This window comes from Neobacillus sp. plas4 (genome assembly GCF_057221695.1).
In genome coordinates this window covers 2250118-2711490 of sequence record NZ_CM170152.1, presented here as the reverse complement: position 1 = coordinate 2711490, position 461373 = coordinate 2250118, and the positions used below count along the sequence as shown (strand labels likewise).

The 461373-nt window shown below is 38.1% G+C and carries 446 protein-coding genes, 2 other RNA genes, 12 pseudogenes, 8 riboswitches and 1 other annotated feature (2 of these 469 cut by a window edge); of the genes and pseudogenes, 111 read left to right on the top strand and 349 right to left on the bottom strand.

Annotation, left to right across the window (positions count from 1 at the left end; genetic code table 11):
- The 6 genes and pseudogenes from AC2TFD_RS13480 to AC2TFD_RS13455 form a co-directional block, all read right to left on the bottom strand.
- On the bottom strand, window positions 1-282 hold the beginning of the coding sequence (locus AC2TFD_RS13480; RefSeq protein WP_484675958.1) for an ATP-binding protein. 306 nt of this gene lie to the left of the window's left edge; 282 of the gene's 588 nt are visible here — the first part of the coding sequence; its start codon is at window positions 280-282; its stop codon lies off the left edge, out of view.
- A 180-nt stretch (window positions 283-462) separates the two neighbouring features.
- Window positions 463-1236, bottom strand: a pseudogene (locus AC2TFD_RS13475) (aldo/keto reductase).
- A gap of 155 nt (window positions 1237-1391) precedes the next feature.
- Complete coding sequence (locus tag AC2TFD_RS13470; protein ID WP_484675957.1) at window positions 1392-1625, bottom strand: hypothetical protein; 234 nt, start codon at window positions 1623-1625, stop codon at window positions 1392-1394.
- A gap of 157 nt (window positions 1626-1782) precedes the next feature.
- Complete coding sequence (locus AC2TFD_RS13465) at window positions 1783-1959, bottom strand: hypothetical protein (protein WP_484675956.1); 177 nt, start codon at window positions 1957-1959, stop codon at window positions 1783-1785.
- A 211-nt stretch (window positions 1960-2170) separates the two neighbouring features.
- Entirely contained in the window at window positions 2171-2593 is a 423-nt protein-coding gene (gene fosM, locus AC2TFD_RS13460) for a FosM family fosfomycin resistance protein (protein WP_484675955.1), read from the bottom strand.
- A 228-nt stretch (window positions 2594-2821) separates the two neighbouring features.
- Window positions 2822-3070 (bottom strand): GNAT family N-acetyltransferase, encoded by a 249-nt coding sequence (locus AC2TFD_RS13455; protein WP_484675954.1) that lies wholly within the window; start codon window positions 3068-3070, stop codon window positions 2822-2824.
- Window positions 3071-4662: 1592 nt separating this feature from the next.
- On the opposite strand from AC2TFD_RS13455, the gene AC2TFD_RS13450 reads away from it, so the two are divergent.
- The gene (locus AC2TFD_RS13450) at window positions 4663-5115 is read left to right on the top strand and encodes a C40 family peptidase (protein ID WP_484675953.1); all 453 of its coding nucleotides are present in this window, start codon (window positions 4663-4665) and stop codon (window positions 5113-5115) included.
- Window positions 5116-5444: 329 nt separating this feature from the next.
- On the opposite strand, the gene AC2TFD_RS13445 is transcribed toward AC2TFD_RS13450, so the two are convergent.
- The 11 genes and pseudogenes from AC2TFD_RS13445 to AC2TFD_RS13395 form a co-directional block, all read right to left on the bottom strand.
- Window positions 5445-5705, bottom strand: a complete 261-nt coding sequence (locus AC2TFD_RS13445; protein WP_484675952.1) for a hypothetical protein — start codon at window positions 5703-5705, stop codon at window positions 5445-5447.
- A gap of 286 nt (window positions 5706-5991) precedes the next feature.
- Complete coding sequence (locus tag AC2TFD_RS13440; protein WP_484675951.1) at window positions 5992-7101, bottom strand: glycosyl hydrolase family 18 protein; 1110 nt, start codon at window positions 7099-7101, stop codon at window positions 5992-5994.
- Window positions 7102-7514: 413 nt separating this feature from the next.
- Window positions 7515-8258 (bottom strand): SDR family NAD(P)-dependent oxidoreductase, encoded by a 744-nt coding sequence (locus tag AC2TFD_RS13435; protein ID WP_484675950.1) that lies wholly within the window; start codon window positions 8256-8258, stop codon window positions 7515-7517.
- Between the two features lie 619 nt (window positions 8259-8877).
- Window positions 8878-9078 carry a cold-shock protein gene (locus AC2TFD_RS13430; RefSeq protein ID WP_027322891.1) on the bottom strand — a complete coding sequence of 67 codons (201 nt, stop codon included), beginning with the start codon at window positions 9076-9078 and terminating at the stop codon, window positions 8878-8880.
- A 412-nt stretch (window positions 9079-9490) separates the two neighbouring features.
- A complete protein-coding gene (locus AC2TFD_RS13425; protein ID WP_484675949.1) occupies window positions 9491-9853 on the bottom strand; it encodes a YciI family protein in 363 nt (120 codons plus the stop codon).
- Between the two features lie 460 nt (window positions 9854-10313).
- Window positions 10314-10598, bottom strand: a complete 285-nt coding sequence (locus AC2TFD_RS13420) for a hypothetical protein (RefSeq protein WP_484675948.1) — start codon at window positions 10596-10598, stop codon at window positions 10314-10316.
- Between the two features lie 551 nt (window positions 10599-11149).
- Window positions 11150-11899, bottom strand: coding sequence for an ABC transporter permease (locus AC2TFD_RS13415; protein ID WP_484675947.1), 750 nt, complete (start codon window positions 11897-11899; stop codon window positions 11150-11152).
- A complete protein-coding gene (locus AC2TFD_RS13410; RefSeq protein ID WP_484675946.1) occupies window positions 11900-12661 on the bottom strand; it encodes an ABC transporter ATP-binding protein in 762 nt (253 codons plus the stop codon).
- A 336-nt stretch (window positions 12662-12997) separates the two neighbouring features.
- The gene (locus AC2TFD_RS13405) at window positions 12998-13339 is read right to left on the bottom strand and encodes a DUF1048 domain-containing protein (protein WP_484675945.1); all 342 of its coding nucleotides are present in this window, start codon (window positions 13337-13339) and stop codon (window positions 12998-13000) included.
- Window positions 13336-13680: a PadR family transcriptional regulator gene (locus tag AC2TFD_RS13400; RefSeq protein ID WP_484675944.1), complete on the bottom strand. Its 345-nt coding sequence runs from the start codon at window positions 13678-13680 to the stop codon at window positions 13336-13338. The genes AC2TFD_RS13405 and AC2TFD_RS13400 overlap by 4 nt, the downstream gene beginning before the upstream one ends.
- 825 nt (window positions 13681-14505) lie before the next feature.
- Window positions 14506-14752, bottom strand: a pseudogene (locus tag AC2TFD_RS13395) (tyrosine-type recombinase/integrase); the annotation flags it as partial.
- Window positions 14753-14940: 188 nt separating this feature from the next.
- On the opposite strand from AC2TFD_RS13395, the gene AC2TFD_RS13390 reads away from it, so the two are divergent.
- On the top strand, window positions 14941-16101 hold the full coding sequence (locus AC2TFD_RS13390; protein ID WP_484675943.1) for a YsnF/AvaK domain-containing protein: 1161 nt from the start codon (window positions 14941-14943) through the stop codon (window positions 16099-16101).
- A 308-nt stretch (window positions 16102-16409) separates the two neighbouring features.
- On the opposite strand, the pseudogene AC2TFD_RS13385 reads toward AC2TFD_RS13390, so the two are convergent.
- The 3 genes and pseudogenes from AC2TFD_RS13385 to AC2TFD_RS13375 all read right to left on the bottom strand — a co-directional run bounded on the left by AC2TFD_RS13385 (window position 16410) and on the right by AC2TFD_RS13375 (window position 19222).
- A pseudogene (locus AC2TFD_RS13385) lies at window positions 16410-16972 on the bottom strand (recombinase family protein).
- A 135-nt stretch (window positions 16973-17107) separates the two neighbouring features.
- Window positions 17108-17857: a GNAT family N-acetyltransferase gene (locus AC2TFD_RS13380; RefSeq protein WP_484675942.1), complete on the bottom strand. Its 750-nt coding sequence runs from the start codon at window positions 17855-17857 to the stop codon at window positions 17108-17110.
- A gap of 279 nt (window positions 17858-18136) precedes the next feature.
- The gene (locus AC2TFD_RS13375) at window positions 18137-19222 is read right to left on the bottom strand and encodes a DUF3626 domain-containing protein (protein WP_484676309.1); all 1086 of its coding nucleotides are present in this window, start codon (window positions 19220-19222) and stop codon (window positions 18137-18139) included.
- Between the two features lie 348 nt (window positions 19223-19570).
- On the opposite strand from AC2TFD_RS13375, the gene AC2TFD_RS13370 reads away from it, so the two are divergent.
- Window positions 19571-20806, top strand: coding sequence for an IS110 family RNA-guided transposase (locus AC2TFD_RS13370; protein WP_335517079.1), 1236 nt, complete (start codon window positions 19571-19573; stop codon window positions 20804-20806).
- A gap of 439 nt (window positions 20807-21245) precedes the next feature.
- Here the strand turns inward: AC2TFD_RS13370 and AC2TFD_RS13365 are convergent, their stop codons facing one another.
- On the bottom strand, window positions 21246-21584 hold the full coding sequence (locus tag AC2TFD_RS13365) for a winged helix-turn-helix transcriptional regulator (protein WP_484675941.1): 339 nt from the start codon (window positions 21582-21584) through the stop codon (window positions 21246-21248).
- Window positions 21585-21689: 105 nt separating this feature from the next.
- On the opposite strand from AC2TFD_RS13365, the gene AC2TFD_RS13360 reads away from it, so the two are divergent.
- Window positions 21690-22547 carry a pirin family protein gene (locus AC2TFD_RS13360; RefSeq protein ID WP_484675940.1) on the top strand — a complete coding sequence of 286 codons (858 nt, stop codon included), beginning with the start codon at window positions 21690-21692 and terminating at the stop codon, window positions 22545-22547.
- A gap of 373 nt (window positions 22548-22920) precedes the next feature.
- On the opposite strand, the gene fabZ is transcribed toward AC2TFD_RS13360, so the two are convergent.
- Window positions 22921-23346 (bottom strand): 3-hydroxyacyl-ACP dehydratase FabZ, encoded by a 426-nt coding sequence (gene fabZ / locus AC2TFD_RS13355; protein WP_484675939.1) that lies wholly within the window; start codon window positions 23344-23346, stop codon window positions 22921-22923.
- 300 nt (window positions 23347-23646) lie between these two features.
- Between fabZ and AC2TFD_RS13350 the strand changes: the two genes are divergently transcribed.
- Entirely contained in the window at window positions 23647-23898 is a 252-nt protein-coding gene (locus AC2TFD_RS13350; protein WP_484675938.1) for a hypothetical protein, read from the top strand.
- A 375-nt stretch (window positions 23899-24273) separates the two neighbouring features.
- Window positions 24274-24912, top strand: coding sequence for a DUF2935 domain-containing protein (locus tag AC2TFD_RS13345; RefSeq protein ID WP_484675937.1), 639 nt, complete (start codon window positions 24274-24276; stop codon window positions 24910-24912).
- Window positions 24913-25374: 462 nt separating this feature from the next.
- Here the strand turns inward: AC2TFD_RS13345 and AC2TFD_RS13340 are convergent, their stop codons facing one another.
- The 5 genes from AC2TFD_RS13340 to AC2TFD_RS13320 form a co-directional block, all read right to left on the bottom strand.
- Complete coding sequence (locus AC2TFD_RS13340; RefSeq protein ID WP_484675936.1) at window positions 25375-26247, bottom strand: polysaccharide deacetylase family protein; 873 nt, start codon at window positions 26245-26247, stop codon at window positions 25375-25377.
- 236 nt (window positions 26248-26483) lie between these two features.
- Entirely contained in the window at window positions 26484-27176 is a 693-nt protein-coding gene (locus AC2TFD_RS13335) for a Type 1 glutamine amidotransferase-like domain-containing protein (protein WP_484675935.1), read from the bottom strand.
- A 98-nt stretch (window positions 27177-27274) separates the two neighbouring features.
- Window positions 27275-27547, bottom strand: coding sequence for a DUF2277 domain-containing protein (locus AC2TFD_RS13330; RefSeq protein ID WP_484675934.1), 273 nt, complete (start codon window positions 27545-27547; stop codon window positions 27275-27277).
- A 347-nt stretch (window positions 27548-27894) separates the two neighbouring features.
- On the bottom strand, window positions 27895-28791 hold the full coding sequence (locus AC2TFD_RS13325; protein WP_484675933.1) for an RCC1 domain-containing protein: 897 nt from the start codon (window positions 28789-28791) through the stop codon (window positions 27895-27897).
- A 170-nt stretch (window positions 28792-28961) separates the two neighbouring features.
- A complete protein-coding gene (locus tag AC2TFD_RS13320; protein WP_484675932.1) occupies window positions 28962-30374 on the bottom strand; it encodes an RNA-guided endonuclease InsQ/TnpB family protein in 1413 nt (470 codons plus the stop codon).
- 447 nt (window positions 30375-30821) lie between these two features.
- Here AC2TFD_RS13320 and AC2TFD_RS13315 point away from each other — a divergent pair, with 447 nt between their 5' ends.
- The gene (locus AC2TFD_RS13315; protein ID WP_484675931.1) at window positions 30822-32210 is read left to right on the top strand and encodes a M28 family peptidase; all 1389 of its coding nucleotides are present in this window, start codon (window positions 30822-30824) and stop codon (window positions 32208-32210) included.
- 720 nt (window positions 32211-32930) lie between these two features.
- Here AC2TFD_RS13315 and AC2TFD_RS13310 read toward each other — a convergent pair.
- The 8 genes and pseudogenes from AC2TFD_RS13310 to AC2TFD_RS13275 all read right to left on the bottom strand — a co-directional run bounded on the left by AC2TFD_RS13310 (window position 32931) and on the right by AC2TFD_RS13275 (window position 38791).
- Window positions 32931-33440 carry a hypothetical protein gene (locus AC2TFD_RS13310; protein WP_484675930.1) on the bottom strand — a complete coding sequence of 170 codons (510 nt, stop codon included), beginning with the start codon at window positions 33438-33440 and terminating at the stop codon, window positions 32931-32933.
- Window positions 33441-33454: 14 nt separating this feature from the next.
- Entirely contained in the window at window positions 33455-33961 is a 507-nt protein-coding gene (locus AC2TFD_RS13305) for a hypothetical protein (RefSeq protein ID WP_484675929.1), read from the bottom strand.
- Between the two features lie 154 nt (window positions 33962-34115).
- A pseudogene (locus AC2TFD_RS13300) lies at window positions 34116-34379 on the bottom strand (DUF2935 domain-containing protein); the annotation flags it as partial.
- 611 nt (window positions 34380-34990) lie between these two features.
- Window positions 34991-35305, bottom strand: coding sequence for a YrdB family protein (locus AC2TFD_RS13295; RefSeq protein ID WP_484675928.1), 315 nt, complete (start codon window positions 35303-35305; stop codon window positions 34991-34993).
- Between the two features lie 1163 nt (window positions 35306-36468).
- On the bottom strand, window positions 36469-36558 hold the full coding sequence (locus tag AC2TFD_RS13290) for a hypothetical protein (RefSeq protein WP_484676308.1): 90 nt from the start codon (window positions 36556-36558) through the stop codon (window positions 36469-36471).
- Between the two features lie 221 nt (window positions 36559-36779).
- A complete protein-coding gene (locus AC2TFD_RS13285) occupies window positions 36780-37301 on the bottom strand; it encodes a hypothetical protein (protein ID WP_484675927.1) in 522 nt (173 codons plus the stop codon).
- A gap of 243 nt (window positions 37302-37544) precedes the next feature.
- Entirely contained in the window at window positions 37545-37712 is a 168-nt protein-coding gene (locus tag AC2TFD_RS13280; protein ID WP_484675926.1) for a hypothetical protein, read from the bottom strand.
- A gap of 176 nt (window positions 37713-37888) precedes the next feature.
- Window positions 37889-38791 carry a LysR family transcriptional regulator gene (locus AC2TFD_RS13275; protein WP_484675925.1) on the bottom strand — a complete coding sequence of 301 codons (903 nt, stop codon included), beginning with the start codon at window positions 38789-38791 and terminating at the stop codon, window positions 37889-37891.
- 132 nt (window positions 38792-38923) lie between these two features.
- On the opposite strand from AC2TFD_RS13275, the gene AC2TFD_RS13270 reads away from it, so the two are divergent.
- The gene (locus AC2TFD_RS13270; protein ID WP_484675924.1) at window positions 38924-39988 is read left to right on the top strand and encodes a YeiH family protein; all 1065 of its coding nucleotides are present in this window, start codon (window positions 38924-38926) and stop codon (window positions 39986-39988) included.
- A gap of 316 nt (window positions 39989-40304) precedes the next feature.
- On the opposite strand, the gene AC2TFD_RS13265 is transcribed toward AC2TFD_RS13270, so the two are convergent.
- The 7 genes from AC2TFD_RS13265 to AC2TFD_RS13235 all read right to left on the bottom strand — a co-directional run bounded on the left by AC2TFD_RS13265 (window position 40305) and on the right by AC2TFD_RS13235 (window position 45391).
- Window positions 40305-40592, bottom strand: a complete 288-nt coding sequence (locus AC2TFD_RS13265; RefSeq protein WP_484675923.1) for a hypothetical protein — start codon at window positions 40590-40592, stop codon at window positions 40305-40307.
- Window positions 40593-40603: 11 nt separating this feature from the next.
- Window positions 40604-42352 (bottom strand): beta-N-acetylhexosaminidase, encoded by a 1749-nt coding sequence (gene nagZ, locus AC2TFD_RS13260; protein WP_484675922.1) that lies wholly within the window; start codon window positions 42350-42352, stop codon window positions 40604-40606.
- Window positions 42353-42438: 86 nt separating this feature from the next.
- Window positions 42439-42603: a hypothetical protein gene (locus tag AC2TFD_RS13255; protein WP_484675921.1), complete on the bottom strand. Its 165-nt coding sequence runs from the start codon at window positions 42601-42603 to the stop codon at window positions 42439-42441.
- Between the two features lie 165 nt (window positions 42604-42768).
- Complete coding sequence (locus tag AC2TFD_RS13250; RefSeq protein WP_484675920.1) at window positions 42769-43020, bottom strand: hypothetical protein; 252 nt, start codon at window positions 43018-43020, stop codon at window positions 42769-42771.
- Between the two features lie 665 nt (window positions 43021-43685).
- Window positions 43686-44162, bottom strand: coding sequence for a CarD family transcriptional regulator (locus AC2TFD_RS13245; protein WP_484675919.1), 477 nt, complete (start codon window positions 44160-44162; stop codon window positions 43686-43688).
- Between the two features lie 268 nt (window positions 44163-44430).
- Window positions 44431-44634 (bottom strand): cold-shock protein, encoded by a 204-nt coding sequence (locus AC2TFD_RS13240; RefSeq protein ID WP_406583809.1) that lies wholly within the window; start codon window positions 44632-44634, stop codon window positions 44431-44433.
- 436 nt (window positions 44635-45070) lie between these two features.
- Window positions 45071-45391, bottom strand: a complete 321-nt coding sequence (locus AC2TFD_RS13235) for a hypothetical protein (RefSeq protein ID WP_484675918.1) — start codon at window positions 45389-45391, stop codon at window positions 45071-45073.
- A 635-nt stretch (window positions 45392-46026) separates the two neighbouring features.
- A riboswitch (cobalamin riboswitch) is annotated at window positions 46027-46203 on the top strand.
- 95 nt (window positions 46204-46298) lie between these two features.
- Between AC2TFD_RS13235 and cobT the strand changes: the two genes are divergently transcribed.
- The gene (cobT, locus tag AC2TFD_RS13230; protein WP_484675917.1) at window positions 46299-47348 is read left to right on the top strand and encodes a nicotinate-nucleotide--dimethylbenzimidazole phosphoribosyltransferase; all 1050 of its coding nucleotides are present in this window, start codon (window positions 46299-46301) and stop codon (window positions 47346-47348) included.
- A 204-nt stretch (window positions 47349-47552) separates the two neighbouring features.
- On the opposite strand, the gene AC2TFD_RS13225 is transcribed toward cobT, so the two are convergent.
- The 8 genes and pseudogenes from AC2TFD_RS13225 to AC2TFD_RS13190 form a co-directional block, all read right to left on the bottom strand.
- Window positions 47553-48914, bottom strand: a complete 1362-nt coding sequence (locus AC2TFD_RS13225) for a dipeptidase (RefSeq protein WP_484675916.1) — start codon at window positions 48912-48914, stop codon at window positions 47553-47555.
- A 102-nt stretch (window positions 48915-49016) separates the two neighbouring features.
- Window positions 49017-49130, bottom strand: a pseudogene (locus AC2TFD_RS13220) (winged helix-turn-helix transcriptional regulator); the annotation flags it as partial.
- Window positions 49131-49251: 121 nt separating this feature from the next.
- Window positions 49252-49674: a hypothetical protein gene (locus AC2TFD_RS13215; RefSeq protein ID WP_484675915.1), complete on the bottom strand. Its 423-nt coding sequence runs from the start codon at window positions 49672-49674 to the stop codon at window positions 49252-49254.
- 267 nt (window positions 49675-49941) lie between these two features.
- The gene (locus AC2TFD_RS13210) at window positions 49942-50439 is read right to left on the bottom strand and encodes a DinB family protein (protein ID WP_484675914.1); all 498 of its coding nucleotides are present in this window, start codon (window positions 50437-50439) and stop codon (window positions 49942-49944) included.
- A 248-nt stretch (window positions 50440-50687) separates the two neighbouring features.
- Window positions 50688-51200: pseudogene (locus AC2TFD_RS13205) on the bottom strand (M20/M25/M40 family metallo-hydrolase); the annotation flags it as partial.
- 268 nt (window positions 51201-51468) lie between these two features.
- A complete protein-coding gene (locus AC2TFD_RS13200) occupies window positions 51469-52338 on the bottom strand; it encodes an SDR family oxidoreductase (protein ID WP_484675913.1) in 870 nt (289 codons plus the stop codon).
- A gap of 103 nt (window positions 52339-52441) precedes the next feature.
- On the bottom strand, window positions 52442-52789 hold the full coding sequence (locus AC2TFD_RS13195; RefSeq protein ID WP_484675912.1) for a hydrolase: 348 nt from the start codon (window positions 52787-52789) through the stop codon (window positions 52442-52444).
- A gap of 150 nt (window positions 52790-52939) precedes the next feature.
- Window positions 52940-53530: a hypothetical protein gene (locus tag AC2TFD_RS13190; protein ID WP_484675911.1), complete on the bottom strand. Its 591-nt coding sequence runs from the start codon at window positions 53528-53530 to the stop codon at window positions 52940-52942.
- A 553-nt stretch (window positions 53531-54083) separates the two neighbouring features.
- On the opposite strand from AC2TFD_RS13190, the gene AC2TFD_RS13185 reads away from it, so the two are divergent.
- Window positions 54084-54212 (top strand): hypothetical protein, encoded by a 129-nt coding sequence (locus AC2TFD_RS13185; RefSeq protein ID WP_484675910.1) that lies wholly within the window; start codon window positions 54084-54086, stop codon window positions 54210-54212.
- A 318-nt stretch (window positions 54213-54530) separates the two neighbouring features.
- On the opposite strand, the gene AC2TFD_RS13180 is transcribed toward AC2TFD_RS13185, so the two are convergent.
- Window positions 54531-54863 carry a hypothetical protein gene (locus AC2TFD_RS13180; RefSeq protein WP_484675909.1) on the bottom strand — a complete coding sequence of 111 codons (333 nt, stop codon included), beginning with the start codon at window positions 54861-54863 and terminating at the stop codon, window positions 54531-54533.
- Window positions 54864-54988: 125 nt separating this feature from the next.
- On the opposite strand from AC2TFD_RS13180, the gene AC2TFD_RS13175 reads away from it, so the two are divergent.
- The gene (locus AC2TFD_RS13175; protein ID WP_484675908.1) at window positions 54989-55288 is read left to right on the top strand and encodes a TIGR04104 family putative zinc finger protein; all 300 of its coding nucleotides are present in this window, start codon (window positions 54989-54991) and stop codon (window positions 55286-55288) included.
- Between the two features lie 231 nt (window positions 55289-55519).
- On the opposite strand, the gene AC2TFD_RS13170 is transcribed toward AC2TFD_RS13175, so the two are convergent.
- From AC2TFD_RS13170 to AC2TFD_RS13135, 8 genes are all read right to left on the bottom strand, one after another.
- Window positions 55520-56788 carry an MFS transporter gene (locus AC2TFD_RS13170; RefSeq protein ID WP_484675907.1) on the bottom strand — a complete coding sequence of 423 codons (1269 nt, stop codon included), beginning with the start codon at window positions 56786-56788 and terminating at the stop codon, window positions 55520-55522.
- A 311-nt stretch (window positions 56789-57099) separates the two neighbouring features.
- On the bottom strand, window positions 57100-57945 hold the full coding sequence (locus AC2TFD_RS13165) for an MBL fold metallo-hydrolase (protein WP_484675906.1): 846 nt from the start codon (window positions 57943-57945) through the stop codon (window positions 57100-57102).
- A 159-nt stretch (window positions 57946-58104) separates the two neighbouring features.
- On the bottom strand, window positions 58105-59304 hold the full coding sequence (locus AC2TFD_RS13160) for an ROK family transcriptional regulator (RefSeq protein WP_484675905.1): 1200 nt from the start codon (window positions 59302-59304) through the stop codon (window positions 58105-58107).
- Between the two features lie 348 nt (window positions 59305-59652).
- Complete coding sequence (locus tag AC2TFD_RS13155; protein WP_484675904.1) at window positions 59653-60750, bottom strand: GerAB/ArcD/ProY family transporter; 1098 nt, start codon at window positions 60748-60750, stop codon at window positions 59653-59655.
- A 32-nt stretch (window positions 60751-60782) separates the two neighbouring features.
- Window positions 60783-61004: a hypothetical protein gene (locus AC2TFD_RS13150; protein WP_484675903.1), complete on the bottom strand. Its 222-nt coding sequence runs from the start codon at window positions 61002-61004 to the stop codon at window positions 60783-60785.
- Window positions 61001-62185, bottom strand: coding sequence for a Ger(x)C family spore germination protein (locus tag AC2TFD_RS13145; RefSeq protein ID WP_484675902.1), 1185 nt, complete (start codon window positions 62183-62185; stop codon window positions 61001-61003). Before AC2TFD_RS13145 ends, AC2TFD_RS13150 begins: the two co-directional genes overlap by 4 nt.
- Window positions 62185-63756: a spore germination protein gene (locus AC2TFD_RS13140; RefSeq protein WP_484675901.1), complete on the bottom strand. Its 1572-nt coding sequence runs from the start codon at window positions 63754-63756 to the stop codon at window positions 62185-62187. The genes AC2TFD_RS13145 and AC2TFD_RS13140 overlap by 1 nt, the downstream gene beginning before the upstream one ends.
- A 350-nt stretch (window positions 63757-64106) precedes the next feature.
- A complete protein-coding gene (locus tag AC2TFD_RS13135) occupies window positions 64107-64289 on the bottom strand; it encodes a hypothetical protein (protein WP_484675900.1) in 183 nt (60 codons plus the stop codon).
- Window positions 64290-64577: 288 nt separating this feature from the next.
- Between AC2TFD_RS13135 and AC2TFD_RS13130 the strand changes: the two genes are divergently transcribed.
- On the top strand, window positions 64578-65054 hold the full coding sequence (locus tag AC2TFD_RS13130; protein ID WP_484675899.1) for a LysM peptidoglycan-binding domain-containing protein: 477 nt from the start codon (window positions 64578-64580) through the stop codon (window positions 65052-65054).
- 96 nt (window positions 65055-65150) lie between these two features.
- On the opposite strand, the gene AC2TFD_RS13125 is transcribed toward AC2TFD_RS13130, so the two are convergent.
- From AC2TFD_RS13125 to AC2TFD_RS13115, 3 genes are all read right to left on the bottom strand, one after another.
- Window positions 65151-65933 (bottom strand): glucose 1-dehydrogenase, encoded by a 783-nt coding sequence (locus AC2TFD_RS13125; protein WP_484675898.1) that lies wholly within the window; start codon window positions 65931-65933, stop codon window positions 65151-65153.
- Between the two features lie 316 nt (window positions 65934-66249).
- On the bottom strand, window positions 66250-66378 hold the full coding sequence (locus tag AC2TFD_RS13120) for a hypothetical protein (RefSeq protein ID WP_484675897.1): 129 nt from the start codon (window positions 66376-66378) through the stop codon (window positions 66250-66252).
- Between the two features lie 136 nt (window positions 66379-66514).
- Window positions 66515-67252 (bottom strand): AAC(3) family N-acetyltransferase, encoded by a 738-nt coding sequence (locus tag AC2TFD_RS13115; protein WP_484675896.1) that lies wholly within the window; start codon window positions 67250-67252, stop codon window positions 66515-66517.
- Between the two features lie 386 nt (window positions 67253-67638).
- Here AC2TFD_RS13115 and AC2TFD_RS13110 point away from each other — a divergent pair, with 386 nt between their 5' ends.
- Both AC2TFD_RS13110 and AC2TFD_RS13105 read left to right on the top strand, forming a co-directional pair.
- The gene (locus AC2TFD_RS13110; protein ID WP_484675895.1) at window positions 67639-67863 is read left to right on the top strand and encodes a hypothetical protein; all 225 of its coding nucleotides are present in this window, start codon (window positions 67639-67641) and stop codon (window positions 67861-67863) included.
- A gap of 679 nt (window positions 67864-68542) precedes the next feature.
- Window positions 68543-69055, top strand: a complete 513-nt coding sequence (locus AC2TFD_RS13105) for a DUF3189 family protein (protein ID WP_484675894.1) — start codon at window positions 68543-68545, stop codon at window positions 69053-69055.
- Window positions 69056-69280: 225 nt separating this feature from the next.
- Here AC2TFD_RS13105 and AC2TFD_RS13100 read toward each other — a convergent pair whose 3' ends face one another.
- On the bottom strand, window positions 69281-69628 hold the full coding sequence (locus AC2TFD_RS13100) for a hypothetical protein (protein ID WP_484675893.1): 348 nt from the start codon (window positions 69626-69628) through the stop codon (window positions 69281-69283).
- 263 nt (window positions 69629-69891) lie between these two features.
- Between AC2TFD_RS13100 and AC2TFD_RS13095 the strand changes: the two genes are divergently transcribed.
- Window positions 69892-71243, top strand: a protein-coding gene (locus tag AC2TFD_RS13095) for an IS3 family transposase (protein WP_484675892.1) whose coding sequence is annotated in 2 segments (ribosomal slippage) — window positions 69892-70315 and window positions 70315-71243 — 1353 coding nt in all. Because the reading frame shifts where the segments join, the coding sequence is not laid out codon by codon here.
- 59 nt (window positions 71244-71302) lie between these two features.
- On the opposite strand, the gene AC2TFD_RS13090 is transcribed toward AC2TFD_RS13095, so the two are convergent.
- The 4 genes from AC2TFD_RS13090 to AC2TFD_RS13075 form a co-directional block, all read right to left on the bottom strand.
- A complete protein-coding gene (locus AC2TFD_RS13090) occupies window positions 71303-72763 on the bottom strand; it encodes an IS1182 family transposase (RefSeq protein ID WP_484674836.1) in 1461 nt (486 codons plus the stop codon).
- Between the two features lie 302 nt (window positions 72764-73065).
- Window positions 73066-73275, bottom strand: a complete 210-nt coding sequence (locus AC2TFD_RS13085) for a hypothetical protein (protein WP_484675891.1) — start codon at window positions 73273-73275, stop codon at window positions 73066-73068.
- Between the two features lie 231 nt (window positions 73276-73506).
- Window positions 73507-73983, bottom strand: a complete 477-nt coding sequence (locus AC2TFD_RS13080; RefSeq protein WP_484675890.1) for a GNAT family N-acetyltransferase — start codon at window positions 73981-73983, stop codon at window positions 73507-73509.
- A gap of 157 nt (window positions 73984-74140) precedes the next feature.
- Window positions 74141-75445 carry an MDR family MFS transporter gene (locus AC2TFD_RS13075; RefSeq protein ID WP_484675889.1) on the bottom strand — a complete coding sequence of 435 codons (1305 nt, stop codon included), beginning with the start codon at window positions 75443-75445 and terminating at the stop codon, window positions 74141-74143.
- A 426-nt stretch (window positions 75446-75871) separates the two neighbouring features.
- Here AC2TFD_RS13075 and AC2TFD_RS13070 point away from each other — a divergent pair, with 426 nt between their 5' ends.
- Both AC2TFD_RS13070 and AC2TFD_RS13065 read left to right on the top strand, forming a co-directional pair.
- Window positions 75872-76348: a hypothetical protein gene (locus AC2TFD_RS13070; RefSeq protein ID WP_484675888.1), complete on the top strand. Its 477-nt coding sequence runs from the start codon at window positions 75872-75874 to the stop codon at window positions 76346-76348.
- Window positions 76349-76423: 75 nt separating this feature from the next.
- Window positions 76424-76624, top strand: coding sequence for a hypothetical protein (locus AC2TFD_RS13065; RefSeq protein WP_484675887.1), 201 nt, complete (start codon window positions 76424-76426; stop codon window positions 76622-76624).
- A gap of 164 nt (window positions 76625-76788) precedes the next feature.
- Here the strand turns inward: AC2TFD_RS13065 and AC2TFD_RS13060 are convergent, their stop codons facing one another.
- The 10 genes and pseudogenes from AC2TFD_RS13060 to AC2TFD_RS13015 all read right to left on the bottom strand — a co-directional run.
- Window positions 76789-77775: a DMT family transporter gene (locus AC2TFD_RS13060; RefSeq protein WP_484675886.1), complete on the bottom strand. Its 987-nt coding sequence runs from the start codon at window positions 77773-77775 to the stop codon at window positions 76789-76791.
- Window positions 77776-77959: 184 nt separating this feature from the next.
- A complete protein-coding gene (locus tag AC2TFD_RS13055) occupies window positions 77960-78913 on the bottom strand; it encodes an SGNH/GDSL hydrolase family protein (RefSeq protein ID WP_484675885.1) in 954 nt (317 codons plus the stop codon).
- 368 nt (window positions 78914-79281) lie between these two features.
- On the bottom strand, window positions 79282-79785 hold the full coding sequence (locus AC2TFD_RS13050; RefSeq protein WP_484675884.1) for a hypothetical protein: 504 nt from the start codon (window positions 79783-79785) through the stop codon (window positions 79282-79284).
- A 217-nt stretch (window positions 79786-80002) separates the two neighbouring features.
- Complete coding sequence (locus AC2TFD_RS13045) at window positions 80003-80266, bottom strand: hypothetical protein (RefSeq protein WP_484675883.1); 264 nt, start codon at window positions 80264-80266, stop codon at window positions 80003-80005.
- 301 nt (window positions 80267-80567) lie between these two features.
- Window positions 80568-81140, bottom strand: a complete 573-nt coding sequence (purN, locus tag AC2TFD_RS13040; RefSeq protein WP_484675882.1) for a phosphoribosylglycinamide formyltransferase — start codon at window positions 81138-81140, stop codon at window positions 80568-80570.
- Window positions 81141-81318: 178 nt separating this feature from the next.
- Window positions 81319-82485: an RNA-guided endonuclease InsQ/TnpB family protein gene (locus AC2TFD_RS13035; protein WP_484675881.1), complete on the bottom strand. Its 1167-nt coding sequence runs from the start codon at window positions 82483-82485 to the stop codon at window positions 81319-81321.
- 191 nt (window positions 82486-82676) lie between these two features.
- A complete protein-coding gene (locus AC2TFD_RS13030) occupies window positions 82677-82853 on the bottom strand; it encodes a recombinase family protein (RefSeq protein WP_484675880.1) in 177 nt (58 codons plus the stop codon).
- 100 nt (window positions 82854-82953) lie between these two features.
- Window positions 82954-83061: a MerR family DNA-binding transcriptional regulator gene (locus AC2TFD_RS13025; RefSeq protein ID WP_484676307.1), complete on the bottom strand. Its 108-nt coding sequence runs from the start codon at window positions 83059-83061 to the stop codon at window positions 82954-82956.
- Window positions 83062-83118: 57 nt separating this feature from the next.
- Window positions 83119-84198 (bottom strand): phosphoribosylformylglycinamidine cyclo-ligase, encoded by a 1080-nt coding sequence (purM, locus tag AC2TFD_RS13020; RefSeq protein WP_484675879.1) that lies wholly within the window; start codon window positions 84196-84198, stop codon window positions 83119-83121.
- 13 nt (window positions 84199-84211) lie between these two features.
- A pseudogene (locus AC2TFD_RS13015) lies at window positions 84212-85198 on the bottom strand (AIR synthase related protein); the annotation flags it as partial.
- Between the two features lie 422 nt (window positions 85199-85620).
- On the opposite strand from AC2TFD_RS13015, the gene purF reads away from it, so the two are divergent.
- On the top strand, window positions 85621-87000 hold the full coding sequence (gene purF / locus AC2TFD_RS13010; RefSeq protein ID WP_484675878.1) for an amidophosphoribosyltransferase: 1380 nt from the start codon (window positions 85621-85623) through the stop codon (window positions 86998-87000).
- 137 nt (window positions 87001-87137) lie between these two features.
- Here the strand turns inward: purF and AC2TFD_RS13005 are convergent, their stop codons facing one another.
- Window positions 87138-88007, bottom strand: a complete 870-nt coding sequence (locus tag AC2TFD_RS13005; RefSeq protein WP_484675877.1) for a 50S ribosomal protein L11 methyltransferase — start codon at window positions 88005-88007, stop codon at window positions 87138-87140.
- Between the two features lie 274 nt (window positions 88008-88281).
- Here AC2TFD_RS13005 and AC2TFD_RS13000 point away from each other — a divergent pair, with 274 nt between their 5' ends.
- Complete coding sequence (locus AC2TFD_RS13000) at window positions 88282-88428, top strand: hypothetical protein (protein ID WP_484675876.1); 147 nt, start codon at window positions 88282-88284, stop codon at window positions 88426-88428.
- A 139-nt stretch (window positions 88429-88567) separates the two neighbouring features.
- Here AC2TFD_RS13000 and AC2TFD_RS12995 read toward each other — a convergent pair whose 3' ends face one another.
- The 6 genes from AC2TFD_RS12995 to AC2TFD_RS12970 form a co-directional block, all read right to left on the bottom strand.
- The gene (locus AC2TFD_RS12995; protein WP_484675875.1) at window positions 88568-89506 is read right to left on the bottom strand and encodes a sugar ABC transporter substrate-binding protein; all 939 of its coding nucleotides are present in this window, start codon (window positions 89504-89506) and stop codon (window positions 88568-88570) included.
- 38 nt (window positions 89507-89544) lie between these two features.
- Entirely contained in the window at window positions 89545-91587 is a 2043-nt protein-coding gene (locus AC2TFD_RS12990) for a PAS domain S-box protein (protein WP_484675874.1), read from the bottom strand.
- The gene (locus AC2TFD_RS12985; protein ID WP_484676306.1) at window positions 91553-92413 is read right to left on the bottom strand and encodes a CheR family methyltransferase; all 861 of its coding nucleotides are present in this window, start codon (window positions 92411-92413) and stop codon (window positions 91553-91555) included. Before AC2TFD_RS12985 ends, AC2TFD_RS12990 begins: the two co-directional genes overlap by 35 nt.
- Before the next feature lie 3 nt (window positions 92414-92416).
- Window positions 92417-95167 (bottom strand): response regulator, encoded by a 2751-nt coding sequence (locus tag AC2TFD_RS12980; RefSeq protein WP_484675873.1) that lies wholly within the window; start codon window positions 95165-95167, stop codon window positions 92417-92419.
- A gap of 257 nt (window positions 95168-95424) precedes the next feature.
- Window positions 95425-96687 (bottom strand): cation:dicarboxylate symporter family transporter, encoded by a 1263-nt coding sequence (locus AC2TFD_RS12975; RefSeq protein ID WP_484675872.1) that lies wholly within the window; start codon window positions 96685-96687, stop codon window positions 95425-95427.
- A 115-nt stretch (window positions 96688-96802) separates the two neighbouring features.
- Window positions 96803-96955, bottom strand: a riboswitch (cyclic di-AMP (ydaO/yuaA leader).
- A 316-nt stretch (window positions 96956-97271) separates the two neighbouring features.
- Complete coding sequence (locus AC2TFD_RS12970; protein WP_484675871.1) at window positions 97272-98054, bottom strand: IclR family transcriptional regulator domain-containing protein; 783 nt, start codon at window positions 98052-98054, stop codon at window positions 97272-97274.
- 195 nt (window positions 98055-98249) lie between these two features.
- Between AC2TFD_RS12970 and AC2TFD_RS12965 the strand changes: the two genes are divergently transcribed.
- Genes AC2TFD_RS12965 through AC2TFD_RS12955 form a run of 3 tightly spaced genes read left to right on the top strand, consistent with a single transcriptional unit; the run spans window position 98250 to window position 100760 of the window.
- A complete protein-coding gene (locus tag AC2TFD_RS12965; protein WP_484675870.1) occupies window positions 98250-98918 on the top strand; it encodes a CoA transferase subunit A in 669 nt (222 codons plus the stop codon).
- A complete protein-coding gene (locus AC2TFD_RS12960) occupies window positions 98908-99561 on the top strand; it encodes a 3-oxoacid CoA-transferase subunit B (protein WP_484675869.1) in 654 nt (217 codons plus the stop codon). Before AC2TFD_RS12965 ends, AC2TFD_RS12960 begins: the two co-directional genes overlap by 11 nt.
- Before the next feature lie 17 nt (window positions 99562-99578).
- Window positions 99579-100760, top strand: a complete 1182-nt coding sequence (locus AC2TFD_RS12955) for a thiolase family protein (protein WP_484675868.1) — start codon at window positions 99579-99581, stop codon at window positions 100758-100760.
- Between the two features lie 164 nt (window positions 100761-100924).
- On the opposite strand, the gene AC2TFD_RS12950 is transcribed toward AC2TFD_RS12955, so the two are convergent.
- The 20 genes from AC2TFD_RS12950 to AC2TFD_RS12855 all read right to left on the bottom strand — a co-directional run bounded on the left by AC2TFD_RS12950 (window position 100925) and on the right by AC2TFD_RS12855 (window position 121110).
- Window positions 100925-101389 carry a flavin reductase family protein gene (locus AC2TFD_RS12950; protein ID WP_484675867.1) on the bottom strand — a complete coding sequence of 155 codons (465 nt, stop codon included), beginning with the start codon at window positions 101387-101389 and terminating at the stop codon, window positions 100925-100927.
- 95 nt (window positions 101390-101484) lie between these two features.
- On the bottom strand, window positions 101485-102483 hold the full coding sequence (locus tag AC2TFD_RS12945) for a 3,4-dihydroxy-2-butanone-4-phosphate synthase (RefSeq protein WP_484675866.1): 999 nt from the start codon (window positions 102481-102483) through the stop codon (window positions 101485-101487).
- Between the two features lie 183 nt (window positions 102484-102666).
- Entirely contained in the window at window positions 102667-103758 is a 1092-nt protein-coding gene (locus tag AC2TFD_RS12940; protein ID WP_484675865.1) for a maleylacetate reductase, read from the bottom strand.
- Window positions 103759-104020: 262 nt separating this feature from the next.
- Entirely contained in the window at window positions 104021-104221 is a 201-nt protein-coding gene (locus AC2TFD_RS12935) for a gamma-glutamyl-gamma-aminobutyrate hydrolase family protein (protein ID WP_484675864.1), read from the bottom strand.
- Window positions 104222-104487: 266 nt separating this feature from the next.
- Window positions 104488-105276, bottom strand: coding sequence for a 2-keto-4-pentenoate hydratase (locus AC2TFD_RS12930; protein ID WP_484675863.1), 789 nt, complete (start codon window positions 105274-105276; stop codon window positions 104488-104490).
- A 168-nt stretch (window positions 105277-105444) separates the two neighbouring features.
- Complete coding sequence (locus tag AC2TFD_RS12925) at window positions 105445-105633, bottom strand: 2-hydroxymuconate tautomerase (RefSeq protein ID WP_484675862.1); 189 nt, start codon at window positions 105631-105633, stop codon at window positions 105445-105447.
- Window positions 105634-105723: 90 nt separating this feature from the next.
- Window positions 105724-106722: a catechol 2,3-dioxygenase gene (locus AC2TFD_RS12920; RefSeq protein WP_484675861.1), complete on the bottom strand. Its 999-nt coding sequence runs from the start codon at window positions 106720-106722 to the stop codon at window positions 105724-105726.
- 14 nt (window positions 106723-106736) lie between these two features.
- A complete protein-coding gene (locus tag AC2TFD_RS12915; protein ID WP_484675860.1) occupies window positions 106737-108230 on the bottom strand; it encodes a glutamine synthetase family protein in 1494 nt (497 codons plus the stop codon).
- Window positions 108231-108288: 58 nt separating this feature from the next.
- Window positions 108289-109017: a gamma-glutamyl-gamma-aminobutyrate hydrolase family protein gene (locus AC2TFD_RS12910; RefSeq protein ID WP_484675859.1), complete on the bottom strand. Its 729-nt coding sequence runs from the start codon at window positions 109015-109017 to the stop codon at window positions 108289-108291.
- Window positions 109014-109298, bottom strand: coding sequence for a hypothetical protein (locus AC2TFD_RS12905; RefSeq protein WP_484675858.1), 285 nt, complete (start codon window positions 109296-109298; stop codon window positions 109014-109016). Before AC2TFD_RS12905 ends, AC2TFD_RS12910 begins: the two co-directional genes overlap by 4 nt.
- Window positions 109299-109334: 36 nt before the next feature.
- Window positions 109335-109928 (bottom strand): aromatic-ring-hydroxylating dioxygenase subunit beta, encoded by a 594-nt coding sequence (locus AC2TFD_RS12900; protein ID WP_484675857.1) that lies wholly within the window; start codon window positions 109926-109928, stop codon window positions 109335-109337.
- Between the two features lie 18 nt (window positions 109929-109946).
- A complete protein-coding gene (locus AC2TFD_RS12895) occupies window positions 109947-111239 on the bottom strand; it encodes an aromatic ring-hydroxylating oxygenase subunit alpha (protein WP_484675856.1) in 1293 nt (430 codons plus the stop codon).
- A gap of 49 nt (window positions 111240-111288) precedes the next feature.
- A complete protein-coding gene (locus tag AC2TFD_RS12890) occupies window positions 111289-111501 on the bottom strand; it encodes a hypothetical protein (protein ID WP_484675855.1) in 213 nt (70 codons plus the stop codon).
- A 109-nt stretch (window positions 111502-111610) separates the two neighbouring features.
- Window positions 111611-112114, bottom strand: a complete 504-nt coding sequence (locus tag AC2TFD_RS12885) for a flavin reductase family protein (RefSeq protein WP_484675854.1) — start codon at window positions 112112-112114, stop codon at window positions 111611-111613.
- A 183-nt stretch (window positions 112115-112297) separates the two neighbouring features.
- Window positions 112298-113434, bottom strand: a complete 1137-nt coding sequence (locus AC2TFD_RS12880) for an LLM class flavin-dependent oxidoreductase (protein WP_484675853.1) — start codon at window positions 113432-113434, stop codon at window positions 112298-112300.
- 69 nt (window positions 113435-113503) lie between these two features.
- On the bottom strand, window positions 113504-114910 hold the full coding sequence (locus tag AC2TFD_RS12875; RefSeq protein WP_484675852.1) for a purine-cytosine permease family protein: 1407 nt from the start codon (window positions 114908-114910) through the stop codon (window positions 113504-113506).
- Between the two features lie 203 nt (window positions 114911-115113).
- Window positions 115114-115950, bottom strand: a complete 837-nt coding sequence (locus AC2TFD_RS12870; RefSeq protein WP_484675851.1) for a dioxygenase family protein — start codon at window positions 115948-115950, stop codon at window positions 115114-115116.
- Window positions 115951-116100: 150 nt separating this feature from the next.
- Window positions 116101-117804, bottom strand: coding sequence for a hydantoinase B/oxoprolinase family protein (locus AC2TFD_RS12865; RefSeq protein WP_484675850.1), 1704 nt, complete (start codon window positions 117802-117804; stop codon window positions 116101-116103).
- Window positions 117801-119921 (bottom strand): hydantoinase/oxoprolinase family protein, encoded by a 2121-nt coding sequence (locus AC2TFD_RS12860; RefSeq protein WP_484675849.1) that lies wholly within the window; start codon window positions 119919-119921, stop codon window positions 117801-117803. The genes AC2TFD_RS12865 and AC2TFD_RS12860 overlap by 4 nt, the downstream gene beginning before the upstream one ends.
- 4 nt (window positions 119922-119925) lie before the next feature.
- The gene (locus AC2TFD_RS12855) at window positions 119926-121110 is read right to left on the bottom strand and encodes a M24 family metallopeptidase (RefSeq protein WP_484675848.1); all 1185 of its coding nucleotides are present in this window, start codon (window positions 121108-121110) and stop codon (window positions 119926-119928) included.
- A gap of 304 nt (window positions 121111-121414) precedes the next feature.
- Between AC2TFD_RS12855 and AC2TFD_RS12850 the strand changes: the two genes are divergently transcribed.
- The gene (locus tag AC2TFD_RS12850; RefSeq protein WP_484675847.1) at window positions 121415-122143 is read left to right on the top strand and encodes a FadR/GntR family transcriptional regulator; all 729 of its coding nucleotides are present in this window, start codon (window positions 121415-121417) and stop codon (window positions 122141-122143) included.
- Window positions 122144-122216: 73 nt separating this feature from the next.
- Here the strand turns inward: AC2TFD_RS12850 and AC2TFD_RS12845 are convergent, their stop codons facing one another.
- The 4 genes from AC2TFD_RS12845 to AC2TFD_RS12830 all read right to left on the bottom strand — a co-directional run bounded on the left by AC2TFD_RS12845 (window position 122217) and on the right by AC2TFD_RS12830 (window position 127349).
- Window positions 122217-123002, bottom strand: coding sequence for an SDR family NAD(P)-dependent oxidoreductase (locus tag AC2TFD_RS12845; RefSeq protein WP_484675846.1), 786 nt, complete (start codon window positions 123000-123002; stop codon window positions 122217-122219).
- A 4-nt stretch (window positions 123003-123006) separates the two neighbouring features.
- Window positions 123007-124245, bottom strand: a complete 1239-nt coding sequence (locus AC2TFD_RS12840) for an acyl-CoA dehydrogenase family protein (protein ID WP_484675845.1) — start codon at window positions 124243-124245, stop codon at window positions 123007-123009.
- A 261-nt stretch (window positions 124246-124506) separates the two neighbouring features.
- Window positions 124507-125823, bottom strand: coding sequence for an MFS transporter (locus AC2TFD_RS12835; protein ID WP_484675844.1), 1317 nt, complete (start codon window positions 125821-125823; stop codon window positions 124507-124509).
- Between the two features lie 17 nt (window positions 125824-125840).
- Complete coding sequence (locus AC2TFD_RS12830) at window positions 125841-127349, bottom strand: sulfatase-like hydrolase/transferase (RefSeq protein WP_484675843.1); 1509 nt, start codon at window positions 127347-127349, stop codon at window positions 125841-125843.
- An 865-nt stretch (window positions 127350-128214) separates the two neighbouring features.
- Here AC2TFD_RS12830 and AC2TFD_RS12825 point away from each other — a divergent pair.
- Window positions 128215-129180, top strand: coding sequence for a formylglycine-generating enzyme family protein (locus tag AC2TFD_RS12825; RefSeq protein ID WP_484675842.1), 966 nt, complete (start codon window positions 128215-128217; stop codon window positions 129178-129180).
- 430 nt (window positions 129181-129610) lie between these two features.
- Here AC2TFD_RS12825 and AC2TFD_RS12820 read toward each other — a convergent pair whose 3' ends face one another.
- The gene (locus tag AC2TFD_RS12820) at window positions 129611-131050 is read right to left on the bottom strand and encodes a DHA2 family efflux MFS transporter permease subunit (protein ID WP_484675841.1); all 1440 of its coding nucleotides are present in this window, start codon (window positions 131048-131050) and stop codon (window positions 129611-129613) included.
- A gap of 323 nt (window positions 131051-131373) precedes the next feature.
- Window positions 131374-131452: riboswitch (ZMP/ZTP riboswitch) on the top strand.
- A gap of 61 nt (window positions 131453-131513) precedes the next feature.
- Here AC2TFD_RS12820 and AC2TFD_RS12815 point away from each other — a divergent pair.
- Window positions 131514-132713, top strand: coding sequence for a phosphoglycerate dehydrogenase (locus AC2TFD_RS12815; protein ID WP_484675840.1), 1200 nt, complete (start codon window positions 131514-131516; stop codon window positions 132711-132713).
- Window positions 132714-132783: 70 nt separating this feature from the next.
- Here AC2TFD_RS12815 and AC2TFD_RS12810 read toward each other — a convergent pair whose 3' ends face one another.
- From AC2TFD_RS12810 to AC2TFD_RS12795, 4 genes are all read right to left on the bottom strand, one after another.
- Window positions 132784-133527, bottom strand: a complete 744-nt coding sequence (locus AC2TFD_RS12810; protein ID WP_484675839.1) for an amino acid ABC transporter ATP-binding protein — start codon at window positions 133525-133527, stop codon at window positions 132784-132786.
- A 12-nt stretch (window positions 133528-133539) separates the two neighbouring features.
- A complete protein-coding gene (locus AC2TFD_RS12805; protein ID WP_484675838.1) occupies window positions 133540-134271 on the bottom strand; it encodes an amino acid ABC transporter permease in 732 nt (243 codons plus the stop codon).
- Window positions 134272-134333: 62 nt separating this feature from the next.
- Entirely contained in the window at window positions 134334-135170 is an 837-nt protein-coding gene (locus AC2TFD_RS12800; protein ID WP_484675837.1) for a transporter substrate-binding domain-containing protein, read from the bottom strand.
- Window positions 135171-135271: 101 nt separating this feature from the next.
- Window positions 135272-135453, bottom strand: a riboswitch (Lysine riboswitch).
- Window positions 135454-135651: 198 nt separating this feature from the next.
- Window positions 135652-136320 carry a nitroreductase family protein gene (locus AC2TFD_RS12795; RefSeq protein WP_335569410.1) on the bottom strand — a complete coding sequence of 223 codons (669 nt, stop codon included), beginning with the start codon at window positions 136318-136320 and terminating at the stop codon, window positions 135652-135654.
- 305 nt (window positions 136321-136625) lie between these two features.
- Between AC2TFD_RS12795 and AC2TFD_RS12790 the strand changes: the two genes are divergently transcribed.
- Window positions 136626-137243, top strand: a complete 618-nt coding sequence (locus AC2TFD_RS12790; RefSeq protein WP_335569411.1) for an NUDIX hydrolase — start codon at window positions 136626-136628, stop codon at window positions 137241-137243.
- 251 nt (window positions 137244-137494) lie between these two features.
- Here the strand turns inward: AC2TFD_RS12790 and AC2TFD_RS12785 are convergent, their stop codons facing one another.
- Window positions 137495-138307 (bottom strand): protein phosphatase 2C domain-containing protein, encoded by an 813-nt coding sequence (locus tag AC2TFD_RS12785; RefSeq protein ID WP_484675836.1) that lies wholly within the window; start codon window positions 138305-138307, stop codon window positions 137495-137497.
- 285 nt (window positions 138308-138592) lie between these two features.
- Here AC2TFD_RS12785 and AC2TFD_RS12780 point away from each other — a divergent pair, with 285 nt between their 5' ends.
- From AC2TFD_RS12780 to AC2TFD_RS12770, 3 genes are read left to right on the top strand one after another with little or no spacing between them, the layout of a single operon-like run.
- Window positions 138593-138958, top strand: coding sequence for a DUF2089 family protein (locus AC2TFD_RS12780; RefSeq protein ID WP_484675835.1), 366 nt, complete (start codon window positions 138593-138595; stop codon window positions 138956-138958).
- Window positions 138959-138971: 13 nt separating this feature from the next.
- Window positions 138972-139361, top strand: coding sequence for a hypothetical protein (locus AC2TFD_RS12775; RefSeq protein WP_484675834.1), 390 nt, complete (start codon window positions 138972-138974; stop codon window positions 139359-139361).
- Window positions 139362-139372: 11 nt separating this feature from the next.
- Window positions 139373-139654: a hypothetical protein gene (locus tag AC2TFD_RS12770; RefSeq protein ID WP_484675833.1), complete on the top strand. Its 282-nt coding sequence runs from the start codon at window positions 139373-139375 to the stop codon at window positions 139652-139654.
- Window positions 139655-139700: 46 nt separating this feature from the next.
- Here the strand turns inward: AC2TFD_RS12770 and AC2TFD_RS12765 are convergent.
- Window positions 139701-139805: pseudogene (locus tag AC2TFD_RS12765) on the bottom strand (ABC transporter permease); the annotation flags it as partial.
- Between the two features lie 338 nt (window positions 139806-140143).
- Here AC2TFD_RS12765 and AC2TFD_RS12760 point away from each other — a divergent pair.
- The gene (locus AC2TFD_RS12760) at window positions 140144-143176 is read left to right on the top strand and encodes an efflux RND transporter permease subunit (protein ID WP_484675832.1); all 3033 of its coding nucleotides are present in this window, start codon (window positions 140144-140146) and stop codon (window positions 143174-143176) included.
- A 192-nt stretch (window positions 143177-143368) separates the two neighbouring features.
- Here AC2TFD_RS12760 and AC2TFD_RS12755 read toward each other — a convergent pair whose 3' ends face one another.
- The 8 genes from AC2TFD_RS12755 to AC2TFD_RS12720 form a co-directional block, all read right to left on the bottom strand.
- On the bottom strand, window positions 143369-143866 hold the full coding sequence (locus AC2TFD_RS12755) for a hypothetical protein (protein ID WP_484675831.1): 498 nt from the start codon (window positions 143864-143866) through the stop codon (window positions 143369-143371).
- Window positions 143867-144287: 421 nt separating this feature from the next.
- On the bottom strand, window positions 144288-145760 hold the full coding sequence (locus AC2TFD_RS12750) for an aldehyde dehydrogenase (protein WP_484675830.1): 1473 nt from the start codon (window positions 145758-145760) through the stop codon (window positions 144288-144290).
- Window positions 145757-145957, bottom strand: a complete 201-nt coding sequence (locus tag AC2TFD_RS12745; RefSeq protein ID WP_335567582.1) for a 2-hydroxymuconate tautomerase — start codon at window positions 145955-145957, stop codon at window positions 145757-145759. Before AC2TFD_RS12745 ends, AC2TFD_RS12750 begins: the two co-directional genes overlap by 4 nt.
- 25 nt (window positions 145958-145982) lie before the next feature.
- Window positions 145983-146774, bottom strand: a complete 792-nt coding sequence (locus AC2TFD_RS12740) for a 2-keto-4-pentenoate hydratase (RefSeq protein WP_484675829.1) — start codon at window positions 146772-146774, stop codon at window positions 145983-145985.
- A gap of 64 nt (window positions 146775-146838) precedes the next feature.
- Window positions 146839-147618, bottom strand: a complete 780-nt coding sequence (locus AC2TFD_RS12735; protein WP_484675828.1) for a 2-keto-4-pentenoate hydratase — start codon at window positions 147616-147618, stop codon at window positions 146839-146841.
- 23 nt (window positions 147619-147641) lie between these two features.
- Window positions 147642-148655: a 4-hydroxy-2-oxovalerate aldolase gene (gene dmpG, locus AC2TFD_RS12730; RefSeq protein WP_484675827.1), complete on the bottom strand. Its 1014-nt coding sequence runs from the start codon at window positions 148653-148655 to the stop codon at window positions 147642-147644.
- The gene (locus AC2TFD_RS12725; protein WP_484675826.1) at window positions 148652-149563 is read right to left on the bottom strand and encodes an acetaldehyde dehydrogenase (acetylating); all 912 of its coding nucleotides are present in this window, start codon (window positions 149561-149563) and stop codon (window positions 148652-148654) included. Before AC2TFD_RS12725 ends, dmpG begins: the two co-directional genes overlap by 4 nt.
- A gap of 34 nt (window positions 149564-149597) precedes the next feature.
- Complete coding sequence (locus tag AC2TFD_RS12720; protein WP_484675825.1) at window positions 149598-150593, bottom strand: catechol 2,3-dioxygenase; 996 nt, start codon at window positions 150591-150593, stop codon at window positions 149598-149600.
- A 233-nt stretch (window positions 150594-150826) separates the two neighbouring features.
- Here AC2TFD_RS12720 and AC2TFD_RS12715 point away from each other — a divergent pair, with 233 nt between their 5' ends.
- Window positions 150827-151600 (top strand): IclR family transcriptional regulator, encoded by a 774-nt coding sequence (locus tag AC2TFD_RS12715; protein ID WP_484675824.1) that lies wholly within the window; start codon window positions 150827-150829, stop codon window positions 151598-151600.
- A gap of 7 nt (window positions 151601-151607) precedes the next feature.
- On the opposite strand, the gene AC2TFD_RS12710 is transcribed toward AC2TFD_RS12715, so the two are convergent.
- The 8 genes from AC2TFD_RS12710 to AC2TFD_RS12675 all read right to left on the bottom strand — a co-directional run bounded on the left by AC2TFD_RS12710 (window position 151608) and on the right by AC2TFD_RS12675 (window position 165120).
- Window positions 151608-152480: an FAD synthetase family protein gene (locus AC2TFD_RS12710; protein ID WP_484675823.1), complete on the bottom strand. Its 873-nt coding sequence runs from the start codon at window positions 152478-152480 to the stop codon at window positions 151608-151610.
- A gap of 77 nt (window positions 152481-152557) precedes the next feature.
- Entirely contained in the window at window positions 152558-153547 is a 990-nt protein-coding gene (locus AC2TFD_RS12705) for a catechol 2,3-dioxygenase (protein WP_484675822.1), read from the bottom strand.
- 104 nt (window positions 153548-153651) lie between these two features.
- The gene (locus AC2TFD_RS12700) at window positions 153652-155166 is read right to left on the bottom strand and encodes a 4-hydroxyphenylacetate 3-hydroxylase family protein (RefSeq protein ID WP_484675821.1); all 1515 of its coding nucleotides are present in this window, start codon (window positions 155164-155166) and stop codon (window positions 153652-153654) included.
- Between the two features lie 253 nt (window positions 155167-155419).
- Window positions 155420-157303, bottom strand: a complete 1884-nt coding sequence (locus AC2TFD_RS12695) for a XylR N-terminal domain-containing protein (protein WP_484675820.1) — start codon at window positions 157301-157303, stop codon at window positions 155420-155422.
- 242 nt (window positions 157304-157545) lie between these two features.
- Complete coding sequence (locus tag AC2TFD_RS12690) at window positions 157546-161715, bottom strand: 5'-nucleotidase C-terminal domain-containing protein (protein WP_484675819.1); 4170 nt, start codon at window positions 161713-161715, stop codon at window positions 157546-157548.
- A gap of 433 nt (window positions 161716-162148) precedes the next feature.
- Window positions 162149-162523 carry a DoxX family protein gene (locus AC2TFD_RS12685; protein WP_484675818.1) on the bottom strand — a complete coding sequence of 125 codons (375 nt, stop codon included), beginning with the start codon at window positions 162521-162523 and terminating at the stop codon, window positions 162149-162151.
- A gap of 377 nt (window positions 162524-162900) precedes the next feature.
- Window positions 162901-164118 carry a CaiB/BaiF CoA transferase family protein gene (locus AC2TFD_RS12680; RefSeq protein WP_484675817.1) on the bottom strand — a complete coding sequence of 406 codons (1218 nt, stop codon included), beginning with the start codon at window positions 164116-164118 and terminating at the stop codon, window positions 162901-162903.
- 48 nt (window positions 164119-164166) lie between these two features.
- A complete protein-coding gene (locus AC2TFD_RS12675; protein ID WP_484676305.1) occupies window positions 164167-165120 on the bottom strand; it encodes an MBL fold metallo-hydrolase in 954 nt (317 codons plus the stop codon).
- A gap of 357 nt (window positions 165121-165477) precedes the next feature.
- Between AC2TFD_RS12675 and AC2TFD_RS12670 the strand changes: the two genes are divergently transcribed.
- The 4 genes from AC2TFD_RS12670 to AC2TFD_RS12655 all read left to right on the top strand — a co-directional run bounded on the left by AC2TFD_RS12670 (window position 165478) and on the right by AC2TFD_RS12655 (window position 170162).
- Window positions 165478-166413: an FkbM family methyltransferase gene (locus AC2TFD_RS12670; protein ID WP_484675816.1), complete on the top strand. Its 936-nt coding sequence runs from the start codon at window positions 165478-165480 to the stop codon at window positions 166411-166413.
- A 137-nt stretch (window positions 166414-166550) separates the two neighbouring features.
- A complete protein-coding gene (locus tag AC2TFD_RS12665; protein WP_484675815.1) occupies window positions 166551-168146 on the top strand; it encodes an acetolactate synthase large subunit in 1596 nt (531 codons plus the stop codon).
- Between the two features lie 544 nt (window positions 168147-168690).
- Complete coding sequence (locus tag AC2TFD_RS12660; RefSeq protein WP_335567598.1) at window positions 168691-169068, top strand: GntR family transcriptional regulator; 378 nt, start codon at window positions 168691-168693, stop codon at window positions 169066-169068.
- Between the two features lie 2 nt (window positions 169069-169070).
- Window positions 169071-170162, top strand: a complete 1092-nt coding sequence (locus AC2TFD_RS12655) for a DUF1648 domain-containing protein (RefSeq protein ID WP_484675814.1) — start codon at window positions 169071-169073, stop codon at window positions 170160-170162.
- A gap of 87 nt (window positions 170163-170249) precedes the next feature.
- Here AC2TFD_RS12655 and AC2TFD_RS12650 read toward each other — a convergent pair whose 3' ends face one another.
- Window positions 170250-171452, bottom strand: coding sequence for an MFS transporter (locus AC2TFD_RS12650; protein ID WP_484675813.1), 1203 nt, complete (start codon window positions 171450-171452; stop codon window positions 170250-170252).
- A gap of 304 nt (window positions 171453-171756) precedes the next feature.
- Between AC2TFD_RS12650 and rnpB the strand changes: the two genes are divergently transcribed.
- Both rnpB and ffs read left to right on the top strand, forming a co-directional pair.
- An RNA gene (rnpB, locus tag AC2TFD_RS12645) (RNase P RNA component class B) lies at window positions 171757-172142 on the top strand.
- Window positions 172143-172235: 93 nt separating this feature from the next.
- An RNA gene (gene ffs, locus AC2TFD_RS12640) (signal recognition particle sRNA large type) lies at window positions 172236-172503 on the top strand.
- A 274-nt stretch (window positions 172504-172777) separates the two neighbouring features.
- On the opposite strand, the gene AC2TFD_RS12635 is transcribed toward ffs, so the two are convergent.
- The 13 genes from AC2TFD_RS12635 to AC2TFD_RS12575 all read right to left on the bottom strand — a co-directional run bounded on the left by AC2TFD_RS12635 (window position 172778) and on the right by AC2TFD_RS12575 (window position 189190).
- Window positions 172778-173314, bottom strand: a complete 537-nt coding sequence (locus tag AC2TFD_RS12635) for a VUT family protein (RefSeq protein WP_484675812.1) — start codon at window positions 173312-173314, stop codon at window positions 172778-172780.
- A gap of 371 nt (window positions 173315-173685) precedes the next feature.
- Window positions 173686-174942, bottom strand: coding sequence for an anaerobic sulfatase maturase (locus AC2TFD_RS12630; RefSeq protein ID WP_484675811.1), 1257 nt, complete (start codon window positions 174940-174942; stop codon window positions 173686-173688).
- An 80-nt stretch (window positions 174943-175022) separates the two neighbouring features.
- Window positions 175023-177344 carry an arylsulfatase gene (locus AC2TFD_RS12625; RefSeq protein ID WP_484675810.1) on the bottom strand — a complete coding sequence of 774 codons (2322 nt, stop codon included), beginning with the start codon at window positions 177342-177344 and terminating at the stop codon, window positions 175023-175025.
- A gap of 176 nt (window positions 177345-177520) precedes the next feature.
- Window positions 177521-179512, bottom strand: coding sequence for an acetoacetate--CoA ligase (locus AC2TFD_RS12620; RefSeq protein WP_484675809.1), 1992 nt, complete (start codon window positions 179510-179512; stop codon window positions 177521-177523).
- Window positions 179513-179554: 42 nt separating this feature from the next.
- The gene (locus tag AC2TFD_RS12615) at window positions 179555-180340 is read right to left on the bottom strand and encodes an enoyl-CoA hydratase/isomerase family protein (RefSeq protein ID WP_484675808.1); all 786 of its coding nucleotides are present in this window, start codon (window positions 180338-180340) and stop codon (window positions 179555-179557) included.
- A 54-nt stretch (window positions 180341-180394) separates the two neighbouring features.
- Window positions 180395-181573, bottom strand: a complete 1179-nt coding sequence (locus AC2TFD_RS12610; protein WP_335567614.1) for an acetyl-CoA C-acetyltransferase — start codon at window positions 181571-181573, stop codon at window positions 180395-180397.
- Between the two features lie 197 nt (window positions 181574-181770).
- The gene (locus tag AC2TFD_RS12605; protein ID WP_335567615.1) at window positions 181771-182655 is read right to left on the bottom strand and encodes a VOC family protein; all 885 of its coding nucleotides are present in this window, start codon (window positions 182653-182655) and stop codon (window positions 181771-181773) included.
- Window positions 182656-182875: 220 nt separating this feature from the next.
- Window positions 182876-184450 (bottom strand): bifunctional 3-(3-hydroxy-phenyl)propionate/3-hydroxycinnamic acid hydroxylase MhpA, encoded by a 1575-nt coding sequence (gene mhpA / locus AC2TFD_RS12600; protein WP_484675807.1) that lies wholly within the window; start codon window positions 184448-184450, stop codon window positions 182876-182878.
- Window positions 184451-184623: 173 nt separating this feature from the next.
- Window positions 184624-185601 (bottom strand): fumarylacetoacetate hydrolase family protein, encoded by a 978-nt coding sequence (locus tag AC2TFD_RS12595; protein ID WP_335567617.1) that lies wholly within the window; start codon window positions 185599-185601, stop codon window positions 184624-184626.
- Window positions 185602-185639: 38 nt separating this feature from the next.
- The gene (locus AC2TFD_RS12590) at window positions 185640-186377 is read right to left on the bottom strand and encodes a FadR/GntR family transcriptional regulator (protein ID WP_335567618.1); all 738 of its coding nucleotides are present in this window, start codon (window positions 186375-186377) and stop codon (window positions 185640-185642) included.
- 313 nt (window positions 186378-186690) lie between these two features.
- Window positions 186691-187710: a multifunctional transcriptional regulator/nicotinamide-nucleotide adenylyltransferase/ribosylnicotinamide kinase NadR gene (gene nadR / locus AC2TFD_RS12585; RefSeq protein ID WP_484675806.1), complete on the bottom strand. Its 1020-nt coding sequence runs from the start codon at window positions 187708-187710 to the stop codon at window positions 186691-186693.
- Window positions 187711-188406 carry a nicotinamide riboside transporter PnuC gene (gene pnuC, locus AC2TFD_RS12580; RefSeq protein ID WP_484675805.1) on the bottom strand — a complete coding sequence of 232 codons (696 nt, stop codon included), beginning with the start codon at window positions 188404-188406 and terminating at the stop codon, window positions 187711-187713.
- Between the two features lie 13 nt (window positions 188407-188419).
- Window positions 188420-189190 carry an NUDIX domain-containing protein gene (locus tag AC2TFD_RS12575; protein WP_484675804.1) on the bottom strand — a complete coding sequence of 257 codons (771 nt, stop codon included), beginning with the start codon at window positions 189188-189190 and terminating at the stop codon, window positions 188420-188422.
- 311 nt (window positions 189191-189501) lie between these two features.
- On the opposite strand from AC2TFD_RS12575, the gene AC2TFD_RS12570 reads away from it, so the two are divergent.
- From AC2TFD_RS12570 to AC2TFD_RS12560, 3 genes are all read left to right on the top strand, one after another.
- Window positions 189502-190590: a hypothetical protein gene (locus AC2TFD_RS12570; protein WP_484675803.1), complete on the top strand. Its 1089-nt coding sequence runs from the start codon at window positions 189502-189504 to the stop codon at window positions 190588-190590.
- A 6-nt stretch (window positions 190591-190596) separates the two neighbouring features.
- The gene (locus tag AC2TFD_RS12565) at window positions 190597-191811 is read left to right on the top strand and encodes an amidohydrolase family protein (protein WP_484675802.1); all 1215 of its coding nucleotides are present in this window, start codon (window positions 190597-190599) and stop codon (window positions 191809-191811) included.
- A gap of 230 nt (window positions 191812-192041) precedes the next feature.
- Window positions 192042-192623, top strand: coding sequence for a DUF4256 domain-containing protein (locus AC2TFD_RS12560; RefSeq protein WP_484675801.1), 582 nt, complete (start codon window positions 192042-192044; stop codon window positions 192621-192623).
- 146 nt (window positions 192624-192769) lie between these two features.
- Here the strand turns inward: AC2TFD_RS12560 and AC2TFD_RS12555 are convergent.
- The 10 genes and pseudogenes from AC2TFD_RS12555 to AC2TFD_RS12510 all read right to left on the bottom strand — a co-directional run bounded on the left by AC2TFD_RS12555 (window position 192770) and on the right by AC2TFD_RS12510 (window position 202523).
- Window positions 192770-193593, bottom strand: a pseudogene (locus AC2TFD_RS12555) (MBL fold metallo-hydrolase).
- A gap of 198 nt (window positions 193594-193791) precedes the next feature.
- Complete coding sequence (locus AC2TFD_RS12550; RefSeq protein ID WP_335567626.1) at window positions 193792-194475, bottom strand: HAD family hydrolase; 684 nt, start codon at window positions 194473-194475, stop codon at window positions 193792-193794.
- Window positions 194476-194514: 39 nt separating this feature from the next.
- Entirely contained in the window at window positions 194515-195366 is an 852-nt protein-coding gene (locus AC2TFD_RS12545) for a DegV family protein (protein WP_484675800.1), read from the bottom strand.
- A 198-nt stretch (window positions 195367-195564) separates the two neighbouring features.
- Window positions 195565-196401 (bottom strand): KPN_02809 family neutral zinc metallopeptidase, encoded by an 837-nt coding sequence (gene ypfJ, locus AC2TFD_RS12540; RefSeq protein ID WP_484675799.1) that lies wholly within the window; start codon window positions 196399-196401, stop codon window positions 195565-195567.
- 327 nt (window positions 196402-196728) lie between these two features.
- Window positions 196729-197460 (bottom strand): NAD(P)H-dependent oxidoreductase, encoded by a 732-nt coding sequence (locus AC2TFD_RS12535; RefSeq protein WP_484675798.1) that lies wholly within the window; start codon window positions 197458-197460, stop codon window positions 196729-196731.
- A 44-nt stretch (window positions 197461-197504) separates the two neighbouring features.
- The gene (locus AC2TFD_RS12530) at window positions 197505-198395 is read right to left on the bottom strand and encodes a DUF6282 family protein (RefSeq protein ID WP_484675797.1); all 891 of its coding nucleotides are present in this window, start codon (window positions 198393-198395) and stop codon (window positions 197505-197507) included.
- A gap of 39 nt (window positions 198396-198434) precedes the next feature.
- Entirely contained in the window at window positions 198435-199334 is a 900-nt protein-coding gene (locus tag AC2TFD_RS12525) for a cupin domain-containing protein (RefSeq protein WP_484675796.1), read from the bottom strand.
- A gap of 252 nt (window positions 199335-199586) precedes the next feature.
- Window positions 199587-200858 carry an MFS transporter gene (locus AC2TFD_RS12520; protein WP_484675795.1) on the bottom strand — a complete coding sequence of 424 codons (1272 nt, stop codon included), beginning with the start codon at window positions 200856-200858 and terminating at the stop codon, window positions 199587-199589.
- A gap of 21 nt (window positions 200859-200879) precedes the next feature.
- On the bottom strand, window positions 200880-201644 hold the full coding sequence (locus AC2TFD_RS12515) for an HpcH/HpaI aldolase family protein (RefSeq protein ID WP_484675794.1): 765 nt from the start codon (window positions 201642-201644) through the stop codon (window positions 200880-200882).
- A gap of 192 nt (window positions 201645-201836) precedes the next feature.
- Window positions 201837-202523 carry a GntR family transcriptional regulator gene (locus tag AC2TFD_RS12510; RefSeq protein ID WP_484675793.1) on the bottom strand — a complete coding sequence of 229 codons (687 nt, stop codon included), beginning with the start codon at window positions 202521-202523 and terminating at the stop codon, window positions 201837-201839.
- Between the two features lie 468 nt (window positions 202524-202991).
- Between AC2TFD_RS12510 and AC2TFD_RS12505 the strand changes: the two genes are divergently transcribed.
- Window positions 202992-203834: an EcsC family protein gene (locus AC2TFD_RS12505; protein ID WP_484675792.1), complete on the top strand. Its 843-nt coding sequence runs from the start codon at window positions 202992-202994 to the stop codon at window positions 203832-203834.
- Between the two features lie 324 nt (window positions 203835-204158).
- Here the strand turns inward: AC2TFD_RS12505 and helD are convergent, their stop codons facing one another.
- Complete coding sequence (gene helD / locus AC2TFD_RS12500; RefSeq protein ID WP_484675791.1) at window positions 204159-206465, bottom strand: RNA polymerase recycling motor HelD; 2307 nt, start codon at window positions 206463-206465, stop codon at window positions 204159-204161.
- Window positions 206466-207008: 543 nt separating this feature from the next.
- Between helD and AC2TFD_RS12495 the strand changes: the two genes are divergently transcribed.
- Entirely contained in the window at window positions 207009-207443 is a 435-nt protein-coding gene (locus tag AC2TFD_RS12495) for a GNAT family N-acetyltransferase (RefSeq protein WP_484675790.1), read from the top strand.
- A gap of 84 nt (window positions 207444-207527) precedes the next feature.
- Here the strand turns inward: AC2TFD_RS12495 and AC2TFD_RS12490 are convergent, their stop codons facing one another.
- Window positions 207528-207752, bottom strand: a complete 225-nt coding sequence (locus AC2TFD_RS12490; protein ID WP_484675789.1) for a hypothetical protein — start codon at window positions 207750-207752, stop codon at window positions 207528-207530.
- Between the two features lie 143 nt (window positions 207753-207895).
- Between AC2TFD_RS12490 and AC2TFD_RS12485 the strand changes: the two genes are divergently transcribed.
- On the top strand, window positions 207896-208198 hold the full coding sequence (locus AC2TFD_RS12485) for a hypothetical protein (protein WP_484675788.1): 303 nt from the start codon (window positions 207896-207898) through the stop codon (window positions 208196-208198).
- 106 nt (window positions 208199-208304) lie between these two features.
- On the top strand, window positions 208305-209714 hold the full coding sequence (locus AC2TFD_RS12480) for a PQQ-dependent sugar dehydrogenase (protein ID WP_484675787.1): 1410 nt from the start codon (window positions 208305-208307) through the stop codon (window positions 209712-209714).
- A 77-nt stretch (window positions 209715-209791) separates the two neighbouring features.
- Here AC2TFD_RS12480 and AC2TFD_RS12475 read toward each other — a convergent pair whose 3' ends face one another.
- The 10 genes from AC2TFD_RS12475 to AC2TFD_RS12430 all read right to left on the bottom strand — a co-directional run bounded on the left by AC2TFD_RS12475 (window position 209792) and on the right by AC2TFD_RS12430 (window position 224151).
- A complete protein-coding gene (locus tag AC2TFD_RS12475; RefSeq protein ID WP_484675786.1) occupies window positions 209792-210109 on the bottom strand; it encodes a cupin domain-containing protein in 318 nt (105 codons plus the stop codon).
- A gap of 17 nt (window positions 210110-210126) precedes the next feature.
- Window positions 210127-212406 carry a DUF4962 domain-containing protein gene (locus tag AC2TFD_RS12470; RefSeq protein WP_484675785.1) on the bottom strand — a complete coding sequence of 760 codons (2280 nt, stop codon included), beginning with the start codon at window positions 212404-212406 and terminating at the stop codon, window positions 210127-210129.
- Window positions 212407-212444: 38 nt separating this feature from the next.
- Window positions 212445-213209: an SDR family NAD(P)-dependent oxidoreductase gene (locus AC2TFD_RS12465; protein ID WP_484675784.1), complete on the bottom strand. Its 765-nt coding sequence runs from the start codon at window positions 213207-213209 to the stop codon at window positions 212445-212447.
- A gap of 216 nt (window positions 213210-213425) precedes the next feature.
- Entirely contained in the window at window positions 213426-215945 is a 2520-nt protein-coding gene (locus AC2TFD_RS12460; protein WP_484675783.1) for a DNRLRE domain-containing protein, read from the bottom strand.
- 201 nt (window positions 215946-216146) lie between these two features.
- A complete protein-coding gene (locus tag AC2TFD_RS12455; protein WP_484675782.1) occupies window positions 216147-217979 on the bottom strand; it encodes a sensor histidine kinase in 1833 nt (610 codons plus the stop codon).
- Complete coding sequence (locus AC2TFD_RS12450; protein ID WP_484675781.1) at window positions 217976-219016, bottom strand: response regulator transcription factor; 1041 nt, start codon at window positions 219014-219016, stop codon at window positions 217976-217978. The genes AC2TFD_RS12455 and AC2TFD_RS12450 overlap by 4 nt, the downstream gene beginning before the upstream one ends.
- Before the next feature lie 176 nt (window positions 219017-219192).
- Complete coding sequence (locus AC2TFD_RS12445) at window positions 219193-220794, bottom strand: extracellular solute-binding protein (protein ID WP_484675780.1); 1602 nt, start codon at window positions 220792-220794, stop codon at window positions 219193-219195.
- 119 nt (window positions 220795-220913) lie between these two features.
- Window positions 220914-221792, bottom strand: a complete 879-nt coding sequence (locus tag AC2TFD_RS12440; protein WP_484675779.1) for a carbohydrate ABC transporter permease — start codon at window positions 221790-221792, stop codon at window positions 220914-220916.
- Window positions 221793-221803: 11 nt separating this feature from the next.
- Window positions 221804-222772 (bottom strand): ABC transporter permease, encoded by a 969-nt coding sequence (locus AC2TFD_RS12435; protein WP_484675778.1) that lies wholly within the window; start codon window positions 222770-222772, stop codon window positions 221804-221806.
- Between the two features lie 170 nt (window positions 222773-222942).
- Entirely contained in the window at window positions 222943-224151 is a 1209-nt protein-coding gene (locus AC2TFD_RS12430; RefSeq protein ID WP_484675777.1) for an MFS transporter, read from the bottom strand.
- 211 nt (window positions 224152-224362) lie between these two features.
- Between AC2TFD_RS12430 and AC2TFD_RS12425 the strand changes: the two genes are divergently transcribed.
- Complete coding sequence (locus tag AC2TFD_RS12425; RefSeq protein WP_484675776.1) at window positions 224363-225049, top strand: Dph6-related ATP pyrophosphatase; 687 nt, start codon at window positions 224363-224365, stop codon at window positions 225047-225049.
- 144 nt (window positions 225050-225193) lie between these two features.
- On the opposite strand, the gene AC2TFD_RS12420 is transcribed toward AC2TFD_RS12425, so the two are convergent.
- Window positions 225194-225376: a hypothetical protein gene (locus tag AC2TFD_RS12420; RefSeq protein WP_484675775.1), complete on the bottom strand. Its 183-nt coding sequence runs from the start codon at window positions 225374-225376 to the stop codon at window positions 225194-225196.
- Window positions 225377-225442: 66 nt separating this feature from the next.
- Window positions 225443-226039 carry a hypothetical protein gene (locus AC2TFD_RS12415; protein ID WP_484675774.1) on the bottom strand — a complete coding sequence of 199 codons (597 nt, stop codon included), beginning with the start codon at window positions 226037-226039 and terminating at the stop codon, window positions 225443-225445.
- 434 nt (window positions 226040-226473) lie between these two features.
- On the opposite strand from AC2TFD_RS12415, the gene AC2TFD_RS12410 reads away from it, so the two are divergent.
- Window positions 226474-226656 (top strand): YolD-like family protein, encoded by a 183-nt coding sequence (locus tag AC2TFD_RS12410; protein WP_484675773.1) that lies wholly within the window; start codon window positions 226474-226476, stop codon window positions 226654-226656.
- A 345-nt stretch (window positions 226657-227001) separates the two neighbouring features.
- Window positions 227002-227106, top strand: a pseudogene (locus AC2TFD_RS12405) (YjcZ family sporulation protein); the annotation flags it as partial.
- A gap of 46 nt (window positions 227107-227152) precedes the next feature.
- On the opposite strand, the gene AC2TFD_RS12400 reads toward AC2TFD_RS12405, so the two are convergent.
- On the bottom strand, window positions 227153-227821 hold the full coding sequence (locus AC2TFD_RS12400) for a hypothetical protein (protein ID WP_484675772.1): 669 nt from the start codon (window positions 227819-227821) through the stop codon (window positions 227153-227155).
- Between the two features lie 406 nt (window positions 227822-228227).
- On the opposite strand from AC2TFD_RS12400, the gene AC2TFD_RS12395 reads away from it, so the two are divergent.
- On the top strand, window positions 228228-228383 hold the full coding sequence (locus AC2TFD_RS12395; protein ID WP_484675771.1) for a hypothetical protein: 156 nt from the start codon (window positions 228228-228230) through the stop codon (window positions 228381-228383).
- A gap of 92 nt (window positions 228384-228475) precedes the next feature.
- On the opposite strand, the gene AC2TFD_RS12390 is transcribed toward AC2TFD_RS12395, so the two are convergent.
- From AC2TFD_RS12390 to AC2TFD_RS12365, 6 genes are all read right to left on the bottom strand, one after another.
- Complete coding sequence (locus AC2TFD_RS12390; protein ID WP_484676304.1) at window positions 228476-229309, bottom strand: YitT family protein; 834 nt, start codon at window positions 229307-229309, stop codon at window positions 228476-228478.
- 208 nt (window positions 229310-229517) lie between these two features.
- On the bottom strand, window positions 229518-230666 hold the full coding sequence (locus AC2TFD_RS12385) for an FAD-dependent monooxygenase (RefSeq protein ID WP_484675770.1): 1149 nt from the start codon (window positions 230664-230666) through the stop codon (window positions 229518-229520).
- Between the two features lie 108 nt (window positions 230667-230774).
- Window positions 230775-232124, bottom strand: coding sequence for an ATP-binding protein (locus AC2TFD_RS12380; protein WP_484675769.1), 1350 nt, complete (start codon window positions 232122-232124; stop codon window positions 230775-230777).
- A 1-nt stretch (window position 232125) separates the two neighbouring features.
- Window positions 232126-232794 (bottom strand): response regulator transcription factor, encoded by a 669-nt coding sequence (locus AC2TFD_RS12375; protein WP_484675768.1) that lies wholly within the window; start codon window positions 232792-232794, stop codon window positions 232126-232128.
- A gap of 57 nt (window positions 232795-232851) precedes the next feature.
- The gene (locus AC2TFD_RS12370) at window positions 232852-234840 is read right to left on the bottom strand and encodes an ABC transporter ATP-binding protein/permease (protein WP_484675767.1); all 1989 of its coding nucleotides are present in this window, start codon (window positions 234838-234840) and stop codon (window positions 232852-232854) included.
- A 119-nt stretch (window positions 234841-234959) separates the two neighbouring features.
- Window positions 234960-235499, bottom strand: a complete 540-nt coding sequence (locus AC2TFD_RS12365) for a hypothetical protein (protein ID WP_484675766.1) — start codon at window positions 235497-235499, stop codon at window positions 234960-234962.
- Window positions 235500-235686: 187 nt separating this feature from the next.
- Between AC2TFD_RS12365 and AC2TFD_RS12360 the strand changes: the two genes are divergently transcribed.
- Both AC2TFD_RS12360 and pdxR read left to right on the top strand, forming a co-directional pair.
- Window positions 235687-235983 (top strand): RNA polymerase alpha subunit C-terminal domain-containing protein, encoded by a 297-nt coding sequence (locus AC2TFD_RS12360; protein WP_484675765.1) that lies wholly within the window; start codon window positions 235687-235689, stop codon window positions 235981-235983.
- A gap of 108 nt (window positions 235984-236091) precedes the next feature.
- Complete coding sequence (gene pdxR, locus AC2TFD_RS12355) at window positions 236092-237528, top strand: MocR-like pyridoxine biosynthesis transcription factor PdxR (protein WP_484675764.1); 1437 nt, start codon at window positions 236092-236094, stop codon at window positions 237526-237528.
- A 60-nt stretch (window positions 237529-237588) separates the two neighbouring features.
- Here the strand turns inward: pdxR and AC2TFD_RS12350 are convergent.
- The 8 genes and pseudogenes from AC2TFD_RS12350 to AC2TFD_RS12315 all read right to left on the bottom strand — a co-directional run bounded on the left by AC2TFD_RS12350 (window position 237589) and on the right by AC2TFD_RS12315 (window position 244001).
- Window positions 237589-238955 (bottom strand): annotated as a pseudogene (locus AC2TFD_RS12350) (IS3 family transposase).
- Window positions 238956-239149: 194 nt separating this feature from the next.
- Window positions 239150-239305 (bottom strand): hypothetical protein, encoded by a 156-nt coding sequence (locus AC2TFD_RS12345; protein WP_484675763.1) that lies wholly within the window; start codon window positions 239303-239305, stop codon window positions 239150-239152.
- 146 nt (window positions 239306-239451) lie between these two features.
- On the bottom strand, window positions 239452-239814 hold the full coding sequence (locus AC2TFD_RS12340; RefSeq protein ID WP_484675762.1) for a group I truncated hemoglobin: 363 nt from the start codon (window positions 239812-239814) through the stop codon (window positions 239452-239454).
- Between the two features lie 95 nt (window positions 239815-239909).
- The gene (locus AC2TFD_RS12335; RefSeq protein ID WP_484675761.1) at window positions 239910-240893 is read right to left on the bottom strand and encodes an alpha/beta hydrolase family protein; all 984 of its coding nucleotides are present in this window, start codon (window positions 240891-240893) and stop codon (window positions 239910-239912) included.
- Between the two features lie 212 nt (window positions 240894-241105).
- Window positions 241106-241234, bottom strand: a complete 129-nt coding sequence (locus AC2TFD_RS12330) for a hypothetical protein (protein ID WP_335567662.1) — start codon at window positions 241232-241234, stop codon at window positions 241106-241108.
- Window positions 241235-241380: 146 nt separating this feature from the next.
- On the bottom strand, window positions 241381-241665 hold the full coding sequence (locus tag AC2TFD_RS12325) for a HesB/YadR/YfhF family protein (protein WP_335567664.1): 285 nt from the start codon (window positions 241663-241665) through the stop codon (window positions 241381-241383).
- Window positions 241666-241762: 97 nt separating this feature from the next.
- Window positions 241763-242851: an MBL fold metallo-hydrolase gene (locus AC2TFD_RS12320; protein ID WP_484675760.1), complete on the bottom strand. Its 1089-nt coding sequence runs from the start codon at window positions 242849-242851 to the stop codon at window positions 241763-241765.
- 154 nt (window positions 242852-243005) lie between these two features.
- A complete protein-coding gene (locus AC2TFD_RS12315; RefSeq protein WP_484676303.1) occupies window positions 243006-244001 on the bottom strand; it encodes a Gfo/Idh/MocA family protein in 996 nt (331 codons plus the stop codon).
- 146 nt (window positions 244002-244147) lie between these two features.
- On the opposite strand from AC2TFD_RS12315, the gene AC2TFD_RS12310 reads away from it, so the two are divergent.
- Complete coding sequence (locus AC2TFD_RS12310; RefSeq protein WP_484675759.1) at window positions 244148-245374, top strand: MBL fold metallo-hydrolase; 1227 nt, start codon at window positions 244148-244150, stop codon at window positions 245372-245374.
- A 3-nt stretch (window positions 245375-245377) separates the two neighbouring features.
- Entirely contained in the window at window positions 245378-245641 is a 264-nt protein-coding gene (locus AC2TFD_RS12305) for a DUF3006 domain-containing protein (protein ID WP_484675758.1), read from the top strand.
- An 80-nt stretch (window positions 245642-245721) separates the two neighbouring features.
- Here AC2TFD_RS12305 and AC2TFD_RS12300 read toward each other — a convergent pair whose 3' ends face one another.
- Genes AC2TFD_RS12300 through AC2TFD_RS12290 form a run of 3 tightly spaced genes read right to left on the bottom strand, consistent with a single transcriptional unit; the run spans window position 245722 to window position 246777 of the window.
- Window positions 245722-246051, bottom strand: a complete 330-nt coding sequence (locus AC2TFD_RS12300; RefSeq protein ID WP_484675757.1) for a hypothetical protein — start codon at window positions 246049-246051, stop codon at window positions 245722-245724.
- The gene (locus AC2TFD_RS12295) at window positions 246044-246571 is read right to left on the bottom strand and encodes a hypothetical protein (RefSeq protein ID WP_484675756.1); all 528 of its coding nucleotides are present in this window, start codon (window positions 246569-246571) and stop codon (window positions 246044-246046) included. Before AC2TFD_RS12295 ends, AC2TFD_RS12300 begins: the two co-directional genes overlap by 8 nt.
- Window positions 246572-246573: 2 nt before the next feature.
- A complete protein-coding gene (locus AC2TFD_RS12290; RefSeq protein ID WP_484675755.1) occupies window positions 246574-246777 on the bottom strand; it encodes a helix-turn-helix transcriptional regulator in 204 nt (67 codons plus the stop codon).
- 142 nt (window positions 246778-246919) lie between these two features.
- On the opposite strand from AC2TFD_RS12290, the gene AC2TFD_RS12285 reads away from it, so the two are divergent.
- Both AC2TFD_RS12285 and AC2TFD_RS12280 read left to right on the top strand, forming a co-directional pair.
- A complete protein-coding gene (locus AC2TFD_RS12285) occupies window positions 246920-248185 on the top strand; it encodes an MFS transporter (protein ID WP_484675754.1) in 1266 nt (421 codons plus the stop codon).
- A gap of 102 nt (window positions 248186-248287) precedes the next feature.
- Window positions 248288-249043: a sulfite exporter TauE/SafE family protein gene (locus tag AC2TFD_RS12280; RefSeq protein ID WP_484675753.1), complete on the top strand. Its 756-nt coding sequence runs from the start codon at window positions 248288-248290 to the stop codon at window positions 249041-249043.
- A gap of 68 nt (window positions 249044-249111) precedes the next feature.
- Here the strand turns inward: AC2TFD_RS12280 and AC2TFD_RS12275 are convergent, their stop codons facing one another.
- The 19 genes from AC2TFD_RS12275 to AC2TFD_RS12185 all read right to left on the bottom strand — a co-directional run bounded on the left by AC2TFD_RS12275 (window position 249112) and on the right by AC2TFD_RS12185 (window position 267930).
- A complete protein-coding gene (locus AC2TFD_RS12275; protein WP_484675752.1) occupies window positions 249112-249651 on the bottom strand; it encodes a hypothetical protein in 540 nt (179 codons plus the stop codon).
- A 158-nt stretch (window positions 249652-249809) separates the two neighbouring features.
- Window positions 249810-250106, bottom strand: coding sequence for a hypothetical protein (locus AC2TFD_RS12270; protein WP_335567675.1), 297 nt, complete (start codon window positions 250104-250106; stop codon window positions 249810-249812).
- Window positions 250107-250234: 128 nt separating this feature from the next.
- Window positions 250235-250768: a GNAT family N-acetyltransferase gene (locus AC2TFD_RS12265; RefSeq protein ID WP_484675751.1), complete on the bottom strand. Its 534-nt coding sequence runs from the start codon at window positions 250766-250768 to the stop codon at window positions 250235-250237.
- A 16-nt stretch (window positions 250769-250784) separates the two neighbouring features.
- Complete coding sequence (locus AC2TFD_RS12260; protein ID WP_484675750.1) at window positions 250785-251354, bottom strand: TetR/AcrR family transcriptional regulator; 570 nt, start codon at window positions 251352-251354, stop codon at window positions 250785-250787.
- Between the two features lie 184 nt (window positions 251355-251538).
- Window positions 251539-252501 (bottom strand): MBL fold metallo-hydrolase, encoded by a 963-nt coding sequence (locus tag AC2TFD_RS12255; protein ID WP_484675749.1) that lies wholly within the window; start codon window positions 252499-252501, stop codon window positions 251539-251541.
- Window positions 252502-252590: 89 nt separating this feature from the next.
- Window positions 252591-253559, bottom strand: a complete 969-nt coding sequence (locus tag AC2TFD_RS12250; RefSeq protein ID WP_484675748.1) for an MBL fold metallo-hydrolase — start codon at window positions 253557-253559, stop codon at window positions 252591-252593.
- Window positions 253560-253587: 28 nt separating this feature from the next.
- Window positions 253588-254841, bottom strand: coding sequence for an MFS transporter (locus tag AC2TFD_RS12245; RefSeq protein ID WP_484675747.1), 1254 nt, complete (start codon window positions 254839-254841; stop codon window positions 253588-253590).
- A 464-nt stretch (window positions 254842-255305) separates the two neighbouring features.
- Complete coding sequence (locus tag AC2TFD_RS12240; protein WP_484675746.1) at window positions 255306-256232, bottom strand: alpha/beta hydrolase; 927 nt, start codon at window positions 256230-256232, stop codon at window positions 255306-255308.
- A 108-nt stretch (window positions 256233-256340) separates the two neighbouring features.
- Window positions 256341-257435 carry an FAD-dependent oxidoreductase gene (locus AC2TFD_RS12235; protein ID WP_335567681.1) on the bottom strand — a complete coding sequence of 365 codons (1095 nt, stop codon included), beginning with the start codon at window positions 257433-257435 and terminating at the stop codon, window positions 256341-256343.
- Between the two features lie 13 nt (window positions 257436-257448).
- Window positions 257449-258786 (bottom strand): MFS transporter, encoded by a 1338-nt coding sequence (locus AC2TFD_RS12230; protein WP_484675745.1) that lies wholly within the window; start codon window positions 258784-258786, stop codon window positions 257449-257451.
- A 55-nt stretch (window positions 258787-258841) separates the two neighbouring features.
- Complete coding sequence (locus AC2TFD_RS12225) at window positions 258842-259597, bottom strand: GntR family transcriptional regulator (protein ID WP_484675744.1); 756 nt, start codon at window positions 259595-259597, stop codon at window positions 258842-258844.
- A complete protein-coding gene (locus tag AC2TFD_RS12220) occupies window positions 259597-260280 on the bottom strand; it encodes a 3-oxoacid CoA-transferase subunit B (protein ID WP_484675743.1) in 684 nt (227 codons plus the stop codon). Before AC2TFD_RS12220 ends, AC2TFD_RS12225 begins: the two co-directional genes overlap by 1 nt.
- Window positions 260273-260968 (bottom strand): 3-oxoacid CoA-transferase subunit A, encoded by a 696-nt coding sequence (locus tag AC2TFD_RS12215; protein WP_484675742.1) that lies wholly within the window; start codon window positions 260966-260968, stop codon window positions 260273-260275. Before AC2TFD_RS12215 ends, AC2TFD_RS12220 begins: the two co-directional genes overlap by 8 nt.
- A 16-nt stretch (window positions 260969-260984) precedes the next feature.
- Window positions 260985-261935: an MBL fold metallo-hydrolase gene (locus AC2TFD_RS12210; RefSeq protein WP_484675741.1), complete on the bottom strand. Its 951-nt coding sequence runs from the start codon at window positions 261933-261935 to the stop codon at window positions 260985-260987.
- Between the two features lie 95 nt (window positions 261936-262030).
- A complete protein-coding gene (locus AC2TFD_RS12205) occupies window positions 262031-263728 on the bottom strand; it encodes a CocE/NonD family hydrolase (RefSeq protein WP_484675740.1) in 1698 nt (565 codons plus the stop codon).
- Window positions 263729-264255: 527 nt separating this feature from the next.
- Entirely contained in the window at window positions 264256-264669 is a 414-nt protein-coding gene (locus AC2TFD_RS12200) for a Zn-ribbon domain-containing OB-fold protein (protein ID WP_484675739.1), read from the bottom strand.
- A 3-nt stretch (window positions 264670-264672) separates the two neighbouring features.
- A complete protein-coding gene (locus tag AC2TFD_RS12195) occupies window positions 264673-265836 on the bottom strand; it encodes a thiolase domain-containing protein (protein ID WP_484675738.1) in 1164 nt (387 codons plus the stop codon).
- Between the two features lie 42 nt (window positions 265837-265878).
- A complete protein-coding gene (locus tag AC2TFD_RS12190; RefSeq protein WP_484675737.1) occupies window positions 265879-266880 on the bottom strand; it encodes a phosphotriesterase family protein in 1002 nt (333 codons plus the stop codon).
- A gap of 21 nt (window positions 266881-266901) precedes the next feature.
- Window positions 266902-267930, bottom strand: coding sequence for a phosphotriesterase family protein (locus AC2TFD_RS12185; RefSeq protein WP_484675736.1), 1029 nt, complete (start codon window positions 267928-267930; stop codon window positions 266902-266904).
- Between the two features lie 581 nt (window positions 267931-268511).
- Between AC2TFD_RS12185 and AC2TFD_RS12180 the strand changes: the two genes are divergently transcribed.
- Complete coding sequence (locus AC2TFD_RS12180; RefSeq protein ID WP_484675735.1) at window positions 268512-269285, top strand: IclR family transcriptional regulator; 774 nt, start codon at window positions 268512-268514, stop codon at window positions 269283-269285.
- A gap of 101 nt (window positions 269286-269386) precedes the next feature.
- Here the strand turns inward: AC2TFD_RS12180 and gyrB are convergent, their stop codons facing one another.
- Complete coding sequence (gyrB, locus tag AC2TFD_RS12175) at window positions 269387-271300, bottom strand: DNA topoisomerase (ATP-hydrolyzing) subunit B (RefSeq protein WP_484676302.1); 1914 nt, start codon at window positions 271298-271300, stop codon at window positions 269387-269389.
- Window positions 271301-271335: 35 nt separating this feature from the next.
- Window positions 271336-271836: a CarD family transcriptional regulator gene (locus tag AC2TFD_RS12170; protein WP_484675734.1), complete on the bottom strand. Its 501-nt coding sequence runs from the start codon at window positions 271834-271836 to the stop codon at window positions 271336-271338.
- A gap of 116 nt (window positions 271837-271952) precedes the next feature.
- Here AC2TFD_RS12170 and AC2TFD_RS12165 point away from each other — a divergent pair, with 116 nt between their 5' ends.
- Window positions 271953-272405 carry a MarR family transcriptional regulator gene (locus AC2TFD_RS12165; protein ID WP_484675733.1) on the top strand — a complete coding sequence of 151 codons (453 nt, stop codon included), beginning with the start codon at window positions 271953-271955 and terminating at the stop codon, window positions 272403-272405.
- Window positions 272406-272508: 103 nt separating this feature from the next.
- Here AC2TFD_RS12165 and AC2TFD_RS12160 read toward each other — a convergent pair whose 3' ends face one another.
- Window positions 272509-273198 carry an N-acetylmuramoyl-L-alanine amidase gene (locus AC2TFD_RS12160; protein WP_484675732.1) on the bottom strand — a complete coding sequence of 230 codons (690 nt, stop codon included), beginning with the start codon at window positions 273196-273198 and terminating at the stop codon, window positions 272509-272511.
- 316 nt (window positions 273199-273514) lie between these two features.
- Between AC2TFD_RS12160 and AC2TFD_RS12155 the strand changes: the two genes are divergently transcribed.
- Window positions 273515-273832: a hypothetical protein gene (locus tag AC2TFD_RS12155; RefSeq protein WP_484675731.1), complete on the top strand. Its 318-nt coding sequence runs from the start codon at window positions 273515-273517 to the stop codon at window positions 273830-273832.
- A gap of 76 nt (window positions 273833-273908) precedes the next feature.
- Here the strand turns inward: AC2TFD_RS12155 and AC2TFD_RS12150 are convergent, their stop codons facing one another.
- Together AC2TFD_RS12150 and pabB are read right to left on the bottom strand one after the other, a co-directional pair.
- Window positions 273909-274310 carry a cupredoxin domain-containing protein gene (locus tag AC2TFD_RS12150; RefSeq protein ID WP_484675730.1) on the bottom strand — a complete coding sequence of 134 codons (402 nt, stop codon included), beginning with the start codon at window positions 274308-274310 and terminating at the stop codon, window positions 273909-273911.
- A gap of 196 nt (window positions 274311-274506) precedes the next feature.
- Entirely contained in the window at window positions 274507-276246 is a 1740-nt protein-coding gene (pabB, locus tag AC2TFD_RS12145) for an aminodeoxychorismate synthase component I (RefSeq protein WP_484675729.1), read from the bottom strand.
- Window positions 276247-276427: 181 nt separating this feature from the next.
- Between pabB and AC2TFD_RS12140 the strand changes: the two genes are divergently transcribed.
- On the top strand, window positions 276428-276520 hold the full coding sequence (locus AC2TFD_RS12140) for a YjcZ family sporulation protein (RefSeq protein WP_484675728.1): 93 nt from the start codon (window positions 276428-276430) through the stop codon (window positions 276518-276520).
- 152 nt (window positions 276521-276672) lie between these two features.
- Window positions 276673-276909: an ABC transporter gene (locus AC2TFD_RS12135; protein WP_484675727.1), complete on the top strand. Its 237-nt coding sequence runs from the start codon at window positions 276673-276675 to the stop codon at window positions 276907-276909.
- Window positions 276910-277393: 484 nt separating this feature from the next.
- Here AC2TFD_RS12135 and AC2TFD_RS12130 read toward each other — a convergent pair whose 3' ends face one another.
- The 6 genes from AC2TFD_RS12130 to AC2TFD_RS12105 form a co-directional block, all read right to left on the bottom strand.
- Window positions 277394-277987 (bottom strand): NADPH-dependent FMN reductase, encoded by a 594-nt coding sequence (locus AC2TFD_RS12130; protein ID WP_335567701.1) that lies wholly within the window; start codon window positions 277985-277987, stop codon window positions 277394-277396.
- Window positions 277988-278214: 227 nt separating this feature from the next.
- Window positions 278215-279243: a threonine aldolase family protein gene (locus tag AC2TFD_RS12125; protein WP_484675726.1), complete on the bottom strand. Its 1029-nt coding sequence runs from the start codon at window positions 279241-279243 to the stop codon at window positions 278215-278217.
- A 634-nt stretch (window positions 279244-279877) separates the two neighbouring features.
- The gene (locus AC2TFD_RS12120; RefSeq protein WP_484676301.1) at window positions 279878-280549 is read right to left on the bottom strand and encodes an LbetaH domain-containing protein; all 672 of its coding nucleotides are present in this window, start codon (window positions 280547-280549) and stop codon (window positions 279878-279880) included.
- A gap of 162 nt (window positions 280550-280711) precedes the next feature.
- Entirely contained in the window at window positions 280712-281206 is a 495-nt protein-coding gene (locus AC2TFD_RS12115) for a hypothetical protein (RefSeq protein WP_484675725.1), read from the bottom strand.
- A gap of 116 nt (window positions 281207-281322) precedes the next feature.
- On the bottom strand, window positions 281323-282924 hold the full coding sequence (locus tag AC2TFD_RS12110) for a glucose PTS transporter subunit IIA (RefSeq protein ID WP_484675724.1): 1602 nt from the start codon (window positions 282922-282924) through the stop codon (window positions 281323-281325).
- A 214-nt stretch (window positions 282925-283138) separates the two neighbouring features.
- Window positions 283139-284140 (bottom strand): LLM class flavin-dependent oxidoreductase, encoded by a 1002-nt coding sequence (locus AC2TFD_RS12105; protein ID WP_335567706.1) that lies wholly within the window; start codon window positions 284138-284140, stop codon window positions 283139-283141.
- 461 nt (window positions 284141-284601) lie between these two features.
- On the opposite strand from AC2TFD_RS12105, the gene AC2TFD_RS12100 reads away from it, so the two are divergent.
- Window positions 284602-285213 (top strand): cell wall hydrolase, encoded by a 612-nt coding sequence (locus AC2TFD_RS12100; RefSeq protein WP_484675723.1) that lies wholly within the window; start codon window positions 284602-284604, stop codon window positions 285211-285213.
- Between the two features lie 85 nt (window positions 285214-285298).
- Here the strand turns inward: AC2TFD_RS12100 and AC2TFD_RS12095 are convergent, their stop codons facing one another.
- From AC2TFD_RS12095 to AC2TFD_RS12070, 6 genes are all read right to left on the bottom strand, one after another.
- Window positions 285299-286798, bottom strand: coding sequence for a malate:quinone oxidoreductase (locus AC2TFD_RS12095; RefSeq protein WP_484675722.1), 1500 nt, complete (start codon window positions 286796-286798; stop codon window positions 285299-285301).
- Between the two features lie 220 nt (window positions 286799-287018).
- Entirely contained in the window at window positions 287019-287927 is a 909-nt protein-coding gene (locus AC2TFD_RS12090) for an AEC family transporter (protein WP_484675721.1), read from the bottom strand.
- A gap of 460 nt (window positions 287928-288387) precedes the next feature.
- A complete protein-coding gene (locus AC2TFD_RS12085) occupies window positions 288388-289215 on the bottom strand; it encodes a GNAT family N-acetyltransferase (RefSeq protein ID WP_484675720.1) in 828 nt (275 codons plus the stop codon).
- 21 nt (window positions 289216-289236) lie between these two features.
- Window positions 289237-289401 (bottom strand): Spo0E family sporulation regulatory protein-aspartic acid phosphatase, encoded by a 165-nt coding sequence (locus tag AC2TFD_RS12080; protein ID WP_335567710.1) that lies wholly within the window; start codon window positions 289399-289401, stop codon window positions 289237-289239.
- 210 nt (window positions 289402-289611) lie between these two features.
- The gene (locus tag AC2TFD_RS12075; protein WP_484675719.1) at window positions 289612-290649 is read right to left on the bottom strand and encodes a DUF3231 family protein; all 1038 of its coding nucleotides are present in this window, start codon (window positions 290647-290649) and stop codon (window positions 289612-289614) included.
- Window positions 290650-290782: 133 nt separating this feature from the next.
- Window positions 290783-291442, bottom strand: a complete 660-nt coding sequence (locus tag AC2TFD_RS12070) for an AraC family transcriptional regulator (protein ID WP_484675718.1) — start codon at window positions 291440-291442, stop codon at window positions 290783-290785.
- Window positions 291443-291645: 203 nt separating this feature from the next.
- On the opposite strand from AC2TFD_RS12070, the gene AC2TFD_RS12065 reads away from it, so the two are divergent.
- The gene (locus AC2TFD_RS12065) at window positions 291646-292029 is read left to right on the top strand and encodes a hypothetical protein (protein WP_335567713.1); all 384 of its coding nucleotides are present in this window, start codon (window positions 291646-291648) and stop codon (window positions 292027-292029) included.
- A gap of 50 nt (window positions 292030-292079) precedes the next feature.
- On the opposite strand, the gene AC2TFD_RS12060 is transcribed toward AC2TFD_RS12065, so the two are convergent.
- The 4 genes from AC2TFD_RS12060 to AC2TFD_RS12045 form a co-directional block, all read right to left on the bottom strand.
- Entirely contained in the window at window positions 292080-292550 is a 471-nt protein-coding gene (locus AC2TFD_RS12060) for an SRPBCC family protein (RefSeq protein ID WP_484675717.1), read from the bottom strand.
- Window positions 292551-292703: 153 nt separating this feature from the next.
- The gene (locus tag AC2TFD_RS12055; protein WP_335567715.1) at window positions 292704-293069 is read right to left on the bottom strand and encodes a VOC family protein; all 366 of its coding nucleotides are present in this window, start codon (window positions 293067-293069) and stop codon (window positions 292704-292706) included.
- A gap of 120 nt (window positions 293070-293189) precedes the next feature.
- On the bottom strand, window positions 293190-295310 hold the full coding sequence (locus AC2TFD_RS12050) for a transglycosylase domain-containing protein (protein ID WP_484675716.1): 2121 nt from the start codon (window positions 295308-295310) through the stop codon (window positions 293190-293192).
- Between the two features lie 187 nt (window positions 295311-295497).
- On the bottom strand, window positions 295498-295701 hold the full coding sequence (locus tag AC2TFD_RS12045; protein ID WP_335567716.1) for a Fur-regulated basic protein FbpA: 204 nt from the start codon (window positions 295699-295701) through the stop codon (window positions 295498-295500).
- A 236-nt stretch (window positions 295702-295937) separates the two neighbouring features.
- On the opposite strand from AC2TFD_RS12045, the gene AC2TFD_RS12040 reads away from it, so the two are divergent.
- The 4 genes from AC2TFD_RS12040 (at window position 295938) to AC2TFD_RS12025 (ending at window position 298599) form a co-directional block, all read left to right on the top strand.
- Window positions 295938-297026, top strand: coding sequence for an AbrB family transcriptional regulator (locus AC2TFD_RS12040; protein WP_484676300.1), 1089 nt, complete (start codon window positions 295938-295940; stop codon window positions 297024-297026).
- Window positions 297027-297177: 151 nt separating this feature from the next.
- On the top strand, window positions 297178-297621 hold the full coding sequence (locus AC2TFD_RS12035; protein ID WP_484675715.1) for a hypothetical protein: 444 nt from the start codon (window positions 297178-297180) through the stop codon (window positions 297619-297621).
- 1 nt (window position 297622) lies between these two features.
- Complete coding sequence (locus AC2TFD_RS12030) at window positions 297623-297850, top strand: helix-turn-helix transcriptional regulator (protein ID WP_335518672.1); 228 nt, start codon at window positions 297623-297625, stop codon at window positions 297848-297850.
- Between the two features lie 44 nt (window positions 297851-297894).
- Entirely contained in the window at window positions 297895-298599 is a 705-nt protein-coding gene (locus tag AC2TFD_RS12025) for a DUF4386 domain-containing protein (RefSeq protein ID WP_484675714.1), read from the top strand.
- Window positions 298600-298675: 76 nt separating this feature from the next.
- On the opposite strand, the gene queE is transcribed toward AC2TFD_RS12025, so the two are convergent.
- From queE to queC, 3 genes are read right to left on the bottom strand one after another with little or no spacing between them, the layout of a single operon-like run.
- Window positions 298676-299407 (bottom strand): 7-carboxy-7-deazaguanine synthase QueE, encoded by a 732-nt coding sequence (gene queE / locus AC2TFD_RS12020; RefSeq protein ID WP_335518667.1) that lies wholly within the window; start codon window positions 299405-299407, stop codon window positions 298676-298678.
- The gene (queD, locus tag AC2TFD_RS12015) at window positions 299404-299883 is read right to left on the bottom strand and encodes a 6-carboxytetrahydropterin synthase QueD (protein WP_484675713.1); all 480 of its coding nucleotides are present in this window, start codon (window positions 299881-299883) and stop codon (window positions 299404-299406) included. Before queD ends, queE begins: the two co-directional genes overlap by 4 nt.
- Window positions 299884-299886: 3 nt before the next feature.
- Complete coding sequence (gene queC, locus AC2TFD_RS12010; protein WP_484675712.1) at window positions 299887-300543, bottom strand: 7-cyano-7-deazaguanine synthase QueC; 657 nt, start codon at window positions 300541-300543, stop codon at window positions 299887-299889.
- A 214-nt stretch (window positions 300544-300757) separates the two neighbouring features.
- Window positions 300758-300804, top strand: a riboswitch (PreQ1 riboswitch).
- Window positions 300805-300920: 116 nt separating this feature from the next.
- Here queC and queF point away from each other — a divergent pair.
- A complete protein-coding gene (gene queF, locus AC2TFD_RS12005; protein WP_310194520.1) occupies window positions 300921-301421 on the top strand; it encodes a preQ(1) synthase in 501 nt (166 codons plus the stop codon).
- A 137-nt stretch (window positions 301422-301558) separates the two neighbouring features.
- Window positions 301559-302089, top strand: coding sequence for a J domain-containing protein (locus AC2TFD_RS12000; RefSeq protein ID WP_335511224.1), 531 nt, complete (start codon window positions 301559-301561; stop codon window positions 302087-302089).
- A gap of 11 nt (window positions 302090-302100) precedes the next feature.
- Here AC2TFD_RS12000 and AC2TFD_RS11995 read toward each other — a convergent pair whose 3' ends face one another.
- The 4 genes from AC2TFD_RS11995 to AC2TFD_RS11980 all read right to left on the bottom strand — a co-directional run bounded on the left by AC2TFD_RS11995 (window position 302101) and on the right by AC2TFD_RS11980 (window position 305188).
- A complete protein-coding gene (locus AC2TFD_RS11995) occupies window positions 302101-302526 on the bottom strand; it encodes an OsmC family protein (RefSeq protein WP_335511222.1) in 426 nt (141 codons plus the stop codon).
- Window positions 302527-302615: 89 nt separating this feature from the next.
- Entirely contained in the window at window positions 302616-303623 is a 1008-nt protein-coding gene (locus AC2TFD_RS11990; RefSeq protein WP_484675711.1) for an aliphatic sulfonate ABC transporter substrate-binding protein, read from the bottom strand.
- A 28-nt stretch (window positions 303624-303651) separates the two neighbouring features.
- On the bottom strand, window positions 303652-304413 hold the full coding sequence (locus tag AC2TFD_RS11985) for an ABC transporter permease (RefSeq protein ID WP_335511218.1): 762 nt from the start codon (window positions 304411-304413) through the stop codon (window positions 303652-303654).
- Window positions 304346-305188, bottom strand: coding sequence for an ABC transporter ATP-binding protein (locus AC2TFD_RS11980; RefSeq protein ID WP_484675710.1), 843 nt, complete (start codon window positions 305186-305188; stop codon window positions 304346-304348). Before AC2TFD_RS11980 ends, AC2TFD_RS11985 begins: the two co-directional genes overlap by 68 nt.
- A 387-nt stretch (window positions 305189-305575) precedes the next feature.
- On the opposite strand from AC2TFD_RS11980, the gene AC2TFD_RS11975 reads away from it, so the two are divergent.
- A complete protein-coding gene (locus tag AC2TFD_RS11975) occupies window positions 305576-305761 on the top strand; it encodes a hypothetical protein (protein WP_335511214.1) in 186 nt (61 codons plus the stop codon).
- Window positions 305762-305837: 76 nt separating this feature from the next.
- On the opposite strand, the gene AC2TFD_RS11970 is transcribed toward AC2TFD_RS11975, so the two are convergent.
- The 16 genes from AC2TFD_RS11970 to AC2TFD_RS11895 form a co-directional block, all read right to left on the bottom strand.
- Complete coding sequence (locus AC2TFD_RS11970) at window positions 305838-306113, bottom strand: Spo0E family sporulation regulatory protein-aspartic acid phosphatase (protein WP_335511212.1); 276 nt, start codon at window positions 306111-306113, stop codon at window positions 305838-305840.
- 199 nt (window positions 306114-306312) lie between these two features.
- Window positions 306313-308028 (bottom strand): assimilatory sulfite reductase (NADPH) hemoprotein subunit, encoded by a 1716-nt coding sequence (gene cysI, locus AC2TFD_RS11965; protein ID WP_484675709.1) that lies wholly within the window; start codon window positions 308026-308028, stop codon window positions 306313-306315.
- 60 nt (window positions 308029-308088) lie between these two features.
- A complete protein-coding gene (locus AC2TFD_RS11960) occupies window positions 308089-309879 on the bottom strand; it encodes an assimilatory sulfite reductase (NADPH) flavoprotein subunit (RefSeq protein WP_484676299.1) in 1791 nt (596 codons plus the stop codon).
- 176 nt (window positions 309880-310055) lie between these two features.
- Window positions 310056-310781 carry a sirohydrochlorin chelatase gene (locus AC2TFD_RS11955; protein ID WP_484675708.1) on the bottom strand — a complete coding sequence of 242 codons (726 nt, stop codon included), beginning with the start codon at window positions 310779-310781 and terminating at the stop codon, window positions 310056-310058.
- A 21-nt stretch (window positions 310782-310802) separates the two neighbouring features.
- Complete coding sequence (gene cobA / locus AC2TFD_RS11950; protein WP_335567721.1) at window positions 310803-311579, bottom strand: uroporphyrinogen-III C-methyltransferase; 777 nt, start codon at window positions 311577-311579, stop codon at window positions 310803-310805.
- Window positions 311580-311609: 30 nt separating this feature from the next.
- A complete protein-coding gene (gene cysC, locus AC2TFD_RS11945) occupies window positions 311610-312209 on the bottom strand; it encodes an adenylyl-sulfate kinase (protein ID WP_484675707.1) in 600 nt (199 codons plus the stop codon).
- A 12-nt stretch (window positions 312210-312221) separates the two neighbouring features.
- Window positions 312222-313394 (bottom strand): sulfate adenylyltransferase, encoded by a 1173-nt coding sequence (gene sat / locus AC2TFD_RS11940; protein ID WP_484675706.1) that lies wholly within the window; start codon window positions 313392-313394, stop codon window positions 312222-312224.
- A 124-nt stretch (window positions 313395-313518) separates the two neighbouring features.
- Window positions 313519-314577 (bottom strand): sulfate permease, encoded by a 1059-nt coding sequence (cysP, locus tag AC2TFD_RS11935; RefSeq protein WP_484675705.1) that lies wholly within the window; start codon window positions 314575-314577, stop codon window positions 313519-313521.
- 15 nt (window positions 314578-314592) lie between these two features.
- On the bottom strand, window positions 314593-315309 hold the full coding sequence (locus AC2TFD_RS11930; protein ID WP_484675704.1) for a phosphoadenylyl-sulfate reductase: 717 nt from the start codon (window positions 315307-315309) through the stop codon (window positions 314593-314595).
- Window positions 315310-315608: 299 nt separating this feature from the next.
- Window positions 315609-316655, bottom strand: a complete 1047-nt coding sequence (locus AC2TFD_RS11925; RefSeq protein ID WP_484675703.1) for an anthranilate phosphoribosyltransferase — start codon at window positions 316653-316655, stop codon at window positions 315609-315611.
- On the bottom strand, window positions 316639-316857 hold the full coding sequence (locus tag AC2TFD_RS11920) for a hypothetical protein (protein WP_484676396.1): 219 nt from the start codon (window positions 316855-316857) through the stop codon (window positions 316639-316641). The genes AC2TFD_RS11925 and AC2TFD_RS11920 overlap by 17 nt, the downstream gene beginning before the upstream one ends.
- A complete protein-coding gene (locus tag AC2TFD_RS11915) occupies window positions 316788-316988 on the bottom strand; it encodes a CLC_0170 family protein (RefSeq protein ID WP_484675702.1) in 201 nt (66 codons plus the stop codon). The genes AC2TFD_RS11920 and AC2TFD_RS11915 overlap by 70 nt, the downstream gene beginning before the upstream one ends.
- Before the next feature lie 22 nt (window positions 316989-317010).
- Window positions 317011-318228, bottom strand: coding sequence for a Ger(x)C family spore germination protein (locus AC2TFD_RS11910; RefSeq protein ID WP_335567726.1), 1218 nt, complete (start codon window positions 318226-318228; stop codon window positions 317011-317013).
- On the bottom strand, window positions 318209-319321 hold the full coding sequence (locus AC2TFD_RS11905; RefSeq protein ID WP_335567727.1) for a GerAB/ArcD/ProY family transporter: 1113 nt from the start codon (window positions 319319-319321) through the stop codon (window positions 318209-318211). The genes AC2TFD_RS11910 and AC2TFD_RS11905 overlap by 20 nt, the downstream gene beginning before the upstream one ends.
- The gene (locus tag AC2TFD_RS11900) at window positions 319269-320936 is read right to left on the bottom strand and encodes a spore germination protein (RefSeq protein WP_420489168.1); all 1668 of its coding nucleotides are present in this window, start codon (window positions 320934-320936) and stop codon (window positions 319269-319271) included. Before AC2TFD_RS11900 ends, AC2TFD_RS11905 begins: the two co-directional genes overlap by 53 nt.
- A gap of 178 nt (window positions 320937-321114) precedes the next feature.
- Window positions 321115-322485, bottom strand: a complete 1371-nt coding sequence (locus AC2TFD_RS11895; RefSeq protein ID WP_335567728.1) for an MATE family efflux transporter — start codon at window positions 322483-322485, stop codon at window positions 321115-321117.
- A gap of 199 nt (window positions 322486-322684) precedes the next feature.
- Between AC2TFD_RS11895 and AC2TFD_RS11890 the strand changes: the two genes are divergently transcribed.
- Both AC2TFD_RS11890 and AC2TFD_RS11885 read left to right on the top strand, forming a co-directional pair.
- Window positions 322685-323899: an MFS transporter gene (locus AC2TFD_RS11890; protein WP_335567729.1), complete on the top strand. Its 1215-nt coding sequence runs from the start codon at window positions 322685-322687 to the stop codon at window positions 323897-323899.
- 70 nt (window positions 323900-323969) lie between these two features.
- A complete protein-coding gene (locus AC2TFD_RS11885; protein ID WP_484675701.1) occupies window positions 323970-324236 on the top strand; it encodes a hypothetical protein in 267 nt (88 codons plus the stop codon).
- Here AC2TFD_RS11885 and AC2TFD_RS11880 read toward each other — a convergent pair.
- Window positions 324226-325032 carry a histidinol-phosphatase gene (locus AC2TFD_RS11880; RefSeq protein ID WP_484675700.1) on the bottom strand — a complete coding sequence of 269 codons (807 nt, stop codon included), beginning with the start codon at window positions 325030-325032 and terminating at the stop codon, window positions 324226-324228. The two genes, AC2TFD_RS11885 and AC2TFD_RS11880, sit on opposite strands and share 11 nt — an antisense overlap.
- Window positions 325033-325202: 170 nt before the next feature.
- Between AC2TFD_RS11880 and AC2TFD_RS11875 the strand changes: the two genes are divergently transcribed.
- Window positions 325203-325628, top strand: coding sequence for a hypothetical protein (locus tag AC2TFD_RS11875; protein WP_335567731.1), 426 nt, complete (start codon window positions 325203-325205; stop codon window positions 325626-325628).
- Window positions 325629-325704: 76 nt separating this feature from the next.
- On the opposite strand, the gene AC2TFD_RS11870 is transcribed toward AC2TFD_RS11875, so the two are convergent.
- On the bottom strand, window positions 325705-327531 hold the full coding sequence (locus AC2TFD_RS11870; RefSeq protein WP_335567732.1) for an APC family permease: 1827 nt from the start codon (window positions 327529-327531) through the stop codon (window positions 325705-325707).
- Window positions 327532-327661: 130 nt separating this feature from the next.
- A riboswitch (cyclic di-AMP (ydaO/yuaA leader) is annotated at window positions 327662-327803 on the bottom strand.
- Between the two features lie 80 nt (window positions 327804-327883).
- Here AC2TFD_RS11870 and AC2TFD_RS11865 point away from each other — a divergent pair.
- Both AC2TFD_RS11865 and AC2TFD_RS11860 read left to right on the top strand, forming a co-directional pair.
- Window positions 327884-328006: a bacitracin ABC transporter ATP-binding protein gene (locus AC2TFD_RS11865; protein WP_335519797.1), complete on the top strand. Its 123-nt coding sequence runs from the start codon at window positions 327884-327886 to the stop codon at window positions 328004-328006.
- Window positions 328007-328142: 136 nt separating this feature from the next.
- A complete protein-coding gene (locus AC2TFD_RS11860) occupies window positions 328143-329462 on the top strand; it encodes a YheC/YheD family protein (RefSeq protein WP_484675699.1) in 1320 nt (439 codons plus the stop codon).
- A 22-nt stretch (window positions 329463-329484) separates the two neighbouring features.
- Here AC2TFD_RS11860 and AC2TFD_RS11855 read toward each other — a convergent pair whose 3' ends face one another.
- The 8 genes from AC2TFD_RS11855 to AC2TFD_RS11820 all read right to left on the bottom strand — a co-directional run bounded on the left by AC2TFD_RS11855 (window position 329485) and on the right by AC2TFD_RS11820 (window position 338890).
- Window positions 329485-329727 carry a glutaredoxin family protein gene (locus AC2TFD_RS11855; RefSeq protein ID WP_484675698.1) on the bottom strand — a complete coding sequence of 81 codons (243 nt, stop codon included), beginning with the start codon at window positions 329725-329727 and terminating at the stop codon, window positions 329485-329487.
- A gap of 24 nt (window positions 329728-329751) precedes the next feature.
- The gene (locus AC2TFD_RS11850; protein ID WP_484675697.1) at window positions 329752-330246 is read right to left on the bottom strand and encodes a metallophosphoesterase family protein; all 495 of its coding nucleotides are present in this window, start codon (window positions 330244-330246) and stop codon (window positions 329752-329754) included.
- 437 nt (window positions 330247-330683) lie between these two features.
- Window positions 330684-331466 (bottom strand): alpha/beta fold hydrolase, encoded by a 783-nt coding sequence (locus AC2TFD_RS11845; RefSeq protein WP_484675696.1) that lies wholly within the window; start codon window positions 331464-331466, stop codon window positions 330684-330686.
- Window positions 331467-331785: 319 nt separating this feature from the next.
- Window positions 331786-333123 carry a YjiH family protein gene (locus AC2TFD_RS11840; RefSeq protein ID WP_484675695.1) on the bottom strand — a complete coding sequence of 446 codons (1338 nt, stop codon included), beginning with the start codon at window positions 333121-333123 and terminating at the stop codon, window positions 331786-331788.
- 128 nt (window positions 333124-333251) lie between these two features.
- On the bottom strand, window positions 333252-334259 hold the full coding sequence (locus AC2TFD_RS11835) for an agmatinase family protein (protein ID WP_484675694.1): 1008 nt from the start codon (window positions 334257-334259) through the stop codon (window positions 333252-333254).
- Window positions 334231-335529, bottom strand: a complete 1299-nt coding sequence (hutI, locus tag AC2TFD_RS11830; RefSeq protein WP_484675693.1) for an imidazolonepropionase — start codon at window positions 335527-335529, stop codon at window positions 334231-334233. Before hutI ends, AC2TFD_RS11835 begins: the two co-directional genes overlap by 29 nt.
- Window positions 335530-335541: 12 nt before the next feature.
- A complete protein-coding gene (gene hutU, locus AC2TFD_RS11825) occupies window positions 335542-337215 on the bottom strand; it encodes a urocanate hydratase (protein ID WP_484675692.1) in 1674 nt (557 codons plus the stop codon).
- A 190-nt stretch (window positions 337216-337405) separates the two neighbouring features.
- The gene (locus AC2TFD_RS11820) at window positions 337406-338890 is read right to left on the bottom strand and encodes a helix-turn-helix domain-containing protein (protein ID WP_335567739.1); all 1485 of its coding nucleotides are present in this window, start codon (window positions 338888-338890) and stop codon (window positions 337406-337408) included.
- 185 nt (window positions 338891-339075) lie between these two features.
- On the opposite strand from AC2TFD_RS11820, the gene AC2TFD_RS11815 reads away from it, so the two are divergent.
- Window positions 339076-339486, top strand: a complete 411-nt coding sequence (locus tag AC2TFD_RS11815) for a VWA-like domain-containing protein (protein WP_335516317.1) — start codon at window positions 339076-339078, stop codon at window positions 339484-339486.
- A 40-nt stretch (window positions 339487-339526) separates the two neighbouring features.
- Here the strand turns inward: AC2TFD_RS11815 and AC2TFD_RS11810 are convergent, their stop codons facing one another.
- From AC2TFD_RS11810 to AC2TFD_RS11745, 14 genes are all read right to left on the bottom strand, one after another.
- Window positions 339527-339925 (bottom strand): gas vesicle protein, encoded by a 399-nt coding sequence (locus AC2TFD_RS11810; RefSeq protein ID WP_420489169.1) that lies wholly within the window; start codon window positions 339923-339925, stop codon window positions 339527-339529.
- Between the two features lie 24 nt (window positions 339926-339949).
- Complete coding sequence (locus AC2TFD_RS11805) at window positions 339950-340213, bottom strand: gas vesicle protein K (protein ID WP_335567740.1); 264 nt, start codon at window positions 340211-340213, stop codon at window positions 339950-339952.
- Window positions 340188-340424, bottom strand: coding sequence for a gas vesicle protein (locus AC2TFD_RS11800; RefSeq protein ID WP_335567741.1), 237 nt, complete (start codon window positions 340422-340424; stop codon window positions 340188-340190). Before AC2TFD_RS11800 ends, AC2TFD_RS11805 begins: the two co-directional genes overlap by 26 nt.
- Window position 340425: 1 nt before the next feature.
- On the bottom strand, window positions 340426-341253 hold the full coding sequence (locus tag AC2TFD_RS11795; RefSeq protein ID WP_335567742.1) for a GvpL/GvpF family gas vesicle protein: 828 nt from the start codon (window positions 341251-341253) through the stop codon (window positions 340426-340428).
- A gap of 24 nt (window positions 341254-341277) precedes the next feature.
- The gene (locus AC2TFD_RS11790; protein WP_335567743.1) at window positions 341278-341511 is read right to left on the bottom strand and encodes a gas vesicle protein GvpG; all 234 of its coding nucleotides are present in this window, start codon (window positions 341509-341511) and stop codon (window positions 341278-341280) included.
- The gene (locus AC2TFD_RS11785; protein WP_335567744.1) at window positions 341508-342266 is read right to left on the bottom strand and encodes a GvpL/GvpF family gas vesicle protein; all 759 of its coding nucleotides are present in this window, start codon (window positions 342264-342266) and stop codon (window positions 341508-341510) included. Before AC2TFD_RS11785 ends, AC2TFD_RS11790 begins: the two co-directional genes overlap by 4 nt.
- Window positions 342263-343165, bottom strand: coding sequence for a gas vesicle protein GvpN (gene gvpN, locus AC2TFD_RS11780; protein ID WP_335567745.1), 903 nt, complete (start codon window positions 343163-343165; stop codon window positions 342263-342265). Before gvpN ends, AC2TFD_RS11785 begins: the two co-directional genes overlap by 4 nt.
- 86 nt (window positions 343166-343251) lie before the next feature.
- A complete protein-coding gene (gvpJ, locus tag AC2TFD_RS11775) occupies window positions 343252-343491 on the bottom strand; it encodes a gas vesicle protein GvpJ (protein WP_335520460.1) in 240 nt (79 codons plus the stop codon).
- Between the two features lie 241 nt (window positions 343492-343732).
- Window positions 343733-344524: a hypothetical protein gene (locus tag AC2TFD_RS11770; protein WP_484675691.1), complete on the bottom strand. Its 792-nt coding sequence runs from the start codon at window positions 344522-344524 to the stop codon at window positions 343733-343735.
- A gap of 320 nt (window positions 344525-344844) precedes the next feature.
- Entirely contained in the window at window positions 344845-346188 is a 1344-nt protein-coding gene (locus AC2TFD_RS11765; protein WP_420489170.1) for a UDP-glucose dehydrogenase family protein, read from the bottom strand.
- Window positions 346151-347056, bottom strand: a complete 906-nt coding sequence (gene galU, locus AC2TFD_RS11760; RefSeq protein WP_335509089.1) for a UTP--glucose-1-phosphate uridylyltransferase GalU — start codon at window positions 347054-347056, stop codon at window positions 346151-346153. The genes AC2TFD_RS11765 and galU overlap by 38 nt, the downstream gene beginning before the upstream one ends.
- Window positions 347057-347196: 140 nt before the next feature.
- Window positions 347197-347973, bottom strand: a complete 777-nt coding sequence (locus AC2TFD_RS11755; protein WP_335509087.1) for a HipA family kinase — start codon at window positions 347971-347973, stop codon at window positions 347197-347199.
- Window positions 347970-349085 carry a glycosyltransferase family 4 protein gene (locus tag AC2TFD_RS11750; RefSeq protein ID WP_335509086.1) on the bottom strand — a complete coding sequence of 372 codons (1116 nt, stop codon included), beginning with the start codon at window positions 349083-349085 and terminating at the stop codon, window positions 347970-347972. Before AC2TFD_RS11750 ends, AC2TFD_RS11755 begins: the two co-directional genes overlap by 4 nt.
- Window positions 349086-349166: 81 nt before the next feature.
- Window positions 349167-350234, bottom strand: coding sequence for a serine/threonine-protein kinase (locus AC2TFD_RS11745; protein ID WP_335567747.1), 1068 nt, complete (start codon window positions 350232-350234; stop codon window positions 349167-349169).
- A gap of 319 nt (window positions 350235-350553) precedes the next feature.
- Between AC2TFD_RS11745 and AC2TFD_RS11740 the strand changes: the two genes are divergently transcribed.
- The 9 genes and pseudogenes from AC2TFD_RS11740 (at window position 350554) to AC2TFD_RS11700 (ending at window position 356368) form a co-directional block, all read left to right on the top strand.
- On the top strand, window positions 350554-351228 hold the full coding sequence (locus tag AC2TFD_RS11740; RefSeq protein WP_335509082.1) for a TorD/DmsD family molecular chaperone: 675 nt from the start codon (window positions 350554-350556) through the stop codon (window positions 351226-351228).
- Window positions 351221-351763, top strand: a complete 543-nt coding sequence (locus AC2TFD_RS11735) for a molybdopterin-dependent oxidoreductase (RefSeq protein ID WP_335567749.1) — start codon at window positions 351221-351223, stop codon at window positions 351761-351763. Before AC2TFD_RS11740 ends, AC2TFD_RS11735 begins: the two co-directional genes overlap by 8 nt.
- Before the next feature lie 31 nt (window positions 351764-351794).
- On the top strand, window positions 351795-352022 hold the full coding sequence (locus AC2TFD_RS11730) for a molybdopterin-dependent oxidoreductase (RefSeq protein ID WP_335509078.1): 228 nt from the start codon (window positions 351795-351797) through the stop codon (window positions 352020-352022).
- Window positions 352022-352762, top strand: coding sequence for a molybdopterin-dependent oxidoreductase (locus AC2TFD_RS11725; RefSeq protein WP_335567750.1), 741 nt, complete (start codon window positions 352022-352024; stop codon window positions 352760-352762). The genes AC2TFD_RS11730 and AC2TFD_RS11725 overlap by 1 nt, the downstream gene beginning before the upstream one ends.
- Window positions 352734-352820: pseudogene (locus tag AC2TFD_RS11720) on the top strand (hypothetical protein); the annotation flags it as partial. The gene AC2TFD_RS11725 and the pseudogene AC2TFD_RS11720, both read left to right, overlap by 29 nt.
- Before the next feature lie 3 nt (window positions 352821-352823).
- Window positions 352824-353123 (top strand): hypothetical protein, encoded by a 300-nt coding sequence (locus AC2TFD_RS11715; RefSeq protein ID WP_335567751.1) that lies wholly within the window; start codon window positions 352824-352826, stop codon window positions 353121-353123.
- 42 nt (window positions 353124-353165) lie between these two features.
- On the top strand, window positions 353166-353573 hold the full coding sequence (locus tag AC2TFD_RS11710) for a molybdopterin dinucleotide binding domain-containing protein (RefSeq protein ID WP_335509070.1): 408 nt from the start codon (window positions 353166-353168) through the stop codon (window positions 353571-353573).
- Window positions 353574-353766: 193 nt separating this feature from the next.
- Window positions 353767-355086, top strand: a complete 1320-nt coding sequence (locus AC2TFD_RS11705) for an alkaline phosphatase family protein (protein ID WP_335509068.1) — start codon at window positions 353767-353769, stop codon at window positions 355084-355086.
- A gap of 16 nt (window positions 355087-355102) precedes the next feature.
- A complete protein-coding gene (locus AC2TFD_RS11700) occupies window positions 355103-356368 on the top strand; it encodes an MFS transporter (RefSeq protein ID WP_335509066.1) in 1266 nt (421 codons plus the stop codon).
- 49 nt (window positions 356369-356417) lie between these two features.
- Here AC2TFD_RS11700 and AC2TFD_RS11695 read toward each other — a convergent pair whose 3' ends face one another.
- Window positions 356418-357458, bottom strand: a complete 1041-nt coding sequence (locus tag AC2TFD_RS11695) for an ATP-grasp domain-containing protein (protein WP_335509065.1) — start codon at window positions 357456-357458, stop codon at window positions 356418-356420.
- 165 nt (window positions 357459-357623) lie between these two features.
- Between AC2TFD_RS11695 and AC2TFD_RS11690 the strand changes: the two genes are divergently transcribed.
- Window positions 357624-358301, top strand: a complete 678-nt coding sequence (locus tag AC2TFD_RS11690; protein WP_484675690.1) for an SOS response-associated peptidase — start codon at window positions 357624-357626, stop codon at window positions 358299-358301.
- Between the two features lie 97 nt (window positions 358302-358398).
- On the opposite strand, the gene AC2TFD_RS11685 is transcribed toward AC2TFD_RS11690, so the two are convergent.
- Window positions 358399-358893 (bottom strand): flavodoxin domain-containing protein, encoded by a 495-nt coding sequence (locus tag AC2TFD_RS11685; RefSeq protein ID WP_484675689.1) that lies wholly within the window; start codon window positions 358891-358893, stop codon window positions 358399-358401.
- Window positions 358894-359127: 234 nt separating this feature from the next.
- On the opposite strand from AC2TFD_RS11685, the gene AC2TFD_RS11680 reads away from it, so the two are divergent.
- Complete coding sequence (locus tag AC2TFD_RS11680; protein ID WP_484675688.1) at window positions 359128-361218, top strand: metallophosphoesterase family protein; 2091 nt, start codon at window positions 359128-359130, stop codon at window positions 361216-361218.
- A gap of 28 nt (window positions 361219-361246) precedes the next feature.
- Here AC2TFD_RS11680 and AC2TFD_RS11675 read toward each other — a convergent pair whose 3' ends face one another.
- The 4 genes from AC2TFD_RS11675 to AC2TFD_RS11660 all read right to left on the bottom strand — a co-directional run bounded on the left by AC2TFD_RS11675 (window position 361247) and on the right by AC2TFD_RS11660 (window position 363930).
- A complete protein-coding gene (locus AC2TFD_RS11675) occupies window positions 361247-361915 on the bottom strand; it encodes a YfjL-like protein (protein ID WP_484675687.1) in 669 nt (222 codons plus the stop codon).
- Between the two features lie 119 nt (window positions 361916-362034).
- Window positions 362035-362382 (bottom strand): metal-sensitive transcriptional regulator, encoded by a 348-nt coding sequence (locus tag AC2TFD_RS11670; protein WP_335509053.1) that lies wholly within the window; start codon window positions 362380-362382, stop codon window positions 362035-362037.
- Between the two features lie 122 nt (window positions 362383-362504).
- Window positions 362505-363239, bottom strand: a complete 735-nt coding sequence (locus AC2TFD_RS11665; protein ID WP_484676298.1) for a GTP pyrophosphokinase — start codon at window positions 363237-363239, stop codon at window positions 362505-362507.
- Between the two features lie 28 nt (window positions 363240-363267).
- Entirely contained in the window at window positions 363268-363930 is a 663-nt protein-coding gene (locus AC2TFD_RS11660; RefSeq protein ID WP_335509051.1) for a TetR/AcrR family transcriptional regulator, read from the bottom strand.
- Between the two features lie 257 nt (window positions 363931-364187).
- On the opposite strand from AC2TFD_RS11660, the gene AC2TFD_RS11655 reads away from it, so the two are divergent.
- Together AC2TFD_RS11655 and AC2TFD_RS11650 are read left to right on the top strand one after the other, a co-directional pair.
- Complete coding sequence (locus tag AC2TFD_RS11655; protein WP_335509049.1) at window positions 364188-364349, top strand: hypothetical protein; 162 nt, start codon at window positions 364188-364190, stop codon at window positions 364347-364349.
- Between the two features lie 138 nt (window positions 364350-364487).
- Complete coding sequence (locus tag AC2TFD_RS11650) at window positions 364488-364796, top strand: YuzK family famiily protein (protein WP_484675686.1); 309 nt, start codon at window positions 364488-364490, stop codon at window positions 364794-364796.
- A gap of 48 nt (window positions 364797-364844) precedes the next feature.
- Here the strand turns inward: AC2TFD_RS11650 and AC2TFD_RS11645 are convergent, their stop codons facing one another.
- From AC2TFD_RS11645 to AC2TFD_RS11600, 10 genes are all read right to left on the bottom strand, one after another.
- Window positions 364845-365582 (bottom strand): protein-glutamine gamma-glutamyltransferase, encoded by a 738-nt coding sequence (locus AC2TFD_RS11645; protein WP_335509045.1) that lies wholly within the window; start codon window positions 365580-365582, stop codon window positions 364845-364847.
- Window positions 365583-365674: 92 nt separating this feature from the next.
- Window positions 365675-365929, bottom strand: a complete 255-nt coding sequence (locus AC2TFD_RS11640; protein ID WP_335509043.1) for a hypothetical protein — start codon at window positions 365927-365929, stop codon at window positions 365675-365677.
- A 150-nt stretch (window positions 365930-366079) separates the two neighbouring features.
- Window positions 366080-367996: a PKD domain-containing protein gene (locus tag AC2TFD_RS11635; protein WP_484675685.1), complete on the bottom strand. Its 1917-nt coding sequence runs from the start codon at window positions 367994-367996 to the stop codon at window positions 366080-366082.
- 218 nt (window positions 367997-368214) lie between these two features.
- A complete protein-coding gene (locus AC2TFD_RS11630) occupies window positions 368215-372516 on the bottom strand; it encodes a multicopper oxidase domain-containing protein (RefSeq protein ID WP_484675684.1) in 4302 nt (1433 codons plus the stop codon).
- Window positions 372517-372654: 138 nt separating this feature from the next.
- A complete protein-coding gene (locus AC2TFD_RS11625; protein WP_484675683.1) occupies window positions 372655-373746 on the bottom strand; it encodes a copper resistance D family protein in 1092 nt (363 codons plus the stop codon).
- A 2-nt stretch (window positions 373747-373748) separates the two neighbouring features.
- Window positions 373749-374333, bottom strand: coding sequence for a copper resistance CopC family protein (locus AC2TFD_RS11620; RefSeq protein WP_484675682.1), 585 nt, complete (start codon window positions 374331-374333; stop codon window positions 373749-373751).
- Between the two features lie 239 nt (window positions 374334-374572).
- On the bottom strand, window positions 374573-375352 hold the full coding sequence (locus AC2TFD_RS11615) for a 2-keto-4-pentenoate hydratase (protein ID WP_484675681.1): 780 nt from the start codon (window positions 375350-375352) through the stop codon (window positions 374573-374575).
- Window positions 375353-375529: 177 nt separating this feature from the next.
- Window positions 375530-376852 (bottom strand): hemolysin family protein, encoded by a 1323-nt coding sequence (locus AC2TFD_RS11610; protein WP_335518795.1) that lies wholly within the window; start codon window positions 376850-376852, stop codon window positions 375530-375532.
- 63 nt (window positions 376853-376915) lie between these two features.
- Entirely contained in the window at window positions 376916-377329 is a 414-nt protein-coding gene (locus tag AC2TFD_RS11605; protein ID WP_335518793.1) for a MerR family transcriptional regulator, read from the bottom strand.
- A 145-nt stretch (window positions 377330-377474) separates the two neighbouring features.
- Window positions 377475-378407, bottom strand: a complete 933-nt coding sequence (locus AC2TFD_RS11600; RefSeq protein ID WP_335518790.1) for a manganese-dependent inorganic pyrophosphatase — start codon at window positions 378405-378407, stop codon at window positions 377475-377477.
- A gap of 265 nt (window positions 378408-378672) precedes the next feature.
- On the opposite strand from AC2TFD_RS11600, the gene AC2TFD_RS11595 reads away from it, so the two are divergent.
- Window positions 378673-379965: an ATP-binding protein gene (locus AC2TFD_RS11595; protein WP_484675680.1), complete on the top strand. Its 1293-nt coding sequence runs from the start codon at window positions 378673-378675 to the stop codon at window positions 379963-379965.
- Between the two features lie 446 nt (window positions 379966-380411).
- Here AC2TFD_RS11595 and AC2TFD_RS11590 read toward each other — a convergent pair whose 3' ends face one another.
- The gene (locus AC2TFD_RS11590; protein WP_335518785.1) at window positions 380412-380678 is read right to left on the bottom strand and encodes a phage holin; all 267 of its coding nucleotides are present in this window, start codon (window positions 380676-380678) and stop codon (window positions 380412-380414) included.
- Between the two features lie 169 nt (window positions 380679-380847).
- Here AC2TFD_RS11590 and AC2TFD_RS11585 point away from each other — a divergent pair, with 169 nt between their 5' ends.
- Complete coding sequence (locus AC2TFD_RS11585; protein WP_484675679.1) at window positions 380848-382950, top strand: transglycosylase domain-containing protein; 2103 nt, start codon at window positions 380848-380850, stop codon at window positions 382948-382950.
- Window positions 382951-382976: 26 nt separating this feature from the next.
- Here AC2TFD_RS11585 and AC2TFD_RS11580 read toward each other — a convergent pair whose 3' ends face one another.
- The 18 genes from AC2TFD_RS11580 to AC2TFD_RS11495 all read right to left on the bottom strand — a co-directional run bounded on the left by AC2TFD_RS11580 (window position 382977) and on the right by AC2TFD_RS11495 (window position 398614).
- Window positions 382977-383693 (bottom strand): ATP-binding protein, encoded by a 717-nt coding sequence (locus tag AC2TFD_RS11580; protein ID WP_335568222.1) that lies wholly within the window; start codon window positions 383691-383693, stop codon window positions 382977-382979.
- Window positions 383690-384184, bottom strand: coding sequence for an ECF transporter S component (locus AC2TFD_RS11575; RefSeq protein WP_484675678.1), 495 nt, complete (start codon window positions 384182-384184; stop codon window positions 383690-383692). The genes AC2TFD_RS11580 and AC2TFD_RS11575 overlap by 4 nt, the downstream gene beginning before the upstream one ends.
- Window positions 384174-384758: a cob(I)yrinic acid a,c-diamide adenosyltransferase gene (locus AC2TFD_RS11570; protein ID WP_335518775.1), complete on the bottom strand. Its 585-nt coding sequence runs from the start codon at window positions 384756-384758 to the stop codon at window positions 384174-384176. Before AC2TFD_RS11570 ends, AC2TFD_RS11575 begins: the two co-directional genes overlap by 11 nt.
- A 4-nt stretch (window positions 384759-384762) precedes the next feature.
- The gene (locus AC2TFD_RS11565; RefSeq protein WP_484675677.1) at window positions 384763-385203 is read right to left on the bottom strand and encodes a bifunctional adenosylcobinamide kinase/adenosylcobinamide-phosphate guanylyltransferase; all 441 of its coding nucleotides are present in this window, start codon (window positions 385201-385203) and stop codon (window positions 384763-384765) included.
- Window positions 385155-385754 (bottom strand): histidine phosphatase family protein, encoded by a 600-nt coding sequence (locus tag AC2TFD_RS11560; protein ID WP_335514207.1) that lies wholly within the window; start codon window positions 385752-385754, stop codon window positions 385155-385157. The genes AC2TFD_RS11565 and AC2TFD_RS11560 overlap by 49 nt, the downstream gene beginning before the upstream one ends.
- A complete protein-coding gene (gene cobS / locus AC2TFD_RS11555) occupies window positions 385724-386512 on the bottom strand; it encodes an adenosylcobinamide-GDP ribazoletransferase (RefSeq protein WP_335514205.1) in 789 nt (262 codons plus the stop codon). Before cobS ends, AC2TFD_RS11560 begins: the two co-directional genes overlap by 31 nt.
- A complete protein-coding gene (locus tag AC2TFD_RS11550; protein ID WP_484675676.1) occupies window positions 386509-388014 on the bottom strand; it encodes a cobyric acid synthase in 1506 nt (501 codons plus the stop codon). The genes cobS and AC2TFD_RS11550 overlap by 4 nt, the downstream gene beginning before the upstream one ends.
- A complete protein-coding gene (locus AC2TFD_RS11545) occupies window positions 388011-388583 on the bottom strand; it encodes a bifunctional adenosylcobinamide kinase/adenosylcobinamide-phosphate guanylyltransferase (RefSeq protein WP_484675675.1) in 573 nt (190 codons plus the stop codon). Before AC2TFD_RS11545 ends, AC2TFD_RS11550 begins: the two co-directional genes overlap by 4 nt.
- The gene (cobD, locus tag AC2TFD_RS11540) at window positions 388544-389641 is read right to left on the bottom strand and encodes a threonine-phosphate decarboxylase CobD (RefSeq protein WP_484675674.1); all 1098 of its coding nucleotides are present in this window, start codon (window positions 389639-389641) and stop codon (window positions 388544-388546) included. Before cobD ends, AC2TFD_RS11545 begins: the two co-directional genes overlap by 40 nt.
- Entirely contained in the window at window positions 389598-390581 is a 984-nt protein-coding gene (gene cbiB / locus AC2TFD_RS11535; RefSeq protein ID WP_484675673.1) for an adenosylcobinamide-phosphate synthase CbiB, read from the bottom strand. The genes cobD and cbiB overlap by 44 nt, the downstream gene beginning before the upstream one ends.
- Window positions 390578-392044 (bottom strand): heme ABC transporter ATP-binding protein, encoded by a 1467-nt coding sequence (locus AC2TFD_RS11530; RefSeq protein WP_484675672.1) that lies wholly within the window; start codon window positions 392042-392044, stop codon window positions 390578-390580. Before AC2TFD_RS11530 ends, cbiB begins: the two co-directional genes overlap by 4 nt.
- A gap of 3 nt (window positions 392045-392047) precedes the next feature.
- The gene (locus AC2TFD_RS11525; RefSeq protein WP_484675671.1) at window positions 392048-393109 is read right to left on the bottom strand and encodes a FecCD family ABC transporter permease; all 1062 of its coding nucleotides are present in this window, start codon (window positions 393107-393109) and stop codon (window positions 392048-392050) included.
- Window positions 393075-394037 carry an ABC transporter substrate-binding protein gene (locus tag AC2TFD_RS11520; protein WP_484675670.1) on the bottom strand — a complete coding sequence of 321 codons (963 nt, stop codon included), beginning with the start codon at window positions 394035-394037 and terminating at the stop codon, window positions 393075-393077. The genes AC2TFD_RS11525 and AC2TFD_RS11520 overlap by 35 nt, the downstream gene beginning before the upstream one ends.
- Window positions 394038-394195: 158 nt before the next feature.
- Window positions 394196-394386, bottom strand: a riboswitch (cobalamin riboswitch).
- A 72-nt stretch (window positions 394387-394458) separates the two neighbouring features.
- Entirely contained in the window at window positions 394459-394926 is a 468-nt protein-coding gene (ribH, locus tag AC2TFD_RS11515) for a 6,7-dimethyl-8-ribityllumazine synthase (RefSeq protein ID WP_335514179.1), read from the bottom strand.
- 28 nt (window positions 394927-394954) lie between these two features.
- A complete protein-coding gene (gene ribB, locus AC2TFD_RS11510; RefSeq protein ID WP_335568232.1) occupies window positions 394955-396091 on the bottom strand; it encodes a 3,4-dihydroxy-2-butanone-4-phosphate synthase in 1137 nt (378 codons plus the stop codon).
- 47 nt (window positions 396092-396138) lie between these two features.
- Window positions 396139-396798 carry a riboflavin synthase gene (gene ribE / locus AC2TFD_RS11505; RefSeq protein WP_335514173.1) on the bottom strand — a complete coding sequence of 220 codons (660 nt, stop codon included), beginning with the start codon at window positions 396796-396798 and terminating at the stop codon, window positions 396139-396141.
- Window positions 396799-396970: 172 nt separating this feature from the next.
- Window positions 396971-397116, bottom strand: a riboswitch (FMN riboswitch).
- An 83-nt stretch (window positions 397117-397199) separates the two neighbouring features.
- Window positions 397200-397670: a GyrI-like domain-containing protein gene (locus AC2TFD_RS11500; protein WP_335514170.1), complete on the bottom strand. Its 471-nt coding sequence runs from the start codon at window positions 397668-397670 to the stop codon at window positions 397200-397202.
- A 95-nt stretch (window positions 397671-397765) separates the two neighbouring features.
- Window positions 397766-398614: an SDR family oxidoreductase gene (locus AC2TFD_RS11495; RefSeq protein WP_484675669.1), complete on the bottom strand. Its 849-nt coding sequence runs from the start codon at window positions 398612-398614 to the stop codon at window positions 397766-397768.
- Window positions 398615-399008: 394 nt separating this feature from the next.
- Here AC2TFD_RS11495 and AC2TFD_RS11490 point away from each other — a divergent pair, with 394 nt between their 5' ends.
- The gene (locus AC2TFD_RS11490) at window positions 399009-399212 is read left to right on the top strand and encodes a hypothetical protein (RefSeq protein ID WP_484675668.1); all 204 of its coding nucleotides are present in this window, start codon (window positions 399009-399011) and stop codon (window positions 399210-399212) included.
- Entirely contained in the window at window positions 399212-399409 is a 198-nt protein-coding gene (locus tag AC2TFD_RS11485) for a YwbE family protein (protein WP_335568233.1), read from the top strand. Before AC2TFD_RS11490 ends, AC2TFD_RS11485 begins: the two co-directional genes overlap by 1 nt.
- 177 nt (window positions 399410-399586) lie before the next feature.
- Here the strand turns inward: AC2TFD_RS11485 and AC2TFD_RS11480 are convergent, their stop codons facing one another.
- The 3 genes from AC2TFD_RS11480 to AC2TFD_RS11470 form a co-directional block, all read right to left on the bottom strand.
- A complete protein-coding gene (locus AC2TFD_RS11480) occupies window positions 399587-399787 on the bottom strand; it encodes a cold-shock protein (RefSeq protein WP_045515670.1) in 201 nt (66 codons plus the stop codon).
- A 193-nt stretch (window positions 399788-399980) separates the two neighbouring features.
- Window positions 399981-400730 carry a Cof-type HAD-IIB family hydrolase gene (locus tag AC2TFD_RS11475; RefSeq protein ID WP_335520494.1) on the bottom strand — a complete coding sequence of 250 codons (750 nt, stop codon included), beginning with the start codon at window positions 400728-400730 and terminating at the stop codon, window positions 399981-399983.
- Between the two features lie 417 nt (window positions 400731-401147).
- Window positions 401148-401453, bottom strand: coding sequence for an iron-sulfur cluster assembly accessory protein (locus AC2TFD_RS11470; protein WP_335519836.1), 306 nt, complete (start codon window positions 401451-401453; stop codon window positions 401148-401150).
- 304 nt (window positions 401454-401757) lie between these two features.
- On the opposite strand from AC2TFD_RS11470, the gene qoxA reads away from it, so the two are divergent.
- The 5 genes from qoxA (at window position 401758) to phaC (AC2TFD_RS11445) (ending at window position 406774) form a co-directional block, all read left to right on the top strand.
- Window positions 401758-402675, top strand: coding sequence for a cytochrome aa3 quinol oxidase subunit II (gene qoxA, locus AC2TFD_RS11465; RefSeq protein WP_335519839.1), 918 nt, complete (start codon window positions 401758-401760; stop codon window positions 402673-402675).
- A 39-nt stretch (window positions 402676-402714) separates the two neighbouring features.
- The gene (gene qoxB, locus AC2TFD_RS11460; protein WP_335519841.1) at window positions 402715-404658 is read left to right on the top strand and encodes a cytochrome aa3 quinol oxidase subunit I; all 1944 of its coding nucleotides are present in this window, start codon (window positions 402715-402717) and stop codon (window positions 404656-404658) included.
- 3 nt (window positions 404659-404661) lie between these two features.
- Window positions 404662-405258 (top strand): cytochrome aa3 quinol oxidase subunit III, encoded by a 597-nt coding sequence (qoxC, locus tag AC2TFD_RS11455; protein WP_335519843.1) that lies wholly within the window; start codon window positions 404662-404664, stop codon window positions 405256-405258.
- A gap of 1 nt (window position 405259) precedes the next feature.
- Window positions 405260-405541: a cytochrome aa3 quinol oxidase subunit IV gene (gene qoxD, locus AC2TFD_RS11450; protein ID WP_335519846.1), complete on the top strand. Its 282-nt coding sequence runs from the start codon at window positions 405260-405262 to the stop codon at window positions 405539-405541.
- Between the two features lie 144 nt (window positions 405542-405685).
- Window positions 405686-406774, top strand: a complete 1089-nt coding sequence (gene phaC / locus AC2TFD_RS11445) for a class III poly(R)-hydroxyalkanoic acid synthase subunit PhaC (protein ID WP_335568384.1) — start codon at window positions 405686-405688, stop codon at window positions 406772-406774.
- A 221-nt stretch (window positions 406775-406995) separates the two neighbouring features.
- Here phaC (AC2TFD_RS11445) and fabG read toward each other — a convergent pair whose 3' ends face one another.
- Window positions 406996-407730 carry a 3-oxoacyl-ACP reductase FabG gene (gene fabG, locus AC2TFD_RS11440; RefSeq protein WP_484675667.1) on the bottom strand — a complete coding sequence of 245 codons (735 nt, stop codon included), beginning with the start codon at window positions 407728-407730 and terminating at the stop codon, window positions 406996-406998.
- Window positions 407731-408087: 357 nt separating this feature from the next.
- Here fabG and AC2TFD_RS11435 point away from each other — a divergent pair, with 357 nt between their 5' ends.
- From AC2TFD_RS11435 to phaC (AC2TFD_RS11425), 3 genes are all read left to right on the top strand, one after another.
- Window positions 408088-408489 (top strand): polyhydroxyalkanoic acid synthase subunit PhaR, encoded by a 402-nt coding sequence (locus AC2TFD_RS11435; protein WP_335568236.1) that lies wholly within the window; start codon window positions 408088-408090, stop codon window positions 408487-408489.
- Window positions 408490-408577: 88 nt separating this feature from the next.
- A complete protein-coding gene (gene phbB / locus AC2TFD_RS11430; protein ID WP_335568237.1) occupies window positions 408578-409321 on the top strand; it encodes an acetoacetyl-CoA reductase in 744 nt (247 codons plus the stop codon).
- A gap of 46 nt (window positions 409322-409367) precedes the next feature.
- Entirely contained in the window at window positions 409368-410456 is a 1089-nt protein-coding gene (gene phaC, locus AC2TFD_RS11425) for a class III poly(R)-hydroxyalkanoic acid synthase subunit PhaC (RefSeq protein WP_335517820.1), read from the top strand.
- A gap of 79 nt (window positions 410457-410535) precedes the next feature.
- On the opposite strand, the gene AC2TFD_RS11420 is transcribed toward phaC (AC2TFD_RS11425), so the two are convergent.
- The 3 genes from AC2TFD_RS11420 to AC2TFD_RS11410 form a co-directional block, all read right to left on the bottom strand.
- Window positions 410536-410799, bottom strand: coding sequence for a hypothetical protein (locus tag AC2TFD_RS11420; protein ID WP_335568238.1), 264 nt, complete (start codon window positions 410797-410799; stop codon window positions 410536-410538).
- Window positions 410800-410991: 192 nt separating this feature from the next.
- Window positions 410992-412311, bottom strand: coding sequence for a hemolysin family protein (locus AC2TFD_RS11415; RefSeq protein ID WP_335568239.1), 1320 nt, complete (start codon window positions 412309-412311; stop codon window positions 410992-410994).
- A gap of 162 nt (window positions 412312-412473) precedes the next feature.
- Window positions 412474-413259, bottom strand: a complete 786-nt coding sequence (locus tag AC2TFD_RS11410; RefSeq protein WP_335568240.1) for a TerC family protein — start codon at window positions 413257-413259, stop codon at window positions 412474-412476.
- Between the two features lie 613 nt (window positions 413260-413872).
- On the opposite strand from AC2TFD_RS11410, the gene AC2TFD_RS11405 reads away from it, so the two are divergent.
- Entirely contained in the window at window positions 413873-415939 is a 2067-nt protein-coding gene (locus tag AC2TFD_RS11405; protein ID WP_484675666.1) for a peptidoglycan D,D-transpeptidase FtsI family protein, read from the top strand.
- A 93-nt stretch (window positions 415940-416032) separates the two neighbouring features.
- Here the strand turns inward: AC2TFD_RS11405 and trhA are convergent, their stop codons facing one another.
- The 3 genes from trhA to AC2TFD_RS11390 all read right to left on the bottom strand — a co-directional run bounded on the left by trhA (window position 416033) and on the right by AC2TFD_RS11390 (window position 417566).
- The gene (gene trhA / locus AC2TFD_RS11400) at window positions 416033-416680 is read right to left on the bottom strand and encodes a PAQR family membrane homeostasis protein TrhA (protein WP_335568242.1); all 648 of its coding nucleotides are present in this window, start codon (window positions 416678-416680) and stop codon (window positions 416033-416035) included.
- A 22-nt stretch (window positions 416681-416702) separates the two neighbouring features.
- Entirely contained in the window at window positions 416703-416879 is a 177-nt protein-coding gene (locus tag AC2TFD_RS11395) for a hypothetical protein (protein WP_335568243.1), read from the bottom strand.
- Between the two features lie 240 nt (window positions 416880-417119).
- Window positions 417120-417566 (bottom strand): GNAT family N-acetyltransferase, encoded by a 447-nt coding sequence (locus AC2TFD_RS11390; protein WP_335515653.1) that lies wholly within the window; start codon window positions 417564-417566, stop codon window positions 417120-417122.
- Between the two features lie 116 nt (window positions 417567-417682).
- Here AC2TFD_RS11390 and AC2TFD_RS11385 point away from each other — a divergent pair, with 116 nt between their 5' ends.
- Window positions 417683-418033: a hypothetical protein gene (locus tag AC2TFD_RS11385; protein ID WP_335515650.1), complete on the top strand. Its 351-nt coding sequence runs from the start codon at window positions 417683-417685 to the stop codon at window positions 418031-418033.
- Here AC2TFD_RS11385 and AC2TFD_RS11380 read toward each other — a convergent pair.
- Both AC2TFD_RS11380 and AC2TFD_RS11375 read right to left on the bottom strand, forming a co-directional pair.
- Window positions 418030-418659 (bottom strand): TVP38/TMEM64 family protein, encoded by a 630-nt coding sequence (locus AC2TFD_RS11380; protein WP_484675665.1) that lies wholly within the window; start codon window positions 418657-418659, stop codon window positions 418030-418032. The two genes, AC2TFD_RS11385 and AC2TFD_RS11380, sit on opposite strands and share 4 nt — an antisense overlap.
- A 310-nt stretch (window positions 418660-418969) precedes the next feature.
- Window positions 418970-419746 carry a C40 family peptidase gene (locus AC2TFD_RS11375; RefSeq protein ID WP_484675664.1) on the bottom strand — a complete coding sequence of 259 codons (777 nt, stop codon included), beginning with the start codon at window positions 419744-419746 and terminating at the stop codon, window positions 418970-418972.
- A 372-nt stretch (window positions 419747-420118) separates the two neighbouring features.
- On the opposite strand from AC2TFD_RS11375, the gene AC2TFD_RS11370 reads away from it, so the two are divergent.
- The gene (locus AC2TFD_RS11370) at window positions 420119-421297 is read left to right on the top strand and encodes a TIGR04053 family radical SAM/SPASM domain-containing protein (protein WP_484675663.1); all 1179 of its coding nucleotides are present in this window, start codon (window positions 420119-420121) and stop codon (window positions 421295-421297) included.
- A 38-nt stretch (window positions 421298-421335) separates the two neighbouring features.
- Here AC2TFD_RS11370 and AC2TFD_RS11365 read toward each other — a convergent pair whose 3' ends face one another.
- The gene (locus AC2TFD_RS11365; RefSeq protein WP_335515636.1) at window positions 421336-421479 is read right to left on the bottom strand and encodes a Ger(x)C family spore germination C-terminal domain-containing protein; all 144 of its coding nucleotides are present in this window, start codon (window positions 421477-421479) and stop codon (window positions 421336-421338) included.
- 112 nt (window positions 421480-421591) lie between these two features.
- Here AC2TFD_RS11365 and corA point away from each other — a divergent pair, with 112 nt between their 5' ends.
- Window positions 421592-422542 carry a magnesium/cobalt transporter CorA gene (gene corA / locus AC2TFD_RS11360; RefSeq protein WP_335515633.1) on the top strand — a complete coding sequence of 317 codons (951 nt, stop codon included), beginning with the start codon at window positions 421592-421594 and terminating at the stop codon, window positions 422540-422542.
- A 64-nt stretch (window positions 422543-422606) separates the two neighbouring features.
- On the opposite strand, the gene AC2TFD_RS11355 is transcribed toward corA, so the two are convergent.
- Window positions 422607-422921 (bottom strand): hypothetical protein, encoded by a 315-nt coding sequence (locus AC2TFD_RS11355; RefSeq protein WP_335515630.1) that lies wholly within the window; start codon window positions 422919-422921, stop codon window positions 422607-422609.
- 234 nt (window positions 422922-423155) lie between these two features.
- Here AC2TFD_RS11355 and AC2TFD_RS11350 point away from each other — a divergent pair, with 234 nt between their 5' ends.
- Window positions 423156-424178 (top strand): M42 family metallopeptidase, encoded by a 1023-nt coding sequence (locus AC2TFD_RS11350; protein ID WP_484676297.1) that lies wholly within the window; start codon window positions 423156-423158, stop codon window positions 424176-424178.
- A gap of 15 nt (window positions 424179-424193) precedes the next feature.
- Window positions 424194-424409 carry a twin-arginine translocase TatA/TatE family subunit gene (gene tatA, locus AC2TFD_RS11345; RefSeq protein ID WP_335515623.1) on the top strand — a complete coding sequence of 72 codons (216 nt, stop codon included), beginning with the start codon at window positions 424194-424196 and terminating at the stop codon, window positions 424407-424409.
- A 62-nt stretch (window positions 424410-424471) separates the two neighbouring features.
- Here tatA and AC2TFD_RS11340 read toward each other — a convergent pair whose 3' ends face one another.
- Window positions 424472-425059, bottom strand: coding sequence for a hypothetical protein (locus tag AC2TFD_RS11340; RefSeq protein WP_484675662.1), 588 nt, complete (start codon window positions 425057-425059; stop codon window positions 424472-424474).
- Between the two features lie 285 nt (window positions 425060-425344).
- Here AC2TFD_RS11340 and AC2TFD_RS11335 point away from each other — a divergent pair, with 285 nt between their 5' ends.
- Both AC2TFD_RS11335 and AC2TFD_RS11330 read left to right on the top strand, forming a co-directional pair.
- Window positions 425345-426568 (top strand): NAD(P)/FAD-dependent oxidoreductase, encoded by a 1224-nt coding sequence (locus AC2TFD_RS11335; protein WP_335515615.1) that lies wholly within the window; start codon window positions 425345-425347, stop codon window positions 426566-426568.
- A gap of 222 nt (window positions 426569-426790) precedes the next feature.
- Entirely contained in the window at window positions 426791-428182 is a 1392-nt protein-coding gene (locus tag AC2TFD_RS11330) for a YheC/YheD family protein (RefSeq protein ID WP_335516507.1), read from the top strand.
- A gap of 35 nt (window positions 428183-428217) precedes the next feature.
- Here the strand turns inward: AC2TFD_RS11330 and AC2TFD_RS11325 are convergent, their stop codons facing one another.
- The 7 genes from AC2TFD_RS11325 to proS all read right to left on the bottom strand — a co-directional run bounded on the left by AC2TFD_RS11325 (window position 428218) and on the right by proS (window position 435298).
- On the bottom strand, window positions 428218-429198 hold the full coding sequence (locus AC2TFD_RS11325) for an ABC transporter permease (RefSeq protein WP_335516504.1): 981 nt from the start codon (window positions 429196-429198) through the stop codon (window positions 428218-428220).
- On the bottom strand, window positions 429191-430102 hold the full coding sequence (locus tag AC2TFD_RS11320) for an ABC transporter ATP-binding protein (protein WP_484675661.1): 912 nt from the start codon (window positions 430100-430102) through the stop codon (window positions 429191-429193). The genes AC2TFD_RS11325 and AC2TFD_RS11320 overlap by 8 nt, the downstream gene beginning before the upstream one ends.
- A 13-nt stretch (window positions 430103-430115) precedes the next feature.
- Window positions 430116-430892: an SGNH/GDSL hydrolase family protein gene (locus AC2TFD_RS11315; RefSeq protein WP_335516498.1), complete on the bottom strand. Its 777-nt coding sequence runs from the start codon at window positions 430890-430892 to the stop codon at window positions 430116-430118.
- A 91-nt stretch (window positions 430893-430983) separates the two neighbouring features.
- Window positions 430984-432225 carry an NO-inducible flavohemoprotein gene (gene hmpA / locus AC2TFD_RS11310; RefSeq protein WP_484675660.1) on the bottom strand — a complete coding sequence of 414 codons (1242 nt, stop codon included), beginning with the start codon at window positions 432223-432225 and terminating at the stop codon, window positions 430984-430986.
- Between the two features lie 132 nt (window positions 432226-432357).
- Window positions 432358-433023: a vWA domain-containing protein gene (locus AC2TFD_RS11305; protein WP_335520588.1), complete on the bottom strand. Its 666-nt coding sequence runs from the start codon at window positions 433021-433023 to the stop codon at window positions 432358-432360.
- 157 nt (window positions 433024-433180) lie between these two features.
- Window positions 433181-433741 (bottom strand): GNAT family N-acetyltransferase, encoded by a 561-nt coding sequence (locus tag AC2TFD_RS11300; RefSeq protein WP_484675659.1) that lies wholly within the window; start codon window positions 433739-433741, stop codon window positions 433181-433183.
- Between the two features lie 126 nt (window positions 433742-433867).
- Window positions 433868-435298, bottom strand: coding sequence for a proline--tRNA ligase (gene proS / locus AC2TFD_RS11295; RefSeq protein ID WP_335568255.1), 1431 nt, complete (start codon window positions 435296-435298; stop codon window positions 433868-433870).
- 46 nt (window positions 435299-435344) lie between these two features.
- Window positions 435345-435565 (bottom strand) — a binding site (T-box leader).
- A gap of 161 nt (window positions 435566-435726) precedes the next feature.
- Between proS and AC2TFD_RS11290 the strand changes: the two genes are divergently transcribed.
- The gene (locus AC2TFD_RS11290) at window positions 435727-435861 is read left to right on the top strand and encodes a hypothetical protein (protein ID WP_335519905.1); all 135 of its coding nucleotides are present in this window, start codon (window positions 435727-435729) and stop codon (window positions 435859-435861) included.
- Between the two features lie 137 nt (window positions 435862-435998).
- A complete protein-coding gene (locus tag AC2TFD_RS11285) occupies window positions 435999-436877 on the top strand; it encodes a cupredoxin domain-containing protein (RefSeq protein WP_484675658.1) in 879 nt (292 codons plus the stop codon).
- A 37-nt stretch (window positions 436878-436914) separates the two neighbouring features.
- Here the strand turns inward: AC2TFD_RS11285 and AC2TFD_RS11280 are convergent, their stop codons facing one another.
- The 14 genes from AC2TFD_RS11280 to AC2TFD_RS11215 form a co-directional block, all read right to left on the bottom strand.
- Complete coding sequence (locus AC2TFD_RS11280) at window positions 436915-440067, bottom strand: MMPL family transporter (protein WP_484675657.1); 3153 nt, start codon at window positions 440065-440067, stop codon at window positions 436915-436917.
- Between the two features lie 3 nt (window positions 440068-440070).
- On the bottom strand, window positions 440071-440532 hold the full coding sequence (locus AC2TFD_RS11275) for a MarR family winged helix-turn-helix transcriptional regulator (RefSeq protein WP_335568258.1): 462 nt from the start codon (window positions 440530-440532) through the stop codon (window positions 440071-440073).
- 147 nt (window positions 440533-440679) lie between these two features.
- Window positions 440680-441294, bottom strand: a complete 615-nt coding sequence (gene clpP, locus AC2TFD_RS11270; RefSeq protein ID WP_335568386.1) for an ATP-dependent Clp endopeptidase proteolytic subunit ClpP — start codon at window positions 441292-441294, stop codon at window positions 440680-440682.
- A gap of 3 nt (window positions 441295-441297) precedes the next feature.
- A complete protein-coding gene (locus AC2TFD_RS11265; protein ID WP_335515499.1) occupies window positions 441298-442020 on the bottom strand; it encodes a sigma-70 family RNA polymerase sigma factor in 723 nt (240 codons plus the stop codon).
- Window positions 442021-442145: 125 nt separating this feature from the next.
- Window positions 442146-442937 carry a serine hydrolase gene (locus AC2TFD_RS11260; RefSeq protein WP_484675656.1) on the bottom strand — a complete coding sequence of 264 codons (792 nt, stop codon included), beginning with the start codon at window positions 442935-442937 and terminating at the stop codon, window positions 442146-442148.
- 17 nt (window positions 442938-442954) lie between these two features.
- On the bottom strand, window positions 442955-443959 hold the full coding sequence (locus tag AC2TFD_RS11255; RefSeq protein ID WP_335568261.1) for an ABC transporter ATP-binding protein: 1005 nt from the start codon (window positions 443957-443959) through the stop codon (window positions 442955-442957).
- 1 nt (window position 443960) lies between these two features.
- A complete protein-coding gene (locus AC2TFD_RS11250) occupies window positions 443961-444872 on the bottom strand; it encodes a C40 family peptidase (protein ID WP_484675655.1) in 912 nt (303 codons plus the stop codon).
- Window positions 444865-445965: a mandelate racemase/muconate lactonizing enzyme family protein gene (locus tag AC2TFD_RS11245; RefSeq protein ID WP_335568263.1), complete on the bottom strand. Its 1101-nt coding sequence runs from the start codon at window positions 445963-445965 to the stop codon at window positions 444865-444867. Before AC2TFD_RS11245 ends, AC2TFD_RS11250 begins: the two co-directional genes overlap by 8 nt.
- Window positions 445966-445977: 12 nt before the next feature.
- Complete coding sequence (locus AC2TFD_RS11240) at window positions 445978-446901, bottom strand: S66 peptidase family protein (protein WP_484675654.1); 924 nt, start codon at window positions 446899-446901, stop codon at window positions 445978-445980.
- A 79-nt stretch (window positions 446902-446980) separates the two neighbouring features.
- Window positions 446981-448612, bottom strand: a complete 1632-nt coding sequence (locus AC2TFD_RS11235; protein WP_484675653.1) for a peptide ABC transporter substrate-binding protein — start codon at window positions 448610-448612, stop codon at window positions 446981-446983.
- A gap of 28 nt (window positions 448613-448640) precedes the next feature.
- Window positions 448641-449639, bottom strand: a complete 999-nt coding sequence (locus AC2TFD_RS11230; protein WP_335515482.1) for an ABC transporter ATP-binding protein — start codon at window positions 449637-449639, stop codon at window positions 448641-448643.
- Between the two features lie 4 nt (window positions 449640-449643).
- Window positions 449644-450597, bottom strand: a complete 954-nt coding sequence (locus AC2TFD_RS11225; RefSeq protein WP_335515479.1) for an ABC transporter permease — start codon at window positions 450595-450597, stop codon at window positions 449644-449646.
- Window positions 450598-451530, bottom strand: coding sequence for an ABC transporter permease (locus AC2TFD_RS11220; RefSeq protein ID WP_484675652.1), 933 nt, complete (start codon window positions 451528-451530; stop codon window positions 450598-450600).
- Window positions 451531-451543: 13 nt separating this feature from the next.
- Window positions 451544-452368, bottom strand: coding sequence for a M55 family metallopeptidase (locus tag AC2TFD_RS11215; protein ID WP_484675651.1), 825 nt, complete (start codon window positions 452366-452368; stop codon window positions 451544-451546).
- A gap of 302 nt (window positions 452369-452670) precedes the next feature.
- Here AC2TFD_RS11215 and AC2TFD_RS11210 point away from each other — a divergent pair, with 302 nt between their 5' ends.
- Complete coding sequence (locus AC2TFD_RS11210) at window positions 452671-454089, top strand: TerD family protein (RefSeq protein ID WP_335568267.1); 1419 nt, start codon at window positions 452671-452673, stop codon at window positions 454087-454089.
- 40 nt (window positions 454090-454129) lie between these two features.
- Here the strand turns inward: AC2TFD_RS11210 and selB are convergent, their stop codons facing one another.
- Window positions 454130-456013 (bottom strand): selenocysteine-specific translation elongation factor, encoded by a 1884-nt coding sequence (selB, locus tag AC2TFD_RS11205; protein WP_335568268.1) that lies wholly within the window; start codon window positions 456011-456013, stop codon window positions 454130-454132.
- A gap of 71 nt (window positions 456014-456084) precedes the next feature.
- The gene (gene coaW / locus AC2TFD_RS11200; protein ID WP_484675650.1) at window positions 456085-456891 is read right to left on the bottom strand and encodes a type II pantothenate kinase; all 807 of its coding nucleotides are present in this window, start codon (window positions 456889-456891) and stop codon (window positions 456085-456087) included.
- Window positions 456892-457055: 164 nt separating this feature from the next.
- On the opposite strand from coaW, the gene AC2TFD_RS11195 reads away from it, so the two are divergent.
- The gene (locus tag AC2TFD_RS11195; RefSeq protein ID WP_484675649.1) at window positions 457056-457472 is read left to right on the top strand and encodes a hypothetical protein; all 417 of its coding nucleotides are present in this window, start codon (window positions 457056-457058) and stop codon (window positions 457470-457472) included.
- Window positions 457473-457517: 45 nt separating this feature from the next.
- On the opposite strand, the gene AC2TFD_RS11190 is transcribed toward AC2TFD_RS11195, so the two are convergent.
- The gene (locus AC2TFD_RS11190) at window positions 457518-460610 is read right to left on the bottom strand and encodes an AAA family ATPase (protein ID WP_484675648.1); all 3093 of its coding nucleotides are present in this window, start codon (window positions 460608-460610) and stop codon (window positions 457518-457520) included.
- Window positions 460611-460613: 3 nt separating this feature from the next.
- Window positions 460614-461373 carry the 3' portion of an exonuclease SbcCD subunit D gene (locus tag AC2TFD_RS11185; protein ID WP_484675647.1) on the bottom strand. It continues 446 nt past the right edge of the window, so the window shows 760 of its 1206 coding nt (coding positions 447-1206); the start codon falls outside the window, past its right edge — the gene reads right to left on this strand; the stop codon is at window positions 460614-460616.

Below are 461373 nucleotides of genomic sequence, written 5' to 3'. Positions count from 1 at the left end.
AAGCAAATACAATCGTCCTTTTCGACTTCGATTTGAGTTGCAAATAATAAAGTGAAAATCAGTGTTTTCTTTGGCATAATTGACAATTAGTTTTGAAAGAGAATGCTTAAGAGTATTAGGACCTTGTTTTGGTTGTAAGTTCTTATAGTAAATATTAATAAATTCAGCGTTGTTATCTTGGTCCATAACAAAAGAGTTATTTAACTGTTTTTCTAAAACCCTTGCAAATGTAGTTTTTCCAGAATGGGTTTTACCCACTGTCATAATTACTAACCTTTTCATAACTTCAACTCCTTCTAGCAAAAATTCTAGAAACAGCATAAAAATCCCTTTATTTGCGTTCTTGTTAAACTAAGCTGCTTCTTTAGTTCAATAAAAAACGGTACTACTCCAATCTCATTGTTTTGAAAAAATAAAATCCTAGCGATATTATTCATATTACTAGGATGAAGGACTAACTAATTATAAGTTTTCAATTTTTTCTATATCTTCTGCAGATAATACGAAATCGAAAAGATCTATATTAGATGCTTGATTTTCACGGTTGTGAGATTTAGGAATAACGATCACACCGCGTTGGATTTGGTATTTTAATAAGACTTGTGCGCCAGATTTTTTATAGGCTTTACCGATTTCATCCAAAACTTCTTTTAGATGTGCTTCGGCTTTCATAGGTCCCCATGCAACAGGTGTAATGCCCTCGTCTTTTAATACGGCAAGGAGATCATTGTTAGGTTCTTTTAAGTTAACTTGTATTTGATTAACAGCTGGCTTCACTTTAGCGAATTCTTTCAATTCATCTAGATGATTTTTTCCAAAGTTTGAAACGCCGATTGCTTTTAGTTTGCCCTCTTCGTAATATTCTTCAAAGACTTCCCAAGTGTTTTTAAGTTGTACTTTGTCTTCGATAGGGAAGTGAATAAGAAGCAGGTCGAGATAGTCTGTTTGGAAGTTTTTTAGACTGTTATCGATAGCTGCTCGAGTAGCTTCCTTTTAAGAAGTATATTCTTCGTTGCCTGGAACTTTTGTCGTAATGAATAACTCTTCTCGAGGCACTGTGCTTTCTGCTAAAACTCTTCCGACAAGTTCTTCGTTTCGATAAATGATGGCTGCGTCTATTGAACGGTAGCCCAACTCAAGTGCTGATACGAGTTCAGGAATTTCATTTGTTAACGCCCCGTTATACTCGTTATTTTCTTTTCCATAAGTATTTGTACCTGTACCTACAATTAGCATTTTTAACCCATTATTAAGTGTTATGTAATCCATATTTTTAAGCACTCCCTCTGTACTCTAATTACTTTACTTACAAAGTATATCATAATAAATAATAGAATTTTCAAAAAGCAATATGAGAGAGGGGATTAATCCTATTTAGATCAACGCCCCCGTTACTTGAAGAAGGATTTGCGTATAGAAAACCTTTTTGGTCTAATTGTAAAAATACTCAATTTCTTTCCTATTTTTTTAGATTCTTCTCTCCCAACGACTAATCCTAATACACCACCTGATAAAAAGATCAGAAGATTATTTAACTTTACTTCTCCTGTGAAAATAGTTGTTACAATTAAAGTAATTAAGCCAACAACAGTAATAAAAAGTACTTGTTTCGCTCTAGCCCACAAAATAGCACCTCTTTTATATTTATTAAATAATTCGGTAGTTAGTAACCTGACCGTTAGCATAAAAAGAAAATGAGCTGCCGCTGCAACTCAATATGCTCTTGAACTCTTGCATCCTTTTGTTTAACAAGAGACTTTTAAATAAAAATGTATATTTATTTTATTTTTGTTGTTGTTGCTTTAGTCTATATCCAACAATAACTTGATATGTACCAAAAAGTAGACTTAGAATCACTATAGCTTTCCAGTTGTATTCGTGTGGAACTAAAAAATATACGAAAGCTAAAGCAGATAGAAATACGATATAGCCAATATTAAATGCTTTTTTAAAACTCATAAAATCTCCTCCCACATCCTATAAATGTTCTCCCTGTTTTTTGTGTCAATAGCTTTGTCTAAAACACCCATCCTTACATTATATTCCATTAGTTAAATGGTTTTCAGCAATTTTGAAAATATAATTCTTATTCAAGTAACCTGCAACGTTACTTTAAGTGTAATTCTTCACAATCTTTTCGATAAACCTTTTTATCTGAACAGGGAAACGATTAATTGTAAAACTCCATATGTGTTTTTTCCTTTTTATAATAATCCAACCTGTCTTGTAAAGTACCTGTATGAAATTCAAACTTATGACCATCAAGGTCAGTAAAGTAAATGGATTTTTTATCTTGTTCGTCTCTTGGACGACCTGAAAGGATATGTACATTCAATTCCTCAAGTTTACGGTACATATCATCAAACTCAGCTTCTTCTATTGAAAATGCAATATGAGTGTATGACTGGCTGATTTCATTGCGGGCAATATCTTTTTCTTCATTAAGGGCAAGCCATATTCCATTCAAATCAAAATAGGCTGTGCTACTGCCCTTGACTAACAACTTTGCATCGAACACATTTTTATAAAACTCTATCGATTTCTCTAAATTAGACACAGAAAATAAAAAATGATTAAGATCTTTTATCGACATAATAACACCTCAAAAGTAGACTTTTTAATAATTCCATCATAACAAAGGAAACAATTGAAGTATTCTTCCACGTTAGATCAATAAGAAAATGGCTGCAGCAGCAAGCCCTCTTATTTAAGTAAAGCACCAATAAAAATATTTATTGGAGTACTACAAAGTATTGATATATAAATATGGAAAAAGTAGGTTCATCATATGTCAGTATATTATCTTCTGAAAAACCAAATTTCAAATAAATAATCTCCCTGATTCATTTTCTGGATGGACAGTTAAACGCAGACAGTTACAAGAAGGATTGTTACGTTTAATATATCTGATTAATTCATTTAATGCTTTTAACCCCAATCCGTTTCTTTGAAATCTTTTATCGATAAAAAAATGAAATAGCCAATAATCATCTTTACTATTAGGTGTATAATGCAGATTGAAAAAGCCCAACATCTCTATTTGATTGTAAATTCCAAATGGCTCAACCATTTTTCCACCAGGCCTTATGTATGCTTTAGCAAGAGCTATAGCGACAGGTGGATTAACCGAGGCAACAAATTTCTATTGTTCATCGTGTACGGATAGTTCAAGTGCTTCTCTTCAATTGTCTGAATTTATTATTTTTATTACTATATTTTACATACTAATTTGCACCTCATTATATTAGTTTTACTCAGTTTTTCCACTAGTCGAGTAGAAGAGAACCTCTCTACCTTACGGTAGATTGTGTACTCCCCCCTCCCAGAACCGTGCTTGCGCAATTAACGCACACGGCTCCTCCTAGTTACCATTCACAAAATACAGCTTATCTTCTAGGATCTGATTTGCTATTTCTGCTATCCTTACTAGTCTTGATTCCATTTATCATTCCTACCTCTGTGTGTAGTAAATGTGCCCCTAGTAAGGGTGATAACTGGTAGCTAGCCTTTCCTCCATCGGCATTACCCAACTTCATTGGTACTACGCTGCTATCCGACTCCCTAAATCGGCATTTGGCTTCCTTACTTTTTATCGCTTGTACACCATACTCTTCCAACAAGAAAAGACCGATAGGGTCTCCCGAGTTGCCGTATCATATCAATGTGTAACGTGCCAAGGTCTCTGACCCCAGAGAGGTTTCATTCTTCTTGCCATATACGAAGAATGAAATATTGCTTTCTGCTGCAGGTAAAGCATCAGCCCTCTCGAATTACTAACATTATGGGGCTCAATCCCTTCAACCATTTGGCTTTCGGCCCGCCACCTAACTGTCTACGCTTAAAGACTAAAGTTACCTTTAGCCCTCCAAGACTCGCTACGAGTGAATGGCTAGTTCTTACTCGACGGGAATTCCACCCGCTATATGATACGACCTAGGCTCGGCCGCACACCTGCTTCGTTAGTGGAAAAACTGAATCAAAGCTCTAATCCTATTAAAGTAAAGCCCCCATTTATTGAGATTCTTTTCTTTAATTTATATTGTGTAATTACCAAAATCTAACGATTGATATTAAGTCGTTTTCTCTGATATGTTGAATAATGGTTCCCATTCAGACAGCAGGGGGCATTTTTTGTTGGTAAAAGGAAGCAACGTTATATTTGAGCCATATATTTATTTAATTCATTGGATATACGACAGTGGTTACTACGAAATTAATAATGAATTTTTACCGTTTCTAATAATGGGTATCGCTTATACGTATTGACTACCGTATGGTTTTTACTTTATGTCTATTCAATTAATCATATTAGTGCATTTATGAAAAAACCTATAACACAAAATATTGTTGAAGGAATCACAAGTACTATACTGATAGGTTTTGGTATAAAACTAGCACTTGAAAAGACTCATAACTAGATTATTTTTAAATATTAGGTAAGACCCTTGATTTTCCTAAATCGAAGGGTCTTATTTTTTGCAGTAAACATCTGTTGTTTTTGGCTCTGTTAATGAATGCTGTCGATATTCTTATTGAACAATAGGAGGCAAACATAAAATTATATCAAAATAACTTTTAATGAATTTGTAATTTTGCTGTGATATTGCTGTTACACCTTTATAGTATATTTAAACTACCAAATCACACTAGGAGGTAACAAACATGCTTAAGAAATTCGTCGTAGCTTTTGTCATTATAGTTTCTTTCAGCTCTTTGTTTGCTAACATGGGTGATAAAGCGGAAGCGGCTTATTATCATACAAAAGCAGTTTCGGTGGCAAAGTCTAATATTGGAGTACCTTATCAATGGGGCGGGATGTCACCAAGTGGTTTTGATTGTTCAGGACTTATTAAGTATTCCTACGCAAGGGCTGGAAAAACTCTAAATCGCACAGCCGCCCAAATGTTCTACGGTAACGGATATCGTATCTATAATTATATTCAACCAGGTGATTTAATGTTTTATGCTCCAACCAAGGCAAGTAGCCCAACACATGTTGCCATGTATATAGGGAATGGTAAAATGATTATGGCTTCTTCATCAAAAGGAGTCATGATTACAAGCACAAACAACCCATATTGGCATCCAAGATATGTTGGAACAAAACGCGTTTAAAGACCATCCTTTCTAGATGGTCTTTTTCTTATCCATATATACTAGTTCATCTCAAAAAATGATACAAAAAGCGAATCCCTTTATTGAACAAACGCCCCTCTTACTTTAAGTAGAATACTTCTAATCTCCCATAAAAATCGAACAAGAAAAGGTATTGAAAGTTACAGGAAGCTTATGTCGCTAATCTCCCCCTTTAGCAGAACAAAAGTGTTTGAACCTTGTTAAAGCAGTACACACTTTACTTTAATTAAAAACTTTATAGAGCTATTTTTGGAGCAGGTAGGTAAAAACCTCAAGGCATAAAAAAGAGGAGAGTGTGTCTCTCCTTGTTACTGAAGTTCATATCCGTTCATCGGCGAACCAGTTGAAGTATGTTCATTTACCCAATCAAGAGATACCTTTGAAACGGCTGGCCAATTAGGGATTTGGTTGCTATGTTTCTCTACCCAACTCATACAATATTGCGGGTCTATACTCTTTTCTTGGCATTGTGCTAAGAAAGACTGAATGTTTTCCTCAGTACAGTTTTCCCATGAACCACACGTTTCTGTCCAAATGCGTTCCATTTCCTGTTTGATATTGTTTTCCATATTTGATTCCTCCTTGAATTGAATCTGACTAAATAAGTTTGTCCAAGGACAAGAAATATATAACGGAGTATTTTAGATTTAGAGTAAAACAGTTCGGATTTTTAAGGAGAGTAATTTCACAGCATGTTCAATATCAATTTATTGACGTAACCTCACCCGTTAGCTGAAAAAGAAAAGCCACCAATAATGTTTCGCAGCTGGATCTTCGTATCGTGCCCCCGTTAGTTCAAATTCAAGCTTGACACTTTCATCTGAAGAATTCCTTGTTTCTTGGTAGACGATTCCATCACTTTTTTACTTTTATTTTCTCGGGTATGGTCGTCCAGTACTTTGGGTCTTCTAAACCGAGCCGCCATATCCCGATTCCCTGTAAATTATATTTTTCCACGAGGTCTAGCTTAAACCGCAGACTATCGCTATTCTCAAACCAAACCTGGTGGCTATGCTGTTCTTCATCTACGTAATCGAAATGAGGTGTTTGTGAACGGGCGTCCCATAGAACTTTAGCTTTATATTTTGATTTCTGACTCATTAACTCTTTATAGGAGCTATACTTGGCTTTGCCTGTTGTCGTATCCCAGTCCCATCCATAACCAGCGATACCGAGTAAAATTTTTGATGGTGGTACTTTATGTTTCAAAGCATACCGAATCGTTGCTTCTGTCCAATCGACTGATGCTGATGACCCTGGTGTTGTTCTTGGGTTGTGTTCGTCGTATGTCATAATCATTAACCCATCTGAATATAGACCAAGCTTTTCGTAATCAAACCATGGTGACCAGGGATTAGCACGGGAATCACCCGTGTTTGCCGGGACTGAAACCGTAACTACTTTTCCATCACGATTTAGTGCATCAGCCAATTTTTTTATAAACAGGCTAAAGGAATCTCGGTCAGTTAAATATAAATTTTCCATGTCTATATTAATACCGTCATATTTAAACTGATTCATTTCATTGCGTAAGTTCTGAATAAAAACATTGCGATTTTTATCGTTATCGAGCACATTATTCGCTACCTGCTTGCCCATCTCCACGGTTTCATAAAAGAGATTATGTACAACCATATATACCTTTAGGTGTTTTTCATGAGCACTCTGAATAACCATTTTTTTATGATCTGCTGTAACCGAATCAATAAGATTACCTGGTCGCTTATCATCGAGCTTATACCAAAAGGGTGCAATGATACTTAAATTAGTGAAATGTGAATTAACTGTAGGTTGAGACCCTGCTAACGTTCCTTCCTGTTCTGTGTAAAAACCTAAAACCTCGCGAGGAATTTTATTCGTCCTGTAATTTTCATCTTTTCTTTGTGACTGACTGCAGGAAGACATTAAAATAAAGATCATGCTTAATGAAATGATGGTGAATGACCGATAACAATTTTTTGCCATACTACACCTTCTTCTAATCTGTATAGTTCTTAAGTTGATTAGAAAAGTTGCAAAATATACACGAATTGACTTTCCCCCTTACAGGTTCTCAGGAAATGACCTCTATTAGTTAATTTAAGTAGTTAGGTTTTGAAGTACAAAAACACATTTAGTAGGCAAAATCGAAACAGAATTAGCAACCGGTTTTTCATTGTTAATAACAATAAAATTGTCATAAAAAAACGCTCAGAACGAAATCCCTGAATGTTTTTTTATTATATTTATTCAATTAAAGCCCCCAGTTTGTTTAAGTACATTTCTTCACAAACTTTAATTTCATAATAAAAGAGGGTTAACTATATAATATTTATTTCTTAACTCAAGCTCTAATAATAAAGAACCATCCGAGAATGGTTCTTTAAAAATAAGGGTGATTATTGTGCGGTATATCCACCGTCAACAAGTATTGTCGCTCCTGTTGTAAATTCATTTTCAGCTAAGAAAACAAATGCATGAGCGATTTCTTCAGGCTTCCCAAGTCTTCCGATGGGGTGTCTCGCTACAAGTCCATCATAGAACTCGCCTAAGGCTTCTTTATTCACAAGAGCCGTCTCAATATAACCAGGAGCTACAGCGTTCACTCGGATGTTACGAGTAGCATATTGTAGAGCAGCGGCTTTTGTCATTTGAACCACTGCACCTTTTGATGCAGCATACGGAAATGCACCTGGCTCGCCTACAACTCCTAGAATAGAAGCTGTGTTCAGTACCACGCCACCGCCAGTTTTTAAAAACTCTTGAATAGCATATTTCGTGCCGAAAAAGACACCGTCCTGGTTCACTCTTATGATTTTATGGTAGTCATCATAAGACATCTCATGTACTTCCCCTAAACTGCCGATGCCTGCGTTGTTCACAATGATATCTAATTTTCCGTAATGTTCTACTGTTTTAGCCACTAGGTTTTTAACAGATTCTTCATTTCCTGCATCCAGTTTAACAAACAAAACATCTAATCCATTCGTTTTTAATTCAGATTCAACGGCTCTTCCTCCTTGTTCATTGAAATCACCGACAACGACTTTTGCACCTTTTTCTGCGAAAGCTTTTACTGTTGCTAAACCAATTCCACTTGCTCCACCTGTTACAATTGCTACTTTGCCATCTAATTTACCCATATTTTAAGCCCTCCTGAGAAATATTTTGTTAAAGTTAACAGTTTTATAAGATTACGATTAACGTTATTATTCTGTTCAAAATAATAATTATTATATAACCATCTAATGATGGTTCTTTATAATAAGATTGCATTCATATTCTAAATTTATTTATCTCAAATTCAAAATAAAAGCTTCAAATTACGAGTGGTACCAATTGTAATTCATAATTCTTTCCTTTTCAGTCAAAGAAGCAGAATCGTTACCTGGATACTCTTTCATTACCCTCTTTTCAATAGATGGAACCATAATATCTCTGATAATATCTTCTGAAGTACAATACCAGTCTTGTGCTTCTTTATTTTTTGGGGGTTCTGGAGCTTTAGCATTTGCTAAGTTGCCTGTGATAAACATTTATAAAATCGTAAGAATAACAATCATTTTATTCAAAATGCTCACTCCTATAATTTCTAAAGTTAGATGTCGCATTTTTCAATTAATATTAAAATTCAAGCACCCGCTTAATTGAATTACACCAAAAAAGATTGACAATTTTAGCCACTTTAAAATGTTTATTCAACTTTAAGGATAAATAAAAAAACAGACTCTATAAAGAGCCTGCTTGAGTTTGGTTTTATTTTTAAGCTTTACGCACGTTCGCTGCTTGAGCTCCACGTTGACCTTGCTCAACGTCAAAAGTAACTGCTTGACCTTCGTCTAAAGATTTGAAACCTTCGCCTTGGATAGCTGAGAAATGAACGAATACGTCTTCTCCGCCTTCACGCTCGATAAATCCGAAACCTTTTTCTGCGTTAAACCATTTTACTTTACCTTGTTCCATTTTGTTTCCTCCTGCTGTGTGCTTTGCACACAATGTGTTACTATCCTTGCACTCAGTGATCATCAAGACGAAAAGTTAATCTTAGACTATCCTTAACACCGAACAAAAATAATTATTCTGAATTTTAACATTTTTCAAAAGTATTTGCAAGAAGACATAAACACAACCATTTTTGCCACTCCTGAATTTTCATTTCTGGTTTTCGATTCGTATGTTGTTCTTATTCAAGTAAAGCACCCTTTAGTTTAAGTACACTACTTCACAAACATCAGTATTTTAAAATAAAAAATAAATCATTGCATCTATACCAAGCCATGATGGTTATTGATCCTATATCTTTAATTCCTAGCTTTATGATTGATTAGAACCACTTCAATAGAATCATTGTTAATCCGACGTTCAGCTTATTTGTCTATTCAAATACTTGGCGAAGCTCAATCTGTCCTTCTCCAAGACCATGCGGATCTGGCGCACGCCTCGCCCACTCGATGGCTTCCTCGCGAGATTTCACATCTATGAACCAGTATCCTGCAATCAACTCATTGACTTCGGCGAAAGGACCCTCTGTTATGGTCGGCGGTTCTCCCGGAACAGGGTAAGAAATACGAATGCCATTGGAGCTTGGATGGAGTCCACCAACTGATACCAGAACTCCTGCTTTCTTCAGTTCTTCATTGTATTTTTTCATCGCAGCAAACATCTTCTCCATCTGCTCCTTTGGCATTGTCCCTGCTTCAGAATCCTTCGAAGCCTTCACAACCATCATAAATTTCATTAGTCACTCCTCCTTTGTACTTGCTTGGTTATAGCTTTCTGCTGAAAATAGTAATTCGGATACAAGGTCTTACCTTTTTATGTTATTCAACATCTGAACAGAGAATCCTACTTCAACTAAACTGCCCGTTAGTACAAAAAGAAAAGGGGAACACCTCGGTATCGCATCATTAACTCTTGCCCCCTTTAGTTGAATAAGAAAAAGAGGCGCTTATTCCACAATCGCCCCGATTGTTGAAGATCAACTGTTCCTGCCCCGTCGGTAGTAAAAATAAGAAAAAGCGTCTCCGCTTATTGTAGAAACGCCACCGGTAGAGATTCCCATTAGCGGGGAATAGATAAAAAACTGATATATTTGATTGAATAGGTTCAATAATTTGTGTTTAATCGGTGTTTTGATTATGCTACTGGGACAACGAAATAATCTTTTAATCAAAAGGGGTATAGAAAAGCCGGACCCCTTAAATAGAGGATTCGGCTTTCACTTCTTGATATAAAGGCTCTAGATGCTCTTGGACACTTTGAAGTTCTCCCTTTCCGTTTGTTGTAATACTGTATTGAGAACCATTAGCAGTTAAATATCCTTCGTTAGCTAGGTGGGTTAATTCTTGTTGAATCTCGTGTGGGCTGACTTGATAACCATGACTGTTAATCTCTGGTTGTATTCCTTCTGGAGTAATTGCTTTTTGATTAGCATGATATAACAAATGGATACGAATAAATGGTTTTTCAAAGCCTGAATGCATAAATAAAAACCCCTTTCTGAATTTGTATTCTTCTCTTCTGTATCTTTGCTCTTTTTCCTCATCTTATTCTTGAAATTTCATAACTCTTTCTCCGATTGGTAGGGATTGGTCTCCAGTATTTTATCTAAATAAAGAAAGTAAAAACGGATATGTATTGGAGAAAAAACTAAGTGGGATAAATAATTTATACTTATTGTCATTTGATGATGAAAAGCAAAATTGGAAAATAACAAATAAGAGTAGTTAAGAAGGTACGGACTTAGTTGTTTTAGGGCTCTTAAAAAGTGCAAATTAGTTTAAAAAGGGGGAAGCAAGTTTATTAGGCTTACCCCTTCTTATTGCACTAAATGCCCCTTTAGCTCAATAAAGAAAAGCTGTCCAAGAAGGCAGCTGAATCATCAATGTGATTGAGCGTCACCAACCACACCAGATTTGTGGTTTTCCATGATTCTATGGATGGTTGCACCGGCATTTAAGCAGCCTTCCATGTGTAGTAAATACATTAAATGGAGCGGTTGGACTTTTGATTTGTCTACTCCCAAATGATGTAATTACCCTAACTTGCGTTTAAATGTTTTACTGGCAAAGAAGTAAGCGATGACCATGATACCGACGCACCAGGCAAGCGCGATCCAGATATCGTTACCAACAGACCCTTCATACAAGAGGGCTCGAATCGCATTCACGATTGAAGTCACGGGCTGGTTCTCAGCGAACGCACGGACAATTTTAGGCATGGTTTCGGTAGGGACAAAGGCCGAACTGATAAACGGCAGGAAAATCAGCGGGTACGAGTAGGCTGTCGCCCCTTCCATAGACCCCGCTGTCAATCCGGGAATGACCGCCAGCCATGTCAGTGCCAGCGTGAACAACCCGAGTATCCCAGCTACCGCGAGCCAATCCAGGATATCAGCGCTGGAACGGAAGCCCATCAAGAGCGCGACGAGGATAACCACCACGACAGTAAGCGCATTGGAAAAAAGCGAAGTCAACACGTGAGCCCACAAAACCGATGAGGGCTTGATGGGCATGCTAATGAAACGCGCCATCAGCCCGCTCTTTATATCCGTAAACAGTCTCAAGGAAGTGTAAGCGACACCGGATGCGATCGCCATCAGCAAGATTCCCGGCAATAAATAATTGACGTAGTTGTCCGTGCCTGTCTCTATGGCGCCGCCAAAAACGTAGGCAAACAGCAGCATCATCATAATCGGCGTAATCGCCACCGTGATAATCGTATCCGGGCTGCGTATGATGTTGCGCATTAAACGTCCAAGTAATACCCCTGTTTTGCTTTTCATTTACATCTCCTCCTTTTTGCCGATGATCGCAAGGAAAATTTCCTCCAATGTCGGCTGCTTCTCAATGTACTCCACTTTCGCTGGCGGGAACATCGCTTTGAGTTCGGTAAGGGTACCGGTCGTGATGATTTTTCCGCCATGCAGGATAGCGATACGGTCTGCCAGCTGTTCGGCTTCCTCCAGGTACTGGGTCGTCAGCAAGATGGTCGTACCGCCGCCGGCAAGTTCCTTGACGGTATCCCAGACTTCAATCCGCGCTTCGGGGTCAAGCCCTGTCGTCGGTTCGTCGAGAAAAATGACTGCTGGCGTCCCAATCAGGCTCATGGCGATGTCAAGCCTGCGCTTCATCCCGCCAGAATACTTATCTGCCCGGCGGTTGGCCGCATCAGTCAGGCTGAATCTTGCAAGCAGATTATCGTCGACTTGAGCGGGGTTGGAAACTCCCCGCAACTTGGCGATCATCATCAGGTTTTCCCTTCCTGTGAGCATGCCGTCTAAAGCTGCGAACTGCCCTGTCAGGCTGATGCTCTGTCGAACATGATCCGGTTGACGCTGGACGTCAAAGCCGCAAATACCTACTTCGCCGCCATCGGCCTTCATCAGCGTCGAGAGGATGTTTACCGTCGTCGTCTTGCCTGCTCCATTTGAGCCCAGCAGTGCGAAAATTTCGCCGCGCCGCACCTCAAAATCCACCCCCTTTAAGACTTCCTTGTCTTTAAAGGATTTTTTTAGCCCTTTTACAGAAATCGCTGCATTGCTCATACTTTTTTCCTCCTTAAATAGGCAGCATGGCGTTAGATTGTCTATACTCCCCTACTTAGTCATACTGATATTCTGTATTACTTACTACTTGATTAAAAATAAAACTGAATAGGAAGGTGACACATTACATTTGTAACCAGCTATTCAGTAGGAATGAATTATTGAATTTACTTTTTTCCCAATCGTTTCATGATTCTCTGATTCAAATATTCACGATACTTGTTGACATTGGTTTTAGCGTTTGCCACAATTTGTCGGCAAAGGAAGCCAAGTCGTACCAAGTGGCGGTTTGCGCCGTTAGTGATGCTAAGCTAAAATCCCACTAGGATTTCTCCGTTAGCCACGACCAATGTTATCGTTCAACTTCTTACGATACTTATCCTTCCAAGTTTGCTCATCCTTCACTAGTTCGTCGCAGAAAGCAGCCACGTCCTCGCCCGTAAGGTCAGTGACTTTCTTGCCTTCCGCTGCACCTTCCTCAAAAAGGTCAAGAATGCCATTAAAGATACGGCTGCTGTCCTTCCAGTCGGTGGGACCACCACCAGCAGTCCACATATATTTTTGCATAGCTTTGTAAGCGTTGCGGTACTCACTTGGAAGTGCCTTCGCACGTGCCTCCATCGCCCTCCATTCCCGCTTGTCATCCAGACTTCCGATAATTTTTTCAAAAATATTCATTTTACTTCTCTCCTTTTGATTTTATTAGTTTTGAGTTCGTTAATTTTACTTGAGACGAAATCCCATTTTCTCCAAAAAATTTCAAGTTGCTCTTGACCTGATGTGTTGAGTGTGTAAAATTTTCTCGGCGGTCCCATAGTGGATGGCTTTTTCTCGATCTCCACTAGATTGTTTTTCTCAAGCCGCATGGTAATCGTATAAACTGTGCCTTCAACCACATCAGTGAAGCCAAGTTCTCGCAGCTGATGCGTAATCTCATAGCCGTAAGTTTCGCCACGGCTGATGATTTCAAGCACACACCCCTCAAGCACCCCTTTCAGCATTTCCGTAATATTTTCCAATTTTTTACCTCCATTTATATTTTCCTTATATTTTTTTCAGTACTCTGTACACAGGTATTTTGTGTTACTGGTATTCAGCGTTACTGACTACTAGTATATAGTATTACCGAATAGCAGAACATGTCAATAAAACTTTTCTTAAAAAAAGCCCGTTTTACGGCTTCAAAGGAGTTTTCATCAAATCTTACAGCTTAGACTTTAGCTAGACACGTGATTATTCTCAAGAAGAGCTTAATAATTTAAAAATAATTGGTGAAGGGTTTGATAACCAATAACCCGCTCATTTTCGTGGATTTGATTTGCATGTTAACGTGACCAAAATGATGATTAGTAATACAAACGGTCTCGACTTCGCAAATAAAGCAGGCGACTAAACGCATCGAGTCAATTATTTTGTTTCGTTTGTTATTTTAGGGATCGAAATATCAATAAGTTTGTGAAGAAATGTACTTAAACTAAACTGCCCCGTTAGTTCAATTAGAAAACAGCCTAATCCCTTGCTATGTTCAAAAAAAATTTTCCGGGAGCATTGAGTAAATTGATTTCAATTGCAGGCGAGGTCCCCCCCAGGGGTCTTCCCCTCTGACATCGTATCCGAGGAGTCAACAAATATCCATTCCTTCAATTTATAAGCTCCTTTATGAAGACAACCTACAAACTATGAGATCAATCTATGATATATGGATTAATGATAGTAGCCCCAGCAACTCCTGTCATTAACAGTTATTCTTATTGTTTTTGTCATTGGTCAATTGACAATAACTTATTCACAAACAAATAGGAGCTGATTAGCTCCTATAGATCACCCCATACTATTGTTCCATTTTATAGCTTGAATGATTGTAAGCTATTTTCTATTTCTTCATCCGTGATACCTATATACCTTAAAGTGATTTCGGGGTGTGAGTGATTCAATATAGTTTGAAGTGTTGCTATATCTTTGCTTGTAATACCAGTAACCAAAGGTTTTTCGCATGGTATGCGTCCCGATACCCTCCACTATGTCGCACATACTATAAGTTGGTATTCGTGTTATGGGCTTATCGCCTTTTCTGCTTGGGAACAGCCATTCATATAAATGTCCGCATAATTAAATTTTGTGTAACTAGACTTCTTGCCGGTAAACTTTCAAGTTTTATAACAAACTTTATAATAAATTTAACTTCCAAATGTTTCAAGTAAAGAACTCTCGGGTAGACATACTATCAAGTGGATGCAATTTAATTTCCACATCTAGTAAAATTTAGGAGGGATAGTAGAATGAGTATTGGAAAAAAAATCGTCGGAACTTTTAATTCAGAGCATGAGGTCATGTATGCAATTGAAGGATTAAAACGTCAGGGCTATCGTGAAACAGATATGATGGTGGTGGCAGAAAATAGAAGTGACATTCCATTGGTTACTTCTCGTACTGGAGTCATGGTAGAAGCGGATATACAAGTGAATTCCTTAGCCGGTGTTATGATGGACAGCTTTTTTACCATGATGACGGCAGGAATGGGCGGAGGATCAGCAAATACAAACACTCTGTCCAACAGGCTTATTGAAAGAGGCTTACCTGAATTTGCAGCAAAACAGTGTGAAGTGGAAATAAATAAAGGGAAATTGATTTTGGTGGTCGATACGAACCGAGCTTATGACAATCCAGTTTATGATTATACAAAACAAGCAAAATATGATTATGATTATACAAAAGAAGTAAAATATGAGAATCAAGAATCAAGGGCAGTCCAGCTCCATGAAGAACAGCTTGATATTACAAAAGAGCGTGTCCAAGTCGGAGAATTACAGCTGCATAAAGAAGTAGTGGAAGAACAGCGAATAATTCATGTTCCTTACATGCGTGAAGAAGTATATGTAGAGCGCCGTCCTGTCATCGATGGAAAGTATGATGGCAGTCTGATTACAGAGGATGAAGTTATTCGCATTCCCATTACGGAAGAACGAATTGAAGTAACGAAAAGACCCGTAGTCGTTGAAGAAATCATTGTCGGCAAGCGGAGAATTCAAGAAACGAAGCAGGTGCAGGACATCGTTAGAAAAGAAGAAGCACGGATCGAGCGTTCTGTACCTTCAGTAAGGGAAGAAGTTTTTACGGAAAGCCCAAATATTTTGATCGTAGAAGGAAATTCTGAAATTGCAAGCGCAGTAACAGCGGTTGCGGATAAAAAGAAAGAAACCGGAGCAAAACGCACAGGATCTCTCGCTGTGCAAGGAGAGCAAAACAAAACAGAATCATCTGCGAGCAAACAGGACGAAGCGAGCGGGAAGCTAACAGATTCTCCTGATAAGGATGCAAGTGAAAGTAAAACTATTTTAGCGGCTTCTTCGAAAAACGAAGCAGCCATCAGCAACGAAAAATCTTCCAGCGCTGAGGAAAATAAAAATAATAATTCTCAAATGAGAAAACAGAAAAAATAATAATTCTAAAGCTATAAGATGGGGTAGACTGTGAAGTTCTTAGATGCTAAATAAAAAAGGCAGATTTCAAAGTTCACTAAATGTGAACTTTTGAAGTCAGTCTTTTTTTAGGTGTCTATGGATACTTAACTACTTAACTAGTAATTACAATATGCAACGGTATTACAGCCATTTATTGCTGCTGCTAAAATTGTGATTGTTATGGAACCAATGCCTTACATTCCAGATTTCAATTCTATATCCTTCTAAATAAAAAATCGACCACGAGGATGGTCGGTCAACTCAAATTTCTCTGTTCTCACCTTTCATTAATTAAGCTTCTCCTGACGTTTCTTAGCCCTTATTAACGTACTTTTACTGATACCTGTCATATACTCTCTACCTGATTATAAGAATTGGATTCAAGGAGCTTAATTGCATGCTCTATTTGTGCCTTTTTAAATTTCTTCGGTCTACCCTCTCTAAAATCCTAACGTTGCCTGGCTAATGCTTTCCCTTCCTGGGTTCGTTCTACAATCATATCTCGTTCAAACTCTGCGAAGCCGCTCATAATTGTTAGTATCAGTCTCCCTGTGGGTGTGTCTGCAACAAGCCCCATATTAAGAACGTGTACCTTTACGCCCCTTTCGAATAGTGCTTTTACTGTATTGATTGCGTCTACTGTCGAACGTGCGAAGCGATCTAGCTTTGTTACTGTCAATGTGTCGCCTACTTCCAGATTCGCCAGTACCTCCTTAAATTTTGGTCGGTCTGCTTTCGTCCCTGTGAACTTTTCTGAATAGATAACTTCACAGCCTTCATTCTTTAACGTCTGAAGCTGTGCTTCTAGATCTTGCTGTATGGTGCTTACTCTCGCATATCCATATTTCATAGTAATTAACCCCCTTTTTTTGCGCATGCACTTATGACACTAAGTTATGACACTTTTTTCATAAAAAAAGACCGTCTATAGACAGTCATTTCTTAAACTTTAGCCCCCGTTAGTTGATTAAGGATATTGCTATCCTTAACCAAAGATTTGTGCAGTAATAGCAAATAACTCTTTATTTCTATATGGCATATTAATAGAATTCTTTATCATTATCGGAGGATTACTAACTTTTATAAATCCACTTTTCTCCAAGAATAACATTAACTCGTCATTACTAGACGGCACATCAATCCTTAACTTTCCTTGATGATTAAGAACTAAGCCATCGATTATTAAAGCAGCTGTTTGTGAATCTGGTGCTACAATAGGTCCTATTAATAAATTTACTGGACCTAATATGGATAATCCAAATCCAATAATCTTCCCCTTTAGATTTTTAACAACTAAACCTTGTTTTGATTGATTTATCCTGTTAAGAAGTAATTTTCTTCTCTTATCACCAAATGCAGCCCAATCTAATTCAATAATTTCATTAATATCATTCTCACTGTATTTCTCTAAGGTAATTTTTCGATAATTATTAAACAATTTAGTTGGAATATAATTATCACTTAAATACTTATGTACAGAGTCGACAGTAATAAAACCCAAGTTTTCATATAAGGGTTTCCCATCTTCAGTTGAAATTAACATTATTGAGGTATTTTGAGAAACACTGTCTATACATTTCTGAGTAGCCTTTTTTCCTAAGCCTAAACCTCGATATTCTTCATTAACAATAACCATACCAATTGAAGCTAAATCAGTATCGTAAGGTATAAGTGCGGCACTCGAAACAATTTTCCCCACAGCATTTTTATGTCCGTATATTTTACCTGATGACATAACAGTTCTAATTTCATGTTCATCATAATCCCAGCCAACTGATGCAGAAAGTTCTATTAAACCTAAGACATCATATTTATCAAATTCAACTAACTCTAATACTGTTTTTATTGTCTATATGCATTAGAAATCTCCTGTTTTATTCCTATTCATATCATAATTTACTATCTAGCCCTGTTCAACTCAAGCCCTCAGATAGTTTAAGTACAATATTTCACAATATTTCTTTTTGAATCATAAAAAGGTGACCTTCATCTTGAAGAATCACCCCCCGTTCGTTCAACTTCGAAATGGTTTTCCATACCTTACTAAAACGTGCCACAATAGTTTTAATTCTTGAAGTACATCCTTATAAGTTCCCCGATCGCTCCAAGATGCTGAATCGTATTTCAAGTCTATTACAGCAGATCCAATTATGCTCGCATCGATAAAATTTTTTTGTGCAATCCGTTTTGCCAAGGAAGGCATTGATGGACCTCTAAAATCAGAAGGAACTTCGTCTACCATAAGAGTAAAGCCCTTATGCCAAAACAGGTCAATGTAATATTTAAGGCATATTTGTTCTAAGATACTCCCAATATGGGTGCCCTTAAATGAAGGATCTGCCACCAGCACTTCCACATCATCTTTTAGAGAAATATCCCCATGAATCTGAGCTTCAATATAGTGGATAAGATTACGGTTTGGCTGTTTTTTTGCAGGGTTCGTAAAGGGTTTTTCAATATTAACCAGCAAATGATTCACTAATTTTACTGGAGTCAGATTTCTTTCACCAATCGCAAAATCTCTTAAGAACGCCTCTTCTAAGAGTGCAGCCAAAATCATGTCAAACTCTTCATAAGTACCCTTTTCTTTTGGGTTTTGATGCGAATCTAAATACGTGTAGGTGGAACGATATGAGACCTTGGGGGATAGAAGAAAATAGCATGATCCAAACCTCGGTGAAGGTCCGTCTGGATGCAACATCAAATTTAGAGCACCATATTTAGGACGTTGGTTAATGGTTGTGCCCTCCAGTTGATAAGCACCTTCAAAACTTCTCTTCTCCCAAAGGTCTCGTTCACCACCAGGGTAAGCAGATACGCTGCCGTTAGATATACCTGTTTCAAACTGACTCTTATATATTCCATGCTCTAGTAGTGATTCAGCAACGCTTTTCATAGCTGAATCTGGTCTATCGGGATGAAAATGTAAACCTATCCTTGCATGAGCCTTTATTTTCCCAACAGCATTTTTAAATATTTCATCCGAAATATAAGACATTTTGAGTATGTGCTTTATTGTTTCTTTAGCTTCATGCCCATGGTTCCTCGCATACTTTGTAATATTTTCTAGAGCCGATAATTGGGACCTTGATAATTCCATGAATTGATGAATTTCTCCTTTCATCGGATTATAAACCTAATAATTCAGCAAAAGTTTCTTTTTTCCTTCTTCCACTAACCTGCCCCGTTCGTATTATAAGGTTAGCCAGAATGCTAAATATTTCTGGTTGACCTTTTTTAAATTGGTTTTATTATATCAGTAGCCAGGGTAGAACGTATCTGCTCGTGGGGCTTCGACCCCGTCAGCTAAACTGTTCGCCCCCTACTTGTAGAAACATGATTGAGGCTGGTTGGGACGTAGATCTCGTATAACAAGCGAAGCTGTGACACTGCATGGAGGAATTAGGGGTTACTGGCTAATTAATAGTTCAGGAGGAGGAGATTTAGAATGAATCCAGTCGTTGGTCTGGATATTTCAAAAGGGGAAAGTCAAGTTCAAGCATTTTTAGATAAAGGCAAACCTTATCGTAAGAGTTTTAAAGTTTCACATACTGTTGAAAGTCTTAGTTCACTTGTGTCGTTTCTTGAGGATGTGAAAAAAGAGTCTGGCAAGAAGCCTTCAATAATTTTAGAAGCTACGGGGCATTATCAAACACCAGTAGTCCATTACTTGGAGGAACGAGGTTATTTATTAATTATCATCAATCCATTGATTTCCTATAAGGCTAGATCATCAAGTTTAAGAAAAGTAAAGACAGATGTCATTGATGCTTATCTTCTCTGTGAGTTGTTTTATAAGGAGGAATTAGAGCCTTATAAAAAGCGTGGAGTCCAGTTATTAAACCTTCGCAACCTTACTAGACAACATGAAAATATAACTGGAGTAATGATTCAAACAAAGCTTCAATTTCAGGCAGTGCTTGAACAAGTATTTCCTGAATATAAAGGGGTTTTTGGAGATTTATATTCAGTGGTGTCACTTTTAACTCTTTCAGAGTTCCCTTCTTCTGAGGATATTTTGAATGCAAGCGAAGAAGTAATTACAGACAAAATAAATGGTCTTTGTAAGAGTCGATCAAGCAGGTGGGCAAAGGAAAAAGCAATTCAACTTAAAGCAGCGGCTGTACGTAATCCTTTTGAAAAGACAGTCTATCAGAGTCATATTTTAAGTCTTGGTATGTACATTAAAATGATTCTTCAATACAAAGAGCATCTAGCAAAGTTAGAGACCGAGATAGATGCCCTCGCTAAAGATATTGAAGATTATAATATTATCAAATCTATTCCTGGTATTGGAGAAAAAATCGCTGCAACGATTATTTCAGAGATTGGGGAGATAGATCGATTTAATGACCCTAAAAAGCTTGTAGCATTCGCTGGTGTTGATCCTAGTGTCTTTGAATCTGGTAAGTTTTCTGCCACAAAGAATCGAATCACGAAACGAGGGTCAAGTAGGCTTCGTCACGCCTTATATATGGCTGTTCGTTGTGCGATTCGTGATTGCCGTAAAAAGAAAACAACGGATGAAATTCTCCCTCGCAACAAGAAAATGCGAGAGTTTTACGACAAGAAACGTGGCGAAGGAAAACCCTTTAAAGTAGCTGTAATTGCATGTGTAAATAAACTCTTACATTGGATATTCGCCCTTTTAAAGAACGGAACTACTTTCCAAGATATAGCTTAGAACCAAAAATAAACCAAATAACACAAAACCTTCCAAGAGCAGAATAACGGAAGGTTATTTGGCATGCACATGTTTAGTATAGCATGAGATTTTTTATTTTTTTATTGAAAAATATTGACAAACTATTAGCTGGTTTAGTTCAATAAATTCAACAAAAAGGTTCGTAATCCTTCTTGGATCAACGCACCCGTTAGTTGAACAAAAATCAAAATCACACCGCTTTTTAGCCATTTTTCTCTTTAAAAAAGACTAGGTCAAGAAAACAAATGCAAAAGATAGACTTAGGGAGATAGAAACTATGTTATACAAATCAAAAAAGGCGCTAATCCTTCTTGGATCAACGCAACCGTTAACTAAAGTTCACTTCTTCACAAAATATCCACATAAAAAGAGCTACCGTCAGCAGCACCTATGACATCGCAAAAGAAGGAAGTAAATGTTAGTCTTTAGCATTTTCTAATTTCCTCCTTTTATGTTGCATACTCCATTCGTGCATTGAATCTAAAATTGGCTTCAATGTCATTCCATACTCAGTTATAGAATATTCCACCTTAGGTGGGACTTCAGGATATAACTTTCGATTTATAAGCTCCTCCTCCTCTAATTCCCGTAATTGATTTGTTAGCATTTTGGGGGTAATACCTACCAGTGCTTTTTTTAATTCTCCATACCTCATTGTGCCTTCTGACATTAGATACAATAAAATAATGGGCTTCCATTTCCCAACCAAGATGGAAAGTGCATCGTGTACGTTACAATATTCAGGTTTTATTTTCATCTTAACCTCCAATAGTATCTTTTTGGATACTATATATCCTCAAAGTACATACTTTCTAAATTAATTATAATAGTTTATTATGACTATGAAAAGGAGGCAAATAATATGAATCCCGAAAATATTAAACGTCGTGAAATAAAAAAAGTATGGACTGTAACCGAACAAAAAATAAGCAATATTCATACCGCAAGCCCTATCCTTGCACCTGGCAACTGGGTAGATTATGACCCGTTCTTATTACTAATGGAAGATAAATTTCAAAAAGGAGCATTCAGTGAGCATCCTCATCGTGGTATAGAGACCTTAACATTTATCATTGACGGAAGGCTTAATCATTATGACAATGCTACGGGGGCGGGTGGAATCCTAGAAAAAGGGGACCTTCAATTTATGACTGCTGGTAGAGGAGTAATCCATAATGAATTACCACTTGACGGTGAAACAGTTCATCTTCTTCAGCTTTGGGTTAATCTACCTCGAAAAAATAAAATGGTAAAACCCCGTTATCAAAATATGCACGCAAAAGACATGCCTGTTCGTGAGGAGAATGGTGCTTTAATTAGGGTATATTCAGGTTCGTCAGGAGATATTGTATCTAATACACTGAATTACGCTTCTTTCACATTTGTAGAAATGATTTTGGAAAAAGGTGCATCCGTTATTCAAGATCTTCCTGGTACCTATAATGGCTATATTTATATATTAGAAGGAAGTGGCACATTTGGAGAAAATCAAGTCGAAGCGAAAAAAGGGCAAGCGATGTGGCTAGGTTCCGCAGATGCTGAGAATATGAGTAGTATTCATGTTTCTGCAAACGAAAACTTACGACTTGTTCTGTTTGCAGGTGAACCTATTAAAGAGCCTGTAGTAGCATATGGACCTTTTGTAATGAATACAGAAGAAGAAATACGACAGGCTTATCGGGATTATCAAGAGGGAAAATTTGAAACTCCAGCAGATTAAAGGATTTAAGACATAGTTATATAAGTATTGGAGTAACTCAACAACGAACAAATTAAATAAAGATAATTAAGGAAGAGGAACAAAATTTGCTAGGTTATTCATATCCACCATTTGTAAGCCAGTATCCATTTGGTCCATGAACTTTTAAAATTGCTTTAAAAATTACGAATCAGACGCTCAGAAGCTAATTCTGAGCGTTTTTTGTAATCCGTATTAAGTGTTTTGGAAAGACAGTGACATTCCATCTTGTACTAACCTACTTCGTTTCTTCAATAAGAAAAGGGATCCTTCGTTAATGAAGCATCGTACCTGATAGTTGAGAAAGACACCCTTTTTCCAACAATTTGAATAGCATTTTAGAAATCAATAGCTTTTAATTACCAAATGCAAATATTAATTCTGTTTCGCAAACTAATTCTCCATCAACTGTAGCTGTACCTTTGCCTTTTCCAATTGGACCTTTTAAGCGAGTTATTTCAACCTCAAGACGAAGTTGGTCTCCTGGTTTTACTTGCTGTTTAAAACGGCATTTATCTATACCTGCTAAAAGCCCTAATCTTCCTTGATTTCCTTCTTTAGTTAACATCACAACTGCACTTACTTGAGCCAATGCTTCTACAATTAATACACCTGGCATAACAGGATAATCGGGGAAGTGTCCGTTAAAAAAATCCTCATTCACACTCACATTTTTTATACCAACTGCTCTTTTTCCTTCTTCTAATTCCAAAATTCTATCCACTAACAGAAATGGATAACGATGTCTAATAACTTCCTTAATTTTTTGAGTATCTAACATCATTAAAGCCCCCGTATCCATAATATTTAAAAAATCTATTTATTTTATTTTATCACTTGGTATTAATAGTTTGTACTAAAAGAAAGAGCTTCCTTTAACCCTACTGCTTATTTAGTTCAATAACACAAGCTACCTTTGATGGCAGATCGAACTTCCACTTTTACACCCTCGTTAATGAAGGAATACATAGTACCATAAAAACTGAAAATAATAGCATTGAGGTGATGTTTTTATTTTTGTTCTTTTCTTAAAGTAAGGAACGTTCAGGGCATATCTCTAAATGTAAAAGGAGTTGAAGTAATGGAAAACATCGCCAATACTATTCATATAGGTGAATTAATAGCTGTCTCTAAGGTTTTTCAACTAAATCCTTTTCGAATGATAACATTAATAGAAAATGATTTAATGGAAGTATTCGAAACTAAAGAGGCCTTTTTAGCAAAATATGGAATCAAGGAAACTTATGAAGAATTAGAAAATTGGTGTGAGTTAAACAATGGGAAGATTTTTACTAAACCGAAAGTTGGCAGTGAGTATAATAGCAGTCAATGACGCATGTCCTTCAACAATCACACCCCCATTTGTAAAGGAGATATTTTACAAACTTTTCCTCTGCAACTCAAATCCATTTTTTTAAGATACCGTGGGGATACCGTGGGGACGGTTCTCTTGGTCCATTTTTCTAACTTGTACCATAAGAACCGTCCCTCTGGAGTTCGCATTCAACCGCCGTAAACTGAACCGTTAGCCCCCCTACTCGTTTGGTTGATTATTGTCCCCAACAATTTTTTGCTAATCTTAACGCCAATTATAATTTTAGTAAAGAACGCACAATGCGAATATAATGCATTGATGAGATTTCAGCAAACCTTGAGAAGCTCTTTATTAGAAATATCAGGTTTTATCATCGGGAGTCGTGTGGGGGCTATGGGTTATACTGATAAGTATGAAAGAGACGCCTATGGGATTATTGCCTTTTGGTTGCGGAATGATTATGATCACGGTAGATTTTTCGACAGAGAAATTAGCCATTATGAAACTGAACTAGCTCGTGCAAACCAAAATGACATTCAGCGCTTGGGAGCTATATGGAAGAAGGCAGAAGCGAAACAAGGGGACCTTGGTACATTGATAAATGAGGCTCAACATGCTACACGGGAATTTCACAGTTTACTCGCCTATACAATGGATAAATCTTTGCGCTGTGAAGTAATTATTTCAACACCAGTATCACTTATCGACCATATGGTACGGGAGTCTGAGGAGTCCCAAAAAGTCTTTAAATTAATGGAAAGTGGCGGTCAAGTTACACCGGCAGATGCAACCATACATGAAACCGTTTTTTGGTTGAGACAAATGACAGATCATCTAGGCTATATACGTCATTATTCAGATGTATCGAATTATGAAGTGAACTTTCAAGTAACAAATATGATGCAAAAATTTGAGCGGCTATTAATGCAGGCAACCGCACTAAAAACAATGATACGAAAACCACGCAATGCAATGCTGCCAGTTTTAGATCATTTCAAACAAATGATTATTAAAGAAGCCCAGAGCCTATAGAAGTTTAAATTGGAACTAGATGACCTCATCAACAATGTGCACTCGCTACAACTTCGCCTCCAGATTTGTTAGAACATATTGCAAAGGAAGCTCATCACCTTTGGAGGAATCTAGAGGAGGGGATTATAACATAATATACCTAAGCCAGGGAAAATCACCCGGCTATTTAATTTGATTTATTTACAACCTTATGAAATAAAAGTACATAGGCGTAAATCCCTTCTAAATTCCGAAGACTCTAAATATGAGGGTCCGAAAAGGCTTTGTATATTGCAGTAATTACATGAAGATAAAACTTCTAATTAATTTGATTTTTAGTTGCAGTTTATTGTTAACAGGGTTTAGTAAGTCTGAGGAAATAGAGATATCCTCCCTTGTTAGGTTAAGGTTTTTTCACTCATATAGTTAGACCCCCCTTATTTGAACGGTTCTTCAATATCAGTTAGCCTTACAGCTAACTGATTAATTTATGCGCTTTTCACTCATAAGTTCACTAACCGTACCGAGTTTGTATCCCTTTGCTTTAATATCCGTTATCATGGTCTCCATTCCTTCAGCGGTAGGCTTTGTAGGATGCATTAGAACCATTGTGCCATTTTCCACCTTCGACACAACCCTATTAACCATTTCCGATGTTGCAGGCTTTCTCCAATCGACCGTATCGACTGTCCATAGAATCGTTTTCATAACAAGTCGGTTAGCTACTTGAATCGTTACCTGATTAAAACTTCCACTTGGTGGGGCAAACCACTTTGGTGTTATACCAAGGGTTTCCCTAATGACATCATTGGTCATTTTCAATTCTTTCATAGTTTCAGGCTCAGAACGCTGTTGAAGATTAGGATGACTATAAGCATGGTTGCCGATTTCATGACCAGCGTCCTTAATCGTCTTAGCTAGACCAGGGTTCTTTTTAACCCAACTTCCATCAAAGAAAAATGTTGCCTTAGTTTGATGGTCATTTAAAACCTTCAGAATTTTTAGGATGTATTCGTTACCCCAGGCGACATTGATTAGAAAAGCCACCATAGGTTTTTGCGGATTACCCCTATAAATCGGTTCGGGAGCTAAATCTTCCAAATGGACGCTAGGTGGTATTTCTTTATAGATAACCTTGTTTTTATCAAATTCACCACTGATCTTCATTTTTTTATAACTAGCTTTCATATTCACCCGCAACCCATTGTAACCCGGTATTGCTTTCCATACTCTATCGATCTTTGCATCAATCGGTTCAATTTTAATCTGTTCGTTGAATGCCTCAATTTTTTTGTATAGAACATCTTTATTAACTTCCGACGAAGTGACATCTTTATTATTTGGCTCTGCTGGCATAGATTTATGCGGGGGAATAGAGAACCCTGATGTTAACACTAGCATACTTGAAAGCAATAAAAGATGCTTTAGGTATTGTCTGATTTAAAATCCCTCATTTTTAAATTTTGATGATAGTAGGTTTCCCATTAGCTTAGGAAACTATGCTGCATGAAGTTTCAAGACAATAGCAAATCTCATACATCCCCTGACTTCATTACCAGATACCGTGGGGACGGTTCTCATGGTACAATTTCCTAACTTGTACCATGAGAACCGTCCCTCTGGAGAAACAGTTTCCAATGCCCTTCGGAGACAACTTCGACCTCTCCGTCGATCACTTTGATCGCGGTTTGATCATCCATTGCATACGCCGGCCCCTGCATCCCGGCGGCCCATCTCTCTGCATTAGCCATCGTGTTATGCGGCAGCATATCGTGATCCAAATGTGGGAACATTGCAAAATCAACAAGTCCCAGCGTTTCATCACCACCGTTGGGTGGAGTCCAACCAACGAAGAAGTTCCCAATGTTAGGTGCCATCACCATGCTCCCAGCACTCATTCCCACATAGACTGCGTGCAGCGACGGCAAGAGGTCTGCCAGCCCGGATTGACGCATCCAATGGCTCAAATAGAGCGCATCTCCGCCCGACACCAGCAGGACGTCCGTCTCCCGGACCAGCGGCACCCAGCGGTCTTCGTCGATGCTTGGCAGCGCTGTGAGCTCCAAAATGCCGACAGACTTCCAGCCCAGGTTGACCATGGGATTCTCTTCTTTCCCGGTGATGAACTCCCAGGCTTTGACGCCGGGTCCAACCCAAGGGTGTCCGTACATCGCGGTGGGGATGCAAAGGGCGTTGGAGTCGGAGATTGGCTTGCCCAGCATGTCAACCAGCGCGTCATGTATGCTTTTGTTATTGATGCCTGCAGATGTAAGTAGTAATTTCATAATCTCAACTCCTTGTCGTTACAAGCTACTATTTTTTAGTGATTTAAGCACTGGTTAAAGGCCTATCCATCAAACACTTTTTTCTATTTTTTAGTCCTCTAATTTGTTCCATACCTTTTAGCTGCTCTAGTACGAGCACGCTCAGCTTCGACCTCCCGATTCCGTGGCTCAGTACTCGTTACTAGTGTGTTTAATAGTTCTCTAGAAACCATTGCAATCTCATTGACTGCACTTATAAACGCCTCCTCATTTGCCATTGAGGGCTTGTTATAACCCGTTATCTTTCTGACGTACTGAAGAGATGCTGCATGAATCTCTTCTTCGGTAGCTGGTGGGTCGAAATTAAATAATGTTCGAATGTTTCGGCACATAACTTACTCTAACTCCTTTTTGTTTTCATAATTGTAGGTTTTAAAAAAAGATTGATTAAATTTAGGGAATATAAAAACTCATCTTTTCGAACAAAAATTGGTCAAAACAATGGCTCTTTTTATTTTTAGAATTACCATTGATGGAAAATTCCACTCCATACCTAACACCACTTTTAAATAAATGCTAAGGTATTTATTCTCCATTGTTTTTAACCGTACCTTCTTTCACTAATCTGAATCCGTTACTTTAATAAGAAATGCGATCCTTCGTTATTGAAGAAGCGCACCCTTTAAATTGAATAAGGAACTATTATTATTAGTGGTCACTGAATCCCTTTACAAAAAAACTAAATTCCGAGGACTTGGATGCCACACCACCCATTTACATCGCATTGGCCATATTCGTTACCACCTACGGACACCAACGTGCCGTCAGTTTTAAGTCCAATGGTATGAGTGCACCCTGCCGCAACTGCTACTATATCGCACCAGTCACTTACATTGCATTGACCATACTCATTCCAGCCAACAGCCACAACGGTTCCGTCAGATTTAAGTCCAACGGTATGTTTACTACCCGCCGCTATCGCCACAATCCCACGCCAGCAACTCATATCGCATTGTCCTACCTTATTTTGACCCACAGCAACCGTCGTACCATCCAATTTAAGACCAACAGTATGAAGATAGCCCGCCGCTACCGCTTCTATTTCGCACCAGTCGTTTACTTTGCATTGACAATACCTGTTATTTCCCACAGACGTAACTGTTCCATCCGATTTAAGCCCGATGGTATGCCAGTCACCCGCAGCGACTGCCACTATATCATGCCAGCCACTTACATTACATTCACCATCGTTATTTCTACCCACAGCAATCACTGAACCATCCGATTTAAGTCCAATGGTATGACGCCAGCCCGCTGCTACCGCTACAATATCGTACCAGTCGTTTACATCGCATTGGTCATGCTTATTCCAACCTACTGCTACCACAGTGCCGTCAGATTTAAGCCCGATGGTATGAGCATTACCTGTGTTTGTCGCCTTATGAACATTACCAGCCGCAACCTCCACAATATCACACCAATTACTTACATTACATTGTCCATAGTTATTATCACCAACAGCCATCACCGTTCCATCATTTTTAAGACCAACTGAATGACGACGACCCGCTGCTATGGTATTTTTAGTCCACTGTTTCACCTTTAATGCTGATTCTTTTGGCGGAATATCATCCATGTTGTTTTACCTCCTAGAAAACAAGACCAATTTTTATTATTATCACTTTCTACTTGTTATACTAACCTGATTCTATGAGTATCCCCATAGCTAAAGCAAGGGGTTTCGTAAGAATAGTCTTTAAAAGCACCATTGTCTTTACGTGGGCTACCACAAGTCCCGCTACTACATCAGGCCGAAGCCTTCAGCTTTGCATGTCTTTTTTTCATGATGTAGATTTTCTGTGGCGCTTGAAGGAATTGCCTTCTTTCTAGTCCTTCAAATGCATTCTTTACATGTTTACGTATGATATTATAGGCGCCATTTACATCTGCGTGGATTAGAACTTTTGAGCCCTTAATTTTGTAAAAGGCTCTAGTGCTTCGATACCCACTAAAAATAGTTTCGTGTTCATCTCCGAAAGTTGGGATGGGGTCATTATCCAAGAAACTGGACTTGGAAGTATAGCTTTCTTCCCTATCAATGACTTGAACACCTTTGCGTTTGGCTTTGTATCGAATCATTTCAATGAAAGTCACATGGGGAATTTGGATGAAGGTTTGCTTATTTGCCTTTTGCATAGGGACCTCCAATTTCCAGCCAACATTCCTTCCAATGATGATGGTATCGATGTTTCTTTCTAGTGCAATTTCCACCACTTTAGCACTAGCCTTATGCAAAAAATCCATGACTCGGATATTTCTTTTTCGATTCAACGAATCCAATCGGTTAGTGGTAAAGATTCCTTCTTGTGGACCTTTGCCATTTCGTATGATACTCGTGTATTTCGCTTTTAACTTGTTGTAATATTGATTGATGGATTTTAACCCTGTGCCCTTGATAATTAGAGGCTTAAGCCCCGTATTATCGCCGATAGTTGCCAGGTTATCCACTCCTAAATCAATACCCATTACTTGTTTCGGTTCAAATACAATTTCATTAAATTGCTTTTCAGACCTTTCAATTTCCTTGTCTTGTTTACCTTTAAAAACAACTTCCAAAACATATCGTCCATAGGACGGAACAATTCGAACCTGTTGAAGCTTCCCTTTGGATTGAGCGACCTTTCCCAAATTTAATGCAAGTTTGTTTCCTGGTAATTTAAGAACATTTCCATCTTTAATTTTGGTTATTTGATTGGTTAAATAACATGTCGTGCGTCCATTCTTCTTTTTGTACCTTGGTATCTTTGGTTTTCCAGTAAAGCTGGCTGGATTGATTTTATATTTCTTAGAGGCTTCGAAGAAACTTTTCCAATCATCATATACTTTTTTCATTGTTTGTTGATTGGACTGGGAGGGCATAGAAGAGTAATCTACTTGTTTCATCACTTTAAATAGGGCTTCAACAAAGCCATATCCAATAAATGATTTCTCATGATGGGGCATTTCAAATGGCTTAAAGGTTGGATCAATTTTTTTGCCATTTTTGTCTACTTTCTTAGGCTTTGCCTTCGCTTTTTCATAGCTTTTCTTGCGAATCTTATTCATTTTAGGTAAATGTGTTTCAATATCCATTAGAACCTGAAGTTGATTTTCATTTCTCACTTCCTTTTTTAGTGCTGAGAAAACTTGTCTAATATAGAAATTGGTAATGTTGTACAAGTTTTTCGCTTTATAACAGAGATAATCACAGTAATCACATGCATTCACCCTCTCATAAAGAACAAGTGTTCTATTTATACTTCCATTATACCAAATAGTTTCATACAATGTATAGCGAGAACACGTACTTTATCCTAAAAAAATGACAAAATACAGCTTATATCCCCATATCTAAAGCTAGGGGTTTTACGCTGCTTATTGATAAGTGTTCAACTATATTATTTGTCTAAATCAATTTCATATTAATTTACTATAATATAGGTCTTTTCTACCTAAATAACTAAATATAATATATTTTTACGTCGAATCCTGTCTAAATGTTAGTAATTTTCTAACTTCTTTTATTTCCAATATTAACCTATCATTGAATGTAATTGTGTCTTGGGCACATGCTAGTTTGCTAGATACATAATAGAACGGCAAACAATAACTTTTAGGAGGATGGTTATGGTAGTTAAAAGAAAAGGATCAAAGGTGTTTGCTTCACTCTTAGCAGTATCCATTGCATTTGGGTCAGTTGGGTATGCTTCAGCAGAAAGCACAAACGGAAAATCCTCTTATGCACATGATCAAAAGGTTGTGGCAAGAGTCGATGCAAATAGGGCAATTGAACACGTCCGATATTTATCTGATGAAATAGGGACACGGCCTGGGGGGCTTGATGCAGAAAAACAATCAGCAGATTATATTGCAAAAACCTTAAAGGGATATGGATACGATGTAGAATATCAGTATTTTCCTGTTGCTGATCAGTATATTGCTAATGTTGCCTTTGCTGATGGAAGTACGTGGGAAATGGCTGCTGCTCCAAATGGAAAAGTAAGTACTGAGGCTGTAAATGGTCAGGTTTTATATGTTGATGGAGGAACGAACCTAAGCGATTTCCCTGCCGAAGCAAAAGGGAAAATTATTGTTATGCCTCGTGCGGCTAGTACTGTCGATTATCGGACGCAGGTAGACAATGCTGTTAATGCAGGGGCTAAAGGAGTTATTTTGCAAAGCCTTGTCGGTAGTCGTGGTAACTATGGCCAAACCTTTAATCCAAATTTAACGACAAAATATGATGTTCCGGTATTTGGTTCAGCCTTTATCCAGGGAGAATGGCTAAAGGAGCAGGCAGCAAAAGGACCAGTTGAAATCAGCCTTACTGCAAAACAGTATTCCAACCTTCAATCAGTGAACGTAATAGCCACAAAGGCTCCGATAACTAAGACTACAAATACAAAACAAGTAATTCTTGGGGCCCATCATGATAGTGTCGTCGGCGCATTTGGTGCAAATGATAATGCTTCTGGTGTAGGATTAATGCTTGAGCTTGCCAGGGTTTATAAAGGATACAACACAGAAAAAGAGTTGAAATTTATAGCTTTTGGTTCTGAAGAGCGTGGATTACTTGGATCACGATATTATGTTAATCAATTGACGCAGGAACAAAAAGATAGCATTGAAGCTGTATTTGTTCCTGATATGGTGGCTACCAATTATGATAAAGCAAAAAACCTTTATGCGATGACACCAGATGGTAGTACCAATTTGGTTACTGACTCAACCATTGCTGCAGGTGCCCGTTTAGGTAATTCTGATATCCTGCCAGGAAAATTTGGCTCAAGTGACCATGTACCTTTCCATAACGCCGGTATACCTGCTGCCTTATTTATTTGGATGGGTATCGACAGTTGGGACCCACTTGTTTACCATATTGAGAAAGTTTACCATACTCCACAAGATACCATTGCTGATAATATTTCGGCAGAAAGAATGAAGTCAGCACTAGATATTATTGGTGCTGGACTGTTTTCAACCGTAAGAAAAGATGTACCTGGCCTAAATAAGTAAAAGATAAGAAAAAGCGACACGGAGTTTTGAACTGTTACTCTAAATATGGATAATTTTAAAAAAGAACCTATGCTGCTAACAGATTCCCTCGGTATTGAACCGAGGGCATCTGTTTTAATCCCCACTGTTAACGATCATTAAGATTTACAACAATACATTCTCTAAATAAAGCCCGCCTCATTCGTTTATAGCCATAGTTAGGCTGTAATTTATGGCTAAAATTATGTTCCTTTAACAATTAATCCTCATCCATACGAATAGACCGTTTAGAACGACTATTACGCCATTTGCAGCCCTTGGGTGCTCGCTCTTCCTAATGCTTTTTGTTTAGGTGTCTAGACTTTTATCGGCAAAAAAGAGGGATACTACGGCTAACGGGTTCCGTTTCCTATCGCAAAATCGAAAATTTACAGCTAAATATGTAAAGGAACAAAGGAAATTTTCCAAAAGTCCATTTTAGTATTCAAAGCGTACTTATGAAAAACGGACCAAAGTTCAATGGGGCTTCTCCCCCAAAACTTTAGTGTGGATTTTTTTATACCACCACCAAGTATATTTCTGTGCTATGTAACATTAATCAATCAGAGGAAATGTTAAGAATGCCATTTGGAATAATGTCTTATTGGTTGGTTTAATTTTAAAGAAATAAGGACCTTTATCGGGTCCTTAGCTTTTGATAAATTATTAAACATAATTCTTTAACCCAGTCTTAAACAAAACTTAGGATTTAGGCAATGTGATTGATTGTTTCACTTTATTCTGGATCGAATTGAACGTATCTCTTCCAAAAAAAGCTTCCGCTTTACTTTTTATTTCTTTTAGCATTACATCATTTTCAGCTAACGTTTCTCTAATTTTTTGTATAAGTAGTAAGGCATTTTGACCAGAAATTTGTTGGGCTACCCTTTCGAGTAGAACCTTGGTATCAACTGAGAATCTTTCCGCAAAACTATGACACATTGCCATATTTATCCGAAGTGCCTCATGATATTCGTTTTCAAATGCTCTCCTTATACACCCTCTAACACCTGCGTATCCATATGAAATTTCCGATGCAGCTCTGTAAAATAAGATCATTCCATCTGCATGACTTGATTCTGGATTTAATCGAAGTTCGGTTATTAATGACATTAATCTTCGTACCATTGGTCTTGCCGCATCCATTGTATGCCACCATTCCAGTAACCGCTGCCTCTCGTCCGTATCCATTAGCAATGGTTTATTTGGCACTTTTCCCTCTCCTCTCAAAGTCGTGGGATTGCTTGAATATTTTCGATACGAGAATGTATTTCATACCATTTATCACCCAGTAACTCTTGACTTAATCTAATTGCTTCTCCTATCGTTGTACCTATTTGTTTGTTTAAATATCGGCTTTGCTCGACTAAATAATATACATCTTGAGGTGCCCCATTTACTGCTAATTCAAAATTCGGACTTAATTGTACTTCACTAATTCTCAATGTATCAAGATCAAAAACAAGCATTTCATATGCAAGGGAAATAAATTCTCCCATTCGTAGCCGATTAATGGTTCCCTGTACTGAATCAAAACCATAGCCAATATCAGCAACTGACGCATGGTAAGGATTAAGACCAGGTTTTGTTCTCAAGGAGGGAATGGATCGAAAACCTGTGGTAATCGAGCAGACCACCTCTTTTGCAGCCATTCCTCTTTCTAATACAGTAGATATGGCTTCAAGATAAGAATCTCTTTGATAGAAGTTATGCCCTTTAAAAGTATATGTCATAATTTTCTCTCCTAATAAATTCTAAACTTTTAAATATATCTATTAGGTAATATGAAGACATGCCAGTTTAAATTAATTTCAATTTTGCATTTTATTTTTAAGACCACTATTGTAATTGATTTTCCTTAAATTTATTATTTTAGTGATTTAATTTTAAGTCAAGCCAAGCTTGCTTAAATGCACGAATTTCTTTAGCTGCACTTTCACTATCTTTGTTCATTTTCCCTAAAATTGGGGAGGTAGGTTGTTTGTGGTATAACATCGATTCTACATCTCTTGCTTGATCTAAATGTGTATCAAAATTATCACTAAATTTTAAAGCTGTTTTTATTAAATTTCTTTCTAACTGGTCAAACAACGACGCGATAAAACGTAAGTACTCCTTCATAATTAGTAGCCAAAACCTATTTTCATTTAGAGATCATTCTATATACAATTGTTCGATAAGCGATTTAGGTCTTGCGGCAAACGTTCCAGGTGCAGCTAACATTTAATTATACAGCTCATACTTACATGACCAGGTAATTGAGGCTGATTTTGAATGGTTAACCTCCTTCATGATGACTTTATTACTAATGATATTTACATAATAATGAGATTATGCTTTGGACGGGAACGATCTCCTATGTATTTCATTGAGGAATACAAAAAAACACCCTAAAAAAGATAGGGTAGCAAAAAGTTGGAAGGAGGATATTTTACTATTATTATATTAGATTCTATTCCTGGCATATGTACAATAGCTGAGCAAATTCTATCCGAAATTGGAACTGATGATAAAAAAAACAGTTTACAAGTGCAGCTCAGATGTACTCCTGGCTGGCTTGGTTCGTGGACAAAACGAAAGTGCTGGCAAAAGGAAATCAGCGAAACAAGTACTTGAGATCAGCATTAACTGAAACAGTTCATTCAGTAAGAGGATTTAAAAACTATTAATCAATGCACTCTTTTGTGAAATAAAAAAAGAGTTGATGGACGTCCTTTTATACAGAAGTGAACCCCCCTATCGTTTATAAGAACACTTTTATACTATATATCCATAAAATGAATAAGTATTGATACTCCAAAAGCTATAATGCAATATATTAATGCTAAGTACGTATGTCCCAGACTATATAGGATATAGCTTGCTACTGAAAATAGGAATAACTCTAAAATAGAGCCATAAAAACCTTGAAGTTTATAAGGTGCATTTGGGGAACCTAACAAAGCCCAAATTACCGCTACTACTAAGGGAACTCCAATAGCTCCAATAATTTTCCCTTGCTGAAACCCCCAGATTCCGAAAATGATTAGAGTTAATATTTCGCAAATAAATCTACTTGCCATTATAAATAGTATCATTACCAACCTCCTAAAATCCGGCTATTTTTCTACAAGAGACACGTTTCTAATTTATACAAGTTCTAAATCCGCTAACCTGCTTCTTTGATTCACAAAGAAAAAGCGTTCTGATCTCTTACTGGAAACGCATCGTTTAAAAAAAATAGCTATCACACTTTCTTCTTAATCAAATTTATTACATAGTAAATTTGTGAAATTATATACGAAAGTAGAATAATAATTATTGTTCCTATTGTGTAAACTGCTTCCTCTACTGGATTGCCCCCACCTATAAATACGGAACTAAATATGAACAAGAGAATTACACAACACATTTCAGTTATGAAGAAGATACTAATATATTGTGACATATTATCTCACCTACCTATACAACAAAATTGCCTTCTCTTTAATATATTGTACGTCCTATCATTTATTTCCTGCTTCTTCCACTAACCTGCAAGTTAGCTCAATATCAAAAAAGGATCGCCGCAGCAATCCTTTTTCCTCCACTATTGCACCCCGTTAAGTACATTTTTTCACAAACTTAATTTCAACTTAAAATAAATATCCAAATATTTTAGATTTAACAACCAACCTTATCATTTTTTGTAAGACGATTTGTATATCAAAATGGGGGTCAATTGCAGGGGTACAACAGCCATTGTAGTCTTACAAATTAGGGTGCATTTTCTATACAAATTTTAGGGTAATTTTTCCGCACAAATAGCTTTACATCATTTTGGCACTCATTTTAAGTAACATTTTTAAGGTTTGAGATAGGTAACGGAACCCGTTATGCTATGGCGTCCCTCTTTTACATATCTATTCATACCAATTCTAAAAAGGAACAGATCGTTAATATCCCTTTATCAAAGTTTTCTAAGTAAAATGTTCATTCGGAGCATGGAGATTTTCATCCGGTAAACCGAATCCCATTAAGACGACAGGAGAATTTATGGTATGTTGAAATCCGATACAATCGGAATCGAACCCCCTTCTCTTTTATAAAACAGGTGATGCGCCATAAACCTTTTCATAGGCTTCAGCCACTTTTTGAATCATCAGATGATCGATTGGTGTTAAGAATTACCTGTATCTTGAAGTGTCACTTTTACACTGCATTCTTTTGGTGCTTGTTCTTCTAAATGCTTTTTGATTAAGCCCTGGATTTTCCCTGGATTTTAATTGTTGACTAAACGGCAGGTGATTTTGACATGTGCCTCGTTTGGAATGGCAGTTTTTGTACCTTCCCCCTGAAATCCACCCCATATGCAGTTTAATTCTAATGAAGGCCGAGGACTGATTTTCTCAGGATATGGGTAATTATTTTCCCCACCTGTTAATTCCGTAAATCCTAACGTTATTTAGCTTTTCTTCATCAAATCCCAGTGTTTAAATTTGTTCCTTCTCACCCGAATCTATATTTTTATAAAAAATAGGCTAGAATGTCGTGACATGACACTCTAGCCAGGTTAGGCTACCTTTATTTCAATTAATGTAATTCATAAAATCCCACTGAATATCCACCAACATCAGTACCAGAAGAACTTAACATATAATTTTTACCAGTAACGTCAGATACTGCTTTGGCCACTTCTTGAGGATTGTTGGTGATAATTAAATAGTTAACATTGGTAGGATTATAATAGTCAGCGTCAACATCCCATAACATCATATTTAAAGAATATTCATCCAACCATTTCATTTGCGAATTGCTATCCGTTAAAGCATATCCACCTTTACCCACTAGGTAGTTAGATAAGCCTTCTTTAATGTTAATTAAAGGTGGAACTACATTTTCTGGTGGAATCTTTTTAACTTGTCCATACCCTTTTCCCTTACCACCATATTCTTTACCAATTGCTTTACCTTTATTAGCCTTGTTAGGTACATCAGATACGTTAGTTAGGTTATTAGCTGCGTTATTATCTTTGATTTGTTGTCGATTTGTTCCACTATCATTACATCCGGTAAGTACTAATACAAGAACTAGTCCAAGTCCAAGTAATTTCATTTTTGATTACCTCCTAAGGTGTTTATTTTAGTATCTGTTTTAGATTAAAGATTTAATTACGAAAACTTACCATGTATTCCTTCGATAATAGATTTTGATAATGTTTATAAAAAATAAAAAGAGTGACTATTTTAGCCACTCTCCAAACGATGTTCAATTATTCATTAACATAAACTCTACTGTGTCTGGTCTTTTTTCATCTAACCTGATCTATGTAAGAAACTTTGACGTTGTCCCTATAAATCAAGAAAATAAATCTGGTTTTTCTTTTAGTAAATGATTCAACAGGTCTGTCATTTTTACTGTGTCACATACACTTACTGTTGCCTCGCCAAATCGTCCTTTGTACATAACTTGATTTTTTAGAAAAATCTCTTCAACTCGATTGTATTTTTTCAGAGGTATGACCAATATGTCTTCCTTACGGTAAGTGAGTCTCTACATTAACAAATTCGAAAATATTGCGGAAGAGAACTGGTTGGAGCCTAGCACTTTTATTTGCCTCCTATAGCTGAGATAGGAAGTAGCTCAAAACAGTCTTAATGTACAAATATAATTTGGAGCAGAAAAACCATCCCCATGAATCTCTAAAATCTGTTCTTTCTCGGGTCGCTTAAGTATGTTAATAGTATTTCTATAAATGTCTGTAATGCCTTTGTTTGATAGGTGGCAGGGGTTAGGATGGAGAAATTGCGTTTAAAAGGGAGTCCATTTACGTGAATGATGCCAATGTAACCGTTTGTCAGCTCCTTCTTAATTGCCCAACTTGATAACAAACTAATGCCTAGACCAGCTTCAACCGATTCCTTGATAACTTGGGTGCTGCCGAATTCCATGACGTTTTTCGGGGTGAAATCATATCTCCGAAACAGATTTTCAGCAGCTTCCCTCGTACCAGAGCCCTCTTCCCTCAGAATCCATGTTTCTTCCTCCAAATCAGATATTCTTATTTCCCTCTTTACACTCAGAAGAGGATGAAGAGGTGAGGCCACAATAACCATTTTATCCTTAGAAACCACTTTGGAATTAAGTGTAGCTTTTTCATAAAATCCTTCAATGATGCCAATGTCTAACTGATGTTTTTTTACTAGGTCAATGATCTCCTTTGTATTTTGAATCTTGATTGACGGATGAATTAGGGGATATTGCTCCTTCATTTTGGCAATAATATGCGGCAGGATATACTCCCCAAACGTGTAGCTAGCCCCAATCGCAATGGTCCCGCCTGCCTTATTTGTCAGGTCATAGACCAATGTCTGCATTTTGGTATAAAGTGTAATAATTTCCTTTGCATGGTGAAAAACAATCTCCCCCGCCTTATTTAGGCGGACATACTTATTATTCCTTTCCAGGAGCCTTGAGCCAATTGATTGTTCTAACTGTTTGATATACTGGCTAACCGCAGGCTGGGTCATATGCAGCTCCTCTGCTGCTTTTGAAAAATTCTCCTTCTCCACCACTTTAATAAACACTTCTAACTGTTGGTCCATCATCTGCCCCCTTATTCAAAATAATCAATGTATATGATTTTACTTATCATTTCTATTATATATAATTATTTTTCTTATACACTAATTGAAAGTATTATTAAATTATAAAATGAATAAATTTAGGTGATTAGAATGGAAAGTCAAAGTGCTAGAGTTTTACCTTTGAGCAAACAGGACCAGCAACTGCAAAAAAAAACTGAACCAAAACCTTCTGCTCATTTATTATTGCTAGGGGGAATAGCTTTTACCAGCGTAATTGCAGTGTTCGGTTTTGCCCTAGCGAAAGTCTCTGGATTTGATCGTGTAGGACCGCTTGCCTGTTCAATCGTGATTGCGGTTATTTACCGGCAATTTTTCGGTTATCCGGAAAAGATTCGCGCAGGAATTCAATTTTCCGCCAAACACTTTTTAAGATTTGCGATTATTTTATACGGGTTAAAGTTAAACATTGACGTGGTGCTTCATCAAGGGATAGGGTTGATTGCACGTGATATCGGTGTCATTGCTTTTGCGATATTGTTTACAGTATGGCTAGGAAAATTACTGAAAGCGGAATCCTCCCTTGTACTTATGCTTGGTGTTGGTACCGGTGTTTGCGGGGCTGCAGCGATTGCAGCCGTTTCCCCGATTATCAAGGCAAGAGATGAAGATACAGCCATCGGTATAGGAATTATTGCACTGGTGGGGACGATTTTTTCGATAACCTACACAATCTTAAGACCATTTCTACCGTTATCGGCGATTGAATATGGAATCTGGAGCGGAATCAGCCTTCACGAAATCGCTCATGTTGCCTTAGCAGGGGCACCCGCAGGCCCAGATGGCCTGGCCATTGCCCTGCTGGCCAAATTAGGTCGTGTACTACTACTTGTTCCATTGTGTTTTATTCTAATGTATTGGGTGAAAAAACGTAGTTCAGGAAAGTCAGCAGACACTACAATTGAATTCCCTTGGTTTCTCATCGGCTTTATCTTGATGAGTTTGTTCGGAAGCTATATCCTTGGCAAATCAATCCCTGTTTCAAAAGTGGCCATGGATGGGATTTCAACAGCAACCACATTTATCTTAACTTCCGCCATGGTCGGTCTCGGTTTAAATGTCAGCCTTCACGATCTCCGGACCAAAGCAGGACGGCCGCTGATAGCTATGATGATTACATCCGTCATCCTTTCCATTGTTTCATATTTTATTGTGTAAAGAGTGAAAAGTGATAGTGCAATGTGCATCTTAATTTAAGTTACTATTGAAGAAGAATTTCCCGCTCAACAAGTTGAATATCATATATATCTTAATCACAACATTTTTACTTAGCGCCCTCACAGCAAAAAGAGGGATTCTATGCAATCCCTCTCCATTACCTAGCTATTCAGATGAGGTCTAAAAAGGAACAAATCGTTAAAATCCCTATATCAAAATTTTCTAAGTTAAAATATTCATTCGGAGCATGGAGATTTTCATCTGGCAAACCGAATCCCAATAAGACAACAGGAGAATTAAGGTTATGGTTGAAATCTTATACAATCGGAATCGAGCCCCCTTCTCTTTTATAAACAGGTGCTCTTCCATAAACCTGTTCATAGGCTTGAGCCGCTTTTTTTATCATGGGATCATCAATTGGTGTTAAGAATGGATTGCACGTATCTTGAAGTGTTACTTTAACACTGCATCCTTTTGGTGCCTTTTCTTCTAGTTGCTTTTTGATTAAGCCCTTTAGGGAAACCTCAAGAGCAAACAGTCCTCTTAAAGTATACGTATTCGCGGGAACTCCTCTATCCCACATATCAGAATCGGATATAACCACTTCATAACAGGCTAATTTTTCTTTAAATAAGTATTCAGAAGACTATTGATTGAGTGATTTATTTTATTTATGTTAGGATTTTCTACTTCCGTATCGTTAATGCTATATTTCCTTTTTAGTTTAATAATTCTTTCTATACTTTCATTTAATCTTTGATCGGAAATTTCCCCATTTTCAACAGCAGTCTTTAAAGAGGAGGTAATCTTAACAATATTATTATAGTCATGTCCTACTAAAATAATATCGCTTCCCGCCTTTACGGATTCAACTGCTGCTTTACCAATATCAAAATGTTCTATAATGGCTCCCATTGTCATATCGTCGGTTATGATTACTCCCGTGAAACTAAGTTGATTTCTAAGAAGATCCGTCATGACAGCTTTTGACATGGACGCTGGATTGATTTTATCCAATTCAGGCAATAAGATATGTGCGACCATCACAACATCTGCTCCATCATTAATCGCATGTTCAAACGGAATTAACTCTAGTTCTTTAAGTTCCTTAAGGCTTTTATTAACAATTGGGAGTTCCAAATGGGAATCAACCGATGTATCTCCATGTCCAGGAAAATGCTTGATTGTAGGGATGACATTTTGCGACTGAATCCCTTTCATCGTTTGTATGCCAAGTGTACTTACTACTTCCGAATTGTTCCCAAATGATCGATCCCCGATAACAGGGTTACCAGGATTGCTGTTAATATCAAGAACAGGTGCAAAATCGAGATTTAATCCAAAATCTTTTAATTCACGACCTAATAGTGTTCCGACTTTATATGAAAACTCAGGATCTTTTACCTTTCCAATCTGATTATTTGTAGGAAAGTTAACAAGACCTCCTGGCAACCTTGTTACGCTTCCTCCTTCTTGGTCAACGCCTAAAAAAAGCGGTAGATTCGAACTATTTCCAGCCTTCAGCTGATTCACAAGTTGAACGGTTTGTTCAGGGGTTTCAAAATTATTTTTGTAAAAAATAATTCCTCCGACATGGAATTGGCTTAGTAATTTTTTTGCATTTGTATCCATAGTGGTCCCGGAAATCCCCGCAACAATCATCTGCCCTATTTTATCTTCTAAGTTCATTTTAGAAATTATTTCTTTAATGGATTGATTTTCTTGTTGATTCGGTATTTTTTCAAGCTTTGTATAGAGTGAAATATGGTCAACTTTAGGATTTTGCTCCTGTTCAGTTTTTACTGGTAAAACCCATAATAAATCAGTAGAAGTGGTTCCCTGATAAACAAGGATCATTTGGTCATGCGTTGAATCTTTATAGTATCGAATATCATCGGGTTCTCCACCAGTTTTCTTAATATTATTTAAAGAAATATTTTGTAATTCAGAATCATAAGATCGTATATCATTTACAGTCTGATCCACAAAGCCGATTGTAGAATGATGACTTTCGTATTCCTCATACCTGCCTTTAGCAGTTTCCGAAATATGGTCTGATTTTCCCCACTCTTTGTTTACTTCCTTCCATTCTGTTTTACCGGAAACAAAGGGAATGTTCGGAACCTTACCTACCTTAGATAAGGTAAATGTTTCTTCTACTAATTTCTCAATTTTTGAATTCTGATCATTCTTTGAATCCACTGTATTATCAGATGGCTTAGTTATATTTGGGCTTTCTTTAACTGGTGTCTGTTCACGATTATTTTCTTTGATTGCATAATAAACTCCAATGATTAAGGCAAACATTAAAAGTAGAATCGTAAAAATACGTAGCTTATTTCGAGAAGCCCTTTTTCTTTTCATTTTCCAATTCCCCTTTCTACCTGTATCATTACACCGTAAAAACCCTGTTATTCCAAAAATGATACCACCTACTATGATATCAAACATCACATACTAATCCTTCCAATGATTGTATAGGATGACTGGATGATAAGCCAGTCTAGATTGCTTAGTTGGGGATCAAAATAGGCTGTTCCTGGAATGTCTAAATTAAATGCTTCCAATGACCGTTTAATAATTTGCTCCATTGTTCGATTGTTACTTTCCTCCATTTCGTTGTGTTATTCATCCTCTATATCGAAAAACTTTTTATATTAAAAGTTTTCTTTTAAGGATTCAATACTTGGATACAACATATGAAGAAGGTATCAAAGGAACCTTCAGATGGAATAGGATATACCCATCTAATTAGGATTACATTGCCTTATGAAAAAGTGTTATTGATGATGAAAAAGTAGAGACGCTTCAATATTTTTAGTCTCAGGTCCTTCTCGTAAAACTGATTTCGCATTATATTCTTTCTGATAAATTTCCGTTGCATGCATTACCACCCATGTTTCTAATGTCCCATATATAAACATTTTCGTTGCCTGATCTTTAATCTCTACTTCTTTCCCTTTTTCTATAATATTAGCTGCAGATACATTTCCAGGACTTCCTATATAAAAAAAACTACTCTTCTGTCCCAATTTCAAGGTACACGAAAAGTAGTTTAAATTTTAACCATGGGGACGGTTCTGGTGGCACATTTTGGAAATTTTCAAAAAAAGGTCACTGACACTCTTAAATTTCTTTTCAACTCTTTCGCATAAGGTACCTTAAGAATATCAAATTGTACGCGTTGGCCTTCATCAAATGATTTAAAGCCATCACCAGTAATCTTTACTATTGTTATTTAAATAAAATAAAAAATAGTTTCCATGTCTGGAAACATTTTTGTAGTTGACCATATGGTGTTACCAATTCGTTTTTTCTCTTTTACGTAAAGAAATAAACAATTACTATTCACTGTCTCAGATTGTTTTTTCTTCTAGAAATAATGACTTAAATAATATATTGTATACCTAAAACAATGAAAGCCCTACCTCTCTTTCATCCTTACGGCTCCTTGTCCGTGCCAGTGTGAATCAGGATTGCTAAAATCAAGTGACTATTTTATCGAGTTATTTGATGAAACTTCAAACGTTTGGTAAAAGAAATTTAAATAATAATAATAATGGATTAGATTGTAGAAATAACAAAAGAGGTTAATGATCTAAAGTGAGTTGGAGAAGTTGAATGTCTTTGAAATGATTTACTTTTAATAATAATTCAGGATATTTTCGAGAGATGTAATACATTATCTAAATTAACCTTAACAGAAACTTTTTATTTGATTTTCAGTAATCCCTTTAATTAATCCCAGTTCACTAATCAAAAATTCACGCGCGTTATCTAGCATTTTTTTTTCGCTTGAATTAAGTGCTTTTTCTTTCTTCATACGAATTAAATCACGTACAACTTCAGTACATTCTTGTATTTTACCCGTTTTTATTTTGTCCGTGTTCACTTTATACCTTTGTTTCCACGGCAGTAATCTATCTGATTCTCCATGATGAAAAATGTTTATGATGTGTTTTAATGCAATTATATCAGTAACAGGGCGTATATTTGAACTCAATATTTTACCCGTAGGAATCATGACTTGCATATTACCGATTAACATTTTTATGACATAATACTGTTGTTTTTCCCCTGAAATTTCCTTTTCTTCTATGGCTTTAATTATACCTACTCCGTGCATTGGATAAACAATGTTATCGCCAATTTGAAACAAATAATCCACCTCCATATATGGTAACATTCTTTACCTTAACATATATATTATTTTTTATCAAATTTTCAATTTTATCATAAATTTATTTTAAGTGTCAACTACTTTTTCTTTAGAAATCAGAAAAAACAATAGGAATCGTGTCGGATTACCAATAAAGGGAAGGTTGATTTTCCCGCTTTACTGTTTTCATGTTCCCTACTCCTTTACAAGTGGGGGTTCTTTGTTTCACAGAAAAAGAAAAGCAGACTCCCATAAAAGAGCCTGCCATCCCTGCTTTGTAAAATTATGCAGCTTTACGTACGTTTGAAGCTTGAGGTCCACGTTGGCCTTGCTCCACATCAAAAGTCACTGCTTGACCTTCTTCTAAAGTTTTGTAACCTTCGCCTTGAATCGCTGAGAAATGAACGAATACATCGTCTCCACCTTCACGTTCGATGAATCCGAAGCCTTTTTCGCCATTAAACCATTTAACATTACCTTTTTCCATTTGTATTGCCTCCTAGTGTGTAAACACACACAATGTAATACTATCCCTGCTCCCAGTGATCAACAAGATGAAAAGTAACAAATCCTTTACACCGAACAAAAATAATTCTTTTTAAACATAACATTTTTTGTAAGAAATGTAAAGATACAGAAAAAATTCATTGAGCTCACTATTTCTTTTTGAAAATCATTGCCGTATATTTTGTATCAGGATTCACTCCATATTCTGTGTGCATGCTTACAATCTAATAGTTACTAAAGAATCTCCTTAGAATCATAAGAAGTTTCTTCCATTTTCAATAACGTGTTATCTTCTTTTATAATAAAAATGCTGCCATTATGCATCAACCTGACCACCGTTCATATAGGATCTATTATAATTTTAAAAACGAATTAAACTTGCTTCGCAGTACAATTCAAAAAGCAGAGACCGCCATTTATTTAATAAATCCACTAAGGTATTGGTAAAGCTCTTCTAGTTCTTTTTCTTTTGCCACAATACAATTCGGATATTGTTTTATTTCTGCTACGCTTGTTAGTTTAAAATCGTTTGGAGTTGGCAGTCCTGAAGCACAAATCACCATATAATCGGCAAAGTAAATCAAGCCTGTTACAGCTGATATTTTAATGGTCATTTGGCCCATAGCTCTTCCCGCAAACAGCCCTTTCATGGCACTTTTCCCACCGGATCTTTCAATAACAATTTGATTTTCATCTACCATTACAACTGTTCCTGATTTTAAATCAAATGTTTTCATGTCTTATCGCCTCCACCTTAACTAGATACAATGCTTTATCCTCTACTTCGTTAATCAACTACTCAATCAATACTTCTACCGTTTGTTTGAAAAGAGAAAGGTCGGTTTTAGGTGTTAGAGGAATTATACGAATACTTCTCCCCCTTTCACTTCAATGTCCTGTATCTCATGATAATATCAATAGTTGTATTTTTACCACATCTGATTTTTCTATGTTTAAAAAATACAAGGATTATTCCATTATTTCAGATTCGGATTCTGACAAAATATATTCTGTATGATTATCAGTTCACAAACCTTCTAGCTTCATGTGTTCGTTAATTTCAGGAAGAGCTTCTTCCGAAAGCTGGTGACAAAGTGCTTCAATTATAATATCTTGATGATCCAGTTCTTTTGCAGAACGGTAGGCTTCTCTTAGAACTTGGACCGCAAAGTCTGATTTAATGTTTTCAACGATTTAAGCAGCATAAATAATGGTATTATCCTTCCTAAGATAGCTTCCTTTACCACCTCATCCGATTGGAAATTGGTTAACGTTACGGACAGTTCCTCTAACAAACTGTCATCCTCTTTAAGAAACCTTCCTCTTCCAATTGACTTAAGGAGAGGTCTTTGCTATTTTAAGTTTAAGTGAAAAATACATATAAGTAGTAGGTGCCCTTTGGGGAGAATAGGGAATGGAGTGAGAATCTTCAGCGGTCCCACCACTGTAATGGGGAGTTTCATTAGAAATGCCACTGGAGTTATCTCTGGGAAGGCCTGATGAAGTGACGATCCTAAGCCAGGAGACCTGCCTATCTGCTTTGACTCTTATAGATAATGGAAAAGTCTGTAGTTTATTTGTTAATCAAATAAACTACAGACTTTTTTTGTTGAATAGGGTCTTAAAAAGAAAGGAGAAGAAAAAATGAAATTATTACAACAAACGATTGAAAAAATTGAGGGATTGGATCAAGAAATGGTAGTAAAAGCAAGGGCCAGAGTGGACAGTCTTATTAAGCCTCCTAAAAGCTTGGGAAAGTTAGAATCCCTTGCTATACAATTAGCGGGGATTACAGGAAAGCTCTATCCTGAGATTGATCAGAAAGCGGTTATTGTGATGGCGGGCGATCATGGAGTTTATGAAGAAGGGGTAACAAGTAATCCACAGGAGGTAACTTTTGCACAAACGTTGAATTTTGCAAAAGGATTAACGGGAGTATGTGTGATAGGGAAAGTTACTGGAGCTAAGATTGTTGCAGTAGATGTTGGAATAAAGGGAGAGATCCCAAGTGACGCAGGTGTCATTATTAAAAAAATAAAGAATGGTACAGACAATATGGCAAAGGGTCCTGCTATGACGAGGGAGGAAGCGATAAAATCCATAGAGGTTGGGATAGAAATTGCTCATGAAGAAATAAAAAAAGGAGTCAATTTACTTGGTACAGGTGAGATGGGGATTTGCAACACAACTCCTAGTACAGCGATCTTGTCCGTTTTAAAAAATTGTGATCCTATAGAGATTACTGGAAGAGGGGCTGGGTTAGGTACAGGAGGAATCGAACATAAAGCAGCTGTAATTAGGAAAGCGATTGAGATCAACAAGCCAGATTGTAAGGATGGAATCGATGTTTTAGCCAAAATTGGTGGACTAGAAATAGGTGGAATGGCAGGTGTTATGCTTGCGGCTGCAGCTAATAGAATTCCAGTTGTAATCGATGGCTATATTTCAACCATATCTGCTTTAATTGCTGCAAGGATTGAACCGAAAGCGAAGGAATATTTCATCACCTCCCATGCCTCTCTAGAACCAGGTGGAAAAATAGCGAGTGATCTGCTAGGAATCGAACCAATGTTACACATGGATATGTGCTTAGGAGAAGGTTCCGGTGCTGCTTTGGCTTTCCCTATTATAGAAGCAGCCTGCTCTATGATGAAAAATATGCCAACCTTTGTGGACGTAGGAATGGAAATATAATAGTGTAGGATTTAGAAGTAACTGGGACAGTGGGATCTGTCCTCCATCCCTTCAAGTTATTGTTAAATTTATTTATAAGTTGGTCCTTTTACCCGCTCCTCCCAGAGAAAAAAGTTCCAGTACCAACCAAAAATTTGGAAGGAGACTGGCACTTTTATCGGCAAAAAAGAGGGATGTTATGCGATCCCTCCCTTGCCTATCTATTCAGATTAAATCTAAAAAGGAACAAATCGTTAAAATCCCTTTATCAAAGTTTTCTAAGTTAAAATGTTCATTCGGTGCATGGAGATTTTCATCTGGCAAGCCGAATCCCATTAAGATAACTGGAGAATTTAGGGTATGGTTGAAATCCGATACAATCGGAATCGAACCCCCTTCTCTTTTATAAACAGGTGTTTTCCCATAAACCTTTTCATAGGCCTCAGCAGCTTTTTGAATCATCGGATCATCGATTGGGGTTAAGAATGGATTTCCTGTATCTTGAAGTGTCACTTTTACTGTGCAGCCTTTTGGTGCGTGTTCTTCCAAATGCTTTTTGATTAAGCCCTGGATCTTTTCTGGATTTTGATTATTGACTAGACGGCAGGTGATTTTGGCATGTGCCTCGTTCGGAATGACGGTTTTTGTACCTTCCCCCTGAAATCCACCCCATATGCCGTTTAATTCTAATGTTGGCCGCGAACTAACTTTCTCTGGATATGGGTAATTATTTTCCCCACCAGTTAATTCTGCTAAACCTAATTGTTTTTTTAGCTTTTCTTCATCAAAGCCCAGTGCTTTAATTTGTTCCTTCTCAAATTCTGTCAATTCTATAACATCATCATAGAACTGATCCACATTTACCTTTCCATTTTCATCATGAAGAGTTGAAAGCAGCTTCACTAATAAATGGTTAGCGTTCTGAACTCCTCCGCCGAACATGCCTGAATGCAAATCCGTATTTGCCGTTTTAAGAGAAACCTCGAGAGCAGCCAGACCTCTTAAAGAATATGTAATTGCAGGAACGCCTCTATCCCACATATCAGAATCGGATATGACCACGACATCACAGGCTAATTTTTCTTTATTGTCGGATAAATACTGTGGAAGATTTGGACTTCCGATTTCTTCTTCTCCTTCGATACAAAATTTAAGGTTGACCGGTAATTTACCTTCTACTTTTAGGAGAGTCTCAACTGCTTTAATATGTAAGAACGTCTGCCCTTTGTCGTCTGTTGCTCCTCTCGCGAAGATTTTTTCATCTCGGATGTTTGGTTCAAACGGAGGGGTTTCCCATAAGTGAATTGGGTCAACGGGCTGTACGTCATAATGACCGTAAACTAATACAGTGGGCGCATTTTCCTGATGGAGCCAGTCACCATAAATAATTGGATGACCTTTTGTTTGTACGATTTCAACGTGTTCCATTCCAATGTTTTCTAACTTATTGGCAATCCAGGAAGCTGCTTTTTGGATGTCCTCTTTATGCTCAGATAAGGAACTTATGCTTGGAATACGAAGTAATTCTTTTAATTCCTCAACATTTTGATGATGATGCTTGGATACAAATTCGGATAATTGACTCATGATCTCACCTATTCTTTTTTATTTTCCATTCTATTGTACACAAAAACTAGGAAGAAAATAGAAAATCTGCTCTAAAAAAGGGAGAGAGTTTATTTGAGCATATTAAAAGTGCCTGGCACTACAAAATAGAATGTAATCTTTGCCACAGTCGTACATAGCCTCTAAAATCGGTAAAAGTTTTCTTCCATGCTCAGTTAATGAATATTCACCTATAGGAAATTTTACAAAGCCCATTCATTATAGGATGGTCTTTGTTTTTGTTATTCCTGTTCGGTGTTTAAGTGACTCAAGCCCGATAATAAAAAGCACCCTATAAATTGAGGTGCTTGATAAACAATCATTTTGTTTTCTTGAAAAACTCATACTCTTTAATTAATCTTAAATGGTTGCCTGTCTCTAGCATTTCAATTATTTCCTTATTTCCTCTTTTAAAGGCTTCTTCCCTTTCCATTGCATTTGGTATTGCTCCATACTTAATTAAATAAGCAACTATATATTTATTATCCTTTTGTATAGCTAATTCTAATGCAGACTCACCGAATTGAGATTTTGAATGAGGAGCTGCTCTATAGCTTTCAAAACTTCTCTTAACGCCTTCTGTATCATTATTGAGTATATTATTTATTAGTACCTTGTTTTCTGGTCTATCTACAACTTGGTTATTTTCTGGGCGCTTGTGCTTTTCTTTCTTTTTCAATAAAAATACAACCAATATTAAAAGAAACACAAATAATGCAATTAGAATGAAATCTGGTATCATGATGTAATCTCCTATTTATTATTTAATAAACATATTATATTGTTTATTAAATAATAAAGGAATATTACCGAAGTTATCCTTAATTGCACCTTCCTGACATCCTTAATATATTCCTTCTACAAAGATAGAAAACTGGCATTTCTACTATCTTTACATACGTTGAATACCGTAGAAAATCACCCGCGTCACCAAAGAGAATGAAATGGGCTTCACACCGTCAATACTGCTTTTATGGCTGGGCGAGGAAGGTCGCTGAATTATGGTGCTTTAGGACCAATCAACGCCACCCCAAGAGGATTGCAACTTTCGCAACAGAACAATTTGGCCGAGATGATACGTATCGTGCATCATGATATTGCTGAGTAAACGCTCAATAGAGTACCTGTTAGCTGCATAAGGAGCTTTTAACTTTTCATCGTCAAGTTCCGCAATGAGCGTTTTTAATTTATTCATAACTTCATTGAGGCGCTGCACTGTCTGAGCCCATCCAATTTCGTCTTCTGGATCACCCGGATTTCCAAAGGTTTCTTCATTGTCTTCTGCCTTATGCGGATTCTCTGTTCCCTTAATTCGATGTATTACATCTTCATTCCAAAATATCAAGTGGTTGACAATCTGCCAAATCGAATTGCTGATTCCCGAACTTGTCCATGCTGCCTCAGCTGCGATGACTCCATGAAGCGCCTGATCCATGGAGGCAAACCATTCATTCTCATGGCAATGCATGTCGAGTTGTTCTAAAAACATTTTGGTTACTGCTTGCATACAACCAATCTCCTCTCTGTTTAGTGTAATCTTTCAAAGTTAAAAGACAAGAAAAAAAACAAAACCATGATCACTATGACTTATTCGGCTCATCCAGCTTTTATGCCTTCATCTTGACAAATAAAGTACCCTATAGGGCAGACCTTTTTAAGTGTCTACTCTATAGGGTACATTTTATTTTAATGGTCGACCTGTTGGCTAAAGGACATACCTGGTCTTTGATTTTATAAGACAATATCCGCTGATTTATCAGATTTTAAGAACCGCTTATCTTCTTTACGCTGATGAGGACTTCCGATTTCTTCTTCTCCTTCGATGCAAAATTTTACATTAACCGGTAATTTACCTTCTACTTTCAGTAGTGATTCGACTGCTTTAATATGTAAGAACGTCTGCCCTTTGTCGTCGGTTGCCCCTCTGGCAAAGATCTTTTCATCACGGATCGTTGGTTCAAACGGAGGCGTTTCCCATAAATGAAGTGGATCAACAGGCTGTACATCATAATGACCGTATACTAAGACAGTTGGCGCATTTTTCTGATGAAGCCAGTCACCATAAATAATCGGATGACCTTTTGTCTGGACGATTTCCACATGTTCCATTCCGATGCCTTCTAATACATTGGCGATCCAGGAAGCTGCTTTTTGGATATCCTCTTTATGCTCAGATAAGGAACTTATGCTTGGAATACGAAGTAATTCTTTTAATTCCTCAACATTTTGATGATAATGCTTGGATACAAAATCGGATAATTGACTCATGACCTCACCTATTCCTTTATATTTTCTATTCTATTTTTCACAAAAAGTAGGAAGAAAATAGAAAATCAGCTCTAAAAAAGGGAGAGTTTTTATTTGAGCATATTGAAAGTGCCTGGCACTGCAAAATAGTATCAAGGGAACTTCGACCGTTTGCTGGACCAATCCGATTGTTAAGTCTTCAAAAATGCTTTATTATTCAAAAAAACGCAACCAGTTTCCCAATGCATGGGACTGACCGCGTTTAGTGCTTTTGTATATAAATTTCGATTTAGCCATTTACAATCGTTCCGCCATTAACATGCAATATTTGCCCTGTTACAAAGGATGAATCGATATTTGATGCCAAATAAACATATGCAGGTGCGAGTTCTTCCGGTTGACCTGGCCGCTTCAACGGTGTATTCTGACCAAATTTGCCTACTTCCTCTTCTGTAAATGTCGATGGAATGAGCGGAGTCCATATTGGTCCAGGAGCTACCCCATTAACCCTGATTCCCTTTTCAGCTAACTGTAATGCAAGAGAACGGGTGAAGGCTGTTATAGCACCTTTTGAGGCAGAATAGTCAACAAGCGTAGGATGACCTTTGTAAGCTGTAACCGAGGTTGTATTAATAATGGAACTACCTTCCTTCAGGTGCGGTAAGGCCGCTTTTGTTATGTGAAACATGGAGAAAATATTTGTTCGAAATGTCTTTTCCAGCTGTTCAGTCGTAATGTCCAGTATGCTTTCTTGTGGATGCTGCTCCGCTGCATTATTCACCACTATATCTATTCCGCCAAATTCATCTACTACTTGTTTGACAGCTACCTGACAAAAGGATTCATCACCAATATCCCCAGATAGTAATAGACATCTTCCCCCTTGCTCCTCAACATGTTGTTTCGTTTCTTCCGCATCATTGCTTTCGTTTAAGTAAAAGATTGCAACATTTGCTCCTTCTTTCGCAAATGCAATGGATGCTGCTCGTCCTATTCCACTATCTCCTCCAGTAATAACTACGTTCTTGCCCTTTAGCTTTTCACTGCCTTTATAGTTGGAGTTTATCGTTTCTGGCAGTGGTGTCATTTCCTTTTGGATCCCCGGCTGCTGATTTTGTTCCTGTTCGGGTATTTTACTTGGGTATGCTTCATTCTTCATTCTATCATTCCTCCTATCAATCTATGATGATTAATAATACCCTTTGATAAAAAAATTAAACTACTACCGATAGTTGATTTCTCGTTTACATGTACCAGTAAGATTAAAATCCCTTGTGCTGAATATTGGCACTATCTTCATTTAAAATTCCCATTTTTCTAATATGTGCACGTGTTTTCTCATCACCTAAGTCATAAAGCATCGAATAGATCCATAGTATCCGCTGGTCATATTCCTTATTTTGAGGCTGATGATGATATCCAAGATACGGAATATGTGATCGAAAATAACTTTCCCAATCTGTTTCATCATTTCGATTAAAAAGCCTTTCAAGGAAATTTACTTGAGATTCTGTCGCTTCAATTTTATAATCCCACTCTCCCTCGTATGGTCCTCTGAAAATTTCATTAGATTGAATATTGATATAATAACTTTGTTTTTGTTCATCCATTCGCTCATCTCCTATCTTGTTGGATGTTTACCACAACCATCAATGTTTTAAACATTTTTTCCCCTTCAAGCTTTTCCTAAAAAAAGTGCCAGGCACCATCTAATTTTGAAGGGTCCCTGGCACTGTTTTTATTGCTAACACGCATTTGTATTACTCTCTTATTGGCTGAAAAACTTCTTTATCGTTTTCTTTTTCTTCTTCTTGTCCACGTATCGTGTTTCGATTCGTACATGTATCGTCCAACTCTTCACTTTCAGAATCTAAATATGTATGGTTTTCATCTTGAACACTAACCTCCTTGCTGAAAATAAACTCTTCTTTTTTCATAAAAGATTCATATAAGCTTCGGAATTCCTGTTTTTTAATTGATTCCAAAACAAATTGAATCAATGAGGTATCTTTGACATCTTTTAATTCGGAGAAAATACAATCCATCATTGGTTTCCCGGCTTTATCAAAGATATTTTCCCCCCAGTTTTTTATTGCGAGCTCCCTCGTATCAGGATTGTAGCGGATCAGCTGGTGATGCATGATAAACCGTTCCATTAACGAATGAACACTTTCGATGGAATAGCCCATATCAAAAGCCATTTGCTTTTTCGTAATCTTATAGATTCCAATTAGAGTCGTACTTTGATTCGTTAAAAGGTATAAATAAAAGTATCTGTCCTCTGGCGTCATCTCCTCTAAAACCATCGGATCCATCCAAAAATCAGTACGCACTTTTCTAAACTTTGCCATCCATGACCACTGCCTTTCTCCTCGTAAACTGTTTTCATAGACTATATATAGAGACAAGGCAAAAAAGGTCATATGGATTTCATAAACGTGTGAACGTTTTATTACAAAGGATTTTTGTGGTGCCTGTCAACCTTGTAGACTTCGGACAAAACTATAGTTTTTTATGATAATTTACTATTAAAATTTAAAAATTTTTACAGTTAAATATTGAATTTTCTACCATTTTTTTATATATTTATATTGAAATTAGCACTCACCATGATTGAGTGCTAATTTCAATATAAATTAAGGGGGTGTAATTAATGTCAATTGTTCATTATGACAGGGTCTATGACAGTTGTTGTGCTTCTCCTTTTATTGACTCGGAAGATAGAAAAGAGAAAAAACGCAGGAATGACATTGGAAATCACATGAAACCTTCATTAATATTTCACCATGATCTTTCGGAACATAACCTATGCCAATCCTCATGTGGTTTCCAAAATTTATTTGATGGTTATCATAGCTTATTTTCTGAACTGTTTTGAAAACTGTTTTGTAGGAGGAATTCTTTATGAAAATGTTGGACCTTGTGTGTATTTATTGTGGTGAACCACTTTTAAAATGGGAAAGAACCAGAAGTTTTTGCTGGAATTGTAATGAATTAACGACATCTGAAGCTTTTCACGAAGAAGTTGACTAAAGTTGGTTTGACTTAATCCTTTAATGTCTTAAGCGACAAATGAATGTTTTTCAGAAAAATTTTTATAAACTTTTTTCCTTACAAAAACAACTGAGCCAAAAGGCACCCAGCAAATGAAAGACTAACACTAATACAACAGATACGTGGAGGTATTCTAGATGAAAATAAAAACAGGTTTATGGATTAAACTCCCACAACTTCTGCGATTACGTATGTTAGCTGCTGTGATAGAACAACAAAAAGAACGAAAAAAAAACCGCAGCTGTGCCTAAAGGAGTCGGATGAGAAGGAGAAAAACTAAAATAACATAAAATACATTTACCCCCGCTGATCATAGTATACCGCTACAAAATTTTCAGGAAGCTCAGGAAAAGCGGTCCTGACACTGACTCCAAATGGAAAAGGCTGGCCAGGACCGCCATGTAAAAATAAAAGAATTGGCTTATTTTTGTCCATTCCCTCTATTAGTAAATACTGTTTACTCTCATTGACGCTTAATTCAACAAGCTCACAGATGCCTCCATTCCTAACTATTTCTTCTCCTTCGTTCTTAACGATCCACTGGTTTACCGAACGAATGATTAATAGAATCATTACTGCCATTACAATAAAAATCCCTGTTGCAATTCCAGCCTTTTTTAACTTCTTCAAAACAATTCTTTCATCTTTTCGTGGTAGAGCTAATAGAAAATTGTTTGTACCGAGTAAATGAAACTTATCGAACAATAAGAACGTATGATTATTAATAAAAGCTTCTTAGAAAGGAGGAATTAGCATTGCCTATTTGTCAAAACTGTAAAAGAAAGTGGTCTTGGCTTGATGCGATTAAGAAGTTATTAACATTTCGTAAAAGTATGCAATGTAATCATTGTGGAGACTTTCAATACCAAAGTAAATCTTCGAGGAATACGACGTCTTTATTAGCCTTACTCCCTATTAGCATTATTCCGTTTTCCGTAATCTTTGATTTATCCCTTTTTTCTGTACTACTCTTAGGACTTACCTTATTGCTTGTGACTCTGTTTGTCATGCCAGTACTACTAAAATTAACTGATAAAGAAGAACCATTGTGGTAAAAGGGGACTGCACGAGACAGTCTCCTTTATTATATCTTTATTGAATGTTAGTAATGTTCTTATTAATTAAGATAGCACGGTCGATTAAAAAGGAATATTGCAACATAAGTATGGGGTATAACAGCTCGTTATACATGATTCTATTAATCTATAATTGAATAAAAAAGACGATCAAAATTCACTTTCCTGAATTTTGAAGTCGTCTTTTGAAATAACTAACCTATTTGGATTCTATGCCTCTTTAATAGGCTCCATAGAAACAAGAGAACCGTTCACTTGAATCGCCTTCTTTTCGGGTCTTGCAAAAATTGCGAAAGCGATTCCAAAAACAAATAGCAGGGAAGCAGTTAGTAAAATAGAATAATTGAATCCAAGGCTTACATTTCCTCCGGCTGATTCAACCACAAATCCTGTAATTAAAGGTCCAACCATACCCGCAATATTCATGAATGATGTACTAAGACTTGTCATTAGTCCTGCTCGTCCAGGAAGGAGCTGCATTAAAACCTGTGGACTAATCGCCATAATGGTATATGAAAAACCTTTCGTTAAGAGAATAGCTGCTGTTACCCAAGCCGCAGATTGGAAAATCGTTGCAGAAGCTAAAAACAATCCTGCTATTACTAATGCCCCACCTGCAAAATATACCCGGGATACACGGAAGTTTTGACTTTTACTAAACAAGCGATCTGAACCAGTTGCTATTAGAATAGAAATGATAACAGATCCAATACCCACTATAGAAGCAGCATATCCCATTTCCATAGGTGTCATTTTTACAACCTTAGTAAGGTAACTAGGCATCCAAAGTGTAATCCACATTGTTACCCAAGACGCTGAAAAAGCGGCTAATAAAGTGAATAAACAGGTTGGAGATCGTAATATGACCAAAAATTCTGACCATTTAAATTTATCTGGGGCTTGTTTTACACCGTTTTCCTTCTTTTTCGCTTTCATCGTTTCAGGCAACATCATCCAGACCACAAGGAAAATAAGACTGACCAGTCCTAGAGCAGCAAATGCAAAACGCCAGCCAAATTCGGAAATCAAATATACTAAAATAGGCGCTGATGCTGTAGCACCCAGCATACCACCTGCATTTAATATTGAAATAGCCATTCCGCGGGATTCAGGCTTAAACCATTTCGTCACATGGCTTATTGCAGTTGGTGCAAAAGGCCCTTCACCTATACCAAGTAACACACGATATAAAACCAACATAAAGATACCTGTGATAGCAAACGCACCAAATTGTAAAATTGTCCAGCTTAATATCATCAAACCAATAATTTTTTTCGTTCCAATTCGGTCAGACCAAGAAGCCCCAAAAATTCCGGAGATTGAAAACAGCCAGAAAAAACTACTGCCAATTAACCCCCATTGCGTATATGAGAGATCAAACTCACTGATAATAGAATTAGCAGCATATCCTATGATTGCCTTATCCGCAAAGTTAACGGCCATAGTAAAGAATAGAAATAGAAGTACAGTCCAACGCATCCTTTTTAACACCCTCTCTTTTCCTTGCAAAATATTTACTAACAAATTCAATAAAAATAAGACATTAACAGATTCCTTTAATCGAAACGATTAATATTCCCCAATAATAAAGAAAGCGCTTTAAAAATTTTATGAAGAAGATCATTTATTGGAGCTTCACCTGCCCTGAAGTAAGAACGGCAGGTTTCATGAAGCTTTTCCGAGGTTTATCTATTTTAGAGTCATAAATATAAAAAGATATTTTTTTCACATATGATTATATTAGCACTGTGATAATATTAATAATATATGAAAAAAAAGATACCTTTTTCCTAATTTACTAGAGTTTTCACTGGAATCTTAATTACATCTAAATCGTTTGAAACATAAATTTTACCTTTAAATACTTCTGCAGCCTCAGCCAACGCTTTTTCAGGGTTCATTTTAGGTAAAAAGTGTGTTAAAACCAATTCTTTTACATTTGCCCTTTTCGCTGTTTCTGCTGACTGAGCCGGTGTACAATGTTCTTTCTGCAGGTTTTCCCATATCTTTTCAGCATTTGGCATAGGATCCCCATCAATAGGAGTAAGACAAGTATCATGAATTAATAAACCGGCACCTTCTGCAAGCTTTACAAGTTTATCTGTTGGTGGTGCTGTATCACCTGAAAAAACTACGGATTCTCCATCTTTTTCAAATCGGAATGCAAAAGTAGAAACACTGTGATTCATCGCGGCACATGTAACCTCGATTGGTAAATCTACCTCAACTTTCCCCTCATTTTCAATTTCAATGATTTTCACTTCGGCACGTATCCCTGCTGCCGGCCTTCCTAATGACATCCGGTAATCAACATCATCTTTGAGCATTTCTACAACCAAATCATGCATTTTTTTCGTGCCAACAGGTCCGAAAACTGTTAATTCACGTCTTCCTTCCAGCCAGCCGCTGACTAAAAAGCTTGCATACCCTAACATATGATCCGCATGAAGATGTGTAAAAAACACATGCTTTACCGCTTGTGGTGCAATATCGGATTTTACCAGCTGCATTGTTGTTCCCTCTGCACAATCGACTAATATCGGTATACCAGCCATTTTTAATAGATGTGCGGATGCAATTCTCTCTTTCGTTAGTCTTGGACTCCCTGTACCTAACATAATTACTGAATTATCCATCTTTTCCCCTCCGTTAATTTTGACCAAAATGGACTAAACTAGACAAAAAATAAGAGTAAAAACGACATTTTAAATCAATTTAGTCCATTTTGGAATTAATTAGTCTGTATTTCTATACTATATTAAGTTTTTAATAAAATCAAGAATTTTTTGAATCTTTTATATTTGGTCATTGAGGAATGAATCAAAGAGCAATAAAGCGGCTCCAACAGCTGCAGCGTTTCCTTTAAGTACCCCCTGAGAGAACGTTACTCTTCTATCAAACCCTATATTTTTAGTAATATATTGAATAACTTGTTTATAATAATCCTCGAATTCATAAATAAACGGACCATTTAAGATGACTAATTCCGGATTGAAAAGATTTACTACATTAGAAAGGCCAATTCCTAAATACCGTGAAGATTGTAAAATAACTTCCTTTGTTCTTTTGTCTCCCTGCATAAAATATTCCATCATATCATCAAGTGATGCTTTTTGAAAAAGCTCATCACTCATACTTCCTTCCAATACACTTTCCTTTTTTAATTCACTAAGAATGCCTTCAAATGAGGTATAAGCAACCATACACCCGCGCTTGCCACAAGAACATATTTTCCCATCAACATCAATAATCATATGGCTATAACCATTTCCGCTTGTAAATTGTTCTCTTAAAATTGTTCCATTCATGACGACACCGCAGTCCATTCCCCAGCCGCCGCTAATGCAGTAAAGGATACTGTTATATTTGAAACCTGCCGCATGATACTCAGCAGCAGCTGCCGCATTCGTACTTTTTTCCAACAGTATTTTTACTGGAAACTTTTCTTGGATCATTTCAACAATAGGAACATTCTCCCAGTTTGACACAAGAAGGGCTTCCGGCTTTAAAATAATCCCCTCTTTTTGATTTAGAGGACCGATGACCGCAAGTCCAATTCCCAAAAGTTTTTTTTCATCAAAATGATGACTTTCCATAAACCTCTTTACGATTCTTTCTACCTTCATGATTACAAATTCAGGTGTATGAATAGAAGTCATAGCAAACGAATCCTTATTAATCTCGTTATATCGTAAATCAAAAAGCACAATATTTGTTTTCATTCGAGAAATATGAATGCCAATGATGTAATTACGATCTGGTTCAATATCGTACAAGATGGGAGGGCGGCCAACAGACGACTCCCCAAATCCCGTTTCCTTAATAAACTTATTTTTTATTAGCTCGTCAATCATACGAACAATTGTTGTCTTTTTGATTTCAGTTTTCTCGATTAAGTCTGCTTTTGTAATAGGGCCATATTTATGGATCAATAAATAAAGCTTTTTTAACTCCTGATTTTTCAGGGTTGTATTTTCAAGAAATTGTTTAAACACAAATAAATGTCACCTGCCAAAAAAATTTCTAAATCTGGTTAAAAAACTATTGTTATAGCTCATGCATTTGTTGCAGCCTACATTATTACTATATCTGATATGTTTAATATATCAAACACTCATGTTGCCTTCATTTAAATTCACTATTAAAAATACTCAAAATGCTTAATTTTACACATTCTACCATGACTTTAGCTTCTCACTACTCTTTTTCATTCGCTATAAAATAACAAAGTCCTCCTTGATTTCACAATTCTATGAATGGAGTATATTAAAAAAAGAGACACTTTTTTAACTTATTCTAGTGTCTCTTACCTTTAAATATTTTTCTATTTTAAATTCTGACGATTATCCAGACGGTTTCGGTTTTTTCCTACGTATGACCGCAACACATAGAAGTAAAATGGGAATGATCAGTTGAACTGTTAAGAAATAAAAAGGCACAGTTGTACCCATTCCTCGAATCATGTCTTCAAAAGAAGGTATTGTCCAGGCTGAAAATAGAATAATTAAAAAACCAATTGGTAAAATAAATGGTTTATAACTTGGCAATTTCAGCCACTGAGAAGTACCAAGAACAACCATATAAAAAAAGGCGGACAGCTGAATGAAGCCGCCAAGAACCCACACAGCAATAATGATGGACTCGATATGTTCAAAAAAAGAACCGATACTAACAAATCTCGCCGCTTCAAACACCGGAAACTGTAAGTTGATAATAATTTCCCCAAATAAAAAGAGATTTCCTAGGTTCATAAAAACCATCGTCAAAACACTCGCAATGACTGAAATCATTCCCCATTTCATCACCTTTTGTTGATTCGTTACTAACGGCAGCAGAAATGACATCAATGAAAATTGACTTAACCAGGCATGTGGTGCCAGTGACCCTTTAATGGAGGGCATTACCCCATCTGACATTATCGGCAGCATATTTTTCAGATTCAAATCAGGAATTAGAAAGATATAAATCAGTACATAGGAAGCTAAAACAATCGGCACAAAAAGCACAGCACATCGTCCAATCGTTTGAATGCCCCCATGAACAGCAATGGCACAAGATATGGCTATACTTCCAGTCACAAACAACATAGGTGTTCTATGCAAAAATGCACTTTCTACGAACTCACCGTACTCCCTAAATGCAATGGCAGTATCATGTAATAGAAAAAAAAGGTAAAGGAACGCAATGAACTTTCCTATCGTCCGACCAAGTATAAGTTCACAATATTCAATTAGTGTTTTCCCTGGAAAAAACCTAGAGAGTATGACAATGATCACGACGATAAGAAAGCCGCTCAAAGAACCCCATATAGGAGACAACCACAAATCATTTTTTGCATGCTGTGCTGTGACATAGGGAATATAAAGAATGGCTGTTCCAGTTACGGTTGCATACATAATGAGAGCAAGCTCCAGACCAGAAATTCTTCCTTTTTCAATCATGTTTGTTCCTTCCTTTACTTACAGAAGTTTCTTTACCAAAACGGCTTAAATGACTTATAGATGAAATCAACCATTTGTCCAGGTCCCGGCATTTCTGGAAAAATCACAAGTAAAACAGCAAGGACCCAATTCACCATCATGATCGAAAAAAAGGCCATTTTTACACTTTTTCCACTTCTCTCCAACCCCGGCCTTTGAATCAAAAAAATAAATACCAGTATAATCGATACCCCTAAGATTCCAAGAACCTTCATCGCTCGGCACCTCGTTTATGTTTTTCATCTGCTAAACCGGTTCTCGTAATATTTACCTTCGTTTCAAAAGAAACGGCTACCTCGGGAAAAATTTCATTCCATTGACCTCTCTTTTTTTTCCATGTTTGTGGATATTTTTTCTCAAATATATCCGCAAAACCGAAAATATCAGCATTTAACTTTCGCTGGACTTTCTTAAAAACGTGCCGTTCCCTTAGTTCAATTTCATACTCAACCTTTTGCTCAGCTTTTTTTATGATGTTTGGATCGAATAAGTTGAATTTTGTCGTATTTTGAATGACTTCTAGATCGGCGTTCGTTTTAACGCGCATGCTCCATTTGCCGTTTTTAATGGAAGGGATCAATTCATTATGGCTTCTTAGTAGATTTAAGGAGATGTAGCCTTTTTCATCTTTAAAAGAAATGGTAATCACACCGGATTTTATTTCATTTCTTGGCCAAAGTATTCCCCTTGTTTCTTTATCACTTAACTTTCCTACCATTTTTCCATCCTTAAGAATCGCTGATCCGTTAATGATTGGAATGGCCTTTTTTTTATCCATATGTGATGGGGATAGGTTTTCAACCCATGGCAGTACGGCTGCATTGGATTTACGGGATAGCATTTGCAATAAATCCTTTACCGTTACTTTTACACCGACATTTGTTTTGACTATTTTACGAAGTTGCTGTGAGGCATCTTGTTCCAATTCCGGCATTGCCTTTAAAACAGTCTTTGCCTTTCCTTTCGAAACAAATACATCGGCACGTATCCGAGGTTCCGAGTGCCGCATCCAAAAATCAATTTGTTCGCTGATTCCTTTCTTGGCTAATTTATCACCAATAAGGAGCACTTCATTTTGCCCCCAAAAAATCTTCCTTGGAAGTGCTTCCTGAAGACGTGCTATAGCATCTGCCACGGTTTCTCCCTCAGCTGATCTCACAAAGGATTGGCTGCTGCCCCCTCCACCTGACATCTCAGACCCTTGTCCACTTTGCTGGTTCGGAATATAGATTAAGGCAGAAAGTTCGATATTATCTTTTTTCCCTTCATCCATCCCTGCCGCCAGTATAATAGCTAAGTCATTTATTTCCGTTCGATCCCAACATCCTGTAAGGACAATCGAGGTTAGGGAAATCAGCAGGAATAAAGTGAAAGGCCTTTTTATCGTCTTACACATCAACTTCCACCATCCCCTTGGCTTGGACTGGGCATTTGATTCTCGGCTTCACGTCTTAGGTTACTAGTATCATCTTTTGAATAAAATTCAGGCCGTGTTTCCATGGCCCACCACGGGGCACGAACCAAGACATCCTTTAAATTTCGAAGCTTTAGTACTGCTGCCGAATTAAGATAGGGTACACCAAAGGATTTAAGCGTACACAGGTGTGCAACGATGGTGGTAATTCCGAGCATGACGCCCAAAAGTCCCAACATTCCGGATAAAATCATGATCGGAAATCGGAGTAGGCGAATCGAGATGCCAGCTGCATATCTTGGCACTAGAAACGAAGCAATACCTGTAATGGCAACCACCATAACCATCGGTGATGAAACCAAACCCGCAGCCGTCGCTGCTTGTCCAATAACGAGGGCACCAACAATACTAACAGCAGCCCCAACTTGTTTTGGCAATCTCACACCTGCTTCTCTTAGTGCCTCAAAAGTGACTTCCATCATAAACGCCTCAACCAAAGCTGGAAAAGGGATTTTTTCACGACTTTGAGCGATCGTTAAAAGCAGTGAAGTTGGAAGCATTTCTTGATGAAAGGTTAAGATTGCCACATACGCTGATGGTGCAAGTAAAGCGATGAAAAAGAAAATATAGCGCAGCCAACGGATCAATGTACTGATGTAAAATGGATTATAGTAATCCTCAGGTGCCTGTAATAGACTAGGAAACGTACAGGGAGCAATAAGGCTAAAAGGGGTGCCGTCAATTAAAATAACAACCCGGCCTTCTAATAGAGAAGCTGCGGCGACATCCGGACGTTCTGTGCTTAATAACTGCGGGAAAGGAGAAAATGGGCTATCTTGGATCATTTCCTCAATATATCCGCTTTCTAAAATTCCATCAATCTTAATTCGCTTAAGTCGCTGGGTAACTTCATCCACTAAAACGTTATCGGCTAATCCCTCGATATACGCCACGATGACTTGCGTTTCGGTGTAGCCGCCAATATTGATTGGTTTCATTTTTAATAATGGATGTCGAATTTTCCTGCGTAATAGGGAGGTGTTAACGCGTAATGTTTCAATAAAACCCTCCCTGGGACCGCGAATGACGGATTCCGCGTCTGGTTCCTGAATACTGCGTTTTTCCCACTTTGGCAGACCCACCGAAATTCCCTTTGTTTGGTTTTCAATTAAAATGATTGTGCTGCCAATGGAAATCTGTTTAAAAATATCAGGTATCGTGTAGATTTCCTTGATATCTGATACTGATATTTCCTTTTTTACTTGCTCAAATATAGATCTGGTTTCCGGGCTTTTCAGCTTGATAAGCGGCATAAACACACGCTGGTCAACTTCGTCGGTATTTGAAAGGCCATCTATGTATAGCAGAACAGCATTGATCTCGCTACCAATACTAAAGCCACGAAATACCACGTCTGAGCAATCTTTATAGGCAGATTTCAGTATGTCTATATTTATATTTAATCTTGGATTTAGGGGGATTTCCGGAAATGAATTCATCGATTCATTAAATTGTATATTTGGAGTATCCCCCCCTTTTTTCCTAAACCGCATATTTTCGGACCCCTTGATATGTGTTAATCTTATCCTTTGTAAATTCTGTAAAAATAATGCTAATATTTTCAAAGTAAATAAGGTCTGACAGAAATTGTAAGGTAATGAGGAGTGTTTTACTTTTTACTGTGAGGGATATGTAAAAAAACAAGTGTTAAAGGAGACTTTTAAAATTTCATTTTAAAATATAAAAAGACACTGCTGTTGTCCATTTACCAGTGTCTTTAATGTCCTACTAAATTTATAGTTACGAAACGATCATGTTCTGAATTCTGTTTCTTCTTATTTTGTATTACTACCATTAATTTTTCAATCATCACTGGGGCTCCCCATACCATTCAACCAAACTATTAATTTCTAGTAGAAACGCCTGAAGAAAAATATCCATTCGTATATCTGATTGTTTCCATCCCAGATGGAATACGTTTATTGTAATCCGGTTGACTATTTTTATGTTTCCATTGGTCATACGTTGATGGTCGTTTCCTGTCATCGTTTAAATATTTGATATAATCATTCCCATAAATATACATGCTATCATCTCCCTTTAAAAATGTATGCGCTTACATTGCTATCATACACCAAGATGTTAAAAAAGTGTAGCCTTTAGACATGGTAACGGTCCCACCACAAGAACACCCTGTAAAAGAGTCCCTTATATTTCTGTTATTTATTTACCCATATGTCACCCTAGCATCATATGTGCTTTAGTAAATAATGAACAGAATCCGCCCTTTTTTGTTTTAGAACCATAATTGGGCTTATTTAATAGAATCGAAACGGTATTTCCCTCGTCAAAATATATGAGGTGATAAAATAACATGAAAAAATTTAAACGTTTCATGCAGGTTGTTGTGTGTACGGTGTTGATGGGGGCGGTATTTTTTTTCGGTCATGGGATGGCATTTGCCGAGGATCAAACTATTACGATAAAGAAAGGTGATACATTATATAAACTTTCAAAGAAATACCATGTATCGGTTGAGGATTTAAAGGAATACAACCAACTAAAAAGCAATAAAATTATTGCTGGCAAAACGTTAATCATTCCAGATTTTGAACAAACCAAACCATTGTATGTGGCCATCGCTGGTTCTTTTACCAAGAAAGGTAATGCTGATATGCGAGTTGAATTTTTGAAAAAGAATGAGATTGAAGCGATTGTCGTTAAAAAAGTGATAAATGACAAAACGTATTATCGCGTTCAGGCTGGTGCCTTTTCAAGTAAATCCAATGCGGAGAAAATGATTAAGAAGTTAAAGAATAATGGTATTAAGGACGCTTTCTATTCGTCTTAATACAACTGTACTGAAAAAAATAGTATTAAAAAACCCCTTCAATTGTATTTTGAAGGGGTTTTGCTTGTTTAACATGCACCATTACTCATAACTAAATTAATATTTATAAGATTGACCACCGTCAATATTAATGACAGCTGCATTCACAAATGTGGCTTCACCTGATAATAAGAAAGCGACCACACTTGCCACTTCTTCTGGTCTGCCAAAACGTTTCGTAGGGTTTACACTGACAAATTCTTTTCCTGCTTCTTCCCAATTTACAGGATCAATTTGTTTTAATGATGCTTCTACCATTGGTGTCATGATGGCACCTGGAGCTATGGCATTGACCGTAATACCATATTGACCATATTCTACCGCTGAATTACGAGTTAAACCAACGACACCATGTTTACTGGCAGCATATCCTGATTGATTACCAACACCGCGGGTACCGCCAACAGAGGCAGTGTTGACAATCGAACCATAACCTTGTTCTCTCATTACTTTTAACACATATTTTAAGCCATAGAATACACCTTTTAAGTTAACATTAATAACTTTATCGAATTCATCCATACCGAAGTCTTCTGTTATACTTTGTTTCCCTTCAATCCCTGCATTATTGAAGAAACCATCAATCTTACCAAAACTCTCCACTGTTTTGTTTACATAATTTTGAACCGCTTGATCATCTGCCACGTTTGCCGTAATTAAGATGACTTCTGTGTTTGGTGCAACTTCTGAAATTTTTGCTTTTGTTTCTTCTAATCCTTTTTCATTTAGATCTACTAAGGATAATTTTGCGCCTTCTTTTGCCAGACGAACAGCTGTTTCTTGTCCTAATCCAGAACCTCCACCTGTAATAATCACTACTTTATCTTCAAAACGCTTCATTGCAAACTCTCCTTTATGCTTGATTCTACTAACCTGACTCAATAGTTGTTTGTGACAACTTTTGATAAAGTACTCATTTAATCATCATGATGTTTCCCTTGAATGACCCCTTTTTTAATTTGTCATATATGCTGTTAATTCCCAACTAGTTTGGATTTGAAACCTATTTTCTACTCACCCTATTATTTGTCGCTTCCCATTTTTCATTTCAGATAGATCTTTCATTTTTACTATTAAGATGTGTGATATTTGTACAGCTTTCACAACTAACTTGCCCAGGTAGTGAAACATGAAAAAATGACCGCCGCAGCGTTCATTATCCTAACCTATTGCCAAACATTAGCTTAATAAAGATTTTATTAAAACTGGTCCCCAACACCATATCACCTATACCAATAATACGGGTTGGGTTTGGAGTGTACTCATCCACTTCCCGATTCTGCATTGTTTCAAACTTCCCCGTATCTGATTAATTTTTTTATTTCTTTTAAGCAATCATGCATTGAAACAATGATAAAAAAGGGACCGTTCCCATGTATCATTTGAAAATGCAAATGATGCACGAGAACTGTCCCTATCAATCATGAAAATAAATCTGGTTTTTCTTTAAGTAAGTGATTTAGCACATCTGTCATTTTCACTGTATCACATACTCTTACTGTTGCATCGCCAAATTGTCCTTTGTACATAACTTGATTATTTAGAAAAATATCTTCAACTCGATTGTATTTTTCTGAGGTATGACCAATATGTCTTCTTTGCGGTATGGAAATTTCCGTTTTATCCGGTAATATTGTGTAAAGCATTTCGTGTTCATCGGTCAATCGACCTGGTATATCAAACCATTCCTCGACTCCATGAATATATGTACATCTTCGTAAATCGACTCCGATTAACAAGATGGCTGCTTTCTGATCGAGTAATTTCCCCCAACTCGATTCCCTTGCACAAGGTGTGTCGAATTGTTCATTTCCCGCAATAAATTTATTTGCTCCTTTTCCCAAGGCAGCTACCGAATGCGTTGGATGCCATGAGCGAACAACACCCGGACGTTGTCGAAACAGTTCCGTTAATAAACCCACACAAGATGTAGAGTCATTGACATAAAATCGAGGATTCTCTGCATTAATATACGACCATGTATGGGTAGGAAAAACCAAAAGACCATTTTTCATATATTCCGAAAGTGCATCAAGGACAGTATCAGCTTCACCCTCTACATGCCCAATACTTTTCATGGATGAATGAACAAGTAATGTTCCATTTTCGTCGATTCCCAATTCTTCAAGATGATTTAATAAATCTTGTTTCTTGTACATCACATTCAACCTTTCAATCTTTAAATATACCAAAAGAATACCATATTAGTTTTATTTGTCTATGTTTCATGGGGATTCACATTGCTGGACCAACCCTCTTTCCCAGAATTGGTAAGTCTTCAAACAAAGCATTTTTGCTTGTAAAATGGCTGGATGTTAAAACTTACTATTTTAGGGGACTCCCTTATTCTACTGAAAATGAATCGGCTGATTATTCAACAAACAATGCAATAACACTTCGCTACATCATTACTTTCAATACAATATCACACAAGAAAATATACTAAAATCGATTTATGTTTGTTTTGAAAAAAGTATCTTTTCATTTACAATTTTAAATGGTATTATTCCTATTAGTATAGTAGGTATTGAAGGTGGTATTCAACATGTCTTTGTATGAAAGATTACCTAGTGATTTTTTGATTCAATTTTATTATGAAATGGAGAAAATGATCTCAACTGGTTTAGTTTCCAAATATATGTACTATGAATTAGGATTAATAATTGCAGCTGCCTCTAAAAGAGGGATACAATTGGCCAAGCCAAAGGATTTTGAACAATTCGTTGACTACGAATTATTATTGGAATTAAAAGGACCTATAAATAGGTAACCAATTTTGAAAGCCACTGATAAAATAAGTGGCTTGTTCAAAAACCCTGCCCGTCTAATAAAATTTTTCACCTTAGCACTTTCTTTTCAATTTTACAAATTTAATTTTATGACCCCTCATAATATGCAGCCTCCAAAGATTCCTATTTTATTAGGTATTAACCGTAATACTTCGATTGTTTCTTCAAGTATCTTTAATAAACCGAACCATCATTAAAAAAATCGAACCCTCTTTCTTGCTGCTGGAATGGGAACAATTCATGGCTTCTGGACAAGAACCTATGCAAGAGCAATTTGAGCTGGTGCTGCTTCTTTTACCTTTACTATTTCATTAATTAAAATAGATTATGGCATAATTAGCTTTAAGATTCTTCGGTTGGAAGTGAGGAGCCATACCTAAATTTCCCATGGATAGATTAGCTAAAATTGGGAAATTTAATAGTGACTACTTTAAAAAGGTGATAATGTGAATAAATTTCAAGAAATTGCTGGTAAACAACAAAATCCAAATTATCTTCAATAAACAAAAAACACTCACAAACATTGATCATTCAACATTTTTGAGTGTTTTTTTGTGAACCATGAGAACCGTCCCCAAGGTACTCCCCGTACCACTTTGTATGTTTATACAAAAAATACCCATATTATAGATAGGATAAAAATTTAGAGGATGATTTTCAATGTTTTATATTTATAATGATTTCGCTGGGACGCACTCTACAGCTTTGGCAGCTGCCTATCACTTGAAACAATTGCCTCAATCAGAAAAAAAGCTGACGAAGGAAGAAATCCTTAATGTCCAATATTTCAATCAGTTAACGAAAAAGGATTTTGGGAAACTTCTTTTTCACGGGATCGATGAGGAAGGTAACTCCGTTTATTCCATTGGCCGGAAACGAAACAAGTATGTTGTGCCAGCCATGAGAGAATTGGCGTTGCTCTTTCAGGAAAAATTTTCTTTAAACGAAAAACTTGTATTTTCCAATACCTCTCCAACCGTTCCTTTGGCCATGTCACTTGGGGGATTATTTTCAAGAAGGTTGAAGATTGACGTCATCGGTGTCCCGTTATTAGTTGCAGGTGCCAAACAATGCTGTGATAATATCTATCGTTTAGTGGAGAATACAAAGCATGTCGCTAACACTTCCTACAATGAGAATGTGATTATTTTAGAAAATGAAATGTACAAGTAAAGCTAGTAAAGGTGAGGAACGTGGATACGTTTTTTAGGTCACGTAAAGTGCCAGGCACCTCATTTATGGATGGTCCCTGGCACTTAGTAATCGGACGCTGTCTTTTTCTTTTTTATATAAGTGCAGGATAAACAAAGAGGCTATGACTTATAATAGCTTTAACTTAAGATGTTATGAATTTCAGATTCAAATACGCATATTATTGAAGAGTTTCATTGGAGAGGTTTAATGATTTTTTAGTTTATAAATTTCCCTGGAATGCTCTGAAATCATTTGATCATAGTATCCTAGGTCATGTTTTGTTGCCATTGTCCCCTTTATTTCTTTAACCTCCTCGATGACGGAATCTAATTTTTTTTCAATTATGGCCACTTTTCCGTTCATTTCGGTAATATTACAATCCAGTTCAGTAATTCTTCCGTCCATTTCGGTAATTTTACAATCTAGTTTAGTAATTCTTCCGTCCATTTCGGCAACTTTTACATTTGTTACTCCAACAGCATTAATTAATTGATGTAATAAATCACCTTGTCTTTTTTGTTCAGCCAAAATCAAATTCAGTGTTTTTTCCACTTTTTCTCACCTCCTCCTTTTATCACTTAATATTATAGCAGATTTATGTTGAGAATTGTCGATGTGAACAACCAAGGAGATGGATCTAATGGCCTACCCGTTTGAACTAAAGTGTGACCAAAACAAACAACCACAAGCCCCTGCATTCATGCACCCGATTAATGGACACTAAATAAAAAGTGCCCCTTTAATCGGGTTTTTCTATGTCCCCTGAATGAAAACCTGTTTTATAATAAATGAATTATTGTGGACGGAGGATTTAAATGAGTAAGAATCTATTTACCGAATACCAGATTAAAGAGTTAGAGAAGAATCCTAATGTTATACGTGTTTCAAATCGTTCTATTTCCTATGAGCCTGACTTCAAAGTAAAGGCGGTAAAGGAATATCATAAAGGGAAAAGTGCTTCCCAAATTTTTATTGACCATGACTTTAACATTGAAGTGATAGGTAAAGATCAGCCAAAGAGATGTTTACAAAGATGGCGTGCAACCTTTGAAAAGTTTGGTGAATTAGGTCTTCAAACAGAGCGTAGAGGAAAGGCAAGTACTGGACGCCCCTCCTCGAAGGAACTATCTGTGGAAGAAAGACTGAAGAAGGCTGAAGCTAAAATTAAGTTCTTAGAAGCTGAGAATGACTTCTTAAAAAAGCTAGAGGAATTAGAGAGGCAGGCGTTGAAGAAGAAACGATATTAACACCATCAGAAAAATTCGAACTTATTGAACACATTATTCGTCAACACAAACTAAAAAACATAGTGAGTTACTTATGTGAACTAGCAGGAGTGAGTAGAAGTGGGTACTATGCTTGGTTAAAGGCAGCTTCCATTCTCCAACAAAAAGACTTAGATGATGAAGTGGATTTTGGACTAATCTTGTCTATCTTTAAGCAAAAGAAGGAAAAAGTTGGGGCGTTACCAATCAAAATGATCTTAGAAAACGATTATTTTGTAATAATGAATCACAAGAAAATTAGAAGGTTAATGCGTAAGTATGGACTAGTTGCGAAGGTTAGAAATGCAAACCCCTACAAAAAAATGTCCAAAGCTACTCAAGAACATAAAACATGCTCTAACATTTTAAACCGTGAGTTTAATCAAGAGGAACCAGGAAAAGTGTTATTAACAGATATCACATATCTATATTATGCAAACGGTCAAAAAGCCTATTTATCATGTGTTAAAGATAGCAGTACGAATGAAATACTAGCCCTTTATTTATCCACTTCATTAAAGATGAATATTGTTTATAAAACATTAGGTAAGTTAAAAGAAGCTATGCAGAATCAGTTCCACCCAGAAGCGATTCTACACTCAGATCAGGGCTTCCATTACACTCACCCCCTCTTTCAAAAGAGAGTAAAGAAGTTGAATATAACCCAATCAATGTCCCGTAAGGGTAACTGTTGGGATAACGCTCCAATGGAATCCTTCTTTGGTCATTTTAAAGATGAGGTTGATTATAAAGAATGTAATAGTTTTATTGAGTTAAAGCAGATAGTGGATTTATATATCGAGGAGTACAATAATCATCGTTACCAGTGGGGATTAAAAAAGATGACCCCGGTGCAATACGAGGGCACTGAAAAACTTACGTTTTTTATTTCTGTAATCTAAAATGAATACAAAAAGGCAATTTTCCGTCTGTTTTTTAGGCGGAAAATTGCCTTTTTTTTTTATTCTTTTTCATTAAGGAGTTTCAGAATTCGCTTGATGTTAACTGTAAATATCGCTGTGGCTCCTTGAATTTCCATACCAAATAAACCCGCAGATGATGCCGTTTCATACCCGTGTCTATGTTTTAATTCACTATTTTTTGCCTCAATTTTATAACGAGAGCGTGCATGTTCCTTAAACTCTTCACTGTTTTGGAATGCTTCTTGTTCCTTGTGTTCAGTGGATCTTATTGAAACTGAATATGTTTTACTTTTTGCTCCTTCCTTATAACAGCCATCACGGAACGGACATACTCTACATTTTTTAATATCAAAGTAATAGGTGTCTTTTTGATTTTGCCCTTGATTCTTCTTTCCTGTTCGTGCTTTTCGTATTGCCATGTGACCTGCTTTACAAACGTACATACCTGCATCTTTATTAAACTCAAACTCATCCTCTTTAGCACGTCCACCTTGTGTGATCTGTGGATTTAGTTTAGATACTAGTTGAAATTCTTCGGTTTTTGCATATTGGATATTATCCTTCTCTGAATAAGCTGTATCACCAATGATTCTATCTATTGTCATTCCTGCACTTTTGCTTTTTTCAACTAGGTCTTTTAAGTATTTTCCATCACTTTTCTCACCAGTAGTAACAATTGCAGCTGTAATAATCCGTTCATCACTCATAGCAATATGTGTTTTAAATCCAAAGAAAGAAGAATCAGCCGATTTATGTCCGAGGCGTGCATCTGGATCATTTGAAAAACATAGTTGTTCTGCATAATCTTCTACAACTTCTTTTAGTACGTTTAATTTTTCTTTGACAGCAGGAATCTCGGCGATTTGTGGCTGAGTTTCAATAACTGTAATTACCTGACGACAATAATCCAATTCATCATTAACTTCGTTAGAAGTCGTTTTTGGTGGAAATTTTTCTTTCATTGATTCATCAATTTGATATACTGCTTTTCGGACATTTTTTGATTTCTCTTGTAAGAACTCTTTCGGTGATTTTTGGTTATAACGTGCCTTTGTATGTGTTGCATCCACAATAATGGTTTTACTTTTAATGATCTCTTTTTCTAGAGCAATCTCAACGGTTTTTCCAATAAGCATATCTAATAAACCCACATCATTAAGACGGAGTTTTCGGAATTTCGTTAAAGAACTCGGGTCAATAACAGAATCCTCTGGTGCCATGTCGAGAAAATATTTAAATGACATATCGTATTTGGAACGTTCTACAACATCCACATCTGACAAATCATAGATAGATTTAAGAAGTAAATATCTGAACATACGAATTGGCGAAACGGCATTACGACCATTATCAAGACAATATTTTGTTTTCAATTCTTCCAGTATGAATGAAAAATCTACAAGCTCATTAATTTTACGAAGCATATTATCTTTTGGAACAACAATATCGTATAAAGCCATGAATGGACTTAAGTTAAGAGATTCTTGATTTGAAATCACTTGGATACCACCTACATACATTTGATAGCAATATTATAAAGTAAAAAGGCAGTTGAAAGTTCATTGAACTTTCAACTGCCTTTATTAAATATTGGACTTTTTCAGTGCCCTCGTGCAATACCGAGGTCATCTTTTAGCAGCATAGGCTCTGTTATTAAATGTCCATATTATGGGTCATAGTTCAAAAGAAGTCCTAATCTGTTTTTTAAATATTTCTTTGTACTTTTTATAGCATGGTATACTTGCATACCTTTACATCATTCAATTTAAATGTGACTGTTTGCGGGCTAATTTGCAATAGTTTAGCGTGACGCCTTAGGCGGTTCGCATACGTCGCATTTACGCTGGTTATTATTTTTAAATTTCGTAAATGTTTTTTCAAAGTTGCTCCCACATGCACATTTAAAAAGTAACTTTTGGGAGAAACCGTGATATTCTGTCGTTAGCAACTTACTGTCAGAGTTTTTCTCAACATATTCGTTAATTTTACCAATCGTCCATCGTTTATTCATTCTCTTACACCTCCAAATTTTAATGCTAGCGGAGGCTTTTTTGGCATCCGTTCATTTCCTAGTAAAAGTCATAATTATTCTAAGTTCCCCATTATAACATAAATTATAAGAAGTAAACGAGATGTGAAGGATATAATGTTTCATTCCTTGCTTTTACTTCATGAAAAAAAGATGTTGCCGAAACAACACCTTATCTCACTTAGGCTACCTGTTTGTTTAAAGTACTTATCATCACAATTCTTTTATATACCAAGCGTCCATCGTACTATGTTCCGAACCTTCTAGTGCTTTCTCAAGCTGTTGAAAACCTAATTTGGTATAAAGGAGATTAGCCGTTTGGAGTTTCTTCATCGTTTCTAAATAACAGTGAGTGTAATGCTCCTTGGCAAAGTCGAGGGCTACTTTCATAAGTTCCTTCGACAACCCTATACCTTGAGCTTCGGGTATAATATATAGCTTTTGCAGTTCACAAACCCCCGTCTTCTGTCCATACGGCGCAATCCCCACACCTCCTACCACTTCATCCTGTTCATTCACAGCAACCCAATACTTTGCATTTAATTGTTCCTTGTAGAATTGTGCTAGACTGCTTAGCTGGGGGTCAAAATAGGCTGTACCTGGAATGTCTAAATCAAATGATTCCAAAGAGCGTTTAATAATTTGCTCCATCTTTTGATTGTCCCTTTCTTCCATTTCCCGAATCTGCATTTTTTCATTCACCCACCATATTTAATCAATTTTTCTATTAATCATTCAATACTACTAACTCTTTGTCCAAGAAACCAGTCGTTGAAAAAGATAAAACCATTTAAATCTATCCTTTAATTTTTTTGAATAACTTAATCTTTATAAAGCTATGTTAAATTTATTCTACTGCTTTAACTTCCTTTTTAACAGGAGGAATCTGATTCCGTTCCTTCGCTTGTGATACCCATTTATCAAGAGATAAATATATAATACCGGCAACAATACACCCTATTCCTAGACCAGTAAATAGAACCTGGCCAAGGTGTTTATCTAGCAAAAAACCGGCAATAATAGGTCCAACTGCACTGCCAACAATCCACTGAAGACTAGCTGCCCCCATATAGGTACCGCGTAAATGCTCAGGTGCAATATTCGCAACAAACGTCATTTGTACCGGTGATAAGAGCATTTCCCCTAGTGTGTATATTCCATAGATAATGATTAGAATTAAAAGGATACTCCAAAAGGAAAATTGTAACTTTGTAAAAAAGATTGGCAGCCATCCTACTGCAAGCAGCCCAAAACCAAATAAAACCGAACCATATAGCATGACCTTCCCAAGTTTGCGCTTACTTGCCCAGCTCGATATCGCAAATTGGAAGACAACAACCAGAGCTCCGTTAAAAGCCATTAAATATGGATATGGATTTTGGGCATCGGAAAGTGCCGGCAATTGTTGATCAAAATGCAGCGGTAGCATTCCTTCCGTTTGTGAAAATCCCATCGAAATCACAATTCCCGTAATAATATAGAAAAATAAAATTTTATCTTTAACGAGCACCGTAAATATAGATGGCAGTTTCTCCTCTTCATCCATAACCTTCGTTTCCTTTTTTCGTTTATTTTTCGGTAATGTTTCTGAAAGCAAGAGCGCTAGAAAAATGGAATAAACAAAAACGGATGAAGCAGCAATGATAAAAATAACTGATTTTGATAAAAACACAACCGAAGCACCAAGCAACGGGCCGATTGCTGCTCCAATATTGTGACCCATTCGCAGCAAACCAAATGCTTCCGTTCTTCCTTCTTCATCCGTCACATCTGCGACCATAGCTGATGCCGCAGGATGAAATAGTGAATTGAACAAGCCGAAAAAACTCGATATCACTAAGAAAGGATAGAAGCCATCGAAAAAAATAAACCCAAGCATCACCAGCCCATTTCCAACCATTGAAACAATCATAATGGGCTTCCTTCCATATTGATCCGCAAGCTTTCCACCTATCAATGAACCAAGCACTCCAGCAATTGGCCCCATAGCCATAACAATACCAACTTGCCAAAAATGATCCACCTTATCACTCATATATAAGGCGAAAAAGGGCATTAACATCATCATCGCAATACCATTTATCGATTCACCGATAAAACGAATCCAAATATTACGATCCATGTTTTTATAAGCCTGTAAGGTCATTTTCAATATTTTTCCCCATCTCTGATATCCATTTTGTCAGTCTTATTCTTTTAAGAAATAATCGGCGATTGCCAGGTCTTGTCGAAACCCTAGTGCTAGAATGAAAGATTATAACCCGTGCAAAAAAGCCGTGAGCAAGTAAACCTGCCCTCGACTCTTAATCTTATTTAAATTATCTTAATTATCATTAAAAATTATAATTTATTATTCACAGGCTTGTAAAGAACTTCCTTTTGTTTAAATTTCGGAGGTAAGATAATGAAGCTTAAAATGCATTATAGCAATCTGTCCATTTTTTCGGTCTTTTCATCTTATTCTCCATTCCTATTATTTTGATGATAAAATTAGTATACCTATAACACTTTGGCAAAACTTGTCATAAATTATAAAGTTGAATACACTTCAATAGTATAAAAACTGGGAGAGATCGATATGAAAAACAAAAAAACTATAGCAATTATGGCGATAATTCTATTGTCTATCATTATTTTGAATCAACTAATAAAGACAGATTTATGGGATGTTAATGCAGATTTATTTAAGCAAGAAATCTTATCTATTGAACCATCTATTGAGACGGTAAATTTAAGTAATAGAACTCCATTTGTATGGGATGTAGCCTATTCCTTTGACCCATATACATCAAAAGATACGATATATGAAACAGTGGGATATAAATGGGATAAAATCAGTGAAACGGTAAATGAAGGTATGAACCAAATCGTATTCTTAAACGATAGGAAAGTAGTTTGTTACTTGTATGGATATCCTGAAAATAATGGATATGGCATATATTTTACAAATGAAACAGAAACAAGAATAACCTCCGCCTCTGTTCTTGCTGCGGCGGATGATCTAACTTTTTATGTAGTAAGAAGTGATGATGTAATACTATTAAAGAGTAATTAATCACCAAATACATCATAAACGAACAGTATTTTACTTTAATGCAGAATATATGTGACAGAAAGGAAAGGACATAAATTGAGTGAAAATAAGACTTCGAAACTTGAAAAATGGCGGGCAAAGTATGCATCAACCGCTGTAGCAATAGGTTGTCTATTTAGCGTTCTAACAAGTTGGGGAAATAATTGGTTTATGACAGTGTTATTATCTGCAGGTGTGGTCATTTGTGGAACGATTGGTTTTTATGATTTGACGCGTAATTTCAAAAAAAGCACTTAAAGTTGTTCACGTAACGCACTATACCAAAATGGTTAAAAAGTAGAGATTTTTGACTATATTTACAACAATTCCTTTAAAAGAAAAAATGAGCTCCCACCAACAGTGAGAACTCTGAGAATTGTACTGACTTTAAGTAATTATTTATACCTTATTAATCTAGTCATTTACTTTCGATTAAAGGTAGAGATTTTCATCACGGGCGGCCTCTGCTTTCTCTCCGTTCCAATCCAAACTAATCCAAGGATAATGACGAGCCCGCCAACGATTTGTGCTGCCCAAATCGGTTCGTTAAAAAATAACGCACCTGCCACTGTAGCTGCTGCTGGAACGAAATAACGGAAGAAATTCGCCTTCGCTGCACCCACATGTTTCATCGATATATTCCAAATCACAATCGCAACGACGGTGCACATCAGCACATTGTAGGCAACAGCTCCCCATGTAACAATTGATAGATTATCCCACTGGATCGTACTCCATTTATCCAATGTAATCGGAAATAAAAAGAGGGAACCAAAGAAAATAAACCATGTAGTCACGCGAAGCGGAGAGTATTTTTCCATCAACGGCATGGTCGCTAAATTAAATAATGCACCGATTAAACTGATCGCTAGAGCAATGTAGTTTCCGATCATATACTCCGAACTGAGATCAAAACCATCCTTTCCGCCAAGGATGATCATCGTTACCCCCGCTAAAGCAATTAAGCCTCCCGTTACTACTCTGGCCGTTATTTTTTCACGAATAAATAACGGTGCAAAAAGAGCAGCAAAAATGGGCCATGGAGCGACATTTAATAAAGAAGCATTTGCAAGAGTTGTATACTTGATCGAGTACATAACCATAATTTCTAACGCAGTGATGCCAATTAAACCAATAAAGGCTAGTTTGATCAAATCCTTTTTATCTACTTTCACACTGCCTTCTGTCACCTTTAACATAAGAAATAATACAGGCAGCGCTAGTCCAAATCGAAGAAAGACAAACACCTCTGCAGGAAAAACTTCCATTGCCCACCGCGAAATCCCAAAATTGATTCCCCAAACAATGGATACAAAAATCAAGCCAAAATAATAATAAGTGATTGACACCCTGTTATCTGCTCCTTCCAAACCAATGGGACTCCTTGTTATCCAACCAGTCTGAGCCATGAGAACCGTCCCTGTGGTACCCCATTTCCATTCATATGCCCAAATTATATAGGAATAGAACAGTTCTAAACATATTTCCTGATAGGTATATAATCACCATGATTGATCCACTTTTATGGTATGTAAAAAGAAGCAAATCCTTCCTGCTCCTTCAGTTATTCTATCTACTATGAACCTTTCAGATTTAGGATGCTGCTTCTAGCGTGTTTTCAGATTCACCTTTAGGATCTTTCAAATACTCTAAAATACGCTGGGCCATAAGTTTATAACCGCTTGTGTTTGGATGAAATTCATCTTCTGCTAATAAATCGATGGTAGATTGACTGAATAGATCATATGTTGGAATAAAATGTATATTTTCATATTCTTCTGTAAGAGATTTTCCTGTGTTATTCCAGTCTTCAATAATCATGCCAAGTTCTTTGATTTCACTAAAATGCCGCTCAAAAGGGTTATAAAAACCTATTAAATAAATTTGGGTATCTGGATTCAAATCATTAATTTTATCAAAAATGGCTGTTAATCGCTTACGATATTCCACCTTTTCTTCTTCAAAATGGTCCAATGTTACGTTCAATAAATTGTTTTTTAATACTTTCATAATATCATTCGCACCAATGGTGATGAGAACAATATCCGCATCTTTGATGGCAGCGGAAATGTCCTTATTTTCCAACCGTTTCAGTAATTGATCGGAGCGGTTCCCTTTTTTACCGAAGTTATCGATCGTAATATTTAGGTTATGGTCCTCAAACGTGTTATTAAGGATGCCGACATAACCGCCATTTTCTGATTCATCTCCTACCCCTTGTGTTAGGGAGTCACCTATCGACACAATCCTTTTATCTTTAATAAATAAATCTAAGGCACCTTCTACTACTTCACGGACCTTTTTCTTAATTTCTTCGGATAGTGACTGGTCCTCCTTTTCAACCACTTCCATTTGTTTCTCTTCTTCCGCCGCTGTAGTTACATCCTCCGTAACGACTGAATTTTTCACTAGTTCATGTTTAACAGAAGCGGTGGCCGCTGCACTTTTTAGACTTTTTTGATTGCCGTCAGTTAGAAAATAAAATAAAAACATACCCACACATATAAATCCAGTTACGATAATGATTGCTGTCTTTAGTCTCTGCAAAATAACATCACACCTATTATTATTGTACTATTATAAATTATGAAAAAACCTCTGCGTTGTGTAGTTCATTTATTTTATCATGCAGTACAATATTTCGATAGACATCAAATTTTAGAAATTAAAGAATGTACTCATTCGTAGTGTTTACGAACACTTTATAACAAACCCAAGAGGCAAAAACAAAAACTCCCTTTCACACTTATAAACATGATAAAAGCAGTACACTTCAGACGAAAATGTACTGCTTCATACTTGGATTTTATATGCTTGCAGGTACTCCAATAGGGACCGGGTAAAGTAAAAGCCCCAGATCAACGTTTACGCAATATGGGAAGTATACAATAATTCATCTAATAGGTTTTTGGCGTTCAGGATGTCACTTCATTTTCTTCTTGATAAGAATACGTTTCTTCAAGGAGTTTTTCCCACTGTTCATACAAGAGATTAGCTGTTTCATAGTCCTCGTATTCTACTGACAGATCTTCCCGTAATTTCTCATTTAAACGAGAGCACATTTCTTCCCATCCCTCTAGGCTTTCGTTATCAACAAGGTTTGAAAAAACCGGCTTCGTTCTATTCCAATTTGAATAAAGGATGTTACACCACTCCAATAAATCCTCTCGGTATTGGTTAAGTTCCTCCATATCAATATATTGGTCAGATTCAATTACCATCTCGTTTTGAAAATCATTTTCCAACTTTTCTTCCTCGATTTGGATTTGTCCTTCCATTTCCCAACGATTTGCAGAATCCCTTTCATTCTCTTTTTGATCAGCATTTAATTCTCTATATAACTGCTCCATTTGTTCAGCTAAACTTTTAGCTGTTTCATGACACCATTCCAACAAATCGTTACGGTATTGATTATTCATTTGATACATTCCCCCACCCAGATTGTTTACTTTTATCATCCTTATTCACAACTCAAATGGTTATTTATCACATATAAATGAACCACAATCTCATACTATGTTCCACGATTGTCCCACGATTAGACTATAACCCATAGACAAAACACATGATTTCTGTAAAAATTTAAGAATAAAATGGCTTGGAGACAATCTCCAAGCCATTTCTGTTGAGATATTACTATATTGCAAAGATTGATAGGTAAATACATACTCCAGCTAGGATAAAGAATATCAGTGATACTTTCAAATTCCTTCTCAGCTTAACACCATATGCACAGAAAAAGGCAGCAGCAGCTATTTTAGAAAGACTTTGAAGAAAAGCTTGATTTGAAAAAAATGAACTGCTAAATAGGATGGAAATGAGTAAAGAGGATAAGATTAGTATTTTAAACCAAAGTGGCTCTTTCAAGAAAAGTTTAATCATGACTTTGATTCGCTGCATGTCTGACTTGCCCCCCTTCATTAAACGATATAACAAAGCATATGTCTTTATTTCAAACTTAGCACTTTAACACTAATATACAATATAGGGTATATATATTATTTTCTTTATGGGTCGGCTAACGTTTTTAGCTACTTACACACCGCTTCTCTCGCGAAATTAAAAAGACGCTCTTCGAAAAGAACGCCTCTAGTAATTTTCAGTGGATGTTTGATATAAGGTAAAAGAGTTCCGAGCATAATAATAAAATAGAATAAATATTTTTGTATTATATTTTGTTTCTTCTTCAGTATTCATGTCACTATACCTCTTTATTCGCAAGACTTTGAATTACTTCCGGTAACAAGCTGTGCTCCTCTACCTGAATTTTTTTTATCAATGTTTCTCTTGTTTCATCCGAATCGATTAAAACGGCTCGCTGTGCAATAACAGCTCCCGTATCCATTCCTTCATCCACATAATGGACGGTGACACCAGTCACCTTTACCCCATAATCGAGCGCTTGGCCAATGGCATCTTTTCCTGCGAAAGCTGGCAATAAGGATGGGTGTACATTAATGATTTTTCTATCGTAAGCCTCGAGTAAAACATGACCCAACAGTCGCATATAGCCAGCCAATACGATAAAATCAACATTCCTTTGGATTAGCTCTTCAAGAATCTTTTCTTCATAGGCTTGTTTGTTTGGATAATCCTTACCATTAAAAATAAACACCGGAATCGATTCATCCTTTGCTTTCTGGACTGCAAGGGCTTCAGGGCAATCACTAACTAATAAAACGACTTGAACGTTGGTGATTTTTTGGGATTTGATAGCTTCTAGAATCGCTGCAAAATTAGAACCCGTTCCTGATGCAAAAACGGCAATCTTCATACTTACTGCTCCTTTTTAAGTGTTCAAATGTGCACATCTTAAATGATGGGGCAAAGACCCCTTTTTGCTTCAATGCACGCCTCCTCGACGATAGCTCTCTACTAAGGTTGATTCCGTGCTCCGCAAACTCACCCCGGCGAGCCGCCGGTGTCTATTGGTAACCTTCGAGTGGTGAAGATTATCCAACTAAAACTTTATATTGTATTGCGTTTTCTAAGTTTAGACTAGCATTGTAATCCCGATCCAGGTTCGTTCCGCAGTGTTCGCATACAAATGTGCGCTCCGACAAAGAAAGGTTTGTCTTTTTGGTTCCGCAATTTGAACATAATTTACTACTAGGATAGAATCGATCTACCATTCGCAATTCTATCTTACCTTTTCTACATGCCTGCTCTAGCCATACTCTAAAACGATAAAAGTTCTGACTAGCAATCACTCGACTTAAATGTTTATTTTGCATCATTCCGCGAACATTTAAGTCCTCTATGGTAATATAAAGCGGCTTGGTTTTTACCACTTCATTGACCACACTTTTAGTATAGGACCAACGAATATTCGCTAGCCTTCTATGAAGATTTTGAATTCTTACAATCTCTTTTTTAATGTTAGCTCCGTATTCACTAGGATGGATATTATTTTGTTTTTTCAGTACTTTATTCGATTCTAGTTTTCGAGACAAGCTTCTTTGGGCTCGTTTTATGGTTACTTCTAATCGTCTAACCTTTCTACTTTTATTGATATTACCGAACACATTTCCATCACTAGTGGTTGCGAAATTTTTTAAACCTACATCAATGCCTATCCCTTTTTTACTTAGCGTTTGTTTGGTTTCTTTCCTATCCGATTTGAGTAAAAAGCTTATAAAATATCGATCCCCTTTTTGACTGATGGTACAACTGGAAATATCAGTGCCTTGGGGTACATATCCTTTTTCTTTTAAACGGACCCATCCAAGAAAGGGAATCTTAGCTCTATGCCGTTCAATGACAAAGTCCTTTTCATTGTTCTTCGGAAGATAAATTTTTACGTCTTGTTTCCCTTTTTTCTTTAATTTTGGATACTTCGCTTTTCCCTTAAAGAATTTTAGAAAGGCCGTTTCCGCATTGGCTAATGCTTTCTTTCTTGCTTTACTATGACAGGTATTAATCCAAGGCTTATCCGCTCTCAACGTGTGATTCACATATTTAGCAAATTCCATATGCGAGACAAATTTTCCTTCTCTTTCGTATACCTCCTCATTGTGCTTAATATAGGCGTTATATAAAAATCTACAAACTCCTATACCTTGATGGATTTTTACTTTTTGTTTTTTTACCGGTTCTATTTCAACTTTGTAGGCAAACATTTCTTCTCACCCTTTAAACGATTCTTATATTTTCGAAGACCGTAAATCCTACAGCTGAAAACATGAGTAATGGCAATTAAATCCTGCACAAGTTCTTCTTCGGGTGATAATGTTTTATTTTTAACAATGATCATTTTTGTTCCAAACTTTTCGCATAATTGTTGAAACCAATCAAATCCAAATCGTACAAATCAATCTTTATGTGCAATGAAAATGGTTTCTATTTTGTTTTCCATCACTTCATTTAATAAAAGGTTCCACTTTTTTCTTTTATAGTTCAATCCGCTGCCAATGTCTTCAATGGTTTCATCTACGATAACCCCATTTGCATTTGCAAATTGTTTTAAGAATTCTACTTGATTTGACAAATCGTCCTTCTGATTTCTGTTAGATATACGAGCATATATAACGGTTTTCCTTTCTTATAGTTTGGTGTTAGGCCATTTACCAGAAGCCTTTAAATATTGTTCATGTGTATAAAACCCTTCTATTGGTCGGGCTCCTATTTGCGATTAAAATCCCATCTCGATCCCAGCGCTGTAAGGTTTTTACTGTGACATTCAATAGACTAGACATTTGAGTAATATTGTAATGTTTTTCCATATTTTTATTATCTCATTTAGAGGACATATATCAACACTTTCCTTCACGTATAAACACCTTTTTATTTACAGTAAATTCCTCCTTCTTGAATACGACTTCTTTGGTTCCTTTTTGCACTGCTCCAATTTCGTACGCATCTTCACCCATCGATTGCAGGTGGTCCAAAATATCCCGGGAGTCGGTAGAATCTACAACTAAAATCATTCCAATTCCCATATTAAAGGTTCGGAACATATCATAATCGGATATTTTGCCTGTAGCTTGGATAAAGGAAAAAATCGGGGGGATCTTCCATGACCCATCCCATATCTCAGCCTGTAAGCCTTGTGGTAAAATCCGTGGGATATTATCAAAAAAACCGCCGCCTGTCACATGTACCAGACCGCTGACTTGAAATTTCCGCACCGTTGCAAGGACCGATTTCACATAAATTTTCGTTGGTTCAAGCAATACCGCTCCTAATTCGGCTCCTAATTCATCCATGTAATCACCTAAGGAAAGATTAGCATCCTCCAAAAGAACTTTTCGGACAAGTGAAAACCCATTGCTATGTACGCCACTAGAAGCTAAGCCGATCAGTACCTGGCCTTCTTTTACTTTGGATCCGTCAATAACATGTTTTTGATCGACTATCCCAACTGTAAAGCCGGCGATATCATATTCATGGTCTTGATACATCCCCGGCATCTCTGCTGTTTCGCCGCCAATTAGTGAACACCCTGCCTGCAGGCAGCCATCTGAAATTCCCTTCACGATCGCTTCAATTTTTTCAGGGATGATTTTTCCACAGGCTAGATAGTCTAGAAAAAATAACGGCTCTGCTCCTTGAACGATGACATCATTTACACACATCGCAACCGCATCAATCCCGATGGTATCGTGTTTGTCCATAGCAAAGGCGATTTTCAATTTAGTCCCAACACCATCTGTACCAGAAACAAAAACGGGATCTTCCATCCCCGTTAAGTCTGGTTTAAATAGAGCACCAAAACCTCCTAATCCGGTCAAAACCTCAGGTCGGAAGGTTTTTTTTACATGTTTTTTCATTCTTTCAACTGCTACATTTCCTGCATCTATGTTAACTCCTGCTTGGCGGTACGCATCGCTCATTTGTTTCCCTCCTTTACGGTAAACTTGCAGAGATTTCCTGCATGTTGAATTTTTTTACTAATACCGATTGCATAATCTCTGGAATTGCATTTCTCCATGCCCTATCCAATTCAGCAACAGGCTGAGAAATCACGTTTTTACCCTGATGTGTAATCGATAATTCCGTCCCTTTAACCATACCGATTTCTTTTATTGGTACCTCAAGCTGTTGTACGATTTCCTTAATCTTTTCAGCATGATCTGGTGAAACCGAAATAATAATACGAGATTGTGATTCACTAAAAAGACTAAAGTCTGATCGAAGTTCTTCGGTTAATTGGATATCCGCTCCTAGCTTTCTGCCAGGGCCACTGCGATACCGCCTTCCGCTATATCATGAGCGGATTGCACCAATCCTCCTTGAATAATCTTTAGGGTAAAAACTTGAATCTTCTTTTCCAACTCTAGGTTTAACTGTGATGGACGCCCTTCAATTTTTTCTTTTACGATTTTTTGGTATTCCGAACCGCCTATTTCAGCTTTGGTTTCTCCAATTAGAAAGATTAAATCTCTCTCTGCTTTAAATTCTTGGGTCGTTATATGATCAATATCTTTAATTAACCCTACGATTCCAATCGTTTGTGTTGGAAAAATTGCTTAGCCTTTTGTCTCGTTATAAAGACTAACGTTCCCGCCAATGACCGGCGTATTAAGCTGACGGCACGCTTCACTTATTCCCTCTGCCGCCTTTTCAAACTGCCAGAAGATTCTCCGCACCGGAACAAACGACATTACGGGCTGCTTCTGCAACAGCGATTGCTCCTCCAACGAAAGAATCAAGATAAACATATCTTCCGTTACAATCCGTCGTCATCGCTAATGCTTTCCTTGTGCCGCGGATGGCTACTACCGCAGCATCCGATCCAGGTATGACAGCTGTATTGGTTCTCACCATATAGCCATATTGTTGATACACCCACTCTTTACTGGCAATGGTAGGTGATGCTAGCAGCTGCTTCAAACGGTATTATAGTCATTTGTAATGTTACATACACCGTTGCCTTAAACATTAACACTACCCCCAATTCTTCGTAGGATTTCCTTATAGGCTTCCTCTACATTTCCTAAACTGAACCGATCTTTATCTAATTTTCTTATGAGTTTTTCTCCTTTACTCAAGCCCGCCGGACGACTTCTATTATGTCCAGATTTGGAGGTCACTAATTTGCTGGTTCACCTGTTCGAGACTTGAACCCCAAAAATTGATTTGGCCAATTTTCCTAGATTGCATGATTTTATGTTGTCCTGAATGACATTCCTTTACTTTTATTAACCAACAAAAATTAAATTGTTACACGCTGACTATTAGAAAATGAATATAAAAGGATAGAAAATTTTCTTTCGATAAAAATAAGGGAATGAACACCACAGGAGGCAGACAAAATGGATTCAGAAATGAAGGATAAATGCGGGGTATTTGGTGTTTTTAATCACCCCAATGCTGCACATTTAACCTATTATGGACTTCATGCACTTCAACACCGTGGTCAGGAGAGTGCAGGAATTGTAGCTACTGATGGGAAATCATTCAGGCATCACCGAGGAATGGGATTAGTTACCCAGGTATTTTCCCGTGAGACCCTTGATGGATTAAGTGGAAATATGGCCATTGGTCATGTACGCTATTCCACTTCTGGTGCAAGTTTATTACAAAACGCACAGCCCCTTGTCTTTAAATATAGTGAGGGTGATTTGGCAGTTGCTCATAACGGGAATCTTGTGAATGCCAATATCGAACGGAAAGTGCTCCAGCAACAAGGTGCTATCTTTCAGACAACAACGGATACGGAAATCATTGCTCACCTCATAGCCCGTTCTAGTAAAAAATATTTTAACGAAGCTAGTCCTGATGTTCTAAAGCGGATTGATGGTTCATTCGCAGTATTGATCATGACAAATAAACAAATGCTCGTTGGCCTAGATCGTCATGGATTACGCCCGCTTAGCCTCGGAAAAATAGGCGAATCGATTGTCGCGGCTTCTGAAACTTGTGCATTAAATGCGGTTGATGCTACGTTCTGGAGAGACGTAGAACCAGGTGAGTGGCTTCTCATTGATGACAAGGGTATTCAAACAGGAAGATTTGCCGAAAAGGGCGAGGTTTCCCTTTGTTCCTTTGAATTTGTATATTTTGCTCGTCCAGATAGTGTAATTCATGGAAGAAGTGTATTAACCATCCGGAAAGATTTAGGGCAAATTCTCGCAAAGGAACATCCAGTATCAGCAGATGTTGTGGTAGCCGTTCCTGAATCTAGTGTCCCCGCAGCCATGGGTTATGCACAGCATTCAGGAATTCCGTATGAAATGGGGATCATCAAAAACCCTTATGCAGGCCGTTCATTTATTGAACCAACCCAGGAATTGCGTGATTTAGCTGTTCGTTTAAAGCTAAGTGCTGTTCGAGAAATCCTTGAGGATAAGAGAGTCGTCCTTGTCGATGATTCGATTGTTCGAGGAACAACAAGTAAACGCATCGTTCAATTGATTCGTCAGGCAGGTGCCAAAGAGGTCCATGTCCGAATTAGTTCCCCGATGGTGAAAAATCCTTGTTTTTATGGAGTGGATATGCCAACAAAAGACGACCTTTTTGCCAACCAACATGAACATGAAAAAGCCATGGGAGAAGTGATTGGGGCAGATTCTTTAGCTTTTTTAAGTACGGAAGGATTATTAGAGGCGGTTGATGTAAATGTAGCAGACACCAGCAGCCGCTGTATCGCCTGTTTTAGTGGGGCATATCCAACGAACTTGTATTTGAAGTGAAATACCAAAGAAGTGGTCTCTTGCCTATTGCTCCTGTTGGACTGTATGAAACTCTTTCTCCATGACGAAAAAAGCCCATGATTCTAACACAATCATTGGCTTTTCCATTGTCTATTTAAGAAAATATTATCACAAAGTTAGATTGCTTTAAGAAGGCTTGTCACCCATTCGTTACTTTGTTTCTTTTCCACCAACCTGAATCCTGCTTCTATTAACTTCGTCTCCACAAGATGGGAATTCCATTCAAGCATGCCTGATAAAATAAAGGTAGTTTTCCTATAATTTAAAAGTCTTTGGGCGTTCAGGATATCGATATTTTCTTGGGTTCCAATATTAAGAAAGATCCAATCATATTCTTTATTGATTCGATTTTTATTCTTGATTAAATCACTTTGAAACACATTAACCGGCTTAACACCATTTAATTCACATTGATATAAAATTTCCCTTTCAACCGGTTGAATATCATATGTATCGATCAAACTTGCTCCTTTAAGGGCAGCAGCCACACTTAATACCCCTGAACCTGCTCCAATGTCTGCAACACTTGATCCGTTGAAGTCATGTTTTAAAATGAAGTACAAACAATCCCTTGTCGTTTGATGATAGCCTGTCCCAAAATTCCCTTGGGAGTCCAGAACAATTCGCTTTTCTCTGTTGTACTCATTCCTTCTATCAGGTGTCGTGATGACCCAGCCATTCTCGAGAAAAATATCATCAAATGTTTGCTGGTAAATCCGTTCATTTACTTCCTTCACAACCAAACTAGATTCTTCAATGTCCAATAATTCTACTAACGTACGTCGTTCTGTTGCTTCGATAAAATCGTTTATATAAATATTAAGCTCTGTCGTTTCATTCCTCTTTTCAACAAAGGCATATCCATTGGCATCGGTCACCACATCCAATGGAACCTCGTAAAAGGTTTGATAGTATCCTTTTTGATATAAATGGGGAATGATACTCTCAATCTTTTTGGTTGGGAGTCTTACGGTTATTTCATACATTGTTAATTCTCCTAGCTATTGGTCTCATTCAATATGCTCTAGAGCCAACATCAATTCTTTTTTTATCATTATTTCCAGTCGAACGAAAAAAAAACGACTTCATCCATGATTTACAGAACCTTAACATCAAATCAGCAAGCACTTAACAATGATTGATTATTCTATTAGTAGTGGGGGTAGCATGTGTGGCTATCATAGTAATTGGCGCAGGTGGAGCCATTACTGGTGATTTATTTTACATAACATGTAAAAATTATTAAAAGGAGTGCTATTTTTGGAAAATCAATACGTTCATTACGATGGTAAGAATTATATTCTTCTTCATCGATACTCCTCGGATTACTGTGAAATCAAAGACGTAAATTTTCAATTTAATATTCTTCTCGTTCACTACTCCGAGCTTTCTTTTAAGCAAAAATAAGCAGCTATTGTTCACTTACATAATTTGTTCGAATCATGGTATAATTCACTGCTAAACACAAAATACCATTAGCTTTTACACTAATGGTATTTACCTCTAGATCTATTTTTTTAAGTTTTACTGAAATGCCGATAGGTACTTACTTCACTAATTTCTCATAAAAATATAATCTTTGCTCGGCATTCTCTTTTACAATAATATCTACACCGCTGTCTACGAAACTATCTACCGTTTGCCCCTCTATCACTTTCTTCGCAGTTTCAACACTTAAATATCCCATATCATACGGGTTTTGGGCCATGGTGCCAGGAATGGTTTCATCTGCGATGAATTCAAGCATTTCGGTAAGACCATCCGGCCCAATCACTGGTATCACAAGTCCTTGTTCCTCGAACTCCTTGATGACCTGTAATGCAATCGGGTCATTTGTGGTCACGACACCCTGAATATCTGGCTGCTCACGCAAAAGTTTTGATACCACACTTTGAACCTTTTGGATATCCGATATCCCTGATTTTATATGTGTAACTTTGATACCAGCATTTTGTAATGAAATGGCAGCACCTTCCAACCGCTCCCCAAAAACAGGGACCGACAAATCGCCGCCAATAAAGGCTACCTTATCTCCTGGCTGCAACTGCGAGGCTAGGAAGGCTCCCGCTTGTTTACCTAATTCTAAATTATTGGTTCCAATATACGCTGTTTTATTTCGAATAGGCATATCGGTATCTAGCAGTAAAATAGGAACATCAGCAAATGATTCTAATGTTTGTCTTACAGAAGAACCGATAGGTGCTGCAATGATTACATCAGGCTTTTCACTGTACGTCTTCTTTAATAGCTTTGCCTGTTCTTCAGGTGTTGATTTACTAGGAACAACCACCTTACCATTGATGTTAAAGTCTTTAAACCCTTTTTCGATTCCAGCTTTCATAACCCGCCAATATTCTGAGTTTGATTCCTTTATGACAACCACCACAGTGGGCTTATTTTCAGCATAGGTTACAATTAGAAAACCTAGAGCCATGACAGAAATGGCTGCAACAGTGACCAATATCATTTTCCGTTTCTTCCACAAGGTATCCTTCCCCCTTTCTTCGGTAATAAAGAATCAACCTACGCGTCGGGTTTGATGGAAGGGTCCTGAAATCGTATACAGAAAGTGGTACCCTCATCACCTGTTTCAATTTCAATTTGGGCATCATGCCGTTTCGCTACACTGTAACAGATCGCCAACCCCAAACCTGTTCCTGTTTCCTTTGTCGTGAAGAAAGGTGTACCTAATTTTGATAAAACTTCAGGGCTGATACCTTGACCTTCATCTTTAATTTGTAGAACCACCGTTTGCTTGTCCTGATATGTTTTAATGGTTAAATTTCCATTTGAAGTCATGGCATCTAAACCATTTAAGGCAATATTCAAGATTAGCTGGCGAATCTCTTTTTCGTCAAGAGAAATGTCAGGACATTCACCCAATTCAAGCTTCAATTGTTTATTCGAACGCAGTGCTTCCGCATGTATCAAAGGAGATAAAGCTTCAATAATGGTGTTCAAGTTTTGTTTCCTTTTAACACTGACCTTATTTTTTGCGAGATTCAAAAATTCCGTGATAATAGAGTTTGCCCTATTCAATTCCTCTAGCATTAAATCGATGATATCCGTCGATAATTTGTCGGCTTTATTCTTGGTTAATTGTAAAAATCCTTGAACAGTTGTCATCGGATTACGAATCTCATGGGCAATCCCTGCTGCCATTTCTCCGATTAAATTTAGGCGGTCCAGTCGATACATTTCATTTTCAAGATGTACCCTGTCCGTAATATCGGTCAAAACAATCAGTATACATGGTTCAGAATGGATATCGATTAATTCAGTAGATAATAATCCTGATCGAATTTCCCCCTTTTTCGTCTCATACCTGACTTTTTTGTTACTAACTTTTTTATATATATCAATATACGTTTCCGTTACATCATCAATCAAATTCTTACTACTTGCTTTTTGATGTATCAATTCATCCCAGCTATAACCAGTATTTTTTATCCAGCTGGCATTAACCTCCATAAAAGTTAGATCCTGCTGCGATAAAATCGCCATTAAGCAAGGGCTGGATTCAAAGATTATTCGAAACCTTTCTTGGGAACGAAACAGATGGTCGGCCATTCTTTTTCGTTCATCAATTTCTTTCTGCAGTTTCAAATTGGACTTGGTCAGCTCTAGCGTCCGCTCTTCGACAATCTGTTCCAAATTTATAAACCTTTGTTTTTTCACTTCTTCTATTTGCTTTCTTTCTGTTACATCCCGAATGGTACAAACAAAAATCTGTTCATCCTCAATGATAGTGAATGCAATTAACAGATCCGCATAAAAGCAACTCTTATCCTTTCGACAAGCAACGACTTCAATGATCCTGCCTTCCGATTGTCTAATCCTCGAAAAGAACGAGGAGGATGAATCACCTAACACTTCTTCCTCCCATTTTGGAAAAAGTTTAAGAACGTGTTTTTCCACCAATTCCTTTGGCTGATAGCCAAACATGCTTCTCACGGCGGGATTCACGGAAAGAATTGAACCTTTATTATTAAATGACACAATGGTATCGGTGATGGTTTCACTTATGGCTTTTGATAATGCCTCTGTCCGGCGTAAATTGAGAGTGGTTCGATCCAATCTTTTGTTGACTTTATTCAGCTCAAACAAATGTCCCAGGTCCGTTTGAATAATGTTTTCTTGATGGTTCTGATGAATTTTGACAAACTGTTCGATTTTCTTTTTCAATGTTTCCGGCTGAAAGGGTTTAAAAATATAATCAATCGCTCCTACCGAGTATCCTTGGTGAACATGTTCCATTTCTTGACTAATGGCTGTAATAAAAATAATCGGTATATTTTTTGTCTTTTCTCTCGCCTTTATGAGCTTGGCTGTATCAAAGCCGTTTAGTCCAGGCATTTGAACATCGAGTAAAATCACCGCAAAATCATATTGAAGCATACATTTTAACGCTTCTTTCCCTGAATTGGCGCTAATAAGATTGTAGGTGGGTGATGTGAGTACCGCTTCTAATGCCAAAAGGTTTTCTGGATGATCATCCACCATTAAAATATTCACCTTTTGCGCAGAAGTATTATTTAACTTTTCGATAGATCCTCTCGGGTCCATCAAATTCTCCGTAACAGTCTTCATAACGTGTAAATTTAACCCCCTCTCTTTTCCCTAATCCAAGAAAACCTGAGGTACATAGGCTTTCGTATAATAAGTGATGAACATCGTTTTGAAGGTTTTTATTAAAATAGATCAGTACATTTCGACATATTATGATATCAAACTCATTAAAAGAATGATCCGATACAACATTATGCTGGGCAAAAACCATATTTTTCTGAAGAAATGGGTGGAAGCAGACCTTATCGTCAATGGCTTTATAATATTCTGAAAAAGCACGTTTCCCGCCTGCCTCAATGTAGTTTTTTGTGTAGAGCTTCATCCCTGCTAACGGAAAGGCACCCTGTTTTGCTTTTTCGAGAATATTCTTGTTAATATCGGTTGCATAGATTCTTGTCTTATCGTAGATTCCTTCCTCTTGCAGGAGGATTGCCATCGAATACACTTCCTCACCCGATGAACAACCCACATGCCAAATTTTAATGGACGGATACTCCTTGATGATCGGGACCACCTTTGTCCGGATACTCTTAAAAAAGGATGGATCTCGAAACATCTCCGTCACATTGATGGAAAAGTCGGAAAGTAACCTTGCCATCACACTTGGTTCCCGAAGGATTTTTTCCTGCAGTACCGATATACTGGATAGTCTCTCAATCTGGACTCTATGGTTAATCCTTCTTTGAATGAAAGGAAAGGCATAGTTTCGAAAATCATATCCATAATAGCGAAATATCGCTTCGAGCAATAAATCAATTTCAATTCTCTCGATTTCTTCGGCTTTTACGAGAAAATGAGATTCGTCTGATTTTACCTGTGTGATTTTTTACCCCTCCTTCGTAAACAGCCAAACCTGCATTAACGAGAACAACTGGTCCAAATTAATCGGCTTACTAATATAATCAGTAGCACCTGCTTCCAGGCATTCTTCTCTACTGTGTTTCATCGCTTTTGCGGTAAGGGCGATAATCGGTATCGTTTCAAATATGTTTATCTTGCGAATATGTTGGATTGCCTCAAATCCATCCATTTCTGGCATCATAATATCCATTAAAATTAGGTCGGTATTCGGATGATCCTTTAACACTTCCAGCGCTTCCCTGCCGTTTTCAGCAACCAAGATTTCCATATCGTGATTTTCAAATGCAATCGTTAGGGCATATACATTCCGAATATCATCATCGACGATAAGAATTTTCTTGTTTTTAAGAATCGATTTCCCATGTGAAATCATAGGCTCTTCCTTTAGAGCACGATCCTGACTGTTCATTAAGTAGGTCTCTTCCAAACCGACTGCCGCTTCCATTTGAGCCTCAGCAATAGTAACTACTTTATTATTCCTTTGCCGGTTTGGCAGATATAAAGTAAATGTACTTCCCATCCCAATTTCACTTGTAACTTCTATAAATCCGCCTAATATTCTAGCAAGTTCCCGGCTTATGGATAGACCTAATCCCGTACCGCCATAATGCCTGCTTGTCGTACCATCCGCTTGTCTGAAAGCATCAAAAATGGCTTCTTGTTTTTCTTTTTCAATTCCAATACCTGTATCAATGACGGAAAAAGCAAGCATCGGTTGTGATTGATGTTCCCCGCTATACCCCGTACTATTTTTTATAACCTTGCGGATTTTTAATGAAACACTTCCATTCTCCGTAAACTTAAATGCATTGGAAAGGAGATTTTTTAATATTTGCTGTAAACGTTGTTCATCGGTCAAGAAAGTATTTGGCAATTCAGTGTCCATTTCGATCCTAAAATGAACCTTCTTCTGATTCGCAATATGTGAGAATTGATGATAAATAGAATCACTTACCTCTTTTAGTTCGACTTCATTAAAGATCACATCTAGTTTACCTGACTCTATTTTTGCCAAATCTAAAATATCATTGATTAGATTTAGTAAATCATTACCGGAGGAGTGAATGGTTTTAATATATTCCCGCTGCTTAGCTGTCAGATTCCCTTCTCCATTTTCAGAAAGGATTTGAGCTAGAATAAGTAAACTATTCAAAGGTGTTCTTAGTTCATGGGACATATTTGCTAGAAACTCAGATTTATATCGAGAACTAAGGATCAACTGCTGTGCTTTTTCTTCAAGCGCCGCACTAACCTCTTGTATTTCGAAGTTCTTTTGTTTAGACGCTTCATATTGTTCCTCTAGTTTTTCATTCGTAGTTCGTAACTCCTCTTGCTGCATTTGGAGCTCCTCTGATTGAGCTTGTAGTTCTTCTGTTAACGCTTGCGACTCCTGCAATAATTGTTCTACCTTCATGTGGTTGATAATACTATTAATTTTTATACCTAAATTGTTATTCACTTCTTTAAGCAGCTTAATTTGCAATGGGGTTAACGTTTCAAAAGTAGCGATTTCAATCACTGCAAGTACTTCTTCTTCAAATAATACTGGTAAAATGACAATCGTTTTTGGAGAAGCTTCTCCCAAACCTGAACCGATTTTTAAATAATCGTCGGGAACTTGGTTCAGATGGAAGGGGCGTTTAGCAAGTGCACATTGCCCAATTAGTCCCTCTCCTAAACGGAATTGCTTTCGTTCTTGCTCAACAGCTGTTGAGGTATAGGAAGACAGTCGTGTTAAATACTGGCCGCTTTTATCTGATTCTTTTAAATAGAAAACTCCGTGACTTGCTCCTACCATAGGGACCAGCTTTGTGATGAGCATATCTGAGAGCATCTCCACATTTTCTACTTCTGGATACAGTGTGGCAATTTCTGCAATTTTTGTATTCAACCAGCTCTGCTCTTCTGCTTCTTCTTTTACTTGTTTCTCGATTCTACTATGGTTCTCTAGTGCATTGGCCATTTTATTAAAGGCCACAGCGATTTCACTCAGTTCCCCTTTTGAGGTAATCTCAATGCGTGGCAAGGTATCAAAATCACTGGATGCGGCCTGTTTCATCACATTTGTTACCTTGTTGAGGTTTTTGCTGGTACTCTTTACGATCCATATCGCAAAAACTATACCGATGAGTAAGCCCATCACCAGGTAGATATAAATGTTTTCAACAGCCCAACTATAGGTATCTTTGGAACGTAACAGTTCATTCTTCATCCCTTGCTCTTGTAAGCCATGCAGCAATTCTGCCATTTGAGCCATTCTCTGACTGTAAAGTTCCAGATCAGTCAAAAAAGCAGGAGTTAGTTCAGCGTTAGGATTAAGTTTCCTTTCCATCAACGCTTGCTGACCCATATTTCGATAAGACTCATGTAAGATTTTAAGTTTCCCAATGAGTTCCTGCGATTTCTCTTGTGTATCTTTTTTCTCTAGTGACACAATCGCCATTTGTAAGCTTACATTTGAATTTCCCCATGCATTCAACAGGTCTGAATTGATTTCCTCTCTGCGATCATTCAAAATCATCGTCAGCGCTCTTGATGTTCTTAAAGTCTCATCTTTAATCGTGGAGGAAATTTCGATTCTCTCATTTAAATCATTGATCACGACATTCATTTTGACGGTTGATTGTTCAAGCATATTCATTAATATCATTACGATTATCGTAATGAACAATAGTAATGTCCCTATGCTCGCATAGAGTTTCGTACCAAACCTCATAATTCCTCCTCAATTCTTTCATGGATCATCGTGATAGATTCATATAATTTAGATAAACTAGTGAAAATTTTCTTATTTTTAATGATACTTTATATTCCATATAACCGTCTATATGATATTTAGTAAGTTGGTAAGGTAAAAACAAAAAATAATCTCAAATGTTTTAAAATGAAAAAGGTGCCTGTCTCTTTTCGATTACTAAAAGAGACAGACACCTACGAATTTTGCTAACAGTGAAATCTATCAAATGGAATATATTATGAAGCTTTTTTAATTTTTTCGACTTCAACAGGAGGATTAAATTGACCTTCCCATTTCGCAACTACAATTGCTGCCAATGAGTTTCCTACCACGTTAACTGCAGTACGTCCCATATCTAGAATACGGTCAATACCAGCAATAAATGCTAATCCTTCTGCAGGTAAACCTATTGTGCTAAATGTAGCTAATAGAACCACAAATGATACACCAGGTACCCCTGCCATCCCTTTAGACGTTACCATTAAGACTAACATGAGTGTAATTTGCTGTACAATGCTCAGTTCAATTCCATACATTTGGGCAATAAATAAGGACGCGATTGCTTGATATAAAACCGAACCATCTAAATTAAAAGAGTAACCTGTTGGAATAACGAAAGTCGCAATATGTTTTGGACTTCCTGCTTGCTCCATTTTGTCCATAATTTTCGGAAGTACGGTTTCCGAACTTGCTGTTGAAAAAGCCAATATTAACTCTTCTTTGATCATCTTCAATAATTTAAAGATATTTAATCCAACGATTTTGGCCATCAAGCCTAAAACAACTATGACAAAGAAAATCATTGTTCCATAAACAGTAAGTGCTAACTTCCCTAATGGGAGAAGTGATGAAAAACCATATTTAGAAATCGTTACACCGATTAATGCAAAGACACCGATTGGAGCATATTTCATAAATAAGTTCGTCACATAAAACATGGCACTTGCCACACCTTCAAAGACACGTAAAACCGGTTTTCCTTTTTCTCCTATCGCTGCGATTCCAAGACCGAGTACGACGGCAAAGAAAATAATCGCTAGCATATCGCCTTCAACCATGGCATTAACCGGATTTGTCGGAACAATATGAAGTAGTGTATCGGTAATTGATTTTCCTTCTTGTTCTTCTGATGTGTGTACATAGCCTGAAATATCACTTTGCTCTAGTTTGTCCATATTTAGACCAGCACCAGGTTGAAAAATATTGGCAGATATAAGTCCGACAGCGATTGCTAGCAATGTCATCCCAATAAAATAAGTAAGTGATTTAGCACCTAACTTACCAACAGATTTCAAATCCCCCACACCAGCTATCGCAACGATAATACTAGAAAGTACAATCGGCACGACAATCATTTTAATTAGTCGGATAAAAAGATCACCAAATGGCTGTAAGACACTCTGTGCCGTTTCACTCCCATAGAATATCCCGCCGACAATTATACCTAATACTAAACCGATAAAAATTTGACTTGCTAAACTTGATTTGATTTTTTTCATTAATTACCCTACCCTTCTTGTTGATTTAAGCTAAACGAATTTCTACGGTAAGGAAACAAATAGATACTTACGTAACACAAAAAAACGGCAATTGCCGAATCACTATTTTATCATACTGTTTCCTCTCAATCGCTTACGAGGTTAGCTTTCAGGTTAGGACTATGGGAAACAATAAGCCCCTTCTTTTTAAGAATTCACCAATAGCGAAAATATCCGCATAACAAATTTGGGTCCCCCGCTCTTAAAAAAGATTAAGCGCAATATAAATTTTATCTCAAACTACTATATTAGTAAATAATTTTTTATTTCCAGATTACTTTGAAACTGTTTTTAAGGAAAGCACTTACCTTCAAGGCTTTCTTTTCAAAAAACACCAAAAATATTTATTTGTCAACATTACCTTATATTAACCTAATTACCTATAGACGTACATTTTACCTATCAACCATTGCTTAAAAACAAAAAAACTCACAAAAAGCATTTGTGAGCACTTAGAATTCTTATATTTGGTTAGCTTCTCTTTTGTTCTTCTGAAGGAACGAAAACAACTTATCGGCAAGTCCTTTGTCTTAATTTTCTGCTTCTTAACCTAACATGCTAACAAGCTTGTTGATCTCTTCCGCGCCTTCTTTTAAAAGCGGCAGAAAGTGGTCATTAATTTTTTCTTCTGAGGTTCTTTTAGAGTTTGTTGAAATGTTAATGGCGGCGATCGTTTCACCTTTTTTATTAAAAATAGGGATGGCAACCGACCTTAAACCCACTTCTAATTCATCGTTCCCTTCGGCATAGCCCTTTTTACGGCATACCTCCAGACAAATTTCGAATTGGTCAAATTCAGTAATCGTTTGCTCGGTATAAGCTTCTACCGACGCTTGTTCCCAAATTGCTTTTCGCTCCTCCAGCGGAAGCCAAGCAACAAGGGCTTTCCCCAAAGAAGTCGCGTAATAAGGCAGCCTCGACCCTACCCTTAAATTGGTTCCAATAATTCTTTTCGCAGCATTTACCCTCAATACATAAACAATTTCAGCACCATCCAATACGGCTAGATTGGTCGATTCCTTGATGGCTGTGGAAATTCTTTCAAGGATTGGATGGGCTAAATCAGGCAAGTTAAGTGATTCTAAATAATGTGCAGCGAAATTCAATACTTTTGGGTTTAATTTAAATTTATTATCCTCTGTTACGGTTAGGTATCCCAGATCGACCAGGGTAAGTGCAAACCTTCTAACCGTTGCCTTATTAATCCCTGTTTTTCTTTCTAAATCACTCAAAGACATCAAGTTAGAACTGGAGTCAAACGCCGTTAAAACGGCAAACCCCTTCGCAACAGAATGGACGAAATAACTAGCTTCTGTTTTCTCGTACAACTATCCCACTCTCCTTTTTCCTATTAAATAATAACGCATTACCTCAGACAATCCTATTGCCTATTTTCTGAAAATTACTTATAATAAAACTAAAATACACTATTCGTATTTATGTACGCATAGTGTACACTATAAACACACAAAACTCAACCATTACACAAAACATAACAATAATTTTTAAAAGGAGGATATAAAATGAGTAAGGTTGTCACAATTCAGGATGCGATCTCAAAAATTAAGGATGGCCATACCATCGCTGTCGGCGGATTTGGCCTTGTTGGCTGTCCATTAAAATTAGTCGAAGCGCTTGGTGAGCTTCCTGTATATGGTTTAACTATGATTAGTAATAACCTTGGAGAGCCTGGTGGAAAAGGACTTGGGAGGATCTTGCTGCAAGACAAAATCACCAAAGCCATCGGTTCTTACTTTACTAGCAATATCGATGCCGTGCGTTATGTCAATGAAGGCAAGCTGGAGGTGGAACTTGTACCCCAAGGGACACTTGCTGAACGACTCCGTGCTGGCGGTGCAGGTATTGGTGGATTCTATACAAAAACTGCGGCTGGCACACTACTTGCAGAGAATAAAGAATCCCGCGTGATCGATGGCGAAGAATATGTTTTCGAACTCCCACTACGTCCAGATGTAGCCCTTATTAAGGCAAAGAAAGCAGACCGCTATGGCAACCTTGTTTTTTCAAAAACAGCCCGTAATTTCAATCCGGATATGGCAAAAGCTGCGAAAATCACGATTGTCGAAGCGGAGGAAATTGTCGAAGTGGGAGACCTAAATCCAGAAGAAATTATCGTCCCTCATTTATTTGTCAACTATATTGTGAAGGGAGAAAACTCGCATGAACAGTAAACAAAAAATGGCGATTCGAGCGGCCAAGGAAATCAGCAATGGCAATATTGTCAATTTAGGAATTGGAATCCCTACCTTAGTCGCAGATTTTTTACCGAAGGAAAAGAATGTCTACTTGCATACAGAAAATGGGCTGCTTGGAGTAGGTCCTACCCCTTCAAAAGAGGAGCTTGATCCGGAAATCATTAATGCTGGCAAATTACCCGTGACAGCGCAAGTAGGTGCCTCCTACTTTTCCTCCTCCGAGTCATTTGCCATGATCCGCGGCGGCCATGTTAATGTCGCCATCCTCGGTGCTTTACAGGTTGCCGAAAACGGGGATATCGCCAATTGGGCTGTTCCTGGGAAAGATATTCTTGGCGTCGGCGGAGCGATGGATCTTGTTGCTGGAGCAAAAAAAGTGATTGTGACGACCCAGCATTGTGCGAAAAACGGTGAACCAAAAATCCTTCAAAGGTGTACGTATCCCATTACAGCAAAAAACGTAGTCAGACTTTTAATTACTGAACTTGCTGTGTTTCGCTTTGAGAATGGAAAAATGATTTTAGAGGAAATATCAGAGGAAATCACGGAACAAGAACTAAAAGAAATCACACCTGCTGAGTATATCGTTTCAGCAAATCTATCAAAATATCAAGTTTAGTAGAAAGGGGAATTATGATGGGTAATGAATATGTAGTTGTTGCAGCGAAACGAACAGCTGTTGGAAAATTTGGAGGAAGCTTAAAATCCGTAAATTCAGGTGATTTGGCAGCAGCAGTCATCAAGGATGTACTTGCTGCTGCTGGGCTTGCAGCGGACTCTGTCAATGAAGTAATATTGGGAGAAGTACGACAATCAACCGAATCTTCCAATGTGGCTCGTGTGGCTAGTCTTCGTGCCGGTATCCCTATTTCAGCGAGTGCACAAACGGTGAATCGCCTTTGTGCTTCCGGGATTCAAGCGGTTGTTTCCGGGGTTCAGCATCTTGCCTTCCACCCGGATGAGGTGGTGATTGCCGGGGGTACGGAAAACATGAGCAGGGCGCCAATCTATCTCCGCAATGCCCGTTTTGGAGAAGGAAACCCATATACCGTTGACTCTAATCTTGAGAACGGGCAGCAGCCGATTGAAATGTACGGAAAAGATTTGGGAATGGGTATTACAGCTGAAAACGTAGCAGAAAAGTATGGAATTAGTCGTGAAAATCAGGACATCTTTGCACTAGAAAGCCAGAAGCGGGCAAAACAAGCGTGGGATGATGGGAAATTTGATTCTCAGATTGTCCCGATTGAAGTGAAAAACAAACGGCAAGCGATCCTATTTGCGAAAGACGAACATCTTCGGGAAACCACTTTAGAACAACTTGCAGGTTTAAAACCTGTATTCAAGAAAGATGGAACAGTAACCGCAGGGAATGCCTGTGGCCGGAACGATGGCGCAAGTGCTCTCCTATTAATGACAAAAGAGAAAGCCCAATCTCTTGGCTTGAAACCACTTGCAAAAGTGAAAAATTGGGCCGTATCTGGTGTAGACCCACGATATATGGGGATAGGTCCCGTTCCTGCTGTCAATAAGTTATTGGAGAAAACGGGTCTAGGACTAAAGGATATTGGTCTCTTTGAATTAAACGAAGCGTTTGCTTCGCAATCATTGGCAGTTATTCAGGAACTTGATTTGGATATTGAAAAAGTCAATGTAAATGGCGGGGCGATTGCGCTCGGACATCCACTCGGGGCTACTGGTGCTGTCATCATTACAAAGCTTATCCATGAAATGATCAATCGCCATACCCAATTTGGGATAGCAACCCTTTGTATTGGCGGCGGTCAGGGAATGGCGATTTTATTGGAATCCATCTAGATGATGTCAAGGACACTTTGTTTCTAGCAATATGTACAAGAAGGGGCGGTTCAAAGTTAAATTTCTAACTTTGAACCGCCCCTTTTTAAGTATGAACCCTTGATTTAATAACATTCATACCTATAAATAAAGGAAATGTTGCCCTTTTGATTCCCTTTTTATTTTTATTTAGTTACTGGGTAAAATTCAACTGGAATTGGCCCAAATTGTCTACGGTGATACAACATCGGATCCTTTTCGTCCTTTTGAATATTAGTTACTTCTCCAATTAAAATCGTATGATCACCTGCTTTTACGGTTTTAAATGTTTCGCACTCAAGGACTGCAAACGGACCTTCAATAATCTGTAGTTGATTTTGGGAATAGTCCCACTTGCATGCATTAAAGCGGTCCACATTTTTGCTAGCAAATATCTTACAAAGCTCTTGCTGGCCCCCTGCAAGAATATGAATAGCGAATTTTCCTAATTCTGTAAATCTTTTAATCGTTGATACTTCATGGTCAATTGACCAAAGAACCATAAGAGGTTCCAAATAAGCGGAAGCAAACGAGTTTACAGTTAACCCTACTGGGTTGCCATCATGATTTGTCGCTGTTACGATTGTTACACCTGTCGGGTAACTCCCCATCATCTCTTTAAATAGTTGTTGATTTGCCTCTTATGTCATTATTACCGCTCCCTTTTATTTATTTGAAAGATTAAAATCTCTCATTTTTGTAATGCTTACATAGATATTTTCACTTTCTCTGAAACATGAACCATACTAGGTCCGTCAAAAGTATCATTTTCAAGGCGTATTCCAAATCTATTTAAAAGTTGCTTAGATAAAATAGAGATGTAGCGGGAGAGTATAGCTGTTTGTTCTCTGTGTTTGATATAAACAATCACCCCACCCAAGTGCTTTATTTTATATAAACTAATATTAAGGGAAGAATGACAATCACAAACACCTGAATCGCAAAAATCACACTCTTTATGAAGATAAACAAAAGTAACCCCCTTATCCTGTAAATTCTGATGATAGAAGATATAGTCAGAATAAGTATCCAGCCTGTTTGAAAATCTTTGTAATTCAAATTCTCCGATACGATTTTTTACTTTTGTTTGTTTTTCAATACGAATAATTTGTTGACTATTTAAACAATGTAGTAATACATCATCAATGGATAAAATCGATAAATGAAATTTCTCAGCAAACGTTTCTAACTCCTCATAATTTGAAATTTCTCCATATTCGTTTAAGGCATCACACATGACGACCGAAGGATAGGAATTGCATAGTTTTGCAAGTTCAATTCCAGCTTCAATATGACTTTGTTTACCGAAAATACCGTCCTGATGAGCAATAACGGGGAAAACGTGACCAGGTCTTTTAAAATCACTTGAAAGTTTGTTTGGGTTAATAATCGCTTTTATCGTATCAAAACGTTCAAATGCTGATATCCCTGTTGTTGTCCCAGCAACATCTACTGATATGGAATAAGATGGTGTGCTATGATTCGTATAAGCTGAATCTTGAAGAGATAGTTCCAACTTAGAGGCTCGTTGCTTTTCAATTCCGACACTAACCATTCCACGACCCTTAGTTACCATGAAATTTATTTGACTAGGTGAAGTATGGTCCACAAGACCAGTTAATTTCCCATGACCAGACTGATCGACTATTATAACTAATTTCCCCATCGTTAATTCCTCAATAACCTTATTTACTTGGGCTTCCATCTAACATTGCACGCCCTTTCTTTATAATATCGTCAGTTTGTTTCAATTTAGTGAATAGACTCTCCTTATTCATTGCAATTCAAGACATTATCATAAAAGCAAAGCAATGATGAACTTTTGTCCATTATTTTAAGACTTTTATTTCTTCACCCAATTTATTTTTCACAAAATATTTATCCAGACTTATTTCACCGGAATCCGTCCTGCCACTGGTCGCTTCCCGTGATACGCACATTCAAGTAAAGTACGAATGGATTCCCGATCCACTGGGCGCGGATTGTAATAAGGGTTTTTCGTTGCTAACTCGGCTGCTCTATCTAAATCACCTTCTGTCAGCCCGATGCTCTTTAATGAAACAGGTACACCTAATGATTGAATCAGATCGAATAAAGAACCTGCTACATCCTGTGGATCAGATCCAATTGCTCGTGATATTGCTTGGATCGCTTCTGGTGTATGATCAGCATTATAAGCAATGACATAAGGCAGTACCACCGTATGGGTTTCCGCATGTGGAAGATCAAAAGATCCCCCAAGTGTATGACAAAGTTTATGATGCAGCGCCATTCCAACAGTACCTAGAACTGTACCACCTAACCATGTTCCATACAGTGCGTCGGATCTGGCTTCCATATCGAGCGGGTTTTCAATAATTTTAGGCAGACTTTTTACTAATGAACGGATGCCATTCTCAGCCATTAGCGAAGTAATTGGATTGGTACTTTCAGAATATAGCGCTTCCACACAATGGGCAATCGCATTGACTCCGCTTGTCACTGAGAGTATTGCAGGCAGACTAGTCGTAAGAGCTGGATCATAAAGCACCGTCTTTGGCTTAACAATCAGATTTTTCCCGGTTTTCTTCACTCCTTTTTCGGTAATCCCCCAAATCAGAGTCATTTCTGAACCGGCATAAGTAGTCGGAATGGCTAAGATCGGAAGTCCAGTTTCAAGTACATTCGCCTTCGCTAATCCCATGGATGACCCTCCACCGATAGCTATCAGCCCATCAATTTTATTCTCGTTAACATAGTTCACTGAAGCCGTTACGCTTTCGATTGGTACATGTTGAACGGCATTTGAATATAATCCATGACAAATTTCGCCAAGAATTCCTGCTATCTCTCTGCCAATAGACACTTCGTGTTCACCAGGAGTAGTGATAATGAGAACATTTTTTAGCCCTAAATTTTCTACTTCTTCACGAATATTTTCTATTACCCCTACCCCAAACACGATCCGACTAGGTAATGACTCATATAAGAAACTTTTCATTGTATCCTCCCTAAAACATTCATTTAGTAATCACTAGAAAAACAAGAAGCGAACAACTTTTAGAGGTTATTCGCTTCTATTAGTATGATAAACCCACACATTTCATTTGGTATGAAGCGGATTCTATGCGATGCTTCTATAATGGAACAGCGGTAAATTTCCCTTCCATTTGATCTTTCACTCCTTGAATAAAGAAATCAAATACTTTCTGTCCAATATGACCAAGCATTTCAGGATGCCATTGGATACCAAAGGCCAACCATTAAGTTTCAGATTGTGCCGCTTCAATCATACCATCCGAACTCCAGCCGATCGCTTTGAATCCTTTCCCAACAGCTGCAACAAATTGGTGATGAAGGGAATTCACCATTAGTTTATCTGTTTGATAGATTTCATCTAATAAACTTGCTCTTTCTATGCCAACCATATGCTTTAAGTGGCTATGGGGTGGTTCTTTTCCCATTCGCAGATGATTCGGATCCATAAAAAACAGGATTCACATCTCCTCACCCTGTCACAATTAAGGCATCTACGAAATCCATATTGGACCAGGTCAGTAATTTGAGCGTGAGGCAAAAGAAGCGAACGTTTTATGATGATCGCTTCTTTTGCCTATAATCCAGTTTTTCAGAAAACTAGCAATCATTATGCCTATCAATTCCATATTTGACGTCGAAATTCTTAATCATTTTAACACTCTCAAGGACACATTCGAAATACTTCATATAGTTAATCGGTCACTATAAATGAAACATCTTCAAGTCCGTCAAATTTCCCACTTACTACATCACCACAATTCAGCATAACAGCGCCAGTAATGGCACCAGATAAAATGATATCTCCTTTTTTCACTTTATCTCCTTTTCGAGAGAGCATATTAGCAAGCATTGCAATCGACTTGGCTGGATGCCCAAGCACAGCTGCCCCGGTGCCAAACTCTTTTACTTCTCCATTAATGCTAAGCGTAACCCTAATTAAATCCAACTCAATTTCCTCGGGCCTTTTCATAGTTGACCCAAATACCACCTTTGATGTCGAAGCATTATCAGCGATGACATCTGGCAAGGTGAAATTGAAATTTTTATAACGACTGTCGATTATTTCTAATGCAGGGACTACATAGTCCGTCTTGGCTAATACATCCTCCGCACTAACTCCAGGACCTTCAATGTCTTCTCCAATAACAAAAGCGATTTCAGCTTCAACCTTCGGATGAATTTGATCCTGTAATGGTGTTTGCCCACCATTTTCAATCACCATATAATCAAAAACATATCCATAAATTGGTTCATTTACATTCATTTGCGCCATTTTAGCTTGGCTAGTTAATCCCATTTTTGGACCAACGATCTTTTTTCCTTCTGCTATTTTTATTTTTACTAATTCTTGTTGGACAAGATAAGCTTCTTCAACCGTTAACTCAGGTTTGATTTTAGCAGTAACCTTCTCTAACTCCCGTATTTCCACTTCACCAGCAATTAAATACATAGCAATATCCTTGTAATCTGTTGTAACCAAAAATCTCCCTCCCTCTATACATAAGTGACTTAATAAAGGGTTTACCCCACAGGAATGATCCCACGCTCCTATTTTTGTAATGTTCAGAAAATTAATCTTGCAATTTCTGAAGACAATCGAATTTCAAATAGAAGCATGAGATAATTAGTTTAAAATACGGATACTGAATTAAGTCGTTTCACTTTTTAACGTTTTACCTACAGAAAATCGATTAGCTGGAACCTCGTTAATGATGACTCGGACGGAGTCAATTGGAGCTCCTAAATCTTCATGGATTGTTTGAGCAATATTTCGCATGCACGTTTCGATTTTTTTATCGTCTCTCCCCTTAACTAAGGTAATTTGTACAATAGGCATGATTTCCCCCTAATTCAAAACTGCGTATGGATGGACAAAACAGACACTGGTTTAGATTGTACACATCGGTTCAAACTTGGCACTGGCCTATTATTGTTCCCTTTGCACCTTTACTAATTTTTCACTGACATCAGGAGTCCCATATTTGAAAAATTCTTCTGGTAACTGAGCTCCCGCCCAAATAATAGCTTCAGCAACCTCATCCTCCGACCATCTGATTGGTTTCCATTGTGGATCGGTGATTAGGTAGGAAGGTTCGCCATAAAGTTCTACCCGGTTTCCACCTGGTTCGAAAACATAAAGGCTGGTAGATTGTGTAATCCCATGCTTCAATGGACCAGCTTCAATCTTTAAACCGTTTTCTTTTAACATATCAGCTGCATCATATAGATTTTGGGTATTTCCATATAAGTAGGCAAAATGATGAAGTCTTGCCATACCTTTTTCAGTCGTTCCCTCATCTTTTGTTACGACCATTTCATTAACAGATGAAGACACCCTTAACCACGCACCAATTTCAGACCCATCGTTCTTGACGATATGTTCGCTTAACCTAAATCCCAGTTCATTCATAAAAAGATTTTTACTTGCTGTTACATCGCTGCACATCAAGTTCACATGATCAAGGCTGCGAACGGGTATCCCTTTATTTGGACGTTTTTGCGGTCGATTTTTTAGCAAGGTCTTTTCTTCTTCTGGTGCCTGATAATATTCAACATCCCAAAAGATTTCCACCACATGATTATCGGGAGTAAAAAATTGGTAAGCTTCACCATGACCAAGATCACCTTGAATCCATCCCCGTCCATACCCACTCTTTTCAAGTGCCATCACCCTGCGTTCCAGCGCTTCTTTTGAACTGGTACGGAAAGAAGTATGGCCTACCCCAGGTTGTTTAGCCTCAGTCACCTTTAACGTATGATGATAAAAATCTTCATAAGCTCTAAGATAAGCTGATTGCCCACTACGTGCTGTTTCTGTCATCCCCAATAGTTCTTTAAAAAACCAAAGCGTTTCGTCTGGTTTTGGCGTAAAAATTTCTAAATGTGCAAGCTGAGCGACATCAAAATTTAACTCCTTATCTGACATTCAAATTCACCCCTTTAAAATATTTCGAAATATTCACGGTGTTCCCAATCCGTGATCTCATTTCCATCAACATTATTATCCTTAATAAACTTTTCATAGCGAGATATTTCATTCTTTTTCATACTTGCTAAATAGTCGATAAACAATGAACCAATTTTATCTTTAAATAAGCTGCTGTTTTCCAATTCCCCTACTGCTTCCGACAAGCTTTGTGGCAGTAATTCACGTTCATCTTGATAGGCTTCTACACTTGCAGCACCAGGGTCGCATTGGTTTTGAATCCCATAAAGTCCTGAAATAACTTGAGATGCCATATACAAATAAGGGTTTGCCGCCGGCTCACCAATACGATTTTCAAAATGCGTGCTTTTATCTCCCGGCTCACCAATCACTCGAATCATAGCACCCCGATTGTCATTGGCCCAACCAGCTCTGTCAGGAGCTAATGAGTTCGCTTTAAGTCGCTTGTATCCGTTAATTGTTGGGGTTGTAAAAACTGAAGCTTCTCTTGCATGCTTCAATATACCTCCAATGAAATGTTTACCAATTTCCGACACCAGCTCACATTCTTGATAGGATACCATAAGATTCTCTCCGGTTTCCGTACTTTCAAACGACTGGTGTAAATGCCATCCTGAAGAAAAGAAACCTGGAAGCCCCGGACGACACATAAAGGATGCAAGGTAGCCGTGTCGTTTACAAATTTGTTTAACTGCTGTTCTAAAAAGCAACATCGCATCGGCCGCTTCGATTCCTTTCATTGGAGCGAAAGTAAACTCAAGTTGAGCTGGTCCCCACTCATCCTCTATTGATCTTAAAGGGAGCCCAAGTTTAAGTAATGTCTCAGAAATTTCTTGCAATAACTCATCTAATTCATCTAGGTGACCTTCTAATTGATACTGATATCCACGTGCTGAGGAAATCACTTTAGGGGCATCTGCCGGGAAGCCTGGTGCTCCCAATGATTCAGGCGCCAGTTTTGGATCAATTATTTTTGTCAATGTACATTCAACTTCTATACCTGCCACAAATTCATATCCCGCTTCTTTAAATTCTTGCAATGCTCTCTTTAATATTCCTCGACTATCAAATGGGAGCAATCGTCCATCCTTCATGTAAGCGTCACACAAAATCCTTGCAGATTTCGGCGCCCATGGTAATATTCTAAATGTTGATGGGTCAGGTACAAGTCGATAATTTGGAGCACCTGTCATCTCTTCCATACCAAACCCCCCTCCATTTTCAAATGGATTAGCAGCAGATGCACTTCCAGTATCAAAAGAAAGAGGACCGGTATTGAAGTCAAGACCACTTTTCAGAATACTCAGAAATCCAGGAACAGTCATTGCTTTCGCTCTGGAAATCCCGTGCTGATCCGCCCATGCAACACGAATTAATTTGATATTATTTTCTTCGATGGCTTGCTTAATTCGCTCCACTTCTTCCATTTGATCATTGTTCCAAATTTGATTTTTTTCAATAAACCCACCAGTGGCCAAAGTAATCAAACTAAATCATCTCCTAATTTATAATGATTATTTTTTTAACAATAAATACTGATATTTTTCAACCCATTGTCGCACTGGATTTCAATTTATTCAGAACTCTTTTCTCAATAAATGATTTTAAAATTAATTGACTGTTTTTATCATTTAAAATTTCCGGGTGCCATTGAAAAGCTAAAGCTGCCTGCTCGCCATTTTTCAGTTCATATGCTTCAACAAGCCCGTCTTCTGACCATGCTAAGGGTGTCAACTTTGGTGAAAGCTTTTTTATTCCTTGGTGATGCCATGAATTCACCATGATCCTTTCCCCTAATAATTCTCGAAACCACCCGCCAGTGGAAACTGAATGCGCCAATGTTTCTGGCCCAATTCCAGGGTTATGTTCAATTTCATTTGACCATTCCGGAAGGTGTTGATGCAGCACGCCACCTAACGCAACGTTAATCATATGAAACCCTCTGCATACACCAAATAAAGGGATGTCTTTATCTAAAGCATAATTCACTATATCAAGCTCGAAACGATCCAAAGAATCACACGTTCTTGTAAGTGAATGCTTCTCCTGATGGTAAAGCGTAGGATTTACATCTTCATACGCACCTGTCATCAAAACCATATCCAATTTATCTACCAGGTGTTTAAACTCTCCTGCTGGTTCGATAACTACCGGGTCGCAACCTGCCTCTCGCAAATACTGCAAGTAATCTAGTGGGATATATACGCATGGAAACGTATGGCCAGCTAACTTAATATCGTTAATTCGCCCAATAACGCCGACTAATGGTCTCATTTCATCCTTCCTTCAAATCTTATTTCAATATTTTCTTTCCAAGGTTTTTTATTGATCAATAGGTGTAATACACTGATAATTTCTTCATAATTTTTTCGATCCATAGCGATCCAATCGTCACCAGGGATTACATCATATAAAGAATATTCCCATACATCAGCTGCCTGCACCATTCGGGCAAGCTCTTCATATTTTTTTAATTTCTCCTTAAGTTGTTTTAGTTCTTTATTGATCTCGCTAGAATGAATGTCTTTAGAAACGTCCTGTGGAGATGTTGTCAAGATATTTCACCGCCTAAGAAAATGAAATATATAATGTCATAGCATAAATGTTAAATTGTCATGCCCTTGATCACAATCAATCAAATTGATAAACTTGACCTTAATCTTCCATTCTCCATTTTGTTTCTCTAAATGATGACCGTACCAACCGGCGTAAGTTTTCATCTCACCTACCCTAAGCTCATAAATAATAAAGTTGGAGCGAATCTTTATTTCATCCAGAGTATTTCCCTGTTTCATTTCGATATTTGTTAACATTCTTCTCGTCCGGGAAACAGGGATTTGTGAGTGGGCATACCCCGTACGTAATCGAAAAATCCGGTCTTCCAAACGTCTTCGATCATCAAAAGCCGTACAAACTTCTTTTCGAGGATCTCCGCCACCCGGAGTAATAGGAATCCAATACAAACATTCATCTGTATATAATGAAAGAAACTCTTCTAAATTCAATTCATCCAATAATCGAGCTTCTTTATAAATTAATGCGAGACATTCATCTTGCACCTTATGATTTTGAATAGGGTTAAAATCTTGATTCCATTCATCTAATCCATTAACAAGTTCTTCATAGAAATCATCATTAATATAGAATGAAAAAAATGATGGATTGTATTTCTGCTGGCTTGTCATATTTTTGATCTCCTCTCCTTATGAACTCATGATTCTTTTCCATTCCTGAAAATACAACCTGATAGGCGTTTCATCTGTTACTGGAGCAGTTATGACTCCTCGTTCATCAACAGAATGGGCATCCGCATTATTAATTCCTCGATTTAACATAACCCATTCAATTTCCGGAATGGATACTCCTCGTTGGCATTCTGCAAAATTAGTGACATCATCCGGTTCGCCAAATGTTGGAAAATCCTCTTGCGAACGCATCCTCATGGTGTTTACTTCATCCGATATACCGGTAATTGTCGTTGCGTACCAAGATAGTTGCGTTTTATCTACGGCAATTGGTTCTACGACCTGGATTTGATTACCAATCAGCATGAGGTTAGGGAATATAGTTAAGTTCATCTGAGCGCCAACTGCCTGTTTAAGATATTGATAACCACTATCTCCATGCTGGTCTAAAATCTTTTTCTCATAAAATTCCCGACCGGGTTGTGGTCGCTGCTGATCCCAGTATCCCTGATCTCCTCGCATGATATGTGCTGGCCTTTGATCTAAAAAGGTATGACCATTCCCAAGATACTGAACATACATCGGTCCTTCGTCAGGACCCTCTTTAAAATAAGCCATATCTTTATTTGATTTTTCCTTACCAAATTCTTCCTCATACCGTTGTTCAATAGAAAGTAAGGATCGATGTGAAAATGCCACGTGATACCCGTCTGGCCCGTTATCCATAGGAAATTTCCAATTGGATTTTAGTAGCATACGGTGTGCATTGTTGCGAACGGTAAGACGCTCAGCTCCGCCATTATGTTCTATCCACTGATCTAGTAATTCCTTAGCATGACCTAAATATTCTTCCAAACTAACAGCCTCTTGATTTAATGTGCCAAAAACGAAACCTTTATAACTTTCCACTCGAATTTGCATTAAATCCAACTCTGACTTATCAAATTCTTTGCCATATGCTTTTGGCCAAGGTACTCCTGCCAATTTGCCCTCGTTTGTATAAGTCCAGCCATGGTATGGACAAACAAACTGCTTACTATTCCCTTTCTCTAGTCGACAGATAGTTGCACCACGGTGCATACAACGATTAAGATGCACTCGCAGGACACCTTTTCTATCCCTTAAAATAATGATAGGTCTTCGCCCTAAATACCCAGTGATATAATCATTTTCCAATGGGATTTGGCTCTCATGGGCAAGATACACCCAATTGTACCCATAAATTTTTTCCATTTCTTTATTAAAAATTTCCGGATCTGTATACACCTTTTGATGTACACGGTCTTCTTTTACTAGATAATTCCAGTCCATGTTCCTCTTCCCCCTTTAGTAAAAATTTAATGAATCATCTGCTTTAATTTCAATTATTTAGCGGGTACCAAGAATTTCCTACATTATGAAGCTTACCTTCCTTTTTTAATAGACGCAGTTTTTTAAAAATATTAGATTCCTTTACTTCTCTTATTACTTTTTTATTATCTCTTGATACAGTACTTAAATAAGAAAGTAGCCTCTTCGAATTCGTTCCTGGGTGTTTTTCTATGTAAGAGAGAATTTCTCTATCATAGTTCATCGTTTTTCACCTCAGCTTTAATGAACTGATACACGTCGACCCACAAAACTAAATGAAAATTCTCGAGAGAGAACAACCCATTGCCCTTATTCTTTCGGATTAAAGATTTTTAGTTTGTTGAATAAAATTCAGCTGGAATTGCCGAAAAATGTCTGCGGTGGTAAAGTAACGGATCCCTTTGATTCACGGTAAGATCTATTACTTCTCCAATTAGGATTGTATGATCACCTGCCTCTATTGTTTGGTACTTTCTACACTCTAGCACTGCACAAGTACCAGTAATGATAGGAAGTTCATTCTTAGAAAAGTCCCACTCACAAAGGCTAAACCTGTCTACATTCTTACTTGCAAAAGCTTTACATACATCCTGCTGGTTTTCAGCCAAAATATGAACTGCGAACTTTACACCTTCTAAAAATGACTGAAGAGTGGATGCCTTATGGTCAATAGACCACAGTATCAATAGTGGATCTAGAGAAACTGATGCGAAAGAATTAACCGTTAATCCAATTGGTTTCCCTTCTACATCTGTGGAAGTAATAACTGCAACACCCGTTGGATAATTTCCTAACGCCTCTTTAAACAATTGTTGATTTTCGATTTTTGTCATCATCTTTCCCATTCCTTTCTCATCAATTATGGTTTAAAACATGAGTAAATTGCGCCTTTGATCTTTCATTTTAGTAATCTATATTCATTAGCAAAGTAGCTATCTATGAATCATATCTAAGATAGTAGGCAGCACCCATTGGTGAGGTACGGTACTATCGGTTATGCTTTTCTTAGCAACTAAGTTTTAATTTACATGCTCGATTGCAGCCTTCACATGTTTATTACGCAAACCTCGTTCAGTTAAGATCGGTAATACGTTATCACGAAAATATGGAAATTCATCAAGATAATTAACTAATGATAAAGTCGTTCCATTAAAGCCTGCTTCTGCTAAAGAGATAATCCCCTCTGCAACTTGTTCTGGTGTTCCAATTAATGGATAACCTCCATGACCTGCTGCCATTCGATCACGGATTGTTTTCAACAAATCGTGAGGGAAGGATTTTGCATTTGCAAACTGTAACTTGATGTTATTATCAACTGCAACCCAATCAGCATTCGTCCGTGCCGAATATTCCAAGTATTCAAGGGCCTCTTTCTCCGTTGGACGACAAATTACGTGTCCAGTTGTAAGGACATCTACATTTCTTCCTATTTGAGAAGCCTGTTTTTTCAACTCTCCAATTTCTGCTTTATTCCGTTTTAAGTCTATTGAAGGAGTAAATAAGAAATTAGCATTTCGAGTTGCAAAATCACGTCCTTGTTCAGATCCGGCAGCACTGATTATTGGTATTTCATGTGTTGGACGGGGATCACTTTTCACTCGTTTAAGTTGAAAATATTTACCATCAAAATCAAAGTAGTCCTCTTCTTTCCAAAGCTTTTGAATAATCTCAAACCATTCATTGGCATATGCATAGCGTGTTTCATGATCTTCAGGTAAATTAAGACCAAGTGCTTCATATTCAGGTCTGTTCCAACCTGCAACAATATTTAGACCCACACGCCCTTTACCTATTTGATCCATAGTGGCAAGTTGTTTAGCCAGAACGACAGGATGATTGATTGCCGTATGAATCGTTGTAAAAATAGTTAGATTTTGTGTAGCAGTCAATAAAGCTGTTGCCCACGTAATCGTTTCAAGTACAGATCCGTGAAAATCAATTTCTTCTCCCCCACAGCCAACCCAGCGAGCTACAGGAAGCATAAAATCCATTCCTGCATCATCTAACATTTTTGCCAAATGAAGATTGTTCTCCCATGAGTTGACCCATCTTTCCGGTACTTTTGTCGCAGTTAAACCTCCAGAACAATTTGAAGCAAAGGTCCCAAGTAGGAAATGGTCATTCTTAGAAAGAAGATTGCTATTACTATTACCCATAAAAAACCCTCCAAAAATCAATTCATTTATTAACAGTGGAATTGTGGGAAGCATGAAACTAATTTATTTTCATACAGATGATTGTTGTGATTGAATATCAACTACATGTCGTTTTTGAAATAATGAAAGGACAAGATACATGCATACTGCAATGATTACTGTAACGATAAATGGAACAGGGAACCAGCCTAGATAAAACATTCCCATCCCAACTGTGGTACTCAATATCAGAGTCACAATCCCACTCCAATTAAATGCCGGGAGGTCTTCTAAATTTTTTATACCTATGGTTCCCTTCTTCATCATGCCTCTGTAAATATAATAATCAGTTAATAAAATCGCTACCCAGGCACCAAATAATACACTGCCTAGAGTCAGAAACTCTTCTATATAATGAAGAATATTACCAAAGATGAAAATAAGCGAAAGGATATTCGCCAATATAACCATAACCGGTCTTCCAGGCTTCCATTTAAAGGCACTATCAAAAAAATTAACTAAGGCTAAGGCTCCTTCATACGAATTGCCAACTTGTACTTTTGATTGAGAAAGGATAACAACTATTACTCCAATTATGCCTCCTGCTAAAACTAGAGTAACACCGGGATTCGTGATTGCTGCACTGCTTGCGGCTGCCACGTCAAGTCCTTGCTTGGAAAAATAATTAAAGGTTGTTTGGAATCCGAAATAAGTGATAATTGCACCAATTAGCATTGTCACCCCGAACAATGAAACACTAGCAGTAAGGGTAATTTTGACTACATCTTTTTTTGATTTTGCAAAACGAGTGGTGTCAGTGCAAACCAATGCACTAAGACCGGCCATCGTCATTGTGGCATTTAAGGCAATAGCAAAACCATTTGAAATCGTCATACCAGGAACCATGATTCCATGCATAAACACATCACTGATAGAACCTTTCCCAACCATAAGGTAAATCATATAGGCGAGGAAAATAAGTAAAAATGGGATGGTTATTTGTGCTACACGTGATACCAGCTTCATTCCAAATAAAGAGAGTACAACCCAGATAACCGCCAATGTAAGATAAATAACCAGTTTAGTGGTTAACGTAGATTCGATTTTAAAATAGAAAAGTAGGGAATTCCCAATTAAAACACTTTCTAGAGATAAGAATCCGATGATCATATATGCCATAATGAGTGAGCTTATTGCTGACCCTCTTGTTCCAAAGGCATAGGCGCGAGAAATAACATTACTTGAATATCCCTCTTTAAAAGAAATATTCCCTAGTAATATAGAGAATACTAAACTAACAACAAATGCCAGAAAGGCAGCAAGCATGCCCATCCAAAACCCTGCCATAAATGTAATTAATCCGCCTGTTAAGAGCACAGCCAGGGCTGTTACCATGCCCACCTGAAATGCTGCTAACCCCTTCCAGTGTTGTCTTTTATCTGCCGGAACTGATTCTAATGCAAAATCTTCCATCATTGTTTCCATATTTTTCGACATTGATTTCACCACTTTCTATATCATTTTCATTGGATTCACTTTCGCCTAAAAGGGTTTTCAATACATAAACAATAAGGAATGAACGGTCTTTGAATCTTCGTTAATTACAATATTTTAAATATTAGGTAAATTATTAACAGAAGAACTTCCTTTACATAATCGGTATAGGTGAAATCTAACGTCTGCTAAAATATTCTATAATCTTAATCACGTTTAATTGATTCTTTCAGCTTAAAGTCATAGTGACAAACATAGAACGGTCGCTCTACTCCTTGCTTCCTGCATTCTTTTGGATCAACCACTTTATCAAATTTCATGATTAGCGGTTCCCGAACAGCTCCAATTGAATCTGAATCAATCCAAGGACCATCAGGCGGGTATAACTGAGTCGTTACGGTAGAATATCCTTCCGCAATTATTTTAAAATGGATATGAGCAGGGCGCATGGCATGTCGGCCAATCGCTTTCATCAGTTTTCCAACAGGACCATCTTTTCCAATATCATATCCGGCCGGGACGATGGTTCGCAGCTCAAAGCAACCATTGGCTTCAGCTACTATTCTTGCTCGTAAATTGTAATCTTTCTGATTTTCATCTTCATTTTCATAATCTCCCAATGCATTTGCCTGCCATACATCTAATAAGGCGTTTGCAATTGGTTTGCCTGTATCGGCAGAAACAACCTTACCATATATAAACAAAATGTCACCCGGTTCATCCACATCACATAGGCTCGCAGGCGAATATTGTAACGGAGCTTCTGCACGATATAATGGACCTTCTACATTAAACAATGTGGTCTCCCCATCCACTTCACCACGGTGAGTAATCTCATCTACCAAGACAGAAATACCTAGTACATCGGTAAATAAATGAAATTCTCCCTTTTTCCCCACTTCATTTAGAAATGCGATTGCTTTGAACAATTCATCTTCCTTTATTTCACACTCTTCCACAACATCGATAATTGCCTTCGTCAATTTATTTGTTACATCAATCAGCCGTTGATTTTGACTCACATTCACAAGATCTTGCGCCATGAAACTAACCCCCATCATCCTTTGTACGAATTCTTCCCATTCGACCTACTAATCGACTAACCTATTTTGAGCTGTTTGATTTTCATTTTTTTAAAACAGCCCGGCTCAATCAAATTCATGAATCGAACCGGGAACCTTCCTATTTGATGGCTAAAGAGTCACACCATAAAAAACTTTAGCTTTTTCAGATGACATTAATCCATCTTGGACTTCTTGTTTTACTAGTTCGGGGTTTCTTCGTTTTGGATCGCCGTATCCTCCTCCACCCCCACAATACATTTCAAGGACGGTACCTTTCGGGACATCTGCAACCAAGTCTTTGGAACCCAATTCAACACTCTTACCATTTGGGTAATGAAGAGTCAGTTTATTGTGTGTTCCTTCACGGCCGCCAAATAGTCCATATGGAATATGTGCACCCTCATTCTCTAATCCGTCTCCAATTGTTCCAACGGAGTTTCTTTCTCCATCTATTCTAATTTTCACATATGTTCCATATCCGCCACGATATTCTCCTGCTCCAGCAGAATCGGGTAAAAATTCATAGTGTTCTAGGAAAAATGGATCTTTAATTTCCATCATTTCAGGATCCTGTGACCGCATACAGCCAGCAGCTCCAGCAAATCCAATCCCATCAAACCCATCATATCCATTCAATGCTCCCTGACCACCCTTACCTAAAAATCCAAAATCGAAGTAGTAATCATTTTTACGGGGATCCCATCCAGAAAAAACTGGCGTACATAATTTCGCCCAAGAAGCCGTTGCTTGATTCGGAACCGCATCTTTTAAGGCATCCATAATGGCTTCTAACAGTACATCTGCGATTTGATTTCCATATAATGTCGCTGCAGGGAAATTTGGATTTAATATGGTTCCTTTCTCGAAAATGCAATTTAAAGATCGGAATAAACCTTCATTTTGTGCAATTTCGCTTCCTGGATTAATAATCATTAGGTAAGCAATGGCACACGCTGCCTTTGCAGAGGCAGGAGGCATGTTTGTAAAACCTGGAGCCTGCGCCGCAGTACCTGTAAAATCCATTGTAACTCCATCGTCTTGAACCGTTACTTTTACCACAACTTTGTATTCTTTCTTTTGATCGATACCATCGGAAACCATTTTACTTTCTCCATAGTAAGTGCCATTTTTCCAGCCGTTAATAATTTCCTTTACCTGCTTTTCAGTGGCATCGATAATATAATCTAAATGGGCACGGAACGATTCTAAACCGTATTTCTCAATTACCTTAACCATTGAGCGTTCTCCAATGTTACATGCACCAATCATCGCTTTTACATCTTCCTCTACCACTTTTAAGCGAACATTTGAAAACAGCATTTTCCAGACATCCGGAATAATTTTCCCACGCTCAACAATTTTCAAGCCCGGTATTCGAATAGCTTCTTGCCACACTTCGGTATGTTTGGGATTATAGCCACCAAATGTGGCCCCTCCTAAATCTGACAAATGCCCTTTACTAACTGTCCAACCTACAACCTGATGATCGAAAAATACCGGTTTATAAATCCCTACATCATGTGTTTGATTTCCGCCTTCAAATACATCATTGTGAACGATGATGTCCCCAGGATAAATACGATCTTTAAATGATTCAATAATATACGGTAAAGCTGGTTGTGCACCGAACCCTATAATGGGAATATTGGCACTTTGCTCTAACATTTTTGCCTCATGATCAAATAAAGCGGTTACAAAGTCTCCAGCTTCATTAAATACAGGAGACCTAGACGTTCTTTGCAGAACTTCAGCCATATCATGTGTAATTGCATTTAATCGTCTTTGAATAACTGACGCTCTTATCGGATCTACTGCTACTCTTTCACTTGTCATGCTTTTACACCTCTATTCACTTCAATAAACCGTTGGACGTTCTCTTCGCTAAGGTCTTTTTTATAAAGAATCGCATTATCATTTAAGTCATAAATCACATCAAAAGTATCTTGAACAATCGTCGTTGTAACTGTTTGTTCAATAATAGCAGGACCTGATACACGATTCCCATGTACTAATAAATCACCATTATAAACTGGAATAGATACGAATTTTTCCTTTTCTCCCCTATATATTAATCGATTACCCTTCCATGCATGGGCTGCTGATTCTCCCGCAAATTCTGTTTGCCTTATGTTTGGCTTTAATGTAAGCCCAATTGCTGACACATTTACATTTACGATGGTTACGGGCATTTCAGGTGAATTATATCCAAACAATTGGTTATGCATTTCGTGAAAACGTTCCTCAATAAACGTTCTCGTTAAAAGTTGCTTTTCATGGTATGAAAATGGTACATTGACTTGATAATATTGACCTGCATACATCATGTCGAAACTATATTGAAATTCAATTTTATCTTCATTTACACTCTCGGAAAGTAAGGTTTCACGCCCTCTTCCTTCTAAAGAGTCAAGAATTTCATAAAGTTCATTTTCATCTAGTTCACTGCTTGAAATTTGATATACTTTGATATAGTCATGACGTAAATTTGACATTAACATGCCAGCTGCGCAAAAGATAGAAGACTCTTTTGGAACAACAACCAATGAACAATCAAGTTCTTGAGCGATGGCAGTTGCATGAAGTGGACCTGCCCCACCAGCGCAGACTAGAGGAAAATCTCGTGGATCATAGCCTCGCTTGATTGTAATCTCTCGTATTCCGTTTGCCATCGAGACATCCACTAGGTCGATAATTCCCTTTGCTGCATCCTCTATTGAAATATTCAACTTATCTGCAATATGAACTTTAATTGCTTCTCTAGCTTTCTCTGTATCTAATTTCATTTTTCCACCTAAGAAGTAGTTCGGATTTAAATAGCCAAGAACCAAGTTTGCATCCGTAACCGTTGGCATTTCTCCTCCAAATCCGTAACAAGCTGGTCCCGGATGTGCACCTGCGCTTTTCGGTCCGACATGAAGCAATCCACCATCATCAACCCATGCAATGGATCCGCCACCCGCCCCAATTGTATGAATATCTACAATTGGAAGACTAATTGGCCACTCCGCAATCTCACCTTCTGAGCGAATTAAGGGCTGACCATCTTTTAATAGGGCCACATCAAAACTTGTCCCCCCCATATCCATAGTGAGAGCATCCATAATATCATGTGCTTTTAAATACCAGCCACCGGCAACGGGAGCCGATGCTGGGCCAGATAATAGAGTGTTCGCAGCCTTTTCTATTGTTGCATTTGGTGTTGCAACACCACCGTTCGACTGCATTATGAGCAATGTCCCGCCAAACTGTACAGATGCCAAACTTTCTGTCAATTTATTAAAATAACCTTGAATGATGGGGCCAATATAAGAATTAAGTACAGTGGTACTTGTGCGGTCATACAGACCACCTCTAGGAATAAGGTCACTTGATACAGTAATATACCGTCCAGGTAAACGTTCCTTCAGTAACTCAGCTGTTTGTTTTTCGTGTATATCGTTTGCATAAGAATGCATAAAACAAATGGCAACGGCTTCAATATTGTTTTCTTCTATATAATCAATCGCATCATTTATATCTTTTTCTACCAGCGGTATAATTACTTCTCCTTTACTATTTACCCTTTCATTGATCCCAAGCCTTAAATGACGGGGAACGAACGGTTTAGGCATCACATATTGATTATTATATGGGTCAGGGCGTATTCCACGCCGCATTTGTAAAGTATCCCTAAATCCGCTTGTTGTTAATAAAGCAGTTTTTGCTCCTGAATAAGTTAACGCAGCATTTGTTCCTACTGTAGTACCGTGTACAATTAATTCCACTTTTTCTATAAATTGATTGAGTGATAGATTATGATCCTCCGCCATCTCACTAAGGCCGTTAAAAAACCCAATAGTTGGATCTTTTGGCGTAGAAAGAGTTTTATAAACTTTTGATTCACCTGTTTCAGTTATAAGTAAGAAGTCGGTAAAAGTTCCGCCTACATCAATTCCGATTCGAAAATTCATTGAATCACTTCCCATCTATAAAGATTACTTCATGGCTTCTATTCGACAAACGTTCTGCTCCGTTTTCCCGAATAACAAAAACATCTGACATGTATGCCGACTTTTCACGGCCTGGTTTAATAATTTGTGGATGATAACTAATAACCATTCCTTCTTTTAAATATAATAGAGCATCATCTTCTTCGCTTGATACCTCAACGCCAACAAATTTGGTATTCGTTTGTCGTGCAACGAATGGTCGTTCAATCACGTCCATTCCAATCCCATGTCCACTTAGATGTCCGCACTCATAACCGTATTTATCAGCTATTCTGTCTAATCCGGCTTGAATATCAGTAAGTTTTACTCCTGGTTTCATATTTTCCTCTGCATATTTGATTCCTTCTGCCACTACTGAAGCTAATGCTTCTGTTTCTGCGTCCCGTTCACCAAAGCAAAACATTCTTGAGAATTCTACCCAGTGTCCCGTAGGTCCGGTAATTTCAAGGGATACAATTAAGTAATCTTTTTCCTTAATGACCTTATTTCGAGGAGGTAAGAAACAAGGTACAACTGCCCCAGGCTGTTCACTTGACAAAGTTAAGAATAAATCATCCTTTGCTCCCATAGCATGTACGGTTTGATAGGCTGGAGCAACAGCTTCCTCTTCCGTCATTCCTACTTTTATATTTTTAATAATACTATCGAACCCAGCTTCAATAATTCGATTTGTTTCAATAATCCCTTGGATTTCTTCCTCACTTTTAATGCTTCGAATAACATCAAACTCGACACTTGCATCTTCCCACTCAACTTCAGGTAATTCCCTTCTCAAGTAAAGGTAGTCTTCTACTTTCAATATGCTATTTAAACCAACAACTCCAACAACGCCACTTGTGACATGATTTTCTTTCAGCTTTCGAACCATTTCCATAACCTCATGATCTTCCGGGAAAAGCACATCAGGGCTTCGGGGATCTGTACCATAATGTAAGCCAGATGGTAGAATTTGATATTGTTTATCCTCAAAGACAACCCCATAACCATATCGATGATATAAATGATTATCAAATAAATACCGAAGTGAACCCTTTTTACCTAAATAGGAACTAGCAGCAAAAATCATTGCCTTATATCCTTTTTTCACCATTAGCCCACGTACCTTCGACAATCTTTGTTCTCTTTCTTGTTTCTTAATAGAAATAATCAATATTATTGTCCCTCTTTTCTGAAAATTTGGTATATTAAAAGATTAGCAAATGTCTACATTTATGTAAATAGAATAAATTGTAAGAAATAATTACTTTTATAAAGTCATATTGGCAATAAAAGGCAACTTATTTCTCATTTTTCACTGAGTTTTCAAGATAAAACACTGTAAACATGATGTTTAAGAGTTCCACTTTACATTTACATAATCGAATCAAAAAACATAAATATTCAAAATCTTTAATTAACTTTACAATTGATTTAACTTATTCATTCAATTACAATAAAAAAAGGAGGTGAATTTTTTGAAAATTAAAAATAAAAAGCTGTTAACACTATCTGAACAAATTGTAGAACAAATTAAAGAGGCAATTGTAGAAGGCAATTTAAAAAAGGGAGACAAGCTACCCTCTGAACAAGAATTAGCAGATCTCTATCAAGTAAGTCGACCAACCATTCGGGATGCTATTAAATTTCTATCTGCCTCAAAACTGCTCTACACGAAGCCTGGTGCAAAAGGCGGGCATTTTATTACAGATATTTCCCCAGAATCCTTTATTGATGATTTTAGTAACTACATTAATATTTCTTTAGTTTTGGAAGGGTTCTCAATTAATGAATTAATTGAATATAGGAGATTAATTGAAATTAAAACATGCGCACTGGCAGCTCAAAGAAGAACGGAAGAGGATCTAAGAGAATTAAGACTTCAAATCCCAGCTCATGACGAATCGTTATCAGATCTTGAGTATTTTGAACGAGATTTTGATTTTCATCGTACGCTGGCAAAAGCAACCCATAATTCCTTAATTATCATAACTACGGAGGCAATGATTAATGTATTGAAACCAATGTTTCAATTTGTTCAACGGCCACCTGCTATAAGAGAGAAACTAACCAACGAACTATTTAATATTTACCAAGTAGTTGAACAGGGAGATTCAAAATTAGCAGAGGAAAAGATGAGCCATCATCTTAATAGCTTCGAACAAGATTTTTCTATAGAGAACAGACAAAAGATCACTCTTTCATAAAATATAAAAATGGTGAGGATACCTGATCCCCACCATTTTTTCATTATTATCAAAAGATTCCTATTCTCCTTACTTACCTGGCCATATATCCACCATCCACAATCACGGATGTCCCCGTAACAAAGGATGATTCATCAGATGCAAGAAATAAAATGGCATTGGCAATTTCCTCAGGATGCGCTCTTCGACCAATTGGATGAGCGGCTGCAGCATTTGCACGAAATGTATCCAAGTCTGCTACTTTTGTAATCTCTTCTTCAGATACTTGGTTCGTTTTTGTTGCTCCAGGGCATACCGCATTAACCCGAATACCATCGCTGGCATAACGCGTTGCCAATGATTTTGCCAATTGTACAGCCCCTGCCTTGGTAATGTTATACAAAAAAGTACTCTTTCCCAGCATCTCTTGACCAACAAAAGACGAAATTGATCCTAAATTAATAATAGAGCCGCTTTGCTGTTTAACCATATGTGGTATGATAGCTTTACAGCATAAAAACATACTCTTAAGATTAATTCCAATGCATTTATCAAAGTCTTCTACAGTGACGTCAGTGATATCTTTAATGAAATGAATTCCCGCATTATTTACTAAAATATCAATACGTCCATATTCAGCCAATGCAGTTGTAACTAACCGCAGTACAATTCCTTCATTGGAGACATCACCAATCACCATTTGATGCCGCTCTGGATGGTCCGATTCTGCTAGCACCTTTTCTAAATTTTCATGATGAATGTCATTGAGAATAAGATAGGCGCCATTTTTCGCAAAAATCTTTGCTGTCGCCGCTCCAATTCCGCTTCCTGCCCCTGTAATTATAGCTACTTTATCTTCTAAGCGAGCACCACTTAACATCCTATCATCCCTTTACCAAGATTTCTTCCTCGCTTGGCTTAAGCGGAGGCATCGCTTCTTCTGGATTTAAACCCATTGTGTAAAGACCAATAAGGTCAGCTGCTGCATCGATATTTGGAGGCATAATTGGTGCAGTTGTCACATCTCGAATCATACGCTCAAATGGATGCCCCTTCATTAATCCGTGTAATCCACAAGCTACAGTAGCCGACTGCACCACAAATTGAGTAGCCTTTGCTACACAATATTTTGCACGCAAGAACTGATGGAACGTTTCATTACTTGGACCATACGTATCACTGTACCAAGCAGCATACATCAAAGCATATTTGGCACTGTGAAGTTCGCTCGCCATACTTCCAATTCTATTTCTATTGATTGGATGGTAACCTAATGGTTGATCAAAACCACTTGATTTCCTGGTTTTTAGCATATCGATGGCAAAGTTTAGAATGGCGTACCCTACCCCTAAATACGCACCTGTATAGCCACCAAACGACCAATTTGCCCCACGAACAAGAAAATCTTGTATATGATTATTCGTTCTAATAAATACAAGCTCTTCAGGCACAAACAAACCATTATATATTACTGTATTGCTTCTAGTAGCACGCATTCCAGCTGGATCCCATTCGTCCTTAATCGTTACTCCATTTGCGTTTCCTTTATCAATCGGGACAAGAATCCCTAGACTTGCTCGTTGATTTGGATCCTCTTCAGGATGAGCGTATACAAAACAGTAATCACTTGATTCAACCATAGAGCAAAAAGCTTTTTTGCCGTGTAATGTGTAACCTCCAGGTACTTTGCGCGCTTGAAGAGATGTGTTTGTAACCGTTCCAAGTAGACTTGATGAATTTGGGGCTGAGACAGAAGCACAAATTAGCTTTCTTTCTTTAACAGCTAAGTCCGCAATAAGTTGTTTCTTTTCTTCAGGAATCTCAGGTAGCTGTAGGGTAAGGCCTATTATGTTATTGTGCATATTAAATGAATTTGCTGTAGAGGCACATCCCTTTCCTAACTCAATCATCGCTGCAACATAACCCGTAAACCCGATACCTAAGCCACCATATTCTTCTGGAACGGCCATTCCATACAATCCTGCTTCTCGTAATTTCTCATAATTTTCATTTGGTGCACTTCGATCCCTATCATGCTGGTCGGCACGCGTCGCAAAATCCTTTGCGAGATCACCACAAATTTCCACTGCCTTTTGCTGCTTTTCATTTAATCGAAAATCCATTGTCATATCTCCCAACAAAATAGTTTTTTAATATCTCTAAGATTAAAATAGTATAATTTTAAAATTTATTCAATAGTTTGAATTGTATGAAAACTTTACATTTGTAATTCCTACTTAATGTTGATCATTTGATATTGTTAAAAAGATTGTTTTAATAAGTTAAGATTTTAATAGAAAAAATGAGGGATAGGAAAGAAAGACGCAGTAAAATATTTATCTATTCCAAAGTGTCAATCATAAAATATTTTAACCCTCATTTTTCTAATGAATGATAACAGGTGCAGCTGGACTACCTTCCTCCACAGCAATTTTCGCAGGAGGCCGGGAGAAAAGACCAACAATAATAATGCCTGAAGTAATTATGAATGCCGCTAAATAAAATGCATTGTTGAAACTGTTTGTAGCCTCAACAATAAATCCCGTAACGATGGGCGCAATGATTCCTGGAATTGTTTGTGCAACTTGAGACAAGCCTCCTATTGAACCTGCTTTTTCCGGAACCGTTTCTGCAATTACCGTAGCTAGCGGGGATACCGCCGAGGCCAATGAAGCTGCACCAATTGTTAGAAAAACGATAGCGCCTGTTACTGTTTCTGCTCGCACGACGAGAACAAGGCATATAGCAAGAACCATAAACGATCCAGCTGTCCAAAAAGCCCTTGCTAATCGTCTATTACCTGTACGTGCATAAATCATATCACTTAATTTGCCGCTAATTGGCTGACCAATGGCAGCCCCTATCCATGGCAATGCCAAAGCAAATCCCATAGACTTTAAATCTAGTCCCCTTTCCATACTCAAGTATCCTGGCAACCATGTTAGTAAAAAAAACAAAGCGTATCCGACACAAAAGTAAGCCCATAAATTTGCAAAGATTGTTCCTCGAACCTCTTTGGGAATGGATAACAATTCCTTAATCGACCTTTTCTTCTTAGAGGTTAGGATTTTAGATAGTTCTCCTTGCTCATTAATTATCCATTCCCTTTCCTCTTGGCTAACATATTTATTCGTTTCAGGACGATCGGTAAAGAACTTTTTCCATAGAATTACCCAAAGAATCCCTAATACTCCCATGACATAAAAAGGGGAACGCCAACCGAAGGTAAGAATCATCCAAACCACGACCGGAGATGCAAGGGCTGGACCAAGATAAACAGTCGTTGATGCCAGTCCAAAGGCAAAGGAATATTCTTTTGGACTAAACCAATTTGTCATAATTCTTATTACATTCGAAAGAGCTGGCCCCTCGCCCGCTCCAAAAAGGACGCGTGCAATCACTAATGAAACTAGGTTAAATGCACCTGCAGTACCAGCGGTAAAAAGTGACCACCATATCGCACCGACTGTGAATACTTTTTTGGAGCCATATTTATCTGCTGCAATACCAGAAATGATCGCAAATGGAACTAATCCCCAAAAAAATGCACTTAAGACAATTCCCCACTGTGATGGTGACAAACCAAATTCTTTCATCATGGGTTCTGTCGCTAAAGAAATGATTACTCGGTCAACAAATAGAATAAAGTAAACCATCGCAATTAATAACACAACGAACCATCGAAATTTATTTCTAAACATATGCTTCCCCCTTATATTTAGCGAAGTCCGTAAGGATGATTATAAGCCCACTCTGTATTGATTATTTTCACTCTTTCTTTTGGCGATATCTTATACCCAGGAGTTGATACGATTAATTGACCTTCCTTTATGGCAGGATCATATTTTCTAGAAGATAATGCTTGAACTAATTTGTCTCTCCATGTATCTCTGATATAGGCTTCTTCTTGGGCAAGATTTCTCATTTCGTTTTGATCATCAATAAGATTAAATAACAGTTCAAATCCATCTTTTTCAAACCAAATATATTTCCAGCTTCCATCGGTTACCATCAATGAGCGTTCGCCAATATTTCCAAATTCCCCAAGAATGTAATCCCTTACATATAAATCTGGATTTTCCACGAGAGAAAGTAAGCTTTTTCCATCTCTATCTTCACGTGCTGAACCTGTAGCAATTTCTAAGCAGGTCGGCAAAATATCTTGTAGTCCTATTACCGAACGATTTACTTGCCCTGGGATCCATTCTTTTTCAAACAGGTGTTCGTATTCACTGTTTAATGGAGGTGTAATAATAAACGGAATATTACATGAACCTTTTAGAAAATTGGCTTTTTGCCAAAGCTGGTGGTCACCTAAACAATCACCATGATCGGATGTAAAGATAATCCACGTATTCTCTAATATTCCTTCTTCACGTAGAGTACCAAGAATTCGATTAATTTGACGATCTACTTGGGTAACCATTGCATAATAAGCCTGTCTTGCCAAAGCAATTTGTTTAGGGGTTTTCCCTTCACCAAATGCTACATTGGCTGCATGGAATGCAGGATGTTCTTTTACCCAATCACCATAGACCGGCTCTGGTATTTCTTCTCGTTCATACATATATAAATCTCTCATTAATGGTGTAAGCGGAGGATGAGGTGCAGTGAAAGAAGCCCACATAAATAAAGGTCTAGTCCAATCTCTTCTTTTAATTTCTTTACAAGTTTGCGTCCCAATCCATTCTGTTGGATGTGTATGATCGGGTAGATGCCAAGGAGTAGTTGCATACTCATTAACGGACATCCCATGAGCAAAAGCCATCCCAGGATATCCTTGCTCAGTCAGCCATTGTTCATAATCGTCATATCCCCTATGTTCCCCTACATACTCCCCTAAGCGGCGTCCTTCCTCACACAATTGCATGGTCTCAAAACCATAATGACATCTTTCTGGAAAGGTATGCATCTTACCCACAACTTTGGTTTGGTACCCCGCATCTCTAAGCAATTGAGGTAATGTTTCTTTGGTAGGAAGTTGATAACCTGATTTAAAAACCGTTAAACCTAAATGATGACCTTCTAATCCAGTCATAATCGTTGCCCGAGCGGGAATACAGATTGGTGTAGTTGAGTAAGCCTGTTCAAACCTAACACCATTCCGTGCTAACTGATCAATATGCGGTGTTTGAATCGTAGGATGGCCTGCACACCCAAGATGATCAGCACGTAAGTGATCACATGTAATAAAAATTATATTAGGTTGTTGTGCATTTTCCCCCAAATTAAACTCTCCCTTCCTTCCGTTTTATCTTTTTTTCTTACGCCTTTAGGTTTCGAATCCTACATTCTGCTGCTTAAATAACCATAAGAACAACCAGACATTAACGGTTGCATTTCTTTAAACTATTATTAGAATTTATAATTCCACCTCCCAAATTTGTATAGTGCATGGATCAAGTACATTACAAGCTCATTGTAGTTTTAAATTCAAATTTTGTAAATATTCCGAATTGTAAATACATTTTACAATCACATTTAATATTTTTCTGCTTATGGTAAACAATTCTTTAAGTTGGATTTTTTTTAAGTGCCTCATCCCTTAGTATCTCTCTATTTATTCGATAATCTTCGATCTTAGTAAAGCCAGTAAAAAACAAAACTCAATAGAAAAAGAGAAGTTTTGGATAAATGTATAAAATTTTTACAATTAAAACTATTCACACAAATATAATTAGAAATATGATACTTGACATACCATAGCGAATGATTTTTCTATGTATCTTACATTTGCTGGTAAGACCCTTTATTGAATAAACTCAATAAAGTCTTAAACACCAATTCGTTTAATCTTTGAAGTTTTTGGACTAGTTAATTACTATGACCCCTGGAATGGACTCAGCAAGAGCCAAACATGCTTTTATATTCCCGTTCGATTTGTTGACATAATTGTAATCCAATGACACCATTCCCTATCATTTTCATAGGTATCTCCCATTTTCTTAAAAAAATAGAAACGGTATTCTATATGAAAGTAGCAATATATGATAAGCTCTATTAAAACCAAATGTGTATTCCTTAACTGAATCGAAACTACGATCCTAAATCAAGATTTAGAGTATTTATTTAGAGAAATAAGGAGTGAAAATATGACTAATGAATTGAAAATGTCATGCTGTTCCGTAAAAAGAAATGCCTCCAGCTATCAAACCGAAATACAAACACAGCCTATTCAACAAAGTAAACCCAACAAAACCTTATTTAAGGATAAAATGGTGTATATCCCTGGCGGGGAATTTTTTATGGGAACAGATTCAAAAGAAGGCTTCCCAGCGGATGGAGAAGGACCAGTAAGAAAGGTAAAAATTAAACCGTTTTTAATGGATACTTACGCTGTAACAAATGCTGAATTTAACGAATTTGTAATAGACACTGGATATACCACCGAGGCAGAACAGTTTGGCTGGTCGTTTGTATTTTATAGTTTTCTTTCACAAAATCCTGCAGTTAAGGCTCAACGAGTAGTGAATACGCCTTGGTGGTATGGTGTTAATGGTGCCTATTGGTTTCAACCTGAAGGGCCCCATTCAACGATTGAACATCGAATGAATCACCCTGTTGTCCATATATCCTGGAATGATGCAAACGCCTTTTGCAAGTGGGCTGGAAAACGATTGCCCACCGAGGCTGAATGGGAATTTGCGGCTCGTGGCGGTCTTGAGAAGAAAATGTATCCATGGGGAGATGAACTTACCCCAAATGGTAAACATTACTGCAATATTTGGCAGGGAAAATTTCCACATGAAAATACGATAGATGATGGTTATGAAGGTACTGCTCCTGCTAAATCTTTTCCTCCTAACGGTTATGGTCTTTATAATGTTTCTGGAAACGTTTGGGAATGGTGCTCAGATTGGTTTAGTCGAAGCATCCATAAAAGAGGAGGACGAACAAATCCTCAAGGACCTGTAACCGGAGAAACGAAAGTTATGCGCGGAGGGTCGTATTTGTGCCATGAGTCTTATTGTAACCGTTACCGTGTTGCTGCGCGTACCTCAAATACTCCCGATAGTTCGTCGGGGCACCTTGGTTTTCGTTGTGTTGCAGATGTATAGTAAATATCATTAGACTGTTAAGAATTTCCACTAATTTGGATGAAGTTGATTATGTTTTTAACCAAGTTGGATCTTCTACTGATTTCCAGCTGATTCAAATGTTATATGTAGTTTACAAGAAGAAAAGCAGGTTGCACGAACAGCAATCTGCATTTTTGCTGCTATTCACTTACTAAGTCTAGTTTGTGATGGAGAGTAACATTTATGGCTTTTTACTCTCGTTTTTCTCAATACGGCCTGAATCGTTCCTCCTATATGGTAGATAATTGCAAGTAACGGAAAGTATTAGGGCTTCTCCTACTCAACTCGTATGATTAAAAGCGGTTTGCCAAACTGAAAGATAAATAAAAAAAAACGCTCCTTACCAAATGTAAGGAACGTTTCATTCTTTTAATAAAGTTTTTTATCATTGAATAGGAAAAATCAGGCACTAGTCTTGGAGTTTCACTCGTACATTTCTATGTCTTTTTCCATCTGTTTCACCCTCTGCCTGGCGGTGCTTAATGAAAAAGGTAAGAATCAGTCCTAATAAGGAAAGAATGGAAACGACCATAAAAGCGATGTTCGCTCCATGTATATCCGGATAGGAAATTTCCGGGCGCAGTTTTGCTGTTTCCGCTGTTGTTGTCATAACGGTAACAAGGATTGCGGTTCCTACCGAAGCAGCAATCATTTTCATGGTATTATCCATGGCTGCCCCGTGGGAAATTAATCGTTTCGGCAATTGATTCAAGGCAGCGGTTGAGATTGGCATCATGACCATGGAAAGACCAAACATTCGAATCCCATAGAGGACCGTAATATATGTCATCGTGGTCGACGGAGTTAATGCCGTAAATGCAAATGAAGCTGCAGTCATGATCGCTAATCCAATCATCACGAGCCATCTAGCCCCGAATTTATCAAATATCCTTCCAACAATTGGTGACATAATTCCGCTGATCACTGCACCTGGTAATAAGGCAAGCCCTGCTTCAAAGGCAGAAAACTCCCTCATATTCTGCATATAGAGCGGGATGATGGTTTCTGCTCCAATCAAACCCATAAAGCTGATCATCCCAATTGCTATGGCAAAAGGGAAAATTGAAAACGTAAAGACACGAAACTCCAGCATCGGATGTTTTAGTCTTAATTGGCGGAAAATAAATACAAACAATGATAAACCGCCAATTGTGAGTGATAGCAGGGTCACAGTATGAGACCAGCCGTAATTTCCAGCACTCGTAAATCCATAAAGCAGCCCGCCAAAACCGAATGACGATAATAGAATCGAAATAACATCTACTTTTGGCTTGGAAATCTCTGTGACATTTTTCAAGAAAAGGAATGCGACAAAAATATCGATAAGTGCAATAGGCAAAATAATAAAAAATAACACTCTCCATGAAAATTGCGATGTCACCCATCCAGACAGCGCTGGTCCGATGGCTGGTGCAAAGGATATCACGAGGCCAACAAGGCCCATTGCTTGACCGCGCCTATTGACCGGGAAGATCAGTAAGAATACGGTGGTCATTAATGGCAGCATGACCCCAGCTCCTACAGATTGAATAACTCTTCCTAAAAGAAGAATTTCAAAATTAGGAGCAATCCCACTTACAACAGTTCCTGCCGTAAAAACACTCATGGCAGAGATAAATAACTGTCTTGTGGTAAATTTTTCTAATAAAAAGGCACTGATTGGAATCATGATCCCATTCACCAACATAAAGACTGTGGTCAGCCATTGTGCACTATTTGCGGTAACTCCCATTTCACTCATAATTGGAGGGATTGCTGTTATCATCAGCGTTTGATTCAAAATTGCGATAAAAGCCCCTGCTAGCAATAGGCCCACGATCATCGATTGCTTATTCCCTGAACCCTTCATTCATCCAACTCCCTATTTAAAAAATATACTGTAACAGATTACCTTGTTTTCCCTCTAAATACAATGAAATGTTCTAGAGAAACTTAGTGCCAAATTTCTGCCCAGTAATTTGTTTGTTTATCAAATAAATAATAGGGTAAATAATAAAAATGTAACTCATGAACGCTTCATGAAGACCGAAAAGTAGATTCAAATTAGATATGGGACTAATGAACGTTTCATGAACCCTAAACTGGAAAAAATTCATAAACAAAGAAATAAATTTATTTAAGTTATTTAGGTAGAAATCTACAGAGAATTATGATAATATGAAATAAATTTAAAAGACCATGTGTAACTGGCGAAACGCGGATCACCGCGAGGGAGCACATGGTGTCGCAGCCGTTCGCCTGGGCAGAGGTAAGGGATTACGATCCCTTACCTCTTTCTGCTTATTAAAGGGAAAAATTAGGAGGAGATATTAATGAGCACTACCACTTTAGAAAAAACACAAACGATCAAAACACTTAATAATATTGCAGAAAGTGGTCTTAATGTATTCAATAAGGGTAATTTTCAGATAGACAACGGAAGTGAAAATCCGGATGCCATCCTTGTCCGCAGCTTTAATATGCACTCAATTGAAATCGGCAGTGATTTAAAAGCCATTGCAAGAGCGGGTGCGGGTGTAAATAATATTCCAGTTGAAAAATGTACTGAGCAAGGTATCGTTGTATTTAATACTCCTGGTGCGAATGCTAATGCCGTAAAAGAAATGGTTCTAACCTCCTTAATCTCTTCATCTCGTAATCTTTTTGACGGTGTTGCTTGGGCAAAGGGTTTGGAAAATGAAGGTGACCAAATTCCAAAGCTAGTGGAAGCTGGAAAAAAACAGTTTGTTGGAAAAGAAATTAAAGGGAAAACCTTAGGTGTCATTGGTTTAGGAGCCATCGGTGCGTTGGTAGCGAATGACGCACTTGATTTAGATATGGATGTAATCGGGTTTGACCCGTTTATCTCTGTTGATACTGCTTGGAATTTATCCCGCAAAGTACAGAGAGCAATGACCATTGAACAATTATTCTCTGAATCTGATTATATTACGGTGCACGTACCATTAACTGCTGACACAAAAGGTATGTTTAATGTAGCAACCTTTAGCATGATGAAACCGGGAGTTCATATTTTAAACTTCTCTCGTGGTGAGCTTGTGAATGAAAATGATATGGCAGCTGCTCTTGAAGGCGGGAAAGTTGGAAAATATATTACTGATTTCCCGAACGAAGCTATATTGAAAATGAAAAATACAGTTCCAATTCCACACCTAGGAGCTTCCACACAAGAATCAGAGGAAAATTGTGCAATTATGGCTGCCCGTCAGGTCAAAGAATTTTTGGAAACAGGAAACATCAAAAACTCAGTGAATTTCCCAAATACTTATCTTCCTTATACAGGAAAGCGCCGAGTCATTGCATTTCATAACAATGTTCCGAACATGGTTGGACAGATAACATCTGCTGTATCTAGTTTCACTTTAAACATTGCGGATATGGTTAACAGAAGCCGAGGAGAATATGCTTATACAATGATTGACATTGATAATAAAGTAAATGGTGATGTTATTCCGGCTTTAGAGGAAAAAATCAAACAAATTTCCGGAATGGTAATCGCTCGGATTATTTAATCATATTTCTAATAAAAATGGAGCCAGGTTTCAATACTGGCTCCATTTTTTATGGTTTTTTTGTATATAATCACTGTAATAAATTTAACGTCCGTTTTAGGAATTCCCTCGTACGCTCTTGTGTTGGATTATTGAAAATTTGTTCTGGGCTTCCCTCTTCTGCGATAACTCCCTTGTCCATAAATACAACCCGGTCCGAAACTTCTCTTGCAAATTCCATTTCGTGGGTAACAATTAACATCGTAAGTCCAGATCCTGCAAGTTCCTTCATTACTTTTAGAACTTCTCCGACCATTTCTGGATCAAGAGCTGAAGTTGGTTCATCGAATAACATCACATCTGGTTCCATCGAAAGTGCTCTGGCAATCGCCACGCGCTGTTTCTGACCCCCGGAAAGCTGCTTTGGCTTCGCATTAATATACTTGTCCATCCCAACCACCTTCAAGTACTTCATCGCTACTTTTTCGGCCTCTTCTTTAGAGCGTTTTAATACCTTCACTTGCCCTACAACACAGTTGTTTAGCACATTGTGATTGTTAAATAAGTTAAATTGCTGGAACACCATACCCAAATGCTTCCGATAGTCCGTTGCATTATGGTTGTCATCCAAGATATTTTCACCATGATAGATAATTTGTCCGCCGCTTGGTTTTTCTAAAAGATTAATACAACGAAGAAGCGTCGACTTACCAGATCCTGAGGAACCGATGATGGTGACAACTTCCCCTTTTTTCACCGAAAAATTAATGTCTTTTAATACTTCATGTGTTCCAAAGGATTTGTTAAGGTGCTGAATATCAATAATCTTTTCCATATTCTCCCCTCCTTATTTTTGTAATGGTTCGTTTCCAATCATCGTATAGTTGTCAGATCCATCTAATCGCTTTTCAATGTATAGCAATATTCTTGTAACAATAAAGGTCATGACAAAATAAATCATACATGCTACGAAAAACGATTCAAAATATCTAAAGTTATTACCAGAAATTGATTTTGTCACGAAGTATAGTTCTGTAACGGAAATAACATTCAGAACGGATGTATCTTTAATATTAATAACAAATTGATTTCCTGTTGCAGGTAGTATATTTCGAATCACCTGTGGCAATACCACATTCCACATCGTTTGCAGATGATTCATTCCAATTGCATGCGCTGCTTCGAACTGTCCCTTATCAATTGAAACAATCCCACCACGGACAATTTCCGCCATATAGGCTCCTGTATTAATCGAAACAACAATGATAGCTGCTGCAAAAACATTCATATCGATACCAAATGCTAGCGCAGAACCATAATAAATTACCATTGCTTGTACAATCATCGGTGTTCCACGGAAGAATTCAATATAGATGGATAGAATTGCGTTTATCACGTTTAATAAGGCTTTTTTTGCACCGCGTTCAGGCATTGGGATGGTGCGGATTACCCCTGCTGCTAATCCAATTGCTGCTCCAATAATCGTTCCAATTAGAGAAATCAATAGTGTTAACCCAGCGCCACGAAGGAACATAGGCCAGTTTTCTGCAATTATTTTTATGACCCACTCAAGACTCATCTTTTATCCTCCTCTACCTTATAAAACCGACTGTATCCTTAATACAGCCGGTTTTGACATTTCTATTCTGCAGCTGGTTGATTCTTAATAGCTGTATCCATAATAGTTGTACGTTCTTCTTCTGAAATGCCCTTTAAAACTTCATTAATTTTTTCTGTTAATTCACTGCCTTTTTCAAGACCGACAGCAATGGCCGTATCATCTGGGGAAGTTTTAAATCCTTCTTCAAATTCAACCATTACGTAGTTTTCATTTGCAGCGGATGCACTAATTCCTTCTGGACGCTCTGATACATATCCATCAATCATCCCTGATTCAAGAGCTACCCTCATTGCTGGGAAGTTGTCCATCGCCGTTTTCTTGTCTACCCCTTTAATTTGATCAATCACTGAATAGTGGAATGTATTTAATTGAGCTGTAACTTTTGCTCCCTTGAAATCTTGGATAGAAGTTGCACCTTCGTACTTGCTGCCTTTTTTCACGACCATTACTAAATTTGAAGTATAGTAATTATCCGAGAAGTCAATGGTCTCTTTTCGTTCTGCTGTTGGTGACATACCAGCGATAATGGCGTCAATTTTACCAGAAGTTAAAGCTGGTACTAGGCCATCCCACTCTGTTTTAACAATTACTAATTCTTTTCCTAAACCTTCAGCGACTTTTTTGGCGATTTCTACGTCATATCCGCCTGCATATTCTGCAGAGCCATTGATTTTAACACCACCGTTGGAATCATCGTTTTGGGTCCAGTTAAAAGGAGCATACCCCGCTTCAAGCCCAACCTTAAATGTATTGTCTTCTGATCCCTTAGAATCAGAACCATTACTTGTCCCGCATCCTGTTACTAGTAGAATAGTAGAAACCAACAAAACTAAAAGTACCTTTACCTTGTTTCTCATCCTGTTCTCTCCCCCTGTTTTTTAAATTCTAAAACAAAAAACGACCTGAGATAAACTCAGGTCGTACTATCCATAGTTGCCCTTAAGTCCCCTCTTTTATCCCATGAGATAGCACAACCCAATAAACCGGAGAGTTTATTGAGACAGTCCTGCAGCTCTTAACTACAGACCCAGCATGTAATACCGAGAATATTACACACTTCGGCGACATTTCCTTCTCCATAGCATCATTGCTTCTCAAACTCCGCTAAAGACTGTTAAATACCGCGCCTCTACCTCACTGCAAAAAAGTGAGGTCTTATTTAATTGTATTCTTATTCTACAATACTATTCAGATAACCGTCAACTTGTTTCTATTGCCTTTATGAAAGTAACCCAAAAATGTCGGCTTTGTAAAAATGATTTAAAGAGCCTTAACATCAACAAAGCAGACTTTTTAATATAGATATATTATTCTATCATTTAATAACTTTGTATTATATTATTCTTTAACTGATGGCATTTCGTTAAAGAACGTTACATCCTCGATAGGAAGACGCGTAGTAGGATGTCCTGGTTTCGTTGCTTTTCCGATAGCAATGAGCATAACCGGCACAAACTGCTCGGAAATTCCGAACGCTTCAATGAACTTCACTTTATCGTACCCACCCATAGGTACAGTGTCGTATCCTTTGGATCGGGCGACAAGCATGAGTTGCATCGAGACAAGTCCTCCATCAGTATATACGATTTGGCGAGCCACTTCAGGAGGCAAGTTTGAGTACATGCTGACTGTTCGTTCAATGAATGATTTAGCCGTATCAGCCGGCATAAAACCTGCTTCAACAGCCTGTCCATAAATTTTTTCGGCTTTCTTGTAGCTTTCCACATCACCTAGTACCGCAATAACAGCAGAAGCTTCGACTACTTGTTGTTGGTTAAACGCGATAGGCAAAAGCTTTGTCTTCAACTCTGGTTTATCGATAACTAGAAAACGCCATGGTTGCAGGTTCGAAGACGAAGGAGCCAAAGTTGCCAGCTCCAGTATTTCAGACATTTCTTCACGTGAGATCTGCACGGTTGGATCGTATGCACGAACGGATCGACGTTCCCGAATAACATCTAAGAACATTTGCTGTTCGAGCTTATCTAAAGTTTGAGAGTTTGACATAATAATTCCTCCTAGTAATGACATGATAGTTTCGTTCAACTCTACTATGAGCACTTAAGAAAATTATTTTAATAGTAATGGTTTTTAACCCTATCATGAACAATGTGGTAAAAAATACAGCTACCATTAATGTTTGTATTTATACTAGGTAACCTTACTCAGATTGAATCCAATTGTCAAAAGTAATGCATTTGTAACTTTAACCATTAAAATAAGATGATTAGTAATATAGTCGTGGCAAATTTTTGATAAATTCATATAAATATTAATAGAAGATATTTTTAGAAAAACTGGTGGTGTTGATATTGGAACCTAAATGGCTGGATTGGGCGAAACAGCTTCAATCCATTGCGCAGGCGGGATTAACATATTCAAAAGATGTTTATGACTTGGAGAGATTTGAATTAATAAGAAATATTAGCGTTGATATTTTAGTTCATTACACAGATATGGACAAGCATGTAATCAAAGATTTATTTGCAGGTGAAACAGGTTATGCAACTCCTAAGGTTGATATTAGGGCTGTTGTCTTTAAAGATGATAAAATTCTTATGGTCCGTGAAAATACCGATGGGAAATGGGCATTACCTGGCGGCTGGGCTGACATAGGACATACCCCAAGTGAAGTCGCTGTTAAGGAAGTAAAAGAGGAATCTGGATTTACGGTGAAACCGATTAGAGTAATAGCTGTAACCGATAAAAAGTGCCACCCACACCCTCCGTCTGCTTTTCATGTTTACAAAATCTTTATCAAATGTGAAATAATTGGCGGACAGCCGGCTACAGGGATCGAAACAAGTGAAGTGAAGTTCTTTGCAGAAACCGAACTGCCACCTCTATCTATAGCTCGGAATACAAAATCACAAATTGAGATGGCCTTTAAATACTTAAAAAATCCCCTTGAAGCCGTATATTTTGATTAAGTTTATGATGAAAAGGTTCCTGCTACCTTTTATGCTCCTCCTTGTCCGAAGTTGACACAGCTTCAGACACATCCTTGCTTTTTTGGCTCCTTCGTGTCCGATGTTTACTTTACTTCGGACACGAACCTGATTTTTTTGATCCTCCGTGTCCGAAGTTTACTCGACTTCGGATATTACCTGTTTTCTTTTATTAGCATTATATTCTTCCATATTTAAGTTTTAACCTGGACATTCATATAGACCTCTCCTCCTCACAAAAGCTGTATCATGATCCCAGTTTTATCATCTGAACGAAGATTATTGCTTTTCTCATATTGTTCTAATTCCATCGAATATACTGGTAAACCGATTGCTTGTATCTTTTTAAATGTTTCTTCCATTGAAAATTTCGGATAAAAAAGACCATCTGTTATTAATAATAATGTTTTGATTTCACTGATATTTACTTGACCATGCTGGATAAAATTTAAAACCTCTTTTTTTCCATTAGCTACAGTGTAACCATTTTCCTTATTAGCTAATGAACGATTAAAGATTAGCTGTTGAGTACGATCCTGATAATACTCCTCATCTGGAATTGTAATCCCTTGCTTTCTTTGTTCCTCACGCCATGCCTTTGCTCTATAACTTATATCTTTTACTGTATCCCTTGTTAAGGCTTTTATGGTTCCGTTTTGATACTCAGCTATGATCATACAATCACCAAGCTGAGCATAAGAAATCTTTCCGTCGTTTTCTATCTTTATAATTGCAGCGCATGTTGACCAAAGATTTTCATATTTTTCCTGATTCACCTTGTATTTTTCCATTTGCTCTCTCAACATTTTATTAGCTGCCACGATTCCTTCCACTAATGAAAGGTTCCTTCTGTAGAGACTTAAGAAATAATTTTTAAATAAATTTGAGGCTAAATATGCACCGCTCAGTCCGTTTTCATCTTTGAATGGAATTATTGGAGTTGCCCCATCAAAAACCCCATAAAGATTTAACTTTTCATTTAGAACGATTGAATCCTCACTTACAACTTTATTAGGGGCAGCACTTAAAAAAGACTCAACTTTCATTGGTTGACCACCTTCCTTCTTTAAATTACAGGAAATCGATTAAGCAAATTACGATAGTATATGATTTAGAAGAAGCAGTATTTCTTGATTAAATTGAATCGATTCACTTGTTGCTGATAACAGTTCCGTCGAAACAAAATTAAGCACAGCGAAAACGTAAACTTAATAATATTAATTTATTAATTAATAATTTTAATATTTATTAAAGATAAAATTAACTTTCCTTATTTACCATTCTGTTTAATTGATATATAATCAAATCAATTAAAAGGAAGGAATTTCATTATGGCTTATAAAGTAATTACAAATTGTCCTGTCTGCAGCAAAACATTGAAGATAATGAAACTGCAGTGCTCTCATTGTCACACTACGATTGAAAATGAGTTTGAATTATCCAAATTGGCGTCATTATCAAAGGATCAGCTACATTTTGTGGAAGTATTCTTAACTTGCAGGGGGAATATCAAAGAAGTTGAAAAGGAACTGGGAATTTCATATCCAACGGTCCGAAGCAAGCTTACTGACATCATTTCATCCCTTGGATATGTGCCGAAGAAGAAAAATGAGGTAGACGAGAAAAAGGTTGTCACCATGTTGGAAAATGGCGAAATCACTCCAGAGGAAGCCATTAAGCTTTTAAAAGATGAATAAGGAGGAATTGACCATGAAAGAGGAAATTGCAAGAGTATTAACTTTGGTGCAAGAAGGGAAAATTGAAGCCGATAAAGGATCAGAACTGATTCAAGTATTAAAAGAGAAAGAAGAAGCAGGAAGCATACTAATGGAAAAGCCGACTAAATATGTAGATAAAACATTAAAAATTCGTGTTGTATCAGATGAAAATGATAACGTTACGGTCAATTTGCCAATAAAACTTATTAAGGTAGTATTAATGGCTGGACATAGCATCGCAGCAAGTATTCCTCAATCAGAAAAATATGTAAAGAATCTTGACATTAATCTAATTATTGAAGCAATCGAAAACGAATTGGATGGCCAAATTGTTGATGTTAAATCCGCAAACGGAGATACCGTTTCTGTCATCATTGAATAGTGGATTGGCTTATGCTGCATATAAAAGTGAAAGCAAAAGAAGTTCGGTTTACCATCCCAATTCCTTATGCCATTTTAACCATTTGTATTTCAATTTTGTGTTCAAAATTTTTACATCAACATGCAAACAAATGGACAAAAGAACATTTTGAAAGAAAAAAACTTGACTTTACTATTCCAATGATAGATAAAGAAATGCTAAAGCCAATCATCAAGGAACTGAAAAACCATAAAGGAATCGTGCTGGTTGATGTCAAAGCTAAGGATGGGACTGAGATTACGGTTAGACTATGAATTTTATAGAATACACCAGTCACTGACCAGCTTTTTCGACGCGGGAGATACCGTAACAACCCATTTTTTGAACGTTCATCATATAGAAAAAGATCCCAAATAATATTCCTCTAATGACAAATAAAAACCACACAATCATATTTAGATTTAAAGTAAAAAACAATAAGTGCCAGGCACCAACCTAAAATGGTTAATGCCTGGCACTTTTTTGCTTTTATTAATTTCTATACATTCAGTAAGACTTAAGTCGTAGAAAAAATTCAGTCTCCTCAAATCAATATAAATATGGGATATTTAGGTAGCAGAATCCACAGATTACGTTGATACCCAATAAGTCCTGTGAATTTTTTTCAAAAGGCGGTGTTGATTCCATGCAAGTGAAGAAATTGTAAATTTTCTATTGTTTAATAGTAAATAATGGATAATATTTACAGAATTGTGTTAAAATTCTATTGGACTTTCTAACTATATCAAAGGAGCGATATACCTATGTCAATTTTCACGAAGTGGGCTTTTCGTAACAAAGCCGCGGTCTCATTAATGACAATTTTGATACTAATCATTGGAGTCGTTAGTTATTTTCGGTTACCCATGGAGTTTTTGCCTTCGGCAGATAACCCGCAAGTAACCATTATCACAATGGGTCAAGGAACTGACTCAAAAACAATGGAAAATGAAGTTACATCATCAATCGAGCGGGCTGTTACTGGAATTAAAGGAAAAAATTCCATCTATAGCTCAACAGGAGACGGCTTTTCAAAAGTAGATTTATTTTTTGAAGCCGGTTCGGACATGAAACAGGCAAAATTAGATGTTCAAGAGGCATTATCAAATGTGGCACTCCCAGCTTACATATCCAAGCCAATCATTTCGCAGCTAAATACCTCCATGATTCCTATCTCCAACATTGCTGTAACCTTTAAAGATGGCCTTACGACCGAAAACCTTGAATTGGTTAAAGAGAAAATAGAACCATTATATAAAGATATTGATGGTGTGTCCCAAGTGCAAACCTATGGAATGGTTGATTCTATGATCTCGGTAAAAATTGATAATCAAAAGTTAGCCGAAAACCAAATATCCCTTCAAACAGTAATGGGAATTCTTCAAGGTCAAAACATTGCCATTGCAGTCGGCGAAAAGAATATTGATGGAAAAACAAGCAATATTAAGGTGATTGGCGACTTATCAAGTCTCGAAAAACTAAAAAGACTGCCAGTCGCACCAAATGTAAGCCTTAGTGATATCTCATCCATTGAAGAAACAAAACACTCCAATTTTCTTAACCGTTTCGATGGGAACGAAGCATTAAGTATCAGTATAACGAAAGACAGCAATTCAAATGCTGTTACCATTAGTAAAGAAATTGAAAAAGTAACAAAGGAAATAAACAAAAAATACGAAACACAAGAATCTACGATCTATGTTGCCTCCGCTGATATGGTTGAAACATCGGTACAAACGATGATGAAAGAAGTCCTGCTTGGTGCTTTATTTGCTACGATTGTCATAATGATTTTTTTACGCAATATTCGAACAACATTTATTACCATTGTTTCCATCCCGCTCTCCCTTTGTTTTACCTTGTTCTTACTGTCGCGTTCAGGGGTAACGTTAAACATTTTAACACTCGGCGGGGTTGCAGTTGCAGTTGGTCGTCTTGTTGACGATAGTATCGTTGTCATTGAAAATATTTACCGCAAAATGCAAACGGAGAAATTTTCAGTTCAAATGGTGATTGATGCTACAAAACAAGTGGGTGTTGCGATTACTGCCTCTACGTTAACAACGGTCGCGGTTTTCCTGCCAATGAGTTTATTAAACGGCGGACTTCAAGAATTCCTTTTACCATTTGCCTTAACCGTTACCTATTCATTGCTTGCTTCCCTTCTTGTGGCATTGACAGTGGTTCCATTGATGAGTGCAGGGTTGCTGAAAAATACCAAACTGCCAGAACATAAACCGGCGGTACGCTTCCCAAAAGCAGTGAAATGGTCTTTAAATCACAAATGGATTGTTTTTACAATTAGCTTCCTCCTATTTGCCGGTTCGATAGGTGCTTACTTTGCTGTACCAAAGGGTGCGGTTGACAATTCTTCCGCAGACTTTATTTCAGCCACCTTGAAATACCCAAATGAAACACCCTTTGAAACGGTCAAAGAAAAAGCAATTGAGCTTGAAAATTCGATCACTGATATGGATGAGGTTGAGTATGTTTTTAACCAAGTCGGTTCTTCGGCTGACTTCGCTCAATTTGGCCAAATCGGGTCTCCTACCGAAGCGGTCATTAGTATACTTTTAAAAGATAAAGAAGATACAGATAAGGTTTTAAAAGAAATCGAGAAGAAAAAGGACGAATATAAGGATGCTGTATTAGAGGTGGCTACTGCTTCGTTCATGATGGGTGGATCGGCAACGAACATTACCATCGATGTGATTGGTGAGGATATTAATCAACTCGAAAAAACAGCAACCACGATTAAAGAATCGATATCTGATATTGATGGTGTTGAGGAAGTAACAACGAATCAAGATGAAAAGAAAACCGTCTACTCGTTAGTCGTCGATCCTGCAAAAGGGAATACACAGCAAATTGCCCAGCAGCTTGGTGTCATGCTTAATCAAACACCGCTTGGTACCATCACTGTAAATGAAAAACAAACAATGGTTGTTCTTGAACCTTTACTTAACACCAAAACACAAGATGATTTGAAAAACATTCCGATAATGACAGAAAGCGGAATGATTCCAGTATCCGAGATAGCAACATTACAAAAAGCTGAGAGCTCAACCAGCCAATTTCATAAGGACGGTGAAACGTACCTTCGCATCACAGCTTCCGTCGATCCTGCAAAGCTCTCTGAAATCTCGACGAAGATTAACCTGGAATTATTTGGAGATCAAAAAGACAATAAAGGAATGGATATCCCTGAAGATGTAGAAGTTCTTGTTGGCGGGGCAAGTGCCCAGCAGATGGAGGATTTTACCGATCTATTCTTAATCATGCTGGTTTCGATCGGAATTGTGTTTTTGATTATGGTGATTACGTTTAAGTCGATAAAAGCGCCAATTGCGATTTTATCCTCGCTTCCACTTGCGGCCATCGGTGCGATTTTAGGAATCTTAATCAGCCGGATTTCCGTTGATATTACGGCATTGCTTGGAGCGCTTATGCTTATTGGTATAGTCGTGACAAATGCGATTGTACTGATTGACCGTGTTAGACAAAACGAAGAAAAAATGACGATTCGCGAGGCGATTGTGGAAGCGACGGCTACGAGAATGCGGCCGATTATGATGACCGCTATCGCAACGATCTGTGCAATGATTCCACTCTTGCTTAAAGAATCTCAAACTGGAAGCTTGGTTTCTCAAAGCTTGGCGGTTGTCGTTATTGGAGGTTTAGCGCTCGCTACCCTCTTAACGTTGATCGTCATCCCATGTGTGTATGAATTATTGTATTTTAAAAAATCAAAGAAACAGAGAATGGCGGAAACAACTGAATATCCGGTTGAAATGTAAAATGCAAACCCATTTTGATAAGTGGGTAAACTGAGTTTATAGAACGATATCTGCTGGTATCATTTGCATCAAATGCGATTTAGAGGTAGTAAGACTTACTTTTAGTTATTAAAAACTGACAGGTGTGTGATTCATACCTGTCAGTTTTTATTAGCAATCTTTTTAATCAGATATCTTACTTCAAATCAAATTTCATTTTTCTTGATAAGAATACAATTCGTCAACAAGATTTTCCCACTGTTCATACAAGGCATTAGCTGTCTCATAGTCTTCATAGTCTAACGACAGATCATCCTGTAATTTCTCTTTTAAACGAGAGCACAATTCTTCCCATCCCTCTAAGCTTTCGTTATCAACAATGTTTACTAACCTCGGTTTCGTTATATCCCAATTTGAATAAAGGATATTACACCATTCCAATAAATCCTCTCGGTATTTGTTTAGTTCCTCGATATCAATAAATTGGTCAGCTTCAATCACCATCTCAGCTTGATAAGCACTTTTATCCAAATATTGTTCCACGATTAGGATTTGTTCGTCCATTTCCCTATAATTAACAGTGCCTTCATCAATTTCTTCCTGATATGCATTTGATTCTCTACAAAGCAGTTCCAATTGTTCAAATAAACTTTTAGCTGTTTCATGACACCGTTCCAACAAATCATGACGGTATTGAGTATTTTCATTCATTTTGATCCATTCCCCCACCCAAGTTGTTTATTTTCATCCTCTTCATTCGTAAAAGAAGTGGTTATTTATCATAGATAAATTAACCACAATCACATACTATGTACCGTGATTGTCCTAGGATTAGGCGATTACCTATAGACATAACACATGACTTCAGTAATTAAATGGGAATAAAAAAATCCTATTTACTATGTCGCTATTCAAATGAAAGCCCCTAATCAAAATAGTCGTTTACCTTTGGAACCTATTAGCTTTTTCGGTCACTTGGAACCCTTCACTTGACCAAATAATCCCCTTCTTGCATTTTCTATCATAAAAGTACCTCTCAGATGACCTTCTCTACCCTTTCATCCTGTCCTAGCAATATTTTTGCAAACAAAAAGAAGGGGACTCCCCCTTCTGAGATTAATTCTATAATTTACTATTTCAATGCTATACAAATATTCTTCGCTTCCGTAAAGAACTCCATGCTGTGGTGACCGCCTTCACGCCCCACTCCGCTTTTCTTAAACCCGCCAAAAGGTGCTCGTAGGTCACGAACAAACCAGCAGTTCACCCAAATCGTACCGGCACGAACTGAATGTGAAATCCGGTGAGCGCGCTGGAGATTTTCCGTCCAAACGACACCGTTCAAACCATATTCTGTATCATTGGCAATACGAAGGGCTTCTTCTTCAGTATCGAAAGGTATGATTGTCACGATTGGGCCAAAGATTTCTTCTTGGCAAATTCGCAACTTTGGATCTTCAGTTAAATATATAGTAGGCTCTAAGTAATAACCATTTTGTAGATATTCAGGCAGTTCCGGACGTTTTCCACCACAAATTAACGTGGCATTTTCTTCTTTGGCAATCTCAAGATAGTTGGTTACCTTTTTATAATGCTCTTCACTTACAACCGGACCCATTTTTGTTTCCACATCTTGTGGATCACCGACTTTTAGTTCCATAGCTGCTTTCTTAAATCTTTCAAGGAACTCATCTAAAATCGATCGTTGCACCAAGATTCTTGATCCCGCAAGACAGATTTGCCCAGAATTCATGAATGCCGCATGAATCGAAACAGGGATGGCTTTATCAAGATTGGCATCTTCAAACACGATATTTGCTGCTTTGCCGCCTAATTCAAAAGAAACCTTTTTCAATGTGTCAGCGCCGTTCTTCATAATTCGCTTTCCGGTAGCCGTCGAGCCCGTAAAGGAAACAAGATCTACTTCGGGATGGGTGGTCAGAGCCGTTCCAACCACACCGCCTAGGCCATGAACCACATTGACTACGCCATCTGGAATTCCTGCTTCATTCGCAATTTCTCCAAGAAGTGAAACAGAAAGAGGAGTCATTTCAGCTGGTTTAATAACAGCTGTGTTACCCGCAGCAAGACAAGGTCCCAGTTTCCAGGTGGTCAACATGAAAGGAACATTCCAAGGGGTAATGAGTGCAGCGACTCCAACTGGTTCGTAGCGAGTATAGTTTAAATACTCATCCTCCATTGGATACACTTCACCGCCTTGTTTTTCCATAAAGTCGGCAAAGAATTTGATGTTGTTAGCAGCACGTGGAACTTCATGCTGTACTGCAGAGTGAAATGGTTTTCCTACATCGGTCGCATCTAAGCGAGCAATTTCTTCTTTTCGCTCAAGGATAATTTCAGCCATTCGACGGAGCTTTGCACAGCGCTCGGCTACGGTCATTGTTCTCCACGGACCATTTTCAAAAGCGTCCCGTGCTATACGGCAGGCACGATCCACATCCTCTTGTGTGGCTTCACTGACTCTCGCAATGACTTCCTGTGTTGCCGGATTTTTCACTTCAAAAGTTGCACCATTACTTGCATTCACATATTCCCCGTTTATATAAAGACCAACTTCTCTGACTCCGGTTTGGACGTTTGTCATTTTGAAACCTCATTTCTCTTTTTAACTGATTCGCCTGCGATGCCCCAATGTTCTGGCTCTAATTCATTTATCATGACGCGAACACTTTGGACGGGAGCATCTAACACCTCTGATACTAAATCGGTCATTTCCCGAATTAATCGTTCTTTCTTTTCTGGTGATCTTCCTTTAAGAATATTTACCTGTATAAATGGCATATCAACCTCTCCCTTCGCAATTAAGTTATTCCGTGAATACCGCCTCAACCGAGCCCAGTCCATCAAAACCGGCCGTGAAATGGTCGCCCGCTTCAATTTTAATTGCCGCGGATAGGGATCCGCTTAACACAACTTCTCCAGGTTGAATACATTGACCAACTTTATACAACCGATTCGCTAACCAAGCAATCGCTCTTGCTGGATGCCCCATCACCGCTGCCCCTGCACCTGTCGCAACAACTTCTCCGTTTTGTTTAAACACCATTCCCATCAATTTCAAATCGAAATCTTTTGGTGAATAGAATCTTTCCCCCATAATAAATCGGGAAGAAGATGAATTATCTGCCACTGCATCTGGCAAGGTAAAGCTGAACCCATGGAAGCGGCTGTCAATGAGTTCAACTGCAGGTGCAATATATTTTGTTGCATTAAGTACATCCGCTACCGTTACATGTGGACCCTTCAATTCCTTGTCAAAAATAAAGGCAATTTCCGGTTCCAACTTTGCATGGATGAATGGTGCAAGAGAAATCTTTTCACCTTCATTCAGCTGCATACTTTCAAGTAAGACCCCGTAAGATGGTTCATGAACCCCTATCATCTCTTGTTTCGCTTTGCTCGTTAATCCGAGTTTCCAGCCTATTCTTTTTGTATTTTCTTCTTTGCATTTCATTTCGATTAAGCGTTCTTGTATTTGATAAGCTAATGCTTCGTCAAGTTCAGGATAGGCGTCAACAAACTTACTTACCGCTTTTTTCTGTTTTTCCGCTTCGAAAAGTTCAAAAGCAATTTGATCGATTACATCCGTTTTAATCATAGTATCACCCAGTCTCTTTTGATATTTCCTCTGGTCAGTCGAGGCAAAAGTCCCTTATCTAGCCTTATTTTTTAAATGAAGCCGTGACTGAACCAATATGAGCAAACTCCGCTGTAAAAGTGTCGTTTTCCTTCACTTCAATCGCACTTGTTAAAGCACCTGAAAGAATGATTTCCCCTGATTTTAGGGAGACATCGTACTTTCCTAATGAATTTGCCAGCCATGCGACGGAACGAAGTGGATTTCCAAGGACGGCTGCCCCCGCTCCTGAATCAATCATTTCTCCATTTCGATAAGCGACCATACCGATATGCGTGAGATCTAAGCCATCAAGCCTTGTTGGTTTCCCTCCAATAATTGCACAAGCAGAAGATCCATTGTCTGCGACGGTGTCTTCAAACTTGATCTTCCAATCCTCAATCCGGCTGTCAATCACTTCAATGGCCGGAACGATATATTCCGTAGCTTCAACGACGTCAAGGATGGAAACATTCGGACCTTTTAAATCCTTTTTTAAAATAAAGGCAATCTCAAATTCTACTTTTGGTTGAATATAGTGTGATAGGGAAATCGCTTCGCCTTCGACCACCATCATATCTGCCAATAAATGCCCGTAATCAGGCTGCTTGACGCCAAACATATTTTGAATCGCTTTCGATGTCGCACCGATTTTTTTTCCAACGATGATGCCGCCATTGGCAACTTTTCTACGGATAATCTCTAACTGCGTATAATATGCTTCATCGACGGTAATCCCAGGATAGGATACCGTTAGTGGCTTGATAGCCTGCTTTGTTTCCTCTGCTTCTAAAAGATTTGTAGTGGCTTCTTGAATGATTGTCACAACTGTCCCCTCCTTTCGTGGAACTATACTTTTAACCCTTTTTTCTCCGCTAGTTCAACAGCGACATCTAATATCCAGTCCTCCTGGCCAGCAACAGTTTGCCTTTTACCGAGCTCTTCCATAATTTCGGATACTCCGATTCCAAACTTTTCCGCAGCATGTTTAACATGTAATAAAAAGCTGTTATAAACTCCGGCATATCCACTTGATAAATTGCCGCGATCAATCACGATTGGAGACTGCATGAGTGGGGCTATCTTTTCCTCAGCAGCATCCATTAAAATTGCTAAGTTGATACCTGTTTCGACGTTCATTTTATTCAGGACTGCAACAAGGACTTCCGTTGGCGCATTTCCTGCTCCCGCTCCGAGTCCTCTTAGCGTTCCATCGATTTGATCGGCACCAGCTTCAAGCGCCGTTATTGTATTGCCAATGGCCAAGCCAAGATTATTATGAGCATGGAAGCCGACCTGAATGGATAGCGCTTCTTTTAAAGCGGAAACTCTTTCACGAACACCACTTTGAACAAGAGCTCCTGCAGAATCCACTATATACACGCAATCGGCACCATATGATTCCATCAACTTTGCCTGCTCCGCAAGCACGCTTGCAGGCTGCGTATGAGACATCATAAGGAAACCAACCGTTTCAAGTCCTAATTCTTTGGCTAAGCGGAAGTACTGCTCGGTAACATCTGCTTCTGTACAATGCACGGCGATTCGGATCACAGAAATGCCCAATTCGGCTGCTTCTCTTAACTCTTTGCTCGTGCCAATCCCCGGTACGAATAAAGAAGCAATTTTAGCTTGTTTCGCGGTTTCAATCGCCACTTTAATCAAGTCATATTCAGAATGAATAGAGAACCCTTGCTGAATGGTCGAGCCATTTAATCCAGAACCATGGCTTACTTCAATAACTGGTACACCTGCTTCATCTAATTCTTTTACAATTGTACGTACCTGTTCAGGCGTATAACTATGGCTAACGGCATGATCGCCATCTCTTAAAGTTGTGTCTGTCAGTCTAGGTATCTTCATCGTGTTACCTCCTTAGCAGCAAGATAATGTGCAGCATATACATCTCCGACTCGGTAGGCGGAGGCAGTCATGATATCCAAGTTTCCGGCATAGGTAGGGAAGAAATCCCCCGCTCCGACTACTTCATTCATGATGACCACCGTAGGCAAGCGGCCCCATGGAGTTTCACGATAGTCAACAAATGGCGTACCCTTTAAACGATAGCCTGGAACATAGCTAGAAATCTCAGCCGCAATCGATTGAACCGACTCAATAACCGCTGCTTCATCAAATTCTTCTTTAATCACCGCATAGACGGAATTCGTCATATTAATAGGTGGTTCTGCTGGATTGAAAACAGGAATGGCTCTTGCTGTTTTCGCTCCGCCAATTTGCTGAACCGCATTTGCTGTTGTGCGGACAAACTCATCGACATTTTGTCTTGTTCCTGGTCCAATTGATAGACTTGCCGCGGTCGCAATGACCTCTGCATAATGAACAGGCACCACACGATTGACGGCGTGAACAAGCGGCGTCGTCGCCTGGCCGCCACATGAAATCAAGTTGACATTCATGGCTTCAAGATGATCATGCAAATTAACGGTTGGAACGACAAACGGGCCAATCGCTGCCGGAGTCATGTCAACGGCTAATTTTCCTTGTTCTCGTAATGCTTGAGCATTCAGCTTATGGGCTTTCGCGCTTGTTGCATCAAAGACAATCTTAATCTCTGGATCTTCCAGAATTGCATCGATTCCATGATGGCTAACTGCAATTCCCTTTTCCTTTGCTCTTGCAAGTCCTTCGGAATTTGGGTCAATTCCTGCCACTAAGGCTAAATCCATGTTTCCATCATTTTTTAAAATTTTATACATCAGGTCTGTTCCAATATTTCCTGATCCTAAAATTGCCACTTTTATTTTCGTCAAGACCATCCACCCCGCTTTTCTACTATTCAATGAATTAAGGTTTTACAACTTCTTTTTCAACAGCCTCACTTGATGTAAGTGGAGTACCTTGAGTCCACCAGGATACAGGGAATTCTGTTCCAATCCAAGTATCGCCATTGCCAGGCACGTCTTTCATGTCCCAAATCACCGGCTTCCAAGCTGGATCCGTAATGATATATCCTGCATCACCGAACAATTCGATGCGGTTGCCGCCTGGTTCAATTACATACATACAGAACGCTTGGGAAACTCCATGCTTATTAGGTGGAACTTCAATTTTAAAATCATGATCTTTAAGTAAATCAGACACATCATAAAGGTTTTGTGGAATGCCGTACCAGTAGCAAAGATGATGAAGCTTTCCTTTCACACCATTAGGCTCTTGCATTAAAGCAATTTCATGAACAAGATTGGAAACGCTCACCCAGCTTCCAAGTACATGACCGTTATCTTGAATTTGCTCTCTTAAACGGAAGCCAAGATTGTCGATTAAAAAGTTCGTATCGCCAGCTGGATTAGAAGTCATAAGATTGATATGATCCAGGCGACGAACCGGTACACCACGATCTGGACGTTTGGATGGACGATTTAATAGTTTTGAGCGTTGCTCTTCTTTTACATGGTAATATTCCACGTCCCATAGAATTTCCATTAAATGACCATCAGGAGTAGTAAATTGATAGGCTTTTCCATGACCGATATCTCCGTCGATCCAGCCTTTACCTAATCCCGTTTTTTCAATTTCTTCTACGCGGCGCTCAAGTGCTTGCGGGGACGTTGCCCGCCAAGCAACATGACCAACCCCTGCTTCTTTTGATTCAGTGATTTTCAATGTATTATGGTAAAAATCCTCATAAGCACGAAGATAAACGGAACCTCCGGAACGAGCCGTTACTTCCATTCCTAGAAATCTTGTAAAAAATTCAACAGATTGTTCAAGTTTTGGAGAAAGAATCTCCACGTGTGCTAATTGTGCTACATCAAAAATTGGTTCTTTAAAAATAGACATGCCTATTCCCCCTGAATTTTTCAAGTTTTGTGAATCATGAACAAACTATATTGACGAAATATACCAGGTGATGATACCGTTTTCATTATATCCGGTATCAAATTCTCGCCATTTTCCTAAACCTGATGTATATCCCTATCTTAAGGAGTTTGTAAGGAACTCACAACAAGGGTGTCCCTTTATGCGGGACAGTTTCTGAATTTTTACAAATTTTTTTTAATTCGGAGGAAATTATGATACAAGAACAAGAAAAGCTGCTCTCTTCAGTAAAAAGTGCGATTAGAATCCTGCGTGCTTTTAAAATGGATCAACCACAAAAAGGAGTACGTGAGTTAGCAAATGAGCTTGGTTTAGGAAAAAGCAGTGTCCAAAGAATTCTTGCCACACTGGCTTCCGAGGGTTTAGTACAAAAAGATAAAGAGACTAATAAATATGAATTGGGTCTCTCTGTTGTTGAATTGAGTTCCATTGTTCTAGGTAATATCGATCTACATACAGAATCACGCCCAATCCTAACTGACCTTGCCAATAAGTGCGGGGAAACCGCCCACCTGGCCATTTTGGATGGGAATCATGTGGTCTATTTAGATAAAGTCGAAAGTAAAACCTCCAATAGAGTACCATCTCACTTAGGATTTCATAACTATGCTCACTGTACGAGTTCAGGAAAACTTCTACTTGCACATAGTGGAAACTACTTGGTCGATCTAGTGATTCAAAATGGACTCAAAGCAATTACACCAAAATCGATTACAGACCCAGATAGGTTCCGTGATGAGTTGAATACAATCTTAAAACGCGGCTATTCCGTTAGTGTCGATGAATATACGATTGGACGGACATCTGTGTCAGCACCTGTCAGAGACCATACAGGAAAAGTTATTGCAGCTATTAACCTAGTAGGACCTAGTTCACGATACTCCAAACAAAGGATTCAGTATTTTGCGAGTGAATTACTCCGTGCCGGAGAATTAATTTCCGAAAGACTTGGATACTGGAAAAGATAAGGTTTCCTTAGAGATTCACTAGAGAGGAGCGTAAAAAGACTTGTCTTGAAATTTCTTCGTGAACAAACCCTTTAGGCAAAGCTTTCTTCCAAGAAAGTCGAACGGTTTCCCCTTCGTAAAAAGGAAATACTTGCCCTTGTGGTGAAAGTAAAGTAAGCCTTCCCTCACGAACGACCGCGATCTGTGTGGTCGTCTCCTGGTGAAGGTTTACGGTGACTTCATACCAGCCTGAAGCAGGCATTAAATAATCCGTATGAGGCACTACCTCCAAATGCTTTTTACGGAAAGTAATCCTGCCCTCACTTTGATAATCATTTCCTAAGTTAGAAGCTATCCTTTCCATTTCGCCAGTCAAAACTAGATTACGAATGAGCGAGCTACTAATTTTTTCCCCTTCCCACTCTATTTTATTAACCTTGATTCCCTCAATTTTTCCATCTGAGTCCCTATTGATGGTATCCATATTGCCTTCTCCCCGGTGTCCATATGTAAAGTCAAAACCTGCTACCACCTGTTTTGCTCCAAAGCCCAGAAGATAGGTTTGAACAAATTCCCTTGGAGATAACCCCGCAAATGCCTTAGTAAACTGAATCAAATAAAAAGAATCTGCCCCTAGCTCTTCAAAGATTCTTCGTTTATCAGTGAGTGGCATAAGATAAGGGATGATTTTTTTCCCATTTGAAAGGACCTCTTTCGGGTGGGGGAAGAAACTCATAATCACAAAAGGGAGTTCTTGTTCTACCGCAACCCTTTTCGCCTCTTTTATCACCTGCTGATGACCTAAATGAACTCCATCAAAAAATCCTAGAGCTATCACACAAGGTTTTGTTCGTAAAAGAGTTTGTTCACGGTTGTTGCTTGTCACATGAATGAATTCCAAGATAGCTCCCTCCATTGTTTACAATATACTTATCTCTATAAGCATTTCTTCCGTATCAAAAGTCCCATATCAATCTATTATGATTTCACGACTTCCTCTGATTTCACAGGTGTGAGTGGTGTTCCCTGCGTCCACCATGATTGTGGGAATTCAGTTCCAATCCATGTGTCGCCATTGCCAGGAACGTCCTTCATCTCCCAAACCACCGGCTTCCATGCTGGGTCCGTTATGATATAACCTGCATCTCCGAATAATTCAATGCGGTTTCCACCGGGTTCAATCACATACATGCAGAACGCCTGGCTGACTCCGTGCTTATTCGGTGGAACTTCAATACTAATACCATGGTCTTTAAGCAAATCTGCCACATCATAAAGATTTTGAGGAATTCCATACCAGTAGCAAAGATGATGCAGCTTCCCTTTAACTCCGTTGGGCTCTTGCATATAGGCAATTTCATGAACGAGATTGGAAACACTAATCCAGCTGCCCAGCACATGGCCATTATCCTGGATTTGCTCTCTTAATCGAAAACCAAGCGTGTCGAGCATAAAATCCGTATCGGCAGCTGGATTCGAAGTCATGAGATTGATATGATCTAAGCGGCGAACCGGTACACCACGATCTGGGCGTTTAGATGGTCGATTTAATAGTTTAGATCTTTGTCCCTCTTCCACATGGTAATACTCAACATCCCAAAGTATTTCCATTAAATGACCATCAGGATTTGTGAATTGATATGCCTTTCCATGTCCGATATCACCATCAATCCAGCCTTTGCCTAATCCCGTTTTTTCAATTTCCTGCACACGACGCTCTAGTGCTTGCGGAGAAGTGGCACGCCAAGCTACATGGCCGACTCCCGCTTGTTCGGATTCTGTAATGATTAACGTATTGTGATAGAAATCCTCGTAAGCACGAAGGTAGACGGATTTTTCTGAACGAGCCGTTACCTCCATTCCTAGAAATCTTGTAAAAAATTCCACAGATTGTTCTAGCTTCGGAGAAAGTATCTCTATGTGAGCAAGCTGTGCTACATCAAATATTGGTTCCTGGTATGAAGTCATGGTAATCCCCCTATTATTAAATTGATTGAAATAGACTACTTAATTGTTAGACTCACTTCAGGCGATGATGGTCATTAAAGAAGATGAGCAACTCTCCCACTGCCTTATGATTTGATGACCGCTTCTTTTTCCGCAGCGTCTGCCCATGTATTGTTTGTCCAGCCATTAAGGTCATAATCGCTTAAGGCAGAATCGACGAACGATTTTTGCTGATTAGCTGCACCTGTAGCCTCAAAGTGGAATAAAGCTTCCATGTTGATGTTTTCATGGTTTCCAGCATAGTTGACTTCATATAATTCATGACGGCCGCCAAACTCTGTGCCGATTGTATCCCAAACCATTTTCAATAATTTCACACGTTCTTCTGCACCAATTCCCGTTCCGCGATAATAGGTGTCTAAGTAAGGTTTTAAATCTTCATTAAGGAAATCTTTTGAACTTGAAGGCAATTGAATTAACCCGCCAGCCACAACTTGCTCAAAGATATTCTTCACCTTAACCCAAGCCAATGGTGCTAACGCGCGATATGCTGCACTCGAGTATGAGTTTGGAATCACTAAGCCGTTTGGCCCTTTTTCAGGATCTGTTGCCATTGCGGTAGAAAGACCCCAAAACATATTTCGTAAAGCGACGACTTCACCAATCTTTGCCTGAACTCCACGGAAATCCTTCGTTCCAGCTCCTTCTGTTGCTTTTAATAACAAACCTGTCATAAAATCCAATTTTACGGCAAGACGTGTACAGCCATGGAAGGTAAAACGCGGGATGAAACCGCTCACTTTCGCGAAATTATTTGATACTTCAATATTTCGATAAGCCAATACATCTTCCCAAGGGATGAACACATTATCGAGCACAATCACCGCATCATTTTCATCAAAGCGGCTGGATAATGGATAATCAAATGGTGTTCCGGTTTTATATGCATTTAACTCATAGGATTGGCGGCTGATCATGCTAACCCCTTCCGCATTCATTGGCACGAAGAAGATCAGTGCATGACTATCATCGCCGCCGCCTAAATCTTTCGGTCCATAGTTCGCAACAAAGTTATAATGAGTTAACGCTGAAGCTGTTCCTACCATTTTGGCACCGCTTACAATTATTCCGTCATCACGCTCCGCAACAGCACGAACAAATGCATCTTTATTCTCGTGCAAAGGTTTTGAACGATCCACTTGCGGATTAATAATCGTATGGTTAATGAATGGTACTTCCTTTGTTGCTTTTTTGTACCATGCCTTTGCGTTGCCTTCAAAGCCTTCATAAAAATGACCAAACGCATTTAGGTGCCCTGTAAAAGAAGCTTTATAATCAGGAGTACGTCCCATGAATCCATAGCTTAGCTTTGCCCACTGTGCAATGGCATCTCTTGCCTCTAGTAAATCCTGGGAGCTTGTAGGGGTTTTGAAGAATTTATGTGTTCTGTCGCCAAATTCGGTTGTTGTGGTTAGGATATCACGTGTAGCCGGATCATGAAGAGCATCGTACATTCTCGCATATGAACGAGCAGCGTTTCGATAAGCTGGATGTGTTGTGACATCTTTAATTTTTTCTCCGTTTAAATAAACTACCCTGCCGTCATTGAGACTTTCCAAATATTCTTTACCTGTGTACATTTCTTCAACTCCATTCTTAGACTATTACTTTTTTAATGTGATTAATCTCTCAATCACTAGTTTTATCATAATTTATCTGAATTTTCATAACAATAACACGAGATGACAGAAAACTCAGTAAATACTGCCACTTTGTGCTAGTATTGAAAAAAAATGCCAGACACTCCCACTACCTGATGTTTCTGTGGGAAATCTGACATTTTTTTAGTTTAATAGGCTATGAGATTTTTAAATACAGAATAAAACATGTAACCTACTCTGCTTGGATTTTTTTGATTCTTTCATGCTCAACAATTTTCAATGCCTTTAACGCCATCATCAACTGAAATTGTCTTTGAGGATCACGCAAGTCACAATCAAGAAGGTCGGTAATTTTGTTGAGGCGATAACGAAGTCCGCTTTTAGAGAGTGCCAGGGACTCCGCTGTTTGATCCAGGTTTCCTCCTTGTAGAAGAAAATGGTAGAGTGTTTCAATCAACTCTAGTTTATTATTATCGAGATTCTCGTAGAGAATCCCAAGATGATCTCGGATCATTTTCCTAATGGCTTGTTTGTTTTGGTTATTGATTAAAATTCCCAGCATGCCTAAATCACTGAAAAGCGTGATCGGTTCATCCCTAGAAGATAACCTTACTGCTGAACGGGCTTCTTCCATTGCAACTCCTGCTTCAAGAATGTCGCTGTACTGCGAGCTTATTCCTGCTAGGAATAAAGCATTTTCTATTTGCTTTTTTAAAAATGCGACTAAAGCCAGAATCGTTTTCACCAAGTTTTGCTGACGACCTTTTTTGTCAGTAAGTAGGAGAATTAAGCTGTCAGGTCGTTGACCGATTAACACATTGAGGTTCTCTTCATCTCGAAAGTAAGCAGACACCATTTCAAATATTTTTTTATGAAGAGTAAATTCCTTTTCATCACATGAATTCAAAAACCTGTAGGACAATGCCACAATATGATAGTGACCAGAAAGATCTAATTGAATAAAATCTGCTTTCCTCATAATTTCTTGCTGCGTATATTTCCCACTAATCATTTCTTCAAGAAAATGACCTTTCACTTGTTCCATCGATTCTATTTCTGTTTTTTCCTTTAAAAACAGCAGCGAGCAGATTGATGCTAAGCGATCAAGAATCATCGAGTCAATCTCATAATTAGGGGTTCTTTCTCGCTTATATAGAAAAGAACAATACCCTACTACCTGGCCTAATAGAAAGATGGGAGACATCAGACAAGTCCCATTTTCAAATGAAAAAATACTCACTTTGGTATGGCATTGCTTTTTATCCGAAATCTCAAGAAATTTTTCTCTACTTGACTCAAAGTCTTCTATGGTGATGCCTTTACAGGCTATGATATGTTGACGACTATCTTCCACGACAATCGGCAGGTGATTTTGTTTATGTAAAATGTCGAGAATTGAATTGATGTTATTGCCTTTTATCAGCTCATTTGTCATTTCATTATAAGTTTTTGACACAAATGCGAGATTATTTCTTTCCAGCATGAGCTTTTCATTTGTTTGCTCCAGTTCCTTCAAAATCGGCAGTTCTTTACTATAAGAAAAGAATTCCTCTGCCTCCTCCTTCCATTCCGAAACTAGACGCCCTTCCCAAATACAACATGGTGCACCTTGTCCCTGACATTGCAATTCTTTGAAAAAGACGTCCACTCCAATCACACCAGTAACATATCCCGTGGCATAACCAGTCAACGTATAACAAACAGGCCCTTGGCTAATCCCAAAGTTTCGAAGATGTTGTTCCGCTTCATAAGAATTTTCCCAAACGCCTTTAAAGCGAAACGATTTAATTTCATTTCCTTCTACTTCAAAGTCTTTTTCGGTGATACGGGAATTCGCATGCCCTTTTAAGGCATGAATAATCGGACCATATTCTATCTTTTCAAGTAAACTCAAAGAATCTTTTTTAGCTACCTTTTCTGCATCTTCAACTCCTAATTGATAGCCATACTTAAAAAAGAAGGTTTTCAGCCGATTAATCCCGATATTCTCGATTAAATCACGCTGCATTGCCCCGAAAGCTCTGGTCGAAACAAAAACAGATCTTTCATTGTTTGCAAACCATAATTCATTCTTCTGGCGAATATGTAATAAGTCATTTAGTTTTAGGGTTTTCATTCCATTGCTCCCTTTTTTCTTATTTAGTTCAGAACAAAGTAAATCTTAAGTACAAATGAATGAAAAATAAATATTGACTTATGCTTTCTAAGAGGTTTAATAGTTTCTATTATACTGATGGATTCACCATATGAAAAGGCTTTCAATTACAAGCAATATACAACAATACAAAATTTCAGATAACTCCTTTTTATGAATGTACAAAAAAGGCAGTTTGCCTGAACAGCAATCTGCCTTTTTTCTTACTTACCGTTTTTCTTTAATACATCTACAATCGTTTCCTTACTAACGTTTCCAGCAGCATCTGCGGCCGTCACGGTTAAAATATTCTTATGTTTTTGCTTTGGCACAGACACCTTAAACTTACCGTTCTCATCAGCTACAGCGGTACCTAGCTCAGCCTCGCCCATCATGACCTTAACAGTTGCAAAGGCTTCTGTTGTTCCAGTGACAACCGTATCATTATGAATGACAGGAGAGACGTTAGGTGAATCTGGTGCGGTTACGTCAATAACCGTCACGACTGTCGCATCACTTACATTGCCAGCAGCATCTGTTGCTGTCACGACAATCACCGTACCAGCTGCTTGCTTGGCTATTTGAATTTCAAAGCTACCGTCAACTAAAGCAGTGCTTGACCCCACAATGGTTCCATCAATAGAAACTTCAACCGTTGCACCTGGTTCAGTTGTTCCAGTTACTTTTGTAGATTGATCATTAACTTCATTTACTGAAGGTGCCACTGGAGCTGCACTGTCAGCAACTTCTTGTACAATTCTACCTTCAACCACTGGTGAAACAGGATTAACCTTTTCTAAATAAGAAGTAAACACTTCAAAGTCTACAATGTATAACTCTGTGATACGTCCTTCATCCTTTGCCGATTTAAACATGCTGTATCCATCGCCCCCGTCGGCAGTGAAGGCGTTTGTCGCTACTCGATACATTTTATCAAGTTGAAGTTCTTCATACCCATCCGCTGTTAATGCCTCTACATACCAAACGCGTTCACCAACAGGTTGTGCTGGGTCATACTTGAACTTTAACCCTGATACCTGCATAAATGAACCTTGACCAGGTGCGCTCACACTATGCTCTAAACCAGCAAGAATTTCTTCTCCTGTTAGGTCAAGCGTAACGAGGTTGTTACCGAATGGCAGTACTGTTAACACTTCCCCTAACGTGATATCTCCTTGATCAATGGAAGCACGAATTCCACCGCCATTTTGCATCGCAATATAGGTTGGAATGAATTCATTTGCTGTTGCTGCCATGCCGTCTGCAATTAAGTTTCCTAGATTGGTCTCCTTACTGCGAACATCAGCACGCTCTCCATTTAACACAACCGAAGTATTACCCACTACCTGTTTCTGAAGCTCTGTTAAAGGAGCTTTGAATTCCTCTACCTTCGCTTTGGCAGCAGCATCCTCAGCATACGTATTTACATCCTTTAGTTCCCCAGTGAAATTCGCTATTACACCATTTTCGTCGAATGTTACATCAAGAACACCAAGGTATTTTAAATACTCATTTGCTTGGACGATCAATGTCGGCTCCTCTTTTTCTACAACAACTGGCGCATCTAGTTTTGTATGGGAGTGCCCGCCAACGATCACGTCAATTCCGTCCACCTCTTCCGCTAAATCCAAATCTTGTTGATAGCCTAAGTGTGATAAAGCAATAATTTTGTCTACACCTTGTGCTTCAAGCATTTCAATTGTCTCATTGGCTTTTTCAACTGCATTTTCAAACATAATGTTATCTCCAGGGTTGGCTAGGAACGTTGTATCTTCTGTTGTTAATCCAAAGATCCCTATCTCTTCTCCATCTACTTCTTTAATAATCGCCGGGAAGATTTCTCCTTGTTCATCTGTTCCACCGATTGCGTTATTGAAAAGTGGACCTAGTTCAGAATCATTTGTCATGTTTACGTTGGAAGATACAATTGGGAACTCAGCCTGCTTGATGAAGTTCGCTAGAGTTACCGAATCCTTATCAAATTCATGGTTTCCAAGAGTCATAGCATCGAAGCCTAATTGATTCATAAAATACAAGTCTGCAAGACCTTGATACTGTCTGAAATATAATGTTCCTGAGAACACATCCCCTGCATTTAGCAACAGGCTATTTTCCTTCTGGGAACGCAATTCGTTCACAGCAGTAATCAAGCGCGGAAATTGCTCAACATATGCATGGGTATCATTGGTATGCAGAAGCGACATCGTAAATGGTCCTTCTTCTACAGCTAAATCCAACTGTGCCACAAGTGCATCATGATCACTAGCTCGTCCATGCTCTTCCATATACGGAGAGTTAAAGTTCACGATATCGAGTGTAGCCTTTTCACCTAAGTTATTGGATACTAAGATATGATCCAGCACTTGTGCATTTCCTTGATAGTTGTATGTGTATCTTTCAGAAGCAGGTAACGTTTCGACTAAGTTTGTTAAGTCATCACCTTTTAATGCTGCTAGTGGTGCCGAAAACTCAAAATCGTTTAAATCACCTAATACGACAACATTTGCGTCTTCATTCTTATCTTTAATGGCAGAGACAAAGTTATTAACGATGGTCGCAATTTGCACACGTTGTGCTTCACTTTCAAGGTACGGCGGTTGATTTTTTCCGAATAAAGGATGATCTCCACCTTTTGAGTTGAAGTGATTGTTAATGACAATGACTTCTTCACCTTGGAAAGTAAACTCAGCAGCAAGTGGCTTACGGCTTGAGTTGAATGCAGCATTTGTTGGGTCAATGCGGCCAGGGTTTAATGTAAGAGAACCATTATCATAAGCAACAGCTGTTGTGGAATTTCCCTTTGGTGCCTCGTTTAGAGTCACACGATCAGGATTGTATAGATAACCTACACGGATGTTTCCTCCTGGTACTCCACCATCCTTACCGTTTTCAGGGGCAATTTCTGTCCAAGCATAAGTTGGTCCGCCAAAGCCTCTGATCGCATCACTTAATGACTTATAGTTTGCATCTGCTTTTACAACACCGTTATTTGTTTCCCCACTATCGTCAAGCACTTCAACTAGACCAATGATATCCGGAGAACCTAGGTTTTCAACCATTGATTTTGCCAGCTTATCGCGTTTGACAGTATCTGTTGCTACGAAGTTTTCGATATTGTAGCCTGCGATGGTTAGTTTGTCTTCTTCATTCTGGATCGTTGTTACTTCATTCGTTCTTTCACGTTCTACTCGTACAGGTAAATCGGCTGCTTTTGTGAGAATCTTAAAGTTACTAAACGTATAACTAACGACTCCTGTGACAGTTCCAGCAAAAGAGTCACCCGCTTTCGTTACATAGCTACGATCATCAAGCTGAAGTAGCATTTTCTCAGGATTTTGATTTTCTTTTGTTAAAAGAGGAGTTCCTTCTTTCGTATATGCTTTTCCATCCACCTGCCCCGTAATAACAGGTACTTCTCCAAATTTCTGTGGTCCTGTTACAGCTGGATTTTCAATGGAAACAAGCATTCCTTCAAGGCTTTCATAAAAATCAATGCCATCTTCTGCTGGATCAAATGTACCCAATTGGTCGTTATCGATGACAGAAGTTGGTGGAATCGCGTCCGTACCAATTACGATTGGAGCCGGAAGCTCGTTTCCACTAGAAACCTTTGTAATTTTTCCGGATTGAGCATTAATTTCTGTCATCGCTAGATCCGTTTGGAGCTTCTCGGCATAACCATCTAGTACCCACTCCTTTACAAGTCCCGAAACGGTTACACTATCACCGACAGTAACACCGTGAGTTGGCTTATAAACAAGAATACCTTCTGAAGTATTTGAATTGTCATCAGGATTAGGGTCTTGCATGTAGAAATTACTGCCGTCTGCTACATAAGTTACGACCCCAGCTACATCTACTACATTTTTATCTTTGTAAGGTGAAGTATGAGATTGACCTTGGATGTCACGAATTTTCAACCCTGTTTCACCCGTTAGAGGGGGTTCATCTGGAGGTGGTGTTGTGCCATCGAATGTTATGGCCGATGGAGATTTTAGGCCAGGTACTGAAAAATAAGCTTCGAGTGAACCAGTAACAAAAACCTTTGTGCCCGCTATCGAGGGATTTGTTAATAATCCAAAGGTTGGGCGGAATTTAGACGGTATTTGAACGGGTAATATTTTCGTTGCATCTCTTTCAGTAGGACTATCTGCAATAGCAAAGTTTGTATCTGCTGCAAATGGTGCCTCGAAATCATATGTAGCTTTCCCACCACTGCCACTTGTTGTATAACCTACAATATACCCTGCCACAGTGGCTATCCCCGTATTATTGGCAATGGCCTGCGCAACCGTAATCGTTTCTGCAGCCTGTGCTCGGTATGGGAGAACCATACCTATCAACATGACAAACATAGTCGTTAGAGCAATTACTTGTTTTCTAATCCTCTTCAAGTGTGTTCCTCCTCTAAATCTCTTTATATTTACCTCTATAAAAGTAGTACTTCCATAAAATCTTCCAAATATATGAAATTTACTCCTCCTTTCTCATGCAGGGAAGCACTACCAATATACCCATAACTTACCATTTCTCCTTGTACTTTCGTTCTGTTTAACGAAAAATTTACTCACTTTAAATAAAACATTAATAATCTTTACGTAAGAAAATATTGAACTTCCAAAACTACACTACTAGAATACAATTTTTTGATTATTCTTAAATGAGAACAATTGCCCATACCCTTCTTCCTAGACTAAGCTTTCCAAACTAAAAAAAACGTTCCTTACGAAATGTAAGAAACGTTAAAAAAATTCTATATATCTATTTAATATTTCACTTTTGCGAAGAATTAATTAGGGACACTATTTACCCACCATTATTATATATTTACCAAGTCCAGTTTGTGATGGAAAGTAACATTAATGCTGCAGCTGCTAATGCCAAATTCTTAAGGAATTGACTTTGTTCCCCTGCCCTTGCTGTCTGATCCTCAATCTTCCAGTAATTATGCATTACGAAGGCTGAAACCACTAAGAATAGTACTAATAAATAGAGACCCCATTCGACCCAATATGCCGTAAGGATACTTAATCCTCCCGCAAGGAGTACTAATCCTGTTATGACTACCGATAGACTAGGTGCTGGGACCCCCTTATAAGAGGCATACTGCTTTAAACCTTGAAATTGGATGAAATGATTAAGACCAGAATAAACAAAATAAAGACCAAAAACTGCACGACCCACCAGCCATAGCCAATCCATTCATGCATCATCCTTTCATGAGGTTTGTTACTTCCACTATAAATATATACTTTTTATTATCAGAATATTCCTAACACATTCAATTGTATTTCTCACTTATTTGTAAGAACTGTACGCTTTTTTGAATAAACTGTATGGTTTTTGTAAAAACTTTACGCTTTTCATCCAGACTGTACGCTTTTTCAGTCAAACTGCACCGTTTTATGTAGAAACTTTATACTTTCTTTACACTTTTATAGTCTAATTATTTATAACTGCCGCTTATTCTAAGGTTATCAATATCGGAAAGGATGAACTGTATGTCAGAGACAGTTCTTAAAGCAACCAATATTTCAAAAGTACTCTTTTTTAAGTTAACATAATATGATTATATAACTTCATCTATTCGATGCATCTCCCCTATTTTTAAATTGTCTCCCTAAAATTCCTTTATCCGCGAATGCTTCAATTGCTTGTGAATCAAAGCCCGCCTCTTTTAAAATTTCCTCCGAATGGGTTCCAGTCGGTACACCTGTAAAATGATATTCTGCAGGTTGTGTAGAAAACTTTATCGGAAAGCCGATTTGCTTTTGAGTACCGCCTTGTGATTTCGGTACAGAAACCACTAAGTCCCTTGCCTTTATTTGAGGGTGATTAACCGATTCTGAAAATTTCAGCACCGGCTCGACACAGCCATCAAAGTCATCACCAAGGATGGTTAGCCATTCATCAAACGATTTTTGTTTAAAGGCCTCTGTTAGCCCCATTTTAAAAGCATGTTGATCCGCTGCATATGGACTGCTGCTAAGTTTTAAAAGCTCACTATCACCTATTAATTGACAAAGTCTCGCTTGGAATTGTGGTTCTAAACTTCCTACCGAAAAATAACGGTGGTCAAGAGTCTCATAATAGTCGTAGTAAGAACCGCCGTTTAACAGGAGTGATTCAGCTTCTGGTTCTCTCCCACCAACTAAATATCCTGAGCCAAACATAGTATTTAAGGAAAAAACCGCATCAGTTATGCTTAAATCAATATACTGACCTTCGCCAGTATTTTTACGATGGTAAATAGCTGCTAAAATACCTATGACTGCAGGCATTGAGCCCCCTGCAAGATCTGCAACTTGAATCCCTGCTGGAACAGGTGCTTGGTCCTTTCTAGAAGAATAGCTGGCAGCTCCCGCAATTGCTAAATAGTTAATATCATGTCCAGCACGGTTCCGAAGTGGACCCGTTTGCCCATACCCAGTAATTGAGCAATAAATAATATCAGGCTTGATTTCTTTGAGTTTTTCATAGCCTATGCCCAATCTCTCCATAACCCCTGGCCGGAACTGTTCAACGACAATGTCATATTCCTGGACCAACTGGTAAACTACTTCTCTTGCTTCAACCAGTTTTAAATCTAATGCTAATGACCGCTTAGAGCGTTGCAATTGTCCAAATACCGCTGATACTTCCCCATCCATCGGCTCAAGAAGCTTCACTAAATCCACACGATCAGGAGATTCCACTTTAATCACATCTGCTCCCATATCTGCAAGCATCATCGTGGCAAATGGACCTGGCAGGAGTGTAGTAAAATCCAAAATCTTTAAACCGTTTAATATTCCCATATTTCCCCTCTCCCTGCTAATCTTGATTAACTTTAAATCAAAAAAGGGTTATTTGATCATTGCACGATAATACAATTTATCGTCCTTCCGCTCACTATATACTTCACCACTCTTTTCAAGATATATAAGTCGTGTAATAGTGGCCAAAAATGGAGCAAAAAATTTTGTCGGACTTAAGCTTCTATATAGTTCTTGACATATCTGCCATGATGTTTTTTCATCATTTTCTATAGAAATTAAGATTTGTTGTAAGCGATGTTTGTGTCCTGATATCATTTCGTCTATCCGATCGTTTAGATTAAAAATTAGCTTACCATGACCAGGTAGTGCTATCTTGGTAGAAAAAGCTTTTAATCTTTCCAATGAGTCAAAATTATCCTTTATTGGATTCTCGTCGTTTTCTGACCAAATTGCTATGATTGGAGAAAGCCCAGCGAGAACATGATCGCCTGTAATCATTACCTGCTGATTCTTATTATAAAAACAGAAATGATCTGAAGAATGCCCTGGAGTCCAAATTGATTTATACGTTTCGTCCCCTAGCATAATTGATTGCTCTTTTTCAAATAGACCATCAGGTTCAAATTCATAGGCGGCCGCCTCTGGATTCTCCATATTTTTAGGTATTTCAGGACCACCATGTGTTTTAAAGAATTCGCGCATCCAATTTGTATCTACATTTTTTCGTTTTCTTAGTAGTTCTTTATAACCCAAACTTGAAATATAGACAGGAACATGATGATGTTCCTGAAACCATCTAGCAAGACCAATATGGTCAGGATGAGCATGTGTAAGTACTAATTTATCGACTGTAATTCCCGAAGCTAACGTTTTTTCCCAAATATCGATTGATTCCTTTGCTTCACTGCCTGTGTCAACAATTATAAAACCATTTTCTCCCTGAAATAAAAAGCTGTTCATTTCATACATTCCAAACGGATATCGAACGACAAGCTGATAAATTCCTTCTGAAACTTTCGTCAGGGTTGGATAATCTTCCATCAATAAAAACTCCTCCACTACAATATGTACATCTAATTATAATCCATCCAGCATTTATTTTTGCTTTTCTTGCACTTATTTACAGAATATTTTTAATTTTGATTCTGAAATGTCAATACAGATCTTTTAATCATCTTATTTGATAAAAATTTGCCCCCACGAGGTAGCACGCCAAAATTAGCTTGGCTTCACCAATTTTGAAATTCTCTCAGAGGTAATAATGTCTTCCTCAAGGTATTTCCAAGCCCCAGCATTATCATTGTAAATTTATTGTTAATCTTTCTGCATTCTAAAGGAGTTTTCATATGTAATAGAAAATTCTATGAATATAGTGATGTAATTTATAGGAGGTGGAAAATGAACACGCTAGCTTCTGCAGGAAAGACTTTCTTATTAAAAATGTGGGGAAATTATCCAAGGACGTGGAAGTTTTTAATTGATGTAGGGATCTTTCTAAAATACAAAACCTTGAATACAAGTAAAATTCCAAACGAAATTGTGCTGCTTTCCTCTAATTCGATTTTTGTCAATTCAGAAGAAAATCGTGGCAGGGCATTGTTGATCAGCAATGGAATGACGCAGAAGCGCCTGACAAATTTTTGGAGTTTAGCCGTGAAAGAATATTCACCCGATGTGGCTATCGATGTAGGTGTAAACTATGGAGAATGTATTTTCTCAACCAATTATCCTCCACACACACAAATTTATGGAGTTGAAGCGAATTCAGATTTGTTAAAGTTTATCCATCAATCAAAAGAGGTTCATCCCAATAAAGACCAAATGAAGATCTTTAATGTGTTTGCGGCAGATAAAGAAGAAGAAAAAACGTTCTATGTAGATAAACATTGGTCTGGTACCTCTTCTGCAGCCTATCGTCCTACACACGATATGGTTGAACAAACTACTGTTAGCTCTGTCAGTATTGATTCGATCATTGAAGAGGATGTTACAAACAAAAATATTTTATTTAAAGTAGATGTTGAGGGATATGAAGCATTTGTTCTAAGAGGAATGACAGAACTCATTCAGAAAAGTGCTTCTGCTCTAGGTTTCATTGAGTTTAATAGTGAATATATAGAAAAAACCGGGGTAAATGTAAATAATTTCTTGCAGTTTTTACAACAACATTTTTCAGTATACATCTATAAAAAAGATAAACTTGTAAATGGAAATCTACTGACTCTTACAGATTTACAAAAACTTTTTGGGTCAAATTATGTTCATACCGATATCATTTTAGTGAAGAATGGAAAAAAACAAATAGATATACACCTGCTTTCTTCCGCTTCATAGTGTATAAACCGGGCATGGTTCATTCGTTCCCGTATTTTTTTTGACTTCTTTCATAAGGACCTTTTTCTACAGCACTGGATTACCATTCCATTTAATGGGGAAAATAGGAAAAGTGTATTTTGAAAGGAGACTCTTCTATGAAAGCGACAGATTTACTCGTTCAATGCTTAGAGAATGAGGGAGTTGAGTATATTTTTGGGATTATGGGATCAGAAACCCTTGATCTGATGGATTCCTTGTCCAAATCGAAACAAATTCAGTTTATCAATGTTCGTCATGAGCAAGGTGCAGCTTTTATGGCTGATGTTTACGGCAGATTATCAAAAAAAACTGGCGTCTGTTTAGCGACATTAGGACCAGGAGCTACAAACCTATTGACTGGCATAGCAAGCGCAAATCTTGATCATTCACCGGTTGTGGCGATTACAGGACAAGCTGGTTTTGAAAGGCAGCATCTTGAATCGCATCAATATATTGATATCGTTAAACTCTTTGAACCGGCTACAAAGTGGAGTGTGCAAATAAAAGATTCACAAACGATTCCTACTATTATACGAAAAGCTTTCCGAGTAGCACAAATGGAAAATCCGGGTGCTGTATTAATTGAATTGCCTGAGAACTTAGCACCACAAATGATTCCCGGTAACCCATTGCCTGTTAAACCTATTCCAAAAAGCATCCCTACTTCACAAGCGATTGATGACGCTCGTAAGTTAATTGGTCAGAGTCAAAGACCACTTGTCTTGGTTGGAAACGGGGTAATCAGGCAAGAAGCAGTTTTTGAACTACTTACATTTATCGAAAAGTTGCAATCCCCTGTTATCCATAGTTTTATGGCAAAAGGAGTTTTACCGAAAGATCACCAACAAAATTATTTTACATTTGGTTTTAATATGCAAGATGAAGCATTACCAATAATTGAGGAGTCCGATTTAGTTATCGTTGTTGGATTTGACTTTGTTGAAAAGCTTCCTAAAGATTGGAATAAAAAGAAGCGTCCTATTTTACATATCCATCCACTTCCTGCCGAAATGGATCAGCATTACTCTGTGAAGAGCGAATTGGTTGGGCATTTGATCGAAACTTTAAGCATGCTTAACAAACAGTCTATTCCGTCGAAACAATGGGTTCCTAGTGGAAATCTACAGGAAAAGATTCGGACAGCTTATCATATTGATAGCGAACAGAATGAAAATCTATCCCTCAAGATAGAGAATGTCTTAAAAGTAATTGAAAAACAATCTATGGAACAGACGATTGTAATATCTGATGTCGGCTCCCACAAGGTCTCTATTGCCCGTACCTATCAACCAAAACAAGCCGGGAGGCTCATCATTTCAAACGGATTAGCCTCCATGGGAATTGCCGTACCTGGCTCCATCGGTGCTAAATTGGCTTGTCCTGAAGCCACGGTTATTTGTATTACTGGGGATGGTGGGGCATTAATGAATATTTCCGAAATCGAGACTGCAAAACGATTAGGCCTATCTTTTATTATTATTGTGTTAAATGATTCAACATTAAAATTAGAAAAACAAATGATGCAGCAAAAATTCGCTAATACTTTTGGAACAAACTTTGGTAACCCCGACTTTGTGCAGCTTGCCGAAAGCTTTGGAATTAAGGGGGTACGCTCCAATGATTTAAATGAGTTTGAGCAAGTATTAAAGACTGCTTTAAATCAGACAAACGAGGTAACCTTGATCGATGTGAAAACAGAAATAGATGGTTAGTATGGCGACAAGGCTCTGTTTTTATAAAGCCCAGATAGGAGATAGATTAATGGAAAAGTGCTTCATGAAGACCCAATTGGTGATCCATTAACAATACGGGCCTCATGAACGACTCATGAAGCCCGAAAAATAGATCATGAATCATTACGGGACTCATAAATGCTTCATATAGACCGAAATGAAGTTCCATGAATCATTACGGGCCTCATGAATGCTTCATAAAGACCGAAATGGAGTTCCATGAATCATTACGGGACTCATGAATGCCTCATGAAGCCCGAAAAATAGATCATGAATCATTACGGGACTCATGAATAATTCATTGAGTCCCATTTCCCCTCTTTCACAGCAATCTCTCCCCTAGTAAAGACTGTAACCATTATTGCCTCAACAGATTTCCGGTTTGATATCTTCATAGCCCCAATCCTATCTCATAAAAATGACCTAAATTCCAATTATGGCATTTCCAAACTTACCTTTTTGTTATAGATGAAATAGAACAACCGTGTTATACTAAATATATAACAGATTGGAGGGAAAACAGGTGCTTATTCGAATTGAACCCGAATCTGATACTCCGATTTACGCACAAATATCAAATCAAATTATAGAAGGAATTGCACGAGGATTCATTCAGCCAGGGGAATCGCTTCCTTCTGTGCGAGCTTTTGCGGCAGATCTTGGCGTTAACATGCATACGGTCAATAAAAGCTACCACCAATTAGAGCAAAAGGGAATTATACGAATTGTTCCAAAATCAGGCGCTATTATCTCTTCACCACACGATTTCACGGAAGTCTCTTACAATAGATTAAAAGATGATTATAAACCCCTCATTGCAGAATCTCTTGTGTTAGGATTGTCAAAAAAACAAATCCAAGAGCTCGTTACAGCATTAATTAAAGATATTAAGGAGGAATAACTATGACTCTTGCAATATTTCTTATAATTTCAATTATATTGGCTGGGATCCAAACCGCCGTTCCTTTTTTAGTCAAACGAACGGTTATTTTCGGTGTCACAGTACCAGAAAAACACCTAAATAATGAAAAGCTGAAAGCTTATAAAAAGGGGTATGCATACACCGTAGGCATTCTCTCATTTTTAGCTTTGGCTGGCTTTCTTCTTTGGGCACTATTAACTCACCCCGCCGAAGAACAAACCGTGTTGATCGGAACGCTTATTCAATTTGGGATTATTTTGTTTAGCCTTTCGCTATATTTTTTCTTTCATGGAAAAACGCAACAAATAAAAAGAACAAGTAATTGGATGGAGAACTTAAAACAAGTAAAATTCACAGATTTATCTGTCCGGGCTCAGGATGAAATGCTTCCTTGGCTGGTATATTTACTTCCCATCATCATTACTATAGGAGTTATCGGCTTTACAGTCTTTCAATATGATCTTCTTCCCGAACAGATTCCAACCCATTGGGGAATCAACGGTGAAGCTGATGCCTTTACGGAGAAAACTCCCATGTCAGCCATCCTGCTGCCACTCACACTTTTACTTATGCAGCTCATGTATTTAGGGATTCAAGTTGGTACAAAAAAATCTGGCATTAAATTAAGTGCAACCAGTACAAATGCTTCCCGGTTACGTCAGCTAACGTTACGGAAATATACAAGCTGGTTTATGTTTCTTGTTAGTTTGTTACTAACCCTTATGTTTAGTTTCTTTCAATTAAGAATGATTTATCCGGATTTATTAGAGGGAACTATTGTGGCGGCAGCACCTGTTTTTTTCCTGGTCGTTGTATTAGCAGGTACGATTGCGTTTGCTATAAAAGTTGGCCGTTCAGATAAGGTCTCAATCGATGAGACGGACGAAAAAATAACAGACTACGATGAGGATTCCCACTGGAAAGGCGGCCTCTTTTATTTCAATAAAAATGACCCCTCCATTTTCGTAGAAAAACGATTTGGCGTGGGGTGGACCATTAACTTTGGAAACCCGATCGGTTATCTCATTTTCATAGTGCCTCTCGTAGCAATCGTATTATTTAATGTATTATAATTTTTCGAGGTCATCAAAAAAGCTCCAAACTCTTTTATAGAGCTTGGGGCTTTTAACATAGAATAGTTCAATTTTTCCAATTAAATTCTAGGAATTGTATGCACTAGATTCATAGTACTTAAACTTAACCATTGATATGATTCCTAGAATCGGACCAATGCTCAAGAGAATAAACACAAACCTCCAACCAATAAAAGTTTGAATGAATGGAATTAAGTTTATTGATAGGATTGTGATTAGAAAACCAATACACATTTGCATAGTAAGAGCTGTTCCGATATATTCTGATTCGGCAAATTCTGTTATTCCAACGGAAAATTGAGCAGAGTCCGCAATTACAGATGCTCCCCAGATGATCGATACCAATACCGTTAACCAAATGACACCCCCAAAAGTAAAACCAATTAAGATTGCACACAATCCACTAATCGACATACAGATAATCGTCAAATTGGCCCTCCCGATCTTATCTGCCAATATGCCGCCCGCAATACAACCTATCCCCCCTGCTATTCCAATTGAGGTAAAGGAAGTAAACATACTAAGCATTGGATCTGAATTTGGTGAAGAGCGTAAAAAACTTGCGGTTAAAAATGCTGGAAGCCAGGTCCACATCGCATACAACTCCCACATATGGCCAAAATAACCATAATTCGCCAGCATTATCGGTTTATTTTTAAGTAACTTTGCAAAAATAGAAAAAGACCAAGAACTTTTTTTAGAATTTAATTGAATATCGGGTAAGAATATCAAAATTAGAATTGCTCCCATAAATGCTAGAATTGAACTAATTGTCAGTACCCATCTGCTATCCATATTTACAGTAAACATTGATATAAAATGTGGCATAGAGGAACCCAAAGTTAAAGCAGCAATCAAAATGCCTGTTGCCAAGCCGCGTTGTTTTGGAAACCAGTGTGCAATTATTTTTACCGAAGTTGGATAAACACCTGCTAATGTAACCCCAGTCAATATACGCAATACTATGCCCAGTGCTGCTTGGTTTACTATAACCAAGAATCCATTCAGAAAAGCACCCAACAGCGCTGAGATAACAAATAAACTTTTAACTTTGAAACGATCAGACAACCCAAAATAGGAGCTGATAAAAGCTCCTATGACAAATCCAGACGGAATGGCTGCGGCCAGAAAAGCCTCCTCTAACGGAGTTAGACTCCAGTTTTGTTTTAATTCAGATGCAATAACGGTTGTACTAAACCACAGACTTAAGCAAAAAATGACTGCAATTCCAATAATCGTTAATGCCAGCCATCGATTCTTTATCATCATTACCTCACCCTCCCAAAAAATCCAATTAGAAATATGTAATAGATGTAGTTTGTCTCAAAAAAAAACAAACTCCATAATAGAGTTTGTTTTTGAGGCTTATTAAACATTATACCAAACGATCGATTGCAGGAATTATTTTTGTGATAAGTTGATGAAAAAGTAAAATAGATATCCAGCAGAAGTAAAAACGAGATTGCATTTATCTTTATTATCCTAAATATTCCTTCTCTGGAACTGGTGTCCTAATGACTCCTTTCTCTCCTTCATGATATATTTATTCTCGTAGTTGATGAAACAAAAATGAAATGGTGAGTAATCGCGGCTCATGTAACATGAGTTGAGGAAAGTCCAGGCTCGCCCGCGGCTGAGATGCCCGGAGTGTTCGTGCCATCTGCAAAGGTGGGCAGCAGACTTCGTGCTGCTGACGGCGGAGAAATCATGCTAAGTCCTTGAAGGATATGCTGAGAGTAACCTGAAAGTGCCACAGTGACGAATTCTTTTGGAAACAGAAGAAATGGAACGGGTAAACCCCACGAGCGAGCAACCCAAACTTTGGTAGGGGCACCATCCAGCGGGAATAATGAACCAAAAGGATGGATCGGTCTTCTTGACTGATAGTCATATGATTACACCTGTACGTGCGAGATTGGCATCGTAATAGCACGCAGGAACAGAACCTGGCTTACAGCCATTTCATGCGCCGGATTTATCAACTGTTGGGGATTTAATTCCCTTCGAAAAGTACAATTACTTAAACATAAGCAAGAGTCTAGCATATACATACCGTGCTAGACGGGGAGTTTGCGGTGCCCTGTAATCCGCAATCCGCCATAGCGGGGTTGAAGTCCGACCTGAGGTTTGATCAAGTAAGGTCTGCCTTGTTAAAATAGTGCTGACAACTAGGTCCTACGCAATGGAAACCTATGAATCTGGTCAGGTCCGGAAGGAAGCAGCCATAAGTGGTCATTTCTATGTGCCACGGGGCAGCCTAGTTTGAACTAGCTTTTACAAGTTACGCTTGGTTGTTTTTAAATCAATGGTAGGTGCACGGTGTTAATTGAGAGTAAATAACGTAATTAAACTATTTTAGGAAATCTAAAGAATAGCTAACGCCACTTAAATCATGTCCCAAGTGAAGAATATTCACTTGGGCTATTTCAGTGGATTTACAGTGACTGGAACACAACTGAAGTTTACATAATATTGTTATTAGATACTAATTACTAATAAATTGCACAACATAGACTTTCTATCCAATACATATATAGGATTGGGAGCATAAAAAAAGCCCCAAGCTTCTATTAAAAGCTAGGAGCTTTACCATTTTAATTTGCAAATGTATTTTTGCTGATATTGTTGGTTTGGTGAATGATTAATGCTGCAATACCCTGAATGATGGTTTTTACAATCACTTGCCCCAGGATTGCGAATGGAACGGCCTCCCATGGTAAGAAATTTGCACCCAGCGGGCTAAGACCGATGACGACGAAAATGGCTGAATCCAATAAACCACCGACAATTCCACTATAAAGAACACGTAAGCTCATAGGCAGGTTTAACCGGGTATAAATCTCTGTATCGGTTGTTTCTGCAATTGCAAAGGAAATCGCGGATGCCATGACGATGATTAAGGTGTCCCCTAACATGTAGGAAACAATCGCCGAAAGGAATAGCGCTAATCCGATGAACATATAGGTTTTCTTTCTTCCGTATTTGTTTTGAACCAAGTCACGGAAGATGAAGGTTGCCCCGATTAATAATGTCCCCATTGGAACAATAAAGACACCTAACTGTAATGGTGCGATTGCAGCAGTTACGACGTTTGCCGCGATGATTGAAATTAAATACAATAAAATTCTCATGATGCTCACTCCCTTTGATTTTTTATCCGCAGTTTTTTCCTTTATCCCGTTAAAAAAGAAAAAACAGCATCTCTAAGAGAAGTGCTGCTTCGCCTTAGTTTTTTTAACGAGGGGTGCTAGAACCTCGACCGCAGGATGCGGATTTTTATTCATGTGAAATTTAGTTTACTATTTTTTTAGTGTTCTGTCTAGAGTGGCTTATCCAAGTTCAAAGAATGCGATAATCCACGATTTACTTTAAAGATTTGACGCAATGTGTTGTTCCATATTCCAATCGAAATATATTTGACCTTGTAATTATAAGTGTGGTTGTTTTACTATCTTTCATACTTCGTTATTGATAGATTATAATCGTTAAACTCCGAAAAAAATCAGTTTCTAACAATCAATGGCCCTTTGATGACCTGCATGATATCAGAAGCTGGCAGATTATGTTCGATTAATTGGACGATGACCTTCATGTAGCGGTGGATATGAGAAAAATATTTTTTATAGCCCGCACATAAATAATTCAAACCGGGCTCGCCATCATCAGAAAGAAGGAAGCGATGTTTCGGACATTCACCATGACAAGCAAAGCGTACTTCACAGCTTTGACATTGCTTTGGCAATGTATCTCTTTTCACATCACCAAATTCCTTCTGTTGCGGAGAACTCATCATTTTCTTTAAAGAATCTTCGGAGATATTTCCGAGTTTATATTCTGGATACATAAAATGATCACAAGAGTAAACGTCCCCTGTGTGTTCGATGATCCCTGCGTTTCCGCACGTTTCTGAAAATAAACAGATGGGTGAAGGAAGACCGAGCCAAGCAGCAAGTGCCCATTCAAAATTCATCACATGAACTTTCCCGACATCATTGCGAACCCATTCATCAAATACCTCAATCAGAAAATCACCGTATTGCTCGGAGCCAATTGTCCAAGGGGAAACCGCCTTTTGTACCTCCGATTGGGTCAATGATGGCGGTGTTGCATGTCGAAGCCCTAATTTTAAGGCTTTTGCATCTGGCAACCGTTCAACAATCGGGATAAATTGAAGATATTGAACCCCTTTTTCTTTAAAGTATCGATAGATTTCGATTGCCCGTGGCGCAGATTCCTTCGTCACACAAGTGAGGACATTATAACTAACCTTGTATTTTTGCAAGAGTGATAGACCATGTAGCACTTGGTCTGAAGTTGGCTGCCCCCCACGGTTTACACGATAATAATCATGAATCTCAGGCGGTCCGTCGATGCTTATGCCGACAAGAAAATCATTTGCTGCGAGAAATTTACACCATTCATCATCTAGTAATGTGCCATTTGTCTGTAAAGAGTTGGATATTTTTTTATCACCTGCATACTTTTTTTGGAATTGGACGACCTTTTTATAAAAATCAAGGCCCATTAAGGTTGGTTCTCCCCCTTGCCAAACAAAAGGGATTTCCGGTGCTTTTTGCGATTTTATGTAATTTCTCACAAAGTTTTCTAATGTAACATCAGACATTTTATAGCTTGGTTGTCCTGGAAATAAGGCTTCCTTTTCTGTATAAAAACAATAATGGCAATCCAAATTACAGAGTGGACCACTAGGTTTAGCGATAATATGAAAATTATCTTCTCTTTGTTTTAGCAGATTCATTTTGTTCCTCCGTTTCTCCCTTTTCCCTAATGGATGGGGTACAAAGACATTGCCTTTGTACCCCTTAATTCCTTCTTTATTTATGGAATCGTAACCACTGCTGCTTCTTCAAACGAATAAATGGCTTTCTCTATACTTCCTGAATAAGGGAATGTCCCTTCGTTTTCGTATTCAGGACTCACCGGGTATAACATATCTTCCCCAATATCTAACCCTTCAAAGGACACTTTGATAGGAAGCATTTTGATCTGTGTCTCCCCTACATTTTCATCGTTGACGTATAGGGTGCCAATACCTTCATTATTAGCGGTCTTATTAAAATGGAAGCGAAGTGTCATCTTTCCTTCCGTTAGCACTTTATCAGAAACAATTTTATATCGAGAAAATCCAGAATTATGTTCATAGATTAAATGATTGTCTTTAACATAGAAAGTATATCCACTCTTATCATTTCCTAGGGCTAACAATACCCCTTTGTCACCTTGTTTATATTCGAACGGTATTGTAATTTCGTATGAACGATTAATCGTGAAAGGTGCTGCCGATTCACTTACGTGTGTCATTTCCGGATAAAACGTAAATGTTTTTCTCGCTCGTGGTGAATCTACCGGCAGATTCGCTAATGAATTAAGAAAATGTTCGGTAAGCGGGAGGACATTATTCGCCTTTGCTTCCTTCTCCCATACTTTAATCAACTTTTCCAATCTCTTCGGTTCTTCGGCTGCAAGATCATTCAGTTCCGAAAAATCTTCATCCACATGATATAGTTCCCAGACATCGTCTTCAAATGGCTGACCTTTTTTATGAAAGGCAATTGCTTTCCAGCCCTCATGATAGATCGTACGATTTCCAGTTATTTCAAAATATTGCGACTTCTTTTTAGACTTTGCATTGCCATCCTTGAAAGTATAAGCAAAGCTTGTTCCCGTGACCGGCATTTGTTCGACGCCTTTTAAGGTTTTAGGTGACTTCACTCCAAGCAAATCATATACGGTAGCCGTAATATCACTTACATGGGTAAACTGAGTTCTTACTTTTCCTTTCTCATTATCCTCGATTCCTTTTGGCCAGTGTACAATCATTGGTGTCCGTATTCCACCCGCATATGTGGTACTTTTCACCATTTTGAATGGCGTATTGCTCACTTGTGCCCAGCCAGCAGGATAATCCGGATTGGTTGATTCCCCACCGATTTTATCCAGCTTTGCTTGTACCGTTTTGAAATCCTCTTTCATCGCATTGTAGGCAATGGCTTGGCTTGTAGATCCATTCTCACCGCCAATTGAGCTGGCACCGTTATCCGATATTAACACAATCATTGTATTCTCTAGTTCCCCGGTTTTCTCTAAAACATCAATCATTTTTCCAACTTGTTCATCCGTATGTGTTAAGAACCCAGCATACGTTTCCATGAAACGCGTATACACTTCCTTCTCATCCTCTGACAGGCCATCCCATGATTGAACACCAGGATTTAATGGAGCTAATTCCGCATCTTCAGGAATAAGCCCAATTTCCTTTTGTCTTTTAAAACGTTCTTCGCGTACCTTCTCCCAGCCCTCATCATAAACCCCATCGTACTGGTCTATGTATTCTTGTGGTACCTGGTGCGGCATATGTTGTGCCCCAAAACCTAGGTACATAAAAAATGGCTTTTCAGGTTGATTAGAAACGTGGTCAATAATATATTGACTGCCCTTTTCCACAAGCGCTTTAGAATAATGAAAGTCTTTATTGATAGGCGTTTCGATATGCGTATTGTCTTCGATGAGTTCTGGACGATATTGATCCGAGGAATCTTCAAGGTTTCCAAAATAACGATGGAAGCCCTTTCCTAATGGCCAGTTATGATATGGCCCAGCAGGCGAAACTTCTGCTGTTGGAAGGATATGCCACTTTCCAAGAGCGTAATTCGTAAAATTGTTTTCTGTGAGTACTTCGGCAACGGTTCCCGCTTCAGGGACAAGTTCTCCTCTTCGATTTGGAAAACTTGGTCCAAAGTCAAAATTGGAAACATGTCCCATTCCGACTGCATGACTGTTTCTTCCCGTTAATAACGAGGCCCTTGTTGGCGAACAAACAGGCGTCACATGAAAATTATTGTACCGAAGTCCATTTTCAGCTAGTCGGTCAATGTTCGGAGTCTTAATTTCTGAACCGTATGCACCTAAATCGGAATAACCAGTGTCATCCAAAACAATGTAGATTACATTTGGTTTTTCCGCTTGTGACTCTTCCCTCACGGAATTTTTATTATTAGCTGATTTATCTGAATTCGAATCTGCTTTTACCACCTTTTCACCGGCAAAATTTGCCGAGCAGCCAGCCATCATTGATAATGCAGAACCAAAAACGGTGGCTTTAAAGAAATTTGGAAATTTAGACTTAAAATCGCTAATCATAAACTCAAACTCCCTCCCCATAAATGTGTCTTTCTTTATCTTTAAAGCCAGAGGGACCCAAAAAGTTAGACTTTTAGGTACCCCTATCACAAATCAGTATGAGTTTCATCGTAGGACACTGACTCTGCAATAATATATCTGCCGCTTTTGAAAATCAGTTTCCAATTCTTTTACAACTATTTGACCATTCCCGAGGATAATTGTTCGCCAAATTTAACAAAGTACGTTAACGATTGTGGATTCAATAATGACCCGATGTTAACCGCTTTATCAACCGGTAAACCCATTAAAATCTTCTTAATCGGCACTTCTAGTTTCTTACCATTTAAGGTTTTCGGAAGTTCTTTTATACTAAAAATATCATTTGGGACATGTCTTGGAGAACAATTTTCCTTAATCGTTTGCTTAATATTTGCTTTTACAGCATTTGAAAGCTCGAAGCCTTCTTTTAGAACGATAAATAAAGGCATGTAGGATTGTTCTGCACTTATTGGAATATCGACAATTAAACTATCCATTACTTCTGGGATTTTTTCGATGGCACTGTAAATTTCACTTGTTCCCATTCGAATACCGCCACGGTTTATGGTTGCGTCTGATCGGCCGAATATAATCGCGGATCCTCTCGTCGTAATTTTAATAAAATCTCCATGTCGCCAAATATCTGGAAATACATTAAAGTAACTATCTTTATAACGTATTCCCTCTTCATCATTCCAAAAGTAGATCGGCATGGATGGTATTGGTTCTGTAATCACAAGTTCACCGATCTCATCAATTACTTCTACACCGGCATCATTATAAGCCCTTACCGCCGCCCCCAATACACGAGCCTGTATTTCGCCTGAGTAAACCGGTAAAATTGGACTTCCCCCCACAAAGCCCGAACAAATATCCGTTCCACCACTCGTAGAAGTAAGCCAAACGTCCTCTTTTACATGCTCATAAATCCAGTCAAAGCCACTTTCAGGTAACGGCGACCCAGTAGAGCCTATCGTTCTTAAGGGAGAGAGATCAAATTGTTCCTTAGGAATCAATCCTGCTTTCATACTGGCCATTAAAAAGCTTGCACTCGTTCCAAAAATGTTCAGTTTCGTAGATTCTGCAAACTTCCACAACGTTTCATCGTTTGGATAGTTTGGATTACCATCAAATAGGACAATGGTTGCTCCTGTCAGTAACCCGCTAACGCCAATATTCCACATCATCCATCCTGTAGTCGTGTACCAAAAAAATCGGTCGTCCTTCCTAATATCCATTTGAAGACCAAGGAATTTTAAATGCTCTAACAGGATTCCTCCTTGGCTTTGAACAATTCCTTTTGGTTTTCCTGTGGTACCGGAAGAATACAATATCCAAAGAGGATCATTAAAAGGAACTGGCTCAAATGTTAAAGCAGCATTATTATTTTCTTTTAAAACCTGATTCCACAAAATAGAATTATCTATCACTTCAGGTTTTTCTTGTAAATATGGAATGAGAATGGTTTGTTTTAGTGTCGGCAATTCTGCTTGTATTTTTTTCAAATGATCCAGACGGTCATAAGTCTTTCCGCCATATTGGTAGCCGTCAACAGCAATTAATACAGTTGGTTCGATTTGTTTAAACCGGTCAATGACACTTGCGATTCCAAATTCCGGTGCGCAGCTTGACCAAACAGCACCGATACTGGCACACGCTAGAAAGGCTGTGATCGTTTCTGGAATATTTGGGGCATAAGCAACGACACGATCCCCCCGCTTAACCCCTAACGACTTTAAATGTTTCGCGATTGCCGCTGTATTCTTTCTTAATTCAACCCAGCTAAGTTCCTGTACTGGGCTTATCTCTGATTGATAAATAATTGCAGGTTTATTGGGATTCTCCTGCCTAAATATATGCTCTGCATAATTTAAATTCGCACCCTGAAACCATCTAACGTTTGGCATTTTATTACCTGATAATACTTCTTGATAAGCCCCTGTTGCTTTTATATCAAAAAATTCCCATATAGCTGTCCAAAAGTTTTCAATCTCCGTTACCGACCATTGCCATAATTCATTATAATGGTTAAATGTAAGCCCTCTTTTTTCCTCCAGCCAAACCATAAATTTTTTAATATTTGACTCATTTATCATTTGTTGAGAGGGCTCCCAGAGTAACTTTTCTTGTATTTTATCTGCTTTCAATCCGATCCCTCCATTTAAGGATTCTGAAATCACATAAATCTTTTATTCTAAGAAATTCGCTTCACGCTTTTCAAGAAAAGCAGAAATTCCTTCTTTCCCCTCTTTACTGCTTGCTCTAGTTGCGAGTAATAAAGATTCCTTACTCATTTGCGACTCCAGCGTTTCTTGAAGAGAGTGATAGAATAACTTTTTCGTTGCTCCATAGGCATTCATTGGACCTTTTGCCAACTGTTCAGCAATACTTAGGACTACTTCCATCAGTTTCTCATCGGAAACTACCTGATTGACGATTCCCCATTCACATGCCTCATCCGCCGTTAACTGCCGATTGGTATACATTAACTCTAATGCTCGTCTCATCCCGACAAGACGAGGTAAGAAATAACTCCCTGACCCATCCGGTGTTAATCCAATTTTGTTATAGGCCATCACAAATTTAGACTTCTCTGAGGCATATACCAAATCACATGCACAAGCAAGACTCATTCCAGCACCAGCTGCGACTCCATTTATAGCCCCAATAATAGGTTTGTTCATTCTTGCAAAAAGGGAAATGGCTTGATGCAGATAAAACGTCACACTTTTCAAATGCGAGCTTATTTCATCTCCCTCTTGGGCAAAGCTTTTTAAATCGCCCCCAACTGAAAACTTATTTCCAGCACCGGTAATCACAACTGTTCGAATACTTTCACTCTCAGAACAAAAAATGGCGACTTCCATTAATTCCTTGGCCATTTGCAAATCAAGAGAATTGGCTGCTTCTGGACGATTTAACGTAATGACTCCAACATGATTTTCAATAGATAAAAGGACTTTATTGTTTTCCAATGATCGTTCCCCCTCATACTTCATCCAAATTTCACTCCGATATCTTCCAGTGTCTTACACAGACTCAATAATCATTGCAATGCCTTGACCGCCGCCAATACACAGGGAAGCTAAACCATATTTCAAATTCCTTTTCTTCAGCTCAAGTGCTAACGAATAGGTGATTCTCGTACCACTTGCACCAAGGGGGTGACCGAGGGCGACCGCACCACCATTAACATTTACTTTTTCCTGGTCAACCCCTAACTCTTTGATCACAGATAATGCTTGTGCAGCGAAAGCCTCGTTAAATTCAAACAAATCTATGTCACTTAAAGAGAGTCCAGCATTTTCCAACGCCTTTTTACTTGCTGGAACAGGGCCAATTCCCATAATTTTTGGGTCTACCCCTGCCACTCCCCATGAAACAATCTTGGCTAATGGCTTTAAATTATGTTCAATTACATAGTCTTCAGAAGCTAATATGACAGCAGCAGCACCATCGTTAATACCACTGGCATTGCCTGGGGTTACTGTCCCATCTTTCTTAAAAGCTGGTCTTAATTTGGCTAATCCTTCTACATTCACATCTGTTCTAATATGTTCATCCGCCTCAATCACGGTTTCTTTCCCTTTTCTACCTTTTATCACAACGGGAACAATTTCATCTGCAAATCTTCCGAGATCCCTTGCCTTTCCCGCCTTTTGCTGCGATTGAACAGAAAATGCATCTTGCTCCTCACGAGAAATGTTATATTTTTCTGCCAGATTTTCAGCGGTCATACCCATTCCACAACCCACATATTGATCAACCAAAGTTTCCCACAACATATCTATCACAACAGGAGCTTTATTCGGTGAACCAAATCGGGTTCCCTTTATTATTTGCGGTGCTGTACTCATGCTCTCGGTACCACCAGCCACAATGACTTTCGCTTCTCCTAACGCAATGGACTGTGCTCCTGATACAATTGACTGCAAGCCTGATCCACAAAGTCGATTCAAGGTTAGGGCTGATGATGATTCTAACATGCCGCTTTTTAAACCAATATGTCTGGCCAAATAGGGTGAATGTTCAGCAGTTTGAATTACATTTCCAAAAATGATTTCATCTATATCGGAAGCTGGAATACCGCTTCTTTCAATGGCTCCTTTTGTTGCTGCCACACCTAAGTCAACATCACTAACATCCTTAAAAGACCCACCATACGTACCAAAAGCTGTTCTCGCACCATCAATAATATAAGTTGTCATTGTTTTACTCCTCCATTCATCTCTTTTACTAGTAAAAACTTATCCTATTACTATGTAGAATTTTGTGAATCAATCTAATAGGTAAAGAAGAAGAAAGGGGATCAAAAAAACTGCTTCTAAGCTCTCAATGTCCCCTAATTTCCTATACCTGTTGGTTTTAGTCTAGAACTATAATGCCCATTTCTAAAGAAGACTTCTTACACTTTTGCCAAGTCTAATTCAAATTCAGTGCCCCAAGCACTTAAGGCTTCCCAAACTTTTGGTTTTTGGGGCAGAATTTCATGCCATGGACGAGGCTCGAAAATTCCAAGTTCTGAAATAAAAACGTCCATGTCTGTATATAATTCCACCACATTTTCTTCTGGGTCATGATGGTAGGTGGCAATGTTATGTCCAGCAGTATGTCGGGATGGTCCCCAAAGAACAGGACGTCCATGCTTCGCTAATAGATCAGAACTGGCATATTGATGACTTGCGTCTTTTAATTGGAAAGCAATATGGTGCAGGCGCGTCTCCTCTGATGCGACAATATTGATCACATGGTGATCGGTATTACAGGTTAAGAAATTAGCGAAATCTACTCCGATTTGATCGGTAAAGGCAAAATTTAAAACTTCCTGATAAAATTTAATCGTTTCCTTAAAATTTTTCGCATAAAAAGCAATGTGTCCTAGTTTAAGAGGAACAATTCCTGAACTTCCAAAACCAATCGCAGTTTGTTCCATCTCCGTAAAGATTTCAAGTACATTCCCTGCTGGATCCTGCAATTCTAGGAATCTTGAAATACCAGGTTTCGCGTCTATTTTCATACTTGAGGCAATCCCTTGGGAATGGAGTTGCTCCTGTACTTTTTCGAGTGTCATCTGTCCATCTAATTGATAGCCATATCTGCGAATTGCCTTTTCTTCTGCAGGTGTAATGACAATATTATGATGATCAAGGCCGTTACTTAAATAGGTCACTCCGTCCTTTTCCTCCGTAACCCGATATCCCATTGTATGGGTATAATAGTCCACCATTGCACCGGCATTTTTTGCAGAAAAATCAACATAAGCTAATCGAAATACTTTTACATTGGACATCATACAATCCCCCTAATTTGGTTAATTTAAAATTATTTGAATCCATTCATTAGCATTCTTACAAAAAAACATAGTATAATTACTTTTTAGACTTTTAGCCGAGTCTATTAAAATTTGTTTCTGATTTGCCCTCAAGTAATTCAGAAACGTATGCTAAAGGATCCCCATCCTTTATGCTGGTACAGTAGCTGCAATAGAAACGAATATTCCCCAATATTGGTTATCTCGCAGTTGCTGTATTTATGAATTGATCCATTTGTTTCACTAAATTATCAACGACTAAAGGAAACTCAGCTAAAACTTCAGTACCCCCGAAAATGTAAAAGTCTGGACGAACAAGAACAGCCTCTAATCCTGTTTCAATAAAATATTGTTTGTAGTTACCATCAACATCGACCACTAGATTTGAAGACTCCTGTGTTGTGTCGGAAGATTCTGAAACCTGAATGAATTTTGCTCCTATGTTTTCAAGAAAGCTGATTTGTTCTTCACTCAATACCTTCCTCGGATCATCAATTGGACTCATCACAATCCATCCATCCCCAACTAGGTCATCAAACAACCCTTCTTTGCCTTGATACTTCACCTGACTTTGAAATGAGAGTTTCCCCGTGTATTTGCCTTGCTGATAGAGAATGCCATCCGTCAAAAATGGAAATTCTGGCATAGGTGGAACACTGCCCGTGAAAAATGCTTCATCCCGTTTGGCAGCAGCTTCTGGATCGGTTACGCAAATGACATTTCCTAAAAATAAAGCTGCCTCGACTACATCACGATTATGCGGTATCCGTTCTTTCGTATAGGTATCGAGAAGATTGTCATTAGCAAGACCCTTGAGGACCAAATCGAGTTTCCATGCTAGATTCTTCGCATCACGAAGTCCTGCACACATTCCTTGACCCATGAATGGCGGAGTTAGATGTGCAGCATCCCCAGCTAATATCACTCTTCCCTTTCGCCATTCATCCACCCATTGTGCCTTAAAAGTATAGATTGCGTGTCGTTCTAACACAGAGTTCGCAGAGGTAATATCCCAAGGCTCCAATAACTTCCATGCCATTTCTTCCTTGTTAAGGTCTTCTTTTCTTTCACCTGGAAGAGCCATGAATTCCCAGCGCCTTCTACCGGGGCCGCCTGATACAACTGTCGTAGGCCGTGCTGGATCACATACTTGCAAATTCATTGGTTTCCATTCTCTTTCTACTTGCGGAATAATATCTACCACAAGCCAATCGGCAGCAAATCCAAGATCCGTTATCGTATGTTCGATATTTTTACGAACAAAACTATTGGCTCCATCACAGCCCACAATATATTTTGCAGTAATCTGGATCTCTTCACCCTGTTGATTCTTTACGATTAGCTCTACATTATCGTCAAATTCTGTAAGACCAATTGCTTCATGCCCTAGATTTACATTGACTGTAGGCTGGTTGCAGCAGGCAGCATCTAATAGATTCTCAAGTTCAGGTTGATTAAAGAACATATGACCTGGCCACCCAGAAGCACCGAAGCTAGAAAAATCCAATTTTAAAAGATTTTGCCTTTCACCATTACACCATTCATAAAAGTCATCTGCGACCTGAGTAATTCTATCAATCTCGCTTGCAGGAAGGACTGATTGCAAAATCCGCGCTGTTTCATCATCGAAATGAACAGCTCGCGGCAGAGGATAGGATGTTTGGAATCTTTCATATACACCGACTTTCCAACCCTTTTGACCAAGTAAAGTAGCTAATAGCTTAGATACCGGCCCGTAACCAACAATGGCAACATCTACATTTTCTTTTTTCATCCATCATACCCCTATCATTCTTTTTAGTTTGTGTATAAAAACTGCAATGAAAGCGGATTCATAAGTTGGAATTAAAAATAGCCTTTTTATTCATCTCAAAGTAAATATCCTTAATAGCTTTGATAAAAGGGACGCTGGGATTAGGTATAAATCCCAGCTATTGATTTTTAATTTTAAGAAACGGTTACTTTACTTGCTACTACTTTGTTTATTTGTTCGCCAAGGTCGATACTTCCATCTGAACTCTTGATTTGACAACGAACTACATCTCCATCTTTGAGGTATTTCCCATTATTAATTTGGTTTTCCACAAATAAATCCATTTTCTTTTGGTACGGAACTGCTGGACTTGAAATCGTTCCTAACATTTCTGGAGTAAGAGTTAATGCGACACCTCCAGTTGTACCAGTGATGATTAAATCACCTTTTGAAAGATCCATTGTTTCTGAAAGCTCTGTAATCGTTTCTGCCGGTTTGAAAATCAGTTGACTGGTGTTCGTTGATTGGCGTAATTCATCATTTACCCAACATTTTAAATTTAGATCATGAATGAGGGCTGCCTCTTCCTTATCAAGCAGGTATAGAAATGGTCCTGTAGGTCCAAATGTACGGTAGCTTTTCCCTTTTAACCATTGTCCTTCCGTTAGTTGAACATCCCGAGCGGAAACATCATTAAAAATGACTAGCCCGGCAACATATTCATGAAGATTCTCATCTGTTACTTCTACCGCTTCGGTAATCTCTGTTCCAATGACAAGCCCTAACTCAATTTCATAATCTAGGAGCTGAACATGGGACGGACGAATAATTTCGGTATATGCACCACTAAGCGAACTATCAGCCTTACTAAAAATCATGTTATAAGGTGGACGGGCTGCTTCCATTCCAGATTCGGCACGGTGTGAAGAATAATTTGCCCCCTGACAAACGATCCTTGCTGGTTTCGTTACTGGACTTAAAATTGTCACCTTATCCAATTCAACAGATTCACTCGTTCCTTGTTCTTTTACTTTCCTTGCTTCTTCGGCCCCTGTTTCTAAAAATTCTGCCAAAGAGTTATAGCTATTTTTTAATACGAGAATTTGATCGGTTGAAACAACTCCCCATTGCTGTTTATTTTCCTTTTCAAATCGTACCACTTGTAATCCCATTTTTTCTTGCTCCTCTCATACCCTTAATTTTTATATTTTCAGTCTTGAAAACCATATATTTTTTCCAAAATTCTCTTTACCCGCAGGATTAAATCAGTCATTTTTTGCCTGGCTAACTCTTCATCCCGTGCTATGATGGCATCATAAATAACTCGGTGTCTTTTAAATACTTCTTGTGTCGGCGAATCATATGGTGATTCGGGAAGATTCTTTGATGCTTCTAGCGTTTTTTCGCGGCTGATAACTAGGGCTTTTCGAAGAGTTTTAACTGTGTTAATGATGAGATCATTGTGAGAAGCTTGTAATATGCTTTCATGGAAATCATAATCAGCACTTGCCCATGCCCTTTCATCGCCGATGGATAGTTCTAATCGCTCAAAAGCGTCTTTTATTTTTACCATATCCTGGTCCGTTGCCCTTTTAGCCGCTAATGCAGCAGCTGTAGGTTCAAGCCCTAATCGCACTTCGGTTAAATGCACCAAAAAATCGGTATTCTTTTCGTCTTCGAGCACCCATGTTAATACATCAAGATTCCACCATTGCCAATCCGAACGCGGAAGTACCACAGTACCTGCTCTTTGATTAGACCTGACAAGTCCCATTGTAGATAATACTCTTAAAGCCTCACGAACTACTGTCCGGCTAACATTAAGCATTTCACCCGCATCTTCTACCTTTGGTAATAGTTCTCCTGGAGGTATTTCCCCAGTCACGATTTTCCTGCCAAGATCATGAACAAGTTGTTCACTTCTATTTTTCGCTTTCAGTTTGACCACTTCCTCTTCTCCAATCTTGATGTGAACTTTCCAAATGAGATAGATTATTTTTATAAGGATTAGAGGTTAATTAAAAAGGAAACGCTTCCATTTGTGAAATAAATTGGTAAGTAAACACCTGCCTTTTTAAAGTAAACTCTTAAAACTTTTAAAATAAATATTATTTATCTGATTATTATAATAAATAATATTTATTTTACTGTCAATATATTTAAATAAAAAAATTCTGAAAATACACAAAAAGAGACACCATTTTATGCCGTGTCTCTTTGGTGGGACCCTTCTCCTTTTTGGTAGTGCCTGAGTGTGATTTCTACTGCATTAATCCTTCAATGCTTTCTATAGCACCATTAAATCGATTTTCATAGTTTCCGCTTAAGATTTTATACTCAATATCTTGCCGATCTAATAATTTCCTAAGGTCATGATTATTTTTAACTCTGACATTTTCTTCCCCATGAACCCTTAACCCATCATCTACCCACTTTACATCGGGCTCTAGGAATAACCAAAGGTCGTAGTCTTGTAGTTTTGCAATTTCATCCAGCACTGGTTGATGTTCATCATTGTAGAGGTTTGAGTAGAATTGCGTCACAATCGCTTCTGTATCTATAAAGACGATTTTATTTGCCTTCTCAATGGCATTGTATTCCGCCATTTTGTGTCCATAGGCAATTTTTTGATAATCTTCTTTTATCATGATCCCATCACAGCCGCCTAATTCTTCACAGAGTGTTCGGCCATATTCTTCTACATAAGTAGTGTTGTAGATCCTGGCTAGGTTTCTCGTCAACGTTGAGTTCCCGCAGCTTTCTGTTCCCACCACAACAATCTTTTTTACAAAATAGGGTTTGACGAGGTCAGGAATGAACTCCCAATGACGGAACACCCCTTCTCTCCTAATCGCAGTGGCTGAAATGTTCACATGGGTACGCATTGGATCAATCAGTTTGTGGATGGCATTAGGATATAATTCTTTAAAAATATCATTATATTCAATTTCGGAACTAAAAACGTAATCAATTGGTTTTCCTATTGCCTTTTTAATTAATTGTGCCCCTTCTGTCCAGTTATAGTTATCATTATCTTGATTATCTTCAATGCTAACTACTTTTACATGTGGCATATCTCTTGTTAGTTGGGATAACCAGCGCAAAAGTATTTGAGCGGGAATAAAGTTTATTTTCGTATTCCGGCACAGCTCTCTGTCACGAATTTCGCTATGAGATAAAACCACATAAAGTTCATCAACGATTGCTGAAGCATGAACGATGGCATACACATGACCAAGATGCAGTGGCAGGAATTTCCCTCCGAAAAAACCGACTGTCATTTAAGCCGCCTCCTTTACCTGTTTTTTGTATAGTTTTCTCCAGTTGATATATCCGTAAATGCTATTGATTAGGAATGCTGACCACATGACCAACATTGAAAAGTCATTTCCACCTTGGGTGAGGAGAGCTGTTAGCCATAAAAAAATCGATAAGATATTAACAGAGATCCAAAGCAGCCATTGTTCCGCAAACCGCTTCAACATCAATATTTGTGCAGCAATCGATAATACATTTGTGGCTGAATCTGTCCAAACAAGTTTTCCGCCTAGATATTTTAAGAAGAATCCATAAACTACGGTAAGGATTACAATCGATGCAATCGTATAAATCCAACCTTTTTTTGTCAGACTTTGAACATTTACATCTTCCCCTTTCACAGCTTGCACGGTTTTATTCTTTTTCCACAAATAGATCCCGATAAATTGAACTGGGAAGTAAAACAGTGCATTTAACATCACCTCACCATAAAGACCATAACCATAAGCAATATAAGCGTACGTTAAGGTTTGGACAACACCAAAGTAATAGTTTGCGATTTTCCCCTTCGCTACTAAAACTACGCAAAGCATGCCACTGAGAGAGGAGATCAAGCCAATAAGCGAGTCCTCCCATGCAAAAAATAGATACAAGTTCACCAAAGTAAATGTAAACAACCAGCCCATTTCAAAACGTGACCAGTTTTGAAATATTCCCATTACACTCTCTCCCTTATCCTTGTAGTTTATTTCGATAGACGGATACAATCGGTTGAACTTCATTAAAGCGGTAAAGCTGTGCTGGTGTTTTCGAATAACGATTGGATTTCTTCAGCTTTCCGTTTTCTGACACTGCTTCTAGGAACGGAAGTGTTGGTGCTTTTCTATAAAATGCAGCATCTGTCGAGATTGACGGGTCATCCAAAACTGTTAGTAAAACCCCTTGCAATTCAGAAAGCACAAATTCTTCAGGTAAAAAATGCTTTGCGAGGGTGGTTAGCGCCATATCCTTGCGAATAAACCAAATCGCGTCATCTATAATTTGGCGATGGTCGAAAGCAAGCCCGAGACCCAGGGCTTCTTCAATCGAAAATAGTTGAATATCAGCTGCGTCATTGGTTGTTTTCCGACTTTTTAAAGCTGATTCCTTGGCAATAACATAATGTGCATTTGAAATAACCCATCCCCGGCTGTCTCTTCCTGGGTTATCGTAGGTGCCAAAATGTTTAATTTTTAATCTCCCGACACCTGTTTCCTCCAATAGCCGGCGTTCTGCTGCTTGAATCGCTGTCTCGCCAGGGCGAACAAATCCCCCTGGCAGCGCCCACTTCCCTGCTTCAATGTTGGGATTGCCTTCATGATCACGTTCACTACGATTTATCAGCATTATTTTCAATGTTTTTAGCGGCGGCTTATACTCCCCAATAATCTCTGATGTAATTGTAAAGACAGCAATATCACTCGTATATCCATCTGGTGTGGTAAATTGTTGATTGGTTTTCATCTACATCGCTCCTTTAATTAACAATTTGTTAATCGTTAATTAAAATATATTCCATTATTTGTCGTTCCGTCAAGCAAATTTTGAAAAAAAAACTTACTCTACAATAAATGAAGAGTAAGCTTCGCCACGGGACTGTAATTTTAATTATAGCTGCATGTATATATTGTAGAAGCTGTATGGATTTTTGTAGAAGCTGTACACTTTTTTGTAAGAACTGTACGGTTTTTTGTATTTAACCGATACTCCCTTCTGACAAACACCAATTTTCCGCCCAGACATAATGTATATATAAAATGTCAGGAGGTTTTTGTATGGAGAAGGAACAAGTACCAATTTCAAAATCACCGCGATCAAAGTGGCATCATTTTGAAGTGATTGGAATATTGTTAGTCTTTGGGTCTTTGATTCTTCTTTTATTTGCACCAAATTCACTTTCCGCCCTTTTTGATACGATTATTAAAGAAGTAAAACCCATCGTCGTAGATATTTTTCTAACAAGTGAAGTAGGAATCGCCATTATTGTAAGCGTTATCGTTGGAAGGATTTTGGAACGTCTAGGATTTACGGATGGTTTAATCCGATTATTTGTCCCAATCATGAAATGGTTTAGAATCAATCCAGCCGTTATCATTCCGAGTGTTTATAATATCCTCGGTGATATTAACGCGGCCGGAAAAATCTCTGGACCGATTCTTGTCAAAGCAAATTCAACCAAAGCCGAGCAAAAAATTGCTGTAGCCACGATGATTCAATCGCCGCAATCGTTTGCAACCTTTGTATTGGGACTCATTGCCCTTTCAGCGTTCAACATCAATGCCTTTCCACTAGTCATTCTTTCAATTTTTGTTCCCATCATTGTCGTACCTTTTCTCTTATCAAGAACAATTTATCGTGATACCAAGAAAGTAGAGCTCGAAGAATTACCACGCTTCACGCCAACAACAAAATTTTTACAGACCATCTTCTCATCGGCTAAAGAAGGAGTCGAACTGCTGTTTTTAATTATTATTCCAGCCGTTGCTGCCGTCTTTTTCTTTATTGGAGCATTAAAATTCATTGGTGTTTGGAGCGTCATTGAATCAAGCCTTTCAACTGTTCTTACCTTCTTAAGTATTGAGCCAGCTACCGGAATTGTGTCCATTCTCGCTGCTCCGACACTTGCGGTTGCACAGTTAGCGGACCTAGCTAGCACCATTGATCCACGTTTGGCCGTTGGCTCCTTTGTCCTAGCAAATTCAGGGCTGCCGTTATCCGTTATTTTTGGGCAGGTGCCTGTCACCTGGGCAGAAACATCCAGTCTAAATGAAAGAGAGACGTTAGAAGCTGCTATTATCGGGATGATTCTGCGATTTATTACAGCATGTGTATTGGGGTATTTTTTAACTCCATTTTTGGTGTGATGAATGATGAATTATATGATTCGAGGCAAGAAAATCGTGACCGTCAGCGACTTAAAGACAGTGGAAAACGGAGCAATGGTTATCGAAAATGGGAAGATTGCTGAGATTGGTCCCAGGGAAAAGTTGAAAAAGAGATGCCCAGATATGGATGTGGTCGATTGTTCTAGTTATGTGATTACTCCCTCTTTGGTCGATTGTCATACTCACTTATTGGAATTTGCACCAACCTCTCTCTATCCCGTTACGCCTGTAACTCATTTTTTAGCTGCAAAAGCTATTCTTTTTCATGCATTATCATCGGGTATCACGGCACTTGGTGAGCAAATCTGCGGTCATCCGCTTTGTAATTTTTCAAAAGAGGATTATCAAAAAGCCGTTCTTGATCTTCCACTTGATATTTCTTTTGCAACAACTAGTATTTCCATCGGTTTCGAAAACTTGGCTCATTTCACGTCAATCACACAATCGCGAGGAGTGACCCAATTCGATTTAACCGATCCTGTTTTGGTACAAATGATCGCTCTTGAAAGTGATTATCCGGGTGAAAATATCTTTATCAATGCGACACCGGCAAACTTTACTGAAAAAGAAGTACCGCGAGCTGGAGATATTATATATACGTTAGAGGAATTGCAACAGGTTGTAAAAATTTATCACACTTTAGGAAAAAGAATTGGTGCCCACGTTGCTGGTGAGGAAGGAATCAAAATCGCCTTAGAAGCAGGAGTCGATGTTCTGCATCATGCACATGGAATTACAGATGAGCAAATTGATTTAACAGCAAATCAAGGAGTTGAAATTGTTGCCACACCAATGGGTGGTACACATTTAAAACCAAACTCACCTGAGGAAATTCTCAAATTTTTCGAAAAAGAAATTCCTGTATCGATATCAACAGACTCCTATCTACCTCCTTACCAAGGAACTTCCTGGCTGCCATTTTCTAATCAATCATTGAAGGGTCCAGATGTTTTAATGCTCATTGCACAGCCAGCGATGCAGCTTTTAAAGAAACATAAATACGATGAAAACATGATTCTAGCGCTACTAACAAATAATCCCGCTAAGTTATTAGGAAAACAAAATCAGTTTGGAAGATTAGAAGTTGGTTTAGATGCAAACTTTTTAGTAGCTGAGGGTGTTCCGGGACTGGAGATTACAGATATTAATAAGATCAAGAGTGTTTACTATAAAGGTGTTAAAGTAATTGACCGGAATTGACCATTGAAATCTGTAATGACGTGCAAAAGGATCGTAAAAATAATGGCAGACCCCTTCGCAATGAAAGCGTCTGCCATCTATTATCATTAATACAAGCTTTTTAGTTGAAACAGGGTAATGGTAGAATATAAAATAAATCTTGGACCATAGCTGATTAATTGGCTATTTTTATAGCGATAATAAATATCAAATACATAAACCAATCGATAAAAAACAAAGGGGAAAATAATATGACTAATAGTAATAAAACCAGTGATGTAAAAGAGTTGTCATTAGAACAGCATGAAGAATTACTTCGTACATTGAAAGCCCGTTTTGAGAAACACATGAACCGCCATCAAGATCTTGAGTGGGCAAACGTGCAGGCAAAACTGGAAGCTAATCCTCAAAAGCTGTGGTCGCTCTATGAAATGGAAAGAACCGAAGGGGAACCGGATGTTGTGGGTTATGATGAAATGACTGACGAATATATTTTTTGTGACTGTTCAGCCGAAAGCCCAAAAGGTCGCAGAAGTGTTTGTTACGACCGAGAAGCACTGGATGCTCGAAAAAAACATAAACCGGAAAATAGTGCTATGGATATGGCAGCTGCGATGGGTATTGAACTATTAACGGAAGAACAATATCGAACGTTACAGAAACTTGAAGCTTTCGATAAGAAAACGTCAAGCTGGGTACAAACTCCCCCCGATATTAGAAAACTTGGCGGTGCGCTTTTTTGCGATTTTCGCTTTGAGACTGTCTTCGTGTATCACAACGGTGCGGACTCTTACTATGGTGCCAGAGGGTTCCGTGGCTCGCTGCGGGTCTAGCTTTAGTACACAGCTAAATAAACGGTTCGCCTGAAGAAAGGCTTAATATTCATCCTTCAATACTTGTTCGCTTTTTTAAAAGACCATCTAAATGGTCTTTTTTTTTGGTTGGAAACCTAATTCCCCATTTGCTGATAAAAGTTCTACTATTTTTTAACTTCTCTACTTTCGTTCAGGATCGATCTGACAATATGCAGTGTATCCCATTCGCCTCCAGAAAGTTTTACTATCGGATATTGTTTTGGAAAAAGCTTGTTACGGATCACTTCAGCTGTGTCCCCTTTTTTATGTAAAGTTAAAACATCATATTGAATGGATAACAAATAGTCACGTTTTCGTTCAAGTGCTGCACGGCCATCTTCCAAAAGCCCAGCATGGCTGCAAAACACATCTTTAAAATCATATGTTAACACCCGCTCCAATGAATGAATGATTTCAGGGATACTTTCTTCTTCTAGTAACACTTTAGTCTGCTCACGTACAAATAAATCCCCTGTAAATAGCTGCCCTGTAGTCTGATTTAAAAATGCTTTATGGTCAAAGCTATGCCCAGGCGTTTCAATTACTTCCCATGTTGCATTTCTAGATGAAATCTTTCAGGCATAGCCATAGCCTGAAATGGCTTTCTACTCCCCCAAAAAAGCTTCCGATACAAAGGATAATCAGCCCGTTTCGTACAATATTCAATCGTTTTTTCATGTAAATAGATTGGCACGTTCTTTGTCTTTTCAATATAAGCCGCGCAGCCAGTATGATCTTCATGAAAATGTGAAATCATGACTTGATCAAAATCAGATACATCAATAAACGTTTGAAAATATTTATGTAAAGATTGAGAACCCGTATCGATTAATACACCATCTACGAAGTAACTATATACATTTAATGAAACACCTTGGAATTTCACTTTTCCATTCACGTAGGAAACTCCATGTTTCTCTCCTGCAATGGAAGATTTCTTCAAGAGCACAACTACATCTCCTTTCTATTAAACTAAAATATACCATAAATAACCAAATTAGAGAGTCCAAAATTCACATTATGTAAGGTTGATGTAAAAAATAGTTCAATTGGATCAACGTAATTCGGCATTAATATTGTAAAAAAGAGTCTCAAGGGAACATGTCCTTTGAGACTCTTTTTTGAAAAGAAATCTAATATCGAACGATTAGACTAGGCTTTTTACTGGTTCTTTTATAATTTCCCACTTCTTATGATTCGCTAATTCCAAAAGACGGGGTTCTGGGTTAACTGCTACAGGATTTCCTACTAATTCAAGAACATTTAAATCGCTATAACTATCTCCATATGCAAAGCTATTTTTCCAGTCTACATCGGAACTCGATAAGTGGGCATTTATAAATTCTGTTTTGCGTTCACCGTAAATATAGTTTACGGGAGTGTTCTTATTCAGTTTTTCATCATGATACGGGATACTGCTTCCAATGATACAATCAAAATTAACATTTTTCGTGACTGAATACAGGAGTGAATCATAAGCTCCGGAGACAAGCATCGTGTAGTAGCCATCATTTCTATGTTGTGCAAGTCTATGCAACATGGTTTCATTAAGGTTCTGACTCATAATCCCGCCAATTTGGGAAAAAAACTGATCAATTTCTGTTTTTGGAGATGAACCAAAAGAAGCAATATAGCTTCGCATGGAATACTCTTTCATTTTTTGTTCGGGATAAAGTTTGCATTTATATGCAAGATAAACCGGTAAAATCCTAAGAAAGAAATTCCGATACTTCTGAAAATGAATCGGATGATTCTTCAAATGACTCATCAAAAGAGGAAAAGTCTCTTTAGGAAATAAAGTTCCATCAAAATCAAAAATTGCTACTTTCATCTAATCAGCCTTTCATTGTATTAATAGGTAGTGGTACTCCTAAACCTCTAACCCTGCAATTCCGACTCCACCTGGTCCAGCATGAGTAGATATCATTGCGCCAGCTTCAATCCATTTTACATTTTCGAAACCAGCTTCTTTTGCGACAACATCCATCCTCTGCTTGATTTTTTCATCAAGGCCGATCGAGTATAGGAGAAAAAGTTGTTCTCTATTAATATTGTATTGATTTAAATATTCCTGCATGAGCTTTTCTGAAATAGCTTCCATATTCCCTCGATATTTTTTTGTTGAAACAAGGTGACCATCAACAAGTTCAATTCGGGGCTTTATTTTTAACAATGCACCACCGAGATAAGCTAGATTACTAACTCGTCCACCTGCTCTTAAAAAATCTAAGCTTCCGGGAACAAAAGCAAGTCTTGATTTAGGGACAATTGATTCAATCTTTTCAACTAAGCGAACTGGGTCAATCGAAGGGTCATTTTCTAACAAGTTAACCGCATACATCACAATGGCCGTTAATCCTCCCGTAACGTTCAAAGCGTCTATTAGAAAAATATCGTTCAATTCTTCCGTTGCGATGATCGCATTTTGAAAGGAAGAAGACGCCTTTGAAGTATAACCAATATGTATGATCGTACAATCAGGATACTCAATTTTTATCTTCGTAAAAAATTCAAGGTATTCATGGGAATTTGTCGATGTGGTAGAGGGTATTTTCTTTGTTCTCTCGTAGTAATCATAAATATCCGTTACAGGCAACGAACCATCTAAATAATCCTGTCCATCCATGATCACGTGCATCGGGACAACTTGAATATTATGTTTGTCAGCTAACTCTACTGGTAAATCAGCACCACTCTCAGTCGTTAAAATAATTCTTCTCATTCATATCCTCCACCTTCTATTAAAAACCTACTATTCGTTTTTTAGGTTCTACTCTACTATACATGAAAAGGTGGATCGGTTACACATATGCAGAAAGAAATATGTATGATTTTAATTGAAACAGATGAGTACCAATCATTCAATCGAAAGCAAAGAAAAGGTCATCAATAATGAAGTTGATGACCAATTTTATATCCGTTAAAGATTATCCGCTTCAAAGGTATTGCCGCCTTCAATCGTGCCATTTTCATAACCTTTCAAAAACCAACGTTCCCTCTGCTCGGAGGTTCCATGAGTAAAGCTATCTGGAACTACATAGCCTTGTGCCTTCTTCTGAATAGTATCATCTCCGACAGCATTTGCTGCATTCATCGCTTCTTCAAGGTCACCTTTTTCAAGGTAGCCCTTTCCTTGAGCATGATTTGCCCAAACGCCCGCCAAATAATCTGCCTGTAATTCAAATCGAACGGAATATTCATTTGTATTCTTCTGTTCGGGTGATACTTGGTCAGCTGTATGTAAAATGGTCTGAACGTGATGGCCAACCTCATGAGCGATGACATATGCCATAGCAAAATCACCAGGTGCTTGAAATCTTTGTTTAAGATCTTGATAAAAACTCAGGTCAATGTAAAGCTTGTGGTCACCAGGGCAATAAAACGGTCCTACTGCAGAACTGGCCATTCCACATGCCGACTGGACACTGCCCCTGAATAAAACGAGAGTAGGTTCTTCATAGTTTAGTCCCCTTTTCTCAAATTCTTGCGACCATACATCCTCTGTATCCGCCAGAACAACAGAGACAAAATCAGCCAGTTCCTGCTCTTGCTGGGTAACATTTAATGGAGCGTTTGAATTGGAACCATTTGGGGGTGGTGGGTTACCCACTAAATCTCCAAGGTTACCACCAAGTAATGTAAAGAGGAGAATGACAATGACGCTGCCAATACCGCCGCCAATCATGGTTTTACCGCCCATCCCCATTCCTCTTCGGTCTTCAATGTTTGTGCTTTGCCGTCTTCCTTTCCACTTCATTTATTTGCCTCCCTAAATAAATACTTCCATAATGGTATACCCTTTTTTAGGAGGAACATCTCTATTTTCCTTAAAATAATAAAAGCATTTCGTGATTTTTACTTACACGCAATATCTTTAAAAATTTAATTCTAACCATCCATTTTGTTTATGATAAATAAATAGGAGCCTAATGGAAAAACATCTCCTCTAGGCTCCTACTAAAATGTTAAATTGGAAAATGTTCAAATTCCAGCATCATTATCCTCTATCCAAACCATACCTCAATAGTTTACCCGAAGATATTTACATTTATGTGCAATTATTTCGTCCTCAAATGAATGAGATCTACCGATTCATTTTCCAGCCATGTTCATTACTATTTTTCATTCTTTCTTCGAATTCCAAATCGTTACTGACTCGTTCCTGCCATTCTGAATCTTCAACGATATTAAGAATCTGGCTTTTCCAAGAACTTAGATATCTTTTCCGATTCTCCTCATCCATTCTTGGTGCAGCATATGCAACAAATGGATCTATCACCTCGAGGCCAAGATATTCCAACAAACAACGATTAATTGGATAAAGAACTTTATTAATATCCCCGTAAACATCCGCATCTGAAAAACGATTTTTTGAACCTCCTGTTGAGATACAAGCGATTCCCCTGCGATGTAAGAACCGTCCGTTGGAAAAACGCTGCCCATCTGCATAGGCGAACCCATAGGCTAACACTCGGTCAAACCATCCTTTAAGAATGGCCGGCAATCCACCCCACCATAACGGAAAAACAAAAATCATCATATCAGCTTTTCGAACACGCTGCTGCTCCCGTACAATTTCATCTGTAAAGCCATTATTCTGGCTTGCAAAAAGCTGTTCATCCTGATAATGAAATCTGGATAAATTCGAAACCGTATGGAAATCATGCCTCCCAGCCACTGGATTAAATTTTTCGCCATAGAGATCCGATACTTCAACATTATGGCCAGCAGACTTAAGTGCTTTTACAGCTGTATCTTTAAGCGCACCAGTAAAGGATGTTGGCTCTGGGTGAGCATAAACGATCAGTATATTCATTTTTTCCCCTCGCTTTGAAGGTTAAATTTCTATAACTTAATAGATTATCCCTCTACAAAAAATGTGGTGTTTTCAACCGTCATTCTTCTAATTTCAGAATCTGTAAATCCATTTTCTGATAAATTTTTAACAAAAGTGACGAGTCCTTCATCTGGAAAAGGATTATTCACTTGACCTAGATCAGAAGAAAGAATGATTCTTTCAGGACCAATATAACGGATATGCTCATATATCTCTTCCCAAGTAGTTCCGTATTCCGGGGTGATGCAGCCAAAGCACTCTTCCATAAAGGCTCCCAAGTCTGTCAATTCTTTTTGTTCCTCTTTAGTCAAGGCAATCGAGGAGAATGTAGGATGTGTGACCATTATTTTTTTTACATTATGGTCCCTAGCATCAGAAACAAGGGCAAAGATTTCAGGTTTGCTTAAATGACCTGTGGCCAGGATAAGTTCATTTTCGGATATTAAATTTAGGACCTCATGAACGGATTCTTTCAGTTTTCCACCCTCAAGAATGGTGATTCCCATTTGTGATTTACCTTGTTTGCGACGTTCAAACTGTACTTGAGCCCATGGCGGTAATTCTTCATATCCGGTTTGACTGAACATATATTGAATTTCATTTTCAGCATCAAAAGTTGGCATCCAGACAATTTTTGCACCGTCTTTCGCTGCCATTTCAACTGCGGTAGGATTAATACCTCCCACTGAATTGTTTAAGGTAATAGCACCAATCGGATTCAATTCTGGATGTATCTTTTTCACAAGCCGGGCTCTTTCTGCAGTACAAAAATAATGTGACTTTATACCAAAGCCCTTCATGCCAATTTTCTTTAAACGTTCGGCATAATCAAAGTCATCTAAACTTCTTTTGCTAATATCAGGACCTGTATGAACATGCAGATCATAGGCACCTTCAAGTAATTTTTCGTACATTTATAATTCCCCTCTCGAACAAAATTTTGAATATAAATGTTATGGCATCGGGTATTCGTCAGCGTTTAGAACCCATCCGTCTTTCTCTGAGAAATCAACACGCGGAGGACAAAAGATATCAACTAACTGGTTTATTCCTAATCCTATCGCCTGAGTCGTGTGGATAACTCCAGGCGGAATCACTGCCACCGATGGACTTGCACAATGTTCGTGGTCATCCGGACGCCATTGAGCCATATCCGTTGACCATGGCCAGCGTAGGTGATGGACAAACTCTCCTTCAATGGCCAACGAACATTGTTCAAAATCGTCGTGTGAATGTGGGGACATTTTAGACGGATCGCGTGGTCCTTCATAAGGATCTAAAAAGTTCACCATAAACGTTGAGCATCTGAAAATCCGTCCAAATCTTCCTTCTTCTTTCGGTTCATCCAGACTATAAGCTCTTACCCTATAACCCTCTTTCGGTTCAGGCCATGTTTCTAGTAATGAGACATTAGGATGTGGTACTCGATAGGATGACTTGTTCGTTGGGAGCTCTTCAAGATCCGTATTCGCTGAGCTAATTAAACGAATGACCTTTCCTCCCTTTAGTAATTGAATCTCACTTTCTCCTGGTGGAATGATGACAATACTAAAACCATCAATGATTGTTTCTTGATTTCCCCAGGTTACCACCGCTTGACTCTCTTTATCTGGAAGAATCAATACATATTCGTCTACTTGATGACTTCTTTTAAACTCTGCTCCGTTGCCTGCATCTGTATATGCAATAAAGTAATTCTGTCCCCGCAGCCACCACGTTTTTGAATTAATTTCTTTTTCAGCAGGTTCCATTTCATAAAACTTTCCATATTCCGCATTGGAAAGCTCTGTATGTACTTCCTTCTTAACGGCATTGTTAATTAACGTTGCACGTGGATCACTATTATCAAACATGGTGTACCTCCAACTTCTTTGTTAGTTTTTATTCCTATAATTCTATCTCTATTTCGAACATCAATAATATTTTAATATAATATTAATAGTACATTATTAATAATGATCCTTAAGACAACCCCCATCTTAAGGACCATCATACTCTCTATTTCCTTGAAATGTTTCTGAAAAAGTACTATTATTTAAGTGTATGTTTTTTATTTTTGTACCTGAGAAAAACTTTTATTTAAAAGCTTTTTCTTAGGTCTTTTTTTATTCTAATTCTTTTCCTTTCGTTTCAGGCAGAAGTAACGTTGCAAAGATTGCAATAATAAAAAGTATCGAAGAATAAATAAGAGCATTTCCAATTCCCACAGTCATGGCAATTGCACCAGCTCCTGTGATCGCGAATGCTGAAACCCCGCGAGCAAAATTATATGCGAATCCTTGACCTGAGCCACGTAAAGCTGTAGGATACATTTCCGCCAAAACGGTACCAAAACCACCATAAAATCCAACAGCGCAAACACCAACAAGAGCCATTAATATAAAGAATACGATAAGATTATCAGCACCTACTAGGATAAAAGCAGGAATGGCAATGGCTGCACCTAAAAAGTACAAAGCAAAACTCTTTTTCCGACCTATTTTGTCACTTAGAAAACCAAATATTACGTAGCCAACAATACTGCCTAAATAGAACGGAATCATATACAGTGAGGCATTAACAACCGATAATCCAGCCCCGCCACCTGCCTCAGGTGATCCTAAATATGCTGGCAGCCAAATTGAAATTGGATAGCTTGCACCCAAACCAATAATACAGAAAAGAGTACCGATAATCGTCATCTTTAACAAATTCCCACGAAATAGATCGAACCAGGATGACTTTGTTACTGCCTTTCCTATCTGTTCTTCATTACTTGTCCAAATTTCTGGTTCCTTTACATGTCTACGAATCCAGAATACGAGAAGTGCTGGAAGGATCCCAATAAAAAACACGGAACGCCATCCAAATGCTTGAATCATAGGACCAGCGATCAATGCAGCTAATAACCCACCAAATGCATATCCTGATTGCATGATTGACATTGCTTTTCCACGGTGTTCTTTTGGCCAAGTTTCAGAGATTAGTGCAGCTCCAGCGGACCATTCTCCGCCCATTCCTAAACCGACGAAAAGACGAAACAACATAAGTTGCCAAATATTTTGAGATAAACCACTTAACCCGGTAGCAACCGAATAAATTAGTACCGTTAGGGTTAATGCCTTCATTCGCCCAAAACGATCGGCGACCCTACCAAAAACCATTCCGCCAAGTGCTGAAGCAACTACTGTAACAGAAGCTACTAATCCTGTACTAGCTGTGGTTAAACCCCACTCCTTAATCAATGTAACAATTACGAAATTGTAGAGTAAGAAATCAAAAGCGTCGAGTGCCCACCCAAGAAATGCTCCAATAAGTGCTTTCCATTGCTGCTTTGTAATGTCCTTGTACCATGGTCCCTTCGATTCAGGAACTGTATTCAATTGAGCTGCTCTCATATTAACCCCCCATATTTATGATCAAATAGAATTTCTGAGTTCTTCAAGAACTGATTGGGCCCCTTTTGCAAAGAAGGCAACATCATTATCAAACACCAAATAACGTACTCCTGCTTCGAATGCTCTCAAAGCCTGTTCATGGTTGCCAACGAATGTACCTGCTACTTTACCATTCTCCTGTGCGGCATTACAAAGTCTGATCATTGCTTCCTGAACAAGCGGGTGATTCAGTTGTCCTGGTACTCCGAGTGAATTACTTAGATCACCAGGTCCTAAAAATATAACATCAATTCCTTCTACGGCTGCGATTTTTTCTACATTTTCCACAGCTTCCTTACTTTCAATTTGAACAATTACCAATTGTTTTGCCATTGAATCAATCATGTGCTCATCTTTATTCTTAATCGTATACTGTGCTGCACGAGTAGAAAATGAAAGGCCACGTTTTCCAATCGGACGATATCTTGAAGCCTCTACAACTTTTTTTGCCATTTCCACTGTATCTACACCAGGAGCCTGTATACCTTGACTTCCCGCTTCCAATACCCGCAAAATTGGGCTTTCTTCCACTCCCGGAACTCGAACAATGGTCGATATTCCCGCAGCATCACCAGCTCGGATTAAATCCTCTGCTTGATGATAATCGAGCGCAGAATGCTCCATATCAAGGATTAAGAAATCAAATCCAAGATACCCAAGAATTTCAGAGGAAACAGGACTTGAAAACTTGCTAAAGGTTCCAATCACCGTTTTGTTGTCTACCAGCTTTTCTTTAACAGAAATCATTCTCTTAAACTCCTTTTCTATCGTTTTTCATTTTGACTTTTACTCGTAAACTCAGACTTCGGAAAGCGCTTACTTATCTCCGATCAAAGAAGACTTGAAAGGATGTATGTAACTGGATAACTCTTCAAAAATAATGCTTCCCTGCTAGCCTTTGTTGCATCACCTCCTTTAACTCTCGAAAAATCTAGTTGGTTAATCCTCTTTATTTTCCAATCTTAATTTATTTAAAAATCCCTCAAATGCATGTGCTTTTTGCTCTCTTAAAGTTTTCTCTGCGTTAATAGCATCACCTGTACGTAAAGCATCAACAATCAACTGATGTTCTTTATTTGAAAGTTTTTGCCGTTCAGGAAGATACATAAATACAGATTGAGAATATTGAGACCTTTCCTTTAAGGAATAAATCATTTCACATAACGTCTCATTTCCCGATAATTGATATAGCATATTGTGAAATTCAGTGTTTAAAAGACTTAAATTTTTTATCTCAACACTCTCAAGTTCCTTTTCACCCTGAAGGATATCTTCCATCTCATCTACTAATTTTTGCAGCTCCTTTAGTTCTTCCGGCTTGGCATTTTCGGCTGCCAAACGTACAGCAAATGATTCTAATTCTAGTCGAATGGCAAAAATTTCTTCTGCTTTTTGTAAATTAATTTGACTTACACGAGATCCTACATGAGGGATATTTTCAACCAACCCTTCTGATTCTAACTTTTTAAGAGCTTCACGGACCGGGATATCGCTTACACCAAGCTCCACAGCAACTTCTCTCGCCACAATCTTTTCACCTTGTTTTAATAGACCAGCCACAATATCTACCTTAAGTTTTTCATAAACCATTTCGGTTTTTGTATTATACATTTTTTTCTTTAACATCTTTTGCTTATCTCCTTTTTGAAGGATTATATATTCTATATAATATATAATATAGAATATAGAATTAATTCAGTCAACTAACCAACTGAATTTTTTAAATTTTTTATTTTTATTACTACTAAGTGCCCTAGATGTAGTTTCAAGATGATTAAAATAAAAAGAAGTACCACTCTCTCTAATTAGAGTTGATGGGTTTATGAATAAATCAAAATCATACGCTTTATCATCGATTCAACAAACCTTTGACATCGATATAAATCTTTTCTTTGTGGTGTAACTCAACTTTCAACGTAGTTGTGAGGTTCGTACAGTCATATAGCATGTCACGGAATCAGTAAACTGCTCCACAATAGGTTTGGATAAAAGCTATAGCCTGTTCCAAAAACAGTTGTATCATATCTATTCTTTTAGTGAAACTTGTTTGACGTTTGTCCGTATTACTTATAATAAAAGGATTAAATAACATAGATGGAGTGGACGGGTTTGAAAAGCGTTGAATCAGCAGATTATTTGCATTCTGAATTAAAAAAGATTGAAGACTGGGAAAAGGAGCAAAAGGATTTATGGTTTTGGGAAAAAATTGGCCGTCTTCCCTTCATGCTTCTTGATAAGCTAACGCCAAAGTTCATTCAAGATAAAATTGGATTGGCGATTGATGAATTAGGAAGCTATATTCATACAGGCGGACAATATTTAGTAAACGAGGAAACCATTCTAAAAAAGTTCGCACCTGAAGGAGCCTTATGGACAGTCGATGGTATTCGTCTTGACCTGCATAAACATGTTCCAATTAGCAGAATGGATGAGGTTGCAAACGAGATAGGTAATTCAAGAACAAAAATGGCAACCATTCAAGGGGCAACCACGGGGATTGGGGGTTTATTTACCTTGGCGGTGGATATACCTGTTCTATTAGGGCTATCTCTTAAAGTATTACAAGAGATTTCCCTATGTTATGGCTATGACCCAAAAGAAAAATCAGAAAGAATTTTCATAGTAAAATGCCTCCAGTTTACTTCCTCGGATATTGTTGGGAAAAAGGCAATTTTAGAAGATCTTGCTTCCTTCCACCAAGGCAATCAGAGCAATCAAATCGTTTCACAGTTACAAGGATGGCGTGAAGTCGTAACCACATACCGGGATTCCTTTGGATGGAAAAAGCTCTTCCAAATGGTCCCCATTGCAGGAATCATTTTTGGAGCCATAATTAATCGCTCTTCCATGAGCGACGTCGCCGAAGCAGGGAAAATGCTATACCGGAAACGGAGAATAGTAGAGCGACTTCACCAAATTGAAAGTGTTCAGGGTTAAATCGGAGATAACTATAGAGTTCAGCTCACAAAAACTTCCAGGAGCCTTCCTTATTATTTAGGTGTTGCCTGGAAGTTCATTTGATTCCCTTTAACCAGCCTTTTACCCTTAAAAGAGTATTAAAAACTCCTTTTAATTCCCTCTAACCAGCCATTTACACTTTAAAGGGAATCAAAAACTCCTTTTGATTCCCTCTACCCAGCCTTTTACACTTTAAAGGGAATCAAGGACTTCTTTTGATTCCCTCAATCCACCCTTTTTCACTTAAAAGGGAACCAAAGTCTTCTTTGGTCCCCCCGCCTTTTACCCTTTAAATATTCTCTTCTACATATCAAAATGGAGACCCGAAGCTTTATCTAATAGCAAATCAGATTGTGATCTCCCATATAAGTATAATCTATGCATCGGCCTGGTCATGGCCACATATAACAATTTGATATCGATTTCTTCATTACTGTATTTTTCTTCTAGTGTCACGATTAATACGGCGTCGAATTCTAGTCCTTTTGATAGATAGGATGGCAGGATGACGACGCTGCCTTTTTTCATGTCTTCTTTTTCTTCTAATAATTGGATCGGGAGATTGCTATTTTCTAGCAGTTTATGGATTCGTTCACAGTCAGAGTCGGTTCTTCCAATTATCGCAATTGAGTTAAGTTCCTCCTTTTTCAGTAAACGAATATCGGTTTCAAGTATTTCTCGTACCTGCTGTAAATGGTCAGGGTCAATTTTCGTAAAGCGTGGTTTGTCGCCATGCCGGATGACAGGTTGTACGATCGGCAAGTCCTTCCCCATAATCGCAAGAATGTCATTGGCTAACTCCATAATCTCGACAGTGGTCCGATAGCTCTTTTGCAGGGAATGATAATTCGCATTTGGGAAGACTTCTTTTACTAATGGTTCCCAACTATTTAACCCGCGATAGGAATGAATTCCTTGTGCTAAGTCTCCCACAATCGTAAACAAGTCGGTTTCAAATCCTTCTTTTAGTGCTGCAAATTGAAAATAGCTATAATCCTGTGCTTCATCAATGAAAATACTTTTCATTTTATAGCGTTCGTCGATCCCTTCTAGCTTCGCCTTCATATAAAATAATGGAGCTAAATCCTCTAGTTCCAGCGCTTTCTTTTCAAAAACCTTTTGCCCGTATCGACTTAACTTCTTACATTCTATCTCAGAAAGAGTTGGTGAATATTTGTGTAATAGCTCAGGCGAAGTCATAAGATCCTTATATAGTGTAAAAATATCTTTTTTTACAAAAGGTTCCAGATAACTTTTGACCGCCACCTTCGACTCTTGCTCGACTGTTTGAATTCTCTTTTCTTTTGTATCCATGATAAAAACTACTTTTTCCCTTCTTTTATCTGGATCCATCCTCGTATTATAAAGAGCTTTTTCTAAAGCTTCATCATATTTAACATTAATTTTGTTAAGAATAATTGATTTTTTTATCCGTAAATCATTGACTAGTAAATTTTTTATTTTATCTAACCTCTTATAAATCGGTAAGTAGTGAAACTCTTTTAAAAATAATCTATTGATTTTTTTCCCCTTCATTAAAAGCGATTTTTCTATGATAAAATCCTGTGAAGGTGCTAAATTTTCTTCTATTTCTTTTATAAAGCGATCGATTAACTCCTTAAACTCCAGAGATCCTTTGTAACTGGAAACCCAATGAATCCATTTCGTTTTTTCTTCACCTTTTAATAGGGCCATTAATTTTGAATTGGGAGAGAGTAATTTTATTTTCTTGCCTAAAGCCAATCGCATAAATTCAACATAGGTGGTTTGTTTAATCTTATTTACCCCCAAATCAGGCAAAACAGCGGATATATAATCAATAAATAACCGGTTTGGTGCTAGTATCATTAATTTTCCTGGAGGAAATCGATATCCAGAAGAGTAGAGAAAGTAGGAAATTCTATGGAGGGCAATGGTTGTTTTTCCACTTCCAGCAGCTCCTTGCACTATAATGGGGTGCTTAAGTGAGGCACGAATCACTTCATTTTGCTCATTCTGGATGGTGGCAACAATTTCGGTTAAGCGATTGTCCGCTTTTCCAGATAAGGACTTCTGTAATAATTCATCATGTGTGGTTAAATCGATATCTCGAATATCTCTTAAAAAGCCATCTTCGATTTCATATTGTCTTTTCAACGATAAATAACCACTTTGCGTTTCCCCATAGGCATCATAGGTAACGTCCCCAAGCCGCCCATCATAGTAAACACTTGCAATCGGAGACCGCCAATCGACAATGATCGGAATCTGATTGACACGGTCAAACAGTGAAGCTTTCCCAATATATAAAATTTCTTCGTTGGTATCACCTGTGGTTGTAAAGTTAATTCTCGAAAAGTATGGTTTGCCGATGACGCTTGCTAACCTTTCCAATTCACTTTCCGCTAATTCTAAATATTGCGCATTCGTAAGTAGTGTCATATAGCTTAAACTACTATCGGAGGTATCCAGATCTGCGAAGGCTTCCTTCAGGTTCTCTACAAACTGTTCTTTATTCCCCTTCGACATTTCCAAAACATTTTTTATGTATTCTTTTGTAAATTCTAAACGCTCAATTTCGGTTTGATAATCCTTATGTTCACGTACTGAAATTTGTTTTTTTGTGCTCATTGTCTCACCCCTCAAGTTAAGAATTTCTAAACAAAAAGAAACATCTACAATACTTTTGTAGATGCCTTCATTCACAGTGGAGCTATATTTTACCATTTGATTTGTATTTACACAATATACTTTTTTTTCAAAAATCAACCTTTATTCGTTTTTACCCTTGGAAATATAGTAAAACGATCAAGAAAATGATCAGCCCGATTAAGAGTATAGGACCCACACTGGTACTTAACACGAAATAAATTCTAATATTGAGAAGTAGATTAATAATCAAGACAACCAGTATGCAAATAAGGATTAAAATCGTTAACTGGACATTTCTATTTCGATTTCGATTCAAAGAATTTGCTCCCTTCTAGAAGCTCTACAGGGATACTTCAATTCCACCCAAACTTTGGTTTAATAAATAAATATTTTATAATGTCCACAAATATTCGTACTAGTTATCTTGATGTTGGTTCAATAGTTAAAAAACCTTGATTTTCTAACCTTACACCTATAAATTTAGAAGATATCAAATGTCTAAATAGGGAAAGGGATGTAAAGATGAAGGCAGCAAGAATCACTAGCGAAAAAGATTTACAAGCAGCTTTTGAAATCAGAAAGCAAGTCTTTGTGGAGGAACAAGGAGTTCCTTTAGAAGATGAATTTGACGAGTTTGATCAACTGAATGGAAAATGTGAACATATATTAGTCTATTATAACGATGAAGCCGTAGGCACCGGTCGCGTACGATGGGTTGAGGGCTACGGAAAATTAGAAAGAATCTGTATCTTAAAGCCTTATCGTAAATATGGTCTTGGAAAGGTCATCATTACAACATTAGAGCAAATTGCTGGGGAAAATGGTTCAACTCAGGTTAAGTTACATGGTCAAACACAGGCGGAGGGTTTTTATAAAAAATTGGGCTATCAAACTTCATCCAATGAGTTTATGGAGGATGGTATCCCCCATTACTTAATGACAAAAAAATTACACTAACGAATTTGTTCATAGGAATTAAAGTTGATACCAAAAAAGGAGTGAAAATCATTAAAATTTCACCCCTTTTTAGCATCATTAACTTTAATGCTGGTTATCCATTTCCTTGATTTGTTCGGTCATATCATCCTCCCCATTTACCATTACTTTTTCAATGATGGTTGTTCTATACCCTACATCTCTAATAATTTTTTTAATGAACTGATATGCTACTTCGGGAATGTCATTCGCACTTTTTGCGGTAAATTGCCCTCTATTTAACGTTTTACTTCCTTCTATATCTAAAAAAACTTCAAGACTGAACCGCATCATGCACCTCTAATTGTTAGATTTACTCTTCTATTATACACGAACATAGGTTCTGAATTAATAAAAAAGTACTACCCAATCATAAGTATATGCTTTGTCATATAGAATTTACTTCCGTATACTCAAAACCAAGGAGTGATTGGATGATAAATCGTGTAAATGTAAAATTGAAAACTACCCTTGAAGATTGGGAAATGATGAAGACAGCCTCTGAAGATGAAAGCGAAGAATATGCTGAACGGTTTGAGAGGCATTTTTATGAGTTTATAAACGAATTAAAGATTTGGTATGAGCATTTAGAACAACCGCCTGCTAGTATCGAAGAAGCAGAAAATCTTGATGAAATTAGAGAAATAGTGGAATGTATACCTGCAGAGCTTCAACTCAACTTTTATACAGAACTTGAATTAATCATCGAAGGAGAGGATCAAGTTCGCTATGACTAACTGCAACTGGGTCTTCTTCAAATAAACTCCTTACTCTCAGGTACTAACAGACCTTTTCTAATCATAATCTTATAGGAAAAAGCGATTAGTAGGGGTGAAAAGTTAGGTGAGAAACGTTAAGGTTGGTTTAAGGCCAATTGTGAGTAAAATTAATTTACCCACGGTTTTGAAAACAGCTATCCTTCCGGGTGACTCCGTTGAAAGATTATTTATTGCCACCCAGGTCGGAGAGATCTTTTACATAGGAAACGGAGTAACACGGACTTTTTTAGATATTCGACAACGAATTCTTAAACTAGGTGCTTCTGGTGGATATGATGAACGGGGATTGTTGGGACTAGCGTTTCATCCCGAACTTTATTATAACGGTCTGTTTTACCTTCATTACTCAGCAGCTGGAACACAAGGTCCAGGTGCTCTTCCTGAACCTTTTACTCCTGACCCCTGTGATCCCAGCACTTTAAACCTAAAGTGGATAAATAGAGAAACTCAGTTTGATCATATCGATACAGTGGAAGAATGGATTTTACAATCGAATGGGCAGCCTCAAAAACGCCGGACATTACTTAACGTAAGAAGACCATTTATGAATCATAATGGTGTCAATAGCTTGAACTTCTCCCCTGAAACAGGAAAACTTATTTTAACAACCGGTGATGGTGGTTCAGGCTATGATCCATTTAATTTAAGTCAGGATGATATGGAAATTGCAGGTAAAATCATTGAAATTGATGTAAGTAAAAATACATTTATCCATAATCCGCCTGTAGTCACTCGTTTTAATGAACTTCCTGCACCAATTCAGGAAACGTTTTCGGTAATGGCAAAAGGGGTTCGAAATATACCGGGCATTTCATTCCAAAGGCTTTATCATCAGTATATTAAATATGTGGGAAATGTCGGACAGGATTTGGAAGAGTCGATTTTTTCATTCGTTCAGTATAAACCAATTCCGGTACCCCAGCTTATTCAAGCTTCTTTAATGAATTCTCTCCCTGACCTAGGAGGATTTATTAACTTTGGCTGGCGCGGATGGGAAGGTGATTTTCCCACTTCGATGATACGGGGTTGTACTTCAAATCCAAATTTGAATGTGAAAAATATTGTTTATTACGATGAAGCGATAAAAACTTCAGTGAGGCGTCTGCAGCCTTTAACTAGTTATTATCATCGAGATCAAAGGCCCGAGAAGTTCGGAGGAACTGCGCTTACGGGAGTTCAAGCCTATCTCGGGAATGGAATACCCGCTTTAACAGGAGCCGTTGTGTTTACCGACCTTGCCAAAAAAGAATCTCAACCACAGGTTAGAGGGGCTTTAGCTTATACACGTATAAGACAAGATGGTAAACAAAGTGACTATCATGTAATGAAAACCAATTATGATTTTGGGTCTCAATCAGCTTATTATGTGAGTTTGGGTGCAAATCTGGATCAAACCAGACTTTATTTAGGGGTTTATGGCTCTATGAAAGTAATGGATTTTAACCAAGGTACTGTTTTTGAAATTGTTCCATAATTTCATGAATGTGATTTCCTCAAAATCAAAATTTAAAAGGGTAAGAAATCATGCTAGACTTCTCACCCTTTTTTTATTTATCGCTTTAGCAGATCATTTCTTAAAGGGGTGAACGTGTCTATAATAGCACCTGCTTCTATTGCCCTAGCCCCATGCTTTGCCCCACCCGGAATAAAGATCGTTTCCCCTGGCCCAATAATGGTGACTTCACCCTCGATGGTAAATTCAAATTTTCCTCTTAGGCAGTAGGTAAGCTGCTCGTGAGGATGGCTATGTTCATAGCCTTCTGCCCCTTCTTCAAAATGAACCTCCATCATCATAATTGAATTTCCTGGAGGGAAAATCCTCCTTTTGACACCTGGTTCTGCTGCTTCCCATGTAAGTTGATTACTCATCTGTGTACCTCCCGATCTTAATAAGCTTTTGCTACTTCTACACGGAATGTTTTCCCATTCTCCGTTAGGTATAGATGTACGCCATGGTCCTGATCATCCATAAAATACGAAACGTATTTCTTTTCACCTTTACGGTTAGGCGTTAACAGTGTCACAATGCGATGGCCTTTTGCTTTTTTCGTTGTGGCCTGAAGATGCCATTCTCTAGGTAATCCCTCCACTTCTGAAGGATCGACATCCTTGTACTCATTATTCTGGTCCAAACACAAATCTCCAGAAGAACTGTAAATAAATCTTCCTTCGAGATCTGCTTTTTCCCCTTCAATCTTAAACACTTGGTCATTGATCTCCATTTGATGTAAGGAATGGAGAAGCCAATTAACACTTCCCGGCTGGGTCAAATCAACGGAATCGACAATTACGAAGTATGATTGATTGACAAAGTAGATTTCTCTCAAGAACTTTTTTAAATAAGGGACTGTATGATTATAAGCGTTTGTAGCATCCTCCCGCACATAACTGTATTCATCATTTGATACCACTTCAAGTACAGAACCATTTGCCTGCTTATTGAGGATTTTATTTCCATCTGCATATTGTCCGACACCATCGATTAAGAGGGAATTGTGTGAGATGGTCTGCCTTCTCCACTTTTTATGCATGGTACTATTAAAGCCTACATAATGGCCAGACCTGACTACCAGCGGTTCTCCAAAAGCATGAAGGAGAAAACTATTCTGATCCCCATGACTGTGACTTAATGATCCGTAAGGACTACTCTTTGTTAACAACATAATATGTTCCTCGGGTTGGTCCATCTTATCGTGAAAAGCCACCCATCCGATATCCTTAAACCACTTGACTGGCTCGGCATCGGCAGGAGGAATGGCCTCTACTTCGGGAAAATCATGAAGATAAAGCATCTCATCGAACGGGAAATCCCACCAGCCATAGTTGAAAAACTTTTGATCGGCTTCTGTATCCCATGCTTTTACCTGCTCATAATACCATTGATACCAGCCATTACCGGTGACTCCTGCAAACTGGCGGATATTATAAGCTGTCTTCAATCCAGGGCGTTCGCCAAGGTTGGATTGATCCCCAAAGCTTGCACGGCGTGTATCCTGACTATAACAATATAAAGGGAAGTCACCTGTACTTCGGAAAAATGGCCGCTTATAGAAATCTAGATTCAGATAATTTTTCACTAGATTTAACGCATCTATCAAGTACGCCATCCCAGTTGTCCAATACATTCCACCTTCAGCCCAGCCGCCGTCTTTACCTCCCCATGGTGTGTAAAGACCAGCGTAATATTCAAGCGTGTAATCGAGCCATTCCTGTGCCTCCGGAGCATCGTCTAGTAAGGCGATGGAACATGGAATGAGAACAGAAGACAGTGAACGTACAGCATGACTGTCATATGGAACCTGATGAATCTTGGAACGTTTCATAACATGATAGGCAACCTGTTCTGTTCTTCTTCGTAAACTGTGACGAACAAGGCCTTTTTCTTCCGAAGATAATTGATGGAATAGCCAATCATAACCCCAGGCAAGTGCAGCCACAATCCGGAAGGCACATTCATCATTGTAATCTCTTGAAGTTGTTCCCTCTGTGTCCCAATTGGCCACATGTATCAGCCATTCTTTTGCCCGCTTCAGAATCTTTTCATCTTCGAGCATAACTCCCGCCACACTTAAATGACGAATGGCATAAAGTGTTTCCTGGCAATCCATGTACATTTGTCTCCACAGCTTGATTACCCGCTTATTTTCTGGATATGGGCTTGGTTCAGGCATTAATTCTCGTTCCAGCCATGGAGTAACAGACTTCTCGTAAAATGTACTCCAGTTGCAGTGCTGTGGATTTTCTTTGATTTTTACTTTAAATTGCTCTACCTGGTCAGGCGATAACCACAACCGAGGGTGTGCAAGATTCACCTCTTTGTACCGCTCCTCTCTACTTGGAAGAGGCGTATTTGGAAGATTTTCAGGTACAATAAATTTCCTTGTTTCACTCCAGTCTGTGGATCCTAATAAGGAATATCGCCAATAGTATGTTCCTGGTTCCAGCGGGGTGTTTGGTGTATAAAAATTATACGGAATGTGTTGAATCGTTTCCGTCTGCTCTGGTGTAAACTCTATATTTTGTGAAATTTGCATACTATATCGATCATTTTCTAATTGAACCGGCATCCATGTAAACCGAGGCGGGTTCTCAATTAGGACCGTTTGTTCGTCTGGAGAATATTTTACATCTAAAATTCCGCTTTCCGGTTGATAGATTGATTGCATCTATATTCCTCCTACTCTATTTTAGATATTTGTTTTAATTATTTCATGAACATGCCGCCATTGATTTCAATCGTTTCTCCTGTAATAAAGGAAGCATATGGAGATGTAAGATATAGGACCGCTCCACTGATGTCTTTTGGAACACCACCTCTGCCCAATGGAATTTTTGCAACTGTTGCCTTTCGACCTTCTTCCGTATTGAATGTAGCATGGAATTTCGTTTGATCCACAAAACCGGGTGAAAGTGCATTAACACGTATTCCAGACGATGCCAGTTCCTTTGCCAGACCTTTTGTGAAAGTAATGATCGCTCCTTTTGTCGTTGCATATGGTACTGCACCAGGTCCGCCTCCATCATGAGCCGCGACGGAGCTTAGGTTGATGATGGTACCGCTTCCCTTTTCTTTCATGCCGGGAATGACCGCTTTGCTCATAAAAGCAGCGGATGTGATATTCACATCGATGATCTTCTGCCATAAATCCATTGTCATATCTTCAATCTTTCTTCTCTCTACCAAATGACCTGCATTATTTACTAGAATATCAACTGTTCCTAGCTTTTCCTGCACTTCGGCTGCAAGTGCTTCAATCTGAGCAAGGTCCGTAACATCGGCTTGAAACTTGATTGCTTCTCCGCCCTGCTCTTTGATGATTCGGACGGTCTCTTCTGCACCTTCTTGATTGCTTAAATAATTCACGGCTACCTTTGCCCCAACTGCCGCTAAATCAATCGAAATTGCCTGGCCAATTCCGCCACTTGCTCCTGTTACTAGTGCTACTTTTCCGCTAAGATCGAAACTCATATCATTACCCCCTCATTATGATAAAAAACAAATATCTATTTGATATACACCTATCATATCAATTGCCATGTAACAGTACTTCGGACTAATTTTATACCTTATTGGCTTTTTTTTAGGCTATCAGCAGTTATCTTGAAATATAACAAAGGCTGATTCAATAGGACACTATGTAGTTCCTATTGATCCAGCCTCTTAGATTCATTTGAATCTGTTATTCTATTTTTTTATATGGAGGGATGGTCTGTTATCCTGGTTTGCTTCTTCTTTCGAGTAAATATTGATGTTACCGTTTTGCCCTTTTGTATCGACAATCATCAGGGTCATTTTTCCATCCGGTTGTGACCTAACAAAATCTGTTACATCTACATTTATTTTTTCCGGTTCTGCTGAATCCACTGTAATCGATCCCAAATATGTTGCAGAATTTCCAACACCTGTAACCAATACCGATTCCTTTGCGTGATTTGGTGAATTCTCCCAAGTGATCGTCTCTTCCGACCAGTTATCATTCGTTAAACCGAAAACATCCAGTTCAACACTCGTGGTGTTACTGCCAATTTTTCCGGACAACTCAAATATTGCTTCTTTGACCTGGTCAATATTAGCTAATTCAAACTGGAAATAAGCGATCCTGCCCTTCGTTTTATCCTGATTATTTTTAATGTTAAAGTATTTATAAAAATTCTTGTCTGCAGTTCCTCCAGCTGTTAATGCTGGATTTTCCAGCCCATAATTAGATGCCGGTCTTTCAATATCTACCAGTGCATCCGCAACTGGAGCCTGTTCCTCTTGCAATCCAGGACTTTCTTCTTCCGAGGTAGATTCTAAATTAATGTAAAAATCATTTTCCGTGTTCTTTTCTACTTTATTGTCATGCATGATGATTTCACTGCCGGCTTCAATTCTGATGCCATTCGTATTACCCTTAATATGGTTACCGGTAATAGTAATATTTTTCGGATCTCCGGCTCCTATTTTACCTGCCTTCGTATCGCCGTTATCATGTGATAATTGAATTCCTGTAAAACCAGGAGCTGTATTATTTGAAATCATATTGTCTCGAATAATCGTTCCCGGAGCATTTTGGATGTAGATTCCTTTTGCATTAGCAGGCTCTGTTGTATGGGTAATCATATTTTTCTCTATGATGGTATTCGGTGAACCCATATGCACTTTTATTCCTTCACGTGAATTGGAGATTTTGTTGTCATGTATATAGTTGTAAGCTCCCGAAGCATCGTGATTAGTAGGAGCTGTACCTCCTGTGTTCCCGACTCCTATACCGGCTCCGGTTAGAACTCCTGTTATGGTATTTTTATAGATTTCATTCAAAAACTCATCTTCACCATGTAAATCAATTGAATCTAAAATAGTATTCTCAAAGGTATTATTGTAAACTACATTATTGTGTGCATAGTATTGAATGAGTACACCATGACGGATGTACGGCCCTTGAAAGGCACTTTTTCGTATGACATTGTAACGGGTATCATTTTTATATCCGGTACGATCTGTTTTAGGTACACCTTGAATACTCACGCCATAACCAGCACCACCACCGCCGACATCTGTTGCATTTTGGAAGAGGGCATGCTGGACTACTACGTCATGACTGTTTTCAATCCGGACGCCCATTCTTTGGTATTTTTCGATTATTACATGATCGACTAGAATATTATAAGACGGGACATTGTTCACTCCATCTGTAATATATATTCCAAAAGTCGGACCTCCTAGGTCAGGATTATTCTTACTAGAATCCGTTGAATATTTACCATCGAAAGTAGAAGTAATTGTCAGATTGGAGACCACGATATTATTCATTCCGTAGGAGCGCATCACTTTTCCGCTCAATACGTCTGCATCAAAATTAGAAACCAGGAAAACATTATTCTTACTTTCACCCCGTAGGTTTACCCCTGACTTCAGGGCAATATGTGAAGCCCCATCACTTGGTAAGTGGCTATTTAAATTATACGTACCATTCGGAAAATACACTTCATCACCAGAGCTCGCTGCCTCAATGGCTGATAAAATGGCTGGAAGATCATCATTCTGATTATCCGCCGGGTCAGCACCGTAAGCTAGGACATTTAGTGTTTTCCCGGTTACTTTATTTGGCTCATGGATAGCATGTTTTGACCCATTCGGATTGATTAAGCCCGGCATCGTATAGGTAACATCTTCTCGTTCTTCTGGTTTAGGAGGGACGAGTTCATTGAGAATCAACTGTCCATCTTCCGTCGGGCTATAGATATGCGCTACCGTAATACTATTCCAAAGATTGACCGAATTTCCTTTACAAAGGATTTTAACATAACGTGCAGGAGAGTCGTCCATGTCATAAGCTGCAAGACCAAGTTCTCCCTCTTTACTTACTCCATCCTGCAATACCGTTTTCCACTCTGTTCCATCTACGGAAACCTGAACATCAAAATAGGTTTGTCTTTTATCGCCATTATAAAAAGCCAGACCTAAGTATCCGACCTCTTTAACAGATCCTAAATCAAATAAAATCCATTCTTCCCTCCCCTGGGAAGACCAGCGTGTACCTAAATCATCATCTAATGTATTTTCAGGAAAATTCCCATCATTTCCGCTTGCTGTTACTCCTACAATTGGAAGTTTAATAGGCTGTACCTCTGCAGAAAAAGCTGGTATTCCTGGAATGACTAAAATAAAAACCAATAGTAAATACAGAAAAAAAGAAACCTTACATCTGCGTTTTGAAACCATTTTTTCCTCCTTCATCACCTTGAAATTTTGACAATCAAAAAAAACAACGACTCACCCTCACACTCCTTTGGAATAGCGGCAGTTGAAAGCGCTATCAATTAATGGTAAAAAATCTACCTTCATTTTAACCAATTGGTTAAGGGAGAGACCGTTGTTTTTTTTATATAGACTTATCAAAATTTTAGAAAGTTCAAGAGATTATTAGGCGGTTTTTCCTGTTTTACTATCTGGGGTTTGGTTTGGTAGAACAATCGAAACCATTGTGCCCTCATTTACCTTACTTTTTAGTTCTAATCCATATTGATCGCCAAAAAGGAGTTGAATCCGTCGATTAACATTGGTGACCCCAATACCGAGATCGCTTCTGAAGTCCGGCCTGTTCTTTTTATCAGGCGTCATAGCCCCCTGAATTTCTATCAATCTTTCATTTGTCATTCCCCTGCCATTGTCGATAACAGAAACATGAAGACACGAACCATGTATGGCCGCTCGAATCGTTATCAGGATTTCCGGCATTCCTTTCCGATAGCCATGTTGAATCGCATTCTCAACAAGAGGCTGCAGACTGAGCTTCGCTATGGAGGCATTATATAGGGAAGGTTCAATATCTTCAACCAGTTTAATAGGCTTTTTTATTCTGTGGTCGTGAATAATGAGATAGCTTTTGACATGTTCAATTTCATCCGCTAATGTGACCAATTCAAAACTCCGGACAGAATAACGGAACATACTCGCTAAGGCCTCGGACATCTCTGAAATTTCCTCCACTCCATTAATAACCCCATATGCGTTCATCGTTTCAAGGGTATTGTACAAAAAGTGGGGATTAATCTGTGATTGAAGTGCCTGGATCTCTATCTTTTGTTTTTCAAGCTCTCTTTCCTGCAATTCGATTTTTACCTGTTTGTTTTTTAACTCCGCTTTATAGACCTGATCAACTAGCGTAGAAAGCCTGTCCACCATGGTATTATAGCTCCTTAGCAGGCTGCTTATTTCATCCTTTCTTGGAAGATTCGGTACCTTTTTCCACTTCCCCTGCTCGACAGTTTTCATTGTCCGTTCTAACAATCTGATTGGTTTTATAATCTGCATAATAAAGTTAAGTGATAAAATAAGGGCAATAATCGTCACAATAATAGCTGAAATAATACCCGTTAATCGGACACCGGAAATGGGAGCAAACAGCTGTGACTCAGGCACGGCTGCAATCAGTTTCCATCCGGTATAATCGGAAGTTAAAAAATGAAAAAATGTGGATTCATTATTCCATTGATCGAAAAAAGTACCATTGTTCAACTGAGCAATCTTTTCTCTTCCCACTTTATTCAACGTATTACCAATAAATTTTGAGTCAGGATGATAGATGACATTTCCATCTGGGTCTGCAATCATAAAAAATCCTTCGTTACCTAAGTTGGCCTCTTTCCACAATTCTCCTAATTCGGAAGCATTAATTTGGATGATTAAGATTCCATTAGGAGTAAACGAATTCATACCTCTGATTTTTCTTGCAATCGTTAAGGAAACATGACCGTTTTGATCGGACGGATAAATTATCATTTTTCCGCTGTCGGGAGTAATCTCTTTTAACTGATTATATTTTTCTTCGGAAAAAGAACTTCCTTTATCACGTAAATCAATATGTCTTCCGTTGTCTCCCATTATGTACATTCTATTGATTTCAGGCTTCTGCATGATGATCGTATCCATCATTGCCCATATTTCTTCGTAATATTGATAGCGGATATGTTCCTTCACCTTCACATTTGTTTCTTCCAAATCAAGGAAATGCTTTACATTCGAATTGGAAACAAGCGGCAGGGTTACTAACTCGTAATTCTTTACAAAACGGTCCGTTTGAAAAGACACATTTGTGACCACTTGTCCGAGATAGTCTTCTGTTTGTTTTTCAAGACTATTGGATGATTGCATATAAATGATACTTGCCACAATGATTAATGGTAATATCATAACAATTGAAAAATACAACAGCAATCTTTGAAAAAGGTTCATACTATGAAGCCATTTTTTCATGCTTTGATCCCTAATGACTTTCGATATTCTTTCGGCGAGATGCCGATATATTTCTTAAATGTCTTGGTGAAATGCGGAGCATCATCATATCCAATTTCACTAGAAATATCAATAATCCGCAAATTACTACGTTCAAGCAGCTGTTTAGCTGCTTCCATTCTTAAATGAATGCGATAATCGACAAATGTCTGTCCTGTTTCCCTTTTAAATAATTGACTAAAATAACAACTGTTAAGACCTAGTATTTGGGCAACCTCCTCCAAGTTTACTTTGGCACAAACATTCTTGCTCATATATTCCTTCGCTGTCTCAATCGGGTCAACTAACTTTCCTTTTCTTTGGACTCTTGTCATGTCAATCACATATAAACAGCTTTCCATAAATTGGCTGGTAATTTGATTGATATGCTCTCCCATCAAATTAAATGTAACATCAAGGCTGATGCTTCCTTTTTGGTTAATCCGAACCACTAAGTTTTTTAATAAATGATTCATTAGACTTTGATAGTATGATAGCTTTAAATTTTTTTTCTCTACTTTATCTCCCCACGTCCCCATGGTTTCTTTTACAAGTTCTCCGTCTAAGACCCAAATGGCAGATTCCAGGGTTGCTAACATTTCTTCCATATCATCGATTTCAATGAAGTTATTCTGCTCACTTTTGATATTCTCTACCAAACGTTGCATCGTCTCATTCAATTTATCCTTTGTAATCGGTTTCAAAAGATAGTCTTTTGCACCATGATAAATCGCCTTCTGTGCATATTGAAACGAATCATGGCCGGATAAGATAACCCAGTGAGCAGCAGGTTGATAATTGGATGATTTCTCCAGCAGCGTTAGACCATCCATTTCTGGCATATTAATATCCGTAAAGATAATATCGAATGCTTGATCCTGTAAAAGAAGTTCTGCATCAATACCATCTTCGGCTTCAAGGATTTCGTCTATGCACATTCCTTCAAATTCCAAATGCTCTAAGAGATGGCGTAATTTTTTACGGATCATGAATTCATCTTCAATAATTAATATTTTCATTGACTGTCGCACCCTTTTATTGAATTTTTCGAACTATTAAATATTATACAATGTAATCTGTGGGAAAAATAAAATTGTTTTGGAAAACTAAATAAACGGTCGATATTATAGGTTTCATGACATGGGCATATGCAAGAAGGCTATCCCAAAGTAAATTTTAGGACAGCCAGATCTTGTTATTTTCTTCTTGATTCTGTATATTCTTTGTTTTTATATCTTTCAGCAGCTTCTTCTAATACCTTAGTACCGCCTCTTTCTTTCCATTCCTCAACCACCTTTGGCCAATCGCTGATTGGTTCAGCGCCAGTAATCATCTTAGCCATATGTCCCATCAACAATTTTGGCGGAGTATCCGAACTTGGCTGAAGATCAGGCAGTGTATCCAAAGCCTTCAATGGCGGGTCAAAATTTATCCCATCACGGCCTTCTTTTGCAAGAATGTCATCGTACACCTTAATCAGTTCCTGACCTTCCGGTGTCATTTCCAGTAACCCTTTAATATATGTGGTGTCCTGGACCATCCAAAGGAATGCAGTACGGTAACGTTCAATGTTTACTTCATCAACTGTTTGAGGGGTCTTATAGTTGATTTTTCCATTTTCCATTGTATAATCTTTTCCTTCAATTCCGTATGTGAAGTACTTTTCTGCTTCTTCTGATAGCATCCAGTCAAAGAATTTAATAATTCTTTCTGGATTTTCTGTTTCTTTATTGATGGCGTAAGCACGTGTTACATCACCATATAGGTAATATCCACCTTTGCCGTCTGGTCCTGTTGGAGAAGGAATAATCGCAATTTCAGCATCAGGTACATTTTCCTTTAATTGCTGCGCCCATTGTAATAATTCATTGGCATTCATGGACCACATTCCAATGTTGCCAGTTATCGCTTCATTTTTATACTGCTTTGAATCAATTGTTAAAAATTCTTTATGAAGCAAACCTTCATCATACATAGTCTTATATGTTTCAAGGGCTGCCTCCATATTTTTTGAATCAAAGAACTTCGGTACAGGTTTTCCAGCTTTATCTAGTTCCCACATGCTGCTGTAAGGGAAAACATCGAATGCTCCAAAGAAAGTATCAGCATACTTGAAGTCTGCGCGTCCGCCAAATGGCTGTGCTACACCCATTTTCTTAAATTCACGTAAAACATTTAACGATTCTTCAACAGTTTTTGGTACTTCCAAACCGGCTTTATCCAATAAGTCTTTTCGGATATACGTTGCTCTCCGTGAAGGATTAGAAAGGAACTCTGGAATTGAATAAATCTTACCATCCTTATATCTTTGTTTCTCCCAAGCTTGCTCTGGAATATACTTTTTTAAATTTGGTCCATACTTTTCAATTAAATCGTCAAGCGGCAGGAATACACCTGCTTCAACGGCCTGTTGTAAAGATTGTCCACTTCCTTCACCAAAACCGGCCGATGTCTGAACAACATCCGGTATATCTCCTGAAGCAAACATTAAGTCCATTTTTGTCGAGTATTCATTATGCGGCATAAGACGAATATCTAAATCTGTGTTCGTTAACTTTTCCAGCTCTTTTACATATTCATCCTCATTGATATTTGGAGAATTTTCCACATGGGTAAAAGCTAGTGTACGCATGGAAATCGAGAATTTTAATGGTTCCTTTGATACCTCTTTTGTTTCTTTTGTTTCTTTTGTTTCATCGGCTTTTTTAGATGTTTGCTTACTTTGACATCCTGCTAGTAAAATAAGCGAAAAAAGTGCAACTGCAAAAATCTTTAAAGCTTTTTTAACATCCTTCATTGATCTTGCCCCCTCTATTTAATTTAGCAAGCGTTTTCATTCGCTTGTATTGATTATATTCTTTCAATTAATCTATCAACAATGGGCTATCTTTTAGTCTACTTGGGATTTTTTTATAATTACTCTTTAATTGAACCAAGCATGGTTCCTTTTACAAAATGCTTTTGTAAAAATGGATACAACAATAATATTGGCAGTGTTGCAACCACTACTGTAGCCATTTGAATACCTTCAGGTGAATTTAATGCAATGGTTGAATACACGGAATTGGCTTCTACGGACATTTCATCATTAACAATCATTTGTCTTAATTTTACCTGCAACGGATACAATTTTGGATCATTTAAGTAGTACAAGGCAGTTTGATAACTATTCCAGTGGCTCACACCATAAAAGATACCAATTGTGGCTAAAACAGGCTTTGATAGTGGTAATACGATGCGGAATAAGATTCCCAGCTCCCCAAGACCGTCTATTCGGGCTGCATCGATTAAGGTGCTTGGTATATTTAAGAAGAAAGATCTCATAACAAAGAAATTGAATGCACTAATCATACTTGGAATAATTAAAGCCCAGAGCGTATCAACCATTCCAAAGCTTTTAACAACTAAATACGATGGAATCAACGGTGCAGAAAAAATCATTGTGAATAATACCATGAATAAAATGATCTTTTTCCCTTTATATTCCGGTCTTGATAGCGGGTAAGCAAGAGACGTTGTAGCCAATAAGTTAATAAATGTCCCACCCACTGTAATAATTACTGATACCAGAAATGCCCTCCAAATAGATGCGTCGTGGAACACATATTCATAATTGATTAAGGTAAAATCTACCGGCCAAAAGAAGACCTCCCCTTTCGCTATAGCATTCGAGTTGCTGAATGATTTAGCAAATACGGATAATAAAGGAAGTAACATCGTAAGCGATAGTAATGCTAAAAACAACATATTTACGACGTCAAATATTTTTGATTTTAAGCTTGTACTATATTTCATCTTTTCCCCTCCTAATATAAACTGTTTCCTGATACTTTTTTGCTGACAAAGTTTGCTATTACCAGAAGCACGAGTCCGACGATTGATTTAAATAGTCCTATTGCAGTCGTAAAACTGTACTGGGCATTTCGTAGACCTACCTCATAAATATACGTATCAAGAATATCTCCATTTGCCTGGTTTAATGGATTGAGAAATACGTAAACCCTTTCAAAACCGAAATCAAGAAAATGTCCGATATGGAGAAGGAATAAAATACTAAATGTTGGAAGAATAGCAGGAACTGTTACATTCCAAATTTGCTGAAGTCTGTTGGCGCCGTCTACTCTAGCAGCTTCATAGAGTTCCGGGTTGACGCCTGCAAGTGCTGCTAAGTAAATAATCGTTCCCCAGCCCACACTTTGCCATAAATATGTGAGCACCAGTATCGGACGAATAAAATCTTCAGATCCCATAAAATAAATCGGCTCATGTCCTAACCATTCAATAAATTTATTTACAATACCAGTAGTCGGAGAAAGAATTCCAATAAACAAGCCGCTGATAATAACCCAAGAAAGAAAATGCGGCATATAGACAATCGTTTGAATAAACCTCTTATAAACTACTAACCGTAATTCATTCAATAACAACGCTAATATCAGAGGAGCAGGAAAAATTAATATATCATAAAAACTTAACAGCAATGTGTTTTTTAAAACACGAATCGAATCTGGATTCTGAAAAAGCCCCTTAAAATGTTTAAGGCCCACCCAAGTGCTATCCCATATTCCCATGAATATATTGTAATCCTTGAAGGCAATAATCGATCCCATTAACGGGGTATATTTAAAGATTAGGAAATATAAGATTCCTGGTATCGATATAAAATAAAGCGCTTTATATTTGTTGAGTCTTTCAAGAGCTTGACGGAAACGAGATTTCTTTTTTAACGTAATGTTTGGTTCTGTACTTAAATTTTGAACGACTGTACTTTTCATCTATGTTTTCCCTCCTTGTTCTCTATCTTTACAATGTAATTCAGCATTGTGACCTCCTTCTCTAAATTTAATTCTTCTAACTTGAGGGTTTTCATCATCCTATTGATTGAATTTTATCATTTAAAAATAATTAGTACTTCGGAGGCATTTTAGCTGACTATGTGTTTTTTTTAGTTTTTGGACCCTTTCCTATAAAAAATAATGGTTATGATGCATCCGAATATAAACATCGTTATCCATGGTACCAAGGAATACTGGCTTTGTAATGTAAGATCATGGAGATATCCTCCGCCTGTATTCCCCAGGAAGCCGCCGAGAGCAAAACTCCATCCGGTAAATCCAAAATAAGTTGCAAAGGATTGAGAATCAGAGAAATTAGATATTAAGTGATTCATCGTAGGTACAACCAGCATCTGTCCAAGAGTAAAAATAAGCACCGCCCCTAACATTGACCAAAGACCTGTTGTGAAGCCAAATATCAACAAACTAGTTCCTAGAATGAATGTACCTATCGCCATAATTTGGAGTTGATGAATTCTCTTTGATAGAATTTGTAACAATGGAATTTGCAGCAGTACCATAAATAATGCTCCAGCCATATAAAGAAAAGCTACATGATCAACATTTTCCAGTAATACTTTAGCTCTTACAGGAACGGATAGATACAGCTGAACGTTTAATGCCCAAACACCGATGATTAACAGACAAAATACAATAAAATTCTTATTATTTACTATTTTTTTTGCGATTGGAAGAAGTTTCTGTTTTTCTGTCGTTTTACCATCCATTCTTGGCAATAGAAACCATGATAGTAAAAATGCAAGCACAAACATAAATCCGGATGTAAAACAAACTAGAGAAAAATCGAACCGAAGAAGAAACATTCCTATAACGGGACCCAGAATAAAGCCAACATTACTGAGAGTCTCTCGAATACTAAAAATCTTTGATTTCATTTCTTCACTAGTGGTTTTGGCATAGGCACCGAAGCTTGCCGGATGGAAGAGCGCACCACCCAAACCGGAAATAAATGCTGCCATTGCAAACCCTACTGGATTATGGACAATACCATATAGGGTAAAGCCAACAATACGAATCCCAACACCTAATAGAATGGCTTTCTTGTATCCAATCCGGTCAGCCGCAATCCCACAAAAAAACCGTAATCCATTTTGTGCTAAACCACTCACTGCAATAATCGATCCAGAAAGTACCGTACTCATACCTAAATGATTAATAAAATAAACACTTAAAATGGGAACAAGCATATAAAAACCAATAGCCATTACCAACGTATCAACGTACAATGCCAATAAACCAGGACTTATAGATCTTCGAATGATGACATCCTCTTTCGTCTTCAATCCCCTAAACAACATTAACGGTCCACCCCTTTTTTCATTACTTGATACTATCATTCATTTTTATGTATGGAAATTGGGAGATTATAGATACAAATGGTTTTTTTTGGGGTGTAAGGAGGTTACCTATCTTTCATTCTTGACTGGGGATTTCTATGCAGAAGCTATGCCAATACAACTTGAGATTGTGATAAAATATAAAGAAAAGTAATAGTTAATGAGGATGATCATGTTGAAAAAACGAATTGTATTATCATGGAGCGGCGGTAAGGATTGTTGTATCGCATTGGATACTCTTACCAAGGCAGGCTATGAAGTTGTTAGTTTGGTTACTACGGTCCCCAAAGAGCATGGTCGCACCTTTGGGCACGGCGAGCGGACTGAAATGATTACATTACAAGGTGAGGCTCTCTCCATCCCTGTTCATTTCATAGAATGTACATACGAAACCTATACCAATGAATTTGTAAATGCCGTACAAACTTTGAAAGAACAATATGAAATCAAAGGTATTGCTTACGGTGATTTATATTTGCAGGAACATCGCGATTGGGGAGAAAAAGTGGCAAGCGCAGCTGGTGTTGAGGCCTTATATCCGCTTTGGACGAAAAAGGAAAATTCATTAAAGTTACTTGAGAATTTTGTTAATTCTGGCTACAAGGCAATTGTAATTCGTGTTAGAGAAGATGTATTAGATGAAACCTGGCTTGGTAGACTCATAGATGGATCCTTTATCCGAGAGGTCGAACAGATTGCCATCTGTCCAATGGGAGAATCAGGTGAATATCATACCTTTGTTTTTGATGGCCCACTATTCTCAAAAAGAATAAAATTAGATAGTATAGAAATAATCAATCTTGAAACAACAAAGAAACTAGAATTTAAGACTTATCATCTTGTTGATAGAGAAATATAAATAAAAACAAAGCCTATTTTGATCATAATCGAAATAGGCTTTTAACCATGTTACTTAAGCATACCTCGAGCGTCGACCTTACTTCCAAACAAAATAGAAATGGAGTATATTCAATCCCTCTTGATTACATGCCAAGTCCCATAATTAATATATTTGTCTAAAGTGATCCTTCAGTTCTTTTTCTGAAAGGATGATTTTGCCGTCTAAATTCTTTGTTTGTAAAACGAATTCTTTAACGCCAATAAACTCAGATTCACCTATAACAAAGTAAATAGTTCCCTTTTTAAATTGGCCTCTGAAATTTTTAATTAATTTATATCTTTTCATTTAGATACCTCAATTTGTGTGATTCATCGTTATTTTACAGCTCCATGTTGAATCCGACAAGACCCCCTACTTCTTAGTGGGGGGTCTACGAATGATCGCCTTATGAAACACGTAAAATACCAAAAGACTAACTCTCAGCCAAATCCAGCTGTAAATAAGAGAAAAGGTAAAAATTCCAAAGAAGACCATTATATTAAATTCAGAAGATACAGACGGGCCTAGGACGGGAAACCCTATTCCGTAGAGTAAAATGCAAATACCCATTGATAAACATAATGAGGCAAAGAAAACGATGAAAATCTGTCTCTTTATATACTTTAGACCCATTCCGATACTCAAGCCTAACAAACCTGTTGTAAAAGGAAACACCATTAATTCACTTGGTTGGACCACGGCTAAGAGGAAAATCGAAACAATATACGTCATCAGTCCGATTCTCGTGGACAGAAGACAAGCTAGGACGATAGGACCCGTTGTTAACATACTAAAAATATATCCTAGACCAGTGAAAATGCCAGCTGATTGAAGAATAACGGCTACTGATCCTAACAGAGCACCCATGACAAGACGTGTTTTATTGGAATAAAAGTCCACTTTGACAGTTAAATCACCTGAACTTTTATTCCCCCAAATACCTGATGTCATTCGCTTTGAGTTGCGCATATCACACCCCCTTATTTAGGTAAATGCATGAATGCCTGTTTTTATGCCAGAATTGATTCAATACAGTATTATTATATAGTTCTGCTACCAAAAGCGACTTCTACTTCTACTCCCTCTTCCTCTAATATCCTAACCTAAAATAATAAACGCCCATCCTATTTGCAATGTGTCAGTTTGTAGCCCCAGGTTAAAAAAAGCCATGTCAAATGAATCAAAAAACCTTCTAAAATACCTTCTCCCTTTTTTTCAATCCATTACATCCTCATATAATAACTTTTTGAGGTAGAAATTTGAATAATATGAGTATCAATCTCCATCAATTTTAGTAATACCTTCTTAATTCACATTTCTTTAACAACTTATTAATCTAATCTTAAAAAACTATTTATATAATAGGTTTGTGTTAAACCATTTCTTATTAAAGGAGGATATCTATGTATTTGAAAAAACTAACTGAAGATAAACTTATTACTATTGATTATTATACGAATGGAGTCTTACAAACAATTACAGGGCGCGTTTTTAGATTAAATCTAATTGAGCAAATACTTTCTCTAAAAGATGAAAAACAAAAGTCATTTACAATCCCTTTATCTGGAATTAGACATATTTATTAAAACATCTGTAATACACCTTTTTTTCAACGCAAATTTATATTTAACCCGCAATTGGCTTAGATCAAATGGATCTAGGTTTTTATTTTTTCTTCATCCCTTCACACAAAGTTAGTATAATAACCTGAATAGCTCTATGAGAAACTCATTTGTAATTTAATTTATTACCTCGTAAATTATTCCCTTATTAAAAAAGCATGCCGTACAGGAGAAAATAAAAGAACTGACTATAAGAGAGTACAGGAATTATAGTGAAGAAAAATCGAGAGAAACTATACAAACATGTTTAAAGTTTCTAGTATTTAGCACTTGTCCATTCATTAATATTATGTGTGCATATATTATTTGATGCCACCAAAGCACCATATTGTACCTTCAAGAAACTCTTTTGCGTTAATTGTGGTATTGTTCATTCTCCTGACCATTGTAGGGACTTCTTTTGTGAGAAGCTACAAAGGACAGAATAAGTTATTCTGTCCTTTTTGTTTTCGGAAAATATTTACTTTAATATTGAAATGCTTCTCTTTGTATTTTGGTTGATACTTGGTTTACTTTGCCTCCATAAGCCAACAGCTATCCATAAGCACCCCATTGTGACAAGCAAGCCGTGAATTACACGAAGCTCCTGACCACCAAAGAATTGTGGGATATATAAAACCATTCCTGACGCGAAGGGAATACCGCTCCATTTTTGGTACTTTCCTGACCTCCAAATCGTAACCGCAACTATTATCGATGCAATAGCAAGTAACGTGAGACCTATCAGAAACATAATTAGGCCTGGACCAGTACGTACGACATTTGAAATACTAACCAAAGCTACTGTCTGTTGTGTTATCGCCTCCAGTCCGATAGCATGTAGACCGTACGTTTCCCCTCCATAAAACGGTAAAGATAAACCTGTGCCTACTAAACATAATACAACCGCAGAATAGATTAGTGGTTTTAATGTAGTATCTTGTAATGATTGATAAAGCCCGAGAAAACCTAGAGGTAATAGTGTAAAAGCTACAATGGCGAGTATATGAGCCACCAGCCATTCGCTGGATGCGAAAGCTGCTGCTCCTTCTAAGGAAGCTTCATCGGAAAATGGACGAATTATAGGATAAAGTACATATAATATTCCTGATATTACGAGAGATACGGCACTAAAACGCAAATTAGGCATAATTGGATTTTCCTCCTAGATTTAAATGCTGACTCAAAAACAGCTTCACACTTCAATCTTATTCCAATAGATAAACCATAGAACAAAATTGGAGACCGATATTTCTCGAATGTCAGCATTATAATTTCTCGCTTTTAACCCAATTTCATTATATAACTAGTTTTTTAAGTTTAAGTTAATTTGATGTTAAAAATAAAAAAGATAGTGAAAGAGGGACAAACGTGGAGGCGTAGTCCCTATTCTATACCCCTTTTCTTCAACTAATGCAGGGTGAATAGGCAGCAAAAAATAAATTCAGAGAATAGCTCAGTTCATAGCTTATATATAGGTGAAATTTGATAAAATTGTTCGTTTTGGAAACAATAATTTCATGTTCACACATAATTAATGGAAAGAGGTGTCTAGAATGAAAAAAGATACATATTCAAAAGAAGAACCAACGCTTGCTGAGGGAATGAATACGGAAGATGTATTAAATCAGGATGCTACGGAAGAGGAAATTGCGAACGGTGAATCAACGAATGTAACCATTTTGACATTGGATGAAAATGATCCAAGCTAGAAAGGTAAAATGTCCTTCAAACAATTGAAGGACATTTCTTTTTGCCGTTTAATATCTATCTAAAACCTTGAAAAAATTAATTTTGCTTCACCTTAATGAACATCATGCTTCTTGAAGTTACCACCCTTTACTTCTGCTACATCATAGACAATGACAAAGGCATTTTCGTCAATTTCGTTAATAATTTCTTTCATTTTACTATCTTCTAATCGGTTAATCACACAATTGATTTCCTTGAATCTTTCGTTTGAATAACCGCCTTCCACCACATTATAAGTTGCACCGCGTCCTAAGTTGTCACGAATCTTCTCTACCATTAATTCTGGTTCATTGGTAATAATTTTAAAGGTTTTAGAACCACTTAAACCTTCTTCCACGATATGTATGACCTTAGAAGCAATATAGTAAGCGATGGCCGAAAGAATCGCTCCTTGAAGACCGAAGACGGTTGACACAACAATAAAGACGAACATATTTAAAAATAAAATAAGGTCACTTGTTCCAAAAGGTAATCTACGTGAAAGTAATACGGCTAACATATCAATTCCATCTAATGCACCGCCATTCCGTAAAGCCAAACCCATTCCAAAACCGATAATGATTCCGCCAACAACTGTTACTAACAAGGTATCTCCAACAATAATAGGTGTAAAATGATGCATAAGAAGCGTGCCGGTTGCCAGCGACGCAATACCAATAACGGAGTAAAGTGCAAAACTTGTACCAATCTGTTTATAACCTAAAAATACGAATGGAATGTTTAGTATGGCAATAAGGAGACCTAAAGGTAATCCAAATAATTGAGAACCCACAATACTTAGACCGGTCACCCCACCGTCTGATACATTGTTTGGGATTAATACTGTTTCTAGTCCGTATGCTGTAATAAATGCCCCAATCATAACCAATAATGCTCGTATAATCATTTTTAGTATACTGGGTTTTTGTTTGGTCTTTGCACTCAAATCATTTTCCTCATTTCAACTCTTTTTAATTCTCACTTTATGTATTCAAAAATCTAAAATACTTTTTCTCCTTCCGAATGTAATTATAGTAAAAAATCCCATGTTTAACAAAATCAAAAGCATACAAACCGACCTCTTCATTATTGAAAAAGGTCGTTTATTTTTCGTTTCATTCAATTGTCTTGGATGTTAAAGTTCCTATTCGGTTCTCCAATAGTGAATACTGCTCAAAGTTGGTATGATATGATTTTTCTTCATTGATTTGTACTTCTTGAAGTAATTCTACTTTATCTCTACGAAGATCTTCGAATTTTCTTAATATGCCTTCACTAAATTGTTTTGTTCTGATTGCATTTGTTAGGATTGGAGCTAATACATAAGCATCTTTCATCCCCGCATTAATTCCAATTGCGCCTGTTGGTGTCATCGTATGTGCAGCATCTCCAATGATTACAAGTCCGTCCTTGACCCAAGTGGGACTTTTTGAACTAAAAACATCTAAAAAAACGATATCCTTCCAAGACTGAAGATGAAGCTGTATGTTTTCTGTTAATTCAGGGAAGTTTTCATGAAGAGGATTTAGAATCGTACTAAGTGGGAGTTTTTTTAGTTCTGGAAATATACCTTCTCTAATGTTCCACCCAATTTGAACAAATCCTCCTGTTTGAGTAAAAAGTGCAAGCTGTTGACCGTTCGCAAGCAGCAATCTTACTGTTGGTTCCCATCCTGCCGGTGCAGGTATCTTAGCCCATAATACATCATAGCCGTGTTTGATGATTTCAAACGGGATATTTGCAAGGTTTCGTACTGTTGGATAACGACCATCTGCACCAACCACAATGGAACAGTTAATCGTCCATTCTTCTTCCCCTTTTATTGCCTTTACTCCACAGTAACTTCCATTTTCACTTTGAATAAGTCCGGTACCTTTTGTTTTAACCATATGGTTAAAATGATCATATTTTGCTGCTTCCTCTAAGATGGTACTGATTAAGTGAGCCTGGGGGACATGAATGCCTACGTGTTCCTCATCCTTATGGGGAGTAATCGTTTTTACCACTTGCCCGTGATCGAAAAATTCGACTCTTTCCATTCGAAGCAAGCCTTTTTCTTCTATCTTATGGAACAATTGATGTTCTTCTAAAATATTTTCTGTCTCGGCACTAATATGCTCGCCCCTAAATGCGGGAGTATTTCCAGAGCCCCGCTCGATAATCATGGTAGTCACGCCATTTTTGGCCAATAAATAACTTAATAATGCTCCACTCGGCCCTGCTCCAACAATACAAACATCAACATCTACCGTTTTGTTATTCACTTATCCCACCGCTCCCTCCTTTACAAGTAGTTTGCTTTATCCGTGAATAATTATGTCTGCATCTCCTGTGTGAGTATGGCAGCACATAAGGGAGATGGAGGGAACCGTTTAAACATATGTATTGTTTATACTTTCTAAAAGGGGAATGGAAATGGAAATACAGGTTCCTTTTCCTTGCTCACTTTTTACTTTTACTTTAAAGTCATGCAGGTATATGATCTTTTTCACAATTGACAATCCTAGTCCGCTGCCTCCTCCTGAACGGCTTCTTGCCTTATCCACCATATAAAACCGGTCAAAAATGTTGGAAAGTTCTTCTTCTGGAATTCCTCTCCCCGTATCTTTTATATGAACATGAACATCATGATCAAAAATCTCCATTTTGACTTCAATCTTACCATTACGATTGGAGTATTTAATAGCATTCGCTATCAAATTCTGCCATACCTGTTCTAAAAGATCACTGTCTGCTTTTACTTTACAAGCTAGGAGATTAAGTTCAACAGCAAGTTTTTTTTCAGTCCATTGTGGTTCAAATACAAGTATTACTCTTCGCAGTTGTTCATCTAACCGATACTCAACCGGATGAAAAGGATGGTTTTCGGAATCTAGTGAAGCCAGCCGAAGTAAATTATCACTAAGCTTTGATAGTCTTAATGTTTCATTATAAATAATATCAAGATACTCTGTTTGATGATCCAGTGGAATGACACCGTCTCTTATCGCTTTTGTAAAACCTCGAATGGATGTGATCGGCGACTGAATTTCATGAGAAACATTGCTTACAAAATCGTCTCGCATTTTATCTGTTTTCTGAAGTTCGCTTGCCATATAATTAAAATTGTTCATCAATTCTCCAAGTTCATCTTTCCTTTTATGTTTAAGGCGAAAGGATAAATTTCCTGTTGCCATTTCCTTCGCTGCGTTTGAAAGTTTTATCACCGGTTTAACAATATAGTTAGAGGATAATAGGATAAACAAACTTCCAATCACTAATACCATAAAAAGACCAATGAACAAGATATGTTGAATAACTTCAGAGAAGTAGGTAAAATCAACCTTTACGATCAAAGAGCTTCCATTGCTATCAATGTTTGGTACTCCAATGAATCGTACAGGACCATGCTTCCGATTTAAAAAGATTGGCTCAGATGATTCAGATTGTAATAGAGGTGCTGCCTCCTCTTCTGTTAAGGAAAAAGGGAGTACATTTCCTTCCTTTATAATTTCGCCATGTATACTATAGTGAGATAAAATACTCAATATTTGTTCACGTCTTTCCGGCTCAATTAATGCAAGGAGCGAAACTGTGTCACTCGCAATCATCAAAAACGGATCATCAATCGTGACTTCTTTCTCTGCAATCAAGCGGGTAATACCAAAAGATAGGAAAAGGCTAATAAGTACGATGATAATGAATGTAGCAACAATTTGAAGGCGCAGGCTTTTTTTTAACACCCTATGTTTCCTCCAACCGATATCCAAGTCCCCGAATAGTGTTAATTGTCAACGTTGGGAAAGGCTCTATTCGTTGACGCAGTCGATTTATATGAACATCCACAGTCCGTTCTTCCCCTTCATAATCCATTCCCCATATGTTTTCAATCAATTGTGTTCGAGTAAGAACCTTTCCAGGTGAACTAGCCAGCATAAATAGCAGTTCACACTCTTTCTTTTTTAGCCATACCGTTTCTTTATTTGAAGAGACCGTCAATGTCTCCATATCTATTTTCACGTTACTCATTTCAATTGCATTTGCCCCTGAAATATTATAGCGTTTTAATAAGGATTTAACCCTTAGTACAAGCTCTATTGGGTCAAAGGGCTTCACCAAATAATCATCCGTACCTGCTTGAAAACCTTTAACTTTATCCTTCGACTCTCCTTTAGCTGTTACCATTAAAATTGGAATATCCAAATACCCTCGAATATCCTCTGTCAATTCAATACCGTCTACACGTGGCATCATGACATCGATAATCATTAAATCTACCTTTGAATGTGATATATAATCTAATGCTTCTTGTCCATCCTCGGCTTCCACCACGGAGTATTGATTATTTTCAAGATACAGCCTAATCAGTTTCCGAATATGCGGGTCATCATCCACGACTAAAATCTTATTCATACCCTACCCTCCGGTCATCCTTCATGTTTATTTTTAATCATAGCATTTAAGATAACACTATTCGTATCTCAACGATTCCATTGGATCTAATTTAGCAGCCTTAGTTGAAGGAAGCAGCCCAGCAATCACACTAATCAGAGTGCTGACTCCAATGCCAAACAGCATGTATTCTGGAGTAAGCTGAATCAGTTCAGCACCAAAGCTGTCGAATAGTAAATTGTTAACAACACCGCTAATAACTATAGCAGCTGCAACTGCAATCACACCGCTGAATATGCCCAATAAAGCTGACTCTGAAAAGAATATGCGTCTGATATCTTTCTTTCTCGCGCCAATTGCACGTAAAATCCCAATTTCTCTGGTCCGTTCCACAACACTAATATATAGGACCACTAAAATCATTATCCCGGATACAAGCAGGGAGATACCAGCAATTCCCGCTAAAAGATAGGTAGCTATATTTAAGTATGTTGTTACTTGCTCCATAATCGTGGCGATTGGAGAGCTCACAAAGCCAGCGTCTTCCACTTTCGCTTTAATTTCCTTTACATATTCTTGTGCTGCCGCGTATGCATTTAGCTGGACAGGCTGCAATTGTAAATTATACTGGGTGTACGCTTCTTCAAGGGTTTCATACGTAACATAAGCCCTTGCTCCTTCTATTGGTCCCATATCTTCCTGTGCATATATTCCCGATACGACCAATTCTTTTTCAAGCGTGACCGGTTGGTTATCCTCACCCATTTCATTCACAAACAGTTTAATCGATTCCCCGACAAGGGACTCATATGTTTCTTCACTCGTTATGCTTTGCGCAAAAGACTTTGTAACCAGCACCTCATTATTAGATGGAAGAGATCCTTTTTCAACATCATCCGACTTAATCGTATCATTTATCGTTCCCAAGGATGAAAGCTCATAATTGTTTTCAGTGTACACAACATTGCTTTTTCCATTAATTGTTGTTACTTTTTCTACTCTTTCAACATTTTCCAATCCACTAATTTTGGTGATATCTTCTTCTGTAAATGGCTCGCCTCCCATTTGCCGCACGGGATCACCTGGCATCCCCTGTCCAGGTCCATTCGTCTGTTGCCCTTCTGAAATTTCAGATGTTTTTACCACGTCAACAAGTAATGGATTTAGGCTAGAGTTGATTTCATTATTTATATAACCTGTTACACCATTTCCTAAAGATAACATGAGAATTACACTCAAAATTCCAATAGATCCCCCTAAAGCAACGAGGATATTTCGTTTCGCTTTTAGTTGTATATTTCTGAGGGCCAGCTTAAAAGAAGACAATAAACTTAAACTTTTTCCTTTTTTCTGTGTCGCTTCCTTAATGGCAGTATAACGCTCTTTTACTGAGTGATCTTCTTTAATACATCCATCCTCAACGGTTACAATTCGACTTCCGTAGGCAGCAACTCTTTGCGAATGTGTAACTGTAATAATCAGCACGCCTTTTTTTGCAATCGAGTCAAGTAATTGCAGGATTTGTTCGCTTGTTTCTTGATCTAAGGCGCCGGTAGGCTCATCAGCTAAAATAATATCTGGATCATTGGCTAACGCTCTTGCGATGGCTACACGTTGTTTTTGGCCTCCCGAAAGTTGATTTGGACGCTTTTTCACATGATCCTTCAAACCTACTTCTTCCAAAATCTCCATGGCCCGCTGTGTCCTTTGGTTTTCACTCTTATTCACCATTTGCATCGAAATCTTTACATTTTCAAGTACGGATAAATGAGGGATTAAGTTAAAACTTTGAAAAATGAAGCCAATCTTCTCTTTTCTGTAGGCATCAATTTCCGTTTCCTTCATCGATTTCAGCGATTTTCCAAGTATGAATACATCTCCCTGAAAATCAGAGTCCATTCCACCGATAATGTTTATTAATGTCGATTTCCCCGAACCTGACTCTCCTAAAATGGAAACAAACTCACCGCTTTCAAAGCTTATATTTACATCCCGGAGTACAGGTACCTTTTCTTTTCCAGCAAGTGTATATGATTTATTTAATTGTTTTATTTCTAGTAATTTCATAATCTACCTACCTTTCATTTTTCATGAAAAATCAAATATATTTAAAGTCCTTTTTTTCGAACTCCTGAAACACCATTTTAATATCCTAGATTAAGAATCTTTGTAATGTCCCATTAGCACTAGTGTAGATCTGCCATATGATAGAGTAGTCCAATCATAAAGGCAATTCCTAAAAAGGTATGTAAAACTCTGACACTCCTGTGTGTCCGTTCTTTTAGATTTAATTTATAGCCGAAAATTACCATGACAATCATAACAGTGAAAGCTATCAACCCGCTGTAAACCCCATTCATGTCATTTGGGATAAAAATTAGAAAGTATAGACTATGTGCAGTTCCTGCAGCCGCAACAATCCACCCAAATAGAACATGCCTTTTTTTTATAAACTGCCATATGGAAAATATCCAGCGAACATTTGGAACTTTACTCTTCTTCATCAACATCCATATCATTCTAAAAAGAATTAGGAACACGGCTGCAAATCCAAAAATTTGCGTCATTTTAGTTAGAAAAAGATCTAAGCCCCTCCATATTCTGGTTGGTAACATTCCCACTAATGAAAGTATCCCTCCGAGAACCAAGACCGCACTTAAAATAACAACCACCCACCTAAATCCCTTTAAATAACGCAAATGATTCTTAGCCATATATTTTTGCATTATATTCACCTCTGATTTTCTTAATAAACAAAAGATATCATGTTCATGTAAACTGAATATTAACTAAAAAATTTAATATAAAAATATTCTTTTCATTTCTTACACCAATTCTTAATTGAAGGTATACCGGATATAATAGTGCTATTATAAAAATAAGATTAATGATTGTGAAAAGGAGACATTGCATTTGACAACTTCAAATAAAACTTTAAGGATTTGTGACAAAGGACACCAATATTATAAGAGCAGCGATTGTCCAACCTGCCCGACTTGTGAGCAAGAACGAAAACCTGAGAGCGGCTTTCTTTCGACTCTCTCTGCACCAGCTAGAAGAGCATTGGAAAGCAATGGGATTCTCACTTTGCAACAACTAGCAAACTTTAGTGAAAAAGAAATTCTGAAGTTTCACGGTATGGGTCCAGCTTCATTACCAAAACTTAGGTCTGCATTAGAGACAAATGGATTAGCGTTTAAAATAAAATAGAATCGATACATAATCATGGACTATTTCACCAACCATCTGCCATGAATTAATATGGGAAAAAGTATACAATAGTAGGAAGAGACTTACTTTTACTAAAGGATGTAGCAAATGGATTGGAAACTGGATAGAGAATCTAAAACACCGATTTATAAACAACTAGCACTATATATTGAGAATGGGATTGGTGACGGAAGTTTTCCGCATGATAAACCTTTACCTTCTGAGAGAGGTTTGGCAAAAGAGCTTGGAGTAAACAGAAGTACAGTTATTGCCGCCTATAACGAATTGGAAGGAAACGGACTTATCGATCGAAATAGAGGCAGTGGAACAACCGTTAGCAAGGATATCTGGGGGATTGCCAAGAAACGTATTCCGAGTTGGAATCGGTATATTGAGGCGGGTTCGTTTCTTCCAAATTTACCTGTTACGCAAAGAATCCATAAAGAAATGGCAGAGCAAAAACTAATAAATTTAGCTAGCGGGGAGCTCTCGCAGGATCTTTTTCCCATGACCTCACTACGAGAAATTACTTCAACCCGATCGTTTATGGGGAACTTGGGGTATGATCATCCACAAGGAAGTGCGATTTTTCGTGAAACCCTTGCGAACCATGTTTACCAGTTTCGTGGGATAGAGACGAATCCAGCGAATATATTAATTACCTCTGGGGCTCAGCAAGCTTTACATCTCGTTGTTCAATGTTTGTTAAAGCCTGGTGACGCTGTGGCCATTGAAAATCCATCCTATCACTTCAATCTGCCGATTTTTAAATCAACAGGCATCAAAACCTATTATTTGAAATCCGATAAGGACGGAATGAATCCTGATGATATAACGGAATTATATAAAAAACATAGAATTCGGATGATTTTTTTGAATCCTATTTTTCAAAATCCAACCGGCACTCTACTGTCTTTAGAACGTAGAAAAAAAATCCTTGAATTATCTTCTGAATATGGGATACCGGTGGTGGAAGATGACCCCTACAGTTTAACATCTTTTACAGGTGAAAAAATGAGGACTCTAAAATCATTAGACGATTATGGGAATGTTTTATATATAAGCTCATTGACCAAAATTGTTGCTTCCGGTTTGAGGATTGGATGGATTATTGGACCAAGAGCGGTGATTGAGAGATTATCAGACGCCAAACAGCAAGTCGACTTTGGGCATGCCAGTTACTCCCAGTGGATTGCGAATGATTTTTTAGAATCAACTGATTTCAAAGCCCATATGAAAAAGTTAGTAAAGGAATTGGAAAGTCGCAGAGATCAAATGATCACTAGTTTGAACGCTTTTTTAAAGGATCAAGTTGAGTATTACATACCACAAGGCGGAATTCATTTATGGTGCAGAATAAATAACGAATTTAATGAAATTCATTTACTTGAGGAATCCATTAAAAGAGGAGTTATTTATGTTCCGGGGACAACGTTGGGGACTGAAAAAGGCTATGTCCGTTTTACCTTTGCGCGGGAAAATGAAGAAAAAATAAAGGAAGGTATAAAAAGGTTTGCGGAGGCACTTACGATTGTTTCTACATGACCAACACCACAAAAAAAGACAGTCAGTTTGATCTGACCCAATAAAGTTAGACAAATATTTTTATGCAACTTTTAAGACTTGAGTTCGGTATTCCACTGGACTCAGGTCTTTTAATTTTGCCTTCATTCGCTTGTGATTGTAGTAGTGAATATAATCAGCTAATTCCTGTTCAAAATGCTCTATACTGTCAAATTCTTGTAAATAAAGGAGTTCTGACTTTAATAAGCCAAAGAAATTTTCCATGACTGCATTATCCAAACAGTTTCCTTTTCGGGACATACTCTGTGTAATTTGGTGCCGTTCTAGTGTTTTTTGATATTGTCTCATTTGATAATGCCAACCCTGATCTGAATGAAGAATTACCTGTTCTCCTGGCTGAAGACGTTCAATCGCTTGGTCTAACATATCACCTACTAATTTATAAACAGGACGTTTCATAACACTATAAGCAATGATTTCCCCGTTACACAAATCCAGTACAGGAGAGAGGTAGCGCTTCTCACCAAACAGGTGGAATTCTGTCACGTCGGTTACCCATTTTTGATTCATTTCCTCGGCAGAGAAATCTCGATCCAAGATGTTCGGAGCGATTTTTCCTACATTTCCTTTATAAGAACGGTATTTCTTCATGCGTACTAAGCATTTTAGACCGATTTCATTCATTAAACCATTGATGGTTTTTGGATCGTGTTTAAACCCTCTTTTTTCTAACTCTTTCGTAATACGACGGTACCCATAACGACCTTTATGTTCATGAAAAATCTCTTTAAAAGCTTCTTTTACCTTCTTATACTTATCTGACTTATATAATCATTTTTCCCACCAATAATACGTAGCACGTGGAATGTCAGCGACTTCAACTAAATCCACTACCCTATATTTATCCTTTAGTTCGAAAATTACTTGCGCTTTGTTTTTGTTTGTAATTTTTCCTGCATTTGAACTAAAGCATTCAACTTTTTTAAGTAGGCGATCTCCATTTCTAAACGTTCTACTTTCGCTTGTAATGAATCAACTGATTCTTCAGTGGGTACTGGATTATTCTTTGGTTCTGTTTTCTTTGATTCTTTTTTCATGGAATGATGCCCCTTTTTCTTTGTTTCTAGGGCACCAATTCCACCTTGTTCAAACCGTAGCTGCCATTTTCGAATAGTTTCAGGTGAGGAAATATTGAATATAGCAGCTGTTTCACGGTAGGATGTACCCATTTCATTTATATAATTAAGTACATCCATTTTAAACTTCGTAGAATAGCTTGTATAGGATTTTATAAAGGCACTTTCTCCTTGATGTTCATAAAGTCGAACCCATACGGTGAAAATACTTTCGTGGACACCTATGCCTTTCGCTATTTTCCCCATGGATTCTTTCCCACACTTATACCTTAGAACACTTTGAATCTTTTCCTCCGCTGTAAATTTAGCCATAAAAAAACACCCCGTAAATGTTAGAATGGTGTCTAACATTTACGGGGCAGATCAGTTAGGCTGTCTTTTCGTTCCTTCATAACTAAATTAACCAAATATATATCCCTAGTGAAACCAAACCTAAAGAAATAATTACGACATATATTAAAGTTAAGTTAGTAGTATTTCTTTTTGTCTTTCCCGTGTAGTTTTCATCAGGTTTCCCAGTAATAAATAAAGTTGAAACCACCGAAAAAATTAATATCAAAATAACCAAACCAATCATGATTTCCATGCTGCACCCCGATATAATTGCTTTTATATTTTAATAGAAACTCTTCACAATTATATAATAACGCAACTAGAATCATTTTGAACCATCCACTTCATCTGAAAATTGGCCATCCACTTTGTTTTTTCATCCATTCCCGCTTATTGTTTCCCAAAGGTAGATTGTTGTCCAAAAAGAGAGATCTTCCGATTGGCAGCTCCTTCTTGATTCAAAAACAGAAAACCATTATTGATATAATATATCTTCTCGTAGTGACGCTACTTTCGTTAGGGCGGTATCTATGTCGGATTCATTCACTCCAAAGTGTGCAAGTGCATCGTGGAGATGATTGACAATCGCATTAAAATGCTCTGGCTGGAGATTCATTCCTTCATGCGCTTTCGCCATAGATTTACCAGAATATTGATTTGGACCTCCTAAGGCGAAGCTAATAAATTTTGCCTGATGACGCCGTTGTTTCTCCATATCGGTTTCTTCAAAAAAGTGATTCACGGTATCATCCTTTAAAACCAACTCGTTGTAAAAATAGTCGACCACTTTTGAAATGGCTTCTTCCCCACCGACTTTTTCATATAGTGATTGTTCCATACCCACACTCCTATTTAGTATTTAACAGGAGTATTTTTTACAGATCAGTTGTTTTTATCCTTATTCTTTTCCTATCCCATTTTTAGGAAATCAATTTATTTTACCAGCATTACCTTTTGATCGGAGTTAATCTGCTTCGTTTTCCAGTTTCTTAACCATTTAACTATCTTATCTTTTAGTTCAGGGTCAACCGGGTGTTTAAGTGATTTTTTATTTTGATTCATGATTTTGCTCATACTATATTCCACATCTGTTTTTCGAAGCATATGAGTCATATCTTGAATAATATGTGTTTCACATTCACCCTGAACAAGTGCTTTGATCTTTTCTAGATCGCCAACCTTTACGTTTACATCCTTTGTTCCCGTAATCGCCAACACAGGACATGTGACCTTTTGTAACGGTTTTGATACGTCAAAATGTGCAGTTTCTCGATTCCATTTAGCGTTGATTTTTTTCCCTTTATACTTAATAACAGGATCATCCGATTCTTGTAGCGCCTTAAATAAATCGTCATTCATTTTTGTTATTTTTTTCTCTACTTTTAATAATCGAAGTAACCAACCTTGAAATCCTTTTACAGATCGTAAATCCTTCATTATTTCTTCACGTTGCCACTCCGTTGTTTCTGGTAATGGCTCAGCTGTGCCTGCAAGAAGAATCATTGCATGAACTGGAACTTGCTCATATACGTATGGCGCGATAATACATCCTTCGCTGTGTCCAAGTAAAATCACATTCTCTGAATCTATCTTTGGATGATTTTTTGCAAACTCTAATACCGCCCTAGCGTCATCGATTAAATCGTACACACCCATTTCATAATAATCTCCCTTACTAGCCCCTACACCCCTTTTATCATACCGGATACTGGCAAATCCTTCTGCAACAACTAGATCTGTTAATTCCTTAAAAATGTTCATAGGCATTCCTTTAGCATTCGAATCTCGATCTATCGGTCCACTTCCATGAACCATTACAACTAAAGGAAATTTTTCATCTTTTCCGTTCGGGAGTGTTAAGGCAGCTGCTAGCGGATATTGTCCTTGTATCGTCACTTCCAACTCTTTACTCGTCATTCTCATCGTCCCTTATTCGTTATTTATCTTACCTTATTGATAACTAGAAATATTACGTCTGAGTAAGCAAAACCGTTCATTACTTATGTCCTATTTCTTTTAACAATTTATTCAGGGGAACCATCAGGTATGATGAGCATAACGAATAAAAAGAATGTACTCAAAAACAAAAAGACCGCCGCAGCGATCTCATTCACATGTTGATAACCAATCTACTTTTTCTTTTTATTTCCCTCTTGTGCTTTTAATGCCACTTTTTCAAGTCCGTCTTGAGCAAATTCTGCATCTGATTTAGGCATAGCCTTATTATATCTTAATTCATCATTCTTATTTTTAGACATTTTTTCACCGCCCCTGAAGGTTGTTAGAGATTATTATAGGATGCCAACTAAGATGGATTTCGTAGAGGATTTTGTATTTATATCGGCATCCATGATTTTAGTTTGGTCTCTTTTTCAAAGTCTATGTATCGGTAGAATAAACGGTCCTATGTGAAGATATAATCTACATCGTCGTCTTTCCGTACAACTGCTAAATCATAATTCTCTAAAAACCAAGCATCACGATCATCAAAGTAAAATGTGATTCCTTCCACTTCATCCTTAATCGCAATTGTACCTTCTTTTCCTACTGATAATCCTAAATAATAGGATTTATGAGGCGTCGGTATTCCGCCATAAATTTTTACAACAAACTGTACATAATCACCTGATTTTAAATTCATCTCAGATATATACCAAGCCGCAGCCTCTTTCGTTACTTCCAATTTCATATCTACACCTCATATTTAAAATAATTTCCCTACCTATTTATACTCCTAAAGTTTTCCACAAAAGCCATTTCACATTCAACGATTTATTAATACTTACTTATTTCCACCAAGGTACGGGTGTTGGGAGAGTTCCATTCAGAAGGACTGTCTCACCGATTTTGGGAGTCATTATGTTAACTTCTTTTTCCTTAGCCTTTTTTAATGCTCTTTCTACAGGGTCTGTCCATGAATGGTATGCCAGTGTAAACGCACCCCAGTGACTCAGCATCATGTTTTTACCTTTTACATCGAGGTGAGCCTGGATGGAATCTTCTGGTTTCATATGAATAGCGGCCCATCGTTCATCATATTGCCCACCTTCTATTAAGGTAAGATCGAAAGGACCGTATTTTTCTCCAATCTTTTTAAAATGTGGACCATACCCGCCATCACCACTGGTATATAATCTGTACTTTTCCCCTAAAATTACCCAGCCCATCCAAAGGGTAGAATCTCGATTGAACATTCCTCTGCCTGAAAAATGCTGTGAAGGAACAGCAGCGACTTTTAATCCTTGCCATTCCATTTCATCCCACCAATTTAATTCAGTAATTTTCTCGGTCGCTACTCCCCACTTCTGTAAATGTGCTCCGAGGCCGATTGGAACAAAAAAATGACCAGCTTTCTCTTTTAATCTTAGAATGGAAGTATAGTCTAAATGATCGTAATGGTCATGCGTGATGAAAACAGCATCGATGAGGGGCAGCTCGTTAATTGCATATAACAAATCATTACTATACCTCTTGCTTCCCACTAGTGTAACTGGAGACGGGGACGGACCGAACATTGGATCAATTAATATTTTTTTGTTATCTAAATGAAGGAAGAAGGTCGAATGCCCAAACCAAGTCAAACTGTCTTTCTCACTTCGAATACTGTTCCAATCGATTGAAATGGGAATCGGATTATTTGGTTTACGATCTTTTTTTCCAATTAGAGCGTCCTTCAATAATGACAAAACGGTTGAGACACTCATTTTCATATCTGTTGGATGTTGATTCACAAATTTCCCATTCTTGAAATTCACGAAGTTACTGTAGGTCTGTTGTTGGGTTTTACTAGGTGTTCTTCCAAACGTTGGATGCAAGCGAACGAAAATAATGATGGCTATTACGAATACACCCAAAAAGGCAAGCAGATAGAACATATTTTTGCGGTTCCCCCTTCAAACACAATCTTCCAAAAGCCTCTATCTATGATATAGGTTTAGGAGGGCGGATGTAAATGATTTGCACCTCCCGCTTGAGTGACCGACACCCTTTCCAAAAACAATTTAGGGTCACTCCCCGACCCATTATAAGTTAGATATCCTTATAATAATTCTTCACCATTTCCCCCATAACCCAATTTGTTCTTGCCCCTGATTCACCCTCGCTTGGACACTTTCCGTTACCCGTTGTTAATTCAGCCACAACCGTTTCTATTAGAGGTTGATGGACATGTTTTGGCGGTTCGAAACTAAATTCCTCTGTTCCCGCCTCATTCTTTAATACAACAGGGTCATTTCCAAAAGTCGAAAAGGTAATTTTCCCTTTACTTCCGACAATTTCATTTACATCCACATTCTCAAAAGCACTAAAACACCAATTTCCCACGCCGTGGACTCCTGATTCAAACTGATATGTACCTGTTACAATGTCTTCGGCCCGATAATAGCCTGCTTGATTCGAGGCAAAACCTTGGACAGACTTGATAGGTCCTAGTAAAAAATCTACTATATCAAGTGTATGGCTGGCTAAATCAAAAAACAGTCCTCCACCAGCTAATTCGGGTTGAACTCTCCAGGGAAGATTTTGAGAATCCAAAACATCATCGGTAGCTTTTTGGTACTGGGTTGTAGATACGAACCGTACATCACCAATTGCCTCATTTTCCAACAGCTCTTTTATTTTTAAAAATTTCTCATGTGCCCTGCGGTAGTAGGCAACATATAAGGGAACACCAGCTTTTTCACAGGCAGCGATCATCTCCTGACATTCAGAGAAATTAAGAGCCATGGGCTTTTCTACATAAACAATTTTCCCTGCCTGTGCTGCCTTGATGGTATATTCTTTATGTGAACCTGGAGGTGTCGCGATATAGACAGCGTCTACTTCAGGGTCATGAATCAGTTCATCTCCATTGTCGTACCATTTTGGAACATGATGCCGTTCCGCATAGTCTTTCGCAAGTTCACCCGTCCTCCGCATAACTGCAACCAATTCAGAGTTGCCAATTTTTTGGAAAGCAGGACCGCTTTTTACTTCCGTCACATCACCGCAGCCAATAATCCCCCAACGAACCTTATTCCGTTTCATCATCATTATCTTCCTTCCTTAGATTAGCCTTAAACTAATAGTAATCTTCCTTCTCCTTAATGACCAGTTTAAAACTCATCTCAGACCGAGAATTGTCTGAAAATGACTGATTTGTGATAAGCTATGAAAGGAAAAGGGGGATTTGAATGCATAAACGTTACCTTTTTGCTTTATTTTGGTTTATTACCATGATTCTCATTAGTGGATGTGGACAAGATTCTGTCAACCCAAATAAAACGGATGTTTCAGATAGGAAAGAATCAGTTGAAGAAAAATCTATTCCAGCGGAGAAAGAAGAAGCTCAGAGTAATGTAGAAAACAAAGCCACTCCCACTGACTTATCAGAGCTAAAGGTCCATTACATTGATGTTGGCCAAGGTGATTCTACATTACTTCAATTTTCAGAAGATGGTGAGGACTTCGCAATTCTTATTGATGCAGGTAATTGGAAAGGAGATGAAGTGGTAAATTACCTTAAATCGCAACATGTATCACAGATTGATATTGCCATTGGCACCCATCCTGATGCCGATCATATTGGCCAGATGGATCAAGTGATTAACACCTTTAACGTGGGCGAGGTTTGGTTATCAGGGAACACGAATCCTTCACAAACCTTCCAACGGCTTTTAACTGCTATTGATTCCAAACAAGTTGACTATCATGAACCTAGAATGGGGGAAGAATTTGAAATTGGACCACTGAAGATGGATGTTTTATATCCCAAAACAATCAGTGAACATGATAATGAGGAATCAATTTCATTAAAAGTAACCTATGGTGAGGTAGTCTTTGTTTTTACAGGGGATGCCACCACTGATGATGAATTAAAAATGCTTCAAAGCGGCATTGATGTAAAAGCAGATATTTTAAAACTTGGTCATCACGGATCTTCTACTTCTACACATCCGACTTTTCTACATAAAGTGAATCCGGCTGTTGCTATTTACAGCGCTGGAAAAGACAATTCTTATGGTCATCCTCATGAAGAAGTGGTTAATCTCGTTAAGAATTCTAACATCGAGCTTTATGGAACGGATGTTCATGGGACAATTTTGGTGACAACCGATGGAAAAGACTATAAGGTTTTAACCAAAAAAGATGGAACCATTACCCCATCTAGCAGCGGAAATACACCAAAAGATCCAGCGAAGATGGAAGAAATGCAGCCGATTGTTGGTCAATGTATTGACGTCAATACGGCAACGATTGAGAAACTGCAAGAAATCATTCATATAGGTCCCGCACGGGCGAACGAGTTAATTAACTTACGACCTTTTAGGTCGGTTGACGATTTAGGACAAATTAGCGGAATTGGGCCAGCAAGAATTGCAGAAATTAAATCCCAAGGACTTGCATGCATAGGGGGCTAGAAAATGAAAGGTTATTTAGACAGAATCGAAGATCATCGATTCGCGGTCATTTTAGTGGACGAAATCAAAAAGGAATTTATTATTCCGGCGTCAGAACTTCCTGAAGGAAGCGTAGAAAACACATATTTCGACCTTACCATCGAAAATGATTCGATTACTTCAATAATATTGGATAAGGAGACTACCCTTTCTGAACAACAAAAAGTAGATAATATGATGTCAAAACTTCGTTCAAAAAGCTCTGGCAGTAAATTTAAAAAGAAATAAACCATCTAAAAAAGAGTTAAGTATCTATTTACTTAGCTCTTTTTGTTGTAGTCACAATTTATTTTAAAAAAACATATTATTCATCTAATCTTTCGATAAAGTTTGTATCTCTTCCCTTCAAATTCGAAAGATTTTTTATTTGAGGCTGCTTGTACAGCACGTGTTACATCCTGCTGTAATTTTGTTAAATTGCTTTGGATTTGGACTAGTTCAGATTTTTCATCGTTCATAACTAAAAAAAATGCATCCCTTTTCTTCAATCGATTTAACGCTTTTCCAAACGCCAATATCCCTTCTCCTAGGAAATCAAAGATTTGTACACTGGAGCTATTGATATCCTCTTGAATAAGTTCATAAATTTTTGCATCTTTTGGAGTAACTTTCATTAATTCTTGTTCATATTTATTCATCGTAATTCTCCAATTCATCTAATTTTCGATTGTATCTTTTCACATTCCATTCATCCCATACGTAACTGATACCATAAAACACAATAATACTGATAAGAAATTCCACGGAGAGTGTAACAAGAATGTTCATCTGTTCACTCCATTGTGGGAACAAGTGCAAATGCTGCCAATCCTTTTCAATAAACAATATACCAATCATATTGAGGATTAAAAACACAATTGCTAAACCGAGTGAATCCCAAAAATAAAATCTCTTCCTTCTTTTTTTGGATTGGTGATCAGATCCTGTCGGTATTTGTTCACCTGTTACCATTTTGGGTATCATTAAACTTTCATCCTTCCGTGCAAACCATCCAATCGATACAGGAATCATGACAATTAAGATAATTTCCATTGTACTAGTCGTAATATCCTTCGTACTGATATACTTCCAAATACACGAAACTATAAGATATAGATAGACTATACTTAGCGTTTTTGCCATCCCCTTGGCAATAAACTTTTGATTTCTTTCATCCATTCCTATTCCTCCTCTACGTAATTAAAAAGTTCTTCGATAGAAACATTAAAAATTTTGGCTATGTCCCACGCTAATTTAAGTGAAGGATTATAATTTCCACGTTCAAGGTGACCAATGGTTTCTCTTCTGACCCCTACCAAACTAGCTAATGTTTCCTGATTCATATTGTTCTTCGCTCTAAATTCTCTAATTTTGGTTTCTAACACATGTAACTACCCCCCTTTATAAAATGTTATATATTTCTCACATCATGTTATAAATATATAACATCATTCAGAAATTGTCAATGTTCTGACATTAATGGAAATTCATATATATAGGGTAAAAACCTAACAGGAGTATAAATCATTGGAAAAACAAAATAGCAGGTTTAGATGGGTAGTATTTGCTTCAGTCTTATTTACTTATTTATTAATATCGAGTCAAAGAACCGCACCCGGATTAATTACCGACCAAGTGATGAAAGATTTTAATGTAACTGCAACAACGATTGGGTTACTGACAAGTATCCAATTCTTTGTGTACACTGGTTTGCAAATTCCAATGGGGATGCTGGCTGATCGTTTTGGGCCAAATTTTTTTCTCATTATCGGTGCCATTCTAACCGGATTAGGGACAATGATTTACAGTCTCGGCACCCATGAATATATTCTCTTTTTTGCCAGAATCATGACTGGGTTAGGAGATGCAACCATTTGGGTTAATTTAGTGTTAATTTTGGGACATTGGTTTAGTGTAAAGGAATTTACTCGATTAATCGGAGTAACGGCCATGACGGGCAGTCTTGGTTTTCTTCTGGCTACGGTCCCTTTCTCTTTATGGATTGATCTCCATGGATGGAGAACAGCATTTTTTTCAGCAGGATTATTGATCTTTTTTTGCGGCATTTACCTTTATTTTGTACTCGTCAAAAAACCAAAACAATCGCTATTTATAAAGAATGAAAAACAACGTGAAAAAACAAAGGTTTTACTTAGAAGAATATTTACGAATCGGCAAGCCTGGGCTTTATTCCTGTGTCACTTTGGGATTGTGGGAACGTTTGTAGGTTTTATCGGTTCATGGGCTGTACCTTACGGAATGACAATGTATGGAATGACTCGTTCTGACGCAAGTCAACTCATTTTGCTTGGACTTTCCGCAGCACTCATTGGTGCTCCTTTATCCGGCTGGATAACGAGTAAGCTGGATATGATTAAACGGCCATATATTGTTGTACATATCATTCTTTTGATGAGTTGGTCTGCCTTTTTCGTATTCAAGGGAAGCCCGCCATTGTACGTACTGATGGTGCTTTTCTTCATTATCGGCCTTGCATATGGGGCAAATGCCTTAACTTTTGCAGCCGTTCGGCAATCGTTTCCCATCATGGAATCTGGCATCGCCTCCGGGTTTGCGAATACGGGAGGATTTCTAAGTGCCGTATTGCTGCCAAGTATCTTTGGAAAAATATTGGATCATTATCAGACAGCCACAGGCAGCATAGCTGATGGATATTATTTCGGTTTCATTACTCCAGTCATCTTCTCACTCATAGGCTTGATTGGCGTTATTTTATTAAAGGAAAAAGCTCAAGTTACAGCACCCAAGAATCATACTGCAAATCTTAAATAATAAGACATTCGTTTTAATCTAAGGCAAAGATTACTAGCACAAAAATATAGAATTTACACCTAATCTGTACTAAAATAAGTACAGGATCAAACAATAATTGGGGTGGACATCATTTTTGAACTTTCATATCTAGAATGGCTAGTTGTTATTTTATGTACCGTCTTTATTGGTTTTACTAAAACCGGTGTATCTAGCATGGGCATACTGGTTGCGACAATATTAATGTACGTGTTTCCTGCAAAGCAATCGATAGGAATCCTCTTGCCAATGCTCGTTGTTGGTGACCTATTTGCAGTCATTTTTTATCGTAGAAGTGTAGTCTGGAAATATCTGATTTCTCTTATTCCATGGGTATTAATGGGGATTATTTTTGGATATTTTGTTCTTGATCAAATCAACAGTGATCAGTTAAAACCTTTAATAGGTGTAATCGTGTTAGCACTGATTATCTTGCATATCAGTCGTGAGAGATTTGGGGAAAAGTTTAATCAAGCGTTACCCAAATCTATGTGGTTCACTGTTTCAATGGGGATCTTAGCAGGTTTTACTACGATGATCGGAAATGCTGCTGGCGGTGTAATGGCGGTTTATTTATTAATGAAAGGCTTGCCGAAAAAGGAATTTGTAGGGACAGGCGCCTGGTTCTTTATGTGTGTTAACTTAATTAAAGTACCATTTTATATTTCATTAGGGTTAATAACCTATGATTCTATCACGTTTAATTTGTGGTTAATTCCTACTATTTTAATAGGTGCATTTATTGGAATTAAAGTTGTCCCACACATTCCTCAAAAGGTTTTCCAAACACTAATCTTAGGTTTTGCACTCATTGGGGCAATAAGACTTATATTAGTCTAATTTTGAATAAGAAAAAGAAGTATTCGTTCAAAAGAAACGGATACTTCTTTTTTGGAAAGTTAACACAGCTACCGGCTTTTTCTTATCAAATTTAAAAATTCCTCTTTATCATCCACACTAAAGAAGATTCGAGAAACCGAATTACTTCTTCCGATCAATGGTTTAGTATGAATGGGAGTTTCTAATACTAGTTCAAATGTCGGTTGGTCTAATCCGATTAATGATAAGTCAAGAACTTCTTTCTTCTTTTTATCCTCATCATAGTAGAGATTTCCATTCCTAAATTCTTTAATATCATTTATATTTAGCACTACCTTTGGTCGAATGCCGATCTTTAAGGAAATTTGATTATTTTTTATCAGGAGGGGATTCTTGGTAACTGCTTGTAAATCCACGAGAAGAAATAGTATTACAGAGATCGATAAAATCAAATGAGCCCAGTGTAAGATTGCACTCCATTTATAAAGTAGAAATGAAACTCCCACTGACTCTACCACCATTACAAACACCATGACCCATATAAATCCTGTATAACCTGACTTTTTGTGGTACGTAAAAGATTTTTCTTCTTTCTCAGAATGTAATACCTCTTCTAATGAATTCTTCATCCTCCCAAACTCCTTCCCCACTTATCATAAATTATGATTAACATTTTAAAAAACTAAATATTTAACCTAACTTAATTATAGTGGAAACCTTGTTATGTTTCAATCATTAAGAACTTACATAAAAAAAAAGCCGCCTGGATAGCAGCTAATTTTTTATCTCATTGGGATAATTGTTTGTGTTTTATTTCATTATAGATTGCAACAATAACGTCAATGTTATTGTCAACAAAATTTAGACGTTCTTTCGCCACCCTGGACCATTCATCAGAAAAATTAATGGCTGAAATAATGTGTTTCAGGTTAAATGTATATCCTTCGTGAAGCTCTGCAATGACATAGCTCACGCCCATATGTTTCCCTGCTTTATTCACAATAGTTTCTATATCACTTTTTAGCCATTCCGGAGCAACCTCCGTTGATTTTTTCAGTAATAATTCATATTCTTCATTAAACATCTTTTTTTCCTCCTGATTATTTCAAGAATCTTTAAATAAAAAACAAAACCAATAATAACCATATGTTAAGTATTCGTCTTATACTCTAACATCATACAATATCTTTCCATGAACTTCTAACGATTTGGCTAGTTACTATTCCCTAAATATTTCTCCATCCGAATATCCTTCCACATTCTATCCTGCCAAAAGGTAAAATTTTCGATCACACCAATTTCCTGATATCCTAGTTTCCGGTAGAGGTTTTGTGCTTGGGTGTTAAATTCAAACACCCCCAATTCAACACGGTATAAGCCATGCTTCTTAATTTCTTCCTCTAAGTTTTTTATGGCCTTATACCCAATCCCTTTTCCCCTGCCTTCTGGCTCACCAATAGTGATACCTATCCAGGCAGTTCCAGGCTCTTTTTTGTAAAGGTGGCCCGGGTCCACCATAAAATTCATTTCACCGATTAATTTGTTTTCTAGATAAATTAAATAGGTATGATGGTGTTCAAGTCGTTGATTTAAATGTTCTAGGGTTACGTATTCCCGACGTTCTAAGTCTAACTTGTTCTGGTTAGGACGCATTAATGGAATTAAATCTGGATTGTTTTCCCAGCGATGAAATAATTCAACATGGGTTGTGGTAGGCTTTACTAGTTTTTCAAAAGATACATTCATAAGGCTTCCCCCCACCTCATTGCTCAGATTTATAATTTAAAAGAGTAGGTAAAACATCCAAGATAATTTTAAATGGCTCACTTGTTTTTTGTGTTAAACAGAGCAATATTGCACCTTCAATTGAAGCCGTAATCATGACAGCAATGGATTTAGCAGATTCCTCTGAAATGCCGTCTGCTATCAGCTTGTTTATATAGATACCTTGCATTTTTATGTATAAGTTTGAACAGGCATTCCGGACTGGGTCACTAAGTAATGCCATTTCGCTAATAATAGAGCTAAACGTGTAGGCAGAAATCGTTCCTTCTGATTCAAAATTTGCGATTAACTTGTTAATCATGGCAGCCGTGGCTTCCTTTGTTGTAGGATAACGTTCAAATATATCCTCGATATCATTGGTCATCCCTTCACTCATTGACTGAAGACAGGCAATAAGTAATTCTTCTTTTCCATTAGGAAAATGATGATAAAGGGACCCTTTTGAAAAATTCCCTGCTTTTAAGATCTCGGTTAAACCGACACCTATATATCCCTTTTGTTGAAATAGTTTTTTTGCTATGTCAATCATCATCGATTTTGTATCCATTTACACGCTCCTCCATCCAGATGCATAACGCGCAAGAAATTCGTTTACTGTGTCAATTCTATTACTAGAATAAATAATGGAGTTGCTAAAGTCCATTAAATTAGCACCATGTTTTAAAAGGAATTCATTTTGTACACCTTTTTCCTTACAAAAATAGGAGCTAATTCCCTCATCAACTCCCTTTTTAACAATGATAATGCCAAATACCTTTCTTTATTTCCTTCGTAATTTTCCCTTGTATTTCAAGATAATCGAGATATCCAATAATTTTAGACATAGTGTTAAAAAATTTCTTTTCATACTTATCTTTATATAATAACTTGGCAATGCCGCTTGCAGTTGAAATCCCGGATTGAATGATAGGTATGTATTTGCTGGCTTTCTCATCGATTTCTTTTATTCTTTCTTTTATTAGGTTTGTAGGATTTTCTATGATACTGCCATGTCCGGAAAAAACAAGATCTGCATTTAGTGACAAACATTTTTCTAATGACTGCTTTTGTTGAGCCAATGATTTTGTACGGGTCCCATCAATATTTGGTTCAACCATAGCATTGCTAGGTAGATGTTGAATCAATAAATCACCCGCAAATAGCCAGTTACATTCTCTATTATAGAAGGCTACTTGGTCCGGAGCATGCCCTGGAATTTTAAGGACTTCAAAACCAAAAAGCTGGTTAGTAGTGATTTCTTGGATTTCACAATGAATTTTTTTATTTTCACCAATTGTAATAGGATTACGTAAATCAGCTGCTTGTGTCTCACCAAACTTGCCGCATCCCATCTCTTGGTATAGCTTTCTAAAAAACTCTACGCGCAATTTCATATAGTGAGGGTCTCTATTAAGTATAAGTTTAGCATAAGGATGGGCATATACGGGAATGGAATGGGTGGATACAATGGTGTTGACCAAACCAATATGGTCGATGTGGTTATGCGTTAGTAAAATGGCTGTGATATCAGTTAGTGTATAATCATGATCCTTTAGAGTCATTTGTAAGGCGTTCCAGCATTCATCATTGTTCAAACCAGCGTCAATTAAAAGGAGGGAATTTTCATGTTTAACTAAGAAAAAGTTAATACTTTCTAATTTATTGGAAGTAGGAACCATAACAGGATATACCTCTATATTGTTCTTTTTAAACATCTTCTATCACCGCCTCAAAAAGAAAAGTACAACATAGCCCACATCGTTTGATGAGGCGGGCTTTGTTGTTTCACCATGAAATAATCGGTTTATGGATTAATCACAAGTCCATCTTCAGCAGCAATAATTTCCCCTTTATAACCTGCAGCTGAAAATACCTTTGAAATACTCGGTATATCTACCTTACCTAGACCGATATGGGTTAAGACAAGTTTTTTAGCCTTTGATTCTGCTGCCATTTTGGCAAGGTCTTCTAGTGTAGCATGAGATTGTTTTAACCCATTCTTTAAACTTTCGCGCGCTTGTTCGGGTACAAATGAAAAATCACTCGCTAACATACCATCTATCACTAGAATATCGGTATTCTTTGCAAACTTGGCAAATTCATTCGAATAGGTTAAATCACCTGATACAACTACACTTTGTCCCTTTGCCTCAAAACGATAGGCATAGGTTGGAACTGTATGCGGGACAGGGATGGATGTAATTTTTACACCATCGAGTTCAAACTGATATTTATCCCCTGTAAAATCGTTAATATTCACATTGGTAAAAATACCATCCTTTGGCCAGCCCAAACCTGAACGATACTCTAAATCTGATTTAAAAAAATTAACTGTCGTATCATAAAATTCTTGGACCTGAGGTCCTACTAGATTAAGGGAACGCCTTCCTGTAGGTCCCTGCCAGCCATCAATGAAAAAGTTCCAAAAGCCGCCGTTATGATCCACATGTTGATGTGTAAACAACATATTTGTAATTTTTTCTGCAGGAAGACCAATCTTTAATAGTGTACTCGTTGTATTTTCACCGCTGTCCACTAAGAAATATTTATCTTTAAATTGAACCAGTGTACTTGGAGCCCCTCGGCCAACCTCCGTTTTTGGGTTGCCTGAACCCACTGTCACTACTCGGAAACCTGCAGGAACTGTTTCAAAAGCTGAGCTGCCATTTTTATTTTCTAGTGGCTTTTTATCGGCAGAGGCTGATTCCTTTGTACCACAGCCACTTATTACCATAACAATTAACAAAACAAAGATCAAAAGTTTTCGTGTCATCTATTCTACTCTCCCTTTAATTCTACTATTATACTTGTAAACTAGCTTTAACATCTTTTTCTGGATTAAATTTAACTTTAGATGGTGCTGTTTCTTTGTATAAGAACGTTAAAAAGGACGCAAGAACGCCAGCAGCAGCCGCAACGTATAATGGTGTTTGAATACCATATATATCTGCTAAAGCACCATTCACCATCGGATTTAAGAATCCGCCGATTAACTCACCAATGCCAATGGTTAATCCAATCGCAAGACCTGAGTATTGTAATGGAACAGACTCAACTGGAATAACGGACATCGACATACCAATGACACCTGAACCAGCAGAACCAATGAATAAAAGCAGCATCATTAATGGAATGGAATCCACGAAAACGATAGATAGCGGAATCAGAATTAATAAAAAGCCAGAAACTAAGGACGCTGGTTTACGACCAGTTCGCTCTGAAATAGTAGGTATTAAGAAACCGAAGATCGCGTATCCCACCCCAAAGGAAGCCATTACGAAACTCATAGTAGTATCAGATAAACCTTTGGCTTGTACTAAATACGTTGGTCCAAAAATTTGGAATGCCATAAGCGTTGTCATAACTAGACTGAAAACAACAATGGATAACCAAATATTACGGTGTTTAAGAACATCTTTCACTTTTACTTTTTCAGTTGATTTAATCGCATGCATTGCATGGAATTTCGCTGAATCAGGATTTTTCACTGATTTAAAGATCACTATGCTTAATATAATCCCTGGGATAATCGTTAAATAGAATGCAGTATGCCAGTCAAAATTTGTTGCTAATGCAACGATTACTACAGGTGCTAAAATACTGCCGAATAAGGCGTTGCTTGTGTTCATCGTGAAGCCTAAATTAAATCCTTTACGGCGCTCAGAAGATTCCATTGCTAAAATCGATTGTGTCTGTGGAATCAGAGGACCTTCTACAATCCCCATTAATAGACGAAGTACGAATAACATCGCAAATGATTGTGCTAAACCGTGCATTAATGAAACAATGGAAAATGCCAAAACTAAAAGTGCTAACATTGATTTCTTACTTTTAACCTTATCTGAAATGAATCCGCCTAGTGGACCCGATACTGACCAGGTTAATGCAAGCGCTGCACCAAGTAATCCTAATTGCGTGTAGTTTAGTCCTAAATCTGCTGAAATCATTGGGAATAGATAGTTAATCGCTAAACGGTCAAAGAATACGAAACCGATTGTGAAGAAAACGATTAGTACTAACTTATTTTCATACGTCCAAAACTTTTTCTTTTCCATTAAATAAAACACCCTTCCTTAAAATCACGTATTGTTATAGCTTTTAATCATAAATCATAAAATACGTAGATACCGAGTTGATTAGTAAAATTTACAATCATCTGGATTTCAGGATTAATGAGGCAGCCAAACTCTCAGATCTGAAAGTTTAAAATATTGGCATGCTATTAATAGCCCCCGAAATAGGAATATATAATGTGGTGTTCTAAGAAGCAAAATTCCGAAGATTGAGAATATTTCTAGCACTCTTGTCCCTTTAAACCATGATTAAAGAATCCAATTTATAATACTTTTTAGTAAGTGCCGATGTCCACCTCCCTTAAGGCTACCCCCCGTACTAGCAATTTCTCCCTGCACATTAAACGGAAGTGACCAAACGCAGTGCCGACGGTTTCTGCCAGATGATCACTTCCCTTGAAATTTATAAACTTCATACATCCACGAAAACGTAAATTACAAATTCTTTACTTTGAATTTAAAAAATCAGCTGTTCGTTTATAAACGTCTTTATATTCATCTAAATGAGTGAATTTACCTAAGAAGCCATGAGTTGCACCCTCATATCTTTTTACTTCTGCATGTACACCGCATTTTTGTAAATTCTGTGCAAATAGTTCCCCTTCATCTCGAAATGGGTCATATTCTGCTGTGATGACGAGAGATGCTGGAAGTTTTTCTAAATTCTTTTCTCGAATCGGTGAAACAAGCGGATTATCGGTATCCACATTCCCTATTAAATAGAAGGAATTAATTTCTGCTAATTGGTCGCTCTCTACGAAATAGCCTTTTCCGTTTTCCACTAATGATGGGTAACGGAATTCACTAAAGTCGAGGTCTAGGGATGGATAAAATAATACTTGCTTTGAAATGGTAAATTCCTTTTTATCACGGGCCATTAGGGAAACTGCAGCAACTAAGTTTCCGCCAGAACTATCCCCTGCAATAGCGAGGTTCTTCCCATCCCATTTTAATTCGTCTTTATGTTGTGTTGCCCATTTTGTGACATTATAGGAATCTACTAATGCCGCAGGAAATGGATGTTCTGGGGCGAGTCGATAACCCACAGAAATTACTTTATAGCCGGATTCCATACAAATCGGGCGAACCACTTCATCATGACTATCTAATGTACCAGACATAAAGGCACCGCCATGGAAATACATAAGAATTGGATAAGAATCTGCTTCTTTTGGTGTGTAAATTCTTACTGGAATATCTGCTTCAGCAGTCGTAATTGTTCTTTCTTCGACAGAATAAACTTGTACACGTTGTTCAACTGGTAAAACAGGTGCATCAAACATTTTTCTATGTTCTTCCGGAATGATTTTTGGCTTAGACTCGGATTTTGGAATGAAATCCAATATTTTTTTTATCTCTGGATGTACAGGCATTTGCGAAACCTCCGTATTTCAATCCGCCGCTTATTTGATTGATTAAGCGACGGAATATTCCTATTCTAGTTAATTTTCAGATATCTATTTTGAGATGAGATTTTAAGATTACTTATTTTCAAAGAATTCTTTTTCTGGGAAAAAGGTATCTTCCTTGTCATTGTGGAACTGACGAGATAAATTTTGGAATAAATGGCAAACTGGCTTTCTTAGGTCCTCATACTTTTTCAAAGCTTCTGCAACGGAATCAGTTTCTAGTAAACATTCAGCCAATATCCCGGCATCTTGAATCGCCATATTTGCACCTTGACCTTGGTTATGAAGCATCGAATGGGCAGCATCTCCTAGCAGAGTGATGCATTCATTGCTCCACTGTTGGACTGGATCGATATCATATAGTGCACGAACATCCCAATGATTAATATCTTCGGCTATCTTCTGGAAGTTAGGATGGAAGTTCTTTAATTGATTAAGCATGTCTTCTTTCGGCACGTTTGGTCTACCAGTTCGATCATGGTGTGGTACGGTAATATCGACGGAAACTTGTTTCCGATATTGTAACGGTAGTAAATATAAATTGACTTTATCATTTGCGACAATTCGGAGTGTGTCACCAGTAGCTAAGCCATATGTTTCATCCTCATTAACAAGAGCACGATAGGCATGATAGCTGTGGAAAACAGGCTCAGCTTGACTGAAAAATAGATTCCGGGTAAGGGAACGAATACCATCTGCACCAATAACCAAATCGGCTTCCACTTTGAGGCCGTTTTCAAACTCAATCTCTGCATAATTTCCATGACGAACAATATTTTTACATTTGTGATCCAGATGGATGTATTCAGATGGTATAGCATTAATAAGCGTGTCCAGACAGTCTGCGCGATGAATTAATCTCGCCCATTTTTCATTCGGGTCATCTGTTAAAGCTGGCCATTGCTCCTTAAGTAACACTTCCGCTTGTTCTGAAAGGATCTCTATTTGGACGCTTTTATGGGTTACTCTCTCAATTTCTTCCTTAAGTCCCCATTTCTCGAAATACTGAATGGATGGCGGACGCAAACCGATACCTGCACCTACCTCTTTTATAGCTGCTGCCTGCTCATAGACGTCGACATTAAATCCTGCATGACGTAATGCAACCGCAGCTGACGCCCCACCAATACCTGCACCGAGAATAGCAATTCTTAAATTTGATTTCATTAACATTTCCCTCCTAAGCGATATCTTTTTTATTTATCATATTTTTGTTATTACCAAGTTTTAAAGGAACAAATGAAAATGCTATAGCAGCTATAATGCCTGGAATGGCAAACGAAAGGAAATTCATTTGCGCTGATAGATTAAGAGATACTAGAATGCCACCGAATGTAGGACCGATAATCCCGCCTATTCTACCAATTCCCGAAGCAAACCCTATAGCAGTTGAGCGCATTAATGGAGGATAGTATTGTGATACAAAGGAGTAGGAAATGTTTTGAGCCCCCATCGTACATGCACCAGTAATAAATACCAAGAGATATAGAATCACCATGTTGTTTTTAAAGCCAAGAAGCGTCAAGGAAACTGCAGACATGATAAACATTGGAACTAGTACTTTTTTTACTCCGAATTTATCTGCAAGACCTCCAAGAATTAACGTTCCAATAATAGCCCCTATATTTAAAACAATCATAAAGCCTAAACTGGAACCAAGTGGATAGCCGGCACTAAACATCAAATTAGGAAGCCAAGTACTTACTCCATTGATCATAAGTAAGCACATGAAAAACGCAATCCAAATCATCACAGTACCAAGCGCGCGTTTATTTTTGAACAAGGCTGCCACTGGAGAACCAGGTTCTTCTTTTTCTGTACTTAATACAAATTCAGCATCTGCTGGCAGTGATACCTTGTCATTAACTTTTGAAAGAACGATGCGCAGTTCGTTTATTCGACCTTTCATCAACAGAATAGCGGGTGAATCATGAAAAAACTTCATCATAAACGGAATGAGCAAAAGTGGAATCGCAGCTACCCAGTAAACACTTTTCCATCCCAAAAGAGGGATAAAATAAATACCAATGAGAGCGGCTACAATACCACCAACTGAAAAGCAGCACATCACGATTGAAACCATTATGTTATGCATATGTTTTGGTGCGTAATCTGTCAGTAGGGCAATTACATTGGGCAAAACCCCGCCAATCCCAACACCGGCAATAAACCGGAAAATAGAAAACGGAGTTGGGCCAGGTGCAAAAGCACATAAAAACGTAAATATACTAAAGAGGACAACACTTAAAATAAGAATTTTTTTCCTTCCAAATTTGTCGGCCAAAACACCAAAGAATATGGCACCCAGCATCATTCCGAAAAATCCGTAACTTCCAATGGCACCTGCTTGAACAGGGGATATCGACCAGTCCTTCATAAGGATTGGGATAACTGATCCATATATAACTAAATCGAACATATCGAAAACTATAATTATGCAGCAACAAACCAATAACCCAATATAAAAGCGGTTAAATTTACCTTCATTGACAACTTCGGTAATGTTTATTTTTGACACCCTATTCCCCCCTGTCCAATATTGTTGATATACTCTTTTTAAACGCTTATCAATCTCATCGATTTACCGTAAGAGAAAACTTATATTCATCGGCTCTATGAACAGCCCTTCTCCAGCCTATGAGTCTATCATTACGCGTGTACAACTTTGTTTCTATTACGAGAACAGGGTCCCCATGCTTTGTACCCAAAATCTCTGCCTCCATACTGTTCGCACTTGACGCACAGATTTGGTGATCACCTCGAGAAATAATAATGCCTTGTTCATTTTCGAGAAGCCTGAAAACACTATCAACTTTCTCAACCTCACGTTTACTCAGTTGGATATCCTCCGATACAGACAAATAAGTCTGCGACCATACTAATGGTTTCCCTTTGAGAAAGATTAATCGGGAGACTCTCTGGACCTTCTCGTTCGGTGTAAGACCAAGAATTGCGCACAATTTCACTGTAGAAAACACAGTGTCAACACTTAATATTTTTGAAGTGCAATCCAAACCTTGATCGCGAAGAAATCCAACAAGTCCTCCTAACTCTACCCCTGGAGGTCGAACTGGGAGTTCCTGAACAGGGAAGGTGCCCTTCGCCCTCTCACGATAAACGTACCCTTCATCGGCAAGCTCCTTCAGTGCCTGGCGAACAGGCGCCCGACTAACATGAAAGCGCTGAATAAGTTCATGCTCAGTGCTAATTGGGCGACCCGTTTCACCGACAGCAGCCTGTATCTCACGAATCAATATTTCCTTGATTTGTTTATAAAGGGGCACCGATGAACTTCGATCAATGGTTAGTTTTGTCGCATGGTTAACCATTATTTTGCAGGGTCTCCTTGTGCAAGCCCGGCCGCATGAATCTTAAGCGGTGCAGCAGTGCGCTCCTGCAAGTATTCAAAGGTAACTCCAGGTGCGAGTTCTTGAACAACAAGGCCCTCGTCTGTTACGTAAATCACCGCAAGATCCGTATAAATTCGATCTACACAGCCGGGTGCAGTAAGTGGATAAGTACATTCTTCAACGATTTTCGGCTTTCCCTTACTTGTATGCTGCATACAAAGGAAGATACGTTTTGCGCCAACCGTTAAATCCATTGCTCCGCCTACACGTCCAAGAGGATCATTTGGAACCTTCCAGCTGGCAAGATCACCAGTCATTGAGACTTGGAATGCGCCTAGTACAGCTGCATCAAGGTGACCACCACGGATCATGGCAAATGAATCAGATTGTGAGAAGAAGCACCCGCCCGGCTTTAATGTAATGGGTTCCTTCCCTGCATTTACAAGATCCATATCCTCTTGTCCTGGTTCTGGTTTTGGTCCCAAACCAAGAAGACCATTCTCACTATGCAGAATAATTTCCCTGCCTTCAGGAATCACGTCCGCAACAAGTGTAGGAATACCAATACCTAAATTTACGAACCATCCATCCTCTAAGTCTTGAGCTACTCGAGAAGCTAACTCAATCTTTGACCATCCAATCTTTTTTTCTTCCTTAACCATTTACTAATACCCTCCCTTCTTGCGCGGCCTCCAATTTTACTAAGCGATGAACATAAACGCTTGGTGTAGCAATATTCTCTGGGTCTAATTCTCCGACTTCTACGATTTCATCAACCTCAGCAATTGTAATTCGTGCTGCTGTCGCCATTACCGGGTTAAAATTACGCTGAGTTTTATTGTAAACAATATTTCCCCAGCGATCAGCTCGGTGGCCCTTGATAAAAGCGAAGTCACCAACGATTGCTTGCTCTAGCACGTGCAAACGGCCATTATACATACGTGTTTCCTTTCCTTCACCTAGTTCAGTGTGCGCTGCTGTCGGTGTGTAAAATGCCGGAACACCCGCACCGCCTGCTCGAATCCGTTCTGCTAATGTTCCTTGTGGTGAGATTTCTAACTCAATCGAGCCATTCTGAAGACGGGCAATTAAATCATCAGCATGTGGACCAACAGGGAAAGAGCAGATAATTTTCTTTACTTGATTGTTACTGATTAATGAGGCAACACCATCGCTAACGGCACCAATATTATTAGATACAACTGTTAGATTCTTTGCTCCTTGTTCTACCAGAGCAGCAATTAGATGTGACGGCAGTCCGCTTCCCCCAAAGCCTCCAACTAGCAATGTTGCCCCATCGTGTATGTCAGCAACTGCCTTGGCTGTATTTTCAAACCTTTTCTGAATCATCAAGATTTTCCTCCTCTCATTTAACCTGCGAAACAATAAGTTCTTCATGGTAACCATTCATTGTTACAAAAAATGCGCAAGGTAAGTTCCTTGGATCCCCTGTATAGCCAATTTCCTCAGCAATTGATTCAAACGGCCCATACAGACCATTCTGTTTAGCAGAAAGACCATTCGCTAAATGCCGCTTCACCAAATCTCTTAAGTTGGCATCCCTATCAAGACTTGCTTGTAATACGGAGGCAACTTGCTCACCTTCGATTTGTGCACTTTGCATTTCACCATTGATATCACGGAATGGATGGCCTAAGAATAATTTTTTTGGACGAACTTCTTCTAACAAACGGCGTATACTTTTACGATATAAGGTTGGTGCCTCAATCGTTGGTAAGCCGCTAAACCCGCCGTACATTTGAACCGCGTCCGCGGCAAATGCCCAATTTAAGCCTTCTACTACAAAGGTCACAGAACCGATCGAATGACCTGGAGTTTCAATCACTTTTAACGCGATATTACCCCCCAGATGGATAGAATCACCCTCCACTACTTCTAAGTCCGGTTCAATGGTACCGCCAATATCTGTGGTAAGCATGGCGATATGTTTTTCCTGGATGGTTGGGTCAGTGATGTATTTTCCTTGGAGTAACTTGTAATCAACAATTTGTTCATTCTTATCACGCAATAACCGGGCCTCTTTTTTAGGAATGACTACTTTTGCTTGTCTTCCTGTTTTTTCCCATACTCCATAAGCCCCTCCGAGATGATCCACATGACCATGCGTCAGTAAAATCCAACGTATATCTTCTATGCGGATACCATGTTTGGCTAAGGTTGGCTCTAAATCTTGTACTGTTGAGATACTTACACCAGTATCAATAATGGCTGGTTCTGGTGCGTCCACATAATAGGCAAAGGCAGAAATTGGACCAAATTTACATTCAATTGGTATCACACGTACCGAATTTGTCATGTTGTTCACCCTTTATTACCCGATTTTACGGTCCACAGCGACCCCAAGAGGTGCTGTGGATGTCCTTTTAAAAAAGGGAACCGCAAGTTCGATTATTATTGATTCGTAATATCAAATTGCTTTGGAATAACAGGTAAAACTAATCGTGATGGGTGATCTGCGTCACGATAGATTTTGTGTGTGGTTGCACGTCCACTCGGCAGATGGTAACTGTCTGGAGGCAATAATTTTGCGTCCTCTCCATCAAGCGGTTCGTTACATGCAAGGTCTAATTCAATCCGATGTCCTGGTTTAATTAAGAATGAAAATGGATATAAGCGAATCGCATACTCGTTAATTTCACCAGGTGTCACTGGTATCACACGGTTATGTGGGTGCCATGGTTCACCGTAAGTTGATTTATCTTCAATTAACTCACGATGAGATGCTTTTAAATAACCTGATGTCATTAATATCCGTTTGCCGTTAGGATCTACATCATAAAGCTTGGCAATGAAGTTTGTATCATCTGTATCGATTTCAGCATGAATATACAAAGCCCCTGTACCTGTCATTTCTACAGGCTCTTGGAATTTATCACTTGTCCATTGAATCTTCTCTGATGTTGTTGTCACCGTTAATGGTGCTTGATAAAAACCATCCGGATGTGCATATTGAGATGTTAGCGGCTCAGGCTTCTCGCTAATTTTGTGGCGAGGACGCAAATAGAACTCTTTCTTTTCTTCATAGGGCAGAGGCCAGTGATCTTCTTTGCGCCATTTGTAAGAACCTTCTACAGAAAATTGCACAGTTGGCTCATCCATAATGCCATTATCAATGCCCTTTAGCCAGTAATCATACCAACGGAACATTTCGTCATGATTTTCATGGAATGGGCGTTCTAACATTGGTGGCAGCGCTTGAATATCGAGCTTTTTAATGCCTGAAACTTTATGGAAGCATTCGATTGTCCCCTCAACATTCCATCCGCGGCCCCATTTTGCTTGGAAGTAAGTTGGTATTTGTACTTTATGTGCCACTTCGATAGCGCTGTCTTTTTGCCAGAACGGGCCATCAAGTGGATTTAATAAGTAATCCATCCACAATTCGTGACGGTCTTGATAATGTAGTAGGTGAACGAAATCTGACCAATGAGCAATATCTGGATCATTTAAACGTTCTTGTGTTTTTTCTTTAATTTCTTCTGGTGAGAAAACTTTCGCTGTCTTACTTGCCACGTTATTGAATGCGTTACCACTGTCGCCGCCACGTCCTTCACGAGAGGCACGAGGCATTAACCACATAATCCCGCCGTGATAACAAAGTTCATATAGATCGAAATGACCGCCGTTTGCAAAGATTGCCTTTAAGTGTGGCGGCTGCTCTGCTGCACCTAGAATTTGAACAGATGCAAAGTATGAAATCCCAATCATCCCAATGTTGCCATCGCACCAATCTTGCTCAGCCATCCATTCAACGAGGTCATAGATATCTTTCCCATCGCCATGACCACCTGAATTGTAGTTCCCGCACATTTGACCTTCCGAGTGCCCTGTACCACGTACATCAGCAATAATATGAGCATAGCCATGTTCAACAACTTCACGAATATCGCCAGCCTCGATTGCACCGTTCCAAAGATGACTTGGACGCGCTTGTGGAGGTAATGTTAACGCTTGTGCTTGCAATTCTTTCCCATACGGACTAAGTGCAAGTAATGCTGGTACTTTTTCTACTCCATCGGGAAGGTAAATATCAGCAGCGATATGTACGCCATCACGCATGGGAATACGTACATCCTTAATAATTTTCATTTATATCCGCTCCTCTCTTTAGTCCTTCAATGTAAATTTTTGTTTGATCTGACAGATGTCCCCGTATTGAGGACAAATTTATTGAACTATCAATTAGTTTTGTCTTCAAGACCTCTTATTGAGGACTAATCTATTAAACACACGACGATTTTTGTCTTTAAGACCCCTTATTGAGGACAAATCTATTGATAAACCCAACGAATTCTGTCTCCAAGACCCCTTATTGAGGACTATTCTATTGATACACCCAATGAGTTTTGTCTCTAAGACCCCTTATTAAGGACTAATCTATTAATCACACGATGAGTTTTGTCTCCAAGACCCCTTATTGAGGACTAATCTATTAATCACACGACGAGTTTTGTCTCCAAGACCCCTTATTGAGAACAAATCTATTGATACACGCAATTAGTTTTGTCTTTAAGGCCCCTTATTGAGGACTAATCTATTAATCACACGATGAGTTTTGTCTCCAAGACCCCTTATTGAGGACTAATCTATTGAACACCAAATGTGATTTGTCCTTATCACCCTTCAACAGGTGTAAAACAAGGGATAAAAGGACCCGTATTGTTTTCGTCCCCGCTCTGCTTAAACATCACTTTTACCCTCTGATTGATGTGCAAAGTGTCTAAATCACAATCAACGATATTTGTCATCATTCTTGGACCTTCATCAAGCTCGACGAAAGCAATTGCATAAGGGACGCCACGCCGCATTACACTATAGGTGTAAATACTGCCGGTGCCCTTTGCTTCCACCCAGCTTGTTTTGTCACTCATACAGTGCGGACATAGTACACGTGGATAATAGTGAAACTCTCCACAAGAGTCGCATTGTTTTACCAACAGCTTTCCTTCTGCAGCAGCATCCCAATATTCTTTATGTTCTGGATGAATCTCAGGGATCGTCATCGTTCTTTCTTGATATGTAATTCCCATTCTTTACACCCTTTCCATGATAAGTGTGCTACTTCCGTGGCGGGTGGCCAATCCCCCGCCTGTTCCGTGAGCTAACGCTAGGTCACAATTCTTAACCTGAACTTGTGGGTTTGCTTCACCACGGAGCTGACGAACAGCTTCGATTACTTTTACAATGCCGCCTCGGCTTGCTGGGTGATTGTTATTCAGTCCGCCGCCATCGGTATTAATTGGAAGTTTCCCTATTCCTGAAATTAAGTTTCCATCTGCGACAAACTTGCCGCCCTCGCCCTTCTTACAAAAACCTAAGTCTTCAAGCTGCATTAACACCGTAATTGTGAAACTATCGTAAATGGATGCATATTTAATATCTTGAGGCGTAACACCAGCCTCCTCAAAAGCTTTAGGTCCAGACCAAATCGCTCCTGAATAGGTCAGATCTGTTTTTCCAGCATTTAATCCTTTTGGTGCTTCGCCAGCACCCATCACTCTAACAAGTGGACGTTTCAAGCTTTTAGCGATCTCAGGTCTTACGACTACTAAAGCACCGCCGCCGTCACTAACAACACAACAATCCAATTTATGTAATGGATCAGCAATCATAGTAGACGAAACTACGTCTTCCACTGTCACTAAATCTCGCAGCATTGCATTCGGATTGTATTGTGCGTGATGGGAAGCCGCAACTTTGACCCATGCCAATTGCTCACTTGTCGTTCCGTATTCATACATATGACGCATGGCAGCCATGGCGTATTCATTCACCGCCGTTGGTCCAAAAGGAAGTTCAAAAGGTGTATCCGGAACATTCGCACCAACCAGTTTCTGTTTAACCCCGCTTCTGCCTTCTGAGCGCGGACGGCCTGCCATGGTAATTAATGCTACATTACATTTTCCTGCTGCGATTGCTTGTGCCGCATGTGAAACATGGGCAATATACGACGATCCTCCAGTGTCTGTCCCATCGACATGACGAACATTAAGGCCTAAATAATCGACCATTGATAGAACGCCGCCCGGAGCGTCTCCGGCACAAAAATAACCATCTACATCTGCGAATGTTAGTCCTGCGTCTTCTAAAGCACCCTTCGCACATTCAGCATGTAAGGCTGCAACGGATTTATCCGGAGCCTTACGTGTTGGATGTTCAAATGCACCTGCAATATAAGCCATTCCTTTAATACTCATTCAAAATTACCCCCCCGTTGATACCGCATCCGTTTTTATCTATTAACGAGATTCTTGCACGGTTTCTCTTTTTGCAGGCTTGATATCTTGAGGTTCCTGCATAATTAGGAATTTAGTAGGGTTGTGTACTAATAGTTGTTCAAATACTTCTTCACCCACACCAGCCTTACGCAAATCCGGTAAGAATTCTTCAAACAGGTAGTTTACTGAGTGTCCTTTTAATCCTGGCCATCCAAGAGCACAGCAGTTGGCATCTGCTGAAATAAGGGCTCGGTTGACATAACCTTTTTCAAGGAAACGAAGGAAATGTTCTACACGATCTTGTCTAGGACGAGACCAATATGGCGCACCTACCATCTCACTGTCGTAACCGATGGTATCAAAGCCAACCCAGCCGCCTTGATCTGCAATCAGGTTATCACGGTTTTCATCGAGATAGCCGCCATCATCCGCATGACCCATAAGTACGCGGTCAAGTGGTAGACCCTCTTCATTAAAAATGGCGATAGCAGTTTCAGCGTCCACACATAAATGTGTAATAATTGGAACCCCTGTTTTTAATGCCGCACGTGCAGCTGCACGATAAATTCGTTTATCAAGTTCACTTAATTTCCCGCCACGGCTGACACCTACTTTGATTGCGCCCGCTTTTGCGCCAGTCCCGTCAATTCCAACAGTAATTTCATGGATAAATAAATCCATCAAATATTCCACTGATTTCTCGCGGAAATATGGAAGTGCTGAGTCTCCAGCTACAAAACCTGTAACCGCAATAATATGGACGCCTGTTCTACGTGAAAGTACTTGGAAATACTCAACGTCGCGTCCGTTTCCAATCCCTGTACAATCAACGAAAGTTTTTCCGCCGTGTTCGCGGAAGCGGCGTAACTTTTCAATTGTCACTTCAAATGCTTCTTCGGGTTTCTTCCACCATTGTGTGTCTAAGTCACATCCAGGAAGACCAAATCCAATATGTTCATGGACTGCAATAATCCCTAAATCTTCTACAGGAACTGGACCTAAAACCGTATTTACCTTAGCCATCTATTTATTCACTCCTAACATTTAGTTTTTTACGGATTCTTTTTCCGCCAATACTGTAGTTCCAACGGTTAGTACACGTTGTGGGTTGACTTCTAAAAGAACAGTAACCTGTTCTTCCGTTACGCCTGATCTCTTTAACATAGGAACGAAAGTGTTCAGTAAGTAATCATAGCCGATCTCTCTTGCTTCATGGCCTTTCGCAACACCAACTGCATTTGTAGAAATAAGTATACGATCACCGAGACCTTCTTTAAAAAGTTCGACAATTAATTGAACACGTTGTTCATCATTTACATAGCCTTCGTGTGTTTTCCAGCCAACATGGTCCAATGCAACCATAGCTCCACGGCGGGCAACAGCGAATGCTTCGCCGCGTTCAACTGCCTCGAGGCGGTCAAGACCACCGATAATAACACGGTTTGGCTCAATGCCTTCCCCTAATAAAATTTCTAAATCATTGATAGCGTCTTGGCCGTATTGTACTGAAACAGGAACTCCGGTAGTGAGAGCTGCTTGTGCCGAACCGCGGAAAAGATTTGTTTCTTTTTCTGTAATCCCACTTTGACTAGCAATGGATGTCACTAATCCAGCTAGGCCTGAACGTTCAATTCTAGGTACAACGATTCCATCTGTCACCTCTTTCGCGAACAAATCAGCAAATTGTTCTGCGGACCAAGGTGTAGGTGGATTCTTTTGTGGTGTAACAAAGTAACCGCTTAACATTGGCTCAGGACCTAAGCCAGTGGACGCTATGATATGTACACCTGTTGATTTTGATAATGTTTCGTACAGCTTAACATCACGACCATGAAACATACCGGTTCGGTCTACAATGGTCTTTCCTCCGAGTCTACGGAAATCAGTTAGCTTCTTTTTTAAAACATCAAAGATTTCGCTCTTATCCATTTGAATCTCAGGCGCATATTCTGCTCCTGGGTATACGGAAAGAAGGGATTCATGAACCAGCACAACACCTAAATCTTGAGCAGGCACTAAACCAAGAACAGTACGTACAACGCATGAACTCTTTCCTTGTAAATTATCTAGCATAATTAAAACCTCCTATCATTTTATTGACATCACCTTTTTAGAACGAAGGCAATGATGAGTTGTAAAACGATTCTTTGAACAGACCAATACTTTGATATGGGTGTGATCTGATCATTCAAACAGACCGGTTGGTTTAGCGAGCAAAAAATATTTCACTTAAACAGACCGGTTGGTTCGTAAAAGTGAGAAGTTTAACTGTCTTACCTTTACTAGAATACGCGTTTAGTTGTAATCGCTTTCTTTCCAGGTAAATCAGTGATGAAAAATCTAAGTTGTTAAAAACATATTATAATATTGTTATACCAAAGTCAAAACATTTTTTTCAACTTTTCTAAATTAAGTGAATATTATATTACTATTTTAATATCACTCTAATACACTCCTGAGTTACGGGTAATTCCGATAAAATTTCCCCACTTAATTTAACATATAAAACTTTGTTCTCTATGTTTATAATAAATTTAATTTCACTAAATCGTCAATATTATTAATAAAAAATATTTTCTGAATACAACGAACAATATTGGACAGTATTAATTGGATTACTACTATGCTAATATTTAGATAACAGGAGGTTCGATATGGAAGCCGTAAAAAAAGGAACAACAATCCAATCCTTACAAATTGGGATGGGAATATTAGATATTATTGCGAAACAAGGACGACCTTTAAAGTTTACTGATATCCAAGACCTAACACAGATAACAAAAAGTAATCTTTATAAATATTTAAATACCTTTACACAATTAGGAATCCTGTATCGCAGCAAGGATACTGGAGAATATATACTGGGAAGTAAGATGATTGAATATGGTATGGCTGCTGTAGATCAAGAAAATGTTATTGACCGAATTTTACCTTCTCTGTATGAAATTAATGAGAAAAGTTCAAGTACTGTTGTATTTTCTATTTGGACCCATAATGGTCCTATCATTGTGAAAGATATTAACACCAATCGTGGGTTTAATATTGGTGCTCAAATAGGAACGATTCTTCCTATTACTTCTGCTTCAGGAAAAGTGTTTATGGCCTTTATGGACGAGCAAATTATTTCTGATTGGAAGGCGAATGAATTCAAACAAATCTCTTCAGAAATGGTTAGCCACCTAGAAGAGGAACGCATAATCGTACAGGAAAAGGGAATTGCGTTTGCAAAAGAGCCGCTGGTTTCTTCTGTTTCCTCTGTCTCCTTCCCTGTCTTAAACTACCAGAAAAAACTACTTGGCTCTGTAACAGTAGTGGGTTTTACTGAGAAAATCCCTACAAATGAAAATCATGAACTAAGTCATTATTTGATTCAGGTCGGCAGTGAAATTTCTGCCTGTTTCGGATATACTGCAGAGGAGAGAGAATAAATAACTTTAAAACTATTTTTACAATAATAATAAAAGGGCATCTGCTTAATACTAGCAGATGCCCTTCTCTTGTGCTTTTTCTCTATCGTAATTGAATACAATTAAACATCCAGATTTCTAACATAGATTGCATTTTCCTCAATAAAATGTCGACGTGGTTCCACCTTATCCCCCATCAACATTTCAAATGTTTCGTCTGCGTCGATCGCATCCTGCAGGCTGACTTGCAGCAGCGTTCTTGTTTCAGGATTCATGGTTGTATCCCATAATTGCTCTGGATTCATTTCACCCAGCCCTTTATAACGCTGCAGGCTTGGCTTTGGCGAACTCGGCAATGCTGCAAGTTTTTCCTCTAGTTCGTGAGAATTGTATGCATAATCAATTTTTTTACCTTGTTGAATTTTATATAGTGGCGGCTGCGCAATATAGACATAGCCGTACTCAATGATTTTTCTCAAAAATCTGTAGAAAAAAGTAAGCATCAATGTTCGAATATGAGCTCCGTCTACGTCTGCATCCGTCATTATCACTACTTTATGGTATCGAGCTTTTTCAATATCAAACTCGTCTCCAATACCTGTGCCAAGTGCTTTAATCATTGTGCCGATTTCTGCGTTGTGAAGAATTCGGTGTAAACTAGCCTTTTCAACGTTAAGGATCTTCCCTCTCAATGGGAGAATCGCTTGAAAATGGCGGTCACGACCTTGTTTTGCCGACCCGCCTGCTGAGTTTCCCTCAACGATGTACAATTCGCTAATAGACGCGTCTTTCGATGAACAGTCCGCTAGTTTACCAGGAAGATTAGAAATTTCTAAGGCACTTTTTCTTCTCGTCAATTCCCGTGCTTTTTTTGCTGCGAGACGTGCTTTTGTTGCCAATAAGATTTTATCAACTACTTTTTTTGCTATACCTGGATTTTCATACAAAAACATTTCAAGTTTTTCAGAAAAAACCGACTCTACAATTCCTCTTACTTCCGAATTTCCAAGCTTCGTTTTGGTTTGTCCCTCAAATTGTGGATCTGGATGTTTGATCGATATAACCGCAACCATACCTTCCCTGACATCTTCACCGGAAAAATGAGGATCATTTTCTTTTATAAGTCCATTTTTCTTTGTGTATTCATTAATGATTCGGGTTAAAGCGGTTTTAAATCCAATTTCATGTGTACCGCCTTCATAGGTATGAATATTATTTGCGAAAGAAAATAGTAAACTATCAAATCCTTGATTATATTGAAGACCAATCTCTACTAAAATTCCACCTTTTTGGCCTTCCATATAGATGGGTTCCTCATGAATGGTTTCTTTTGTACGGTTTAAATGTTCAACATAAGATTTAATTCCGCCTTCATAACTATACTCCTGACTTCGTCCATCACCACGCTTATCTTCAATGGAAATGGTTAAACCTTTATTTAGGAATGCAAGCTCTCTTAACCGGTTTGAGAGAGTGTCAAAGTCGTATTCAAGCGTTTCAGTAAAAATTTCACTATCGGGAATAAAATGTATTATAGTCCCAGTTTGATCGCTTTCACCAATTATTTTCAGGTCTTCTTGTGGAACACCTTGCTTGTATTGTTGATGATAAATGCTGCCATCTCGGTGGACATATACCTCTAAAAGGGATGAAAGAGCATTTACGACGGAAGCACCTACACCATGTAAACCTCCAGAGACCTTATAGCCCCCTCCGCCAAACTTACCTCCGGCATGAAGGACAGTCAAAATAACTTCTACAGCGGGTCTTCCCATTTTCTCATGGTTACCAACCGGAATCCCCCGGCCATTATCGGTAACGGTGATACTATTATCTTCTTCTATGGCAACGGTTATTTTATCGCAATAACCTGCTAGAGCCTCATCGATACTATTATCGACAATTTCCCATACTAGATGGTGAAGTCCTCTTGCAGCTGTTGATCCAATATACATACCAGGTCTTTTCCGAACAGCTTCGAGCCCCTCTAATACTTGTATTTGACTTTCATCATATGTTGGCTGTTTTGTTTCTATAAGTACCAATTCTTTGAGCACCTCTTTTTCAATACTTATTGTTTCACTTGTATATATCTAGTAGTTGTTTCAAATATTGCTTCAAAAGAAGTATTCAAGGAGATGGCTAATTCTTTAAACAATATGTTTTGAATGGAGTTTAAAAGTCTGCGATCTGGATCGCCAATCTTTTTACCATTCCGATCGGCTTCAAATTTTTTACGCATTAATGTATTAACGATTCTTGAAATCTCTTTGCGGTTCCCAGTCTTTACAATTTCCGTATATTCTTTGGTTCGGTCGTGACCTTTTTCAATCCACCGAAACCCTTTTTCTTTGAAGGAATCGAGAATTTTTAAGGCGTCATCGCGATTAATCATTCCAAGTATGACTACTTTGTCATTATCAACGGGGTTATGAATGGTAAGGTTTTTATCCTCAACTGGTTGAATAACATAATAGTTTTTGATAATTCCGTTATATGTTTGTTCGCAGATGTCAATAATTCTACATATACCGAGTGATGAATAAATAATCAGATCTCCAATATTAAACATTTTTGATTCTCCCATTCTACCGATTGTCAACCTAGTTGACTAAATATATTTTACTCCATTCTCTCAAAACCGTCAACCAAGTTGACATTAATACGTGTTTTTTGTATAGTAATTGCATGAAATCGATTGGAGTGAAAGAATTGAAGCCTGATTTACAACACCTTGATTTAATTGACTTATTAAGTGAGCGCCATCTTCTGCTCCGCAAGATTGCTGAGGAATTGTGGAACAATAATAGTGATATTCATATTTCTAATTCTGAATGGTTTATTATGGCGAGAATATATAAAAAACAAACCACCATTTCATATGTAACAAAAAATGTGGACATATCCCGGCAAGCCGTTCATAAATTCATAAAAAATCTTGAAACAAAAGGCTTAATTGAGGTTATGAACTTAAAAAATAACAATAAAGAGAAAGGCATTCGATTAACAATATTAGGAGAAGAATGCTATGAAAAAAACGAGGCATTTAAGGCCACGATCGAGAAAAAGATTGCCGAAAAAATAGGGGATAAGCAAGTATCATACTTGAAAGAAATACTAAAAGCTGATTGGGAATTATAGTCAGATCGGTAGTTGAATGAGCTTCTATATCAAAATAACAAAAATCCCCTGTTGCGTTTAAACAAGGGATTTTTCATTTTTAAACCTACTATTTTTCTAAATATTAATACCTAATTATTGCCGGATACCCTTTAGCCTTCAGCTCTTCTACCAGGTCTTTTGCATGATTAATATCGGAAAATGCACCTACCTGCACACTATAGAGAGTATCGGTGGAAACTATTATTCCCGGTTTCCTTTTCAGTTGAAATTGTGTAACCAATCCATCGACTACTGCTTTGGCCGCTTTTTTCTGGTACTCGGCTGTTCTCATTTTCATTGCTTCGTCTTTATTGGTCATAAAAGCAAATTCAATCAAAATTGCTGTCATTTTCGTTTCTCTTATCATCTGGAAATCGGCCGCTTTCACTCCACGATTCCTAAACCCTAATTGGGTCACCAAATTGGTTTGTATTTTTTCAGCGAGTGCCAAAGCCTCTTTTGGCTTGGAAGTATATATGTAGGTCTCCGTCCCGCAAGCTTGATTCCAACCAGATCCGTAAGCGTTAAGATGGTAGTCAATATGGACATTGGCTCCCCAGCTATTTATTAAATCGCAGCGTTTGTTCAAAACTATATCCGTTTTTCCAGTATGATCGTCAATCCGTTTTTGAGTAACTTCTTCATAATTTTCTAGCTCCCTCATCACCAGCTTCACAATCTCATTTGTAACCTGCCATTCTTTCCATCCATCTGGCGACTGCTTCCCTGTCGTGACGAGGGCATGTCCTGCAGCATGTGTAATTTTTAACATCTTTTTATCCTCCTTTTCGTAAAAAAGAACCTTAATCGCTTTCCGGACACTTCCAGCCTTTGTATTGGTTCACTTTTTTCACCCTATATATATATATAAATATACAAATAGGACAGGGACAGAAATAAACTAAATATTAAAAAGGTATGCTGAACTACGCGTTGACCATTTTTCATTTCCAAAATTTTTTAATACCTGTTATTTTTATCACACCTTGCCCCCTTTTGGAATTGTAAAATAATAGTGACTTTACAAAAACGAGAAAGGAGCAGCTGTACGTTTTACAATCAGCACAAACGATAAGGAGGGCTTCTAGGTGTTAAAAATACTTATTTTTGTTTTAATCTTGATTACTTTAGTTTTGTTGAGCATTTTTATTGATGGACTTTTCGCGTTACATAAGCAAGAGCAGGAAGTTAAGAAGAATCTGGTTAGAGAAGGAATGGAAGGTTATCTTGACAAAACATTTGGATTTGGAAATGTTACAATCTTCAAATCTATGCTTGATGCCGAAGGAACTACCAGATATTTGGTTTATTTGCCGAGATATGCATGGTTTAAATCGCCGAAATATGAATGGTTTGAAGTATATGCTACACAAAGCGGATTTAAGCATGAGGCTATTACAAGATAATTTTAATGTAAAAAGAACACCTTCTCCGTTTAGAGGTGTTCTTCTTCATACGGCTTCCTTCGTTTTTCTTTGTACACTAATCCACAATTTTAAGTGAGATTTTCATTGATTCATGATCATCTGTCGCACCGCAAACTTTAGAACAGATTAGTTCGTATTCACCTGTTTTTTCAGCTGTAAATTCTGCAGGTTTGTCAGCACCAATTTCAATTCCTAGACCCTCGCTGCTTATTGTGTGCATTCCCTCTTTGTTAACTAAATTAATCTTTACGTTCGTTCCTTTTTTAATTGTTAATTCTTTATCGGAAATAAAATCCCAGTTTGTAGCTGTGATCGTATATTCTTCTACACCGGATGCAGCTCCCTCTCCAGTTGATTCCTCTTGTTTTGGAGCAGTTGTTTCTTCCTTTGCACCACCGCAAGCAGCTAAACCAAATGTTAATGCACCAGCTAATAAAAGTAATCCATATTTTTTCATCCCTATATTCTCCTTTTTTCCTATTTAATTCATAAACCAGAGATTTTTTTCTGTTTTACTACCCTTATTTTAGGACTCCGTTACGTATATTTCCTTGATTTAAATCAAGGAAATATTGGAAATATTGTTTATTGGACATAAAGAAAAGCAATTGCCTATTAAGCAATTGCTTTTCTTCTTGTAGCATCCATTTATTTCAGAAATGAACTTCCTTCCACTTTCGTACACTATTGATAAACCATATTTTTTCGGCTTTTTTTAAGTCAGAGTGTGTAAGTGTTTTTTCGTTAATTTTTCCTGATTTTAGTAATCTTTCTCGAAATGTACCAGCAAGTAAACCGCTCGAAACTGGCGGTGTCCATAATCTACCGTTAATTTCCAAGACAACGTTGCCATTTGTGAATTCAGTTAACTCACCTTCCTGATTCCAAAGCAGAATATCAAAAGCTTCTTCAGGTTTTTGCTTTTGATATTTGGAGTAAATTTCTCGATGGGTCGTTTTATGATATAAAAAGGGGTTATTCTTATCCACAGGTTCAATTGCAAGGCTAACCTTTATACCAGCTTCTAGCTGAGTGATCCGCTGTGCTTCAACAGTCCATTCACCACTTTTCTCCAATAGAAGCCTAACCTTAATCAGCCCTGTGATATAATTCCTTGAAAAATCAATCAGCTTTTTCTTTAGGTTTTCTTCATTGAAATTAAAACCAAAATATTGAGCTGAATTCTCCAAACGCTTCAAATGTTCTTCAAGTAGAAAATAATGCCCATCCTCTAATAAAATGCTTTCTAATAGCTGAAATTCAGGCGGTGCCTCCTTCAGCACTTTTGCTTTGGAGAGGATTTCGTCATATTCTCCTTCCGGCGTAGAGTCCCAAGTAATTCCACCGCCTACACCATAAACAGCCTCTCCCGTACGATAATCCATTACCACTGTGCGAATAGGTACATTAAAAATCGCTTCTTTATCAGGAGTAATGTATCCAATCGCTCCACAATAAACCTCGCGAGGTTCGTTTTCTAATTCTGCAATAATGTTCATGGTGCTAATCTTGGGTGCACCAGTAATTGACCCGCACGGGAAAAGAGCTTTAAAAATATCAACAAGATGAGTTGTTTCAGAAACCTTAGCTGAAATGGTAGATGTCATTTGATGAACAGTTGGGTACCGTTCAATTTCAAAAATTTTTTCCACATTAACAGTACCTGATTCTGCAATCATTCCGAGGTCATTTCGAAGCAAATCAACAATCATTAGATTTTCTGCACGATTTTTCTCAGAATGATAAAGCCAAGTTGCGTTTGCGGTATCCTCAGCATGTGATGCACCTCTTTTTATTGTCCCTTTCATTGGCCTTGTTGTTATTTTTCCATTTCTCAGGTGGAAGAATAACTCGGGAGAAGCAGATAAAATACTATGTTCCCCTGTATGAAGATAGGCACAATAATTCGAAGCTTGAGCTTTTTTCAGCATATTAAAAAAAGCTATATCATCGCCATCAAAATCAGAACGGAGGCGGATCGTATAGTTCGTTTGGTAGGTATCCCCCCTCTCAATACACTGTTTGATATATGTAATGGCTTGACCATACATATCTCCCGCAGTAGAAGGTTTCCATTCTGAAAGATTAAATTCCTCCGTACTTCCGATATGATCATGTACAGGCTCAGTAAAAATCCCAAACCATAGTAATGGCATAGAACTCCCGCTTTTGACCTTATAGGCCGAATCAAACGCTGGAGCGCTTTCGTATGATAAATACCCTGCCGCATAATATCCTTGTTCCACCGCCTCTTGAACAAGCTGAAAACAAGGCAATACATCCTCCACTTTATGTGCGGAAATTACCTTAATAGGACTTTTAAAAGTAAATGGTTTTATGCAGCCATTCGCATCTGCAAATTCAAATGATAAAAGTGGTTCATTATGTTCCATATTGTTTGTGTTCATCCTTAAAGTTTCTTTATTTTTTTCGACGTATAGATACCTCCTTTAGTTTATTTATCCTTTGTATATTCGTCAACTTTTTGTGTAAACATTATCTTTCAATAAAAAGTATCAATACCTAGGCGAATATCATAAGATGTATTCTTCCAAGAAAAAGGAGGTACTTATGGTGAGTAATGAACATGAATTTGTATTAGGTTTTGAGTTAATTGTCGTTTTGTTTATCCTATTGATTATCATTGCTGCGTATTGTTGGAATTAACGCATATGTAAAAAACGGAGTGTTTCCATAAAGGAAATGGCTCCTTTTTTTTTAGTGCCTGATTCTAGCCTAAATTGTTCGGTATTATAAACAACCTCTTGAATAGCTACATAATATGTTATTGAACAACCATTGACAGGGGGTGAATTTCTATGAGTAATGGTTTTTCTTCCTGCAGCATTTGGGGAGTATTCCTTGGATTCTTAACTGGAGTAATATGGTTGCTGCTAGCAGTATTGGGAATTATCTCTACCTTTTTTGGATTACTTGGCCTAGGAGCCCTTGGAAATATTTTAAACATCCTTATTGCATTAATTGGCTTCCTTGCTTATCTCGTCTTTGGATTTTGTCTATTCAAGAAAGTATGGCGCTGCTGCATTAAGAAGTAATTAAATTTCCACTCACTAGGAGACCTATTCGATAATGATGAATAGGTCCCTTTATCTATGATAGTAATGTTTTAAATTGACAATAAATTTACAATCCCTCAACTCTTGCTTAATATCGCTATTTTATACTAATTTTATTAAGGTAAAGGAGTGGATTGTATGCGCGAGTTTTTGTTTAGAATCGTCATCCTGATTCCAATCTGTACTTTTATGTAAGAAAATTCTTTCAGCCATCCTAGATTATTCCTTCTATTACATACTTCCAATTACATTTTTAAATCACTCATCTAGGGAACATTCCATTCCATTATCTATATAAATAGCCACCTTCCGGATTTGCAGTAGTCCCAATTTGGTCACCCATTTATGGAGATCATTTATATGCACAGTATTCAGCCCTTCAGTTGGTTTCTTAAACAGAGAAAAAGCACTCATTATAAGTGCTTTACTCTTTCATGTTAATCTTTTTCCTTCATTTCTCTTTTTATCTAATTGTTTTTAATGCCTTGCCCCATTGTACAACTTCACCAAGCATAGCATTAACATTGTCAAGGTGTAAGTCCGCAGGTTTAAATTCACTCATATTTTCAAAGTCTGTGAATAATGAAAGGGTTGGGTGTGTGCGAACATCTGCCATTTTTAATTCTGCACAAATTCCGCGTAGATGTTCAGCAGCACGAGCACCACCTGTTGATCCATAACTTACGATTCCTGCTGATTTGTTATACCAATTTTCACGAGCAAAGTCTAATGCATTTTTTAACGCTCCAGTAATGCTGTGATTGTATTCTTGAACAATAAAAACAAATCCATCAAGATTGGCTAATTTTTCGTTCCAAGGTCCACCTTCTGAACCGTCAGTTGTCCCTAAAAATGGTAAATTGTAATCAGCAATATCAACGATTTCGTAATTGGCATCACCACGTTTGTCAGCAATCCCTTTTACCCATTCCCCTACTTGTGGACTAACACGTCCCTGACGTGTACTTCCTAAGATAATTCCAATGTTTAACTTTTCATTTGTCATGGCTTTTTCCTCCTTCGTTTGTTTCCCAAATAGTTTCTCTAGAAAGCCCATATATTACACCTCCATTACATTTATTATGCTGGTATTTTTTCAATTACATTCATACCTAATCCGATTATTCACAGATTCAAAAGTAACATATAAAACAAATTATACTGTGTCTTTAGAACCGAAATAGTTTTGCCTCAATACTTGCTGCTATTGAAAGTCAGTTGCAAAAAAAGACTCCAAAACTTACTTACCATTTCGGCGAATTTTGGAGTACATTCATAAAGACTTTATGTAAGTAAGCTTCTCAGTTCCTCAATAAAACTTACTACCTCTTCCTCTTTTGTTGCCCAAGAGGTTACTAGTCGGATGCCAGATGTATCAGAATCGACCTTTTCCCATATATGGAAGGAAAACTTATTTTGCAAGACCGTAATTACCGAATTCGGTAAAATCGGGAAAACTTGGTTGGTTGGGGAATGCGTTAATAATTCTATATTTGAAATTTTTAATTCCTCCCTAAGCATTCCCGCCGTCTTATTCGCATGAATGGCCAAATCAAAGAACAAATCATCTCGAAAAAGTTCAAGAAATTGTATACCCATTAATCTTCCCTTGGCTAGGAGCGCTCCTTTTTGCTTGATATGGTAACGGAAATCCTCCTTTAGGGATTTTGTTGAGATCACTAATGCTTCACCCAACAATGCTCCGTTTTTGGTTCCGCCAATATAGAAAGCATCCAAGAGTGCTGGAAGGTCACTCAGCTGCAGATCATTTTCTTCTGAACACAACGCCGAACCAAGTCTAGCTCCATCCATATATAAAATAAGTTGGTTTTTCTGGCAGAAATCATGCAGTGACTGAAGCTCTTGCTTTGAATAAATCGATCCTATTTCTGTAGAATTTGATATGTATACGAGTTTTGGTTTCACCATATGCTCATCGGGATGACCATCAAGGACTTCTTGGATGTCAGTAGGAGAAAGTTTTCCATCTCTGCCTTCCACCGATAGGATTTTGTGTCCGGTTGCTTCAATAGCTCCTGTCTCATGCCCAAGGATATGTCCGGAACTCACTGCGATTGCCGCTTCATGCGGTCGTAAAAAGGCTGAAATCGCAATAAGATTGGTTTGAGTTCCACCTGAAATAAAATGAATATCTACATCAGGTCGTCCAAGTTTATCTTTAATAAATTCTTTTGCTTTTTGCGAATACCGATCTTCTCCGTAACCTTCGTCCTGCTCTAGATTGGTTTCAATTAAAGCATTCAATATACGAGGATGCGCTCCTTCACTATAATCGTTTTTAAAACTGTACATTGAATTTTCCCCCATCATAAATTTTTACTATATTTTTTTATCCTACCATAACTTATACAGATTCTACACTCTTGAAACGATGGCAAAAACAAAAAACACCGTTCTTGAAAAACGGTGTTTGAATTTATTGTAGATTCAAAGTTACTTTGAAAACCTCAGTTATGCTATATACCCTTTACCTGCCGAATTAATGTGAGCTTTTTGCATTAGTAATTTCATCTTCTGTTTTTTGGTTAATCTTCTCCAGAACTTTACTTTGAAATACATATAAAGCCCTCCTAATGGTAACCCCTAACGGAGTCCCTCCTAATGATCTATCTAAACATTTTTCACTCTTTCATTCTACATGTTTTTAGGTTTTTTATTTTATTATTAGTGGTTGTATTACCATATTACCAAACATATTCTTTATAGAGTAATCAAAAATTCCGACCGATTCTTACTAAATTTTACAAAATATACTTAAAACTTATTGGTGAAATAAAAATAGCAAAACAAAAAACTAAAATCCGCTCATTTAATGTCGAAATGTTTTTAAATATTTTGAATATATATGTCAATGTTGTGAACAAAATAATCCAAATTTCTTCCGTTTTGATGACAAAAAAGTGCCTGATTTCAATAAGGAATACAGTTAACACGCTAGCCCGCAAGAACATCTATTTTTCCCGAAAAATAATGAATAGGCTGAAGGAAATTCTCGATTTACTCTTTGGACCTCCCTTGCAAACTCCTCTTCTGTTTCAGGGACAGTAGCTAATACATTTGCTTTACCCTGGGTATCAATATTTGCACCTGGAGGTACAAAACTACGCGGTTTAAGTTCCACTCCATTTGTCACGACTGCACCGGAAGAAATAAAGCTCCCTTCTCCTATGACTGCATTATACACAATCGAATTAAACCCAATAAATACGTCATCCTCCACTCGACATGGACCATGTACTAATGAACCATGGGCACAAGAAACCCGGTTTCCAATATAAATTGAGAACTTTTTATTGTTCTTTTCAACATATTTATTTTTCAAACCATGAAGAATGACACCATCCTGAAGATTACTATTACTTCCAATATAAAAAGGAGTTCCTTCATCTGCACGAATACTTACGAATGGGGCGACATAGGTATTTTTTTCAATGGTGACATCTCCTGCAACAAACGTAAACGGACTTAAGAAAGCTCTTTGATGAATTTTAGGATAATGAAGATTGGGATTTACAGATGTTTGAGGGTTATAGCCAACATAATAACTATAAATATTATAGGGTCCATATTGATTCCTTTGGTAATTCCACAAGGTCACCTCTCCTTTCATTCCAATCATCGATCATACTACGTATACGCAGAGAATTTATTTTCATCACCAAATCTTAATAAAATATGTATCGGTGCCTGTCACCATCCGTGGACACTGTCCACCTCAGGCGGACAGTAGAGCGAAGCAGAAAATGAGCCAGTGTTTTTGTTAGCACTCTGGCTCGTTTTCGTTTGTTTTTGGTTTGTTTGGTTTAGGGGTGTCTGTTTTGAAGATGTTTTTTGATAGTGCATTTAGTTTATTGAGGAAGCGGTTGAATCCAAATCCAACGAAGAAGGCAAAGCTTATTTGTGCATAAGGGGTATCTTTAAAGTCAACAAATTCAATGAGTAAGATTCCGCTTTGAATTAGGATAACAGCCATTATCGCGGTACCTGTAGCGAATATTGGATAGAAAATATACATAATCCATTCCCTATAGTCCTGTAATTCGTCTTTCATATAGTGGGAACAAAACATATATAGGTGCCGCAGTGATCCGCCAATTGCTCCAGCGAAAAAGTAATAAAAATGGGCCTTAATATCGGTAATAAAGGGGTAAGTGTCTTCTAGAGCACCGGTTATTAATATACCTACTGCGATAAAACTTCCGAAAAACATGATGCAGAGATAAAACAGGATACCTGCTTTTAACCATTTACTCAAATCCATCACCACTTTCTGATACTGTATCATATGTGGTTTTGGACCAAGGCGTGCAGGAGAGACTTTGATTCATAGGTCAATGAAAAACGGTGAGAGGTCCTGTCTCACCGTTACTTTTATACAATTAGCTTTATTAATTCATCTTTTGCTTGGATTTTTCCATCTTTGACAAGCTCTATATCTACATATTGATTGCTATTGGTGATAACCACGGGGGTTTTTATATCATAGCCGGCAGCCTTTACGTTTTCTAAGTCAAATTGAATTAACAAGTCTCCCCTCTTAACGGAATCCCATTGTTTTACATGTGAATGAAAAAATTGACCTTTCAAATTTATGGTATCCACGCCAACATAAATTAAGATTTCTGCGCCGGCTTCTGATGTAATTCCAATCGCATGCCCCGTTGGAAATAAAGTAGTAACGATTCCGTCAACTGGTGAAACCACTTCACCCTTTGTTGGTTCAACGGCAATCCCTTTTCCTACCGTTTCAGTTGAAAAAAGCGGATCAGCAATTTTGCTTAAGGGAATGATTTCTCCGCTTAATGGACTTAGAATGGTTTCTCTTTTCACTTCTCCTAATCCAAATTCTTTTACTGTTTTTGAAGGGATAGCATTATTTTTTCCTTCATATCCAAATATTAGTGTGAGAACCATAGCTACTACCAACGCTGTCAAAACACCAATTAGATAAAGTCCTATCGGTGAAAAAACAGGAATAGATAAGAAACTTGGGAGAGCAAATGCAGTCGCTTTTATTCCAAACGTCCCATTAATCGCTCCGCCAATTGCCCCTGCTAATGCCACAATGACCATCGTTCGTTTATACCGCACAAGGACACCATAGGTGATAAGTTCTGTCGTCCCTGCTAATGCGCCAGGAACAATTCCTGATCCAGTAACCGTTTTTAAATCGGTATTCTTCGTTTTAAAAAATACCCCGATTCCCATTCCTATTTGAGCGAATGGCGCTGCAGCTGCCATAGCAATAATAGGGTCACCACCGTTGGCAAGATTTGCAATGGCTAAAGGAATGACTGCCCAATGTAGACCTAATATCGTTAGGAAGGTCCATCCTGCACCAAGCACAGCCCCAGTTAAAAGTCCGCTTTTTGAACTTAAAAACTCGATAACCATTCCGATGGCTTCACCTACATAAGTTCCAAAGGGTCCAAATATCAGTATAGTTAAAGGCACAATGACAACTAATGAAATTAGTGGATTAATAAACATTTGTAATTCTTTATATATCACTTTTTTCAAAAATTTATCTAACAAGGAATAAATGGACACAGCAATTAATATTGGAAAAACCGTTGATGAATAGCTTGCTACAATCACAGGAATTCCCAAGAAAGTCACATCCTGTGCTTTTGAGGCAACTAAATCCATATAATGCGGCTCTAACAGTGCTGCACCGATAGCACCACCTACATAGCCATTTGCTCCTAGTTTTATCGCTAAAGTAATCCCGAGAAAAATGGGGAAGAAGTAAAAAATTGCATGTCCAGCAGCAGATAGAATGGCATAGGTTCCGCTCTCAGGAGATAACCATCCCAATGTGGTTAAAATCGATAATAAAGCTGAAATTAATCCGGAGCCCGCAAGCACTCCTAATATAGGTGCGAAACTTCCACTGATTGCTCCTAGAATTTTATTGATAATCGTTTCTTTTTTTTCTGCAGAAGCTTCTATTGATGTAGTATTCGAATTCATTGTTGTTCCCCTCTATGATGTTTTCCATTCCTATAGGTAACAAATTACCTAGGGTCCTAGCTTTTGATTTTCGTTTTATTATTACTTTTTCCAATATAAATCATGCAACAACTAAGGTTCATTGTGAACGAATTGGAAGCCGCTACAATAATTAAGATGGTTCAAAATAAAAAATGACGTGTGCCATTTTTGCACTCATCATTTCTTATTCTAATTACTTCTCATCCACTACTTCTTTAAACAACTCGTATGACCGTTTTTGTTTGTCAGCATCATAGATATAAGACACTGCCATAATTTCATCTACAGCATATTGATCTTGGAAGCTTGTCAGCTGCTGACGGATTGTTTCTTTGCTTCCCAACAATGTCACACTCGACATCGACTTAGCCATTTCTTCTTCCATTGGGTTCCAAATGCCATCCATACTTTCAACAGGAGGCTGCAAGGGATTACGTGAACCACGGACAACATTTAAGAAAAACTGCTGCATGGTGGTTTGTTGGTATCTTGCCTCTTCATCGGTTTCCGCTGCAATTACATTTAAACACACCATCATATATGGTTTGTCTAAATATTGGGACGGCTTAAATCTTTCCCGATAAATCGAAATCGCTTGTCCCATGAATTTTGGTGCAAAATGGGAGGCAAATACATACGGCAGACCTAAGCTAGCCGCTAAATAAGCCGAGTCGGTTGATGAGCCTAAGATATAAAGAGGTACCTCTGTTTCCACACCCGGATAGGCCCTAACATATCCTTGGTGCTCTTCCGGACCAAAATAGGTTAGTAATGCTTGAACATCCTCAGGAAAAGTATATACTGAATCATTCTTTGAACGTCTTAACGCGCTTGCTGTCATCATATCTGTTCCTGGCGCACGCCCAAGCCCGAGTTCTACACGATTGGGATAAATAGTCGCCATGGTTCCAAATTGTTCTGCCACGACTAAAGGAGAATGGTTGGGCAGCATAATCCCTCCAGAGCCAACTTTAATGGTTTTGGTGTGCTCTAAGGCGTGTTTGATTAAAATGGCAGTCGCAGAGCTGACAAGAGTTGGCGTATTATGGTGTTCAGCGATCCAATAGCGCTGATATCCCAATTCTTCCGTTGCTTGTGCAAGGTCTACCATTGCCTCAATGGCTTGTTTCGAATTTTGCCCTTGTCTGATTGGGGCTAAATTTAAGACTGATACAGGTATATTAATGTTTCCCATTTTATATCAAGTCCTTTCTTAATTAAGGTATATTCCTATAGTAACAGTCAGAAAACAAGAAACAAACTTAAATGCTTCTCTAAATTGATCAAGCAACCCTTTTATTCTTCCCGTAATTTTTACTGACCTAAATTACGGGCACAATAAACCTCTGATTCTTCCCCTAATTTTGTCTGGCTCAAGTTACAGGCACAATAAACCTCTGATTCTCCCCTTAATTTTATCTGCCTCGATTTACGGGCACAATCACTCCATTATTCTTCCCTAAAATAGAAAACCGGTTACAATCTAACCATTTCTCCAATCCGCTCAATAAGTCTCTACCAATTTGGAAGTACCTTCCATATTACTAGAGACTCCTAATTGTCTTTTCTATGTAATTGAACTGTAATACTAAACTATTTTTTCTTTTCATAGTAATAGATTTAAATACAATAAACCAACTTGGAGGACTAGAATCAATGAAAAAACTAATTACCCTATTAACTTTGGCAGTTTTACTTTTATTTGCTTCCCCTGCTTTTGCTTATACCGTTAAGCAAGGGAACACGATTTCAAATATCGAAAGAGACCGTAGCTTATCACCACAGGAGTTAGGTGACGAAAATCCAAAGGTATCAAATCTGAATCTCATTTACATAGGTCAAAACTTCAGCACTCCTAAATCTATTAGGACAAATGAACCAAGGATAGAAGAAACTGTAAATCTGAGCCTTTCAGACTCTGAAATTGATTTGCTGGCAAGATTAGTGAGAGCAGAGGCACAAACGGAAACTTTAGAAGGGAAAATTGCCGTTGCTTGTGTAGTTCTTAATAGAGTCGAAAGTCCACAATTCCCTGACTCCATTAAAGAAGTCATTTATGCTCCTGGTCAGTTTCAGCCGGTCCAAAATGGTGAAATCAATAAGCCGGCTGACGAGGAATCCATTCAAGCTGTTAAATCTGCCCTTACTGATCATAGGAAATTGGCACGAGGCTCATTATTTTTCTACAATCCAGCGATTGCAACCAGCCGCTGGCTCGATACAAGGGCCACAACTCTTGTGATTGGGCAGCATGTATTTAAAAAGTAAAATAGGACTCACTTCCGCAAATATCCAGAACAAAAAAGAACCTTCAATCTAATGATAGATTAAAGGTTCTTGTGTTTATCAAGAATTAATTATAGACCAGTTCCTTTTTACTTAAACCAAGCGTTTGAGCTGTCGAAGAATGAATTTTCTCCAGTAGTACTGGGTTTTTCATAAGTGATTGGCCATATGAAGGGATCATTTCTTTGATTTTTGCTTCCCACTCACTCAACTGTTCAGGGAAGCACTTTTTAATCACTTCAAGCATAACGTGAACCGCAGTCGAAGCACCTGGTGATGCACCCAACAATGCTGCAATCGTGCCGTCTGCGTCTGTAATAACCTCGGTACCAAACTGAAGTGTTCCTTTGCCAGCCTCCGTATCTTTGATCACTTGTACACGTTGTCCTGCGATTACAAAATCCCATTCCTCGCTTTTAGCGTTCGGAATAAACTCACGTAACTCTTCCATTCTTTGTTCTTTGGTTAACATCACTTGTTGGATGAGGTACTTTGTTAATGGCAGCTCTTTTGCTCCGGCCGCTAACATCGTTAAAACATTATCCGGTTTTACGGAAGTTACCAAGTCGAACATAGAACCTGTTTTTAAGAACTTTGGTGAGAAGCCAGCAAAAGGACCAAATAACAATGATTTTTTGTTTTCAATAAATCTTGTATCAAGATGCGGTACAGACATTGGCGGTGCTCCCACCTTAGCCTTTCCGTATACCTTAGCATGATGCTGTTCGACAACTTCAGGATTGTTACACACCATAAATATTCCACTAACCGGGAATCCTCCGATATGCTTTCCTTCAGGAATACCCGATTTTTGAAGTAAATGCAGGCTGCCTCCACCGCCGCCGATAAAAACAAATTTCGCTGCATGCCGTGTGACTGTACCGCTGAATAGGTTCCGCACTTTCAATTCCCATAAGCCGTCACTCGTACGTTTAATATCATTTACCATATGGTTGTATTTAATATTGACATCTTTACTCTCTAAATGATTAAACAATGTGCGTGTTAAAGCTCCAAAATTGACATCTGTTCCAGAATCAATTTTTGTTGCAGCAATCGGTTCGATCATGTTACGGCCTTCCATGATAAGCGGAATCCATTCTATTAGTTTTTCAGGATCATCGGAAAATTCCATCCCTTTGAATAAAGGATTGTTTGATAGTGCTTTAAAGCGATTCTTTAAAAAAGTTACATTTTGTTCCCCTTGTACAAAACTCATGTGAGGAAGTGGTCTAATAAAATCTTGTGGATTATCGATCAATTTGTTATTTACTAGATACGACCAGAACTGCATGGACACCTGAAACTGTTCATTAATTTTGATCGCTTTACTAATATCAACTGATCCATCAGGCTTTTGAACCGTGTAGTTAAGCTCGCACAGTGCAGCATGACCCGTTCCCGCATTATTCCATTCGTTAGAGCTTTCCTCTCCTGCGCTTTCAAGCTTCTCAAATACTTTAATATCCCATTCAGGTACTAATTCCTTTAAGAGTGTTCCTAATGTGGCACTCATGATACCTGCCCCGATTAAAATAACATCTGTTTTAATTACCCCGTTGCTCATATTTATCAACCTTTTCCCCTAAAATTTGTAGTCAAGATGTGCCCCAATCCAATCCTGACATTTTCAACCATTCTGTCTGAATAACCAAATATAGTGTATTTAAATATATTTTAGATTAGTATAAATACTATTATCTGATAATTATAAGTTATTTAAAATCTGATAACAAGTGTGAAGTACTTCCACAAAGAGTAGAAATTACAAATAGCAAAATTATCTATTAAATAATGTTTGCAAAAATATACAATATTACAATACTTATTAAAATCGTGATATTTGATATCGTGGCCATTAAACGAATAGATTTTGTACTATATTTAAATTCTACTGCGAACGTTATCGCAGAGGATGCAGCAGGGAGCAGCAAACCAATCAAAATCGTATAGCGAAACATCGGTTCGTATGGAAGGGTAAAATATAAGGCGATCGCTATAAGAAATCCCAAGCTATATCGGAAAGTTAAATATTTCAACAAAGGTTTAATGGTTTGTTTATCAAATGTAAAATTCAAATAAAGACCCAATAACAATAAGGACAACGGCATATTGGCTTCCGATAGTATGCTTGCAACATTAATCACTACGATTGGCAGCTTTATATGAGTGAAATTTAATATACTGGCTATGAAATAGGTCATTAAAGGAATGGATCTGCTTAGTTTTTTTATGATTTCAACTGGTTTAAGACTTAACCCTTCTTCTGAAAAATAACTGGCTAGTATATAGGCAATTCCAAAGACGATAAAGGACGCTCCAACATCAAACATACTAAAATAGGTTAATCCGTTCATTCCCCAAATAGCAAAAACGAGTGGAAAAGCAAATAAGCCGACATTGAATCCTGAAGATAGGATCAAGAAGGTCCCTTTCATTTCTTTTTCTTCATTTTTAAAAACAAGTAAACCTAAAATTGTTATTAGAATCCCATACAAAATAACAATAACGGGTATTAAAATTAACGAGGTTTCTAGTTTTACAGAATCAAATGTAACAAGTACTAAAGCAGGCAGGGTAATTTTAAAAATAAGTTTTGCAATGACTTCTCCATCTTTTTCTTGTAAGATCCTTAGGCGTTTCAATAGATACCCAAGGGCAATGATGACTATGATATAGAGAAATTCTTGGTTCATTAAAAAATACACTCCAGTTTGATCATTTAGATATGCTTTCTATCTTTCGAAGATACATAACTTTTTTATTTTAACACACAATCTTCTGTATTTTAACAGGGTAATCCTGCTGTAGGTTGTGCTGTCCAAACAAAAAGAAGCTGTCGGTAAGACAACTTCCTCTGGCACATAGCTTTATAAAATGCATTACTTAAAACCATATTCTTTTATAATAATCATATTCGAAGAGATCTAAATTTTCCTCGCTCTCCTTATTTGGGGCACACTCTTCACAAGGTTCTTCCGTCTTGTTATGGTCACATTGCTCAAATAAAAGTTCCATTGTTTGTTTCCCCTCCCCTAGTTCTTACTTTAATTATAGTGTAAGCGATTACATTTGTCTCCTATTTTTATCTGGTAAATAATTCTTATTTGATAGAATTAGCAACAAAAAAACAGAGAGAACGGTAATACCCTCTGTTTAATGGATGATTTTATAATAGTCCTGGGAATGAAAGCTTCTGAATCCACAAGACTCATAGAGTTTCAAGGCATGTGCATTTTTTGCTTCAACCTCTAAAAAAATGGATAAGCCTTTTCCGTTCTCCATTTTCACCACTTTTGATAGGGCTTTTCTCCCTATCCCTTTACCTTGCAGCTCTGGGAAAACAGCAAAACCATATATCCACGATTCACCATCTATTTCAGAAAGACGCATTTTTCCAGCTGTTTTTCCACCTGCTTCAATAATGAATCTTCTATCGGTGTTTAGATCTTGAGTTTCTTGCCTATACTGCCGTGCTTCTTTTTCGTTTAAGCCAAAGCACTGTACATCTAATTGAACCTCTGCTTCTAAATCTTCTTCCGAAAAAGAAGGTCTTATATGGATTGACTGATCATCGGATAATTCTGCTTTCTGCCATTTCATTTGATATTCAACCGTCTCTAAGGTACAAGGAATATTCTTTAAAAACTCCTTTGCGGGTTGGGATTCAGAAGGAGCATTCAACAAAATGGTTCTTACTTCGCGTTTCTTTGCCTCTGTCAATGCCAAATCAAGCAGCGTAGAAAATACTCCTCTTCTGCGAAAATCAGGATGAACCATACCGCAGATTTCTACTTTACTTCCAAAATAATAGCTTCCAAGAAATCCAACTAAATTTTCATCAACATAATGAAAAAAATCTTCTATCCGATCTTCGGACCTGTTTTCAAGCATATCAAAATTAAGCTTTAATTGAATATTGTCCTCTCTCTCACAGATCTCCTGTAGCGATTTTATATCTTTTAATTGTTCTTTCGATAACATATGTACACCCTATTCTTGTTCTTAATATGCAGATAGATTACTAAATAACTTCATTTGTAAATTTATCAGATTATCAAGCTTTTTGCTGAGTCTAATCGTTTCTTCGGATGTAAAACCACTAGACATTCCGACATTTATCATTTGTTTACGTACGTTTTCAATTTTAACTACCAAATCATTCTTCAACTCTATTCGCCCCTTGTTCAACAATAACTAGATTCTATCAAATGAAAGCGAATTCATGATAATCATTTCCATCATCAAATATCGACAGGATTAATTGACAAAATGCGATGTTCTTTATAAAAATTTTTTGACGTAAAACGTTTTATCAATCACATACGTAACGCATGAGACTTTACTAGGTCTCATGCGTAGCTTTCGTCTGCTTCTGGGCTATTTTGAAGCCAAATACTCTCGGTCAACTGCTTTGGGCGGCTGTTCCATCCAGCCGTTTTCAATGAGAATATTTGCCCCATCTTCTACAAATAATGAAACCTCTGCTAGTGATTTCATATATGCCAACCCGAGGTCTCTTCTTCCATTCACTGACATCGAGTTACCAAATGCACGCATCTTTATTGAAAACATATCAACTTTATGAAAAACCATTATTTTATCTGAAAATGGTGAAAATGTGGAAGTTGTCACTAGATGATCAATTTGTGACGGGAACGGCAAATTTTCCTTATGAAGTTTATCTTGGAAACGCTGCACTTCCTTATCCGTTATTTCTTTACCTCTTAAAAAGTAATTTCGCACCTTTTCCTTTTTGGAAACCTGACTAAACGCAATCAAAAGTGCTTTACTGGTGATGTTGTTTTCAATATTATCATAAAGATGAATGATTTCTAGTGCGTGCATTTCTCGAACATCACCGAAAAACCCATTCAAATAATTCTCCTTCTGGATAAAATCAACCTTACTTGGCACGGGAATATTCGGAGGCATCATAATGAACCCTTTTTCAATTAAAACATTGTTAATTTGGCCTAAAAGGAAGGTAGTACACGTATTGCAATGGATGAAAAATTCGCGGATATCTTCTCTCATCACAATTGGAATGGCAATTGCATATAAACTTAGTCCCGCTTTAGAAGCATATTTCAAGTAATGTACATAAAATTGATCTTCAAATAATCTAGGTGCTCCTAAATTGACATCCTCATCTGTATATCCTATCGGAATTGGAAAATTTTCCTTTGTGAAAAACTTTTCAATTGTAGTCATGAAATCAACCGTTAAATTCAATCCATTTTCAAGTAATGTTTTAATGTGCTCATCTTCTACATGTTGAAGAAAATACTTCAATATCTGATTAGACATACTATTCCCTACATAAGTAGCCCATAACTTCCCCATTTCGACGGCAGTGAACGGGTATTCAGGACTTAATTTAGATGCACTTATGTTGATTGGTTTTAATAAATCCATATGTAATCCCCTTAACCTTATTTACCCATTAGTTTTTTCATCCTTAGAAAATATATACAGAATGGTATCTATAAAGGAGAAAATGAAGGTAAAAAAAGAGGGCCGTGTCCTTGGTACAATTAGAAAAATGCCGCTATGAATCTAATTTGCGCACTGTTCTGATGATCTTGAGGTATTGGGTGTCACCCAGCCCATACTCACCAAAATTATTTATTAACGCAATTACAAGTTCATTTTCTGGGATATTTTGATCCTTTTTAATATATTGGATTAGATCACTTTCATCATTTAGATAGGTTATATATCGTTCAATCCCTTTTGCTAAGTGAATTGGATGGATAGAAGTGGGAATTTTTTTATAAATCATAACTTGATTGTAGAGCTCATAAAAACCGGCAGCATAAAGTGTGTACTCTTCAATACTTTCAAACTTATCCCCTGTTAAATGGAGTTTAACGGGCTTCTTATGCCCCGTTTTGTCGAGCCAAGCAAGGATGGTAAGCACATTGATTTGGCAGAACATATCTTCATCAAACCATAATTCGATGGTGGAAAAATCACCATTAACGAGTGGTTGCAAAGGGTTAATACTTATGTCCATATATTCTTCTTTGCTCACTTGATGAACCTTCGCACGTGTTATTATAAACTCCTGAGAAAATATCTCTCCCTTAATTTCACCAAAACACATTGCTTCGTTAAAAGGAATCATCGTTTCATCACCGAGAAAATTTGTTCTTTTAAAATAATTAAACATGGATTGTCCATTTAAAATATGTAAGGTTTTAATCATCGTTTACTACTCCTTCGTAAGTTAATATATAATGAATACTAACAATAAAGGTCTTAAATGATAATAGATATTCTCTATAAAGCCAACATTTCCTTTTTTATCCTATTTAGAATGGACAATTGTCATTTATTATTGGTACTATGACTAATAGTACATGTGAAAACCAATATTAATAGAATATAGTTGTAAAGGAGCTATTATTTATGTTCTTAGCACAGCTTCAACAAGAGGAGAAAGAGGCATTTCTTGAATTAGCAGTCTTGATTGCAAAAGTAGATGGAAATTATTCAATATTTGAAAATCCAGTGATTAAAAAATATCAAAAAGAAATGGAACTTGGGGATTATTCAGTAAGAGGGTTAGACATCGACGATATTTTGAAGATATTCAAAAATGAACGCTCTAAAAATATAGTCCTAATCGAAATTCTACGCCTTGTCTATTCTGACGGAATTGTTCATGAAAAAGAAAAAGAGTCCATTCGTTTCATAAAGGAACACTTTGGATTTGACTCCAATAAATATGGTAGTTTTAAGGAATGGATTATAGGCATAAAACAATTTGCCAATTATCCCGAGCATGATTGATATGAAAAGATGAGAGCAACGACTTTTTAGCGTTGCTCTTCTTAATCCTATTAGCGATTACGTCCTTTTCTGATAAGATAAAGATTTTTCTTGATTTCTTTCTCTAAGCTGTATAAAAATTTCTCAACTCCTTTATTTGCTCCGCCATTTAAGACTCGCTGTGCAGCCCCAGCCAGCGCACCAGTTATTTCTACATCGGAATGAATGTTGACTTTAGTGCCGCCTTGATGATCGTTTAAAATAACATCTGCTTTTCCAGTAAACTCACCTAGATTTCCTTTTCCTTTAAAAAACACATGACAGAAAGCAGGTGATTTTTCTTTCTCTAATTTGACCTCGAGTTCAAAAACATCCTTAAGCGGACCTAATTGGATATCAACTTGGGCTTGATAAAATCCGTTTGCGACTTGGACGAGTGACTTGCAGTTAGGAATAGTGTTTCTCAAAACCTTTTCATCCTTGATGTACTTCCAGACAATCTTTCTTGGCAGTCCAAAGATATGTTGGTATTCAATCTTCAACTTATCCCCTCCATTTTTGAAGGCTCTCAAGATAAAATATTTGATTGGTACAAAAATCATTCCTAAGAAAATTAAAATCAGATCGCCGGAAAGGTTGGAGTTCCTAAAAAATTTTTTTATTTTTTTCACTTAGAGTCATGAATTTCACAAAATTTAGATCCACTCTAAGATTTCAATGCGGTTCCCAAAAGGGTCGGCTGTATAAAATCGATTTGCCCCCGGAAGGTTATGATCCTCAATTACTTCAACACCTTTAGCAATTAGATGTTTTTTCAATGCTTCGATATTTTCCACCTCAAAGGCTGGATGTGCCTTTTTTGCTGGAGAAAATGGATCCTCCACACCGATATGAATTTGCGTATTACCGTTCCGAAACCATGCCCCGCCGCGCTTTTTCAATTCCTCTGGTTTTTCCATTTCTTCAAAACCTAAAATATCAATAAAAAACTTACGTGCACGATCCTCACTTCCCTTTGGTGCAGCTAGTAGAATGTGGTCAATGGCTTTGAATACAAACATTTACAATCATTCTCCTTTATAAATAACTTATACTATCCATTTTTCGCTACAAATCAATAAATCCCTTCTAACCCCTAAAAAAAGCTCGTATCTTAAGTTAGATACGAGCTTTCCCTTCCATTATTCATCTTCTTCTTCGTCTTCGTCATCTTCATTTTTTTCATCTTTGTCTTTATCCTTTTTACTTTTTTCTTTATTTCCCTTGCCTTTATTTTTGTTTTCCTTTTTCTTTTCCTTTTCTCTATCTTTCTTTGCCTTTTCTTCTCTATCTTTTCTTGCTTTTTCCTCTTTTTCTTCTTTTTCTTTTAGCCTCTTAAGTTCGCTTTTATATTTTTTCTCAACGCCTGACAAATCAAATTTTTCATCCGTTAGGATCGATTTTGACTTAGAAACTATTTCTTTAAAAATGACCGGAGTCGTACCACTGCTTGATGTTGACAAATAGTGATTTTCATCTGTTTGATCATAGCCCAGCCAAACAGCACCAACAATATTCGGGGTGTAACCGACAAACCAATGATCCTTTGTACCACTTTCGTTCGCAAACGGAAGCTGGGTTGAACCTGTTTTACCAGCGATATCAATACCATCTAGGTAAGCCTTTTTCCCAGTACCTTCATCGACCACACCTTTAAGCATGAACGTTATTTTTTGAGCAACTTCCGGATCTGTCACTTTCGTCGTTTTATCCTTCCATTTTGCAATTACCTTTCCTTCTGCATCTTCAATTTTATTTATCGCATGTGCTTCTGCCATTTCCCCATCATTCGCAAATGCAGTGTAGGCTTGTGCCATGCTTAGTGGGGAGGTTCCCTCATTCATCCCTCCGAGTGCAATTCCAAGTGAATGGTCCTCTTCTTTTAGCGGTATCCCGAATCGCTCAACTGCCTTCGTACCCTGTTCCAATCCGATTTCATTTAAAAGCCAAACTGGAGGTACATTGTATGAGTTCACCACCGCAGAATACATCGTCACTTGACCCCGGTATTGATGATCATAGTTCTTTGGCTGATATCCACCTATATTAAGCGGTCTATCCTCTAACAGGTCAAAGACTTCATAGCCTTGTTCCAGTGCCGGCGTATACACCGCCAAAGGCTTCATCGTTGAACCAGGCTGTCTAATTAATTGTGTGGCGCGGTTAAACCCTAATAAAGTATGTTCGCCTCTGCCGCCAACAAGTGCTTGAATCCCGCCATTTTCAGGGTTAATAAAAATAGCTCCACTTTGGAGCAGCTGATCCGGTTGACTCGCTGGGAATAGATTTTCATTTTGATAAACCTCTTCAGCTGCTTTTTGAATCGTCGGATTTAATTCTGTAAAAATATGAAGTCCACCAGAAAGAATTTCATTCTTTGTCAGCTCAAATTTCTTCATTGCCTCAACAATAATGTGATCTACATAGTATGGATAGCTGCCATGATAATCGTCATCCACCTTTTCTGACTGCAATACGATTTCCTGTTGTTTCGCATTATCTACATCATTTTGACTAATGTACCCTTCCTGTTCCATCAAGGAAAAGACAAGGTCTCGACGTTCCACTGCCTTTTCCATATTCTTAAAGGGAGAAAGGATGGAAGGAGCTTTAATTAATCCGGCCAGCATAGCTGATTCACTTAAGGTTAATTCACTTGCGTCTTTGCCAAAGTAAGTTTTTGCTGCACGCTGAATCCCCCATGCTCCCTCTCCAAAATAGATCTGATTTAAGTACCGCTCCATAATCTCATCTTTAGAGTAGGTGCGTTCAATTTTTTTCGTAATGATTAGCTCTTTTATCTTTCGTGTATACGTGCGTTCATGTGTCAAAAACGCATTCTTTGCTAACTGTTGTGTGACCGTACTACCGCCTGCTACGATATCACCTGAAATTGTATTTTTAACAAAAGCCTTCATAATCGCAAAATAATTAATCCCATTATGTTTATAAAAAAGTTGATCTTCTGTAGCAACCACCGCATGGATTACTTCCATCGGAATTTGGTTTATGCTGACTCCTTCAATACTGGAATTGGATATCTTACTAGCAATCTCCCCATTTTGATCATAAATAATCGTCGGCTGAGGTGCCGGTTTATTCAATTTGCTGACATCACTACTCCAAATAAAGATATTCACGATGAGGAAACAAGCTAACACAGCAATGATTCCTGCTATCATTAATTTCCTCACTAAACCCATTGATAAAAACTTACCCCAATCCCATTGTTTAGACGCCTTACTTTGCTGTCGTCTTTCCATTCGTCCCACGTCTATACCTACCTTCTAAAAATAAACATTTACATATTGCTTAATTTTAAGACGAAAATCATTTTAGTCAATATGAAATAAGTCTTACTTTTGAATGGTAAAGAAGCGGGGAACTGTGAGGAGCAGCTATTTATTATACCAATCCTAAACCCTACAACTATACAGAGTCGCAAACAATCTATAGTATAGGTTGATTCGCTTGGTCCTTTTCTTTTGTTGTTGCATCATGATTAGCCTCGAAAAACTTGTACTCTTCCTCTAGATCACTCAACGTCCATTCATACAGATGTCGATCATCTTTTTTAAACACACCCTTTTTAAGGAGTTTATCTATAAGCATTTGCCTTCGTTGTTGGACAGCGGTTCGAAGAATATTCTTCATACCATGTCACCTCCAGAAATATTTACCAGTCTTGTTTATTACCCATTCGATTTTAAACCGCTGCTTTTGGATTTTGTGTCGATTTTAGGAAAATTTACCAACTCTTAAACCAATTTTCATCTTTACTTAATAAAAGAAAAGTAATTGTATTTATTTTAATGGACAAGTAAGTGGTGTGATCAAAACTAATATTTGATATGATGATAGAAAAGACGTTAGAGGGCGTTCAATTGGTAATGAATCTTGAGGATAATAAAATACGTTTTTTGATTACATTGTTCCTTGCCCTTTTAGGCGGCATAGTGTTTACTTTTATATCTATTCCCATTCCATGGCTGCTTGGTCCAATGACGGCTGTCCTAATTGGTTCGAGGTTTAGTACCATCAAGGTTTACTGGCCGGTTCAGATACGCGATACTGGCTTGATTATTTTGGGTTATGCAATCGGTTTGTCATTTACAAAAGAGGCTGTCATCCAAATTGGGGTAAAACTTCCGATCATGCTGCTTTTAACCGTTATTTTAATTGCTTTTTGTGCCGGAATAGCCTTTTTCGTTTCCAAGCTTTCAGGCGTTGATTATCCTACCATCCTTGTAGGAAGCATTCCTGGGGGACTTACACAAATGATTACCTTTTCCGAAGAGGTAAAGGGAATCAATATTACCATCGTCACCTTTCTTCAAGTGACGCGGGTGATAATGATTATTTTTCTTGTTCCCTTTCTAATTTATGGACCGTTTTTTAAAAATACATCACCATCAACTATTGATGTAGCTGATATGGTGGATCAAGCTCCACTTTCTCCAACGCTCCTATTGTTTGCAGCAGTTTGTGTGATTTGCGCTTTCATAGGAAAAAAGATTAAATCTCCAACACCTTTTTTATTAGGTCCCATCATAGGGACAGCTATACTGACTCTATCCGGACTACCAGGACCTCATCTTCCAGACTTTATGTTAGACCTTTCGCAATTTATGATCGGCGGCTATCTAGGCTTATTGCTAAAACCAGAACAACTACAACATAAAACAAAAATATTGATCCTAGCGTTTGGCAGCGGGTTCGTTATGGTCTTATTTTCATTAGGTCTAAGCATGCTGCTTATACATTATTATGAGATTACACCTTCTACAAGTTTCTTAAGCTTATCACCTGGAGGAGCCGATCAAATGGCGGTTCTCGCACATGAGATCCGGGCCGATTTAGCGATGGTCACCGGATTTCAGTTATTCCGTCTCCTCTTCATCTTTTTTGCTGTTCCCCCTGCTTTAAGATGGATTTTTAAAAGAAAAAGGTTAAATCAAAAGGAAAAGCCTATTAGGTGATGAAATCACATCGAATAGGCTTTTCTTTTGCTTTTAAATTCATGTTTCCTCTATTTATGTAATCTTCACATTACTTCATGTCAACTTTTCTTTACATGGTGCATATAATATTTTACCAAGTGTAAAAGTGACCATACAGGAGGTGTATACCTTGACCTATCAAGAAAAGAAATGCATTGTATCATTTATCAGTGCGATACTCATTTTCGGAACGTATTGCTTGTACATGTACCCGCGGTACCCAGGAAGTCTAGAGTCGCCGGAAACCTTTCGCTATTGGGGTTCCTTCGTCCTCATTCTTCTAGTGTTTTCAATCGTCGCGCATATCATGATTAGTATTATATTTACGATCATCTATCGAATTACCAGCAAAGAAAAGGAACCTGGCTTTGCGGATGAACTGGATAAGTTAGTTGACTTGAAAGCGAATCGAAATTCTTTTTTTGTGTTTATCATCGGCTTTCTACTTGCAATGGGATCGCTTATTATCTATCAGCAGTCACAGGGGATGTTTATTATCCTAATCATCTCAGGATTCATTTCCGATTTAACCGGATCACTTACAAAATTTTATCACTATCGGAGAGGAGTGTAAGATGGGCAAAAGTCTTGTTGGCAATCATATCCGTAAATTACGATTCAATCATAATGAAATGACTCAGCAGCAATTGGCTGACAAGGTGGGCGTAACAAGACAAACCATTGTCGCACTTGAAAAGGGAAACTACTCCCCCTCGCTAGAACTGGCCTTTCGTATTGCTCACGCCTTTAACTTACCGTTGGAAGAGGTTTTCTATTATGGGGACAACAATAGTAATCTATAGGATTTATGATTGTTTTGAATTTATTTTAAAAAGGGGATAACCATATGAATTCAAACAAAAAAGCAGCAAAAATGGTCGGAATACTGTTTTTACTTGCAGCATTTACAGCGGTAATAGGTCTTAATTTATACAATCCAATCCTTAAAGATCCCGACTATTTACTTAAGGGTGCTGAACACGCCAATCAGGTGATACTAGGAGCGGTTATGGAGTTAATTCTTGTCGTTTCAGTGGTTGGTACTGCTACTACCATGTTTCCAATTTTAAGAAAGTATAATGAAACAATCGCTCTTTGGCATGTTTGTTTCAGATTTCTTGAAGGTGTTATCATTACGGTTGGTGTAATCAGCGTACTTTCACTATTGACCTTAAGCCGTGAATTTGTAGCGGCAGGCACATACGATACCTCCGCTTTTCAAGCTTCTGGGACTGTATTAAAAGCAGTACATGATTGGACATTTATGCTTGGTCCCCTTTTCATGCTAGGAATCAATACACTGATGTACAGTTATATATTCTATAAATCCAAACTCGTACCCAGGTTTATATCAATCTTGGGTATTACGGGAGCAACTCTTGTTTTTATCTGCGCGTTGTTGGTCATGTTCGGTGTATTCCCTCAAATTTCTTTTTGGGGTGCTATTTTTGCGATACCGGTAGCAGCGAATGAAATGATTTTAGCAGTATGGCTCCTTGTTAAAGGTTTCAATGAATCTGCCATTTCTTCACTGTCTGCAAAACCTAAATAAGATGGGTTTAAGAAGAAGAAAACTCGCGAGAAGCGAGTTTTTTTCTCTCTTCATTAATGTTGTTTGGCTTATGCTATTATACACCGCGTTTATTACCCCAAAGCAGAGCATGTAATTGAGGTAATACTTTGACATTGTTAAAGTGTGGGTCAGATACGACACAATTGACCAACCACTCATATTTTAATAGAAGCTTTTGAATTAATTCTTGATTATTGCCATTCGTGATATCATCGTTGCCAACCTGCAGATAGAATGGAATACCTTCATATCTTTTATGAACCATTTTAGCGTATTCCAGATCAGCTTCATCAAAGATAACAACTTTCATACTAACATTCTTTTCAAACTGGTTTTCATCCAAATTTTCAAAAATTGAATCTAATATTTCAAAATTCGTCTTCATCGTAGAACTTGGAGGCTTAGGAGAAATGGTGAGTTCGTCGATACTCAGAAACCAATCCTGCCATCTGCTTCCCTGTGTTTCAATTCCTATTTTTATCTGCTTTTCTTTTAATAAATCAATGAATGAATCTAAGTTTTTTAATAGTGCTGGGTTCCCACCTGATATAGTCACAAAGGAGAAATTATCTCCGCCAATGCGCTTTAACTCTGCCCAGATTTCTTCGGCAGTCATTTGTCTGATATCGTCTTTGCCACTGCCATCCCATGTGAAGGCTGAATCACACCAGCTGCAGGAATAATCACAGCCAGCAGTTCGGACAAACATCGTGACTTGGCCAATAACCATCCCCTCGCCTTGAATCGTGGGGCCAAAGATTTCTAAAACTGGAATAATCGTACTCATTCTTCCATCCACTCCCTTCTCGCCTCTGCATAGCTGGAAGGTGTCTCAAACAAGCGGACAAATTCTACTCTAGCACCAAAGAATTGATCCTGTCGGTCCTCTTTCGTTAAGGCTTCTTTCATTTTTTCATAAATCCAGACGACGATATTTTCAGCCGTGGTATTCATCAGCGGTAACGTTTCATTTAGATAACGATGATCGAGGTGAATTTCAATTTCATTTTTCCAAATTTCCTTAATATCTCCGAAATCCATCATTAAGCCTCTTTCATCCACAAAACCACTGATTCCGAAGATTACTTTATAGGTGTGGCCATGTAGGTTCTTGCATTTGCCTTCATAGCAATGTAGATGGTGGGCCGCGTCAAAGGTAAATTCTTTACTGACTAATACGCGCTTATTATGATATTTGAGCTCATTAAGCTGAATATCTTCATCAATTTTTTGTAGTTTATCGACGATTCTAAAGCCATACATGTCTTAAAACCTCCTATTTAGAAAGTCATCGAGTCCGCGTTTTCTTAATACACATGCCGGGCATTCCCCGCAGCCGTCGGAAATTACGCCATTATAGCAGGTTAATGTTTTTTCGCGTACAAATTCAAACGCTTCTAATTCATCGGCTAAGGCCCATGTTTCTGCTTTATTTAACCACATCAGAGGAGTGTGAATCACAAAGTTATCATCCATGGATAGGTTTAAGGTAACATTAAGCGATTTGATAAAAATATCACGGCAATCTGGATAGCCGCTGAAATCTGTTTCGCACACACCTGTCACTAAATGCTTTGCACCAACCTGACGTGCTAATACGCCGGCAAAGGTTAAGAATAAAAGGTTTCTTCCCGGAACAAACGTTGAAGGAAGTTCACCATTTTCACCGTCTTTAACTTCAATATTTGAACGTGTTAAAGCATTGGGTGCTAGCTGATTCAATAAAGACATATCTAAGATATGGTGTCTTACACCGAGTTCATAAGCTATATTTTTGGCACATTCAATCTCTAAACTATGCCGTTGATTGTAGTCGAAAGTGACAGCTTCCACCTCTTTAAATTGTTGTAATGCCCAAAATAAACAAGTAGTGCTGTCCTGCCCGCCGCTAAATACGACAATGGCTTTTTCATCTTTTAACATGTTTAAGGAAACTCCTTCCAAAATAGAAAAAGCCGTACCCCAAGATAGAAGTACCGCTTCATCTTAGTTTTTTTAACGAGGGGTGCTAGAACCTCTATTGATTTATACTGTTAGTATAATACCATAATAGAAACGAATATTGGGTATTTAATTTTTCATTTGACGTTTCTGCCAGTCTCCTTTAATATATGTAGAAGATAATACCCGTACTTGAACGGGAGAGGTTCATAGCCGATACCCTCTATAAAAAACTATGGATACATGACTCTATGCCATGTCCATACCGGACATGGTTTTTTTGTTCTTTATCCAATTAGTAGTTATAGATTGATTGCTTGAGCTTCCTAGACCATAAATTTTGACTTGGAGGTTTCTTTATGTCAGGACGCAGCCACGAAGAAGGCTTAAAAGATTTAACACTATTAGGAAATCAAAATACTAAATACTCGTTTGAATATGCACCTGAGGTTTTGGAAGCAGTCGATAATCTTCACCCGGATCGTGATTATTTCGTGAAATTTAATTGTCCGGAGTTTACTAGTTTATGTCCGCTTACCCATCAGCCGGATTTTGCAACAATGTACATTTCATATATTCCCAATCAAAAAATTGTCGAAAGTAAATCTCTAAAACTATATTTATTTAGCTTCCGCAATCACGGTGATTTCCACGAAGATTGTGTCAATATCATCATGAACGACTTAATTAAATTGCTGGACCCACGCTATATTGAGGTTTGGGGGAAATTCACTCCACGTGGCGGTATCTCCATTGATCCTTGGTGTAACTATGGCAAACCGGGTACCAAATACGAAGAAATGGCTCATTTCCGTTTAATGAACCATGACCTGTATCCAGAAAAAGTTGATAATCGTTAATTTCCTCTCCCTTGGCTGACACGCCAAGGTTTTTTATTTGTAATGAAAATTAAATAGTCTTGTAAATGTTTGAAGGTTTTTCATATGTTACATTGAATGAGTAGTTTAGTAGACGAATGAAAGAATGAGATGATCATATGTTAAATATTAAAGAGGTAACTGAACAGCTTAGAGCTACGGGAATTACAGATAGTGAACAGGTTGTTATCCGCTGGATTCTCGATGGTAAACTTAAGGCAAGAAGGACCAAGCACCTAAACCTTGAATACTCAATTCATCCAGTCGATTTAGCTTCGTTTATTTTGGAAAAGAAAATTGAGGACAAAACAAAGAAATTCGGTGTAGATTTTCATCAATGGGAAAAAACCTTTAAGGAGAATCAAACATTCAAAGAGGAAATTGAACAATTAAAAACGTCTATTCGAATTGAACAAGCAAAGAATCGATCACTAAAAAAAATGCTTAAAGCGGAGTATACTTTATCGGACTCGCCTCCCCTTACTTTGGCCTCTCTAGTAGGTCTTGATTCAAATGAGGATCCAGAAATCATTAAGAAAGAATACAAAAAATTATTAAAAGCACTTCATCCCGACCGCGGCGGAGATGAACGACTTTTTAAAGTGTTTTATGATCATTACACAAAGATAAAGGATCCAGCAAAAAGCTGAATCCTTTTTTCTTATAAAGTTTGATCTCCCTTAATCCCATTAATCGAATAACTTGCTGCGATATTAGCACTTAATGAATGGGATACAGAACAGTATTTGTCTTTGGATAATTGGATAGCACGGACTACTTTTTCTACCGGCAGGTCCCCTTCAACTGAATAGTGGACATGAAAATCAGTAAATTTCTTTGGTTCTGTGTCTGCTCGAGTTCCCTCTATTTCCATCTTAAATCCTGTTAACTCTAAACGCATTTTTTTCAAGATCATTACAATATCGATTCCTGTACAACCGGCTAGGGAATACAGGAGCAGCTCTGTTGGTCTTGCTCCGCTATTTTGTCCGCCAATCTCTGGCGCTGCATCCATTCTTAATTCATGCCCGGATGGTGTTGTACCAGAAAAAGCCATATCCCCTTGCCATGTAATCGTTGATTTCAAACTTACCAATCCTCCCTCTATGTATTTCATCCCTTATTCTACCTTAAAAAAAGGTTTTGAACTCGTAATTGAGTCCAAAACCTTTCAAATTACTTAAGTAATGATAAGTCTATCATGCCTTTTATATCGTTGCTTGGAATATAGCCAGCCTCTTTGCTGATGTCTGCCATTTCCTGAATCACCTTTTCATTTACCTCTGTTGTTACAGCAAGACGTGAGAACGCTGCGTCTACTTCATCTTTATTTAATTCTTTCCCTGTAAGATCTTTTAAGTGCTTGATGACAATTTCTTTTGCTTCTTCTGGATTGTCTTGAATGAATTGTACTGACTTTTTGTGAGCGTCAAGATATTTCTGTGATAAGTCTTTGTTTTTCAAGAAGTCTGCTCTTGCTGCAACCACTGTATTGGTAGATTCCTTGCCCCAAGCAAATTCATCCCAATCAAGAAGCAATTTTCCGTTTGCTTGGTTTTCAATTACATAACCCCATGGTTCCTGTGTTGCTGCTGCGTCTACTTGCTTTTGGATAAATAAAGAAGCTGTATCAGCTGGTGCTGCAGCAAATAAATCTACTGTACCACCACTCGTCTTCGCTTTTAAGTTAGCCTCTTTTAACGCTTTTCGCAGCATAACATCCTGCGTGCTTCCAATAACCGGGATGGCTACTTTTTTACCATCTAAATCTTCAAGCTTTTCTATGCCGCTGTGTTCAGCAGCAACTAGGACAGCTCCACCATTCACAGCACCAGAAATAAGGTGATATTCCTTATTTTTCACATAAAAGTTAAGCAATGGACCTGGTCCAACTGTACCAACATCAATCGCTTTTGTAGCCATTGCTTCCATAAATAATCCGCCATTCGCTACGGTTTTGGTTTCAATCGCTACATCTTTCCCAAAGGCTTCTTCAAAATAACCTTGTTCAAGTGCTACAATCGTTGCGATATGCGTTAGATTTGGAAAATAACCAATCTTAACGGTCTTTGCCTCTCCTCCATTACCTTTTCCTTCATCTTCTTTCGAGGATTGGGCACAACCGCTTAGCAGTCCAATAAATAAAACTGTGACTAATAGATAAAGCATAGATTTTTTAAACATTTTTTTCTCCCCTGGCTTTATAATTTTTTTAAGCTCTTTTTCGAATACCCCATTTTACTTCTACATTCCGTTCAAGCCTTGAAAAAACGACATTATCGACAATTGTACCGATAATCGCAATGATAATCATGACCGAAATAACTAAATCCATTTGACCGAGTGAACGACCCATTTCAAGCAGCTGGCCAAGTCCGCCGCCGCCGCCAAGAAGTTCTCCGGCCATTAAAGCACGCCATGAGAATGCCCAGGCAATCCGCAGCCCTGAAATTATTTGCGGAATGGATGCTGGAAGGATTACAGTCCGAAGGAAATGAAAACCACTTGAACCATAAACCTTGGCAACTCGCTGATAAAGCTGAGGTACATTCTTGAATCCGCTTGTTGCGTTAACTGTCATGGTCCACGTTGCACCGATTGTAACAATAAAAAGAATCGAAAAATCATTTAAACCAAACCAAATGATAGCTAGTGGGAACCATACAATACTTGGAATCGATTGAAGAGCCGTTACCACAAAACCAAGTGTATCTTCGACCAGTTTATAGCGCCAGATAAAGTACCCTAATATCAACCCGACAACAATTGCAATCGTAAATCCGAGGAGGATACGCCCCATACTTATACCTATAGCCAGCGTAATTTGACCACTTATTAAGCCATTAAAAAGTGTGTCGAGTACTTGCGTCAGGCTTGGGAACATAAAATCTGGAAGGCTGGAAAATCTAGATGTGACTTCCCATATCACCGCTATCGCCGCGATGAAGATGATCCGTCTTAAAGCTGTAGTCATCACCCATTTCCTCCTTCAGCACTTTTTCAATTTCTTCCTGTAATATGGATAAAATTCTTTGTTCCGTATTCACTGTCACACTATCCGGTGTAACTCCGTCCTTCATCGTTGGTACCGAAATGATTTCTTTAATTCGACCTGGCCGGGTTGCAAAAACAACGACTTCCTCGGATAAAAGAACTGCCTCTCTTATATTGTGAGTGATAAAGAAGATCGTAACTTTTGTCTTCCGCCAAATATCAAGCAGCTCTTTATGAAGCACCATTCTTGTCTGCTCATCAAGCGCCGAGAACGGCTCGTCCATTAACAGGATGTCAGGCTCCATTACTAAGGCTCTTGCAATGGAAACCCTCTGTTTCATTCCCCCTGACAACTCATGTGGATAGGAATTTACGTATCGGCTGAGGTGAACCATTTTTAGAACATCAAGCGCTTTTCTCTTTGCCTCTTCTTTTGGCATCTTCTTTAGATTGAGTCCGTAGATTACATTTTCTAAAACAGTCAGCCATGGAAATAAACCTGCTTCTTGAAAAACTACTACTCTTTCAGGCCCTGGTTTTGTAACCGCGTTACCATCAACAGTGATTTCTCCGCGATCGGCTTTATCAAGTCCCGCTACTAGGTAGAGTAATGTAGATTTTCCACAGCCTGATGGTCCAACAATCGAAACAAAGCTGCCTTTTTTAACCTTTAAATTTATTCCATCAAGAACTTTCACGTTTTCTTTTCTATCATTAATAAAGCTTTTCTCAATTCCATCAATGGTTAAATACAACTAAATTCACCTCTTTTTAATTCCAAGTAAAACTATTGGTTTTATTATATTATAAAGAAAACGGAAGTCAACAATTATTCTATCATTCTGTTAAATTTTCTTTTATCTTCTAATATTTCCCCATTTGTGAAGTTAAATGAGTAATAGAAAAAGTGCTGATTCCTCCTTTAGAATCATCACTTTCTAATATTTTTCTACATATGACCATCCATAGTATTAAATTCCCGTCGTTATTTGCAAAAACATTACTATTTGTTAAAGAAACTGGAGATTTGTGTAGATAAGTTTTTTACATTGTTAGCAGGAGAAACTAGCCTTTTTCTAAAATTATTAAAGTAGATGAAATATTCGTCTAGCTCGTTAATAAGTTGAAAGGTGGTCATTGCCATGAGCCAGGATATTACCCTACAACAAATTGCAGAAGGTGTACCGAAGACACTATTGTATGCATCTGATAGAGACATTGAAGGATTCCAAAAAATCATCGAAGAAACCATAAAATTAAGAGAAGCACATAGAAACTTGCAAAAAATGGTTAAAAACTTTTCAACCACGGCGATTCAGCGTACGTAATAGGCAAGAAAAAAAAGACCCATCTATATCAGATGGATGGGTCTAAATCTATCTTTATTGGAATACACTTATAAGGTTAAAAGAATTTATTTCCCTTATAAGGTTGTAAAAATTTGTAAGGTAATGCCGTCCATTTTATCAAATGCTGAATATAAGCGACAAAACCTTCTAGTAATAAGGGCGGCTGTGACGTTCCTTGGTTGCTTGTTAACCTTCTATAATCATTAAGCAGTTCATCTAGTTCCTGACTGCATAAAACCGTTTCTTCGCATGATAGTCCTTTTGACATTCCAATTTTAATCATTTCGTTCCTTTTTTCATTAATTGCCATTTCTAACTCTACTTTATTCATAACAAAAACACACCTCTAAATCAGTAATAATTATCTAGATGTTTTCATTTAATTGTCATGAATTGAATTATAGCATTTATTTACTACTATTTTATTGTTTCGATAAAACAAGTTAAAAAGTGACAAAACTAGACGAAGTTTAAAATTTCTGAATTTTTATAAAACAAAAAGGAGACAAAATTTCTGTCTCCTTTTTGTTTTAAGCATGGAAGTTTGTGCCATCTGTTGTAGCTTGGACAATGCCAGCTCGAATAACAAAATCACCAAAGTGCTCGTTTTCGTCACGTTCCTTTGCATAACGGGATAGAATGACTTTTAGTTCGCGTAAAATTTCTTCTTCACCGATATTTTCACGGTACATTTTACTTAAGCGGCTGCCATCATGAGCGGCTCCTAAGTACATATTATATTTGCCTATTGCCTTCCCGATAAAGCCAATTTCTCCTAGCGCATGACGGGCACAGCCGTTCGGGCATCCTGTCATACGAATGGTTATTTCTTTATCTCGAAGACCGTTTTCATCAACAATATTTTCGATTTTGTCGATTAGACGCGGCAAATAACGTTCTGCTTCAGCCATTGCTAAACCGCAAGTCGGCAGAGCAACACAGGCAATCGAGCTTCGTCGGAGAGCTGAAATATGCTGGCCATCCGTTAAGCCATATTGTTCAATTAATTCACTAATTTTCTTCTTTTTCTGGGCTGATACATTGGCAATGATTATATTCTGGTTAGAAGTCAAACGGATATCACCTGTATGTATCTTGGCAATTTCCCTTAAGCCTGTCTTCAACTTATAATCATCAAAATCTGCCACACGTCCACCTTCAACAAACAGTGTTAAGTGCCATTTTCCATCAATGCCCTTCACCCAGCCATAACGATCGCCGTTGTTGTCAAAATGATAAGTCTTAGCTTCATCAAGACTCCAGCCCAGGCGCTCTTCTAGCTCTTCCTTTACTGTTTCGAGCCCTAAGCGGTCAACGGTGTATTTGAATCGAGCGTTTTTACGCTCGGAGCGGTTTCCATAATCGCGTTGGATGGTAATAACCTTTTCAGCCACATCATAGATTTGTTCTGGTTTAACAAAGCCGATCACCTTAGCAAGCTGCGGATAAGTCTCTTTGTCTCCATGAGTCATACCCATTCCGCCGCCAATTGCAACGTTAAAGCCGGTAAGCTTTCCATCTTCGACAATCGCAATTAAACCGAGATCTTGTGAGAAAACGTCAATATCATTAGATGGCGGTACAGCTATACCGATCTTAAATTTACGCGGCAGATAAAGCGGTCCGTACATTGGTTCTTCTTCTACTTCCGGTGTTCCAGCCACTTTTTCTTCATCCAACCATATTTCATGGTAAGCTCTTGTGCGCGGTAAAAGGTCATTACTCAATTTTTTCGACCATTCGTATACTTCCGCGTGAACCTCAGACTGATATGGATTCGAAGCACACATTACATTACGGTTTACATCTCCGCAAGCTGCAATTGTGTCTAGAAGAGCTGCATGAATTTCCTGGATCGTGCTTTTCATATTCCATTTCAAAATGCCATGCATTTGGAATGTTTCACGTGTAGTTAATTTTAACGTCCCATTGCCATATTTTTCTGCTAAGTCATCCATGACAAGCCACTGTTCCGGAGTAGCCACACCACCTGGCATACGAACACGGAGCATAAACTGGTAAGCAGGCTCTAACTTTTGCTTTTGTCTCTCATTTCGGAGATCACGGTCATCCTGTAAGTAGCTGCCATGGTGTTTCATTAGGCGGTTATCATCATCTGGAATTCCTGCACTGATTCGGTCAAGCATAACTTCTTTTAGTGTTCCGCGTAAATAATTACTCTCACTTTTAATACGCTCTACATCGCTTGGCGTGCCGTCCGGTGCCTTTAATTTTTGCTTCACCATTTATGAATAAACTCCTTCCACTACTGTATCAATAGTGCTTTTTTCTTAAACTTTGTTGTATCAATATACATCGCGCTGGTATCGTTTTTGCTGCTGCATATCTGCTAAATAGGCTTCCGCGTCTTCACGACTCTTGCCGCCTTCTGTTTCGATAATTTGAATAAGTGTCTGATGAACGTCATGTGCCATGTTTTTTTCGTCACCGCAGATGTATATATGAGCACCTTCTAGTAACCATTGGAATAATTCCCTGCTTTGCTCTAACATCCGGTGTTGTACATAGACTTTTTCAGCTGTGTCACGTGAAAAAGCAACATCCATCTTTGTTAGTACCCCATCTTTAAGCCACTTTTGCCATTCAGTTTGATACAAGAAATCTGTGACAAAATGCTGATCACCAAAGAACATCCATGACTTGCCCTCTGCACCTAATTCCTCCCGGTCTTGCATAAAGGAACGGAATGGCGCCACCCCTGTTCCTGGTCCCACCATAATAATCGGGGTATCAGGACTCTCTGGAAGCTTAAAGTTTTCGTTGTGCTGAATGTATACCGGAACACTATCTCCTGCTTGTAAGCGTTCTGCGGTAAAAATAGAGCAGACACCTTTTCGATCACGGCCATTCGCATGATAACGAACCGCACCGATTGTTAAATGGACTTCCTCTGGATTCGCAGATAAGCTGCTAGCAATCGAATATAATCGGGCTGGCATTTTTCTAAGAATCGAAACAAATTCTTGAGGAGAACTATTCCAAGGTCCAAATTCACGAACCACATCGAGTAAATCGTGCCCTTCAAGGTAAACTTTTACTTTTTCACTGTTATTTACAAGCTCCTCTAAGTCGTTATTTGAAGTAAGCTTAGCAGCTTTTTCTAGCAGCGGTTTTGTTAATGTCGTAATTTCATAATAAGTAACGAATGCTTCTCTTAATGAACGAACCTCGCCTTGTTTATTAATCGTTACGCTCTCTTCTCCGTTCCATTTTAATTCCTCAAGAAGAAGGTCAACTAGGATTGGTTCATTTTCTGGATAGATTCCTAGACTATCACCAGGTTGATATGTTAACCCCGAACCTTCAAGTGATAGCTCAAGATGTCTTGTCTCTTTATTGGAACCTCGGCCATTTAGATTGAGATTTTCAAGAACTTCTGCTCTAAACGGATTGGTTCTTGAATACGTTGACTCTACTGTTTGAGTAGCAGCTACTTGAGTTAGTGCAGAATTTCCGCCCTTCGTTTCACCTAGGCTGCTAATCACTCCTTGCAGCCATTCAGCAGCTGGTTCATCGTAATCTAGGTCACAATCAAAGCGTGGATATAATCGTGTACCTCCTAGTTCCTCTAAGCGAGCGTCAAATTGTTTTCCTGTTTGACAGAAAAATTCATAAGAGCTATCGCCAAGTGATAGGACAGAAAAATTAAGTTCATCAAGCTTCGGAGCACGTTTACCATGAACAAATTCATGGAAGGTAAGAGCATTATCCGGTGGATCTCCTTCTCCGTGTGTACTGACGATAATTAATAGATTTTTAACTTTCTTAATATTATTTGGCTTAAAATCGCTCATAACAGAAACGGTTACCTGGAACCCTTTCCCTTCAAGCGTCTTAGCTGCCTTTTTAGCAAGTCCCTGCGCATTGCCTGTCTGAGAACCATAAAGAATGGTCACTTCTTTTGAAGCTGTTCCCTGCTGGTCCGGTGCTCCTAGAACTGGAGCTAATGGGGAAGCCGCACCGGCGAGGTACCCACTTAACCAAACTTTTTGCGATTCAGTAAAAGTAGGTAAAAGACGATTTAGGAGTTCCGCCTGCTCCTGATTAAACGGACTGTTTATTACCTGAAGTTGCAACATTATCCACCTCACTATGGAATTTAAACCTATCTTACAGTATTTTTAGAGGCTGTTCTATTAAAAATTGGTCTTATATGTGACAAGTCCTCTATTTACATGTTCATGGGTAATTATTAATTTTTTATAGTTACCTAATATTTTTATATACCAGCCTTTTGGTTACACCGGTTGTTCTACTCATCCAGTGCGCGCTCAATAACAATATCCTCAATTACCCGGTGCATACTTAGTGGAGCCGTACACAGGATCCTTTGACCATCTTTTTGACGGGAACGAACAATTTTGTTTAGTTCTCCAAGAAGGAGTCCGGTAAACAACATATATGGAACGACAATTACTCTGCCGGCCGCTCCTTCAGTAATCGTCTCAAACCCCTCACTTACCCTTGGTTCTGTTGCAGCAAAATAACAGACAGAGACCTTTTCAGCTCCGAGCCGTTCTCCTATTCCACTTGTAATCCTTCTGAAATTTACATGGATATCTGGATCACTGCTTCCCACACCAACGATTAACAACCGATCCTCAGGAAATACCGTTCCTGCAGAATCCTTTATTAATTCTGCAACAGCATCCAAAATAACTTCCTGAACACCGAATGGGTTCTTTATTTTGACCGGAATAGTAGGATATTTGGCCAACAAGCGTGATAAGGCTTCCGGAATATCCCGTTTATAATGCCCCGCTGCCAAAAGAAACAGTGGAACAACGTCTATTTCTGTTGCACCCTGTTCTACACACAATTGAAAGCCTTCTTCAATCAGCGGCTCTGTCAATTCAAGGAAACTGAGTTCCTGAATGGGTACTTCAATTTGTGCCTTAACCTTATCAATAAAGGCTCTAATTTCGACCGCACCTTTTTTGGAGCGTGTACCGTGGCCGATATAAAGAATTGCTTTCATACAATGTGCTCCCTTCCACTGTTACCGGTTCGCTACTGGTATATTTGGTACAATTTCTTCCTGGAACCAATTCAATTTTTTGTGTAACGTGACGACCTCACCAATGACAATCATGCTTGGATTGGTAATCTGTTCTCTTGCCACCACATCTTCAATGCTCTCAAGCGTTCCAACAACCACCCGCTGGTCGCTTAATGTTCCCCAATGAATGAGAGCAATCGGAGTTTGTGGAGATTTTCCGTTTACGATTAATTGCTTGGTAATCGTCGATAGATGAGATACTCCCATATATACGCAAATCGTATCTACACTCTTTGCCAAATGGGCCCATTGGTGTTCCGCTTCGACATCACCAGCTTGGTGACCAGTTATAAAGGCGAAGCTTTTGCTTAAAGACCGGTGGGTAACAGGGATACCTGCATATGCGGAGGCGGCGATTCCGGCGGTAATGCCTGGTACGATTTCAAACGGGACATTATGCCTTTTACATTCCTCTGCCTCTTCCCCGCCACGTCCAAAAACAAAAGGATCTCCTCCTTTTAACCTGACAACCTGATATCCCCTTTTGGCATATTTCACTAAGAAATGATTAATGGTCTCCTGCTTCATTGTATGATAATGTGGAAGCTTGCCGCAATAGACAAGTTGTGCTCCTTCCTTCGCATTCTCTAAAAGTTCAGGATTTACCAGCCGATCATAGAGGATGACATCAGCTTGCTTGAGGCAGCGCAACCCTTTTACTGTGATTAAATCTGGATCTCCCGGACCCGCACCTACTAAATAAACCTTGCCAACCATTGATCAACCATCCTTTCTTACAAACTCAAATTAGAGAATATGCTTATCTTGAAGGTAATTAAAAATTTGATTTACTGCTTCTTCTACTGTTAATAGGTCAGAGCGAACGGTGACTTCGGGATGCTCAGGTGCTTCATATGGGGAATCAATCCCCGTGAAATCTTTTATTTCCCCACGGCGCGCCTTGGCATAAAGCTGCTTTGGATCACGCTTTTCACACTCTTCAATGGGACAGTCAACAAAAACTTCAATGAACTCATCTGCCTCAAAAATCGCACGAACCTGCTCTCGGTCGGAACGGAAAGGAGAGATGAAGGCTGTTGTGACAACTGCACCGCTATCGACAAATAATTTGGCTACTTCGCCTATTCTTCTAATATTCTCAGTCCTGTCATGGTCAGAAAAACCAAGATCCTTATTTAGTCCATGACGGATATTATCGCCATCAAGTACATATTCATTTATACCCTGACGGTACAAGGCACTTGATACTGCGTTGGCAATTGTTGATTTACCAGAACCAGAAAGTCCAGTAAACCAGAGGACACAGCTTCCATGTCCATTTTGAGCATGACGGTCAGATTTGGTAACCGTACTATTATGCCAAGTGATATTCGTTGCTTTCATCATTGTTTCTCCTCCTTAAACCATCGCCTTTTCTTCTTTCATGCCTTCAATCAGGACTTCGACCACCTCTTTACGGCTGAAAGTGGCTGGTGGCAGTTCACCTGCACGAAGCAATTCTCTTACTTTTGTTCCAGATAGAATTACTCGATCTTCGCTCTTATGCGGGCAAGTTTTATCGGAAGCCATACCTTCACACTTCGTGCAATAGAAGCTATGTTCAAAGAATAACGGCTTAATTCCAAGCTCCCCTTCAGAGAATTCACTAAAAATTAACTGAGCATCGTAGGTACCGTAATAATTACCTACACCAGCATGGTCACGGCCAACAATAAAATGCGTGCAGCCAAAATTCTTACGGGCAATCGCATGGAATATCGCTTCTCTTGGTCCTGCATATCTCATTGCTGCTGGGTAAACACCTAGCTGTACACGTTCTCTAGGGTAGTAGTTTTCTAGCAGAACACGGTAGCTTTTCAACCGAACGTCCGCTGGAATGTCGTCAGACTTTGTTTCTCCTACAAGCGGGTTGACGAACAGCCCATCCACTGTTTCCAGCGCAGCTTTTTGGATGTACTCATGGGCACGGTGAATAGGGTTTCTTGTTTGGAAGCCAACAACCGTTTTCCAGCCTTTTTCTTCAAATAAGGCACGTGTTTCCTTCGGCTCAAACCAAACATCGCCAAAGATTCCTTTTTCCGGCTTTTTCACTAACACTACATCACCAGCCACATAAACTGGCCCTCTTTCATACAAACGCTTAACTCCCGGATGTGCAGTTTCAAGGGTTTTATAAACCTCAACAGCTTCTTTGTCTAAATTCGGTTCATACCATTCTGAAACAGTAATAACTCCATAAACCTCATTGTTAAATACAAGTTTGATTTTCTCTCCAATTTCAAATGCTGCTGCTGTTTCATGGGAAACAGGAAGCGTAACAGGAATAGACCAAATCGTATTGTCTGCAAGACGCATATTTTCTACTACATTTTCATAGTCTGCCTTCCCCAGAAAACCGGTTAGTGGACTAAATAACCCAACACCGATTAACTCTAGGTCACTTAAGGCAATCGCGTCGATTTCTAGTTCTTTCACAATAGTTGTTACATCATAGTTTGGATCATATGCTTGGATTAGTTTACCTCCATGAGGTGTTGGTAAAAATGACAACAGAATCATACCTTTCTTCATTAAATTTGCTTTTTTTGATTGAAGATCCTCTAATTAGAGATTTATATCAGCGATAAGCACAAATTAATAAGACGAAATCGTACTTATCGATGAAAACAAAAAGTTTGCTAGCAAAACTCTCAAACTACTTTTCCGTTACTTCTACAACTGGCTGATTCGACCTTTTCATCAAAGACAACACCCCAAAGACGGAGATTAGAACCCCTGACATCGCAACAATTGGATAGAAGTTATGTTCAATCAGCAATTGGATAAGTGTGTAGGATAGCACCATGGATAAAACAGGTGACACAATCCAAACAGTGAGAAGCTGAACCACTATACCCTTTTTTAAGACAGACTTACCATGCTTGGCAAATCCAATGCCGATAATCGAAGATGTCGTGATTTGTGTCAGTGGTACAGGTATGCCGAAAACAGAGGCAACAGTAACGATCGCTGCACCTGTTCCAGAAATGACACAGCCTTCTTCAAGACGGAGCGTGGTGATTTTCTTTCCATTTGTTTCAAGAACACGATGTCCCAAAAAAACTGCACCAGCGGCAACAAAGAGTCCGCCCCAGAAAATACCAGAACTTGTCGACATGATATCAGCACCAACTAACGGTCCAACCGCATTGGCCACATTGTTCATTCCTGCTGAAAAAGCTTCAAATAACCCCATACAAACCACAAGAACAGAAAGGACAGGAATGGCTTTCGGCGCTTCCATCCACCGTTTGAGCGTTTTATTTTTTAATAGATTCGCTGCCAAGATAGCAATCACGAATGCCGCAAAAGGAGTAAGCAGCCAAAAAATCATGATCCATGCAAGGTTACTAACAAATACGGATTGATATACAATCCCGGCCCCTACAACAGATCCTACCGCTACTTCACTGGTTGAAAGGGGTATCCCAAATATATTCGCTAAGAATAACGATAGTGCAGCGGAAGCTAAAACGATAAGTGCGATTGGTACGGTAAAAGTGCTGTTTGGAACAATTCCGCTTCCAATAGTTTTGACCACTTCCCCGCCGCCAAGCCAAGCACCAAAGAAAACGGTAACTCCGCACAGTAAGAGTGCCAGCCTCTTTTTGACGACTCCTGCTCCGTAAGAAATTCCCATCGAAGCCGCTGCACCACTAGCACCAATATTAATGGCAAAAAATAATCCAATTATCACCGCAATAATTGTGAGCAAACTACAAGCCCCCTTTTAGGATGTGTGTAATCCACACTCCGTCTTACCACTTCCCGCCCAGCGCCCTGCACGAGAATCACCATCTGCCGCAACAGGCTGAGTGCATGGAAAACAGCCAATACTTGGATAATCTTGATCATGCAAGGAATTGTAAGGGAGTTCCTTTTCCTTTATATAGGACCAAACATCGTCCCACGACCAGTGAATAAGCGGACATATTTTAATATTTTGAAACTTATCATCTTTGTTCAAGAATTCTGTGTTAGCTCTAGTCGGTGACTGTTCACGGCGGAGCCCTGAGATCCACGCTTGTTTAGCTGTCAGCGTTTCTCTTAGTGGAATTACTTTTCGGATATTACAGCATTGGTTAGGCTCTCTTTTCCATAGTGCAGATCCATATTGCTCACGCTGTTCATCTAAGGTTAGCTTTGGCAGTTTCCGCTCAATTTTCAATGAAGGGAAACGCCTTTCGATTTTATTAATTACCTCATATGTTTCCGGAAAGTGTAAGCCTGTATCTAGAAAAACAATATGTGCTTCCGGCTTAACCTGCTGAATGAGGTCAATTAATACAATTGCTTCTGCACCAAAACTGGAGGCATAAACAATTTGGTCTTCTGGATAAGAACTGTAAGCCCACTCCAATACGGCTTTTGCTCCCTTTGTTTTATCCTCAATTGAGAAATGATCGGATATTGGACTCCAATTTTCATACGTAACGGGTGTATTCATTATTAAAACCTCCTTTATTCATCTAAAAGCCCTCCCAAAATGGAAAGGCATCTCATGATTAAGTAACGCCTTATCTCTCAAAATGAAAATCATGTTGCTGGAATTAAACAGCTTGCCAGGCTTAATAGATCCAGTCCCTCAGCCTCTCTTGATAAGAAATGGTAATTGTTGTGATTAATCCTACCATACCAATAGGATTTATGTAAATAAGAAAAATAAAAATTTTGAAAAATAAATTTCCTCCCATTTTATCCCACAAAAAAACGCCCTGGACGTATATTCCGTCCAGAACGTTATAGTTAGGAATTAATCATTTCCCGCTGACTTCCTTTCCATTTTTCTAATTGAATTAATCCCCGTTGTCCCGTTATTTGTTGTTTGGCGATATCTATACCTTCTTCAATATTGTTGACGGCACCAAACAGGTAATACCTTATACCAGTATTAAATAAAACTTGATTGTAATAGGGCTGCAATGATTTAGATGAATCCCCGCTAAGTATTGCCAGCGTTATGTCCGACTGTTCTTGTGCTGATAGTTTAATATCTTTATCTAATTCTTGTACCAACAGACCATAATCCTCTGGTTTAACAATGGAGGATTCAATCTTATTGTCTGTTATTTTATAAATAAAACTATTGCGGTGAACAGGCAAATCCTCCGAACCTTCCATTCCTTGAACCACATAAACATTTTTAAAGGAAAGCCCTTTAAATATAGGTGCAATTTTGTTAATCGCAGTCCGATGAAAAGCACCCATCATCAGTGACTCTGCCTTCGCAAGGTTCAATAACTTCTCTACTGTATTAAATAGGGTTCTTACTCCTATCTCCTTCCGAATCCCGCGGAGCTTCCCTAAACTATGGCAATATTCCTCGGTGTCTGCAAAAGCAATTCCTGCTTCACCCAAGGTCTTTGCTAGTCCTTGCGGCGGTTGGGAAACATTCAGACCTAACTGTAAAAGAATCTCCTTAATTGATGTTCCATATTTCGGCGGCAGTGAATCACTTCCATGTAAAAATACAGGCAGCCCGTATTCGGCCATCAAAATTGCTGTGGGAATGCTTCCCATAAATGAGTTCCTGCCATTATACGGACTAGCTAAATCAATTATCTGCCGATTAGCACCTTCTATATTTTCACTCTCATTCTGATAGGCATGCACAAATGCGAGTAATTCCTCCGAAGATTCCGTTTTCAGACGGAGTGCAATCAGATAGGCTGCAATTTGGGCATCTGTTGCTTTTCCATTAATAATAGATTTAGCCACTTCTATTGTTTGTTGATAGTCTAAGTCTTTGGACCCTCTTTTTCCTCTTGCTACTTCTTTAAGCCATTGTTGCATAGCTTCCCGCCTTCCCTCCTGGTTCATATAAACTCATTTTATCACGGAAGGTAACGACTTCTCCAACAATGGTCATAGCTTGATTTAATAATTGCTTCTTTTTCAACCACACAGATATTTGAATTAACCAAATCACCACATGAAATGCGCGTAGATGAAATCTGCAGCCATTATCCCAAAGCCAATTGAAATATTGACCCATCCTAAATATTTTGACACCTTCTGTTCTTTTTTGAGAGAAGCATGTTTGTATGCTTTTACATCGGTAAGAAGAATTAAAACCCCGGACACCCAGCAAATTAAGATCACATAATTTAAATAACCGATATACATACTTGGGACTCCTTTCAACCAATTACTTAGATTTCATTCCAACTCGGTGAATATGGGAATCAACCTTTACATCAAAGGTAACATTCTGGTAAATATCACTCCATTTACCTTTTGTTTTTACGTCTTTGTTCCAATATTGCGGTAATTTCGCTCGAAAATGTTCACCAAAACCAAAGATATCAGCCTTCTTTTTTTGAGTCTTTGCTATTAATTTTTCAATAGACTTTTTGATATTTTTAGAAGTTTGTTTTTCAATTTTTTTTATTATGTCTGAATCTGATAGCTGTATGTTTGCACTTTCCTTTTCATCAATCTCCGCTTCATACTGAATCTTGATGGAGACATGAGGTTTACCATTCTTAAGCCTAACTTTTGTTCTCGTTTTTCTGCTTACAGCTCTAACTAAAACGGTTTCATCCTTGCCAGGTACTTCTACAAAGGCACCATACCCGCCTCTACCAATTCCTATTACAGCCATATACACACCTATTTCCAGTGGATTTGTCTTTCCGACCATTTTATCACCATTAAAATAGGCAAGACCGTTAAGTTGTATGGTAGACTTACCTTTTAGTTCTAAGTACGGGAGGTAAGGAGCCTGCCCTTTACTAGAATAGATGGTCCAAAAAAGTCCGATAAAACTGGGCGGAAATTTCCCTATTGAGGATAAATTATCAACCATGTTCGCTAGGTAAAGTGAGGGAATACGTTCCAGTTCTGGGGTTAGGTTCATATATTTTGAAGCTGATTCCTTTGACACTACTAGTGAGGCTGTTCTGCGAATTTCGGGATTACGTCTTAGAAAATCATTAAAACGACTTGTTCCTGATTTTGCTACTTCCTCACTTAAAACCATAATCCGTAAATGTCCAAGAAACAATACCTCTGCAATTTCCTGCTGTAAACTTAACATGGCATCCTGAAAGGTATGGCCAACAACCTCTACTACCAATACTGGCTTAACAGAACCTCCAGGCTGCTGCGGCCCCAGTGGTATTCTTCCAGGGACTGCAATTTGTGCCGTAACCTTAATCATTTCTTCATCAGGAATCGGAAACTTTTTGCTCAAATGAGAGATTTCTTCTTCCTTTTTTCTCTCTTTCTCATTTGCTATATCCACTCCAATTGCCAAAACATTGGCTCTTTGTTCAATTTCTTTACTGTCCCAGCAGCCTGTAAGTAAAGGTATAAGAAAGAAAAAAAGCATTACGGCGATTATATTACGATGATTTTGCCACATTTTTTTTCCTCCTCCAGCTCTTGAGGAAATCTATTAGTAAAAGGAATGCCGGATATATAATCGTAATCAGCAACCCAGCTCTCCCGATAAATTGAATAATTTCATACATATGTAAAATGTTTTGCGGCGCCATTGCCAAAAAAAACACAAATGGCAAAATAAAATAAGAGAGTACCTTATGATCCTTTAGTCTGAAAAGCTCTTTAATCGAATGGATGGTAAAGTAATAACTTGAGAATAAAGTAGTAAAAACAGCCAACACCCAGACCGCCAAAAAAATGATATCCAACCTTTGCAGGATATTTCCCGGTACTGCTGTCGTCCGAGCCAGTTCTAACGTGGGCCAAAAGATTTGTTTGATTTCTTCTGGTCCAAAAATAGCTACAGTAGCAATCACAATCAAAAGGTATAAGCCTCCTGAAACAAGGATGCCCCAAAAACTAGCCTTCATCGCTTTTTTGGGCGATTTCATGGAGGGAATGATCATCGTAATAATGAACGACCCCTGAAATAGCGCTGACACTGTTAGCATACCTCCGGCCATATGCCAAATATCATTTCCAACAAATATCGGACGTAAATATAAGAGATTGGCATTTTTCAATGAAAATGCCACAACAATTAAAACAGGGGCCAATATCATCGGTACATAAAGATTATGGATATATGCAAAAACATTGATATTGTTCCGACAGCTAATGGATGCCAATAAAAGCATGACAATAACGGTTACCTCCAAAGGAGTTTCTCTTAATACTGCCGTTACGACAACCGCCCCGAATTCACGTGCAGTCAGACTAGTTAATATTAAAAAGAAGAAGATGACAAATATACTAAAAATCCTGCCCAGCCATTTCCCAATTATATCTTGACTATAGGTGATAATCGTTTTTTGCGGGTGGCGAATCCCAAGATAGGTTACAATCATTAATCCAATTGCTGCCAAAACAATACCAGTTAAAGTGACAAACGGTGCACTTGTTTCCCCTGCTCTGACAGCAAATAAAGGTAACGGGAGAACGCCTACACCAATAATGGTACTAATTAAGATTGTTGTGGCTTGAAGTGCTGTAATCTCCTTCGGATCCCCCATTGCTTGTACCCTCCCGCTGATCATTTCCAAGTTTGTTATGCTCTAAAATCTTATTATCTTTTTCTGAAAGTCTAGATCGGTTAGTGGGATGAAGAAAGTTGGGCCTTTTTGGCATCCACCATAACGGACTGCGTATTACAACATCTTTCATCCCCTGATAGTCCTCTGGAGAAACAGGTGCCATATAGGGGACTCCAAACGATTTTAATGAAAGCATGTGATTAAAAATAAAGATAACCCCTACCATTACCCCGTATAGTCCGAAAATACCGGCCAAAATCATGATTGGAAATCTTAGCATCCTTAGGGCAAATGCCGCTGTATAGGTTGGCGTTGCAAACGAACCAATTGTTGTTAAGGCGATAACCACTACCGTAATCGGGCTTGATAATCCCGCTTCAACAGCTGCCTGTCCAATTACCAGCACCCCAACGATGGATAAGGCTCCACCTACTTGTTTAGGGAGCCGCACGGTGGCTTCTCGTAATATTTCCATCGCGACTTCAATAATCAAAACCTCGATCACAGCGGGATAAGGAACACCTGCCCGACCACCAGCAAGGGCTACTGCAAATTCTGTCGGCAGTAGTTCTGGATTAAATGAAATCAAGGATACATAAAGTGACGGAAAAATAAGTGAAAACACTAAGGCCAATATCCGGGCCAGTCGAACAAAACTTCCCATTAGGAACCTTGACGAATAATCTTCTGTTGTTTGGTAGAATTGATTGAAAACGACTGGAACCAATAAAGAAAAGGGAGACCCATCGACAAGAATCGCGACACGCCCCTCTATTAAATTCGCCACCGTCTTATCTGGTCTTTCAGTGGTTTGGGTCTGTGGAAATGGTGAAAAAGGATTATCTTCAATAAATTGTTCGAGATACCCCACATCAAGAATGGCATCAATATTAATCTCTGATAGCCTTTTTTCCACCTCTTTGATTACCGTCTCATTGGCTATTCCTTTTAGATAACAAATGGCCACCGTTGATTTTGTCAGCCGGCCGATTGTCATTGTTTTTACTTGGAAGTCCGGAGTCGGAAGTCTGTATCTCAATAAGGCAACATTGGTAGCGATACTTTCAATAAAACCTTCCCGTGGTCCTAGTATGACTTGTTCTGTTTGCGGTTGGTCAATCGCTCTTTTTTCAACTTTTCGTGTTCCAATATGAATGGCTTCCTTTAATCCATCAATAAAAATCACGGTTTCACCGCGAAGCAAAAGCTCAATTAATTCGTCAATACACTCCCCAACCTTTGCCTCACTATGATAAAGCGTTTCTGTTAGAATCATATCGATTAAATGAATAAGTGGTTTTTCTTTCCCCATTAAATGTTCAGGTTCATACATGAGGGACTTTAGTATATCCTTATTAAGTGAATCCTTATCAACTAAACTTGAAAAATACACACAAGCCGCTGAGAACTTACCAAAAATTTTAAAATTTTTTATCCTTAAATCTTCATTATTACCAAGAATTTCTTTTATTTGCTTCTCTGTCTCCGATAATGAACTAGAAGTTGGTGTGTTTCCCTTTTCTGAAACCAATTTACTCGGAGTTATCAATTGTGGTTTTTTCACATTTCGTTTCTTTGTTCGAAATAAGGACACACTTCCACCTCCTAATTTTTAATTTTTACCAGTTCCTCAATTTTATTCCTTCAAACAATTGCGAATAAAAATAAAAAAACAGAGGCCATGTAATCCTCTGTTTAACTATTTATTTTGGAACAAAATTGCTCCCTAATAAAAAATCTTACTCTAATCGCTAGAGTAAGACTTTTTCAGATTATACTGCTTCTAATTTTTGTGTATCGATGAATTTCCTTTTTTGAATGTAAATAAGTCTCCATGATAAAGCGATCCCTGCCGCAAACAGCCCAGCTGTTAATCCAAGCCAATAACCTGTCGCTCCGAGGTTCGTAAATTGAGCCAGACTATATCCAAGCGGAAGGCAAATGAGCCAGTAAGCAATTAGGGTCATGATAAAGGCAATGTTGACATCTTTGTAGCCTCTTAATGCCGCCTGTGCTGTGACTTGAATCGCGTCACTAATTTGGAAGAACAGTGCATAGATTAGGAAGTGTGCCGTTAAATTGATGACCTCCACTTCATTTGAATAAAATCCTGCGACTTGATAACGGAACAATACCACTAACACGCCAGTAATCAGGGCCGTCAGAATAGCTAGATAGATTCCCAGCCAGCTATAGATTTTTGCATCCTTGTACCGGCGGGCTCCGACTTCATATCCTACTAAAACGGTCTGCGCCATTGAAATACTAATCGGAATCATGTATAGGAAAGATACAATGTTCAATGCAGATTGATAGGCGGCAATGGTGGTTACATTAAATTTACTTAAAAGAATCGTTACGACCGCAAACATACTCACTTCAAAAAACGTTGATAGACCCATCGGTACGCCGATTTTCAATATTTCCTTACACTCTTCCCATGAGAATTGTTTCAAATTCTTGAAAATAGAAAAACCCGAAAAAGGTTCTTGTGTTTTTACAAAGAATACCGTCATTCCAGTAATCAACCATTCGGTGATCGAGGTGGCGTATCCTGCACCTGCCCCGCCGAGCTCAGGGAATCCCCAATGTCCAAAGATTAACACGTAGTTTAAGAATAAATTGATGGGTAAAGAGACGAGCAAGATATACATCACTACCCTTGTATTACCTAATGCATAGATAAATGATCTAAGCACGTTAAAAATAAATAGCGGAAGAATTCCATAGCTAAGACCAACCAGGTAGTCAAAAGCTGTTTCCTGTACGTCATTCGGAAGATTCATTTTATCTAAAAGTGGATTTAAAAAGAAAATTGCAAGTACAATCACCACTATCGTAATCATAAAGGAAAGATAAAGTCCATGGCGTACAACTGCAGCTACTTCCCTGCTCCTCTTCTCCCCAAATCGCTGTGCGGCAATTGGAGAAACTGCAAGCAGAATCCCACTGATCCCCATAAATATTGGGTTCCAGATAGATGAACCTATGGCTACAGCAGCAAGGTCGGATGAGCTGTATCTACCGGACATAATCGTGTTAAAAAACACCATCGAAAACATCCCAAGTTGTGTGATTAAAATAGGAATTAACATCACAAATATTTGTTTTGTCTTATCCTTTAACGTAAAAGTCTGATTCATTTAAATAACTCCTAATAAAAAACTGACGTTTAAAGCCAAAATAATATTATACATGATTTCCGCTAGATTTACATGAAAATTTTTTTCATCAGTACGGGCTGTAAACGTGGATATTTTTTAAAAAGTATTCTATTGAAATTTCGGATACCGTAGTATAATGATATGGTTATTTATTATCAAAGAAAACTGGTGAAATTTAGTGCGAACTTATAATGAAAAAATTAGTATTTATCACGGAATGGTTTCCATCATCGCTATCAACCTTGCAGGAAACTTTTATCCAATCTTTGCTATCTCCATTCTCGGAGCAACCAATTATCAAGTTGGATTGATTAGTTCACTTCCTCCACTCATTGCACTCATAATGACGATTCCAGCCGCCATTTTGTTAAATCGATTAGAAACACAGAAAAAAACAGTAGCGATGTCTGTTTTAGCCGCTCGTTTGTTATTTTTGCTGCTTATAGGTGTGGTCTATTTGCCAACGTCTTATCAAGCATGGGCATTTTTATTCATCATCGCGTTAATGAATGTACCCGCAACACTTTCAAACATCGGCTGGCAGACACTGATAAGCGGAATGATCAAAGACGATCGGCGCGGAGCTTTTTTTAGTGATCGAAACCGGTTGTTGACGATTGCTGGAATGATTTCAACTCTTGTTATCGGGATTATCATGAAAAACCAAACAACTAACGCAACAGCCTATCAGTGGTTATTTTTCATAGTCCTCCTTTTTGGATTAGGAGAAGTGTATTTCTTAATGAAACATAAAGAGAAGACCCAATCGAGCGCTAGTACGAAAAAAACATCGATGAATTGGTCCATTTTTAAAGATCATGGTTACAAATGGTATCTACTTGCTGCCCTTTGCTTTAATTTCACCTGGCAGATGTCTTGGGGAATATTTAATATTTATCATGTTAGAATTGCAGAAGCGACCATCCTTTGGATTAGTATCTTTTCAGTAGCATCTCAATTGGTACAAATTTTTACTTTCCCTTTGTGGAAAAAATGGGCCGAGGCAAAATCTAATACGCTTATGCTTGTTTGGGCGGCGCTAGGCATGGCGCTTGTTCCTTTTCTAACAGTCCTTTCTACCAATCTATTCTATTTAACAGGTGTCCAGGCATTATCCGGATTTTTCATTTCTGGTGTTGTGCTTTTATTGTTTAACCTTTTGTTGGAGCAATCACCAGCCGAAACGAGAACGTATTGTATCACATCCTATAATGTACTACTCTCGTTTGTCGCTTTCATTGCCCCGCAAATCGGAATCCTATTGTTAGAAGGGCTTGGCATTCAAAAATCAATGGAATTAAATTCAATTATGCGATTTGGCAGTGCATTTGTATTCCTACTCATGTATTCTCAAACTAAGAAATATAAAAAAGCGTTCTTAGTGGAAAACTAGTAATTTTTTATATTAAATTGGCATTTTTTGTATATCAAAGTTGATATACTTGTCATATGGAGGTGTTCCTATGACAAAAGAAAACCAGGAAACAAAATCACTCCCGAGTACCAACAACAACAAAAACACAGTCCGAGTAAACAACAACTTCAACCTCACCATCAACCTTGGTGATTCATTGAACTTACTCGCACTAATTGGCGGTATCTACTTCATTCGATTAATAGCAAAAAAAAAAAACGTAAAGAAAAAAGAAAACACGAAAAAATGTAATGGCAATTTTGCCATTACATTTTTTCGGTGCCTGTCACCATTTATGCACTTATTCATAGTTTAACTGCATATCTCTTTTTCGCTTTAAAGTACACCCATTCTTTGAAGCCTATTTCTTTGAGTTGGGCTTGAACGTTTTCGAATTCATCTCCCACTCGATGTGGGTCATGTGCGTCTGATCCGAAGGTGACTTTTACTCCATGGAATAGCGCTCTTTCCAGGATGTCATCTGCTGGATACCAGCCTCCTACATATTTTGTTTTTCCGGAGGTGTTGATTTCGATGGCTATATCGCATTCTGCAATAACCTTTAATGTCTGCTCAACTGCAGCGGTTTCGATAGTTGAAAATTCGGGATAAAAACCTTTCATTGCATCAATATGTCCAAGTATTTGATACATCCCGCTTCGGGCTGATTGTTCAATTAAAGAATAATACATTTCCTTCGTGCGTATCTTTTCCTCAGCACTTAGCCCTTCCCAGCGATTCTTATTAAAAATACTAACTCCATCCACTTGATGAACAGAACCTATAATGTAATCGAATGGATAACGGTCAAAATATACTCGATAGTTTTCTACATGCTCAGGGAAGAAATCTGCCTCAATTCCTAAAAGAACATCTATTTTCCCACTATACTCTTGTTTCAACTTTAGGACTTCCTCAACGTATTCAGGAAATTGACTTGAAGGCATTGCAATACGGGGAAAGGGATGGTCTTCACTACTTGAAAAATAAGGAGTATGGTCCGATATTCCAATGAAACTCAACCCTTTTTCTATCGCTGCTTCAATATAATCCCGAATTCCTCCCCTTGCATGCCCACACCGATCATGATGGGTATGTAAATCAAATTTCATCTTTAATACCTCATTTCTTTATCACTCTAACCCATATTTCCCCAATATAAAGGACTTTAATTCAAACTAGTAAATATTTTAAAACTAGAATATTTAATTTCCCGCCAGTCCAATCAAGAAGACAAGCTATTTCATATTAATAATTATTACGAATTAATGAGAGGTGTTTTATGGAAAGTTGTGATTGCAGCGCTGTCGTTTCCGCTGCTGCTGTACCAGTAGAAACCTTAATTGATCGTTTCCCATCCAGCGGCATTCTTACTGTATCTGCGCGTATTTGTAAAGGTGATTGTTCAGCCAAAAACTGCTCCATTTCCATTCTCTATGGAGACAATACGGATTCCAGCAATAGCTTTGTTTTTCGATCTGTTGTACCCGGTAAACCAACCTATGAACCTGTTTCAGGCGGTGGAATCGGAATGATTGTGTCAGCTCAAGGTGAAGCCTCTGGCGTCAACTTTAATGATATTGCAACACTATCAAACATCCATTTCCTACATGGTACCATTATCGGTAATGTGATCTGCTCCATTTCATTATCCGCAAACGGGCGGACCTTTGAAGTACCTGGATGTATTTTTAGTATTCATGAGTAGCCTGCACCTACCCATTACAAAAGACCATATTATCTAAAAAGCTCATATTGCACGAGAAGGCAAAATGAGCTTTTTGTTATTTTTTCAAATGATAGGGAACCGTAGTGATAATTACATCCCTTTTATAGAGCAGGTACGCTTTTATTAATAAGCTTGATTGATTGTGAAGAATATTATGCCAGCCTTTTTTGGGAATAAATTGCGGAATAAAGACCGTAACCCTATAGTTTGCTTCACTGGCTTTATGCTGTACCGTATCAACGAATTTAGTCAGCGGCTGGATGATACTCCTGTAATGTGAATGCAAAGTTACAAGTCTAATATCCGGCTGCCATAGATTCCATTTTTCTTCAAATTTCTTTTCATCATCTCGTTCAAACGAAACATAGACGGCTATTATTTGCTCCGCACCTAGAGATTTGGCGTAATTTAATGTATTTTCTACTACATGCGTCATTCCAGCTACTGGAACAATTATGACGTTTCCTTCTATCGGAACTACTGGTTCATTAGGATCTATTCTAAGCTGCTCACCCACTGCCTCATAATGCTTTCTAATTCTGTAAAATACGAAGATAATAATGGGTAAAAATATCAAAACCGGCCATACTTGAGCGAACTTCGTTAAAAAGAACATGATGGTTACGACAAAGCAGATAACAGCTCCCATCGTATTTATAAATAACTTTGACATCCAGCCCTTTGGCTTTTGGCGAAGCCATTTTAACATCATCCCTGTCTGTGACAAGGTAAAGGGAATGAATACACCCACTGCATAAAGTGGGATTAAGTGCTCTGTTTGCCCTTTAAAAAATATGATTAAAAGTATAGATGCTAATCCTAGCGTGATAATGCCATTGGAATACCCAAGGCGGTCTCCTCTAATTTTGAACATTCTCGGGATAAACTTATCGTTTGCAAGATTTACTGCAAGTAACGGAAAAGCTGTATATCCGGTGTTGGCAGCGAGGATAAGAATTAAAGCTGTGGTTCCTTGAATAAAGAAATACATAAAGTTTCGCCCAAAAGTTTGCTCAGCAATTTGCGAAACGACCGTTACCTTTTCATTTGGCGTTATCCCATAATAATAAGCTAAAAAGACAATTCCAGTAAATAATAATGCTAATAAACCGCCCATAGCTAATAACGTTTTTGCCGCATTATTTGGGGCTGGATTTTTAAAGTTCGGAATGGCATTTGATATTGCTTCAACTCCAGTTAGTGCTGAGCTTCCTGAGGCAAATGCTCTTAATAAAAGAAAAAGTGATACCCCTGCGATAGGAGTTCCTACCGGGGTATGCAAGTTATTAGGAACCTGCCCCGACACTATGTTGAAAATCCCTACACCAATCAGGATGAATAAAGCTAGGACGAATAAATAAACTGGATATGCTAATATAGAAGCAGACTCCGTAACACCTCTTAAGTTTAGGATGGTAATTAACAGGACAAAAATTATGGCAATACCCACATTATGGTCGTGAAGAGCTGGAAAAGCTGATGTAATAGCATCTGTTCCAGCCGAAACACTTACGGCAACTGTTAAGATATAGTCAACGAGTAAGGATCCGCCAGAAATCAGCCCATAATTCATACCCAAATTTTCCTTCGATACTACATAAGCTCCACCCCCATGAGGGTATGCAAAAATAATTTGGCGATAGGATAAAATTAAAGCAATTAATAAAAGTAAAACCCCAATTGCAATTGGAATGGAGTACCAAATTGCTGCTACTCCAAGAGTTACTAATACAATCAATATTTGTTCAGGACCATATGCCACGGAAGATAATGCGTCAGAAGATAGAATTGCCAACGCTTTTGTTTTATTTAGTTTTTGTTCCCCTAATTCAGTTGACTTTAAAGGTCTTCCAATTAATAATCTTTTTACTGAAGAAACCACTGTTTCCACTCCCGTGTAAATATAAAATGTTATTCATACCTATTATCTTGCGAAAAAAACACAAAAAAATGCCTACAAGTCAAAGTTAAATAGACCTGTAGACATAATATTTTTGTCTCACAAGCTCCACCTTCCTTCTCATTAACGCTTACGAGGTTAGCTGTCGGATTCGGGCCATTGAGTAGCCCTACCTTTTTAAAGGATTCACCCCTTGGATATACTATCCATATGAATGGTTCCCCCGCACCAATTGGTCTCAGCGATTTAGAAATATGAAACTGTGATTATCATACTCCTGTGTTTAGTAAAAGTAAATTAAAATATTTTAAGAAATTTTAGATTGGAGAAATATATGTCTAAAAAGAAAAAGCCCCTATTATCAGATGAATATTTAGATGAACTAGCTAAGGAGATCAATCAACTATACGGTGTCCCTGAAGAGCAAAAAAAAGAAACCAATGAAGAAAAAGAGTAATGAATTACCCTAAACATATTCCAAAATAACAATGGTACACTTGTCCAAATTGTAAGAATCTCCCCCAATTTAAAAACAACATTGATTATTTATACATACAATAACTTATCCAGTATGAATGATTGGGGGAATAAAAATGGAAAATGTTATTCTGCTATCGAATAACACCAGCAACAAAGGGAGTTTGACATTACATCCAAAATTAGCGGAATCAATGGGAATTACTCGTACTACTAGGAGATTGGTGAGATTTGGTGCAAAAACCTATCAAACTACTGTAAACATTTCTGATCAGCTGCCTTTGAATGGGGCAAGCCTATCTCAAGACATTTTGGACATGCTGAATATACCTCAGCAATGCCATCTTGAAATCAAGCAGAATGGCAATGAATTACAAATTGGACCTTTTATTGGATTGCTAGTAGGGTATTATCAGAGTTCACTCAAGAAATACCTCAATGACCTGCTAGATTATGTCTTTCATTATCGAGAAGTTAAAGGTGCCATTCTTGTCTTTTCTCTTGAACATGTAGATAAATCAAATCATACCGTTAAAGGGTATCTATATAATCCTCAGTCAAAACAATGGGAAGAAGGAACCTTCCCCTATCCAGCCTCTATTTTTGTGATGACATCTTCTGTTAGCACGGCTTGGATTCAACATTTCCAAAAGATTTTAGGCGATGTTGTTTTTAATAATTTCTTATTCAATAGATGGAGTATCCATAAGAAATTGGCAAGTTCAATTGGGGTAAAATGCTATCTTCCTGATACCAATCTTTATGGTTCTCCTCAAGACCTTTATTACTTTTTAAAAAAGTTTCCAAATTTAATCGTCAAACCGCTAAATTGTGCTAATCGTTCCGCAATAAATATAATACTAAAGGACTCGACTACCCTCGTTATTACCAATCTAAGAAAAATGGAAAGCAAGACTTACAAGTTTTATAAGCGGGATCAGGCCTATTCCATCTTTAGTAAATACTTTAAAGAGGGGGAATTCCTGATTCAAGAATCCATCGATGTACCTGGTTATCGAACCATTACGGTCCGAATTATTACGGTTAAAGATCATTTAGGACAATGGAAGGCTATGGAATTGCTTACGAGAGGGGAGCAATCCGAAGATCATGCCGGTAAGATAAAGCCTATCGTTAAATTTGAAAAAGAAATGGTAAGAGATTTCTTGCAGCAAAGTGACTTACATGCCTCCTTAACCTATCAGGAATTAATTCATATCTCCATTGACACGCTAAAAGAAATAGAAAGTATGGGTGTACATTTTGCCAATGCAGCCGTAGATATAACTATAGGGGAATTGGGTGATATTTGGATTTTTGATCTCGACCACTGCCATCCTTCACACGAGATTGCCTTGGTAGCTGGCTATCCAGAGCTATACTATGAAATTCTAAAAACCAACATGCTTTATGCTAAAAAACTAGCAGGGTTTTAGTATTGAAAAAGAGCTATTTAAATTAGCTCTTTTTTGCTGTTTCGATAATTTCCTTTAATTCATTCGTAAAACCTTTTACTGTTTTATTTCCTAACACTGTTACTGGAACGCCTAGATAGCCATACTTTTCTACTTCTTTTTGGTATTCCTCGTTTATTGATATATCTCTAACCTCATATGGAATGCCTTCCTCAGTAAGTACTTTTTTTACCATTACGCATTCAATGCAGTCGTTTGTAGTATAGACGATTACTCCTGTTTCCATTGGTTCCTCTCCCTCCAAATGTTGCTACTCTTCATTAAAAAATATATGTTCTGCCGTTATTTTATCACTTAAACTGATTACCCCAAAGGAAAACAGCTTTTGTCTTCTTTTGTCAGTCGGAGAACCTGGGTTAAAAATTAATAGATCCCCTTCATACCTAATGACAGGTATATGAGAATGCCCAAAAATAATACAATCTACTTCTTCACCTTTAAATGTTTCAATTGCACGTTGTTCTGTGGTTTTACCCTTACCGTGACCATGGGTAATACCTATTTTATACCCGCGGATTTCCACAATTTTTTTATAAGGTAACATTGCCTTGATTTCTTGATCATCCACATTTCCATAGACGCCTTCTACTCTTCCATAAGATTGAAGTTCTTTATAAACATCAAGCGTTTGCCAATCACCTGCATGTAAAATCAAATCAGTATCCTTCAATTCCTCTATTAATCTAGGTGGCAAACCTTTTTTTCTTTTAGGTAAATGAGTATCTGAAATTACGACAATTTTCATCCTTATTCCTCTCTACTTTCCAAAATCGTATTATTCGGTTAGACACTATGCATGAATATCCTATTCAAGCACCTTCCATACGACAGCAATAATTGACAATAAAACTCAGGAAATGTCTGTTCTTGCGCTTTCCCAAGAAATACAAATAAATTTCCCAATTTCCAAAAAAAGAAAACGCTTACACGCGAGAAAATATTGTCATCACGTTATATTGAGGCATATTCATGGACGACAAAATATTTAGCTTAATAAATCAATACACTGGCAGTTTTTTCGATTTGGATAGGACAGCATAACCCATTGATATTATTGGCAGCGCTTTGATAGGAAGTATAGTTGTTTTATGGATAAACTTTTCATCAAATTTTTTGGGAAACCTTTATTACCCGAATTATCCTTACTTACAATTGTTACCTTTCTTAAATAACTTCAATTTCCTACTTATTTTTCTTAATATGTAATTGGACAAAATTAATTAACAAATGGTTTAACTTTCCCGCTGCTTTTGTAGGTAGTTGATGTTTTTCCTTATCAATGAACTTTAAATCACTGCCTGGCAATTTTTCTTTTAAGAGATTCGCATACCGATGAAATGATTTGTCTTTCTTACCATAGACCAATAATACGGGTAGTGTAATATTTTCTAACTGTTCCGTACAATTATATTCCAAACTACATTGTAAATATTGATTAATATTTTTAACGTCACCTTTTTCGGCTGCCCGGTACAATGTTTTTAATGTCTCTATTGAATCAGCATTTCCAATAGAAATCGCTTTAGCTAGGATAGAAAAAGTAGATGACTTTGCGAGTTTGACTGCTAAAGAAATCCTTTGTCGATTATAAAAATCACTTGCTTCCGACATTCCACTGACTAAGATACCTCCCAATGCTCTGTCTAGGTAGGTAAGCATAAACTCTAACGCCACAGAGGCACCGGTTGAATAACCACAAAGAATTGCTTTTTCTATTTCTAAATGATCTAATAGATGAGCTATATCCTCAGCAATTAAGTGATAAGTAATTGGCTTAGGAGAATACTCGCTACTTCCATGTCCTCTTATATCAAACGAGATAACTTTAAAATACTGAGAAAGTTCTTCTATTTGATATCTGAAATTTTCACTAGTAAGTAAAGGAGGATGGATAAAAACGATGGGATTTCCATTTCCTTTAACATTATAATATAGGCTGACACCTTTCACATCCAGCATTGGCATTATCTGTTCACCTCAATATTCATTTTAATAAGTACATTTCAGGATAAAAGAGGTTTGCAGAACCACTTTATGGACTATAAAAGCCTGTTTTTATTATTATACCTTCATTTGTTAGTTAGAATCCTTAGCCAATTAAAAGGTAGTTCATCATCCATCAACTTCCAAAAGAAAAAAACTGTTCTATTATAAACGGAACAGTTTTTTCTTTGGACCTGTTAATCTATTTTGTTTATTTTTGTTAAATCCACTTACTTTCCGCGGGCCCGCACGACGGCCTCTTCGGTTGTTCTTCACTAAGGGTCTCACTTGGCTTAATCAATTAAAGGAACAAGAAAGCAATTGGCGTTACTAAAATTAATGTTAATACTGTCCGTTCAAACCAAATTATGATTAACTGTGGAATACTTATCGGTATTTCAGTTGAAAGGATACTAGGAATAGATGCCGAAAAGAATAGAATGGATGAAATGGCAACTGTTGCAATAATAAACTTTGTTATTAAAGGAGCTTCGACTACGAGTAGCGCAGGCAGGAACATCTCAGCAATTCCAACTGCAGAAGCTTTTGCTGCAAGGAAAGGTTCTGGAATTTGTAAAGCCCAAGTAAATGGATAAAAAATATAGCCTACTATATCAAATACAGGTGTATATTCAGCCAAAACTAAACCAATAAGTCCGACAGATAAAATGGACGGTAGAATACTCATGGTCATAATAAACCCATCTTTTAGGTTTTCCCATAAATTCTTCCCAAGACTTAAGGAATTGTTTGCCCCTTCCATTGCATGTTTCCATGCATGCTGCAAAAACTTTTCCTTAATCACTACTTCTGGGTCTGCTTTATCCGAAATATACACATCGCTCATTTTATTTAGTGGCCAAATTCTTGCGGTAAGTGCGGTAACTAAATATGTTATCACTAATGAGACCCAAAAATACAAACCCCATAGATGCATAATACCGAGAGTTTTCGCTACCACAATCATAAATGTTGCAGAAACGGTCGAAAACCCCGTTGCGATAATGGCCGCTTCTTTTGCCGTGTATTTTCCTTCTTTATAAAGGCGGTTGGTCATTAATAAACCAAGAGAGTAACCACCTACTAAATCAGCTACCAAATCTACAGCTGAACGTCCAGGGGTTTTCCATATCGGTCTCATGATCGGCTGCATTAGTATCCCGATAAATTCTAGTAAGCCGTATCCAATAAGGAGCCCCAAAAATAAAGAACCTATTGGAACAACTAGACCTACAGATACAACTAACTTTTCAAAAAGGAATGGGCCCATATTTGGAGCCATCAACCATGCAGGTCCTACCTTAAAAAATAAAAGAATGGCAACAAAAAATCCTAGTACTTTTAAGATAGAAAAGACCATCGTGACCTTGTCCTTATTCCATGTTTTTGAAATAAAAGGATAAACAGCCCCTAATAAAATAACTATGAAAGCATAAACAGAGACGAAAGAAGGGAAACTTTGTTTAATCCACGTTACCATATGATCAATAGGAATTGAAGAAACATTATTTAAGGTAATAGGAATAAAAAACATAAAACTTCCTATTAAACTATAAATCACAAATTTCAGAATATTTCTAGTAGAATAAATTTGTTTAGCATTTGGTTCTACCTTTACCTTAAGATTTGGTGCACCCATACCCATCCCCCTAGTATAATTTACCTTCCTAATTTCAATCAATTTGTCCACCTGAGGTGGACAAATTGATTGAAATGTCTTTTTGTGGTGCCTGTCACCACAACTATCTATTCGCTATCATCCGCTATCTACTTGCTAGCACTTTGTCGAAGCATGACTCCCGTTAGGAAAGTTAGGAATACGTGTGTTCCGAGTTTGACTGTTGGTTGGACTTGTGTGTCTTTTTGTGGGTCTAAGCAGACGATGTCCATTGCTTTTACTTTTGGATGACGACCTGCTGCTAGTACCCCTTCTAGCAGTTCTTCCGTTGTCATGCCCCCCGGCGTTGATGCCGGTACCCCTGGAGCATAGGCAATGTCTAACACATCCATATCTACAGTTAAATAAATGGTATCCACCTTCGAAGATAACTCCTCTAAGCATTGCAGAACAGTCGCTTCTATCCCCTTTTTCCGAGCTGCTCGAAGTGTAAAATAGTTGACTCCTTTATCATCTGCATACTGTTTTAAATCCTTCGTATTAAAAAAACCATGCAGACCTATGTTGTACATATTACTGCCTTCCACCACTCCGCTCTCAATTAAATTGCGCATGGGTGTCCCATTGGAAGGTCCATTATCTGACATGTCTCGCAAATCAAAATGGGTATCAATTTGCAAAATACCAATTTTTTCATCAGGATTCTTCAAATGCATTCCTTTGACCATCATGGCTGTGATGGAATGATCACCGCCAATGGCACATATCTTTGAATGTTGAAAATGATGATGTAGTGCCCCCGATGCTGTGATGATGTTCGTATGACATTTCGAGATATCCGTCACATGCATGGGCACGTCCCCTACATCGAGTACGGTCATCTCAGATAAATCTATTTCTTCATCAAGATTATAGGTAGTAAAACTCCTCCATGAACGTCGGAAGGCTTCAGGAAATTCTGACGCTCCTGAAGCACTAATCGATGAACGAGATAAAGGAACACCGAGGATCACCACCTCGGCGTTCTTGCTCTCTTCAGGATCAGTTAAAGCAGTAATCGGCTGAATCCATTCATGAACCTTAGAACCTTTGCCGCTCTCAGGCCTCACCCACGTAAAGATTGGTGGATTAATAATTGGATAGAGAAAGCTCTTCAAGTAAATGACCTCCCCTGACAACTATCTTCCCAGACTTCACGACTGTATGTGTATGATTCACTCCGTAAGAGTATTGAAGCTTCATAAAATTATCCACATTAAAAATCGTAATGTCTGCCTTTTTCCCAACCTCTAAACTACCAATTTCCCGACCTCGATTGATTGCATGTGCAGCATTGATTGTTGCAGCGGTAATAACCTCAGCTGGCGTCATTCCCATTTTTAAACAACCTAGATTCATAATAAATGGCAAGGACACAGTTGGAGATGAACCAGGGTTACAGTCGGTAGACAACGCAACCGGCACACCCAAATCAATCATTTTTCTGCCATTTGCTGACTCGGCCATTAAAAAGTAAGCTGTCCCTGGTAGTAACACGCCAACCACACCTTTTTCAGCCATCGCTTTCATTCCTTTTTCAGACGCTCTTAATAAATGGTCTGCAGAAATCGCCCCAACTTCGGCCGCTAGTTCAGCCCCTTCATATGGCTCAATTTCATCGGCATGTATTTTCGGAATCAGTCCATAACGCTTTCCTGCTTCTAGAATCCGTTTTGATTGCTCAGGGGTAAAAACACCATGCTCACAAAATACGTCATTGTATTCTGCCAATCCTAGCTCAGCGACCTTTGGTATCATTTCTTCTATTAATAATTCCACAAAATCATCAGGATTCTCTTTATACTCTTGTGGTACAGCGTGAGCGCCCATAAAGGTAGGAACGACATCGATGACATGCTTTTCATTGAGCAATTTTGCGACTTCAAGCTGTTTAAGCTCCGTTTCCCACTCCATCCCATAACCGCTTTTCGCTTCAACCGTTGTCACACCGTGACGTAGGAATTGATTTAAGCGTTCATAGCTTTCTTCAAAAAGCTCTTCATGAGAGGCTGATTTAGTTCTTCTAGATGTTGCGTGAATCCCACCGCCGCTATTCATGATTTCCATGTAGGTGGCTCCTTGCAGCCTCATATTAAACTCATTTTCCCTGCTTCCAGCAAAAACAAGATGGGTATGAGGGTCAACTAGTCCTGGTGTTACAAGCTTTCCACTTGCATCCACAATCTCCGCTTCATCAAGACGGTCTCCATATTTTTCAAAAAGCACCTCATCTGTTCCTACAGCATTAATGACTCCGTTCTCAATCCAAACACTTCCATTTTCAATCACACTTAGCTTTGACATCTCTTCCTTTACACGGGGAGCCTGTGAACCCCCCTGTAATGTTACGAGCTGAGAAGCATTTCTTATAAAAATTGGTTTACCCAACCATATCACCTCTTATTCTTGATTCAGCATTGGCATTTTGATGCCTTTTTCCTTTGCTGTCTTAATCGCAAGTTCATAGCCTGCATCGGCATGACGCACAACGCCCATACCAGGATCTGTCGTTAATACCCGCTGCAAACGGGCTTCTGCATCCTTTGTACCATCCGCTACAATTACCATTCCGGAATGCTGAGAATAACCCATTCCTACTCCGCCGCCATGGTGAAGGGAAACCCAGCTCGCACCGCCGACTGCATTGATCATGGCATTGAGAATTGGCCAGTCAGAAACGGCGTCACTGCCATCCTTCATTCCTTCTGTTTCACGGTTAGGAGATGCAACAGAGCCTGCATCTAAGTGGTCACGACCAATAACAATCGGCGCAGATACTTCACCGGATGCAACCAGGTCATTAATGATTTTTCCTAAGCGGGCACGATCCCCATATCCAAGCCAGCAGATACGAGCCGGAAGCCCTTGGAAGCTGATTTTTTCCTGTGCCATTCTTACCCATTTACAAAGGTGCTCATCATCCTTAAACTCACGAATCAGCACTTCATCAATTTTACGAATATCCTCAGGATCCCCCGATAATGCCGCCCAGCGGAAAGGTCCTTTTCCTTCACAGAATAATGGACGGATATAGGCTGGCACGAATCCTGGAAAATCAAATGCATTTTCTACACCCTCGTCCTTTGCCACCTGACGAATGTTATTACCATAGTCAAAGGTGATAGCGCCTTTTTCCTGCATATTCAGCATAGCTTTTACATGAATGGCCATGCTTTGCTTTGATAGTTTTACATATTTTGCAGGGTCATTTTTTCTAAGAGCCCTTGCTCCCTCTAAACTATAACCAACTGGAACATAACCATTTAACGGATCATGAGCAGACGTTTGGTCTGTTAGCACATCCGGGTTAAACCCTTTTTCAATCATAATCGGCAGCAGCTCAGCAGCGTTTCCGATTAAGCCAATCGAAAGTGCCTTTCCAGTTTTCTTTGCCTCGATTGCAAGATTAGTAGCCTCTACTAAATCGCTCGTTTTTACGTCAAGGTAAGCGGTTTCAATTCTACGATCTACTCTTGTTTCATCGACATCAATCGCAAGACATACCCCACCATTCATGGTTACCGCTAATGGCTGTGCTCCACCCATTCCGCCAAGTCCTGCTGTTAATGTAATCGTATGTTTTAGTGATCCGCTGAATTCTTGTCGTGCAAGTTCCGCGAACGTTTCGTAGGTTCCTTGGACAATTCCTTGCGTTCCAATATAAATCCAGCTGCCCGCTGTCATTTGTCCGTACATCATTAACCCTTTTTTATCTAACTCATGGAAATGCTCCCAGTTTGCCCAGGCAGGAACTATATTGGAGTTAGCTAGTAATACACGCGGTGCATCTTTATGTGATTTGAAAACAGCCACGGGTTTACCTGATTGAATTAACAGAGTTTCATCACTTTCTAATTCAAGTAGAGATTTGACAATTGCATCGTAGGATTCCCAATTGCGTGCTGCCTTCCCTATTCCACCGTAAACCACTAGATCCTCTGGTCGCTCTGCTACTTCTTGGTCAAGATTGTTCATTAACATTCTTAGTGCAGCCTCTTGAATCCAGCCTTTGGCATGTAATTCTGTCCCTTTATAATTCTTAATTACCCTTGATTTCGATGTACTAGCTTCCATACTATTCACTCCTCTATGTCCTTTATCTCTCCTTTATTATAAAAATAAAATCTTCTGAAAAATACAAATCAATCATTAGAAAATTAGCACTATTTATCTGTATAACTCGTTTATTTTTAGCCCATAACTATATTATTTTTAGAAAAGTATATTTTTATTAGAAAAAATTAGACTCAGTATTTTCTGAGTCTTATCGCTTTTTATTCATCCGAAATTCTCTCGGTGACACTCCGACAATTTCTTTAAATATTCTGCTAAAGTAATTGGGATTATGAAAACCAATCAATAGTGCAATTTCCTTTATTGGTTTACTGGTTTCAAGCAGGTACCGTTTCGCTTCTTTCATTCTTATGCCTGAAAGTATGTCCGTAAAGCCTCGTCCTGTCTTTGAGATCAGCAAATGACTGAAATATGATGGATTTCGGTCGACATACTTTGCCACATCCTCTAGCTTTAGATCCCTGTTAGCGAAATGGGACTCAATAAAGGCGATACCTCGCTCAATGAGGTCTTGCTTGAACATCTGGGGATTGGAGCCTGCTACTAAAAATAATTTTTGAACAAATAAGATTAAATTTTGTACAGACCGATAAAGCACACTATCATACAAAATGGAATGGAAGATATAGCGGTACTCTTTTTCGTAGTTTTGCTGTTCATCTAAATCATTGGTCTTCATAAATCGTCTTATTTGCGCTAGAATACTCGTCAGTCTGATTCTTACCAATCCGGGATCTGGATAAGGATCTTCTAATTGGAGAAATTCATCGTAAAGCCATCTTTTTATACCTTCTATATCATGATTTGATAGCATGTCCACCCAAACTCTTTGTTCAGGGGGAGCCAAAAAAGGGTCGATATGTATCCATTCGGGAGTATACTTAAATTCCACAATTTGCCGATATCCGCGATAATAGGTAAATTCCAGCATTTTTTGCGTTTCAAGAAATTTTTCATTGAGACTTTCTTGTGGTGACTTATTGTTACGTACTACTATAGCAAGAGTATCAGAGAATTCCTCTTCCCACTTTCTCATTGCCTTTTGACACTGTTCTTTGCTATTCTTGCAAGCTTCTTTAAATAAAAGAACAACCTTATCGTGTAAAGGGAATACCCCATGAATTTCTCTAAAAGGATAATCTGTTAAAAAGGAATACAGAACAGCAAGTTTGTTTGTATTTTCAATTTTAAACGCAGCCATTTTATAGTCCTCAGAAACTGAGCCTTCAGAAATAAAAAGAGCTTCATACGATAAGTCATTATTAAAATGTAAATGAGGAGAAGCTTTAGTATCCTGTTTCTTATCAAGTACTTTTGTTGCTTTTTGATATGCAGACTTCACCTTTGTGGCAGAAAACGGTTTAATTAATAGTTCTAGGGCTTGAAGGTCAATCGCTAAGCGAGCCTTTTCAAAGGTAGCCTCTGCACTTGTTACCAGCAAAATAGGTTGATAGATTTGCACTAATTCTTTTAAACTAGACCAATTATCACTTCTAACCATATCCAGTTCTAATAAAATGATATCTGGTGACTCCTTCTCAAAAGTAACGATAAAGTCTTGATAATTGGAGGCTAATAGAATCGTGGACACAGGTATGGAAGATGATTTTAACAGCCATTTTAAGCCCTCTCGCTCATTTAGATCACGGTCTGCAATCAGCCATTTTCCTTCCATTAAAATCGCTCCCATCCAAAAATAGTGCTGATAATATAATAAAAGTATACATCTTATGTGATAATCCACAACTATTTTCCGTTTAAATATCTTATACACAAAATGAAATAATTTTAATCGAATTCAAAGGTTCATTATGAGCATAATAATTTTTGTGACTATTGAAGAGAGGGGAAATTCAAGGGATGAAATGGCACAAAAATCTTCTTAAAATTATTCAGGACCGTCAAGGAAAAAAACTTGCATTAATCGTGGATACCTCAACAAATGAAACAAAAATTGACCTCATCGCAAATATTGTAACTTTTTTCAAAGAGCTAACTCCTGAAACCATACTCGTTCAAGCGGATTTTAAATTACGGACTGTAGAGCCAATCACAGAGGGCAGTGAAATAAAGTATTACACGCACGGAAAAGCTTCCTATACTTTGGCACTGGAATGGGCAGAAGAGGAGAAAATAGAGACGGTTTTCTATATTTCTGATTTAACTGGCTTTCTACCAGAAGACATGCAAGTTCCCTATGAAGTATATTGGCTAGTGCCAACCGAATTTGTTCCTAAAGCACCATTTGGAAAGGTTATGAAAATCGTGTAAAATCATCAGCAAAAAGAGGAGTATACCTCCTCTTTAATTATTATGATGAGCTTTCATCCAAATGAGGCGGGGATGGATCCTGAAAAGAAGAAGACGAGCTTTCTTCTTTTGGAATGGCAATAGATTGCTCCCTCATTGGGAGCGGGAGTTTATCTTTTTCAACAAGCTGTTCTAAACGATTAATTCTTTCTAGTAATTGGGCACGCTCTTTTTCCGCCATTATCCCTTTTGAAGAATAATATGGATCTTTTTCCCACCAATCCATTCCAATTTCTCTTGCTTTATCTACCGAGGCAACTAGGAGCCTTATTTTTATCGTTAATAAATCGACATCGGCTAATGAGATTTTGATATCACCTGCAATGACGACTCCCTTATCTAATATTTTTTCTAACACCTCAAGTAAATTCGACGATTGGGGAGTGTGATGAATGGGCATACCAATCCCCTCCTTATATCAGTTTTATAACAAGTTTCCTAATGGACCCAAATCGATATTGAGGTCTTTATTCTCTAAGCCAAAAATCTGCTTTAATTCATCCATTTTTTCTTCTAACCTCATTAATGTTAAACCTAATTCCTCTATTTGTTCTTCGGTCAGCGAATCACTTTCCACTCTTCGCATTGCCTGTCTCTCCATGAGCTGGCGAAGCAGCTCGACAATCGTCAGGACTAATTTTGCTAATCCTTGTTCTACTTGGTTAGAATCTAGGGGTAATCGTTCCAATGTGATCAGCCTCCTCAACCATTTTTCTGTTACTTGGTCCATATGCACTTTCAATCGATGAAATGAGCAGCTTAAGATCCACTACAATTAGATCGATATTGGCAATCGAAATTAAAATTTCACCACTTACAACTACACCTGTATCAATGATTCCATCTAGGAGATCTAGTAGTGTCATTTCTTTATTTTCAAAAGGATGATACTGCTCCATTTTACGATTCCTTTTCTTTCTTTGAAAAATGATAAGGCGGCCAAGGTCCAGTTACTTGAAAGGTACAGCCTGTAATTTGATACCTTCGTTCTATTTCTTGTATTTCCTTTAAAAAGAGTTCGACTTTGCTTTTTTCAATCAGGAAGTCGCAGTTTATAATCATTTCATCGTTTCGTTCAGACATCTCTTTTCCCCAATTCTTCCTGAGCTTTGATTCACTAAAATAGGGTTCTAGCACCTTTATCATTTCATGCCACCACTGTATATGTTCCTTCTCTAATTCAGAAGTGATCAGCTGATTGAGCTTCTTTTTCATAATAAATTGTTTTCCTTTAGGCATAGCTGCTAAGCTTTCTCTTAACTGTGTTACCGCTGGGTTGTGGTTTACTACATAGGTGAATGACTTTTCTGAATCGCAATAAATTTTAAGGTTCCATTCTTGTTTATTTTTAAACGTACTGAGCTTTCCTAGAATCTCCTCGTACTTTTCATTAAGTAAATGTTTTAAAGTATTTTCATTTTGAAAAATAGTACAAAATGACATGGGCAGGATGGTGTACTGGTCATGGAGGACAGAAATGCACTCATGATGATGAAATGCTTTCTGTTTTAACCATTCTGCATCTTTTAATTGAATATCAATCTCTTGCTGGGAATATGTTAGGGAATTAACAGGGGTAATGACTGCAGCTAGTTCTTTAAAAGTGATAATTGAGGTTTCCTTTTGATCAATCCCTATCAAGGATGGAACATCTTTCTCTTGAAGTTCCTCAACAGGAATTATTCCGTACAAATAAAGTAATTCCAATACAATCGATGTATGGGCCATAGGTACCTCCTCCTTAAAGAAAACTTACTCCTCGTTTCTTTCTCTTTCTTTGGCTATTTTATATCTATACAGCAATTCCTCTTCTTGTTCCGCATAGGTTTGTTCGTCTATCTCTTCCATATCGAACATCATATGCAATTCGATAAGCTGTTGTTGTATATAAGTGAGATTGTAAAGTTCTTGATCTGCTTCTTCTTGAATTTTCTCCCCTAGCTTAAGCAACGCAGTGATGGGTAATGTAAAAAATTTAAATATCATAGATTTCCTTCAATCCTTAATCGGATATTCACAAAGTTGTAGGCGGGCCATGGACCAGAATACTTAAACTCTGCTTTATCCTTCCAACTTTCATACAATCCATTTACCTTGTTGTCGAAGGTGGCTTCATTCGATTTATCTATGAGAAAGGCTGCATTCATAATAGTTTTTCCGGGAATCGTATTATTCAGCTTTCCTGCTTCTGCCAGATCCAATAGTGATTCGTAAATTTCTGCAGCGGCTTCATTCTCGAGATGTTGAATAAAATTTTGTGCCTGTTCACCGATTGCGATTTGTTCATAAAAGGAAGCGGGGTCATTGTGGTCTTTATTTTTTAATTTCCACTCATTTAAGAGTGGATTGTTCTTCATCTCTTGTTCAATCCATTCCTTCTTGGGGATAACCTTTAAGCCTACCTCTATCTTGTTTTCTAATTGTGAAAATAGTTTTTCAAATTCCTCGTTTAAATGTTCCATTATTAGGAGGACATCGTTTTTTGAGTGAAATACATTTCCAAAGCTCATCGGTATAATGCTATATTGTTTCATTACTTCCGCGATTTTTTGCTGGTGGGCCATTAGATTATTCCTGTTCGGTAAAACTTCTCCCGTTACCTTGGCAGCAACCATTGCAGCATTTTTGTAGTGGATCGTAAATACTCCACTTTTCTTGCCATTTAACTGAACGCTTCCAAATTTCTTCGGATTATTTTCTGGTATCGCACAAAAAATGTACACTCCACTTTGTGTACTCATCTTTTTTCTTCCTTTCTCGAAATCTCCTTTAGTATAATATCCTGTATTAATGCTCTAGGCTCATTAGGGAGGATTTGTTGCATTGGTCTGCTTAATACATCTAGACATAGCGTGTGGTATTCGGGAACCACCGGATCAATTGGAATGTTTGTTTTTTTAGCAATTGTTGCAATCATAATGGATGCACGTAGGCTGGGACAAAATCCTCTGCCATATGCTCTTAGATTGGTAACAAGTCTGACTATTTCTTGTGCTTCCAGGACGCTTAAACCGTTTTTTTGTTTCAGTATTTCTATTTCTGTTTCCCGATCACAGGAATCTAAACGAATCGTAATCAATCGATCTAAGAGTGCATCCTGGGTATGAAAGGTTCCCGCATACTCATCTGGATTACTTGTAAAAATGATTGAAAAATCAGGATGACATTTAATAAATGATTTCTTTCCATGACCATAAACAGGTAACACTCTTTCCTCCAATAGGGATAAAAATATATTATTCGTTTCTGGGCGAGAACGTGAAAACTCATCATAAATTACCACATGTCCATTTTTCACTGCGTCAATGAGCTGCCCTTCGATCCACAAAGGTTTGACTTCTTGCTCTCTTTTATAAACAGTGTGAATATAGTTATCAACCATTTCTTTCCTCGTTACTCCATAGTAATGACCTAATAAATCTTTATTGGACAATTCATGATGACCTCGAATTACGGATACCTTCTTGTTGATCTTTTTAGCAATAAACAGTGCTAAACTGGTTTTACCGACCCCAGTTGGTCCTACAAAATGAACGGGAAACCCTGATTGCAAATATTGCAGGGCTCTGGCAATAATGTCTTCGAAAAAGGGAGTATTTACAAACCCGATAGTCCTGTCATCCTTTCCTGACTGGTCCAAAATCCTTCCTCCTTAAATTGTTATTTATAAAAGAAGGAGCCAAGGTATAGTCAGACCCCGGCTCCAGCATTTTATTTAAACCCTACTTAGGATTCTTCCGCAAAAGGATGATGATGGTGATGGTCGTCCTTAAGCAGCCCAACCGCTTTTGCATATCTTAACCATGTATCAACACTAGCGATAACAATACGGGCATCAATTGTGAGAAGTTCAATTCCTACTAATGAAACCCGTGCCCATAGGTCAATAACTACGCCTTTATCTAAAATACGATCAATTACCTCTGCTAAGCTTGAAGAATCAACACTCTTTTGAATTGCAGCCATCCTTATTCCCCTCCTTCCATTCACTGCATACAAGGGAATTAGTTTACATTATTCTTACTTTCCTTGCTGGTTACGAACTGAACCCTTTTATAGCAGATTCGTTTTGCCCGTTTAAAAACGGTTTTATGTTACTATATGAAATAAATCGTATATTGAAATGGACAGGTGCTGTGTTGAGCCATATTAAAAAGAGACTTCATAAATGAAATCTCTTCTACTGGGGTGTTCCTATTCGATTGTTTTAGCTTTTAACGATTTTTGATGGATTATTGACTTTATACAAAACTGCACTCTCCACGATAAATTCCTCGTCAACATCCTTACCTTTTGCCAGTTTCTTTTTCGCTACTTTCCCATCAAATTCAAGCTGATCTCCCGGGGCTAATTCGAACTTTTTCAGTGTTTTGCTATGGCTGCACCATGCAAGACCAATCTCAATGGGCGGCTCTTGGATGATTGTCACATTTTCAAGGACGACAACTTCATCATTTTCTTCATTAAATGGATTATATGTAAGTGCAAATTGTTTCACAGCCGCCGTAAAATGAACCTTATCGACAGGAAGTTCGATCTGTGGTTCTTTCTCTTTTTTCGGTTTCGCAGCCTTTGCTTTTTTAGGTTCAGGTTTTGCAGCCTGTTTTTCTTCCTTCGTTTCATTAACAGGTGATTGTTCCGGTGCACTGAAGTCATTATCCTCCACCTGCAGCATACTCTCCCTGCCGAAACTTGATGATTGCATTTCTTTTAGAAACGCAGGATGAATACAGCTCAAATTCCCATCCTGAAACTCGATGACAAGCGTGTTATACTCTTCTGATTTCCCATAGGTTTCATAGCCTTTAATCGTTACCACACGTTGATAATTCCGCTCCTTAAATAAAAACTCCCGCTTCGCTTCCTTCGCTGACGACAGCCCCCATTCCTTCAACTTCTCTCGGTAATGCTCCTCATCCCGAAACTCCTCAAAGTCCCCCTTTGGAGGAACATAACGAGTCAAACCACTCCGCTCTAACTGCTCATGCTCAATAACCATATGTAATCACCGTATTTCTTCTTTATTTGATTTGCTCACATTTTTATTGTAGCAAAGATTTCGTTGGAATAAAAAAACTTTAGGCATGATTTTTGCTTTAATGCTTTACTGCAAAGATCATGCCTTTTTTTATTTAAGTCTGTTTTCGTAAGGTGACTGTTAAAATCCTAAAGCCGATTTTAACGTGGAAATAGTTATTTTGCGCTTTAGAATTTAGTTTGTAGCTCTTTTCTTATTAAATTTATTCTATTTTCCTGCAGAAAACTTAGTACAATCATTAAATTTTGTTCCAAAGAACAACAGAGTAAAAGAAAAGAGCCTTATATAATGATAGCTGGTTTTCCTATTGGATAGTACTCTACCGAACGACAGTCCCGGATTGTTTCTTCAGGAAAACAGTTTCTGCCATCAAAGATAATTGGTTCTTTCATTTTCGTCAGCATTTCTGCTACATCTATACTTTTTATCTCGTTCCATTCTGTCACAATCAAAACCGCATCTGCTTCATCAACTGCTTCGGCTATGGAACCAGCATATTTAATACTGTCCCCAATGATTTTCCGCGCATTTTCTGTTGCCACAGGGTCGTAAGCGACCACTTCTGCACCGTATTTTGTCAGCGCAGCGGAAAGTGGGATGGAGGGTGCTTCTCTCATATCATCTGTTTCCGGTTTGAAGGCTAGTCCAAGCATAGCTATTTTTTTCCCTTTTAATCCCCCAAACCGCTTTAATGCCTTCAACACTAACAATTCACGCTGGTAATCATTGATCGCAATGGTTTCTTTTAATAATGGGAATTTCACCCCGTTAGCCCCTGCGGTATGCAGCAACGCTTTGACATCCTTTGGAAAACAGGAACCGCCATATCCGATACCAGCATTTAGAAACGCCTCTCCGATCCTCTTATCCTTCCCCATCCCGCGGGCAACATCTTGTACATCGGCACCAACCGCTTCGCATAAATTAGCAATTTCATTGATATAACTAATCTTCGTTGCTAAAAACGCATTTGAAGCATATTTGATCATTTCTGCACTTTTCGTACTTGTCACTATGACTGGGACATGTAATGGTCGATACATCTCATGAATTTTTCTAGCAGCCTCTTCATTTTCAGAACCGATAATGATTCGGTCAGCCTTCATTGTATCCTCAATCGCAGATCCTTGTCTGAGAAATTCTGGATTCGAAACCATTTTCACCTTAAAACCACAGTGATCCTCAATCATTTTTTTAATAAGGTCATTGGTTCCTACCGGCACCGTACTTTTAATCACGATGATTGTATCTTGATTAATAAAGATAGAAATATCTTTTGCAGCTTGTACCAAAAAAGAAAGGTCCGCTGCACCATCTTCACCTTGTGGCGTTCCAACCGCAACAATGATAATTTCTGTCTGAGTTAGTGCTTCAGTTTGGGAGGTTGTAAATCGTAATCTGCCTGCTTCCATATTGGCAGTTAGGAATTCCTTAAGTCCTGGTTCATAGATTGGGGAAATACCATTACGTAATTGATTAATCTTTTGTTCATTTATATCAAGGCATGTGACCTGGTGCCCGATTTGGGATAAGCAAACACCGGTTGACAGTCCTACATAGCCTGTACCTAAAACAGCAATCTTCATATCAATCAGTCTCTCTTTTACTAATTTGGAGATTTTCATTTTTATAAACTTCCTGTAAATAATCTAAAACAGCTGCCCTGATATCTTCTCGACTCAAAGCGAAATCGATCGTTGCCTTAATAAAACCAATTTTATCGCCAATATCATAGCGGTTGCCCACAAAGTTATAGGCAAAAACAGCCTGTTCTTTATTTAGTTCGTTGATAGCGTCGGTGAGCTGTAATTCTCCCCCTCGTCCCACTGGAATTCTTTCTAAAATCTCAAATACCTTAGGTGTCAAAACATAGCGGCCCATAATTGCATATCTTGAAGGTGCTTCCTCAATGGTGGGTTTCTCGATAAGTGAATCAATATGGAAAAGGTCCGATTCTATCATCGTCCCCTTGGGTTTAATAATTCCGTATTTACTTACGTCCTTTTCTGATACTGTTTGAACGGCTACAACCGAACTATTATAATATTCGAACACATCGATCACCTGCTTTAAGCAAGGCGTTTCCGACATCACAATATCATCCCCAAGTAAAACCGCAAATGGTTCATCGCCAATGACGCTTTTTGCACAAAGAATGGCATGTCCAAGTCCTAGCGGTTCTTTTTGACGGACATAAACAATATTTACTAAGTTTGAAATCGTTTGGACTTCCGCTAACATCTCAAGCTTGCTTTTTTTATAGAGAGTATCTTCAAGCTCATACGACTTATCAAAGTGGTCCTCAATCGACCTTTTCCCTCTACCGATGATGATAATGATTTCTTCAATCCCAGAAGCAACTGCTTCTTCGACAATATATTGAATGGTCGGTTTATCCACAATCGGCAGCATTTCTTTTGGCTGTGCTTTCGTAGCTGGCAAAAATCTAGTTCCGAGGCCAGCTGCTGGTATAATGGCCTTACGGATTCTCATATGCTTCCTCCTTTCTTTTTCTCCTTATACTTTTATATGCAGGTGGACAACTTCCGGTCACGTTAGTAACCTAGTAAAATTCCTAATTTCAATTACATTTTGTTAAAAATAAAACCCCCTTTCCTTTAACAGCAAGGGAGTCATTCAACTTTTAAGTGGATTGGCTGATAAACTCTCTTAATAAACCTTTCCATCAATTTTTTGAGGATTTTTTTACGACGTATGACCAATGTCGTTACAATTGCTTTTCTCTCTTCACTTGTTACATTCCAATCGTTAGGAATCAGCGCCACTATTTCTTCTATTAAATGAATCGGGAGTGTTTGGATCATTTCTAGCTGCTCATAAAAATCCTGCTCCTTCTCAATAAAACACGCCATGATTTGGTGTGTAGCACTTTTTAATAGCGTGACTGGAAGCGCCTCTAAATCCTCCGCCACCCAATTGTAAGAATCAAACACCTCGGCATGATCGATAATCCATAAATGATAGGAACCTTGCGCATTATCACATAACACGATGTTTTTCCTTGTTCGATCACGGTTGCACATCCAATAGTCGAAAAGAATAATACCTGCAAGGTTTTCCCGGTTGGAAATCGCAGGAACTTCGGTCACTTGATGACCATCAAAACAATCTGGTACATAAAGGCTAGCAAATTGAAACTGCGTCTGAGTTATTTGAGAGAGTTCAGGAATTCCAGCGGAAAACTCTTTTGGGATTTCTACCAATTGTGCAAAGGGGATCGGCAGGTCGAGGTAACGTGCCAGGCAATAAGCAACCCATTCGTTCGCAAGCGTTTTTTCAAAACCAGGCTGGAAGTACTTCACCACATAATCCCGCCCGTCATCAAATGTAATTAAATGAGCATTCGATTTACCTGCAAGTGATTTCTTATAAGTGACTGGCTGAATCATTGTTCTTCCACCCCACTATCGTTTGAAGGAACGTTGCCAACAATCTTTTTCAACAAATGTACATATTGCTCTGCTACCACTTCAATGGCAAACCTTTCATGGACACGTACCATGGCTGCTTCTGACATTTGTTGCTGCAATGCTGGATCATCTATGATACTAGTAAGCTGGCAGATGGCATCTTCAACATTTTGACCCCGAAAAAGCAACCCATGTTCTCCATGGACAACCAATTCGGTGACAGGCATCATCTTTGAAGCAACCACTGGAACTCCGCATACCATCGATTCAATAAATGTGTTTCCAAATGATTCCGTCTTTGTTGTGGCCAGTGTGCAGCCGCCAGATTGTCGAATTTTCGCGTAAACATGCGGCATGTTCTGATATGGTATCACCGGAAACCATTTGATAATATCAGTAAGGTTCTCCTCCTGCCATTTCGCAGCGAATTCCTCCCGCTGGACACTTTGAGCGCCGCCAATGACCCAGAATTCTATATCATCCCGATGGCTTTTCATCAGCTTAGCCACTTCAATGAGCATTTGCCAGTTTTTTCGTTTGTCCAATCTGCCAATCCAGCCAATAATTTTCTTATCTTTTGGAAGAATCGGGTCACGGTCAAACAGAATCTCTTCAGTGGACAAAGCTCGATAAAAAGAAGTATCAATTCCGTTGTAGATGACATGAATCGGAATTTCATCCGTTAGAATAGAAACTAATCTTCTTTGATAGTGTGAAGGAACGATGATTGCTTCCGGAACGATCCCTTTAAACGATTTTAAGTGAGGCTTTAACTTTAACAACTCTGGTGTACGTGCCTCAATCAATACAGGACCTTTATATTTTGCTTTACGAATCCATTTAAAGGCTGCACCTGTGTCAACCACAATAATGGCATCATAGTGGTTGTCTTGAATTATTTTAATAATTTCCTGTTCATCCTTGGTTAAATAGACGGGAGCAACATCCTCCATAATATGAAGGCCGCCGTGATCAGTCGTATACAAAAACTCCGTATCAATTCCCTGTTTTTTAAAATAAATCGAGCGGTTGCGCCAGCCGGCATTCACCCCGCCAACTGTGAGCAGACGCCAAATTACTAATATTTTCATTTTCGTTTCTCCTCGTTTCATTGGGCTCCTTCCTCAGGTAATGGTTTGGTTCCTAAACGACCCTATTTACTACAAATTCTGTTAGTGACCCCTTTTTTTATTTTTATTTTTAGCTCGCTTCCGATCCTTATCATGGTGTCGGTCGCGATTATGATGTCGGTCGCGATCATCGTATCGATCTCCTGAGTAGCGCTTACCACCCTTAGCGCCTTTGCTGCGTCTACTTTTTTCTCCGTCGGAGTATTTTCCTTTATCGTGTTCACGATCATCTAGAGAGTGACGTTCGCCTTCTGGGTGTCTTTCCTCAAAGTCTTGTTCAAGTTTGTCCCAATGTTCATCGATTTTGGCCATGACTGTTTCTGGATCTGCCCCGCGTGCAAGCATCGTTTTGATCCATTCTTCCTTGAAAACTTTATGAACAAGACCCTGCAGCAAATTCACATAATTTTTCTCATCCGCTGTTGTCAACAGGCTATTACTAAGATTTTTAATGGAATTTTTATCCGGTTCCTCGGGAAGAAGTAAAGCAGTTATTTGCCGGGAGATTTCTTCCATGCGAATGTAGTGTAGCCACTCCGCATATAACTCCGGTGCCATTTCTTGAACATGTGTCATAAAGATGGCTTTATTTTCTTCCCCTAAGGAAGTCAATAATTTTCGTGGGTATGGATAGACGCGATCACGCCAAATGGTTCTCGCAACATCAATGACCTTTAAACCTCCATCAGGCTGCAGGTAAATCTGCCGCTTATGATGGTCTATTCGCTCATATCCAATTTTCTTAAACGTGATTAACATTACAATTAATCTTGCAGAAAGTGCCTGTGTTAATGGCTGCGATTGCAAATACTCGCGTAAATCTACCCCCCTAATGATTTCCATCACAATATAGAGAGGTCCTTTCCCATAAAGTATTGGTAAAAGTGAAGTGTGCTGCCCCAGGGATAAAGCATAATATTCACGGTCGCAATCTTCCGTATTCCCGAACACCTTTACACAGATGTCATTCGTTAATTGGAAAACCGCTCCTTGGCGCCCCTTTCCCATCATTACTAATGGTGTGTTATTAACCACTTCCACGTCAGCATTAACCAAATTGGTTACTTTAATGTTGTTCATCCACTTTTCTAAATCATTCTGATTATACATATATTTCCTCCTTCCTTTACAAGTTAAAGCATGATTAAATAAAGAACACGGCAGTTCAGCATGCTTGTCTTATTTAAAGACCACGTTTTTTACTGCCTACTATATTAAATTCAATTGGATGAGAAAGTGTAAAGGCAATTGACTATATATTGTAAAATGTATACATAAATGAATCTTACCTTTGTTTGATAATCATTATCGATATCCACATTTTGTTAAAAAAATAATGAAACTTGTTTAACATTTAATAAAATTCCTTTCAGCCATATTTTCTTCCGATAATACTATTAAAGTATCTGAAGGTAGGAAAGGAGATTTTATGTATACAAATGAGAACACAATCGTAAATGAATCTCAGCTCATACAGAGTAGGTTATATCTAAATCAATTAATTCGGTTTTTTTTTGATTTACCGCCACATCGGAAAGCTTTATTAGATGTTTCAAATCAAATGCAGTTTCAGTCACTATGTAAAATCAGTGATGCATGCGGGCTCATCCAAAAAGGAATCCAGCTTCTCCATACAGACAATGGTGAGTATATGAAACAATTACAAGCAGAATATAACCGGCTGTTTGTAGGCCCAAATATGTTACCTGCTCCTCTTTGGGAGTCGGTGTATTTAGGTCAAGAACACCTCTTATTTAAAGAAATAACCCTTGCGGTTAGAGAATGCTACCACCAATATGGTTTATCTTTCATCCGAGAAGGGAACGAGCCTGAAGATCACATTGTAATAGAATTAGAGTTTCTCAGCTTTCTGATTCAAAAAACAGTAGGAGTCAATGACAAGGATACGAAAAGTAAATGGTTGGACGAGCAAGACTCCTTCCTAACCAATCATCTTTTAAAATGTGGCCCTCATCTTTGTGAAATAATGAGCAAATCAACATCTTTTGAATTATACAAAGGAACTGCCTTACTTTTGGGGGAGTATCTTAGCCTGGAATCTGAACTAATACAATTTTTGAAGGAGGCACTGAAGGATGAGTGATAAAAACATATTTACACAAATTGGCGAGCGAAAACTTTCACGTCGGTCGTTATTGAAATGGACTGGCATTGCCTCTGTTCCTGTAATTGCTGGCGGAGTCTGGTCCACTAAATATCTATCTGAAAATAAGAATATTGTTGAGGCAAGTGAAACCATCGTCCCTACCTGCAGCACGTTAGACTGCGGCGGAAAATGTATGATTAAAGCTCACGTCAGAGATGGGGTTATAACAAGAATCAGTGCCCGGACTAATACGGATCTAGATGAAGCGAATCCATATATGAAGGCATGTGTAAGAGGCCGCTCTTATCGGAAAAATCAATACCATCCAGACAGATTAAAATATCCAATGAAGCGTGTGGGCAAACGGGGTGAAGGTGAATTTGAGAGAATTACTTGGGAAGAAGCCGTTGCTACGATTACCAAAGAAACGAAACGATCACGGAACAATATGGACCTGCAGCAAGATATGTTCATCAGGGAACAGCTGCTACTGGCGGTACAATCGGAGGTGCCCAGCTCGCTAGAAGACTAATGACTTACTTAACTATTACCATTCCGTCAGTATGGGCAATACAGCAGCTGCTACCCCTTACACCTATGGTACGCACCAAACAGGAAATAGTCTTGATTCTCTCATAGATTCAAAGCTCATCATTTTGTGGGGACATAATCCTTCCGAAACGATTTTCGGAAATACTCTTCATTATTATAAAAGACTAAAAGAAGCTGGGATTAAGATTATATCCGTGGACTCTAGGTATTCTAATACGGCAGTTGCTTTTGCTGATTAATGGATTCCTATATTACAGGTACAGACAATGCCTTGATGGATGCTATTGCCTATGTGATTGTCAAAGAAAACCTTCATAACAAAGAATTTCTTGATACCTATGTGGTTGGATTTGACGAAGATCATATGCCAGAAGGCATCCCTGCGAACGAATCGTTAGTTTCTTATCTTTTTGGCAAAAAAGATGGAATCGTAAAAACACCTGAATGGGCTGAAGCGATTTGTAAAGTGCCAGCTTCACGAATAGTTGAGCTTGCCCGGGAATATGCAACCGCCAAACCTGCCGCTTTGATACAGGGCTGGGGTCCTCAGCGTCATGCTAGTGGTGAAAGAATTGCCCGCGGCGGTACGATGTTAGCTTCAATCACCGGGAATGTTGGAATCTCCGGCGGCTGGGCCTCTGGTTATGGCGGTATCCCAAGGAAGTTCCCGATGGGTATTCCGGTCCCTGAGAATCCAGTTAAAGAAAGCATTTCCATAATGAACTGGACAGACGCGATTACGGATGCCAGTAAGGTCACTCCGGAAAATGGACTTAAGGATGGCGAAAAGCTGACGTCTAACATTAAATTAATCTATAACTTGGCTGGAAATTACTTAATTAATCAGCAGCCTGATATTAATAAAACGAAAAAAATTCTCGAAGATGAAAGTTTAGTAGAGTTCATCGTTGCCAGTGATCACTTTTTAACCGAGTGCAAAATATGCAGACATTCTATTACCAGAGACTACTTTCTTTGAACGTTGGAATATCGTTGAGTCGTGGGCTTCAGGAGATTATATAATTCTCTCTGAAAAAGTAGTGGAGAATTACTATGAATCTCGTTCGGACTATGACTGGTTATCCGAAGTGGCCGAAGGGCTTGGTGTCGGCAAAGAGTTTACCGAAGGGCGCGATGAGATTGGCTGGATTAAATGGATCCTCGATGAAACGAGAAAAGATGAACCAAGCACCCCGACCTTTGAGGAATTTAAGAAAAAGAGGATCCATTACTGGCGATACGATGGACCAAGGATTGCCTTCAAAGACCAAATTGAAAATCCTGCCAATCATATGCTTTTAATGGGTCTTCCGCGCCCTCCCACTCAGGGATATAGATAGGAATCGCAGGAATTTCACTATGATTCATATCGTATAAACGTTTTGGGAATATCTCAATTTTTCCCGAAGGTGTATCAATACAAGTACCCGCTTCAGTGTATTACGTGGAAAGGGAGAAACCGAACCAATTCAATGTATGCCAATCACCCATGGTTAAAAGAAGTGGCCGAACAGGTCCTGTGGATAAACCCTGCTGATGCAGAGGCGTGGGGCATAAAAAAAGGTGATAGTATCAAAATTTATGACCGCGGAACCATCATGATTCCAGCTGAAGTTACCCCTCGTATTATGCCAGGTGTAGTAGCAATGCAGGCTGGTGCATGGTATCAACCAAATAAAGACGGTATAGATACTGGAGGATGCGCAAACGTCCTCACCAGCCAGCGGATCACCCCACTGGCCAAAGGAAACGCCCACCAAACCATGCTAGTCGAAGTACAAAAAGCATAACACCACACCCAAAGTCAACACCAAAAAGCCGGTTTTCTTTTGAAAACCGGCTTTTTTCTATCCACACTGTCCGCCTGGGGTGGAAAGTGTCTTTTTGCAGTGCCTGTCACCTTAAAATTATTGAAAAATTAACAATTATCCCCATTATTTATTGTACAATTAAAGTACAGGGTCAGTTTTCTAGGAGGTATGCATGAACGCTTTAACGAATCATTTAATTGTTGTTTCATTTGATTGTCTTTCGGCGTTAGATTTTCCGTTTTTGCAAACGTTACCCCACTTTAAGACGATCCTTGAAAAAGGGTCATATGTTGAAAAGGTAGAAACTATTTACCCTTCTGTAACGTATCCTTGTCATACAACGGTTGTAACAGGAAATTATCCGAATCGGCATGGAATCATGAATAATACCCTGCTTCAGCCGGGAAGAACTTCACCGGATTGGAACTGGTTTAGAAAATCTATCTCTGGCACCACTTTATACGATGAAGCGAAAAAGGCAAACTTGACAACAGCCGCCTTACTTTGGCCAGTAACCGGTAAAGCCAATATTGATTACAATTTGCCTGAAATTTTTCCAAACCGGCCGTGGCAAAATCAATTTCTAGTTTCGCTAAGAGCTGGCAGTCCATGTTATCAATGGGACCTCAACCAACGGTTCGGTCATCTTCGCAACGGTTTAAATCAGCCAGAATTGGATGACTTTGTTTTAGAATCCACCGTACATACGATCAAAACAAAAAAACCGAATTTATTACTCGTACACTTTACCGACTTAGACACCCAGCGTCATGAATATGGTTTTTCTTCCAATGAAGCCATTGCCGCCATCCATCGGCATAATGACCGGCTCGGACGTATCTTTGAAGCTTTAAAAGAAAGCGGCATTTATGAAAATTCTACCATCGTCGCTCTAGGTGACCACAGTGCCTTGGATGAGAACAAAGCACTAAACCTAAATGTACTTTTCCATAAACATAACTTAATTACCTCCAATACCAAAGGGATAATAAATAATTGGAAGGCCTACTGTAAAAGTTGTGATGGCTCAGCATATATTTATGTAAAAGACAGACACGATAAAGAAACAATTTCTAAAGTAAAAGATTTATTAAACTCATTGCTTTCCGACCCCGAAGCGGGTATTGAAAAAATACTAAGTGCTGAGGAGGCTGCCAAAATGGGTGCAGACGGTTCCTGCGCATTTATGGTTGAAGCAAGAAAAGGTTTTTATTTCTTAGAAGATTTTCAGGGAGATTATGTAAAAACAATTACCCGAGAAGATGTTCTATCTGACCATAAATACACATTAGCCTGTCATGGATATTCTCCTAAAAAGCCGGAATACTCTACCATTTTTATGGCAGCAGGAATAGGAATTAAGCAAAAGACAATCGTTCCCGAGGCACGCCTCATTGACGAAGGACCTACATTAGCTAGACTTTTAGGAGTAGATTTGGGAGCCACTGATGGAAAAATGATCGAGGAGCTTTTATTATTAGACGACAAATAAATTGGAGGAAACTGCTATGAGTCGATTAACGAAGCAAGAAAAAAGCTGGGTTTTTTATGATTGGGCAAATTCGGCTTACTCGATTTTAATCACAACTGCCATCTTTCCCTTGTACTTTAAAGCAGCTGCGGATGGAGCAGGACTTGCCGGATCTACGTCTACTGCTTATTTAGGTTACGCCAATTCCTTTGGAACACTTCTCGTTTCGATTTGTGCCCCCATCTTAGGAACCATTGGAGATTTTAGGGGATTAAAGAAGAGACTTTTCACCTTTTTCGTGATACTAGGTATTGCTTTTACGGCAATGCTAGCTGTTGTCCCAAGTAACCAGTGGCTTATTCTCTTGATCTGTTATATTGTCACTGTCATTGGCTTTGGAGGGGCAAATATTTTCTATGATGCCTTTCTTGTAGATGTTACTAGTGAAGAACGTATGAATAAAATATCGGCGCGCGGGTTCGCAATGGGTTATATCGGAAGCACTATCCCTTTCATTATCGGTATTGCTCTTATTCTATTATCACAACAAGGGATTCTGCCCTTATCTGTAACCATCGCAACGCAAATCGCCTTTGCCATTACAGCTATTTGGTGGGGTACCTTCACCATTCCAATGTTAAAAAATGTTGAGCAGGTATATTATGTCGATCGGGTAGCTAAGCCGATATCGACCAGCTTTAAAAAGGTCTTTCAAACGCTAAAAAGGATTAAAGCTTACCGTCCTTTATTTCTTTTCCTAATTGCTTATTTCTTTTATATTGATGGTGTTCATACCATTATTACGATGTCTACTGCCTATGGTACGGACCTTGGTATTTCATCCACCAACCTATTAATCATTTTATTTGCAACCCAAGTAATCGCCGCTCCATTTGCGCTTGTTTACGGAAAGCTCGCGGATAAATTCACTGGAAAAAGAATGCTATTGGTTGGAATTTTTATCTACATCATTATTTGTATCTATGCTTATTTCATGAAAACAACCTTGGATTTCTGGATTTTAGCCATGCTTGTCGGGTCCTCGCAAGGTGGAATTCAGGCGCTCAGCCGGTCTTATTTTGCAAAGCTAGTGCCAAAGGAAAATGCAAACGAGTTCTTTGGGTTCTACAATATTTTTTATAAATTCGCTTCCATCCTTGGTCCGGCTTTGGTCGGTTTCACTGCCCAAATAACAGGTAATACAAATGCCGGTGTGTTTAGCTTGGTCATTCTATTTATCCTTGGAGGCGCCGTTTTACTGCGAGTCCCAGAAACCACCGAAAAAATTCAAGTAAATAATTAAAAACCTAAAGAAAGAAATGCCTTGGGTTCCGCACTCAAGGCATTCCTGTTTATGCAAAGAAATCTTTCGTTAGTATCATTTCTTTCTCAAGATGACTGGCTCGAATCCCAAATTTAGGTCTCAGCTGCCCAATATCTTCACCAAGCAATAATTTTATTGCTAAGTAAGGAAGATTAAGACCTGTTAAGCAGCTAAAATGCATCCCCCCGCTCATGCGCGGATTGATTTCAAGTAATTTCGGGACACCCTGATTATATTTAACCTGAATATTAAAGATATATGGAATTTGATAATGCTGATGGAATCGGTGGGCAAGTTGAATCAACTCATGATGATTGATCATTTCTCTAACCCTGCCTTCCCCTTTCATCCTTGGGATCGCAGCGTATAACTGCTGATTAGACGCAACACAGTCAATGCTGTATTCAGGTCCATCTAAATATTCCAATACCATTAGATCCGGAAAAACCTCTTGCTGGCTTAAAATCTCACATGCATAATGGTATGGCAGACGGCGGCTGCTGGCCCTTCTAAACAGTTGGTCAATACTTTCAATCTTATCCTCAATAACACGAAAACCCGTTGCGCCTTCGCCTATTACCGGTTTAAAACAAACAGTATGGCCTTTATCCCTTAACGTTTGATACGCTATTTTGAAATCATTTAAATTATTGACCACGTAGAAATCAGGAATCGAAACGAGTTCAGCCCCTTCCTCTTCCTTTTGCATAATTGAATGATAGGCAGCGGCTTTATTATCCAGTGTCTCCATGATTTCAGAATCTGGACAAACCAGCACTTTCACTCCAATTGCTTCAAAATCAGCCAGCCTTTTCGAAATCAGTACATTTTCTTTTCTAGGAATGAAAATATCTATCTTATGCTTACGGCAAAATTCAAGGCAAAATTCAATGTATTCATTGCCAGATACGGCCGGTTCCGTGAAAGCAAAATCACAATATTGCAAATAGAGAGCATCGCTACTCGGATGAGTACCAAAAAACTCAAAATGCCGTCCCTCTTCATTCTTACGAATCAACTCAATAAAATGGGTAACCGTCGTAAACCACCTATTAAACCAAATCCTCATACGCAACCTCTTTCTCGTTGAAATATTCAAACTAAAAAACTTTAAACATTATGGCCTATAACCTCCACATTATACATTTTATTCATAAATCGGTGTATAAAGGGGAAGAAAATGTATAAATGGTGACAGGCACCGTTTATAATGAATCAAAAGGGGGATGGTTTTATGTGCGGACGTTTTACGTTAACGGCTACGGTTGATCAGTTGATTGATCGTTTTGATGTTGAGTTTTTTCTTCAGGAGGAGGCGTATTCTCCCAATTTTAATGTGGCACCTTCTCAGTCGGTTTTGGCTGTTATTAATAATGGGTCACAGAATAGGATGGGGTTTTTACGATGGGGGTTGATTCCTCCCTGGGCAAAGGATATGTCGATTGGGTATAAATTGATTAATGCCCGTGCCGAGACCTTAAAAGAAAAACCAAGCTTTCGTAATGCCTATAAGAAAAGACGTTGTTTGATTGTTGCGGATAGTTTTTATGAATGGAAAACTATCGATAATAAAAATAAGATCCCGATGAGAATCAAATTGAAGTCCAATGATTTGTTTGCCATGGCAGGTCTTTGGGAGAATTGGAAGTCACCAGAGGGAAAATCGATTTATTCCTGCTCAGTGATTACCACGCAGCCAAATGAGTTAGTTCAAGATATTCACGACCGGATGCCTGTGATCTTAAAACCAGAAGATGAAAAATTTTGGCTTGACCCTTCCATTACCGACACAGCTAAGCTCCATCATTTACTGGAACCGCTGGATAAAGATTTAATGGAAGCCTATGAAGTAAGCCCTCTGGTTAATTCACCAAAAAACAATTCCATTGAGCTGATTCAAAAAATCTGCTAAAACAAATGGCAGTAGCGCCAGTGGGGCGAAGTTACACTGGCGCTTGACGCTTGAATAAATAAAAAAAATGCCTGAACCCGCGAAGGGTCAGGAATTTTTATACGAGAGCGATTGTTGCATTAATTTTCATCACAAAGCTCATGATGGCTGTCGTATCTAAATTCGAAGTATCCTCTGTTATGCCATTCACTTTTTTAACAATTTGCCTTTCAATAAAGTTCATTTTACTTACCAGGAATTCTCCGCCAAAAATTCCGTTTGCAACCGACACTTTCCTCAATTCCTCTGGGAATGCCATATCAAATTGTTCTAGAGCTGTTTGTCCATCGTGCCAGCAGCAGAGAAATAGACCCAGTTTTTTTGTTACTAGTTCATCAGAATGTTTGCCGATAAATTGTTTTATTTTCCCCTGAATACTTCCTGCATGGATAGAGCCGCCGATGATTACAAAGTCATAATCTCTGACATCAAAAGTAATTTTATCCCGTTTTAGATCTACCGCTAAGACGTCTCCCTCCATCCACTCACTTAGTAATTGGACAGCCTTTTCTGTTGTGCCATGTGATGAGCAATAAACAATCAATGTCTTCATAAATCATCCTACCCTCCATGGAGAATTTGTACATTCTAAATCCAACCTGCATTCGGTCTTTTATTGTCTTTATCCTAAGTATAATACAGACATAATAATTATCCGCAAAAAATATTGGCAATATTTCTACAATATATCTCCCTCATCGCTCCATTCCATATCTCCCATATCACCACACCAAAAACTGGGTGATTGAATAGAATAATCGAAGAATAATAATCACGAGGTGATAAAGTGAATTCCTTTACCTTACCAATTGTTTTGTCAGGACCAATGGTTCGAAGAGCCGATTCTACAGAAATTACGATTTGGATTGCAACAAGTAAAAGTTACCGGATTCTTGGGAAAATCTTTGGAATCACTTCAATCAAGGATTCCAAGTCTTATGAGTACCGTCTTATCCATACAAAAACAGAGACACATACAATACGGATGGGGAAACAATTGTTTATCCATTTACTTAAACTCACCCCATATAAAGGAACATTTCCAACAGATACTTTACTCGGTTATAATCTCCACTTTAAACGAGGCTCGGAAATACATGATTTACAGACCCTTGGTTTCCTCTCAAAAGATAGTCCTGGCTCCATTGTATATGGCAATTTAGACTATCCTTCCTTTTATCTCAACAGTTCCTCCCAAAACAGTAATATCCTATATGGTTCTTGTCGAAAGCCACATGGTGAGGATGATGATACACTCGCGTCAGCCGACCTTTTAATAGAAAAAGAATATACAAATTTAAAAATCCGGCCTAATACACTTTTTCTATTAGGAGACCAATTATATGCAGATGATGTAGCAAATCCATTGTTTCCGGTTATATCAAGATTAAGCAAAGAATTAATGGGAACCGGAGAACAGCTTGAATTAATAGATGACCGTCTAAAAAATGAACCCTTTCACACAGCATTAAATCAAATCAATGGCAGAAAATATATTATGGAGAACTTTTGCCAGTTCACCTCTTCACATTCCAACAACCACCTAATGAAATTTGGGGAATATGCCGCTATGTATCTACTAGTATGGAATCCCGACCTTTGGAAAGTAGCGCAAGATAGTGCCCTTTTCGAATCCTTCGAGGAGTTAGTCAAAAACCAGCAAGTTCATTTTGTTTTTCCTGATGAAGCACGGAATAGTAAGGAGCACAAAAAAGAACGAGCTACTTTAAAAAATGAATTTACTATACAACAAGAAGCGCTGATTTCTTTTCAGCATTTTTTATATCGAGTGCGCCGTCTCTTTGCAAACATTCCAACGTATATGATGTTTGATGACCATGATATTACAGATGATTGGAATATCTCCTATAACTGGAAGAAGAACGTAAGCACTTCCCCGCTAGGGAGTCATGTAGTCGCCAATGGCCTGGCAGCTTTTTGGGCCTTTCAAGGATGGGGAAACTCCCCTGAAACCTACGATGAAAGATTCCTTTGGATGATGAAGTCATACTTTAAATTGCTAACCATTGGAAAAATGAATACGCATCGTGAGGATTGGCAGACAACTCTATGGAACTATGATAATTGGCATTTTGTAGCCCCCACTCATCCAAATGCAATATTCCTAGATACACGTACAAAACGTGATTATAATAGTAACCCTAGACCTTCGAAATTTGGGGAAATAATCGAGGAAACCACGAGGGCTCCACTGCTTTTGAGTAAAGACGGATGGGAAAATGTTACAAACACTCTCTTTAAAAGCGGGTGGAATAGTGGCAGCCCATTAATCATTGTCTCGCCTTCTCCACTCTATGGATTAGGGCTAATTGAAACGTTTTTACATGATTTTGTTTATCCACTCCGGGTTTTAGGTGTTAATGTTCAGACTACTTTTGATTTTGAAGCTTGGAAATATAATGGGAAAGGATTTACTGAATTTCTACACTATGCAGCCTCCTGGGAACCAAGCAAGTGTATTATTTTATCTGGAGATGTTCATTATGCCTCCGCCGTCAATGCCAAGATTACATTTAAAGATGGACGCAAGCTGACACTTAATCAACTTACCAGCAGTCCATTGAAAAACATGAGTTTTGGCGGTGTTTGGGGAGCTTTGATGAAACAGATCATGGCATTAAATGCGTTAAAAAGAAAAAACAACGAAATCAATCGTATATGTACTCCTTCATATTACATTAAAGAGGTTGAAGAGGAGGATAAGTCGGAAACTTATTTATGGAAGGATCAAATAAAGTATCAATTATTAGACAATAAATCTATCATTGAAACAAAGAACAATCTTGGCCTGCTGTTAGTAAGAAGACGATCAATAAAAAATATCTTACTAAACCCCGATCACCCCTTATTAAAATAGTAAAAAGTGCTCCATAGACAGTGGAGCACTATTTTTCAATAATCTTTCCTTCTTCTGTTATAAAAAAGACCTTGGCCTCTTCATTCATTTCGGCTTCATTATATCTTACTTCAATAAATACAGGAAAACGAGCCTCTTGCAAGTATTGACGTAGTTTCTTTATTTTCTTCATTTCATTTTGTTGATTAATTTTTGTCCAGCTTGCTTTAATATCTATAGGAATAGAGGTAGAGAGCATCGATATGTTCATTTCCTCATAGGATGGTATTTGGGGACCAGAGAATTCTCCCTTATTCTTAATTTGTTGGGCTTTAAACATTCTCTCATCCAGATTCGGAAATAATTCCTTAATTTGTATTTTAAGGTTACTGGCTAACTCACTATCCCACATTACTTTCGGATAATTATCTGAGTAACCGCGGGGAGCATTGCTGACTTGTTCAACGATAAATAAGAGGTTCGAATTCTCTTTTGGATACGCATATCCTTGGTAGGTTTCGCTTAAAAAATTGTAGCTAATTTTCCTAAGGACAAAATCTGTCTGATATTTCTCAGTGATATAGTTTTGCATGTGTTTTTTATGTTTTTGTTTCTCCCAGGGTGTCCCATAAAAAACGGAATAAGCATAAAAACTAAATAACAGAATTAGTCCAGCAAATACCATTAGGATAATTTTTGTAGCCTTTATCTCCTTCACCCCTCAGTTGTCAGAATATTATAACTATATTATTCTATGCTATATTTTCTTATTCCTTCATCAAAAATCATCTAATAGCATAAAAAAAATCGTACATAAAGTACGATTTTAGCTCAAACTTATTTCTTCATTAACTTGTGTATGGTCACCAGAACCTCGTCTAAAACTTCATGGTCACCTTCCTGAATTCTTTCAATCACACATGTTTTTAAATGGCCTTCCAGCAAAATTTTTGCAACGCTATTAAGCGCGGATTGCGTTGCTGATATTTGTGTAATAACGTCATCACAATACGTATCCTTCTCAATCAAACCTTTAATTCCACGAATTTGCCCTTCAATCCGATTGAGTCTTGTAACGAGATTACTTTTCACTTTATCAGAATGATGACTTTTTCGATGGCTGCCCACCGTCCCGCAGCAAGATTCATCTGACATTTCTTCTTCATTCACATGGTCAAAAGACATTTGATCACCTCATTTTCCACTATTATATCATACCCCCGTATCGTAACGCGAAGGATTTCCAAGTAGTCGTGTTTGTTAAACTTGTCTGAAAAATTGCCTGCCATTTGGAAAAAGAAATGGCCTTATTTAATGCCTAGTCTTCCTTCTATGAACGTCTCTAGTAAATTAAGCTTGCCGTTTTTATTTCCAAAAGACAAAAGTAATTCCTCTGCCTCATCGGCTTGTTTCATTTTCGCAATTTCTCGATGAAGACCTTCCATTTTTCGATCCAAACCAGCAGCCATTACAGCAGTTGCTTTTAATTCATCCAGCATTTTTTGTGGGATTTCTTTATTATATTTATAATAAATTTTATGTTCTAGGCTCGCCCAAAAGTCCATGGCAATGGTACGAATTTGAACCTCAACGAATGTTAATTCTTCACGGTCAGACATGAATATCGGAATTTCTACAATCATATGTAGACTTTGATATCCATTTGGCTTGGGATTTTTTATATAATCTTTATATTCCACAACTCGAATGTCCTTTTGCTTCGTAATCATTCGACTCAATTCATAAATATCAGAAATAAACGAACATGTTATTCTCATTCCTGCAATGTCTTTAATGTTTTCCTTAATACTATCTAAGGAAAAATCAATACCTTTCCGCTGTACTTTTTTAAAAATACTTTCGGGTGACTTTAACCGTGAATTTACGTGTTCTATTGGATTATAGTCATGAATATAATTAAATTCATCTCTAAGAATGTTAATCTTTGTTGTCATTTCATCTAATGCAAATTTGTATGCCATCATAAAGCGAGTTAGCTCTATTTTTATGGTTTTAAGATTCTTAAAATCAAAGTTGTCCATAAATCGCGTTACTTCCTTCCAAACATCTTTACTCGATGTTTTCATCTAGTTTAGCTTCGTGTTGCAATTTCATTATCACATCTGGAGGAAAAATCATACGGCAAATCACTTTTGCAACCTCATGGTAATCGGCCTGTTTTCCGCACTGTTTCATTTTTTCAGGTGCATTCTCCGCTAAAATCATCATTGCCCATGTTACAGTATTCAAATCGATGTCCTTCCAAATAAGCCCATGATCATAGGCCTTTTTTATTCCTGAAAGAATTCTATCGTATATTTTCCGCTTCGCTGCAGTCAAAACTTCCGCAAACTCTGTATCCTTTGCCAGTATTTCAGGGAGCAGCCGCTGTAGTCCCAGCTCATTCAATCTCCTATCATATGCTTCTAAAAGTCCAGCTAAAGTGCTTTCTGGATCTCGAACACCCCATTTTGGCTCAGGGGGCATTAACATTTCAATCTGGTCCTCCAACAAGGCCATTAACAGCTGTCGTTTATCCGAAAAGTACCGGTAAAAGGTACCGGTGGCAACCCCTGCATTGGCGGCGATCTCTTTTGCTGTTGTTTGCTCATATCCCTTCATAATAAACAAAGCATATCCACTTTTAAGTAACAGTTTTCTTTTTTGTTGAGCCCGTTCTTGTTTCGGAACAATGGGGAACTCGCCAACCAGATGGTCCTCTCGGTCTGACATTTATCTCACCTCATTACTAGTATACCATAAAAACAAAAAGTGAACCTTGGTTCATGTTTCTATTGACAGACACTCTTTTCCATGTAATACTTGAACTATAGTTCATGTTACCAACTATGTTCACACCCCTTGGCATAGATTGATAACATGAACAAATTATTTATTTATTTTTTGAGTTTTTGAGCCTTTTTACTCGCTTTTCATGCTTTATTTCATATATAATATTTTATAATTAACTTTGGAAGGTGTTGATTAATATGGCAAATCAATCTGATAAAAAAGATATCTCCATAAACTCAAGCGTTTCACTAAAGGGAATTGTAAAAGCCATTTTCAACGATACCGTACACGTACAAATTGGCGGGAAGATTATTACATTACCAAAAGCTGATTTCATGTTAGATAAATCTATGAGTTAATATGCTTTTCCCATAAAAGAAAGCCCGTTGTCTTGATGACAATGGGCTTTTTATTGTTTTGTTATCATGATTACAAGCTCGTAATTGGAGGATATTGCTTATTTTCTAAGAATGTCAGAGTTATTTTACTGAGCGACTGTGTCAGCAAAGCTCACAGCTTTATATGGCGTTATATCGACTTTGTTTGGAAAAAATTACAGTGTTATCATTAATATTGTAATAAAAAAAGCCAATAAAGGCGATAAACCGGAGGGATTCATTATCCATTATTTGAAATTAAGGTACACCAATGAAATGGAAAAAGCGATGCTTAGTGCTCACGGGGTATGTTATGAAGATTACAAACGGAAGCATAACGTTAGAATGGAAGTTGAAAAGAAACGCGAACAGGATTATCTTAACTGCAAACGGCTGGTAGCTGACATAGATTCTAGATTACATGGATGATAGTTAATTAAAGTAAATCAGGAGCCTCCATCTTTGGAGGCTCCTGATTTATCGTAATAAAAAGATTGTTTTGTAATTAGGTCTTGTTATCATCCGCATGAGATACGCGGATTCATCCGCATTCTCTTTTCGCTTACCATTTAAAAAGTTTATTATCGCCCGTGAGTCTCGTATCCCCATTCCATGACCAAAGAATTTATCATTGCCAAAGAAAATTACATTTTCTGCCCTCCACCATGGCTGCTTAGGGTCAAAATCTGGATTATTGAAATGTAATACATCTCCAATAATGAAATCCTCCCCATCTTTTTGGTAAACAGGGAGATCCTCATCAAATTGCCAATCCATTAAAAAAAGACGTTCGAAGTAGGTATTAAATGCCCTTGGTCCAATGGTAAAGAGGGTCGCAAGGTATAAAACGATGGCAATGGCCGTGGCACATTCAAAGGCATACAATTTTCCATGTTTGAGTATATCTTCAATCCCTTCGGAAGGATTCACCCCCTCCCGCAATAAAAAACCGCCGTTTGCTAAGCGATACCAATACTTCTTATTTGGAAAGGAATAAGCAAAAGTAGTAAACTTTGCACCGCTATCGTTTAGAGCGGTCGCTGCTTTTATCGTATTCGCTCTAAATAATAATTCGAATTTGAGTTGCTGCAATGATTCATAGTAGTAGATTACAGGGTAACTCGCCATTTGTTTGATGATTGCTTTTTGCTCACTATTTGTGATTTCTTTACTCAAGTCCTCTGGCTTAAGAAGCATCCCATTTAAGCTAATCATTTCATACCCCCTCCTTACACCATATGACCTTGCTCCTAATTACATGCATGAAAATAGCCAGTACCCCTTTTCAATGGAACTGGCTGGAGAGATTAACCTTTTCGAATAAAATGGATGATGATTCCACTTAAAGTGGAGCCAATCGCTGTAATACCAAAAACGATGAAGTACAGCCTTTCCGCCAAGTCTGCCATTCCCTGCCCAGGGAAAAATTCTGCCTTCCCATACATCGTAATGGCGGCTAAGAATAAAATCATTGACGGAATCCAAATGATCCAGTGAGGTTTTATTTTTATCAATATAAACGGGATGACCAATCCAATAAGAAACAATACGAAGAACAACATAGCTTCAACCCTTCCAGATACCTTTATTCATTAGACGCATGAAGGAGAGCTATCGTTTCGTTTCAGAGATGGGAAGAAAGCCCATTTTTCTAGATTAATATAAAAAAGCTGGAAAGAAACAACAAATGAGTTTCTTTCCAGTTTACCTAGTTACCTTAAACGCGTAACCACCGATACATTATTTAATTTTCCTCCTGAACTCGATTCAATTGTAAGTGTTTCTCCTGGAGAAACCACTATTGAACTTCCAGTTTTCCTAACTGTCCAACTTCCATTACTGCTTGCAGGCGCTTTACCAATCAGTACAGCTTTTGGATTTGTTAAATTTCCTTTATAAACAGAAATCGTTACTCCTCCTACATCACTATTACCAGTAACTGTCAAGATATCATCTGTAGTATTAGCCTCTGTATTGTTTTTGCTGTAAATAGCAGATTGAACGGTAAGAACATCTGGCGCAGGTGTAATGTTGACAATGGATTCATTTGTCGAAGACTGACCATTCAAGCCGGTAACAGTTAATTTAAAGCTTACTGGAATAAACTGTACAGGGAACGTAAACGTTGGATTCGCAGTAGATGGATCGCTTAGTGTAACTGCAGGACCGCTTACCTGCTCCCAATTAAAGGTCGCTGCACTGGTTGAAGCACTTCCATCCAGTGTTACCACAGTGCCTTGTTTAACGGTCTGATTTGCACCAGCATTTGCCGAAGCAGGTACTGTTGTAACATCCACTGGCAGCGACTCACTTCCTCCTTTAGCAGAGGTAATTGTAATAGTTGGCGGAATTCTTTCCGGTTTATTAAGTACAAGTGTTCCAGAAGATGGAATATCTCCAAAACCTTTTGCAGTAAGCGTTGGCTGACTTAATTTATCACTAGATGCGGCCGTGATAATGAGAGAATCAGAATTTGTATCATACTTGGCCGTCCCTGTTATGTGATCAACAGGTTTTAGCTCTTTAGTACTTTGCGGATTATCAGATTTATTCGTTACGGTTACTGTGGCCGGCACAGCACCTGTAAATGGCACATGTCCAAAGTATTGTCCATCTTTACCTCTCATTGTGGTTGCGCTCATTCCGTCACCCGTAACGTCAATCGAATACTGGGCGTCTTCTTCTGTAGAAGCAAATACATCAATCGTACCACTGCCCGCAGTATCCTGGCTGTATGTAGCTCTCATGACATCAACACCAGCAGTTGTAGCATATTTCCCCATTAGACTAAATAAATCTGTCTGGACACAGTCTGGTCCACAAGTACCATCACTACCAATTCCTGGTCCTTGAATTCTAAAGTAGTTTTGTTCCTCAGTACCGTTAAAATAGCCATTTATTATCTTATGATCAATGCCCGGGTCTCCTGCATACCCTTCCGGCAGACCACGATCTCGTACATCCCACTCTAGGAAAGTACCAATTCGACTTTTCTTTGCTCCTTCAAAACCGCCATTGATCCCAATATCTTCTACAAATCTTATTTCACCTGGGTCATTTACTCCAGTTTCATCCGGATCCGCAGGAGTAGCAATAATTTTATCGACACCATAAGGATGAGAGATGGTATATGCTTTACCGATTTGTAAATCGTCTATTCGAAAACGTACCCTTCCGAAAACAATTTGATCTCCATCTTGTACTATTTCATTTGCCCATGCAGCTTCAAGAGCGAAGGTTGCAACAGCATCCCCACCTGATGGCAAGGTAAATTCTGCACCAGCTAATTGATAAAAGGCTTCTCCATGGAAATTGCCATTCTTCACTGAAAGCTCACCTACTGCAAATTCTCCGGCAGCAAAACCACAAAGAGGATCAGTAGCATCTAAACAAAGCTCAAACCTCTTGCCATTTGAATCTTTATACCAAACAGGATAACCATACTCCCCGATTGGCCCCGCTTTTTGGAGTTTTGGAATTTTGTCCATTGACACAAGGTATTCTGCTTTTGCCCCATTATCTCCCCAAATTCCACTGCTAATTACTAATACTGCTGTGATGGCTAAAAGAATAACACTTCTTAAAGTTGACAGTTTCTTTCTCTTCCTTCTCTTACCTCTTGGCAACATTTACTCCCCACCTTTTCTCCCTATTTCCCTTATAAAATCCTAGTAATCTTTATGTCTTCATCCCTATTTCCCCTCCCTTTTTTTCAATTTTATTCCACATAATAAATAGATAGACCTATTTACCTCTCGGTTTATAGTGTTATTTTACTATTAAAAATAGCCAAAAATGGAGGGGTATTGGAAGATTCCCCCTCCTAAAAACATTTAATATTGTTTTTTTATTGTGTGAAAGCAGTACTTCCTTGCGTTGTGTCGACTAGTAAAGGTTTTGCATATAACGATTCATTTCCAAACTTATCTACTGTAGTAACAGTGTAGTAATATTTAAGTGTAGTAGGACTTATTGGCAGATTATAAGACAATGAACGAATTAAACTGCCATTTACCTTTTGGTATCCTCTTGCAGTCGATGTTGTCCTATACAGATTAAACCCTACGGTATCGCTATTACCATTCGTTCGCCATTCCAAGGTTAACAGTCTATTGTTTAAGGAAAGCTTCGAACTTATGTTAAATGGAGCTTCGGGACGTCGATCAGGCAGCGTAAGCAATTGATTTTTCGGTTGATTATGAATTCGCAGCATCCCCCATAACCCGCCTTCCAAATATCTCCTTAACTTCATTTCCCGATAAACATAATCGCCAACTTGATTAACGATGCCGTCATTCTGGACGGGGATAATATCTAAAGTCTCCCCTGGAGTAAGTGAGCCCTGACTAGATACAAGCTTTGAATTAGGATCTGTCCATTGATAGCGCCAGCGATGACTGTGAAGCGTAAAAACACTCCCTCTTGATCGATCTGCTGTATGCATGACCCTTAAACGGATTGGATCACCTACATAGGCTTCGGGTATCGGAGTTGAAGGATCCCCATGGATGATTGAGCTAAAAATAAGCGATTTATCAGGATTTGCACCAAATCGATGTCTAAATGGTTCAGAACTGTAGTTAATGCCTTTTTCTCCTTTATCCTCCATACCAACAAATGCTTCTCCTGATGTCGGAGCACTTCCATCAACCCCAATGGTATAAAGTCCATCAGAAAACATTAATACCTGTTCTCTAAAATCAGGGTTATCCGGAACGATAATATCTGCTCGAGTACCAGACATGATTTCCTCACCAGTTTTCGGGTCACGATATTTAGAGCCTTTCGGTTCGATGATAAGAGAACCATATGCACCATGGAGTCGATGGCTGCGTATGTCCCCATAGTCATAAAGAATTGTTCCTCCATATTCTTTATCTGCATACCATTGATAGGTGATCTTTTCACCTGGTCCAATGGTCTGGTCGTAATTGTAACCAATTGTAGCACCATCAGAACCCTGCATATCGTATTGAACCATTTGCGGATGCAAGGAAACTCGATTTGAATTCTTCCAAGCCACTTGGTTAGACATTAATAATGCAGGATCTGCCGGGTTTTCAGGAGGATCAAGTGGCAGTTGATTCGAAAGCGTAACTTGGATACACTCCCCTTCATTCGCCCTTATGACAAGTGGTTCAGCTGCTTTCTTACCATTTTTTATATCTAAGTAATCTTTTGTTAGTGAGAACATCATACCAAAAGGATCATGATCACCGTATTTGTTATAGAAAATGTCCTTCATAAACGCAGTAATATCAAACTTTCTTACAAGAGCACCAGGAGGACAAGGATTGCCCGGTGTTCGTGCTTTGGGTGGTTGTTTTCCATTTTTCTTCATTTGACTTACCTTCCAAGGAACAACAGATGATTTAAGGTGAGGACGATCGGGCAATTTTTGCAATGTTGGGGTTTTTTCGCCCCAGACCCTGACAAAACCCCATAATCCACTCCACAAATCCTCAATCGGTTGTGAAGACCACAAATAATCTCTTTGACTTACCCCAACAGGGTTAGGTTGCAGATCCATTGTAAATTGTTCTGACATACCAATGGTTTGAGTCGAAGTTAATTCCGAATCCTCGCCACCAGATTCAAGCTTCCAACTTAGTCCATGTACATTGAAGTTATGCTGGGTTTCATGTGCTCCTTGGATTAATCTAATTTTAATTGGATCTCCAGAGTAACTTTGAATAATCGGTGTCTGCGGATCTCCGTGTAACCATGAACTAAAGACGTATGCTGGATCGGCATTATTTCTTCGGAAAAATGGTTCATTCGAATAATTGACCGCTGCATATCCATGCGCATGCTTGAAATTTGCCGGATCACCCTCTAAAGGTAAAAGGTTGCCATTCTTATCCCAAAGCCTAGAAAAATCATGATAAATCAGTACTTGTTCGCGGAAATCTTCCTTTTCAGGATGAACAATCATTGCTTCTGTACCTGATTTTAGTTCCTTGCCAGTCTTTGGATCCAGCCATTTAGAGCCTTTTGGTTCAACAATTAAAGTACCAAATGTTCCGTGGAACCCTTTTTCCCCTGCTGACATATGATCATGAAAAAGAATGGAACCTTCCTCATCCGCATACCAGCGATATCGGATTTTTTCTCCAGGTTCTACCCCCTGATTATAGTTCCAGCCAACCGATGTTCCGTCAGAACCTAATGGGTCAAAAGCAACGAAATGAATGTGTAAAGAGAGAGCATTTGGTTCCTTGGCATTAAATAGGTGATTTTCTAATGATACTTCCACACAATCTCCCTGATTAGCCCGTATCGCCAATGGTCGTGGTCTTAACTCCCCGTTCACTATTTTCTGTTCATCTTCTGCTAGTACATACATTCGTCCTTCTTTATCGTGATCACCTGCATTATTATAAATAATTTTTGTTTCAATCCCGACAATGTCATATTTACGAACCGGGGCATCCTTTGGACAGCGGTCGAAATTTGGCGCACCTGGTACGAGCGCACCTAGGGAAGCTTTTTCCGATTCGGTGGCTGGACGTAATTCAGGGTCGGGAGGCTTAGGAGCACGTTTTCCGATATCCCCAGGTATATAGTTCGGGAAGCCAGGATTTTGTTCCGAAGGACTCTCAGGCAATTCTTTATCTGTTAATGGCAGTAAATCAGGCTGGGCTTTATCGTAAACCCTCATCAATCCCCACATTCCTTCAAGATAATGCGGGAACAAATGGCAATGCCACAGGTAATCACCCGGAGAACCAGTGTTATCTTTGTCATATCCAGCACCAAATGCTAATTCAGCCGTTTGAGTATCACCGATATTCAACGTGTCCGAATCAACGGTGTTTGTTTTCTTTGTATCACTTTTCCATCGATGACCATGTAGATGAAAAACATGATTTTCATCACTGTTCGCCCCAATGACTCGGTATCTAACAGGATCACCAACATATGCTCTTGTGATGGGAGTCGCCGGGTCACCAAATACCCAGGATGAATAAAACATAGTTGGATCTTTACCATCTTCACCAAGTGCATTCTTCATCCTTTCGTCTAATGGTTCGGCTCGGTAGTTTACTGCATAAAGTTCTTTTTCATTTGGATCCTCTACAGGTGGTCCATGAGGTTCTTCTCCTGGTTCTTCCTCCTCAGGTGTTCCCGGGGGCTGTGGGGTACCAAATTGTGCGCTGATTCCATCATGGAAAAACAAAGTGAATTCTCGGAAATCTGGTTTGTCAGATAAATGTATATCAGCATATAATCCGCTCCTTAACACCTCTCCCGTTACAGGGTCGGTCCATGTCGCACCTTTTGGTTCAACAATTAATGCCCCAAACAGACCATCACCCATTGTTCCCCTGCCGCCGGTTGGATCAGTAAAATACGTTAAGTCTGCTCCATTGTAAAAGAAGAATGTTCCTTCATCTGTTGCATTCCAGGTGTATTTGATTTCTGTATTTGGTGCTGCCGTCGAATCAGGATTATATCCAGCAGAAGTCCCATCTGAACCCCTAACGTCATACCCAACGCCCTCAATATGAATGGAAGCTTTCTCACTTAATTGATTACGAAACGTCACCTGAACACAATCACCTTTATTTGCACGTAGTGCTAAAGGCTGAATCTCCTTGACTGGTTTTCCAGGATGATCAGCAATAGCCTTTCGAATCTTCTCAACATCTTCTGCTAAGGCATATATTTTTGCCTGTGGGTCATGGTCACCAAATTTGTTATAGACCATTTCTACCTGTATGGCAGAAATAGTAAAACTCCTAACTGGTGCCCCTTTGAGGCATTTTTCATTTGGCATATCTAAACTAGAAAGTGAAATTGGGGCTAATTGAGGTTGTGCAGCTTTAGTCTGAATTATTGCTTCATTCGTTTGAGAGTTTACACTAGAAGTTTCATTTGTTTGTTCCTCGTTCGTTTGTGCCTCATTCGTTTGACCCATTTTTTCTGCTTTATTTGTTTGCTTCATTTTTTGTGCATCATTTACTATTTGTTGACTACTTGAATATTGTTGGAGGTTAGTTCTTAATTCCGATTGTGATTTTACTTTGTTAAATGCTAAAGCATGTTGTAATTCCGATGATTGCACAATGAAGAAAACTGAGAGAGATACAATAGAAAATAAGATAAGGAAACAGATTAATAGGAAAAAAGAATTCTTTTGCTTCAACCTTTGTACCCCTTTCACAATATCAAAGATATGTAGGCAGACATTCATCTACAGCTATAAAATTTTATATGACTAGGTCAAATTTATTATTCCTTTTTCATGTTCAGTCTTTTTTTACCCTACATAAACCACTAAAACTTAATAAATGATTGGATAGAGCACACATGAAAACATCAAACCTAGGTACAAAGTAAAGATAAAACATCCTCCAAACACAGTAGCAAAAATAGGGCTCATTTTTTTATAACTAATAATGATTAGTAATAAAAATAGTAACGCGGAAGTAATTAATAAAACCGATAATAATGTTGGTGCAAATTCAATTTCTATCGGTACCAGGATGTCTTTAGCTAACAACCATTCCATCCATGTTGGCGGATCAGCCATTTTTACTTGGTATACCATTTCATAAGGCGGTGATATCGTACCCAATACGGCTGTAAAATAGAATACGAGTAACAGAATGACACATTCTGCCTTTAACCATGTCCTTGGGTCATATTCTGTTAATGTAGAAACCCTTTTTGATAGAATGCCGTTAATAATGGCGAACATGAAGATCGGAATAATACTTATGTGTTTAAAAAGCAGCATTCTTCCGTACTGTGTTGCCCATCCATTTAAATACTCTGTTGGCTCATCAATCGTAAACATAATGACAAACCCTGTTGCAAAAATATTTACCAGACAGACAACGGCCAAGGGTGTAAACCATTGTAAGAAATCTGACCAATTTTCTTTATTTTTGGAGAAAAATGATACAAGAAGTAGAACACCAACCCATATGGTTACCATTAGGAAATGGGTAGTATGAGAAAAAATACCGACAACAAACGATTTAGAAGATACATGACTCCCATACCCAATGGCAATTATCATCAAGACAAGCCAAAATGCCTGTAAGTATTTTGAGCGCTCAAGGTAAACCGTTAACCATAAAAAGATCCCAAATAAGGTGATAAACAACCAAGCCTGCCCAATTTGAAAACTGGTTAAAACTGATGCTGCTTTAGATATAAACCCGGCTGATTGATCAAAAAACAAAATTACAGTTAAGACTGGCACAAAAGTAAGAACTATGATTCCTAGAATACAGATTAGCAATAATGACTTTGGTAGATGAATGGCAGGTTTTTTCGATTCCGAAACAAATTGTAGTACAACATGACCAACTAAAAGCGAAAATAATATATAATTGCCAAAATCTGCAATAGGCGCGAGGACGTTCATGGTTATTTCTTCCTTCTAATCAGCAGTAATCCAATTCCTAAAATAATCACGAATCCAAGGATTGTCAGGATTGTGGTTGTATTGGAACTGCTATTATCATCCGTAGTATCCTTTGACACTTGGGTTTCGCTGGCGTTACTATCACCATTACCACTAGTAGTAATCTGAACCTCAGCCCTATTTTCCTCACTGCTTTCTGTTGAGTCAGGACTTTCATTTGTTGTGATAGTATTTTGCCCTTCTCTCTCTACAGTAAAATTGATTTCTCCTGAAATTGGATGTCCATCAACCCCGGCAATATTCCATTGAATGATATAAGCACCATTAGCTAGCGGCTCCGCAAGTGTTCCAGCCATTCTCTCAGCTTCAATTTGTATCTGCAGTAGAGTTATCTCCGTTCCATCCTTAAATACCTTCATTGTGCTTAATTTTTCAATGCTCCCATCGAAGGTTAGAATGATTTCTTTTAGCTCATCCACTACTACCTGTCCTTCCGCAGGGTTTGAGCTGGATAAGTGGGTATGAGCAGAAACGATAAAAGGTAACACAAATAACATACAAATGATAAGCAGGCTGAATTTTTTCAAGATGATCCTCCTTTGGTTTTTACTAAATACCTATTCATTGAAATAACGAATAGTACTTTCGTTGTAAATCCATTACACTATATATTAATTGAAAACTATGAAATTACCTCTAATAATTGTTCGACAATTACCTACTATAATCACTTTTTATTAGGGAATTTGTACTATTTCCAAGGTTAGCAATCTGAATTTCGACAAAAAAATAACCACAAGAAACTGTGGTTATTTTTAAACTTATTTTATTTAAAGGTGACACTCACTTCACCAATTTGAGCAAATTTAGCAGTAAATGAATCTCCAGCATGGGCTACTTCCGCTGCCGATAATGCACCGGATAATATGACTTCCCCAGCTCGTAGTGGAATATCAAATTCCGACAGTTTATTAGCCAGCCATGCTACGCAAGTAGCTGGATTACCTAAAGCTGCTGCACCAACTCCTGTATTAACAAGCTCGCCATTTTTGTTTAATATCATTCCAATTAATTCAAGATCAACATCTTCGATTTTGGTCGGCTTGCCTCCAAGTACATAGAAACCAGATGAGGCATTGTCGGCCACTGTATCAGCAAGCTTGATTTTCCAATCCTTGACCCGGCTGTCTACAATTTCAAGTGCAGGAACAATATAATCTGTTGCCTTTAGGACATCAATAACAGTTACATTCGGACCTCGTAACTCCTCTTTTAAAATAAACGCAATTTCCCCTTCAACCTTTGGTTGGAGGACCTGATTGATTGAAATTGTACCTCCGTTTTCTACTACCATACTATCAAGCAAATGACCATAATCTGGTTCACCTACTCCCAAAAGATTTTGCATGGCTTTAGACGTTAATCCAATCTTTTTACCAACAATCTTCTCGCCTCGTTCTATTTTTCTATTAATGTTTTCAAGTTGGATATAATATGCTTCTCTAGTTGTTAGTGATGGATCCATTGAAGTAAGTGGTTCCTTTCCAATTTTTGTGCTCTCTGCATCAAATAGTTGCGCTGCGAAGTCTTGTACTTTTGTAGTCATTAGATATACCCCTTTTCCTTATCATTAGAGATTGAATAAATATTTTATGTAGCGATAAAATATAACTATATATTCTAATTTCTACTTGTGTCTCCGAAATCCTGCCTTAATGTATGAATATTTTTAATTGGCCGAAAAATAAGACCCTCTTCCCGGAAGCGGAAGGAGGGTCTATGTTTAAGCTATTGATTCGTGCTGTGGTTCATGTTTCACTAATTTTACAATTTCCAGCAATTTAATATGGTACCCATCAACTTCCAGGACTTTAAACTCATATTCTCCATATTCAATCTTATCGCCTTCAACGACATCCATTTTTTCAGATAACACCCATCCACCGATGGTATCCATATCCTCATCCTGGATGTCCAATCCAAATAAATCATTTACTTCATCAATTAAAACTTTACCATCAACAACAGTTTTGTTTTCGTTGATTTTATTGATTTCCGGCACTTCGTCTTCGTCAAATTCATCACGGATTTCCCCAACAATTTCTTCAAGAATATCCTCAACCGTAACTAAACCTGCTGTACCACCATATTCATCCATTAAAATCGCCATATGAACACGATCTTTTTGCATTTTAACTAATAAATCATGGATGGCGATCGATTCGATGACCTGAATCACCGGGCGAGTATATTCTTCAATCGATGTATCAAGGTTTTTACCGCAAATGTAATCTGTCATGACTTCCTTCATGTTCAGCATCCCGACGATGTTGTCTTTTTCACCATCAATGACTGGATATCTTGTATAATTTTCTGCTTTGACAATTTCCAAACATTCTTCTAGCGTTTGTGATTTGTCAAAAGCAACGATTTCAGTACGCGGAACCATGATTTCTTTTGCAAGTCGGTCGTCAAACTCAAAAATATTGTTTACATATTTGTATTCAGACTGATTGATTTCCCCGCTCTTGTAGCTTTCGGAGATTATTAATTGAAGTTCTTCCTCTGAGTGAGCATCTTCATGTTCCGAAGCTGGCTTCAAGCCGAAGATTCCAACGATTATACGAGCAGAACCATTTAACGTTTTAATAAATGGATACATGATTTTATAAAAAAGAATCATGGGTTTGGCAAAAAGTAACGTAACTGCCTCTGCTTTATTAATGGCTATCGTTTTTGGAGCAAGTTCACCAACTACAACGTGCAAAAAGGTTACGGATATAAAAGCAATAACAAAGGACAAGATTCCTGATGCGGAATCAGGTATGTTAAATTGCGTAAACAATGGACGAAGTATGTGTTCAACTGTTGGTTCACCCAGCCAGCCTAATCCTAATGCTGTAACTGTAATACCTAATTGACACGCTGATAAATATTCATCTAAATTTGATACAATTTTCTTAGCTGCAATTGCTTTTTTATTACCTTCTGCTACAAGCTGATCAATTCGTGTACTGCGGATTTTTACAATGGCAAATTCGAAAGACACGAAGAATGCCGTAAAAGCAATCAAAATTGCAATTACAATCAAGTTAATAATGGTCAATGGTCTCCTTACTCAAAAATAGGTGAGTAAGGAATACACCTCCTGGTTTTTGTAAATGTATGTTTAACTTAATAACAACAATAAAGTTTGAGCTAATGGAACACCTTGCGAAGAAAGTTTATTTACGACCATTTCTTTTTGATTCCTGTTTAGCTTTTCAAGAATGGGTTCAATCGTTTCAATTTCTTCTTTAAGATGGCGCATTAAAATACCAATTTGTTCAAAATGCTTTTCTACTTTTTGTTTGTCAAAACAGTTCTCATCCTTAATTAACTCTATTGAAGATTTAATCTCCTCAAGCGGCATATTAAGATTTTTATAGTGTTCGATTAAATGCATAATTTGAATGCAATCTTCTCCATACAATCGATAATTAGAATCCGTCCGAATAGGGTTAAGTAAGCCTATCTGGGTGTAATAATCGACTGTTCTTTTGGAGGTATTCATTAACTTAGCTAACTCGCCGATACGATACAACTTCCCAACTGACTCACCCCTCTCTCTGTTTCTATAAATATACCATACTTAAAACTGTACAGTCAACGTACCAGTTTTTCTTCAATTCGCTCTAAAAATAACTGTAAAAAAACCGTTCTCTTAACAAGAACGGTTTTTTGCAGCATTATTCCTGATTGAAGATATCAGTCAGAACTGGCACGATTTGTTTCTTACGGGAAACAACACCCTTTAGAAGTGCTGTATTATTCTCCAGGGTAACATTGTATGCTTTTTCAACTGTATTTGCTTTACGGCCTAATGCTAAGCCAACAGAGTCATTTGTTAAGATATCCGTTACCACAAATAGGAATAAATCTAAGTTCTTTTCTTCAATATTTTTATTGATCGCTGCTTCTAATTCGCCTTGGCGTGCAAGTACTTCTGCTGTATCAACCGCATTTACTTGAGCGATTTCCACTTTACTTGAACCCATTTCAAATTCTTTTGCATCAAGTGTAATTAATTGTTCAATACTCTTATCACTTAAATCAGCACCAGCTTTTAGCATTTCTAAACCATAGCTCCCGGCATCGACACCAGCAATTTGAGCTAATTCTTTTGCTGCCGCAACGTCTTCAGCAGTACAAGTTGGGGATTTAAACAGCAATGAATCTGAAATAATCGCGGATAACATAAGACCAGCAATTTCCTTTTTGATTTCCTTGCCATTTTCTTTGTACATTTTATTTAAGATGGTTGCTGTGCAGCCTACTGGCTCACAACGATAGTACAAAGGATCACTTGTTTCGAAATTAGCGATTCGGTGGTGATCGATTACTTCTAAAACACGAACGTCTGCAATATCATTCGCACTTTGCTGGCGCTCATTATGATCAACTAGAATTACTGAATTCACTTCAGCTGCAACATTTTCAACCAAGCGTGGAGTTTTAGCATTAAAATGTGTAAGAGCATATTGTGTTTCACCATTCACGCTGCCGAGGCGAACTGGTTCAACATCCATTCCAAGTTGATTTTTCAAATCTGCATAGGCAATCGCAGAACAAATCGTATCTGTGTCAGGGTTTTTATGACCGAAAATAAGTACTTTTTCCATTGTATTAACTCCTAATCGTAATAAAATATGTAGACAAGCCCCATTACTGAGATTGACCCTAATGGAAATTATATATGATTCTTCTAAAGGTTTCAAAAATAAAGTTAAAAAATGCATATATGACTTACAAAATTAAAAAATGTTTGTATTTCAAGCTTTTTCTTATATTCCCTATTCATTCAAAATTTAGTACTATAGGATAAGTGACTATATTTATCGTGAAAATCTAGGAATCTTTTCTTCCCAGAGAGAACAGGAGAAATAAATGAAGAAAACGAAATTGGTATTCCTGTACTTAATTAGCAGTTTGATTTGGCTTATTGCAAGTAGTTATTTACTGACACATTATATACCTTTATCACTTGTTAATTATTTTGAAAGAGGAAAAGAAATTTTATATATTCTGATAACCGGTGGTATTTTTTATTTTTTCATTCTCAAAAAAGAAGAACTTGATACCACTAAGGAACAAGAAAAACGTTTATCAACCCTTATTAACTCGATGGTTGATTTTGTAAACTTTAAGGATGGCGATGGTCGATGGATTCAATCCAATGATTTTGGGCTGAAATTATTTCAGCTTGAAAATGTTGATTATCGGGGGAAGAAAGACTCTGAGTTAGCACAATACTCAGAGTTCTATGCTGATGCCCTTAGATATTGTGAAGTTTCCGATGAGGAAACGTGGGAAAAAGGCCAAATCACACGTTGTGAAGAGGTAATACCGCTTCCAGATGGAACTGCAAAAATATTCGATACTATAAAAGTTCCCCTATTCCATGAGGATGGAAGCAGAGAAGGATTAGTGGTTATTGGCAGGGATATTACAACTTTGAGACAAGCAGAAGAGCGACTGAGCAGAACAGAAAAACTTTCTCTTGTTGGTGAGTTATCTGCAAGTGTCGCCCATGAAATTAGAAATCCACTTACCTCGTTAAAAGGTTTTGTCCAGTTATTGCAAATGGAAGATGATAACCACCAAGATTATTACCAAATTATGTTAGACGAGTTGAATCGAATTAATCACATTGTTGGTGAACTGCTGCTATTAGCGAAACCACAGCATATAAAATACACAAAGGTAGCCATCCAAAAGATATTAAAGGATGTCATATCATTATTGGCAGTAGAGGCGAACCTCTATAATGTTCAAATTGATTTTTCTTTCCCAAAGGAAGATATCATCCTTGAATGTGAGCCAAATCAGTTAAAACAGTTATTTATAAATCTCATCAAGAATTCAATTGAAGCATCAAAACAAGACAGTAAAGTAGCAATTAATCTAGGGCTGACTGAAAAAGGTAAAATTACCGTAACAATCAAAGATAACGGCTGCGGTATTTCCAAAGAACGTTTACAAAAAATGGGTGAACCCTTCTATTCGTCAAAGGAAAAAGGGACAGGCTTAGGCTTAACGGTCAGTTACAAAATTGTTCAATCTCACAAGGGGCACATCGTTTTTGAAAGTGAAAAAGACGTCGGCACGACTGTCACCATTACCATACCACTGGTACAAGATACCCAGAGTGCAATCGTTCCTTCCACAGTTCAAGCATAAAAAATTCCTTTACCAATCGTAAAGGAATTTTTTCATTGCCTTGTTGAATTAATGTGAATTTACTTTATGGGCGTACTTTTGCCGAGATCCTCTTAGATGTAATCGAATTAAAAAGATCATTCCCATTGTGATTCTATTATTCCATAGTCTCCGTTTTTTATCTTTTGGTCCGTATACGTATCGATTCCAAAGCAAATAGTTGATCTCCTCGAATAGAATAAAAAGTATGTATAGCAGTACACACATACCAATCCAAAACCACATATCAAGAACCCCTTTCTAAGTAGATTACCTACACAAGAAATGAAATTTCTACATTAATTATACCTTTTAGGAGCTGCAAAATTCCGAAATATCCTTCCCCTTTTATTTACAATTTTCTACATAATCAATAGAAAACGCTCGAATCTACACAAATGGTGGAATCCAAGCGTTAGCTAGACATATTAATTTGGTTCTTTATATGTTTTTGCACGTTCGCTGTCGCTCATACCCTTCGTTGTTGGATCCTGAATCAGCCCCAACATGGACAATATGATAAATACTGCATTAATAAAAGTTAAAATTGATTGCTGAATCGCATCTGATAATTGAAATTCGGTAATGCCCAATGCATTTAATCCTCCTATAAGCATTTGTGCAACAATCAAGAGCTGTGCAACAAATGCAATAACCCAGCTCCTGTTTTTAAACCGTACCCTCCAGTTAATCATTTTCTCATCCCCTTCATATGTTTTAGACGTTCTTTCTTTTAACATATGCTTGGACTTAAAATGGTTGTCCGCTTCTATCCCAGAATTAAATTTTTTATAATTGGTGTTTTTTCGCTAAAAAATTTATAATGAATAAAAACAAAAATCCTTTTGTAGGAAAGGAGACAAAATGGAGAAATTACGCCCCTATTGGGAAATGATTGTCCGTTTTTGGAAAAAGAGGCATTTAACACAACTATTATTATTGGTCATCCTAATAGTTGTCCTTGTAACGATTGTTTATTTCGGCTGGCTTGCCATGAGAGCAAATGTTCAGTCATTAAAGGAAGGGCTTAGCCAACCGACCGTCATTTATGATAAAAACAGCCAAGTAGCCACAAATGTGGTGACGAATCGAACTGAGGGCATTAAAATCGAGGATCTCCCAAAATATATCCCAGAAGCCGTGGTGGCGATAGAAGATGAACGCTTTTATGAGCATAATGGGTTTGATATTAAGGGAATCACCAGGGCATTATTCAACAATTTGTTTGCGGGAGAAATAACTGGAGGCGGCAGTACCTTAACCCAGCAGTTAGCAAAAAATGCACTGCTCTCTCCTGAGCAAACTTATAAGCGAAAAGCGGAAGAGCTATTTTTAGCAGTCAAAATTGAAAAAGTTTATAAAAAGGATGAAATCCTTCAAATGTACCTGAATCAAGTATATTTTGGCTCCGGTGCATGGGGAATTGGAAATGCCTCCAAGAGATATTTTAATAAACCCATCCAAGAAGTTACGGTCAGCGAGGCGGCATTACTAGCAGGCTTACTGCAATCACCCAATTATCTTGATCCAACAAAGAACTATGATGCAGCAATAAAACGTAGAAATGTCGTCTTAGGGAAGATGAAAGAACTTAGTATGATTAACGAAGAGCAATACAATGCTTCTATTAATGAAAAAATTAAAATTAATAGCGGCAGCGGCAGTTTTGTTGAGCGTAAATATCCTTATTATGTTGATGCAGTATTAAATGAGGCAATATCTAGATACGGATTAACACAGGAAGAGATTTTAACTAGAAACTATCGAATTTATACCGAATTAGACCAAAACCTCCAAACTGGACTCGAAAAGGTAATCAATAATAAAGCCCTTTTCCCGAAAGGAAAAGGAGATCAGATGGTCCAAAGCGGGTCGGTTCTAATGGACCCAGAAACAGGTGGAGTCCTAGCACTAGTAGGCGGGCGCGGTGAGCATACGTTTAGAGGATTTAACCGTGCAACACAATTAAGAGCACAGCCAGGTTCTACCATTAAGCCGCTTGCGGTTTACACTCCAGCGCTTGAGGAAGGTTATACTTTCGATTCGGAGCTTATCGATGAGCCTACTTCATTCGGTGAATACAAGCCTGAAAACTTCTCAAGAACCTATCAGGGCAGGGTTCAGTTGTATAAAGCATTGGAGGAATCGTTAAATATCCCAACCGTTTGGCTTTTGAATGAAATTGGCCTTGAGAAAGGGTTAAATTCCCTCAAGAACTTTGGATTACCAGTAGAAAAAGAAGATAAAAATCTCGCCATCGCGTTAGGTGGAATGAGCAAAGGAATATCTCCTCAGCAATTAGCCAATGCATTCACTGTTTTTCCTAATGGCGGCGAGCGGCAGGACAGCCACCTGATTACGAAAATTGTTGGCCCAACCGGAAATATTCTTGCTGAACATAAACCCAAAATGACCAAGGTAACTTCTAAGAAAAACGCTGATGTTATGACATCCATGCTTCAAAATGTGGTAGAATCCGGAACCGGAAAAAACGCTCATATTCCAAATGTGCAAATTGCCGGAAAAACAGGCTCAACCCAGCTTCCCTTTCCTGAAATTAGCGGGACTAAGGATCAATGGATGGTTGGATATACCCCGAACTTGGTAGCTGCCATATGGATTGGATATGATCAAACCGACCGAGAGCATTACTTGCCAAGCAGCAGTTCAGGAAATGTGGTACCGATTTTTAAAGAAATCATGAAAGAGTCATTGCTACATTTACCAAATGAAAAGTTTGATGTCCTTTCCATTAATGATCAGTTAGCTGGAAAAGTACAAACAAGAGAAGAAATGAAGAAGCAAGCAGAGCAAATCAGCAAAGAATTAAACGAAAACGCGCAAAAACTAGGTGAAAAGCTTAAGGAACAGGCCCCTGCATTAAAAGAGGGCTTTCGGGATGCGGTGATTTCAATTGGAAAAGGCATTGATTCCATTATCCAGAAGCTTCAAAGCCTAAAAGAATAGCACGCCCAAGTGGCGTGCTTAATTTTTTACCGATTAACTGATAAGGGGTGAAAATATCCTGCTGCCAAGCTTTTTATTTCTTCTTCCTGGTCTTGCTCAAAAACAACAATAAAGCAGGTCGATGGGCCGGATGATTTTAGGACATCAAGATTAATTCCGATATCATCCTTAGCAAATGACAATGTCCGAAACATTTGATTCAATTCATTCAAGATACCTTTGGAGCCGACTGGCCAAATGTTAACCTGCCTTAGGCTTGATACTTCCCAAAAAATCGATAAAGGAGCAACCTGATCTCCGAAATCCACCACTTCATTCCCAACCAATGGACTGCCAATTACGGCCAATTTAAAGCGGGGTGAGTAATGAAGCTCCGTTTCTTTATCTGCCTGCTTTTTACCAAGAACAACTACGCCTATGGCAGATTGTTGTAAATGAAAATTACTTTCTGTGCTCCCTGTTATCGGCACATCCTGCAGGTTTAATTCTTTTAAGCCTTTTTTAATTCCCTTTACAAGTTCTCCCCAAGCATCATTTCCGCAAAAATTATGAAGGACCACAGAGAATGGCTTCCCGCCTGCTGCAATACATTCCATAACAGCAACCCGAAAGGAATAATAAGCAACGGTTTCGTATGAAACTTTTACCTGGTCTTGTTCCTTCCTTCCAATACTACCGCTATTATCAGTTGCGATAATAAGTGATTCTTCACCGTGTAGCGGAATGGTAATAACATCCCTCATAGCTTTACCTCTCTGTTGTTACGGTTTTGATGGACTAGAATACTAAGACGAGGGATCGCCACTATAGCGATGACGGTATTAATGAACGAACCAATGATCAGAGATGGAACGATGCCTAGATAAAAGGCTGGATTCAATAAAAATATAAATGGGATTGGCGCTATAAAAGAATTCGCAAGAATAAACAAGATGCTTCCTGTTGTTTTTTTTTCATTTTGAAAAAACCGCCCAAACATCCATACAAGGACTGCCATTTCGATTGCGATGAAAGCATGCATGGGACCTAAAGGGAATCCCGCAAGCAGGGCAGATAACAGATGACCTAGAAGTCCGACAATGGCACCCGCACCACCGCCTAATAAAGCGGCAGCAATTAAGGCTGGAAATACATCAAACGCAACACTGCCAACAATGGCAGGAATCTTAATGGCAGCGCCGACAGCAGATAATGCTGTGAACAACGCGAGTAAAGGAAGCAGCCTACTTTTCATCTTTACGCTTCCCATCCCTAAATACGTTTGCACTTCTTACATATTCTACATCTTTCACATTCAAACGATAATTTACCACCCTGGCTAGTGCAAAGAAATAGTCTGATAATCGGTTTAAATATTGCAGTGCTAATTCAGGCGTCTTTTCTTCTTGCTTTAGTAAGGTAACGACTAATCTCTCAGCTCGTCGTGTCACAGTTCTTGCAATATGAATGGAAGCTGCAGGCTTTGTTCCACCTGGCAGAATAAACCTTTCTAGTTCTGGTGCTTCTTTAATGTACTCATCAATTTTTGTTTCTAAGTACTCAATTGATTCTTTTTGAAGTTTAAGCTCGTACTTATCAGAAACATTGGCAAGATCTCCGCCACAATCGAATAATTCATGCTGAATTTTCTCTAAATCTGCTAAAACATCTGAAAATATTTCCACTTCAAGCTCAGTAACCACCTGCCCCACAAAGCAATTTACTTCATCTACGGTTCCATAAGCTTCCACTCGAATATTGTCCTTGTCAACTCTTCCTCCAATAATGCTTGTTTTTCCTTTGTCACCTGTTCGTGTATAAAGTCTCATTGATTCATTCCTCCACTTTTTTAATAGTTTGATTACATCCATACCAAATAATATCTAATTTATCAGCTCTTGCTGCGAGATCTTGATAGGCCCAGCCTGTGATATCCCTCCACACTCTATCTTCTCTGTCCACCGGGACAATTCCTTTTGTAATATCAGTACCGATAACTACTAGTTTTCGCTCGGGCTTTTCCTGTTCCCACATCCACCACTGATTAATGGTTTGATTCCAAATTTCACGACATCTGTATGAGTCATTGGTTTTCGTTAAATCCTTTACCCAACTTTCAATCCCTTCTAAAACGAGCAAATCACAGTCTATTTGAAAAATATCTGTTGGTAAGGGGGTCTCCTGATACGCCGAAATCCATAAGGCTGTATCTCCGTACGTTTTTTTTACCCATTCTCTTTTACCGTTAAAGGCACCTCCTGTAATGAAATGCACCTCTCTCCCCTCCTTAATGCTTTGCGAGCAAAAATAAGCTCATAGCCTTGATTATGTGGTGTTTGCCAGCTCCAGAAATCTCTTTGTATTGGTGCAAATTTACTTAATAAATACCGAATAACTCCGCCATGGGTGACAACACTACAGCTTTTATGGTTACCTCCGAGCATTTGTTGTGAGATCAATTCCCACCCAATGTCCACTCTTTTTGTGAAATGTTGAAAGGTTTCTCCCCCTGGTGGACTAGTAAAAAAAGGATCAGACAGCCATTTCTGATAAACCTCTTCATCTATTAAGTCATCATAGGTTTTTCCATCCCATATACCAAAATTCATTTCTCGTAATTCTGGTAAGATTGTTACTTCATCTTCCGGAAAAAGGAGCTTTGCTGTCGTTATACATCTTTGCAAATCACTCGAAAAATAAAGCTCATATCTGTTACTTATCGCAATCCTCATTGACTCAGGACATAAGGGTGAATCCTTCCAGCCTAAATAAGCTTTACGTTTATTTTCTTCTGTCAGCCCATGACGAAATAATGTAATAACCACAGTGTCATCCATAAAACCAATTCAGTCCCTTCTACAGCTGCACCTAAAACATCGCCTGTTATCCCGCCAAACCATTTAACAGCCTTTAGACGACAAAAAAGGAGAAAAACGAAGGCAGCAAGTATTAAAGTGGCAATCGGCTGTCCTCCATTAATGTAAAAGGCTAGTGCTAGTAGCCCTATAATATACACTGGATAGATCCATAATGCCTTGGGGGTGGCAGCATGTTGGAATAATGCACCTAATCCATCCTTTTTCGCAGATTTCACTGTTACCAGCAGAACACCCATCACACTTTTACTCAAAAAGGGAATGGCCGCAATCAGAATATAAGATAAGAAATGAACATATTCTGTAATCTCATAGATAAAAAGAAAACGACAGCTTAACAAAACAATGACAGAAATGACACCAAAAGCCCCCGTTTGAGGGTCCTTCATAATCTCAAGCCTTTTCTCTTGATCCCGGTATGAAAAATAACCGTCACTCGCATCCATCCAGCCGTCCAAGTGTATTCCACCGGTTAGTAGAATGGTGGTAAGCCAGAGCAGGAATGCTGTAGCCAAATTGGAAAAAGGAGTAAATTCCAAAAGAAAATAAACGAGCAATGCGTAAATAAACCCTTGAATCAATCCGAGTAAAGGAAAGGCTTGGACTGCTTTTTTTAAATGTGGTTCATCCATAGGTAATTCAAGTGGAACTGGAACTGCCGTAAAGAATTGTATATCTATTAATAGGCCCTTTAGTAGTTTGTTCATGCTGAACCCCACTGATGGATAATCTCTTTTAACCGATCATAGTTTAAGTGTGCTTTCATTTGCGAGGCGATGTCATCATACTTTTTATCTTTAAAATCATTTATTGATTTAACTTCTTTTGTCGGCAATCCTTTGCTTTTGCGAATCAAGTTTAACCATTGAGTTCTCCAATGGTCATTATGGAAAAGATGGTGAAGATAGGTTCCAATAATTTGACCTTTCTTGCTAAAATAGCCTTCTCCAGCACCATTCCCCAGCCTTAAAAAGGAACAACCTGATTGGTGCAATACCGTCTTCCCTAAATGAATTTCATAACCCTCGACCTGAACATTTGCTTGTAAGCCTGTATCTTCATGATACTCACCAGTCACTCTAAGAGTATCCTTCCTTTGATGAAAGATTGTCCGACCTGGAATATATCCCAATCCTTTTTCATGATTGTTTTTTATTCCCGTATCTGATCCAGCTTCATCAATTATTTCTTCACACAAAATTTGATATCCTCCACAAATGCCGATTATATATCCGCCCTTCTGAATATGACTGCTGATTAAAAGATCTAGCCCCTTCTCTCTTATCGTATTCAAATCATGGAATGTGCTTTTTGTTCCGGGAATAATGACAGCGTCTGGATTTCCGAATTCAGATTCATGCTTTACCCACCTTATCGATACGTCCTCTTCATACAAAAACGGTTCAAAGTCGGTATAGTTTGAAATAAAAGGAAGCTGAATGACCACTATATCTAAATTTCCTTTTCTCTTGTTTGAAAATTGTTCGTTTAATGACAATGAATCCTCCGCATCAATCATGTGATTCTCAACATATGGCATCACACCTAATACTGGAATGCCTGTTTTCTTTTCAAGCCATTGAATCCCATCTTCAAATAGGCTGATATCGCCACGGAATTTATTAATGATAATTCCTGCTACTCTTTGTCTTTCGTGAGGATCTAATAACTCGAGTGTACCTACAATACTAGCAAAGACGCCGCCTCTATCTATATCAGCTACCAGCACAACTGGCACATCTGCAAGTTCAGCAATCTTCATGTTGACAAGCTCTCGATCTTTTAAATTGATTTCAACAGGACTTCCAGCCCCTTCGATCACCACAAGATCGTATTGCTTCTCTAAGTGTTCCAATGACTCTCTTATTACTTCAAGTCCCTTATCATAAAACGTTTCCCGGTACCCTCTTCCAGAAAGTGTTTTTAATACCTTCCCTAATAACACAATTTCCGACTCTTGATTCGATCGGGGCTTTAATAAAATCGGATTCATCCAAACATCTGCCTCAATCTTTGAGGCTTCTGCCTGAATCCCTTGTGCTCTACCAATTTCTTTTCCATCTCTCGTCACATAAGAGTTATTGGACATATTTTGTGATTTAAAGGGTACAACCTTTACACCCTCATTGGCGAACATCCTGCAAAGTGCCGTCACAATGAGGCTCTTGCCAACATCAGAAGCGGTTCCTTGGATCATCACTCCTTTCACGACCTCATCCCCTTCATTAAGATTGGTACACCCATTTCCACCAAATAGGCTTGATCGGCAGCACTCACCAACTGCTGATGAATCTGTCCAAGCAATTTACCATACGTAAAAACCAATTGATTTTTAGCTAAGTGTTCATGAAATACTTCATTACTAACAACAAGTAAAACTTTTCCAGTATTCCGTATTTCATTTATCCCAGTCACGATATTTTCCTTCACTTCATTTAAAAAGGACGCATCCCATTGTTGATTAGCAGCAAACAATTCATTGTTTAATAGAGTTGTAACACAATCTAGTAAAATAATATCCTGACTGCCAAACATATTCGCTATTTCCCCAATATGTGCAGGCTTCTCGATTGTTCTCCAATTTGACTCACCTATAGATCGATCCTGCTGATGCTTACCAATTCGTTCCCGCATTTCTTGGTCGGATGCAATACCGGTTGCAAGGTAATTTAAATTTCCGCCCTCTTTTAATGCCAGGTCAACCGCCATTTTTTCAGCAAAGCTGCTTTTCCCGCTTCTTACCCCTCCAGTAATGAAGATGAATGAAGGTGTCGCCATTCTTTTAACACCTCCATTAGCTTACTATTTTCTTCCTTGCTCTTTATCGCAAAGCGAAGCCAATTTCCATCCAACCCGGGAAAATTAAACGTATGGCGGGGAATGATTTCTTTTTGAATAAGAAATTCAAAAAGGTCCATCTGCCCCTCGAGATAAGGATCTCGTAGTAAATAAAAATTGACTTTGGAAGGCGTAAACTCAAAATGATATTGCTTATAAAACGACAGTAACCGCTCTCGTTCTTCCCTAATATAGCTTTGAGTCTTTTTAATAAATTCATTATTTACAATACATAGTTCACCAGCCAGTAAGGCAATGCTATTGATACTCCAATGCGGCTGTAGTGCACTAAGTTCAGTAACGATGTTCGAAGCTGCAGCCAAATAGCCCAGCCTTAGACCTGGAATTGCAAACATCTTTGTCAATGAGCGGATAATGATTAATTTAGAAAACCTATTTATGTAAGGGATAAAGGAGTCATAGTCTATTAAAAAATCATAGAAAGCCTCATCCAAAATTAAATAGCAATTTTGCTTTTCACATTCCTCCAGAATAGAAAGAATCGTTGATTTTGGATAGTGAATGCCCGTTGGATTATTCGGATTACACAAAAATAGGGCCTCCGCATTCAATAGGCTTGTTTGTAAATCATCTAGATTTAACTCGAAATTCGGCCCCTTTAATTGATGGTATTGAATTTCACACTGATTAGCACGACAAGCTGTTTCATATTCAGAAAATGCTGGTTCGATTACAACGATCTTTTTTCCTGAAAGATACCGTGCTACTAGTGAAATCAGCTCAGCGCCGCCATTTCCAATTAAAATTAAATCGACAGATATTTGTTCCTTTTCAGCTATCCTATCCTTAAGCCTAACTGCTAACGGGTCAGGATAAACCATAATTTCATTATAAAAATCGTTCCACTTCTCCTTTAAATCAGACGGTGGACCAATTGGATTGATATTGGCACTGAAATCGATAAACTGCTTGGGGAGTGTTCGCCCCATCGCCTTAAAAAGGTACTGTGGATTGGAGCCATGTGAAGGCAAATTCAAGTGTCATCCCACCTATCCATAAAAATAGAATAAATAATAAAACTGTCTTACCCATTACTCGATTAGCCAGAATAATATGATCGGCTTGAATGGAGTTTATTGCTTCCCCCATCCTGGCACGGTTCGAAACGATTCCTTTGTAATAATTGATACCGCCAAGTTGAATCCCCAATATTGCTGCAACAGCTGCTTCACCCCAGCCGCTGTTAGGGCTAGGATGTTTTTTTGCGTCACGAATAAGAATGGTCCACGCTCTTCGATACCTTATTTCCAAAGGCTTTGTACCAAGCAGCATAAGAATCCCTGTTATACGGCTTGGAATCCAATTCATCACGTCGTCCCATTTAGCAGAAGCCCAGCCAAATTCTTTAAATCTTTCATTTAAATAGCCTGCCATTGAATCACAGGTATTCGTTGCCCTATAAACCATTGCGAGCGGTGCCCCGCCTATAAGAGCCCAAAATAACGGTGCCGTCACCCCATCACTTGTATTTTCAGCAACCGTCTCAATAGCTCCACGAGCAATTTCACCTTCATCAAGACCTTCGGTGTCCCGGCCGACGATATAGGATAATTTTATTCTTGCTGAGGGCAAGTCTCCTCTGCCTAATGGTTCATACACCTCAAGAGCTGCTTGTTTCAAACTTTTCTGAGCAATGGTGGTCGCAATGATGATACCTTCCACCGCTATACCCACAACTGGATGAATCTTATAACTGATTACAACTACTATTAATACTGTAGAAAATGCAATCAATAAAACAAAAAGGAGCATTGCAACCCCTTTTAACTTTTTATTCTTTCCTGTGTTTAATCGTTTTTCAAAAAACGCAATCATCGACCCTATCCATCTTACAGGATGCGGCCAATTGGGTGGGTCTCCTACAAATATGTCAATAAAATAGGCTAAAGTTATGGCTATTAAATGATAGACGATCATACTTGTTTCCTTTTTTGAGATTTTAGAATGGCCTCTGACGTGCATTCGTATACGGCTTTTCCAATCATTTTTCCTAATGGTGTAATGGTACCAGCATACTCCAACCTTTCTCCAGCCTGTGTTGCGGCAATTAAAATACTATCCGTTGAAGTACCACTAGCAATGGTGCCTGTCACCCGGTCCATTACTTCTAAATCGTGAAGCGCCTTTGTTTTTGCTTCTGTAGCGGTCATAATACTTTGAATAAATGCCTCTTCTGTTAATTCACCGTTAATGAATATCCATGTATTAATGGTGCCAGGCACACTCCTGTAGGAATGTTGATCACTTTTTGAGGCATCCACAGCGTTTCCTACTCCTGCCGTGATGACTACGAATAATGAAAATCCGTCCTGTTCAAAAAATTTGTAGATTACATCATCAAGGATCACTGCCGTCATCATTCCTACGGTTTCAGATGGTTCAAACCCATTTGATTTTAGAAAGTCGGCCATTTCTTGGCGATGATCGCTGCAATTGTAGTCCTTATCAACATGTCGATTAACAAATGTATGATGCCAGCCAGTTCCTGAACCAATCACTCCCGATGACATGGTCCGTAACGGAACAGTGGCCTTTAGCTGGATAAGCTCATGGGATTTTTCCAGCATTTCTTCATTTATTTGAACACTTTCCATTTCCGTTTTGTACGCAGGCAATAACATTAATTGTGGTGCAGCTACTTTAGGATGTGGTTGCTTCTGAATTTCTGTATGATATACCTCGCGTATTCTTTCTTCCCTTAGAACCTCGTTCGGGATATGATTGATATGGATGTTTCCGTTTTCGAGCAATAGGATTCTGTCACAATATAAGCCTGCGAGATTTAAATCATGAAAGATAGATAGGACTGTCAAACCACTTTCTGTGGTCCAATATTTGAGTAAATCTAGCAATTCCTTTTGATAAGACAAATCCAAATGATTTGTAGGTTCATCCAGCAATAAAATTTTAGGTTCTTGTGCAAGCGCCTGAGCCAGAAAAACCCGTTGTTTTTCTCCCCCAGATAATTGCTGAATATTTTTATTTTGAAAAGCTGATATCCCTGTCTGCTTCATCACTTTTTGAACGACTTCCTCGTCTGAATCTTCCCATGTTTGAAACCAGCCCTTTTGGTGTGCGTATCGACCAAGAGAAACCGTTTCTTTTACTGTATATGAGAATGATTGCGACGAATGCTGAGATAAAACCGCAACAATTTGTGCCAGCTGTTTGGTACTATAATCCTGTATCTTTTTTTCCATAATATAAATGTTACCTTTGGTAATTGGCAGGATACCGCTGATCATTTTTAAAAGAGTGGTCTTTCCGCTTCCATTCGGCCCCACTATCCCAAATAACTCTCCTGCTTGGACTTCAAAGGAAATTTCCTTCACTACTGCTTCATTCGAATATCCACCAGAAACCTGTTGAACGTTTAGCATGCTTTATTCACTTCTTTCCTTCCTTCTTCTTTGCAAAAGGATTAATGCAAAAACTGGAGTACCAACTAATGCAGTAATGACCCCAATTGGTAACTCGACAGGAGAGATAATCGTTCTCGAAATGAGATCTGCCAAGATTAAAAATCCACTGCCTGTTATAATCGATAAAGGGAGTAAATGCCTATGATCCGGTCCCCATAATAATCTCGATAAATGCGGAATTACCAGGCCAACAAAACCAATTGTGCCTGAAACCGCAACAGCAGCTCCTGTTAAAATGGATCCCGCAGTCAAGATCATCAGTTTTCTTTTTTGAACATTTACACCTAAATGCTGTGCACGTTCTTCCCCAAAGGACATCGCATTTAATTCCTTAACATTAAAAATAAGTATCGCCGATCCTAAAATAAAAAATGGCAAAATAATCTTTATGTATTCCCAGCCTCTCATGGAGACACTTCCCAAAAGCCAGCCAATAATTTGTCTTAACTCATCACCTGTTAATGCAATCATGAGCGAAATGATTGCACCAAGAAAAGAACTAAATATAATGCCTGTTAAAATAATGGTTTCAACCCTCATGGAACGTTCAATTTTTCGGGCAAAAGCAAGTACAAAAAAAATGGTAAGAAATGAAAATAGAATACTTAATAATGGCAGTGTAAATGAACCCGCAAATGGAATGGAAAGTTGAAAAAACAAAGTCAACACAGCTCCGACCGAGGCTCCAGAAGATACTCCTAACGTATAGGGATCTGCTAATGGATTCCTTAGTAGACCTTGAAAAGCTGCTCCTGCAATTGCTAGAGATGCCCCTACGATTCCAGCTAGTATAACCCGTGGTAAACGAATATTCCAGACGATACTTGAGAACATAGGATCGATTTGATCAAGTGAAATAATTCCAACTAATTTTGCGGCAATAATTTGAAGAATAGTAAAGATAGGAACCGAAACGGTTCCTATTGATATTCCTAATAATAATGAAAGAACGAGGAAGCTTCCTGCTGCCAGATAAGCTATGAACTTATTATTTAAAAACTTCTGGATAGACAGCTTTTGCAAGTTCCTCTACTCCTTCTACAATCCTTGGACCTGAACGTGTTACGCGATCAGAATCGACATCAATAACTTGCTTGTTTTTAATCGCATTCACATTTTCCCATCCTGCTCTCTCTAAGACAGTTTCCACAGCTTTATCATCATAAAATCCGTAAGTAGTAATGATTACATCTGGGTTCCGTGTAATCATCGCTTCTTCATCTATTTTAATCCAGCCTTCTTGATCGTTTGCAATATTCTCGGCATTGATTAGACCGATCATGTCATCCATAAAAGTGTTTTTCCCTGTAGTAAAAAGATCCGGTGCAGGTGAAACCTCAACTAGTACCTTTTTCTTTTCTGTTATTTTTGCAGCTTTGTCTTTTATTTCAGCCAATTTAGCTTGCATATCTTTTATTAGGCTGTCCGCTTCTTTTGTTGCACCAGTAGCTTTCCCTATCATGGCAATGGAATCATAAACTCCATCAAAAGTTTGTGCATCATTCACAACTAAGACAGTTATTCCAGAATCTCTTAACTGTTGAAGTCCTTCTGTTATGTTATGGGCAGTTGACGCGTGGGCTAACACTAAATTGGGCTGTAATGAAATAATCTTTTCAATATTTACAGTCAGGTCGCCAATTTTCTCTTTGGCCGTAACTTCTTCAGGATAATTATCAAAATTGGAGACTCCAACAATTTCTTCTCCAAGTCCTATGGCAAAAGCAATCTCTGTATTACTTGGGATTAATGATACAATTTTATCCGGCTTTTGATTAATGGTTACTTCATCATCTAATGCGTCTTTTATAGTAACCGGAAAAGCAGTTTCCGCAGTTTTACTAGTATTCCCAATGTTCTGTTCTTTCACCTGTTCTTTTTGTTCCCCACAGGCTGCTAATACTCCTATTGTTAACATTAGCAGAAAAAGAAGTGTAGATAATTTTTTCATTGTGTTTCCTCCTATGTAGTAATCTCATCATATGAAATATGCAGCCAAAAATTTATAAAAAAACATCTCTACGGCAGCGTAGAGATGTTGGTTTGAATAGATCCATACAAAATGTAAAATGATTCTAGTCGTCCACACCCCTATCCTCGTAGGTGTCTTTGGCGCACAAGAATTAGGCAGGTTTCCTGGCTCATGGTCATTGCTTCCTGCGTCTTCCCATCATCTGACAGTGACAATTTGCAGGTTGCTCCCATTTACAGTGGCGGGACCGCGTTGGCTTTTAACCAAACTTCCCTTTTAAGCTAAAAATTCTTGATAGAATTTCAGCACCTATTCAATAATATTTTATTATGATAAACCAATTATATAGGAAAGCGGAATAAATGGAATCTTTTTATTACAAAATTCTTCATAAAATTTATTATTCAAAGCTTCTGCATAAGTTTGCCATTTCAATGGCTCCAGTTGCAGAATCCCAGCCTTTATTCCCCGCTTTCGTTCCAGCACGCTCAATAGCCTGCTCGATGGAATCCGTTGTTAAAACACCAAAAACAACAGGAATACCGCTGCTTAGGGTAATTTTAGAAACACCCTTGGCCACTTCACTGCAAACAAAATCAAAATGTGGTGTGGAACCACGAATTACCGTCCCTAATGTAATAACCGCGTCATATTTTTTGCTATTAGCCATTTTTTGAGCAATTAATGGAATTTCAAATGCACCTGGCACCCAAGCGATGTCCACGTCTGTTTCGCTTACCCCATGTCTTTTTAGAGCATCCTGTGCACCGCTAAGTAATTTACTCGTAATAAACTCATTAAAACGCCCAACTACGATTCCTATCTTTAAACCAGAACCTACTAAATTACCTTCATAAATATTTTTCATTTTTTTTACCTCCGATTATTCTTGTAGTTTATTTTAGATTAACATTTTCCTTTTGTATTTCCATTTGCAAAGGAACAGTTTCTACCACTTCAAGATCGTATCCCATTATTCCTTTTATTTTCTTTGGATTATTGGTTAATAATTTCATTTTTCTAACCCCTAAATCCCTTAATATCTGAGCGCCAATACCAAATTCACGTAAAACATCTTCATTTCCATTGCCTAGGGCAGCATCCTGACTCTCTTCTTGGAGCTTGTATGTCCGCAATTTATTTACTAAGCCGCTATCCTGACGCATATAAAGAAGGACTCCATTGCCTTCTTGTTCAATTTGGCTTAAGGCAGCATGTAACTCTGATTGGCAATTACAGCGGAATGAACCAAAAACATCCCCAGTTAAACATTCTGAATGAACGCGTATTAGAATAGGGGCATCAGGATTTAATTCTCCCTTTACTAAAGCAAGATGTTCTTTTCCATCGATCACATTTGAATAACCAACAGCCTTAAAATCACCAAATTCTGTTGGTAAATTTATTTCAATTTCGCGGTTGACCAGCTGTTCTTTATTATTGCGATATTCAATCAAGTCTTTAATGGTAATCATTTTAACTTTTAGATCATCGGCAATTTTTCTTAATTGAGGAACACGAGCCATGGTTCCATCTTCATTCATAATTTCACAGATGACTCCCGCAGGCTGAGATCCGCATAATTTGGCCAAATCCACTGCAGCCTCAGTGTGTCCTGTTCTTCTCAAGACTCCACCTTTTTTCGCAATTAACGGGAAAATATGACCAGGTCTCATAAAGTCTGAGGGCTTTGCCTCTGCGTCAAGCATGCGTAAAATGGTAGTAGAACGCTCAAAGGCTGATATTCCCGTAGTCGATGATTTATGGTCAATACTAACGGTAAAGGCAGTACCATGTGCATCTGTATTGTTTGAAACCATAGGAAATAATTCTAATTTCCGTGCTAACTCCTCATCAACAGGTACACAGATTAAGCCTCGGCCGTGTGTTGCCATTAAATTAATTACTGCTGGAGTAGTTTTTTCAGCCAAGGAGATAAAATCACCTTCGTTTTCTCTGTCCTCGTCATCACAAACGATGATGACCTTGCCGTTTTTTAAATCCTCTAACGCATCTTCTATAAGATCAAACAAGTCTTTCTCCCCTTTCAATTTAAAAATATGAGCTGTTGACTATGTATTTAAAAAAATCCATGTTCTTCCAGGAATTGCGCACTAATACCTGAGGGACTCTTTTTGTTCACGTTACCAGAACCTGCCGATAAGAAATGACCTACATACTTGCCAATCATATCGCATTCTAAATTGACAATATCACCGGAATCTTTTAGACCGATAATACTTTCTGATAAGGTGTGGGGAATAAGGGATAAAGTAAAGGTATCATCACTTACTCCAAATACAGTCAGGCTTGTACCATCTACAGTAATGGACCCCCTAACGATAATATACCTGAGTATGTCAGACGGGGCTTCAATTTCATAATAAATGGCATTTTCGAGTTGCTTTTTACTCTTGATCACTCCAGTTCCATCAATATGACCAGAAACAAAGTGACCTCCAAACCTTCCCCCAGCTGCCATTGCCCGTTCAAGATTCACTTTGGATCCCCGCTTTAGTGCGTTTAAGCTGGATGCTTTTACCGTTTCAGGCATAACATCTACAGTAAACTGCTTGTTAGAGAAGCTAGTGACCGTTAAACACACGCCATTAACAGCTATGCTGTCACCAAGGTGGACATCTTCTAATATTTTTTTTGCCTCAATTGTTAGTACAAAAGATGTTCCTGTTCGTTGGATATTGGCTACCATTCCTAATTCTTCAATAATACCGGTAAACATAGTTTTTACCTCCCTTCCTAATATTTGCAATGATGGCAAAAATCTTTCATACCGATTTATAGTTAAAATAAAAGGACCCTGAAGAAATAAAGCTCTTCAGGGTCCTTGGAAAAGGCAATAAGAAAATAGGGGTTAAAAAAGGGTATACTACTCCCTTGGTTTAAACCTGACTTTTTTCCTTCTCCCATCCAGACTTTAACTGTCGGCTCTGGATTTTCACCAGATCCACCGTTTAACGTACGTTAAACGGGTCACGGACTAAGAAGCTAGAGCTTCATCACCGCCGGTTGGGAATTACACCCGACCCCGAAGGAATTATTCAACTATATGATTGATTATACCTTATACTAGTTAAAATTGCGAAAAGTTTGATTAGGAAACCCCTCTCTATTTGTTCAATATTAATAGTCATTGCCATACGTCTTAATAGGAAGGTAAAGTTCAAATTGAGTGCCGTTATCTATATCACTATGGTTTTGTTTTAATATTTCTAAACTCAAGGCAGAGTCATCCAAATCATAGCCATACTCTTGCATCCATACCAACACTTGTTGATATGTACTTTCAACTTCGGCCAAGGTACCATTGTGTGAGGTACGAACATAATTTTTGCGAGGTATCGTAAACCCTATCATCCCTTCAGGAACATTTTCTAAGGTTTCCACTGGTGTCGTTACATAACAGGTCAATTCTGTTTCTCTGCTATGGAAGGGAGCGATTAAGATCGATTCATTCGTCTGGTTAGGCACTTCACCCTTCCGTTCTTTCATAACCTCAACTAAATCAGGAATGGTATTTAACTGTGAATACGTGCCATTCCACGAAATTCCAACTACCTTTATCTCATCTTTTTCGAGCACTTGGATCTTCAAACCTATTCCTCCTCTATTTGCATTTATATCTCTATTATTCTTACATAAACCTCGAAAATCCTCCCGAAAAACGACAACATCGGTAAATAATTTACCTATTTTCTAGACAATTCTCTGATAACTAATTTTTCCCAAAGTTTCCATGGTAAAAGGTTCTTTATAAAAATAGAAGCTTTAACTCCCCTGCCAATTACATATCTCATCTCTGGATTTTTTAGAACCGAAATCTCTGCTATTTTTGTTGCCACATCATTTGGGTCACCAAAACTGCTTTCCCCATCTGCAATATATTGCTCTATCCTTTTCATATATTCACGATAAGGAGAATGTGACTGTAATGATTCTAAAGCAACCTGTTTACCTGTGGACCAGATATTTGTTTTATAGGACCCTGGTTCAATTAATACCACCTTTACCCCAAAAGGCTGCATTTCTAAGCGGAGACTTTCACTCCAGCCTTCAATTGCATACTTAGAAGCAATATATGGGGATAATCCCGGGAAAGCTACCTTGCCGCTGATACTGCTTAGATTAATAATACACCCCTGCTTCTGTTTCCTCATAATAGGCAAAAATGCCTTGGTTACAGCAAAAACTCCAAATACATTTGTTTCAAATTGTTTACGATACTCTTCCATCGATATTTCCTCTACAAACCCTGCGCCAGCGTAGCCAGCATTATTAACTAAAACGTCCACTCTTTCAAATTCCTCGATTACCCGTGTTTGAAACGATAGAATGGACTTCTCATTTGTAACATCCAGCTCAAGAACAATGATATTGGATTCTACACCGTTTATCTTGGCCTCCTGCATTAGACTGCTGCTTTTATCGGGGTTTCTCATTGCTGCGATAACAGTAAAACCCTTTCTTGCTAATTCTACAGAAGTAATTAAACCAAATCCGCTTGATGTGCCGGTTACAACAGCTGTCCTGTTCTTCATATGTGTATGACTCCCTTTTTGTATCTGCAATGATTAGTTTAATATGAAGCAAATGAAAAAGTTGTCGAAATATACAATATTCTTATATTTAATTAAGGAAAAACAAAAAGACTGTCACTTTGATCAGTCTCTTTGCCCTATTTTACAACTTCTGGAATTGATATACCTAGACCTTTTGCCACTCTCTCACCATACTCAGTATCTGCTTTAAGGAAGTGTGGATTTGGCGAAGTTTATATCCTCTCTCTACAGGCTTCATCGCACCTACGATGGTTTCAATTAGAAGTCATTTTAATCTATACTATCGCTTCCTGCTAATTCCACATTTTTAATTTAGGAAGAAATAGATTATACTGTAAATAGAATTAGTTTATATCTTTAGGAGGATTTTCTTATGTCAGAAAACAATCAAACAAATCAAAATGAAGAACCCAAGAAGAAAATGAGTCTGCAGGAAGCAATGAAGCAGCAGCTCGAGAATAAGAAAAATAAAGTTGCCGCTGGCAATAACAGCTCAAACGGTCTTCAAAATACTAAACAAATGAAAAGCCAAATGACAAAAAAAGTGAGTAACACTCGTAGAAAAATGGGTGTTTAATGAACGGGCAAAATAGAAAAGACATTACTGCTGGTACTGAGGTTGACATAGTTTTAAAGGCTGATCAAAGAACAGGAAAACTTACTAGAGGTATTGTGAAAGATATTTTAACAAATTCTAGTTTCCATCCTCATGGAATAAAAGTCAGATTAATGGATGGACAGGTTGGCAGGGTACAGGAAATAGTAAAGGGATAATCTACGTAAATAGCCAAAAGGCACTACCTTGAGGTATACAATTTCTAAAACTAACCGATACTAGGCATAACCATTTTACTTATCACATATCGGACCTCCACTTCTTTCGTGGAGGTTTTTTTGTGCATAAAAAAACAGACTCACAATTTGGAGTCTGTTTTGAGTTTTGAAGGTTTATTATGCTTTACGAACGTTAACCGCTTGTGGACCACGTTGTCCATTTTCGATTTCAAACGTCACTTCTTGACCTTCATCTAACGTTTTGTAGCCTTCGCCTTGAATCGCTGAGAAGTGAACGAATACATCGTCTCCACCGTCACGCTCGATAAATCCAAAGCCTTTTTCACCGTTAAACCATTTTACTTTACCATGTTCCATTTTTGTAGCTCCTCCTAGCATGTAACAAATACATGAAATTGCAATATAGTCTTGCCCAATTATTATAACCAAGTGAAATTATTTTTAAACAATTTCCTCTTGTATATAAAGTATTTCACATTTGAGTTGATTTTATTTCAAAAAAATAATATTCCTTCCTCATAATACTTCCAAGTCCGTGAATGCTTATAAATTACAGCACCCATTTTTGGATTGCCTTAGCGACACCATCTTCATTATTTGAAGATGTTACCCAAGCAGCCGCATTTTTTACAGTATCCTGAGCATTTCCCATTGCAATGCCTAAGCCTGCTTCTTCTATCATAGCCAAATCATTTAGACTGTCGCCAACGGCCATGACGTTTATCATCTCAATACCAAGCCGTTGACAGACTAATTTCAGCCCTTTTGCTTTATTAATCCCGGCCGGGTTTACTTCAAGATTTGTTGGAGTTGAGTTGGTTACTTCAAACTCTCCACGTGCCAGCAGCTCTTTTAAAACTATGTCTCTTGTCGGCACATCCTTAATATTGAATCCAAATTTCAGCCATTCCGCTCCATGAATATCTTCCGGAATTTCATCAAACCAGTTTCGGGTTGTGCTGATTGCCCAAAAACGGCTCTTGTGCTTTTCGGTTAGCTCTATCATCCATTGAATGGATTCGGAATTAACAAGATTCCTCTCGACTAATCCCCTTTTATCATCCCAAATTTCACTGCCGTTTACCGTCACTAAGTATGACGTTAACGAAAGCGAATCTGCATGTTTCTCACAGCTTCTTAAAGAGCGGCCAGTGCTGAGAACGATATGTACGCCTTTTTCCTGTGCTTCTTTAATCGCTAGACGGTTTGCCTCTGAAATCTCGTGCTGATCATTTAACAGAGTCCCATCCATATCAAGTGCGATTAGTTTAATCTCATGATCACTTTTGAAATTTTCCATATCTAATCAACTCCTTAAAAAAACATACCTAATGAGAGTAACACCATATTGAAGTATCTCAAAAAAACTTTCATAACGGAAAAATTCCGAACGAATATTCGTTCCTATAGTAAACAAAAAAATAACACCTAGAATGATACAAGGTGTTATTAATTTGGGGAGAACGAGTTTATAGGCATTATCCTGGGCTAATTGTTACGATAATTTGGAGAGACTCGGTTTATCGGCACTATCCTGGGCTAATTGTTACGATAGTTTGGAGAGACTCGGTTTATCGGCACTATCCTGGACTAATTGTTACGATAATTTGGAGAGACTCGGTTTATCGGCACTATCCTGGACTAATTGTTACGATACTTTGGAGAGACCAGGTTTTTCGGACTATCCTAGGCTAATTGTTACATTTTCCTTCATTTATTAGTGATGGTGATGATGGCCGCCTTTGGCCGGATTTGTGATCAGCCATTCTTCCTTAGGTACATGGAACATTTGAATCCAAACGCCATCTAAGTATTCTTCGCGGGAATCAAGGATTAAATCAATATCCTTGTCCGTTTTTACTACAACATCATGCTCAGTTGGTGTATCGAGCATTAAATCATAATGAGCATGGTCACCGTGCATATTTGTAACATAAACACGAAATAATTTTCCCTCTGCCTCAGGGCCCTCCATCATTTTCTTCAATGCTTTGGCAGCATGGCGATTAATTTTCACTTTCATATATGTCGCTCCATTCCTATGTATATTCATATACATTATCCCATTATTATTCCAAAATAGACAATGAACCTAACTTTCTTCCCACAACTTGTCTTTATTAGGAATAAAAATCCTTAACAAATTTGTCACAAATTCTTCAAAAAACGTATATAAACATCACACCAAAGTTGTTAATATTGTGGTAGCGAATAATTACACTAATTATAAAATCATTATTAGATAGTAATTAATTTAGAAAGGAATCTCTAATCAAGTTTGTGAAAAAATTCACGAAAACAAATCATTATCGAGAGGAGTAAGAAACATGAAAAAAAAGCGCACCAAATGGGCTTTATACTCAGTGATTTTTACCATTTTCACCATTTTAACTGGGTGTGAACCTCTACTTGTCTTGGATCCAAAAGGACCACAAGCAGAACGGCAGGCCAGTGACATCCTTATGTCAATTGGACTTATGTCCGTAATCGTTATCGTAGTTTTCTCCATGCTGGTTTACATGTTAGTGAAATACCGAGCTTCGAAGCAACGTGCAGATTATGAACCGCCACACATTGAAGGAAACCTCTGGGTTGAAACCATCATGGTTGGAATTCCAGTATTAATTGTTGCCTTTCTCTCTTTTGTATCTGTACAAAGCAACTATATTGTTGAAGCAAAACCGAAGGGTTACGAGGATAAAGAGCCTTTAGTTGTGTATGCTTCTTCCTCTAACTGGAAATGGCACTTTAGTTATCCTGAAGAAGGTATTGAAACCGTCAATTACTTGTATATTCCAACTGATCGAGCTCTTGAATTTAGACTTTATTCTCATGGGCCGATTACAAGTTTCTGGATTCCCCAGTTAGGCGGACAAAAATATGCTATGGCTGACATGGTAACTACCTTGCATTTAGCAGCAGATGTCCCTGGTGAATTTATGGGACGAAATGCGAATTTCTCAGGTAAAGGATTTGCTGAAAATACATTCAATGTAACCGCAATGTCTCAAGACGATTTTGACGACTGGGTAAAAGAAGTAAAAGAAACTGCCAAACCAATTACTGAGAAAAAATTTGAGGAATTATTAGAACCTGGTCATCTCGGGCAGCAAACGTACATTGGAACGCATCTAGACTTTTCGCCGCCTCCAGCTGGTCATGATCACTCAGAAGAATCAAATGAAACAACTGATTCAGAATCTCACACAGATTCCAGCGCCAATCATGAAAGTATGAGTCATTAATTTAACAAGTAAACTTCCCTTGAAAGGAGTTAGGAATAAATGGATTTCTTTGATCGATTTGCCGTACCTCATCCTAGTTTTGCGATTTATGCTTCGATGGTTGCCATTGGGCTTACCTTTATCGCAGTGATTGCTGGATTAACGTATTTTAAAAAATGGGGCTACCTATGGCGTGAATGGTTAACAACTGTTGACCACAAACGAATTGGTATCATGTATTTACTATCTGCCCTCCTCATGTTATTCAGAGGTGGAGTTGACGCCATCATGATGCGTGCTCAGCTTGCCGTTCCAGAAAACACACTGCTGGACGCTCAGCATTATAATGAGATTTTCACAACACATGGAATTGTTATGATTCTCTTTATGGCAATGCCATTTATTATGTTCTTTATGAACTTTGTAATTCCATTACAAATAGGAGCACGTGACGTGGCATTTCCACGCTTGAATGCACTAAGTTTCTGGCTATTCTTTATGGGGGCCATGTTATTCAACATTTCATTCGTGGTTGGCGGCTCACCTGACGCAGGTTGGACTTCTTATTTCCCTCTTGCAGGTAACGAATTCAGTACATCTGTTGGTACCAATTATTACATGATTGCGATTCAGATAGCTGGTATTGGTACCTTAATGACCGGGATTAATTTTATCACTACGATTCTCAAAATGAGAGCACCTGGCATGACCTTATTGAAAATGCCAATGTTCACATGGTCCGCTTTAATCGCCAATGTGATTATAGTATTCGCATTCCCAGTTTTAGCTGTATTGCTTGCAATGGGAACCTTAGATCGTCAATTTGGAACGAATTTCTTCACTATGGATAATGGCGGAATGGATATGCTATGGGCCAATATTTTCTGGGTTTGGGGACATCCTGAAGTTTACATCCTAATACTTCCTGCATTCGGTATATATAGTGAAATTATCTCTACCTTTGCCCGTCGAAACCTGTATGGTTATAAATCGATGGTTGGTTCGATGGTTATTATTTCCCTGCTTTCCTTCTTTGTATGGGCACACCATTTCTTTACGATGGGGCAAGGAGCATTAACAAACAGTATATTCTCGATTACAACCATGGCAATTGCCGTACCTACTGGGGTAAAGATTTTTAACTGGCTTCTTACCCTAAGAAAAGGAAAAATTGTTTTTACCACACCAATGCTATATAGTATCTTTTTCATTCCGCTCTTTACAATTGGCGGGGTAACCGGGGTAATGCTTGCTATGTCTGCAGCAGACTATCAATACCATAATACAATGTTCTTAGTTGCACATTTCCACAACGTAATTATTCCTGGTGTTGTCTATGCAATGCTTGCAGGATTGCATTATTATTGGCCAAAGATGTTTGGTTTCATGTTAAATGAAAAAATTGGAAAATGGACAGCTTGGCTGCTTTCCATCGGTTTTGTCTTATCCTTTATGCCAATGTACGCTTCGGGGCTGGATGGTCAGGCACGCCGGATGTACACCTACTCTGAGGCTGCTGGATTTGGTACATTGAATATGATTTCCTTTATTGGAGCCGCAATCATGGCCATTGGTTTTGTATTCATCGTATACAATATTTACTATAGTACTCGATATGAATCGAGAGACATTGGCAATGACCCATGGGATGCTCGTACATTAGAGTGGTCTACCCATACACCGGTACCGGCATATAATTTTGCAATATTACCAGAAGTTCGTTCCAATGAAGCATTTTGGGACGCAAAGAAGAAGGGTCATGTTTTATTTAAAGGAGAATACGAGAAAATTCACATGCCTAATAATAGCGGAATTCCATTTATCATGAGCTGTATCTTCTTTGTTTGGGGATTCTCTTTTATTTTCAGTTTGTGGATTCCAGTTATCATTACAACACTAGGAATTTTTGCATGTATGGCTCTCCGGTCGTTTGAACAAGACCATGGCCATTATATCTCTGTAAAAGAAATTGAAGAAACAGAAACAAATTTGCGAGGTGCTTAAAAGATGAAAATAGATAACTCGCTCCCATTAGAATATAGTACCGAAGAAAACAGTTTGAAAATCTTAGGATTTTGGATCTTTCTTGGTGCGGAAATTATGCTTTTTGCCACCCTTTTTGCGTCATATTTCACATTAGTGGATCGAACGGGTAATGGTCCTGCGGGAGCAGAAATTTTTGAGATTACACCAGTGTTAATTGAAACGATTTTACTTTTAACCAGCAGTTTTACCATTGGCCTAGGTATTCATGCCATGCGCATCGGTAACAAAAGAGCTATGATGGCATTTTTCGCCATTACCTTACTACTTGGACTTGGATTCTTAAGTGTTGAGATTTATGAGTTTATGCACTATGTACATGTTGGGGCCGGACTGCAAACAAGTGCATTTACATCGATCCTTTTAACAACATTAGGTACACATGGAGCGCACGTTACACTTGGACTTTTTTGGGGATTATTCATAATGCTGCAAGTGAAAAAACGTGGTTTAACTCCACAGACAACCAATAAAGCATTTATCTTTTCCCTTTATTGGCATTTCCTAGATGTCGTTTGGATTTTCATCTTTAGCTTCATCTATTTGAAAGGAATGATGTAAGATGAGCCAATTATTCCCAATGAAACAAGTACTTGGTTTTGTCTTCTCCCTACTCCTGACAACCATTGCTTTAGCTGTTTACTTTTTAGATATGTCATTTGCGGCAGGCATGACGATTCTTCTTGTAACTGCGTTTATCCAAGCAGGACTCCAGCTCGTTGTATTTATGCATGCTGGTGAGACGAAGGATAAAGGTGCAATCTACACTAATGTTTTTTATGGCTTAATTATTGCACTCGTTACGGTTTTTGGTACCCTGCTCGCAATGGTTTGGGATATGTAGAAGCCTGAATCAAATCATCTAATCTAATAAAAAACGCTGTTGATTTCCACATCAACAGCGTTTTTAATTTCCATGTAATAGTCATATAGGTGTAATTTCCACTATATACTATGCATGAAGTCAATTTAGAAAGGTGGGAGCACTATTAGTACCCTTGTTGAAAAATCATGGAATGACTTTGCCGGTTTTTTTCCTAAGGAGACTCAAAAGCAAATCAAAAAAAGCGTAAGAGCTATGCAAGTATTAACCACCGATCCTGAACCAGAAGTTGCACCAACCCCCAAAGAACTTGTTTGGACAAAGAATAAAACAAAACTTTATCGCTATACTCCCGATCAGCCCAAAAAATATAAGATCCCTCTGCTTATGGTTTATGCATTGATTAATAAACCATATGTCCTAGATTTAGCTAAGGGTGGAAGTCTCATAGAATATTTGGTAAGCCGTGGTTTCGATGTCTACCTCTTAGATTGGGGAACACCAGGTTTAGAGGATAAAAATATGAAACTTGACGATTATATTTTAGACTATATACCACGTGCTGTTAAAAAAGTAATGAAGAATTCAAATGCTTCTGAAGTTTCCATTTTAGGGTATTGTATGGGTGGAACCATGACATCTGTATTTGCAGCATTACATCCAGAATTGCCAATCCGCAATCTTATCTTTATGACAAGTCCCTTTGATTTTACTAATACAGGTTCCTATGGTTCTATGTTGGATAAGCGATACTTTGATGTTGATAAAGTAGTAGATACAATGGGTAATATACCGCCAGAAATGATTGACTATGGGAACAAAATGATTCAACCAATTGCAAACTTTTACGGACCATATGTAAGTCTATACGATCGTGCAGATAATGAAAATTTTATAAAAGGTTTTAGTCTTCTCCAAAAATGGCTAAATGATGGTATTCCATTTCCAGGTGAATCCTACCGCCAATGGATTCGTGATTTTTATCAATACAATAAGCTGATAAAAGGAGAACTAGTTATTCGCGGCCAAAAGGTAAATTTAAAGAATATTAAAGCAAATGTGTTAAATCTTGCAGGTAAAAATGACTTGATTGCCCAGCCTCATATGGTTGAAGCATTAATGAACGCGATATCAAGCAAAGATAAAATTTATAAAAATTTGCCCGTTGGCCATACCTCGATAACCTTTGGAGCAAAAGCGGCAAAAATCACCTACCCTACCATTGGCGACTGGCTTGCAGAAAGGTCAATCTAAACGCTGAATTTTCAGCGTTTTTTTTATTTTGGCAGGCAATCTTCAAAAATACAAAATACCGACTGAAATACTTTTTCCAGTCGGTTCATGTAAGTATAATATTATTAGACTTTTTTCGACAATATTACCGTTTAAGACATTTTATCATATGTTGTAATTATTTGTAAATTATTGAAGTTAAGAGTTTTTTTAATATAATTAAAACCCGAATTAACAGCCCTTTAAATCACCAAACCTCCATCCACACTTAAAACGGTACCATTAATGTAATTGGCGTCATCGGATGCAAGAAAAAGATAGGCAGAGGCAATATCCGATGGTTTTCCAAGCTTCTTAAGAGGCGTTTTTTCCTTCATGACGTTAAGAATCTTCTCTGGTACTGCTGCGGTCATCCCTGTTTCAATAAAACCTGGCGCAACAGCATTTACCCTTATCCCTTTAGGACCAAATTCTTTTGCCCAGCTTTTTGTTAAGCCAATAACACCAGCCTTAGTGGCTGCATAATTTGTTTGACCGATATTTCCGTATAACCCTACGACAGAGGAGGCGTTTAAGATGACTCCCGCTCCCTGGTTTAACATAATCGGGGCAACCGCTTTTGTACATTTAAATACTCCAGACAAGTTAACGGAGATAACTTTTTCCCAGTCACTTTCATTCATCTTGGTGAGAAACCCATCCAATGTTATACCTGCATTATTGATTAGAATATCAATCCTTCCATGCATTCCAATGGTTGTTTGAACCATTTCATCAATTTGGGAGCTGTCTGTAACATCCACCTTCATAAAGGTAACATTCTCATGATTTAATTCCTCAACTGCATTTCTGCCGGCTGATTCATCATAATCACATATCACTACTCTTGCCCCTTCTCGAAGAAATTGTTTGGCCGTTTCTTTCCCAATCCCCTGAGCACCGCCAGTTATTAGAGCCACTTTACCTGTGAATTTCAAATTCTCCCCACCTCTTGTTAGATTTTTTTCATCCAAAGGCAGTTTGTAAAATGTCAACTTAACACTTCATCCTATTCTTATAAGTTCAAAAAAAGAACATAGTATATACTGCTCTTCACTGTTCCGAATCGATTGAAAACAGCCTAATCCTATTTACAATCGAGATATTCATTATTTCAAAATAAAATCAAATTCTATCCATGCCCTAAAATCCCCAAGAAAACGCATTAAAAACGTGGTGAATTTTGTCTAAAAAAGTATTATTATTTTGTGACAATTTCGAATACTTACCCTTCAAATCCTTCCTCATTGCTAGTATGATAGTAATGTTGATAAAAACACTTAGGAGGAATAACCATGAAATTAGAAACAAATCTTTTTGATATCTGGAAGGATTACTATGCAAAATCCAGCAGCTTTTTTGATGAAACTATTAAGGAGAATTTCCCAGCCCAGGGAATTGCTCAAGTGTTGGAAATGAACCTTATGTACAAAAAATTAATTGATGAAAGTACAGAAAAATATCTTGAGCTGGTTAATCTTCCATCTCGCAACGATCTTGCTAATCTTTCTTCTTTAGTAGTCAACGTTGACGCAAAAGTTGATAACTTGGAAGAACTATTAGAGGATAACAGCACAAATCAACTAGACCAGTCTGGTTTCAAACAGGAATTATCTACCATTAAAAAGGACATGAAAAATCTAGATACCAAAATGAATCAAATTATTACTCTCTTAAAAGCCGAAGGATCAAAATAGACTATTTCTATCACTAGGAACAAGAAATTAAACCGGTTTGACCATTAAGCTTGTAAATGTAGTTACATAACATAGGAGGCATATTAACATGACAGAACTTAAAGACAAGGTAGCAATCGTAACAGGCGGGAGCAGAGGAATTGGCGCATCCATTGCATTGGAATTGGCCAAGAATGGCGTTAAAATCGTTCTTAACTATGTTTCACGTAAAGAACTTGCTGATAAAATCGCGGCTGAAATACATGAAGTTGGCGGAGAAGCTTGTATTGTTCAAGCGGATGTTTCTAAGAGTGAGGAAGCACACTATCTTGTCGAACAAGCAGTTGGACATTTTGGACGATTAGATATTTTAGTAAATAATGCTGGAATTACTCGAGACAGCACATTTAAAAAGCTTACTGAGGAAGACTGGAGAAAAGTAATTGATGTGAATTTAAATAGTGTATACAATACCACATCATCGGCATTACCACACCTTACTGAATCTGATGCTGGCCGCATTATCAACATTTCATCTATTATTGGTCAGGCTGGAGGATTCGGTCAAACAAACTATGCTGCTGCAAAAGCCGGCATAATCGGATATACTAAATCCCTTGCGTTAGAGCTTGCAAGAACAAATGTAACGGTAAATTCAATTTGCCCTGGATTTATCGGAACAGAAATGGTTCAAGCAATTCCGGAAAAAGTACTAGAAAGCATCGTGGCAAAGGTTCCTCAAAAACGTTTAGGAAAACCGGAAGAAATAGCACGCGGTGTTGTGTTCTTATGTAAAGATGGAGACTATATTACAGGACAGCAATTAAATATTAATGGCGGACTTTACATGTAAGTACCCTGTGTACTTATAGTAATAATGATGTAAGGAGTGAGCAGTTATTAACGTACATACTAAAAATGAATGGGAAAAGTATGCGCAATTAATTCCTCAAGATTATCAACAAATGCTTAATCGCGTAAATAGGGCTTCTCAGGTACTAACAATTGATGCCGAACCGGAAGTTGCGCCAACACCAAAAGAGGTAGTTTGGACGAGAAATAAAACAAAGCTTTATCGATATATTTCTGACCAGCCGAAAAAACATAAAGTTCCATTACTCATGATTTATGCCCTAATAAATAAACCATATGTCTTAGATTTAACAAAAGGTGGTAGTTTAATAGAATATCTGGTTAATCAGGGGTTTGATGTTTATCTGCTTGACTGGGGTACGCCAGGATATGAAGATCGCCATATGAAACTAGATGATTTTATTATGGACTACATCCCACGTGCAGTAAAAAAAGTAATGAAAAAATCTAATGTTGACGAAGTGTCCCTGCTTGGGTATTGTATGGGCGGTACCATGACATCTATTTTTGCGGCATTACACCCTGAATTACCTATCCGTAATCTTGTCTTTATGACAAGTCCATTTGACTTTGAGAATACGGGTCAATACGGTGAAATGTTAAATGAGAAATTTTTTAATATTGATAAGGTAGTAGATACACTTGGTGTGGTACCTCCTGAAGTGATTGACGTGGGTAACAAATTAATAAAACCAATGGCAAACTTCTATGGTCCTTATGTGAGTCTTGTCGATCGCGCGGATAATGAAAAGTTTGTAAAAAGCTTTAAACTTCTCCAAAAATGGTTGAATGACGGTATTCCATTCCCTGGCGAGGCTTACCGTCAGTGGATAAGAGATTTTTATCAGAAAAACAAACTGATTAAAGGTGAACTGGTTGTACGTGGAAATAAAGTAGATTTGAAAAATATTAAAGCAAATGTGCTAAATTTAGCCGGACAACAAGACCTAATTGCTCAGCCTCATATGGTTGAAGCTTTGATGGACTCCATTTCGAGCCAAGATAAACAATATCAAAATTTACCTGTTGGACATACTTCCATCACTTTTGGCAGCAAAGCCAATAAAATCACCTATCCAACAATCGGTGATTGGCTGGCTGAACGATCCAACTAAATAAAAAGATTAAAATGAAGTGTTCCTCTAATAGGAACACTTTTTTTGGGTTCAAACGTAAAATCTTCATGGATCCCCTTTATTTCATCGGTGTTCCTTTTTTTGAAGTGATTGGAACAACATTCTTACCAACATGAGATTTTTCTAACATTTCCTCCGTCACGACCAAGAACACACCAATAAGAAAAATAAAAACGGCACCCACAGATGTTCCAATTCCAATCGAGACGAACGCACTGAAACCGCTTACAGACATTCCTAAAATAAAGGTAATTACTCCGATGATTAAAATGGTTAATCCAACATACGCTACTGCATTTAAAAATTTCTCTCTCTTCACCATAACATTATATCCCCTTTCTATATATTATTAATTATTGACCATGTTCACAAAATTGTCAAACTTTTTCTATAAAAACAACTTATTAATGTTGACATTTTCAATTTCTAATATACTGTTCGTAATTACTCTTTTCTCAATACGAAAACAGATTTCATAAAAAACAACAATTCCACCATTTGGAGGAATTGCTTGTCATGTTTTTTGTTCTTCATTAAACATCTTTTTTGCTTCAATAAACAAAATATGATGTCCTTGGATTTCCTTAACAGTAAAGACGAATCCCTCTTCCTCGATTTCATCTCCCTTTTTAGCATCAAAATTGCGGCTCAGGAACCAACCGCCAATTGTATCCATTTCTTCATCGGATAAATTTGTACCAAGAGTATCATTCACTTCTCCGACTAATACTTTTGCATTAAATATGTACTGATCAGAATTAACTTTACGAATCTCTGCCACTTCATCAGCATCATACTCATCTCGAATCTCTCCGACGATTTCTTCTAAGATATCCTCAACCGTCACAAGCCCTGAGGTCCCGCCGTATTCATCAAGCAGAATGGCCATATGCGATCGTTCCTTTTGCATTTTCACCAATAAATCATGGATGGGGATTGATTCGATGACACGAATTACAGGCTTTAATATTGGTTTTAGCGTAGTGTCTTTTAAAAGTTCTTCCTTGGTTATCTCTTCCGTTAATATTTCTTTAATGTTAATTAAACCTAAAATATTATCCTTATCGCCATCAGCCACTACTGGGTATCGAGTATACTTTTCTTTTTTTATGACTTGCCTTACCGTTTCAATACTGTCGTTCATATCTAATGTAACCATTTCCGTTCTTGGAACCATGATTTCTTTTGCAATTCTTTCATCAAATTCGAATATGTTATTCACATATTCAAGTTCACTTTTATTGATCTCACCGCTTTCATAGCTTTCTGAAAGGAGAATTCGCAGCTCTTCTTCGGAAAGACCTATTTCATTTTCAGAAACAGCTTTGAAGCCAAACCATCCTGCAAGTACTCGAGCGGAATGGTTTAATACCCATATAAATGGATACATGATTTTATAAAACCAGATTAATGGCTTAGAAAATAATAGTGAAATTTGTTCTGCCCTCTGGATCGCTATTGTTTTTGGAGCTAACTCACCAATCACCACGTGTAAAAATGTAACAGAAGCAAATGCCAGACCAAAAGATAATACATGGGATATAGCCTCATTTAATTCTAAATATGTAAATAAGGGAAATAATAAACTTTCTACAGTTGGTTCCCCTAGCCATCCTAGACCTAACGCAGTAACCGTTATTCCAAGCTGACATGCTGATAAATATTCATCTAGGTGCGTAGTTACATGCTTTGCTGCTTTTGCTCCTTTTTTGTCTTCAGCGATTAACTGTTCTATTCTTGATCCCCTGACCTTCACAATCGCAAATTCAGTAGCAACGAAAAATCCTGTTAAAGCGATTAATAATGCAATTAAAAGAAGATTGATAATTGTCAATAGCTGCCTTACAGGATGTAAGGCTCACACCTCCATAATAAATGTATGTATATGTTATTGATTCCCCTAATCCTCCCTTTTTACCGACAGGAAGCTGCATTTCGATTGAATGCAGCTTCCTTCAACTCTTCCTATTCTAAGTTTTCCTTTATTATGAGGAAATTATGAGACTTTTGTATCTATTTTCCTCTCTTCTACCGCTTGGTCCTTGGAGAAGAACCATCCTGCAGCTGCAATCGCAACTAATACACCATAGAATGTTAATTTCCACTCTGTTGAATGGGCAAATTCCTGACTTAATACAGCGAGTGCTGGATGTGAAAGTGTGTAAACCGCTAACTTAACACCAACCCAGCCTACGATCATAAAGGCTGCAATTTCAAGACCGGGTCTTCTTTCTAATAACGTAACAAATTGATTTGCTGCAAATCGCATGATAATTAGACCAATGATACCCCCGGCAAAAATAACCAAGAATTTCCCGCCATCCAGGCCACCGATATTCGGCAATGGTGTATTGGGGAGAACGACTGCAAGTGCCACCGCAGCAAGTATAGAATCCACGGCAAATGCAATATCTGCTAATTCCACTTTAAAAACAGTAGACCAAAATCCGCTTTTCTTAATAGGTTCTTCTTTTGAACTTTCAGATTTTCCTTTAATCGCTACTTTTCGAACAATATGATTGATTGCCATAAATAATAGGTATAGCGCTCCAATGGCTTGAACCTGCCACACATCGACAAGGAACGAAATAACAAAAAGGGAAATGAATCGGAACACAAACGCACCTGCTAAACCATAAAACAATGCTTTTTTTCGATCTTCTTCAGGTAAATGCTTCACCATAATCGCTAGCACTAAAGCATTATCCGCTGCTAGCAAACCTTCCAATGCAATAAGTACAAGTAATACCCATCCGTATTCCAGCAAAAGAGAGAAGTCCATACATAATTCCTCCTAAATAGTAAGTTTTTTTCTAAAATATCCCTCTGCTGCAAATAAAAAAGCCTTTACGCAGGAAAAGTGGTACTTTTTCCAACAGTAAAGGCCTCAAAAAAACACAAAAAGACCTTTACCGTTTTGCAGTAAAGGTCTTGCTAACAACATCACGTTGCCAATAAAGCCGGAGAAAAAAATTTCTCGGAATGACGACTTTATTGTCCAGCTACTCCCCTTTAAAAAGGAAATATTTTATTACTTACAATATATGATAGAAAAAACATAATGTCAATCAGAAATTGCCATCATATAAAAGGAAAACCTTTACATTACTGAATAAAAACGTAAAATAATAAATAATTACATATTTTTACTATGCATACAAACGATGGAATCTCGCTTTGTTAGTTGAGGCTGTCTTCGTAATGATTGTTGTTAAAATCTTAAAGCCGATTTTAACGCGGCAATAGTTATTTTGCTTTTGTGAATTTAGTTTGCAGGCTCTTTTCTTAGTAAATTTATTCTATTTACTGCTGAAATTAGTACTATCATAAAATTTTGTTCCAGAAAGCAAGAAAATTTAAGAAAAGAGCCTTAGTTGAAAAGGATGTGTCAGCAATTGGAGAAAAAGAAAAAGAAAAAATCACATTTCCCGTTTCGCTTAAATCTGCTATTTTTCAGTGTTTTTATGTTATTTTCCATTCTGATTTTACGTTTAGGATTTGTCCAAATTGTCTATGGGGAAAATTTCAAACGTGAATTAGAAAGAAAAGAAGATATTACGATTAATAACCCTGTACCCAGAGGGAAAATGTTTGACAGTAAACACAGAGTGATTGTTGATAATGTGCCGAAAAGGGCAATTACATATACTAATATGGGAGCAAGTCAGAAAGAAATGCTTGCCACAGCCGAAAAGTTAGCACAGTTAATTGTTAAAAATCCCGATAAAGTGACTGTTCGAGACAAAAAGGATTTTTGGATTATTAAAAATCCTGAAAAAGCCGAAGCAAAAATCACCCAAGAAGAAACCGCCTTATTTAAAACAAAAAAATTAAAAGATAATGATCTTTATCAACGAAAGCTTGAACGAATTACCGAGGAGGAATTAGCTCAATTTACTCCTGAGGAACTTGAGGTACTTGCCATCTACCGTGAATTCTCAAGTGGATATAAATTTACTCCTCAAATTGTTAAAAACGAAGATGTAACACCAGAGGAATTTGCGATTGTCAGTGAGAATCTACAAATGCTCCCAGGTGTTGATACGACCACGGATTGGGATCGGTCATATGCTTTTGAGCAAACTTTAAAATCGATTTTAGGGAACGTGACAAAAACCGAAGAAGGATTGCCAGCCGATCGTTTGGATCATTTCTTATCACTTGGGTATAACCGTAATGATAGGGTTGGAAAAAGCCAGCTGGAATTACAATATGAAGATGTCCTACATGGACACAAAACAAAGGTTAAAACAGTAACAGATAAGCAAGGCAATGTCATTGAAACAGAAGTAGTTTCGGATGGAAAACGAGGGAAAGACCTGGTTCTAACTGTTGATATGGACTTACAAATCGCCGTAGAGAAAATTATCGAAGAAGAGCTTTGGGCACTGAAACAAACCCCGAATACCTCTCTTTTGGATAGAGCCTACGTCGTTTTAATGGATCCAAATAATGGTGCCGTCTTAACAATGGCTGGGAAAAGAATCGTTAAAAATTCTGAAACTGGTAAATTAGAAATGCAAGATGATGCTCTAGGTACAATTACTACCACATACAATGTCGGCTCAACAGTAAAAGGGGCAACTATTTTAACAGGGTTTAAGCAAGGGGTAATTAGTCCTGGTACGAAAATTAATGATCAAGGGATAAAAATCGCGGATACCCCTCTCAAAGCGTCTTATTCCTATTTAGGAACATTAAATGATGTGGACGCATTGAAATTATCTTCAAACGTTTATATGTTCCATACGGCGATTAGAATTGGTAAAGGGAATTACCAATATGATAAGCCCTTAAGTTTAGCCTCAAATACAGGTGAAATCATTAGAAATTCTTTTGCGAGCTTTGGCCTTGGGACTAGGACTGGTATTGATCTCCCAAATGAATCAAGTGGTCTAAAGGGAACAAGCAAGCTGCCAGGACATATCATGGACTTAGTCATTGGACAGTATGACACCTATTCTCCGATGCAATTAGCGCAATATATTTCAACGATTGCTAACGGCGGAAACAGAATGAAACCACATATTGTGAAAGAAATCCGTGAGCCTATGGACAATACAGACGAACTTGGTCCTATTTTCCAAGAGATAAATCCCACTGTCCTTAATACGATAGATGCTGAACCTGCTTGGATTGACCGGGTACAGTTAGGATTCAAAAAGGTTTTCCAAGAGCCAGGAGGAACAGCATTTAGACGGTTCCAAGGAGTTGCTTACTCTCCTGCAGGAAAAACCGGAACGGCTGAGGCCTACTATGATGGACCAGACCGCAAGAAATTTGGTAAGATTCCGCCCCAAGTAATGAACTTAACCTTAGCCACCTACGCACCTAGTACCAATCCTGAAGTGGCAATGGCGGTTATTGTCCCATGGGCCTATCAAGGAAATACTGATAATGGTGCAAACTTCCGAATCGGGCGTAGAGTCATGGATACTTACTTTGAAAAGAAGAAGAATTAAGGAGAAAAGGCGTCTGGTATATTTATGACCAGACGCCTTTTTGTTTTTTTGTAGAAGGTGCACGGCTTTTTGTAGAAACTGTACACTCCTCCCCTATCCAATCGGCAACACATAGATCAAAACACAGAAAAAGTGCATCACTGTCCCGGCAATTACAAATAGATGCCAGACGGCATGATGATAATGAAAGCCTCGCCATACATAAAAAACAGCTCCAAATGTATAGAGGAGACCTCCGATCATTAAATAGGTCATCCCCTGTGATGGGAGTTTGTCAGCTAAAGGATTCCATGCGAATACCATCATCCAGCCCATCACCACATATAGAATCGTCGAGGTAAAAAGATACTTTTTTACAAAAAAGCATTTAAAGATAGTTCCGGCAATGGCCAATCCCCACACAACCCCAAAAAGTGTCCAACCTAAAGACCCTCTAATGACTACTAGCAGGAAAGGTGTGTAGGTGCCTGCAATGTAAAAGTAAATGGATGAATGGTCAAAAATCTCAAATAAATCTTTGACTTTCCCCTCCGGAAAACTATGTACCAATGTCGAGGACATATACAAAATGAACATGGAGGCTCCGTAAATTGTAAAACTCACTATGTGCCAAGCATTTCCATAGAGTGATGAAAATACAATCAACATAACCAAAGCAGCAATACTTAGCACGGCACCAATCCCGTGAGTAATCGAATTTGCAACTTCCTCTCTACGCGAAAAAACATGAGTATTTGCCATCGTGCTATTCTCCTCTTTCAAACTATTCCTGTTTAGATTTATCCATTAATTCTATTATGCTCTTTTTTGGACTCCAACAGTCAAATTTATAATTCGTTTTTGTTTCAAAACCTAAACGACTGCAATAATAAACCATCCCAGCTGGCTTTTTCTCGGCTTGAAAATTCCGGCAGGTAGCACAACAATGGAAATCCTTCATTTTCTTCCCCCCCACAAATTTACCATTCTATTAATAATTCTTTCATAATTTGTTCATATTTTTCGTTTACTATAATACTAGGTTCATAAAAGAACCTAAACTCCATCCCCTTTTATTTTATAGATACCTTTTCCATACCCGGCATTTGCCGGGTAAATTTTTTGTACAAATATTTTTTTCTCTACTAATATTAGAATAAAGCTGGCTGCCTACTATCGCAGCAGACAGCCCAAACTCCATTTATCTTACTTTTCTCTCCATAAATATTTCAGGATCATCTATTGCTTGAAAACCATATTGTTCGTATAGTCCATGTGCGTCGTACGTGCATAACATCATTTTCCGAACATCCTTTAGTTCTGACTGGCCAATCATAGTTTCCATCATCCATTTCGAAAGGCCAATTCCCCGATATTCAGGGAGAACAAATACATCCATGATCCATGCAAATCGAACAAAATCAGTTACTGCCCGGACAAACCCTATTTGCTTTGCTTCCCCTTTTGCGGGATTTCCCTCATACATACCAAAACAAATCGAAGATTTTTCTATTGACTTGTTTACTTTTTCCATCGATATCCCTTTAGCCCAATAAGAATCAACACTCAAAAAATGATGAATCATATTCCTATCAAGATATTGCTTCTCCGTACTAAGAGTAAAACCATCCTTTTCCCAACTAGACATTGCCATCACCCTCCGATTTTTCAGATTAGCCTATGATCTTAATAGTCATGACGTATACTTCCCGCCTTCCCTGTCAATAACAATACCAATTACTACTAGAAATGAGGTGTCTTGGTATGAAGGGAATCTATTTTATCAATGACCAAATTCGTTTAAACGGTCTTTCAAAGGAAGAAAGCTTTAAACTTCAAGAACAAAGTATTCTGCCTTACATTCAAAAACACAATATCAAAGTGATAAAACTGAATCCTTATCAACTCTACGACTATTACACGATTCCGCATGCCCTTTTACATGATTTGAAAAAGCATAGAAATGATCTTGATTGTTTCATTCATTACTCTCCCCAAGTATTAGAGGATTTTATAAATTCCTATCCAGCAAGATGGTTAATTTTAAAAAGCTTTTTTAAAAAGGTAATTACAATAGATGAACGAAATGATCTTCCTGCAAAGTTCATCGTTTAGTCTGCCGATTCCTTTGACATTTTTCGGTACATGATAACAAAATTAATAAGAGAAATTAGTAAAATATATCCTCCATATAAACCAAAGGAAAACAGCTTGTTGCTGCTAAAAGAAGCTCCGGCAAAAGACAAAATGAGGATATTAGGTAATTTACCAATTGTGGATGCGCTAAAGAAAACAAGACCATTCACCTTACTTAAACCGCAAACGATATTGACTACAGGCGCTGGAATAATGGGAATCAAACGGCAGGTTAAGATGGCCAAGAAGGAATTCCGATTAAGAAAAGCTTCATATTCCTGGACTTTCTTATGGTTCATTAACTTTGCCTGTGCATAGTCCCGAAAACCATATCTACATAAATAAAAGAACGCCATTGTTCCAACCATTGCACCTGTTAGGGACACAATTACCCCTTGAGTGGTTCCGAATACACCGCCGATAACACCAGCTAGGACAGGAAAAGGAATAACAGGAAAAAAGACACAAATTGCTACGAGCAGCATGCTAATCAAAAGGGAAAGTGGTCCCCCCTCTTTTATTAATGCAAGCAGCTCATCCTTTTGTAAAAAGCCTATCGCCACAATTATGATTAAAATCAATATACTTAGAATTCTTTTCCCCATTATTAACTCCTAATCTTTAAGAAATGCTCTTTCTCCTTAAGTATAAAGGTAAATGTCCCTTTCATAAACCATAAATTTCCTGAACTTTTAAATGACTGTTGATTTGCGCTCCAGGCACTTCGCTTTCCGCAGGCGGTTCGGGAAGCCTCCTCGACGCTAAAGCGTCTGCGGGGTCTCCCCTGTCCCGTCCTCCTGCAGGAGTCTTCGTGCCTTCCGCGCAAATCAACAGGTGCCTAAATCAATTTCACGCTTTAACACCGTCAATAAAAAGACCTTTATCGCTAGATAAAGGTCACTTTCTATTATTCTATTAAAATGCTGTTCGAGCACCTAGGTAGCGAGGCTTCCAGTATGGGTTGTTCATATCTGTAATCGTTACACCGGTTGATGTTCCGGCATGGATGAATTTGTTATCACCTATATAAATCCCTAAATGAGTTGGACCAGGTGCATAGGTTTCAAAGAATACAAGATCACCAGGGTTTGGGGTGCTTACCGCTTTTAAACCTGACCATTGAGTCGCTGCCGTTCTCGGAAGTGAGATTCCTGCCTTTTCAAAAACATACTTTGAGAAACCGCTGCAATCAAAACCGGCTGGAGTATTCCCTCCCCATAAATATGGAGTGCCGATATATTTCTTTGCCTCTGCGATCACCAATTGTGCTTTTGAAACGGTAGAAATGGGTGCAGGCGCCGCTGTTGTGCCAGTTAATACTAGAACTTGTCCAACATAAATGATGTCTGTAGACAGGTTATTTAGGGCCTTAAGCTGAGCAATTGTCAGCTTGTGCTTAGAGGAAATCCCCCACAACGTATCTCCTCTTTGAACTGTGTACGTGGAACTAGAATCTGTTTCATGCGTGTGCGGTGCCAATAATGATAGTTTCTGATTTACATAGATGTTATCGCCCGCAAGCTTATTCCAGGATTTTAAATCTGAAACTGATAGGTTATTAGCTTGAGATATTTTCCATAGGGTGTCACCCGATTTAACAGTATATACATTTTCATGAGCACTAACGGATCCACCAAAAGATGTAAACAATATGCCGGCAGCTGCCGCGACTGTCAGTATGTGTTTGTTCATGGAAGTTCTCCTTCTCTTTAAGATAAATCTATCATAAAGGAGAGAACCAATTGAGTTGTATCACAAAAATTTGGTTGTTATGGAAATATCCCCCACCCCTAGCAATGTAAACCCTTATTTCACATAAGCTTGAAACACCTAAACCCTTTCAAAATAAGGTTTAAAGCTCTATTATTCTTTTAATCCTCATTCTAGCTAAAACATATTGGTGGTTTTTGGAAAATAGAATGTAGAAATATTGTAACAAACCTTATGAAATATTGTAACAATCCTTTCATCCACGACGAATAGAGAAACTTATAATTAACCTATAGAAACATTTTTAAAGGTTATAAATAGATAAAAAAATATTATGAAATCTTGGTGATAATAATGCAAGGAATAAGTAAAGGACATCCACAGAAAATGGGACACCCACATGGGATGAGTAAGAGTATCAATTATGATGTGAACCCGTTTATCGTTATATGGGAAGTAACACGTGCTTGTCAATTAAAGTGTGTTCACTGCCGTGCAGATGCTCAATTGACTCCAGATCCTCGTGAGTTAACGCATGAAGAGGGTATTAATTTAATTGATCAAATTTATGAAATGGACAATCCATTGCTCGTGTTCTCAGGCGGAGATTGTATGATGAGGGAAGACCTGTTTGAGCTTGCGGATTACGCAGTTAAAAAGGGAATGCGCGTTAGTATGACTCCTAGTGCCACTCCTAATGTAACAAAAGAAAAAATGCAACGTGCTAAAGAAGTTGGTCTTTCACGCTGGGGCTTGAGTCTTGACGCACCGACAGCAGAAATCCACGATAAATTTCGAGGTGTGCCAGGATCATTCGATCTAACTATTGAAAAAATTAAGTACTTAAATGAATTGGGAATGCCTTTGCAAATTAATACCGTTATTTCACGTTACAATTATGACCATCTTGAGCAAATGGCTAAACTTGTAGAAGAGCTAGGTGCGGTTATGTGGTACATCTTCTTACTGGTTCCCACAGGAAGAGGTCAAATGGATGCATGTATCACACCAGCCGAGCATGAAAAGGTATTCCGCTGGTTATATCAGTTAAGTAAAACAGCTCCTTATGATATTAAGACAACTGCTGCTCAGCATTACCGTCGTGTTGTTTTACAAGAGAAAGCACGTGACCATATCATTGAAAAAGGTGAAATTCGCTACGAAGATTCAATCACAACGGATTTCGCTTCCATGCACGATGGCTTAAAACGCGCACCAAAAGGTGTTAATGACGGAAATGGCTTTGCTTTCGTTAACCATATTGGCGATGTAATGCCTAGCGGCTTGCTCCCAATCGTTGGCGGTAACATTCGTGATACCCCGTTAGCAGAAATTTACCGTGAAGCAAAAGTTTTTAAGGACCTAAGACAACCAGAAAATTATAAAGGTAAATGCGGTGTCTGTGAATTCAACAAAATTTGCGGCGGTTCCCGTTCAAGAACTTATGCCGTAACCGGTGATTATATGGAAAGTGAACCATTCTGTGTTTATATTCCACAAGCAATGCGAAAAAAATCTGAACTGACAGTCTAGCACCAACCAGGCATTCCAACTAATTGGAATGCCTTTCCCTATTCAACCAATCCCGTATCTTCTATTTGCACGTCCACATTTACTTTAAATGGAATCGGAGGATATACCTTCTTCCACGTTTCCCAATCATTCTTTTCAAAATGTCTCGCACGATAATGCAGTCCAAACATTTTATTCCCCAAAAAGAAAATCCCCTAATAACAGTGGACAATTTTTGAAAAAAGAAACAACTATCGCTATCATTAGGTTATATTATTAAGTTTCCAACATAGAAAACTGAAAAAAGGTGTTTTTATGATTAAAACGATAGCAATTAATCAAGATTATCAATTGATACAAGGTCTGGAAGCCTCTGAGCTAATTAATGGTAATTATTTATGGTTTTGGATTGATTTTCAACAGCCCACACAAAGTGAAATAGAGGTTTTGAGCGATCCCCTACACTTTCACCCACTGGCTATAGAGGATTGTATTTTCACATTACAACGCCCAAAGCTAGACTACTATGAGGATTATACTTTTTTTGTTACACAAGCTTTAAACCCACTCACAATTACAAAAGAAGAGATTGATTTTTTCCTTGCAGAGAACTATATCGTTTCCTTTCACTACAACCAATCTCCTGAGATTGAGGAAGTATGGAATAGATTTTTACATTCCACGAAGGTAAAAAGTTGGAGTCCATCGCAAGTGTTATATCATGTCCTAGATAAAATGGTGGACAATTACTTTCCACTTGTCTATCAGGTTGAGGATACCTTAAATGAAATAGATGAGAATTCTAAGGGAAGGTCTATGGAAGCCTTATTAGAGGACCTTTTTGATACACGGCACGACCTCTTGTCTTTGAGACAAACAGTTACACCAATGAGGGATCTGATTTATCGAATCATCAACTCCCAGCGGGTGACGGTTATGAAGATAAAAATTGAATATTTCTCTGATATTCATGATCATCTCTTAAAACTAACCGAAATGGTTGAAGCAAATCGGGAATTAGCAACAGATATCCGTGACAGTTATATTTCTTTAAATTCACATCAAACCAACCATGTGATGAAGGTCCTTACGGTTATTACTACACTTTTCATGCCACTAAGCTTCATCGCGGGCTTATATGGGATGAACTTTCATTACATGCCTGAATTAACATGGAAGTATGGTTACTTTTTCACACTGTTCCTCATGGTTTTAGTAGTACTTGTCATGTCACTATGGTTTAGGAAAAAAGGTTGGTTTAAATAAGTAAGGTGAGCCCATATTCGCTTTAAGCTTGAAAAAGTAAAAAAGACTAGCCCGCTAGTCTTTTTTATTCCCATTTTTCGTAAATGACCTTTCCACCTGTTACATCAATGATGTTTCTGTCTCCCTTATAAAAAGTCCTTCCATCCTTTTCATAAATGTAGTTTTTATAGGTAAATAGCTCTTTTCCATCTGGAAGGTGAATCACCACTTGGGAGCCAACATCTTCTTCCGGTGATTCAATCTTTATCGTACTTTGATAATAGTGGCGAAACACGAAGAAACCTACTGTCAGGATAATACAAGTTAGAATGAAAAAAAATGGCCTCTTCCACGTAAATTGCCTCGATTTCTTTTGATGGTATAGTTCTATTCTGGTCATTTTTCTCCTCCATTAGCAAGTTGTTGAATAATTTTGAATTATCCCTTTTATTCCCAAAACATAAAGCTTTTATGCTTTCCTAAAGGAAAATTCAACACTACCTAAACTATGCAGCAACAATGAAAAAGTTGACGAGTTTTGTTTCGATTGATTTATATGTAAGATGTTATAATAGGAAAGAGTGTTATTTAGAAAGGGGATTTAACTTTGGCTATCAAGAATACTGAGGAAACGATGAAATTACTGGTGGATTTAGTGTCGATTCCGAGTCCATCTGGGAATACAAATGAAGTGATTTCCTACGTTGAAAAATATCTTGCTGATTTAAAAGTTGAAACTAGGAGAAACCGTAAAGGCGGTCTTATTGCAACATTGGATGGAAAAGATTCCAGCCAGCATCGCATGCTTACTGCACATGTAGATACTCTTGGAGCAATGGTTAAGGAAATTAAATCAAACGGCAGACTAAAAATTGATTTAATTGGAGGCTTTAAATTTAACTCCATTGAAGGAGAATACTGTCAGATTGAAACGAGCAGCGGGAAGAAATTTACAGGGACTATCCTAATGCGCCAAACTTCTGTCCATGTTTATAAGGACGCCGGTAAAGCAGAGCGCAATCAGGACAATATGGAAATTAGACTTGATGAAAAGGTACATAATGCAGAGGATATTCGAGCACTTGGCATCGAGGTTGGTGATTTCGTATCCTTTGACCCACGAGTAGAAGTTACACCGAGGGGATTTATTAAATCCCGTCATTTAGATGACAAAGCCAGTGTAGCTATCTTACTTCAATTAATAAAACAACTAAAAAATGAAAACATCCAGTTACCATACACCACCCACTTTCTTATCTCTAATAATGAGGAAATTGGATATGGAGGAAATTCGAATATTACACCTGAAACGGTTGAATATTTAGCAGTTGATATGGGAGCAATGGGTGATGGTCAGTCAACGGATGAATATACCGTATCAATCTGTGTGAAGGATGCAAGTGGACCGTATCATTATGGACTTCGCAAGAATTTAGTACGTCTTGCTGAAGACAACAATATTGAATACAAACTTGATATCTATCCTTTTTATGGCTCGGACGCCTCAGCAGCCATTAGGTCTGGTCACGATATCGTTCACGGCTTAATAGGTCCTGGGATCGACTCCTCCCATGCTTTCGAACGGACACATGAATCATCCATTGAAAATACCGCCAATCTTTTATATTATTACGTTCAATCAAAATTAGTTATCTAAATAGGAGGCTGCTTAATGTTCTCAAACATAGGTGTACCTGGATTAATATTAATACTAGTTCTAGCCTTAATCATCTTTGGACCGAATAAACTGCCTGAAATTGGTCGTGCTGTCGGTAAATCAATACGTGAATTCAAGCGTGCTACGGATGGAATAACCAATGACATAAAAGAAGAATTTAAAGATGACCTAAAGGAAGCACAGAAGGAAAAGGTCGATATTAAAAAATAAAAAAAAAATGCAAGCTGAATGGGCAGCTTGCATTTTTTAGTTTCCTCATTTAATTCTAAACGTTATTCTACTACTATTGCCTTCATTTTTTCGTTATGCTGTTTTGTCTGTTCTAACAATTGATTTAGTAATTCCGCTGCCTGCTTATCATTTCTCGTATCCACGGCGGCTTTTAAATCGTGGAATGACTTCCAATTACCCATCGCTTTTCCACCATGCGCCTTTTGAACAAATTCTTCTTTTGTAATCTTACCCTCGTCTAATTGTTTCTTTAATGCTTGAATTTTCTCCATTTTTTCTTGCTTCCACTTTTCGCGCTTCGTTGCATTTTCAGGACTTAACCACTTATTTCGTAATTCCTTTTTTTCCGATAATACCTTTGTCCATTCTTCTTTTTTATCAGGGGTATACTGATTAACCCATGTTAACAGTTTTTGTTCACGTTCTGCCATTTTTTCCTGCCAGTTTTTGTGCATATGCTCATGTTTTTCATCACAATCGCATTCTTCTGTACCCTTCTCCCCATCTATTTCATGGGAGTTTGGTGCAGAAGGTTTTTGATTTTCATCCGGTACCTGAACATTTGCTGAAGTGAATCCTGGCATGGCTAGAAGCAACCCTAGCATCATTATCATTATTCTTACCTTCATTCGAATCTCCTTCTTTCTTTTTATATTGATTTGAACTTTAACCAGCCTTTATTTGGCACCTAGTTATCATTCCCTGACTGTCAAAAAAAATTTACCAATTCGACATATTTATCACAAAAGGCTACTTGTTATTTAATTTTCTATATTGTATTCTATGAATATTAACGACATGTGAAATACTTCACAAGGTTTAGAGGTAATACAACTTATTTTTTGAAGTAATATGTGAAATGCTTCACAATATGAATCATACATAAACATACTTATTGTTAGGAGAGGGATTTTATGAGAAAACCAAAAATTGTGATTTTAGGAGCAGGTTATGGTGGTATTATCACCAGTAAGAAATTAGAAAAGCTACTAAAGTCCGGTGAAGCAGACGTTACGTTAATCAATAAACATGAATACCACTACATTACTACACAACTACATAAAACCGGTGTTGGTACTGCTGCGGATCGTCAAATTGCAATGAAAATTCCAGAGTTAATTGATCCCCATAAAACAACTTTTAAAAAAGGCAGTGTTACAGCAGTAGATGTTCAAAAACAAGCCGTACACCTTGATGATGGCGAAAGTGTTGAATATGATTACCTTTTAATCGCATTAGGTTTCGATATTGAAACATTTGCAATTCCTGGCATTAAAGAACATGCCTTTGCCATTCGCAGTTTTAGAAGTACCAAAGCCATTTATAATCAAATTATCAGACAATTAAATCTTTATAAAGAAGACAAAGACCCATCCCGCCTTACCTTAGTGGTGGCTGGAGGCGGATTTACGGGGGTGGAAATGTTAGGAGAATTAGTGGAAGGAATTCCAAAGCTTTGTAAGAAGTACGATGTTCCATTTGAAAAGGTTAAAATTGCAGCGGTTGAGGCTGCACCTTCTGTCATTCCGTTCTTCCCTAAGGAATCTATCCAATATACAACAGATGTCTTAAAAAAGTTTAATATCGATATGTTTATGTCAACCAAAATATTAGAATGTACACCTGAGAAAGTCGTACTTGAAAACAACCTAGAGATCCCAACACGGACACTTATCTGGTCTTGCGGGGTAAAAGGTAATCCAATTGTACAAAACTGTAGTTTGCCAATCGAAAAAGGCAAACTCCCTGTTGATTCATTCTTACGTGTTAAAGGCAAGAATAACATTTTCAGCATTGGTGACTGTTCCCTATTCATGAAGGATGAAAAAAACGCCTTACCGCCAACAGCGCAGGTTGCCCTTCAGGAAGCGGATGTTTGTGCGAAAAATATCGTGTCCACAATCCGTGGTGGAAGCTTGAAAGCTTTTGAATATCATCATAAAGGGTCTGTCGCATCAATTGGTAACTTTGCTGCGGTTGGTAAGGTTGGTAACTTTAGATTGTCAGGATTGTTTGGCGCCTTTATGAAACAAGTAATTGAAGCACGCTATTTATTGAATCTTGGCGGTCCATCTCTTATTATTAAACAGCACTTTGGTTTCAGCAAAGAACCAGTAAAAGTAACCGCAAATCAGTAAATTTCAACCTTGGTATAAGGACTCCCTCCCCTTTACCTGATTAGAATATCCCTTATCTAGACCAAAGTAATGTCTTAATCCCCCAATTAAGGCAACGAAACCACCTTTTAAGTTAAAGGTGGTTTTTTTCACAATAATATTTTCCAAATTAAGGGCTCATACCCTCCAAATTATTCCCCTTCTGAATAAAATAGTAAAAAGAATTATTAAGGAGGGATATTTATGGTGAAAGTAATAAATGAAAAATTCAGCAAATATTCCCACTTAATAGCAGAGAAAAGTATTTCTCCTTACCTTCCAGAAACAGCTTTATTTAGTGAAAGTAGTTTTTATGAGTTCGTAAAGAAATACTATTCGGTATATGTACGTCCTTGTCATGATTATAAAATAAATATTTTAGTAACTTCCCTCGAAGATCATCACTATAAAATTGAATCGGGTAGTACCAATCATATAGCAAAAGGAACACAAGAAGCCTATCAGTTTATTGTTATGAATCTACTTGAAGGTAAAAGGTTTATCATCCAACAAGCGGTGCCGCGTACAAAATTGAACGGAAAGCACTTTGAGGTAAGGGTCTATGCTGTAAAGCTTTCTTCTAAATGGACTATAACTGAAAAGGTTGCACGAATATCGACAGAGGGATTTTCAGTTACGGATGAAGTAAAGGACATATTCCCTGCCCATGATATTTTACAAAAAATATATCAAGAAACTAGCAACGACTTTTCATTACAACTGGAAGAACTTCCTATCCAAATTGCTGAAAAATTAGAGGAGAAATTTCCTAAATCCAATTTAATTATGATTGATTTTTACCTGGATCAATTAGGGAAACCATGGATTCATGAGATAAGGTATAGATTCTCCGACGGGAAATGGGATTGGTACCAAGTGTTAAGAGGTGAAAAGGAAATCTTTCCCTATTTACCTGTCACCTATTTTTATCACGATAACCTCCTTCTTCAATATCTTGATAAATTTAAAAGCTGCATCATTAAGCCTAATCTAAGCCAATGGGGACGCGGTTTGGCACTGATTTCGCAGTTAGAAAATCAAACATTTGAAATCCATTCAGAGCGAAAAATCATCCCCATTGACCATTCTAATGAACTGTTAAAGGAAATAAGTGAACGGTTTCTCTCAAAAAAGTCCTATCTTTTACAAGAAAAGATCCCTCTTCCAACAATTAAAGGTTGTCCCTTTGATATCAGAGTGATGGTTCAACGGAAAAGTGTCAATTCGGAATGGGTAGTTACAGGCAGAATTACAAGAACCGCAGCGGCTGGATTTATTGTGACAAATGTGGCGAGAGCATTGACTAGCCTAGAGGACGCAATAGAAGCTTCCAACTTAAATCTAAGAAATATCGATTCACTGATTTGGGAATTGGATCGACTTTGTATGTTAGTTGCAAAGCAACTAGAAAAAGTTTACCCAGACGCCCGAATGTGGGGTATGGATATTGGAATTGATTCATTCGGAAAACCTTGGTTTATTGAAGCAAATCTCGTTCCCGACATATCAATCTTTCGCTACCTGGCTGACAAAACGATGTTGACAACGATAAGAGAATATATTCGTGCAGGAAAACAACAGCCAGAGGAAAACTAAGAGCTATCGCTTTCAGAGATAGCCCTTCTCCCGTTCTAATATACATCCTTTTTAGTAAAGACAAAAAAGGAAACGAATAAACCTGCAGCCCACCATACAAGGAGAACCATCATCGAAAAAGATAGGGTCATTCCCTCAATCGGCGGCGGGTTTCCATTCATATAGTTGGTTAATTTTAAATTCACCATAAAAAAATATTTTGCTGACTCCCAAGATGAAACCATATTGCTTAGAATGGCACCTGCTATTAGGGCTGCTAACATGACACCCATGCCTGCAGCCGTACTGCGAATCAGTACAGATAACATAAAGGATAAAGTACCGACAACTAATGCCACAAACCATACGAGTCCAAGATCCATTAATAAAAACAGCCATTGATCCATTAACTTCACACCTGCAGTATTTAATCCAGCATCACTGACGCTAAAACCCGTTAAAACGGGTGCTCCAAAGCCTTTATAGCCAAATACAAACCCGGAGATTAGGTAAGAAAGGATGGCTCCGATTGCAACAATTAACGAGATGGCAAGGGTCAGGGTTATATACTTACTTAAGAGGACTTTCCACCTCTTTACCGGTCTCGTCAAGAGCAGCTTAATCGATCCCTGACTATGCTCAGAAGACACGATATCACTGGCAATCACCATGACCATTAACGGAATAAATAATTCAATCGAGTTTTCAAAAAATATTCTCATAAACGTTGGAGCACCAGGCTCTGATGGGTTTATATCGTGATCTAGATAATATTGATTTTGCTGCATGGCAATTTGCAGTTGTTGTTTCCATTCATCTGAAATTCTCGGACTGCTTATCCGATTTTGCTGATCAATAATAGTTTGTTGGATAATCGTTCGCCAATCATCCGTTCCCAATTTTTCTTTTTGTCTTTCCACTTCTTTATATTGAGCATAAGTGAATAAAGCAACCAGTATGCCGATTATAATCGCAATCACAATGAGGCGCTTTTTGGCAATCAGCTTCATCATTTCATTTTGAATCAGTTTATTCAATCGAATCACCCCCGGTTAGCTCGAGGAACAAATCTTCAAGTACTGGCATTTTTCGATTCATTTCTGTCACGGATACTCCAGATTCAACAAGCATTTTATTCCACGTTGCTGCCTTTATTTCATCGTATTCCGTTAAAATGGAACCATCGTCTCTTTCTTCAATGGCGGTAACAGAACGTAATATCTGTTTTCCCTCTTCGCTTGGATGAAACCGCCATACTACTCGTTCCCTATTAGATAACAAGCTTTGGACGGTATCCGTGCGAATAACGGTTCCCCTTGAAATAATCGCGACTCGATCGCATAGTAATTGAATTTCACTTAATAAATGGCTGGAAACAAGAACACTAAGTCCTTCTTCTTCAGCAAGGAATCTGATAAATTCCCGCATTTCTCTAATCCCTGCAGGATCTAATCCATTTGTGGGTTCATCAAGAATTAATACTTTGGGTTGTCCCAGAAGTGCTTGAGCAATACCTAATCTTTGCCTCATCCCTAAGGAATACGTTTTCACCTTATCATTAATTCTATCTTTAAGGCCCATTAGCTCAGTTACTTCTTGAATTCGTTCTTCGCCAATTCCATCGAGCATCCGTGCAAAATGTAACAGATTGTCATAACCAGATAAATACGGATATAATTCAGGATTTTCAACAATACAACCCAAGTCCCTCATCGCTTCCTCAAAATTGTCTTCAATGTTATTCCCGCCAATCTGAATCTTCCCAGATGTGGGTTTAATTAATCCCACCAGCATGCGGATGGTTGTGGTTTTTCCCGCACCATTGGGTCCTAAGAATCCAAAAACCTCTCCTTCTTTTAAATCAAAGCTAATCCCTTTTATAATTTCTTTTTTACCAATCACTTTTTTTAAATTATGTACAGATAAAGTTATTTTCTTCATTTAGCCAATCTCCTCACCAGGTAAGCAATGAAGCCACTCGTTCAGCAATTAAACGGTACCCTTTTGAATTAGGATGGAACTTGTCAGAATACAGATAATCATTAACCTTCAATTCAAAAAGATCAAAGGTTGGAACAAACACAATATTGGGGAAGGCTGCACTTAGTTCAGCACTTTGATAATTCCAATGCCGGACTACCATAGAAAGCTCTTTCCCCTCCTCTAAATCACTAAAGGGATTATATAAACCAATGAAAAAAACATTCGCTTTAGGATTACTATTACGGATCTGTTGAAAAATAAAATTCATATTTTCAAGAAATTTTTTCTCAACAGCTGTAATGTCTTCCGTTTCAAACTCTAGTAAACCTTGTCCGCCTCTGAATAAATCATTGCCGCCCATCGTAACGACAATCATATCTGCGGTTTGAATTTGTCTTTGAACTTCTGCCTGCTGGACTTGTTGTTTCAATTGGTCTGACCGCTGCCCGGTGATGCCGAGGTTCGTTAACCGAACTTCTTTCTTTGACTTTTCCTTTATTTCATCCATTAAGATACCAACATAGCCTTTACCCGTTTCATCACCGGTTCCTCTTGTTAAGGAATCACCAAGAGCAACAATATGTAAGCCCTTTTTTTCATCCACTTTCTTTTCAACCTTGGTTTTCTCGGGGATATTATCTGGTTTTCCTGCATAATATTCTCCAACTGCCCAGCCTAGTCCAACCAGCCAAAGGAGACAAAAAAACACTGATATAATGGTTACAGACCGTATGAGATTCTTATTCAAGAAGATTCATCCTTTCTGGTTATTTCTACCTTTTATTTAATCACAATTACAGAGTGAATCAAACTTTTAACCCGCAAAAAAAAACCGGTTCCTAAACGGAAACCGGTTCTTTCTTCACACTTTCTTCTAAATTGCCTTTTGGGCCAAAGAATTCAAAGTTAATTCTATCTTCACTTACTCCTAAATTCTTTAGGAAACGATTGATTGCTGACATAAATGGTACTGGACCACAGAAATAAAAGTCTGCGTCTTGGAAAGGTAGATTTTCTGCCATCCACTCCTGGGTTACATACCCTTCCACATCAAACCTTTTGTTTGCCCAGTCATCTTCAGTCGGTGAATCGTAAAAGTAAAATGAATTGACATGTTCAAGCGACGTCAGCTGCTCCACTTCAGCTCTTAATGCATGGACGTTACTATTTGCAGCAGCATGGATGAAAGTGACCTTTCTTTCAGGCTGAACCTCAACCAATGTCTTTAACATGCTCAGCATTGGTGTTAACCCAACCCCGCCGCTTAAGAGCACAACAGGTGTATTTTTTTCAGTATCTAGCACAAAATCCCCTGCTGGAGCACTAACCTTAAGGATATCCCCTTCTTTTACACCTTCATGAAGGTAATTAGATACAACTCCATCTGGATTCGCTGTGCCTGCTTCACGTTTTACGCTAATGCGGTAATAATCTTTGCCTGGAGCATCAGACAAGCTATATTGACGGATATGGGTAAATTCCTCGCCAGCGATTTCAAGCTTAATACTGATATACTGACCTGGCTGGAAATGAGCAATTGACTTATTATCCTCAGGTTTTAAATAGAAGGAAGTAATAACATCACTTTCTTTTACCTTACGGTCCACAACAAAGCTGCGGAAACCTTCCCAACCACCTAGCTGTTTTTCTGCCTCATCATACATTTCTGCCTCTACACCGATAAAAGCATCCGCAATTACTCCATAAGCCTCAGCCCAGGCATTGATAATTTCATCTGTAGCTGCGTCCCCAAGTACATCTTTGATCGCTAATAATAAGTGTTTTCCAACAATCGGATAATGCTCTGCTTTAATACCTAGACTTCTGTGTTTATGAGCAATTTGTTTTACAACTGGTAGAATTGCTTCAAGATTATCGATATATTGAGCAGCTGCATAGACGGTTCCTGCCAATGCTTTTTGTTGTCTTCCTTGTTTTTGGTTTGCGTGGTTAAAGATATTTAATAATTCAGGATGATTTCCAAACATTAATTGATAAAAACGGGTGGTTATTTTTTCCCCATGTTGTTCTAAAACAGGTACGGTTGATTTAATGATATCGATTGTTTTTTTATCTAACATAACTTTCACTCCTTATGTCGTGTTTATCACTGTTTATATAGTGATTATATGAGAAATCACACAAGGAGTAAGTGATGCAAATCACACTTCGTTATTTTTGGATAATTCGAACTATATCCTATCCATTTTTTGTTAGAGAACTCCCTTAGTTTTAGCCTCATTAAGCCATGAAGGAAACTCATTTAGTAAATTATTATACAATTCCTCATCCGAAATTTTTTCGATATCCGTAATGTGGAAGAAATTTGCGTTGTCTATATACCGCCCTTCCATCGTATCCAATTTCTCAAGTACTTCAAAGTTAGAATCACCAATACCAACAAATTGCCAAAAGATTGGCTTATTAGAGGAATCAACAATTTGTTTTTTGATCGTTCTCTTGCAGCCGCCATCATTGATAAACACAATAAAAGTAGGTTCCTGAGCTGGTTGTTCTATTGTGTATTTATTGATTACATCTTCCATTACTGGTGGTTCGTCATTTCTACCGAATTTGTGAATTAAATCGTTATTTAATATGTATTCTTCAACATAATTCACAAAATCTCTTTCCGTTACAGATTTAAGTCGCGAAAATTCATTATCATACACCCATACATCAAGGGACCCATCATCATCAAACTGGCTGGCAACAGCTAATATCCGCTCTACAACCTTTTGAACTGTTCCATTTTTATACAAAGATCTCATCGAACCTGAAATATCTAATATTAATCCAACTCTTGCTACCACATCTGTAAGTTTCTTCTTTTCTAATACAACACTTGCAGTCTTTTTCATTAAATTAATTGTCGTCATAGAATATCCCCTCCCAATTAATCATTACTTCCATAATTATACTATAGTGGGTAATTTATAGGTAATATTCAATCTATTTCCCATAAACCTATATTTTGGCCACAAAAAAGGAGCCCACTATTTGGACACCTCTACTCTTTTAAAGGGTGTTTCAAAATTATTTAGTTTTTGCAAAGATGCAAGTATCCCTAAGTTCATTACTAGTAACTGAGAGATTATCATTTTTTAATATCCCTTCTAATGTAAAGCCTAATCTTTCAGGAATTGCCCGACTTCTAAGATTTCTTGGGTCACAACGGATTTCCACACGGTTAGCGTTTAATTCGGTAAATGCAAAATTAGTGATTGCCTCTGTGGCTTCGGTAATGTAACCTTTGCCGGAATATCGAGTATCAATCCAATAACCAATCTCAAACTTAGGAACATCCCAATTAATTCTATGCAGACCGGATGAACCGATAAATTCACCGGTTTCTTTATCGAAAATATGTAATCGTAAATCCTCACGTGTGATAAATTTTGCAATACTATCGCGTATATTTACCTCGACATCCAGTTCAGATTGGTTGGAATGAGCCCATGGCATCCACGGCTTTAGTTCATTCAGTGAGGCTTGGATTGCTTTGTACACTGCTATTCCATCCCCTGGCATGGGCTTACGTATAAACAGTCTCTCTGAAGTAAATTCCTCTGGGCAATTTAGTAATGCAGGTTTCAACTTGATTCCCCCTTTGTTATTTATGGCTTTTTATGAGAACCACTTTTTCAAGTGAACCAATGTTTTGGCCTTCATAAACCGTATATAAAAATAACCCCTTCTTAAAATGAAGGGGCCTGATTTAAATTAGTATGCTTTTGCCCAATAAACCATCTTGTCAGCAGATTTACCGCAACAAACGCATGTATCCGAGACCTGTTCTTGTTCAAATGGGATACATCTTGATGTCGCTGTTGTTTCTTCTTTGATTTTCTCTTCGCAAGCGAGTTCTCCGCACCACATTGCTTTGATAAAGCCTGGTTTTGCTTCAAGCTTTTCCTTTAATTCAGGTAGCGTTACAGCTACGGATGTTCTCTCTTCGCGATGATTCAATGCTTTGTTATATAGGTTGGATTGAATATCATCGAGTAATTCAACAAGCTTTGTTTCTAATTGATCCAAAGGAACAAAAACCTTTTCTAATGTATCCCTTCTTACTAGCACTACTTGCTTGTTCTCAATATCTTTTGGTCCAACTTCCAAACGAACTGGAATCCCCTTCATTTCGTATTCATTGAATTTCCAGCCTGGCTTTTTATCACTTGCGTCGATATCCACGCGGGCAACTTGACCTAAGGACTTTTTCAAATCATAAGCGAAATCAAGAACGCCTTCTTTATGCTGGGCAATTGGCACAATCATAACCTGCGTTGGCGCAGCCTTCGGTGGAATCACAAGCCCGCGGTCATCACCATGAACCATAATTAATGCCCCAATAATTCTTGTAGTAAAGCCCCAAGATGTTTGGTGCACATACTGAAGCTTTCCTTCTTTATCGGTATATTGGATATTAAATGCTTCAGCAAAACCTGTTCCAAAGTGGTGAGAGGTTCCTGACTGAAGAGCTTTACCATCATGCATTAAGCTCTCAATCGTAAAAGTAGCCTTAGCACCTGCAAATTTTTCTTTATCTGTCTTTTGTCCTTTGACAACTGGAATCGCCAGAATTTCTTCACAAATTGCTGCATATACATTCAGCATTTTAATGGTTTCTTCCATTGCCTCTTCATCAGTTGCGTGTGCTGTATGACCTTCCTGCCATAAAAACTCTAATGTCCTTAGGAATGGACGAGTAGTTTTTTCCCAGCGGACCACGTTTGCCCATTGATTATAGAGCTTTGGCAAGTCTCTGTAAGAATGAATAATATTGCTATAATGCTCACAGAAAAGAACTTCAGATGTAGGACGAACAACTAAGCGTTCGGCCAATTCTTCAGAACCGCCATGGGTTACCCATGCCACTTCAGGTGCAAAGCCTTCGACATGATCTTTTTCTTTTTGCAATAAGCTTTCAGGAATAAATAATGGCATATAAACATTTTCATGCCCTGTTTCTTTGATACGGCGGTCAAGTTCGTTTTTTATATTATCCCAAAGCGCATATCCATAAGGGCGAATGATCATCGATCCGCGTACACTTGAATAATCAATTAAATCTGCTTTTGTTACTACATCTGTATACCACTGGGCAAAATCCTCGTCCATACTGGTAACATCTTTTACAAATTCCTTTGCCATTTTGACACCTCATTATTTTTTTGAATATAAAAAGGCCCTGGCCCCCAAAAGGGACCAAGACCTGGCGATACCACCCTAAATTCATAAAGCAAATGCTTTATACTCTCGACATGATAACGGATTTTATCCGCATGTATCTTCAACAAAAACGATCCGATACAGAACTCCGAGGCAGGTTCAAATGACTGTCTTAAGAAACCTTCCACCAATGGTTTCCTCTCTTTGTAAGACAACTTACATTTTACTAATCCTCATCAACGTTTTAATAGTATTTTTAAAAAAATTATATATTTACCTTCCCTAAATGTCAAACATTGTTTTTGGAATATAATTCTTACTTTCGTCTTTTTTCCTTATTCTAATCAATCATCCAATCTTTATTCTCCACTTCGAATGGGTTAAAATGAATCAAGAATGAGGTGATTTCATTGAAGAAGGAAGAATCGAATGAAAAAGACTTGGATGAGGAAGAGAAAAAATACTTACTTGACTATATGAAAATGCAAAATGAAGTACTAAAGAGAATCTATAAAAACACAATAGAACCTGAAAAAGAAAAGTAGTCCCCCTTTAGACGTTACATACGTCTTTTTTATTTTTGCTAGGTTTTCATTAAACGTTCATAAAAGCAGCAAAAATCCTTTCTATATACATTTATAATTTACTTATGTTGTTTATTAACTTTAGAGGGGATTTTCATATGTATCTATTATCCATTTTTGCAATATCTATTATCAGTTTAATCACAGGATATGTTATCTACCTATTACACCGCCATAAAAATAAACTAGCCAATATTTCTGGAATTGTGGTAGTCATCGTCATTACGATGATGGGCGGGCTATTAACAGGTTATCTTAGCGGCATTCTATCAGGAGAATTATTTCTTCCTGTTGGTTTGGGCACGCTGATTGGATTTTCCCTTGGATTTATCACTGGTCAGCCTGTAGGTATCCTGGCCATCCTAAGTGGTTCCGTTTCTGGAATGGTGAGTGGAATCATGGGTGCCCTCCTTGGAGCAATCCTTCAGTTTGATAATCCAACAATTATGTTAGGTATTTTTCTAGGTTTATATGTGATTGTTCTTGGTCTAGTAATTTTATATATTATTGTAGAGACAAATGGAAAACTTTCCTTAGATACAAAAGCCATTTCACCATTTAATATTTTGTCAGGCGGGCTTGTTTTGATTGCACTATTCCTATTTTTATACAGCAGTGATTTTGTTAAAGTTCCTGGTGAAACACAAGCAGCTCAGGCACAAGAAAAGAATCCTGCACCTCAACAAACAGAACTTGATCTTACCAAGGAAGCAAGTCCTAAAATCGAGATGATGATCACACCTACCGGATATTCTCCAAATGTTATCAAAGTTAGAAAAGGTGTTCCGGTGGAGCTAAATATCACTAATCCTGGTGATAATAGCTGTTTTTCAACCTTTATGATGCCAGATTTTGATTTAGATAATGTTAATTTAAAGGCTGGTACAACAAAGTTAACCTTTACCCCTGATAAAGAAGGTAATTACACCTTTAGTTGTGGAATGAATATGTTTAAAGGCACCGTTATTGTGGAATAGGCAAAAAGCACGCTGGAAAATCAGCGTGCTTCTTTTTTTACATATGAGAAGAATGATTGTTAACTACCGAATCATTACTCCTTTTAAACGGCCACCAATTTGCATTGCCAAAGGTTTTTACCATAACAGGAACAAACAATGGCAGAATCACCAGCGCATAAAGAAAGAGTCCAATTAATAGAATGGCCGCAATCTCAAGCAAAGATAACACACCAGCTGGCATCATCGCAGCGAAAGTACCTCCTAAAATAACCGCGGCAGAGATAATAACTGTTCCCATTTTCTTCATCGCTTCTAGAATCGCTTGTTCTACTGGCATTTGTTTGAACTCGTTAAAACGGTCCATTAAGAAAATACTATAGTCAATTCCAAGGGCAATTAAGATAACAAAAGCAAAGAATGGAACTGCCCAGCTAATACCGGTATAACCTAACCAATTTACGAAGATGGCTTCTGCAAGTGCCATCGAAGTATAATAGGTCAAGATTAATGATCCTATTAAATAAAGAGGCATAATAATCGAACGGAACAAAACGATTAATATAAGGGTAATTCCAATTAGCATGAGGACCACTGTTCTTGAATAATCTGCTTGTGAAATTACATCAAGGTCATGGTGCATACTTGATACTCCGCCTACTGCTACTCTCGCATTTTCTAGCTTTGTATCCTTTACTACACGCTTAACTGTTTCTTTAATTTCAGGAATACGATCCAGTGCTTCATTTGAATATGGATTCTTTGTAAAGACCACATCAATGGTCATGACCTTGCGATCTCTTGACATATACACATCTAAAGCCTGCTCAAAGTCTTTGCTGTCCAGTACATCTTGAGGAATATAAAAACCATTTTTCTCTTGCTTCGCTACACCTGCAAGATACTCTTGTGCAGATTCTAGACCATCAGAGACTTGATTTAGACCGTCCGCACTTTGCGTCAATCCATCTGTCAACTGAGTAATTTGACCGCTCATGTCCTTAAATCCGGTCAGGAGCTGCTGCTGTCCATTGTTTACCCCGTTTAAACCGCTTGTTACCTGTGGGAGACCATTAACGATTTGTCCTTGGCCATTCCCCATCGTATAAAGTCCTGTTTCAATTTCAGTGAGACCCCTTAAGAGATCTTCCATTCCTTTAATAAGGGCTTCCTGTCCAGCTATGGCTTCTGAAAATTTACCATTCGCAAAATCAATACCTTGTTGCGCTCCCGTTAATCCAGTATTTAATTGATTCAGGCTTCCAGCTAATTCTTCTGTTGCAGCTTGAGACCCTTGAATGGTCATTTTAATAGCTTTGTAATTTTCATTTTGCCCAATATCACTATAATCACTTTCTAGATTAGCAAAATATTGATTTGTTGAAGCTAAGGAATCATGTAAATTGCTAACCCCCATAGCAACTTGTTCATAATTTCCAGCAAGAGTTGTTAGTCCCCCAGCTGCTTGTTTATAACCTTCAAGCAACTGTTTACTGCCGGCTAACACTTCAGAAGATTTCGTTTTTATGACTTCAAGCCCTTCTTTTACTTGAGAGCTTCCTGCTGCACCTTGTTTTAATCCGTCTTCAATTTTAGCAAGGTTCTGTTGGATGGTGCCCATTCCAGTCCGTAATTGATTGGTTCCAGTAATCAATTCGCTGATTCCATCGGTTGCTTCATTCATTTTCGGCTGATTGGCAGCGAGTTGGCTCCCGGCCTCTGCAAGACCACTGCTAATCTTATGAATTCCATCATTCCCCTGACCAAGGCCGTCTTCTAAACTTTTCACTTGCTCTGATATATATAATTCATCGATGGTTTCACCTGTCGGACGTGTAACAGAACGAACCGAATCAACATCACCGATTTTGCTTAGCTCTTGACTGATTTTTTCGGTAAGAGCAATGTATTCTGATGTATTCAACTCATCATCATTCTTAATGACAATCTGCGTTGGCATCGATTCACCAGGACCAAATCCATCCGAAATAATATTGAATCCTTTTATGGAATTGAAATCATCGCCAATTTCTTCGAGTGAGTTAAACGATAAATCTCCATCATAGGTAAATAATGCAGGCACAGAAATAGCTGCAACAATTAGAAGGGCGATTAATGGGCGTACCAATGCAAATTTACCGGCAATTCCCCATATTTTACTATCAACGTGCTCAAGCTTGTTTTTAGACGGCCAGAAAAGTTTTTTCCCGAGCACAGCCATGAAAAATGGAACAACGGTAAACAATGCTAAGAGCAATAACGCTACCCCAATTGCCACGGCTGCTGCCGACTGATAAAGAACAAATGTTGAAAAGCCAATGGAAGCAAATCCAATCATAACCGCTAATCCGCTAAAGAATACCGTTTTTCCTGCATTCTTATACGTAATAACAATTGCTTCTACTACACTATCATTCTTTGACATTTCCTCTTTAAAACGACTAAGCAGCAAAATACAATAGTCTGTTCCGATCCCAAACAAAACTGCGACTAAGAATATTTGTGTAAAGGTTGATAATGGGAAATTCACTTTATCTACTAAAATGGCAACAATCGATTGCGCTGCCAAATAGCTAAATCCTACCGTTACTAATGGAATAATAGGAGCAACTGCAGATCTAAATACAAGAAGTAATACAACCAGGATGAAAACAACGGTGATACCTTCTGTCTTCTTAAGGCCTTCTTGTGAGTTTGTTACAAGATCGTCGGAAATTAGCCAGTTTCCGGTATAATAGTGCTCTAACTCTACATCTTCAAGTACATGATATAATTCCTTCGTTATTTCTTTTCCTTCTCTACCATCTGCCGTTACATTCAAGGAAACCAGGATGGTTTTCCCGTCATCAGATACAAGCTGCTCCTTCAATTCTTCTTGATTAAAATGAGTAAGAATTGAAGTGATACCCAGTTCACTTTTATGATTTTCAAGCTGACCAACAGCTTTTTCTGCTATTGAAAAGTCATCTTCCGTTAACTTTTTATCACTATGAAAAACCAAAGCGGTTTGTAAATCATTTCCGCTATTTTCACTTGACTGGACAGCATTTAAGATTTCCTCTGCTAATGTAGAAGAATATCCATCAGGAACATTTATCTGCCCTTTTTCGCGGACCAAATTTTCCATGTTGGGTGCCGCCATAAAGAGAACAACAATCAATGTTATCCAGGCAATAAGGATAAACCATTTTCCTTTAACAATGAATCTCACAAATTATTCCCCCACTTCTTCCTTTTTCATGTTGGTTAATATTTGGGCTAACTTTTCATAGGTATTAATAAAATTTGTAATTTCAGATTCATCGAATTGGGTGATAAACGATTCTACCAAAACATGTACTTTTTCCTGTGTTTTTTGATTAAGTTCTTTCCCCTTTTCCGTTAGGGTCAGATATACAACCCTTCTATCATTTTCATCTCGGGTTCTTTCTATAATCCCTCTATCGGCCAAACGGTTGACAATTGCAGTGATTGCACTTTTATTGACCTCAAATACCTCTGCCAATTCAGTAGAGGTGCATTCATGGGACTTTTGAATGTATCCTAAAATATAGTGTTGGTCAATCGTTAAATCTTCTCCTATTTGACATTTAATAAGAGAAGCTGCTTTCTTATTTACTTCAAAAGAAACGGACACGTAGCGGTTGATTAGTTCCTGAATGGTTTTTTTATCCATCGCCCATTTCTCACCTCTCTCTTCAATAATATTAGTTCAACTGTTAAACTATTCACCTGTTTAACTATATTTTATGTTGTTATATATGTCAATAAAAAAAGGTCAGCATCATGCTAACCTTTTTCCGTTATTTTGCTTATTATATCCTTATGACTTTTTAGGATACAGAATTTCATCAATGATTCCATATTCTTTGGCTTCTTCCGCACTCAAAAAGTAATCTCTATCGGTATCTTTCGCAACTTTTTCAATCGACTGACCTGTACGTTCTGCAATGATTTGGTTAATATGTTCTCTTAACTTTAAGATTCGCCTCGCCGATATTTCAATTTCTGTTGCCTGCCCTCTTGCACCCCCTAGAGGCTGGTGTATCATAATTTCACTATTTGGCAGAGCATACCGTTTACCTTTCGTACCTGCCAGAAGCAGCATCGCCCCAAATGAAGCGGCCATCCCCGTACATATAGTCCGTACATCAGGCTTAATGTATTGCATTGTATCAAAGATGGCGAAACCGGCTGAAGTTGAACCGCCCGGACTATTAATATAAAGCGATATTTCTTTATCTGGCGCGTCCGCCGCTAAAAATAATAATTGGGCAACCACACTATTTGCCACATGATCATTAATCTCATCACCAATTATGATGATACGATCTTTTAACAATCGTGAATAGATATCATAGGAACGTTCACCACGATTGGATTGTTCTATTACATAAGGAATTGTACTCATTGATTTGTCCTCCTTGAAAGCAGATATTAGCTACGCAGCCATACAGAGAGTGCTTGAAGGAGTGTGCCTAATAACCGAACGTATTTCCCTTGTAACTATTTGTGGAATGTCACCGACACTTTTTAATAATGGTATGGATTGAATTAGGATTGATGGATTTTGAATCTTTATAGCTTGATAAAAGAGGGATGCTAATAATTCTCGTTCTTCTTCATCCCAAAATAAATCAATAGGAAATGACTTCTCATCTTCTTTTACTTTTTTAAGTCTTTTTTTTGCTCGATATAAATTGGACTTTACAGCTTCTTCTGTCGTCCTGAGGATTTCGGCTATTTCTTTCGATTGATATTGAAAAGCCTCTTTCAACATAAAGGTGATCGCTTGCTTTGGTGTAAAATGCTTCATCAGCAATTCAACGGAATACATTATATCAATAGCTTGATTCTCTTCCTTTTGATTTACTATTTCATCATCTAATTCGATTGTCTCCTTTTTCCTTTTTCGAACCTGATCAATCCAATGATGGTAGGCAATTTTATTTAATAAGGCTGAGGTGAATGTTTGCTTATTACTGTAATATTTCTTTGCTTTCAGATAAACCTCTTGTGCAATATCATCAGCGTCCCATTTATTTTGGGTAAGAAAGTGGCAATATTGATGAAGTTTCGGATAATACTCCAGCCATATAGACTCCTCAGTCTCAGTTTCCTGTTGCACGTCTTCTGTGTTGTATATGCTAAGCTTATTAGACATTTTGTTCACTCCTTTAACACTCTCTACCTAATAAACGTTTTAAGGATGATAAAAAGATACGGGGTAAAAAAAATTTATTTTTATTATAATATACAAAAACTGACTCAGAATGTACCCAAGTCAGTCTAATTTAATGAATTTATTTGAGTCCTAATGAAAAAATCAGAAATATGTTTCCCTATATTCCTAATGGTTTGTTTTGCCATTACTTGATCATTAAGACGGTCCATTAAAACAGCAACATAACCAATTCTTCCCTGACAATCAAATATTGCACAATCGTGTTCAACATCTGACAATTCCCCGGTTTTATTAAAAACGGTAATCTTAACTTCGTCTACCAGTGCCGGGAGCTTTTCTCTAAATTGCTGATGTTTCAACATTTCTTTCGCGATATTTGTTGGTCCATTGATTCCAAAATACTCATTAAATTGATTCACCATTTTAAGGCAATGAACCATCTCTTCCGGAGTTGTCTGGTTGTCCTCCCCTTTGTATATTGCAGCAAAGTCCATCATTTTCCTATTCAGCTTCGTTTGTTTAAGTCCCATTTCTTGAAGTGTTGCGTTAATCGCCTCGATGCCTAATAAATCAATCAATATATTGGTTGCAGTATTATCTGAAACAATAATCATCAAAGTCATTAAATCCTTAACAGATAGTGTTAATCCATTGGATAGCGCTTGTAAAACTCCAGAACCTTCAACTTTATTATCGTTTAATATCGTAAACTGTTGCTGTAAATCAATTTGACCTTTATGATTGGCAAGTAGGATGGATAGTAAAATGGGCATCTTTATAAGACTTGCAGATTGAAAGACAGCCTGGCTATTTAAGTGTATAGGTTTTGAGTCTTCAATCTCTATTGCTAAGCCAATGCGTCCATGAAAACCATTAAGTTCTTCTTGAATCTTCACTTTTAAAATTTCCATATCTACCCAGTAACCGCAACCTGTGAATAATCATGGTCGCCTGTTTTGTTTTTATCATATAAATGACACGCGATGAAATGGCCAGCTTCCACTTCCTGCCAGCTTGGTTTTTCAGAGGAGCAAACTTCCATCGCCATCGGGCAGCGCGTTCGGAAGACGCAACCGCTTGGTGGATTGATTGGGCTTGGCAACTCTCCTTTTAAAATAATCCTTTCACGCTGATCCTCAATGTCAGGATCCGGAATGGGAATCGCAGACAGCAGCGCTTGTGTGTACGGATGAAGAGGTTTTTTATACAACTCACTGCTTTCTGTTAATTCAACTAATTGCCCTAAATACATAACCCCAATTCGATCACTAATTTGTTTTACCATCGAGAGATCATGGGCGATAAATAGATATGTTAACCCTTTTTCTTTCTGAAGTCTTCTTAACAAATTTACAACTTGTGCCTGGACCGACACATCAAGAGCAGAAATTGGTTCATCAGCGATAATAAACTCCGGATCTAATGCTAGAGCACGGGCAATGCCAATCCTTTGACGCTGCCCCCCGCTGAATTCATGCGGATAGCGATTGGCATGATTGCGATTTAACCCAACATCCTCTAGTAATTGATAGACTCGATTTAGCCGCTCTTTTTTATTTGGAAACAAGCCATGGACTTCCATGGGCTCGGATATTATTTCAGCTACTGTTGATCTTGGATTTAATGATGCATAAGGATCTTGAAAGATCATCTGCATTTGCCGGTGAAAGCTATGTCTTTCTTTAGACTTTAAAGTATGAATGTTTTTTCCATTAAAAATAACTTCTCCTTCGGTTTGGTCATAGAGTCCGATAATGGTTCTTCCAGCTGTAGACTTCCCGCAACCTGATTCACCAACAATTCCAAAGGTTTCCCCTTTATTGATATGAAAAGAAACACCATCCACCGCTTTTAAGATTTCATTTTTTCCTAAATGAAAATGCTTCTTCAAATTGTTTACTTGTAAAAATTTCACCATACTATGCCTCCAACTCCACCCAATATCGCCTTGCTACACAAAGTTCTCGTTCATAGATTGTTCCTGCTAATGAAATAATTTCAACTGTTTTTCCTGTATTAGGTGAATGGAGTAATTTTCCGTCACCATAATAGATTCCAACATGATGAATTCTACCCTTCCCTTCTTCGTAAGCAAAAAAGAGGAGATCACCTGGTTTTATTTCTTCTCCACTGACTTCCACCCCTGAATTTGCCTGATCGTGTGCATCGCGGGGGATGATATAACCATTTGCTTTACACATCGAATAGCTGAAACCAGAGCAATCATATCCGTAGCTGCTCATTCCACCCCATAAGTATGGAAGAGTAAGAAATTTTTCTCCATCTTCTACAATATTGTTTCCATTTCCCTTTTTGCGATTGGCTAGCGATTCAGAAATGGTAACATGGTCTAAATTCAGCCAACCTGTCCCATTAGGAGTCTTAACTACAACCTTCCCTTCACCTTCTTTTATTAAAGGTAGAACGGTTTGATAAGAGAGTTCTATATTTGATTCTTCTAAGAATGTTTTAGGATTCGTGACGATAACAATTGGACCTTCTTTAATATTCCAGTCTAATGGACATTTCACCAATTGAGATGACGGGACCCAGCCAGGGTAGCCATTTATATTTTTTGATGTCGGCTGATTCGGGATAGTAACATGGGCCCAATTCCCTTTCTCTTCAATTACGATGACTTCTTCGCCATATAAAAGTTGAGTTTGAACAAGGTTCTGTTCACACAATCCAAGTCTAGTTTCATATGTTAACCCTTCTAACCATCCATTGATGTCGATCGGATTACTGATAGCTGGCTTATCCAATTCCCTCGCAGAGTTATAGGATGTCCAGACAGTAGCTACCGGGACATTTACAAGTCGTTTATCCAATTGTAACTCCTCCTTCTAACGTTACATGCTTAATTCCAAGGCCAGGACAATCCGGAAGTGTAATAAATCTATTATGATATTGGATTCCTCCATCAACAATATCTTTCGCCAGCATAAGTGGCGCGTCAAAATCGAATCGAGTTATATTTCGCTTGCTTGCCGCAAAATGAGCTGCAGCCGTAATCCCAAGTCGTGTTTCAATCATGCTTCCAACCATGCACTCTACTCCACATGTTTCAGCTAGCTGATTGATTATCTGAGCTTGATAGATTCCACCGGATTTCATTAGCTTAATATTAATTAAATCAGCACTTCTAGTCTTTAAAACTTGGAAAGCCTGCTTAGGTGTGAAAACACTTTCATCTGCCATAATCAGTGTCCCAACAGAATCGGTAACCTGCTTTAGCCCCTCAAGATCATCCGCTTTGACAGGCTGTTCTACTAATTCTATTCCTAAATCACTATCCTCCATTTTACGAATCATTCGAATCGCATCTTTTGCGGTCCAGCCTTGATTTGCATCTAATCGTATTTTTATGGTATTTCCCACTCTTTTTCTAATCTCCTTGATTCGCTCTAAATCCTTGGAGATATCATCTTTCCCAACCTTAACCTTTAAGACATTGAAGCCTTTTTGTATATAAGAAACAGCATCGTCACCCATTTCTTCAGGACTATTCACACTTACGGTAAAATCCGTCTCTAGCTCTTTTTTGTGACCGCCAAGGAACTGGTATAGGGGAAGTTTACAAAATTGGGATAAACAATCATATAAAGCCATATCTATGGCTGCTTTTGCACTTGTGTTGCCTACCAAGATCGTTCTTAGTCCTTGAAAAATTAATTCGTAGTTTAGGAGACTTTTATTCTCTAGAAATGGTTTAATTACCTGATTAATCGCTGATTCAATACTTAACAGACTTTCGCCCGTAATGACCACTGTCGGTGGTGCCTCTCCCCAGCCAGAGATTCCATTATCACACGTTACTTTCACAATAATTGCTTCTGCTGTTGTTACTGTTCTTAATGCTGTTTTAAATGGTTTGATGAGTGGCACGGCTGCACGAAATGTTTCAATTTCCTTAATAATCATGATTTTCCTCCTTTATAAAATGCCGCTTTCAACTATTAAACTTTTATCATACGTATTTAAGACAGCCTGCACTCCCAAAGGAATGGATATATGCGGATTACAATGTCCGATCATGAATCCTTTTAAGGAAGGTTTATTTGTCGACAAAACATAGTGGTCTATAACTTCTTCGAGAGTTAAAGTCAGTTCCCTTTTAGGTGTACAATCACAAAAATCTCCAATAACGAAGCCAACTACTTCATCTAGTTTCCCTGCCATTTGGAGTTGATTCAGCATCCGATCGACTGATCTTGGTTCTTCATTCACATCTTCAATAAATAAAATCTTTCCCTTCGTATCTATTTCAAATGGTGTGCCTAGGGTGCTAACTATTAGGGATAAATTTCCGCCAACAAGTTCACCACTTGCAACACCCTCCGCCACTGTCTCTAAAGGAGAAAAACGCTCAGTATAACTTACATCAGTTGGCTCAAATAATTGCTGAAAGCCCTGTTTGGAAAATGCATGCGTGTCCTCCTTTCCGATATCCGAACCCAGCATGGGTCCATGAAAGGTGATCAGACCTGTTTCTTGCCTAATAGAGGTATGTAAAAAAGTAATATCACTATAACCCCAGAAAATTTTGGGGTTTGCTTTAATTATTTCGTAATCAATATTTGATGCCAATCTCGCTGTTCCATAGCCTCCACTTGCACAAAAAATAGCCTTTACTTCAGAATCGAGAAACATTGCATGTAAATCATCTAACCTATCTTGATCGGATCCAGCTAAATAGCCATAGATTTTTTCAACACTCTTGCCAACTTTTACCCGTAATCCTAATCCCTTTAAAAACTCTATTCCGCGTTGGAGATTTATTTGATTTGGCGGGCTAGCCGGAGCAATTACTCCAACGATATCCCCTGGATGCAGGCGGTTTGGTTTTACTTCACTCATCAAAACACCGTCCTCACTTTCTGTCTCTCTAGAATTTTAGAACAAAAGGGATGTTCAACGAACATCCCCTTTCCTTGATTTACTTTTTATCAGCGGACTTTAATTCCAAATATCCAACTGGATGACGGACAATTCCTGTTACACTTTTATTTTGTAAATATACTTGGTTATAGAAGTGGATTGGAATGATGGGTGCTTCTTCAAAGAGAATCTTTTCGGCTTTGTACATCAAGTCGAATCGTTTCTTTTCATCTGATTCATTTTTTGCGTCCTTAACCAATTGGTCATATTCTGCATTGCTCCAGCCTGTACGGTTCATAGAATGTCCTGTTTGGAAGTTTTCGACAAAGTTGATTGGATCGGCATAGTCTGCAAGGAATGAGCTGCGGGAAAGCTGGAATTTTAATGCCTTTTGATCTGTTGCAAATACATTCGATTCCATGTTTGCAAGTTTTACGTCAACACCTAAATTTTCTTTAAACATTTGCTGAAGGGCTTCAGCAATTTTCTTATGTGAATCAAGAGTGTTATAAGTCAATGTTACTTCAGGAAGCGACGAATATCCTTCCTCTTCCATTCCCTTTTTTAACAGTTCCTTCGCTTGTTCTACATTCGTTTTAAGTAAGTCACCATTTGTTTCACGGAAGTCTTTACCTGAGGCATCCTGAAAGCCGTATGAAACAAAACCATAAGCAGGCTTTTCTTTATTTTTGGTAACTAATTCTACAATTTGCTTTTGGTCAACTGCCATGGCAAACGCTTTACGGATATTAACATTCTGGAAAGGTTCCATCGTTACATTAAAACGATAGAAATATTCCCCTGCTTGATCCTCTACTTTCACGTCGCCTTCTTTAAACAATGATTCTGCTAAATCTGCTGGAACGTCAGAGGTATCTAATTCACCAGTCTTGAACATCTGATATTCCGTATTGGTATCGTCAACCATGGCCCAATGGATCTTATCCAATTTAACATTTTCTGCATCCCAGTATTGGTCATTTTTTATCATCGTGAAATCGCTATCATGATTCCATTCTGATAATGCAAATGGTCCGTTACCAACGAAAGAATCTGCTTCAGAAAACCATTCTGGATTTGCAGTTGCTGCTTTCTCGTTGATTGGGAAAAAAGCTGGATTTGCGATAACACTTAAGAAATATGCCTGCGGACTTGTCAGTGTGACTTCAAAAATTTTCGTATCTACTGCTTTTACTTTCACATCGTCTGCTGTTCCTTTTTCTGTATTAAAGGCTTCTCCACCTTCAATAAAATAGCCTAAAAATGCAGCTCCAGAACCTGTCTTTGGATCTAATAACCGTTTCCAGGCAAATACGAAGTCACCTGCTGTTAAATCATCACCATTGGACCATTTAGCATCTTTACGGATGTGGAAGGTATAGGTTTTTCCATCCTCTGATACATCCCATTTTTCTGCTGACGCTGCTTTTGGCAGGTGATTTTCGTCTAAACGGGTTAATCCTTCCATGATATTGTTTAAAGCATTCCATGATACAGCATCAAAACCGATTGGCGGGTCAAAGGAGGTAGGCTCTTGTCCGTTATTAAGATAGAGGACTTTTTCAGTCTTTTCCTTGGAATCACCATTTCCATCGTCCTTTGACTTGCTTCCAGCATCACTGTTTGCTGTACAAGCGGATAAAGCAAATAACAACATAATAGAAACCAACATCGTAATAAACTTCTTCATTTTCTTCCCCCTAAATAATGTTTAATATTTAAACAAATATTGAAACCAATTTTTTAGCGCGTTCATCCTGCAGCCAGCAATCAACATGGTGGATGTTGCTAAGCGAGGATTGAACCGGGTAGACTCGTTCACACACTTCCATTGAATACTTACAGCGTGCAGCAAAGGCACAGCCTTCAGGAGGTGAAAATAAGTCAGGCGGTGTTCCTGGGATTGGAACCAGCTCGGCCTTTTCAATATCTAAACGTGGTACAGATTGAAGCAGCCCAATTGTGTAAGGATGCTGTGGGCGATAAAAGATTTCCCTCCTGCTCCCTATTTCCACAATCTTACCGGCATACATAACTGCCACTCGATCAGCAACTTGGGCAACTACCCCCAAATCATGAGTGATTAAAATAATCGAAACACCTGTTTTTTTCTGTATATCACGGAACAATTCCAGTATTTGTGCTTGTATCGTTACATCCAGAGCAGTTGTCGGCTCATCGGCAATTAACACATCAGGACTGCACACGAGCGCCATCGCAATCACAATCCGCTGGCGCATCCCGCCGCTAAACTGATGAGGGTACTGTTTTAAACGTGCTTCAGGGCTCGGAATTCCAACAAGCTGGAGCATTTTAATCGCAGCTTTTTTGGCCCCGGTCCTTGATATCTTTTCATGTTCCATGATTCCTTCCATAATTTGCTCACCAATGGTCAGTGTTGGATTTAAAGCCGTCATTGGATCCTGAAAAATCATAGATATATTCGCACCACGAATTTTCCGAAGATCGGGTTCTTTTAACTTGATTAAATCCATATTATTAAAAAGGATTTCTCCACCTACCATTCTCCCTGGCGGTTCAGGAATCAATCTCATGATACTTTGGGAGGTAACACTTTTCCCACAACCGGATTCACCGACAATGGCAAGCGTTTCCCCTTTATGTAAATCAAAACTGACCCCGCGAACGGCCTGAACCTCACCGCCGTACGTGGAAAAGGACACATGAAGGTCTTTAACCTGAAGAATTTTTTCCATGATGTTACCTCCTCAGTTTCGGATCAAGAGCATCCTGCAGCCCATCACCCAAAACATTAAATGCAAACATAGTTAATGAAATAAAAAGGGTTGGGAAAAACAATCGCCACCAATACCCTGATAGAATCGTAGACAGACCATCATTGGCCATAACTCCCCAACTTGCATGCGGTGCTTGGATTCCAAGGCCGATAAAGCTTAAAAAGGCTTCTGCAAATATAGCTGATGGAATTGTAAGAGTCATTTGGACAATGATTGGTCCCATTGTATTGGGTAAAAGATTCTTTCGAATAATCCTTCCTGTTTTCGTTCCAAACGTTTTGGAGGCCAATACAAACTCATAGTTTTTAATTTGCAAGACTTGCCCTCGGACAATTCTCGCCATACCAACCCAACCGGTTATCGACAGTGCTAGGATGATCGTTGTTAAACCTGGTCCAATCACTACCATGACTAAAATAACTACAAGTAAGTAAGGAAGACCATACAATATCTCCACAAACCTCATCATCAGATTATCAGTCTTACCGCCTTTGTAACCAGCAATCCCTCCATAAACAACTCCAATAATAAAGTCAATAAGTGCGGCAACTAAACCAACAAATAGAGAGATACGGGCACCGTATGCCGTTCGTGTAAACACATCTCTTCCTAAATCATCTGTCCCAAACCAATATTCAGTAGAAGGCGGCAGATTTTGAGAGGTTAACTTTTGTGTTTCAACCGAGTGAGGTGAAATAATGGGACCAAAAATGGCGAATATAGCCAGCAATATCAAGAATGCCATTCCAGCCATTGCCAGTTTATTTTTTAAAAGCCGGTACCACGAATCTTTCCAATACGACAAGCTAGGTCTTACGACAGCTTCTGCTTCTGATTGATTTTGTACCTTAGGGACAAACCATTCATCAGGAATATCAGGCGAAATATTCCGTTCTTCCTGTTTACGCATTTCCATTTACTTTGCCTCCTTTTTGTGGAGTTTGATTCTAGGGTCTAATACTCCGTATGCGAGATCGACTAAAAAAAGCATGAGAATCAAAATCGCACTATAAAAAACGGTAGTCCCCATTATGACGGGAAAATCACGGTTATTGATACTATCAACAAAATATTTTCCCATTCCCGGAATCGCAAAGATTTTCTCAATTACAAACGTTCCAGTTAAAATACTTGCTGCTAAAGAACCTAAGACAGTGACAACTGGAAGAAGAGCATTTCTTAACGCATGTTTAAAAACAATTTTAACCGGTGATAATCCTTTGGCTTTTGCAGACCTTATATAATCTTGTGTTAGAACCTCTAGCATACTTGAACGAGTTAACCTCGCGATAATCGCCATTGGGCCAGTTGCCAAAGCTAGAATTGGCAGTACCATATGTTTAGGGCTTGTCCAGGTTGCAACCGGAAAAATCGGAAAATTAACAGCTAATTGTTCAATTAGAAATGTTGCCATTACAAAGTTTGGAATTGATATCCCTAGGACAGCAATACTCATCGAAAGATAATCGACCACTCCATTATGACGAAGTGCGGCAATAATCCCGAGTGTAATTCCAGAAATGACCGCGAGGATAAGGGTATAAAATCCAAGTTCAAAACTAACTGGAAATCCTCTTCCTAGCATTTCATTGACAGTCTGTGATGATTTTTTGATCGATGGGCCAAGGTCTAGGTGAAGTAGAGCAGATAAGTAGTTCCCATATTGGACTAAGAGTGGTTCGTCTAGATGATAATAAGCTTCGAGGTTTTTTTGGATGGCTTCATTGGTTGTTCTTTCTTCATTGAAAGGTGAGCCAGGTACTGAATGCATTAAGAAGAATGTCCCTGTTATGATGAGCCAAAGAGTTATAATCATGGCTATAAATCGTTTGATAAAATATGTATTCATGCTTTGTCCTTTCTTAACAGAATGTAGTTCTCATCGCTAATTCAGTCATGACAAGCATTGCTTGATACGCTTCCAATATATTTTTAGCTTGGAAACGGACAATTGTTGTTCCAGGTACGATTTCTGTTCCTGGCATTAAGTTGGCCCACTCTGCTTGTCCATAGTTAGCAAATTCGATTCCAAGCATTGGTCGGTCAGGAGGCGTCAGCGGCTTTACAGTATCTTTATTTCTAAATGCAAAAGCTGTCTTTTCGCGGAGAAGTTGTCCAGCCTTAATAGGTGTTAAAGATTTTGCAGCGGACCGTGAGATCGACTCTTTTACAATTGCGGTTGTTACATTGGGAATTAGCTTTTCGGCCTCGTTTGCAGCGCCATCATCACCAGCTACCATTAACACCGGTACATCAAAATATCCGGCAACAAAGGCATTAAACCCTAATTCTCCAACAGCGACATCATTAATGTACATATTCCTGACACCAAAAATCATGGAATGAGACATTACTCCTTTTAAAGATGCACGGGCATGATAGCCAACAAAGATGGCCCCGTCAAAAGTTTCATCTAAGCCCTGAACCATCGAAAAAGGCTTCACGTCACCGGTAATAAGTTGTGTTTCAGGGTGCAGCCTTTCAATTAACAGGTTATTCATTTTGGAGTGGCTGTCGTTTACAACTACCTCCTTCCATTTTTGCTCAAAAGCAGTCGCTACAACATGGTTCGTCTCATCTGTCATGATGATTCGGCTCCGTTCATAATTATGCTTGTTGGAATCGACATGGGTGTGGTCAACCAGACCTGTTATTCCTTCCATATCTACGGATACATATAACCTCATTTTATACCTCCTAATTAAAATACTTAATTTTCTTAAAATTATAAATTATTATTCTACTTTTTTCAATTCATTTTTAAAATATTATTTCAAAATGATTCTTATCGAAGAAAAAGATCATAATCTAGGTTTATGTTGTAGGGTTGAAATAAAGAAGGAATGAAATATGATTAATTTGAAACTTTATCATCCATTACCTCGTAGTGTTATATTAAGTGAAAGAATTGAAAGTAAATTCATTTTTCTACATAATTAGATTTATAAATGAATATAGGAATACTAAACATGTTAAGGAGTGGAACGAATTGGGAGTTACGCTTAGTAAAGGACAGAAAGTTGATTTAACAAAGTCACATCCCGGTCTGAAGAATGTTGTCGTCGGTTTAGGATGGGATATCGGACATCACGGTTCGAATTTTGATTTGGATGCCTCAACCTTTTTATTAGGTCAAAATGGTAAGGTTCAAAGTGATCAGGATTTTATTTTTTACAATAATCCATCAGGCGGAAATGGCTCCATTGTTTACAGTGGTGACAATCGAAATGGTGCAGGAGAACGCGATGACGAACAAATTCGCATTGATTTACAGAGGGTTCCCAGCCATATCCATCGGATTGCCTTTACCATCACCATTCATGACGCACAAATAAAACAACAAAATTTCGGACAAATCTCTAACTCATATGTCCGGATTTTTAATGAACAAACAAATGAGGAGTTACTCCGTTTTAACCTTGGCAGGGATTTTACTGTGGAAACAGCGATTGTCGCGGCAGAATTATACCGCCATAACGGAGAATGGAAATTCAATGCCATTGCCAGTGGTTTTCAAGGTGGACTAGCTGCTTTATGCGGCAATTTTGGTGTCAGTGTGGATGACCCGGCACCAGCGCCAACACCGCCACCGATTCAACAAAATTTATTTACTGCCAATCAGAACCAAAATTCCTTTAATCAAAATCAAAATAATTCGAACTCGTATCAACAAAATCAAACGCAGCGAATTCATTTACAGCCGGAATCTTCCTATTCTCAGCCAGCATTCGGTTATCCAACACAAACCACACCAGTGAACAGTAATCGTACATATGGGGATGATATTTTTTGTCCACGTTGCCATTCATCAAATGTTCGAACTGGGCAAAAGGGGTTTGGGCTTGGGAAAGCAGCGATTGGCGGCTTAATTCTTGGTCCAGTTGGATTGCTTGGCGGATTTATTGGTAAGAACCAACTCAAGTTTACATGTAATAGCTGTGGTAACAATTGGTCACCAAATCAAACCGACATCACGGAATGGGCAAATCAGTCAAAGAGAAAAGCTCAAGAGTTATTTAACCGCTATAAGAGTCAAGATGTACTAGAAGCAGTCGTTGCAGCTTGTGCTTTGGTATCCATGGCGGACGGCTACTTGGATGCGCTGGAACGTCAAAAAATGATTGAATTTGTAAACTCTAGCGAAGAGTTACGCGTATTTGACAGCAATAAAGTCATCCAAAGATTTAATTACTTTGTATCACGAATTGAAGCAGATCGTATGATTGGAAGAGCAGAGGCATTCCGGGCATTAGGAAAAATCCGCTCAAAGCCAGAAATCGCCCGTTTAGTGGCTCGTTATTGTATTGCTATTGGGTATGCAGACGGTAATTTTGATCATAATGAAATGCAAATGGTCAGCGATATTTGCCGTGAGCTTGGATTAAATCCAGGAGAGTTTCTTTCCTAATACAAATACCTCAATCCATTTTGAAGGATTGAGGTATTTTTTATTTTTGCCACACACGTTTATTCTCTACACGTTTTGTTAGACCCTTAGAATCTAATCTTTCTAAAAAAGGAATCATATATTTTCGGGAAAGGTCAAGGATTTCCTTGGCGTCCCCTACTTCAAACTCTGTTCCCGTACCCTTGCGAAGTTTTTCGACCGCTTCTTTAAAGACATCACCGTTATAGGCAAATTGCTCATCCAAATGAACCACTAATTCCTGTTCTTCAAGAAAACGCCTTAAGTCCACCTCTAAATGGTCTGGTATACCAGAATCTGAAAAATAGTCTTTATAATAACGGACCTTAAGTCCATCCTTCTTTAACTCAGTCAGCATGTTTTCAGCTCGCTTTTGCCAGCTTTTCGGTACATGCGGCACAAAACTTGAAAGTGAAACAAATTGTTCTTTTCGATTAAATACACCATTTACGATTCCATTTTCGACTACATATTCAAGCAGCGATTTAGGGAATCTTTTTTGCATGGTTTGCAGAAGCTCTGCCTTATTGAGACCAAGTTTCATGGAATGAGTTTGATGGAATTCTTGTAAACGATCATAAATATCTTCTTCAATCGAGTTAATTAACATCTTAAGTGTGTATTCTTTATTATTGTATAAAACAAAATCACCATCGTTTAAAAACTCATTCAAGGTTTCTTCATCGAGTGCAGTATGTTTAATCAATTCACTTACCGTAAGGCTTTTTGCTTCAAAAATGGCAGCCGTAATTCGTTCCTTTGGCGTACCTTCCTTCTTCTTTTCAAGTTCCTCAATTGTTTGATTGCCAAACCGATATTTATTTCCTCTCGGATCAATTACCCAGCCACCGCCAATCGTCTCCTGCGGACTTGGCCGCCGTAAAATAAAGCGATCTCCGCGTTTCGTAAGAATTTCTTCTTCCAAGCGAAGTTGACAGAGAATTTCACCGTTCTCCTCTTTAAGTTCGTTTCTGTCAAAAAAGACAATACGCCCCATTACTTCAGTGGTTCCGATATGCAGCTTAATCGGCATCCTCTGCTTCACCAAATGTTCAAGGTCCTCAACCACCCGAATGGCCACATCTACAGTCTTTGTAACAATAAAGTGCTCGGAAGAAACCAAAACATCACCGCGTTCAAGGTCTTCTTTCGAAACGCCCGATAGATTGATGGCAGTACGCTGTCCTGCATAAGCCTTTGGCGCTTGCTTATGATGAACCTGAATCTGCCTGGCTTTGACTTCCAATCCTTTAGGCATGATCGTAAGGGTTTGCCCCTCTTCCACAGTTCCTTCATAAACTGTGCCTCGGACAACGGTTCCCTGTCCCTTGACCGTAAACACTTGGTCAATGGGGAGTCGAAATGCCCCTTTTGCATCTCTCATTTCTTGTTCTTTAAGTGTTTGAATCACTAAATCTTTTAATTCATCTATTCCTCTTTTTGAAATGCTGTCAACTAGTACGAATGAAGCACCCTCAAAAACGCTTCCAGTTAGTTCCTCTAAAATATCATCTTTCACAAGTTCAATAAATTCTTCATCGACTCGGTCAATTTTCGTAATCGCAACGAGTCCGGTTTTCACTCCTAAAAATTTCAAGATGTCGAGGTGCTCTCTTGTTTGCGGCATAACACCCTCATCAGCAGCAACAACAAGTACAACGAGGTCAATTCCAGCTACGCCAGCAATCATTTGCCGAATAAAGCGCTCATGACCAGGAACGTCAATAACTGAAATTTGAATGTCCTCATCCTCATATAATGGAGCAAATCCCAATTCTATTGAAATTTGTCGTTCCTTCTCTTCTTTTAACCTGTCTGTATCCACATTGGTCAGAGCTTTTGTCAAAGAAGTTTTACCATGATCAATATGTCCAGCCATACCAATTGTAAAATATCGTTTTTCCAAATTGCCACCTACTTTTTCAATCTTCCTATTCTACTTTATCTTTAAAGAACACATAGTTCAAGGGAACATTCTTAGACAGATAAGTAGGCTCCAATGGCTCCACAATATTCACCCTTTTCTAAAAATACCGTCGTTAAACCTACCATATTCAAATAGAATTCAAGAGCTCGTTTTAATGAAGGATTACCAATCATTGAGGTTCCAATGATAACGACATGGTTAACTTGATGGATGGTGGCTGCTTGTGACGTTAACAAAACAATCGTTTCAGCTATCATGTTAGAAAGTGAGGCCAGGCGATCTGCTTCTGTATGGTTTAATTTTTTCCCTTTAGCGAAGTTCGCAGCCGTTAATTCTCCATTAATGGGACTGTCATTTGAATCATAAATATCCTTAACCAGCATATCCACTTTTTCTTTATTTCCTTCTTCTGCTAAAATTGTAAGCAATTGATAGTCCTGAACTTGTGTTAATAAAGAACCGAGACCTGTAAAGGTTCCTCCGCCCATTCCACTCCCTAGAATTCGCTCCGACTTGTCCCCTTTCACCACATGCCACGAGGTTCCCGTACCAATGTTTACGATTAAGTAGGATTCTTCGATGCTCATATTTTCTTTTGCTAGTAAGAAACGAACACCATCACTTGCAGCCTGAAATTCAGGAATTATTATGCTGTCGTGAAAATACTTTTTTTGTATAGCCGCGGCTTTACCGCCGGCTAATGAAACTCTTAATGATGGTGCAATCGTTTTTAGCCATGAAATAGAAGAATCTTGCTTGTTACTTGGGAATTTTTTGAAATGCATTCTACCATTTTCTTTATAAACAATTTTGATTAACGAGCCCCCTGCATCAATACCTGCTGTTATCTGCTGCATCCCTTCCCACTCCTTTAAACGAATGATTTAATTACCTATTTGACAAAAATCTCCGTTAATCCTGCTTTTCATTTCACGAATCTTCCACAATCCTTCCGTTAAAATACTGGATGAATGTGCTATGGTGTAGAAAAGGATACTACAACAAAAGAGGAAGATTGAGTATGAAGAAATTTATATGGCCTTGTGTTTTAGGACTAGCATTATTAACGGGCTGTCAAAACACTGAACCCAAAATAAAAGACGAAGGCAAGCAGTCAACGCAACAAAATCAACAGAAGGCAGCAGCCAATACTGACTCTCCCTTCCCTTATCCAACTTTATTGTCTGAAAGTGCACAAACCTTTTCACTTTTAGTCATTGGGGATCAGGATACACAAATTGAAGACAACGAAAAAGTAACGGAAAAAGTAAATGATATTTTGAGCCTGCCCGAACTTGGAATGGTTCAGAAAGCATACCCAGCACTTAACATCAAATCAGAACCCGCATATATTCTTTTTGATCAGACAGGGGTAGTGCACCAATCAAAGAAACTCGAGGAGTTGACGAGCTTCCTTGACAAAAATAGCCCAAAATAAAAACCAGAATTATTTTCTGGTTTTTTTTGCAAACATATAAAAAAACTATCGAATTACAAACTCTGTTCGGCTAAAGCCTTCTTTCGTCTTCTTCACTTCTAAAATGGCCGGTATGGCATTTTTTAGTTCTTGAACGTGCGAGATTACACCAATCATTCGGCCAGATTGCTGCAGGTCAATTAAAGTGTCGATCGCTTTATTTAATGATTCTTCATCTAGCGAACCAAAGCCTTCATCAATAAACATGGTATCAATGGACACCCCACCCTGGAAACTCTGAATGACATCGGCCATACCAAGTGCCAAGCATAAGGAAGCATTGAACTTTTCTCCGCCCGACAGGGTTTTGACATCTCGTGTTTGACCAGTATATGCATCAAACACATCTAAACCAAGACCACTTTGTCTTCCTCGGGCTTCTTGACGTTCACTTCTTTCCAAAATAAATTGACCGTTCGATAAATGTTTTAAGCGCTCATTCGCTGCAATAATAATCTGTTCCAAATACTCAATTTGTAAGTATCGTTCAAATGATATCCGACTTCCATTTTGTCCTCTAACGACATCATATAAATCTGTTATGCTATTCCTTTGCTTTTCCAAAGCCGATACGGTTTCTTCGGCATTTAGTATTTTGTTCTTTAATTCCAGTGCCAATTTCTGAAAACCTTCAGAATCACTTAATCGTTTTAAGGCAAGGTCACGGTTATTTTTCATAAGAGTTAAACGACTAGTAAGCATGTCTAAGTCTGCTCTTTCTTTATCCTTCAATTCCTCTTTAAGATCGGTAATTTGCTGCTTCAACGTATCTAAATTCTTCTTAAAATCGTCAATGGAATCTTTTAATAACTTGCGATCTCTGTCTGACAATTTTGCACGTAAATAGTCATCCTCTGAGAAAAATTGAGCATTTTGCCATTCTGATTGGAATAGATCTTCTGAACGTTCCTTTTTCTCGGTACTCTCCTGCAATTGTGTCTGAGCACTCATATAAAACGCAATTGCCTTTGTTTCTCCATCTTTTGCAATCTGCAGCTGCTTTTGGGCAGTCTCCCAGTCCCGCTCTAGCTTTTCTCGATGATTTTGTTCTTCATTGATTTTATGTTGTAAAGCAGCTAGATTTCGAATTTCCTCTGGAATCCGGCTGATTTTTTCATCATAAATGGCTTTTTCTCTGACAAAAAGAGTTTGTTTTTCTTGATGAGCAGAAGAAAGCTGTTCCTTTTTCGCTTCATATTGCTTTAATTCTTGTTCTATCGTCTCCAGCGATTTCTTTAAGGCCTTTACTTCTTCCTTACCTGCTAACAGGGCATCGACCTCTTTCTTAAGCTCTTGTCCCTCTTTAACGATACGATTGTAGAAATGCTCTGCCTCTTCAACCTGAAATCCTCTGTTCGTGACTTCTTTGGCTTTTGTTTCAAGCTGCTCTGTATTCGAATTCAAGCTTGCTTGGGCATCGCGATATAGATTATCTAATTCGTCTAAATCTTTTTTTACAGCTTCTCGCTCTTCCTTGCTGGGAACCACATCTTGACCATCGGCTTTGTTTGGATGGTCACTGCTGCCACATACAGGGCATGGCATTCCATCGTGCAAATGCATTGCAAGAATACTCGCCTGCCCATTTATCCAGGACTCCTCAAGCTTTTCGTATCTCTCTTTCATTTCCAGATAATTTTTATGCTTTATCGTGAAATCCTGGTGTAACTTTCCCTGTTTTTGGTGAGCCTTTAGATATTCTTGGATGACCATAACCTGTTCTCTCAGCTCATGTAATGTCTCCTGCTTAGCAGGCAATTCATCAACTAGCTTGTCCATTCCCTTAATGTTCGCAGTGAGTTTTTCCTTTTCAATATTCTTTGTATCCCTATTTCTAAGGTTTACCTCAAGGTCATTAGCTAGCTTCTGGACTTCTTTATTCAAGCTAGAAAGCTTTGATTTTTTACTATCAATATCTTGAACAGTCGGCAAGAAGTCTTGTAATCGGTCAACTGTTCGGACTATTTCCTCACGCTCTCCTTTCCGCTGCTCTTCGATATCATAAAAATTTTGCGCATTTTCAAGCTGTTTCTTCGCGTTTTTTATTGCTAGATCAGCTTCAACCAGAGCCTTTTGTTTCAACTTTTCATCCGCACGCCATTCGTTCACCTGGTACTCGTAGGCTATAATTTTACTTGCCCGTTCCGCTTTTTCATACTGTTTTTCTTTTTCCATAAAGCTTGGAATCTTCAGGGACCATTCTTTGTGCCTTATCTCTTTCCCTTCAAGGTCTTGAAAACGATCATTTAACGCTTTCGCCTGATGATAGGCACCAAGCATTTCATTGTAGGCTGTATCTGCTTCCTCAGACTGCTTCTTATTTTCTATCATTTCAATTTGATAAAAGTCCGTTTCAATTTCCAAGGCGTCAATGATTTGATGGGTATTATACTGTTCTTGTGAGAACACTTCAGACAGTTTTGAAGTGTCCCTAATAGGGAGGGCGGCTTGAATATCTTTAATGTACCGGTCAATCATTTGCGCTTCTCGTTTATACTCTTCCTCCGCTTCCTTTTTTCGCTCCTTTAGCCGTTCACTAATCCATTTATATGGCTCCGTTTTAAAAATCTTCCTTAAAATCTCTTCTTTATTTTCCGTTTGCGAGGTTAGTAGCTTCCGAAATTCACCTTGCGGCAGCATCACAATTTGGCTAAACTGATCCTGTGTTAATCCAACAATCTCTTCCACCCTTTTATTAATCTCGGAAACGATTTGTCGGTCCACACAAGGTATTTCACCGTCTTTGGCTTTTTCATAGAATTCGTACTGCTCTCCAGTCACCCCTTTATTCCCCTTTTTCACATGAGGCAGCTGTCTCTTAATCCTATAATACTTATTATGAAGCTCAAACTCGAGCTCGACCGAAGTATGAACATCATCCTCCGCAAAGTCACTACGCATCATTTTCGAATCACTGCGGTCCTCCCCGCTTGCAGATCCGTAAAGAGCAAAACAAATGGCGTCAAAAATGGTCGTCTTTCCTGATCCCGTGTTACCTGAAACAACAAATAAACGATTATCTTTTAGTTCAGTAAAATCAATCACTTCACGATCTTTGTATGGTCCAAAAGCAGTTATAGTTATTTTAAGTGGTCTCAAATTCTACACTCCCTTCGCTGCTCGATTTGTTGTGACTGCGACCTTTTGAGCTGATTGCTCACTATCCTTTTGTAAAAGCTCTTGAAGAACTTCTAAAAATATCTCTTCTGTTTCCTCCGACAGAGCTGTTCCTTTTACTTCTTGGTAAAAAGCTTTAAAGAGGGATAAATCATCCATTTTTGTTCTCGCAACTTTTTCAGATGCTTCTCCATCTTTAGAGATTGGTGTTTGAATAACACGCTCGACATGCATCGCATTCGGATAAACTGATCGAACCTTTTCCATCGGCATAAGTACAGGTGTTTCATCTAGTAAACGAACAAAAACATAGTCTTCATTTGTGGAATGTTTTAATAACTCGTCCATTTTCGCCTCAACCGTTCTTACATCACGAGCAGGTGTTAACAGCCGTTTTTCAAGTGTAACCCTACCTTCCTCGTCCATTTCCACGATGAAGAACCCTTTCTTATGCTTTTCCTCTGAGATGGAATATTTAAGTGGTGAGCCTGCATACTGGATACTTTCATTCGAAACAAAATGTGCTTGGTGCAAATGCCCCAGCGCAGTATAGTGAAATTTATTAAAGTGGATGCTACTGACATGCTCTGCTCCGCCAATCGAAAGTGGCCGTTCCGAATCGCTTGTATTGTCCTCTTTTTCTCCTGTTGGAGTTACAAATGCATGTCCGACAAAAACGTGCCGGGCATTTTTATTCATTTTCGCGGAAATTTCATCGGTAATTTTTTTCATCGCATCATTATGT

Bases quoted from the DNA above. Each gene is read 5' to 3' on its own strand.
- AC2TFD_RS13465 (WP_484675956.1), bottom strand. From the start codon at position 1,959: ATGAGTTTTAAAAAAGCATTTAATATTGGCTATATCGTATTTCTATCT.
- fosM (WP_484675955.1), bottom strand. From the start codon at position 2,593: ATGTCGATAAAAGATCTTAATCATTTTTTATTTTCTGTGTCTAATTTA.
- AC2TFD_RS13455 (WP_484675954.1), bottom strand. From the start codon at position 3,070: ATGGTTGAGCCATTTGGAATTTACAATCAAATAGAGATGTTGGGCTTT.
- AC2TFD_RS13450 (WP_484675953.1), top strand. From the start codon at position 4,663: ATGCTTAAGAAATTCGTCGTAGCTTTTGTCATTATAGTTTCTTTCAGC.
- AC2TFD_RS13445 (WP_484675952.1), bottom strand. From the start codon at position 5,705: ATGGAAAACAATATCAAACAGGAAATGGAACGCATTTGGACAGAAACG.
- AC2TFD_RS13440 (WP_484675951.1), bottom strand. From the start codon at position 7,101: ATGGCAAAAAATTGTTATCGGTCATTCACCATCATTTCATTAAGCATG.
- AC2TFD_RS13435 (WP_484675950.1), bottom strand. From the start codon at position 8,258: ATGGGTAAATTAGATGGCAAAGTAGCAATTGTAACAGGTGGAGCAAGT.
- AC2TFD_RS13430 (WP_027322891.1), bottom strand. From the start codon at position 9,078: ATGGAACAAGGTAAAGTAAAATGGTTTAACGCAGAAAAAGGTTTCGGA.
- AC2TFD_RS13425 (WP_484675949.1), bottom strand. From the start codon at position 9,853: ATGAAATTTATGATGGTTGTGAAGGCTTCGAAGGATTCTGAAGCAGGG.
- AC2TFD_RS13420 (WP_484675948.1), bottom strand. From the start codon at position 10,598: ATGCATTCAGGCTTTGAAAAACCATTTATTCGTATCCATTTGTTATAT.
- AC2TFD_RS13415 (WP_484675947.1), bottom strand. From the start codon at position 11,899: ATGAAAAGCAAAACAGGGGTATTACTTGGACGTTTAATGCGCAACATC.
- AC2TFD_RS13410 (WP_484675946.1), bottom strand. From the start codon at position 12,661: ATGAGCAATGCAGCGATTTCTGTAAAAGGGCTAAAAAAATCCTTTAAA.
- AC2TFD_RS13405 (WP_484675945.1), bottom strand. From the start codon at position 13,339: ATGAATATTTTTGAAAAAATTATCGGAAGTCTGGATGACAAGCGGGAA.
- AC2TFD_RS13390 (WP_484675943.1), top strand. From the start codon at position 14,941: ATGAGTATTGGAAAAAAAATCGTCGGAACTTTTAATTCAGAGCATGAG.
- AC2TFD_RS13380 (WP_484675942.1), bottom strand. From the start codon at position 17,857: ATGTCATCAGGTAAAATATACGGACATAAAAATGCTGTGGGGAAAATT.
- AC2TFD_RS13375 (WP_484676309.1), bottom strand. From the start codon at position 19,222: ATGGAATTATCAAGGTCCCAATTATCGGCTCTAGAAAATATTACAAAG.
- AC2TFD_RS13370 (WP_335517079.1), top strand. From the start codon at position 19,571: ATGAATCCAGTCGTTGGTCTGGATATTTCAAAAGGGGAAAGTCAAGTT.
- AC2TFD_RS13365 (WP_484675941.1), bottom strand. From the start codon at position 21,584: ATGAAAATAAAACCTGAATATTGTAACGTACACGATGCACTTTCCATC.
- AC2TFD_RS13360 (WP_484675940.1), top strand. From the start codon at position 21,690: ATGAATCCCGAAAATATTAAACGTCGTGAAATAAAAAAAGTATGGACT.
- fabZ (WP_484675939.1), bottom strand. From the start codon at position 23,346: ATGTTAGATACTCAAAAAATTAAGGAAGTTATTAGACATCGTTATCCA.
- AC2TFD_RS13350 (WP_484675938.1), top strand. From the start codon at position 23,647: ATGGAAAACATCGCCAATACTATTCATATAGGTGAATTAATAGCTGTC.
- AC2TFD_RS13345 (WP_484675937.1), top strand. From the start codon at position 24,274: ATGGGTTATACTGATAAGTATGAAAGAGACGCCTATGGGATTATTGCC.
- AC2TFD_RS13340 (WP_484675936.1), bottom strand. From the start codon at position 26,247: ATGCCAGCAGAGCCAAATAATAAAGATGTCACTTCGTCGGAAGTTAAT.
- AC2TFD_RS13335 (WP_484675935.1), bottom strand. From the start codon at position 27,176: ATGAAATTACTACTTACATCTGCAGGCATCAATAACAAAAGCATACAT.
- AC2TFD_RS13330 (WP_484675934.1), bottom strand. From the start codon at position 27,547: ATGTGCCGAAACATTCGAACATTATTTAATTTCGACCCACCAGCTACC.
- AC2TFD_RS13325 (WP_484675933.1), bottom strand. From the start codon at position 28,791: ATGGATGATATTCCGCCAAAAGAATCAGCATTAAAGGTGAAACAGTGG.
- AC2TFD_RS13315 (WP_484675931.1), top strand. From the start codon at position 30,822: ATGGTAGTTAAAAGAAAAGGATCAAAGGTGTTTGCTTCACTCTTAGCA.
- AC2TFD_RS13305 (WP_484675929.1), bottom strand. From the start codon at position 33,961: ATGACATATACTTTTAAAGGGCATAACTTCTATCAAAGAGATTCTTAT.
- AC2TFD_RS13295 (WP_484675928.1), bottom strand. From the start codon at position 35,305: ATGATACTATTTATAATGGCAAGTAGATTTATTTGCGAAATATTAACT.
- AC2TFD_RS13285 (WP_484675927.1), bottom strand. From the start codon at position 37,301: ATGAAATTACTTGGACTTGGACTAGTTCTTGTATTAGTACTTACCGGA.
- AC2TFD_RS13275 (WP_484675925.1), bottom strand. From the start codon at position 38,791: ATGGACCAACAGTTAGAAGTGTTTATTAAAGTGGTGGAGAAGGAGAAT.
- AC2TFD_RS13270 (WP_484675924.1), top strand. From the start codon at position 38,924: ATGGAAAGTCAAAGTGCTAGAGTTTTACCTTTGAGCAAACAGGACCAG.
- nagZ (WP_484675922.1), bottom strand. From the start codon at position 42,352: ATGAAAAGAAAAAGGGCTTCTCGAAATAAGCTACGTATTTTTACGATT.
- AC2TFD_RS13255 (WP_484675921.1), bottom strand. From the start codon at position 42,603: ATGGAGGAAAGTAACAATCGAACAATGGAGCAAATTATTAAACGGTCA.
- AC2TFD_RS13245 (WP_484675919.1), bottom strand. From the start codon at position 44,162: ATGGAGGTGGATTATTTGTTTCAAATTGGCGATAACATTGTTTATCCA.
- AC2TFD_RS13240 (WP_406583809.1), bottom strand. From the start codon at position 44,634: ATGGAAAAAGGTAATGTTAAATGGTTTAATGGCGAAAAAGGCTTCGGA.
- AC2TFD_RS13235 (WP_484675918.1), bottom strand. From the start codon at position 45,391: ATGAAAACATTTGATTTAAAATCAGGAACAGTTGTAATGGTAGATGAA.
- cobT (WP_484675917.1), top strand. From the start codon at position 46,299: ATGAAATTATTACAACAAACGATTGAAAAAATTGAGGGATTGGATCAA.
- AC2TFD_RS13225 (WP_484675916.1), bottom strand. From the start codon at position 48,914: ATGAGTCAATTATCCGAATTTGTATCCAAGCATCATCATCAAAATGTT.
- AC2TFD_RS13215 (WP_484675915.1), bottom strand. From the start codon at position 49,674: ATGATACCAGATTTCATTCTAATTGCATTATTTGTGTTTCTTTTAATA.
- AC2TFD_RS13210 (WP_484675914.1), bottom strand. From the start codon at position 50,439: ATGCAAGCAGTAACCAAAATGTTTTTAGAACAACTCGACATGCATTGC.
- AC2TFD_RS13200 (WP_484675913.1), bottom strand. From the start codon at position 52,338: ATGAAGAATGAAGCATACCCAAGTAAAATACCCGAACAGGAACAAAAT.
- AC2TFD_RS13195 (WP_484675912.1), bottom strand. From the start codon at position 52,789: ATGGATGAACAAAAACAAAGTTATTATATCAATATTCAATCTAATGAA.
- AC2TFD_RS13190 (WP_484675911.1), bottom strand. From the start codon at position 53,530: ATGGCAAAGTTTAGAAAAGTGCGTACTGATTTTTGGATGGATCCGATG.
- AC2TFD_RS13185 (WP_484675910.1), top strand. From the start codon at position 54,084: ATGAAAATGTTGGACCTTGTGTGTATTTATTGTGGTGAACCACTTTTA.
- AC2TFD_RS13170 (WP_484675907.1), bottom strand. From the start codon at position 56,788: ATGCGTTGGACTGTACTTCTATTTCTATTCTTTACTATGGCCGTTAAC.
- AC2TFD_RS13165 (WP_484675906.1), bottom strand. From the start codon at position 57,945: ATGGATAATTCAGTAATTATGTTAGGTACAGGGAGTCCAAGACTAACG.
- AC2TFD_RS13155 (WP_484675904.1), bottom strand. From the start codon at position 60,750: ATGATTGAAAAAGGAAGAATTTCTGGTCTGGAGCTTGCTCTCATTATG.
- AC2TFD_RS13150 (WP_484675903.1), bottom strand. From the start codon at position 61,004: ATGAAGGTTCTTGGAATCTTAGGGGTATCGATTATACTGGTATTTATT.
- AC2TFD_RS13145 (WP_484675902.1), bottom strand. From the start codon at position 62,185: ATGTGTAAGACGATAAAAAGGCCTTTCACTTTATTCCTGCTGATTTCC.
- AC2TFD_RS13140 (WP_484675901.1), bottom strand. From the start codon at position 63,756: ATGCGGTTTAGGAAAAAAGGGGGGGATACTCCAAATATACAATTTAAT.
- AC2TFD_RS13135 (WP_484675900.1), bottom strand. From the start codon at position 64,289: ATGTATATTTATGGGAATGATTATATCAAATATTTAAACGATGACAGG.
- AC2TFD_RS13130 (WP_484675899.1), top strand. From the start codon at position 64,578: ATGAAAAAATTTAAACGTTTCATGCAGGTTGTTGTGTGTACGGTGTTG.
- AC2TFD_RS13125 (WP_484675898.1), bottom strand. From the start codon at position 65,933: ATGAAGCGTTTTGAAGATAAAGTAGTGATTATTACAGGTGGAGGTTCT.
- AC2TFD_RS13120 (WP_484675897.1), bottom strand. From the start codon at position 66,378: ATGCAGAATCGGGAAGTGGATGAGTACACTCCAAACCCAACCCGTATT.
- AC2TFD_RS13115 (WP_484675896.1), bottom strand. From the start codon at position 67,252: ATGTACAAGAAACAAGATTTATTAAATCATCTTGAAGAATTGGGAATC.
- AC2TFD_RS13110 (WP_484675895.1), top strand. From the start codon at position 67,639: ATGTCTTTGTATGAAAGATTACCTAGTGATTTTTTGATTCAATTTTAT.
- AC2TFD_RS13105 (WP_484675894.1), top strand. From the start codon at position 68,543: ATGTTTTATATTTATAATGATTTCGCTGGGACGCACTCTACAGCTTTG.
- AC2TFD_RS13085 (WP_484675891.1), bottom strand. From the start codon at position 73,275: ATGAATAAACGATGGACGATTGGTAAAATTAACGAATATGTTGAGAAA.
- AC2TFD_RS13080 (WP_484675890.1), bottom strand. From the start codon at position 73,983: ATGCAGATTCGGGAAATGGAAGAAAGGGACAATCAAAAGATGGAGCAA.
- AC2TFD_RS13070 (WP_484675888.1), top strand. From the start codon at position 75,872: ATGAAAAACAAAAAAACTATAGCAATTATGGCGATAATTCTATTGTCT.
- AC2TFD_RS13060 (WP_484675886.1), bottom strand. From the start codon at position 77,775: ATGGCTCAGACTGGTTGGATAACAAGGAGTCCCATTGGTTTGGAAGGA.
- AC2TFD_RS13050 (WP_484675884.1), bottom strand. From the start codon at position 79,785: ATGAATAATCAATACCGTAACGATTTGTTGGAATGGTGTCATGAAACA.
- AC2TFD_RS13045 (WP_484675883.1), bottom strand. From the start codon at position 80,266: ATGCAGCGAATCAAAGTCATGATTAAACTTTTCTTGAAAGAGCCACTT.
- purN (WP_484675882.1), bottom strand. From the start codon at position 81,140: ATGAAGATTGCCGTTTTTGCATCAGGAACGGGTTCTAATTTTGCAGCG.
- AC2TFD_RS13035 (WP_484675881.1), bottom strand. From the start codon at position 82,485: ATGTTTGCCTACAAAGTTGAAATAGAACCGGTAAAAAAACAAAAAGTA.
- AC2TFD_RS13025 (WP_484676307.1), bottom strand. From the start codon at position 83,061: ATGTCTAGTCTATTGAATGTCACAGTAAAAACCTTACAGCGCTGGGAT.
- purM (WP_484675879.1), bottom strand. From the start codon at position 84,198: ATGAGCGATGCGTACCGCCAAGCAGGAGTTAACATAGATGCAGGAAAT.
- purF (WP_484675878.1), top strand. From the start codon at position 85,621: ATGGATTCAGAAATGAAGGATAAATGCGGGGTATTTGGTGTTTTTAAT.
- AC2TFD_RS13005 (WP_484675877.1), bottom strand. From the start codon at position 88,007: ATGTATGAAATAACCGTAAGACTCCCAACCAAAAAGATTGAGAGTATC.
- AC2TFD_RS12990 (WP_484675874.1), bottom strand. From the start codon at position 91,587: ATGGACCCGAGAGGATCTATCGAAAAGTTAAATAATACTTCTGCGCAA.
- AC2TFD_RS12980 (WP_484675873.1), bottom strand. From the start codon at position 95,167: ATGAGGTTTGGTACGAAACTCTATGCGAGCATAGGGACATTACTATTG.
- AC2TFD_RS12975 (WP_484675872.1), bottom strand. From the start codon at position 96,687: ATGAAAAAAATCAAATCAAGTTTAGCAAGTCAAATTTTTATCGGTTTA.
- AC2TFD_RS12965 (WP_484675870.1), top strand. From the start codon at position 98,250: ATGAGTAAGGTTGTCACAATTCAGGATGCGATCTCAAAAATTAAGGAT.
- AC2TFD_RS12960 (WP_484675869.1), top strand. From the start codon at position 98,908: ATGAACAGTAAACAAAAAATGGCGATTCGAGCGGCCAAGGAAATCAGC.
- AC2TFD_RS12955 (WP_484675868.1), top strand. From the start codon at position 99,579: ATGGGTAATGAATATGTAGTTGTTGCAGCGAAACGAACAGCTGTTGGA.
- AC2TFD_RS12950 (WP_484675867.1), bottom strand. From the start codon at position 101,389: ATGGGGAGTTACCCGACAGGTGTAACAATCGTAACAGCGACAAATCAT.
- AC2TFD_RS12945 (WP_484675866.1), bottom strand. From the start codon at position 102,483: ATGGAAGCCCAAGTAAATAAGGTTATTGAGGAATTAACGATGGGGAAA.
- AC2TFD_RS12940 (WP_484675865.1), bottom strand. From the start codon at position 103,758: ATGAAAAGTTTCTTATATGAGTCATTACCTAGTCGGATCGTGTTTGGG.
- AC2TFD_RS12935 (WP_484675864.1), bottom strand. From the start codon at position 104,221: ATGGGAAAAGAACCACCCCATAGCCACTTAAAGCATATGGTTGGCATA.
- AC2TFD_RS12925 (WP_484675862.1), bottom strand. From the start codon at position 105,633: ATGCCTATTGTACAAATTACCTTAGTTAAGGGGAGAGACGATAAAAAA.
- AC2TFD_RS12920 (WP_484675861.1), bottom strand. From the start codon at position 106,722: ATGTCAGATAAGGAGTTAAATTTTGATGTCGCTCAGCTTGCACATTTA.
- AC2TFD_RS12910 (WP_484675859.1), bottom strand. From the start codon at position 109,017: ATGAGACCATTAGTCGGCGTTATTGGGCGAATTAACGATATTAAGTTA.
- AC2TFD_RS12900 (WP_484675857.1), bottom strand. From the start codon at position 109,928: ATGACAAGCCAGCAGAAATACAATCCATCATTTTTTTCATTCTATATT.
- AC2TFD_RS12895 (WP_484675856.1), bottom strand. From the start codon at position 111,239: ATGGACTGGAATTATCTAGTAAAAGAAGACCGTGTACATCAAAAGGTG.
- AC2TFD_RS12890 (WP_484675855.1), bottom strand. From the start codon at position 111,501: ATGAACTATGATAGAGAAATTCTCTCTTACATAGAAAAACACCCAGGA.
- AC2TFD_RS12885 (WP_484675854.1), bottom strand. From the start codon at position 112,114: ATGATGACAAAAATCGAAAATCAACAATTGTTTAAAGAGGCGTTAGGA.
- AC2TFD_RS12880 (WP_484675853.1), bottom strand. From the start codon at position 113,434: ATGGGTAATAGTAATAGCAATCTTCTTTCTAAGAATGACCATTTCCTA.
- AC2TFD_RS12875 (WP_484675852.1), bottom strand. From the start codon at position 114,910: ATGTCGAAAAATATGGAAACAATGATGGAAGATTTTGCATTAGAATCA.
- AC2TFD_RS12870 (WP_484675851.1), bottom strand. From the start codon at position 115,950: ATGGCGCAAGATCTTGTGAATGTGAGTCAAAATCAACGGCTGATTGAT.
- AC2TFD_RS12865 (WP_484675850.1), bottom strand. From the start codon at position 117,804: ATGACAAGTGAAAGAGTAGCAGTAGATCCGATAAGAGCGTCAGTTATT.
- AC2TFD_RS12860 (WP_484675849.1), bottom strand. From the start codon at position 119,921: ATGAATTTTCGAATCGGAATTGATGTAGGCGGAACTTTTACCGACTTC.
- AC2TFD_RS12845 (WP_484675846.1), bottom strand. From the start codon at position 123,002: ATGTTAAGTGGTGCTCGCTTAGAAGATAAAGTAGCTATAATTACAGGG.
- AC2TFD_RS12840 (WP_484675845.1), bottom strand. From the start codon at position 124,245: ATGGATTTTCGATTAAATGAAAAGCAGCAAAAGGCAGTGGAAATTTGT.
- AC2TFD_RS12835 (WP_484675844.1), bottom strand. From the start codon at position 125,823: ATGTTTAGAAATAAATTTCGATGGTTCGTTGTGTTATTAATTGCGATG.
- AC2TFD_RS12825 (WP_484675842.1), top strand. From the start codon at position 128,215: ATGACTAATGAATTGAAAATGTCATGCTGTTCCGTAAAAAGAAATGCC.
- AC2TFD_RS12820 (WP_484675841.1), bottom strand. From the start codon at position 131,050: ATGAAGGGTTCAGGGAATAAGCAATCGATGATCGTGGGCCTATTGCTA.
- AC2TFD_RS12815 (WP_484675840.1), top strand. From the start codon at position 131,514: ATGAGCACTACCACTTTAGAAAAAACACAAACGATCAAAACACTTAAT.
- AC2TFD_RS12810 (WP_484675839.1), bottom strand. From the start codon at position 133,527: ATGGAAAAGATTATTGATATTCAGCACCTTAACAAATCCTTTGGAACA.
- AC2TFD_RS12805 (WP_484675838.1), bottom strand. From the start codon at position 134,271: ATGAGTCTTGAGTGGGTCATAAAAATAATTGCAGAAAACTGGCCTATG.
- AC2TFD_RS12800 (WP_484675837.1), bottom strand. From the start codon at position 135,170: ATGAGAAACAAGGTAAAGGTACTTTTAGTTTTGTTGGTTTCTACTATT.
- AC2TFD_RS12795 (WP_335569410.1), bottom strand. From the start codon at position 136,320: ATGTCAAACTCTCAAACTTTAGATAAGCTCGAACAGCAAATGTTCTTA.
- AC2TFD_RS12785 (WP_484675836.1), bottom strand. From the start codon at position 138,307: ATGAAAGTTGAGTCTTTTTTAAGTGCTGCCCCTAATAAAGTTGTAAGT.
- AC2TFD_RS12780 (WP_484675835.1), top strand. From the start codon at position 138,593: ATGGCTTATAAAGTAATTACAAATTGTCCTGTCTGCAGCAAAACATTG.
- AC2TFD_RS12775 (WP_484675834.1), top strand. From the start codon at position 138,972: ATGAAAGAGGAAATTGCAAGAGTATTAACTTTGGTGCAAGAAGGGAAA.
- AC2TFD_RS12770 (WP_484675833.1), top strand. From the start codon at position 139,373: ATGCTGCATATAAAAGTGAAAGCAAAAGAAGTTCGGTTTACCATCCCA.
- AC2TFD_RS12760 (WP_484675832.1), top strand. From the start codon at position 140,144: ATGTCAATTTTCACGAAGTGGGCTTTTCGTAACAAAGCCGCGGTCTCA.
- AC2TFD_RS12755 (WP_484675831.1), bottom strand. From the start codon at position 143,866: ATGAATGAAAATACTCAATACCGTCATGATTTGTTGGAACGGTGTCAT.
- AC2TFD_RS12750 (WP_484675830.1), bottom strand. From the start codon at position 145,760: ATGACAAACGTCCAAACCGGAGTCAGAGAAGTTGGTCTTTATATAAAC.
- AC2TFD_RS12745 (WP_335567582.1), bottom strand. From the start codon at position 145,957: ATGCCATTTATACAGGTAAATATTCTTAAAGGAAGATCACCAGAAAAG.
- AC2TFD_RS12740 (WP_484675829.1), bottom strand. From the start codon at position 146,774: ATGATTAAAACGGATGTAATCGATCAAATTGCTTTTGAACTTTTCGAA.
- dmpG (WP_484675827.1), bottom strand. From the start codon at position 148,655: ATGAAGATACCTAGACTGACAGACACAACTTTAAGAGATGGCGATCAT.
- AC2TFD_RS12720 (WP_484675825.1), bottom strand. From the start codon at position 150,593: ATGTCTATTTTTAAAGAACCAATTTTTGATGTAGCACAATTAGCACAC.
- AC2TFD_RS12715 (WP_484675824.1), top strand. From the start codon at position 150,827: ATGATACAAGAACAAGAAAAGCTGCTCTCTTCAGTAAAAAGTGCGATT.
- AC2TFD_RS12705 (WP_484675822.1), bottom strand. From the start codon at position 153,547: ATGACTTCATACCAGGAACCAATATTTGATGTAGCACAGCTTGCTCAC.
- AC2TFD_RS12700 (WP_484675821.1), bottom strand. From the start codon at position 155,166: ATGTACACAGGTAAAGAATATTTGGAAAGTCTCAATGACGGCAGGGTA.
- AC2TFD_RS12695 (WP_484675820.1), bottom strand. From the start codon at position 157,303: ATGAAAACCCTAAAACTAAATGACTTATTACATATTCGCCAGAAGAAT.
- AC2TFD_RS12685 (WP_484675818.1), bottom strand. From the start codon at position 162,523: ATGGATTGGCTATGGCTGGTGGGTCGTGCAGTTTTTGGTCTTTATTTT.
- AC2TFD_RS12680 (WP_484675817.1), bottom strand. From the start codon at position 164,118: ATGGGAATATTAAACGGTTTAAAGATTTTGGATTTTACTACACTCCTG.
- AC2TFD_RS12675 (WP_484676305.1), bottom strand. From the start codon at position 165,120: ATGGAAGATTATCCAACCCTGACGAAAGTTTCAGAAGGAATTTATCAG.
- AC2TFD_RS12670 (WP_484675816.1), top strand. From the start codon at position 165,478: ATGAACACGCTAGCTTCTGCAGGAAAGACTTTCTTATTAAAAATGTGG.
- AC2TFD_RS12665 (WP_484675815.1), top strand. From the start codon at position 166,551: ATGAAAGCGACAGATTTACTCGTTCAATGCTTAGAGAATGAGGGAGTT.
- AC2TFD_RS12655 (WP_484675814.1), top strand. From the start codon at position 169,071: ATGACTCTTGCAATATTTCTTATAATTTCAATTATATTGGCTGGGATC.
- AC2TFD_RS12650 (WP_484675813.1), bottom strand. From the start codon at position 171,452: ATGATGATAAAGAATCGATGGCTGGCATTAACGATTATTGGAATTGCA.
- AC2TFD_RS12635 (WP_484675812.1), bottom strand. From the start codon at position 173,314: ATGAGAATTTTATTGTATTTAATTTCAATCATCGCGGCAAACGTCGTA.
- AC2TFD_RS12630 (WP_484675811.1), bottom strand. From the start codon at position 174,942: ATGAATCTGCTAAAACAAAGAGAAGATAATTTTCATATTATCGCTAAA.
- AC2TFD_RS12625 (WP_484675810.1), bottom strand. From the start codon at position 177,344: ATGATTAGCGATTTTAAGTCTAAATTTCCAAATTTCTTTAAAGCCACC.
- AC2TFD_RS12610 (WP_335567614.1), bottom strand. From the start codon at position 181,573: ATGACAACTTATATTATTGATGGTGCGAGAACAGCTTTTGGTACGTAT.
- AC2TFD_RS12605 (WP_335567615.1), bottom strand. From the start codon at position 182,655: ATGTCCAATGTAAAAGTATTTCGATTAGCTTATGTTGATTTTTCTGCA.
- mhpA (WP_484675807.1), bottom strand. From the start codon at position 184,450: ATGAAAAAAGAAAATGTAGATGTTGCCATTGTTGGTTACGGGCCGGTA.
- AC2TFD_RS12595 (WP_335567617.1), bottom strand. From the start codon at position 185,601: ATGGGATTACAAGTGGTACGATTTGAAAAGGAAAATAAACAGCAATGG.
- nadR (WP_484675806.1), bottom strand. From the start codon at position 187,710: ATGACAGTCGGTTTTTTCGGAGGGAAATTCCTGCCACTGCATCTTGGT.
- pnuC (WP_484675805.1), bottom strand. From the start codon at position 188,406: ATGGGAATATTTCAAAACTGGTCACGTTTTGAAATGGGCTGGTTGTTT.
- AC2TFD_RS12575 (WP_484675804.1), bottom strand. From the start codon at position 189,190: ATGAAAACCAATCAACAATTTACCACACCAGATGGATATACGAGTGAT.
- AC2TFD_RS12570 (WP_484675803.1), top strand. From the start codon at position 189,502: ATGGAGAAGGAACAAGTACCAATTTCAAAATCACCGCGATCAAAGTGG.
- AC2TFD_RS12565 (WP_484675802.1), top strand. From the start codon at position 190,597: ATGAATTATATGATTCGAGGCAAGAAAATCGTGACCGTCAGCGACTTA.
- AC2TFD_RS12560 (WP_484675801.1), top strand. From the start codon at position 192,042: ATGACTAATAGTAATAAAACCAGTGATGTAAAAGAGTTGTCATTAGAA.
- AC2TFD_RS12550 (WP_335567626.1), bottom strand. From the start codon at position 194,475: ATGAAAGTAGCAATTTTTGATTTTGATGGAACTTTATTTCCTAAAGAG.
- AC2TFD_RS12545 (WP_484675800.1), bottom strand. From the start codon at position 195,366: ATGAGAAGAATTATTTTAACGACTGAGAGTGGTGCTGATTTACCAGTA.
- ypfJ (WP_484675799.1), bottom strand. From the start codon at position 196,401: ATGAAGTGGAAAGGAAGACGGCAAAGCACAAACATTGAAGACCGAAGA.
- AC2TFD_RS12535 (WP_484675798.1), bottom strand. From the start codon at position 197,460: ATGAATATACTGATCGTTTATGCTCACCCAGAGCCAACATCCTTTACT.
- AC2TFD_RS12530 (WP_484675797.1), bottom strand. From the start codon at position 198,395: ATGTACGAAAAATTACTTGAAGGTGCCTATGATCTGCATGTTCATACA.
- AC2TFD_RS12525 (WP_484675796.1), bottom strand. From the start codon at position 199,334: ATGTTTGATAATAGTGATCCACGTGCAACGTTAATTAACAATGCCGTT.
- AC2TFD_RS12520 (WP_484675795.1), bottom strand. From the start codon at position 200,858: ATGAGAGCAGCTCAATTGAATACAGTTCCTGAATCGAAGGGACCATGG.
- AC2TFD_RS12515 (WP_484675794.1), bottom strand. From the start codon at position 201,644: ATGATTTCTGTTAAAGAAAAGCTGGTAGACAACAAAACGGTGATTGGA.
- AC2TFD_RS12510 (WP_484675793.1), bottom strand. From the start codon at position 202,523: ATGTTAAAGAAAAAAATGTATAATACAAAAACCGAAATGGTTTATGAA.
- AC2TFD_RS12505 (WP_484675792.1), top strand. From the start codon at position 202,992: ATGGAGTGGACGGGTTTGAAAAGCGTTGAATCAGCAGATTATTTGCAT.
- helD (WP_484675791.1), bottom strand. From the start codon at position 206,465: ATGAGCACAAAAAAACAAATTTCAGTACGTGAACATAAGGATTATCAA.
- AC2TFD_RS12495 (WP_484675790.1), top strand. From the start codon at position 207,009: ATGAAGGCAGCAAGAATCACTAGCGAAAAAGATTTACAAGCAGCTTTT.
- AC2TFD_RS12490 (WP_484675789.1), bottom strand. From the start codon at position 207,752: ATGCGGTTCAGTCTTGAAGTTTTTTTAGATATAGAAGGAAGTAAAACG.
- AC2TFD_RS12485 (WP_484675788.1), top strand. From the start codon at position 207,896: ATGATAAATCGTGTAAATGTAAAATTGAAAACTACCCTTGAAGATTGG.
- AC2TFD_RS12475 (WP_484675786.1), bottom strand. From the start codon at position 210,109: ATGAGTAATCAACTTACATGGGAAGCAGCAGAACCAGGTGTCAAAAGG.
- AC2TFD_RS12470 (WP_484675785.1), bottom strand. From the start codon at position 212,406: ATGCAATCAATCTATCAACCGGAAAGCGGAATTTTAGATGTAAAATAT.
- AC2TFD_RS12465 (WP_484675784.1), bottom strand. From the start codon at position 213,209: ATGAGTTTCGATCTTAGCGGAAAAGTAGCACTAGTAACAGGAGCAAGT.
- AC2TFD_RS12460 (WP_484675783.1), bottom strand. From the start codon at position 215,945: ATGGTTTCAAAACGCAGATGTAAGGTTTCTTTTTTTCTGTATTTACTA.
- AC2TFD_RS12455 (WP_484675782.1), bottom strand. From the start codon at position 217,979: ATGAAAAAATGGCTTCATAGTATGAACCTTTTTCAAAGATTGCTGTTG.
- AC2TFD_RS12450 (WP_484675781.1), bottom strand. From the start codon at position 219,016: ATGAAAATATTAATTATTGAAGATGAATTCATGATCCGTAAAAAATTA.
- AC2TFD_RS12445 (WP_484675780.1), bottom strand. From the start codon at position 220,794: ATGAAGGATGTTAAAAAAGCTTTAAAGATTTTTGCAGTTGCACTTTTT.
- AC2TFD_RS12440 (WP_484675779.1), bottom strand. From the start codon at position 221,792: ATGAAATATAGTACAAGCTTAAAATCAAAAATATTTGACGTCGTAAAT.
- AC2TFD_RS12435 (WP_484675778.1), bottom strand. From the start codon at position 222,772: ATGAAAAGTACAGTCGTTCAAAATTTAAGTACAGAACCAAACATTACG.
- AC2TFD_RS12430 (WP_484675777.1), bottom strand. From the start codon at position 224,151: ATGTTGTTTAGGGGATTGAAGACGAAAGAGGATGTCATCATTCGAAGA.
- AC2TFD_RS12425 (WP_484675776.1), top strand. From the start codon at position 224,363: ATGTTGAAAAAACGAATTGTATTATCATGGAGCGGCGGTAAGGATTGT.
- AC2TFD_RS12420 (WP_484675775.1), bottom strand. From the start codon at position 225,376: ATGAAAAGATATAAATTAATTAAAAATTTCAGAGGCCAATTTAAAAAG.
- AC2TFD_RS12415 (WP_484675774.1), bottom strand. From the start codon at position 226,039: ATGCGCAACTCAAAGCGAATGACATCAGGTATTTGGGGGAATAAAAGT.
- AC2TFD_RS12410 (WP_484675773.1), top strand. From the start codon at position 226,474: ATGTATTTGAAAAAACTAACTGAAGATAAACTTATTACTATTGATTAT.
- AC2TFD_RS12400 (WP_484675772.1), bottom strand. From the start codon at position 227,821: ATGCCTAATTTGCGTTTTAGTGCCGTATCTCTCGTAATATCAGGAATA.
- AC2TFD_RS12395 (WP_484675771.1), top strand. From the start codon at position 228,228: ATGAAAAAAGATACATATTCAAAAGAAGAACCAACGCTTGCTGAGGGA.
- AC2TFD_RS12390 (WP_484676304.1), bottom strand. From the start codon at position 229,309: ATGATTATACGAGCATTATTGGTTATGATTGGGGCATTTATTACAGCA.
- AC2TFD_RS12375 (WP_484675768.1), bottom strand. From the start codon at position 232,794: ATGAATAAGATTTTAGTCGTGGATGATGACCCGCATATTCGGAAACTG.
- AC2TFD_RS12370 (WP_484675767.1), bottom strand. From the start codon at position 234,840: ATGAAATTACTAGAAATAAAACAATTAAATAAATCATATACACTTGCT.
- AC2TFD_RS12365 (WP_484675766.1), bottom strand. From the start codon at position 235,499: ATGCAAAAATATATGGCTAAGAATCATTTGCGTTATTTAAAGGGATTT.
- pdxR (WP_484675764.1), top strand. From the start codon at position 236,092: ATGGATTGGAAACTGGATAGAGAATCTAAAACACCGATTTATAAACAA.
- AC2TFD_RS12345 (WP_484675763.1), bottom strand. From the start codon at position 239,305: ATGATTCTAGTTGCGTTATTATATAATTGTGAAGAGTTTCTATTAAAA.
- AC2TFD_RS12340 (WP_484675762.1), bottom strand. From the start codon at position 239,814: ATGGAACAATCACTATATGAAAAAGTCGGTGGGGAAGAAGCCATTTCA.
- AC2TFD_RS12335 (WP_484675761.1), bottom strand. From the start codon at position 240,893: ATGACGAGTAAAGAGTTGGAAGTGACGATACAAGGACAATATCCGCTA.
- AC2TFD_RS12330 (WP_335567662.1), bottom strand. From the start codon at position 241,234: ATGTCTAAAAATAAGAATGATGAATTAAGATATAATAAGGCTATGCCT.
- AC2TFD_RS12325 (WP_335567664.1), bottom strand. From the start codon at position 241,665: ATGAAATTGGAAGTAACGAAAGAGGCTGCGGCTTGGTATATATCTGAG.
- AC2TFD_RS12320 (WP_484675760.1), bottom strand. From the start codon at position 242,851: ATGTTCTATCTGCTTGCCTTTTTGGGTGTATTCGTAATAGCCATCATT.
- AC2TFD_RS12315 (WP_484676303.1), bottom strand. From the start codon at position 244,001: ATGAAACGGAATAAGGTTCGTTGGGGGATTATTGGCTGCGGTGATGTG.
- AC2TFD_RS12310 (WP_484675759.1), top strand. From the start codon at position 244,148: ATGCATAAACGTTACCTTTTTGCTTTATTTTGGTTTATTACCATGATT.
- AC2TFD_RS12305 (WP_484675758.1), top strand. From the start codon at position 245,378: ATGAAAGGTTATTTAGACAGAATCGAAGATCATCGATTCGCGGTCATT.
- AC2TFD_RS12300 (WP_484675757.1), bottom strand. From the start codon at position 246,051: ATGAATAAATATGAACAAGAATTAATGAAAGTTACTCCAAAAGATGCA.
- AC2TFD_RS12295 (WP_484675756.1), bottom strand. From the start codon at position 246,571: ATGGATGAAAGAAATCAAAAGTTTATTGCCAAGGGGATGGCAAAAACG.
- AC2TFD_RS12275 (WP_484675752.1), bottom strand. From the start codon at position 249,651: ATGAAGAATTCATTAGAAGAGGTATTACATTCTGAGAAAGAAGAAAAA.
- AC2TFD_RS12270 (WP_335567675.1), bottom strand. From the start codon at position 250,106: ATGTTTAATGAAGAATATGAATTATTACTGAAAAAATCAACGGAGGTT.
- AC2TFD_RS12265 (WP_484675751.1), bottom strand. From the start codon at position 250,768: ATGAATGTATCTTTTGAAAAACTAGTAAAGCCTACCACAACCCATGTT.
- AC2TFD_RS12260 (WP_484675750.1), bottom strand. From the start codon at position 251,354: ATGGATACAAAATCGATGATGATTGACATAGCAAAAAAACTATTTCAA.
- AC2TFD_RS12255 (WP_484675749.1), bottom strand. From the start codon at position 252,501: ATGTTTAAAAAGAACAATATAGAGGTATATCCTGTTATGGTTCCTACT.
- AC2TFD_RS12250 (WP_484675748.1), bottom strand. From the start codon at position 253,559: ATGACACGAAAACTTTTGATCTTTGTTTTGTTAATTGTTATGGTAATA.
- AC2TFD_RS12245 (WP_484675747.1), bottom strand. From the start codon at position 254,841: ATGGAAAAGAAAAAGTTTTGGACGTATGAAAATAAGTTAGTACTAATC.
- AC2TFD_RS12240 (WP_484675746.1), bottom strand. From the start codon at position 256,232: ATGCCTGTACATCCAGAGATAAAAAAAATATTGGATTTCATTCCAAAA.
- AC2TFD_RS12235 (WP_335567681.1), bottom strand. From the start codon at position 257,435: ATGAAATCAAATTTAAGAATTGCTATTCTCGGTGCAGGTATTGGTGGG.
- AC2TFD_RS12225 (WP_484675744.1), bottom strand. From the start codon at position 259,597: ATGGTTAACCATGCGACAAAACTAACCATTGATCGAAGTTCATCGGTG.
- AC2TFD_RS12220 (WP_484675743.1), bottom strand. From the start codon at position 260,280: ATGGTTAAGGAAGAAAAAAAGATTGGATGGTCAAAGATTGAGTTAGCT.
- AC2TFD_RS12215 (WP_484675742.1), bottom strand. From the start codon at position 260,968: ATGATTCAGAAAAGGTTTGAAAATACAGCCAAGGCAGTTGCTGACATA.
- AC2TFD_RS12210 (WP_484675741.1), bottom strand. From the start codon at position 261,935: ATGACAAATTCGGTACGTGTGATACCAATTGAATGTAAATTTGGTCCA.
- AC2TFD_RS12205 (WP_484675740.1), bottom strand. From the start codon at position 263,728: ATGAAAATTATTAAGGATGTACGTATTCCCATGCGTGATGGCGTACAT.
- AC2TFD_RS12200 (WP_484675739.1), bottom strand. From the start codon at position 264,669: ATGGGAATTACATATCAAGAAAGAACGATGACGATCCCTGAGATTCAT.
- AC2TFD_RS12195 (WP_484675738.1), bottom strand. From the start codon at position 265,836: ATGAGTATTAAAGGAATGGCTTATATTGCAGGTGCATTTGAACATCCA.
- AC2TFD_RS12190 (WP_484675737.1), bottom strand. From the start codon at position 266,880: ATGGCTAAGGTAAATACGGTTTTAGGTCCAGTTCCTGTAGAAGATTTA.
- AC2TFD_RS12185 (WP_484675736.1), bottom strand. From the start codon at position 267,930: ATGCTAGATAATTTACAAGGAAAGAGTTCATGCGTTGTACGTACTGTT.
- AC2TFD_RS12180 (WP_484675735.1), top strand. From the start codon at position 268,512: ATGGAAGCCGTAAAAAAAGGAACAACAATCCAATCCTTACAAATTGGG.
- AC2TFD_RS12170 (WP_484675734.1), bottom strand. From the start codon at position 271,836: ATGTTTAATATTGGAGATCTGATTATTTATTCATCACTCGGTATATGT.
- AC2TFD_RS12165 (WP_484675733.1), top strand. From the start codon at position 271,953: ATGAAATCGATTGGAGTGAAAGAATTGAAGCCTGATTTACAACACCTT.
- AC2TFD_RS12160 (WP_484675732.1), bottom strand. From the start codon at position 273,198: ATGTTAAAAATTACACATGCTGCAGGACATGCCCTCGTCACGACAGGG.
- AC2TFD_RS12150 (WP_484675730.1), bottom strand. From the start codon at position 274,310: ATGAAAAAATATGGATTACTTTTATTAGCTGGTGCATTAACATTTGGT.
- pabB (WP_484675729.1), bottom strand. From the start codon at position 276,246: ATGGAACATAATGAACCACTTTTATCATTTGAATTTGCAGATGCGAAT.
- AC2TFD_RS12135 (WP_484675727.1), top strand. From the start codon at position 276,673: ATGAGTAATGGTTTTTCTTCCTGCAGCATTTGGGGAGTATTCCTTGGA.
- AC2TFD_RS12130 (WP_335567701.1), bottom strand. From the start codon at position 277,987: ATGGGCTTTCTAGAGAAACTATTTGGGAAACAAACGAAGGAGGAAAAA.
- AC2TFD_RS12125 (WP_484675726.1), bottom strand. From the start codon at position 279,243: ATGTACAGTTTTAAAAACGATTATAGTGAAGGAGCGCATCCTCGTATA.
- AC2TFD_RS12110 (WP_484675724.1), bottom strand. From the start codon at position 282,924: ATGAATTCGAATACTACATCAATAGAAGCTTCTGCAGAAAAAAAAGAA.
- AC2TFD_RS12105 (WP_335567706.1), bottom strand. From the start codon at position 284,140: ATGGGAAACATTAATATACCTGTATCAGTCTTAAATTTAGCCCCAATC.
- AC2TFD_RS12100 (WP_484675723.1), top strand. From the start codon at position 284,602: ATGAAAAAACTAATTACCCTATTAACTTTGGCAGTTTTACTTTTATTT.
- AC2TFD_RS12095 (WP_484675722.1), bottom strand. From the start codon at position 286,798: ATGAGCAACGGGGTAATTAAAACAGATGTTATTTTAATCGGGGCAGGT.
- AC2TFD_RS12090 (WP_484675721.1), bottom strand. From the start codon at position 287,927: ATGAACCAAGAATTTCTCTATATCATAGTCATCATTGCCCTTGGGTAT.
- AC2TFD_RS12085 (WP_484675720.1), bottom strand. From the start codon at position 289,215: ATGTTATCGAAAGAACAATTAAAAGATATAAAATCGCTACAGGAGATC.
- AC2TFD_RS12075 (WP_484675719.1), bottom strand. From the start codon at position 290,649: ATGGATTTATTAAAACCAATCAACATAAGTGCATCTAAATTAAGTCCT.
- AC2TFD_RS12070 (WP_484675718.1), bottom strand. From the start codon at position 291,442: ATGATTAAAACCTTACATATTTTAAATGGACAATCCATGTTTAATTAT.
- AC2TFD_RS12065 (WP_335567713.1), top strand. From the start codon at position 291,646: ATGTTCTTAGCACAGCTTCAACAAGAGGAGAAAGAGGCATTTCTTGAA.
- AC2TFD_RS12055 (WP_335567715.1), bottom strand. From the start codon at position 293,069: ATGTTTGTATTCAAAGCCATTGACCACATTCTACTAGCTGCACCAAAG.
- AC2TFD_RS12050 (WP_484675716.1), bottom strand. From the start codon at position 295,310: ATGGAAAGACGACAGCAAAGTAAGGCGTCTAAACAATGGGATTGGGGT.
- AC2TFD_RS12045 (WP_335567716.1), bottom strand. From the start codon at position 295,701: ATGAAGAATATTCTTCGAACCGCTGTCCAACAACGAAGGCAAATGCTT.
- AC2TFD_RS12040 (WP_484676300.1), top strand. From the start codon at position 295,938: ATGAATCTTGAGGATAATAAAATACGTTTTTTGATTACATTGTTCCTT.
- AC2TFD_RS12030 (WP_335518672.1), top strand. From the start codon at position 297,623: ATGGGCAAAAGTCTTGTTGGCAATCATATCCGTAAATTACGATTCAAT.
- AC2TFD_RS12025 (WP_484675714.1), top strand. From the start codon at position 297,895: ATGAATTCAAACAAAAAAGCAGCAAAAATGGTCGGAATACTGTTTTTA.
- queE (WP_335518667.1), bottom strand. From the start codon at position 299,407: ATGAGTACGATTATTCCAGTTTTAGAAATCTTTGGCCCCACGATTCAA.
- queD (WP_484675713.1), bottom strand. From the start codon at position 299,883: ATGTATGGCTTTAGAATCGTCGATAAACTACAAAAAATTGATGAAGAT.
- queC (WP_484675712.1), bottom strand. From the start codon at position 300,543: ATGTTAAAAGATGAAAAAGCCATTGTCGTATTTAGCGGCGGGCAGGAC.
- queF (WP_310194520.1), top strand. From the start codon at position 300,921: ATGTCAGGACGCAGCCACGAAGAAGGCTTAAAAGATTTAACACTATTA.
- AC2TFD_RS12000 (WP_335511224.1), top strand. From the start codon at position 301,559: ATGTTAAATATTAAAGAGGTAACTGAACAGCTTAGAGCTACGGGAATT.
- AC2TFD_RS11990 (WP_484675711.1), bottom strand. From the start codon at position 303,623: ATGTTTAAAAAATCTATGCTTTATCTATTAGTCACAGTTTTATTTATT.
- AC2TFD_RS11985 (WP_335511218.1), bottom strand. From the start codon at position 304,413: ATGACTACAGCTTTAAGACGGATCATCTTCATCGCGGCGATAGCGGTG.
- AC2TFD_RS11975 (WP_335511214.1), top strand. From the start codon at position 305,576: ATGAGCCAGGATATTACCCTACAACAAATTGCAGAAGGTGTACCGAAG.
- AC2TFD_RS11970 (WP_335511212.1), bottom strand. From the start codon at position 306,113: ATGAATAAAGTAGAGTTAGAAATGGCAATTAATGAAAAAAGGAACGAA.
- cysI (WP_484675709.1), bottom strand. From the start codon at position 308,028: ATGGTGAAGCAAAAATTAAAGGCACCGGACGGCACGCCAAGCGATGTA.
- AC2TFD_RS11955 (WP_484675708.1), bottom strand. From the start codon at position 310,781: ATGAAAGCAATTCTTTATATCGGCCACGGTACACGCTCCAAAAAAGGT.
- cobA (WP_335567721.1), bottom strand. From the start codon at position 311,579: ATGGTTGGCAAGGTTTATTTAGTAGGTGCGGGTCCGGGAGATCCAGAT.
- cysC (WP_484675707.1), bottom strand. From the start codon at position 312,209: ATGATGAAAGCAACGAATATCACTTGGCATAATAGTACGGTTACCAAA.
- sat (WP_484675706.1), bottom strand. From the start codon at position 313,394: ATGAAGAAAGGTATGATTCTGTTGTCATTTTTACCAACACCTCATGGA.
- AC2TFD_RS11930 (WP_484675704.1), bottom strand. From the start codon at position 315,309: ATGAATACACCCGTTACGTATGAAAATTGGAGTCCAATATCCGATCAT.
- AC2TFD_RS11925 (WP_484675703.1), bottom strand. From the start codon at position 316,655: ATGCAACAATGGCTTAAAGAAGTAGCAAGAGGAAAAAGAGGGTCCAAA.
- AC2TFD_RS11920 (WP_484676396.1), bottom strand. From the start codon at position 316,857: ATGGGTCAATATTTCAATTGGCTTTGGGATAATGGCTGCAGATTTCAT.
- AC2TFD_RS11915 (WP_484675702.1), bottom strand. From the start codon at position 316,988: ATGTATATCGGTTATTTAAATTATGTGATCTTAATTTGCTGGGTGTCC.
- AC2TFD_RS11910 (WP_335567726.1), bottom strand. From the start codon at position 318,228: ATGTGGCAAAATCATCGTAATATAATCGCCGTAATGCTTTTTTTCTTT.
- AC2TFD_RS11905 (WP_335567727.1), bottom strand. From the start codon at position 319,321: ATGGGGGATCCGAAGGAGATTACAGCACTTCAAGCCACAACAATCTTA.
- AC2TFD_RS11895 (WP_335567728.1), bottom strand. From the start codon at position 322,485: ATGAATCAGACTTTTACGTTAAAGGATAAGACAAAACAAATATTTGTG.
- AC2TFD_RS11885 (WP_484675701.1), top strand. From the start codon at position 323,970: ATGACAAAAGAAAACCAGGAAACAAAATCACTCCCGAGTACCAACAAC.
- AC2TFD_RS11880 (WP_484675700.1), bottom strand. From the start codon at position 325,032: ATGAAATTTGATTTACATACCCATCATGATCGGTGTGGGCATGCAAGG.
- AC2TFD_RS11875 (WP_335567731.1), top strand. From the start codon at position 325,203: ATGGAAAGTTGTGATTGCAGCGCTGTCGTTTCCGCTGCTGCTGTACCA.
- AC2TFD_RS11865 (WP_335519797.1), top strand. From the start codon at position 327,884: ATGTCTAAAAAGAAAAAGCCCCTATTATCAGATGAATATTTAGATGAA.
- AC2TFD_RS11860 (WP_484675699.1), top strand. From the start codon at position 328,143: ATGGAAAATGTTATTCTGCTATCGAATAACACCAGCAACAAAGGGAGT.
- AC2TFD_RS11855 (WP_484675698.1), bottom strand. From the start codon at position 329,727: ATGGAAACAGGAGTAATCGTCTATACTACAAACGACTGCATTGAATGC.
- AC2TFD_RS11850 (WP_484675697.1), bottom strand. From the start codon at position 330,246: ATGAAAATTGTCGTAATTTCAGATACTCATTTACCTAAAAGAAAAAAA.
- AC2TFD_RS11845 (WP_484675696.1), bottom strand. From the start codon at position 331,466: ATGCCAATGCTGGATGTGAAAGGTGTCAGCCTATATTATAATGTTAAA.
- AC2TFD_RS11840 (WP_484675695.1), bottom strand. From the start codon at position 333,123: ATGGGTGCACCAAATCTTAAGGTAAAGGTAGAACCAAATGCTAAACAA.
- hutU (WP_484675692.1), bottom strand. From the start codon at position 337,215: ATGGAAGCTAGTACATCGAAATCAAGGGTAATTAAGAATTATAAAGGG.
- AC2TFD_RS11820 (WP_335567739.1), bottom strand. From the start codon at position 338,890: ATGGAAGGAAAATGGCTGATTGCAGACCGTGATCTAAATGAGCGAGAG.
- AC2TFD_RS11815 (WP_335516317.1), top strand. From the start codon at position 339,076: ATGAAATGGCACAAAAATCTTCTTAAAATTATTCAGGACCGTCAAGGA.
- AC2TFD_RS11810 (WP_420489169.1), bottom strand. From the start codon at position 339,925: ATGCCCATTCATCACACTCCCCAATCGTCGAATTTACTTGAGGTGTTA.
- AC2TFD_RS11800 (WP_335567741.1), bottom strand. From the start codon at position 340,424: ATGGAGCAGTATCATCCTTTTGAAAATAAAGAAATGACACTACTAGAT.
- AC2TFD_RS11795 (WP_335567742.1), bottom strand. From the start codon at position 341,253: ATGGCCCATACATCGATTGTATTGGAATTACTTTATTTGTACGGAATA.
- AC2TFD_RS11790 (WP_335567743.1), bottom strand. From the start codon at position 341,511: ATGATATTTAAATTTTTTACATTACCCATCACTGCGTTGCTTAAGCTA.
- AC2TFD_RS11785 (WP_335567744.1), bottom strand. From the start codon at position 342,266: ATGAGTACACAAAGTGGAGTGTACATTTTTTGTGCGATACCAGAAAAT.
- gvpJ (WP_335520460.1), bottom strand. From the start codon at position 343,491: ATGGCTGCAATTCAAAAGAGTGTTGATTCTTCAAGCTTAGCAGAGGTA.
- AC2TFD_RS11770 (WP_484675691.1), bottom strand. From the start codon at position 344,524: ATGGTTATTGAGCATGAGCAGTTAGAGCGGAGTGGTTTGACTCGTTAT.
- AC2TFD_RS11765 (WP_420489170.1), bottom strand. From the start codon at position 346,188: ATGAAAATCTCCAAATTAGTAAAAGAGAGACTGATTGATATGAAGATT.
- galU (WP_335509089.1), bottom strand. From the start codon at position 347,056: ATGAGAATCCGTAAGGCCATTATACCAGCAGCTGGCCTCGGAACTAGA.
- AC2TFD_RS11755 (WP_335509087.1), bottom strand. From the start codon at position 347,973: ATGATTCAGCCAGTCACTTATAAGAAATCACTTGCAGGTAAATCGAAT.
- AC2TFD_RS11750 (WP_335509086.1), bottom strand. From the start codon at position 349,085: ATGAAAATATTAGTAATTTGGCGTCTGCTCACAGTTGGCGGGGTGAAT.
- AC2TFD_RS11745 (WP_335567747.1), bottom strand. From the start codon at position 350,234: ATGTATAATCAGAATGATTTAGAAAAGTGGATGAACAACATTAAAGTA.
- AC2TFD_RS11740 (WP_335509082.1), top strand. From the start codon at position 350,554: ATGTATACAAATGAGAACACAATCGTAAATGAATCTCAGCTCATACAG.
- AC2TFD_RS11735 (WP_335567749.1), top strand. From the start codon at position 351,221: ATGAGTGATAAAAACATATTTACACAAATTGGCGAGCGAAAACTTTCA.
- AC2TFD_RS11730 (WP_335509078.1), top strand. From the start codon at position 351,795: ATGGGCAATACAGCAGCTGCTACCCCTTACACCTATGGTACGCACCAA.
- AC2TFD_RS11725 (WP_335567750.1), top strand. From the start codon at position 352,022: ATGGATTCCTATATTACAGGTACAGACAATGCCTTGATGGATGCTATT.
- AC2TFD_RS11705 (WP_335509068.1), top strand. From the start codon at position 353,767: ATGAACGCTTTAACGAATCATTTAATTGTTGTTTCATTTGATTGTCTT.
- AC2TFD_RS11700 (WP_335509066.1), top strand. From the start codon at position 355,103: ATGAGTCGATTAACGAAGCAAGAAAAAAGCTGGGTTTTTTATGATTGG.
- AC2TFD_RS11695 (WP_335509065.1), bottom strand. From the start codon at position 357,458: ATGAGGATTTGGTTTAATAGGTGGTTTACGACGGTTACCCATTTTATT.
- AC2TFD_RS11690 (WP_484675690.1), top strand. From the start codon at position 357,624: ATGTGCGGACGTTTTACGTTAACGGCTACGGTTGATCAGTTGATTGAT.
- AC2TFD_RS11685 (WP_484675689.1), bottom strand. From the start codon at position 358,893: ATGAAGACATTGATTGTTTATTGCTCATCACATGGCACAACAGAAAAG.
- AC2TFD_RS11670 (WP_335509053.1), bottom strand. From the start codon at position 362,382: ATGTCTTTTGACCATGTGAATGAAGAAGAAATGTCAGATGAATCTTGC.
- AC2TFD_RS11665 (WP_484676298.1), bottom strand. From the start codon at position 363,239: ATGGACAACTTTGATTTTAAGAATCTTAAAACCATAAAAATAGAGCTA.
- AC2TFD_RS11660 (WP_335509051.1), bottom strand. From the start codon at position 363,930: ATGTCAGACCGAGAGGACCATCTGGTTGGCGAGTTCCCCATTGTTCCG.
- AC2TFD_RS11655 (WP_335509049.1), top strand. From the start codon at position 364,188: ATGGCAAATCAATCTGATAAAAAAGATATCTCCATAAACTCAAGCGTT.
- AC2TFD_RS11645 (WP_335509045.1), bottom strand. From the start codon at position 365,582: ATGATTAGCTTAAATGGGATGCTTCTTAAGCCAGAGGACTTGAGTAAA.
- AC2TFD_RS11640 (WP_335509043.1), bottom strand. From the start codon at position 365,929: ATGTTGTTCTTCGTATTGTTTCTTATTGGATTGGTCATCCCGTTTATA.
- AC2TFD_RS11635 (WP_484675685.1), bottom strand. From the start codon at position 367,996: ATGTTGCCAAGAGGTAAGAGAAGGAAGAGAAAGAAACTGTCAACTTTA.
- AC2TFD_RS11625 (WP_484675683.1), bottom strand. From the start codon at position 373,746: ATGAACGTCCTCGCGCCTATTGCAGATTTTGGCAATTATATATTATTT.
- AC2TFD_RS11615 (WP_484675681.1), bottom strand. From the start codon at position 375,352: ATGACTACAAAAGTACAAGACTTCGCAGCGCAACTATTTGATGCAGAG.
- AC2TFD_RS11600 (WP_335518790.1), bottom strand. From the start codon at position 378,407: ATGGAAAAAGTACTTATTTTCGGTCATAAAAACCCTGACACAGATACG.
- AC2TFD_RS11595 (WP_484675680.1), top strand. From the start codon at position 378,673: ATGAAGAAAACGAAATTGGTATTCCTGTACTTAATTAGCAGTTTGATT.
- AC2TFD_RS11590 (WP_335518785.1), bottom strand. From the start codon at position 380,678: ATGATTAACTGGAGGGTACGGTTTAAAAACAGGAGCTGGGTTATTGCA.
- AC2TFD_RS11585 (WP_484675679.1), top strand. From the start codon at position 380,848: ATGGAGAAATTACGCCCCTATTGGGAAATGATTGTCCGTTTTTGGAAA.
- AC2TFD_RS11580 (WP_335568222.1), bottom strand. From the start codon at position 383,693: ATGAGGGATGTTATTACCATTCCGCTACACGGTGAAGAATCACTTATT.
- AC2TFD_RS11575 (WP_484675678.1), bottom strand. From the start codon at position 384,184: ATGAAAAGTAGGCTGCTTCCTTTACTCGCGTTGTTCACAGCATTATCT.
- AC2TFD_RS11570 (WP_335518775.1), bottom strand. From the start codon at position 384,758: ATGAGACTTTATACACGAACAGGTGACAAAGGAAAAACAAGCATTATT.
- cobS (WP_335514205.1), bottom strand. From the start codon at position 386,512: ATGAACAAACTACTAAAGGGCCTATTAATAGATATACAATTCTTTACG.
- AC2TFD_RS11545 (WP_484675675.1), bottom strand. From the start codon at position 388,583: ATGGCGACACCTTCATTCATCTTCATTACTGGAGGGGTAAGAAGCGGG.
- cbiB (WP_484675673.1), bottom strand. From the start codon at position 390,581: ATGATCGTCTATCATTTAATAGCCATAACTTTAGCCTATTTTATTGAC.
- AC2TFD_RS11530 (WP_484675672.1), bottom strand. From the start codon at position 392,044: ATGCTAAACGTTCAACAGGTTTCTGGTGGATATTCGAATGAAGCAGTA.
- AC2TFD_RS11520 (WP_484675670.1), bottom strand. From the start codon at position 394,037: ATGAAAAAATTATCTACACTTCTTTTTCTGCTAATGTTAACAATAGGA.
- ribH (WP_335514179.1), bottom strand. From the start codon at position 394,926: ATGAAAAATATTTATGAAGGTAATTTAGTAGGTTCTGGTTTAAAGATA.
- ribE (WP_335514173.1), bottom strand. From the start codon at position 396,798: ATGTTTACCGGTATTATTGAAGAATTAGGAATGGTAGCCAATATCCAA.
- AC2TFD_RS11495 (WP_484675669.1), bottom strand. From the start codon at position 398,614: ATGAAGAACAGGACAGCTGTTGTAACCGGCACATCAAGCGGATTTGGT.
- AC2TFD_RS11490 (WP_484675668.1), top strand. From the start codon at position 399,009: ATGTCAGAAAACAATCAAACAAATCAAAATGAAGAACCCAAGAAGAAA.
- AC2TFD_RS11485 (WP_335568233.1), top strand. From the start codon at position 399,212: ATGAACGGGCAAAATAGAAAAGACATTACTGCTGGTACTGAGGTTGAC.
- AC2TFD_RS11480 (WP_045515670.1), bottom strand. From the start codon at position 399,787: ATGGAACATGGTAAAGTAAAATGGTTTAACGGTGAAAAAGGCTTTGGA.
- AC2TFD_RS11475 (WP_335520494.1), bottom strand. From the start codon at position 400,730: ATGGAAAATTTCAAAAGTGATCATGAGATTAAACTAATCGCACTTGAT.
- AC2TFD_RS11470 (WP_335519836.1), bottom strand. From the start codon at position 401,453: ATGAAAGTGAAAATTAATCGCCATGCTGCCAAAGCATTGAAGAAAATG.
- qoxA (WP_335519839.1), top strand. From the start codon at position 401,758: ATGAAAAAAAAGCGCACCAAATGGGCTTTATACTCAGTGATTTTTACC.
- qoxB (WP_335519841.1), top strand. From the start codon at position 402,715: ATGGATTTCTTTGATCGATTTGCCGTACCTCATCCTAGTTTTGCGATT.
- qoxC (WP_335519843.1), top strand. From the start codon at position 404,662: ATGAAAATAGATAACTCGCTCCCATTAGAATATAGTACCGAAGAAAAC.
- qoxD (WP_335519846.1), top strand. From the start codon at position 405,260: ATGAGCCAATTATTCCCAATGAAACAAGTACTTGGTTTTGTCTTCTCC.
- AC2TFD_RS11435 (WP_335568236.1), top strand. From the start codon at position 408,088: ATGAAATTAGAAACAAATCTTTTTGATATCTGGAAGGATTACTATGCA.
- phbB (WP_335568237.1), top strand. From the start codon at position 408,578: ATGACAGAACTTAAAGACAAGGTAGCAATCGTAACAGGCGGGAGCAGA.
- AC2TFD_RS11420 (WP_335568238.1), bottom strand. From the start codon at position 410,799: ATGGTGAAGAGAGAGAAATTTTTAAATGCAGTAGCGTATGTTGGATTA.
- AC2TFD_RS11410 (WP_335568240.1), bottom strand. From the start codon at position 413,259: ATGGACTTCTCTCTTTTGCTGGAATACGGATGGGTATTACTTGTACTT.
- trhA (WP_335568242.1), bottom strand. From the start codon at position 416,680: ATGGCAAATACTCATGTTTTTTCGCGTAGAGAGGAAGTTGCAAATTCG.
- AC2TFD_RS11395 (WP_335568243.1), bottom strand. From the start codon at position 416,879: ATGAAGGATTTCCATTGTTGTGCTACCTGCCGGAATTTTCAAGCCGAG.
- AC2TFD_RS11390 (WP_335515653.1), bottom strand. From the start codon at position 417,566: ATGTCTAGTTGGGAAAAGGATGGTTTTACTCTTAGTACGGAGAAGCAA.
- AC2TFD_RS11385 (WP_335515650.1), top strand. From the start codon at position 417,683: ATGAAGGGAATCTATTTTATCAATGACCAAATTCGTTTAAACGGTCTT.
- AC2TFD_RS11380 (WP_484675665.1), bottom strand. From the start codon at position 418,659: ATGGGGAAAAGAATTCTAAGTATATTGATTTTAATCATAATTGTGGCG.
- AC2TFD_RS11375 (WP_484675664.1), bottom strand. From the start codon at position 419,746: ATGAACAAACACATACTGACAGTCGCGGCAGCTGCCGGCATATTGTTT.
- AC2TFD_RS11370 (WP_484675663.1), top strand. From the start codon at position 420,119: ATGCAAGGAATAAGTAAAGGACATCCACAGAAAATGGGACACCCACAT.
- corA (WP_335515633.1), top strand. From the start codon at position 421,592: ATGATTAAAACGATAGCAATTAATCAAGATTATCAATTGATACAAGGT.
- AC2TFD_RS11355 (WP_335515630.1), bottom strand. From the start codon at position 422,921: ATGACCAGAATAGAACTATACCATCAAAAGAAATCGAGGCAATTTACG.
- AC2TFD_RS11350 (WP_484676297.1), top strand. From the start codon at position 423,156: ATGAAATTACTGGTGGATTTAGTGTCGATTCCGAGTCCATCTGGGAAT.
- tatA (WP_335515623.1), top strand. From the start codon at position 424,194: ATGTTCTCAAACATAGGTGTACCTGGATTAATATTAATACTAGTTCTA.
- AC2TFD_RS11340 (WP_484675662.1), bottom strand. From the start codon at position 425,059: ATGAAGGTAAGAATAATGATAATGATGCTAGGGTTGCTTCTAGCCATG.
- AC2TFD_RS11335 (WP_335515615.1), top strand. From the start codon at position 425,345: ATGAGAAAACCAAAAATTGTGATTTTAGGAGCAGGTTATGGTGGTATT.
- AC2TFD_RS11330 (WP_335516507.1), top strand. From the start codon at position 426,791: ATGGTGAAAGTAATAAATGAAAAATTCAGCAAATATTCCCACTTAATA.
- AC2TFD_RS11320 (WP_484675661.1), bottom strand. From the start codon at position 430,102: ATGAAGAAAATAACTTTATCTGTACATAATTTAAAAAAAGTGATTGGT.
- hmpA (WP_484675660.1), bottom strand. From the start codon at position 432,225: ATGTTAGATAAAAAAACAATCGATATCATTAAATCAACCGTACCTGTT.
- AC2TFD_RS11305 (WP_335520588.1), bottom strand. From the start codon at position 433,023: ATGACGACAATTAATTTAATGAAAAAGACTGCAAGTGTTGTATTAGAA.
- proS (WP_335568255.1), bottom strand. From the start codon at position 435,298: ATGGCAAAGGAATTTGTAAAAGATGTTACCAGTATGGACGAGGATTTT.
- AC2TFD_RS11285 (WP_484675658.1), top strand. From the start codon at position 435,999: ATGTATCTATTATCCATTTTTGCAATATCTATTATCAGTTTAATCACA.
- AC2TFD_RS11275 (WP_335568258.1), bottom strand. From the start codon at position 440,532: ATGGATAAAAAAACCATTCAGGAACTAATCAACCGCTACGTGTCCGTT.
- AC2TFD_RS11265 (WP_335515499.1), bottom strand. From the start codon at position 442,020: ATGTCTAATAAGCTTAGCATATACAACACAGAAGACGTGCAACAGGAA.
- AC2TFD_RS11255 (WP_335568261.1), bottom strand. From the start codon at position 443,959: ATGGTGAAATTTTTACAAGTAAACAATTTGAAGAAGCATTTTCATTTA.
- AC2TFD_RS11245 (WP_335568263.1), bottom strand. From the start codon at position 445,965: ATGATTATTAAGGAAATTGAAACATTTCGTGCAGCCGTGCCACTCATC.
- AC2TFD_RS11240 (WP_484675654.1), bottom strand. From the start codon at position 446,901: ATGAGTGAAGTAAAACCAAACCGCCTGCATCCAGGGGATATCGTTGGA.
- AC2TFD_RS11235 (WP_484675653.1), bottom strand. From the start codon at position 448,612: ATGAAGAAGTTTATTACGATGTTGGTTTCTATTATGTTGTTATTTGCT.
- AC2TFD_RS11230 (WP_335515482.1), bottom strand. From the start codon at position 449,639: ATGGAAAAAATTCTTCAGGTTAAAGACCTTCATGTGTCCTTTTCCACG.
- AC2TFD_RS11225 (WP_335515479.1), bottom strand. From the start codon at position 450,597: ATGGAAATGCGTAAACAGGAAGAACGGAATATTTCGCCTGATATTCCT.
- AC2TFD_RS11220 (WP_484675652.1), bottom strand. From the start codon at position 451,530: ATGAATACATATTTTATCAAACGATTTATAGCCATGATTATAACTCTT.
- AC2TFD_RS11215 (WP_484675651.1), bottom strand. From the start codon at position 452,368: ATGAGGTTATATGTATCCGTAGATATGGAAGGAATAACAGGTCTGGTT.
- coaW (WP_484675650.1), bottom strand. From the start codon at position 456,891: ATGCAGCAGATAACAGCAGGTATTGATGCAGGGGGCTCGTTAATCAAA.
- AC2TFD_RS11195 (WP_484675649.1), top strand. From the start codon at position 457,056: ATGAAGAAATTTATATGGCCTTGTGTTTTAGGACTAGCATTATTAACG.